Genomic DNA, 457,885 nt, shown 5'->3' on the forward strand with positions numbered 1-457,885 from the left:
GATTGAATTCCAGAAACCCTCATCGCTCACGCGTTGAGGGTTTTTGTTTGTCTGGGGTTTCAGAAATCTCTGCATTCTCTGTCTACTGCAATGCAGCCGCATAGGCGCCAGAGACCCCCAAGGCTTAGTGAAACGCCCCCATCCCTGCCAGTCTGCTGCCAGGTCGAAGGTGGAAGCTGCGCAGCACTGGCAGGCTTCCGTCCGGCTGACGTGGCGCATCCCACCCCGTCTCCGAAACATCCTCAAAGTCTGCGTCGGTTACCGGCGTTGGCAATGTCCAGGAGTTGTGTGCCATATCCAGTCCCTCGGTGTTAACGGTCAACCGTCCCTTGTAGGCGATGTTGTTGAACAGGTTACCGAGAGGGATCAGCGAACCATCCGGGGCGATACCTGCCATGTTGTAGTTCACGCCATTTGCAAAAGCCGTGTTGTTGATGAAGTCCAGTGCCAGGGTGTGGTGATTGGCATAGAAACCAGCGGACTTGTTGTCGAAGGCAACTGAATTACGGACGATGTGTTTCACACCGTCAGGCACATACTTGCCACCGTATCCGCCGGCCTTGATGCCATTACCATTGCCTGCTTCAAGTTTTGTTCGCGTGCCAGGCAGGTAACCCTGCTGCCATGCCCATGAGCTTTCGATGGTGACTGGCGAAAAGGCATTGATCAGGTCAAAGCCGTCGTCGGAATTGGCCCACGCTCTGCAGCCGCGGAATACATTACCTGGATGGCCCGCCTTGATATGTGCGCCGAAGCCGTCTGCACTCTGACCTGCGCCGTTTGAGGTGTAAGGATCGTAGTTGTGGTGAGAGTCGGAATTCAGCACCAGGTTATAGCCGCCGTTCTGAATGAACAGGCCGGGTCCCATGTTGTGATGCAGATTGAGTTGCTCGAAGGTATTGTGGCTGCCGCTGTTCCAGATGCCCCATGACTCGTGGTTGAGATGGTTTTCCGGCTGCTGCGGTACGCCGGTCACCTCCAGCCCCTTCAGGTGTAGCCAGCTACCGGTAACGTTGAAGCCTTTCACCCTACAATCGTCTTTCATGGCCGAGAAATCGAAAACCGGTGTTTCGCCCGGATAGGCCCAGTAGCGTATGGGTTCGTTTTCGCTGCCGCTGTTGTTCAGGGTGATGGCATTCACGGTGTCTGTGCGGGTAGCGCAGCGGTTGATGCCGGCTGTGTAGGCATAGGTGCCGCCGCGAAAGTACACCGTGTCGCCGGCCGTTGCGGCTTGCTGTGCGCGCATGATGGTGCGCAGCGGTGCGCCTTTGGTACCGGCAGCGTGATCATCGCCATTGGGGGCCACGTAGTAGTCAGTTGCATGCGCTGTTGCAGCGACGACCAGCAAGACCGTCAGCAGTATCGTTCTCATGGGATCACTCCAAGCCTGCCTGGTGTAATCGTATGCGTGTTTGCTGCACCTCATTATGAATTCGATGAGTAAAGAGTCTGCTCGCCTGAAGCCCGCAACACGGCCTCACTCAATTCAAAGACGATAAAAAAGGCCGCATTTTCATGCGGCCTTCTGTTCACAGCAATCAGCCTTTAAGAGGCCAGTTCCGGAACCTCTGGTTTCACATCGTCACGACGCTGAATGTATTTCCAGTCCGCTTCATCAATGTAGATGCCATTGGGTCCACTGCCGCCTTCCAGGTCGATGGCAACGTGAGCCGAGACCTGTGGCTTCACACTGGCCAGAATTGGAACGAAGCCCAGTTGCAGGCTCGTTTCCAGCAGTGCTGCCTGATTCTTCTCGTCGATGTCTGCGGCTTCGTCGAGGTAGTAAGGCAAACGCACCCGCCCGGCCTGATCGCGATCCATCAAGTGCAACAGCAGGTACATGTTGGTCAATGCCTTGATGGTCATCGTGGTGCCGTTGGAGGCAGCCCCATCGATATCGGTGTGGATAACCGGCTGACCATTGACCTTGGTGATTTCGAATGCCAGTTCGAACAGGTCTTTCAAGCCCAATTGGTTGTGGTTGGCAGCCACAAGCCGGGCCAGATATTCCTTGGCTTCTTCGTTCTTGTTGTCCTGCTCTGCGCTCTGGCTCAGGTCGAAGACCGACAGCGTCTCGCCTTCCTCGTACTGCCCGGCGCTGTGGATGATCTGGTCGATGTGCTTGAGCGCTTCCTTGTTAGGGGCGAGCACGATACGGAAGCTTGCCAGGTTCGAGACCTGACGCTTGTTGATCTCGCGGTTGAACAGCGCCAGTTGATGCTCAAGGCTGTCGTAGTCGCTACGGATGTTGCGCAGGGTACGTGCGATATCCGTGACCGCAGCGCGACGCGCCTTGCCCAGCGTAAGCGCTTCGTCGGTACGGTGCGCGTAGGCATTGATCAGTAGCTGCAGGCGACGCTCCATGTCGTCCTCGCTGTCGAACTTGGCCACACCCTTGAGGCGAACCTGCGCGTACAGCGCCTCAATCTGCCCATCGCTGCGCAACAGACCCTGCCAGCTGTCCTGATAGTCGTTGAGCAGCGGCAACAGGTTATCCATGGAGTCGTCGATCGGGTCCATGAACGGTGTGCCGAATGGCAGATCCGCGGGCAGCAACTGACGGCGACGTAGCGCATCGTCCAGCGTGCGTTGCTTGGATTCCATATCGCCGATCTGACGTGCGATCAATTGCAGCTTGGCTGACAGTTGCTGCACGCGCTCAGTGAACGCGTCGCTGGAGCGTTTCAGTTCATCCTGAGCGGCTTCCATCTGCGCAAGTTCTTCCAGCTTGGTGGATTCCTCTGCGCTCAAGGTCTGGCAACGGCGGAAGTCTTCAAGCGCCTTTTGCGCATCCAGCACCTGCTGGTACAGCGCTTCGGTCTGGGTCTTGCTCGCCGAACGGTCGGCAGCGACAGCCTGCTGGGTTTTCAGTTGTTTGAGTTCTTTCTCCAATCGCTCTTTCTGATCGCGCAACGCGGCACGATCGGCCAGCGCCTGCAGGGCAGGCGGCTCGATGCTCGACAGGTTGATGGTCAGCCCCGGTACTGCAAACTGATCGCCCTTGAAGCCATCCAGAATGGTCTCCAGCGACTTGACCCACGCATCGCCATCATCCAGCGCGATGCCTTGCTCACCCAACGGCAAGCTGAACAGTGCGCTGTTGAACAGACGCATCAGACGTTCGACGTCCGGCTGGGAAAACTCTTCACGCAGACGGGCATAGCTGTTGTTGTCCGCATGATCGAGCTGCTGTTTGACCGACTTGAGGCGTTTTTCCAGATCGCGCAGGCGTTCGTCCAGGTCTTCGGCGCTGAACTGCCGGGACTGGGCCAGCGCACCGGCCAGCTCATCGTGAGCGTCCTTGGCGGCGAGCAGCTGTTGCTCCAGCACCTTGACGTCATCGACCAGCGCAAAACGATTCTTCAGCACCGACAGCTCGCCGACCCAGCGCTGGATGCTACTGATCTCGCGCTCCAGGCGCATCAGTTCCTGGGTGCTGCTGCGCTGATCGTTTTGCATCTCATCCTGCTGAGCACGGTAATGCTCAGCCTGGATGACCAACTCTTCTTTGCGCGCACCGGAGTAATCCGACCAGGTGCCGAGCAGTGAATCGAGGATCGGTGACAGACGATGCAGTTTGCCGCGCAACACATCGCGCTGTTTGACGCCAGCGGCCAGCGCCTCGACCAGAGGGCCGGCCAGCACCAGCGAGTTGTAATCCTGTTCCATGCGCCGTACATCGCGGAAGGCTTCTTCACAGGCGGCAATGTAGTCGACGCTGCCCGAACGCAGGCTGTGCTCGAAGGCATCCAGAAACAGTTGCTTGAGTTTGGCAGCGGTGATTTCGCGCATGTGCAGCAGGTTGATGAACAGTGCGCGGAAGGTCTTGAGGCTCTGCTCGCTGGTGGAGCGCAGCGGGATCAAGGTCAGGTCCAGCGGAATCGACGTGTGGCCGCCGACCAGCAGACGGCGCAGTTCGTCAGGCTTCAGCTCGTAGGCTTTCAGGCCCTGGCTTTCCAGGTTGCTGAACAGCTCTTTCTGACGCAGGCAGGTGTCGTTCTTCTGGTAATGACCCAGATCCAGCTCGCCGGCATAGGCGAAGAACTGATGGCCGAAGCCGCCGCCCGGACCGCGACCCACGACGCCGATGACATGCGGGCCGTGGGGCAGGGAAACTTCTACCAGAATGTAGCTGGTGTCGGAGGCGAAGTAGAAGCGCCGCGATTGTTCCAGGCTGTACTTGCCGAAGCTCATGTCCGACATGCGCGCCAGAATCGGGAATTGCAGGGCGTTGATCGAGGCGCTTTTGCCGAGGTTGTTCGCACCATATACCGACAGCGGATTTTCCAGCGGGAACAGGCCGAGGCTGTAACCGGCAGTGTTCAACAGGGCAAAGCGGCGGATGCCATAACGTTCCTGGCTCATGTGTCCATCTCCTGTCGTTGCTCATCGGCGATTGCCCGGGCCAGTGCCTCTTCCTCGGTCTCTTCACCGAATTCAGCCAGGTCCAGCGGGTCATCGGTTTCCAGCAGTTTCTCGTCGCTGTCGTCATCGATGAGCACGGGCGTCGGCAGGGGCAGGGCGCTATGCAGGCTGGCGGCCAGATCGCGATCCTGTTGCACCGACAGGCACACATCGAGAAAACGGTGCATCGGCGGCAGGAAGCGGTAGATACCCACTTCCTCACTGGCAAAGCCCAACTGCGTCATGCGGCGCATGATCTTTTCTTCGAGCTCTTCCGGGGTCTGCACTTCAGCCTGGAGAAACAGGTCGCGGTACTTTTCCAGCATCGAAGGCAGCTCGTCGCGGCCCAGGCTGCCACCGTCGAGCACCGACATGGGGTCACGGCCCTGATCTGCAAGATGTTCAACGAGGATGAAGGTGAACAGTGCCAGGCGCTGGGCGGTCTTGTTGACCTGCGCGGCAGCCAGTTCAGGCACGAAGTAATAAAAGCCACGCGTGTCGCAGACCAGTTCGAAGCCCAGTGCCTTGAACAGCGTGCGGTACTGGTCCTGGCAATTGGAGAGCTGGGTGTACAGCTCCGGGTCGCGGCGGCTGATGTGATAGCCCTTGAACAGCTCGCGAAAGATCGGCGCGAGCTGGGACATTTCGGATAGATCAAGATGCATGAACGGTGCTCTCGGAATGCTCGGCCTGCTCGTCTTTTGCAGCGAGCAGGGCAAAGGAGCGAAGGCTGACGCGGTGCTCCCGGGTGAAATATTCGCGACGCTCGAGGCGTTCACGGGCGAAGCGCTTGTCGCGCGAGAGGCGCGAGAACCAGTAGAGCAGCTCGTCGGTCTCCCCGGTCGGCTCCTGCTCCAGCAACCAGACCATCAGGTCAGGCATCGGCAAGGCGTCTTCGCAGCGTTCGAGCATCTCCTTGACCGTACGCGGTGCGCGTGGCGCCTGGCCCTTGCGGGTACCGCTGGCCTTGGGGAATCTCGCGGGTTTCGGCTCAAAACGCGCCAGGGCATACACGTAGGCCTCGACCTGACTGGCACTGCCCAGGAACGTGCTTTGTGGACGGGTGAACATCGGCATGGCAGCCTGCGGCACCGCATCCAGCCCCTTGCGGCGAATGGCGGACAAGGCCAGCGCTGCGCCACGGGTCACCGCATTATGGCGACGCGCTTCTTCGCGCAACGGCAGCAGCAGTTCGCGCGCATGGCGCAAGGTCAGCTGGGCGCTGGTCTGCATTTCCAGAATACGCGCGTGGGTGCGCAGCAGCATGTCGTCGTCGACCAGGTGACCGAGACGTTGTTGCTCGGTCAGCAGGCGCAGCAGGACGTTCTCGACCTTGCGCACGCCCTGTTCGAACGCACCGTCTGCGTTGACCAGTTGAATCATCGGCTCGACGTATTCGTCCCACGTCGCCAAGACTTCGGCATAGCGCTGACGCAACGGGATCTGCCGGTCACTGGTCTTGGCCCGGTCGGCCACGGCGACCAGCGCCTGTTCGTCGTTGGCGAGCTTCTTGAGTACGTCGCGCACGCGCATGTCCAGCAGCCGCAGCTGTCTGGCCAGGTCGTTGGCGTCGCGAACCTCGAACGCGTCCTGAATGTAACCGGCCAGTCGCTCCAAGTGGCGCAGATAGGCCTCGATTTCCAGGCACAGGCCCAGACGGTGCTCGCGGCGCAGGTACGACAGGAAGTCATGGATCTGTGCGTTGAGCTCGAAACGGTTCGGGCTTTTCGCGACGGGCACCAGAATGTCCAGACGAATCCACACGTCCAGCAGGTTGGTGATGTCTTGCGGAGTGCTGTCCTGCTGCTGAGCGCCCAGTTGCAGGCGCAGCTCGCTCAGGCTCAACGTACCCTGGTCGAAATGTTCGCATAAGGGCTCAAGAAGCGCCCAGTGCTCGGCAAGGGCGCGCAGAACGCGCTTGGGTTCGATCATCGTTAGGCCGACTGTTGGCAAGTGAAAAGCGGCAATTGTACTGCATCAGCCGACTGATATTTCACCTGCGGGCGATATGCTGCAGCGCAAAAAGGCGAACAACGCTAGAATTGCGCGCTTAACTTATCCACAGGTGGCTGACCCTTGCTCAACGAGTCCCGTCGCCGCGCTTATTTGACTGCCATGCAGGTGGTCAACTGGCTGCCGCGCACAGAACTGCCATTCGCCGCACCGTCGCGCCCGCAGCTGCTTGTGCCGTTGCCGCTGCCGGTCGAGGTGCAACGTGTCGCGCCTGCTGCTTCGCCAGCGGAGCACGCTGCACCTGCCGAAACGTCGAACGTCGAGCCGATGGCACGGCAGCCCGAACGCCCGAGGGTCGAGGTGCCGCGCCCTTCACTGGCCAGCACGCGCGCAGCCACCCCGGCCGCCGAAGAGGCCGAGCCGGCGCCGCCCAAGGCGCCGGTGGTACCGCCACCGCGTTTTGCCCTGCAATTGTTGCGCGCCGGACGCTGCATGTTGCTGGTCGAACTCACCACCGGTCAGCCGTTTCAGAGCCGTGATCCTTCCTACCTGCTGCTCAAGGACATGCTGCGCGCCGCCGGTCTGCCCGACAGCCCACAGATCATCGGCGAGCCCGTGCGCTGGCCGTTGCTGGTCCGCGGCCAGATGGACCAGGGCCCGGAGGCCGCGCGTGATTTCGTGCAGGGCTTCGTCGGCGCGCGGCTCGAGGACGAGCCTTGCGCCTGCCTGTGGCTGATCGGGCTGCCGTCGATGAAGTACGCCGGTGAAGCCGATGCCGAGTCTTACCACCGTGAGCTGCAGATTGAAGGCCTGGGCACGGCCTGGGCGCTGCCAGGTCTTGAATTACTGATGGACGAGCCTGAGCGCAAGGCGGATGTCTGGAAAGCCATGCGTCGGCTGATGACGCGCTGGAAATCGATCGATGAGTGATGCCGTAACCTTCCGCCGCATGACCGAAGCCGACATGGACGCGGTGCTGAAAATCGAATACGCGGCGTTCAGTCATCCCTGGACACGCGGCATCTTTCTCGACGGGCTCAAGTCCTACGAGATCTGGCTGATGTTCGAGGGCGCGCAGCAGGTCGGGCACGGCGTCATTCAGGTCATCATCGACGAAGCGCACCTGCTCAACATCACGGTCAAACCTGAAAACCAGGGGCGGGGTCTTGGCTTGTTACTGCTCGACCATCTGATGAAACGCGCTTATCAGCTCAATGCACGGGAATGCTTTCTGGAGCTGCGTGACAGCAACCGTCCGGCCTATCGTCTGTATGAAAACTACGGTTTCAACGAGATAGGCCGGCGTCGCGATTACTACCCGGCAGTGGGCGGCCGTGAAGACGCAGTGGTCATGGCCTGCACGCTTTTCGAGTAATACTGGCTGTCAGCGCTGGGTGTTGCCGTCCAGCGGGTCGATGATTGCCAGTTCTTCTTCGTCCAGGCCGTTGCCACCGCCGATGTCGTCTTCGTCGACTACGGTCAGGTCCAGATCAGCCGGGTCGCCATCGCCCTGCTCGGACGGTGAACGAGCACCGTCTTCACGAATCAGGGTTTCCGGAGACAGATCATCGTCAGTCGAGTGATGATCATCCGTGGAAGCACCCGTGAGACCGGCCTCACGCACGCGCTGATCCGGAATTTCATGTTGTAGCTCGCCTTCAGGGATAAGATCGCCAATACGGCCCGGTTCTTCCTCGTCGAAATCGAGTGTTTCCATGGAGCCCATACGGTCTTCGTTATCGTCGATGGGTTCCGGTTCGGTAGCACCGAACGGACGGCGTGAATCGTTCATGGGAAATCCTCATGTCAGGTGGTCGTAAAAAGTGGACCGGCCATGACTTTGAAGATTCCTTTTTGTTGACCGACGAGCGTTGGTGAATTTTGCCAGTAGTGGCAAACAGGCGTGACTTGAAGGATTCGACTCCAGTCCAAGGCTGGGCATCATTATCGAGGCGTCAAAGCATGAACGAGCTACAAGACCTGATTGATAACAATGCACGCTGGGCCGATGCGATAAAGCAGGAAGACCCTGAGTTTTTCGCCAAACTGGCCCGCCAGCAAACCCCTGAGTTCCTGTGGATCGGTTGCTCCGATGCACGCGTGCCGGCCAACGAAATCGTCGGCATGCTGCCGGGTGATCTGTTCGTTCACCGCAACGTGGCCAACGTCGTGCTGCACACCGACCTGAACTGTCTGTCAGTGATTCAATACGCAGTGGACGTGTTGAAGGTCAAACACATTCTGGTCACAGGCCACTACGGTTGCGGCGGCGTGCGGGCGTCCATGCAGGACCGCCAGTTCGGCCTGATCGACGGCTGGCTGCGCACGATTCGTGATCTGTATTACGAAAACCGCGAGTTGCTGGCCAAGCTGCCGACCGAGGAAGAGCGCGTCGACCGCCTGTGTGAATTGAACGTGATCCAGCAAGTGGCCAACGTCGGTCACACCAGCATTGTGCAGAACGCCTGGCACCGTGGGCAGAGCCTGTCTGTGCATGGCTGCATCTACGGCATCAAGGATGGCCGCTGGAAAAGCCTCGACGTGACCATCAGCGGTTTCGAGCAACTGCCGCCGCAGTACCGTCTGCGTCCGCAGGACTGACAGCCGATCGTCGCCAGCCAGCCTGTTGTTGCAGGCTGGCTGGCGACGTTCAACTCATCACAGCACGAAACGCTGCACCATCAGGTTCAGGTCATTGGCCAGCATCGACAGTGCGTTACTCGCGACGGTGGTCTGCTGCGCGCCTGATGCGGTCTGGCTGGACAGGTCGCGAATACTGCTCAGGTTGCGGTCCACTTCAGTCGCCACCTGGGCCTGCTGCTCTGCGGCACTGGCAATCAGCAGGTTGCGGTCGTTGATGGTGGCGGTTGACTGGATGATCACTTGCAAGGCTTCGCCGGTCGAGGCGGCCTGTTCCATCGTCAGGTTGGCCTGCGTCGCCGTGTGGCGCAGCGAGCTGGCGGTTTGCTGGGTGCTTTGCTGCACGCCGCTGATCAGCCCCTCGATTTCCGCGGTGGAGGCACTGGTGCGCTGCGCCAGTGAGCGGACCTCGTCGGCCACCACGGCAAAGCCGCGCCCGGCTTCGCCTGCCCGTGCAGCCTCGATAGCTGCGTTCAGGGCCAGCAGATTGGTCTGATTGGCAATTGCACGAATCACATCGAGGATGCTGCTGATGCTCTGGGTACGTTCGGCCAGCCCTTCAGCCTGATGCGACGAATCCAGCACATTCCTGGTCAGTTCCTTGATCGAAAGAATGGTTGCCGACAGCTTTTCCTGCCCCTGTGCTGCCGCCTGGGTCGACGCCTCTGATTCGGTCACGGTATTGCTGGCGTTGCCTGCCACTTCGATGGCCGCCTGACTCATCTGATTGACTGCGACAGCAGCCTGCTCGATTTCAGTGTTCTGCAGCTGCAGATTGAGCGCACTGGCTTCGGCGATGCTGCCCATTTCCTGAACCGATTGCGACAACTGTGCCGCCGCCGCGTAGATCTGGTCGATCGTGCTGTGCAGGTTGGTGCGCATGCGCCCCAGGGTGATCAGCAATTGCGCGGTCTCGTCCTTGCCGTCCGGTATCGGGTGTTCGCTCAGGTCACCATCGGCAATGGTGCTGGCGATGTGTAAAGCCTGCCGCACCGGGTGGATGATGCTGACGCTCAGGCGCCAGGCCAGCAACAGGGTCAGTGCCAGAACCAGGCCGATGGCGCTCAGCGCGATGATCCGCGTTTGCTCGTAGCTGGCGCTTGCGGCCTCTACAGCGGTGGCCGCACTCTGCTTGTTCAGTTCGCGCAACAGCTGCACTTGCATGTCCATCAGGTCGCCTTGCAGCGAGAGCATGGTGTTGGCCAGCATCCTGGCCTCGTCCAGCTTGTTCTGCTCGATCAGCGCGATCTGATCCTGCAAGCCGGGCATGAAGGCCTTGTAGGCATCCTGCAACGCGACAATCGAGTCATGCTCTGTGCCCGACTGAACGCGTGCGAGGTATTCAGAGAAGCCTTTCTCTACCTCATTCCTGAGTTGTTCGACATTGATCTTGCTGTTGATGACGGCACCCGGATCGTCGGCGTTGGCGATCAGACGGGTGGTTTCGCTGCGCAGTTTGACCAGGCCGATGGCGATGGCATCTGCAGTGGCGATACTGGGCAGGGCGCCGCTCTCGACCGCCTCGCCCTGGGTGCGGATAGCTTGCATCTGCAACAGGCAGAATGCGCCAAGCGCGACCATCAAGAGGGAGGTGACAGCGAAGCAGATCACCAGGCGCAGCGTGATTTTGAAGCGGCGCAAGAGTGTTGTCGTTGTGGCTTGCCGACGTAGGAAACGAGGCATAAATTTTTTCACGGCACACAACCCCTATAAACACACGGACCTTCTCGGAGAGCCGTTTATAGGGCAATTGTGTGATGTCTTTATGACATCTCTTGAAGGGTTGCCGTGCAGTTGACGAATCATGGCTGGGGAAACGCAACTTCCTCCATCAGTTCGTCCAGAAAGCGTTTGACCCGGTGGTGCCGGACTTTCGCCATCTGTGCGCCGGTATCGGTCTGAAAACCGTCAGCCAGGTGCAGCAGCTTGGTGTGGAAGTGGTCGACGGCGAAATTCAGGTCGTCATAGGGACGCCGGCTGGCATGCGGGTCATCCGGATCGTAGAGCCCTTTGCCGAGCCGCCCTGATACGTAGAAGGTGCGTGCCACACCAATCATGCCCAGCGAGTCCAGACGGTCGGCGTCCTGCAGTATTCTCGCCTCGAGGGTCAAGGGCGTGATCGCCGCCGAGAAACTGTGCGCTTCGATGGCGTGGGCGACGGAGGCGATGCTCTGTTCATCCCAACCCATCTCGGTCAACAATTCGCTGGCCCGCGCTGCCGCCAGTCGTGATGCGCTGGCGCGAAACGGCGAGTCTTTCTCGACTGAAACGCAGTCATGCAGCAGTGTCGCCGCAATCAGGACGCGGGCATCGCCGCCTTCACGGTCACGAATGGCGCAGACGTTTTTCCACACACGCAGCAAGTGCGAGACATCGTGCGAGCCGTCGATTTTCTCTGCGTGAGTGTGGGGTATCAGCAGGTTGGCCAGATCCTCGAAGGGGGTAAAGCTGGCGGCGGTCATGCGGTGGTCCTCGGGCGTCTGGTCAGGCATCAGCATTACAGACAATGCCGCCTGATAAAACCCTGTCACTGCTCAAGAATATGGCTGATCTGACCGGCAAGCAGCCCCGCACCCCGGGCGTTGAGGTGGTTGAAATCCTTGTAGTACGAATGCAGGTCGCCGATCAGGCATTGCCTGTCCTTGCAGAAGGCGTCATCCAGCGTGATCAGGCTGATGTGTTGCGATTGGCTGGCGCGCAGGAACAGCTGGCGGGTGAAACGCTGCAACAGGTCGTGTTTTTCGACCGGCACCGACAGTTCGCTGACCCGCTGTAATGCCTGCGCATCGCTGTCCGAAGTATCCCGCGCCAGGCGGTAATAAAGACTTTCAGGGTTGATCATTTGCTGCGGTACCTGCGCAACGATGAACAGCTCGGCGCCGATACTGCGGTAGGCCTCGATCGTGTGTTCAAGCGCCTGGCTGAATACCCTGCGCGAGGTTTCCCGGCTTTTCTGCGGATCGGCGCGTGAGGTCAGGAAATATTTGCTCATCGTCCTCTCGCTGTAATCGTCGCCGGTATACAGCGTCCAGCGAGCCACCAGCACGACCTTCTTGATCCGCTGCTGTTTCACGTATTCGAACTCCCGATCGGCCAGCGCTTCGCAGACCCCCGCAGCATAGTTGCCGTTGGCCACGTCCACGCCGAGCAAGGGCAGGCAGCCGCCCAGGCCGATATGCGCGAGGGTTCTGCCCTGATCCCGAGCGGCGGCGTCGAACGTGGATAACAGCGCCTCGGAGTGGCTGTCGCCGAACAGCGCCATATCCGGCACTGCCTGACTGTCAGCGAGCCCGAACAGGCAAAAATCGACGTTACCGCCTTTGCCGGCCAAGGACGGGTCGCATTTGTCGCGTATCAACGGATCGGCGAATGCCTGATGCAGCTCCGGGTCGACAGCGAAGCGCTGGGGAAAGCCGTTATTCACATAGCCGACCAGCCCCAGCGCGATAAACAGCGTTGAGGCAGCGCCTGCCTTGGTGAAAATCTGACGGCGATTGAAGGTGCCCGCCTTGCGAAACGGCTGCTCGACGAAACGCCAGCTCAACCAGGCCAGCATCAGAGACACAAGGGCAAGCGCCAGCATAAGCAGCAGGCCCGGTTCATTCAGCTTGTATTGGCGAGCAAAGGCAAAGACGGGCTGATGCCACAGGTAGGCGCTGTAGCTGAGCATGCCGATCGCGACCGGCACACGTGTACTCAGCGCGCTTCCAACCCAGGTTTTGCCATGCGCGAAGACGATGATCAACACCGCACCCAGCACGGGTACCAGTGCATTAAGGCCGGGGAAGGGCGTGCTGCTGTCGAAACCGACCACGGCATAACCGATCAGCAAAATCCCCAACGCCGCTGCCGTCTGATCGATAACGCTGGCACCCCCGGTGCTGCGCGGTCGCCAGGCAAAGTAGAAGGCTATGAATGAGCCCGCCAGCAATTCCCAGGCGCGTGCCGGCAGCAGATAAAACGCGTTGCTGGTGTCTTGATGGACGCCCTGTTGCGCCAGCGTCAGGCTGGCCAGGGCGACGACCATCAGCAGCCCAATCAGCCTCCTGCGGCCCAGGCCCCAGGTCAGCATCAAGAGCAGCGGGAAGAACAGGTAATACTGCTCCTCCACCGCGAGCGTCCAGGTGTGCAACAACGGTTTGAGTTCTGCCGTGGCGTCGAAATAGCCACTTTCCAGCCAGAACAGCACGTTGGATGAGAAGGTCGGCACCGCCACCAGGCTCTTGGCGAAGTACTTCAGGTCAGACGGATCGAGCGTCAACCACGCGACAGGCAGGCAGATCAGCATCATCACGAACAGCGCAGGCAGGATGCGCCGCGCGCGTCGTTCGTAAAAGTTGATCAGCGAGAAACGCCCTTTGATCTTCTCCGCGATGATGATCGACGTGATCAGATAGCCGGAAATCACGAAAAAGATATCGACGCCCACGAATCCGCCGCTGAACAGCGGCAAGCCCGCGTGGAACAGAATGACCGGGATGACCGCGAGCGCGCGCAGACCATCGATCTCGGGCCGATAGCCGAGTGCCGGTTTGTGAGGCATGCCCATGTGATGTGCTCAGTGCAGTAAGTGGCAAGAGACGGTAAGTGCGCTGCAATAGCTACCGCCAACGCGAGGCGCAGGGGTCGTGTAGGGAGAGGTCGAAGAGGAGTTGCAGGACAGAGCGTGCTGTATTTTTTAGTTCAGGTCTTCGCTTCTGTCCAATGACTGAAGCAGGTTTATGACGACAGATCAGTCTCTTCCCACCTGAAACAGGAAAAGCCCTTTATAATGCATGGTTTTACCCTCCTCGATGCGAGAACCATTGTGAGCTTACCGTCCTGCCCGAAATGCAATTCCGAATACACCTACGAAGACGGCAGCCTGCTGATCTGCCCGGAATGCGCCCATGAATGGTCTGCCGACGCCGCTGGCGCCGATGCATCCGACGACGTGAAAGTCATCAAGGATTCAACGGGCAACGTGCTGCAGGACGGCGACACCGTCACGGTGATCAAGGACTTGAAAGTCAAAGGCTCCTCGCTGGTGGTCAAAGTCGGCACCAAGGTCAAGAACATCCGCCTGGTCGATGGCGACCACGACATCGATTGCAAGATCGACGGCATCGGCGCGATGAAGCTGAAGTCGGAGTTCGTCCGCAAGGTTTGATTCTGTCGGGCAATGGCTTTAGCCTGAACGCCTCGCTGGTCCTTCGACTGGCGGGGCGTTCATGTTTCCGGGCGCGCCAGGGCTGTTTTTCCTGAACAGGTGAATACCGTGCCGAGTACCCCCGCCCCGTATCTGAAACCCGATGAATGTGTCGTGCTGTTTGATGGCGTCTGCAAACTGTGCAATGGCGTGGTGAAGTTTCTGATTCGCCATGATCCGCATCAGCGTCTGCGCTTGGCCGCCGTGCAGTCGGAGCAAGGGCAGGCATTGCTGAAGTGGGCCGGGCTACCACTCGACGATTTTCATACCATCGCGGTCATCGTCAACAATCGGGTGTTCGTACGCTCGGATGCCTTTCTGCACATCATGGGGCTGTTGCCTGCGCCGTGGCCGCTGCTGAAAGTGCTGGGGATTTTTCCACGCTTTCTAAGGGACTGGGCCTACAACCGTATCGCGCTCAACCGATATCGACTGTTCGGGCGCTATGATCACTGCCTGTTGCCGTTGCCTGAGGACCGGCAGCGCTTCCTCGACGGCTGACGACCGGCGGTCATTTGTAAAGTCTGTTATGAGTGCACGGGTTGTGATCCACTCTGGCGATCCGTAGAATTCGTGTCATCTGGCTTCACTCCCCATATCCACAATAATCCACTTTGCACACTGCGCCCGATTCAGAAGGTCGAGCGGAGCGTTTTTGCGTTGGTTTTTCAGTGGGGCGAGCCGCCGTTTTCCATACAGGTGTCAGGCGTGCGTGTTCACGCGTGGCGATCGGCCTTCGGGTCGGAACATTTTCAGGGCGTTGTGATTCTTGATAACTTCACCTCCAAACGAGCAGGCAGGTAGCTGGCTTGGCGTATTCGCGCTGGCCTTGGCGGCCTTCATTTTCAATACCACCGAGTTCGTGCCGATCGGTCTGCTGAGTAACATCGGCCAGAGCTTCGAAATGACCCCGGCCCAGGTCGGGTTGATGCTCACGATCTATGCCTGGGTCGTGTCGCTGATGTCGTTGCCGATGATGCTGGCGACGCGCAACATCGAGCGCCGCAAGTTGCTGATGTTCGTGTTCGGCCTGTTTGTGGTCAGCCACGTGCTCTCGGCAATCTCCCCCAGCTTCGCGATCCTGCTGGTGAGTCGGGTCGGTATCGCCTTTGCACATGCGGTGTTCTGGTCGGTCACGGCGTCGCTGGCCGTGCGCATCGCGCCGCCTGGCAAGCAGGTCCAGGCGCTGGGCCTGCTGGCGACCGGTACGTCGCTGGCGATGGTGCTGGGTATTCCGCTGGGCCGCGTGCTGGGTGAAGCACTGGGCTGGCGGACTACCTTTCTGGGCATCGCCGGCATCGCTGCGCTGGTAGTCTTCCTGTTGGCTCGCGCGCTGCCTTTGCTGCCCAGCCAGAACTCCGGCTCGTTGCGCAGCCTGCCGATCCTGTTCAAGCGCCCACGGTTGATGGCTATCTACCTGCTGACGGCGATTGTGGTGACCGCTCATTTCACCGCCTACAGCTATATCGAGCCGTTCACCCAGACTGTGTCTCGACTCAGCGGCGAAATGACCACGATCCTGCTGCTGGTCTTTGGCGGTGCCGGGATCATGGGCTCGATCATCTTCAGCCTGTTCAGCGACCGCTTCCCGAACGGACTGTTGATCACCGCCATTGGTACGCTGACCGTTTGCCTGCTGATGCTGTTGCCCCTCTCCGGTGACGCCGTGACGCTCGGCACGCTGACCATTATCTGGGGCATGGCGATCATGTGCTTCGGCCTGACCCTGCAGGCGCGCGTGCTGTCGCTGGCACCCGATGCAACCGATGTGGCGATGGCGCTGTTCTCGGGCATCTTCAATATCGGTATTGGCGGCGGCGCGCTGCTCGGCAGTGTGGTCAGCAGCCATCTCGGGGTTGCCAATGTCGGTATCGTCGGCGGCCTGCTGGCTCTCGGCGGGCTGGGGTTCTGCTGCTATACAACGCATCACTTCGGCAAGGTCCGGCCAGCTGCCGAGATGCAGGCCGAGAGCAAATAGGACGCGCATAAAAAAGCTCGCTGACCGCGCAATGCGTTCAGCGAGCTTTTTGGTCTGACTTGAGTGTCAGGCTTTAAGCCGACCCAGCCACTCCAGCGACGTTCTCCAGATACAAATCCCCAGGAAATACGCCGACATCGCCAGCCACAGCCCCATGACCACCGGGCCATTGTGCGGGTGGTTGATGATCAGCAGTGCGCTGGACAGCAACCATACGGTGGTCACAGCGATATTGATCGGCATGAAGCGGCGCACGCGGAACGGGTGCAGGAACTTCATGCGGGTCAGGGTCAGCAGCGCAAGAGCGATGATGGTGATGAACGTCAGCCAGGGGGCAGGTGACAGAATGTAGAGGCACAGTGCAACGACGTTCCAGGCAGCGGGGAAGCCCTGAAAGTAGTTGTCCTTGCTTTTCATGTCGACGTTGCAGAAGCAGAACAGCGACGAAACCAGAATGACCGAGACGCTCAGCAGCAGCGTGTAATCCGGTACCGGTATATAGCGGTAGATGAACAGTGCCGGGATGAACACGTAGGTCAGGTAGTCGATGACCAGATCCAGTACCGAGCCATCGAAGTGCGGCAGGACCGACGTGGTGTTGACCTTGCGAGCCAGTGAACCGTCGACTCCATCCACGATCAGGGCCGCGCCCAGCCACAACAGGCAGGCTTTGGGTTCATTGTTGAACAAGGCAATGGTCGCCAGGAACGCAAGGACTACGCCGGTGGCGGTGAAGCCATGCGCCCCCCATGCGTTGAGTCTGGCTATGCGTTGATTGGTTATCACGGGGGCGCTCTCCAGGAAATAATGCTTGCCAGGGTGTGCCGCAACCTGACCGGTAGCAACTATCGACCCGGCAATTGCCGATAAGTTTAGCGGTGACTCTCCCTTGTTTTCCGGTTGTTTTCCATAAAGCCACGCTCTGGGTCAGATCGCTGGTCTCTGTATTCTTCCGGTTCGACGAAACAGGTAGGCGGGTCACCGTTGGCATTGAGTTGGTTGATCAGGGTCGGCTGGCCCTGTTCGTTGAACAGTACCTGCCCGACACCTGCCGAGTTCCATAAGCGTTCACCGGCCTTGCTGTGCTCGGGCGTGCGCGGAACAACCTTCATCAGGCGGCGCTTGGTGAACCAGTTAAGAGGTGAGCGGGGAGAGTATAACCAGCGATTCAGCCGATCAAAAGTGTCCAGCAGACGACGGGGGAATTCATTCTTGATACCACTGCTGGTGATTTGCCAGATATGAGGCCCGCCACTGCGCTGGCGAATCAGGATTTCGTAGACGAACGAGTAATGCACATCGCCCGACAGGATCACGTAATTGCCCGGTGTTCTGGAATGGCGAAAGATGTTCAGAATGACGTTGGCGGCACCACGGTGCGCCATCCAGTTTTCCGCATCGACCAGCAACGGATAGCCGCACCAACTGAATATCCGTTGTATGGCCTCGATCAACTTGACGCCGAACACGGGGGCAGGTGAGACGATAATCGCTGATTTATGGTCGATCAGCTCCTGTTGCAGTTCACTGAGCGCTTCCCAGTCGAGCAGGCCGGACGGGTGGTTGAAGTTCGACTCGCTGCGCCAGCGCCGGATGCGGGTATCCAGTACCACCAGTGCCGGGCTGGTGGGTAACACGTAATGCCATTGCTGAAACTTCAACAGCTGATCAATCAGCTGGTCCTGGGCCTGGCTGTCCAGCCAGTTGTCGTTCGACACGGCCTCGGTGCTCAGTGCGTGAGCCTGCCTGACCAGCCCGTTGAGCGCATCCGGGTTATTCCCCCAGCCCTGGCAAAGCAGATAGGCGAGCAGGGCGTTACCGATGATGCGTTTGGAGAATGGGTGGCCGTAAGCCGTTTGCTCCCAGTTCGCCGACAGGTTCCAGTCATCGGTGATGTCGTGGTCGTCGAAAATCATCATGCACGGCAGATGCGCCATCGCCCGCGCTACGCCGCCCAGGCCCTCGGCAAATGCCTCGACCAGTTGCTGCTCCCTCGCGTAGCGCTCGACTTCCCCGTCCTCCAGCCGCGGCCTGCCGGGTTCGATCAGGGTCCAGGGCGTGGGTGACCAGACCAGCAGGTACATCGCCATGACTTCCGCCAGGGTAACCAGATGGTTATCCGCTGTGCTGCTGGTGAATACCGGCTTGCTGGTGCCGCCAAAAAAACGCTCGCGCAGCGTGTCGTTGCTTTTCAGGGCCGGCAGCAGGTCGGCACGCTGGTAATAGCTGGCCGGATGCGCATAGAGACGAGGGCTGTCATCGACGATGGCCCCGTCGAGTCGCTCGTCGAACAACCCCAGCCGCTCGATCAGCACATGGATGGCGCGCAGCATCGGCCCGGCGACATCGTCGGCGTAGATCTGATCGCCGCTCATCATCAACAGCGCAGGGCGTTGCAGCGGCTCCTTGACGTCGGCCAGCAGGCGGTCCACGCACAGCAGACCCTCGGCCGCGCTGTGGTGCGGCTTGCGGCACGAGCCATGCAAAAGGTGATCAATGCTGCTGCGCACCACGAAGTTCGGGTAGCGGTTGCCCTCGTACAGCAGGTGCGGCGCCCACTCGGCAATGCCGCCTTCGCCTTCCACCAGCAGGTCGTACTCGATCCAGGTGTCGCGGGGCAGTTCGGCTTCCAGTTGCAGATCGATCAGGTGAATGAACGCTTGGCGCCCGACTGCGATGACCTGGCATTGCCGGTCGTCGAGTACGTAATCGTTAAAGCCCGCCGTGGGGGCATCGGTAGCGGCATGGCGCAGGCGCACGGTCAGGCGCAACGGACGAGACCCTGCCAGCCACAACACCAGGCGGCCGGCTTCCTGACGGCGCAACAGCGGGCCGGCAAGGATGGACGGTAACGAAGTGAGTTGTTCGATGGAAGAAGCAGACATCCTGACTCATGACTCTGGCGGGACACAGGCGAGAATGGTAACGCAACGGGCCTGGAAAGTTCTTGTTACACCACGCGAGCGCGTGTTTCCGGACATTGCAGGCATGCGAGGCGGCCCGCTCGACCATGTCCGTATGAAGACTTTGTTAACCGCCTGCAGAGTGCGCTGAAAATGCCGATACATGACTATGCAACAGGCATCTGAATTCCATAAAGTTTTTATGGCGTTGTGCCATATTTGCTCATGAGGGTTTCAGCTATGAAATGGTTCTACAACGCGAGGCTGTCGGCCAAGCTTTTCATGTCTTTTGCGTTATGTGCGCTTTTCACCCTAGGGGTAGGCGTAATAGGCAGTCGAGGCATCAGTGCCTTGTCCGTCAGCCTGGATAACGTGTTTACCAACAGCCTGCTGTCGGTTACAAAAACCGGCGAGGTCAAGGCCTCGGTCATTGCTCAGAACCGTGATCTTTATCGTTTATTGGCCGCCATGGCAGGCAACGCCCCGCAAAGCGTCAAGGACGATATTCTCGCGAGCATGACCGTTAACAGGACTCAGGCTGAAAAAAGCTACGCCACCTACCGGGCTACGCCGCTTGAGGATGACGAGCGCGCCGCCGGTGATCAGATGGACAGAGACTGGCCTGGCTATCAGGCACTCATCGAGCAGGCCAAAGGCACTGCCCTGTCCGGTGACATTGCGGGTGCGAGAGCGATCATCGACGGTGATGTACGCAGCGGTTACCTGAAGGTCATGGATCAGCTGACCACCATCGTCAACTCCAATAATCGTCAGGCGGGGGAGGCCGCTGTCGCTTCCGACCAGACACAGGACGCTGCGCAACGAAACCTGTACATCGGCATTGGTTTGTCATTCTTGGCCGCGTTTGTGATGGGTCTGTTCATAAGTCGCGCCATCAGCACGCCAATCAGTACGGCAGTGACCAATGCCCGGCGAATTGCCAGCGGTGATCTGACCCTGCCGATTACCAGCCAATATCACGACGAAGCCGGCATGATGCTGGTTGCCCTGAGCGATATGCAGGACAACCTGAAAAGCACGATCGGGCAAATATCCAGCGCTGCCGACCAGTTGGCCTCGGCCGCTGAAGAGCTGAATGCGGTGACTGAAGAAAGCAGTCGCGGTCTGATCCGTCAGAACGATGAGATTCAGCAGGCCGCTACGGCGGTGAACGAGATGACCGCTGCGGTCGAAGAGGTCGCGCGTAACGCCATGTCGACGTCGGAAGCGTCCCGACAGACCAGCACCGATGCGGCTGCCGGTCGTGATCAGGCCCGTGATGCCGTGAATGCGATCAATACCGTCAGTGCCGAGATCAGCAGTTCGACCACGATGGTCGAAGAACTCGCCGGACGCGTTCGTGAGATCGGGCAGGTGCTGGACGTGATCCGTGGGATCGCCGAGCAGACCAACCTGCTGGCCCTCAACGCCGCCATCGAGGCTGCGCGTGCAGGCGAGCAGGGGCGCGGCTTCGCTGTGGTAGCGGACGAAGTACGGGCGCTGGCCGCTCGAACCCAGGCATCCACTGGCGAAATCGAAACCATGATCGGCAGTGTCCAGGCCAGTGCCGATCAGGCCGTGCGGGCCATGGGCAACAGCCGCACGCTGGCCAGCAACACGCAAACCCTGGCTCAGGCCACGGGGCAGTCGCTGGAGCGCATTGCGCAGAGCGTCGCCGAGATCAACGACCGCAACCTGTTGATTGCGACGGCCTCCGAAGAGCAGTCCCACGTTGCGCGCGAAGTGGATCGCAACCTGGTCAACATTCAGGACCTTTCCACCCAGACCGCCGCAGGTGCGCACCAGACCAGTGCTTCAAGCCAGGAGCTGTCGCGTCTTGCCATTTCCTTCAACAATCTGGTAGGCAAGTTCAAGGTCTGACGCAAGCATCAGGCCGTTGTGTTCGGCAGGCGCTTCTGGAAAAAGAAGCGCTTGTTGCCAGGCGGATAGTCGTCAATCTGGCCGAACTCGGTGTAACCGTGGCGACGATAGAAGTCGGGGGCCTGGAAGTCGAAGGTGTCCAGCCAGATTCCCGTGCAGCCCTTTTCAACCGCCAGATCCTCGGCCATCTGCATCAGACGCGAGCCCATGCCTTGCCCACGGGCTTGTTCCGGCACGACCAGCAGCTCGATGAACAGCCACTCATAAAGAATACGAGCGTGCAGGCCGCCGAGGACTTCCCGGGTTTGATCATCGCGAATGAACATCGCCACTTTCCCGGACTTGCCGTCGCCCGCCTGCTCGGCGTTGAACCGTTTCAGTGGTTCCAGAATCGCCAGACGATCCTCTTCCGTAGGGTTGGTGTTGACGTCAATGTGAATACTCATGCGATGGCTCCCAGCCTGGGTGTGCGCCGAGATTAAAGTGGCAGGGGCGTGGCGTAAAGCAGGATCCTGCGGTGTTTCATTTCACGCAAAGCACACGCAATTACGTCCGGCGCGCTTGGCCGCGTAGAGGGCATTGTCAGCCGCACCAATCAGGTTCTCGGCGCTGGTCAGGGGCGCTGTCGCACACGCCACGCCGAGGCTGATGGTGACCAGCGCGTTTTCGCCCAGCACCGGGTGCGGCAATTTAAGCTCGGCAACAGCGCTCTGCAGGGCCGCGGCCACTTCTCTGGCCTGCACGGCATCGCCGATCATCAGCACCAGAACCTCTTCGCCGCCGAACCGGAACGCCACAGCGCCATGCTCATGCGCGCTTTGCTGGATTTTCTGACAAAGCAATCTGAGGCAAGTATCGCCTTGCGGGTGCCCGTAGTTGTCGTTGTAGGATTTGAAGTGGTCGATGTCCAGCAGGATGATCGCCACGTTCGCCGGCGTATTGCGAGCGTGCTCCCAGACGGAGGTCATCACTTCATCCTGGTAGTGTCGATTGAACAGCCGGGTCAGCCCATCGGTACGCGCGAACTCCATCAATTGCACTTGAAGCAGGCGCCCGCGGAGCGCAAACAGGTAGCTCATGCGGCTTGCCCGCTCCAGAAAGTAGGAGGCCATCAGCAGCAGTGCTACCGTCGAGACGAACAACACGGCGTTGGCCTGCCAGATCACGAAGTCGGCGAAGTCGGCAATGTAGGTAGTCACCAACTGGATGATCAGCATGCATGACATGGCGACAGCGGCATGACGCAACGGCAATTGCTGGATCATGGTGCAGTAGACCATGATCAACAGCATGCCGAGTTGATAAAAGATCTGATAAGGGCTGTCGCTGTGAATCATGACCAGCAATGGCATGAGCGAGCACACGACCGTGGCGAATGCAGCGATGGTTTCCATCGCCCAGCGCGTGGTAACGCGTTGAGCCAGTATCAATAGCGCGATAAACATCGGCGTCATCAGGCACAGACGGCCCACGGCTACATAGAAAAACACATCCCGCAGTATCAACCAGTCACTGATCAGGAACAGGTTGTAGATCAGACTGCCGCCAATCCCTACCGCCGTCAGGAACTCGCGCCGCGGTAGCCGGGTTTCTTCCTGATAGCGTTGCTCAAGAACACGGCTGAAGCGTAACGAGCCAACACCTGAAGTGATCGTCTGCTCGACCTCGGCAAGGAGTTGCGCATCTTCAAGATTGGGACGTTCAAGGGCAGAAACAAGCATGTGACACCGGGACATTAACATCGAGAGACATAGGACATCACGAGTGATGTCTTAGTGCTATCAATGTATCGTGTCACTCTCCCAAAGTCGACCGGTGGTGGCTGTTGCCTACGTGGGTAAAGCTTCTACTGTGTCCTGCACCTTAGATCATCGATGTCCTGGGGATTTTGCAGGAGAGCGGTGAGTTTCTCTTGGCGACACCCTCCGGCAGCCTAGGGGAGGCAGAGATGTCTGAAAAATGACTGCTTGCACTTCAGATCCCCATCTATAGTGGTCTTATGCTTCGACTCAAACAATGTGGGCTGCTTTCGAAGCAGGCGCGCCGGGATTCATGAATTTATCTCGGCATAATAAATGAAGCCAAGCGAACCCGGACCGAGCTCCTATTTATGAATACACCTGAAGAATCTGTAATTATCACGGGCATCACTGGCCAGGATGGCGCGTACTTGACTCAACTTCTGTTGGAGAAAGGGCATAAGGTTTACGGCACCTATCGCCGTACCAGCTCGGTCAATTTCTGGCGTCTCGAAGAGCTTGGCGTAGCCAGCCATCCGAATCTGCACCTTGTTGAACATGACCTGACTGATCTGAGTGCCAGCATTCGCTTGTTGCAAAAAGCCGAACCCACTCAGATTTACAACCTGGCGGCGCAGAGTTTTGTCGGCGTTTCCTTCGACCAACCGATAACGACTGCCGAAATTACCGGCTTGGGTGCAGTCAACCTGCTCGAAGCGATACGCATCGTGAACCCGAAGATACGCTTTTATCAGGCATCGACTTCCGAAATGTTCGGCAAGGTGCAAGAAGTCCCACAGGTCGAAAGCACGTCGTTCTATCCGCGCAGTCCTTATGGCGTCGCCAAGCTTTATGCGCACTGGATGACGGTCAACTATCGAGAGTCCTATGGGATTTTTGGAGCCAGCGGCATTTTGTTCAACCATGAGTCTCCGCTGCGCGGCAAAGAGTTTGTCACCCGCAAAATAACTGATTCTGCCGCACGCATTTCACTGGGTATGTCGCAACTTCTGGAGTTAGGCAATCTGGACGCCAAGCGTGACTGGGGGTTTGCCAAAGAGTATGTGGAAGGCATGTGGCGCATGTTGCAGGCCGACGAGCCCGACTCATTTGTACTGGCGACCCACAGATCCGAAACGGTTCGTGACTTTGTGGCCATGGCGTTCAAGGCTGTCGACATAGATCTGGAATGGAAAGGCAGCGCGGAGAACGAGCGGGGCATCAATGTGGCGACGGGCGAGACCCTCGTCCAGGTCAATCCCAGGTTCTACCGTCCCTCTGAAGTCGAGTTGCTGATAGGCAATCCTGAGAAAGCCAGGCAGGTGCTTGGTTGGGAGGCAAGTACTAACCTTGAGCAGCTTTGTCGGTTGATGGTGGACGCAGATCTGAAGCGTAATCAGCAAGGGACATCGTTCTGATCAACCCTTTCCATGCTGTCCGACTCAAGCCTCGGGTGCTAACGGGTATAACGTCACTTGCACCGAGGCCTGATCGCTCAAACCATCTCAGCTACTTCATTGCGCCAGTAATTCAATAGCGTTGCCAGCGTATCCCGCAGCGTCGTAGTAGGCTCCCAGTCAGTCGCTCTGCGGATAGCGGAGTTATCGCCGAACGCGCTGGGTATATCGGACGGCCGCATTCGGTCAGGATCGTTGACCACCTCTATCGTGCTTGAGCTCAGTGCCGTGAGTTGGTTGAGTATGGCCTCGATACGTATGGGCTCGCCACGGCAAATATTCAGGCACCGAGCGTAGGTTTGCTGCGTGTCGGCCATTTTCAACAGGGCGATGTACGCATCGCACACATCACTGACATCGAGAAAGTCTCGCTCTGCTTGCAAATTTCCAACTTTTAATTGCGGTGCCTGCCTGCCTGCTTCTATCAAGGCAATCTGACGAGCAAATGAGGCCGTTGCAAAGTCAGCTGATTGCCCCGCGCCAATATGATTGAAAGGGCGTACGACGATACCCCTCTGTCCGCGACGAAAGTTTTCGTGGAAGGCCGTTTCAGCAGCAAGTTTGCTCGCGGCATACGGGTTCATAGGCCTGCATACGCTGTTTTCGTCGAGGGCAATACCCTGCTTGAATGCCTCGCCGTAGACCTCCGATGAGCTCACAAACAGCACAAATGCCTGTGGACTCTGGCGCTGCAATGCCTGCAGAAGGTTCATACTGCCCATGACATTGGTTTGCCAGGTCATCAAGGGGTCCTCGAAACTGGCGGGTACGTGAGTGATTGCAGCCAAATGTACAACATGAGTGAGGTTTGATCGGGACACCGCACGCTCTAAGCCAGAGGCATCGCGAATGTCGCAATGCAGCGATTCGGCGGCACAAGCGGACTCAGGAGACTCAGGGCTCACCAATGCAACTACATGATGTCCTGCCTGCTGTAGCTTGCGACACAGCATCTGCCCGACGAAACCGTTTGCACCAGTGATCAGAATGCGTTGCATCGTGTGGCCTCCTCGTGGGACGTGCTGCAAGTAAATGAGTTTAGCAAGGGCGGGTCGATCCGTTTGACCTGCTGCGCATGCCCTTTGTTTCGCCTCAAGGCGCTGTTCAGCAGCCTGACATATTCAAGGGTGTTTGCAGTTAAAGCCCGCACGCGCCAAGACAACATAACCCAACCCATCCTGCCACCATCAGACGAAATGCCTTAATCCCGTCTACGCTTGTGTCGATATATACGTACAACCTCACTATGGGTGCCGTCATGTTCAACGCTCGCTTGAAAAAGGAATTACAGGCACAAAAGGCCGAGTTATCCATGTACCGGCAGATGCAGAAAGGGATGGATGCGCAAATGGTGTCTTTGACTCTGGACGCCAGCCACCACATCGTCCACGCCAATGAAAACTTTCTCAATGCGCTTGGCTATTCGCTGGAGCAACTGCAGGGCAAGGATCTCGATCACTTGGTGCCTACTTACGTCAAACAGCTGGATTGCTACCGCAGTCTCAAAGTGGCGGTGCAGAAGGGCGAGTCGGTCATCGACAGGTACCGTTTTCTGCATGCCGATGGCCGGCTGGTGTGGATTCGCGCCCTCTGGCAGCCAGTGCTGGATGAGCAAGGCAGGCTGATGACGTTGCAATGCTACGGTTCGGACATCACCCAGATCGTCGAAACGGCTGCCGAGAACTCCGCGTTCATCCAGGCGCTGTTACGCTCGACCGCCGTGATCGAGTTCGACCTCAGCGGCCAGGTATTGACCGCCAACGATCAGTTCCTGCGTGGCATGGGTTATAACCTGGCGCAGATCAAGGGCAAGCATCACAGCATCTTCTGTGATCCTGCGGAAACCTCTCAGGCGTCGTACCGGGAATTCTGGGCGATGCTCAACCGTGGCGAGTTCGTGGCCGGGCGCTTCAAGCGTCTCGACAGCAACGGGCGTGAGGTCTGGCTGGAAGCAACCTACAACCCGGTCCACGATGCTCAGGGCAAACTTTACAAGGTGGTCAAGTTCGCCACGATGGTGACCGACCAGGTGGCCCGCGAAGAAGAAGTCAGTCAGGCCGCCAGCGTGGCGTTTGAAATCTCCCAGCAGACCGACGTCAGCGCCCAGCGCGGCGCGGACGTGGTGCAAAACACTGTAAAGACCATGCGCAAGATCTCCGAAGAGATGCAGTCAGCCTCCTCGGGCATCGAAGCGCTGGGCAAACAGTCATTGCTGATCAATTCCATCGTGCAGACCATTGGCGGCATCGCCCAGCAGACCAACCTGCTGGCACTCAACGCCGCCATCGAGGCCGCACGTGCCGGTGAGCAGGGCCGGGGCTTTGCCGTGGTGGCTGACGAAGTCCGCCAACTGGCAGGCCGCACCAGCGCCGCGACCGAAGAAATCGTCAGCGTCGTGCAGCAAAACCAGTCGCTGGCCGATGAGGCAGTACGCGGCATGGCCAACAGCCGCACCCAGGCGGAGCAGGGCCTGGTGCTGGCCAACGAGGCCGGTGCCGTGATCGTCGAGATTCAGGAAGGAGCCAAACAGGTGGTGGGTGCCGTGGGGCGGTTTGCCAATCAGTTGAAGTAGTCTTTCTGGTTTCGCGGACTCTGTGGTGTGTTGTGCGGTGTGGAAATGGCCGGTCCTTGCAGTCTGGCCATCCACCTCTGCGCCTCTTCGCGCAATCAAGATCGGACGCTAAGCATCCTGGACGGCATGCCAACGCATGGGCACGATAGTGTTCTTACGGACGCCTATCACCCTACTTGTCGACAGCCTCTACCGAGCAGTCAGTGCCGAATAGCTGTTCATCAGGTTGCGGTAGTTCGGGATGCGCTCGGAAAGCAGGTTACCCAGTCCTTCGATATCGTTGCGCCAGTCACCTTGCAGCTCACAGGCCACCGAGAACCAGTTCATCAACTGCGCACCTGCCTGCGTCATGCGCGACCACGCGGCTTGTTGAACCGTGGTGTTGAAGGTGCCGGAGGCATCGGTGACCACGAATACTTCAAACCCTTCAGCCAATGCCGACAGGGTCGGAAAGGTCACGCACACATCGGTCACTACCCCGGCAATGATCAACTGTTTTCGGCCGGTCGCCTTGATGGCCTTTACAAAGTCTTCGTTATCCCAGGCGTTGATCTGACCCGGCCGGGCAATGTACGGCGCATCGGGAAACATTGCCTTGAGTTCCGGAACCAGCGGGCCGTTGGGGCCTTGTTCAAAACTGGTGGTGAGAATGGTCGGCAGTTCGAAGAAGCGGGCCAGGTCAGCCAGGGCCAGAATATTGTTCTTGAACTCGTTCGGCGAGAAGTCCTGCACCAGCGAGATCAGGCCTGTCTGATGATCGATCAGCAAAACGATGGCGTCATCTTTGTTCAGGCGGTTGTAGGTGGTGTGGGTCATGGTCAAGTCCTTTCGTTTGGGTAGGTGAGGTCTGGCGTGCAACATGGGCTCAGGTTAGTAGCTCACCGGAAAGGGAAAAAGCGCCTGAAGCGGGTTTTACTGTCTCTTCACAGTGGACAATTTTGTCCACAATATGGCCAATCCAAAACGTCGCCTACCCGGCAACAGCCCCCGCCTTGCCAGCCTCCACCACAAAACGCTTCAGCGTTGACACGCTCGCCGCAGGGTCCAGCACATCCGACACCACTTGAAAGCGGGTCTGCATATGCTGTTCGTTCAGGTCCACTGCCACATAGCCGCGCTGACGGCTGTCGAAAAACTTCACGTGTGGGTTGAGGCCGAGAATGCTGTTGAAGGCGTCGAACGGTGGTCCGCTGGAGGTTACCGAGGTGCCGACGAATTCGGTGGCGACGATGGCTGAATCCGGATTGCCTGCCTCGGCGTGCAGGTCGGTGGTCCAGAACGAATGGATATCGCCACCCCAGAACACCGGGTTGCGGGTCTGGTGGCGTTGCAGGGATGCCAGCATGCGCTCGCGGGTCGCCGCGTAGCCGTCCCAGCCGTCGGTCCAGTGGCCCAGCGCCTGGGTCTTGAGATTGCGCTGTTCCAGTGGAGCGACCAGCAAGTCCTGGGCAATGACATTCCATTGTCCAGGTGATTCAGCGAAGCTGCGGTCCAGCCAGGCTTCCTGTTCCCAGCCGAGCATGGTGCGTTTGGGGTCACTCAGATCCGGACAGTCGCTGGGCGCTACGTAGCCTCGACGGCTGCCGTTGGCCTGGATGCACGCCTGTTCGGAACGATACTGCCGACCGTCCAGCACATGAAAGCGTGCCAGGCGGCCATAGTCCAGGTTCCGGTAAATACGCATGTCCGGTCCTTTGGGCAGGCTGCTGGCGCGCAAGGGCATGTGCTCGTAAAACGCCTGATAAGCGGCGGCTCTGCGACGTAGAAAACTGTCCACCGGAACGTTCGGGTCCTGGGACCACTGCGCGGCGTAGTCATTCTGTACTTCGTGATCATCCCAGGTGGCCACACTCGGCGCACAGGCATGCAGCGCTTGCAGGTCGGGGTCGGTCTTGTACTGAGCGTAGCGATTACGATAGCCCGCCAGGTCCATGGGGTCAGGTGTAGCGTGGTGACGCGGGAACCGAGGGTTTTCCGGGGATATGTTCATCTCATAAATGTAGTCGCCAAGAAAGAACACCAGATCCGGGCGCTCTGCCGCCAGGTGTCGATAGGCGCTGAAATACCCGGCCTCCCAGTGCGAACACGACACGAAGCCGAACCGCGCCGAGACCATGGCACTTGCCAGCGGAGCAGTACAGGCCTGCCCGACAGCGCTTTGCGCCCCCAGGCTCTCGAACTGATACCAATACGGGCGTCCAGGCTGCAAGCCGCTCACTTCAACATGCACCGAATGGGCAAGGCGCGGATGGGCGGTGGCCTGTCCTGTGCGGACTACGTGAAGCATGGCCGCATCGCTGGCGATCTTCCAGCGCACCTCAACGGGTTTGTTCAGTCCGCCATCACCCGAGGGCGTCATCACCTTGGGCGCCAGACGTGTCCATACCACGAAGCCATCCGGCAACGGATCGCCAGATGCCACGCCGAGCGTGAATGGATAATCGACCCCCGCGCTGCGCGCAAATGGGCTGAGGATCGACAGCAATGTTGCACCGGCGACTCCGGTAATGATGCGTCGACGATCCGGATTGAAATCGGTCATGACGTGGCCTCCGACGATGGGTATTCCGAGCGCAACAGTCCGAACAGCAACATGTTCTTGAACACACCGTTTTTCAGAAATGCCTCTCTGGTACAGCCCTCATACGATAACCCGCACTTCTCCAGGACCCTGGCGCTGGCCGGGTTGTCGCTGAAGCACTGGCCGGCGATGCGGTTGAGGTTCATGTCCGTGAAGCCATGCCTCAGCAAGCCTTGAGCCGCTTCGCAGGCGTAACCCTGATTTTGATAGTGCGTTCCTGTCCAGTAACCCAGATGGCCGCTGCGATGCGGCATCGAAAGGCGTAGCGAGACGATCCCGGTCAGCTCTCCGGTTTCCTGAATGTGAACCCCGAGGCTCAACATCTGACCGGCGGTGTATTGGTCGTGGGTCTGTGCAATGAATGCCCGCGCATGCTCAAGGGTGTAGGGGCTGGGCAGTGCAGAAGTCATGGCCGCAATCGTCGGCTCGTCGGCCAGGCGTGACAAGGTGAGTGCCTGTTCCGGCTGCAACGCGGCGAGCAGCAGACGCGAGGTTCTGATAGTGGGCAGCGGGTGACTCATCCGTATTTTCCGTCGGGTTGAATGCTCAAACGCTGGCGCGTTGTTATGGCATTTCCGTGACGGCCTCAAGAATCATTTAAGTGCCATGAGATGTACAGGTAACAGCCATGTAACAGTCATGTATCGGTCTTGTAAAACCAACCGATCGGTCATGTTCGGTTGCTAGATTCTCGGCCTCTAACAAGAAAGCGAGAGGCTGGCATGAGAACGTGGGACGAACCTAAAAAGCGCAAGGCGCACATCGAACTGATCCCCATGATCGACGTGATGATGTTCCTGCTGGTCTTTTTCGTGTTGGTAAGCCTGAACGTGATTCCGGCGCTGGGGATGAAAACCCAGCTGCCGAGTGCCAGCAGTTCGCAGCAACTGAAACCGCAGAACAAATCGATCCTGACTCTGGGGCTCAACGGCGAATTACAGCTCGACGGCAAGGCGACCACGGTCGACGCCCTGGTGCCTGCCTTGAAAGCGCTGGAAAAGCCCGACACTAAAACCACGATCATCGTTAACAGTGACAAGGGCGTGGAAGTCGCTCGTCTGGTCGAGATTATGGACACCCTGCGTCTGGGTGGTTTCACGTCAGTCTCCATCGCCACGCGCAAATCCTGACCATGTATTTCCTGTTTCGTGTACGTCAGTGGCTTGGTGGCCTGCCTGCGTTGGTGGCGCTCATCGCAATCGTGATTGGTGTACAGACCCGTCCTCTGAAAATGGAGCCGGTCTACGACGAATCTGCCGTCGAGCTGGCGCTGGTCGAGCCCGAGCAGCCCGCCCCTGAGCCATTGACGCAGCCCGAACCGCCTCCGGTACAACCTGACGAGCCGCCACCTCCGCCGCCTGTAGTCGAAAGCGAAGAGGCCGAACCGGCGCCACCTCCACCGCCGCCCAAGCCCGTTCCCAAGCCAAAACCCAAGCCGGAGATCAAGCCAGAACCAAGGCCTAAGCCCTTGCTCAAACCGGCAGTGGCAAAACCCGTCGAGCCGGTTCAGGCACCCAGCAAGCCGATCGCCAACGCCCCGGTTGCGCCGCCGTCACCGCCTGCGCCACCCGCACCGCCGAAGGTCGACACCCAGGGTATGGAAGGTGGCTACCTCAAAGGGCTGCGCAGTGAGCTGGACGGTTACAAACAATACCCGACTGGTCGTCAGGCCTCACTGGAGCGTCCGAGTGGCGAGGTTGTGGTGTGGTTATTGGTCGACCGCCAGGGGCGAGTGCTGGACTCCGGCATTCAGACCCAGGCCTCCAGCATGCTGCTCAACCGCGCAGCCGCCAACAGTCTGCGACGCATCAAGCAGGTCAAGCCGTTTCCCGAGCAAGCCTTTGGTGGACGCAGCGAACAGCGCTTCACCGCCACCTTCAACTACAGCGTGCAATAGCACTGACAAGGAACAGAGTGATGAAGTTTTCCAGAATTCACCTTGCGTTGGTCGCCGCGGGCATGAGTCACGGCATGGTTATGGCCGACTCGAGTGGCAGTGATGTCGGCACCATTGGTGTGCAAGGCAAGGCGACGGTTGGGGGTGGCTACATGGTGCAGGAGGAGAGCATCAAGGCGCGCTCCACTGTCACCAAGGAAGCGCTCGACAAGCAGACGGCGACCGGGAATGCGATCGATAAGCTCAAGTACACACCGGGCCTGAATATCTCCAGCGAAGACGCCACAGGTCTTTCTGGTTTCAAATTCACCATGCGCGGGCTCAACTCCGATCAGGTCGGCATGTCGGTGGACGGTATGCCGATCAACGACTCCGGTAACTACGCGCTGTATTCCAATCTGCTGGGAGATCCGGAAAACATCGATCAGATTTTCGTGACTCAAGGCTCTGCCGAAAGTGACGGCCCGCACATCGGTTCCAGCGGCGGCAACATCGGTATCGTCACCATCCGGCCCACCAAGGAAACCGGCGCATTCGTCAAGCAGGTGGCGGGCAGCAATGGCACTTACAAGACCTTCGCGCGACTCAACACCGGAGAGATCAACGGGCTGAGCAACTGGCTGTCGATGTCTCACACCGAAGGTCAGAAATGGCGCGGCGATGGCGCGGTGCGTGCCGACAAGGTTGAGTGGAACAGTTTCTTCGACATGGGCTCGGGCAATACCGCCAACCTGATCCTCAAATACCACGAGCAGGACAACAACAGCTACAGCCAGCTCACCAAGAGTCAGTTCCAGCAGAACGGGCGCAAGTTTGACCCTTATCCTTCGACGCCAGCGCTGGGCAGCAACGGTAAATTGTCCAGCTACTACGAGTTGGCGCAGAACCCGTTCCAGACGTTCACCGGCGTGCTCAATACCCAATTCAAACTGGCCGACAACCTGTCTCTTTCCGTCATCCCCTATTATTTCTGGGGTAATGGCAGCGGCGTGAACAGTTCTTCCTATGCGCTCAACCGCGGTTCGAACCAGAACGGTGTGTTCGACCTGAGCAACCTGCCGACGGCGGCGGCTTATAACGCAGACGGATCATCGACCACTGGCGTTTATTACCGGCCGTCGCGCACCCAGACGTGGCGTCCGGGGATCACCACCAAGTTGAACTGGGACGTCAACGACGAACACAGCGTACAGGTCGGCTACTGGTATGAACGCGCGCGACAGTCGCAGACTCAGCCTTTCATCCGCCTGAAGAGCAATGGCAAGCCTGAAAGCATCCAGCCGGATTCGGACTACATGGTCGATGCCAACGGCAACGAGATCCAGGGCCGTGACCGTTATACCGTGACGCCTGCCCAAAAAGTCTGGGCTCAGGACACCTGGTATTTCGCCCCGGACTGGACGCTGGTCGGCGGCCTGGCCTACATGAATGTCGAGCGCGAAGGCACCAACCACGGCAGCCTGACCGAGCGGCCGGAAAAACGGGACCAGACCTACAACAAGCTGTTGCCGAACGTCGGCCTCAAATACCAGCTGGATGAGCGCGACCAGTTGTTCTACAGCCTGTCACGCAACATGCGCGTGCCGCAGAACTACGTTCTGTATGACCCGGGCACCGGCTCCATCGACAGCAAGCCAGAAACCAGCTGGAACCACGAACTGGGCTGGCGCTACACCGAACAGGACATGACGCTGGCGGCCACGCTGTTCTACCTGCAGTTCAAGGACCGGCAGGTGTCATCAAAAGATATCAACGGCGACTTTGCCGACATCAACGCCGGTGCAGTCGACAACAGCGGGCTGGAACTGGAGTGGAGTGGCTTGCTGCCGCACCATTTCAATTACTACACCTCGTACACCTACACCCGCGCCAAACAGAAAGATGACCTGACCGTCTTCAATAACGGCACCGCCATTGAGCTGCCCACCAGCGGCAAGCAATTTACCAACGTGCCGAAGAACATGCTGGCCGCCAACATCGGCTACGACGACGGCAGTTATTACGGGACCTTTGGCGCCAAGCTCACCAGCAAGCTGTATGGCGACCTGACCAACGACGAAAGCATTCCGGGGCGCACCATCTTCAATCTGGGCGCGGGGATCTACCTTCCGGTGGACAAGAAAATCGTCAAGGACGCCACTCTGCGTCTGAACGTCGACAACCTGTTCGACAAGGAATACCTGGACGGTGTGTACACCACCAAAACCAACGCGGGCACTTACAGCGGTTTCCGCGACGGCGACCCGGCCTACATCGTCGGGGTCGAGCGTACCGTTACCGTTTCTCTTGAAGCCAATTTCTAATCTTCATTGACCAGAGGTCCGTGCCATGGACATGAATCAGCTTCACGACATCACGTTCTATGTGATGTACGCCGCCATCGCGATAGCGATCTTTGTCGCGATCGAACGAGGCATCTACTTTGCTTACGTGCGTCGCCAGTCGCGGGCGCTGCAAACGGCACTCGGTGCTTCGGTGCACAGTGAAAAGGATCTGCCGGAGACGCTGACACGCCGGACCAGCCTGCCGCTGGAAATGGTCCTGCCGGTGCTGGCGCAAAAAAATGCGCAGGGCTCGCGCAGGGATCTGGATGATGTCATCGAAACCCAGTACCTGAGCACTCGCGCACCGCTGGCCCGCAGCCTCTGGCTGATCGAAACCATTACTACCGCTGCGCCGCTGTTGGGCTTGTTGGGGACGATTCTGGGTATCATCGATACCTTCAAGGCCCTGGCCAGTGCCGGTGTATCCGATCCCGGGCAGATTTCCGCCGGTATCGGTACAGCGCTGTTCGCGACCGGGCTGGGTATTGCCATTGCTTTGTTCTGCGTGGTCTTTCACAACTACTTTCAGGACAGCCTGGAACGCATCAACGACCAACTCAAGATCCTGCTGATCCGCGCTTCCAGCGGAGCACGTGTGCATGACGAAGCCGAGCATCCGGCTGCTTCGGCTCAACCGAAATACCGGACGGCCTGATCCACCTGGCGGCGCGTGCCTATGGCATGCGCCATCTTGTCTGTGTCTGGCGATGAGGTTCGCAATGCCCTATTACCCTTCGTATCGTCGACTGTCCCTGAGCTACCGCGCCGTGATCGCAGCGTTACTGCTGGGCAGTTCGTGCGCGCAGGCAGATTTCGCCATTCCGGGTTTCGAGTTGGTCCACACCGTGCCGGTCGGGTCTGACCTGCAGACGCCTGACCTGCGAGCACCCGACGAGGTCTGGCGGGAGCTGTTTGACGGGGCTCGCGAGCGTATCGACATCGAACAGTTCTATGTCGCAGACCACGCAGGCTCGGTCATGGACAAGGTGCTTGAAAGCCTGACGGCAGCCGGGCAGCGCGGAGTGAAAATCCGTTTTCTGCTGGAAGAAAAAGGCCTGAAACTTTCCGACCCGCAGACCCTTGAGCGACTGCGCGCCATTCCCAATCTCACCCTGCGCGTACTGCCCTACGCAAAGCTCACGGGCAGCGGCATCATTCACGCCAAGTTTCTGGTCGTGGATGGCCGACAGGCGTTCATCGGCAGTCAGAATTTCGATTGGCGCTCACTGGAGCACATCCACGAAACCGGCCTGCGCATTGACGAGCCGATCATCGTGGGCCAGACGCAGGCCATATTCGATCAGGACTGGCTTGCCCAGGCTGCCATTACCGAGGGCAAACCGGCTCCCGTGCCGCACCCGATCGATAGCCCATCGCCCAACGGCAACTACCTGACCGCCAGCCCGCAGCGCTATAACCCGCCAGGGGTCGTCGACTCCCAGGCCGAACTGCCGCGTTTGCTGGCGCAAGCCAAAAGCGAGGTTCGTGTCCAGTTGCTGGATTACGCGCCTCTGTCCTACGGGCCCGACAAAACCCGGCCTTACTATGCGGTCATCGATAATGCCCTGCGCAGCGCGGCCGCCCGCGGCGTGTCGATAAAGCTCATGGTGTCCGACTGGAACACCGGCATGCCCGAAGTCGCTTACCTCAAGAGCCTGGCGCTGGTGCCCAACGTGCAGGTGCGCGTCGTCACATTGCCGATGGCGGCTCAGGGTTTTATCCCCTACGCACGCGTGATCCACAGCAAGACCATGGATATTGATGATCAGGTGGCCTGGGTAGGCACCAGCAACTGGCTGGGCGGCTACCTCGACAACTCGCGCAATCTTGAAGTGGTGATGCACGACGGCTCGATGGCCAAACGCATCGGCCAGTTGCACGAGCAGCTTTGGGCCGGGCCGTACGCCAAGCCCATCGACATCAATCGCGACTATCCGGAACCGCATCCGGGCAAGCCTTGACAGTAAGCAGATGGGTAGCCGAAAGGGCAGTGTTAGTGAGGGGGCTGAAATGAGCTTGATCGTCCGTGCCATGGCAGACAGTGATTGGTCTCCGCTGGCGGATATGTTTGAACAACCGGTATTCCGTTGGTGGACGCTTCGTATGCCGTACCAGTCAATCAACGACATAAAAAAGCTTGTTGAAAGTCGAAGTGCTTCTGGACTGTCCCTGGTTGCCGAGCGGGATGGCGTGGTTGTTGGCTGCGCCATGCTCTATCGTTTTCAGGGGCGCAGACAGCACGTAGCTGATTTCTGGATGGGGGTCGCAGACGACCATCATCGCCAGGGTATTGGTGACTTGTTATTGAGCGAGCTCACTACTACTGCCTCGCGATGGATGAATTTAAAGCGCCTGGAGCTTACTGTTTTCGTTGATAACAAGCCCGCTATCGCACTGTATGAAAAGAATGGCTTTGTCATAGAGGGGACGCACAGGAAATTCGCCTATCGAGATGGCGAATACATAGACGCTTTCAGCATGGCAGCAGTCTACTGACGTATTTTAAAAGCCCCTTTGAATGCAGCCTATCTGTTATCAGGTACAAAGGGGGGCGTGCCGCACCGGCGCAACGCGTACCACTCATGAGCGCTGATTTGCTCGACTCCATCTTTTCTCTTACGCCGCATCATCCAGGCTGACTTTTCAGACAAACCCTAGGCCCCTCTGCCCGCTTCAGCCACAATGACTCCTTTCACCCACCAGCCTGCTGCGGGCTGTAAAAGGATTGGTGCTACTGATGATGCTCTCTTTCAAACCATGGTTGCGGAGCCTGGCGCTGGTTTTGCCACTGGCTGCGTTGCTGACCGCGTGTGACAAGTCCGACAAGCCGGTGACGCCGCCTGCGGCGCCGCACACCACTTATAGCCAGGCCGGCTGGGACGCGTTGCCAGCGGTGTCCGACGCGGATTTGCAGGCCGGTTTTGCCTCTTGGCGCAGCGCCTGTGTTCGTTTGAAAGCCGATGCGGTGTGGGGGCCGACGTGTGCGGCGGCGGTGAGTCTCGCGGCCGCACCGGATGCGGCGCAGATCCGCACCTTTTTGCAGGAGCAGTTGCAGGTCTACAGCCTGCGCGCAGATGGAGGCAGTGCCGATGGTTTGATCACCGGCTATTACGAGCCTGTTTATCCGGGCAGCCTGACCCAGACCACCACCGCCAATGTGCCGGTTTATGGCATCCCGGACGATCTGATCGTGGTCAATCTGGACAGCATTTACCCCGAGCTCAAAGGCAAGCGGCTGCGCGGTCGGCTTGAGGGGAGGGTGCTCAAGCCTTACGACGACGCTGCGACGATCAGCGCGCAAGGCTTGAACGCGCCGGTGATTGCCTGGCTGACCGACCCGATGGATCTGCAGTTCCTGCAAATTCAGGGCTCGGGGCGCGTGAGTCTGGAGGATGGCTCGCAGCTGCGTCTGGGCTACGCCGATCAGAACGGTCGCCCGTATCGCGCGATTGGTCGCTGGCTGGTAGAGCAGGGTCAGTTGAAGAAGGAAGACGTGACCATGGGCAGTATCGCCGCCTGGGCCAAGGCGCATCCGGAGCGTATCAGCGAGCTGCTGGCGAGCAATCCCAGCTACGTGTTTTTCGCCCGTAACCCCGACAGCAACGAAGGCCCGCGCGGCTCGTTAAATGTGCCACTGACCCCCGGCTACAGCGTGGCCATCGATCGCAAGGTGATTCCGCTGGGCAGTCTGCTCTGGCTCTCCACGACGCGGCCGGATGGCAGCAGCGTGGTCCGTCCGGTCGCGGCGCAGGACACGGGCGGTGCGATTGCCGGTGAGGTACGCGCCGACCTGTTCTGGGGGACCGGCGATGAGGCGGGCAAGCTGGCTGGCGACATGAAGCAGAAAGGCAATATCTGGCTGCTGTGGCCCAAGGGCATGCCACTGCCTCAGTCCGCAGAAACAGCTCCTGCAACAACCCCGGCTCCTGCCAGCCACTGACATCCTCTCACCTCGATAGCTACCGTCCTGCTCAATGGACAGGTAGCTATCTTTTCGCACCCCGTTTTCCTTCCAAACGCATTTGAAACAGCCAAATGCACGGTTTTTCAACGCCAGAAATATGTCAAGAAAAGAACAATTTACCGTTCATCGGTAAATTGTGGACGACATATATCGGTTTCTTGACACTGTCATAATGACATTACACATTGGTATTAATGCATTCACACAGGGATCGTGCGTAGCGGCCCCTTTTGAGGTCGTTCCGGATGAATCGAGCTGACGATGTGGCCAATTTGTTTCAGCGTTTTGGCGCGAGCTCCGAGGGTTATCTGGAGATCGACGACAGCCTGGACTACCACGAAACGCCCGTAGACAGTGTCTTTCCTGCTACGCCGCCACGCGTAACCGATCAATCGGTGCCTGAGCAGACCTGTGCGGCGCAACCGGCCGAGACGCCTGACACGGCACCTGACCTTCAGATGACCCCGACAGCCAAAGGTGCAGCCTCCGGCGTCCTGGCAAATCTGCTTGCCGAGGCCGCACAGGCACGCCAGGCTGAAGCGCAGGCACGCAACAACGAAGCACTGGTCCAATCGCTGTTCAAGGGCCAGCCGCCGAGAACATCGGCGCGCGTGATTGCGGTGGTGTCAGCCAAGGGCGGTGTGGGTAAAAGTACGCTCAGCGCGGCAATGGCCAGCCTGGTCAGAGTGCCCGGCGCGCAGACACTGGCGATCGATCTCGACCCCCAAAACGCCTTGATGCACCACCTTAATGCCAGCCCGGATGTGGCCGGCCTCGGCGGTGCCAGCCTGAGCGGCGAAAACTGGCGCACGCTGTTGCTGACCGGCTCCTGCGACACGCAGGTTTTGCCATATGGCGCGCTGCCGCTCGATGAGCGTCGTTCCCTTGAGCATTTTCAGGAAAACGATCCACACTGGCTGGTCCGTCAGATCGCCCGTATGCAGCTCGATGCCCGCGACGTGGTGATTCTCGATGTGCCGTGCGGTGACCTGCGCATGTTGCAACAGGCGCTGACTGCTGCCAGCCAGGTCCTGGTGGTGCTGACCGCCGATGCGGCGTGCTACGTGACACTGGATCAGATGCAGGGCTGGCTCGAGCCGGTTCTGGCGGGGTCGCAGCCGCCGGCCTGTCATTACGTCATCAACCGGTTCGATGCTTCGCGCACCTTCAGTCGCGACATGTACGACGTACTGGCGCGACGTCTGGGCGAGCGCCTGCTGGGCGTCGTTCGCGATGATTACGCGCTCGCAGAAGCGCTGGCCTACGGCCACAACGCGGTCCAGGTTCCGAGTGCCTCTCCCGGCACCCAAGACCTTCGCGTGCTGAGTAATGTGCTGATTGCCCGACTGCTGACTCAGGACGTAGAAGAGAACCGATTGTCATGACCAACCTGTCGCTCGACGCGTCCGTACCCCGGACGCGCTCATCATTGTGGCTGCATGCTTTGCTGGCGTGGTTCGGCGGTCTGTCGACGACCCTGCGACGCACCTTGAAAAGCGTGGCGATTGTCGTCGGCCTGCTGCTGATGGCGCTGGTCGTCACCGTGCCGCTGGACCTCTATGCACAGTGCTTTTTTGCCCTGGCATGCTTCGCTGCGATGCTGGTGATTCGCCGGATACCGGGGCGTATTTCGGTACTGGCGCTGGTGACCCTGTCGTTGCTGGCTTCGTTTCGTTACATGTACTGGCGCCTGACCTCGACCCTGGATTTCGACAACTGGCTGGACAGCCTGTTGGGCTATGGGCTGATCATCGCCGAGTTCTACACGCTGATCGTCATCGTGCTGGGTTACGTGCAGACAGCCTGGCCGTTGCAGCGCAAGCCGGTGATCATGCCGAGCGATTCCAGCCAGTGGCCGACCGTCGATGTGTTTATTCCGTCGTACAACGAGGCGCTGAGCATCGTCAAACTGACCATCTTTGCCGCCCAGTCCATCGACTGGCCGCGCGACAAGCTGCGGGTCTATGTGCTCGATGATGGTCGTCGCGAGGATTTTCGCGAGTTCTGCGAACAGATCGGTGTCGGCTACCTGACCCGCGGCGACAATCGACATGCCAAGGCGGGCAATCTGAACGAAGCGCTCAAGGCCACGAATGGCGAGTACATCGCCATGTTCGACGCCGACCATGTGCCGACCCGCTCCTTTCTGCAGGTCGCCATGGGCTGGTTTCTCAAGGACCCGAAACTGGCGATGCTGCAGACGCCGCACTTTTTCTTCTCGCCCGACCCGTTCGAAAAGAACCTCGATACATTCCGCAGCGTGCCTAACGAGGGCGAGCTGTTTTACGGCTTGCTGCAGGACGGCAACGACCTGTGGAACGCGACTTTCTTCTGCGGCTCCTGTGCGGTGCTGCGGCGCTCGTCGTTGCTGGACATCGGTGGTGTGGCCACTGAAACCGTGACCGAGGATGCGCACACAGCGCTGAAGCTGAACCGGGCCGGCTACAACACGGCGTACCTTGCGATTCCCCAGGCGGCGGGGCTGGCGACGGAAAGTCTGTCACGTCACGTTGCCCAGCGTATTCGCTGGGCGCGGGGCATGGCGCAGATCTTTCGCACTGACAACCCGCTGCTGGGCAAAGGTCTGTCACTGGGCCAGCGGCTGTGCTACGCCAACTCGATGCTGCACTTCTTTTACGGCCTGCCGCGTCTGGTGTTTCTCACCGCGCCACTGGCGTACCTGCTGTTCGGCGCCGAGGTCATGCACGCCTCGGCGCTGATGATCACCGCCTATGTGTTGCCGCACCTTGCCCACGCCAGCCTGACCAATTCGCGGATTCAGGGCCGCTTCCGCCATTCGTTCTGGAACGAGGTCTACGAGGCGGTGCTGGCGTGGTACATCATGGGCCCGGTGCTGATGGCGCTGGTCAATCCGAAATTCGGTGGCTTCAACGTGACCGACAAGGGCGGAGTGGTCGAGGAGAAGTTTTTCGACTGGACGCTGGCGCGGCCTTACATCGTGCTGCTGACGCTGAACGCAGTGGTCTTCGCACTCGGTATCTACAGCCTCTACCAACTGGGCTGGAATAACGATGCGATCACCCTGACCATCGTCATCAACATGGCCTGGACGATCTACAACATCATCATCACCAGCGCTGCGATTGCGGTGGCCAGCGAGATCCGTCAGGTGCGTACCGAGCCGCGGGTCCAGGCCAGACTGCCGATTCGCGTTACCCGCGCCGATGGCGTGGTATTCGACGCCGTGACTCAGGATTTTTCCCAGACCGGCCTCGGACTGGTGATGCCCGCCGATTCGGGCATCGACAGTGGCGACAGCATCACGGTGTCGCTGTATCGCGGTACGCAGACCAGCCATTTCCCTGCCACGGTAATGTTCTGCCGCGACGGTTATCTGGGCACTCGTTTCGATGATCTGTCGCTGCGTCAGCAGAGCGAGCTGGTACGCCTGACCTTTGGCCGTGCCGACACCTGGGCGTCGACCTGGGGCCGCGGCAAGCCGGACACACCGCTGTCTGCGCTGCGCGAAGTCAGCCACATCGGTGTTCGTGGCGTCGTCGAGTTGCTCAAGGCCACTCGCAAGGATTTCAGCCGGTTACTGCCGACCCGTAAAAAAATCTCCCCACCTCCCGCAAATTGATGGATTGAGTAGTCATGACTAAACGGTATTTTCTCGGTGCCGAACGCTTCGCCGTTCGCCGCTCATGGGCCCTGTTGGCTTGTGCGTTGTCCGTGCTCTCCACCGGGATGTGGGCAAGCGCTGCTGAAACGACGGGTGCCAACGAGGGTTACAGCGTGACGCTGCAACAACTGGGGCGCAATTACCCGATGAACCTGCGCGGTGTGGAAGCCACCGACAGCGTCAACTTCAATGTGCGTGCCGATCAGGTGGTGACCGGCGCAAGCCTGTCGCTGAGCTACAGCTATTCGCCGGCGTTGCTGGCGGACCTGTCGCAGATCAACGTCATGATCAACGATGAAGTGGCCGCGACCCTTCCGTTGCCCAAGGAAGGTGCCGGCAAGCCGCAGACGCAGGTGATCGAGATTCCGCCGCAGATGATCACCGAGTTCAACCGCCTGAGCCTGCAGTTCATCGGCCATTACACGATGAGCTGCGAAGACCCGAAGCATTCCAGCCTCTGGGCACGGATCAACAATGACACGCGTCTGGACATCCGTGTCACGCCATTCGCGCTGCCCAACAACCTGGCGATTCTGCCGCTGCCGTTCTTCGACCGCCGCGATGACCGTGACGTGAATCTGCCCGTGGTGATGGGCGCGGCACCCGATAACGCGACGCTCGAAGCTGCAGGCGCGCTGGCTTCATGGATTGGCGCGGCCAAGACCCGCTCGCGCATGGCCAGCTTCCCGGCGCACTTCAATGAGCTGCCGGCCAAGGGCAATGCGCTGGTATTGCTCAAGGGCGATGGTCCATTGCAGCTCGGCGCGCTGACGATGCCTGCGCCGAAAGGCCCGACCCTGACGATGGTGACCCATCCCAACGACCCGAACAGCAAGCTGTTGGTGATCACCGGGCGTGATTCGGCGGAACTCAAGCGGGCGGTCAATGCGCTGGTGGTCGGCGGTCAGAGTCTGGTCGGCAGCAGCGCATTGATCGAGCGTGTCGACCTGCTCGCGCCGCGCAAACCGTATGACGCGCCGAACTGGCTGCCCAGTGATCGGCCGATCAAACTGGGCGAGCTGATGCCTGCCAACAAACTCAACGTCTCCGGTTACGATCCGGGTGACATCACCGTGCCGTTGAACCTGCCGCCAGACCTGTTCAGCTGGCGTGAAGACGGCGTGCCGTTGAACCTCAAATACCGCTACACACCGCAGGAACGCTCGAACAATTCGTCGATCATGGTCAGCCTCAACGACACGCTGATCAAGGCCGAGCCGCTGCCGTCGATCGAGAACCTGAACAACTCGATCGTCTCGCGACTGACGGGCGGCGATGACACGATCAGCCGTGAAGCGCATGTGTACCTGCCGCTCAACTCCGTGGCCCTGCAATCGCGCCTGCAACTGCGCTACATGTTCGATTACCTCAAGCAGGGCGAATGTGGCGACATCATCATCGATAACATGCGCGGCAGCATCGATCCGGAATCGACGCTGGATTTCAGCGGTTACGACCACTTCATGGCCATGCCGAACCTGGGTGTGTTCAAGGATTCCGGGTTTCCGTTCACACGCCTGGCGGACCTGTCGCAGACCGCTGTGGTGCTGGCCGATCAGCCGAGTACTGAAGATGTCAGCGCTTACTTGAGCGTATTGGGCCGTTTCGGCGAATCGACCGGTTACCCGGCGACCGGTGTGTCGGTTATTCACGCTGCACAGATCGCCAGTGCCGCCGACAAGGACATTCTGGTCATGTCCTCGGGCAGCGATCAGCCGTTGCTCAAACAGTGGGCCGACCGTTTGCCGATTTCCGGCAATGCTCAGCAACAGGGCTTCGAGCTTTCCGATCTGGCCTTCCGTCTGCGCGACTGGATGAGCCCGGACCCGGATGAAAACCAGCGTCGGGCGCGGGTGGCCATGGCGTTTTCCAGTGACGCGCGCAGCACCTTCCTGACCGGTTTCGAATCGCCGCTGCACAAGGGGCGCAGTGTCGTGTTGATCTCCAGCGGTCAGCCCGGCGGCATGAGCGACGTTGCCCGTGCGCTGAGCAGCAGCGACAAGGTACAGGGCAGCCTGGTAGTGGTACGCGGCGATTCGGTCGAGGCGCTGGTTGCCGAGCAGAAGTACTACGTTGGTGACCTTGGGCCGATCAAATACGTGCAGTGGCTGATGTCGCGCAACGTGCTGTGGCTGCTGCTGGTGGTTGCCGTGGGTGTGGTGCTGGTGACCGGAGTTGCCTACCTGACCCTGCGCTCACTCGCCAAGCGCCGTCTGGAGCAGGAATAAGCCATGCCGCTCCGTGCACTGAAACTGCGCCGCGCCTCGGGCTGGCTGGTCGGCCTGCTGGCGTCGGCGACCCTGACGCCGGTGCTGGCGAACAGCGCGTGCGATGCTGTGGCCTGGCCGTTCTGGCAGGACTATGCCACGCGCTATGTGCAGGCCGACGGCCGAATGCTGGAGTCGAGCCTGAAGGTCAACCACAGCACCTCCGAAGGTCAGTCCTACGGCATGCTCTTTGCGCTGATGGCCAATGACCGCGCGCGCTTCGACGCGCTGTGGACGTGGACCGCCGCGAACATGATGGGGGCTGATGTCAAAACGCGTCTGCCGGGCTGGTTGTGGGGGCAGGGCGAGGATGGCAACTGGACGCTTCAAGACGCCAACTCCGCGTCCGATGCCGACCTGTGGATCGTCTACGCGCTGCTCGAAGCGGCGCGCGTCTGGCAGCACCCGACCTATCGAGACGATGCGCTGGCCTTGCTCAAGAACGTGGAGTCGCGGCTGGTGGTCAATCTGCCGGGGCTCGGCAAAATGCTCCTGCCCGGCCCCGAAGGTTTCGCGCAGCCCGACCATCTATGGCGCTTGAACGCCAGCTACCTGCCCATTCCGCTGCTACGGCGCCTGGCGAAAGAAGCACCCGGCGGCCCATGGAAGGAAATTGCCGACAACACCGCGAAGCTGATCGACGCATCGAGCCCCAAGGGCTTTATCGCCGATTGGGTTGGCTACCGCGGGACCTCCCCGAAAAGCGGTCTGTTCGTGGTCGATCCGAGCACAGGCGAACTGGGCAGCTATGACGCGATTCGCGTTTACCTCTGGGCGGGCATGACACCTGCGTCCGATCCGTTGGCAGCACGCCTGCTGGCCCGTCTCGACGGGATGTCGAGCAGCACTGCCTCGAGTGGTACGCCGCCGGAAAAGGTCCAGGTGGTCAGCGGTGCACGCGAGGGGCAGGGGCCTTTCGGTTATTCGGCGGCGCTATTGCCGTACTTCCACGCCAAGGGTCAGACCTGGCTGGCCGAGCAGCAACAGCGCAGGGTCGAAGCCGGGGTCAGCCAGGCGCTGGCCCGTGACCCGAAAGACCGCACTGAACCGGCCTATTACAACCTCATGCTCAGCCTGTTTGCCTTGGGCTGGGTCGAAAAACGCTATCAGTTCCGTGAAGACGGAACCCTCAAATTATCCTGGGAGACGTCATGCCCGCGCGCCGCCACACGTTAGTCATCGGGTTGGTTGCCGCGATCGCAGCCAGCGTTTCTCAGGCTCAGGCCGCCACCGCCGAGGCGCAGTTGATCGAGCAGGGCCAGTACTGGCAGGCTCGCTCGAACTCGGTGCGGGCTGCCGAGGTCTGGCAGAAGGTGCTGCAGATCGACCCCAATCAGATCGACGCGTTGTATGGCATGGGGCTGATCGGCGTCAAACAGAACAAGCCGCAGCAGGCGCAGACTTACCTGGCTCGTCTGCAGGCCCTGTCGCCAGTGCCGTGGCAGTCGGTGCAACTGGAGCAGGACATCGCCCTCGCTCAGCCGCAGAATCAGGCCTTGCTGGATGAGGCCCGACGCCTCGCCGATGCCGGTGAGCGCGACAAGGCGACCGGGGTCTTTCGCCAATTGTTCAACGGCCGTTTGCCCGAGGGCACGATCGGGCGCGAGTACTACACCAACCTGGGGTTCAACAGCGCGGACTGGCCTGAAGCGCGCAAAGGCTTCGAACGCCTGATCCGGCAGAATCCGGACGACTCGATTCTGGCGTTGTTTTTCGCCAAGCATCTGGCCCGCCGCGAAGACACCCGGGCCGAAGGGATCGCTGCGCTGGCGCGCCTGAGTACGCACCCGGACATCGCCGGGGACGCCGATCAGAGCTGGCGCATGGCGCTGGTCTGGATCGGTCCGCCTACGGCGGCGCAAGTGCCGCTGTTCGAGGCGTTCCTCAAGGTCCATCCCGATGATCAGGACATTCGTGATCAACTCAACAAGGGACGTCAGCAGCACGCCGGTGGCGGCGCCTCAGGCTGGCAGCAGGATCCGCTGGTGGCGCGTGGGCTGAAGGCGCTGGAGCAAAATGATCATGCCGCTGCTGAACAAGCATTTGCCGCGCGCCTGAAAATCAAGGCCGACGATGCCGATGCGCTGGGTGGGCTGGGCGTGGTCCGCCAGCAACAGAATCGACTGGCCGAAGCGGAGCAGTTGCTGACCCGCGCGACTCGCCAGCCTGGTGGCACACGCTGGAAAAGCGCCCTCGAGAGTGTTCAGCTCTGGACATCCTTGCAACAGGCCCGCGACCTGCAGGCCAAGGGGCAGACCGGCAAGGCTCAAGAGTTGCTGGCTCAGGTGCAGCGGCAGAACCCCAGCAGCATCGATGTACGTTTGACTCAGGCCGATTTGCAGGCCCAGGCCGGTCAACTCGACGCGGCCCAGGCGGGCTATCGTCATGTGCTGGCGACCCAGCGCGGCAATCCGCAAGCCGTGCGCGGGCTGATCAACGTATTGGCGCAAAGCGGCCAGGCCGATGAAGCGCTGCGCCTGCTCGATACCCTGTCGCCTGCCGAACAGGCAGCGCTGGGCGAAAGCGGTCGCTTCAAGGCCTTGCGTGCCACGCAGACGGCACGGCTGGCCGAGCAACGTGGCGATCTGCGTGCCGCTCAGGCGGCCCTGAAGGATGCAGTAAAAAATGATCCAGACAGTGTCTGGACGCGTTTCGACCTGGCGCGTCTGTACCTCAAGACTGACGAGGCGCCCAAGGCCCGCGTGCTGATCGACGAGTTGCTCAGGTCTCGGCCCAACGATATCGACGCGCTCTACACCAGTGCGTTGCTGTCGGTGGAAATGGGCCAGTGGCAGGACGCGCAGGCTACCTTTGCGCGCATTCCTGTCGACCAGCGCACCCCGGACATGAAGGCGCTTGCCGACGAAGTCAACATGACCGTGCAGATCAACCTGGCCATCGGTATCGCCCGGCGCGGTCAGCGTCAGGAAGCGCTGGCGCTGCTCGATCGCCTGCAACCGGTCGCCAGCGGCAGCCCGGAGCGTCAGCTCACGCTGGCCAGTGCCTACATCGACGCCGGCGAGCCGGAGCGTGGCCGGGAAATGGCCCGCGCAGCCATCGCTCAGGCACCTGTGCAGTCACCTGATCTGCTGCTGCAATACGCCAGCTTGTTGCTCGCGGCGGAGGATGACGTGCAGGTCAATGCGATCCTGCGCACTGTGCAGGGCCAGCCCATGGGCGTGCAGACCCGTAAACGCTTCGATGACTTGCTGTATCGCTACCGCATTCGTCAGGCCGATTTGCTGCGTGAGGGCGGCGATCTGGCTGGCGCGTACGACACGTTGGCCCCGGCCCTGGCCCAGCGTCCGGACGACATTCAGGCGGTGTCGGCCTTCGCCCGGATGTACACCGCCAACGGTGACAGCGCCAAGGCTTTCGAACTCTACAAGCCGTTGTTGCAGCGTAAGCCCAACGATCCGCAAGTACTCCTGGGGGCTGCTGACGCGGCCGTGAAGGCTCATGATTATGCCTTTGCCGAAAAGGCCTTGAGCCAGTTCCGCGCGTTGCAGCGCAACGACCCGCAGACCCTCACCGAGGCCGCGCGCATCTACCAGAGCATGGGCCAGACCGGCGAGGCCACCGAGTTGCTGCGCAAGGCTGTGGCCATCGAACAAAGCGAAAAACAGCGTCTGATGGCTACGCAGGGCGGGTCGGGTTTGACGTCGTCCAATCCGTTCGCGGCGGGCGGTTCACGCAGCCTGGCCGCAGCGTCTGCCATCCCGGCACCGGCACAGGTGTCGCTCAGCGGCGGTGCGGCGACGAGCTTGCCGGCCTCGCGTGAAACGGCCTACCCGGGCCAGAGCGCTGCGCAGCAACCGTTGTCAGCCGGACGTGCGCAAAGCGTGCGTGGCAATCCGTTTCTGGCTGCTGGCGACCGCGATCAGGCCAGCAGCGCACAGCAGGCGCTCAATCGTATTCTCGAACAGCGCAGCGGCTTCGTCAGTCAGGGCCTCGCCGTGCGCAGCAATAACAGCGAGTCCGGCCTGAGCAAGCTCACTGTGGTCGAGACGCCGCTGGAGATCAACGTGCCGGCCGGCGATAACCGCGTGGCCGTGCGCGTCACGCCGGTGTCGCTGAATGCCGGCAGTGTGAAATCCGATGCGGGCGCTCGTTTTGGCGGTGGAACGGCCGGCGCAGCAGGTTCGCAGAGCGACAAGGGCGTCGGTCTGGCGGTCGCCTTCGAACGCCCCGAAGAGGGCCTCAAGGCTGATATCGGCACCACCCCCGTGGGTTTCAAATACAGCACGGTCGCAGGCGGCGTGAGCGTCGACCGGCCGTTGGGCAATAACCCTGATCTGCGTTATGGCCTCAACGTGTCACGGCGTCCGGTGACAGACAGCGTGACTTCGTTTGCCGGTTCCACCGACGAGCGCAGCGGTCTGTCCTGGGGCGGGGTGACCGCCAACGGCGGCCGCGGGCAGATCAGCTATGACGATCAGACCATTGGCGGCTATGGCTACGGTTCCTGGCACAAGCTGGTCGGCACCAACGTCAAATCCAACACCCGTGGCGAAGTCGGTGGTGGTGTCTACTGGTACTTGCGCAATGCCGAGGACAGCAAGCTGACCGCGGGCCTGAGTCTGATGGGCATGAGTTACGCCAACGACCAGAGTTACTTCACTTACGGTCATGGTGGCTATTTCAGTCCGCAGAACTTCTACGCCATCGGCGTGCCGGTGATGTGGGCGCAGCGCACCGAGCGCTTCAGCTATCAGGTCAAGAGTTCGGTCGGCGTGCAGCACTTCAAGCAGGATGGCGCCGCATTCTTCCCCGACGATAGCACTCTGCAGGCCGCTTCCGGCCAGCGTTACTCAGGGCAGAGCAAGACCGGTGTGGGCTACAACCTGAGCGCGGCGGGGGAATACAAGCTCGATTCCAGCCTGTTTCTGGGCGCCAACCTGGGCCTGGACAATGCCCGCGACTATCGCCAGTTCAGCGGAGCGCTTTACCTGCGCTACATGTTCGAGGACATGACTGGCCCCATGGAGCTGCCGGTCAGCCCTTACCGTTCACCTTATTCCAACTGATTTCTGGAGAAATTCGATGCCTTCCGTTCTTGCCGGTATGACCCTTCTGGTCCTGGGAGAAAGCCACATGAGTCTGGCCGACCACCTGATGGAGCCGCTGCATGACAACCTGACCCGTCAGGGTGCGATCGTGCATTCGATTGGCGCCTGCGGGGCCAGTGCCGGTGACTGGCTGATCAGCAAGAAGGTCGATTGCGGTGCCGAACAGAAAGGCAACGGCAAGATCGTCATCAAGGGCCGTGACGCGACGACTACGCCGATTGGCGAACTGATCGCTGCCGACAAGCCCGACCTGGTGGTCATCGTGATCGGTGACACCATGGCTTCGTATGACAAGCCTTCGTTTCCCAAAGCCTGGGCGTGGCAGAGCGTAACCGGCCTGACCAAGGCCATTGCCGCCACCGGCACCAAATGCGCATGGGTCGGCCCGGCGTGGGGCAAGGCGGGCGGCATGTACCAGAAGAACGACGCACGGACCCAGTTGATGTCGCAGTTCCTGGCCAGCAACGTGGCACCCTGCACCTATATCGACTCGCTGAGTTTTTCCAAGCCAGGCCAGTGGATCACCACCGACGGCCAGCACTTTACCGTGGCCGGTTACAAATCCTGGGGCACTGCGATCGGTGATGCACTGGGCAAACTACCGGTCAGCAGCGTCAGCGCAGCAGGAGCCAGGCAATGATCGCCTTGCGCCTGATGGCCGCCAGTGCGGTTGCCGTATTGCTGGGCGTGCAAGCGCAGGCGGCCGACATCGCCCTGTATCCCACCGGCCCTGCGCAGGATTCGGCGTTCATTCGCTTCGTCAATGCGGCCACCGCGCCGCTGCAAGTGATCGCTCGTGAAGGCCAGGCGCCGTTGCAACTGGACAGCGCAAAACCGGTTTCACTGTTTTTCCCGGTGCAGGCCAGCAGTTCGATAAAGGGCACACTGGTCAGCGGCGACAAAAAACTGCCGATGGACGTCAGCGTCGAGCCCGGCGAGTTCGCCACCGTCGTACTCACCGCACAGTCCGACGGTAGCCTCCAGCCGGTGACTGTCCGTGAACAGCCCGATGACTTCAACGGTTTGAAAGCCTCGCTGGCGTTCTTCAGCCTGGATGCCGGGTGCAGTGAGGCGAGCCTGCGTCCTGCCGGTCGCAGCGCCGACCTGTTCAAGTCGGTTGCCACGGGCACCCTGCAACGCCGTTCGATCAACCCGGTCAGCCTTTCCGTGCAACTGGTCTGCGCCAACGCCACTGTCGGCGCGCCGCTGGACCTGGGCGAGCTCAGGGCCGGCGAGCGCTACAGCGTGCTGCTGGTGCCGTCCGCCACAGGCCCGCGTCTGTTGTCGGCCACGGACACATTGTCCAACTGATCAGGCTCTTTCGTCGTCATGGTATTTGCCTCGCTCGAGTTTCTGATGGTGTTCCTGCCCGCTTTTCTGCTGGCCTACACGGCGAGCCCTGCGGCGTGGCGCAATGTCGTGCTGTTGATCGGCAGCTGGTTGTTCTACGGCTGGCTGAGCCCGTTGTTTCTGGCGCTGCACATGCTGCTGACCGTGGTGGCCTGGATCGGCGGTCTGCTGATCGACCGGGCGCGGCAAGGCTCGAAAGGGCGAGTGCGGCTGTTGGTGGCATTGATCGTGTTCAACACCGCCGTGTTGTGTTGGTACAAGTACGCCAACATCGTCGTCGGCACCTGGAATGCGCTGATCACCTGGTATGGCGCGATGCCGCTCGATTGGCAGCGGGTGGCGCTGCCGGCCGGGCTGTCGTTCATCGTCCTGCAGGCGATTTCCTATCTGGTGGACGTACACCGGCAGACCGTGCTGGTCGAGCGCAGCTTCATCAATTACGCGACCTACATTTCGATGTTCGGCCATTCCATTGCGGGGCCGATCATTCGCTACGACTGGGTGCGCCGTGAACTGGTGCAGCGTTACTTCACCCGGCAGAACTTCGCCCTGGGCGCGCGGCGCTTCATGATCGGCATGAGCATGAAGGTGCTGGTGGCCGATACCCTGTCGCCGCTGGTCGATGTGGCCTTTCACCTGCCGGCCCCGTCGCTGATCGATGCGTGGCTTGGCTGCCTGGCGTACTCGCTGCAACTGTTCTTCGATTTCGCCGGTTACAGCGCCATGGCCATCGGCCTGGGACTGATGCTCGGCTTTCACTTTCCGGAAAACTTCAACCGGCCTTATCTGGCCCGCAGTATTCAGGACTTCTGGCGACGCTGGCACCTGTCGCTGTCCAGTTGGCTGCGCGACTACCTGTACATCGCGCTGGGCGGTAATCGGCACGGCGTCTGGAACACCTACCGCAACCTGTTCCTGACCATGGCTATCGCCGGTCTGTGGCACGGCGGTGACAGCTGGAATTACCTGCTCTGGGGCGCGGCGCATGGCGTGGCGTTGTGCGTCGATCGCGCCTGGTCGCGCTCGAATCTGCCTGCTGTTCCAAGGCCGCTGGCGCACCTGCTGACGTTGCTGTTTGTATGCCTGGCGTGGACGCTGTTTCGCGCCCCGGACTTTGCCACCGCGATGAACATGTATGCCGGGCAGTTCGGCCTGCACGGCCTGGGCCTGGGCGATGCGCTGGCCGTGACCCTGCGCCCGGCACACGGCATGGCCGCCTTGTTGGGCGTGGCCTGCGTGCTCGCGCCGTTGCTGCAGGCTCGCTGTGAGCAGCGTTTCGGCAACCGGACGCTATTCGTCTATGGCACCGCGCTGTGGCCGGTGGCCGGATTTCTGCTGTCGTTCGCGCTGATTGCCAGCCGCGAAACGGTTCCGTTTCTGTACTTCCAGTTCTGAGGCCGGTGCCCATGACTACTCCGTCTCCTGTACCGCCTCCACCCAGTGAACTGGCCGTGCGCACCTGTGGTGTGGCGGGCATTACCCTGGCGCTGTTCCTCGGCGTTGGCTTGCTGGCCTCGGGCATGTTGCTGGTCAGCGGCAAGGTCGAGCTGCTACCCAGGCCGCTGACCCTCGACGCAGCGCTGCACGGCGAAGTGACTCACCAACTGGCGAAACAACTGTCCGGGAGCTTTCTGAGCCAGCATGCGGCCAATATCGAGCGCGGTGCGAGCTGGCTGCTGCTCCACGACACCGGCCCGCGTGTGCGCCAGGGGTGTCCGGGTTGGTTGTTCCTGACCGATGAGTTCAGGCTCAACCGCGACGCGCAGGCCAATGCGCAGCGCAAAGTCCAGGCGGTGATCGCTGTGCAGCGCAGCCTCAAAAAACGCGGTATCGAATTGTTGGTCGCCGTGGTGCCGGACAAAAGCCGCATTGCCGCAACCCGATTGTGCGGTCTCTACCGGCCTGACGTATTGCAGGCGCGTGTCGAGCAATGGACGCATGATTTGCAAGCGGCTGGCGTCGATGCTCTGGACCTGACCGCAACCCTTCAACCGCTGGGCGAAACAGCTTACCTGCGTACTGATACGCACTGGAGCGAGAGTGGCGCCAACAGCGCCGCCAGAGCCATCGGCTTGCAAGTGCAAAAAGCCGGCATTCAGGCCACTCCGCAGCGTCAATTCCAGATTCAGACGTTACCCATTGCCGAACGCCCCGGCGATCTGGTGCGCCTCGCCGGACTCGACTGGTTGCCGTCGTCATTACAACCTGCGCCGCAAAGCGTAGCCGCCACGCAGATCACCGAGCTTGCCAGCGAATCAGCGACTGGCAGCGACAACCTGGACGACCTGTTCGGCGACAGTAACCTGCCCAACGTCGCGCTGATCGGCACGTCGTTCTCGCGTAATTCGGGTTTTGTCGGGTTTCTACAGCGCGAACTCGGCGCCCCGATTGGCAACTTCGCCAGGGACGGCGGCGAGTTCTCGGGCGCTGCCAACGTCTACTTCGACAACCCGGCCTTCCGCCAGACGCCGCCCAAACTGCTCATATGGGAAATCCCCGAACGGGATCTGCAGACGCCTTATGTGGCGATCGAAAAGTTAGATATACCTGTAAAATAAACGTCGGGCATACCCTGTTAGAGCTGCTGTTACGAATATCGAACTTTAGATGGAAGAACACCCGGCCGAAGCCGGGCGCTTTTTAGGCAGGGTGGTGTTTATTCAACAGTATATTTTTTCTCAGCGATGAAAGCGGGTTCCTTCCAGTGGGGGCCTTTAGCCGTGCGACCTTTTTCATCTAAAGCCAGAATGCCTTCACGAAAAAGTCTGGTATAAGTGCCCCAGAGCTCACCGGACTGGAGAGCCTCAAATTTATAAGCGGTGTAGAGTCTGTCTATTCGTGGTTGGGACAAATTTAGAGCAAAGACTGCCAATACATCTGCCACGGTTTCATTAATGATAATGTCTTTGATATTGGTCATTTTATTGGCCTCTCAATGCGTCTGCATGATCTTGTTTGTCTCCAGCCGATAGAGCCGCTTCGGTGTAAAGAAAATCACGATTTTCGTTAATTCTATAATCCTCAAGGGCTGCCGTATGAGCGTTATTCCATACGTTACCTTGCACGCCATCAGCCACCCCCAGTGCCCTGTAACGTTCTAATTCCCTGAGCTCGTGGGTGTAAAATCTTTTATCAGTATCCGTCACGGCTAACTCGCCACGCAAAATTTTTTCCAGACGATTGATCATTATAGTATTTGCATCTGATGAGCCGAATCGGCTTGTGTGCAGCTTAACGAGATCAATGCCGTCCTGAGTGACTGAGGCGGTTGTCCAGTCGAGGTTCTGGGTGGGGCCGCCCGCTTTTTCAGGATCGTACATTCGACCGCTATGCTCTCCTTTGGTTGTTGCCCCTTCATAGGGGCTGTTGAACACCACATAGACCGGAGGCAGACCCGAATTTAGCGGGTAAACATAAATGGCATCCCGAATGTCCATCTGACTGGTGCCGGGTAAAGGTTCGGCCTTCACCTCGATAGGCTCCAGTGTAATTCCAGCGTACGCCGGAGTTTCGACTGGTTGCGCCACCGTCGTCGTTGAGCTGTTTCCAGGTGCTGCGATTGGAAACGTCAAGGTGATGGGCGGGGTGTCCGAAGTGGTAAAGGTGTAGGCGTTGGCCACTGGGTCCAGTATCAGAGCCCTCACAGGCACCTTGGGAGAAAATCCGCCTTCGGCTTGTGTTGCCACGACTGAATACTTCGACTGATCGCCGTAAATTCTATAGGGCATATCGACCGTTCCACCCGTTGCCGCCACGTCATTCAAGGCGTCGGACAGATCAGGCATCAGAACTCTGGCCGGAAGGTCCAGCATTCTTTCCGGTAACTCTCCATTGCCAAGCGAAGGGGAGTACAGCAACGTGCCGATGCCTACGGCTGTGGTAGAGCTGACAGCCGTGCCTGCGAGAGCCGTTAATATTTCGATAGCGGCTTGAATGGTAGCGTCCAGAAAGAGACCGGATCCTGCCGTAACGGAAATGACTCCTGCAACTGCACCCAACTGCGGTGTACCAGCTTCCGGGAGCCTGAGCGTCTTGCCCGCTTCTAGCGCTTGAGCTTCTGCCGTTACGCGCGCGTGCTCGTCAGCGTCACGCTGGGCCTGCGTCTCTGCCTCCATACGAGCTTGTTCAGCCGCTTCGGCAGCTACTCGGCGAGCTTCTGCTTCGGCAGCAAGAAGAGCCTGCTCATCCGCTACTCGCTTGGCTTCAGCCTCCGCTGCAACTCGGGCTTGTTCAGCGGTTTCGGCAGCAAGTCGAGCGTGCTCTGCAGCTTCAACGGCAAGCCTCGTCGACTCGGTTTCTGCCGCGATACGTGCGTCCTCCCTGGCCCGCGCTGCAGCAATAGTATGGCTCAGTGATACAGACCTCTCTGTGAGAATCCTGATTTTCTCTTCAAGAATTTTTGCTCTGTAGGCTGCTGTAACTGAGGCTTCCCAGCTTTTATAAACGTCAAGGGGAGAGCCCAGGTCTCTTCTTGTTTGAAAGATATTTAAAAAATCCACAGCGTTTTTTTTAATATCTACCGCCAATGCATGCCTGCCAAAGAAAGCATGAGCGCCTTCTTTGCTTTTGGCTAACTCAGCAGCGCGCTGTGAAATCAGGCTGTCCACCACGTTTTTTTCAATCGTAGACTTTTCTAACTCAGAGAAGGGGTAATCTCCTACACCGGCAGAAATTTCCGCGTCAACGTCAGCCGGAAGGAGGGGCAAAAAGTCTATGTAAGACTGATGGATATTTTGCTGTGTTGAAGAGGCCGTCACGATAATGGATATCGTGTACTGCTCGTTTCTTATACCCCTTTTACTGAAGAATGCATCCATCTCATGGTTTGCAGGAATACTGCCGTCCCATCGCAGCGGTCTGGCGATTACTCCGGCTCCCGATAGCGGGCCTAATGGCCTGGGCAACGGCTGGCCAGGTGTTACGATTGTGGGTGGAAGAGTAATGACGTTTTGCGGCATGTGCTTATCCTTAAGGTTTAAATCGCCGAATAATATCTCCTTGATATTAGCTAGTATTAATAGTCACGAAGTGCGGTACATAGGTATAGGTAGTTGTTTTTTTGTTCAGGCTTTCAGGCACGCAATTGAAACGCATGCTGGTGTAAGACTGGTCAGCGGCCGCACGTAGTGTTGCCGGTTTTGTAATCCATCGCAGTGTTAAGGCGTTACTTCTGGTGCTGAATGCATTGGTCGCGGCGTACGTTGCTTTGAACCCATGGGACAGCAAGAGCCCCCCATAACCGAGCTAACCGTTCAGCCAGTTCACCCCAAACGCGGATCGACCACAAACTCCAGTTCTTTGGCCGTTGCCACTACCGCCCTGAACTCTGGGTGCTGGACGTTGAGCAGGTAGTTGGACTCGCGCGGGATGATCACGCTGGGCACTGCCAGTGCCAGGCTCTGAGCGGAGGCCAGCCAGTCGTCGCCGAACGAGGCGGTTGCCGGTGGCGCGGGTTCTTCACGCCAGTCGTGGGGCAGGGTGTCCGGGCGCGCATTGAGGACGTGCTCCTCGGCAATCTGCAGTTCAAGCATCGTGTAGTGTTGAGCCACAGTGGCGTTGTTCAGGTGCACCAGCACTTCCAGCAGCGCCAGTGACTCGCTGCCCGCGCAGTACACGCAGGCGTTGCCCTTGCTGTTCCAGCGTCCGCCGTAGAGCTTGGCGCCCTCGCCATCGAATGCCTGTGCCAGCCATTTGCGCTTGACCAGTCGATAGACCGCTATCACGCCACGACCCCGTGTTCCAGGCGGCCGATCAGGTCGAGCACTGCCTGAGCCTCTGCCGAGGTCGCGAGCATTTCCAGTGGCCTGCGATTGCCCAGCCCGTAGACCGGGTTGGCCAGCCAGAGGCGAGTCGCTTCGGCGTCGTTTTCGAACAGGTCCAGTGCCGCCTTGTACACCGCTGCCAGGCGGAACAGCCGATCGCTTTCTTCGGCGTTGAAGCGGCGCACCTTCAGGCGTCGCTGCAAGGTTGCCGGCGCGATGCCCAGATGCTCGGCCAGGGTCGATCGGTTCAGGTCGGTGTAATGCGCCAGACGTTCGAAGACTTCATACGGCAAGCCGTCATGCAGCGCCGAGTACAGCCGCGCGCCTCGTGCGGGGATACCCAGGTGTTGCCAGAAATCGTCCTGCCGGGGCAGGGCCGGATGGTAGTCGCTTATGGGCAAAGACATGGCACACCTGTCTATCGAGTGATTGCAATTGAATCTATCAATTGATAATAGGCACGTTTCAGACGTCGTGATAGTGATTCGCAGCAACTAATTGCGAATAAAACTACAGAAACTTCAAAAATCACCGACTTAGGCTATAGGTTTAGTTTGAATGTTGCTGATCTCGCGTTATAGGCTCGATGTCAGTCGCTTCCGATGGTGCCGTCTAACGAATATGTGCTGTCCGCCGTGGTCAGCCTGATTTTCCTGCAGTGAGAACCACACGATGTCCACGCTTGCGCTATTGATATGCGATGACTCGAACATGGCGCGAAAGCAGCTGTTGCGCGCGCTACCTGAAGACTGGGATGTGTCGGTCACGCTGGCCACCCAGGGGCAGGAAGGCCTGGAAGCGATTCGTAAAGGTCAGGGCCAGGTGGTCCTGCTCGACCTGACCATGCCGGTGATGGACGGTTACCAGACGCTGACGGCGATTCGTGCCGAAAACCTCGACGCCAAGGTGATTGTGGTGTCGGGCGACGTGCAGGACGAGGCCGTTCGTCGGGTCATGGAGCTGGGCGCGCTGGCGTTTTTGAAAAAACCCGCCGACCCGGACGAACTCAAAAGCACACTGGAGCGCCTTGGCCTGCTGGGCAAGCCTGCCGCGTCACCGGTTGCACTGCCGGCCCTCAACAACAAGGGCGGGGTGATCAGCTTTCAGGATGCCTTCCGCGAAACCATCAACGTCGCCATGGGCCGTGCAGCGGCGTTGTTGGCCAAGGTGCTGGGCGTGTTCGTGCAACTGCCGGTGCCCAACGTCAACATGCTTGAAGTTGGCGAGTTGCACATGGCGCTGGCCGACGCTCACAGCGACCAGCGTCTGACCGCGGTGTGTCAGGGCTACATCGGTGGCGGTATCTCTGGTGAAGCGCTGCTGATTTTTCATGATTCGGAAATCTCCGGAATCTCGCAACTGATGGGCGGCGATCACTCCGACAGTTCCGACATGGAGATGCTGCTCGATCTGTCCACGATCCTGATCGGCGCCTGCCTGAGCGGCATTGCCGAACAGATCGACATTGCCTTTTCGCAGGGCCATCCCCAGTTGCTGGGGGCACAGGGCGGCATCGACGAGCTTATCCGCATCAATCAACAGCGCTGGAAAAAGACCCTGGCGGTCGAAATCAGTTACAGCGTGGAAGGCCACAATCTGCATTTCGATCTGCTGATGCTGTTCACCGAAGATTCGGTCGAGCTGCTTACCAAAAAACTTGCCTACATGATGAGCTGACCCATGAGCAACGCTATTGAAATCAACGAGCTTCATTGGTTGCTGGCCGTTACGCAGAACATTGACGTAGGCATCGTGGTGCTGGACCTGAACTACCGCGTGACGGTCTGGAATACCTTCATGGAAAACCGCTCGGGTGTGGTGCCCTACGTGGCAGTCGACAAGACCTTTTTCGAGATTTTTCCGGAGGTCAACGCGAAGTGGTTCAGCAAGAAAATCGATAACGTCGTGACCCTCGGCACGCCGGCGTTCACCATCTGGGAGCAGCGGCCGTATCTGGTGCGTTTCAAGAATTATCAGCCGATCACCGGGCAGGAGGAGTTCATGTATCAGAACACCACCCTGTTCCCGCTGCGCTCGACCACCGGGGCGATCAGCCATGTGTGTCTGGTGATCTATGACGTCACCGACGTCGCGGCCAACCGCAATCAGTTGCTGGCGGCCAACAACAAGCTGCAGCAACTGTCGGGCTCAGCGAAAAGCTGAGCCGCGCCCGGGCTTGGCGATGAATGAAACCGGCACTGCGGGCTTGATCCCGCTCGTGCTAGGATCGCGATTTTTCCGCTGACGCTCAGGGACATCATGCGACCTCAAGCCACCCTCACTGTTTTGCCTGTCGAGCGCCCGCTGGTCGGGCGTGTCAGCCCGCCGGGCTCCAAGTCGATCACCAACCGCGCATTGTTGCTGGCCGGGCTGGCCAAAGGCACCAGCCGCCTGACCGGCGCGCTGAAGAGTGACGACACGCGCGTGATGTCCGAAGCCCTGCGTCTGATGGGCGTGCAGGTCGACGAGCCGGATGACAGCACCTTCGTGGTCACCAGCAGCGGGCATTGGCAGGCGCCGCAGCAGGCGCTGTTCCTCGGCAACGCCGGGACTGCGACACGCTTTCTGACCGCGGCACTGGCCAACTTCGAAGGCGACTTCGTGGTGGATGGCGACGAATACATGCGCAAGCGTCCTATCGGGCCGCTGGTCGATGCCTTGCAGCGCATGGGCGTGGAAGTCAGCGCACCCAGCGGTTGCCCGCCGGTGGCGATCAAGGGCAAGGGCGGTCTTGAGGCCGGTCGTATCGAAATCGACGGCAACCTGTCCAGCCAGTACGTGTCGGCATTGCTGATGGCCGGTGCCTGTGGCAAGGGGCCTGTGGAAGTTGCACTGACAGGCAGCGAGATCGGCGCGCGTGGTTACCTCGACCTCACGCTAGCGGCCATGCACGCGTTCGGTGCCGAGGTTCAGGCCATCGGCGACGCCGCCTGGAAAGTCTCGGCTACCGGTTATCGCGCTACGGATTTCCACATCGAGCCGGATGCCTCGGCGGCCACTTACCTGTGGGCTGCGCAGGCCCTGACCGAAGGCGCTATCGACCTGGGCGTGGCCAGCGACGCGTTCACGCAACCCGATGCGCTGGCCAGCCAGATCATCGCCAGCTTCCCGAACATGCCGGCCGTGATCGACGGCTCGCAGATGCAGGACGCGATTCCGACGCTGGCCGTACTGGCCGCCTTCAATCGTCAGCCGGTGCGCTTTGTCGGTATCGCCAACCTGCGGGTCAAGGAGTGCGACCGCATCTCGGCACTGTCCCACGGCCTGTGCGCCATCGCACCCGGCCTGGCGGTCGAGGAGGGTGACGATCTGATCGTCAACGCCAACCCGGCGCTGGCAGGCACTACGGTCGATGCCTTGATCGACACCCACTCCGACCATCGTATCGCCATGTGCTTTGCGCTGGCGGGCCTGAAGATCGCCGGCATCCGCATTCTCGACCCTGATTGCGTCGGCAAGACCTACCCGGGCTACTGGGATGCGCTGGCCTCATTGGGCGTCACCGTCCAGCGCTGACCGCGGGCGCAGCGGCCGTTTTTCAAATCCCGAAAAACGGCTGCATCATCCGCGCCAGCAACCCGTGAAAACGCAGCTTCGATTCAGTGGCCAGTACGCAAATGCATTCCCGGTCGGGGTAGGCGATGGGCTGGTGATGGATATGGCTGTCCAGGTCGGCCACATCGTTGAGTCCGAACTCTCCCTGCACGTCGTAATACGCGCCCTTGAGGACCATGGTCATCTCGCCGCTTTCGTGGCTGTGGACCGGCATGCTCACGCCGGGGGCGATTTTCAGCAGCATCAGGTTGCCCTGTTCGATGCCTTCGGCGCGTACTCGTTGTACGCCGGGGATCAGGGTCTTCCACTTCAATGCGCTCAGGTGTCGACCAAAATGCGCCTGCATGCAGACCGGCATCAGGTCCGGGTCCTGATTGGCGGCCGGCATCGAGTGCTGGGCGGGTACAAGCCACGCTTGCTGCTCGTCAAGCCGCGCCAGCATGGCCGATCTGCCCTTGAGCGGCACCACACTGCTGGTGTGCTGCTGCATCAACACGCCGCCAATTGCCTCGGCCTGCCTGAGCCGCGCCCGACATTCGGCGCAGCGTTCCAGGTGCGCGGCAGTGACCACCGCGATGACCTGCGACAGCGCCCCTGCGGCATAACTGACCAGCGTGGCGTCGTCCGGATGATGTTGTGGACCCATCATGATTCCTCTATCCGCGAGCGCAATTTTTGAAACGCCAGGCGCAGGCAGGACTTTACTGTGCCGAGCGGCATACCCAGGCGTTCGGAAATCTCCCGGTGGCTGAGCGCTTCGAAATACGACATTCGCAACACTCGGGCCTGATCGGCAGGCAGGTTCTGGATGGCGATGTTGAGTTGTTGCTCCTGGCGCTGGCTGTAATCGAGTGTTCGATCTACCGGAGCTTCCAGACGCTCGAGTTGTTCCAGCGAGTTCTGCACCTGCACCCAGCCACGGTCCTTGCGCACACTGTCGATGTAAAGATTGCGTGCGATGCGAAACAACCATGTCCCCAGGCTGGCCTTGGCCGGGTCGAACGAGTCGGCCTTGTGCCACAGTTTGAGCAGCACTTCCTGCACCAACTCTTCGGCCTGACCTTCCGGCACATTCAGCCCGGTGAGGTAGCGCAACAGGCGCGGAGCGAAGTGATCGTAAATGCGCATGAAGCTGTCGCGGTCCCTCTGGCGGGCCACGGCGGTGACTTCATCGATCCAAAGTCGGGTGATTGTCGATTCGCTGTGAGAGGGGGACAAGTGACAGAAGGTCCTGAGACTGGCAGTTATGCGCATGATCCACCTTCTGATCACCATTGTGTGGGTTTGGTTCGCTATGCAGAGGTGTTACGTAACGGGGTGGGGAGTGGATCACAGGATGTGATGAGTGGCGGTTTGACTTGCAGATCCGGCCATGGCAGTGGCCGCGGGCCAGATCTTGCCGTCTTTGGTCACTGTCATTTCTGACAGTAGAGTCATTAACGTTAAATGATTACTTTGTGTTCTGGATGTCATCAATGTCATGGAGACAAACATGGATACTCAGGTTGCACGCGTTTCATCTTCGCTGGCCACCCTGTTGTTGATCATCGTTTGCATGGGGCTTATTTTTGCGCCTGAGCGATCACAGGCTCAGGTTGCGAACCTGGCGACCTGTCTGACAGGGACTCACACTGCCGACTGGTCGCCGGGACTGACCAACACCGATCAGTTGGTCAATGTATCGACGACAAGCAACTGGGGGGCCTGTGTTTCTCCTTCATTTCCTCTGGCAGTCAGCGCTTCGTCCAGTCAAAACTTTCAGGCGAATTTTTCCTGTCAGTCGTTGCTGCTGCAAACGCCGACTATTACATGGGTCATCAACTGGAGCGATGGCGCCACCAGTACTTACGAGTTCAGTGCGACGCTCAATAATATCGGTAATCTGAATACGACCATTGTGGGTGTCGGAAAAATCGTCGATGGCCGGTACAAGAATGCCAAGGCGATGAGTACATTTGTACTTGGCGATATCGAGTCCACATTGAGCAACGATTGCGCCAAGACGACCGGCGTAACCAGCGTTAGGGGTCTTTCAACACTGGTGATTGCCCAGTAACAGATGGCCAGGGAAGGCATGAAACAGCCTGCTACAAGGGCTTGTGATGCAGACTGACCCCTAGCCCCATCGACTCCCCCTGCCGTAACAGCTTCAACCCCGGATGCCCAGGCAAATGATGGGCATTCACCGGGTGGCTGACGGGCTCGAAACAGAAGAAATTCAGTCCCGGAGGGCAGAACACCAGAAAGTACTCGCTGCCGGTGGCGTGGCAGTGCAGTTCATAGCCCAGGTCCGGCTGGCTGATGACGCTGTGGCCGTCCCAGCCGGTGAAGCCGTTGTCCAGCCGTGCTTCGGGCAGCCTGTTGCTGTGCTGGAAGTCCCATTCGGCGGGCAGATCCTGCAACTCATTCGGCAAACCTGCCTCGTCGCACAGCCAGACCTGCGCAGCTTTGGCCTGCAAGCGTGTGTGAGGCGTGCGTGGCAGGTAAGGGTGCAAGCCCAGGCCGTGCCACATGGCGCGGCTGTCCAGATGAGTGGTGGTCAGTTCGATACTCAGTTTGCCGTCGTGCAGGGTGTAGCGCAGGTGCGCGCGGTAGGCGAATGGCGTCTGGCTGTCGAGTTGCAGAAAGACCCGATCTAAAGTGTGCTCAATGACCGTCCATGACTGCTGCCAGGCGCTGCCATGAATCGGCAGCGGGTCGTTGGCGCTGTTGGGCTCCAGGGCCAGCCAGCCGTCTGGTGTCTCGAAACCGCCGTTGCCGATCCGGTTCGACCACGGTGCCAGCGGGTAGCAGGCCAGCCGACGAGGCGTCCCGGCCGCCAGAGCCTGTTCGTCGCTGGGGCGCAGCAGGGGTTGCCCACTGGCCAGGACGATCCAGTTGACGATACTGGCGCCGATGTCGGGGGCCAGTGTCAGGCGGGTCAGGCCATCTTCAAGGGTCAGTACGTTCGTGGACATGCTTCAAAGCCTTTCTTGATGATTGAGAGTCAGGCGATTGGGCGCGACGCCAGGTCAGCAGCACGATGCCGCTGACGACGATCAGCCCGCCGACCACCTGACCGCTGCTGAGCAATTGATCGAGAATCAGCCAGCCAAACAGCAGGCTGGCCACCGGTTCGATGTTCATCACTGGCGCGTTGCGGGCGATGTCCAGCCGTGCCATGCAGATGAACAGCAGCGAGAAACCCAGCCCGTACAAAACCACCAGACTGGCCAGTGCGGTCCAGCCGACAGAACTCTTTGGCAGACCCACGCCGCCGGGCAGCACGCCGCTGCTGCCGGCGATGGCTGCGACGACAAACACCACGGCCATGGTCAGCATGCTGCGTACGCTGCCGCGCATGCCCGCCAGTTTGTTATCGGTAATCCACAGCGCAAAGGCGAACACCACCGCCGCGGTCGACGCGTAGGCGACACCCTCCAGCCATCGCGGCTCGCTGCTGCCGGGGTTCGACAGGCGCTGTGGCACATCCAGCGCCAGCGTCAGGCCAAACAGAATCAGGCCCATCAGGCCGGCTGCGCGCCGCGTTGGCCGGGCACCGCCCAATGCCCAGGTCAGCAACGCCAGCAGGATCGGCGAGACATTGACCACCAGTAAGGCCAGGGCCACCGGAATACGCGCTACCGCCGAGTAGATGCAAAAGCTCTGCGTGGCGATCAGCAACCCCAGAAGCAGCTGCCAGCGCCAGGTACTGGCAGGCAGGCTGAGCCTTTCACGCTGCCATAACACCAGACTGGTCAATACCAGCAAGGTCACGCCGGAGCGACAGAGAATGGCCAGCAGTAGGCCGGTGTCATGATCGAAGGCAATGCGTGCCGCGATGTGGTTGCCGGCAAACGAGCAGGCCAGCAGCGCCAGGATCAGCACGGCAATGTGGCGCGGAAACAGGGCAGGGGCAGACATACGCAAACCAGCCTCCTTGGCTGGACAACAGAGGTGCATGCCGGAGCCCTTTCAAGCGCTCCGGCAGCCTTGCAACTGGAGACGTCAGAGCACGACGCTCGGCAGCCACAACGAGATGGCAGGAACATAGGTCACCAGCATCAGCACCAGGAACAGCGCAACATAGAACGGCACCAGTGCTTTCACCGTCGCTTCGATGGTGACTTTACCCACAGCGGCACCGACAAACAGCACCGCGCCCACCGGCGGGGTAATCAGCCCGATCCCCAGATTGACCAGCATGATCATGCCGAAGTGAACCGGATCGATGCCGACGCCGACGATGACCGGCAACAGAATGGGGGTCAGGATCAGAATCAGCGGCGCCATGTCCATGACCGTACCGAGCAGCAGCAACATCACGTTGATGCACATCAGGATCACGTAGCGGTTGTCCGACAGGGTCAGGAATGCGGTGGTGATCTTCATCGGGATTTCCATCAGCGTCAGGATGTAACCGAAGCTGGCGGCAAAACCGATCAGGATCATCACGATGGAAATGGTGCGTGCCGCCCGATGCATCAGTTTGGGCAGGTCGCGCCATTTGTAGTCGCGGTAGATGAACATGGTAACGAAGAACGACCAGAGCACGGCAATAGCCGCCGACTCGGTGGCCGTGAAAATCCCCGACAGAATGCCGCCGAGAATAATGACCATGGCCATCATGCCCCAAAGCGCTTCACCGGCAATTTTCAGTGCCTGGCGCAGCGGGATCACTTCACCCTTGGGGTAGTTGCGCTTGCGCGCGAAGATCATGCACAGGCCCATCATCACTGCGCTGAGCAGCAGACCCGGGAGGATCCCGGCCATGAACAGCGATGCAATCGACACTGTACCGCCTGCCGCCAGCGAATAGAGCACCGAGTTGTGGCTGGGGGGTGTCAGCAGCGCCTGCACCGAGCCGCTGACGGTCACTGCCGTCGAGAAGTCTCGCGGGTAGCCGTTGCGTTCCATTTCCGGGATCAGCACCGAACCCACCGAGGCCGTGTCGGCCACCGAGGAACCCGAGATCGCGCCGAAGAAGGTCGAAGCCACGATATTGACCAGCGACAGGCCCCCGCGCACGAAGCCCACCAGCACTGCGGCAAACGCGACCAGACGTCGCGACATGCCGCCTTCGGCCATGATTGCTCCGGCCAGCACGAAGAACGGAATCGCCAACAGCGAGAATTTGTTCACGCCACCCGCAATCTGGATCATCAGTGCATCGGCCGGGATGTCGATCCACCAGGCGCCGATCAGGGCTGAAAGGCCCAGCGCGTAGGCCACCGGCATGCCAATCAGGATCAGCGCAATAAAGCTGCCCAACAGTATAAAAGCGTCCATTTATGCGGCACCTTCGCTTTCTTCAACGACGTCGAAATGCATGACCGCGCGATGACTCTGGTCACCCAGCAACAGCCTTTCCAGAACGAAGACCAGCGTCACGAGGCCGCCGAGAGGAATCGGCAGATAAGAGATACCGACGCGCAGAAACGGCAGTTCGCCGACGAATTGATTCCAGGTGGTGGCGCACAGCTTGAAGCCTTTGAAAATCATGAACAGGGCCACGATCCCCATCAGAATCTGCACCACCACGCTGGCGGCTCTGCGCACCTGCTGCGGCATGCGCTCCACAGCCATTGACACGGCCATGTGCGCACCGGCCCGGTAACTGGCGGCGGCGCCGAAGAAGGTAAACACCACCATCAGCAGGATGGCGGTGGGTTCAGGCCAACTGGAACCGCTGCCGAGGATGTAGCGGGCAAAGATGCCCCAGGGGATGATCAGGGTCATGATCAACACCGAGAGACCGGCAATGCCGATGCAGACCCGATAAAGCGTGTCGTTGATGCGCAAAAGCGTATTTTTCATAAGGCTCACCACTGCGGCGGCGAACGAGCTGATGCTCGTCCCCGCTGCGTAATCGGACAGGCTTATTGGGCCGCTGGGGTACTGGGTGCAGCCAGTGCCGGATTGGTCTGGACCGCTTCGATGCGGCTGATCAGATCCTTGTAAGGCGCGCCGAATTTGTCGCGGACCGGTTGAGTCGCGTCGTAGAAGGCTTTCTTCTGCTCAGGCGTCAGCGTGATGAATTCCACGCCAGCGGCCTTGAGCTTGGTCTCGGCATCGGCTGACGACTTGTCCCACAGCGCTCGCTCCTCCATCTGCGCTTCACGCGCCAGCTTTTTCACCAGTGCTTGCTGCTCGGGGTTGAGCTTGTTCCATGTGGTTTTCGCCATCACGATGGGCTCGGGCAGGATCAGGTGTTCGGTGATGGTGAAGAACTTGGCGTTCTGGTAGTGGTTGTGCTGGAAATACGTCGGCGGGTTGTTTTCCGCACCGTCAATGACGCCGGTCTGCAGGGCACTGAAGATCTCGCCGGTGGCCATGGCGATGCCGTTGCCGCCCATGTCGTTGATGGTTTCGATGAACACCGGGTTGCCCTGAACGCGGATTTTCATGCCTTTGAGGTCGGAAATCTGCCGTACCGGCTTCTTGGTGTATAGGTTGCGGGTGCCGCCATCCATCCAGGCCAGAGCGACCATGTTGAATTGCGAATTGGTGATCTTGTCGAGGATTTCCTGACCGATCTCGCCATCGATGATGGTGCGCATATGCGCCTGGTCACGGAATACGAACGGCAGGTTGAAGACGTTGACGTCCGGCACTACCGGGCCGACGATGCCGAGGCTGACGCGGGTCATCTGCACGGCGCCGCTCTGCACCTGCTCAACGACCTCCTTCTCGGAGCCGAGTACGCCACCCGCGTACATCTTGAAACTGATCTCGCCCTTGGACTGTTCTTCGAGTTTCTTGCCCATGTTCTGTTCTGCCACGACCGGCGCATAGCCAGCAGGGTGAACCTCGGCGAACTTGATTTTGACATCAGCGTGGGCCATGCCTGACACACAGAAGGCCAGCGGAAGTGCTGCGATGAGAAGCTTGCGTTTGAAGTCCATGGATATCTCCGATTTTGTTATTTTTGGTAGAGCTACGGGATTTTCGGCAGGGCGCTGTCAGCCCTGAAACGTGGGTTCCTCCAGGCCCTGAACCCCAGGTCGCAGGGCGAACAGGCCGCCAGCCAGTGGCTGATCGCTAATATCGCCACCCGGGCGAATGGACGTTACGAACAGCGTGTCCAGATTGGGGCCGCCAAAGGCACACATGGCTGGCTTTTTCACCGGCACGACCAGTGAACGGTCGAGTTTGCCGGTGGGGGTGAAGCGGTGAACCAGGCCTGCGTCGTTGCCACAGATCCAGTAGCAGCCGTCGGTGTCGATCGCCGCGCCGTCGGGGCGACCCAGGTGATGGTTCATGTCGACGAACAGGCGGCGATTGCGCGGCGTGCCGCTGTCGGTGTCGTAATCGAAGGCCCAGATCTGCTGCACGCCGGGGTGCGAGTCGGACAGGTACATGACCTTGCCGTCGGGGCTGAACGCCAGGCCGTTGGGGACGATGAAGTCCTTGAGTTGTGCGTTCAGCGTGGTCTGGCCGGCGCTGTAGCGATACAACGCCCCCACCGTCGCCCCTGCGGCCATGTCCATAAACATGGTGCCCGCCCAGAAACGACCCTGTCGGTCGCAGCGGCCGTCATTGAAGCGCATGCCTGCCTGCGCGTGTTCGACGCTGGCCAGAAGCGTGCTGATCAGGCTGCCGTCTTCGCAGGGCTGCAAATGAAAGATTCCGTTCTCCATCCCCGCCACCCAGCCACCCCGATTGTCGGCGGCGATACAGGCCAGCATCTGCGGCGCTTTCCAGCTGCGCGTGCTGTCCTGATTGAAATCCCAGCGATGCAACTCGCCCTTGGGAATATCCACCCAGTACAACGCTTGATCACGCACGCTCCAGACCGGGCTTTCGCCGGTGGCGTTCTGTGCATCGACAATCAGTTCGGCATCCATGACGGTTCGTGTCTCCAGAGTGCTGCGAGGGGAAAGCGCTGCTTATTGGTCGCCGAACGGTCCTGAAGCCACAAAGGCACCGCCCTGGTAAAGCATTGCCGGGTCATCGGCTGCCGGCAGCGGCTGGGCGTCGACCTTCTCGCGGAACACTTCCGAGCTGTCCTTCGGTTTGTAATCCAGTTTGCTGGCCAGGCGGTTGTCCCACCAGACGGTCTTGTTGTCCGAGACGCCGTAGACCACGGTGTGGCCCACGTCTGGCGTGTACAGCGAGCGTTCGATCAACTGAGTCAGGTCAGCAAAGCTCAGCCAGGTACTCATCATTCGGCGGTTTTGCGGTTCGGAAAACGATGAGCCGATACGGATGCTGACGGTTTCGATGCCGTAGCGATCGAAGTAAAAGCTGGCCATGTCCTCGCCGTAGGACTTGGATAGACCGTAGTAACTGTCCGGGCGGCGAGGGGAGTGCGCGTCGATGGTCTCGGTCTGCTTGTAGAAACCGATCACGTGGTTGGAGCTGGCAAAGATCACGCGTTTCACGCCGTGCCGGCGGGCGGCTTCGTAGATGTGGAACACGCCGCAGATATTGGCGCCGAGGATTTCCTCGAACGGGCGTTCGACCGACACACCGCCGAAATGCACGATCGCGTCGACGCCTTCGACCAGTTGGTGCACGGCGTTCTTGTCGGCCAGATCGCAGACCTGAACTTCCTCACTGCCGTCGACAGCGGGCGCCATCTCGGCAATGTCGGAAAGCCGCAGCACTTTTGTGTAAGGGCGCAGAGTTTCGCGCAATACCTTGCCCAGGCCACCTGCCGCGCCGGTCAGCAGGAGGCGATTGAAGGGAGTTTGAGTGGTATGAGCCGATGCCATGAGAGAAGTCCCGATTGTTATTTTTGTCATCTGTTGTCGTATGACTTGCCGGATTATCGGCACCGCATACGCTGATTGTCAACGCGGCCAAGGTCTAAAAACGGGCTGTGCACGCACTTGGCCGGATACATTTGTAACAAGGCAAAACCTGCCGTGGCCAACAGGCTCTGCCACGCTTTCAGAGCAACGAAATAGGGTAGCTGACGAACACGCGATTTTCGTCGAATTCGTTGGTGCTGAAATCACGACGCAGGCTGGAGTTGCGCCATTTGACGTTCAGATTCTTCAGCGCACCGCTTTGGACGGTGTAGGCCAGTTCAGACTCCCGGCCCCATTCCTTGCCGTCAGTGATGTTGCCGGTGTGCACATTGTCGCCGCTGATATAGCGGTTCATCAGGGTCAGGCCGGGTACGCCCAGCGTCGCGAAGTTGTAGTCATGGCGCAGCTGCCAGGATTTCTCTTTGGCGTTGTCGTAGCTGGAGTTGTAACTGTCGTTGGCCAGGGTGCCGCCGCTGGTGCCGTTGACGCGCATCCACGCGGTATCGCCCGTCAGCTTCTGCAGACCGACATAGAAGGTGCTGCCGCCATAGCGGGCCGAGAGCAGCGCGTAGGCCGTCTTGTTATCCAGGTCGCCGGCCAGTTTGTTGCCGTCTTCCTTGCCGATGAAGTAACCCAGGTTCGCGCCCAGGGTCCAGTCGCCGAGCGGCTGACTGTGCAGCAGGTTGAAGAATTGCTGCTGATAGATGTCCTGCAGTTCCGAGTACCAGACGCCTACCTGGGTGCGCTTGTCGTTGAAGACATACTCGCCGCCGCCGAAGTTGAAGCGGTCCGAGGTGAATGCGCCTCGCCCGTTCAGCGACATGTCTTCCATGCTCGCATCGTTGCGTGGGCTGTTGCCGCGGAACTGGCCGCCATACAGCGTCAGGCCGTCGATCTCCTTGGACGTGACCTGACCACCGCGAAACGTCTGCGGCAACGAACGACCGTCATCGGAGCGCAGGATCGGCAGCACCGGCATCCACTCGCCGACCTTCAGTTCGGTCTTGGAAACCCGCGCCTTGCCCGCCACGCCCAGACGCCCGAAATCATCGGCCGGACGCCCGTCGCTGTGGATCGGTAGCAGTTGAGTGCCGCCCGTACCCTTGCCGCCATCGAGCTTGAGCGAATACAGGCCCAGCACATCAACCCCGAAACCCACCACACCCTGAGTAAAGCCCGACTTGGCGTCGAGAATGAAGCTTTGTGTCCATTCCTCGGCCTTGCTCTGTGGCGCGGCACTGCTCGGGTATGCAGGATTGGTGAAATTACGGTTGAAGTAGGCGTTACGCAGGGTAAGTGTGGCCTTGGTGTCGTCGACGAAACCTTCGGCCATGCCGAGCATCGGGAAAATCAGCGTCATACCGCCGAAGCCCAGCAGGATGCGTGAGCGGGTAGTGTGAGATGTCATTATTGTTGTGCTCCCTTGTTTAGTGAAACCGTCCCCTTTCCTGGCCGCGCGCAAGCGGCGGCCGACACCTTCGAGGATTACGTGATGCCTGTCGCCAGGCATGGCCTCGACCTGCAGGCGGCCGAGTACCGTTCGCTGTGTTTCAGCGAATGTTGTGAATCGAGAAGGGTGTCTGGTAGTGCGAGTTTTCAGTAAACAAGGCGTCACTGATCAGGGCTTCAATGATTGAGCCCTTGCTGATCGAGCGAGCAGGCGCGGCGAGAGTGTTCATGATGGACTGGCCTCGGTGTTGTTTTTATTTTTGGCGTTATAGGTTGTCGTACAACCGTGGGGATTATTTGCAGACCGCTGCGGCGTTGTCAACGCACCCATGGTCGAGGTTTAACGATTCACCGGTCATTTACAGCGCCATTGAAACCAAAATCAAATGCGAGTGAACGCTGCGGCCGGGTGTGCAGTCCACCCGATAATCCCATTTACTTTTTGGAGACTGCCGAATGAATCGTTTCACCCAGAAAGTCGTCGTCGTCACAGGTGCCGGTTCCGGAATCGGCGCAGCGACCGCCAAACGTTTTGCCGAGGAAGGCGCAAGCGTCGTGCTGGTCGGCCGCAATCACGACAAGCTGGCCAAAGTAGCCGCCCAACTGAAGGGCGAAGGGCACTTGGTCAGAGCCGCGGACGTGGCCTACCCGAGCGACGTGGAAGCGCTGTTCAAGGAAGTGGCGACGCGCTTCGGGCGCCTGGATGTGCTGGTCAACAATGCCGGCATCGTCAAGTCCGGCAAAGTGACCGAGCTGGGCATAGAGGACTGGAAAGAGCTGATGTCCGTGGACCTGGACGGCGTGTTCTATTGCACCCGCACCGCCATGCCTGCACTGATCGCCAGCAAAGGCAACATCATCAACGTCTCGTCGGTGTCCGGTCTGGGCGGCGACTGGGGCATGAGTTTCTATAACGCGGCCAAGGGCGCGATCACCAACTTCACTCGTTCGCTGGCCATGGACCATGGTGCTGACGGCGTGCGCGTGAATGCCGTCTGCCCCTCACTGACCCGCAGCGAGCTGACCGAAGATATGCTCGGTGACAAAGCGTTGATGGCCAAGTTCATGGAGCGCATCCCACTGGGTCGCCCGGGTGAAGCCGAAGACGTCGGCGATGTGATCGCTTTCCTGGCCAGTGACGACGCGCGCTTCGTGACCGGCGTCAACCTGCCGGTCGATGGCGGCCTGTCGGCGTCCAACGGGCAGCCTCCACAGGCGTGACTGTCAGGAGTGCAGAAACAATCAAGCCCGGTAAAGACCGGGCTTGATGTCAACGCTGGGTGATCAGATCCGGAAGTGGCTGACCATCGTTTGCAATTGCCCGCCCAGGCGCGCCAGTTCGACGCTGGACGCAGCGGTTTCTTCGCTGGCCGAAGCGGTCTGCTCGGAGACATCGCGCACGTTGACGATGCTGCGGCTGATTTCTTCGGCAACCGCGCTTTGCTCTTCAGCGGCGGCGGCAATCTGCTGGTTCATCGCCTGAATGCTCGACACCGTCTGCGTGATGCTGCCCAGCGACGTGCCAGCCTTACGGCTGAGGGTCACGCTGCTGACGGTCAGTTCGCGGCTGTTGAGCATGATGCTGGACACCTGGCGCGTACCACTCTGCAACGCAGCGACCAGTGTTTCGATCTCCACGGTGGATTGCTGCGTACGTTGTGCCAGGCCGCGGACTTCGTCGGCAACCACCGCAAATCCACGTCCGGCTTCACCCGCACGCGCTGCTTCGATAGCAGCGTTGAGCGCCAGCAGGTTGGTCTGTTCGGCCACCGCCTTGATGACGTCCATCACCTTGCCGATCTTGTCGCTTTCCTGCTCCAACTGAGTCATGGCGTCGGCCGAGCGACCCACTTCGTTGGCCAGTCGCTCGATCTGGGCGATCGCCTCACCCACCACCTTGTCACCGTCACGCGCTTCGCGGTCGGCGTTGGAAGCGGCTTGCGAGGCCTGTTCGGCGTTACGCGCCACTTCTGCAACCGTCGCCGACATCTCGTGCATGGCGGTAGCGACCTGGTCGGTTTCGACTTTCTGGCTGTTGACGCCAGCGCTGGTCTGTTCGGTAACCGCCGACAGTTCTTCGGCGGCACTGGCGATCTGTACGACGCTATCGCGAATACCGCCAATCAGCTCGCGCAGTGTGGTGCCCATGCGCTGGATGCCTTGCTGCAGAACGCCGAGCTCATCTCGGCGTGTCACGGCCAGGGTCTGGGTCAGGTCACCGGATGCGATACGATCGACCACCGCCAGGGTTTCCTGCAGAGGACGGGTAATCTGCCGGGTGATGATCACTGCGGCGATGATGCCCAGAATGATCGCCAGCAGTGTGCAGACAATCTGCGTAGTACGCGCCTGTGCGCTTTCCTGATCGCGGCGATCCAATTGCAGCTTGTACATGTCCTCGCTGATCTTGACGATATCCTGGCCTTGCGTGGTCATTTCCTTGCGCGCCTGGACAATCGTGCCCGTGGCGGCCTTGAAGTTCTGCAAGGTCGCCCGGTACGCCATCAACGAGGCTTCCAGCTGCCTGAGCTGATCGGCCTGAGTGCCGCTGAAGGTTGCCTTGAGCGCATCCAGATCCTTGATGGCCGCATCCAGTTTCGAGACGGCTGCCTGCTCGGTCTCAGGTGTGGCATTGGTGGTGTAACCGCGCACTTCATAGCGTGCGAGTCTCAAGTCATCTTTTGCGTCGGTGACAAGTCGGTACTGCTCGAAGCGGTTGGCGTCAGCCGGGTCCATGTTTTTGACTTCAGTCACAAGCTGCTCGAACACCGCGAGGCTTTTGACAGCATGGGTCGTCAGCTCATCACGAGCCGCAGTGCTGGCCTTGTAGCCACTGCGCATGTTGTTGAGGGACTTCTGGTAGTCAGCGATCACGATGCCCAACTGATCGAGCATTTTCACGTTTTCGGGACTTTTGAACGAGGCCCGAAGTTTTTCCTGATACGCCTTGAAGCTGTCCAGCGAGGTCTGCACGGTTTCGGCAACCTTCTCGTCGCCGTCGGCCACCATGTACTGGAGGCGTGTCACGCGCAGTTTGGTCAACTGGGCATTGAGTGAAGTAATGTCACTCATCCAGTTGCTGCGATTGATCAGCCCGCTCATGCTGGTCCAGCCAGTCAATGCAAGAATGGCTGTAAAAACAAGTACTAGACCGAACCCAAGGGCCAGTTTCATATTCACGCTGATGTTTGCAAACCAGCTACTCATTGAATTCTCCAACAACTGCCATTGAAACGGTGTTATCCCTGAAAGGTATGGCATACAGGTCAGGGCAGGGTGAGGTATACAGACGCTATCGGCAGGGACCGGCCAAGCTGAAATAAAAAATAAAGAAAGTTCCAAGACACGCCGAGTATTTTTTTCAGGCATATCAATTGCGTCGGCACACCGTTATAAAGCACTGCCAACGTCATTGGAGTACAGCGCAGCATTTCACGGGAAAGGCACGCTATTGGCTGTGTTTACGCGATTAAAACCCTATTTGTTGTAGGTTCATTGTGTGTGCAGGGCATGACATTTTTTGTGTCGCAAGTTGCTCTGGCATCTGAGCCTTCTTCTAGCAGTCCTTTTGAGATGCCTTGTCATGAATTTGAAGTTTCGTCATAAGATCCTGTTGGCCGCGGCCGGTGTAGTGGTGCTGGCGTTCGCCTTGTTCACCTTTTACAACGATTACCTGCAACGTAAGACGATCAACCAGAACCTTGAGTCCTCCGTGGGCCAAGCGGGTCAGCTGACTGCCAGCAGCGTCCAGAACTGGCTGAGCGGACGCATTCTGGTGTTGGAAAATCTCACCCAGAACGTAGCCTTTCAGGGGGTCAATTCCGATCTCAGCGGGCTGGTATCGCAGTCTGCGCTGGTATCGACCTTCCAGTTCACCTATGTCGGTGACAGCAAAGGCACGTTCACTCAGCGGCCCAACGTGGACATGCCTGCGGGCTACGACCCTCGCCAGCGGCCCTGGTACAAGTCCACTGTCGACGCGGGCAAAACCATTCTCAGCGCGCCTTATCAGGCTTCCGTGGGTGGCCTGGTTGTAACGATCGCCAGCCCGGTCAAGGCGGCAGGTCAGGTCACCGGTGTCGTCGGTGGCGATCTGAGCCTCGACACGCTGGTCAAGATCATCAACTCGGTCGAATTCGGTGGGCTGGGTTACGCCTTTCTGGTCAGTGGCGACGGGCAGATCATCGTCAGTCCGGACAAGGAACAGGTGATGAAAAACCTCAAGGACATCTACCCCGGACAGACCATCAGCCTGGACGCGCGCCTGCGTGAGGTGACCCTCAATGGTCAGCAACGGCTGCTGTCATTCACCCCGATTACCGGGCTGCCCTCGGCTGACTGGTACATCGGTCTGTCGATCGACAAGGACAAGGCCTATGCGCCCTTGAGCCAGTTTCGCAGCTCGGCGATGGTTGCCGTGCTGATTGCCGTTGCCGTGATTGCGTTGCTGTTGAGCCTGCTCATTCGCGCGCTGATGCGCCCTCTGACCGACATGGGCCGTGCGATGCAGGACATCGCCCAGGGCGAGGGTGACCTGACCCGGCGTCTGAGCATTCAGGGCAAGGACGAGTTCGCCGCACTGGGTGGTTCGTTCAATCAGTTCGTGGAGCGCGTGCATGCGTCCATCGCTGAGGTCTCCTCCGCAACGCTTCAGGTGCATGACCTGTCGCAGCGGGTGGTCAACTCCTCCAACTCGTCCATCGTCGGTTTCGATGAGCAGAGCGCCCGGACCAACAGCGTCGCTGCAGCGATCAACGAGCTGGGGGCTGCAACCCAGGAGATTGCCCGCAACGCATCGGACGCCTCGATCCAGGCCAGTGAGGCCCGCAATCAGGCAGAAGACGGTCAGGTAGTGGTCGAGAAGACCATCCACGCCATGAGCGCGTTGTCGGCCAAGATCAGTGATTCCTGCACGCAGATCGAGCAACTCAACGCCAGCACCGAAAACATCGGCCACATTCTTGATGTCATCAAAGGCATCTCGCACCAGACCAACCTGCTGGCGCTCAACGCCGCTATCGAAGCTGCCCGCGCGGGTGAAGCCGGACGCGGTTTTGCGGTAGTGGCCGACGAGGTGCGCAACCTTGCGCATCGCACCCAGACATCTGCCGACGAGATCCACAAGATGATTGGCGGCCTGCAGACCGGCTCTCAGCACGCCGTACTCAACATGAATGAAAGTCAGACGTCGAGTCAGGAAAGTGTCGAAGTTGCCAATCAGGCCGGTAGTCGGCTACGCGATGTAACGCGGCGCATTGGCGATATCGACGGCATGAATCAATCCGTCGCTGCGGCGACAGAAGAGCAGACCGCTGTTGTCGAAACACTCAATATCGATATCAATCAGATCAACACGCTCAATCAACAAGGCGTGGCCAACCTTAATGAAACGCTCAAGGATTGTGCTGCGCTTTCGCAACAGGCCGGACGTTTGAAACAACTGGTCGACAGTTTCAAGATTTGACCGTACATCCAGTAACATAGGCCGGGCCACTTACCCTGAGTAGATGGCCCGGTCTGTAAGGGTGAGGGCTAGACGCACCTGTGCATAGGTGTTTCATCAAGCCCGCTGGACCTTACAGCGTCATCCGCCCATAAAAAAGCCTGCTCAATGGCAGGCTTTTTGGTCAGAGATCTTTTTTAACTTCTTTATCGATATGCTTGTCAGCCTTGTGACGCTCTTTGTCGTCATGCCTTGCACCTTTGTCGACCTCGTCGGCGTCGTGCTTCACACCTTTGTCCACTTCCTTGGCGTCATGATCGACACCTTTATCCAGCTCACGGTTATCGTGTCGGACACCCTTTTCGAGCTCACTCTCTGCTAAGGCCACGGGCGCTACAGCACCCGCCAGGAAGAGGGCGGCGGTCATTGAGAGTACGAGTTTACGCATGCTTCGCTCCTTCATGAGAAATGCTGGCTCGTCTTGAGCCATCATTTTCGAGCATAGACCAGGCATTCAGAGTGAAAAATGCAGTTCGTCGAAAGGCCGACTCGAGTAACGATCCAGTCCCGGCCTTCAAGCAACTGCTTTAACAAGGATGCTTTCGTCGATCTGCTCAATCGATGTCACCCCGGTCAACGTCATCGCCACATGCATTTCCCTGGCAAAAATATCCAGCATATTCTCGACGCCACGCTGCCCATCGGCGCCCAGCGCATAAGCCATCGAGCGTCCGAGTAACATGCCTTTGGCGCCAAGAGCGAGCATGCGCACCACATCAAGACCCGAGCGAATGCCGGAGTCGGCCAGCACCGTCAGGTCACTGCCGACCGCCTGAACAATAGGCGGCAAGGCCTTGGCGGTGGACAGCACGCCATCCAGCTGACGTCCGCCGTGGTTGGATACCACAATGCCGTCCGCGCCAAAACTCAGCGCATCCCTGGCATCCTGCGGATCTAGAATACCCTTGATGATCATCGGGCCTTCCCAGAACTCACGAATCCACTCCAGATCCTTCCAGCTGATGGACGGGTCGAAGTTGTTCGCCAGCCAGCCTACATAATCTTCCAGCGTGGTGGCCTTGCCCAGGTATCTGGAGATATTGCCCAGATCATGAGGGCGACCGAGCAGGCCGACATTCAGCGCCCAGTCCGGCTTGGTCATGGCTTGCAGAATGCGTCGAGGCGCGGCATAAGGCCCGGACATGCCCGAGTGCGCATCGCGATAACGCGCGCCGGGCGTTGGCATGTCGACGGTAAAGACCAGCGTCGTGACGCCGGCTGCCCTGGCACGCTCCAGAGCGTTTTTCATAAAGCCACGGTCTTTGAGCACGTACAGCTGAAACCAGATCGCCTGCTTGCTCTGCGACGCTACCTCTTCAATCGAACACACCGACACCGTCGACAGGCAGAATGGAATCCGCTTGTTCGCCGCGGCCTTGGCTGCCTGAACTTCACCGCGGCGCGCATACATTCCGCTCAAGCCCACGGGGCTGAGGACAATCGGCATGGCCAGGGATTCGCCAAACAGCCTGGTTTCAAGACTCACGTTATCGACATTTTTCAGGACCCGCTGGCGCAGGCTGATATCGGCCAGGTCCGAACCATTGGCACGCAGCGTGTGCTCTGCATACGCACCGCCGTCAATGTAATCAAACAGAAAACGCGGGAGTTTGCGTTTGGCCGCTGCACGGTAATCGGATGCCGAAGAAATAAACATGACGTTTTCCTGAGCGAATAAATCTACGAACCAAGGCCGCCAGGGGTGAGCGGCAGGTTCAGATTACGGAAAAACCGACTATGATCAAAACAACTAATACAACTTGAATTCAGTCGGAAATCGAATACTTGTGAACCTTCGAACATTACGCACTTTTGTCGAAGTGGTGCGTCAGGGTAGCTTCTCCCAGGCCGCTGACGTGGTATCGCTCACTCAGTCCACCGTCAGCAAGGCCGTCAAGACCCTTGAAGACGAATTGGGCACGCCGCTGTTGAGCCGCATTGGCCACCGCAGCGAACTGACCGCCGCCGGTGAAATCGTCTACCGCCGCGCCTTGACCCTGTTGGCCGAGCGCAACGATCTGCTGACCGAGCTCAACGACCTGCGTGGTTTGAAGGGCGGCGTGTTGCGCATCGGTCTGCCACCCGTGGGCAGTGGTGCGCTTTTCGCCGCCATGTTCACTCAATACCGCGCCCGCTATCCGGATATCGATATTCAGCTCACCGAACACGGCGCGAGCAAACTGCATGAGTGCCTGGCTTCAGGAGAAGTCGAGCTGGCAGCACTGCTGAAGATGAACTCGTTCAGTGAAGAGTTCGATTACCAGGATGTGCGTATCGAGCCGGTGGTGGCGGTCATGGCAGAGAACCATCCATTGGCCAAGCGCAAACGAGTCGTCATTGAAGACCTGGCCGAAACGCCATTTATCCTCTTCGAGGCGGGGTTTGCACTGAACACCATGATCAAACTGACCTGCGACCGCAAGGGCGTTACGCCCAAAGTGACTGCACGCAGTGGTCAGGTCGACTTTATTGTGGATCTGGTCTCGGCAGGGCTGGGTGTCGCATTTTTGCCGAGGATGCTGGCGCAGAAGCACTATCACGACGGGATTCGATTGGTTGCGCTGGACGAGCCGGATACGGATTGGCATATGGTGTTGGCGTGGCGCAAGAACGCGCACTTGTCACCTGCGGCCGAGGCCTGGTTGGCGCTCGCTAGGGAAACCCGTCTCCCGACGACGTCCTGAAATCCCGGAGGCGTGCTTTAAGCACACGCTGGGGGGGGCTGGGAGGCATAAGAGGTGTGACAAAACGGGAAGGCCAGAAACAAGAAAGCCCGCACGAGGCGGGCTTCTTGTTGATTCACAGTGATCAGAAGAAAACTGTGAATCGGTACTTGGTGGCTACACAGGGACTTGAACCCCGGACCCCAGCATTATGAATGCTATGCTCTAACCAACTGAGCTATGTAGCCAAGTGGCGCGCATTATTCTCGGAGAACGCATATGTGTCAAGCGTTGTTGTGAAAAATAATTGCGTGCGATCAACCGGTTAGGTGGCAGCACTTGTCGGAACGTCTTTCCGGGCGCTTACCGGAACAGGGTGTCGAGTATCTTCAGGTCATCGAATAGCACTCGGCCATCTCCCTTCGCTCCCTGAGCCAGGCCTTGGCGCCGTTGTCCGGTCGCGCTCATCGGCATCCTGTTCACGGTCCGGGTGCAGCGCGCTGGCCAGCTTGCGGCTTTTTTGGCTTCAGTGAGCCTTGCGCCTGCTAGGCCTGCTTACCGAGCATCGGAATCAACTCTTCGATCCACATCTTTTAGCGGCTTGCTGAAATCGCGAGCCACTGCTGCAAAAGCTTGCACCTGGTTTCGAGCTTTTACGGGATGAGAAAATGACTGCCGTAAAGCGCTTTTCCCGTCGGCTGGGCGGTCCGGTTCTTGCTTGGTTGTGCCTGATAGCTCGTTTGAGAAGCTTTTTGACGCCAAAAACAACGAATGGCGACACTTTGCGTACCAATCTGAGGCGACGCGTATCGTCATTGAAACAATAACATGGCATTTTGCTGCTAGTGTTTTTCCAACAAAAGGCATCGCCTCTGTTTGTGCAGATCTGGCAGGTGTTCACGGGGAGTCGCAGGACATGAACAGTCTTTTGTCACCAGGCATGCGCCTGATGGGACATTTTGGTTTTGCTCGCAAGTTTCAGGTCTTGTTCCTGCTGTTCATGTTGCCGCTGGCGGGCAGCGCGTGGGTCATCACCAAGGAGTACAGCAACAAGCTCGATGTCATTTCCGGGGAGCAATCCGGCGTGCGTCAGTTGCTGGCGCTCGACGATCTGAACATCGAGCTGTCCGCCCAGCGCGATCATGCCGCACGCTGGAAAGCCGCCGATATCCTGCGCGAGCCGACCCCGGCAGCGAAGGCGGCGATGGCCAACGTCGATGCGGGGATCCCTCGCATTGCCAAGGCGCTGGAAGGCGTTCAGGCCGCATTGGTCGAGGAAAAGGCGCCTGTCGATACCATGAACCGGTTCAAGACGCTTCAAGCCGCTGTCACCGGTCTGGACACGGCATCATTGCGCACAGTGGGCTGGTGGCCTGATGGCTATGACCGATTCACTACGGTGCTGAATCTGGTCCAGGCGCTGCGCGAGCAGATCGCGATGGACAGCGGTTTGATTCTCGACCCCTGGCTTGAAACCTACATGCTCATGCAGCTCTCCACCCAGCAAGTGCCGGACCTGATCGAGCGTATCGGCCGTCTGTCGAGTGTCGGGCAGACGTCGGTGGCATCGGGTCAGTTCAGTCTGCAGAGCCGTCTGCAAATGCGCGATCTGCGCGGTCGCATCGATGACTCCAAGGATCAGATGCAAAAGGCTGCCGGCCTGCTGCTGTCCAAGCTTCCCGAGCAGTTGCAGCCTTGGGCGGACAAGTACGCTGCAGTAATACAAGTGCTGGAGACACAGCTTAAGGTCATTGATGACGGTGTTTTCGGCGGCAGCATCAAGCTCAAGCCTGAAGAGTTCGAAAAGAGCATCGACACCCTGACCGGCAGCACGGCAGATTTGCGCAGGCAATCGCTTGACGCGCTCAATGGACGTCTCGATTACTACCACGAGAGCTCCAACACCGAGTTCATCCCGATGGCAGTGATCTTCTGTGTCCTGGTGATCATGGCAATCTATCTGTTCGCCTGTCTGCAATCCTCGATCCGCAATAGCGCCAAAGGCATCACCACGCTGGCTGAGTCCCTGCGTGACGGTAATCTGTGTGTGGAAGTGGCTGTGCAGGGCCGTGACGAGCTTGCTGCCATCAGTCGCGCGCTGAACGTCGCGGTGGTGCAACTGCGTACCAGCCTGCTGGGCGTCAATCAGGAAACGGTTCGCGTCGGCGATGCGGTGCTGACGCTGAATGCCCAGTCCAGCGGAACGCTGAGCGAGGTCGAAGACCAGCAGCAACAGATCAGTCAGATCGCCGCAGCAGCCACCGAGCTGGCCGCCACCTCCCAGGGCGTGGCCAGAAGCTGTGAACAGGCATCGGAAAGCGCTCGGCAGACGCGTCAGATTGCTCAGCAAAGCAGTCAGGACAGCCAGCGCACCACTGACAGTATCCAGCAGCTCAATCAGCGTCTGACCGAGACTGCCGCCGCGCTGGGTCGGGTCAGCGAGCAGGGGCAGCAGATTCAATCGGTGGTGGATGCCATTCGCGGCATCGCCGAACAAACCAACCTGCTGGCCCTCAACGCAGCCATCGAGGCGGCACGCGCCGGTGAACAAGGGCGCGGGTTCGCGGTGGTTGCCGATGAAGTGCGCAGCCTGTCCCAGCGTACCCAGGCCTCGACCGCCCAGATCGCCGGCACGGTCGACAGCTTGCGCTCCACCGTGACGCAGGCGGTCAACCTGATGGAAGCGGCCTGCGGGCAAGCCGTCAACGATGCGCAGTCGGTGACCGGGCTGGGCGTCCGCCTGGGCGAAATCGCCACGGCAGTGCAGGGTGTGACCGATACGCTGGCGCAGATATCGACCGCCGTGGAAGAACAGGCGTCGACCGCTGATGAAGTGAGCAGCAACATCCAGCAGGTCGATCAGGCCGCAGGGCGTTTGCTGCAAGGTGCCCGCGCAGTCAATCAGGCGGCGGATACCTTGAGTCAGGGCAGTCGGGCGTTGAATGACAATACGGCGCGGTTCCGGTTGGGATAACTGGGTAGTTTGCCGCATCAGAACGAAGAGCCGGCGTGGTGAAAACCGCCGGTTTCTCCGTTTTAGTGGGGGGAAGTATAAAAGTTGGATCAACGGATAGGCATTCAATCATTTGATAACTGACGGGAGTCGATACAAGGCGTAAAATGCGCGGTTTTTGCAGGCGAAAGGTTTCTTGAGAACGCAGCTCACCGAAAAACACAGGGCGGACGGTGCCAACCCGCTACGGCGTCGAGGTTTATCCGAGGCGTCAGGTCGCCCTCGCGTCGCCATTTTGATGTGCACGTACAATGGGGCTGCGTATCTTCGTGAGCAGCTCGAATCGTTTTTTGCTCAGACCTTTCGCAATTGGGTTCTTTATGTTTCCGACGATGCATCGACTGATGACACCGTTGACATACTGTCCGACTACCAGGCCCGCTGGGGGCGAGAGCGGCTGGTCATTTTCAGCGGGCCTTGCAAGGGCTTTGCGGAGAACTTTGTCTCGCTGGTTCAACGCCCTGAAATAGACGCCGACTATTTTGCGTTCAGTGATCAGGATGACGTCTGGTTCAGTGACAAGCTGGAGAGAAGCGTGGGGCGCCTTGAGCTATTGAAGCCCGATACGCCGGCGCTTTACTGCTCCAGAACCCGGTTAGTCGATGCAGACTTGAAGGTAATCGGGGTTTCTCCGCTGTTCAAAAAAACGCCCTCTTTTAAAAACGCCCTGGTTCAGAGCCTGGCAGGCGCCAATACCATGCTGATCAATCAGGCGACCCGTGGTTTGTTGGCCAAATTGCCTGAACACGCTCCTCTGATCGCGCATGACTGGCTCACCTATCTTCTGGTGACCGGATGCGGCGGTCAGGTGTTCTATGACGCCGACCCCTGCCTCTACTATCGCCAACACCGCGGAAACCTGATCGGCGCCAATGCGAGCACTCGAGAAAGGCTGATACGATTTCGAAAGATGCTTTCAGGGCGATTTGCCGAGTGGAACGATGCCAACGTGGCGATCCTCAAGGATATGGAGTGTGTGCTCACCGAGGAAAGTCGGCACGTGCTGGGTTACTTTGAAAGCGGTCGCAGGCAGCGGTTGTTCAAACGTGTGTTCACGCTTCGAAAAGCGGGGATCTACCGGCAGACTGTACAGGGCAATTTGAGCCTGATCCTGGCGGTGTGCCTAGACAGAGTGTGAGGGAGAGCAACAAGTCCCCCTCAACCGTTACGAACATTTAATGCAAGCGGAACGAGTTTCGGCGTTTACGTAAATCAGTGAGCCTCTGTTTTATCAGGTGCCTTGTATATCTGATAAGCCGCGTTAGGTGAGTTCGTGACCGCTTCAAAATGGGTGTGAATGTATTCTTCAATCCAACGATGCGAATTGGAGAATCTGAGTTCTTCTCGTCCATCCATCGCCATGTTGAAGACTAATGCGAAACCGGGATCAGCCTTCTTTATGCGTTGAATTTCAGCTCGTTGAAAAGCCTCGCTTCGAGGCGAGAGTGCGTAAATTTCCCAGAGCGGCGCATTGCGCCCCAGCAAGGGATAAGCTCCCGGCCAGAAAGGTAACACCAGTACGCTTCTGCCCGCTGGAGCATAGCGATTGGTCAGATCCCTCAGAAGATGTACCGCTTCAGCCGTGCTGGGGTCCATGGATAGGTTCGAACCGGACACCTCTACCGAGGTCCATCCGTCTTGGGTGCGAGCAAGGACCCCGGGTTGCCAAGCGGCAAGAATGAATAAACTGACGACACTCGTAAGTATGGCCAGTGCCCACTTTAAAGTTTCTGAGTGAAGTGTCCCTAGAGTAATAAAGATACCCAAGAGTAAAGGGTATATTCCCTGTGCGAGATGCCCCACGTCTGCTCGAGCGAAAGCATAGTGAGCATAAGGCAGCGTTGCGCAGGCAACGGCCACAAGTTCTGGAGGCACAGCGCGCCCCTTGATTCGCTCTTTGAATACCCACGCCAGTGCACCACTTCCAAATACTATCAACCCCATGAAGCACAGCCCGATCAGGAACCATCTTGTTTCGATGACGACTCCGGCAGTACCAAAACCCACCGTCCAGGGCCAAGGTATCGGAAGAGGTAAGTTCGTATTACCCTGCTCAAGCATGAAGACAATCGTATCGATGAACGCTGTAAAGTAGCCTGGTGTAAAAAGGCACATGGCTAATACGGGAAGATAGCCAACTGCTACACCTGCGGCCCAAGCCACAATGTCCGTCAAACGGTTATCGGGCGTCGGTGATTTAATTGCCAGCCAACCCACGGCTATCAGACTTGCAACAGCGGCATACACACCGTGGTTACGGCCGAATACGGCAGCGATGCCGACGATGACGCCGAGAAAAAAGTAACGTTTCGTGTTAGGGCTCAACAGCAGATAAGTCAGGCTGGCGACTACGATCATCGAGAGGGACATGTCAATGATCTTATGCCGCGGATACATCCAAGCCATGAGGGTGATAGCCGCGATGCACAGATAAGCAAGTCTTCTTGTCGTGTTAGATCTTAGCGCGATGGAAATTGTCCAGAGCCCTGCATAGACACCTAGCAGTTGAAACACTGCAACGGCTGCACGCAGGGCTACGATGCCTGTGTCACCCATAAGCGCAAAGAATCCCGCGGACCAGTAGTAGCGACCTGGGTCATAGGCCATGAAATCTCGAACTGGTACTTCTCCTTTGATGATCTGTTGAGCGCCGTACCACAGGTAGCCTTCATCCCAAAGGTTAAATCCATCATGGCCCTGCCACAGAAAATTCCCCACGACAAAAGTAGCCGATATCAATAGCAGCATAAAGCTGTTTAGGGTTCGCTTTTTTGTTGCATTGTCCATAGTTTTCGGCCTTGAAGGTATAGCTGTCGTAAGGAGGCGAAGTGCTTTCTGGTTATTTGATGACGAGCAAGACTTTAGATTGACATAGGCTAGACGAGTTTTCTCCAGGTATTTCTAAAACCACGCTGTAGCCGCCTGATTCAAATGAAGACAGGTCTGCTTTGAATGAGAATCCGGACTTCAGAAGCTTGTCGTTTTTGAATGCCTTTACCAAATCGGGACGATCAATAATGACCGGGTCTTTGAACGTGTCGGGAGCGCCTTTGTAGCCCGTCAGGCGGAGCCTGATTTCTTTGGGGGCTTCATTTTTTATTGGGTCGAAGGCCCACCCATTAAACTCAACCACTTCTCGATTGACGTAGATGCTCGCCCCTGTTTTTCCCGCGATCGAATCAATATTGCATTTGTCGAATGAATAGTGAGTGACTTTGGCATTTGGCAAGCTTGATGCATTATCCGGTTTCTTATCACACCCAGAGATGATGGCTGATAGGAGGGTAAGAAAACAGATGGCCGTAAGGGTTTTGTACATGGTTTTTCCTTAGATATTGGTTTATAAACGAGCCAACTTTTTACACATCTCGAATCCTGAACGGCCAATCCAAAGCAGTTGGTGCTTCTCCCTTGGGCATTGGCATCACTGTAGACGCATCAAGGTTTTATAGGGTTGCACGCTCTTCAAGGTGAAATACAGAGTGTGTGGGATCTACGTTTAGAAGACTTGCACTACCGTGACGCAGGTCCGGCCGAAAAGGCAAGTTTTGAAAGGATAAACGTAACGGGAAGTGTCAGTGCTATTGCTGCCAATGGTGCCAACCTTGCATCCAGTTTAAGTTGTTCAACCCAACACCAAAGTATGGCCAAGCTCAAGCAATACTGGAAAGCGTATATAAGCGGCAATAAAATGACTGAGCGCAGTCCCTGATGGCTCTTGAATACAAAAAACCGATTCATGATGTAGGCTAGTAATATTCCAGACACATAAGAAATCGTATAGCTTATGTTGTAGGATAGGAACATTAACAGAACGAGGTAGAGTCCGTAGGTCAGGGCGGTGTTGAAACCGCCTGACATCAGGAATCGGGCAAAATCCTGTTTTAAGAATTTTGAAACAGCCTGATTCATCATCGTGCCATTATTCAGCGTTTGCGATCAGGGATTTGAATTCTTCGTAGTTACGAATGTAGTCCCCGGCATCATAGTAATGCGACGCAAATACCAACAGCACGGCGTCCTGAGAATAGCGATACTGAATACCCCACGTCATCGGCGGCAGGTGGATGCCCTGATTCGGCTTGTCGAGAATAAACTCTTCACGATTGACACCATCATCCGCTACAACATGAACCGAGCCCTTCACGGCAACCAGGAACTGGTGACAGATACGGTGTGCGTGCTCGCCTCGAGTCTCGGCGGTCGGTACGTCGTAGACCAAGAAGTAACGTTCGGACTTGAAGGGTACCGAACGCTCGAATTCGCCCGCCGACAAGCTACCGCGAATATCCGCGACTTCATTCATGGTGTGCAGGGTAACGTTCTTCACCGACGTGGCGGTTACTCCTGGTGCGGCTTTTTCCGGGCGCGTCTCGCTACTGGCGTTGACAGGCTTGGCGTCCACGTAACCAATGATCTTGGCCGGGTTACCTACGACTATAGCGTTAGGCGGCACAGAGCGGGTAACGACGGCACCTGCGCCGACCATGGCGTTGATGCCGATGGTGATACCCGGAAGAATCGTGCAGTTAGCACCCAGTGAGGCGCCTTTTCTGATGATGGTACGCGCGAAACTCTGTGGATAGACTTTGCTGCGTGGGAACAGGTCATTGGTAAATGTGGCGTTAGGACCGATGAAGACATCGTCTTCAATGGTAATGCCGTCCCATACCTGTACACCGCATTTCAGCGTCACCCGATCGCCGATGATAACGTCATTCTCGATGAAGACGTTGTCACAGACGTTGCATTCACTACCGAGGCTTGCGCCTGGCAGGATATGTGCGAACGCCCATACCCGCGAATCTTTCCCGATATTCTCGGACTCGCACAGCGCATGGCTGTGAACAAAGAAATCCTTACCGCTGCTCATGTGTTTCTCCAAATCCCTCGATCCGCATCGGGATGGCCAAGGGCCTATTCTTTGTATTTTCGTAAGTGCGCCATGCATAAGAGCCGACGATGCCCAATCCCAGCAGGTTCAAACAGCCGAGGAATGTGATGGCCAGCATGATCATTGCGTAGCCGGGTACTTCAATTCTGCCTTCGAGCTTGGCGATCAGTGTGAACACACCGAACAGCGCTGCAAATGTAGAGCCGAACGCGCCGACGCGGGTCAATATACGTATAGGCATATCCGTGAAGGAGAATACGCTGTCCATCAGGTAATTGACTTTTTTACGCAGTGTCCACGCAGACGTACCGTGAACCCGTTCCTGCCGGGTATAGGTAACTACCTCGCGGCGATAGCCCATCCAGAATATCTGCGCGATGAGAGAGCTGTGACGCTCTTCAAGGGTCAGCAGAGTATCCCGAAAAGCCTTGTTGCAGGCGAACATATCGACGCCGCCTGGCGGGATTTCAGGAATGACATAGCGACGATAAAATCCCCAGAAAATCTTTGAAGCCGTACGTGTTGCCCATGGGTCCTGACGACCCTCACGTACACCAACCACAACGTCGATATCGCCGCGCATCAGTACCGTGTTCATTTCCAGAACCAGTTCCGGCGGCTCCTGAAGATCTGCAGCCATTACCGCAAAACGGTCGCCACTGCCATGCTGCAGACCCGTACGGATCGCCATGAATGATCCAAAGTTTCTGGACAGCAGAATCAGCTTGGACTTGAACGATTGTGACGGCAGTTGTTCCCTGAGTATTTCGTAACAGCGATCAGGGCTGCCGTCCACAACGAACACGACCTCCAGGTCGTGTCCGAGCTGCTCATCAAGCGCCGTCACAGCAACGAGCAAGTCGGGCAGATTGCTCTCATTACGATAGACGGGAATGACCAACGTCAGCAAAATCATATCTCCTTGGAAAAGTGCGCAGTGACCGCAGCGATGACGCGATCAACCTCGTCGTCACTGAGGCCTGGGAAGCAGGGCAGGGAGATGACGGTATCACATGTACGCTCGGTTACGTCCAGAGCCACGGAAGGGGCTGCCGAGTAAGCCGGCTGCTTATGGTCGGCAATCGGGTAGTGGATATCTGTGCTGATGGACTTCTCTTTAAGCGCAGCGGCAAGTGCAGTTCTGTCTTTCGCACGAATCACATACAAGTGTGCAACGTAGTCTTCCGACACCGAGCATGGAAGTTCAATGTCCAGACCGGCAAACGCTTCGTTGTAACGCTTGGCGATGGAGCGGCGCTGCTCGTTCCAGGTGTCCAGATGAGGCAACTTGACGCGCAAGATTGCAGCTTGCATCTCGTCGAGCCGGCTATTGCGACCGCCCGGGATGGCAATGCGGTACTTCTGGTCCCAGCCATACTGGCGAAGCTGGCGAATGCGTGCTGCCAGAGCGTCATCCCCGGTAACCACTGCGCCACCGTCACCTAACGCGCCCAGATTCTTGGTGGGGTAAAAGCTAAAGCAGGCTATGGTGCCAAAGCTACCCGCTTGCTTGCCACTGCGTCGTGCGCCGTGCGACTGAGCGCAGTCTTCAAGAACGGGAATACCTGCTGCGGAAGCGATTTGTACGATCTCTTCGATATTCGCCAACTGACCGTACAGATGCGTAACGATGATGGCCGCCGGCTTTTCCTTGGCAATCACGGTTTCCAGAGAGTTTTTGCAAAGGGTCAATGTTGCAGGATCGACATCTGCGTAAACAGGCACTGCGCCTACTGCGTGGATGGCAGTGCTGCCATAGAAGCCGGCGTTCGCTACGGCGACTACGCGGTCACCGACGACGATGCCCAAGCCCTTGAGTGCAAGCTCCAGTGCGTCGGAGCCGTTGGCCACGCTAATGCAGTGTTGCACACCGACATACGCTGCGAACTCTTCTTCGAAAAGCTTTACCTCATTACCCAAGACGTACCAGTGGCTGTCCAGAACAGCCTTTAAAGGCGTGGTGAAGTCGAGTCCGGCGTTGGCTTTGGTGGCTGAGAAAAGGGGAATATTTTCCATTGGAATTTCCATAATCAGTAAGACGAACGACTGATGAACTCGCACACATCAGGCATGGCGAAAACTTTGAAGGTTGAGCTGACAGTATAAAGTTTCAAATCACATTTGTCGGGGCTTGACAAAGCAGGAACAGTGCCTTCATAGCCGCTGCGAAGGGCAGACTTGTTGCCCAACGCTGCAGCGACATCCGGTCGCTTGCCCTCGACTCTGAGTGCGCCCACAATTTTTCCAGCTTCTACAGCAATGATGTACTCAGGCAAGCCGTCTGTCTGTGGAGGAACACTCCATCCCCTAAGTATCCAGCCTTCTGAAGTTTTGCGAACTTCGTCGAGGGTGCCCATTGCGCGGACCTGTTCCAAGGGGGCTTTCAGGAAAAACTCCCCATTATTCAACGACAGCCGGTTTGCCAACTGCGCTGCACTGAGGCTGTCGGTAGCCGGTTTTCTGGACGCATTACTTTCTATAACAGCTTCGGTCACTGACTTTCCGATGGCCGATTTTTGGATGTTGCTCGAGCTAAGCGTGTTTTCTTTCCAAGCCGCCATATTTGTCCAGGCCATCCATATCACCACTGCGATGAGGCACTTCACGTGAAACTGGCTTAACCTGGCATTTCTAACAGACGAAGTAGCGTTTCTGGCACGAGCTCTGCTCATGGTTGCAAAAGCAATGAGCAGCGTCAGAAAAGGAATTGTCACGAACAGATATCGACCTTGCGGTTGAGGCAAGGAGTTCTGAGAGGCCAGCATACTGAGCAAAATAATTGACGGGAACAGACCCAGTATCATGATCAGCGGCAGCAGAAAATTCAGAAGAAATATCGGCTTGCTATCACGTGAATAAATACGAGCTGTCTGTATCGTTGCCATGATGACAATCGAGATGAACAATACTGCCGCGCCCATGTAATAGGTCGATGGTAAAAATATATTCATCCAGCCAGTGGTCGAAAAGTAGCTAGTCAATGTGAGGTTGAGCCACGGAATGACATTCTCCATGTTTAACAGATGCCCCGAGCACCGGATATAACAGGTCCCAAAGCCTGCAGCAGGGTTATTTTTATGCAGTGCAACAAAGTCGATCTGCCCGGAGATTCCGGAGATCTCCCCAAATTTAAGATAGGTAACAAGCAGCATGGGCAGTGAAACAATTACGGCAGCTGTTAGCATCGGCACAACGCGCTGTTTCAGAATTTTGTCTCTGAAAAAATGCTGCGCAGCGAGCATCACCACGACGAAAACCAAGGCAGGCAGCAAGTACAACTTCGCTAGAAACATCAGCCCTATCGCGCCGCCTAGCCATACGGCGGTCAATTTATTCGGTGCTTTCAGAAAACCCAGCAGCGCACTGATAAGCAGTGCAACGCTCATCAGTCCGTAGGCGTCACTGTTGAAATAAGAAAAAACAAAGGAGACCTGCGGTATCAGTGAGATGATCAGCGCTGCAAGGGCAGCTGCTTTTTTCGACATGCCTGCCCGGTTTGCGATACGAAACAAGGCGCAGATAAATACTGCGCCCAGTATCCAGTTAAAGCATCTTGCAGCTAGATAGCCCAGATCGCTCGGTAACATCCAGCTCAAGCTGTATGAACTGATCAGTGCACCAATGACGTGCGGGAATGGCAGACCGTGATACCAGAACTCACCTGGTTGCCAAGTGTATCCCGATATACTACCTGTAAACGCTTGAGTCGGCGCACTGGCTGCTGGCAGGGAATGGAACGATTTCAGGTATTCCAGCAAAAAAAAGTGCGTTGACTCATCAGGTGCGCCATTAAAGGCAATTCCCGCCGACCAAACCGACAGAAGGATGAAATAGGTAGTGGCCAGCACTCGTTGGTAACGAGTGCTGGACCAGCCTGTTTGATGATCTGAATGATTAGTTTGAAACACGGGTGACCCTTAAGGCTGCAGAAAATGTCACAGCGCTGTATTGAATGTTTTTGGCGACTGCGATCAATTTTTGAACCTTGGAGGCCAAGCCAGACCGAAATCTTCGTGATCAAGGGTTAAGTTCGGGCTGTAGGCGTAATCCACCTGGATGTTCGGCCAGCGATTTTTGATGTAGCGAATCTCATGTCCAAATCGTTCCTGTTTCTGAGGCGTGTCCTCCAGACCGCGCGTCGCCGATTCATGGTGGTACAACTCAGAGAAAGGTGTCCAGACGTTGAGATACCCAGCTTCCTGAACCCGTAAGCAGAAGTCCACATCATTGAATGCTATCTTCAAATGCTGCTCATCCAACCCGCCTACCTCATCAAAAATTGACTTTTTAATGATCAGGCATGCGGCCGTGACCGCCGAGAACTCCTGAATTAGCTCCGCTCTACAGAAATAGCCATGTGCACCTTTTGGAAGATACTTGTGTGCATGGCCTGCAACACCACCTATACCCACCACAACACCACCATGTTGGAGTCTGTTGTCTGGGTACCAAAGCCTTGCGCCTACCGCACCGACCTTCGGCTGCAAAGCAATTGACACCATCTCGCTGAGCCACTCAGGTGTAATCACCTCAATATCGTTATTGATGAGACCAATTAGCTCACCTTTGGCGATACGCACAGCACCATTATTGAGCGCAGAGTAGTTAAACGGCCCATCGTCTCGAAGTACGCGAATGTTTTCTTCCTGATCGATTTGAGCAAAGTATTCCAGCGATTCGGGATCGTCAGAGCCGTTATCAATCAGAATGATTTCGTAATTTTTGTACGTTGTCAGGCCTTTGATGCTGTCGATACACTGCTTGACCAATGCGTGAGCATTCCTTGTCGGTATGACAAGTGTTACAAGAGGCAGCGTTGTCGGCAGGTTGTAGTGCACGCGGTACTGTCCTGTAGGTAGCAACTCTGTCGAGCCAATCCGACCTTGACGCTCTAAATGCTCATCAAGAGCTTTAACTCCCGCCAATGCAGCATAAGGCTTTTCGTCGCCAGCCATGGCTGTACTGCCAGCGTGTATGCGCCAATGATAAAGCACTCGAGGAATGTGAATAATCTGGTCGCGTTTAAGTTTTTCTATGCAACGTAAGGCGAGGTCATAATCCTGAGCACCCTCGAAACCTACGCGGAACTGCCCGACTTCATTGACGAGATCACGACGATAGGCTCCAAGGTGACAAACCATATTTTGCGAACGAAACAGAAACTCGTTCCAGTCTGACTTGAAGTATGGCGAGCTACGGTTCCCTTCGGTATCAATCTTGTCCTCGTCCGAGTAGATCAATCCTGCATCTGGGTTTTCGCGAATGGTGCGAGCAATCCAGTAAAGCGCATGAGCAGGCAGAAGGTCATCATTGTCCATTAACGCAACAAAAAGACCTTTAGCGACGCCAAGTGCCGAGTTGCTTGCCTGCGAGATGTGGCCATTGCTGCCACGGAAAACAACTTTGATGCGCTTGTCTTGCGCCTTCAAAGATTTCAGGTACTCGATCACCGCAGGATTTGTCGATGCATCGTCAGCGAGGCACAGTTCCCAATTGGTATAAAGCTGTGAGCGCACGCTGTCCACTGCTTCACGCAGGAGATCCAGTGGTGGGTTATACACCGGCATGATGATGGAAATAAGCGGGTACTCAATCCAGCGATTCATGTGCTCGTTGATACGATTGATTTCGGCTTCGCCCAACGTGTCATAATATTGGACCCATCGAGAATAATCGTGTCGATCGGGCACTTCACGCGTTTCGCTTCCGACGAACGCATGTTGAGCTTCACCTTGAACCCAGCGAGCCTGTGCGATGACACCTGCGAGTCCCCTGAGACGCCACACTTGGTAGGCCTTCTTCGCTGTACTGGAAAGTCCGCCTCCTCGCTGAACAATCAGTGGAATCGACGCGGCAAGACGTTTTGCACGGAAAAATGACCTGGTTATCTTCCTCAGTGGGGCAGTGGCTTTCCAGCTGTACGAAGACTGCATCGCGATGATATGCAGGTTCAAGTTGTGAACATGCGTATCTTTGTCTACAAGTGCCAGACGGTGATTTTCCTGAGCTGCCAAAATCGCAATTTCAAGCTCTGTTAACTTGGCATTATGCTTCTCTTGCGCCTCTCGGGTAGCGGCATCAATATCCGCTAACGCCTGACGGTGCTCTGCTTGAACCTGAAGGTTTGCCGTCTCAAGATTTTCCATAGCAATACGGTGGTTTTCTTGAATCGCCAGATTTGCAGCCTCCCGTTCTTCCAGCGCGGCTCGATGGCTTTCCTGAGAGGCAAGCTGTGCAGCTTCGAACTCCTCAAGAGCCAATCTGTGATGCTCCTTGGCCGCTTGGTACGCAGCTTCAAGCTCTTCGAGGGCTAAACGATGCTCGTCTTGCACCGCCAGATTCTCAGCCTTGAGCTCTTCCAGAGCCAGGCGATGATTGTCCTCTAACGCAAGGTTCGCTACCTCAACGGCGTCTAAAGCTGAGCGGTCTTTAAGATTCAATTCCGATATAGACCCAAGCGCTAGCTTGAGCTCCTCTTCCTGTTGAAGGAGTCGCTCAGCGACCTGACCTTCCGTGAATAAAGTGAACGTAATCTGTATTTTGAACGACTTCCCGGCTAATAGCGAATTGAGATCAACCGGAAGCACGATGTGCGGGTCATCATCCAATGCCATGAACATTGTGCTGTCGTTCACGTCGTTAACGAATGTGGTGGTGCCCGCAGAGTCTAGAGATGCGCTGGCACTGTCACGCCATGACCATGCTTCCGAATTGGCGTCATAAATGGTGATTGCGTCTACCGAAAAAGATTGACGAATATTGGTGGGATCAAAGCGAAGTGCCGCGCATCGGTAGGTCGCTGGAACTGTGAACACTAAGGTCTGACGTCCATCGTGTACAAATTGACTTATCGTCCGCTCTTCTTTGAAGCCGCCCGCCGAATCACCTATATAGAGCGTCGCCACCCTAGGCGTTTTGTCTCCCAGGGATCCCATTTTCTGAATGGTCGCTTCTGGTGACCAATTAAGAAAACTCGCAGCTTCGCGACCGGTGACTTTTTCTTGGAACATGGCCTCTAGTAGCGCATATCGGTTCAGATCCTGCTCGTTGATCTCAAGGCCTGCACTGCCAATCAACTCAAGAATAAAATCACGCCTGTTGATCATGGTCATGCTTGGGTAAAAGGGTACTTTATTCGCTATCAGTAGCAGCAGGCCCCGCATTAGTAGATGGCCAAGCTCGACGCCTTCCTTCATCTCCCATTCGATATCGATGAGGTGTGGCTTGCCTTCACTGTCAATAATGATATTTTGTGCAACTGCGTCAATATAATGGCCAGGTAAACGAACGTCTACTTTGTCCAGTTCAGTAGCGCTTTCTTCAGCATCCAAGAGCTGGCTCAGGCAATCTAGATAGGTCTTCAGGAAAGGGGTAAACGTTTCAACTGACCAGTCTTTCGTTGTTGAGGCTTCAAGAAATTGCAGGCTGAGCAAGTTGCCTTTTGCGTAACCATGAGCTGCAGGAAGGATGAATCTGAACGGGGCATCACTGTCGTCTGCCGCTTCGATAGTGCTTAGACGTTGGTATTGGACTTCTATGCCTTCACTGGTATCGACGAAAACCGTTGCTTTGCAGTACTCTGCATTGCGCCCTGTACTGTAGTGATACGCTAGGACATTTCTGGGGACTGCATCGTACGGCTGGCATGAAGCGACGACTATAAACGAATTTGCGAGATCCATGCCCAGATGATTCTCGATCACCACCGGCCAAGCTTTTTCGAGGTTAAATGTAGTGGTCGATGGTAATTGTGGATCTTTCCGAGTGTTCTGGCAGGCCAATGCAGCAGCGTCGAAATTATCGGCTTTGAAACCGTTCTCTGTGATCAGGGAGTTGGGAATTTTGTAGTCGGGATAAGGCGATAAAAAGCTTGATGATGCAAAGCCAGCTAGGGCTATTAACTGATCTAGGCCCTTGCGGCCAAATGTCTTAGGCTGGCGGCCGACATACCGGCCCTCAATACCGTACATAGCGACACCAACGTGATCCTCTGGCGCGCCGGCAAAATATTTGAGGCCAAGTTGGTTCTCAATGGCAATAAACAGATGTCCGTCAGGTTTGAGCAGCTTTTTAACTCGTTTCAGCATCCCCAGTGCAGGATCTTCGTCATTGCTGAACATGCTGGCGTATTCGAGTACACCTATGAGCGTTACTACGTCAAATTGCTGATCAATCTTCAGGTCATCGAATCGTTCAGCAAGCACCGTGACGTTATTAAGATCACGTGTTCTGCTCGCTGCGATTGCAGCTCGGCGCGGGCTACCTTCCAGCGCGAGCACGTTAGCACCCACCTCACCGAGGTAGCGGCTGATCGCACCGCAACCCGCACCGATTTCGAGAACTGATTTACCTTTTAGAAGATGCTCGAATGGGCGAAAGATATTTCCGCGGGTGGAACTAAGGTGATAGAGCTTTGGCCAGTCGGTACAGTAGTGCGGAAGCTCGCTCGACAGCACGGAGACATCGCTTGCGTCACGAACGATCTTCGCCAGCTCATTTTCCGAGCTATCGCCGTCACTGTAGGCAATGCCCTGATAATCAGTCCGCACCCATACAGATGTGTCTGTATCACGGAGGTAGCCATATCTATCAAGCTCAAACATCAACAAGTACCGGTTCAATTTCCATGGAGGCCGCCAGGTCTATCAGGCCCAGAAGCTTCGGAGTAGGTTCTACGACGAAATGTATCGAATCATAGCGTCGGTCGTGAGGCACGATGTCCTCGCTTTGCCGAGAGGCGATACCGATGGAAATGAAGTAATCACCGGTCGCCAGCGCGTTTCTGAATTTCACTCGCGCTTTTGCCTGTTTGCCAGCGCTGCCGATCAGGCCTGTGCCCTCGCAATCCTGCATGTAAGAGTTGGTGCCGTATACGGTGACACCCTCTTTGGTCTTGATCGTAAAGCCGATAATCGGGTTGACCACTGTACGATTGAATTGCAGGGCCAGATCAAGAACGATTTCCTCGCCCGATTCAACGCTGTTGGGAAACTCCCTTCCCGATGCATTCATATGGAAGTCGAGCAGTGTTGCAGCGCCATCCCCCCAACGGTACTCATGAGGGTTATAACCAGGCCTGCTGGCGTACACGTCTTCATCAAAACGCAGCGCTATCTTGTCGGCTTCGACGGGTGCGGTTTCCACCCGCTCTGCTTCGGCGAGGTCCAGACTCTTGTCGGTGATAGGGCTCTTCTCACGCCCGAACAGGAGGTCCGTGTAGCGATTGATGACCGGGCGCGATTCGCCAATCATCTCGATCCTGCTCTTTTCCAGCAAAATCGCGCGATTACAGTGGGTGACCACTTGCTCGCTGGAGTGCGTGACGAGCAGGATGCTGGTGCCATTTTCTTTCAGCTGCCTGAGGCGCTCGAAGCACTTGGCCTGAAATCGTGCATCGCCGACGGAAAGTGCTTCGTCAACGACAAGGATTTCCGGATCGACCTGGGCCTGGACTGCAAATGCGAGGCGTACGGCCATGCCGCTCGAGTAGGATTTGACCGGCTGATCAAGGAACTCGCCAATATCGGCAAAGCCGGCGATCGCGTCAAAACGCTCGTCTACTTCGTCACGCGTCAGCCCAAGTACAGCAGCGTTCAGATAAACGTTTTCACGGCCGGTAAACTCGGGGTTGAAGCCCGAACCGAGCTCCAGCAGGGCCGCGACCCGGCCACGCGTGTGAATCTCGCCAACAGTCGGGTTCAATGTTCCGCAGATGATCTGCAGCAAGGTTGACTTGCCTGAACCATTGCGGCCGACGATACCAACTGTTTCGCCTTTGCCGACGTCGAAGCTGACGTCGCGCAGGGCCCAGAACTCCTTGCCATAGGTAGTGGTCGGCTGCCCTGACCAGCGCTGAATTCTAGGTACCAAGGCTTGTTTCAAGCGGTCGTGTGGCTTGTCATACGTGTAAAAACACTTCGAGACGTTTTGTACGCTGATAACCGGTTGATCAGATGACATCAGCGAATCCTTTACGTGTTTTTTGGAAAAACCAGAACCCCATGACAGCAATTACCGCGCCAATCACGATGGCGATACCCAGGCTGTCCCAATGCGGGAGGTTGCCGAACAGCAGTACGCTACGGCTCTCTTCGATAATGTAGGTAAGCGGGTTCATCTGCAGCCAGGGGCGATAGACTTCAGGAAGCGCCGCCACCGGGTAAAGAACCGGCGACAGAAACAGCAGAACGGTTGTCAGAACCGTAATGACCTGCGCGACGTCGCGCAAGTACACACCCAGGGATGCGAGAAACCAGCTGATACCCAGTGTGCCGAGAATGAGCGGCACCAGAATCAGCGGAAACAACAGCGCCGTCCAGAAAAGCGTGTGCGAGATCAACAGTTGTGCGATCACCAGCACAATAAGGCTGATGCAACTGTGGAAGAGCGCCGAACCCAAGGTGATAACCGGCAAAATCTCCAGAGGAAACACCACCTTCTTGACGTAATTGCTGTTACTCATCACCAAAGAAGGTGCTCTGTTCGCACACTCTGCAAACAAGCCATGCACGATCATCCCGACGAACAGCAGAATAGCGAAGCCGCCTTTGCCGGTATCGACTCCGACCCAACGCGCGCTGAAGATTTCAGAGAACACGAAGGTATATACCGCCAGCATCAAAACCGGATTGAAGAATGACCACGCCAGGCCCATCACCGAGCCACGGTAGCGCCCAATGACTTCTCGCTTGGTCATTTGCGAGATCAATGAGCGGTTGGTCCACAGGCTACTGACGAGCCGTAAAGGGCCTGCCGAGGGGGTTTTATGAGGGTTCATTAAGCGAACACCTCGGCGTCTTCGAATACGACGGCTTTCTGATCTTTAGCGGACAGAGAGGGCGCTTCGCCGAATGGCCAGTCGATGCCCACAGTGGTGTCGTTCCAGGCAAGGCTGCGCTCATGTTCAGGCGCCCAGTAATCGGTGGTCTTGTAAAGGAACTCGGCGCTTTCGGACAGTACAACGAAGCCGTGGGCAAAGCCTTCCGGAATCCACAGTTGTTTTTTGTTTTCGGCGGTGAGATGCAGTCCTACCCATTTGCCGAACGTAGGGGAGCTCTTGCGCAGGTCGACCGCAACGTCAAAGACTTCTCCGACGGTGACTCGGACCAGCTTGCCCTGTGGCTGTTGAATTTGGTAATGCAAACCGCGAAGAACGCCCTTCACCGAACGCGAATGGTTGTCCTGAACGAACGTTACAGAACGCCCAACGGCCTCTTCGAATGCCTTCTGGTTGAAGCTTTCAAAGAAAAAACCGCGATCGTCTCCGAAAACCTTGGGCTCAAATACGATGACGTCTGGAATGGCGAGGCGTGTTGCATTCATAGGTAACGTATCTCCGGGATGCTCATCAGGGTCTGCTCATAAGGCCCTGGCTGGGGCAGGCGTGTGTTGAAAAAAGCCTGCGCCATGAAATTTGATTGCGCCATTAAAACGCGTTTTACGATATCGAGGCTCATGGGCGTCGGGTGCGCCATAGACTGTCCACCTGGGCGGAAAATGTCTGCGCTGGATAAGGGGGGTAGTTCTGTTATGACTGGGGCGCGCGGGGCATGCATCGTCTATTTGTAGTTTTCCGACGTAGGTTCCGACGATGAGCAACACAAGGTCTTCATGGCAGGACGGTTTTACGAATTGAAGCGCGTCCGGTATCTGAGCTCATGGCCGTATGGGTGACTGGAGCCTTGTCATCCTTGGTTGGGCGGTACAAGTGACCCCACCTTCCGAGGCTGGTTCCGCTCACCCCGGTTACACCGGCTTCTTTGCGCTTTTGATACCGAAAACAAAGGCCTGCACATTAACATAAGCCGCCGCCGGAGAACATTCGGTGCCCAGCGAAATTAAGCGGTTTCGGTGCTGTGACCGATGCCTGGCCATGCGGCGGCTGAAGTCCTCTCTGGCTTTGGGCGCAGATGTTGAAAACCAGTATTTTCAGAAGGTTGCGATGCCTGACCACTGGTTTAATCAGGCTATATCGCTCTGGCTGGGCCTGATAGGGTACGAGTGGTTATTTGACGGTCAACGCTTGCTTAGCATTGCTGCCAGGCACGCAATAACGAAGAAAATCTTGTCTCGCGGTCTCCTGCGGCATTGCGGTGCCTTGAAAGCGAGTTTCAGGAACGACAGCCGCGTACTCCCGTGCTTCCCCGCAGTATGCAGTTGGTTGTTTCCGGTCAAACGGCCAATGAGCAATACCTGCCCGGCCCACCATCCGTCAGCAATCTTTTTCAGTCGACTGATGAGTGGAGCAAGTCCGGTATTGGCTCCAACCTGGTTGTTGGCATGTTGACGGTAGTCCATGCCGGAAACCGGATCGATAAGCCATCGGAAGCCGTGACTGCGAGCAAATGCGTAACAGTACCAGTCGTGCAGGCTGACGGCCTGAGCTGCATCCCAGTGGGAAAGGAGGGATGACTTGAAGGCATCTGCAAGCCGGCGATTCAACACATAGGTGCAGCCGGGGCCTGCAGCTTCGAACAGATAGTCCCACTGGACCTGAGGCTGAGCCTTATCCAGCAGTACGCGCTGACCATCAGGCCAGAATGCGGTGACATTGCTGGAATAGGCATCATGATGACCCGGCGCCAAAGCCGCTACGGCGCGCTGAAGCTTGTCCGGGTGCCAGATATCATCCTGATCTGAGAACGCTACGTAATCGAATGTCGAGAAGTCGACATCCCGGATCAAGCGAAAGAAGTTGCGTGACGCTCCGCCAAATCGTCCGGCAGGCGGCAGCAGGGAGATACTCGCATGGTGCTGAGCGTAGTCGGCACACCATGCTTCAGTGCCGTCCGTGGAGGTATCGACACTGATGAACACGCTGACGCAGACGTTTTTCTGCTTCAGGATTGAATCAAGTTGCGCCTCTATCCACGCCATACCGTTATAGGCTGCCAACAGCACGGCTACCGTGGGAAAAGCAGATGACATACTGTTCGCAGCCTTGCGGTATTGGATAGAGGTTTGCAGTCTTAGAACGAGCCCAGATCCAGCAACTTCTGCAGATACTGGCCGTAGCCGGTCTTCTTCAGCTTCTGAGCCTGTTCGCCCAACTGAGCGGCCGTGATCCAGCCGTTGGTGTAGGCGATCTCTTCCAGGCAGGCAACTTTCCAGCCCTGACGCTGCTCGATGGTGTGCACGAAATGGCTCGCTTCCAACAGCGACTCATGAGTACCTGTGTCCAGCCACGCAAAGCCACGACCGAGAATTTCTACGGTCAGGCTCTTCTGCTCGAGGTAGGCACGGTTTACATCAGTGATTTCCAGCTCGCCACGTTCGGAAGGCTTGATGCTCTTCGCGATTTCGACGACCTGGTTGTCGTAGAAGTACAGGCCGGTTACTGCATAGCTCGACTTCGGTGCTGCAGGCTTCTCTTCGATGCTCAAGGCGCGACCGGTTTCGTCGAACTCGACAACACCAAAGCGCTCAGGATCGGAAACGTGATAGCCGAAGACCGTAGCGCCGCTGGTCTGCTGGCTGGCCGAGCGCAGGTTGTCGGAGAAGTGCTGACCGTAGAAGATGTTATCGCCCAAAATCAGGCAGCAAGGATCTTCACCGATGAACTCTTCGCCGATGATGAACGCCTGTGCCAGGCCGTCAGGGGTAGGTTGTTCAGCATAAGTCAGCTGAATACCGTATTGGCTGCCATCACCCAGCAGCTTGCGGAAGCTTGGCAAGTCTTCTGGTGTCGAGATGATCAGGACTTCACGCATCCCCGCCAGCATCAGCACTGAAAGAGGGTAAAAAATCATCGGCTTGTCGTAGATAGGCAGCATCTGCTTGGATACGCCAAGGGTGAGCGGGTGCAGACGAGTGCCCGAGCCGCCGGCCAGGATGATGCCTTTACGATTAATGGTGGTCATTTGTTCAGAGTTTCCATGAGCATTCGGGCTACACCACTTTGCCAGTCAGGCAGGTGCAGAGAAAAATTGTGGCGCAGCTTTTCTGTGTTCAGACGCGAATTCAGAGGGCGTTGCGCGGGTGTAGGGTATTCGATCGTGCCGATGGGATTGATCGTTTCTACCGCCAGGGGTTCCCCGTTGGCGCGGGCCAAATCAATCACATACTGCGCGTAGGCATGCCATGACACTTCGCCGGCAGGTGCCAGGTTGTAGATGCCACAAAGCTCCGGCTTCGCCAGCGTTTGAAGCAGGGCTGCCGTTGCTATGTCGGCCAGCAACTCCGCACCTGTAGGCGCTCCAATCTGATCGGCGATCACATTGAGCGTCGGGCGATCTTTTGCAAGGCGCAACATGGTTTTGGCAAAGTTGTTGCCACGTGCCGCGTAAACCCAGCTGGTACGGAAGATCAGGTGCTTGCAGCCTGAGGCAGCGATAAGTCGCTCGCCTTCAAGTTTGGTTGCGCCGTAATAGTTGACCGGCGACACCGCATCGCTTTCTTTCCAGGCGGTGTCGCCCGAACCGTCGAACACATAGTCGGTCGAGTAATGAACCAACAGGGCGTCCAGCGTGCGCGCTTCTTCTGCCAGGACCTGGCTGGCCAGGGCATTGACCGTATGCGCGAGCTCGCGCTCTGTTTCAGCCTTGTCGACAGCGGTATAGGCTGCGGCGTTGACGATAACCTGAGGTTTCACGCTGCGAATGGTATTGCGCAGGCTTTCCAGGTCAGACAGATCGCCACAAAGGTCGCCATAGGCCGTCGATACGGTATGGCGGTCAAGAGCCACTACTTCACCCACTACAGCGAGTGAACGTTGCAACTCCCAACCCACCTGGCCGTTTTTGCCCAGCAGAAGAATCTTCATCATTTATCGGCGCGCGCTGTGTAGTTCTTGTCGATCCATTGCTGGTAGCTTCCGCTCTTTACATGAGCAACCCACTCGGGGTTATCGAGATACCACTGCACCGTTTTGCGGATGCCGGATTCGAAGCTTTCTTCCGGCACCCAGCCCAGCTCGCGCTGAATCTTGCTGGCATCAATAGCGTAGCGCAGGTCATGGCCCGGGCGGTCCTGCACATAAGTGATCAGGCTGGCATGCGGGCGATGGGCTGAGTCCGGACGCAGTTGGTCGAGCAGGGCGCAGACAGTGTTGACCACTTCGAGGTTCTGCTTCTCGTTGTGACCACCGATGTTATAGGTCTCGCCGATTTCGCCTTCGGTGACGACTTTGTACAATGCGCGGGCGTGGTCTTCTACGTAGAGCCAGTCACGAACCTGATCACCTTTGCCGTAGATAGGCAGCGGTTTGCCTTCCAGCGCATTGAGAATGATCAGCGGGATCAGCTTCTCGGGGAAATGGCACGGGCCGTAATTGTTGGAGCAGTTGGTCACCAGAGTAGGCAGGCCGTAAGTGCGGCTCCAGGCGCGTACCAGGTGGTCGGAGCTGGCCTTGCTGGCCGAGTAGGGTGAGCTTGGCTGGTAAGGGGTTGTCTCGGTGAAGAGATCTTCCGGACCTTCCAGGTCGCCGTACACTTCATCGGTGGAAATGTGATGAAAGCGGAAGTTGGCCTTGCGTGCTTCGTCCAGCTGGCTCCAGTAGCCACGCGCAGATTCAAGCAGGGTATAGGTGCCGATGATGTTGGTCTGGATAAACTCCGAAGGGCCAGTGATCGAGCGATCAACATGCGATTCGGCCGCCAAGTGCATCACGGCATCGGGCTGATGCTCTTTGAAAACCCGATCCACGTCTTCGCGGTTGCAGATATCGACATGCTCAAACGCGTAGCGCTCGCTTTGATCAGCTGACTGCAGCGATTCTAGATTGCCTGCATAGGTCAGTTTGTCGACGTTAACGACGGAGTCGGTTGTGTTGGCAATGATGTGCCGGATGACCGCCGAACCGATGAAGCCTGCACCGCCTGTTACTAAGATCTTCAAAAGAGTATCTACCTTGGGTTATGACAAGGCTCTGCCCGGTCCGTGGAAACAATCGCTAATCGGCTGCCGCCTTTCAGACATCTGCTGCGTTAAACGTGAATGTTTAAATGACGTGGATGAGCGACGGTTAAAAACGACATTTTACATAGAAAAACAGACATCCCCATCAAAAATTTGAGGGTGCCTGCGATAGGGTGGAGCGCTTGAGCATGGCCGTGCATAAAAACGCGAAAGCCCCAGATAATGGGGCTTTCGTGATAGGGGGATCTGCACTTGCCGAGATCCCGCCGGACGCTTCCTTTGGTTTACACGTTAAACCTGAAATGCATCACATCACCGTCCTTGACGATGTATTCCTTGCCTTCCAGACGCCACTTCCCGGCTTCCTTGGCGCCTGACTCACCCTTGAACTGGATGAAGTCGTCATACGCCACCACTTCGGCGCGGATGAAGCCTTTTTCGAAGTCGGTGTGGATCACGCCTGCGGCTTGTGGTGCGGTGGCACCGACACGGACGGTCCAGGCGCGGACTTCTTCGACGCCTGCGGTGAAGTAGGTCTGCAGGTGGAGCATTTCGTAGCCAGCGCGAATTACGCGGTTCAGGCCGGGTTCTTCGAGGCCCAGGGCTTCGAGGAACATGTCTTTTTCTTCGCCGTCATCGAGCTCGGCGATTTCGGCTTCGATCTTGTTGCAGACCGGCACCAGCATTGCGCCTTCTTCTTCGGCGATGGCGCGGACCACGTCCAGCAGCGGGTTGTTCTCGAAACCGTCTTCGGCGACGTTGGCGATGTACATGACCGGCTTGGTGGTCAGCAGGTGGAAGCCACGGATGGTGGCCTTCTCGTCGTTGCTCATGCTCTTCATCAGGCTGCGTGCAGGCTTGCCTTCGCTGAAGTGTGCAATCAACTGCTCAAGCAGGCCTTTCTGGACCACTGCGTCCTTGTCGCCGCCCTTGGCGTTGCGGGTGACCTTTTGCAGTTGCTTCTCGCAGCTGTCGAGGTCGGCGAAGATCAGTTCCAGATCGATGATCTCGATATCGCGCTTGGGGTCGACGCTGTTGGAAACGTGAATCACGTTCTCGTCTTCAAAGCAGCGCACCACGTGGGCGATGGCGTCGGTCTCGCGGATGTTGGCGAGAAACTTGTTGCCCAGGCCTTCGCCCTTCGAAGCGCCTGCCACAAGGCCTGCGATGTCGACGAACTCCATGGTGGTCGGCAGGATGCGTTTCGGGTTGACGATGGCTGCCAAGGCCGCCAGACGCGGGTCGGGCATGGCCACGATGCCGCTGTTCGGTTCGATGGTGCAGAAGGGGAAGTTCTCGGCCGCGATACCAGATTTGGTCAGGGCGTTGAACAGGGTGGACTTGCCGACGTTAGGCAGGCCGACGATGCCGCAATTGAATCCCATGGTGTTTCCCCTCGAGTGATGTCAGGCCTTCTGGCTGTGCAGGTTTTTCATCGCCCGGTTCCATTCACCGGCGAAGATATCCGGCAGCACGCCGAGGGCAAAGTCGATACTGGCGTCCAGTTTTTCCTGTTCGGCGCGTGGCGCTCGACCCAGGACAAAGCCGGATACCTTGCTGGCATCGCCCGGGTGGCCAATGCCAAGCCGCAAGCGATGGAATGTGTTCTGATTGCCGAGCTGCGCAATGATGTCGCGCAGCCCGTTATGACCGCCATGGCCGCCGCCCACTTTGAGTTTGGCGACGCCTGGAGGCAGGTCAAGTTCGTCATGCGCCACCAGAATCGACTCGACCGGGATGCGATAAAAGCCGGCGAGTGCCGCGACAGCCTGGCCGCTGCGGTTCATGTAAGTGGTGGGAATCAGCAGACGAACATCCTGACCCTGGTGCGTGAAGCGCCCGGTCAGGCCAAAGAATTTGCGCTCGGGAACGAGATTGACTCGTTGCGCTGCAGCAATACGCTCAACAAAAAAAGCCCCTGCGTTATGCCGGGTCTGTTCGTATTCGGCGCCTGGATTTCCCAGGCCCACGATCAGTTGTATGGCGGTCACGACAGGGGCTCTTCCTTTGGAGTTGAGGGTTGAACCGCTGACGACAGCGGCAATGTGGACGAAAACTGCTCATTTACCATGATGTAAACTCAGCGATCTCGCCCGCTTTGCCTGCTATCGCTCGCGATGTCTCCTGAGCAACTCCGACGTTACCAAGTAATGAATTACTCGGCAGCGCCTTCTTCAGCTTCACCTTCTTCTTCGTCTTTGACGATACGCGGTGCGTGGACGTTGGCGATTGCCAGGTCAGTACCGTGTGCCAAAGCGACGAACTCAACGCCTTTAGGGGCTTTCAGTTCGGACAGGTGAACGTTGTCACCTACTTCCAGCGTGCCCAGATCAACTTCGATGAACTCTGGCAGGTCTTTCGGCAGGCAGGTCACTTCCAGTTCAGTGGTAGTGTGCGAGATCTCGCCGCCTTTCTTGACCGGAGCTTCTTCGTTCAGGAAGTGGATCGGCACGATTGCGGTCAGTTTCTGGCCGGCAATAACGCGCACGAAGTCAGCGTGCATCACGTGGCCTTTGGCCGGGTGACGTTGCAGCGCCTTGATGATGACGTTTTGCTTCTTGCCACCAACGTTCAGCTCGATGATGTGGCTGTAGGCCGCATCGTTTTCCAGCAGTTTGGCAACTTCCTTGGCCAGCATGCTGATGGACTCGGGGGCTTTGTCGCCACCGTAGACGACAGCTGGAACCAGGCTAGCGAGACGACGCAGGCGGCGGCTCGCACCTTTCCCCAGGTCGGAACGCTGTTCTGCATTCAGGGTAAATTCGTTCATGTTGTATCTCCAAATTAACCACATCCACCGTTGCGTTTGCGACCAGCGCTCGGATGGTATGGGCAAAAAAGCCCCGCCCTGACCGGATGTCAGGGCGGGGCGCTTTTCGTCTGCGTGATGTCAGTTAACGGAACATCGCGCTGATCGATTCTTCGTTGCTGATGCGGCGAACCGCTTCGGCGACTACCGGGGCAATATCCAGTTGACGGATACGGCCACAGGCTTGAGCGGCGGCGGACAACGGGATGGTGTTGGTCACCACCAGTTCGTCCAGCACGGAATTTTCAATGTTTTCGATCGCCCGACCCGACAGCACAGGGTGTGTGCAGTAGGCGAAGACCTTGGCAGCACCATGCTCTTTCAGGGCCTTGGCCGCGTGGCACAGCGTGCCGGCGGTATCGACCATGTCATCAACCAGAATGCAGGTACGCCCTTCGACATCACCAATGATATGCATCACTTCGGAGTGATTGGCTTTCTCACGGCGTTTGTCGATGATCCCGAGATCGACACCCAGGGACTTGGCGACAGCACGTGCACGCACGACACCGCCGATATCCGGGGAAACGATCATCAGGTTTTCAAAGCGCTGATCTTCGATGTCATCCACCAGAACGGGGGAGCCGTAGATGTTATCTACCGGAATGTCGAAGAAGCCCTGAATCTGGTCAGCATGAAGATCAACCGTGAGTACACGATCGATTCCCACCACGGTCAGCATGTCAGCGACAACTTTTGCGCTGATTGCAACACGTGCGGAGCGCGGACGGCGATCCTGGCGGGCATAACCAAAGTAGGGAATCACAGCAGTGATTCGGGACGCTGAGGAGCGACGGAAGGCATCAGCCATCACGACGAGTTCCATCAGGTTGTCGTTCGTGGGTGCGCAGGTCGGCTGAATGATAAAGACGTCTTTACCGCGGACGTTTTCATTAATCTCAGTGCTGATTTCACCGTCGGAAAATTTTCCAACAGAAACATCACCCAGTGGGATATGCAGCTGACGTACTACACGCCGAGCGAGATCGGGGTTGGCATTCCCCGTAAAGACCATCATCTTGGACACGCGCAGTACCTAGAGGCTGAGGGTAACCTGGATGAGTATAGAAAATGGCAGGGGCGGCTGGATTCGAACCAACGCATGGCAGGATCAAAACCTGCTGCCTTACCGCTTGGCGACGCCCCTGTATTGAATCAATCGAGTGCCTGGCACTCAATTCCTGCTACAGAATTTGCAGCTTACGATGCAACATCGAGATGTTGCTTCCTTTCGCTACGAACCCCGTAAGGGTCTCTGTAAGAAGGGCCGAGACTTTATCAGCTTCAGCTTTGTTTGGGAAGGCCCCAAACACACAACTTCCAGTTCCGGTTAATTTTGCTTCGGTAAATTTACCTAACAAATTCAAAGCGTTACGTACTTCTGGGTAACGCCTCTCTACAACCGCCTTACAGTCATTTCGACTGTTTCCCTTGGGAACGGGGCGCACTTTAATGGGCGGCGTGTCGCGTGTCAACAACGGATCTGAAAAAATTTCTGCTGTACTTACAGCGACTTGCGGAACGAGCACCAAATACCACGGTTCTTCCGGGTCCACCGGGGTGAGAATTTCGCCGACGCCCTCAGCAAAAGCGGCATGTCCACGCACAAAAACCGGTACATCGGCGCCCAGCGTCAGCCCCAGTTGCGCCAGACGATCCTCATCCCAACCGAGCTGCCACAAATGATTCAGGGCCAGCAGGGTGGTCGCTGCATCCGAGCTGCCGCCGCCGATACCGCCACCCATGGGCAGGCGTTTTTCCAGCCAGATATCCATGCCCAGTGTGCAACCGGACTGTTTTTGCAGGGCTCGGGCAGCTTTGACGATCAGGTTGCTGTCATGCGGAACGCCGGGAACATCGGTCTGCAGGCGAATCTCGCCATCTTCGCGAACGGTAAAACCCAGTTCGTCGCCGTAATCGAGAAACTGAAACAGCGTCTGCAGTTCGTGATAGCCGTCAGGGCGACGTCCCAGAATGTGCAGCATGAGATTGAGTTTTGCCGGGGCAGGCAAAACCAGTTTTGGCGTGCTCATGGTCATTGCCCCAGTTTGCGAGGCTGCCAGTCCTTGATGACCAGCGTGACATCCAGGTCCTGCCCGTGCAGCTTGACGCGCTCTGGCAGCCAATAACCGTTCTGCTCGACGTAACTGAGGTATTCCACCTGCCAGCCATCCTGTTCAAGGCTGGCCAGCCGGTTGTCGCCATCAAGTGTCACGTTGCTTTTGCTGTCCGGTGCCGGCAGACCGCGTACCCACCATACGAGGTGGGACACGGGCAGCTTCCAGCCCAGTTGATCCTGCAGCAGTGATTCTGGCGAGGTGGCTTCGTAGCGGCCCTGATTGGCGACTTCGAGCACCACGGCGCCGGGCCTGCCGGTCAGCCGCGCTGCACCACGGCCGAGCGGGCCGGACAGGCGGATATCGTAGTAATCCTGGCGTTGCAGCCAGAACAGGGTGCCGCTGCCGGAGTCTTTCGGCGCGCGGATACCGACTTTTCCGTTGATCTGCCAGCCATCGAGGCTGCTCAGTTGTTGTTTGTGCTCGCGCCATTGCGCGGGGTCACCCTTGCCCTGAACGGCTTCGCGGGAGGTGAGGCCGGCGCAGCCGGTGAGCAGGGCGATGAGGCTGAATACGATTACATGGCGCAAAAACATAACGTCAAAGGGTCTCTGATCCGGTCAAGCGTCGCAGTGTGCTGCGCAGGACGGTGCTGTCGGGTTGTTGTTCCAGGGCCTTGGCCCAGACTTTTTTGGCTTCGCGCTGCTCGCCCTTGGCCCAGAGTACTTCGCCCAGGTGAGCGGCGACTTCGTGGTCGGGGAAGCGCTCGAGTGCCTGACGCAGGTAGCGCTCGGCATCGTCCAGATTGCCCAGGCGGTAGTTCACCCAGCCAAGGCTGTCGAGCACTGCCGGATCGTCAGGGCTGATCTGGTGAGCTTTTTCGATCAGTTCGCGGGCTTCGCTATAACGCGTGGTCCGATCGGAAAGGGTGTAGCCCAGCGCATTCAGCGCCATGGCGTTTTCCGGCTCGCGCTTGATGATGGTCCGCAGGTCTTTTTCCATCTGCGCCAGATCATTGCGTTTTTCAGCCAGCATGGCGCGGGTATACAGCAGGTTGGCGTCATCCGGGTATTGCTTGAGCGCCTGATTCAATACCTGCCAGCCACGATCCAGTTGATCATTGCTGGTCAGGGTTTCGGCTTCGATCAGGTACAGCTGCACGGCATAATCGGGCTCTTCGGCGCGGGCTTCGGACAGCCGTTTGGCGGCTTCGGCACCGTTGCCGTTGCTGACCAGAATATCGGCCTGGCGCAATTGCGCCGCCAGGAAGTCCGGGCCGGGGCCTACCTGAGCGTATTCGTTGAGCGCGCTTTGCGGGTCATCGCGCTCTTCGTGGATGCGGCCCAGATTCAAGTGCGCTGAATCGACATGCGCGCCACGGGCGATCAGTTCTTCCAGATAGCCCGCCGCTTCGTCCCAGGCCTTGGCTTCAAGGCACACCAGGGCCAGCGAGAAGCGCAGCTCGTCGTCATCCGGATACTGCTGCAAGAGTGCGGCAAACTGCACTTTCGCGTCTTCCATGCGGTTCTGCTCGACGAGCATGCGCGCATAGGTCAGGCGCAGGCGCTTGTCGTCGGGGTATTTCTTGATGCTTTTTTCCAGCAGGGGCACCGCTTCCTTGCCTCGGTTCATGCTTTGCAGCAGGCGGGCGTGCAGCAGGATCGGCGCGATTTCACCTTCTTTAGGCGGATTGTCTTCGAGCAGTTTCAGCGACTGTTCGGAATCGCCGTTCTGTTGCAGCAACAGCGCCTTGCCGAAAATCAGCTGACCGTTGTTCGGGTATTTGCCCAGCAATCGGTCAAAGCTCTTGAGCAGACCATTGCGGGTGTCCGGATCTGTTTCGGCCGCCGACAGGGCCAGGAAATCGAAGTGCGTGTCGCCCTGGCCTTGCAGGACTCTTTCCATGTACACCAGCGAATCGTCGTAACGCCCGGCGCGCGCCAGTTGAATGGCTGCGGCGCGTTGCGCTTCAAGATTGCCCGGTGCGTTCCTCGCCCAGATCAATGCGGTATCCAGCGCCGACTGATCGGCACCCATGTACTCGGCAATCTGATAAGCGCGCTCCGAGACTCCTGGGTCCTGGGTCTTGATCGCCTGGGTCACGTAGTTGTCCAGGGCGATGTCGAAGCGGTTGCGCTGGCCAGCCAGCTCCGCACTCAACAGGCTGACCAGGGTGTCCTGAGTGAACGAGCCATAGACCTGCGGCTTGGCTTCAGGCGCGGGCGGGGCGTCCTTTTGAGCGGGCACAGGCTGTGACGAGGCGGGAGTCATGGACTGACAGCCGCCCAGAAAGGCGAGAGCAAGGAACAACGCGGAGGATCTATTCATATATAAGAAGGGCGGCTTACCTGCGGTGTGAGCATCATGACACAAGGCTGTTGGCAAAACCCACAGCCGTCGGAAAAACTGATGCAATGCGTGTGTTTGCAGTGTCGCGGACCCGAAAGCACGGTCTGCGACGAGCGATTGTAGTGGGACAATAATATGTGGTGGTTGTTCTGAGCTTATCGAAGTAGGACAATTACCGGCTTCACGTCACCACCTGCGACCCTGAATGGCCTTCCTTGCACTCGGTATCAACCATAAGACCGCCTCGGTCGACGTTCGCGAGCGTGTGGCATTTACCCCGGAACAGCTGGTCGAGGCATTGCAGCAGCTCTGCCAACTGACGGAAAGCCGAGAGGCTGCGATCCTCTCGACCTGCAACCGCAGCGAGTTGTACATCGAACACGAGCACCTCGGCGCGGACAGTATTCTTGCCTGGCTCGCCGATTATCATCACCTCAGTCTTGAAGAACTGCGTGCCAGTGCTTACGTGCACGAAGATGACGCTGCCGTGCGGCACATGATGCGTGTCGCCTCGGGGCTCGATTCGCTGGTGCTCGGCGAGCCGCAGATTCTCGGCCAGATGAAGTCCGCGTACGCGGTTGCCCGCGAAGCCGGCACGGTCGGGCCATTGCTCGGTCGACTGTTCCAGGCGACGTTCAGCGCCGCCAAACAGGTGCGTACCGACACCGCCATCGGCGAGAACCCGGTCTCTGTGGCCTTTGCCGCAGTCAGCCTGGCGAAACAGATTTTCAGTGACCTGCAACGCAGCCAGGCCTTGTTGATCGGTGCAGGCGAGACCATTACGCTGGTCGCCCGGCATCTGCATGATCTGGGCGTCAAGCGTATCGTGGTCGCCAACCGTACGCTGGAACGCGCCAGCATGCTCGCCGCCGAGTTCGGCGCGCACGCGGTGCTGCTGTCGGACATCCCGGCGGAACTGGTCAACAGCGACATCGTGATCAGCTCGACGGCCAGTCAGTTGCCGATTCTGGGCAAGGGCGCCGTGGAAAGTGCGCTGAAGCTGCGCAAGCACAAACCGATTTTCATGGTCGATATCGCCGTACCGCGGGATATCGAGCCTGAAGTCGGCGAGCTGGACGATGTTTACCTGTACAGCGTTGATGACCTGCATGAAGTAGTGGCAGAGAACCTCAAGAGCCGTCAGGGCGCGGCGCTGGCCGCCGAGCAACTGGTCAGCGTGGGTGCCGAGGACTTCATGTCGCGCCTGCGCGAACTGGCCGCAGTCGATGTGCTGCGTGCCTATCGTCAGCAAAGCGAACGGCTGCGTGACGAAGAACTGAGCAAGGCGCAACGTATGCTGGCCAACGGCAGCAATGCCGAGGACGTACTGATCCAGCTGGCGCGTGGCCTGACCAACAAATTGCTGCATGCACCGAGCGTGCAGCTCAAGAAGCTGTCTGCCGAAGGTCGCGTCGATGCGCTGGCCATGGCCCAGGAACTATTTGCCCTCGGTGAGGGCTCGACGGATAAAACCCCGCAATGAAAGCTTCACTGCTCAATAAGCTGGATGTGCTCAGCGACCGTTTCGAGGAACTGACCGCGCTGCTCGGCGACGCGGAAGTCATCAGCGATCAGACACGCTTTCGCGCCTATTCCCGTGAATACGCTGAAGTGGAGCCGGTCGTTGCGCTCTACGCGCAGTTGCTCAGGGTGCAGGGTGACCTGGAGGGCGCACAGGCGCTGCTCAAGGACAGCGATCCGGACATGCGTGAAATGGCCGTCGAGGAAGTTCGCGAAACCAAGCAGCAATTGGTCGAGCTGGAAGCGCAATTGCAGCGCATGCTGTTGCCCAAGGACCCGAACGACGGTCGTAACGTGTTTCTGGAAATCCGCGCGGGCACCGGCGGCGATGAAGCGGCGATCTTCTCCGGCGACCTGTTCCGCATGTATTCGCGTTACGCCGAGCGGCGTGGCTGGCGGGTCGAGATCCTGTCCGAAAACGAAGGCGAGCATGGCGGCTATAAGGAAGTCATCGCGCGTGTTGAGGGTGACAGCGTCTATGGCAAGCTGAAATTCGAGTCCGGCGCGCACCGTGTGCAGCGTGTGCCGGAGACCGAATCCCAGGGCCGTATTCATACCTCTGCCTGTACGGTGGCGGTGTTGCCGGAGCCTGACGAGCAGCAGGCGATCGAGATCAACCCTGCCGACCTGCGGGTCGACACCTATCGTTCTTCGGGTGCCGGTGGTCAGCACGTCAACAAGACCGACTCGGCGATCCGCATTACCCACTTGCCGTCGGGTATTGTCGTCGAGTGCCAGGAAGAGCGTTCGCAGCACAAGAACAGAGCCCGGGCAATGTCCTGGCTATCTGCCAAACTGAATGATCAGCAGACCAGCGCGGCGGCCAATGCCATCGCTAGCGAACGCAAGCTGCTGGTCGGCTCGGGCGATCGTTCCGAGCGCATACGTACGTATAATTTCCCTCAGGGGCGAGTGACGGATCACCGCGTGAACCTGACTTTGTATTCGCTGGATGAAGTTCTGGCGGGCGGGGTCGATGCAGTGATAGAGCCGCTACTCGCTGAATATCAGGCTGATCAACTTGCGGCACTGGGTGAGTAAATGACCATCATCGCAAGTGTACTCAGAAGCGCCGAGCTTCCCGATTCACCGACTGCACGCCTTGATGCCGAGTTGCTGCTCGCGGCAGCGCTGGGCAAACCGCGCAGTTTTCTGCACACCTGGCCCGAGCGCATCGTCAGCACCGAAGCCGCGGTGGCATTCGCTGGTTACATGGAGCGCCGCCGCAAGGGCGAGCCGGTCGCTTACATTCTCGGCCAGCAGGGCTTCTGGAAGCTTGATCTGGAAGTCGCGCCGCACACGTTGATCCCGCGTCCCGAGACCGAAATGCTGGTCGAGGCCGCTCTGGAACTGGTGCCTGCCTTCGCACCCGCTCAGGTGCTGGACCTCGGCACCGGCACCGGCGCGATTGCGCTGGCGCTGGCCAACGAACGCCAGCAATGGAAGGTCACCGCGGTTGACCGTGTGCCAGAGGCCGTTGCCCTGGCCGAACGCAACCGGCAGCGCTTGCAGCTGAATAACGCCGAAGTCTTCGAAAGTCACTGGTTCAGTGGCCTGCAAGGTCGACAGTTCGACCTGATCATCAGCAATCCGCCGTACATCTCCGACGCCGATCCGCATCTGTCGGCTGGTGACGTGCGTTTTGAGCCGAGCAGTGCGCTGGTGGCCGGTTCCGACGGGCTGGATGACTTGCGCACGATCATCGAACAGGCGCCTGCACACCTCAACGCGGATGGCTGGCTGCTGCTGGAACACGGCTACGATCAGGGGCCTGCGGTGCGTGAACTGCTGATTCGCGAGGGCTTCGAGCGTATTCAGACGCGCCGTGATCTGGGCGAGCATGAGCGCATCACGTTCGGATGCAAGCCGTGCTGAGTGACCAGGAGCTGCTGCGCTACAGTCGCCAGATTCTGCTGCAACACGTCGATATCGACGGCCAGCTAAGACTCAAGCAAAGTCGTGCGCTGATCGTGGGCGTCGGCGGGCTTGGCTCGCCGGTGGCCCTGTATCTGGCCGCCGCAGGGGTTGGTGAGCTGCATCTGGCGGATTTCGATCACGTCGACCTGACCAACCTGCAACGCCAGATCATCCACGACACTCAGAGCATCGGGCAGGCCAAGGTGAATTCGGCCATCGCCCGGCTCAGCGCGATCAATCCCGAGATCACCCTTGTCGCTCATCGCGCAGCGCTGGATACCGACTCACTGGACGCGGCGGTGCAGGCTGTCGATCTGGTGCTGGATTGCTCGGATAATTTTGCCACCCGCGAAGCGGTCAATGCCGCCTGTGTCGCTGCCGGCAAGCCGTTGGTCAGCGGAGCGGCGATCCGGCTCGAAGGGCAGTTGTCGGTGTTCGATCCGCGTCGTGCGGACAGCCCTTGTTACCATTGTCTGTACGGGCATGGCAGCGAAGCCGAGCTGACCTGCAGCGAGGCGGGTGTCATCGGGCCGCTGGTCGGTCTGGTTGGCAGCCTGCAGGCGCTGGAAGCATTGAAGCTGCTGGCCGGTTTTGGCGAACCCATGGTTGGTCGACTGTTATTGATCGACGCCTTGAGCACGCGTTTTCGTGAACTGAAGGTCAAGCGAGACCCGGCGTGCAGCGTCTGTGGTCCGGCCAGCGTGCAGGGCGAGCATGCTTGACGTTCATATGAGCCATGGCAGCGATGCGCCGGTCGGAATCTTTGATTCCGGGGTTGGCGGTCTGTCAGTGCTCAATGAAGTCCGTCAGCTGTTGCCCAGCGAGTCGCTGCTGTATCTGGCGGACTGCGGGCACATTCCCTACGGCGAAAAGACTCCCGAATTCATCATCGAGCGGTGCCTGACGATTGCCGGGTTTTTCCGCGAGCAGGGTGCCAAGGCGCTGGTCGTCGCCTGCAACACGGCCACGGCAGCAGGTGTGTCGCACATACGTCAGCGCTACCCGGACTGGCCGATTGTAGGCATGGAGCCAGCGGTCAAACCGGCTGCCGAGGCGACCCGCAGCGGTGTCGTCGGTGTGCTGGCGACCACCGGAACGCTACAAAGCGCCCGCTTTGCGGCCTTGCTGGACCGTTTTGCCAACGATGTGCGGGTCGTGACCCAGCCTTGCCCCGGGCTGGTCGAACTGATCGAAACGGGCGATCTGGTCAGCCCGCAAATCCGTCAGTTGCTGCAGCACTATGTAGAGCCGCTACTGGCAGCGCGCTGTGACACGATCATTCTGGGCTGCACGCACTACCCGTTCCTAAAGCCATTGCTGCGCCAAATGCTCCCCGAATCGATCACCCTGATCGACACCGGAGCCGCAGTGGCGCGACAGCTGCAGCGTCTTTTGGCACGGTCCGGCCTGCTTGCCAGTGGTGTCGCGCGCGACACTGTGTATTGGTCTAGTGACATACCGGACAATTTCAGAAAAATCCTACCTTTTTTGTCGCAAAACGTCGGCGATGTGAGAAGCTTCCGTTTGTAAAAAAAACGTGAAAAAAGGCGCTTTTGGGGTGAACTAACGTCGCCTCCGCGGCTTCTATAAAAGCGGCTGATGAATTCCAACACTTTTCGTACAATTTAATATATTTAGGACGTTTCTCATGAAGAGACTCTTTTGCCTGGCCGTGATTGCGGCCGCTTTGGCAGGGCAAGCTTCAATCGCGCAGGCTGATGGTGTTGAGTTTTCGGTCGGTCAGACCGGCGAGTCGACCATGACTTATCGTCTGGGCGTGCAATTCGATTGGGATAAAACCTGGCTGCAAAGCGACATCGGCCGTTTGACCGGCTACTGGGATGGCGCTTACACCTATTGGGATGGCAAGGACTACAAGGATAACCACAGCCTGTCGTTCTCCCCGGTTCTGGTCTACGAATTCGGCAACGGCAACGTCAAGCCATACGTAGAAGCCGGTATCGGCGTCTCGGTGTTCTCCAACACCCAGGTTGAAGACCGCAAGTTCGGTTCTGCCTTCAACTTCGAAGACCGTATCGGTTTTGGTCTGCGCTTCGCGGGCGGGCATGAAGTCGGTATCCGTGCGACCCACTACTCCAACGCCGGCATCAAAGAGCCGAACGACGGTATAGAAAGCTACGCACTGCACTACAAGATGCCGTTCTGATTTGACTGGCATTCGTGCCAACGCTTCGCTACAGCACAACGTAATGCCCTGCCCAAAGCCATTGCGCATAAAATGCTTTTTTATCGCGATGGCACTGACAACGCAGAGTGCGACGTTAGTGACGGCTGAGTTCTGGCGCTGATCCGGGGGATGCGAGGCAGAACGCCGAGCAAGCCGCACCGGGCCAAGGATGGCCCGTTGCGGCGGCCCCCGGATCAGTGTCAGGGCGAAGGAACCCGACGAAGTCGGGTCGGAAACAGGAGCGAAAGGCTTTGGTTACTTTGGCCTTATCAAAGTAACTCGCCGAGGGGCGAAAAGGTGACCTGAGTCGGGCACCAATTCACCTGATGTCGAAGAACCGCCGTGTGACGCGGAGCGTCACGAAATGCATTACCACGCGGAGCGTGGGAACGATAGTTATCAACCAGGCAACACTGATCAGAGATAAGCCGTCGCAATCCCTTTGCGTTCGTTCAGGCAATCTTCCGCACCCGCTTCGAATTCACGACAGATCAACGGGCGTTTCTCGTAGATCGTACACATCATCGTGTTGCGATCCAGCGCAGCGCACCAGCCGTCATCCAGACGCAACATGACCTCGCCACCCCACTCATCGGTATCGATGTAACGCTCAGGCACGCCCGTATCGGTGATCAGCATCACTTCCAGTTGGCAGCAGCAGGCTGCGCAGGTCGAACACGTGACCGCGGGTTCTTCGCCGTGGATCTCTGCGAGCGGGATGAGTGTAGCGTTCAGAGCGGTTCTCCCGAGTGTCTGGCGGCGCGGGCTGCCAGCCATTGCAGCAGGGGAAATACACCCGCCCAGACCAGGCCCAGCACCAGCATGCCTGGCCACACTCCAAGGGGAAGATGGACCTGTGCCAGTTGCGAGCCGGCATAGTACGACATCGGGCCGCCAATAGCGCCCAGCACGACTGCGCGCCATAGTGGCTTCGCCGTCCAGGCCAGGCAATGATTGAGCGTGGTGCCCAGCACCGCCCACAACAGCGCCAGCCACAGCGGCAAGAGATAGCCGCCCGTGCCGAAATCAAAAACGCCGAGTGTCATCAAGGCACTGTCCAGCACGATACCGATCAAGGTCACGGTCAGAATCAGCCGGCCTTCGGCTGCCCATGAGCTGATCCACATAAAATGCACCGCCAGGACGCCGATGGCGATCAGCAGCCAGAAGCTGTTGCCGCCCAGTACGCAGGCGAACCAGCCGATCTGAAACAACAGCGCATTGGCGATGGATTTAAGCATTGAAGCGCCCAAGCAAGGGTTCGCGCAGCGCTTCGGGCTTGGCGAGCAGCAGTTGCGCGGTGCCAATGGTCCGCTCCAGGAAGCCGCCTTCGCAGTAGCACAGGTAAAACTCCCACAGGCGCAGGAAATGCTCGTCGTAACCCAGCTCAGCGAGTTTGCCGTGAGCGTTTTTGAAGTTGTCGTGCCACAGGCGCAGGGTGCGTGCGTAGTGCAAGCCGAAATCTTCCATGTGCAGCAGGTTCATGTCGGTATCGCTGCCGACGATGTCGAGCATCTTCGCCACCGAGGGCAGGGCGCCACCGGGGAAAATGTAACGCTGGATGAAGTCCACATTGCGTTTGGCCTGTGCGTAACGCTGCTCGCGAATGGTGATCGCCTGCAACAGCATCATGCCGTTGCTTTTCAGCAGGTTCGCGCATTGCTTGAAGTACGTGGGCAGAAAGCGATGGCCGACCGCTTCGATCATCTCGATGGACACCAGCTTGTCATACTCACCGGTCAGGTCACGGTAGTCGGTCAGCAGCAGCGTCACGCGATCCTGCAGGCCCAGTTCGATCAGCCGTCGCTCGGTGTAGGCGAACTGTTCTTTGGACAGGGTCGTGGTGGTCACCTGGCAGCCGTAGTGCTGCGCAGCGTAAATAGCCATGCTCCCCCAGCCGGTGCCGATTTCCAGCAGGTGATCGGTGGGTTTCAAGGCAAGTTTCTGGCAGATACGCTCAAGCTTGTTCAACTGCGCCTGTTCCAGCGTGTCGTCTTCGCTGAGGAACTGCGCGGCCGAATACATCATCGTCGGGTCGAGAAACTGCTCGAACAGCGTGTTGCCCAGGTCGTAGTGGGCCGCGATGTTTTTCTGCGAGCCTTCGCGCGTGTTGCGGTTGAGCCAGTGCAGCGCATGAATCAGCGGGCGGGTCAGGCGTGCCATTCCGCCCTCCATCGCATCCAGCACATCCAGATTGCTGACAAACACCCGGACCACCGCCGTCAGGTCTGGTGTCGTCCAGTAGCCATGAATGAAGGCCTCACCCGCACCGATGGAACCGTTGCTGGCGACCATGCCCCAGGCTGCCGAATCGAGAATGTGGATTTCAGCCTGAATCAGTGCGCCGTTCTTGCCGAACACATGGCGCTCACCCCGTTCGATTACTACCAACTGGCCGTTACGCAGTCCTGCGAGTTGCCGCAGCACGCCTCGACGCAAGAGGTTGGCAGTCAAACCATTGGTGCCCAGATTGGCAGAAAAACTACTGCTACTGCTTTTCATGGAGTGAGTCCTTGGATTGCGCGGCGGCAGCACGGTACTCGCCGTCAGCGGCCTGATGGGAAAAGATGGGTATGCGTTTGACCAGCAGGCGCATGGCCTGCCAATAAATGGCCAGACAGGTTTTCGCGGTCATCCATGGATAAGCGATCAGATAGCGGTGCAGCGTCTTGCGGTTCAGATTCTGGCGGGTCAGATTGAGCGTGGCGTCAAACATCTTCAGCTCGCCTTGCCAGTCAGCCATGTGTACACCGATCCGTTCGGCGGGCTGGCTGAAGCTCATGCGGTATTCGAGATCACGTGGCAGGAACGGGGAAACATGAAAGGCCTTTGCCACGGCAAAATGCTGATGGCCTTCACCGGTGGCGGGCAGCACGTAGCTGTAGCGCTCGCCCCACGGGGTATTGGTGACTTCACACAGAATGCCGGCCAGTGTGCCGTCGGCCTCATGGCAGTAGAAAAAACTCACCGGGTTGAACGACAGGCCCCAACTGCGTGCCTGGGTCAGCAGGCAGACGCGACCCGACGGAATGCGGCCCAACGCTTTGCCGACCCGCTCGCGGACCGCCTGGATGAGCGTCAGCCCTTGCCCGGTCAGCTCTGGCAGATAGTCTCGCTCACGAAACGAGAACGGCGCAAAACGCCCCCGACCTGCCAGTGGGGAAAGCCCCAGCACGCTGTCCTGCTCATCCAGATCCAGATAGAGCAGGCCTATCCGATAGGTGAACTCATGGGCGCGCGGTGCAAACCGCCGGTGGCTGATCCAGCCACTGTAGAGGGCGCTGTTCACAGCGTTTCACCAAAGGCCTGGGCGACACGCAGGCCGCTGACCACGCCGTCTTCGTGAAAACCGTTGGCCCAGTAGGCACCGCAGTACCAAGTGTGATCGACCCCATTGATTTCCTCCCAGCGCGCCTGTGCAGCGATCGCACCGAGGCTGTATTGCGGATGGGCATAGCGGTAGCGGCCAAGGATTTTGGCCGGGTCGATGGCGGCAGTCTGGTTGAGGCTGACGCAGAACGTCGTGTCGCTCTCGATCCCTTGCAGAATGTTCATGTCATAGGTAACGGCGGCCGACTGCTGTTCGCCGCCGCCCAAGCGGTAGTTCCAGCTCGCCCAGGCCAGTTTGCGCTTGGGCAGCAGTCGCGTGTCGGTGTGCAGCACCACATCGTTTTCGGCATAGCGCAGGGCACCGAGAATCGACTGCTCGGCACTCGATGGCTGCGCCAGCAGGGCCAAGGCCTGATCGCTGTGGCAGGCAAACACCACCTTGTCGAAACGTTCGCTGCCCATGGCGCTGTGCAGCGTCACACCTTCGCTGTCACGCTCGACACGTGTGACCGGGCACGACAGACGAATGCGCTCGCGGAACGAGGCTGTCAGCGGTTCCACATAACTTCTGGAACCGCCCTGAATCACACACCATTGCGGGCGGTGGGTGACCGAGAGCAGCCCGTGATTCTTGAAAAAACGCACGAAGAACTGCAACGGGAAGCCGAGCATGTCGGCCAGCGACATCGACCAGATCGCCGCGCCCATAGGCACGATGTAATGATCGATGAAGCGCTGGCCATAACCGCCGGTCTTCAGGTATTCGCCCAGCGTGGTGTCCGCCGCGATGCGCTGGTTTTCCAGATCATCGACCGATTGGCGATTGAAACGCAGGATATCGCGCAGCATGCCCCAGAACCGTGGCGACAGCAGATTGCTGCGCTGGGCGAACAGGCTGTTGAGGTTGTTGCCGTTATATTCCACGCCGGTGCGCGGATCATGCACCGAAAAGCTCATTTCGGCGGGCTTGAAGCCGACACCCAGCTGGCTTAGCAGGCGAATGAAATTGGGGTAGGTCCAGTCGTTGAAAACAATGAAACCGGTGTCAATGGCGTAGGCGCGGCCCTCGACCTGCACGTCCACCGTGTGAGTGTGCCCGCCGATCCAGTCCGAAGACTCGAACACGGTCACCTCATGCGCGCGGTTGAGCAGGTAGGCACTGGTCAGGCCAGCGATCCCGCTGCCAATGACTGCGATCTTCATTGCGCGTCCTTATTCGACGATTCGTTGCGCGCCATGCGTTTGCCGAGGGCCAGTCGGGCGCGTGCCGGGAGCAGGGCCAGCAAGCTCATGCTGAAGATGAACAACGCCGGAAAGGCGATATCCAAGGGGCGTTTGTTGCGCCCCAGTTTGCTGGCGATATGTTTGGCGGCCTTCTCGACCGGCCAGCGCATCGGCATGGGGAAATCGTTTTTCTGCGTCAGCGGCGTGTCGACGAATCCAGGGCTGACCACCGTCACGTCGATGTTTTCGCTGGCCAGATCCAGACGCAGGGCTTCTAGCAGATAACGCAGGCCGGCCTTCGACGCGCCGTAGGCTTCGGCGCGGGGCAGCGCCAGGTAGGTCACCGCACTGGCGACGCCGACCAGATGCGGTTGATGACCTTTGCGCAGCAGCGGCAATGCGTGCTCGATGCAGTAACTGCTGGCCAGCAGGTTGGTGCGCACCACGCGTTCGACCATGGCCGCTTCAAACTGCCGGGCATCGATGTATTCGCAGGTGCCCGCGTTGAAGATGGCGGTGTCCAGGGCTCCCCATTGCTGCGCGATATCGCCGGCAATCGCCTTGACTTGCTCGGGGTCGGTGATGTCACCGGTCACCAGCAGCACCTGCGTGGGATAAACGTTTGCGAGATTTTGCAATGGCTCAAGCGTGCGGGCGGTCAGCGCGAGCCGATGACCGGCGTTGAGCAGTTCTTTGGCCAGCGCCAGGCCAATGCCGCTGCTTGCCCCGGTCAACCAGATGCGTCGTGCAACAGGAGTGCTCATCCCAACCTCTTCTTCAACCAATGGATGACCCGACCCATGATGGGCAGATGTTCGTAGAGCAATGCACCGGCATCGAAGTAGTCCCGGTGCCGATAAACCTTGTCGCGCCACTTCAGGTGCGAACAGCCTTCTACCTGAATTGTCCGGCCGGCGGCTAGACGGGGATGCGAATAACTCATGGTCCAGACCAGATAGCCCTCGCCGGGGCGCACCTCGTCGAAGGCGTGGAAGTCGAAGTGCAGGTCCTGGACGTTGGCGTACAGTTCGCCGAAATAGCGGCGCATGGCGGCAAGGCCGTGGATATCGTGCATCGGGTCGCTGAACGACACGTCTTCGCTGTACAGCTCGGCAACCTGGTCAAGGTTGTCTTTGTTCAGCGCGGCAAAACCTTCGGCGAAGCGATGCAGGAAATCAGCCATGTTCGACTCCTGCGGCCGGCTGTCGAGCCGGTAGGGCCTTGAACGCTGCCAGGGCGCGGGCGCGGCTTTTGCTCAGGTCGACGATGGGTTTCGGGTAGTCAGCCGCGCCAAACAGGTCACCGATTAACGACGGGTCATGAATCTGCTTTTTATTCAGATCCGCCAGTTCCGGCAGCCAGCGTTTGATGAAAACGCCTTCGGGGTCGAAGCGTTCCGACTGCGACAACGGATTGAAAATACGGAAGTAGGGCGCCGAGTCGGTGCCGGTGGACGAGCTCCACTGCCAGCCACCATTGTTCGACGCCAGGTCGCCATCGATCAGGTGGCGCATGAAAAAGCGCTCGCCCTCGCGCCAGTCGATCAGCAGGTTTTTGGTGAGAAACATCGCAACGACCATCCTTAGCCGATTGTGCATCCATCCGGTTTCCAGCAACTGGCGCATCGCTGCGTCAATGATCGGCAGCCCGGTGCGCGCTTCTTGCCAGGCGCGCAGCTCTTCGGGGGCATCGCGCCACTTCAACGCCTCGGTTTCCGGGCGAAAGGCGCGATGACGCGAGACGCGCGGGTAGCCGACCAGCGTGTGTTTATAGAACTCTCGCCATAATAGCTCGTTGATCCAGGTCACGGTGCCCACGTTGCCGGTCTCGAACTCGCCCTGATTGCTGGCCAGGGCCGCGTGCAGGCACTGGCGCGGCGAAATCACCCCGGCCGCCAGATAGGCCGACAGCTGGCTGGTGCCGGGCTTGGCCGGAAAATCCCGTTCGTCCTTGTAGTAGCTGATCTGCTCGTCGGCGAACGCGTCCATGCGCCTTCTGGCTTCCGCCTCACCGGCTGGCCACAGGTCACGCAACGCTTTCGCTGGCGTGGCAAAGCCCTTGACCTGATCGGGAATCGGATCGCTTTTTATCGACTGTGCCGGCTGCGCTTTCGGGGTGCGCACCGGGTGCGGCATGGCCTCGTGCAGTCGGGTGTAGCAGACCTTCTTGAACTGGGTGAATACCTGAAAATAGTTGCCGGTCTTGGTCAGGATGCTGCCGGGCTTGAATAACAGCTGATCGAGATAGCTGTTGAAGTGCACACCGGCTTTTTCCATCGCCTTCTGCACTGCCTGGTCGCGACGGGTCTCGTTGATGCCGTATTCCTGATTGAGGTGCAGGCCCTCGACCTTGAACCGTGTGCACAGCTTTGCCAGCACTTCAGGCGCCTGGTCCCAGGTGTCCGCCTCGCGGATCAGCAAGGGAACATTCAACTCGCCCAGCGCTTTCTCGAGCTCGACCAGGTTGCGCAGCCAGAAGTCGACCTTGCAGTCGGCATCGTCATGGCTGCGCCACTGCGCGGGACTGAGCAGGTAGACCGCCAGCGTCGGACCGCGCTCCATGGCGGCGGTCAGGGCAGTGTTGTCTTGAGCGCGCAGGTCGCTGCGCAGCCAGATCAGTTGCATGAGAAGTCCTTAGATAAGTCCGAGCTTGCCCAGCTCGATCTGAGCGCTGAGTACGTCATGGGCAAGGGTCAGTCCAGATATCTCGTTGGCCTGTACGAGCAACTCGGCATTATGGATCTGCACCGTTGGTCCGCCCAGCACGACAGGGCAGGTGATATTGGCCAGCAATCGTGGCAGCTGGGTCACGTTCAGCGACTTGCTGGAATACAGCAATATGCCGCGTGGCTTGAGGTATTCGGCTGCCAGCGCCAGCTCGCCGACCGGCAATGGCCAGTCGAACACCTCGACCGGGCAATCGGCGCTGCTCACCAGCCAGGCCGCGAGCCACAGATGCGGCTCCAGCGGCAGATCGGACTGATTGACCAGCAGCAACGGGCTGCCATTGAGCTGACGGTTGTTGTGATAGATGCGCGCGCCGAACTTGCTGCGCAGCCAGGAGTAGAAAAACGTGCGCTCCAGTTGTGCGCCGAACTTGCCTTGCCAGCGCCGTTCCAGTTCGGCCAGCAGCGGCAGCAGCAACTGTTCACACAGTGTGCGCGGCGGGTACAGCGACATCGCCTGATTGAACACGTCATCGACCCGGCGTTCGGCCAGCTCGCCGATCGCGACCAGCAAGGTCTGACGCAATGCGTCCCAGTCGTTGGTCGGCGGCAGAGCGTCCTGGCGATTGTCATCGATCAGGCCCTTGACCTGACTGACCGACACGCCACGGTTGAGCCAGGTCAGAATCTTCATGACGCGCTGCACATGCTCGTCCGAATACAGCCGATGACCTTTGGCGGTGCGGTGCGGGACAATCAGTCCGTAACGCCGCTCCCAGGCGCGCAGGGTGACGGCGTTGACGCCTGTCTGTCGTGCGACCTCGCGGATCGGCAGCCAGTCGCCCGGCACGTCTGTGTCTGTTTCATTCATGAGTCAAATCGCATTGCGCAGGCTGAGGTTTTCCGGGTGGGGCTGCATGTACACCTGCAGTGCCACATAGGGGTCCGGATGTTGGCGAAAATGATGCTTGAGCAGCGTCAGCGGCACGATCAGTGGCACGATGCCCTGGTGATACTGGGCGATGACCTGCTGGATTTCCTGCTTGTCCTCGCTGGTAATGGTTTGTTTCAAATAACCGCACAGGTGTTGCAGGACGTTGGTGTGCGTACTGCGCGTGGCGCACTTTTTCAAGGCCGCCATCAGTTGGCTGAAGTACAACGGCGCGATTTCGTTCGGGTCGGTGCGGCCCATGCTGCCGAGCATCTTGCCCAGCGCCTTGTACTGCACCGGATCGTTGGCCATCAGCTGGTATTTATAGCGCGAGTGGAATTCGGTCAGGGCGCGCCGGGTGATGCCTTCCTTCAACAGCTGTTTCCAGGCGGCATAGGCAAACACGCGGGTGACGAAATTTTCGCGCAGCACCGCATCGTTGAGCCGGCCGTCTTCCTCAACGGGCAGATCGGGATGACGTTCGCAGAAGGCCTGCGCATAGATCCCGCGACCACCGCCATCGACCGGAGCGCCGTTTTCGCGGTAGACCTTGACGCGCTCCAGACCGCAGGAAGGGGATTTCTGCATGAAGATGTAACCGCATATATCGCCCAGCTCATCGGCCATCTGTATGCCGTAATCCGCCAATGCCTCGGTAACGTCCAGGTCACGATTGACCGTGCCGAGCGCCTTTGGATTTTCTGCGTCGCCTACCAGCCTGATCGGCTCGCGGGGGATGCCCATGCCGATAGCGACTTCGGGGCACGCCTGGACGAAATCGAAATACTTGCTCAGCGCCTGCGTACACAGATGAGATTCCTTGTGTCCGCCATTGAAGCGAACCTCGGCACCCATCAGGCAGGCACTGATGCCGAGTTTGGGTTTTTCGATTAAGGACGTCGCCATCAGTCACCTCTACAGAAGACTTGTACAGATAGTTCGTGCTGTACAACTTGTCTTCATCATAGGGGTGTAACTGTACAAGTCAAATTCTTTGTAGAGGGCGGTAAAAGCTACTTCCAGCCCATTCGCCAGGTATCCGCCTGTTGCAACACCTGCCACGGCAGCCGCTCGCTGCGCTGGGTCAGCACAGCCTGCAGTTCGATTTCCAGCACAGTGCCTTCTTCGTCCTTGAACAGCTCGGTGACCAGGAAGTGCTTTTCCCGGTTGAGCGGGGTGGCGGCTGTCCATTTCGACAGCAGCAGCTTGCGCGGGTTGATCTGATTCATTGCACATGCTCCAGCAGTCGGCGCGCTGCTTCCTGGCCACTCAGCCATGCGCCTTCCACGCGCCCGGACAGGCACCAGTCGCCACAGACATAAATGCCCAGATCGGCGTCCGACAAGGCGCCCCATTCGTGAGAGCCGGCAGGCCGTGCGTACAGCCAGCGGTGGGCGAGGCTGAACACTGGCGGGGGCATGGTGCAATCGATCAATTCCGCGAATGCACCGTGCAACTGTTCGGTGACCTGTTCTCTGGAAGCGTCGAGATTCTGCCTGCTCCACTGGCTGGTGGCGTGCAGCACCCAGGTATCGAGCGTGGCGTCGCGACCAGGTTTGCTGCGGTCGCGGGCCAGCCAGTCCAGCGGGCTGTCCTGCACGAAGCAACCCTGCATGGGCGTCTGCAACGGGGTTTCGAAGGCCAGCGCCACGGCCCAGGTCGGATCCATCTTCACGCCTGCCACGACGCTGGCCAGTTTCGGCGCGGCAGCCAGCAGGGCAGTGGCCTGAGGGGCCGGGGTGGCGATGATCACATGGCTGAAAGGGCCGTGGCTTTCGCCTTCGGCATCCAGCAGGTTCCAGTGTTGTTCGCCACGGAACACTTCAGTGATGCGACACGAGAACGACACCGGTAGATCGCCGCGCATCGCCCGGGTAATGGCGCTCATGCCAGGCGTGCCGACCCAGCGCACCTGCTCGTCCGGAGAGGGGCTGAGCCTGCCGCCATGAAAGTTATAGAGCGAGGGTGTCCACTCGGCGACGTGACCCTGGGTTTGCCACTGCTTGACTGCGGTGGCAAAGCGTCGGTCACGGGCGGTGAAATACTGTGCCCCCATGTCCAGCGAACCTGCGTCGCTGCGCTTGCTGGACATACGACCGCCGCTGCCGCGGCTCTTGTCGAAAAGGTGCACTTGATGCCCGGCGGATGTCAGCGCCTGGGCTGCGGAGAGTCCGGCGATACCGGTACCGATGATTGCGATAGGGACAGTCATAGGGGCCTCGTTACCTTGTCTGTACAGACTACGCCGTAGTTAAAACCTGTACAATCTTCTTGTTTGGTATAACTTGCAGTGGTTTTAGAATTTAGCGGTTGAGTCACATTGCCACTGGCAAGGTCGAACGGTTCAGCGACTCGGGCAAAGGCCTCGAGGCTGCGTTTCATTCTGCTGTGGCCTATGGTTCAGCTGACAGTTTCGTTTTCCGGACCAGCGTCACGGACAGCGTCACTGGTAAAAATAAGACTACCCAATTGTCACCTACGCCACGCGAGGTTATCTGCCATGCACATATTGCTGACCGGTGGTACTGGTTTGATAGGACGAGCGCTCTGCCGTTTCTGGTCTGCTCAAGGCCATGAATTGACGGTATGGAGCCGAAAACCCGCCGACGTCGTCGAGCTGTGCGGCCCTTCGGTGCGTGGCATTGCCAGCCTTGATGAGCTGGGTACGCAGCCGGTGGATGCAATTATCAACCTGGCGGGCGCGCCCATTGCGGATCGTCCGTGGACCCGCAAGCGCCGTCTGTTGCTGTGGGAAAGTCGCGTCGGCCTGACCGAGCAACTGCTGAAATGGCTGGGCACTCGCGAGCAAAAACCTGCGCTGATGATTTCCGGCTCTGCAGTCGGCTGGTATGGCGACAGTGGCGAGCGCGAAATCGACGAAACCTCGCTGCCTGCCAAGGAAGACTTTGCCAGCCAGCTGTGCAACGCCTGGGAAGAAACCGCACAACGCGCCGAGGCGCTGGGCGTGCGCGTGGTGCTGATACGCACAGGCCTGGTGCTGTCCGATCGTGCCGGTTTTCTGCAGCGTCTGTTACCTCCTTTCAAATTCGGCATGGGCGGGCCGATCGGCAATGGCAGGCAGTGGATGCCGTGGGTTCACATCCAGGATCAAATCGCCGCGATTGATTTTCTGTTGAATCTGAATGAAGCAAAGGGTCCTTATAATGTCTGTGCGCCGTCACCGGTGCGCAATCGTCAGTTTGCCAAGGCCCTGGCCGGCATTCTGCACCGGCCGGCATTCATGCCCATGCCGGCGCTGGCCCTGAAAGTATTGCTGGGCGAGCTTTCGGTATTGCTGCTCGGTGGCCAGCGTGCGCGGCCGGAGCGTTTGCAGGAAGCTGGTTTTACATTCAAGTACACCGAACTCGACACCGCCCTGCAGGATTTGCTGGGTCGCCACTGAACGCTGTTGAAATGAATAGGATGTTGCATGACCGATCACGCTTTGTTGCTGGTCAATCTGGGTTCGCCTGCCTCTACTCAAGTGGCAGACGTGCGCAGCTATCTGAACCAGTTCCTGATGGATCCTTATGTGATCGACCTGCCATGGCCAGTGCGCAGGCTGCTGGTCTCGCTGATTCTGATCAAGCGGCCCGAGCAGTCCGCACACGCCTATGCGTCCATCTGGTGGGATGAAGGTTCGCCCCTGGTGGTGCTGAGCAAGCGCCTGCAGCAGGCGATGAAAAAGGAGTGGTCGCACGGGCCGGTCGAACTGGCCATGCGTTATGGCGAGCCGTCCATCGAAACCGTGCTGACGCGGCTGGCAGAGCAGGGCTTCAAAAAAGTCACCCTGGCGCCGCTGTACCCGCAGTTCGCCGACAGCACGGTGACCACGGTCATTGAAGAAGCCAAACGCGTGGTGCGCGCCAAATCGTTGAAGATGCAGTTCTCGGTTCTGCAGCCGTTCTACGATCAGCCCGAGTACCTGAGTGCACTGGTGGAAAGCGTGCGGCCGCATCTGGAGCAACCTTATGACCATTTGCTGCTGAGCTTCCACGGTCTGCCCGAGCGGCACCTGCACAAGCTCGACCCGACCGGCAAGCATTGCCTGAAGGACGACTGCTGCATGACCGCACCCGCCGAAGTGCTCGCCACCTGCTATCGCGCGCAGTGCATACAATCGGCGGCGGCGTTCGCCAAGCGTATGGGCATTCCTGACGGTAAGTGGTCGGTGTCGTTCCAGTCACGTCTGGGGCGCGCCAAGTGGATCGAACCCTACACCGAAGCGCATCTGGATGAACTGGCGGCGAAAGGTGTCAGGAAGCTGCTGGTCATGTGCCCGGCGTTCGTCGCTGATTGCATCGAGACACTGGAAGAGATCGGTGACCGCGGTGCCGAGCAGTTCAAGGAAGCGGGGGGAGAGGAACTGATCCTGATCCCTTGCCTGAACGACGACCCCAACTGGGCGAAAGAGCTGAACAGGCTGTGCGAGCGTGCGCCGTTGATGTTGTGATGCGCTGAACCGCGGAGCATGGGCACGATAGTGTTCTTCCAGACGCTTATCGTTCCTCACGCTCCAGTGTGGGAATGCCCTGGGTGACGCTCCGCGTCACAAATCTGTGCCGTACCCCATGTTCAGGGCAGGACGCAGAGCGTCCAGAACTGCATGCCAACGCGGAGCATTGGCACGATAGTCAAGAAGTGAAGCGTCAAGGCAACTGATCATCCAGTTGCTTGTTCTTCCAGCTGTCATTGCCCGGCAGGATCAGGTTCAGGGCGATGGCGGTCACGGCGCACAGGGCAATGCCTTTCAGGCCGAAATCGTTCGGTCCGTTGCCGGTGCCGATCAATACGCCGCCGATCCCGAACACCAGCGTGACCGAGACAATCACCAGATTGCGCGCTTCGGCCAGGTCGATCTTGTGGCGGATCAGGGTGTTCATGCCCACTGCGGCAATCGAACCGAACAGCAGGCACAGAATGCCGCCCATTACCGGGACTGGAATGCTCTGCAGCAGCGCCCCGAATTTGCCGATGAACGCCAGGATGATGGCAAAGAACGACGCCCAGATCATGATCTGCGGGTTGTAGTTCTTGGTCAGCATCACCGCGCCAGTCACTTCGGCGTAGGTGGTATTGGGCGGGCCGCCGAACAGGCCGGCAGCGGTGGTGGCGATGCCGTCGCCGAACAGCGTGCGGTGCAGGCCCGGCTTTTTCAGGTAGTCGCGTCCGGTCACGCTGCCGACTGCAATCACCCCGCCGATGTGTTCGATGGCCGGTGCCAGGGCGACCGGGACAATGAACAGAATCGCCTGCCAGTTGAATTCCGGTGCGGTGAAGTGCGGCAAGGCCAGCCAGGCGGCGTCAGCGATCTTTTTGGTATCGACCACACCAAAATAGAACGACAGCGCGAAGCCCACCAGCACGCCGGAGATGATCGGCACCAGACGGAAAATGCCTTTGCCGAACACCGCCACAATCAGTGTGGTCAGCAAGGCCGGCATCGAAATCAGCATGGCGGTCTGATAAGGAATCAACTGCACGCCATCGCCGGACTTGCCCATCGCCATGTTGGCTGCAATCGGCGCCATCGCCAGACCGATCGAGATGATGACCGGCCCGATCACCACAGGAGGCAGCAGGCGGTCGATGAAACCGGTGCCCTTGATCTTCACGGCCAGACCGAGAAAGGTGTACACAAAGCCTGCCGCCATGACACCGCCCATGGTCGCGGCCAGACCGAACTGGCCCTTGGCGAGGATGATCGGGGTGATGAAGGCAAAGCTCGAGGCCAGAAAGACCGGCACCTGACGCCCGGTGACGATCTGGAACAACAGCGTGCCCAGGCCTGCGGTGAACAGTGCCACGTTCGGATCGAGCCCGGTGATCAGCGGCATCAGGACCAGCGCGCCAAAGGCCACGAACAGCATTTGCGCGCCGGATAGAATCGTGCGCCACAGTGGATCGTTGAACTCCTGCTGCGTCATCGGGTTACGCGTCCTTCTGCTTGGTGCCGAAAATCTTGTCACCGGCATCGCCCAGGCCCGGAATGATGTAGCCGTGTTCGTTAAGACGCTCGTCGATGGAGGCGGTGTAGATCATCACATCCGGGTGCGCTTGCTCTACGGCAGCGATACCTTCGGGCGCCGCGACCAGAACCATGGCGCGGATTTCCTTGCAGCCAGCCTTCTTCAGCAGGTCAATGGTGGCGACCATCGAGCTGCCGGTGGCCAGCATCGGGTCGATGATCATCGCCAGGCGCTCGTCGATTTCCGGGACCAGTTTTTCCAGGTAAGTGTGTGCCTGCAGGGTTTCTTCGTTGCGGGCCACGCCGACCGCGCTGACCTTGGCACCCGGGATCAGGCTGAGCACGCCGTCCAGCATGCCGATACCGGCGCGCAGAATCGGCACGACGGTGATTTTCTTGCCTGCGATCTTCTCGACTGACACCGTACCGGCCCAGCCTTGAATGTCGTAATTTTCCAGGGTCAGGTCGGCCGTGGCTTCATAGGTCAGCAGCGCGCCGACTTCCTGAGCCAGCTCACGGAAGTTCTTGGTACTGATGTCGGCGCGGCGCATAAGGCCGAGCTTGTGGCGGATCAGCGGGTGACGGATCTCACGAATGGGCATGGGGAAAGGCTCCAGCGGGGCAAAAATCGGTCTAGGTTAATCTATTCAGCTGTTACTGTCTTAAAGCACGTGCAGTATCGTTACGAAGCTTCGACGTTCGCGGCTTTTGCAAGACACACGCAACGTTAGTCCAGAATCACTTGCTCTGGCTTGAACGGATGCGTACCTTTGCCCGCTTTTCTCAAACTGCCTTACCTGGAGAGCGTCATGTCCGCTGATCTCGAGCATATCCGTCAAGTCATGCGCGAAGCTGACTGCCTGTACACAGAGGCCGAAGTGGATGCGGCCATTGCCCGCGTCGGCGCGCAGATCAATGCCGAGCTGGCCGAGCGCAATCCTGTCGTGTTCTGCGTCATGAATGGCGGCCTGATTTTCTCTGGCAAGCTGCTCACCCACCTGAACTTCCCGCTGGAAGCGTCCTACCTGCACGCAACGCGTTATCGCAACGAAACCACCGGTGGTGATCTGTTCTGGAAAGCCAAGCCGGAAGTCTCGTTCATGGACCGTGACGTGCTGATCATCGACGACATTCTCGATGAAGGTCACACCCTGGGTGCCATCATCGACTTCTGCCGACACGCCGGTGCCCGCGCCGTGCACACCGCCGTGCTGATCGACAAGGACCACGACCGCAAGGCCCGTCCGGACCTGAAAGCCGACTACGTCGGCCTGCCGTGCATCGACCGCTACATCTTCGGTTTCGGTATGGACTACAAAGGCTACTGGCGTAACGCTGCCGGTATCTATGCGGTCAAAGGGATGTAAGGCATTCTGACGGCCGCTTCTGCGAACAGGGGCGGTCGTCGATTCGCAATTATATGGAAACCCTCAATGAAGCTACTGATTCCCGGCGCCGTGGCGTTGGTGCTGTTGTCTGGTCTGGCAGTTGCCGCACCTGCTGCGCCGGTTTCGGCCAGCCCCATGCACGATCAATACCTGCCGCCTGATGACCTGAGCCTGCGCGAAGGTGTGCCCGAGCAGCAACAGTTGATGCGTGTCACCGAATACACCATCGTTGCCGGTAACCAGCGGCAGTCGAGTCAGCAGCCGATTCCGGTCACCTCGCCCTTGTCGCTGCGCCTCAAGGGCAAGTCGCTGAACAAGGGCGCGTCCATCTCCCAGGTGCTCGTGCACTTCGATGGCGGTGATAGCAAAAGCCTTAAAAAGCCGACCTATGATGAGCCGTCGCGCACGTTGACGCTTTATTACCCGCTGTCCCAATACCGTGTGCTGGTGGACTTGCTGCGCAACGAGAAGGTCTATTGCCAGTTCCTCAGTTATGCCAACGGGCACATCTGGGCTGATCTGCACACCACCTCTGCACGTGCGCGTTGAGCGCGGCGCTCGCCGGAGGGTAAACTGCCCGACCGTGAAAGTGTCTGCGACCTGCTGGAGCCTGTAATGCGTAAAGATAAGAAGCAGTTGATTGGCGATGAGATCGGCGATGAGCAGATTAAACTGTTCCTCGATTTCGAGCCGTATGATGCTACCTCGCCGTCGCTGCACAAGCTGATCAAGGCCTACCGTGGGCTGCGCATCAACGATTTCGAACGCTTTCTGGTGTTCTTCAAGGAAGCGGGCCATGACTTCGACGGCAAGGACGAGCACGGCAACGACTTCATCGCCCTGATCAAGGATCAGCGTAACGCTGATGAGTACATCGAACTGATCGAAAAAGCCCGCGGTTGACTATCCTGTCAAGGCTCCGCATTGCCAGGGCTGGACGCAGAGCGTCCGGAACTGCATTCCCACGCGGAGCGTGAGGAACGAGAGGCGCACCAGAGAACACCTATCGTGCCAATGCTCCGCGTTGGCATGCATTTCGTGACGCTCTGCGTCACACGGCTACGCTGCACCGCACGCGGAGCGTAAGGACGAAAGCCGCAGTTATTTGCGCGCCTGATACGCCTTGCCGTAATGCCGCTCCAGTCGTGACTGCAACAACTCCAGCCCGATCGACATGATCCAGTACAGCACCGCTGCGGTGGTCAGCATTTCGATGTATCGATAGCTGGAGCGGCCGTAAGACTGTGCCAGAAACATCACTTCCCAGACGCCCATCACTGAAATCAGTGAGGAGTCCTTGAGCATGGAGATGAACTGGTTGGTGGTCGGCGGAATGATCGTGCGCATGGCCTGGGGCAGGGTAACGCGCCAGAAGATCTGTGCCGGGCGCAAGGCCAGGGCCAGCGCGGCTTCACGCTGTCCGGCAGAGACGCCGATGATGCCCGCACGGAAAATCTCGCTCAGGTAAGCTCCGTAGTTGAGCGACAGCGCGATCACCCCCGCCGTGATGGCTCCGGGCACGATGCCGAGTTGTGGCAGGCCGAGATAGATCAGCAGGATCTGGATCAACAGCGGCGTGCCGCGAAAGAACGAGGCGTAAAAGCTGGCGATGCCGAACGCAACCGCGCTGCTGGAAAGCCGCGCGAGTGCCGTGACAAAGCCGAGCGCCACCGAGACCACGATCGAGCACACTGACACGAACAATGTCAGCGCCGCGCCCTGCAGAAAGCCGTTGGGGGCCAGATGCAGCCCGATCAGATTCGGCAGTTTGTCGAGGATGATCGACAGCTTCAGATCGAAGCTCAGGAAGAAACCGGCGAACAGCACAAACATGGCCAGCCAGGTCAGGTAAAGCCGTGTGCGGAAGCCGAAAACTCGCTTGAGCAGGCTCTGCTCGGCCTGCTCGGGTGGGCGCTGGGACTGAAAGGAAGTCATTTGCTGATGTCAGCACCGATCCACTTTTGCGACAGCTTGCTCAGGGTGCCGTCGCTCTTGAGTTCGGCGAAGACTTGGCGAACCTTGGCGTCCCATTCCGGATCGTCTTTTTCGATGGCCACCGAGTTGGGTTCTTCATACAGCGGCTCGCCCGCCAGTTTGAAGCGCTTGTCCTGATCCAGGCGCGGTTTTGCGGTCACCAGATTGGTGAGTATCGCGTCCAGCCGCTTGCCAGCACCCAGCCCGAGGTCTTGAAAGGCCACGTTATCGTTGTCGTACGGGGCGATCTGTACGTCTTCGAACGGGTACTGCAGTGGCTTGTCTTCGGCGCCATCAATGACCAGATTCTTGTTCAGATAGCTTTCATAGCTGGAGGCGCTGGTCAGACCGACCTTCTTGCCGCTCAGGTCCTTGGCCGAATGAATACGATCATCCGAGGCGTTGACTACGATCACCGCAGGCGAGGCGTAATACTCGACCGGGAAGTTGAACACTTCGGCGCGGGCCTTGCTCGGTGTCATCGAGCAGACGCAGATGTCATAACGGCCACTCCAGTGGCCTGCGGCGATCACGTCCCAGGACGGCGTTTCAAGGCGCAACTTGACGCCCAGTTTCTGCGCCACGGCCTTGGCGACGTCGACATCGAAGCCGTCCAGTTCATTCTTGTCATTCAGGAAAGAGAAGGGCGGGTAACTTTCCATGAGGACGTTGACCAGCTCTTTGTTTTTCTGCACGCGATCCAGCGTGGCGCCGGCCATAGCGTGTGTGGAGGCCGCCAGAGTGACCAGGCCGATGCCCAGCAGAGCGCGATAATTCACAGATTTCCCCTGAAAAAGTGTTTGTAGTTTGATGAAAGGGCCGTATTAAATACGTTATACAAGACTGACTCATAATGAGTTTTTTTCATATACATATAAGCAGATCACATATGACTCAAGGCACAACTGTAATTCTCGATGGCGGCATGGGCCGTGAACTGCAGCGTCGCGGAGCCCCGTTTCGCCAGCCGGAGTGGTCGGCTCTGGCATTGAGTGAAGCACCCGAAGCGGTGAGTGCGGTACACGCCGCTTATATCGAAAGTGGTGCTCAGGTCATCACCAGTAACAGCTACGCCGTCGTGCCGTTTCATATTGGCGAAGAACGTTTTGCCCGCGAAGGTCAGGCACTGGCTGCGCTGGCCGGGCAACTGGCGCGTGAGTCGGCCGATGCCTCTGGCGGACGCGCCCGTGTGGCGGGCTCCATTCCGCCGCTGTTCGGTTCCTATCGCCCTGACCTGTATCAGCCGGAGCAGGCTGCCGATGTGCTGAAACCACTGGTTGCCGGGCTGTCGCCGTATGTCGACCTGTGGCTGGCTGAAACCCAGAGCTGCATTCTCGAAGCGCAGACCATCCGCGCCGGGCTGCCCAATGACGGAAAACCGTTTTGGCTGTCGTTCACCCTGCAGGATGAGGACACTGACGAAACTCCGCGTCTGCGCTCAGGCGAGCCGGTCGCCGATGCCGCCAGGGCCGCCGCAGCAATGGGTGTCGCCACGCTGCTGTTCAACTGCAGCCAGCCAGAGGTGATCGGCGGCGCAATCGACGCGGCGCGTGAAGTGTTCAAGTCGTTGGACGTCGACATAGCCATTGGTGCGTATGCCAACGCCTTCCCGCCGCAACCCAAGGACGCCACGGCCAACGACGGTCTGGATGAGCTGCGTGAAGACCTTGACCCGCAGGGCTATCAGCAGTGGGCGGCAGACTGGGTCAAGCGCGGCGCCACGCACATTGGCGGCTGCTGCGGAATTGGCCCGGAGCACATTGCCGTACTGTCCCGAAGCCTCTGACCGGCACCTGCAATACACCCAATAAAAAGCCCCGTGGCTGGTAAAGGCTCACGGGGCTTTTTGTTACAGCACAGCAGCAGCGGTAGGGTCAGGCGAAGCTGTGTTCCTGGCTGCTTTTCTCGACCAGTTCCAGCGCCTCGTCGTTCTGCGCGCTGATGCGCTCGTAGAGCGGCGCATCGGTTTCGAGGATCTTTTCCCTGGCCGGGAAAATCTCTTCGAGCTTGGTCGCCCATTCCGTGCGGGTTTTCTCCGGGAAGCAGCGTTCGAGCAGCTCAAGCATGATCGACACGGTCACCGATGCACCCGGTGACGCACCGAGCAGGGCGGCCAATGAGCCGTCTTTTGCGGAGACTAGCTCGGTGCCGAATTGCAGCACGCCGCCTTTTTTCGCGTCTTTCTTGATGATCTGCACGCGCTGACCGGCGATTTCGAGACGCCAGTCTTCGGCTTTCGCTTCCGGATAGAAGCGGCGCAGCGATTCCAGGCGTTGCTCCATTGATTGCATCACTTCGCTGACCAGGTATTTGGTCAGGTCCATGTTGTCGCGCGCCACCGCCAGCATCGGTTTGATGTTGGCCACGCGGACCGAGAGCGGCAGGTCGAGGAACGAGCCGTGTTTCAGGAACTTGGTGGTGAAGCCGGCATACGGTCCGAACAGCAGGGATTTCTTGCCATCGACCACGCGGGTGTCCAGGTGCGGCACGGACATTGGCGGCGAACCCACGGCGGCCTGGCTGTAGACCTTGGCCTGGTGATGCTTGACCACTTCCGGGTTGTCGCAACGCAGCCACTGACCGCTGACCGGAAAGCCGCCAAAGCCCTTGCTTTCTTCGATGCCCGACAACTGCAACAGCGGCAACGCTGCGCCACCGGCACCGAGGAACACGAATTTGGCATCTATCTCACGCGTGCCGCCGCCATTCACGTCCTTGACGCTGACGGTCCAGCCAGCGCCGTTGCGGGTCAGGTTGGTCACACGGCTGCGGTACTTGATCTGTGTGCCTGGAGCACTGGTCAGATGGCCGAGCAGTTGATTGGTCAGCGCGCCAAAGTTGACGTCGGTGCCGTTCATCATGCGTGTTGCGGCAATTTTTTCGTCCGCAGGCCGCCCCGGCATCATCAATGGCATCCATTCGGCCAGCTTTGCCTTGTCTTCGGTATATTCCATCGAAGAGAAGGCGTGATGCTTGCTCATGGCTTCAAAACGGGTCTTGAGGAACGAGATGCCTTTTTCGCCCTGCACGAAGCTCAGGTGCGGGACCGGGTTGATGAACGATCTGGCTGAACCAAAGGTGCCCTTGCGTGCCAGATAGGCCCAGAACTGTTTCGAGACTTCGAACTGGGTGTTGATGTGCACCGCTTTCTTGATGTCGATGGAGCCATCAGCCGCAGGCGGCGTGTAGTTCAGCTCGCACAGACCTGCGTGGCCGGTGCCGGCGTTGTTCCACGGGTTGGAACTCTCTGCAGCACCGGAATCCATCAGCTCAACGACTTCCAGCGTGATGCCGGGGTCGAGCTCTTTAAGCAATACCGCCAGAGTGGCACTCATGATGCCCGCTCCGACCAGTACTACATCGACTGCTTCTTTATGCGCCATTAACGCGTCTCCAAAATCTGCAGCACCAAATTGACGGCATACGATCCTGAGGCTGGTTGCCAGGTGTTCGTGGGCTGGATCAAATGTCTACCCTCGTGCGCCTTGCCAGGATCGCCTGACCGATTCTTCGCAATTTTTCGCATCCAAAGCGCAGGTCCCGGTCAGGTCCGGTCATGGTTCATCATTGCTTCATGAACGCATTTCCAGGCCTGCGAGGCCATTCGACCATCGTCAGGGAGCCCCTTGTGCAATTGGCTCCTGCCGATGGCGTCAGGCTCCGGTCATGGAGGCGCAGTCGCGGTCAGTCCTGTTCAAGAGAGTCGGTTCAGACGCTGATGGTGCATTTACAAACGCGTACCTATTCATTTGCTCGCCACACTCTTGTGAAGTAGTGAAACCCGTTTTTCACGTCCTTTTGGGAACGCGAACCAAACCTCGAAATGGCTGCGATGACAGCGCTGGCAGGTCAGGAGCATAAAGAGTGAGGCGCTGACGGGCGGGAAAGGTTCGATTCGATTCGAGCTTTCTTCACCTTTCATCGAGCACACTCGTGCGCAAATGACCTGTGTGGGCGGCTCTCTGTGGGCATTACGAAGGCGCTAATACGGTGATTAGCAGTGCTGCGAGGCCCGATCAGGAGACGTCCTTATAATCGGGGGGAGATTATAGCGATGAAATGGCAGGAATTGATCGCTTTAGATGACTTTTATTCGCTCTCCGGTCAGGCGGTGAGCAACTGGCCGCGCGTTGAGCGTTCGCTACGCTGCGTCACGCGTGCGCTGGCGGGCAGTGGTCGATTCAGCCAGCTGATCCGTTGCTCGGTCACTTCAACCCATTCCACGCCGGTCGGACGTTGCGCGCAGTGTTTGAATGCACGGCAGATGCCTGCCTGATCGATACGCGCGTAGTGGCGATGCTGGGGGCGTGCAGTGAACAGAGACCGGAACAGATTCATGGCGCAGCTCCTGTGACGTGAATGAGCGTCTGTGCGATGGAGGCGAGTCTGCCGCGTGGATGTGACGCCATGATTACACCGTGCCGGATGAATCTCGCCCTGCGTTGCTGCGTGAACCCCGATGCGTGTCGAATGTCCGAGGCTTAACGGTCAGTGGCCTCTGGTTAGCGGCTGTTACAGGCCGCTATACTGCGGCACATTCAGTGTCTGGCCCATGGAGAAATGAGCATGCTGCGTCGCATTTTGTTCGGTTTGCTTGCTGTAAGCAGTTTGACCCTGGTGGGTTGCGCCCACAGCCCACAACAACTCAGCCCCACGCCCAAGCTCAACGCGCAGCTGGCGCCGGTAGGGCGCGGGCAGCCTGTGGTGGTGCGTGTCGTCGACGGCCGTCCTGGCCCGACACTGGGCACGCGCGGCGGCATGTACCCGGAAACCAGCTCGATCAGCGTCAACGGTGCCGATATCGTTCCCAAGCTCCAGGCCCAGGCTGAAGCCGCCGTGCGCCTGCTGGGCTTTACGCCGACCCAGGGCGGCAGCGCTCCGCAGTTGACCGTGACCCTCGCTGACTTGAAGTACCAGTCGCCCAAGGAAGGTCTGTATGTGACTGAAGCCACCATCAGCTCGACGTTCCGCGCTGACGTGCGCAATAACGGTCGCACCTACAGTGGTCGTTACGCCGCATCGCTGGATCAGCGTTTCGGTATGGCGCCGAATCAGGAAACCAACACCAAGCTGGTGAGCGACGTGCTGAGCGACGCACTGACCCGCGTGTTCCAGGACCCGACCATCGGTTCGACCCTGTCGCAGTAAGCCTCTAACCATCGCGATAAAAAAAGCCCGGCCCCTGTTGAGGGGGTCGGGCTTTTTGCTGTCCCGGGTTTGGTATCAGGCTGCCTGCTGGTAAAAGTCCAGAAAACTCAACCCCGTGTCCTGATCCAGATCCGGCAGATCATGATGAACATGCCCGCCCAGTGCGCAGTAGACCAACCAGTGGCGGTCCTGAACATTGAAGGCCAGGCCATCGATCAACTCCTGCTGCTCATCGCTTGGAGCAATGAGATAAAGGCGATCCTGATTTTTTGCATGCAGCATGACAAGCTCCAAAGAGAGGGAAGTCCGTTTCTCGAGGAGCCACACAATGCAGGCGAAGTATGACGCTGGGGTGACAGCGGCAGAGAATTGTCATGCAGAATATTTCGGGGGCGCATGACCACGCGGAGCATGGGCATGACACGTGTTCTCCCGCACACCTGTCGTTCCTCACGCTCCAGCATGGAAATGCCTTGGGTGACGCTCTGCGTCACGGCGCGCTGAAGCGCTCAAGACCGGACGCAGAGCATCCAGAACGGCGTACCCACGCGGAGTATGGGCGCGATAGACGTTCCGATTCTTAAAGCGCCAGCCCTGCCTTGACGCGGTACTGGTTGCGCACTGGTGTCGCGTATTGCTGAATCATGTAAGGGCGGTGCTCGATCGGCGTGCCAGCCAGGCGACTTTCCCACTCCTCCCTGGCGCGTTCGAGTTCATCGGCCGGGAACAGTGCGTCAGCCTTCGGCACTTCCAGCGCCGGATCGGCATCGCTCCACTGCGCGTAAGCCAGGTAATGCACCGGGAACAGCCGATAGCCGCCGAGAATCTGCCGGTCCATCTCGATGGCCAGTTGCTTGGTGTCCTCGAAATACTCGGTGATCGGCGGTGCGAAGTTCACGTGCACACGGCCTTTATAGCCGGTGATGCCGAGGGCAATGCTCACGTCGTCTTCGCCCGGCGTCTTGGTGTAGACGCCGGTTGTCGCACGAATGTACAGCTCGCGGGCCTTGGCGCTGTCGCACGGATCATATTCGTAGCTGATCGACACCGGGATCAGGTTCAGCGAACGGATCACGTCGCCAAACGGCTCATCCTTGCGGCTCATGTGGAACATCTTGAGGATCGCCGACTCGGTACGGTCGTCACCGTCCTTGGCGCGGCCCTCGGCCTGAGCGATCCAGATCGACTGGCAGTCCTTGGTGATCGAGTGATTGATGTACGCCGACAGCAGTTGATAAGCCGCCATTTTCTCGCGTCGCCCGATGATCGAGCGATGCACGATGAAGCTCTTGTTCAGGCGCATCAGGTCGCTGACGAATGGCTTTTGCAGCAGGTTGTCGCCAATCGCGATGCGCGGAGTGGGCAGGCCTGCGTGGTACACGGCGTAGTTGACGAACGCCGGGTCCATGACGATATCGCGATGGTTGGCCAGAAACAGGTAGGCGCAACCGGACTTCAGCTGTTCGACGCCGGTGTAGGTGACCCCGTCCGTGGCGCGTTCGATCGTGTGGTCGACGTAATATTCGACCTTGTCCTGCAGCGTGGCGACCGAGTCGATACCGGCAAACTCGCGGCGCAGCTTGCGCGCCAGGGTAGGCTGCAGCAGCCAGCCGAATGCGCCCGCGAGGCGGGGAAAGCGGAATCGGGTCAGAATGGCGAGAAAGGCTTTGTCGCTCAGCAGACGTGCCAAGACGGCGGGGACTTCTGCATCGTTGTAAGGTCGGATGGCATCAAATTCGCCCATCATGCTCTCTTGTTTGAATCGAATAGGGTAAAAAGAAGACGGATTTGTTAAAACTGCCTTCTGAAGAATGGGTCAATTATACGCATAACTGATCCCGGAGACCGTGATGCAGGAATTACAGAGTTACGACTGCCCTTATTGCGGCGAACCTGTCGAAGCCGTACTGGACCTTTCCGGTGGCGATCAACAGTACATTGAAGACTGTCCGGTCTGTTGCCGCCCGATCATTTTCGACCTGCAGACCGACGGCGAAGACTGGAATCTGGACGTTCGCAGCGAGAACGAGTGATGCAGAAGATCTACGAGCCCGAGAACCTGATGGAGGCCGAGTTGCTGCTGGCAATGCTCGCCAGTGAAGGCATCAAGGCGCATCTGGCCGGTCGCGATCTGCTCGGGGCGATGGGCGAGCTGCCGGGGCTGGGGCTGCTGGCACTCAAGGTCGAAGATGCGCAGGTCGCTCGCGCACGAGCGTTGATCACTGCGTACAATAGCGCCTCGCCTCTGTCTGGCGATGAGCCGGACGACTTCCCCGATGTACTGGTGTGCTGAGCACCTTAAAAGAGTCTGATTAGCCCCCATGTGTGGACGCTACGCCCTGTTTCGCTGGACCCCTGCCTTTGCCGCCTTGCCCGGTTTTCCTGCCGATCAGCAGGCGCAATGGAACATTTCGCCAGCCGACTGGGTGTTGATCATGCGCGCCGCCGAAAACGCTGACGGTATCGAGCTGGTGCGCGCGCGCTGGGGCCTGACCCCGGCCTGGCTCACCGATCTGTCGAAAACACCCGCCCATGCCCGCGCCGAAACCGTGGCCGAGCAGCCGATGTTTCGCGATGCCTTCACCCATCGCCGCTGCCTGCTCCCCGCCAACGGCTTTTACGAATGGCGCGGCACGGTGCGCAAGCGTCCGTTCTGGCTGACGCCGGGGGAGGGCGCCGCGCTGTTTTTCGCTGCCATCTGGGAAGCCTATCCGGTGCAGGGGCATACGTACCTGAGCGTCGCGGTGGTTACCCAGGCGGCTGCGACCCAGCGTCGGCCATTGATTCTGGATGCCAAGGGCCAGAAAGACTGGCTGGCCGCCGACACGCCGCTGCCGACGTTGCAAGCGTTACTGGCTGCCCCGCAGACGGCGCTGCGCGAACGGCCTCTGGCCAATCTGGTCAACGATCCCAAGCTGAATGCGCCCGAGTGCCTCACGCCATTAAGCTAGGCGGGGACGGCAAAAAACACCGAATCGGACAAATCCGATATCCGCGTTGAAGTACATCTGATACAAACTGGACACACCTGCGGGAACCATCCACCCCTGTCAAAGACCAAGATGCCAGTTGGCCGGTATCTGGCGCAGAGGTCTGCCCCGGGACTGACCGTTTTACACACAAGGAGATACACCATGCGTCCTTCATTTGCCTTCTGTGCCTTGAGCGCTGCGTTGCTGCTCGGCGGGTGTCAGGCAGTCAATACCACGAGTGGCGACTCGGTCGGTGTGGAGCGCAAACAGTACATGTTCAGCATGCTCTCCACGGATGAAGTCAACAAAATGTACGCCCAGTCCTACCAGCAGACCGTTGGCGAGGCGACCAGCAAAGGGGTGCTGGACACCACCAGCGCCAATGCCAAGCGGGTTCATGCAATCGCCAATCGACTGATTGCCCAGGCGCCCAAATTGCGGCCTGATTCGGCGCAGTGGCAGTGGGAAGTCAACCTGATCAAGAGCGACGAGCTGAACGCCAATTGTGGTCCTGGCGGCAAGATTTTCGTTTACACCGGTCTGATTGATACCCTCAAGCTGACCGACGATGAAATCGCTGCGGTCATGGGCCACGAGATCGCCCATGCCCTGCGCGAGCACGGGCGTGAAGCGATGTCCAAGGCATACGGCGTTTCAATGGCCAAGCAGGGCGCAGGTGCCTTGCTGGGATTGGGACAGGACAGCCTGGCGTTGGCAGATACCGTGGTCAACTACAGCCTGACACTGCCCAACAGCCGCAGTAACGAGAACGAAGCTGATCTGCTCGGTCTGGAACTGGCCGCACGTGCCGGTTACAACCCGAATGCGGCGATCACCCTGTGGCAGAAGATGACCCAGAACTCCGGTGGTTCGCAGCCTGAGTTCATGAGCACTCACCCGGCCTCGGAAAGTCGCATCGCTTCGTTGCAGGCTGCGATTCCGAAAGTCATGCCGCTGTATCAGGCTGCCCCCAAATCCTGAGTGAATGAGTCGCCCGTAGCGTTGCGAGTGTCTTTGCAACGCTACGGGCCAGCATTACACCCAGCCGCTGACTTGCATTGCCTTGTAAACCGCCACCAGCGCCAGCACGAAGAACGCGCAGGCAGCCAGTCGGCGGATCAGGGTCAGCGGCAGTTTCTCGGCGGCGAAATTGCCCGCCAGTACCACCGGCACGTTGGCCAGCAGCATGCCCACCGTGGTGCCCAGAATGACCAGCCACAGATAGGAATACTGCGCCGCCAGCATCACCGTGGCGATCTGCGTCTTGTCACCGATTTCAGCGATGAAGAACGTAATCAGCGTGGTCATGAACGGGCCGAACTTGCGTGCCGTGCTGGCTTCGTCATCGTCCATCTTGTCCGGAACCAGTGTCCACAGCGCCGTGGCGGTAAAGCTGGCGGCGAGTATCCAGTGCAGCACTGCGTCTGACAGATAACTGCTGAACCACGCACCTACAGCGCCGGCTGCTGCATGGTTGGCCAGCGTTGCGGCAACGATGCCTGCGATGATCGGCCAGGGCTTGCGAAAGCGCGCAGCGAGAATGAGCGCGAGCAACTGCGTCTTGTCACCGATTTCGGCGAGTGCGACCACTGCGGTAGGGATTAAGAATGATTCCAGCATCAGGTTTCCTAAGGGGCGGGCCGACACGGCTATGACACGTACGACCTCCCCGCCCCGGGTAAGGTGTTCGTGTCATAGGTCTTGTCAAACCACCGATCCGTCTGAGCGGATTCCGGGTCGCACGTACCATGGTCTGAGGACCAAGTATGTTGATACGTGCCGGACGAGCATGGCGCTCGTGGGAGACTACTCCCCTAGGACGGAGCGGATTCTGCCTCCGCGAAAACGTTTCGGCAAGTGCTTATTTCAGGGGCGTTTGGCGCTGTAGATTTTGAAACCGTTGCCTTGCGCCCTGACTTCGCACTGCCCGACGTGCTCTTCGATCAACGGCTGATAACGCAGGAAATTATTCGCCACCAAGCGCAGTTCGCCGCCTGATTTAAGATGTTGGCGGGCTTTTCTCAGCAGGTTTTCCGTTGCCATGTAATCGGTATGAACGCCGACATGGAACGGCGGGTTGCTCAGAATCGTGTTCAACCCCATCGGTGCTGCGTCGATGCCGTCACCGGTCAGCACTTGGGCTTGCAGGCCATTGGCGGCCAGGGTCAGGCGCGAGCTGGCGGTGGCGAAGGCATCGACATCGAGCATGATGACTTCGTTGTGCGGGTAACGACGCTTGATCGCCGCCCCCAGCACTCCGGCGCCACAACCGAAGTCGAGCAGGTTGCCGCTGGGCAGCTTGTCGATGTTTTCCAGCAACAGGGCTGAACCACGGTCGAGGCGGCCATGGCTGAACACGCCGGGCAGGCTGACGACGGTAAGCGGGCCGTCCTGCAATTCGATCTGGTAGGGCTTGGCGAGGCTTTCCAGGCTGACGGCTTGCGGTGCGTGCTCGACCGTCACCTGCCACAGCTGGCAGTGGCGGGCGCTGTCCAGCTTGCGTGCGCGACCGAACGGGCTCAGTTGCTTGGCAGCCGCTTCGATACCGCCACGTTTCTCGCCGACCAGAAACAGCTCGCGCCCGGCCAGTCGCGAGGCCAGCGCATTGAGCAGGTAGTCGGTCAGGTCACGTGCCTTGGGCAGGAACAGCACGGCGGCTTCAAAAGCAGTCTGTGGCGCTTCGACGCCGAAATCCACGCGCCCTTCAAAACGTGCGTCCAGCGCCGCCTGATCACCGGCGTGCCAGCACCATCCACGGGCATCCGGCAGTTTTCCGAGCAGGTCATCGGCGGGCAGCCCGACCAACAACAGCGAGCCCTGAAACAGCTCGGCCTGACGGAGTAACACTTCGCTGCGCGGGTCCATGGAATGGCTCCTGAAAAAGCGCGCAGTCTAACAGGATATGGGCCAGCAGGACGCGGAGCGTCCAGAACGGCATGCGACGCAGAGCGTCGCACGATAGTTGCGATGATCGTTCCCCAGGCTCCAGCGTCGCACGATAGTTAGAGCAAGCCCTGCGTCGCATCAATGCGGGCACCTGTTGCGGACACACCAGACAGCGTAATCTGCCGGGTCAGACGTCAATCCTCCAGGAGGTCCCACATGTACTGGGCAGAGTTTCTTACCGTTGCGCTGATTCACTTGCTGGCGGTTGCCAGTCCCGGCCCGGATTTCGCGGTGGTGGTGCGTGAAAGCGTGACTCATGGGCGCAAGGCCGGGACCTGGGCGGCGTTGGGCGTCGGCTCGGCGATCTTTCTGCATGTGGGCTATTCGCTGCTGGGGATCGGGATTATCGTTTCCCAGTCCATCGTGCTGTTCAACGCGCTGAAATGGGCAGCCGCTGCCTATCTGCTGTACATCGGCATCAAGGCGTTGCGCGCCAAACCGGCCTCTGCGACGGGCGATGCCGCCATCAAGGCCACTCCCGGCGAGCGCACGGCGCGCGGTGCCTACATCAGCGGTTTCGTCACCAATGGCCTGAACCCCAAGGCGACGCTGTTCTTCCTCTCGCTGTTCACCGTGGTGATCAATCCGCACACGCCATTGCTGGTGCAGGGCGGTTACGGCGTGTATCTCGCGGTGGCGACGGCGGCGTGGTTCTGTCTGGTGGCGCGACTGTTCAGCCAGGCCCGGGTACGCGCAGGATTCGCGCGCATGGGGCACTGGTTCGACCGGGCCATGGGCGGCGTGCTGATCGCGCTGGGCATCAAGCTGGCGCTGACCGAGGTCCGCTGAAACCTGAATTCAGGACGCCTAACACCGAGCATATGCAGCAACCCGGACGCCCCTTGCAGACAGCACGGGGCGTCTCGCTAAATCATCCCTTTTACTGATTTCACTGGCAGCCCGAGGCCCTAGAGTCCATATTTCCAGCCACGCCTGTGGACTTTGAAAAGGGCTTCATATGTTACAGACTCGCGTTCTTCCGCCCGCCGATGGCGCTTATCAGTGCCCTCTGTTGATCAAGCGCCTGCTGCTGTCCGGCGGTCGTTATGAAAAGACGCGCGAAATCATCTACCGTGATTCGGTCCGCTACACCTACGCCACCCTCAACGAACGCATCTGCCGCCTGGCCAACGCACTGACCGCGGCGGGCGTGAAAGCCGGCGACACCGTGGCGGTGATGGACTGGGACAGCCACCGCTACCTGGAGTGCATGTTCGCCATCCCAATGATTGGCTCGGTCATCCACACCGTCAATGTGCGGCTTTCTCCCGAGCAGATCGCCTACACCATCAATCACGCCGATGACCGTCTGGTGCTGGTGAACAGCGAGTTCACCGGGCTGTATCAGGCGATGTCCGAACATCTGAATACGGTCGAAAAGACCCTGCTGCTGACCGATTTGCCAGACAAGACCGCCGAGCTGCCCAACCTCGTGGGCGAGTACGAGACCCTGCTGGCGGCGGCCAGCCCCGAATACGTGTTCGAGGATTTCGACGAAAACTCGGTCGCCACCACGTTTTACACCACCGGCACCACCGGCAACCCCAAGGGGGTGTATTTCACCCACCGCCAACTGGTGCTGCACACCATGGGCGTGGCGACCATCATGGGCTGTATCGACAGCACCCGGCTGCTCGGCACCGATGACGTCTACATGCCGATCACGCCGATGTTTCACGTGCACGCCTGGGGCATTCCCTATGCCGCAACCATGCTTGGTCTGAAGCAGGTGTACCCCGGCCGCTACGATCCCGAGTTGCTGGTAGAGCTCTGGCGCAGGGAGAAAGTCACCTTCTCTCATTGCGTGCCGACCATCCTGCAAATGCTCCTGAACGCCAAGTCTGCCCAGGATGTCGATTTCCGCGGCTGGAAGATCATCATTGGCGGCAGCTCCCTGACCCGCAGCCTGTATCAGGCCGCCAAATCCCGTGGCATCCAGCTCACTGCCGCGTACGGCATGTCCGAAACCGGACCGCTCATATCCGTAGCGCACATCAACGAGGAGTTGAAAGCGGGCAGTGAAGACGAGCGCATCACCTACCGGATCAAGGCCGGCGTGCCGGGGATGCTGGTGGAGGCCGCCATCATCGATCAACAGGGCAACTTCCTCCCGGCCGACGGCGACACCCAAGGCGAGCTGGTTTTGCGTGCGCCCTGGCTGACCGGAAGCTACTTTCGCGAGCCCGAAAAAGGCGCCGAGTTGTGGGCGGGCGGCTGGTTGCACACCGGCGATGTGGCGACGCTGGACGGCATGGGCTTCATCGACATTCGCGACCGTATCAAGGACGTGATCAAGACCGGTGGCGAATGGGTTTCGTCGCTGGAGCTCGAAGATTTGTGCAGTCGCCATCCGGCAGTGCGCGAAGTGGCAGTGGTCGGCATCGCCGATCCGCAATGGGGAGAGCGGCCGTTTGCCTTGCTGGTGATTCGCGATGGCCACCAGCTCGACGCCAAGGGTTTGAAGGATCACCTCAAGCCGTTTGTCGAGCAAGGTCATATCAATAAGTGGGCCATTCCCAGCCAGATCGCGCTTGTTACCGAAATTCCCAAGACCAGCGTCGGCAAGCTGGACAAGAAACGCATGCGCCTGGACATCGTGGAGTGGCAAAGCAGCAACAGTGCCTTTCTGTCGACCCTCTGACACCTCGGGCGTGCCGTATCCGTCGGCGACGGCACGTGTCTGCGCTGCAGGTCCTGCTCTGTGACTTGCCAAATTTGCAAATTACGCCATCCTCCCCGCCACATGTTTTTTGGCGGCCTCCCGGAAACGGGCGGTCCAGAGGCGTTGGTCGTGCAAATCACACTTTAGAGGGATCTAGCGTCAGAGTGTGCTGGCTATAGTCAGCACCGGGAATGGCAAGAGCGGACCTGGCGTGTGTGTTGATTCGATGACTGATTCGTTTCTGGATTTCCCCACCGCCATAACAATAAAACACAAGGAGTAGCGTCGATGACAAGCACATCCCCCTTCTGGCGTCGGGCCAGGCTGCCTCTGGCTGTCAGCCTTGCCTCATCGCTCGCCAGCCCGGCCTTTGCCGTGACCTTCAACGTTGGCGAGATCGAAGGCAGTTTCGACTCCTCGCTGTCGGTGGGCGCGAGCTGGTCGACTGCCAATCCCAACAAGAACCTGATCGGCGCCAACAACGGTGGGCGTGGTCTGTCGCAGACGTCCGATGACGGTCACTTGAACTTCAAGCGTGGGGAGACGTTTTCGAAGATCTTCAAGGGCATTCATGATCTGGAATTGAAATACGGCGATACCGGCGTTTTCCTGCGCGGCAAATACTGGTACGACTTCGAACTCAAGGATGAAAACCGCGAGTTCAAGGACATCAGCGACTCGGGCCGCAAGGAGGGCGCCAAGTCGTCCGGGTTCCAGCTGCTCGACGCCTTCGTCTATCACAACTATTCGATTGCCGATCAGCCCGGCGCGGTGCGCTTCGGCAAGCAGGTCATCAGTTGGGGTGAAAGTACCTTCATTCAGGGCGGCATCAACAGCGTCAACCCGATCGATGTCTCGGCGTTCCGGCGACCCGGTTCGGAAATCAAGGAAGGCCTGATTCCGGTCAACATGTTCTACCTGTCCCAGAGCCTGACCGACAACCTGTCTGCCGAAGGTTTCTACCAGCTGGAATGGGATCAGACGGTCGTCGACAACTGCGGCACCTTCTTCTCGCAACCCGATGTGATTGCCGATGGCTGCAACAACAACCTGGCGGTCTTGCGCAGCCGCAGCGGCCTGAACAGCTCGCTGACGGCGGCCGGTTTGCCAGCCGGCGCGCGCGGTGCGGTGTTCAATTCGCTGTCGCAGCAGGGCGTGGTGTTCGGCAACCCGGATGAGGGCGCGGTGGTGCGTCGAGGCCCTGACCGCGATGCGCGCGACAGCGGCCAGTTCGGTTTCGCCTTGCGTTACAACTTCGAACCGCTGGATACCGAGTTCGGCGCGTACATGATGAATTACCACAGCCGTGCACCGATTTTCAGCGGGCGCGGCGGCTCGGCCGCTTCGTTCAGTCCGCAAGGGCTGGTCGGTTCGCTGGTTCGCAACGGCATTCCTGCCAGCACTGCCGCCGCGCTGGCCCCCAGCCTGCTGCCGGTGGTGGTGGCGGGCAACTCCAGTTACTACGTTGAGTACCCCGAGGACATTCGCCTGTACGGCCTGAGCTTCTCGACCACGCTGCCCACCGGCACGGCGTGGAGCGGTGAGATCAGCTACCGCCCCAACGCACCGATTCAGGTCAACACCACCGACATCCTCTATTCGGGCATTTCGCCGCTCAACCCCAACGTGTCGCTGCTCAGCGGTCAGCCGAATACGGATCAAGCCGGTTATCGCCGCAAAGAAATCACCCAGATGCAGACCACATTTACCCAGTTCTTCGATCAGGTCATGGGCGCAGAGCGTCTGACGGTGGTCGGTGAAGTGGGTTGGACGCACGTGGGCGGGCTCGAAAGCACCTCCAAAATCCGTTACGGACGCGATCCGGTGTATGGCCCTGGGCCGCTGCCTGGCGGTCAATGCGCAACGCTGAACGCCGGCACGCTGACCGGTGCCGAGCAGAACAACCTGACCCGCTATTGCGAAGACGACGGCTTTACCACTGCCAACTCCTGGGGCTACCGCGCCCGCGCCATCTGGGATTACAACAGCGTGTTTGCCGGGGTCAACCTCAAGCCGAGCGTGGCCTGGTCGCATGACGTCAAAGGCTATTCACCCGGCCCTGGCGGCAACTTCGAAGAGGGGCGCAAGGCCGTCAGCCTGGGGCTTGATGCCGAGTACCAGAACACCTACACCGCGAACCTTTCCTACACCAACTTCTTTGATGGCAAGTACACCACGGTCGATGACCGGGACTTCGTGGCGCTCAGCTTCGGCATGAACTTCTAAGAACATGGTTTTCAGGATGACGATGAACATGAAAATAACAAAAAGTCTGTTGCAAGCCGGGGTTCTGGGGATGTCGCTGCTGGCGACCGGTGTGATGGCGGCGGTGTCCGAGTCCGAAGCGGCAAAGCTGGGCACCTCGCTGACGCCGATGGGCGCGGAAAAGGCCGGTAATGCGGCCAACACCATCCCGGCCTGGAGCCCGATGCCGAAAAACGCCGGGGCGGTGGACAGCAAGGGTTTCCTTGCCAACCCGTATGCCAGTGAAAAACCGCTGTTCATCATCACTGCGGCCAATGTCGAGCAGTACAAGGACAAGCTGGCGCCGGGCCAGTACGCGATGTTCAAGCGTTACCCGGACAGCTACCGGATTCCGGTCTACCCGACCCATCGCGGTGCCACCGTGCCGGATGACGTGTTCGCCGCGATCAAAAAGAATGCCACCACCACCAAGCTGGTCGGCGGCGGCAGTGGTCTGGAAAACTTCGACACGGCCATCCCGTTCCCGATCCCGGCCAGCGGTGTCGAGGTCATCTGGAACCACATCACCCGCTACCGGGGCGGCAGCGTCAAGCGTCTGGTCACACAGGCCACGCCACAGCCCAACGGCTCCTACAGCCTGGTGTATTTCTCCGATCAGTTCGTGTTTCGCGACAAGATGAGGGATTTCGACCCGAAAAATCCGGGCAACGTGCTGTTCTACTTCAAGCAGGAAGTCACCGCCCCGGCGCGTCTGGCCGGTGGCGTGCTGCTGGTGCATGAAACCCTCGATCAGGTGAAGGAGCCGCGTTCGGCCTGGCTGTACAACGCCGGTCAACGCCGCGTCCGGCGTGCGCCGCAGGTGTCGTATGACGGGCCGGGCACCGCGTCCGACGGGCTGCGCACCTCCGACAACCTCGACATGTACAACGGCGCGCCGGATCGCTATGACTGGAAACTGATCGGCAAGCAGGAAATGTACATCGCCGCCAACAGCCACAAGCTGGACGATCCGACGCTCAAGTACGCCGACATCATCAAGGCCGGCCATATCAACCAGGACCTGACCCGCTACGAACTACGCCGCGTCTGGCACGTGACCGCTACCCTCAAGGAAGGGCAGCGTCATATCTATGCCAAGCGTGACTTCTTCATCGATGAAGACACCTGGCAGGCTGCCGTCATCGACCATTACGACGGGCGTGGTCAGTTGTGGCGCGTGGCCGAGGCACACTCGGAAAACTACTACGACAAGCAAGTGCCGTGGTACGCGGTAGAAACACTGTACGACCTGCAATCGGGTCGCTACGTGGCGCTGGGCATGAAGAACGAAGAGAAGAAAGCCTACGAGTTCGGCTTCACGGCCGGCACCAGCGACTTCACCCCCAACGCGCTGCGTCAGGAAGGGGTTCGTTGATACCTGATCGATACACGCTGTAGCGCAGCGCCTGCCTTGTACGCCTGAAAAGCCCCTTGATCGGGGCTTTTTCAGTTGTGGAAAGCGGCCTTATAAGCTGTAGGAATTTTGTTACAGTCTTTTCGGTGATGGCCTTTCAAAAGTAGCGATTTACCCGCTAGTCTCCGAACACCGCGATGCCGAAACAACGATTCCTACACGAGCCGGCCATGACTGATCTGTCCCGAATGCAAGGGTTTGCAGACGGCGCGATTCCTGCGTTGGAAGGGCGATTTTTCCGTCCACCTCTGCCTGAGGGTTATGTTCCCCGTGCGCGCCTGTGTCAGCGTCTCGATGCAGGGCTTGGCGGCCGACTGCTGCTGATCTGCGCCCCGGCCGGGTTCGGCAAGAGCTCGCTGGCTGTCGAGTTCTGTCAGGGGTTGCCGGACAACTGGCAAAACGTATGGCTGGGTCTGAGCGCGCGGGACAGCGACCCGGGCCGTTTTCTCGAGCGTTTGCTGGCCAGCCTTCAACAGTTCTTCCCGCAACTGGGCGTGCAGGCGATGAGCCTGCTGAAGATGCGCCAGCGCCACCAGCCGTTTGCCTTCGAGGAGTGGCTCGACGGCCTGCTCGACGAATTGGCCATGCACCTGATACTGAGCAAGCCGCTGCTGCTGGTGCTCGATGACTATCATCTGGCCCAGGGACCGGTACTCGATCGCTGCCTGCAGTTCCTTCTCAATCATCTGCCGGCCGGGCTGGTGGTGATGGTGACCAGCCGACAGCGCCCGGACTGGCATCTGGCACGCTTGCGTCTGACGCGGCAGTTGCTGGAAATCAACGAACAGGACCTGCGCCTCACGCACGCCGAATCCATGGCAGTGCTGGAGCGGCACTGCGGGTCGCTCGACAGCGAGGCGTTGCAAAGCCTGATTCAGCGCAGCGAAGGCTGGGTCGCCGGGCTACGCTTCTGGCTGCTGGCGGCATCCGAAGCCGGCGACGAAAGCGCCTTGCCCCAGGCGCTGCGTGGCAGTGAGGTGCTGATTCGCGAGTACCTGCTTGAAGAGGTGATCGACTGCCTGCCTGCCGATGTTCAGGCGTTTCTCTACGACACCGCCTGCCTGGAGCGCTTTTGCGCCGAGCTGTGCGACGCCGCGCGGGATAGCCATGACAGTGTTGAGATGCTGGGTTATCTGCAGGCGCATCAGGTTTTTCTGGTGCCGCTGGACGAGCAGGGCCATTGGTTTCGCTATCACCATCTGTTTTCCGATCTGTTGCGCGCGCGTCAGGCGGCCGGTGCACCACCGACCCGTCTGCACCTCAATGCCTGCCGCTGGTTCAGCGCTCAGGGCCAACTGGACGAAGCGGTCGAGCAGGCGTTACGCGCCGGGCATCTGGATGTGGCGGCCAATCTGGTGCAGAACCTCTCGGAAGAGCAACTGCTGGCCGAACAGAACGTCGGCATGCTGCTGCGCTGGAAGATGGATTTGCCGGATGACCTGCTGACCAGCACGCCACGCCTGATCGTGCTCTACGCCTGGGCGCTGGGGCTGGCCTGCCAGCTGGATGCCGCCGAAGAACTGGCCAATCAACTGAGCCGGTTTCTGCCGGCGCCCTCGGCCACGGCTCAGAAATCCATGCTCGCCCAGTGGCTGGCGCTCAGCGGCATCATCGCCCGTGGCCGTGGAGACAGCGAAAAGACTCAGCGCTATTGCACCGAAGCCCTGCTGAGCCTGCCGGAAAAACGTTATGGGCAGCGGCTGGTGTGCCTGTCGACACTGGCCAACCTCGCGGTTGCCAACGGTGATCTGTGGCGCGCCCGTGTGTTGAATCGTGATGCGCTGGAGCTGGCTCAGCGGGTCGCCAATCCGTTGTTCGAGGCGCTGGCGCATTACGACCGCGCCCGAGTCCTGCAGGCACGGGGCGAGATTCTGCGCGCGCTCGAGGAAGTACGGCAGGGGCAGCAACGCCTCAAGGGCTTGTCCACCGTTCGGCTGTACGCGGTCCGCGCGCGTCTGACGCTGTATGAAGGCTACTTGCTGACCCTGCGTCTGCAGGTGGACGAGGGGCGGGCGTTATTGCTGGCCGGGCTGGCCGAGGCGCGCGCCTGCCGCGACATCAGCGTGCTGATCGGTCATTGCGTGATCGCCACCATGGAAGGCTGCGCCGGCCGCTTTGCCGAAGCCTTCGCCGAACTTGCCGAGGCCGAACGTCTGATGCACATCTGGGACGTGCCGCCGATCTACTACCTGGCGATGATTACCCTGGTCAAATGCGAGCTGTGGCTGTTGCAGGGGCGCATGGACCTTGCCGAAGCGTGGCTGCTGCGCCTGACGCAAACCTACAACGGCGGTCTCGGCGCTGCGGCCCCTGAATGCCATCCACAATTGCCGCAACACATCGAGTTGCAGCGTGCCGTACTCGAACGACTACAGGGTGACGGCGTTGCCTGCGAGCAGCGCTTGCGGGCGCTTGAGCTGCGCGCTCAGGAGGTGGGGGCGAAACTGCTGGGACTGATCGCCATGACCCAGCAGATCGGCCTGCTGCTGAGCCAGGCGCGACGCGATGAGGCGCGGGAATTGTTGCTGCGCAGCCTGCCCGCAGCGTCCGGCGGCGCACTGATACCGTTCAAGGCGCTGATTGCCGAGCACCCCCAGTGGCTGCATGAGCAACTGCTGCAACTGCCACCCTGTCGGGTTCGAGCTGCGCTGCTGGAAAAACTCCCGGTCTGTTGCACGCCGTTGCACGAGCCGGCACATGGCGGCGATTGCCTCAGCGTGCGTGAACTGGGAGTGCTGCAACTGATTGCACAGGGCTGTTCCAATCAGGAGATCAGCGAGCAGCTGTTCATCTCTCTGCACACCGTCAAGACCCACGCCAGTCATATCAACAGCAAACTGGGGGTCGAGCGTCGTACTCAAGCGGTGGCGAGGGCCAAGACGCTGGGCTTGCTGGGTTGACAGCGGTGGCGTTCACCGGGCCGCTCAGGCCGGGCTGCCCGCCCACAGCGTATCGACTTCTTCCAGCCCCCAGTCGGTGGGTTTTTCGATTCTGACGATCCCGTCCGGGTCGGAAGGGCAAGTCAGGTCGATGACTTGCGCGGCGAACGTCTTGCCGGTGCGAGCTGACATGAACACCTTCACTTTCGGTTTCAGCAGCGATGCCTGACCTTGTTCGACCACCACGCCGAGGCGCCCGCTCTCCAGGCGTACCAGTGTGCCGATCGGGTAAATACCCACGGTCTTGACGAAGCTTTGAAACACCACATCGTCAAAATGCCCTTTCCACGAGGCCATTTCGCGAATCGAATGGGCAACGCCCCAGCCCTTTTTGTAAGGGCGGTCGGAAGTAATCGCGTCATACACATCGCAGACCGCGCCCATGCGCGCGAAGATGCTGATCTGGTCGCCTTTCAGGCCATGCGGGTAGCCCGACCCGTCGACCTTTTCGTGGTGATGCAGGCAGACGTCAATCACCGACGCTGCCACGGGCTGCGTCTCCATGAGGATCTTCACACCCAGCTCGGGGTGGGCCTTCATGATCTCGAATTCGTCGCGGGTCAGGCGGCCCGGTTTGTTGAGCACCGCCGGGGCGATCATCATTTTGCCGACATCGTGCATCAGCCCGGCCACACCGGCCTCACGGACCTGATCGTCAGGCATGCCCATGCGTTTGGCCAGCGCAACCATCAACGCGCAGACCGCCACCGAGTGCATGTAGGTGTATTCGTCGGATGTCTTCAGGCGTGACAGGCTGATCAGCGCGTGCGGATGGCGCAGGATCGAGTTGGAGATTTCTTCCACCAGCAATTGCACATTGCCGACATCCATGGCCCGGCCCATGCGCGCTTCGGTAAACATGGACATGACCGCATCTCTGGCCCGTCCACAGATCACCCTGGCGCGTAGAACTTCCTTTTCGAGACTGGTCGGAGTCGTATCGTCGCTGGCCGATGGCGCTGTCCAGGCGGCCGAGGGCTCGGGTGCCAGTACACGGCTTTTGCCGGTTTCGATCCAGACTTCCTGGGTGCCCGATTGCTGGATGCGCCTGAGCACTTCAATGTCATCGAGCATGACTTCGACCAGGCCTATCCAGAATGAATCATTGGTCCAGCGGCGGCAGATTTTGTGGATGTGCATGCCCAGGGCAAGCTCAGCCACAGGTATTTTCTTCAGCATGCTCAGCCACCTGCGCGCATAGGCATGCCTGGCGGCGGGTAAGCGCGACGAGCATACGATGGGCTGCTGGCGGGTATCAGCAGGATGCAGGCGCTATGGACCGACATGACTTCACCTCATTGACTGCAAGGATCATCCTGATCTCACAATGCCAGTATACGGAGGTGTCGCAAAAAATCATGCCTATTTGGTGCATTCCGGTGGGTCCATTCTGAAAGTCCGCCAGTCAGCCGGCAAAGCCTTCATGACACTGGCGTTTCGCTCGGCAGGTGATGATAGCGACGGCCGAAGTACACCAATGCGTCTGCGCCGCTCTGATGCCTGATATCCACGACTTCGCAGAACAGGATGTCATGCGTGCCGACGCTGATCGACTGGCTCACCTTGCAGTCGAGCGCCAGTTTCGCACTGTCCAGGATCGGCGCGCCGGTCACTCCGGGTTCCCACTGGTCGCAGGCAAAGCGTTCCTGCTGTGAGCTCTTGCCGCCGAACAGGTTGGACAAGTCCTGCTGACCGTTGCCCAGCGTATTGACGCACAACGTGCCGTTTTCCATGAAGGCGTCATACACCGACGCACTGCGGTTGATGCAGACCAGCAGCGTCGGCGGTTGATCCGTCACGCTGCACACGGCGGTCGCGGTAAAGCCGGCACGTCCGCCAGGGCCATCGGTGGTGATGACGTTGACGGCGGCGGCCAGGCTGGACATCGCCTCGCGAAACGCCAGCTGGCTGACAGCAGCGATAGGCAGAATGGTGGGAGCTGCAGAGGAAGTAGTCATGAAATGAGTCCTTTCAGGGTTGTGTGCCGAGAAAATCGAACAAGGCGCGTTGGAAGGGCTGTGGATCGGTAATGTTCGAGGCATGGCCGCCATAGTCCAGCAGCGCCAGCGTTGCATTCGGCAGCGCGTTGGCCAGGTGCCGGGATTGCTGCCAGGGCACCAGCATGTCGTCGCGGTTGGCAATCAACAGGGTCGGGGTGTGGATGCGTGCAAGATTGGCCTCCACGTCGAAGGTTTCAAGGGCATGGATACGCCGCAGCAGGTTGTCGGTGTCGGGAAAATGCGCCAGCGCGTGGGCTTCGTCATCGGCCAGCCGCAGGCCGTTGGCGGCGATCCAGTCCGCCGGGTAGAGGAACAGCGCCTGAGCCTGTACGTAGGCCTCAGGTCCGCTGTTCAACAGCAGTTTCTTGCGCACTGAAAAGCAGCGCGCGCTGTGCGGGTTCGGGCTGCTCCAGGCATTGATCAGTACCAGACTTTGCAACAGTTCCGGACGCAGCAGGGCCAGTTCCAGACCCACCAGGCCGCCCAGCGCATGGCCCATGAAATGGCAACGCTGGATACCGAGTGAATCGAGCAGGGCCAGCAACTCGATAGCCATGTGCCGGATCGAATAATCCGCCGGCAGCACCGCAGGGCTGCGTCCGGTTCCGGCATGGTCGTAGACGAGCACGCGGTAATCGCGGGTCAGCAGTGCCAGGTCATCCGCCCAGTAGCGACCGGACCCGCCCAGCCCGGAGCTGAGCACCAGGGTCGGTGCATCGGCATGCTGGCAGGCATGAAACTCATGGAACATGGGTTTTCTCCGGGTGGGCGTCAACTGCCCACAGTCGCGATTCAGCCGATGTGGGCGATGCTGGCGATTTCGATCAACGCCTCGGGTTTGACCAGGCCGCACTGGATGCAGTAACGGGCCGGTTTCTCGCCCGCGAAATACTCGGCATACACTTCGTTGACTTTGGCGTAGTCGGCCCAGTCACGAATCATGATCATGTTGAACGTGACATCGTCCATCGTCCCGCCCGCGGTCTCGACCACGGTTTTGATGGCTTCCAGCACGTGACGGGTCTGCGCGGTGGCGTCGCCGACGTGTACCACGTTGTTGTCCTTGTCGAACGGCAGCGTGCCCGAGACATAGAGCACGCCGTCGGCCATGGAGCCCGGAACGAACGGCGCGATGGGTTTGCTGGTGCCGGCAGGGATGATCGCTTTTTTGGTCATACTGATGTCCTCACGAAGGTTGCCCGACAGGGCTGAAAGTGGTGCAGAAGTCATCGACGCTGGAAACCCAGCCAAAGAAGGTTTCGATGTTGAACAGCGCGGCTTGCTGAGCGAATTCGGGGCCTGCCTGATGGGTCGCGTCAGCCAGCACCACGCCGAAATACTCCAGATGAAAACCGTCGCGCAGGGTCGACTCGACGCAGACATTGGTGGCGATGCCGGTAAACACCAGATTGCGAATGCCGCGGCTGCGCAGCACGCTGTCGAAGCTGGAATTGAAGAAGCCGCTGTAGCGGATTTTCGGCACCACGATGTCGCCAGGCTGTGGCGTTAGCTCGTCGACCAACTGGTAGTCCCAACCACCCTTGGCCAGCAGTTGCCCTTCGAGTTCAGGGCGCTTGCGCATGGTTTTCAGGGCGTTGGACTTGTGCCAGTTAGGTGAGCCGGGGCCACCGGCCTCGACATAGGCCGGGTCCCAGCCATTCTGGAAAAAGATCACCGGAATGCCTGCCGCACGTGCGGCGGCACAGGCCTTGTTGATATTGGCGATGACCGGCCCGGTGCTGCTGACATCGAACCCGGCCAGGTCCAGATACCCGCCGAGCGATGCGTAGGCGTTCTGCATGTCAACTACCACCAGCGCGGTTTCGCCGGGTTTCATGCGCAGCGGTTCGGGACGTGCGGGTAGCTCGCGGGCGGGCTGCACGTCCGGCAGGTCAACGCCTGCGACGGTTGTCGAGGTCGTCATCAGACCACCTCCTTGAGTTGCGCAATGTGCTTGCGACTGGTCATCAGCGGCTGGATTTTCTCGCCGAAGTCTTCGACCCCTTTGACGAAATCATCGAACGTCAGCATCACGCCTTGGGTCCCCGGCACACTGGCGACTTCGTCGAGCATTCTTGCCACTGTGGCCCACGACCCCACCAGCGTGCCCATGTTGATGTTGACCGCTGAGGTCGGGTCGGCCATCTGCCGCAGATTGGAACCGGCACTTTTATCCGCCGAACCTTTCTCGCTCAGCCAGGCGATCGCTTCTTCATCGGCACCGTCCTTGATGTGCTCCCAGCGAGCCCGTGCAGCTTCGTCGGTATCGTCGGCGATGATCATGAACAGCACACAGGAAGTGACGTTGCGGCCGGTCTTTTCATTGGCTTCGATCAGTTTCTGTGCGGTTGGCGCAAAGGCCGTGGGGGTGTTGACGCCTTTGCCGAAGCAGAAGTTGTAGTCAGCGTATTGCGCCGAGAACGCCATGCCCGCTTCACTTTGACCGGCGCAGATCAGCTTCATGTCGGCCTGTGGGCGAGGGCTGACGCGGCAGTCCTGCATGCTGAAATGTTCGCCCTTGAAGTCGCTGCTGCCGGTGGCCCACAGGTCGCGCAGAACCTGAGCGTATTCGGCCAGGTATTCATAGCGGGTGTGGAAGAACTCGTCGCCCGGCCACAGGCCCATTTGCTCGTATTCCGGCTTCTGCCAGCCGGTGACGAGGTTGATCCCGAAGCGGCCATTGGAGATCGAATCGATGGTCGAGGCCATGCGCGCGGCAATGGCGGGCGGGATGGTCAGGGTGGCAACCGTGGCGAACAGCTGGATCCGGCTGGTCACTGCGGCCAGGCCGGCCATCAGCGTGAACGACTCCAGGTTGTGTTCCCAGAACTGCGTCTTGCCGCCGAAGCCACGCAATTTGATCATCGACAGCGCGAAGTCGAAGCCGTAGCCCTCGGCCTTCTGCACGATCTGTTTGTTCAGCTCGAAGGTCGGCATGTACTGCGGAGCATTGCTGGAAATCAGCCAGCCGTTATTGCCGATGGGGATGAAGATACCAATGTCCATATGAGGCCTCTCTGCGTGGGTCGATGCGTGCCAAGGCGCGACTGGCGGCACTTGAATCGCCTTTCAATCGTCTCTTGATCACCTTCTGCATTAAGCGGGCCATAAAATTTTGTTGTTTTTATTCAAAGGCTTGAAAGTTTTCATGGTTTATTTCAGACCATTTGGTCCGAATCAGAGCACTTGGTTTGTGCAGGGCGCACGCAGATGGGGCAGGGCTGACGGCGCAGGCAATCCGTATCGACAAAACAGCTGCGCCCGTTAAGATGCCCGCTCATTTCGGCATCACTGGATGGATGTGCGTGAACAAGAAACCTCCCCTGGTGGACCCGGTGAACAAGCGCGTACGCAAGGTCAAGCCGGAGACCGTGGTCAAGACGACCCGCGAACCCAGTGCGACATCCCTGAAGCGGCGCATGCGCCTGATGGAAGGCAAGCGCACGCTGATTCTCGATGCGGCGCTGGAGATATTTTCCCGCTATGGCGTGCACGGCAGCAGCCTGGATCAGGTCGCGAGCCTGGCGGACGTCTCCAAGACCAACCTGCTGTATTACTTCAGCAGCAAGGACGACCTGTACCTGAACGTGCTGCGCCAGTTGCTCGAGGTATGGCTGAGCCCGCTGGTGCACTTCACCGCCGACAAGGAGCCGGTGCAGGCGATCAGCGCCTACATCAAGGCCAAGCTGGAGATGTCCCGCGATCATCCGGCCGAATCACGGCTGTTCTGCATGGAAGTGATGCAGGGCGCACCGCTGATTCAGGGCGAGTTGCAGCACCCGTTGCGTGACACGGTGCAGGCCAAGGTGGCGGTGATTCAGCACTGGATCGACAGCGGCCAGTTGGCCCCCATCAACCCGCATCACCTGATTTTCACTCTGTGGGCGACCACTCAGCATTACGCCGACTTCCGCACTCAGGTCGAGGCCGTGACCGGCAAGACGCTGGATGATCCGGCGTTTTTCGAAGAAGTGCTGGCGAGCCTGCGCAGCATGGTTCTGGACGGGATCCTGCCGCGCAAGGTGTGAACAGGGGGCGCCGGCCCTGACCCGCGCACCCCGCCTGCGCAGTGCGCGGACGTCCTGCACAAACCAAGTGCTCTGATTCAGACCATTTGATCTGTTTTATTCGTCTCGATGGCGTCAGGTCGTTGTTCCGTAGCGTTTTTCCTGTACTGGCATGGATGCTGCTAATGCCTGCGTGTGCGGTCCTCATCGGCCATTACCCTCAGGAAAACGTCTATGTACAAGAAACTGTTGCCCGGGACATTATGTGCGGCCGTAGCGTTGGGAGCGGTCGGCCTCGCTCAGGCTGAAGGATTGACCCTCGAAGGGAAGCCGAAAATCGCCATGGTGTATATCAGCCCGCGCAATGATGGCGGCTGGACTCAGGCCTTCGACGAAGCACGTGTGAAGCTTGAAAAGGATCTGGACACCAAGATCCAGTACGTCGAGAGCGTGCCCGAGAACGCCGCGGCCATTACGCCGGTGGTCGACCGCCTCATCGCACGCGGTGCCAACATCATCGTCGGCACTGCGTTCGGCTACTCCGACACCTTTCTTGCACTGGCCAAAAAATACCCGAAAGTCGCGTTCCTGAATGGCTCGGGCACCACCAATGCGCCCAACCTCGAATCGTTTTATGGGCGTACCTACGAGAGCCAGTACCTGTGCGGCATGGCCGCTGGTGCGGCCTCGAAGACCGGCAAGCTGGGCTTCGTCGCCGCTAACCCGTTCGGCCAGGTCAACTGGACCATCAATGCCTATGAACTGGGCGCCCGGCAAATCAATCCGAAGGCCACCGTCAACGTGGTCTATACCGGTGCATGGAACGATCCGGTCAAGGAGCGCGCGGCCACCATGGCGCTGATCGACAACGGTGCCGATGTGGTCGGTCAGCACGTCGACAGCCCGACACCGCAGATCGTCGCACAGGAGCGGGGCATTCATGGCACCGGCCACCATCGTGACCTGAGCGAGTTCGCTCCCAAGGCGACGGTCTGCTCTTCGCTGTGGGTCTGGGATCGCTTCCTCGGGCCGGAGCTGAAGAAAATCATTGCCGGCAACTGGACGCCGCCCGCCAACGGCGCGCTGCTGTCGATGCAACAGGGCGGTACCGATATTAAGCTGACTGCGGACACGATCATTTCCGATGCAGACCGCAAGAAGATCGAGGCCGAGCGCGCCGAGCTGCTGGCGGGCAGGAAAATCATCTACAGCGGTCCGCTGGCCGATCGTGACGGTAAGGAGCGAGTGGCGGCCGGTCAGCAATTGTCTGACCCGGACCTGTGGAAAATGGACTGGTTCGTCGAAGGCGTGAAGACTCAGCAATGAGTCAGGTCAATGCGCTGCAACTCACCGGCATCAGCAAATCGTTCGATGGCTTCAAGGCGCTGATCGATGCCGACTTCACCGCCTGTTGGGGGGAAGTGCATGCGCTGCTGGGCGAAAACGGTGCAGGCAAGTCCTCACTGATGAACATCGCCGCCGGGCTGTACGCACCGGAAACCGGCACCCTGCTGCTGGACGACAACCCGGTTCAGCTTCAGGGACCGAGGGACGCCAGCCGCTACCGGATCGGCATGGTTCACCAGCACTTCAAGCTGGTGAAACCGTTCACGGTGGCGCAGAACATTCTCCTGGCGCTGCCCGAGCAACCTGGCGAAGGCAGCTATCGCAAGCGTCTGCGTGCGCTGGAACAGGAGATTGTCGGCAAGGCCGAGGCGCTGGGTTTTGCGATTGATCCGGCGCGTACCGTCGACAGCCTGTCAGTCGCCGAGCAGCAGCGTGTCGAGATCCTCAAGGTGCTGCTGGCCGGTGCGCGGATTCTGATCCTCGATGAACCGACAGCAGTGCTGACCGATCAGGAGGCCGAGCGTCTGCTGCTGACCGTTCAGGCATTCGCCCGACAAGGCGCGGCGGTGGTTCTGGTCACGCACAAGATGGCTGACGTCAAACGCTATGCCGACCGGGTAACCGTGATGCGTGGCGGGCGCACCGTGCAAACCCTTGACCCGCAGAAGGTGAGTGTCGAGCAACTGGTGCAGCTCACGGTAGGTGAATCGGTGCCGGTTGCCGAACATCAACCGTCGACACCCGGCGAGGTGCGTTTGCAGGTCAAGGACTTGCGCAGCGTCGGCAGCAGTACGCTCAACGGTGTCAACCTGAGCCTGCACGCCGGGCAGATTTACGGCATCGCAGGCGTGGGCGGCAATGGTCAGGCTGAACTGGCCAACGCCCTGATGGGGCTGCCGCAAGCCACTGAGGGTGAAATTCACGTGGCCGGGTTTGGCGATCTGCGCGGCGCGTCGGCCGATCAGCGTCGGCAGTTGCGCATTGCCTCGATCCCGGCCGACCGCTACGGCGCGGCGCTGGCCGGGTCGCTGTCGGTGGCCGAGAACTTTGCCATCGGCAACCTCCACAGCGGGCAATACGGCTCTTTCTGGCGCCTGGGCTACAAGCGTCTGAAACAGGATGCGCAGCGCGCCGTGGCGGACTTCGACGTACAGGGCGTGCGCTCTCTCGATCAGAAAGCTGCGTTGTTGTCGGGAGGCAACGCCCAGAAACTGGTGATCGCCCGCGAATTCAGCCGTGACCCGCAATTGGTGCTGGTGCACAGCCCGAGCCGGGGCCTGGATGTGCGTGCCACACAGGCGGTGCATGCCCGATTGCGAGCGGCTCGGGACGCGGGCGCTGCGGTGCTTGTGATCAGCGAGGATCTGGACGAAGTATTGGCCCTGGCTGACCGTGTCGGCGTGATGAACGGCGGGCGCATCGTCGCCGAGTTCGCGCACCCTGCCGACCGGCAAGCCATCGGCAAAGCGATGGTGAGCCATGACTGAATCAGTACATCCGATGAAATCCGCACGGCAACCGTTGCTGGCGCGGCGCTACACCCTGGAACTTCGTCAGCAGACCGGCTGGCTATTGCAGGCGCTGATTATTGCCCTGGCGTTGCTGATCGGGCTGGCGATCTGCACCACCATTCTGATTCTTGCTGGCGTGCCTGCTGACGAGTTGCTCAACGAATTCGTCGTGCAGACGGTGTTCGATGGGCAAAACTTCAAGGCAGTGCTGTTTCAGGCATCGCCGATGATCATGGTCGGGCTCGCCGGGTGCATGGCGTTTCGAGCACGTTTCTGGAACCTGGGGCTGGAAGGCCAGATGATCTGGGGGGCGATTGGCGCTACGGGGATCTCGCTGTTTCAGGTGGGGCCGGAGGCCTTGCGTTTGCCGCTGATGATGGCGGCAGCCGTTATCTGCGGATTGCTGTGGAGCCTGGGCCCGGTGCTGCTGAAGCTCAAGTGGCAGGTCAACGAGATCATCTCGACGCTGATGCTCAATTACATCGCCGCCAATTTCCTCCTGCACCTGGTGTACGGCAGCTGGAAGGACCCGCGAGACAACTTTCCCTATTCCCCCGCGTTCCAGAGCTTCGAGCGGCTGCCCGACCTGTTCGCCGGGTATAACGCGGCGATCCCTCTGGCGCTGCTGGTCACCGGTCTGACCCTGTGGTTCGTTGGTGTTTCGCGAGCGGGGTTGTACCTGCGCTTCGTCGATGCCAACCCTAAGGTAGCCGGGGCCGTGGGCGTCCCGGTGCGCAAGATGATCATCGGCACCGTGCTGCTGTCGGGCGCGTTGGCGGGGCTCGCAGGTTTTGTCGTGACCTCGGGGCAGGAGGGGCGCCTTACCCAGTCGTTCTATCAGGGCTACGGGTTTTCCGGGATTCTCATCGCTTTTCTGGCCCGCAACAATCCAGTGGCCGCAACCGTGGTCGCGCTGCTGATCGCCATGCTGTTCGTCGCCGGACGCAATCTGCAGGTGTTCTATCAGATTCCGTTTTCGATGGTGCAACTGATCCAGGCGATTCTGGTGATCTGCGTCGCGTCCTCGGACTTTTTCATCCGCCATCGCCTGCGGCGCATTCAGGCAGGAGAACGTTGATGGAGCTTATTTCCCACTGGCTGGGCAGCGCACCGGATTTTGCCGTGCCGTTCGCCCTGGCAGCGCTGGGCCTGATCCTCATCGAGCGCAGCGGCGTACTGGCGCTGGGCGTCGAAGGGCTGATGCTGGTCGGCGCACTGGCGGGCATCGGCATGCAGTTGAGCCTCGGCTCGCCTGGCCTTTCGCTGCTGGCGTCGATGGCGGCGGCAGGTCTGGTGTCGTTGCTGTTCGCGCTGATGGTGCTGGTGCTGCGGATCAATCAGGTGATCGCCGGGCTGGCGCTGGTGTTCTTTTGTCAGGGCTTGACCGGGTTGCTGGGCACGCTGCTGGGCTGGACCAACCGCCCGGTCAGCGGCTTGCAGGCGGTCGAGCTGTGGCCGTTGTCCGAGCTGCCTGTGGTGGGCCGGGTCTTTGTGCAGAACCCGTTGGTGTACCTGACCGTGGTGATTTTCATCGCGGTGGTCTGGCTGCTCGATCGTACGCGCACCGGGCTGCGTCTGCGCGCGGTCGGCGAGAACCCGCAGGCCGCCGATGCCGCAGGTATTTCCGTACTTGGTTACCGCTTGGCAGCGATTGTCGTTGGTTCTGCGTTGATGGGGCTGGCCGGCGGTTTCATTGCCGTGCTCAGCACCAAGATGTGGATCGCCGACATGACTGGCGGGCGCGGCTGGATTGCGGTTTCGCTGGTGATATTTGCACGCTGGTCGCCCTGGCGTGCGCTGGCTGGCGCCTTGCTGTTCGGCGGGATCGAGGCACTGATTCCGCAATTGGCGGCAACCGGCGTGCGCCTGCCTCAGTATTTCGTCCTGATGACGCCCTACGCGGTCACCCTGTTGGTCATGGTCTGGGTGGCGAGCGGCAAGCGGCAATCGAGCAGCCAGCCCGGTGCGCTGGGTGAACCTTACATTCGCGAGGAGCGTCGCTGAGCGATGCGCGCAGAAGCCCGCAAGACGGGCGGTTCAGCACGGGTTAAGGAATTTTTGATAGCGGTTATGCTCTAATCCGGTTACCAGCGTTCGTCAAAACCAGGAGCTCCTGAATGTTTACCTCGCGTCGTTTGATCATTGTTGCCACCGCCGTAGCCATGCTTTCCGGCTGTGCAACATCCAATCCCTATGACAATCAAGGCCAGGCGCAAAGCTCCGGTGGTATGAGCAAAACGGCCAAGTACGGCGGGCTCGGCGCATTGGCGGGTGCGGTCGCTGGCGCGGCCATCGATCACAATCATCGCGGCAAGGGTGCCCTGATCGGCGCTGCAGTGGCGGGTGCCGCATCGGCGGGTTACGGCTATTACGCAGACAAGCAGGAAGCTGCGTTGCGCGAGAGCATGGCCAATACTGGTGTCGAGGTACAGCGTCAGGGTGACCAGATCAAACTGATCATGCCGGGTAACATCACCTTCGCGACGGACTCTTCGGCCATTGCCAGCAGCTTCTATTCGCCGCTCAACAACCTGGCCAGTTCGCTCAAGCAGTTCAACCAGAACAACATTGAAATCGTCGGGTACACCGACAGCACCGGCAGCCGCCAGCACAACATGGACCTGTCGCAACAGCGTGCCCAGAGCGTCGCGACTTACCTGACTTCGCAAGGCGTCGATCAATCGCACCTGTCAGTGCGCGGTGCAGGGCCTGACCAACCGATTGCCAGCAACGCCGACGTCAACGGTCGCGCCCAGAACCGCCGTGTCGAGGTAAACCTCAAGCCGATTCCGGGTCAGCAGTACTGATCAATGCCGCTCCGCTCGCAGGCTGGTTGACGGCGGGGCAAAGAAGTGGGAGCTAACCTGCTCGCGAAGGTGATGGCCTCTTCGCGAGCAAGCTCGCTCCCACGAGTCACTATCCATGCTGCGCCGGATACTGCTCATGCAGGCTGTCCAGCAGCCGGTCTTTCTGTTCCCAGAGCGTGTTGATCCACTGCTGGAATTCCAGGCGGTATTCGTCGTCCTGGTCGTAATTTTTGCCGAGAAACTGCTGCGGGATTTTGATCTCTTCGAAGTGCGCAACCACTTCCCTCACGTTACCGCACAGCAGGTCCCAGTAGCCGGGTTGTCCGCCAGGGTAATGGATGGTCACGTTGATGATCGATTCCAGCTGTTCGCCCATCGCATCCAGCACGAAAGCAATGCCGCCGGCCTTGGGCTTGAGCAGGTGGCGGAACGGCGAGTTCTGTTGCGCGTGTTTGCCGGCCGTGAAGCGCGTGCCTTCGGCGAAGTTGAAAATCCCCACCGGGTTATGGCGAAACTTCGCGCAGGTGCGGCGGGTGGTTTCCAGGTCCTTGCCTTTCTTTTCCGGGTGTTTGGCAAGGTACGCCTTGGAGTAGCGCTTCATGAATGGAAAGCCCAGCGCCCACCACGCCAGACCGATCACCGGAACCCAGATCAGCTCCTGCTTGAGGAAAAACTTCAATGGGCGAATACGCCGGTTGAGCACGTACTGCAAGACCATGATGTCGACCCAGCTCTGGTGATTGCTGGTGACCAGATACGAGTGCTTGTAATCCAGCCCTTCCAGACCGCTCAGGTGCCAGCGGGTGTGGCACAGCAGTTTGATCCAGGCATTGTTGTTGCCGATCCAGGTTTCATGGATATGGCTCATCAACCAGTCGGTGAAACGCTGTGCCGCAGAGAAGGGCAGGCAGATCTTGAGGATCGTGACCGCGAACAGCACCGTGCAGCAGACGATGGTGTTCAGCGCCAGCAACAGCGAGGCAATGACGCCGCGTAACGGGGCAGGCAGGAAATCCATGAAGGAGATGGCTCCGCAAGTTATCGGAAGCCGCAGACTGCTCTGCGGCACTCGTGTCAGGTATCAGGACAGCGTGTCGGCCTGTATGGCTGTCAGCGCGATGGTGTAGACAATGTCGTCGACCTGCGCGCCGCGCGGCAGATCGTTTACCGGTTTGCGCAGGCCTTGCAGCATCGGGCCAAGGCTCACACAGTCGGCACTGCGTTGCACCGCCTTGTACGTGGTATTGCCGGTGTTCAGGTCCGGGAACACGAACACGTTGGCGCGTCCTGCGACCGCGCTGTCCGGAGCCAGCTGTCGGGCGACCTGTTCGTTGGCGGCCGCATCATACTGCAGCGGCCCGTCGATCAATAGATCGCGGCGGGTTTCGCGTGCCAGTTGCGTCGCTTCGCGGACCTTCTCGACCTCTTCGCCGCTGGCCGAGTTGCCGCTGGAATAACTGATCATCGCCACGCGCGGCGAGATGCCGAACGCAGTGGCCGAATCGGCGCTCTGCAAGGCAATCTCGGACAGCTCGCTGGCGCTCGGATGGGGGTTCATGATGCAGTCGCCGTACATCAGCACCTGCTCGGGAAAGAGCATGAAGAACACTGAAGACACCAGCGTGCAGCCTGGCGCGGTCTTGATCAGTTGCAGGGCCGGGCGGATGGTGTTGGCGGTGGAGTGAATGACGCCGGACACCAGCCCGTCTACCTCGTCCAGCGCCAGCATCACCGTACCGATCACCACCGGGTCTTCGAGCTGTTGCTCGGCCATGGGGGCATTCAGGCTTTTGCTTTTGCGCAGTTCCACCATCGGCGCAACATAGCGTTCGCGAATCAGGTCCGGATCAAGAATTTCCAGCCCCTGCGGCAGCTCGATGCCGTGCGCCTGCGCAACGGCGTGCACTTCCTCGGGTCTGGCCAGCAACACGCAACGCGCGATACCGCGCGCCTGGCAGATGGCGGCGGCCTGGATGGTCAGCGGCTCGTTGCCTTCAGGCAGTACGATGCGCTTGTTGGCCGCCTGCGCGCGCTGGATCAACTGATAGCGAAACACCGCGGGCGACAGGCGCAGCTCGCGGGGCGTGCCGCAGCGCTGGTGCAGCCAGTTGGCGTCCAGATGACTGGCAACGAAATCGGTGATGTTTTCCGCGCGCTCGCGGTCATCGATGGGGATTTCCTTGTTCAACTGATTCAGGCGATTGGCCGTGTCATACGAGCCGCTGCTGACCGACAGCACCGGCAGCCCCGCCTGCAGCGCGCCGCGACACAGCTCCATGATGCGTGGGTCGGGCACGGTATCGCTGGTCAACAGGAGGCCGGCCAGCGGTACGCCATTTATGGCTGCAAGGCTCACCGCCAGGATGATGTCGTCGCGGTCACCCGGCGTCACCACCAGCACACCCGGCTTGAGCAACGGAACCGTGTTGAGCACGGTACGGGCACAAATGATGATTCTGGTCATGCGGCGCTGATCGTAGTCGCCTGCGTTCAGCACCTGCGCGCCGAGCAGCTCGGCCACATCGCGGGTACGCGGTGCGTTGAGTTCGGCGCGATACGGAATGCAGCCCAGCAGGCGAAAGTCGCCACTGCGCAGCAACGGCGAGTGCTCTTTCAGGCGCGAGGCGAAGACTTCCATGCTCTCTTCGGTACGCACCTTGTTGAGTATCACCCCCAGCACCTTGGGGTCCTTGGGGCCGCCAAACAGCTGGGCCTGCAATTCGACCCTGCCCGACAGATCGGCGAGCACTTCATTTTCCGGGGCGGAGACCAGAATGACTTCGGCATCCAGGCTCTTGGCCAAATGCAGATTGACCCGCGCGGCATAGCTCGCGCTGCGGGTCGGGACCATGCCTTCGACCACCAGCACATCCTTGCCGACCGCTGCCTGCTGATAAAGATTGATGATCTCTTCGAGCAGTTCATCCAGTTGACCATCACCGAGCATGCGTTCGACATGCGCCAGCCCCAGAGGCTTGGGTGGCTTGAGGCCGTGGGTGCGAGCCATCAGTTCGGTCGAGCGCTCGGGGCCCACATCGCCGGGGTGTGGCTGAGCGATCGGTTTGAAAAAGCCTACTTTCAAGCCGGCGCGCTCCAGCGTGCGCACCAGTCCCAGGCTGATGGAGGTCAACCCCACGCCAAAGTCAGTGGGGGCGATAAAAAAAGTCTGCATACTGGCTTCTCGATTGAGCAGTGCAAGGGGTCGCAGCACATAGGGAAGCGCTGCCGACCGAAAAAGTCCGGAAACCGTCTAACGCGATTTCTCTGCGGCAAGACTATCGTTATCTGCGGCGTTCGCACACCAGCCGCAACGAAAGGCTTTACCGGTCATCTGTTGACGCTGTGCAGGGTCGAGTACCCAAGGGCGTGACTGCCACGGAGGATCATGACGCAGGTGCTGGGTGTGGCCGCACGACAGCAGCGCGAACCAGTGCCCGTGCTCGTCCTGTCTCAGATCGATAACGATTGAACCTTTCAAAGCGGGCCGTCCGTCAGAGTTGCGTTCGCTTTCGGGCGATTGCTTGGTTAAACTTGCCCGTTCTTCAATCTTAAGCAAAAGGTCTTGTCCCCATGCCGATCGCCGCCAATAAGGCTGTCTCCATTGACTATACCCTGACCAACGACGCTGGTGAGGTCATCGACAGTTCTACCGGTGGTGCGCCGCTGGTTTACCTGCACGGTGCAGGCAACATCATCCCGGGCCTGGAAAAGGCACTGGAAGGCAAGGAAGTAGGCGACCAGCTGAACGTTGCCGTCGAGCCCGAAGACGCCTACGGTGAGTACTCGGCCGAACTGGTCAGCACCCTGAGCAGCAGCATGTTCGAAGGCGTCGACAAGCTCGAAGTCGGCATGCAGTTTCACGCTTCCGGCCCGGATGGCGGCATGCAGATCGTGACTATCCGTGATCTGGAAGGCGACGATGTCACCGTTGACGGCAATCATCCGCTCGCGGGTCAGCGTCTGAACTTCGACGTGAAGGTTGTGGCCATCCGTGATGCCAGTGAAGAAGAAATGGCGCACGGCCATGTTCATGGTGAAGGCGGCCATCAACACTGATTTGTGCTGCTAAGCTCAGGCACTGAAAAGGCGCCCTGGCTGTTCTGCGATGACGACTTTCGTTACGCGTGCGGTCACGGTGCCTTTTTTCGGGTTGTAGCCTGGGGCGACTTGTTTCAAAAGGGGTTCTCATGAGTGCTTTTCACGACATCAAATTGAAAGCGCTGGGTGGCCAGGAACTGCCGCTGGCGAATTTCAGGAACAAAGTGGTTCTGGTGGTCAACGTCGCGTCAAAATGCGGGCTGACACCGCAGTACGCGGCACTTGAAAACCTCTATCAGCAGTACAAGGACCAAGGCCTGGAGATACTGGGTCTGCCGTGCAACCAGTTTGCCGGGCAGGAACCAGGTACCGAGCAAGAGATCGCCGAGTTTTGCCAGCTCAACTATGGCGTGACGTTTACGCTGGGTGAAAAACTCGACGTCAACGGCCCTGATCGTCACTCGCTTTACCGTTTGCTGGCGGGCGAGGGTGCCGAGTTTCCCGGGGATATCACCTGGAACTTCGAAAAGTTTCTGGTCGGCAAGAACGGTGGTGTCAGCGCACGTTTTTCTCCGCGTACCACTCCGGATGATCCTGCCGTGATCCAGGCCATTGAAAAGGCCCTGGCGCAAGGCTGATCGTATAGCCGGGGTAGCATTTCGCATTCGCCCGGCTTTCTTGCGCGCTCGTCGCTTCTGAACTCAAATCAGCCAGATCAATAGTACTGGGCCACCGCAGACGCCCGGCGATACTCTGCGCGCCTGATGACAATCGACCATTTCACAGGAGTTGCGCATGTCGGCAGAAGCCTTGTTCACGCCTTTCCGTCTGGGCAGCCTGGAGCTGTCATCGCGTGTGGTCATGGCCCCCATGACCCGTTCGTTTTCGCCAGGGCACGTGCCCAACTCGAAGGTCGTCGAGTACTACCGGCGGCGCGCGGCGGCAGGTGTCGGGCTGATTATCACCGAAGGTACGACGGTCGATCACAAGGCATCCAACGGTTATCCGAATGTCCCGCAATTTTTCGGTGACGCGCCACTGGCCGGCTGGCGCAAGGTGGTCGAGGCAGTACATGCGGAGGGCGGCAGCATCGTTCCGCAACTCTGGCACGTCGGCGCAGTTCGCCGTCCTGGCACCGAGCCGGATGGCAGCGTGCCTGCCTACGGGCCGATGGAGAAGGTCAAGGACGGTCAGGTGCTGGTGCATGGCATGAGCAAGCAGGACATCGACGAAGTCGTGGCGGCCTTCGCCCAGGCTGCCGCCGATGCCAAGGCAATTGGCATGGACGGTGTCGAAATTCATGGGGCTCACGGTTACCTGGTCGATCAGTTCTTCTGGGAAGGCAGCAATCAGCGCAGCGACGAGTACGGCGGCAGCCTCGCCAACCGCTCACGTTTTGCCCTCGAACTGATCAAGGCCGTGCGCGCCGCAGTGGGCCCGGACTACCCGATCATCTTCCGTTTCTCACAATGGAAGCAGCAGGATTACGCCGCGCGTCTGGTACAAACGCCCGAGGCGCTGGGCGAGTTTCTGCAGCCTCTGGCCGACGCTGGTGTGGATATCTTTCATTGCTCTACCCGGCGTTTCTGGGAGCCTGAGTTCGAAGGCTCCGACCTGAACCTGGCGGGCTGGACGCGCAAGCTGACCGGCAAACCGACCATTACTGTCGGCAGCGTCGGACTGGACGGCGAGTTCCTGCAGTTCATGGTCAACACCGACAAGGTCGCTCAGCCGGCCAGCCTGGAAAATCTAATGAAGCGGCTGGGCAACGACGAGTTCGATCTGGTGGCGGTGGGACGTGCGCTGCTGGTCGATCCGGATTGGGCATTGAAAGTGCGCGAGGGCCGCGAGCAGGACATCCTGCCTTTCAGTCGAGACGCACTGATGACACTGGTCTGATCTTCTTGCTGGCTACCGGCCTGATCTCTTTGGCATTTACAGGTTTTTCGCCCGGGCAGGCCTCACGCAATTGCCGTTCGAACTGATCGATTATCGCCGTCCAGCCCTGGCGACTGGCGTGTTGACGAGCATTGAGGCGCACCCGGCGCAATGTTTCGCTGTCTTCCAGCAACCAGCGCGCCGCATCGATGAATGCCGCCTCGTCACCCGGCATGGCCAAGGCCCCATTGTGGCCATGACGAATATGCTGCCCGGCAGCGGCTTCGTCGTAAGCGACCACACCCAGCCCTGAGGCCAGCGCTTCAAGGACCACGTTGCCGAACGTTTCGGTCAGGCTGGGGAACAGAAACATATCTGCCGAGGCATAGTGCATGGCCAGCACTTCACCGCGCTGAGTGCCGCAGAAGATCGCATCCGCGATCTGCTCCTCAAGCTGCTGGCGCTGCGGTCCATCGCCGACAACAATCAGTTTGATATTACGTTGCGGGTAACTGTCCTTTAGGGTTTCGAAGCTGGCTTTGAGCAAGCCCAGGTTTTTCTCGGGTGCCAGGCGGCCGACGTGTATGACGCCGATATCACCTGCTTGCAGGCCCCAGCTTTCGCGCAGAGCCTGCGAACGCCTGGACGGGTTGAACATCTGGCTGTCGACACCACGAGACAACAACTCGATCCTTTCAAAGCCGCGCCGCTCCAGTTCCACCTTCTGGCTGATGCTCGGCACCAGCGTCATGCGCGAGCGGTTGTGGAACCAGCGTAGGTAGTGGGTCAGCAGCCGAGTGATAAACCCCATGCCGTATTGCTGCGTGTACTGTGGAAAGTTGGTGTGAAAGCCGCTGATCACCGCTATTCCCAAGCGCCGAGCTGCCCGTAGCGCCGACAAACCCAGCGGGCCTTCAGTGGCGATGTACAGCACATCCGGTCGACGCCGCTGCCAGCGGCGCAACAGCTTGTGCATAGAAGACTGACCCCATTGCAACCCTGGATAGCCCGGTATCGGCCAGCCCCGGCAGAGCAGCAGGTCCTCTGCAGCGCCCGCGCCGATCTCGTCGTTCTGACGTGGCCGCACCAACTCGACCCGGTGCCCGCGCAACCGCAACCCTTCACAAAGACGCCCCAGGGTATTGGCAACGCCGTTGATCTCGGGAGTGAAGGTTTCAGTAATCAGGGTGACATTAAGAATTTGGCTCATGGGAGCAGTTTCGGCGGGTTACATTTCGGTTATGTGGCGGTTGTGTGATGGATTGGTGATAGGGCGTCGGTAAGGTGAGGAGGTTGGTGTGAGGCTGCGCGGGATAGTTAATAGGTAAACGCATAAGCTGTACAATGATTTCAATAAAACTCACGATAAAGTTCATTGGCTTCCTACAGGTGTTCACATCGTTTCCTAAAAGCGTGTAGTCCGTTCTGATACGTGTTGATATTATCTGTTTGCCTAGTAATGTCGGGTTATCGAATCGTGTGGTTCGTTAACGTTGGTTTGGAATGACTGGATTTTTAGTTGTTCCTGCTTATCAATATACTAGGGAAGTGAAATGAAATTTAACGACAATAAATTGAAATGGGCTCGTTCGGCTTCAGGAATTGCTTTGGCACTTTTAGTCTTTTCGAACCTTGCACTGGCTGGAAACTATCAATCGTCGGTTGCTCTGCCGGTTATTCATTCAAAAGGCTATGTTCACACCGCTGAGCTGCCAGTAAGCAGGCATGCGCCTGTGACAGCGACGATCAAAAGTGTCAGTTGGAACTGGAGCGTGTTGGGCTGGCCTCAGGGGCTTGAGGTCTACTTGTGCCAAGGTGTCAGCGTATGCCTGAACGTATCACGTCAGCGAACGGGGTCCACAACGTTTTTCGGTAATCAGTCTGCACGTCGCAAGTTCTATTACACGATGAAGGTTGGAGAGGCGGGAAGGGTGCCAGTCGCTGGACAGCAAGGGCGAATAACTGTCTATTGGTAATCTCACAAGCGCCCTCCCCCAGACAGGGAGGGCGCTCAGGCTACCAATTTGCCATGTCACGAAATGCGAGAGGAAGAGCGTCGTTAAAGTTTAGTATCTTTTCAAGTATCCTGGCCGCAGGCGTACCTTTCAAATATTCTTCTTCATAAAGGGCGGTTCGCTCTTTTTGCATACACCCCCCGATTTTCTGAAAGTAAGCGCTCGACTCGGGTGTGACTATCTTGCCCGTGGCGCAGTAACGAATCACGGGGTAATCAGATAGATCCACTCCCTCGCCAGTCAATGAATTGTACGCATAGTGTCTGGCCAGGAAGCTCGCTTCGACCGGACTGCTTTGAGCTTGTGCCATCAACTTGGGCCTGAGCTCTCCTCCTCGCAGGATTGTCCTTGCGCAGTGAGGTGTTTCTTTTTCGCGGACGGCTTCTTGAAGTACGCTAGCGAAGCTTTCAGGTGTTGATGCCGGGGGGCGTGGTGTTGTTTTGTACCGTACACCTAACGGTGTAACGTTCAGGAATGGCGAAACATTGTCGGTGTGGGTCATTTGAAAATCCCTCGCGCACGTTCCATTGCTGCAGGCATAGGCACGAATTCTTTATCCTCCACAATGGATCTGCGTTGTTCGATCGTCATGCTATCCATGAAGCGAGTTGAGCGGGACATTGCCGAACTGCCGAGTGTTGCGGGTAATGCGGCTGAAGGTTTTTTCTCCGTCTGTCTGATGGCAGCGTTCAACAGACTTGCAAACTGACCTGAACGGTTTTCCGGTAGTCTTTCGAGGGATGCGGGTCGGTAGGAGGACAGTTGTTCTGCGGCAGATTCTGCTTTTATTTCCATAGCGATTACTCCTGTTTTTTAATCAGGAAAGCAAGGGTAATGCCATATTTAATGTATTGGTTGTTCCTACGTCGTTGCGGTCTTGTATTAGAGGTCGGGAAGATATGTCCTACGCAATATTCCTACGTGTAATGTTTTTTCATATCTCGGCAAGCAGTGTCGGGTTGCGGCAAGTCGCTGCCGTTACACGGAATGGAGTTCTATAAGCTGCTTGTAAGAGTGCTGATATATAGCTGTAAGAAGTTTCCCTTTTAATGCTGGAGTGCCGAACAGATAACTCACTATCTGTTCGGCACGCTCTCAGGCGTCGTCGTCACTTAGCCGGTCAAGCAGGGCGATCAGCCCAGATCGCGAACCAGTTGGCCGATCACTTCGCCCACTTTGGCCAGGTCCGGTGCATCCAGACGATGTTCATCGGCATACGAATAGGCGACGGTGAACAGGCCGGCGGTACGGGTGGAATAGGCAGGGGCATCTTTCTCGAAAACACGGTTCGCGGCTTCGGCTGTCAGCGAATTGGAGCTGATGACCACGCCTTCTTCAGGGGCGTTCACACCGTTGATGTATACGTCGTCCGGATTGATCGACCATTCGGCCAGTTCACTGACCAGAAAGGCGCGGATCTTTTCCTGAACGGTTGCGTTGTCGGTGGTCAGTGCAGCAGGATTTACTTGAGCATTCATGATTTAACTTCCTTGTTAAGTTCATGTGTCGCTGAGTTTCATGGAAGCTGGCTTCACATGAACGGATTGATTGAGGCCCCATTTAGCCTTGGTTGGCGGGGTGAGTTGCGGTGCATATTTATATGCGTGTGATTTTTCTTCGGGTGTGCCGAACCGCATGGCGCGGCCCGGCAGGTCGGCATTCAGCCTCGTGCGTGGGTCACCGGCAACGCATCCGCGCCGCGCTCGCGCACCCAGAACAGCGTTGCACCGGCCACTGCCGCGGGCATCATCAGCAGGTTGACCACCGGGATCAGCAAGGCGACGTAGACAATGCCGCCGAAGCTCAGGCTTTGCCAGCGCTTGCTTTTCAGCCAGCCGAGCATTTCGTTCCAGCCCAGCTTGTGGTTGTCGGCGGGGTAGTCGATGTACTGGATCGCCATCATCCACACCCCGAACAACAGCCACAGCGGGGCGGCGATGATGTTGGCGACCGGGATGAACGACAGGATGAACAGGCCGAGCATGCGTGGCAGCATGTAGCCCAGCTTGCGTGCTTCGCGGGCCAGGGTGCGGGGCACCATGGCAACCAGTTCGGCCCAGCTGAAATCGGGCGATTCGTCTACGCCACGAACCACGGCTTCGACCTTTTCGGACAGAAACCCGTTGAACGGTGCGGCAATGATGTTGGCGACCATGGTGAAAGTGAAAAACACCATCAGCAGCACCAGCGCCACGAACAGTGGCCAGAGGATATAACTGAGAAAGCTCAGCCAGTGGGGCAGGGTCGGCATGAAGGTGTCGACCCACAGCTCGAACTGGTGCACCGCCAGATAGATCAGGCCGCAGAACAACACCACGTTGATGCTCAATGGCAGTAGAACGAACAAGCGCAAGCCAGGGCTGAGGACCAGTTTCAGGCCCTCTCTCAGGTATTGCGGGCCGGTAAGGGCGGGAGCGGGCATGGGAGTCTCCGAGTGCTTGAAAGGCGTGACCTTACCGGCTTTGTGATGGCCATGAAAGAGCGGAGCGCCGACGGTTTTTGAGCATGTCAGACTTGTGGCGTATCCTTCGACGAAGAATATCCGGATGGCGCCGCTTTCAAGCGCCCGCGCTATAGAAGTGACCTATAGGGTGGATTGTGAAACGATATTTCCTTAACCTCTGCGGCCCCGATAGGCTGTTCGGCAATCTAGGACCTGTCCTTCAGGTCAGAATTTTCAGGACCTGCCGAACCAAACGACGCTTCCCCAAGCGTTTCGGTGGTCCTTTTTATCCAGCCGTCCCGACCGCGGCGTAAACGGTCGGTCGATAGGAGTGTGTCATGTCAGACGTACGTCATTCCCGAGTGATCATTCTCGGTTCCGGCCCTGCCGGTTACAGCGCTGCGGTCTACGCCGCTCGCGCCAACCTCAAGCCTCTGCTGATCACTGGCATGCAGGCTGGCGGCCAATTGACCACGACTACAGAAGTTGATAACTGGCCAGGCGACCCGCACGGTCTGACCGGTCCTGCGCTGATGGAACGCATGCGCGAGCATGCCGAGCGTTTCGAGACTGAAATTGTCTTCGACCACATCAATTCCGTTGACCTGGCTGGCAAGCCGTTCAGCCTGCAGGGCGATAGCGCAACCTACACCTGCGATGCTCTGATCATTGCCACCGGCGCCAGCGCCCGCTACCTGGGCCTGCCATCGGAAGAAGCGTTCATGGGCAAGGGTGTGTCTGCCTGCGCCACCTGCGATGGCTTCTTCTATCGCAACCGTGAAGTCGCAGTGGTGGGTGGTGGTAACACGGCGGTTGAAGAGGCGCTGTATCTGGCCAACATCGCCAGCAAGGTGACCCTGGTTCACCGTCGCGAAACCTTCCGTGCCGAGAAAATCCTGATCGACAAGCTGCACGCACGTGTCGCCGAGGGCAAGATCGAACTCAAGCTCAACGCCACACTGGACGAAGTTCTGGGTGACAACATGGGTGTGACCGGTGCGCGCCTGAAGAACAACGACGGCAGCAGCAGCGAGCTGAAAGTCGACGGTGTGTTCATCGCGATCGGCCACACACCAAACACCTCGTTGTTCGACGGTCAGTTGGCGTTGAAAGACGGTTACATGGTTGTGCAGGGTGGCCGTGAAGGCAACGCCACGGCGACCAGCGTCGAAGGCGTATTCGCTGCCGGCGACGTGGCTGACCACGTGTATCGCCAAGCCATTACCTCGGCCGGTGCCGGCTGCATGGCGGCACTGGACGTCGAGCGCTACTTGGACGGGCTGGCTGACGTATCGTTCTGATTTGCTCTCGTGCCTTAGCGCTCATTGCTATACACAAATCTTATGGGAGCGATCCGCATTGCTCGCGAAGAGGTCAGTACATCCCCCGGAAACAGGGTGTTTGAACCGATGCCTTCGTGAGCAAGCTCACTCCCACAGTGGACTGTACTCTGCCTCATGCTGTGTTTAACCCCGTTTTCCGGGCTTACCAGGACGCGTGTATAGCGTGGAGTGCCCAGGTATGGGCACTAGAACGATGTGATTTCAACCCAGCCGATCAAGCCTTGCGCTTGAGCGGCTCGCCTTCAAACTTCACACCCGCCAGACCATTCGCGATCAGCGCACGGATATTGCCGTGGTCGCTGCCTTCAGGTGTGGCTTGTACCGAGCGGTAATGCTCGCCGAACGCCAGCAGCGCCTCTTCGTCAGTCAAGCCTTCCAGTAGCGCCAGGCCCAGCGTCTTGCACGACCCTTCGTTTTGCCCGGCAGCATTGTCGACGTCGCCGTTTCTGAAGGCCTGAGGCTGGTAGTCGTAGCCTTCGGCGATGAACGCCAGGGTGTCGGCAAACGCATGCTCGCCGCTGCGCAGGCGGGTGCGCAGGGAATTCAGATCAGTCATGTTGTTTGGTTTCCTTGACGAACGCCGCCTGTTGTTCGGCGTTCGCTTCTTTCTGATAGCGGGCTTTCCACTCGCTGTACGGCATGCCATAAACCACTTCACGCGCATCATCGATGCTGAGGTCGATGTGCTTTTCGTCAGCGGCGGCCTTGTACCACTTGGACAGGCAATTACGGCAAAAGCCGGACAGGTTCATCAGGTCGATGTTCTGGACATCCTTGCGGCTGTCCAGATGCGCGACCAGTCGGCGGAAGGCTGCGGCTTCGAGTTCGAGGCGTTCTTGCTCGGTCATGACGGGCTCTTTTCAGTAGACGGTTGACGTCATGATAAGAGTTTCAGCGTTGACCGGCGAGCGTGATCGATACCGACTCGGCAAAGCGCAGGGCATGCGGCTTGTCGACTTCCACTTCAGCGTAGGTCACCGCCTCGTGGCTCATCACCAGATCCAGCACTTCCTGGGTCAGTCTTTCCAGCAGGGCAAAGCGATTGCCCTCGACGTGCTGGATGATGGCCTTGGTGATGGTGCGATAGTTGAGGGCATGCTCGATGTCGTTATCCCGGACCGCTTCCTGAGCGGCATAGAGAATCGTCAGGTTGATCAGCACGTCCTGTTTGTTGAGGATTTCGTCCTCATTGATACCGATGAAGGTACGCAGGCGCAGGTCCTTGACCCGGATGCGCGCGGTGCCAGGTTCGAGTCTTGCCATTATTGTCTGCTCCGTCCGATCAATTGCAGAAACTCCATGCGTGTGGTGCTCGAGTCACGGAAGGCCCCCAGCATCACTGACGTGTTCATGGTTGAATTCTGCTTTTCGACGCCGCGCATCATCATGCACATGTGCTGGGCTTCGATGACCACAGCCACACCGGCGGCTCCGGTGACTTTCTGAATCGCATCGGCAATCTGTTTGGTCAGGTTTTCCTGAATCTGCAGACGGCGGGCAAACATGTCGACGATGCGTGCGATCTTCGACAGGCCCAGTACCTTGCCGGTCGGAATGTACGCCACATGCGCCTTGCCTATGAACGGCAGCAGGTGGTGCTCGCAAAGCGAGTACAACTCGATGTTCTGGACGATGACCATTTCATCGTTGTCGGAGGCGAACAGGGCGCCATTAACGATCTCTTCGACGCTCTGGGTGTAGCCATGACACAGATACTGCATGGCTTTGGAGGCGCGTTTCGGCGTATCCAGGAGACCTTCGCGGTCTGGATCTTCACCAAGGCCGAGCAGAATGTCTCGATAGTGCTGGGGCAGGGACGAACTCATCAGAATGATCCTCGGGGCGGCTTACTTGACGTGCCGTCCGCCGTTTACGGTCAGTGTTGTGCCGGTGACATAGGTGCTGTCCAGAAGGTAACGCAGGCTCTGGTAGATCACTTCTGCACCAGGCTCTATGCCCAGGGCCGACTTGGCCAGGGCGTTGGCGCGGTAGGCCGCATCATCCTTGGGTTGAAACATCAACAGCGCCGGTGCTATGCCGTTGACTTTGACAAGTGGGGCGAACCTGGCGGCGAAGGACAGCGTCAGGCTTTCCAGGCCGGCCTTGGTTGCGCAGTAGGCGATATGCTTGCTGCTGCCCTTGCGGGTCACGTCATCGCTGATATGCACGATGTCAGCGACCTCGCTGGCGGTCAGCAACGACTCGCAATGCAGATTGATCAGGTAGGGCGCCAGCATGTGCACGTTGAACATGCGTGTGAAGTTGTCGGCTTCATCGCCCGGTGTTTCTGCCAGCCACTCGGAAGCGTTGTGGACAATGGCCCGCAGGCTTGAGGTCTGGGTTTTCAACAGCTCGACAAAAGCCATGATGCCGGCTTCGCAGGAAAAATCCCCGTGGATGGCCACCGCGCCAGCCTGGCGCAGTTCCGTCACACTTTCGTGCTCGGTGCGATAACTGATGATCACCCGTTGCCCGTGTTCCAGCAGACGCAAGGCGCAATGCAGGCCCACGCGCTGGCTGGCGCCGGTGATCAGGATAGGTGCAGAAGACATTGCCATCGACAGCTCACGTATCGGTTATCCGTAGTGGACGGGGATTGTACGGTCGATTGTTTCTTCCGGTTTACAGGCAAAGTTATACCAGAGAATTTTTTTGTACAACCCTGGACATCATGAAACTCGCCGAGGCAGTGCTCGAAGGCGCTGAGCACGGGGAGGCTGAGGGAACGAGCGGGGCTGGGACGCGACCAAGACCTGTACCGAGGTGTAAAGGTGTACAGGTCTTTATGAGTCTAGCGAGGGGAAGGTGATTGCGTAGGGCGTGCCGGTGCAGGCGTGCTCTGCAGCCAGGGTGCGAGCAGGCGCGTGGACAGCGGGATGAACAGGTAGACCATCAGCGGGGTGAGCACCGCTGTACTGATCATGATGCGCGGTAACAGGTCCAGATGATTGAGCAACGGGCCGAGTAGAAAGTTGAAGATCAGCGACACGGGGAAAAACGCCAGCCAGATCGCGACAGCCTGTTTCCAGCGTGGCGGACGCTGATCGATTGCGCCGAACCAGCCGTCGATGCCGCTGACCCGATGCTCCGAAGGTTGTGCGAAAAGACCGCTGCCGCGCACCAGCCAGGAGCGTCGGGAGGCGGAATGCTCCCAGGCGTGCATGGTGTGCTCATCGGTGAAGCGGAAAATGATCTGAAATTCGTCGTCGCCGGGCGGCGGCGCCAGTACCCCTGAACCCAGATACCCTGGAAAGTCCGTGGCCAACTGTTCGCCTTCGTGCAGCCAGGCCATCATTTCATGGTAGCGACCCTGCGCCACGCGGCGTGCAACCATCAAGGTGACGGGTGAGGTAGACATTGTATATCTCCGGTAGAGGCGTGAAATTCCCGGGTAGGGAGGTCACATGCCGCGATCCGGGATGGTGGGTCGCGACAGCTTCACTTGAACAGCAAGCAAGGATTATTCCTGAAACGCTGATAGACCGGTAGAGCGTTGTCGGGCAGGCAGGTTACTTGTGCAAGGATGGATGCTTGCGACGATGCTCTTGCAGGATGTACTGGCGCAAGCGCTCGGCATCGTCCTTGCCATGCTTGCTGAAATGATAGGCACCGACGTTTTGCCCGATCATTCGCTCAAGCTTGCCGCGCATCGGAATGGGCGCTTGACCCGGCGGGTTGAACCAGGCGGAAAAGTTTCTCGGCAGCTTGCCTTCCTTGCGGTACTCGAGCAACACACCCTTGAACGACAACTCATGAACCCAGAGTGCCGTCAATGCACCCTTTTCTGTTTCGAGAGGGATGGGTTCTTCCAGCACAAGCCGCCATGGGCGGATCTTCGGGCCTTCCTCGAAAATACTCGGCGCGCCGAGCTCCAGATGCAGTGCGTGGAATTCGTCCTCGACCAGATGCAGCGGGAAATTCATCTGCTGATTCTCGAACTGCGCATGGATCGTGACCTGCTCATGAGCGGCCAGTCGGGTCAGCAGATCCTGAATCTGGATGCCACCGTTGACCAGCAGGCTACGCGTACTGTCACGTACGTTCAGCTGAGGGTTGCGGTGCATGCTCTGGATAAAATCCAGCTCAGCCTGGGTGAGTAGTGAATCAGGTTGCATGGGCGGAGGCTCGGTCTAACCGGTTATTGAGAACAAAGACCATTGATTCCGTAATGTGTTCGGACCATTCATCATATTTTTTCATTCAAGTGTTTCAACTCTGCTGTGTTTCTCCGGGCAGACCGAAGGCAGAATGGTCCGTAGAAAATTCAGACGGCATTCTAAGGCATAATGTTTCACTTTTTTAAGCTGCTGCAGGAATAACCATGAAAGTCGCCATCGTGTGTGGAACGGTCTACGGATCGGCCGAGGAAGTCGCCAGACACGCCGCTGCATTGTTGCGTGCCGCCGGCCATGAGACGCTCGTCAATCCCCGGCTCATGTTGCCGGAGCTGCTCGCCTTCGAGCCTCAGGCGATCCTGGCCGTGACATCGACCACCGGCATGGGTGAGTTGCCCGACAACCTCATGCCTCTTTATTCAGCGCTGCGCGACGGTCTGCCAGGCGAACTGCGCGGCTTGCCCGGCGCGGTGATTGCACTGGGCGATGCCAGTTACGGCGACACCTTCTGCGCGGGCGGTGAGCAGATGCGCGAATTGTTCGCTGAAATGGGCGTTACCGAAGTCCAGGATATGTTGCGTCTGGACGGAAGCGAAAGCGTCACCCCGGAAACCGACGCCGAGCCTTGGCTGGAAGCGTTCATCAAGCACCTGGGCTGAAAACATCGCGCGTCTTTATCGGGCATGATTCAGCACAGCAGTGTTGATTGTGGCTGTGCCGGACGTGGACGACACTCATCGCAACGTATTCCTGAGGCATGGAGCCAGCGATGAGCGAGTCAGTACGTTTTGACGATAAAGTCGTGGTTGTGACCGGCGCAGGGGGTGGGCTGGGTCGGGCTCATGCGCTGCTGTTTGCGAAACATGGCGCGCGGGTGGTGGTCAATGACCTGGGCGGTTCGGCGCATGGCGAAGGTGCCAGCGCGTCTGCCGCAGATCGCGTCGTCGCCGAGATTCGCGCGGCAGGCGGCACAGCGATAGCCAATCATGATTCGGTGACCGAGGGCGGCCACATCGTGCAGCATGCGCTGGACGCATTCGGGCGCATCGATGTGCTGGTCAACAACGCGGGCATCCTGCGTGACAAGACCTTCGCCAACATGCAGGACGCCGACTGGGATCTGGTCTATCGCGTCCATGTCGAGGGTGCTTACAAAGTCACCCATGCCGCCTGGCCTTACCTTCGCGAGCAGAACTACGGACGGGTGATCTTTACGTCATCGACGTCCGGTATCTACGGCAACTTCGGGCAAGCCAATTACGCGACGGCCAAGCTGGGGCTTTACGGGCTGACCCGCACCCTTGCGCTGGAAGGTCGCAAGAACCGCATCTTCGTCAACGCCATAGCGCCAACGGGCGGCACACGCATGACCGAGGGCCTGATCCCCGCTAATGTCTTCGAGCTGCTCAAGCCCGAACTGGTCAGCCCGCTGGTGGTGTACCTGTGCAGCGAACAATGTCAGAGCAGTGGCGACCTGTTCGAAGTGGGCGGCGGCTGGATCGGCAAGGTCCGTTGGCAGCGCAGTCAGGGGGCCTGCTTCGACCCGCAGACAGGTTTCAGCCCGCAAGACGTTGCGCAGCAGTGGCAGGCGATTGGTGATTTCGCCAACGCAGCGCATCCTGCCGACACTGGCGAAGCGTTGAAAGAGATGATGGTCAACCTGCAGAAGTACGTTAAATAACCCGCCTTTGCTAGCTGACGCAAGACGAGAGTGTTTGTTGAACGTGTGCGCATCTTTAAGCGGGTTGCTTAATTGTATATGGGAAGTTTCACTGTGTTATGTAAGAACTGTCTTTTTGCCCTGTAGGTCGAGTATGGATTTTTGCAGGTCTATTAATTAAGCATCTTCCACTCCGATATGAAGTTCGAACACATTCATATCTGGAGTAACACATGGCCAAATCAATATGGGGCGAACTTCCACCGGTAAGCGTCGCCGCGCCTCCTGAACGAGTCAAGGTCAAGAAGGCTGCGGCACAGGTAACCCAGGTGCTTCAGGAGGTGGGTGAAAATTCGATTGCGCTCAATGCGCTGGCGATGGAAAAGCGCAAGATGAAGCCGCTGTTCAAGGGCTTCAATCCCGAACAGATAACCCCCAAGGATCTCAACAGAGCGGGGATGATTTTATACAAGTTCGGCATGATCGATAATCACACCGCCGAGTTGATGAGTCGCGCAGGCGATGAGTTCGACAAGAAAGGCAAACTGGTCGACCCCAGCAAGGAAATCAACGCGCTGGAGTTTTTTGCCAATCGGATCATCGATATGAAAGAGAAGGCGCTGAGCGGCGATCCATATGCCAAGGCGCTATTGCCTGATTACATCAGGACCATCCATATCATGCAGAATCTTCAGGTGTTTGCCGAGTCGGGCGACAGTTACGAGATGCGCAAGATCAAGGACATGGAAAACAAGGGGCTGATCAAAAGAACGCCGGATGCCAAGGGCTGAGGCAGGCTGCACGATATAACGCGGAGAGTATTAATCTGCGGGCAATAAAAAAGGCCGCTGCACAGAGACCTGCACGGCGGCCAAACAAAACGCAGGATCAAGGGAGCTTGCAAATCCACGTCGATTTAACGCGCGCAGGTTAACCGCCATCACGCGCCCGAAAAATCCCCGCACAGGATATGCAGCATTACCTGGCGGGTAACAATTCGCAGCGAATGAGCCGGTTGCTCAATGAACGCGGTGGTTTAACGGTAAGCGGCTCAGGCGCTCGGCAAGCTGGAGTCTTTGCATCGGGTCTTCACTGAGCAATAGCGCGCGTTCCAGATCGAAACGTTCGGCCTGCGGGCATTCGAGCAACTGATAAAGGCTGGCGCGGGCCAGGTGATCGCTGCTGGTGGCCTGGCCCAGTTCGACGATGCGGTCGGCATCCTTGAGCGCCGCAAGAACATTATCGTTGATCTGGTGCAGATGCCGCAGGTTGCGCGACAACCGTTGCAGCATGCTGGTCGGGGTGGCGCGAGTCATATGCTCGGCGCGCAGCTGCATGGTTGGGCCGAACTGCCTGATCAACAGCTCGCGGCAGTCAGCGGGATAGAGCCTGCGCCCGCTGCAGGGGTCGAGCAGATGATCGGCACCCGGCACGCGCAACAGGAAGTGACCCGGGAAATTCACGCCTTCCAGGGTAATGTCCAGGCGCCGTGCGATCTCCAGCGCAATCATTGCCAGCCCCAGTGGCTGACCTCGACGCTGCAGCACGATCTTGTGCAGAAGGGCCGAATCGGGTTTGGGAGGGTTCCAGTCATTCTGCTGAAAGCCCAGGGCATTGAGTTGCCGTAACAGCGGTTGGGCAAGTTCAGGCGCAGGCAGGACAGGCAGCGCTGAATTTATCTGGCGCTGCAACTGGGCCATTTCGCTCATTACCTCATGCCACTCGAAATGTGCGTCATGTTCGGTCGACACCCATAACGCAGCTTCAAACACCGAGGGCGGTGTCTGTTGCAGGCAGGCCAGGCAATGCTGACGTGGCGTCATGGACCACTCCGTGCGGCTCGAAATCCAGTGCGAAGACTCTTTGTAGCCCTGTGCGCGAATTTCGTCCAGCGCCACGTGTTTCTACTTGTTCAGGGCTTCTATCAGGTCGGGTGTCACATAGTGAGGACCGTCGAACAGGTACAGCGGATAGCCATCGAAAGCTGCAATCTGCGGTTTCAGTTCGGCCGCCGTTGCCGGGCGGAAGCCGCCGCCTACCTGCGGGCGAAAGGCTTCGACGATGATTCTGACGCGATTCTTGCCCAGCCGTTTGCGCAGGGCGTCGGCGTAGGTGCGGGCAACCGGAGCGGTGCGGGCATAGACGCCCACACCATCCTGAAAGAACACACCGATATCGTCCGGCAGCCAGGTTTTCAGCCAGTCCGCTGTGGCGGCGGGCCCGATATTGGCGCCGTCGTAGACGCTGATCCACAGTGGTCTGGGCAGTTTCGCCAGCAGTGCCGGTAACTCCTTGGCACGACTCCAGCTGGGGTCGACCTCGGCGGGGAAGTACCAGCCGGTGACATTGAGCGGCGTTTTCACCTTGGCCAGTTGCGCCGAAAGCACCGCCAGCTGCTCGATATTGTCCCGCGAGCGGGTTTCGCTGAAGTACCCGGCCAGTCCGAGGATCACTTCCTGGGCCCACGGCTCCTTACCGATCCGTGTCCAGTCCGGCAACACCGGCACACTGCTCATCGGGGTGCCCGGTATGAACGCCTGATCATCGACCGCCGTCCACTGCACGAGCAGTTGCCGTGCGCCGAGCCTGTCCCAGTTGCCGCTTATGCCTACCGTTGCGTTATCCGGTTGCCAGACGATGCCGACAACCCCCGGGCCCTTGGGCTGGATCAGCAGATACAGCTCGCTGGTGCCGAGGGCGATCGCCCCCACCAGCAGGGCGGCCACCGAGGTCTTGATCAATGTTGCCTGTCGCAGCAGTGCGGCCAGAGCCTTCAAACATTACTCCCTGATGGATGACGGGCGTGGATCACCACGAGAACGTCATGCGCGCGAAGACGCCTTCTGCACGGTCATCGCCAAATACCTTCTCGCGATACTGCACGGAGAAATCGACATACGACTGCGGTGCCTTGTATTTGTCCTCACGGAACCAGTAACGCACGCCCGTACCGACACCAAGACCGCCAGCGTTACCGGAGGATGTGCTGCTACGGCCGAGGCTGTCGACTTCACTGCGCATCTTTGAATCGTAGTCCACTGCGGCGACTACGTGGGGAAATACCACCAGCCGCGGGCTGATACTGTCCAGACGGAAGCTGCGCCCGACCTGCCATTCACTGTTGAAATAGTTGCGCTTGTCCTGCAGATAGCGCCCGCCTTCAGCGTACAGCTGCGAAGTCCACCAGCTCGGTACATCGACGCGCAGGTCGGTGCCGATGCTCGAGCCGTAGCCCAGGCGCACCAGCCAGTCGCCGTCGGCGTTCGAGTTGCCGAGCGGAAAGGTGCGTTCGAAGGCGCCGATCACGTTGACTGCGCTGAACGGTTTGACCCGGATACCGAGCGCGCCCTGCAAGGCGTCCGCGCCTGTGTCGGAGTCGCCTTCCTTGCTCCACAGCGTGTCGGTGACGCGTCCGTAAAGCTCGACGAAGCGCGCGTTACGGTAACCGAAGGGGCGCCAGAACACTTCGGTGCTGTTCTGCACGCTGTCATTGCTGCCGCCGGGCGCGCCGCTCAGGCCGCTGCTGGTGCTGGCACCGCGATAAGTCGTGGTATTGGTCAGGCCCCATTCACGGGACAGATCAGACACGGCGCGTCGGGTGTCGAACACCTGTTGCGCGGGCATCTGCAGATCGCCGGTCTGCTGATAATCGAGGACGCGTTTGAAATAGGCGATGGCTTGCGCATCATCCGATGTGCGCATCGCGCTGTAGGCGGCATCCTGTACTTCGCGGGGCTTGAGACCGGACTGACGGTCGACACGCTTGAACGTATCCAGTGCGCCTTGATCATCGCCCGCCTGACTGAGGAAATAGGCAATCTGCACTTCATCGCCGGGTTGCAGTTCGCCCGCATCGCGAGCTTGCTGCAGACGTTGCAGTGCTTCACTCGGCTGGCCCATGGCGGCATACAACGAGGCCTGCTCACGCAGCGGCAGGTTGCCGACCGCCATTGCCTGAGCGAAGTCCTGACGTGCACCGTCCTGATCGCCCAAGCGTTGACGCATTTGTCCGCGCTGGACGAGCAGGGTGGCGTCGTTGCCATTCAGCGCCAGCGCTTCGGTGGCCGCAGAGCGCGCTTCGGCATACTGCCCTTGAGCGATCAATGCGCTGACCAGCAGTTTGCGGTAGGCCATCTGTTTGGGAAAACTGCGCACAGCCTCCCGCGCCTCGCTGACTGCGGTGTCGTTATCGCCGCGTGCCAATGCTTTATAGCCAGTGGCTGCCTTGTCGACCGCCACCTGCTCCTGAATCGCCTGCCGACGACGCGTCAGGACCTGTTGCGGCCCCAGTGCCTGCTCGGCCTCGTTGATCGCTGCCTGCGCTTCGTCCAGACGCTGCTGACGTTGCAGCGCCTCGATCAGCATCATGCGGTAATCGAGATTCTTAGGTGCCTGGGCAATGGCCTTGCGTGCATGACTGGCCGAGCCGTCGTAGTCGCGGTTGGCGTAGGCACGCAGCGCCTGATTGCCTTCCAGGTAGCCAGGCTTGGGGCGCGCCTTGGGGAAGCGGGCCGGGTGATCGCGGCGGTATTTGTCACGTTCTGCCAGGGCAATCAGATCACGCAACTGATCGGCATCCGCACGCTGACGCAACGCTTCGCGCGCCTTGGCGATGGCCAGGTCGTAGTCCTTGCGGTTGTAGGCCATGTAGGCTTCGTTGGCGATGGCATAGGCGGGTCCGGTCAACGGCAAGGGTAGTGTTTCCGCCTGGCTGAGCGGTGCAACAAGACCCAGGCCGCTCACCAGCAGCGACAGGATGAAGGGGCGCTTCATAGTGGCTGCTCCGTTTGATCGTCAGATCGGTAATGGTTGTGCTGACGTGCCACAGCCTGTTCGATGGTTTCTCTGGACAGCACGCCGATGTCGACCAGGTAATCGCCGATCCGGCCATGCACATGCGGGCGGTAGCCGAGCATGGCTTTCTGGAACACTTCGCGGTCCAGCAGGCCTTGCTCGATCAGCAGATCGCCGAGCAGTGGCGCTCTGGCTGGAAGCGGCTGACCCTCGACCAACTGAAGCTGACGCAACTGCGCGACGATGTCGCTTTCACGGGCAATCAACTGCACCGGCTCGGCACCCAGTTGCTCGGTAATCTGTTGCAGACCATCAGGCGGCAGCGGGCTGGCCACGGCAATTTCCTGGCGACCCAGCGCATTCATTTGCAACGGCACGACACGCCAGCGCAGGCAGAACTCATCGGCCAGCACATCGTTTGTCGCACGTTTGCCGGCAATGTCGAATACCCGTGGCAGGTCGTTCTGAAAAGCGATGGCCTCAGCCAGGGTTTCATCGTCGAGCCAGCCGTGGCTAAGCAAAATCCTGCCCAGCGGCAGCTGACGGGTCTGTTGTTCAGCCAGTGCGGTCTGCAGTTTTTCGTCGTTGATGGCTTGCCAGGACAGCAGCACGCTACCCAGGCGGCGTGGCGCTACGGCAATCAGGTCGGAAGACGGAAAGTCATGCATGGTCTTGTCCCAGACCAGCTTGCGGTTGAGCACCTTGCCCACCAGAAACATCCGCCAGGCGCGCGCTGCAGCCATGAAGTTGACGAAGTTGCCGACCACCATGCGCGGTATCGACAGCAAACCGTGCTGCCAGCCGTAAAGCACGGTAGTGAAGTAGCAGCGGTGCAGGATTCGCCATAGCAACGCGATGCCGTTGGCCACCAGCAGGTACTGAATCAGACCTGTGGTTTCAAACGGGGTCGGAAAGCTGGTGTTCCAGAGTCCGCTGGAGCGCAGCACAATCAACGCCAGCAATTGAATGAGGATAAAGTAAGCGAGGATGCTGACGAACGATGTCACCACGCCCTTACGATCCCGAAACAGCAGGTAACGGTTGGCCAACGAGCCAGTCCAGCCCATTTGCTCCCAGCCTTGCAAGCCGATACCCAACGTCCAGCGCGCCTTTTGGCGAAAGGCGGTGCGGAAGGTGTCCGGGAAGAATTCGCGCACGCACAGCGGCATTTCCAGCGTCGATTCATAAGGCTTGCGGAACCAGGACTTGCGCAGCACCCGAAATTGCACCGGAAAGCGTACGAAGATCGCTTGCATACCGTACTTAGCCAATCGCGCGCCGACGTCGTAGTCCTCGGTCAGGCTTTCGGTATTGAACGGCTGGTTCTGGTTTTCATCCGCCAGCACCATCAGTGCACGCCGCGAGAAGCAGGTGCCGACGCCAGCCGAAGGCACGGTGTCAGTCATGCTTTCGCGTACCACCAGATCCTTGCCGTGCCATTCGGCAAACTCGTCCATGTAGGTGCCGGCCACCCATTCGTACCAGTTGCGTTCCAGCGACACGACCGGCAACTGGATCATGTCCTTGCGCGGCAGCAGGTAATTGAACAGGCGCAATTCAAGCGGGTGCAGCACGTCTTCGCTGTCGTGCAGGATGGTCCCGGCAAACTGTACGGCGTGAGTCTTTTCGTACAGAAAAATCGCCTGGATCACCCAGTTCAGACAGTCGGCCTTGCAGGTGGGGCCGGCGTGCGGCACCTCCACGCGGTGCAACTGCTTGTAGCGGCGACGCATCCGCTCCACTTCATCGATGGTGCGCTGGTCGTTGATGTAGGTGCCGACGAACACCACGTAGTTCTGATAGTCGAGCGTCGACACCATGTTTTCGATCATCGGCGCGATGACGTCGTATTCCAGCCAGGCCGGGACCATGATTGCCAGCGGCTGCTCGTCGCGGGCAATCAACTGCTCGGCAGTCAGTGGCCGGTAGCGACGTTCGGCGGTGAACTTGCGGTACAGCCGCCGCGACCAGTACCAGATATCGATGAACAGGTCATCGATACTCGATACCAGAATGATCAGCCCGACAACGATCGTCGCGACTTCCAGCACGCTGTAGTAATGGGCCAGCCAGTAAGGCCAATAGAGCGACGTCATTGCGGCGGCCTGTTACGAGCGATTGCGACGGGCGCTACGGCCAGCCAGCAACAGAATGAGAAAAAGTACGATGCCGGCCGGGATCAGCCACAGCAGCGATGGTTTGCGCCAGGCGTCGATGCCGGTGCTTTCCTCCTCCTCGATCATCTGGCTGCCGGTCGGGTCCTTGGCGTCGAAGGTGGCGATCGGGCCGCTGTCAGCCAGCACCGCGGCGTTGCCACGTTCCAGCAGTAACGGACGTTCGAAAACCGGGGCCTGACCGCCCAACGAGCGATAGACCATGCCGTGCTGGCCGCCGGCTTCGATCACTTGCAGCGAAGCCAGGTGGTTGAGCGACTTGAGGTCGAGCAGCGTCTGTTCTTTGTGGTTGATCAGCAGGTGCCCGTCGTTGCTGGCCTTGACCGACTCGGCCCCGTCCTTGACCGGCAGTTCGAAGGCCAGGAACGCCTTGGCCGGTGTCACGGCGACGCTGGCGTCATCGCTGACGCTGAGCTGTGCACGCAACGGCGAGACGCCGGAAGCGCTGGCGATGCGGATGACTTGCGGCAGGCTGCTGGCTGGGCGCTCAAGGTAGCCCTTGGGCACCATGATCTGCGTGTCGGTGGCGAAGCGTGCCGCCATGCCCGAGAAGTTTTCGTCAGGCGTGACCTTGTCCAGCACGATGTGGCTGGTCGGCAATACCGAAATCGGGAACGCTTGCGGCGTTTCCAGGCATTGGTTGCTGACCGGCTGACGCTGGAAGGACACGCGCAGGACGTTCTGCGCCGCTAGTGCGTACTGCGGAATGCGGGCTTCGATGCGCTCTTTCTTGCCATCGGCAGTCAGTTGCATCGCACCGATCAGGTAATCGTTGAGGAACAGCGTGGCAACCGGTGGTGTACCCGATGCGCCCGGGGCGGCAGCGATATCGATCATCGCAGTCACCGGTACGCGACCGTCATAGGCAACGCTGCCCAGCGGGAACGAGGCGCTCCAGTCGGTTTTTGCCAGCACATCCACCGTGCCGGGCTTGCCGCCCAGACGGGTCAGCGCGACGCGACCATCTTCGCTCAGCGGCATGGCGGCTTCTTCGCCAATGGTCAGCTGACGATTGCGCGCCAGTTTGTTCCACGCCGAACTGAACAGGCCAATGGCCTTGTTGGCCGACTCCGGCTTGATCATCAGCAGCGCACGATTGCCCAGCAGGGCCAGGCTCACGTCATCCCCGGTGCTGTTGGCGAGCGGCTTCTTGATGTGACGCTCGCGCCACTGGCCCAGTGCGCTGGCCGCCGAAGCATCCAGACCCTGCACCTGCGCCTGGAGAGCGTCCATGGCGTCGTCGATGGCCTTGAGCAGCTGTGGATCGCTGATCGCCAGGTCGGCCTGCAACGCAGGTGTCTGGCCAAGCATCAACAATGCACCGATTTCCGCCGGGTCGCGCAGGGTGTACTGGCCCTTGCCTTCGAGCCCTGCAAACGCCGGAATCTGCTTGAGTTCCGCTGGAATAGTCAGGCCGCTCAGGTCCACGCTGTCCTGCACCGCAGGAAACGGCAGGATGCGTGCCTGCTTGCCGATGCGCTCCAGCGCTACGCCCAGACGCCAGGCGGCATCGTAGCTGGCGTTCGACAATGTGCCGGGTGCGACCAGCAGGCCGGGTTTGCCGGGCAGTGCATTCCATACCGCGCCGACGTCCTGCAACTGGCTGGCGTCATAGCTGTACGTCAGGCGCGTGTGCGGGTCGATGCGCAACACGTTGCCGATCGCACGTTCGTCTTCGCAAAGCACTTTCGAGATCACCGACGACCAGGCGATCCCCAGTCGTACCGAACCGCTTTCCCGTGCTGCCTTGTCGACACCCAGCGTCGCGCTGGCATTGCCCTGTTCTTCATTGAGGCCCAGCGCGCGTACCGGATATCCGTCCAGCGACAGCAGCAGCGTGTTGCGGCCAGCCTCGCCGTTCAGGTAGCTGGCATCGAAATTCAGCGTGGCCTCGGTCAATGGCACATTGGCCGGCACCGGCAGGTACAGCTCGCGGCGTGCGTCGGTAGCATTGAGGATGATCGGGCGATCGATACCCAGCTCCCTCAGCTCGATCACGCGCTCCTGGCGATTGTCGGCAGTGATTCGGTTGATCGCCTGGGTCAGGGGGCTTTCGGCAGCCAGGGCGAATGCAGGCATCAGCGCCAGCAGGCTCATCCCGCAGGCAAGTACGCCAAACGCGCCCATGTTTACGGCAACGGAAGATTTCATCGTGCAGATCTCGGTAAAGGCTCAAGGCCATTGGGTCTTGATACAGGCTGCCGGTCTGCTACAACGTTTTTCGGGCACTCGGTCTGAACCGGGTGCCCGTATCGTTTGCGGACTGCTTCCTGCGGATTGTTTTAGGGTTTGTTTGCGCTGCCTGCGCGTCCTTTTTGCTAACTGGCCATCGAGCGCAACTCTGCATGTTCGTGCTGAGGCTTGATTCGCGTATCCAGTTGCATGTCCACCGGGTCCTGGCGCTGACGCGGCAGCTCGGCGACAAATTCATCCACCGGACGGCCCATCAGGGCATCGACGATCCGTGAGCTGGCTTTGCCGTCGCCATAAGGATTGGCTGCGCGGGATGCGTTCTGCCACAGGGCGTCGTCGTCAAACAGGGCGTTCACGCCGCGAATGATGGCGTCCGTTTCGGTGCCCACCAGGCGCACGGTCCCCGCTGCGACCGCTTCCGGGCGCTCGGTGACATCGCGCATGACCAACACCGGCTTGCCCAGTGACGGCGCTTCTTCCTGCACGCCACCGGAGTCGGTGAGGATGACGTGGGCACGTTGCATCAGGCGCACGAACGACAGGTAGTCCAGCGGTTTGATCAGGTGCACGTTGGGCAGGTCGCCCAGGTGCTCGGTCACCGGCCCCAGTACGTTGGGGTTCAGATGCACCGGGTAGACGATCTGTATGTCGTCACGCCTGGCGAGTTCGCCCAGCGCCTTGCAGATGTTGAGGAAGCCGTCGCCGAAGTTCTCACGGCGATGCCCGGTCACCACCAATACCCTGCGCTCGGGCACCAGGAACGAAAACTGGCGATCCAGGGCATGACGCAACTGGCGATTGCTGTCGATTCGCTGGGCCGTCAGGTGCAGGGCGTCGATCACGGTGTTGCCGGTCACGAACGAGATGCCCTGCAGGCGTTCGCCCAGCACGTTGCGGCGCGACTCGGCGGTAGGCGCGAACAGGTGATCGGAAATCAGATCGATGCAGCGACGATTCATCTCTTCAGGCCATGGCTGACGGATATCGCCGGTGCGCAGACCCGCTTCGACGTGGCCGATGGGGATGCGGCGATGAAAGGCCGACATGGCTGCCACCATCGCTGATGTGGTGTCGCCATGAACCAGCACCTTGTCCGGCTTCATCTCGTCCAGAATCGGGTCGATCGCCGCGTAAAGCGCAGCCGTCAGAGAATTCAGCGTCTGATCCGGGCGCATCACATCGAGGCTGTAGTCGGCTTTGAGCTCGAACATGTCCAGCACCTGTTGCAGCATGCTTTGATGCTGCCCGGTAATGCAGATTCTTGAGTCGATACCCGGCTCTGCAGCCAATGCTCTGACCAGGGGAGCCATTTTGATGGCCTCCGGACGAGTACCGAAAATGGAAAGGACCTTCATTCTGGGGTGCAGACCAGCCATTATTTCCTCCCGCGCCTTTAGCGCGCCGCACAGCAGCAAAAACCAGGCTGAGAACAGCTTGGTGAGACTGCGAGTTGATGAGTTTCTCGGGCGGAAAGATCGGAGTTTGTGGCTCGATGTTCACTTCAGTGTGAATGTAGCAATATGCCTTGTTACCCGGAATTGTCGGGATTATTAGCAGAACAAGATAATAAAGCAAAACGTTTTATTAAGTATTTTTCAAAGTAACAATGGGTAGGAACTTTAGTTTTTCACCACGGTCAGTACAGGGTTGTATTTTTTGAAAAAAGGCGCTTAGGCCAATGAATACGGGGTCTTCGGGGGCTTTTTGTAACGCTTTTCCTGCTGTTTTGAGTGCTGGGTTATTCGCTGTAATTCTGGATGATGGCAAAAAGTTCCAACAAAAATATCAGCAGCGAGGTGTGCGTCACTACAGCAGAATCCTGACGCCTGTTTAATGACAGGAAGAGAGAAGGGGTTCGCAAAAATGACGCTGATATAATGACGCTTGGGAACTTTGATAATGTATCGAGTTTGACACGCTGAGCGGCAGACGGGATGTTAGGAATTAGCTTAGATGCTGTTCAAGTTTGTGCGGCATATACAGTATTGAGTTGTAGCAGCAATACGGGTGATTGCCCAGCCATTAAATGAGAATGATTGGCGACCCCCTCGCAATGAGGGGAGTCGCAGCCCACAGCGGAATCAGTCTTTCGCCTCGGCCGGTTCCGACAGCTCGCTGAGCGCGGTCGCGTTGTTCTTGAACGCAGCGGCGAACACGGCGCGATTCTTGGCCATGTAAATGCTCGCGTCCTCTGCATGCTTCTCCGAGATCCCCGGCACGTTCTTGATCAGGACGTCGGTGAGAAGCTCGGCCAGCTCGAGCATTTGGTCGTGCGCATCGGCGAGTTTACGGTCCACGAAAGTAGTCTCCAGATCGCGGGTACTGCGGTAAAGGGTTTCAACAGCCATTTTGGCCTCGTCGTCTTATCCAGTGTTGAAAGGGCTAGACCCGGACGTTCAGGGCGTCGTGCTCTGACCAGCGGGTATGCAAAGCATTGATCGTGCATGACCAGCGCGCCGGTCAGGTGTAGCGGGGCACTGCGTGAAGACCTTTAGGGAGGCTGGCCTGCGACGCAACAGCAGAAGCGATTTCTCGATTACTGTGTTTTTATACAGTAAAAGCCATGTGCCAATCAAGCCCCGCCTGAATAGTGGCGTTTACGCATCTTTTTTGCGCTGCAAATGTGCCTTGCGACAACCCGCCGCGCTCTCAACCATAGCCTATGGCCCTGTTCCTGCTTTAAAAAGCAGGCCACAAGGGTGTCACGAGTACCCGGCATCATCCGGTCGGCATAAACGAAGGTTCAGAGGTAACGCGTCATGGGGAATAAATGGGCAGTAAAGATAAGACACCGCGTACATGCGCAGGCCGAGTCACTGGGCAACCTGTGTGTGGAGAGCTTCCACTTTCTCGCCCTGTTCGCGATCGGCGCGATCACTGCCTGGGCGTCAGTGGTCGCATTCCTGGGGATGGTCGAGAAAGGCAACGTCACGGTCGATGACATCCTGCTGCTGTTCATCTACCTCGAGCTGGGGGCGATGACCGGGATTTATTTCAAGACCAACCACATGCCCGTGCGCTTCCTGATCTATGTTGCGATCACTGCACTGACCCGGCTGCTGATTTCCGACGTGTCCCATCACAACCCCCCGGACATCGGCATCATCTACCTGTGTGGCGGCATCCTGTTGCTGGCGTTTGCGATTCTGGTGGTGCGTTATGCGTCGTACAAGTACCCGTCAGCGAAGATTCCCGATTCGTCCAGCACCGTCAAAGGTGCAGTGACGGAAGAAAAGGGCGAGATCTGATCGAAGGCAGTGGCGGCATCTGTGCAAGATGCCGCCAGCAATGTTGTTGGACAGGAGCCCAATCAGTTCAGCCAGACCCCGGCACGCCAGTGCCAGCCGTCACCGGCGCTTTCCCAGTGCGGATGTACATAGTGATAGCCGGGACGCTCTGCTTCCCAGTGGCCATGCACCGGCACGAAACGCTGGCCGTTCCAGTGCCAGTAACCGCGTGCCCATATATAGCCGGGACGAGGCGCCGGTTCCACCTCGACGACGCGTTCCGGTGGCGGTTGTGGCGCGATCACTTCTTCAACGTATTCGTGATGGACATGCGGCCGTTCATGAACCACGCGCTCCTCGACACAGCCTGACGCTATCGCAAGTGATGCGATCAATACCCCATAACGTAAGTACATGTTGCCTCCTCGGAATCAACCGCAGGTGCAGTGGCGCTGAGCTCAGTGCCCAGTCGCTCGAATGTTTCTGCGCAAGGATTGTTGTAGCAGGATGTATCTGTACTTTTGCTGAAGAGGAGGAAGGGGGAATGATAGCGAAAGGCCGGTTTTATTGGGGGGAAAGCCCGTTCAAGCAGGCTGGAAAATATTGAGCGGCATCGGGATATTGTTGCTCTGTGCAGTGCCAACAACGGCACTGCACAGCGGGGAAGGGCAGGCGTGCATCAAACCCCGGCATTCACCGTTGCCTGGCTCTGTGGCCACAGACCATTGGCCGGGACAGGTGTCTTTTTCAGCGTCGCACCGTCAGTCATCGCTGCAAGGATCTTGATCGCGCTGTCGCCACGTTCGATGGCGATGCCGAATTGCACGCTTTCTATCAGCTTGCGCAGGCGTTGTGGGTCATTGCGTTGGGCTGCGCTGATCAAGCGCTTGGCAACGACGCCGCATTCGTTGGACAAGGTCAGCATGATGCTGCCGTCCAGCCCTTGAATGCTCAGATTCACCCGATAGTCAGGGTGAAACGTGTCCGTGATCATCTGAAAAGGATTGTCCATATCATTCACCTGCTCAATGGTCTGCATAAGTTGACCGGGTATTAGTCCTTTTGGTTCTCGACGACTGATCAGCGGTTGCGTTACTCCTGCGCTTGCTGCTGACGGTGTTGCTGTCGTCTTTCGCGTTGATGACAGGGTTTCGTTTAGAGAAGCTTTGACGCATTCACGACGTTCAGTTCGCGCCAGAAAGTGGCCGTCCTGATGGCCTGCCTCGTGGCGCGTACTACAGGGCTTTGCATGGTTCGGGCCATATTGCAGGGGCGATGCGCTAGAAGCCGCCGAGCGGGCGCACTCCGCAGCCGCTTCCTGGTTGGCTTTGCCACAGGTCGAGCCGTTCAGTTCGGTTGAGAACAGTGCTTTCCAAGCCGGGCGAAAAACAGCTCCCGGACATGGCCTGCTCGTCTCGCGAATGCGTTTTGCTTATGACTTTTTCGAGTGATTGTCTGACACTCCGACAACCGAATCTTGACGTCAGAGATTCGTAAAGACGGGGTCGAAACCGTACTCGCCCACTGTCCAGGTTCTGACGTTGAGCGTCGTGCTGCGGAGCTGCGGGATGAGTGTTGAACGCTTGTCGGTATGACTGGCTGACTTGCCTGCTCATGGAGGCGAGCAGCATGTTTTTTTGCTCGCCGATGGTGCTCAGGTACAGCCGCTCGGGCTGCACGGTGCTGAATGTTAAATTCGATGGACGGCACCCGGCGATCGAAATGGCGGCGAGGCTAGCGACGGGTCAAGGCGGCCAAAGCTGTGCAGCGAGCGTTTGTGGTGCGTACTGATTGGGGCGTGAACCCATGGCGAACAAAAAGGGCGAACCGTTGCCGGTTCGCCCTTTTCTTGCAAAACGTGTCAGTGAAGCATCAGGTCAGACGAGCGGCTTCTTTCTCCTGCTCTTTTTCCAGAAATTCTTCTTCGAGCAGCGCGTCCGGACTGACCGGATCTTCATCCTGTTCGGCAATGGTCGGTGCGGCGCCTCGTTTGCCGCGCAGTTTGCCAAACAGATGCTCGAGGGCGTGATCGAGTTTTACAGCAGCGCCATCCACAGCCTGATCTACCGTATCGGCCTTGTGGGAAACAGAAATGGGTTGGTGTCCTTTGGGGCGAGCTTCCATCTGGCACTTGATGTCGTGCGGGCCAGGCTTGTCGCCGTTTTCGTCGCGGATGTGGACTTCCACGCGGGTCAGGTTTTCATCGTAGTGTTCGAGCGTGCTTTCAACGGTGGTACGAACCCACTCCTCCAGTCGGATACTGCTTTCGATGTGATTATCGCTATTGACCTGGATTTGCATAGTTAATCCTTATTAGGGCTTGCTCGTGCGAGGCTGGACTGCACGATTCCTGGCGGAATCGATTTCGTTTGCGCTCATTCACAGTGTTGGCGGCAATGGCCTGACAATTCAACCCCAATGTGTAAGAAATATTTCGCAGCAAAAAATGGCTGCCCTGGCGCGCGGCTGCGAATCAGGAACGGACGCAGAGCGTCCAGAACGGCATTCCCACGCGGAGCGTGAGGAACGAGAGGTGTCCGGGAGAACACTGCTCTGGCGCTCTGGCGTCCGAAACTAGAACGCGACCGACGTCTGTACGTACACCGTGCGCGGTTCGCCGACGTATTTGCCGCGGTTGTTGTCGTCGAACGAGCGGGTGTAGTACTGGCGGTTGAAGATGTTCTTCATCCCGACCGCTACGTTGAGGTCAGACAGTTTCGGGCCGAAATCGTAGTTGGCTCGGGTGCTGAACAGCATGTACCCAGGGATCTTGCCGGTGCTGCCATCGGCGCTTTCTGTCGAGGTATTGGCGTTGTCGGCAAACTGGTCGCTCTGGAAGGAGCTGTCGAAATTGAGCTTCCACGGCCCTTCGGTGTAGCTGACGCCCATCGTTCCCTTGTGCTTTGACGAGAACGGCACGCGATTGCCCTTGTTCGGGCCGTCTTCGCGGATCGTGGCGTCGACGAAGGCGTAGGTCGCGTAGATATCGTAGCCGGCCAGCATCGGGCTCAGGCCTTCCAGTGCATAGTTGACGCTGGTCTCGATGCCTTGATGGCGCGTCTCGCCGCGTGCGATCACCGTGTCGTTGGTCTGGTTGCTGTCGTACTGGTTGTCGAAATTGATCAGGAATGCGCCGATCTCGGCCCGCAGGTTGCCATTGTCGTAGCGTGTGCCCAGTTCCCAGGTGCGGGCTTTTTCCGGTTTGACCTCATCCCCGGTGACGCGGTTAGGCATCTGGCTGTACTGCACACTGCCGAACGAGCCTTCGGTGTTGGCGTACAGGTTCCAGGTGTCGGTCAGGTGATAAAGCACGTTCAACGCCGGCAACGCAGTGCTGTAGTCGCCCTGGTAGCGTGCGTTGGTGAGGTTGTTATTTTGGGCGGTGTCGATCATCTCGTAGCGAACGCCCGGCGTGATGGTCCACTTGCCGATATCGATGCGGTCGTCGATGTAGAACGCATGCGCTTCGGTCGCGCCGCGTGTGTCGCGGTCGTTGCGGCTGGCGGTGGTCGGCAGGTTGCCGGTGACCGGTTCGCGGTAGCGCAGTTCGTGACCGGCTTCGTTGACGTAGCGGTAGCCAACGCCGACTTCATGCCAGGTTTCGCCCAGCGCAAAGCCTTGCGAGAAGCGCGTTTCCAGACCGCGTACCCAGTATTCGCGGGGCGACAGGGAAACGAAGCTGCCCTGATCCAGATAGCCGCTGCGCAGGGTCTTGGTGAAGAACGTGTTGGCGGTGAAAACGCGCGCGTCCTGTTCGTAGCGATAGCCGAAGTTGAACATCGTGCGACGGCCCCAGAACTTGTCCTTCAGGCGCGTCGACTGGTAAGGGTCGGCGTCGTAGTCCTTGACGCTCAGGCCGCCGGGCATCTGCGCTTCGCCATCGTAGTACTGTGCCATGGCGTTGAGGCTGTTGGCTTCGTCGATCTGGTATTTACCCTTGAGGATCAGGTCGTCGATTTCGGTATCGCTGTGTTCACGCCAGTCACCGCCGCGCACGCCGGAATACAGAATCGCACCGCCCAGGCCGTTGTCTGCGGTGCCGCCGGCCAGCAGGTTGCCGGTGGTCTTGAAGCCGTCGTGGCTGGACGACGGGCTGGTCTCGGTTTGTATGCCGCCCTTGAGAGTAGGTGCATCAGGGATCGCGCGGGTCACGAAGTTGACGATGCCGCCCACGTTCTGCGGACCGTAACGGACTGCGCCACCGCCACGCACCACATCGACTGCGTCCATGTTGCCCATGCTGATCGGTGCAAACGACAGTTGCGGCTGGCCATAGGGCGCGAATGGCACCGGGATACCGTCCATCAGTACGGTAGAACGCGACGCCAGGCGTGGATTGAGGCCGCGAATGCCGAAATTCAGCGCCATGTCGTGGCTGCCGGTGCCGTTGTTGTCCGGCGCATTGACGCCCGGAATGCGATTGAGCACTTCACGCGCCGATGTCGCTCCGACCCGCTCGAACTCCTCACGACGAATCACGTCACGTGCGCCGGGATGTTCGAAAACGTTGGTTTGCTGCGCCGCGCCCAGCCAGTCGCCTACCACCGTGGAGACACCCAGTTCGATCGGCGCGCCAACAGCATTGACCGGTTGCAGGGTGAAGCCGTTATTGCCATCGGCCATGGCCTGCAGGCCGGTGCCTTCGAGCAAGGCGTTGAGGCCCTGCTCAGGTGTGTACTGACCTTCCAGGCCACGGCTTTTCAGGCCGCTGGTGATCTGCGAACCATACGAAATCAGCACGCCAGACTCACGACCGAACTGGCTCAGCGCCGCTTCAAGCTCGCTCGGCGCAATGTGATACACCTTGGGTGCGACCTCTGCAGCCTGCACCATCGACAGACTGCCGACCGAGAGGCTGGCACCGAAAATGACATGGCGCAATGTGCGCACCAGCGGTGAAAGTTGAGTAGGGCGGGCTGACATGCAGGAGTCCTTTGACCGGAAGGTTGAGAGAGGCTTTCCCTGTCTGTCACGCGAGGATCGAAAAACGGCTCACGCTTTTTGAAAAATTTTAGCCGGCCAGCGCAAATCCAGCTGTCATCCAAAAACCGCTGTGTGACGCAGAGCGTCACGAGCGGCATTCCCACGCGGAGCATGGGGACGATAGTCAGCGGAGTTTCAGTCCCGTATTTCGGGCTCTTCAGGATGTGTACGTCACCATGAGCACCCGGCGTGGAAACGAGCAATCACGATCAAACCCGCGCCTGCACGTTCACCCAATACCGCGTGAAGCGTTGCACGCGCACCGGGAGGGCGCGTTCGAGCATGTCGAGGATGCGCTCGCTGTCGGCCAGCGGGTAACTGCCGGAAATAAGCAGCCCTGCAACCTTCGCATCGCAATTGAGACGACCGCGGCGGTAGCGGCCCAACTCTGCAAGAAAATCCACCAGCCTCATGCGCGACGCCACCAGCATCCCGTCCGCCCAGGCGCCACTGCCTGCGTCCAGCGGACGAACCTTGTCCCAGGCATCACGACTGAACGTCACCTGTTGGCTGGCCAGCAGCATCAAACCGGGGCCGCTCTTGCCGGCAGGGACTATTTCAAGGGCTCCGGCAAATACGGCCAACTGCGTGCGCCCATTCAGTTGACGCAGGTTGAAACGACTGGCGCCTGTCGACGCCCTGACCGAGCCTTCGGCACTCAACAGGTTCAGCGGGCGCGTGTCCGCCGAGGCCGTCATGAGGATTTCGCCCTGTAGCAGTTCGATCAGGCGCTGCTGAGCATCAAAACGCACATCCACCGCGCTGGCAGTATTCAACTGCACCTGACTGCCGTCGCTCAACGCCACTTTGCGCTGTTCACCCACGCCACTGTCGTAGTCGGCCAGCAAAGGTTGCAGGGCGATCTGCTCGCGCAGGCTCCAGCCCGCTGCCGAGCCTGCGCCGAGCAGCAACAGCAGCTTCAACGCATGCCGACGGCTGGCGGACTTCGGCGCATTGAGTGCCGCGTGCGCCAGCGGCGAGGACAGTCCACTCAGGCGCTGATTGACCCGCTGCATGTGCGCCCACGCCCGTTGATGCTCGACGTTGCCATTGAGCCACAGCTGCCAGGCGTGCTGACGGCGGGCATCCAGCGTGCCCTCCTGCATTTCCAGCAGCCAGCCAACGGCCTGCTGTGCCACGGCGGGCGAGATGTCGGATTTGTTCAGGGACTCGCTGTTGGTGTTCATAGGGCGAAATAGCAGCGCAGGGCGGCCTTGTGCAGATGGCGCTTGACCGTGGCGATGGAAATACCCAGTTCGGCAGCGATCCGGCCATGGCTCAAACCGTCGACCTGCGACAGCAGAAACGCCTGCTTGACCAGGGTCGGCAGGCCGTCCAGCAGTTGATCGAGTTCCACCAGGGTTTCGAGAATGATCGCCCGCTCTTCTTCCGAAGGCGCCACGCTCTCCGGCAGTGCGGCCAGTGCCTGATAGTAGGCGTGCTCCAGGTCCTGACGCCGGTAGTGATTGCACAGCACGCGCTTGGCAATGGTCGTCAGAAAGGCACGCGGCTCGATAATCTGCGACGTATCGCGTGCGCCCAGGACCTTGATGAAGGTGTCCTGCGCCAGATCTGCCGCGCTGTGCGGGCAGCCGAGCCTGCGCCGCAACCAGGTCGTCAGCCAGACGTTGTGTGCCCTGTACAGGCCTTCGACAGTGTGATTGAGAGCGGAGTGGGCGACGGGCATCACGGGAAACAATCCACGAGGACTCATTGATGGCGTGGATTCTGGCAGACTCTTTTGCGTATGAGAATATTTATCATTAATATTGCGGTTCATTTTTCCCGTTCGGGATGAATGGCGCACACCGCCGGCTTTCGTTGCGACCCCTTCCTGGCCGCTTGTGACCGGCTTCCCTGGTTTCATGAATCAATGCAGAACCTTTGATGGATGTCACCACCGCAAGCCGCCCGTTGCCGGAAAAGCGCACGGTAAAAGCCAGAACCAGGGGCGTGACGGCTGCCTATCGCCTTGCCATTGTCTCGCGGACACTGGCTGCGGTATTTGCCGGTTACCTGCTGGCGTCGTTGTTCAGTACCTGCATCGCACAATGGCTGCCGATTACCCGCGCCGAAGCGGTGGTGACGGGGATGATGTTCTCGTTTCTCGCCTATCTGGGCGCGGTGCTCTGGTGTTTTGCCTGCCGCACGGCGCTGCAGGCGTGGGTCGGGGTGCTGACGCCCTGTGCACTGTTGGGCGCGGCCTACGCCTGTGGTCGGTGGTTGCTGTGAAGGAGGGTTTTCGCCAGTCGATGGCCTGGTTGCACACCTGGGTCGGTTTACTGTTTGGCTGGTTGCTGTTCGCGATTTTTCTGACTGGCACGCTTTCCTATTTCAAGGACGAGATTACCCACTGGATGCAGCCGGAGATTCCGGTGCGCGCCCTTGATGCAGGCGCCAGCGTGCAACAGGCTCAGCTTTATCTGCAAAGCCATGCCGCCGGGGCCACGCGCTGGTTCATCAGTCTGCCCGATCAGCGCACGCCCGGCCTGATGGTCGGCTGGCTGCCCGAAGGCAAACAGGGCCAGCGCAACAACTTCGTACGCAAGCTGCTCGATCCGCAGACCGGCAGTGAGGTGCAGGCGCGTGACACACGCGGTGGCGATTTCTTCTACCGGTTTCACTATCAACTGCAGATGCCATATCCCTGGGGCCGCTGGCTGGCAACCAGCGCCGCGATGGTGATGCTGGTCGCGCTGATCACCGGCATCATCATTCACAAGAAGGTTTTCAAGGAGTTCTTCACCTTTCGTCCGCGCAAGGGCCAGCGTTCCTGGCTGGACGGGCATAACGCGCTGGGCGTGCTGGTGCTGCCGTTTCACCTGATGATCACTTACAGCAGTCTGGTGATCTTCATGTCGATGGTGATGCCCGCGAGCATTCTCAGCCAGTACGACACCGTCCAGGCCTTCTACAGCGAAGCCTATCCGTTTCCGGAAACGGTCAAGCGCGAAGGCACTGCTGCGCCGCTGGTGGCGCTTGCGCCATTGGTCAACGCAGCGAATGCGAAATGGGACAGCGGTCAGGTGGGTCGGGTTATCGTTGATAATCCGGGCGACAGCACCGCTTCGATTCTGCTGACGCGTGACGACAAGGGCAGCATTGTGCCGGACCGGGGCGGGGCGCTGACGTTCAGCGGTGCCAGCGGCGAACTGTTGAACGAAGTGCCCGAGCGCCCGCTGGCGCTGCTGATTTCCAGCGGGATGTATGGCCTGCACGTAGGCCATTTCGCCGAACCGTTGCTGCGCTGGCTGTACTTCATTTTTGGTGTCGCCGGGACTGCAATGATCGGCACCGGGTTGGTGATGTGGCTGGGCAAGCGTCAGCTCAAACACGCCAAGACCGGCGTGCTGCCGCTGGAACTGCGTGTGGTCGAAGTGCTGAACATTGCCAGCATGTCCGGGTTGATGATCGCCGTGGCCAGCTTTTTATGGGCCAATCGTTTGCTGCCTGGCGGATTCGTCGGGCGTGCTGATTGGGAGGTCAGCGTGTTCTTCACGGTTTGGGCCGTGTCAGTCATGCATGCTGCGCTGCGCAAGGGGCGTAGCGCATGGCGAGAACAACTGTGGCTCGGCGCGCTGCTGTTCGCCGGTCTGCCGGTGCTCGATCTGCTGACCTGCGGTCGCTATCTGCTGGATGCGTTGATGTCAGGAAACCGGGTGTTGGCGGCTTTTGACCTGACGGTGCTGGTCACCGGGCTGTTCCTGGGCTGGGCGGCGCTGAAGTTCAAGGCTGCGCCTGCCGGTAAAACCTCCCGCGTCTCGTTGCCGGTCGTACCTCAGGAGGCCCCCTGATGCTGCTGGCGGCCTTGCTCTGTTATGTGGGGTTCACGTGCCTGTGTCTGTCCATGGCCCGACATTACGGTGAACTGCTCAAGGGGCCGTTGACCGAACAGCGGCGACGGCTGCTCAAACTGGCTGGCTGGGGGGCGCTGTTACTGTCGTCGTGGGCTGCGGTTCATGACTGTGGCTGGATGATGGGGACGGTGTACTGGTTCGCTGCGCTGATGGGCAGCGCGGTGTTGCTGGTTGCGTTGCTGTCGTTCCGTCCGCGTTGGGTGCTGGCACTGGCGGGGTGTGGGGCGCTGTTGAGCCCGTTGGCCGCGGTAGGTCAGTTATTGGCCTAACGCCGTTCTGTATTCACCCGGTGTCGCCCCTGTGGCCTGACGAAAGCGGTTGCTGAAATGGCTGGCGCTGGCGAACCCGCAGGCCAGCGCGATCTCGCCCAGCGGCTTGCCGGTGCCGCGCAGTAACTGGCGCGCCCGCTCGATACGCCGCGCCAGCAGGTACTGGTGCGGCGGCAAGCCGAAGCTTTCGCGAAACATGCGTGCGAAGTGGTATTCCGACAGCGCGCACAGTCCGGCCAGTTGGCCAAGGCTCAGCGGGTCGGCGAGATGCATTTCGATGAAGTCCACCAGATGCCGGCGCAGGTGCGGCGCCAGGCCGCCTTTCAAGCGCAGCCCTTCGCGCAGCCCAGCCTGGCTGAGCAGCGCATGGCTGACCATCTCGTGCGCCAGGCTGCTGGTCAGCAGGCGCTCGCCGTGTTCTGCCCAGTTCAGGCGAATCAGCTGCCGGAAGCGTGCCGCCTGTGCGGGGTCTTCCAGAAAGGTGTTTTCCCGCAGTTGCATCTCGCGCGGCTCACGGTCCAGCAGGGTCACACAGCCCAGCGCAAACTGTTCCGGGCTGAAATACAGATGCGCCAGACGGATCTCGCCATTCACTACCCAGGCGGACTCATGGCCGGCAGGCAAGATGCACAGTTTGCCCGGCGCGCCTTTCTGGTCGGGTCTGCCGCGGCGAAAGGTCCCGGTACCGTCCTCGATATAGCACGACAGCGTATGGTGGGTCGGTGCGTGATATTCCTGCGAGTCATGCCGATTGTTCCACAACGCCGCCACCAACCCGTCGCCCAGCGGCGCGCTTTGCTCCAGATGGGCATTGGGCGAACTGTTCAGGGCCTGAAAGACCTGGATGGATTCAATGGTGGGCATGACGATTCCTCTAGGATTTGTATCCTACTCGCTGGCGACGCCGCTGCCAGTAGCGCTTGAAGCAAATGCGCAAGATTGTGCAAGCGCTGGCAGACCGGCACGCAGCAGACTGATGGCTCATCAAGGAGCCTGCACCATGAACCTCTCGCTTTATCTGCTGACCGTGCTGATCTGGGGCACCACCTGGATCGCTCTGAAACTTCAACTCGGCGATGTCGCGATTCCGGTATCGATCGTCTATCGCTTTGCCCTGGCAGCGTTGGTGCTGTTTGCATTCCTGTTGCTGAGCAAGCGTCTGCAGCCGGTCAATCGTCGTGGCCAGTTGATTTGCCTGGCGCAGGGCGTGTGCCTGTTCTGCGTCAACTTCATGTGCTTCTACACGGCCAGCCAGTGGATACCCAGTGGCCTGATCGCGGTGGTGTTCTCGACCTCGACACTGTGGAATGCGCTGAACGCACGGGTGTTCTTTCGCCAGAAAATCGCCAGCAATGTACTGGCCGGTGGCGCCATGGGCCTGATCGGTCTGGCCTGTCTGTTCTGGCCTGAAATGTCCGGGCATGGCGCGAGCCGGCAGACCCTGATCGGCCTGGGACTGGCCTTGCTCGGCACGCTGTGCTTCTCGGCGGGCAACATGCTGTCGAGCCTGCAGCAGAAAGCCGGTCTGCGTCCGCTGACCACCAATGCGTGGGGGATGTTCTACGGGGCAACGATACTGGGCATGTATTGCCTGCTGAGCGGCACGTCGTTCACCTTCGAATGGAACACGCGCTACGTAGGCTCACTGCTGTTTCTGGTGATCCCCGGCTCGGTGATTGCGTTCACTGCCTACCTGACCCTGGTCGGGCGCATGGGGCCGGAGCGTGCGGCTTACTGCACGGTGCTGTTCCCGGTCGTGGCGCTGAATATCTCCGCCTGGGTGGAAGGCTATCAGTGGACCTTGGCTGCCTTGCTGGGGCTGGTGCTGGTGATGGTCGGCAACGTGCTGGTGTTCAGGAAGATCAGACCGGTTGCCGTCGTGGTCGGCGGCAAACTGGCCTGAGTTGGTGGCTATCGTGCCTTTCCGGCAGATCGGCAGAGGCGCGGGCTTCAGCCTTTCCACACCTGCGGGTTGACCAGATCCTGTGGTCGTTCACCGAGCAGCGCGCTGCGCAGGTTGCCGTAGGCGCGGTCGGCCATGGCCTGGCGGGTTTCGGTGGTGGCTGAGCCGATGTGCGGCAGGGTCACCGCGTTCTTCAATTGGAACAGCGGCGATTCGCTCAGCGGCTCTTTTTCGTAGACGTCCAGACCGGCACCGCGAAGGGTGCCGTTCTGCAGCGCTTCGATCAGCGCGGGTTCATCGACGATCGGGCCGCGGGCGATGTTGACCAGGATGGCGCCGGGCTTCATCAGGCTCAGCTCGCGGCGGCCGATCAAGTGTTTGGTCTTTTCACTCAGCGGCACGACCAGGCAGACGAAATCCGCTTCGGCCAGCAATTGATCCAGGCTGCGAAATTGTGCGCCCAGCTCCTGTTCGAGCTCGGTCTTGCGGCTGTTGCCGCTGTACAGAATCGGCATGTTGAAACCCAGACGACCACGGCGGGCAATGGCTGCGCCGATGTTACCCATGCCGACGATCCCCAGCGTCTTGCCATGCACATCGGTGCCGAAGTGCGGCGGTTCGATGCTGCGCGTCCACTGTCCGGCCTTGGTGTAGGCATCCAGTTCGGCGACCCGGCGAGCGCTGCTCATGATCAGCGAGAAGCCCAGGTCGGCGGTGCTTTCGGTCAGTACATCCGGCGTGTTGGTCAGCAGAATGCCGCGCTCGCTCAGGTAGTCGACGTCGTAGTTGTCGTAGCCCACCGAAATGCTGGACACCACCTCCAGCTTCGTGGCGTTCTGCAGTTGTTCGCGACCCAGCTTGCGGCCTGCGCCGATCAGCCCGTGGGATTCAGGCAAGGCTTCTGCAAACTGCGCGTTGATATCACCCTGTTTGGGGTTGGGCACGATCACGTTGAAGTCTTGCGCCAGGCGCTCGGCCATTTCAGGAGAAACACGGCTGAAGGCGAGTACGGTTTTTTTCATTGGGCAGTCACTCTCGAGCGGTTGAATGAGTAGCACGCTAACATTCCTCCCCGCTCTTTGGCAGCCGCTTTTTGCAGTTGTACGATGTCAGTACGATGACTTGAGAGCCTGCACATGCAGATCGGCTTCATCGGCAGCGAGAATTTCCGGCAGGGAACCGCGCAGGTATTCAACCCAGGTTCTGATCTTCGCATCCAGATACTGGCGTGAAGGGTAGATGGCGTACAGGTTCAGCTCTTGCGAGCGGTAATCGGACAATACGCGCACCAGTGTGCCGTTGCGCAGCCCCTCGATCGCCGAGTAGATCGGCAGAATGCCAATCCCCATGCCGCTGGAAATCGCAGTTTTCATCGCATCCGCAGAGTTGACCAGCAGCGGCGAGCTGTTGATGGTGACCATTTCCTGGCCTTCCGGGCCGTCGAACAGCCACTTGTCCAGCGGGAACACCGGGCTCACCAGACGCAGACACGCATGATTCAGCAGGTCGGCAGGCTTGTGGGCCATGCCGAACGTTTTCACGTACTCGGGGGACGCGCACACGATGCTGTAGGTAATGCCCAGGCGCTGAGACACAAAGCCCGAGTCAGCCAGTTCGCTGGCCAGCACGATCGACACGTCATAGCCTTCTTCCAGCAAGTCCGGCACGCGGTGAGTCATGGTCAGATCGAACGCGACGTCCGGGTGGTTACGCCGGTAACGGGCGATGGCGTCGATCACATAATGCTGGCCGACGCCGGGCATCGAATGCACTTTGAGCTGCCCGGCCGGGCGGGCATGAGCGTCGCTGGCTTCGGCCTCGGCTTCTTCTACCGAGGCGAGAATCTGTTCGCAGCGCAACAGATAACGCTTGCCTGCTTCGGTGAGGGCAATGCGTCGGGTGGTGCGATTGAGCAGGCGCGTCTGTAAATGTGCTTCAAGGTTGGAGACCGCGCGCGAGACGTTAGCGGTGGTGGTGTCCAGCACGGCGGCGGCAGCAGTGAAGCTGCCCGCTTGCGCCACGCAGCTGAAGGCACGCATGTTTTGCAGGGTGTCCATGGGTACTTCTCTGAGTAGATGGCAAATTGTGACATGAAGTAACGGATGCATGTATCCAGACCAAAGGATTATCGCCGTTTCAGTAACAAAGATTCACAAATCTCCCCGCTTATCGCCGCGTCGAGCGCCGCCTAGAATCGCCGCCATTCAAGGTGTGTCACCTTCGTTCGGGAACTTGCAGCTGTGCCGCGTCGCATCATCAGAGGGCTCTGGCCCGTCGGTATCCTGGCTTTTACGCTGGTCCTCAACGGCTGTATCGGAACACATGGAATCAAACCGCAGGGCACTGTCCTGCACGCCGACAGCCTGGCCACGGATCAGGCGATTCAGAGCGCTGCCCTCGACGCCCATTGGCCCGCAGCGCAATGGTGGCGTGCCTACGGCGATGCGCAACTGGACCGCTGGGTCGAGATGGCGACGCTGGGCAGCCCGAGTCTGGCACTTGCCGCGGCTCGTGTGCGCCAGGCGAGAGCGATGGCGCAGGTCGCCGAGTCCGCCGAGGCTGTGCAACTGCAAGGCAACGCCAGCCTGATGCGTCACGACTGGCCCGAGGATCAGTTTTATGGCCCCGGCGCGCTGGCCGATACTCGCACCTGGGACAACAATGCGTCACTGGGCCTGAGCTACGCGCTGGATCTGTGGGGACGTGAACGCAACGCCAGCGAGCAGGCCGTTGATCTGGCGCACGTGAGTGCTGCCGAGCAGCGTCAGGCGCAGCTCGAATTGCAGGAAAACGTGGTGCGCGCCTACATCCAGCTGTCCCTCGACTACGCCCGACTGGATATCGCCGAGGCGGCACTGGCCCAGCAGCAACAGATACTCGACTTGGCGCAGCGTCGCCTCAAGGGCGGGATCGGTACGCACTTCGATGTCAGTCAGGCCGAAACCCCGCTGCCTGAGGCGCATCGGCAGATCGACGCGCTGCAAGAGGCCATCGCGTTGGGTCGAAACCAGCTGGCCGCGCTGGCAGGCAAGGGGCCGGGGCAGGGTGCGGCCTTGCAGCGGCCTGCGCTGTCCTTGCACACCTCACTCACATTGCCCTCGACATTGCCTGCCGAACTGCTGGGCCAGCGGCCTGACGTGGTGGCCGCTCGCTGGCAGGTGGCGGCGCAGGCGCGCGGTATCGACGTCGCGCATGCGGGCTTTTATCCCAATGTCGATCTGGTCGGCAGCCTGAGCTACATGGCCACGGGCGGCGGCATGCTGGAGTTTCTGACCGGCAGCAAACTGGGTTACAAGGTCGGGCCGGCCATCAGCCTGCCGATCTTCGACGCTGGACGCTTGCGGGCGGAACTGGGGCAGGCGTCGGCTGCTTACGATCAGGCCGTTGCGCATTACAACCAGACGCTGGTGATGGCGCTGAAAAGTGTCTCCGACCAGTTGATTCGGCGTGCCTCGATGGACAAGCAGCAGGCACTCGCTGCCGAGTCGGTGGCGTCTGCGCAAAAGACCTACGACATCGCGTTGATCGCCTGGCAGCGCGGCCTGACCGATTACCTGAACGTGCTCAATGCGCGCACGCAGCTGTTCCGCCAGCAGCAGATTCAGCAGCAGGTCGAGGCCGCGCGGCTGGAAGTCTACGCCGGGCTGGTGGTGGCGCTGGGCGGTGACGGTGGCGAGAGTGGCAATCCCACTGGTCATTCCGCTGACACTGCTGCCAAGTCCGGGGGCGGGCAATGATCGCCTCGCTACAGCGCATCACCGACCTGCCGTGGCGTCGCGAATTACACAGCTGGGCGCGCAGTGACGGGGTGACCTGGGTTTACATCTTCAAGGTGCTGCTCGCCGCATTCCTCACCTACTGGCTGGCACTGCGCCTGGAACTGCCGCAGCCGCACACGGCGATGATCACGGTGTTCATCGTCATGCAGCCACAGAGCGGACAGGTGTTCGCCAAGAGTTTTTATCGCCTGCTGGGGACGCTGGCCGGGTCGGCGATGATGGTGCTGTTGATGGCCCTGTTTGCGCAGAACCCGCTGCCGTTTCTCGGCAGCCTCGCGCTCTGGGTCGGTCTGTGTTCGGCCGGTGCGGTGCGCTATCGCAACTTTCGTGCGTACGGTTTTGTGCTGGCCGGGTACACCGCCGCCATGGTGGGGCTGCCTGCCCTGGCGCATCCGGAAGGTTCGTTCATGTCGGCGGTGTGGCGGGTACTGGAAATCACTCTGGGTATCCTGTGTTCCACGGCCATCAGCGCAGCGGTGCTGCCGCAGAGCTCCAGCGCAGCGATGCGCAACGCGCTTTATCTGCGCTTCGGCGGGTTCGCGCGCTTCGTGGTCAATGGCCTGCGCGGCGATATTTCACGCACTGAATTTGAAACCGGCAATGTACGTTTTGTGGCCGAGGCCATCGGCCTTGAAGGGCTGCGCAGCGTCACGGTATTCGAAGACCCGCACATGCGTCGCCGCAACGGTCGACTCAACCGTTTGAACAGCGAATTCATGGCGGTTACCACGCGCTTCAATGCCCTGCACCAATTGCTCGAGCGTTTGCGTCTCGAGCAGGCCGAACAGGTGTTGAAGCATATCGATCCCGGCCTTGAAAACCTTGCAGAGCTGCTCGACGGATTCGCCGACCGCGCCTTGACCAACGATGACGCTGTGCTGCTGGTCACGCGTCTGGAGTCGTGCAGGGCGCACTTTCCCGAGCGGGTCAGAAGCCTGCGCGCCGAATTGGAGCACACCCTGCCCAGCGACGCCGAACGACTGGACTTTCACACCTCGTTCGAGCTGCTGTACCGCCTGCTCAGCGAGTTGCTCGACTACGCACGAACCCACGCATCACTGGCCGACCACAGCCATGAGCGTGAACAGTGGAAGGGCTCGTTCGTACCGCGTACCCACTGGATGACCGCGCTGGCAGCCGGCGCCCGCGCGACCTGCGTGGTCGGTCTGATGAGTGTGTATTGGGTGCTGACCGCGTGGCCCAGCGGCGCGAGCATGGTCCTGGCCTCGGCGGCCACCGTTGCTCTGTCGTCGACCACCCACAACCCCAGACGCATGTCGCTGCAAATGGCTGGCGGTACATTGCTCGGCGCGCTGTCGGGATTTATCGAGACCTTTTTTCTGTTCCCGCACATCGACGGTTTTCCGTTGCTGTGCCTGCTGCTGGCCCCGGTGTTTGTGCTCGGTGCATACCTGGGCTCACGTCCACAGTGGACGGGATACGGACTGGGGCTGCTGATTTTTTTCAGCCTGGGCTCGGTGCCGGACAACCTGACGGTCTACGACCCCTACACCTTCATCAACGATTACCTCGCGATGGTCGTCGGTATGCTGATCTGTGCCGCTGCCGGAGCAATCATCCTGCCGCCCAACAGCCGCTGGATGTGGCAACGCCTGGAACAGGCCTTGCGCAATCAAGTGGTGTTTGCGATCAGCGCGCCGCTCAAGCGTCTGGGCTCAAGCTTCGAGAGCCAGACCCGCGACCTGATGCATCAGGCGTACGGCCTGGCGATTGGCAAACCGCTGGTTCAGCGCGAGTTGTTGCGCTGGATGTTCGTGGTGCTGGAAATCGGCCACGCCATTATCGAGCTGCGCCATGAACAGGCGCTGCTGCCGATTCACCCTGCCTACGCCGAGTACCAGCCCTGGCGCATCGCGCTGCGAGTCATGGGGCGCGCTTTGGTGCGGCTGTTCATCCAGCCTGATGCGGTCAATCTGCAGCGCTGTCTCTCGGCAGTCGATCAGGCCATCAAGCGGGTGCAGGAGGCCGATGAACCCTTCGCCTCGCATTTCGATACGTCGGTGCTGCGCCGGGTAAAAAGCTACCTGCACTTTATCCGCACCTCGCTGCTGGACCCGCAATCGCCGCTGGCCGCTTATGGCGTTGCGCGAACCGCTTCAGGAGTCGCCCATGCCGCGTGAAATAGCCTTCCACGGTCTGTATATGCCGACCCTCACGCTGATCTTTCTGCTGGCCGTGGTTCTGGCATGGGCGCTGGATCGTCTGCTGGCTGGTTTTGACCTGTATCGGCATTTCTGGCACCCGGCCTTGCTGCGTCTGAGCCTGTTTATCTGCATCTTCGGCGCGTTGGCGCTGCCCCTTTATCGTTGACGCCTGAGTCGGGAAAAATCTCTGGATGAAAAAGTTCTTCAGTCTGTTTGCCACGTTGCTGGTGCTGGCAGTCGCGCTCTGGATCGGTCGTACGCTGTGGATCGACTATATGGATAGCCCATGGACCCGCGATGGCCGGGTGCGCGCCGATATCATCAACGTGGCCGCCGATGTGTCCGGCACTGTGGTCGAGGTGCCGGTGCGTGACAACCAGTGGGTAAAGCGTGGCGATCTGCTGATGCAGATTGACCCGGAGCATTACCGGATCGCCGTAAAGCAGGCGCAGGCGTTACTGGCTTCACGCAAGGCAACCTGGGAGATGCGCAAACTGAATGCCAAGCGGCGTGCCGACATGGATGAACTGGTCATCTCGGCGGAAAATCGTGACGACGCGAGTAACGTAGCCACCTCGGCCCTGGCCGATTACCAGTTGGCCCAGGCGCAGCTGGAGGCGGCCGAGCTTAACCTGTCACGCACGCGGGTACTGGCGGCGGTGGACGGTTACGTCACCAACCTCAATGTCCATCGCGGTGACTATGCGCGTATCGGTGAAGCGAAGATGGCCGTGGTCGACATGAACTCGTTCTGGGTCTACGGCTTCTTCGAGGAAACCAAATTGCCGCATCTGAACGTGGGTGATGCTGCGGAGCTGCAACTGATGAGCGGCGAGGTGCTCAAGGGCCATGTCGAAAGCATTGCACGCGGCATCTACGACCGTGACAACCCGCAAAGCCGCGAACTGATCGCCGACGTCAACCCGACTTTCAACTGGGTGCGTCTGGCCCAGCGAGTGCCGGTGCGTATCCATCTGGACGCTATACCTGAAGGCGTACTTCTGGCAGCGGGAATGACCTGCACGGTGATTGTCAGGCCGGTAGACGGCTGATGCTTGAGGACGCGGAGCGTCCAGAACGGCATGCCGACGCGGAGCGTCGCACGATAGGCAGGTGATCGTTCCGCACGCTCCAGCGTGGGAATGCAGTTCGTGACGCTCTGCGTCACAAGTCGGTGTTCAATCCAAAGCGTTTTCTCAGGCCCATATCCAGTAGCCCTTTGGGCAGCAACCACGCCATCAGCGGCAGCAGGCGTGAGCCGTTGCCAAGACGCAGAAGGCGTGGCGGATGGGTGTGTTGCACGGCCTTGAGCAAGTCTTGAGCGAATGCTGTGGCGGGGGTAGGGTTGTCCAGTGAAGCTCTGGCGCGTGCACGAATGCCTTCGCGAATCGGCCACCACGGCGATTGCTCACTGATCAGCTGCTCGGCTTCGTGGCTGGCATTCTGCGCAAAGCTCGACGCGATCGCGCCTGGCTGAACCTCCATCACCTGTACGCCGAATGGCGCCAACTCCAGACGCAGCGCATCACTGAGCGCATGCACCGCCGCCTTGGATGCGCAATAAGCGCCCGCGAACGGCGTGACCAGCACACCGGATACGCTGCCGATGTTCACCACCAGCCCCTTGTTGCGGCGCAGTGCCGGAAACAGCGCCCGGGTCACCCCGACGACGGAAAACACATTGGTTTCGAACTGTCGCTGCAAGGCCTGCACGCCGCCGTTTAGCAGGGGACCCATCGCGCCATAGCCAGCGTTGTTGATCAACACATCCAGGCCGCTGTGCTCCAGACCGGCGGCCAGTTGCTCCAGCGCCAGGCTGTCGTTGACGTCCAGTTGTACGGCGATGAAACCCGCTGCACTGAGTGCCGCGACATCGTCGGTCTTGCGCGCAGTGGCCCAGACTTCATAGCCAGTGGCCTTGAACGCGTCGGCCAGAGCACGGCCGATTCCGCTGGAACAGCCTGTAATCAAAGCGATGGGCATGAGGGAGATCCTTGTGGTCAGTCCGAGAAACTGCCTTGTAGATGTTCTGCGCGAAATTCCAGGGTTTGCGGGCGGTACCCGTTGCGCAGTGCCGGCACCGGCACGCAATCCTGCCACGTACCTTTGGCCTGAAGTTCGCCGGGGCCGCGGTAGCGCGCGGATGCGTAGGTGTTGTCGATCAGATTCACTGAATCACCAGGCGCATAGGCCGCTATTCGCCAACGCAGTTCCTGCAGGGTGACCTGATTGGTGTTGGTGATGCTGACCTGCAACGGACGATCTGCCGGGCAGTTTTGCGGATCGTAACTCAGGCGGATATCCAGACGCTCAAGCTGGCGTGTTTCGCGGCTGTCCTGCCAGATGACGATGGCCGCCACCGCCCCAAGCCCGACCGCCGCAGCCAGCGAGACGGGCAAGGCCTTCGCCGGGTAGCGGAGCAGAAGGATGAGCCAGGTCAGGATCAACAGGATGCCGATAAACATGCAGGTCTCCAGCAAAGGTAATGCTGGACATCCTACAGAACCTGGGAGGGGGACGTCGCGCAAATGAAAAGCCCCCGACAACTCTCTGCGTATAAATCTGCGCAAAGAGTTGTCGAGGGCTGTGTTACCTGTAGCGTGCAGCTAAAACCCTATCAACGAGCGATAGTTTGCGTCTTCACACCCGCTTCCAGCGCGTTCGAGCGACCGTAGATGTCTTCGAAACGCTCGATGTCGTCTTCGCCCAGGTAGCTGCCCGATTGTACTTCGATGATTTCCAACGGGATCTTGCCTGGGTTGCGCAGGCGATGGACCGAGGCGATCGGGATGTAGGTGGACTGGTTTTCGGTGAGCAGGAACACGTTCTCGTCACAGGTGACCTGCGCAGTACCGGATACCACGATCCAGTGTTCGGCGCGGTGGTGGTGCATCTGCAGCGACAGGCAGGCACCCGGCTTGACGGAGATACGCTTGACCTGGAAACGACCGCCCATGTCCACCGAATCGTAGGAGCCCCACGGACGGTACACTTCGAGGTGGTTCTGTGTCTCGGTGCGGCCCTGTTCGTTCAGGGTGGCGACCATTTGCTTGACGCCCTGGACCTTGTCCTTGTGGGCAATCATCATCGCGTCCTTGGTTTCGACGACCACGATGTTGTCCAGACCGATCACCGACACCAGTTTGCCGTTGCCGTGGATCATGCAGTTGCGGCTGTCCTGGATGACGACGTCGCCCTTGGTGACGTTGCCGTTGGCGTCCTTGGCGTTGACTTCCCACAGCGACGACCAGCAGCCGACATCGCTCCAGCCGGCCGACAGCGGTACGACGCAGGCGCGCTGGGTTTTTTCCATGACCGCGTAGTCGATGGAATTGTCCGGGCAGCAGGCGAAGGTCGAGGAGTCGATTTCAAGGGCGTCGCCGTCCTGCACGCTGCGCTCAAGGGTCAGCAGGCAGGTGTCGTAGATGTCCGGATCATGCTTTTTCAGTTCTTCCAGGAAGCGGCTGGCGCGGAACAGGAACATGCCGCTGTTCCAGTAGTAGCCACCGGCTTCGACGAATTCCTTGGCGCGTTTTTCGTCAGGTTTTTCGACGAACTGCGACACGCGGCTGACGCCTTCCGGCAGCAGGGCATCGGCGGTGGACTTGATGTAGCCATAGCCGGTTTCAGGCTTGTTGGCCGGTACGCCGAACAGCACCATTTCGCCACGCTCTGCGGCGACGGTCGCCAGTGCCAGTGCGCGTTGCAGGGCTTTCTGGTCTTCGATGACGTGGTCGGCTGGCAGCACCAGCATCAGGCCGTCGTTGCCTTCGTTGACCAGCTTCATGGCAGTCAGTGCAACGGCGGGTGCCGTGTTGCGGCCGAACGGTTCCATGAGGATCGCCTGGGTTTCCAGGTTCAGCGCAGCGAGTTGCTCGTTGACGATGAAACGGTGGTCCTTGTTGCAGACCACGATAGGCTCCTGCATGCCCTCGAACACCAGACGCTCCAGGGTTTGCTGGAACAGGGTGTGCTCGCCGGTCAACGCCAGGAACTGTTTAGGGAATTGTTTACGCGAAAGCGGCCAGAGTCGTGAACCACTACCGCCTGACAAGATAACTGGAATCATTTTGTTTCTCCAAAAGCATTCAATTAGGGCCGTACGAGGTGTCTGTCGTTTCTGTCTTGTTCTTGTTCCGCGCGGGTCGGTTCAACGCTGATGCCCTGAACCGACCGGCATAATCCGTTTAGCGGGTAGCGACCGGTGGCTTGACCCACACTGGCGAGAGGCTGCTGCCACTGCCGGTGATGTAGAGCACAGCGGCTTCGCCACGCTCCAGTGCCACAGGTTTCACATCGGTGACTTTCTTGTCGCCGTCGTACAGCGCCAGGCTGACCTTGACCGGGTTGATTTCACGCTCGCCGGTGCCTTTGGCCGCTACAGCCTTGACCACGTCGGTCTTGCCATCAGCGGTTTTCAGGGTCAGGGACTTGTCGCTCAGGTTCTGCACACGAACCAGGGATTTCTGCTTGTTCTTGAACGGTGGCTCTTCGACCAGCTGTGGCTTGCCGCTGGCGTTGTTGACGATGGTGTAGTAGTGATCACCCGCCAGTTTCACCGGCAGGCTCTGGCTGCCCAGCTTGGCGGTGTAGTCGCCCTGCGGCATGAAGCTGAACGCAGTGCTGCCCAGTGGCGCCACTTCGTTGAGATTGGTGTTGCCAACGGTGGCGCTGATTTCAGCGTTGCTGGCGTTGTAGACACGCACGAAGGTCGAGCCTTTCGGTGCGGTCGGGCCGTACAGGGCGGAGTCACCGGCGAAAGCCTGCAGGGACATCAGGCCCAGACCTGCGGCCATTGCGCAGGTTTTGAAAATGCGTTTTGCGGCCGAACGGTTGGCAGTAGTGTTGAAAGTCATGAGTCAGTCCTCTCAGTTTTGCGCCCGGTTGGGCGACTCGGATTGTTTGGCGTTGAGCGCCACGTTTTCTTGGGTGTCACGCGATTTCTTCAGCTCGGCGATCCACTTCGGATCGAACTCGCCAAGATCGTTGTGTGCCGGCAGGTAGCGCTCCGGGAACTCCCAGATCACCACTTGCGGCGGGGTGTTCTTAAAGGCATCGGTTTGCAGGTACTTGAGCATCGGCAGAATCGGGCCATGGCCGTCTTCGGCGTAGTTGACGACATCGCTGCGCAGCGCTTCTTTCAAGGCGCCGACGAAGTTCCAGTTAGGGTTGGCGCTGTAGCTGGTGCCCACCAGACCCACCGGGATGTCGCTGTCTGCGAACAGTGCATCACCGCCTGCCGCTTCGCCTGCTACCGGATCGGTACTGCGTTTCTGCAACTCGTCCGGCTTGGGCAGCATGTTGCTGAACAACGGATCGAGCGGCAGGAATGTAGTCAGGTCACCTTTGTAGGCTTCGGTTCCCTTGGCTTGTGTGACGAACTGCTCAGGTTCACCTTCCAGTGGTGTTTTCTGGGCAATCGCGGCGCTCAGTTGCTGCGCGGCGACTTCGGCACCCATTGGCGTCCAGTGGGTGTCGGTGCGCAGGAAAACCTGGCCCTGTTGCTTGGCAGCTTGCAGCGGCGCCAGCAAGTCCGGGGCAAAGATCCCGGCCTTGGCGACCTGAGCGTGGAACTGCTGATACAGGTCGGTGTGCAGGCTGGCAGGCTTGTTGTCACCGATGTGTTCCGGGTACAGACGGGTTTTCGCCGGAACGATCGCCAGGACCAGTTTGGTGCCCTGTTTTTCCAGCGCGTCACGCACACCCTGAATGATCGCCAGGTTGTCGGCTTCGTTCTGCTCGCCGTTGGCAACCGCATCGAACTCTTCGTCGGTGTACAACCACTGGTCCTTGCCGAGCACGACGCCCGGACGACCTTCGTTGAACAGTTTGAAATCCAGCGCCGCCCAGAGGTTGGTGCCCAGGCGCTTGATCGGGAACTCATCGTCGTAATGAGTTTCCGCCGCCTTGGTCCATTTGCCGTTGAGCACAGTGGTCTCGGCCGACGTCGAGAAAGTGCTGAAGCTGCGCAGCGACCAGACGCCCAGGACCAGCAGAATGGCCAGGAAGATGGCGATGTAGAGGATTCGTAATGAACGCGTCATGTCAGGCTCCTCAGAACTGGAAGTAAAGGAACGGCGAGAAGCTTTGCGCCGAAAGTTTGAGAATCGAAGCCACGAACAGCAGCAGGATCAGTGCACGCATGGCGTAACGTGGCCAGTCGGCAACCCAGTACGCAGGCTGCACCTGAGCTTCGCTGCCCACGGTGTAGCCTGGCAGGTGCAGACTGCCGGGAGCATCGCCGGGAACGGCCTTGATGGTGCCCGGTTGGGCGGTCGCAGGACCGTCAGCCTTGGCGCTCTTGCCGGTGTCTTTTTCGCGGTTCTGGTAGAAGTCGCGCAGACCGAAGAACGCCAGCGTCAGATACGCCACCACCAGTGTTGCCACTTGCAGACCGGTCAGGCTGGCGCGGTTGAGTTCCGACAGCTGCCACTCTCCGAAGCTGAACATGGCGCTGTACATACGACCGGCGACATGCAGGTTTTCAGCGCGGAAGATGACCCAGCCTATGACCACCAGCAGGAAGGTCAGTGCCCAGCGGATCGGGTTGAAACTGTAGGGTTTGGTGTTGATACCGACCGCTTTTTCGATCGCCAGCCACATGCCGTGCCAGGCACCCCAGATGATGTAGGTGACGTTGGCACCGTGCCACAGACCGCCGAGCAGCATGGTCAGGAACAGGTTGCGGTAGGTCGCGAACTTGCCGCCGCGGTTGCCGCCCAGCGTGATGTACAGGTAGTCACGTAGCCAGGTGGACAGGCTGATGTGCCAGCGACGCCAGAACTCGGTGATCGATTGGCTGATGTAGGGCTGTTTGAAGTTTTCCATGAAGCGGAAACCCATCATCAGACCCAGACCGATAGCCATATCGCTGTAACCGGAGAAGTCGAAATACAGTTGCGCGGTGTAGGCCAGCGCACCCAGCCAGGCATCGCCGGTGGTCGGGTTTTGCAGGGCGAAGCAGTGATCGGCGACCACCGCCAGGGTGTCGGCGATGAACACTTTCTTGATGAAGCCCTGCATGAAGCGCGTGGCACCTTCGGAGAACTTGTCCAGCGTGTGTGTACGGTTGTTGAACTGGTCGGCCAGATCGCGGAAACGCAGCACGGGGCCGGCGATCAGGTGCGGGAAGATCGCGACGAATGCAGCGAAGTCGATCAGATTGCGCGTGGCCGGAGTATCGCCGCGGTAAACGTCGATGATGTAGCTGATGGACTCGAAGACATAGAACGAGATACCGATCGGCAACAGCACGTGAGTCAGGATGAACGGTTCCAGACCCATCGAGGTCATGGCTGCGTTGATGCTGTCCACGCCGAAGTTGGCGTATTTGAAGTAGCCCAGAATACACAGGTCCACTATCACGCCAAGCAGCAACCATTTCTGTGCCGGCTTGGTCCGCACACCTGCTGCGCCTACCTTGAGACCGATCCAGTAGTTCCAGACGGTCACGCCGACGAACAGCGCCAGAAAGTCCACTCGCCACCAGGCGTAGAAGATATAGCTGGCAATCAGCAGCAGCAGATTGCGATAGCGTTGCCCGCTCAGGTAGTACAAGCCGAGGAAAATCGGCATGAACAGGAACAGGAACACGTTGGATGAGAAAACCATCCTTATCTCTCCGTTTGTCCAACATTCAAGGGCTAAAGCCCCCCCAAACCCCCCGTTGAAATTGGGGGGTAAAACACGTCGCGTTACGGCTTGTCGGTGAAGCAGCTCAGGCGAGGTCCGGTCTTACGGATTCAGCGCCTGGGCGTGCCTCTTCGCGAGCAAGCCCGCTCCCACAAAGAACTCTGTGAATCACGAACCGTCGTTATCGCCCTTGTCGCCTTTCTCGTGCGTCGGGTCGTAGACCTTGGTCAGATCACCGCCCAGACGGAATGTCTTGAATGGCTGCTTTTCGTGTTTCTCTTCAAGCACATCCGGGCTGCAGGTGTAGAGCGAGCAGTACGGTTCGAGCCAGGCGAATTTCGGATCTTTCTTCAGGTCCGTCATGTCCTGTTTCTCGCCGTTGTGTTCAGCGAAAATCGAAGGATCCTTGACGCCGGCCAGCACCCGGTCGCCCAGACGCTTCAAGGCGCCATTGTTTTCCGGACGCAGGTCCACGCCATTGGCCTGGGCGAAGCTGGCAATCATCGCGAGCGGCGGCAGTGCATAGTTGTGATACGACAGTGCCCGCTGACGGCGCTTCATCTCGTTGGGCAGGAAACCGTCCTTGTCCACTTGATTGGCAGCGACCTTGTATTCCTTCACGGCCCAGTCGAACAGGTCCTGACGATTGGTGGCGACAGCGGTTGCCATCACCGACCAGGCAGCCCAGTACGAGTGGTTGTTGATTTTTTCCAGCGGCAGATTGCTCCAGTCGCTGACCACCTGATCGGCCAGCTTGCTGAACCAGGTCTCGATGATCTTCGCGTCCTGCTGACGATTGGCCAGCGGGTGCGACTCGGAGAACTTCAGACGCAGGTAGGCGGAGGACATGCTGCCCAGTGCCCATTTGCGCATGGATTTGCCGGTGTGGTTGAACTCGCGCGACTCCAGCGCATCGGCCTTGGCCCAGGTGGTCATCATGTTCAGCGCACAATCGAGTTGTTCCGGACGACCGTCGCGCATGTACTGCATCACGACTTTGCTGACGCCACGCTCAAGGGTGGTGATGTCCTTGGTCGCGTCGCGGAACGCTTCTTCGGATACCGCATTGAGCGTTGCGCGTGCTTTGTCCGAACCCTCGTACTTGCTGCGGAAGACCAGCTTGTCGGTGTAGGGCTTTGGAATGGCTTCACAGCTGAAGTTGTGATCGCCCGTCTTCATTTTTTCGATCGGGGCGTCATAGCCCTTGGGTGGAACCAGTGCGGCGGACGCGCCCGTGGCCCACGCCATCGATGACAGGATTGCCATCGACAGCAGGGTAGGGCGTATCAGTTTAGGAGTCTGCATAAGTCACCTCATAGTCCGGCTTGAGCGGTGTGTGTCGCAGCGCTCGGGAACACGTTGCGTTTGCATACTTTGGCTTCGACTTTTTGTGGTGCCGTGCCTGCTTCCGGTCCCTGGACTTCCAGCGCCAGCAGTTGCTGGTTGGCCCAATCCTCATCCTCGCGCAATTCAAAGGCGAAGCGTCCATCGGTGTCTGACGTTTCCGGTTTCTCGATTTTCAGATCCTCATGGCGACCGTTCATGTACCAGAGTCTGGCCTGAAGGACTTTCACCGAGGTGTCGTCAAACTTGATGTCGATCTGATTGCTGCCGTTGCGAATGTCCTTGATGCCATTCTTGCCATTGACCAGCAATTCGTTGGTACCCGGCTTAAGCGTGGTGCTGGCGCTCATGACGGCAGGCTTGCCTTCACAGCCGTTGTCCAGCAGCGACATCATCTGGCGATAGATGGTCTCCTGATCCAGGCGATACAGCGGCGAGAATTCCCAGATGAGAATCTTCGGCGGACGCTTCTGGAAGTCTTCACTGCCCAGGTACTGCAGCATCGAACCTTCCAGGCCACCACCAGGGAACGCCACGTTCAACACGTCAGCGCCCATGTATTCCTGCAGGAAGCCCGCGAAGTTGTAGTTCTTGCCGCTGTGGCTGGTACCGACCAAGGTGATTTCCGGGTTACCGGAATCGCCGAACAGGTCGCCGTCGCCCGCCTCACCCTTGGGCTCGGTGGTGAACTGGTCCATGTACTGGATCGCGTAGCTGGTACCGCACAATTGACCTGCCATATTGTGCAAAGTGCCCGTCTTGCCCATGCGTCCGGAAATATGGCTTTCGAACTCACGCTTGGGGATATCGCCGTAGGCCGGAATCCTTTTCACGGTTTCGGCGACGATCTTCGCCGTACGCTGTGCGCCATACGGCGTCCAGTGCTGGTCACCGCGGAAGTAGAAGTCATGCGCCTGCTGCTCGTTGGTCAACGGCGACAGGTCAGGGACCCAGTAGCCCATCTTGCTGAAGCGGCCAAGCATGGCCTGATAGTTTTTCAGCGCCTTGTCGTAGTCGAACTTGTCGCGTTCGGCCGGGAACAATTTGTTGCGATCCACCAGGCCACGGGTCGGCTGATATACCACGACCAGTTCGACGCCTTTGCTCTTGAACGCATCGTGCAGTTGTTTCATGCGGCGATAGCCGGCAGGCGTGGTGTCGAACTCGGTGCGCAGGTCTTCCTGAGTCCGGAACAGCCAGTCACCCTGAGCCTGGACCAGCGTGGTGAAGTTCTGCTGATAGCGCGTGGTGTAGTTTTTCGCATCATGTGCGGCCGGGCACAGTGAGCAGCAAGGCTCGGCCTTGAACGTCGGCGCTTGCGAGTCGTCTGCCCGAGCGACACCAGCGGCGGCCATCAAGGCGGCGGTGAGGCTGGACAGGCTCAACAGCTTGATCAGATGTGCGTGCATAACAATACCCTTCCTCATTCCCGCAGCTCGGTCTGGCTTTCGACGGGGTCGATCAATACGGCTTTCTTCTGGCGTACCAGCAGGTCGAGGATTTCGTCCTGGCGCTCACCGAGGACGCCGTTGAGGCTGATGCCGACTTCTTTGGTGGGCATCAGCATCGAGACGCGATACAGCTCGACACTCAGTGGCGAGTCGATGGACAGCGGGCCGGAACCATTGCTGGACAGTTCGCCGCCAACCATGATCAGCGAGACCTGAGCGTCGAACGGATCGAGCTCAATGTCGCGGTCGGTGTCGCTCAAGTCCTTGATGTGGCCGTAAACGCCCATCAGGCCGTTGCCCATGGCGACGTTCTCGTACAGCTTGATATTCACGCTGTTACGCACGCGGATACCGTGGCGGCGGTTGGCGATCACGCGATTGCCCCACAGCAGGTTGTTGCCGCTTTCGTACAGGGTGATGCCGTCAGTGTGGTTCTGGTAAATCTCGTTGTAGGCGACGATGTTGCCGACGCTGTTACGGTCCAGAACCACGCCGGACAATTTGTTGTTGTGGCTCTTGTTGCGGAAGATGAAGCTGTTGTCGACTTCCCGGGAAATGATGATCCCGTGCTTCTTCTTGGTCCCGTAAACGTCGTTTTCGGCGATGATCAGACCGTGCGAACGGTCGTGCGGGTCAATGCCGTAAATGATGTTGTCGCGGTAGGTGTTGCCTTTGACCACGAAGTCGCGGGTTTCATAGCAGTAGAAGCCGTACCACATGTCCGAGAACTCTGAATCGATGATCCAGCCCGTCGGTTCGGCACGCTTGAGAATCTTCGCGGTGTTGGGGGTGTACTGGGAAATACTGATGCCATAGGACTTGCTCTGGTCGTAGCCCATGCTCGCCATTTTGGTATTGGCGATCCAGGTTTCCGAGCCACCCCAGGTCAGCAGGAAAGGGCGAAACTCTTCAGGCTTGCGATAGGTCGCCAGGCTGTTGCGGGTTTCACTCCAGGCGTTGACCTGAGTGTGAGTGATCAGCATCTTGCCTTCACTGACGATGAACGAGCCCTTTTCCTGAGACAGACGCAATTCCTTGGTCTTGCTGTCGATCTCGAAGATCCCGGTTTCCTTGATCAGGATTGGCAGGCGCGCCACGTAGACACCTGGCGAAACCTCGTTGAGGAACTGCTTGGGCACCTTCCTGGCCAGGTCCTGCAGGCTCACGTAGCCGTCGGAAATCATGATGGCCTGGGGGATGCCGCGCTGACGGTTGACCCATTCGGCCATCTTGTTATCGCCGCCGATGAATTCCTTCAGGCCGGTTTCTTCCATCATCCGTGAAACAGTGACCTTGCCCGGTTTGTTGCGCACGATCTTTTTCAGGGCGGCTTCGGCGGTGTAGCCCTTGAGGTCGGGCAACACCGGCTTGGCCATTTCCAACGGCTCGGTCGGCGGGCTGGTGATGGTGTAGGTCTTGGCCTGGTGCAACTCCTTGACCACCGCCTTCTGTGTGTCGGGTACGACAGGCGCGTTGGCCAGCGCCACACCGCTGGCCAGCAGCAGGGCGCTGGTCAGCAGTGCGCTTTCGAGCAGGGTGTGCGGCCAGTGTCGGCTACGCCCGTTGCTTGTATGACTGTTCATCTCTGGCACTCCTTTGGCGGTTCGCATCAGAAGCGCCAGATGACGTCGACAACAGCGCGGTGCATGTAGCTGTCCACGTTGTTCTGATACGCGTCGCCTGGCTTGAAGACACCTGCGCGCAGGCGCACCAGTGCCGAAGGTTCATCGAACGACTGGCTCAGCGAAGCAGGCAGCAGGCCTTGCTTGAAGTACTTGGTCACGACCAGGTCCATTTCCTGACCCAGGTCCTTGCTGCCGTCTTCCAGCGGTAGCGAGCTGAACGTACCGTTCTGGTTGTCGTTCACCGCGTTGATGCCCGAGCCACCGATACCGGTGTTGCCGTCCACGCGACGGAACTTGTGGTAGATCAGCGACGCGTCGTATTCCTCGTTCATCTGCCAGGAGGCGAACAGCGAGCCGGTTTCCACGTTGGCCATTTCGCCCTGGAAGGCTTCACCGAAACGGTGGATGCGCGAACGCGTACCGGTCCAGTTGGAGCGGTTACTTTCCAGACCGTTCTGGACGTAGTCCTTGCTGGCGCGCGAGTAGGCGGCGCCGACTTGCCATTGCGGGTCCAGACGCAGGCGCAGGCCCAGGTCGGTGGCCCAGCCATTCATGTCACGGCTGTTCTTTTCGCCGGCGATGAACTGGTCGTTGGGAGCGGAGGTCACGCCGATCTCGTCGCGCGTTCCGTTCAGCCAGGTCAGGCTGCCCCAGTAGTTGAGCTGATTGGTGTTGCTGCGATAGTTGTAGGCATCGCTGTCAGCCTGCAGGCCGACCCAGGTCAGATCGCCATTGGAGGTCTTGTCCAGATCATCCAGCACCTGGCCCTGCGACTTGAGCTTGCCGTCGTCGGCACTGTGGTGAGCACGGATACCGGCCCAATGGCCTGGTGTCCACTGGTAGCTCACCGAGCCGAACAGGTGCTTGCGATCTTCGTCGTCAGGTGCCAGTTCGGTCAGGTCGGTGCGGTATTCGCTGAAACGCTGGGCAGCACCCAGTTCAGCGCGCAGCAGCGTGGTATCGAACGACCAGTTGATGGCCTCGATATTGGTGTCGTGCCATTGACCGTCGTCGTTACGCAGACGCTGACGACCGACTTTCAGGATCTCGCCAGGGTAGGGCGTGAAACCGCTGTAGCCGATCCAGAACTCACGCAGTGCGGCGTAGGTCTTGTCGGCTTCGCGCTCGCTGGCCGTGCCACGCGAAGTCTGGGTGCCGCTGCCGTCGCTGTTGCTCTGCTCCAGCGGGTCGGTCTGAATGATGTCGGTGGCGGTGACCACCTGGCCCATCGCGTAACCGCTCCAGTCGCCGCGCTCGCCATAGACCCAGGGACGCAGGTCCAGGCCCACACCGTTGACGTCGCCGCCCGAACGGGTGCCCAGATCGCGATCATCCTCGGCCTGCGCCGTGGCTTTGATTTCGATACCGAAATTTTGCGGTTGTTCGGTCAGCGCTGCCAGTGTCGGGCAGGCCCACAACAGGGTGAAGCCAAGGCCCATGCCGGCGGCCATCAGGGGATTCAACTTCATAATGCTTCCTCACCGTCTTTTTCTTCTTGCAGGGCCTGCAATGCCATCGCGTTCTGAGTGGCGTTAGCGCCCCGGACTTTTTGCTCGCGTGCCAACAGGTCTTTGGCGGTGGCGAGCTTTTCAGGCGGCAGTTGTGTATTGAGGGCCTCGGCAAGCTCGGTCGCTTGCGGGGTCTGACTGGCCAGCGCCAGTTGCGCGAACACCCAGGCGTTGACCGGGTCGGGCATAGTGCCCTTGCCCTGCGAGAACAGTTGCGCAAGGGCGAAGTCGGCGCTGTTCTGGCCACCACGGGCGGCGGTCAGCAGCTCGTCCACGGCTTTTTGCGAGTAGACCTGGCCCAGGTAGCCGCGACGGTAGATCTGACCCAAGTAGTAATGGGCAGAGATTTCCGTGGCGGTGGCTTTCTTCAGGTGCTCCTCGGCCTTGAAGGCATCGGGCGTGACCCATTTACCTTCGTAGTACAGGCGTCCAAGCAGCAGCTCGGCGCGAGGCTGGTCTGCCGCGCGGCCGTTGTTCAGGTATTCCATCATCTTGTTGACGTCACCCAGTTCGGGGAAGTCGTAAAGCAGTTTGGCCAGCGTGACCCACGAGATCGGGTAGCCCGGCGCAACGTTTTCCAGCAATTGCTGAGCGGTCTTTTCGTCTGGCGTACCGATGGTGGAGTCACCCAGTACGCGCGCGACGCTGTCCACACGTTGAGCATTGACGCGGCCAGCGGCGTAGTCGCTCTTGAGCTTTTCGATCAAGGCCGTGCGCTGCTCGGCCTGGCCACGTGTCTGGTAGACAGTGGCCAGTTCGACGTAGCAGATATCCGTGGCCGACAGCGCCTGTTTGCAGATGCTCTCGACCTCATCGAGGTGTTGAGCATATGTGCCTTGAGTGCGATACAGCAGCACCTGGGCCAAACCTGCCTCCGGATAACCGGCAGCGCGCCACTCACTGATCTTCTGCTGCGCATTCACTTCAGGGAAGGTGTGCGGGTATTGCAGATACAGCATCGCCAGCGGGATCAGCGTGCCGGATTCGCCATTGGCGAAGGCCTTTTTCAGCAGGCCTTCGGCTTCGCGATGTTCGGCTTCGGTAGCGTCGGGCTTGGCAGCCAGCAGACGGCCCAGGCGCGACTGCGCCCGGGGGGAGGTCTGCGCGGCAGCGCGGTAGGTAGCCTCGGCCTGCTTGAGCTGAGCCGGGTCGCGAGTCGCGACCTGAATATCAGCCAGGCCGACTTGCGCGTCGCTGTAGCCCAGGTCCGCCAGCTGCCGATAGTTCTGCTCCGCCAATGCAGTGTCGCCGTTTTTCAGGGCTTCATTGGCAAGGCGTTGATCAGGCAGGCCGGCACAGCCGCTCAGGCCGAGCGCGACGGCGAGGCTCAGTAGCGTGGGGGTCGACAGGCGTCGTAGTGGGCTGTTCATGGTTACAGACCCGCAGCCATTGCTTTATCGATCAGCCAGTTCACGGACGGGCCGCGATCGCTGACCACTTCGACAGGGCGACCGGCAAGCGAGCTGCTCAGGCTTTCGTCAGGCTTGATCTGCACGCGGATGTCGGTGGACAGGTCGGCGTCGCTCAGGTTGGTGCTGCTGATGATCTGACCCGTGCGCAGTTTGTCTTCGCCAGCGATCTGGAAGCTGACACGTGTGCCTGGCTTAACGTCGTTGAACTGGCGATAGGTGAAGCGAGCTTCAACCGTGGCCGGCGCGTTGCGTGGCACCAGTTGGAAGATCACCTGACCCTTGGACGCGAACTGACCGTCGGCAACCAGCTGGCGAGCCACGACGCAATCGCACGGGCTGGTCATGGTGCCGCTCATCTGCTTGCCATACAGCTCTTCGATCTTGGCTGGCTGCAGGTCTTCACCGGTCAGGCTGCCCTTGAGCATTTCCAGCATGCTGGTGTTGAAGGACGCCAGTGGCGCGCCTTTCGCGGCTTCGCCATTCTGGGCGACCAGGCTTTGTACGGTACCTTCACGCGGCATGGTCACGTCCATGCTTGGAATGGTGACCAGACCGGCCGATGCATGGCTGACGAAGTACAGGCCGTAGATCGTCTTGAAGATGAAGCCGAAAGCGGCCAGACCGACAATGAACACGCCCAGGCTGAAGGTTACGGCGCGCAGGCGACCCATGGCGCTCATGCCGCTGTCCTTGCCCTTGACCTTGCGTGCCTTGGTGAAGTTATCGCGCTGCAGCGTGGCCAGCACTTCGCCCAGGGTGACGACTTCGCCGGACAGGTGCGAGGTGATCAGGTGGCGCAGGGTAGCGATGTCCTGAGGTTCCAGATTCTGGAACTGGCAACCGATGCGGTTGCTGGCGTTGTCGATCGAGCGCACCTGCAGATCGACGTCCATGGCCAGGCCAAGGTTGTCGATGATGAATTGCAGGCGTCCCTTGACGATCTGCCCTTCGCTGAATTTCTGCCCGGACGGAGCAACGAAGCTCAGGCCACCGGCCGACAGGTCTTCGACACGTACCAGTGGCGCGTTGGGCTGATCATTCAGCAGGCGCAGCTTGGCAGGGATCTTGATCCGCGCGTGTTGGCGCTGGGCTTCGGATTCATGTACGACGTTCGCATTCACGGCTGTATTCATGGCTATTTTTCCTACTTAAGCGATTAATCCGTTGGCCCGGTCAAACCATCGTCAACAGCACAGCGACGAAGATGGTGCCAGCCGAGAAAGTCATGGTTCGGGACGACCACGTGTTGAACCAGCCCTGAAAGCTGGCCATGTCGCGGCTTAGTTTGGTGTCCTGGCGAGTCCAGGACTGGCGGTCCAGGCGGAAGAAGACATAGATCTTCATCAGCGCGCCGACGATCTGGTTGTAATAGAGAATGATCGGGTAGGCAGGCCCGATCCTGTGTCCCGAGAGGGACAGCAGCAGGGTGAGGATCAGACGGGTCATGCCGATCCACAGCAGATACATCAACAGGAACGCGCCGCCATACTTGAAGCTGGCGATCAGTGCGACGGTCAGACCGAGGATGGAGGTCCACATCGACACACGCTGGTCGAACAGTACGATGCTGGTGAAAATCCCCAGGCGACGTACGCCCAGACCCAGTGCACGCGAGTTCTGACGCAGGTTGTTGCCGTACCAGCGATACATCAGCTTGCGGCTGGCTTTCAGGAAGCTCTTCTCGGGCGGGTGTTCCACGGTGTTGATCGCTGCGTCCGGCACGTAGAACGTGTCGTAACCCAGGCGCATCAGGCTGAACCAGCTGGACTTGTCGTCGCCGGTCAGGAAGCGGAAGGTGCCCAGGCGCCAGTGATTGAGCGAGTCGCTTTCCACGTCGGCAATGAACTCGGGGTCGGTTACCACGGTTGCGCGGAACACCGACATGCGACCGGTCATGGTCAACACGCGTTTGGACAGAGCCATCGAGCACATGTTGATGTGACGCTGAGCGAAACGCAGCTTGTGCCACTCGCTCATGATGTAGCCACCACGTACTTCACAGAACTCGTTGGTGGTCAGGCCGCCGACGTTGTCGAACAGCTGGAACCACGGCACGGTCTTGGCGACCACACCTTCGTTGAGCACGGTGTCGCCGTCGATCACTGCAACCACGGCACGGCTGTCAGGCAAGTGACGCGAGATGGCGCGGAAGCCATAGGCCAGACCATCGCGCTTGCCGGTGCCCGGAATGCGTACGAAGTCCAGCTTGACGCGCTCCGGCGGGTTGAACTTCGCCCACATGCTCTTGACCAGCAGCTCATCGGACATTTCCACCAGCGAGCAGACGATAGTCGTCGGCAGGCCGCAGTCGATGGCTTCGCGGATAACCGAGTTGTAGACCTGTGCGGTGGTCAGCGCGTCGATGCGGAAGCTGGTGACCATCAGAAACACATGGGACGGGTCTGCTGCACTGCCCAGCTTGCGAACCTTGCGGCGCAAGTGCGGGTAGACGATGTACAGGAAAATCATCCCGCGCACGAAGTGCGTGATCCCCATCGAGTAGCGCCAGATACCAACGGCGCCAATCAGGAATATAAAGTTCTTCGACTGTGAGTCGAAGATACTGGTAGGCAATGCCGCGGCAAGGCCCATGAGTAAACTTAAATAGAACAGCCAACCTGCGGCCTGTAACAGGCCGTGCTTGAGCCTCTGCATAATCGTATCCCTAAGTCAGTTGCGAGCCTCAAGCCCCAGGCTGCAAGCACATTGCTTGAGCCTGTGGCCTGGAGCCTGGCGCTTGTGGCTTGCGGCTGATTTACCAGCAGATACCTTCGGCACGACCGTCTTCGCTGGTGGCGTTGGCCATGAAGCCCACCAGATCGATGACGCGCTTGCCTTCAGGGGTCTTGTTGGCGAGGGCGCGGAAACGCTCATCGCGGTTGCCGAGGATGATGACGTCGGAGTCATTGATGACTTGGTCGAAGTCCGAGTTCAGCAGCGAGGAAACGTGCGGAATCTTGGATTCGATGTAGTCCTTGTTGGCACCGTGAACGCGTGCATATTCAACGTTGCTGTCGAAGATGCTCAGGTCGAAGCCCTTGCCGATCAGCATTTCGGCCAGCTCTACCAGCGGGCTTTCACGCAGATCGTCAGTACCGGCCTTGAAGCTCAGGCCCAGCAGTGCAACCTTGCGGGTGTCGTAGCTGGCAACCATGTCGAAAGCGTTCTGTACTTGCGACGTGTTACTGCGCATCAGCGAGTTGAGCAGGGGAGCTTCAACGTCCAGGCTGCCGGCGCGGTAGGTCAGGGCACGAACGTCTTTCGGCAGGCAGGAGCCGCCGAATGCGAAGCCAGGGCGCATGTAGTACTGGGACAGGTTCAGCGCCTTGTCCTGGCAGACCACGTCCATCACTTCACGGCCATCGACGCCGACGGCCTTGGCAATGTTGCCGATTTCGTTGGCGAAAGTAACCTTGGTGGCGTGCCACACGTTGCAGGTGTACTTGATCATCTCGGCAACAGCGATGTCCTTGCGGATGATCGGTGCATCGAGTTCTTCGTACAGCGATTGCAGAACGTCGCCCGACGCTTTGTCGAACTCGCCGATCACGGTCATTGGCGGCAGGTCGTAGTCCTTGATCGCAGTACTTTCGCGCAGGAACTCAGGGTTGACGGCGACGCCGAAGTCAACACCGGCTTTCTTGCCGGAGCAGTCTTCCAGAATCGGGATAACAACGTTGGCAACAGTGCCCGGCAGTACGGTACTGCGAACCACGATAGTGTGGCGAGTGGCTTTGTCACGCAGGACATAACCGATTTCGCGGCACACCGATTCAATGTAATCCAGTTCCAGATCGCCGTTCTTCTTGCTCGGCGTACCGACGCAGATCATCGACAGGTCGGTGGCGCGAATGGCTTCGGCGAAGTCTGTAGTGCCGCGCAGTTTTCCGGTACTGATACCTTTCTGCAACAGCTCTTCCAGACCCGGTTCAACGATAGGTGATTTGCCGTTGTTGATCAGGTCGATCTTGGTGCTGGAAATATCCACACCAACTACTTCGTGACCGCGGGCAGACAGGCAACCGGCACAGACTGCACCGACGTAACCCAAACCAAATATGCTGATACGCATCGTATTCTCCTCGATTTTTCACGCCATAAATTGGCTGGATATTAATTTTGGCCAGCAGATGTCACGCGCCATCCCTCACGGCTAACAACGCCGTGGAACTAACGCAGGCATATTTAATGAGTGAGTGCCCAAAACAAGTAAGGCGAACTCAAATGACACTAAGTGCAAGCGGCAAGTAACCTGTCCGTTCGGTCAGGGCCTTGCTCTCCTTGGATGCAGTAAACCACTCCTTGTTCGACGATTGACGGCGGACCTCGGTAAGCATGCCTCTGGCGCAAGCCAGGGCCGTCCTGTTCGAATCCTGCGCATCACACCGGTTCGGCGCTTCGCCTGTCTACAACATCAACTAGTGATGTGAGTTTAGTTCTGGTACCTGACGCCAGGATCACGTGGGCCTGGCTTCCGTGTCGGTAACTTCCCGTTTTTCGAGGCGACCTGTAAGTGATCTCTTACACGTCAGCCCAGAATTGTTACGGGATGTAGGAGCGTATGAATTCGTATTTAGTTCCTGGCCGCTCGTCCTGATTTGCAGATTTTGCGGTATCCGATTTGTCACAGGGAGGGTATCGAGATGATGGCTTTTTTCGTAAAAGCCTCGATTTACGAGGGGTGTAGAGGGGTGAATATGAAAGTGCCACTACTGTAAAAAGCTGAAACGCCACTAGTTAAAAAAATGGATTTTTTTTTAAGAAAAAATCGCACGTGAGTGGCGAGTCGAAAAGTTGACGTTTGTCTGGCGTCATGAAGTTGGCATTTGGTGTTGGATCGTAGGACAGGCCGTGTAACAGCGCTCTGTTACACGACGGTTACATCATCTAGTGTTCTGCGATGTTGCGCAAAAACACCAACTTGTCAGGGGTCGACTGTTCGCGGTTGTAACGATAGCCCTGTGCATCGAACGCTTGTAATGCTTCGGGATCGTTGATGCGCTCTTCTATAACGAAGCGGCTCATCATGCCGCGTGCTTTTTTCGCATAGAAGCTGATGATCTTGTACTGGCCATTCTTGAAGTCCTTGAACTCGGTGTCGATGATCCTTGCCTTGAGCGACGAACGTTTGACGGCAGAGAAGTATTCAGTCGAGGCCAGGTTGAGCAGCAGGTCGTCGCCCTGGTCTGCCAGCGCTTCATTCAGCCATTCGCTGATCCGCGTGCCCCAGAAGGCGTAGAGGTCCTTGCCGCGAGCGTTGGCCAGCCGGGTGCCCATTTCCAGCCGGTAGGGCTGCATCAGGTCCAGTGGACGCAACAGGCCGTACAGACCTGACAGCATGCGCAAGTGGCCCTGCGCGTAGTCGAGCTGCGTTTCGCTCAGCGTTTCCGCTTCCAGGCCCGTATAGACGTCACCCTTGAAGGCCAGCAGTGCCTGCTTGGCGTTGTCGAGGGTGAAGTCCGGGTTCCAGCTGCCAAAGCGTGCCGCGTTCAATCCGGCCAGCTTGTCGGACAGGTGCATCAGTTCGCTGATCTGCGCCGGCGTCAGTTCACGCAGCTGCTCGATCAACACCCGGGAATGGTCCAGGTACTGCGGCTGAGTGAAGCGGCCGGTCGTGGGCGGTGTCTCGAAATCGAGGGTTTTTGCCGGGGAAATCACCATCAGCATGAAATCGTCTCCTTTTATCGTCCGTGGATTCTAGGGGCTGACAGCCTGCGACTCCAGCTATGGTGGCGATAGAGACCGTTCCGCGGGTGATGCCAGCATGACCTGCGGCTTTGTATGCGCGCCGACATAAGAAGGCCGGCGCATATCAGCTATAGTGGCGCGCTGGTCATGACGTTAATGGTTGATCGAGAGGACATCGGGTTTGCGTATCGTTTTAGCAGTGTGTGCAGGTCTGTTCTGGCTTCAGGCGCAGGCGGCAGCGCCGGTCATCGCCACCATTGACCGCAGCGTCTGGCCTGAACGGCTCGAGACGCCGGGGTTGTTCGACGTCGCGTCGCGTGCGGAGATCCTCGCCTTTGCCCACGAGTTGTACCTGAGCGAAAAGCTCGACGAGGAGGGCCTCAAGCAGCGCCTCGGCCTGCGCTTCGTCAACGTGCCGTCGTTGAATGTGGTTCGTCATCGGCTGTGGCTGCGGTTGCTGGAGAACTACCAGAACGCACAGAAGAGCTGTGAGCAGGACGCCAATTTCTGTGTGCTGGTCGAGGACATGGATCAGTTGCGGCAGCGCGCCGAGGAATACCAGGTATCCAACGATTCGTTCTATGCCAACTGGGCCAGACCCAGCGCCGCATTCCACCAGCGTTACCTGAACGAGCTGCTGTTCATGGCAGCCCTGTTTCCGCAGACCAGCAGCGAGATCGAACGCTACAACTCCGATGAGATGAGCGGCGACGAGATGCCGGATCGCACCTTCATGCTCAACTTCGAAAGTGGCCCGAGCCCGGCCGACGGTGGTACCGACTGGCTGGCTGACTTTATGCGCCAGCAGAAAATGACCGCCACCTTCTTCGTGCTGGGCAAGAGTCTTCAGGAGCGTCTCGAAAGCACGTCGGTTGCAGGTTTGCAGGCGCTGTATCGCCAGCAGTGTGTGGGCATCCAGGGCTGGGAGTACCGTTCGCACAGTCAGTGGCTGGACTGGCAGAATTCAGTGCAACGCAGCGCGGCACTGGTTCAGCAGGTGTTGCCGGACAACTTCGTGCCGCTGTTTCGCCCTCCTTATGGCCATCGACGTGCCGACAGCGGCAACTTCTTCCGCACCGAGCATTTGCGCGTGTCATTGTGGAATATCGACGCCGAAGACGACACCGGAAGGCTTTCTGCAGAGCAGGTGGGCGACCGTGTACTGACCCTCATGCTGCTCTGGCGCAAAGGGACGGTGGTATTCCACGATGTGGCCAACAAGGCGCAGTCGGCGCTGCCACTGCTGCTGGCCAATACCGCGCAAAGCGAGTTGATCTGGGACGATTGCCGAAATATCTCTGAAGCGCCCGAAGAACAAGGGCTGCAGAGCAGTGAAGAGGCTGCGCCGGAAGGGGAATGAAGGCAGATTCGGCGTGGGTGGACTTCCGACTTTAAACGTGCGGGGTACGTCCGCCAAGTCCTATTCGTCAGGCTGTGAAATAAACTTCAAAAAACTGTCAAAGAGCTTTTTTCTGTCATCCCTTTTGCTGTATTACGAATACAGACCGCCGAAACCTGCAACACAGGTGGCGTCTTCCAAGACCCACCTTGAGCGACATTTCTGCCCTGCCTGAAGGGGAGAATCCGGCGGCCTTTTCGTGGCGCAGTACTGTCGTGGTTCTGCGTCGCCCGGCTTCTACAAAGGTGAGCGAGTATGGATGACCACGGACGCACCCCTTCCACCAACCAGCCAATCCTTTACGTGCTCGATACCAACGTATTGATTCATGATCCAAACGCACTGCTGAACTTCGAAGAACACCACGTCGCCATCCCCATGACGGTTCTGGAGGAACTGGACAAACTCAAGGCCGGTAAACATTCGGTTGCTGCCGAATGCCGTCAGGCCATCCGTCTGATCGACAAGACCCTGGGCGAAGCTTCGCCTGAGGAAGTCGAGAAGGGCGTGCCCATCGATCGTGGTACAGGCGTGCTCAAGGGCTACCTGTCGATTTTGATGAGCAAACGCGAGGAACCCAACAGCCTGCTGCCCGAGCACCTGAACGACAACATCATTATCAACCAATTGATTGACCTGCATGCGCGCAACAAGGACTTGAGCGTCGTGCTGGTGACCAAAGACATCAACATGCGCCTCAAGGCGCGCGCCTGTGGCATTGCTGCCGAGGATTACAGTACAGACCAACTGGTCGACGACGTTTCACTGTTGTCGCGTGGCTACCATGACATGACCGGTTCGTTCTGGGACCGCGTCAGCAAGGTCGATACGCGTCAGGAGCGTGGTCGTACCTGGCACCGCGTGCAGCTCACTGAAATGCTGCCGGCGGTTCATATCAACGAGTTCATTGTCGATGAGCAGGGTTTTGTCGGCTGGATCAAAGGCGTCAAGAACGACGAACTGCTGATTCTCGACATGCACCAGGAGCCTTTGCTGCATCAGGAGGCCTGGGGGCTGAAGCCGCGCGATATCTATCAGGGGCTGGCGCTGTTTGCGTTGCTCGACCCGGATATTCATCTGGTCAACCTGTCAGGCGCTGCGGGCTCGGGTAAAACCATTCTGGCCCTGGCCGCTGCCATCGAGCAGACCATGGTCACCAAGCGCTATCGGCGCATCATCGCCACCCGCAGCGTTCAGGGGCTGGATCAGGAAATCGGTTTCCTGCCCGGCACCGAGGCGGAGAAGATGGAGCCGTGGCTCGGCGCTATCACCGATAACCTCGAAGCGCTGCACATGGATGACGAAAACACCCATGGCAGTGTCGATTACATCCTCAGCAAGGTGCCGTTGCAGTTCAAATCCCTCAACTACATTCGAGGTCGCAGCTTCCAGCAAAGTCTGATTCTGATCGATGAATGCCAGAACCTGACCCCGCACCAGATGAAAACCATCATCACGCGTGCCGGTGCCGGTTCCAAAGTGGTCTGCCTGGGCAACCTGGCGCAGATCGACACCCCTTACCTGTCGGCCACCAGTTCCGGGCTGACCTACCTGACGGAGCGCTTCAAGGACTTCCCGAACGGCGTGCACATCACCCTGCAGGGCGTGCCTCGCTCGATACTGGCCGAATACGCGGAGAGTCATTTGTAAATCAGATGCATGCGGGGAGCCCATGTGTGAATGGGTTCCTTGCTTGCAGCTCACGGCTTGTAGCGTGTAACTGCCACTCCCTCTACACTTCTTGCTTCTGCCAAGGAGTAACGTTGTGCTCACTCATCTCGATTCCCAGGGTCGCGCCAATATGGTTGATGTCACGGATAAAGCCGTGACGTCCCGTGAGGCGGTGGCCGAAGCCTTTGTGCGCATGCTGCCGACGACGCTGCAAATGATCGTCAGCGGTGGTCATCCCAAGGGTGACGTGTTTGCCGTCGCACGTATCGCCGGTATTCAGGCGGCGAAGAAAACCAGCGATCTGATCCCGCTTTGCCATCCATTGATGCTCACCAGCATCAAGGTCCACCTCGCCGCTGAGGGTGATGATGCCGTGCGCATCACCGCGAGCTGCAAGCTGGCCGGGCAGACCGGTGTGGAAATGGAAGCCCTGACGGCCGCCAGCGTTGCCGCGCTGACCATTTACGACATGTGCAAGGCCGTAGACCGGGGCATGGTCATCGAGTCGGTCCGGCTGCTGGAGAAGCTGGGCGGCAAGAGCGGTCACTTCATTGCCGATCAGGCACAGGTATCGTCATGAAGGTTCAGGTCCAGTATTTTGCCCGTTACCGTGAAGTCCTGGGCGTGGACAACGAGTCCGTCGAAGGCGAGTTCGCTACGCTGGATGCGTTGCGCCAGACGCTGCTGCAGCGTGGCGAGGCCTGGCAGGTGCTTGCCGAACAGAACCTGATGTGTGCTCGCAACCAGGAACTGTGCAAGCCGACCGAGCCGTTGGCCGATGGCGATGAAGTCGCGTTCTTTCCGCCCGTGACCGGAGGTTGATGATGAGCGTTCGCGTCCAGGCGGCAGCCTTCGACCCAGGCACTGAAGTCAACGCGCTGCATGCTGCCAACCTCGGCATCGGCGCAGTGGTCAGTTTTGTCGGCTATGTTCGGGATTTCAATGAAGGGCGCGAAGTGTCCGGCATGTTTCTCGAGCACTATCCGGGGATGACCGAGAAGGCACTGGCAAAAATCGTTACCGAGGCCGAACAGCGCTGGCCCTTGCTGCGCGTCGATGTGTTGCACAGGGTAGGGGCGCTGGAGCCTGGCGAGCCGATTGTGTTCGTCGGCGTTGCCAGCGCGCACCGTCAGGCGGCGTTCGAAGCCTGTGATTTCGTCATGGACTACCTCAAGACCCGCGCGCCGTTCTGGAAGCGTGAAAACACGTCAGAAGGCACGCGCTGGGTGGAAGGTCGTCACAGCGATCACCAAGCGGCTGATCGCTGGAAGTAAGCATCAGGCGTTGCTGCGTACCACGGCCCTGAGCAAATGAGTCGGCGGTGTCTCGCAACTGATCTTGCGGCCCAGTTTTTCCTCGATGGCGGGCAACTGGTAAGAGTCATCCTCACCGGCAAAACTGATCGACACGCCATCGGCGCCGGCGCGACCGGTACGGCCGATGCGGTGCACATAATCGTCCGGCACTTCGGGCAGGGTGAAGTTGATCACGTGGCTGATGCCGTCGATGTGAATGCCGCGACCGGCCACATCGGTGGCGACCAGCACGCGGATCTTGCCTTCGCGGAAGCCTTCAAGGGTCTTGATGCGCTTGTGCTGAGGCACATCGCCTGACAGCTGCGCCGCGTTAACGCCATCGCGCACCAGACGCTCTTCGATGCGCCGGACTTCGTCCTTGCGGTTGGCGAAGACCATCACCCGTTCCCAACCGTTGTCGGTCACCAGGTTGTAGAGCAGCTTGTACTTGTCGGCGCCGGCGACGGCATAGATATGCTGTTCGACGTTGTCACTGGCAACGTTCAGCGATTCGATCTCGACGATCGAAGGGTCCGTCGTCCACTGCTTGGCGAGGTTCATCACGTCCTCGGTGAAGGTCGCGGAGAACAGCAGGGTCTGGCGCTCACCCTTGTGCGGCGTCTGACGAATGATCTGACGTACCTGCGGGATGAAGCCCATGTCCAGCATGCGGTCGGCTTCGTCGAGGACCATCACTTCGACCATGTCCAGATGCACTTCGCCGCGCTGGTTGAAGTCCAGCAGACGGCCAGGCGTGGCGACCAGGATGTCGCAGTGCCGTGCTTCGAGTTGTTTGAGCTGCTTGTCGAAGTCCATGCCACCGACGAACGTCATGACGTTCAGGTTGGTGTACTTGGTCAGGTCGGCGGCGTCCTTGGCGATCTGCACCACCAGCTCGCGGGTCGGTGCGATGATCAGCGCGCGCGGCTCACCCATGTAGCGTTCTGCAGGCGGCGGCGTCTGGGTCAGCTGTTCGATGATCGAGATCAGAAACGCAGCGGTCTTGCCGGTGCCGGTCTGGGCGCGTCCGATCGCATCCTTGCCCTTGAGGGTGAAGCCCAGTACGCCCGCCTGGATCGGTGTGCAGTACGGGAAACCCAGGTCCTGAATCGCATGCATCAGTTCAGGCGCGAGGTTGAAGTCGTGGAAGCGGGTCTTGCCTTCCTGGGGTTCGACGACGAAATCTTCGAGTTTCCAGGCCGGCGCGGGCGGTTTTGTCACGCGCTCGCGACGCGGGCGCTCGGCCCTCGGCTTGTCGGTGCGCGGCGCTCTGGCTTTGGAGGGCTCGCTGGTCGTGTCCAGAGCCTGAGTCTGGACAGCATGATCCGGTGTGTCGCCTGTGGCAGCGGGAGAGGTGGGAATAGAGGTTATCGGAGTAGGCGCAGGCTGCTCAGCCTCGCTCTTACCGAACATCTTTTTAAGTGCTTTGAGCACGGTCATCTCATCAATTGGTTAAGGAATGTACGCCGAGCAGTGTAAAGCAAGAACCGTGCTCGGCGTAGTGCCATCCATGGCGAGCTACAAAAGCGGTCCGTCGCAAGGGGCTCAGAGCGCTTCAGCGAAGCCGTTCAGCCAGCCAGACGCCGATGTCGCGAATTTCCTCCGGTAACACTTGATGCTCCATTGGGTATTCCTGCCATTGAACGGTTACACCCTGGGCGGTGAGGTGGTCGTAGACGGCGCGGCCCATTGGATAATGCACAACCGCGTCGTGCTTGCCGTGCAGGCAGTAGGCCGGGATGCGTTGCTGACTCGCCGACAGGGTCATCTCGTTGCTGAATGTAGGGGCATAAGTGGACAGCGCGAGTACGCCGCCCAATGGGCCCTGCCAGCGACGGTAGCCAGCGTGCAAGACCACCGCGCCCCCCTGGGAAAAACCGGCCAGGAAGATTCGCGCCGGGTCGATGCCGCTGTCGCGCTGCTGCTCGATCAGGTCCAGCACCTTCTGCGCCGAGGCTTCCATCTGATCATGATCAATGGCCCGGGCCTCTGAACTCATGGACTTGATGTCATACCAGCTGGGCATTTCATAACCGCCATTGACGGTCACGGCGCGCGTCGGTGCCTGAGGCAGTACGAAGCGGGTGGTGCGCAACGACTCCTGCAGCGCCTCGGCGACCGGCAGAAAATCATAGCGGTCGGCACCCAATCCATGCAGCCAGATAACGCAGGCGTCGGCGGGGCTGGAAGGTTCAATGATCAAAGAATCGCTCATGACTGCTCCATTTGTGTGCGCGGGCTCTTTTTGAGCGCATTAATAAGGTGCGCGGGTAGATTAAAAATGAAAGAAGATGTCGCAAGGTTACAAGTTTTTGTCTTGACCTGTCGCTAATTCGACTTAGCCAGCATGCTGGTACGGGCTTTGCTACAGCAGGACTGGAGTCGAGTCGCTCACATCGTTCGGTAACACTATAAGGCTATTACTTATAGCGATCGAAAAGCAGCTCGGGAGTCCATGCGTCAGGATTCGCGGCACGATTCAACCTGTACCGCTCCGGTCCGGGAAAATCATGGGGTTTCAGTCCACGGGGCCGATTCTGAATGATGAAGACGAATGACGGGATGATCCTGCAGGCAATTCATGATTCAGGCCCAGCGTTGCATGACCCAAAAATAAGCCAGCACGGGTCATTAGCGCCTCACAAAGGTGCGACGCGACTGAGACACCTACACAACAAAGAGCAAACTGGAGGTTTTTGAATGAAGATGTTGAAATCTACCCTGGCTGTCGTCACCGCCTTGGCCGCATTCGGTGTGACCGGGGCTGCCAACGCCGGTGCCACGCTTGACGCTATTCAGAAGAAGGGTTTCATCCAGTGCGGCGTCAGCGATGGCCTGCCAGGGTTTTCCGTTCCGGACTCCACCGGCAAGATCACCGGTATCGACGCTGACGTCTGCCGCGCCGTTGCAGCCGCTGTGTTCGGCGACGCCACCAAGGTCAAGTTCAGCCAGTTGAACGCCAAGGAGCGCTTCACCGCGTTGCAATCCGGCGAGATCGATATCCTTTCGCGTAACACCACCTGGACCAGTTCCCGTGATGCGGGCATGGGCCTGGTGTTCACCGGCGTTACCTACTACGACGGTATCGGCTTCCTGGTAAACAACAAGCTGGGCGTGAAAAGCGCCAAGGAACTGGACGGTGCAACCATCTGCATCCAGGCCGGTACCACCACCGAGCTGAACGTCTCCGACTACTTCCGTTCGAACGGCCTGAAATACACCCCGATCACCTTCGACACCTCTGACGAAAGCGCCAAGTCGCTGGAAGGCGGCCGTTGCGACGTGTTGACTTCCGACCAGTCGCAGCTCTACGCACAGCGCAGCAAGCTGGCCAAGCCGGACGATTACATCGTTCTGCCTGAAGTGATCTCCAAGGAGCCTCTGGGCCCTGTCGTGCGTAAAGGCGACGAAGACTGGTTCTCGATCGTTCGCTGGACCCTGTTCGCCATGCTCAACGCCGAGGAAGCCAAAATCACTTCCAAGAACGTTGAAGCTGAAGCCAAGTCGACCAAGAACCCCGACGTAGCCCGTATGCTGGGCGCCGACGGTACTTACGGCAAGGACCTCAAGCTGCCGAAAGACTGGGTCGTGCAGATCGTCAAGCAGGTCGGTAACTACGGCGAAGTGTTTGAACGCAACCTGGGCGAAGGCACCCCGCTGAAAATCAAGCGTGGTCAGAATGCTCTGTGGAATGCCGGTGGCATCCAGTACGCTCCACCTATTCGTTGATTGACCCGGCGCCCGACAGGCTTCCCAGCCTGTCGGGCGTTGTTCTGTTGGATTTTTCCTGGGGCATTTCATGGAAAAGCAAATCGTCGCACCCAAGCAAAAGCTCTCTCTGAGCGATCCGAAAGTGCGCGCGTGGTTATTTCAGATCATCACTGTCGTGGCGGTGATCGCGTTGGGCTGGTTCATCTTCGACAACACCCAGACCAACCTGCAACACCGTGGTATTACCTCGGGCTTCGGTTTTCTTGAAAACAGTGCCGGTTTCGGTATTGCTCAGCACCTGATCGACTACAGCGAAGCGGACAGTTATGCCCGTGTGTTCGTCATCGGTTTGCTGAATACCTTGCTGGTGTCGGTTATCGGTATTGTCCTGGCGACCTTGCTGGGCTTTGTCATTGGTGTCGCTCGCCTGTCTCCGAACTGGATGATCAGCAAGCTGGCCACCGTGTATGTCGAAGTCTTCCGCAACATTCCGCCACTGCTGCAAATCCTGTTCTGGTACACCGCCGTATTCCTCACGCTGCCCGGTCCGCGTCAGGCGCATGGTTATCTGGACATGTTCTTCGTCAGCAGCCGCGGGCTTAACATGCCCAGAGCGTTGCCTGCCGAAGGCGCCTGGGCATTCCTGGTCAGTCTGGTTGTTGCCGTGATCGCCATCGTCATGATGGTGCGCTGGGCCAACAAACGCTTCGAAGCCACTGGCCAGCCGTTTCACAAGTTCTGGGTCGGCCTGGCATTGTTGCTGGTCATCCCCGGTCTGAGCATGCTGATCTTCGGCAGCCCGGTGCATTGGGAACTGCCACAACTGAAGGGCTTCAATTTCACGGGCGGCTGGGTGCTGATCCCTGAACTGATCTCCCTGACCCTGGCACTGACCATCTACACCGCGGCGTTCATCGCTGAAATCGTGCGTTCCGGCATCAAGTCGGTCAGCCACGGCCAGACCGAAGCTGCCCGCTCACTGGGCCTGCGCCCTGGGCCGACGCTGCGCAAGGTGATCATTCCGCAGGCGCTGCGCGTGATCATTCCGCCGCTGACCAGTCAGTTCCTGAACCTGGCGAAAAACTCTTCTTTGGCAGCAGCCATCGGGTATCCGGAAATGGTTTCCCTGTTTGCCGGTACGGTGCTCAACCAGACCGGGCAGGCGATTGAAGTCATTGCCATCACCATGAGTGTGTACCTGGCGATCAGTATCAGCATTTCCCTGCTGATGAACTGGTACAACAAGCGCATTGCGCTGATCGAGCGGTGAGGAAAAGCGCATGACAACTCATACTTTCAAACCTGATATGCCACCACCGGGCAAAGTGTTCGGCCCGATGGCGTGGATGCGGCAGAACCTGTTCTCCAGCTGGATCAACACCCTGCTGACCCTGTTCTCCCTGTATCTGATCTATCTGGTCGTGCCGCCTATCATCAGTTGGGCCCTGCTGGACGCCAACTGGGTCGGCACGACCAAGGCAGACTGCACCAAGGCGGGCGCCTGCTGGGTGTTCATCGAGCAGCGCTTCGGTCAGTTCATGTACGGCTACTTTCCCAATGAGCTGCGTTGGAGGGTCGACCTGACCGCTATCCTGGCGATCGTCGGCGCTGCGCCGCTGTTCATTTCGAAGTTTCCGCGCAAGGCTGTCTACGGTATCGCCTTCCTGGTGATCTATCCGGTTGTTGCGTTCTACCTGCTGCATGGCGGCGCGTTCGGTCTGACCAACGTACCGACCAGCCAGTGGGGCGGTCTGATGCTGACCCTGGTGATCGCTACCGTGGGTATCGTCGGTGCCTTGCCGCTGGGTATAGTTCTGGCGCTCGGTCGTCGCTCAAACATGCCCGCTGTGCGCGTGGTGTGCGTGACGTTCATCGAGTTCTGGCGCGGCGTGCCGCTGATCACCGTGCTGTTCATGTCGTCGGTCATGCTGCCGCTGTTCATGCCAGAGGGCATGAACTTCGACAAGCTGCTGCGTGCGCTGATCGGCGTCATCCTGTTCCAGTCCGCGTACATTGCCGAAGTGGTGCGTGGCGGCATGCAGGCCATTCCCAAGGGGCAGTACGAAGCAGCCTCGGCGATGGGCCTGGGTTACTGGCGCAGCATGGGGCTGGTGATCCTGCCGCAGGCGCTGAAGATGGTTATTCCCGGCATCGTCAACACCTTCATTGCATTGTTCAAAGACACCAGTCTGGTGATCATTATCGGTCTGTTCGACCTGCTCAACAGCGTCAAGCAGGCTACCGCCGACCCGGCATGGCTGGGTATGGCCACTGAAGGCTACGTCTTCGCGGCCCTGGTGTTCTGGATCTTCTGTTTCGGTATGTCCCGCTATTCCATGCATTTGGAACGTAAGCTGGACACAGGCCACAAGCGTTAGGAGTTTTGTGATGAGTGAAGTTATCAATAAGCCTCTGGGCGCTGAAGGCATGATCCGCATGGAGGGCGTACACAAGTGGTACGGCCAGTTCCATGTACTCAAGGACATCAACCTGAATGTGCGTCAGGGTGAACGTATCGTGCTGTGCGGCCCGTCGGGTTCGGGCAAGTCGACCACCATTCGCTGCCTCAACCGTCTGGAAGAGCATCAGCAGGGTCGTATCATCGTCGACGGCACCGAGCTGACCTCGGACCTGAAGCAGATCGAAACCATTCGCCGTGAAGTGGGCATGGTGTTTCAGCACTTCAACCTGTTTCCGCACCTGACCATCCTGCAGAACTGCACGCTGGCGCCAATGTGGGTGCGTAACATGCCGAAAAAGAAGGCTGAAGAAATCGCCATGCACTATCTGGAGCGTGTGCGTATTCCGGAGCAGGCCCACAAGTTTCCGGGTCAGCTTTCCGGTGGTCAGCAGCAGCGTGTGGCGATTGCCCGTGCCTTGTGCATGAAGCCGAAAATCATGCTGTTCGATGAGCCGACTTCGGCGCTTGACCCGGAAATGGTCAAGGAAGTGCTCGACACCATGGTCGGTCTGGCTGAAGAAGGCATGACCATGTTGTGCGTAACCCACGAGATGGGCTTTGCCCGTACCGTGGCAAACCGGGTGATCTTCATGGACAAGGGCGAAATCGTCGAACAGGCTGCGCCGAACGACTTCTTCGATAACCCGCAGAGCGACCGTACCAAGCTGTTCCTCAGCCAGATCATTCACTGAGTGGACATCTGCTGAACAAGGAAACCGGGCCATGTGCCCGGTTTTTTTATGCCTGTCGTCGCTGTGCGGGTTGTATGCAATTGCGCTGAACCTTGTATTCGCGATGATTCTCCAACAGGATACCGACCCCCTGAAAAGGGTCGACATACCTGATGACCGAGAAACTGATGACTGCCAAGGCTCAACCCAGCCCCCAACCGACTACCGATCAACCCCATTCTGCTTTGAAGCGCCCCTGGCTGCTGTTGCTGGGCCTGGTGCTGGTTGCCCTCAACCTGCGCCCAGCGTTGTCCAGCATTGCGCCACTGCTCAATACAGTTTCAGACAGCCTCGGCATGTCCGCCGCCGAAGCCGGACTGCTGACCACCTTGCCGGTCCTGTGTCTGGGCTTGTTCGCGCCGCTGGCACCGATTCTTGCCCGCCGGTTTGGCAGTGAGCGCGTGGTTCTGGTGGTACTTCTGACGCTGGCAGCAGGTCTGGCAGTGCGCAGTCTGTTTGGCCAGATCGGGCTGTTTTCCGGCAGTCTGCTGGCGGGCGCGAGCATCGGAATCATCGGCGTGCTGCTGCCGGGTATCGTCAAACGTGATTTCCCGCGCAAGGCCGGAGCCATGACCGGTGTCTACACCATGGCCTTGTGCCTGGGCGCGGCAATTGCAGCGGGTTCGACGGTGCCGCTGAGTCAGTACGTTGGTGGCAGTTGGCAGATTGGCCTGGGTTTCTGGCTGGTTCCTGCGCTGATTGCCGCAGCGCTGTGGCTTCCGCAGGCGCGTGAGGTGCATGGCACGCATCGCGATGTCTACCGGGTCCGCGGTTTGTTGCGTGATCCACTGGCCTGGCAGGTCACGCTGTACATGGGCCTGCAATCTTCGCTGTCGTACATCGTTTTCGGCTGGTTGCCGTCGATCCTCATCGGTCGCGGCCTGACGCCGACCCAGGCCGGTCTGCTGCTGTCCGGCTCGATCATCGCGCAAGTCATCAGCGCGCTGGCGGTGCCTTATCTGGCCACACGCGGCAAGGATCAGCGTCTGGCGATCATGCTGGTCATGTCGCTGACCCTGATCGGCCTGTTCGGCTGCCTGTACGCGCCACTCGGCGGTCTGTGGGGCTGGGCGATCCTGCTGGGCATCGGGCAGGGCGGCACGTTCAGTCTGGCGCTGGCCTTGATCGTCCTGCGCTCGCGTGACTCACATGTCGCTGCCAATCTGTCGAGCATGGCGCAAGGCTTCGGCTACACCATCGCCTCGACCGGCCCGTTTGCCGTGGGCGTGGTGCATGACATGACCGGCAGCTGGAGCGCGATTGGCTGGATCTTCGCGGTACTCGGGCTGGGCGCCATCATCGCGGGCATGGGTGCCGGTCGGGCTCTGCAGGTGCAGGTCAGTAGCGAGAAGGTTTGATTTTCGATGATTGTTGATCGCTAGGACCGGGCTTGAGCTGCTTCAGGTCTGAGCCAGATTGGCCAGGGCCCATTGTTCGGCACTGGTGACGCTCAGCCCTGATTTCGCGTTGTAGGTACGGGCGACGTCCCATGCCACGCCTCGGCCCATGGCAAAGACTGCCCGGTATTTGCGCAGATTGTCATCCGGCATTTCCGTCAGATCGGCCTGCAACTGCGCAACACTCCATACGTGCCGCTCGATGTCGCGCCCCGTGACACGCTCCACAAGATCGGCCAGCCCGGCGTACGTCAATGTGTCGCCAGCGGTGTACACCACCTGATTCACTATGCGCGGCTCGTGCATCACGATGGCAGCAGTCAGCCTGCCAATGTCCTCTGCGGTGGTGACTGTCACGGCCGTATCGAGGCTGCCCAGCGCATTGATCCGACCGCCTTGCAGATCGACGACACCGAACGCGGGTTCGAACAGGAAGCTTGTAAACATACCGGTCGAAACGATTACCCACTCGGTTTGCTGCTGGGCGCGCAGCTTTTCTCGTACATCGAGTTGCTCATCGAACAGATCCTGAGGGCTGCCCCGGCCGATAAGGTCGTAGTCAACGCCGAACTGCCAGGGCAGGTAGCGTTTTATGCCGGCCTTGAGCGCCGCATCGGTCAGTTTGCGTTGAGTGCCCCGGCCAGCGGCAAAACCCGCACAACTGATTACCGTGTCATAGCGCTTCATGACAGTGGCTAGTTCATCCACGGTGGCATCGGCCAGATCGGCGGTTTCGATGGCAATGTTCAGCGCGCGGATTTCTTCGATTTCCACACGCTTGGCGGGCGCTTGAGTGCTCAAGCTGCTCTGGCGCAGCAGTACGGCAATGCTCAAGTCATATGCTCCGGCTTTCTCGACCAGCCCTCGCAGCACGGCGAGCCCAAGCTCTCCTGCGCCTATTACCAGAATGCGTTGTTTGACGTTTGCGTTATCGGCTTGCATGGTGACCCCTTTGGACAGTCTTTCAATTCAGGCGGGAGAGATGCTGGCATGCCTGTCGACATACAAAAAGTAGGCACATCGGTGATACCGGGCGGGCTGGACGCGCAGGAAGTGGTCAGACGCTCCGAAGCGGCCTGTGCTGCGCTCAGCGATGATGAGGATGGTCTCAAGCGCGATATTCTCGGCCACGCCGGAAACCGCTGGTCATTGGGCGTGGTACATGCCCTCGGCCTCAGCAGCCCTTTGCGCCATGCCGAATTGCGCCGAAAGCTGCACGGTGTCACCCAGCGCATGCTCACTCATACCTTGCGCCAGCTTGAACAGGACGGGTTGATCACTCGCCATGACTACTGCGAGAAGCCGCTCAGGGTGGAATATTCGTTGACCGACCTGGGCATGGGGCTGCTGGTACAAATGATTCCGCTGTGGACTTGGGTGATTGAAAATTCAGAGGCGTTCAGTGCAGCGCGAAATCGTTATCCGGACAGGTAAAAGTGATGGTTGATGCGCCATCAACCCTCGCCATTTTCAGCGGCGCCGCTTATCGTGCACGGATAATTCGCCAAGGGATGTGCACGCATGAACTACGAGGAACAAAGTCAGGCCAACAGCGCACTGATCACCCGCTTTTATGAGGCGTTTGCGCAGCTGGATGCCGAGGCGATGAGTGCCTGTTATACCGATGACGTGCTGTTCAGCGACCCGGCCTTTGGTGAATTGCGTGGCGCTCAGGTCGGCGACATGTGGCGCATGCTGACTTCCCGGGCGAAGAATTTCTCGGTGGTCTTCGATCAGGTGCGAGCCGATGACCAGACTGGCAGTGCGCACTGGGTGGCGACGTACCTGTTCAGCCAGACCGGGCGCACGGTAGTGAACGATATTCAGGCCCGGTTCGTGTTCCGCAATGGCAAGATCTGCGAGCATCACGATCATTTCGACATATGGCGCTGGTCGCGTCAGGCCCTGGGTTTGAAGGGCCTGTTGCTTGGCTGGACGCCTTTGGTACGCAATGCCGTGAGGGCTCAGGCGCTCAAGGGTCTGAAGACCTTTTCAGAGAATCGCCGTGCCTGAGGTTGCCAGCACCGCGAGTGCGCCGACTGCCGAACAGGCGGTCGGCAAACCCTGGTTTGTCTATCTGGTGCGCGCTGCCAACGGCTCGCTGTACTGTGGCATCAGTGATGATCCGCAGCGCCGATTCGCTATGCACCAGAGCGGCAAGGGCGCGCGCTTTTTCTCTTCGAGTCCGGCGATGGCACTGGTCTACGTTGAACAATGGCCCAGCAAGGGCGAGGCGTTGCGCCATGAGCGGCTGATCAAGAAGCTCAAAAAAAGCGCCAAAGAGGCGTTGGCTGCCAGCTACGCAACGTCATCGATCCATGAGCGTGATGCCGTCCCATCAGTTTGAGGCTGTGTGCGGGCAGGGTGCTGCGGGTTAAGCTGTGTTTTTCCCATGTGCACAGAGGCTGAACATGTCCGAGTTGATCCTTCACCACTACCCCACGTCGCTGTTCGCCGAAAAAGCCCGCCTGATGCTGGGCTTCAAAGGCCTCACATGGCGTTCGGTGACTATCCCTTCGATCATGCCCAAGCCTGACCTGACTGCATTGACGGGCGGTTATCGCAGAACCCCGGTGTTGCAGGCGGGTGCGGACATCTACTGTGACACTGCGCTGATGGCGCGGCGTCTGGAGCAGGAAAAAGCGTCGCCGGCGTTTTATCCGAAGGGGCAGGAGTTCACGGTTGCCGGCCTGGCCGCCTGGGCCGATTCGGTGTTGTTCATGCATGCCGTGAGCCTGGTGTTTCAGCCTGAATCAATGGCTGTGCGCTTTGCCAAGGTGCCACCAGACGCCGCCAAGGCGTTCGTCGCCGACCGTTCGACGCTGTTCAACGGCGGCACTGCGTCGCGCCCGCCTGTGGAGCAGGTCAAACACCAATGGCCTACGCTGATGTCGCGTCTGGAACTGCAACTCTCGCACGGCGGTGACTTCCTGTTCGGCGTACCGTCGATTGCCGATTTCTCGGTCGCCCATACATTGTGGTTTCTCAAGCAGACGCCGGTCACTGCACCCTTTGTCGATGATTATCCGAGTATCAGGGCCTGGCTCGATCGTGTGCTGGGTTTTGGCCATGGCACGTTCAGCGACCTGAGCTCGGCAGATGCCATCGACATCGCCAGAAACGCCACGCCTGCGTCGTTGCCGGATGAAACCTTCGTCGATCCAAATGGCTTCAAGGCAGGCGACAAGGTCGCGGTTTCTGCAGTCGACTATGGCGTCGAAGCGGTTGAGGGCGAGCTGGTATTTACCGGCCGCGAAGAACTGATCCTGCGCCGCGAGGACGAACGTGCAGGTGTCGTGCACGTACACTTCCCGAGAATGGGCTATCGGATCGAGAAGCGCTGAGGTTCTACGATGCTCTGCGTCGCAAGGAGGACGCAGAGCATTGGCACAATAGTCAGGTAGGCTACTTCAGCGCCGCCAGTATCTGATCCGGGTCAAACCCCCTGATCAGCGTGCCGTTGACGTCGATCAGCGGGATGCCTCTGCCGCCCAGCGCTTCATAGGCCTTGCGGCCTTCTTCCGACTTCTCGATGTCGAACTCCTGATACGCAATCCCCTTGCTGTCCAGAAAACGCCGGGTCTGCTTGCAGTAGCCGCACCAGTCAGTGGCGTACATCACCACTTTTGCCTGGCTGTAGCGCTGCGCGACGTCTGCCGGGGGAGGGTTGACGACATTCTCGATCCTGCCCCAGTTCTGGTAAATCACCACCACCAGCATGATCAGGGCGAACTTCTTCAGGGTGCGCAGCAGCATGTTGATTACCGCCGCTTCAACTGGTCGGTCAGTTGCGTCGGCAGCCCCTTGATGATCAGGGTGCCGGCGGTTTCGTCGTATTCGATCTTGTCGCCCAACAGGTGGGCCTCAAAACTGATCGACAGGCCCTCGGCGCGGCCGGTGAAGCGGCGGAACTGGTTGAGGGTGCGCTTATCCGCCGGTATTTCCGGGGACAGGCCGTAATCCTTGTTGCGGATGTGATCATAGAACGCGCGCGGACGATCTTCGTCGATCAGCTCGGACAGCTCTTCCAGGCCCATCGGTTCGCCCATCTTGCTCTGACTGCTGGCGTAGTCGACCAGGGTCTTGGTCTTCTCGCGAGCCGATTCTTCCGGCAGGTCTTCGCTTTCAACGAAATCACTGAACGCCTTGAGCAGGGTGCGGGTTTCGCCGGGGCCATCCACGCCTTCCTGGCAACCGATGAAGTCGCGGAAGTACTCGGAAACCTTCTTGCCGTTCTTGCCCTTGATGAACGAGATGTATTGCTTGGACTGTTTGTTGTTCTGCCACTCGGAAATATTGATCCGGGCGGCGAGGTGCAATTGGCCAAGGTCCAGGTGTCGGGACGGGGTCACGTCCAGTTCGGCATTCACTGCCACGCCTTCGCTGTGGTGCAGCAGGGCGATGGCCAGGTAGTCGGTCATGCCTTGCTGATAATGGGCAAACAGCACGTGGCCACCCACTGACAGATTGGATTCTTCCATGAGCTTTTGCAGGTGCTCGACCGACACCCGCGAGAACGCCGTGAAGTCGCTGCCACCGTCGATGTATTCCTTCAGCCAGCCACTGAATGGATGTGCGCCGGACTCGGGATGGAACAGGCCCCATGCCTTGCCCTGTTTGGCGTTATAGCTTTCGTTGAGGTCGGCCAGCATGTTCTCGATGGCCTGGGACTCAGCGAGTTCGGAGTCGCGTGCATGGAGAACAGCGGGCGTACCGTCGGGTTTCTTCTCGATCAGGTGGACGATGCAGTGACGGATCGGCATGGGCTTCTCGGCTGAAAAAGGTGAAGAGCGTGCGGCTCGTTGCAAGGTGCCCAGTGTAACGCACGCATGCGCCTGATGGCCCGGGGCAGGCTGGTTTTCGCCTGCAGCGAGTGTTTGCTGGGTGTTTTTTGTGCAATTAGCATTAAAACCTGACCAAAAGGATAGGTAGAGGCGGATATTTGCCCGGCTCTGTGCTAGTTTTGCGCGGTCTTGCGCACTTAGCGCGTCAAGCATGCAGTTAGCGCACACGTAGGTCGAACCATTACCCGGTTTCAGTATCTACACTTTCGCGATTAATCGTGGCTGCTAGCGGGTGGCCAGGTTCGTTGCCTGGCCACGGGCCGACGTTGCGCTCTGCAATCCAAATGAATTTGATAGGGAAGGAACACCACCATGGCTCTTACTAAAGACCAATTGATCGCCGATATCGCTGAAGCTATCGACGCGCCAAAAACCACCGCGCGTAATGCTCTTGAGCAATTGGGCCAAATTGTTGCCGACCAATTGGAAAACGGCGTGGAAATCACTTTGCCAGGTATCGGCAAACTGAAAGTTGCAGAGCGTCCGGCTCGCACTGGCCGCAACCCTTCGACTGGCGCTGCCATCGAAATCGCTGCCAAGAAAGTTATCAAGTTCGTTCCAGCCAAAGTGCTGACCGACTCGATCAACAAGTAAGCAACCGCTTGCTGTGAAAAAGCCGTGCACCGGTTAACCGGGCACGGCTTTTTTGTGGGCGTCTGATCACAGATCTGTGCCGCACGGCACACTCAAGAGAGGACGCAGAGCGTCCAGAACGGCATGCGACGCGGAGCGTCGCACGATAGTCGAGGCTGAGGCATGTCGGCGGAGTGTCGTACGGTAGTTGAGATTATCGTTCCTCACGCTCCAGCGTGGGAATGCCTTGCGTGACGCTCCGCGTCACAGATCTGTGCTGCACTGCATACTCAAGAGAGGACGCAGAGCGTCCAGAACGGCATGCGACGCGGAGCGTCGCACGATAATCGAGATTAAGGCCTGCCGACGCGGCGTCGCACGATAGTCGAGATTAAGGCCTGCCGACGTGGCGTCGCACGATCGTCGATGCGGCACGATAGCCTTATCAGTGGGGTGTGCGTTGTGCCTTGTCAAGGAAGGTCCAGGCCACGAAGCGGCTTTGTTTCTGGCCCTGGCCCATCTCGACTACCTTTACTTCAAGCGCGCCGGCTTTTTTCAGGGCGCTCTGGATCGGCGGCAGGTTGGATGCCTTGGACACCAGGGTGCTGAACCACACCACCTGGCCCGGCAATGTGGCGCTTTCCTGGATCAATTGGGTCACGAAGCCAATCTCGCCGCCTTCGCACCACAACTCCTGAGATTGCCCGCCGAAGTTGAGAACCGGCAGCTTGCGCTTGGGATCCGCCTTGCCCAGTGCGCGCCATTTTCGTTGGCTGCCACGCTGCGCTTCTTCCAGCGAAGCATGGAAGGGAGGGTTGCAGAGGCTCACGTGGAAGCGTTCGCTGCTGTCGAGCAACCCGAGCAGGATTTGCTTGCGATTGCCCTGCTGGCGCACGCTGATGGCCTTGCTGAGGCCATTGGCTTTGATGATCGTGGTAGCCGCCGCGATGGCCGTGCTGTCGATGTCCGAACCCACGAACTGCCAGCCATAGTCGCTGTGCCCCAGCAGCGGGTAGATACAATTGGCGCCGGTGCCGATGTCCAGCGCCTTGATGGATGCACCGCGGGGTATCACGCCTTCATGGTCTTCAGCCAGCAAGTCGGCGAGGAAGTGCAGATAGTCCGCGCGCCCCGGAATCGGCGGGCACAGGTAATCGGCCGGAATGTCCCAATGGGCAATGCCATAGAACGCTTTGAGCAGCGCGCGGTTGAACACCCGTACCGCCTGCGGATTGGCGAAGTCGATGCTTTCCTTGCCGTAAGGATTGAGGATCACGAAGGCTGCCAGTTCGGGGCTGGATTTAATCAGCTTCGCAAAGTCGTACTGGCCCTGATGCCGATTGCGCGGGTGCAAGGTGGCCTTTTCACGCGGCGCAGCAGGTTTGGCTGGCCGCTGAGGCTTCTTGCGCGGTGGTTTGCGGGTATCGGTCATGGATTCGATTGTCAGCCGTGAGGTTGAGTTGCCTGGCTTATTCGCGAGCAAGCGACGTGTCGCCTTCGGCGTGACAGGCCTTGCTCGCGAATAAGTCAGTACAGAAGTTCAGATAACAAAAAGCCAGCCCATAATCGGGCTGGCTTTTCTGGCCACCTTACAGGCTGGCGATGCGTGCGTGTTGCTCGGCCAGCTTGCCCAGTGCCTGTTCGGCTTCGGTCAGCTTGGCGCGTTCCTTGGCGATGACTTCAGGCGGTGCCTTGTCGACGAAGGAGGCGTTGGACAGCTTGCCGCCGACGCGTTGCACTTCGCCTTGCAGACGCTGGATTTCCTTGTCCAGGCGCGCCAGTTCGGCCCCTTTATCGATCAGCCCGGCCATCGGCACCAGTACTTCCATGTCACCGACCAGCGCGGTGGCGGACAGCGGTGCTTCTGCGCCTTCGGTCAGCACGGTCATGGATTCGAGCTTGGCGAGCTTCTTGAGCAGGTAATCGTTTTCGCTCAAACGACGCTGATCTTCGGCGCTGACGTTCTTGAGGAACAGTTGCAGCGGCTTGCCCGGACCGATGTTCATCTCGCCACGGATGTTACGCACGGCGAGCATCAGGCCCTTGAGCCATTCGATGTCGTCTTCGGCCGCCTGATCGATGCGTGCTTCGTTGGCCACCGGCCAGGGTTGCAGCATGATGGTCTTGCCTTGCGCACCGGCCAGCGGCGCGAGGCGCTGCCAGATTTCTTCGGTGATGAACGGCATGAACGGGTGCGCAAGACGCAGCGCGACTTCCAGAACGCGGACCAGCGTGCGGCGTGTGCCGCGCTGACGCTCGACCGGCGCTGTTTCGTCCCACAGTACGGGCTTGGACAGCTCCAGATACCAGTCGCAATACTGGTTCCAGATGAACTCGTACAATGCCTGGGCAGCGAGGTCGAAGCGGAACTGATCCAGTTGGCGGGTCACTTCGGCTTCGGTGCGTTGCAACTGCGAGATGATCCAGCGATCAGCCAGCGACAGTTCGACCGCTTCGCCGTTCTGGCCGCAGTCCTCGCCCTTGTCCAGTACGTAGCGCGCTGCGTTCCAGATCTTGTTGCAGAAGTTGCGGTAGCCTTCGACGCGGCCCATGTCGAACTTGATGTCGCGACCGGTGGACGCCAGCGAGCAGAAGGTAAAGCGCAGGGCGTCGGTGCCGTAGCTGGCGATGCCTTCGGCGAATTCCTGACGGGTCTGCTTCTCGATCTTTTTCGCCAGTTGCGGCTGCATCAAACCACTGGTGCGTTTCTCTACCAGCGTTTCGAGGTCGATACCGTCGACGATGTCCAGCGGGTCAAGCACGTTGCCCTTGGACTTGGACATCTTCTGGCCCTGACCGTCGCGCACCAGACCATGCACATAGACGGTCTTGAACGGGACTTGCGGCGTACCGTCCTCGTTCTTCACCAGGTGCATGGTGAGCATGATCATCCGGGCGACCCAGAAGAAAATGATGTCGAAGCCAGTGACCAGTACGTCGGTGGAGTGGAAGGTCTCCAGTGCCTTGGTCTTTTCCGGCCAGCCGAGCGTGGAGAAGGTCCACAGGCCCGAGCTGAACCAGGTGTCCAGTACGTCGTTGTCCTGCTGCAGCGCGATTTCCGGCCCCAGGTTGTTTTTCGCCCGGACCTCGGCTTCGTCGCGGCCGACGTAAACCTTGCCGGATTCGTCGTACCAGGCCGGAATGCGGTGGCCCCACCAGAGCTGGCGGCTGATGCACCAGTCCTGGATGTCGCGCATCCACGAGAAGTACATGTTTTCGTACTGCTTGGGCACGAACGCGATGCGGCCGTCTTCGACAGCGGCAATCGCAGGCTCGGCCAATGGCTTGGTGGAGACGTACCACTGATCGGTCAGCCACGGCTCGATGATGGTGCCGGAACGGTCGCCTTTCGGCACCTTAAGGGCGTGATCATCGACACTGACCAGCAACCCGGCGGCGTCGAACGCAGCAACGATCTGCTTGCGCGCTTCGAAGCGGTCCAGCCCGGCGTAGGCGGCAGGCAGGCTGCCGTCGACGCTTTCGTTCAGCGTGCCATCGAGGTTGAACACCTGAGCGGCGGGCAATACGTTGGCATTCTTGTCGAAAATGTTCAGCAGCGGCAGGTTGTGGCGTTTGCCGACTTCATAGTCGTTGAAGTCATGCGCCGGGGTGATTTTCACGCAGCCGGTGCCGAATTCAGGGTCGCAATAGTCATCCGCGATGATCGGGATGCGGCGGCCTACCAGTGGCAGTTCGACGAACTTGCCGATCAATGCCTTGTAGCGCTCGTCCTGTGGGTTCACCGCGACGGCGGCATCACCGAGCATGGTTTCCGGGCGAGTGGTGGCCACGATCAGGTAATCCAGACCTTCGGCGGTCTTTGCGCCGTCAGCCAGTGGATAACGCAGGTTCCACAGATGACCTTTCTCGTCATGGTTCTCCACTTCGAGGTCGGAAATGGCGGTGTGCAGCTTGGTGTCCCAGTTGACCAGGCGCTTGCCACGGTAGATCAGGCCGTCTTCATGCAGGCGCACGAAGGCTTCCTTCACCGCTTCGGACAGGCCGTCGTCCATGGTGAAGCGCTCGCGGCTCCAGTCGACGGACGAGCCCAGGCGGCGGATCTGACGGCTGATGTTACCGCCGGACTCGGCTTTCCATTCCCAGATCTTGTCCAGAAACTTCTCGCGGCCCAGTTCATGACGGCTTACGCCTTGCGCTTCGAGACGACGCTCGACCAGCATCTGCGTGGCGATGCCGGCGTGGTCGGTGCCCGGTTGCCACAGCGTATTGCGGCCCTGCATGCGACGGAAACGGATCAGTGCATCCATGATCGCGTTATTGAAACCGTGGCCCATGTGCAGGCTGCCGGTGACGTTCGGCGGCGGGATCATGATGGTGTACGAGTCACCCACGCCTTGCGGAGCGAAGTAGTTCTCGGACTCCCAGGTCTGGTACCAGGAAGTTTCGATGGCGTGCGGCTGGTAAGTCTTGTCCATGCGCGGCGGGAACCTGTGGCATTGATTCGGAAACCGGTAAGTATAGACCTGACGGCCAGCGACAAGCCATAAGTGCCGGGCCACAACTGGCAGATCTGTCAGTAGGCGGCGAGTGGTCCGAGGGTCGGCTGGCGGCTCTGATACGCTCGCAGTCAGTTACCCGAGGTGCAGGTCCCGAGCCAGAAACTTCACTTCTGCTGCTGCGCCAATAGCCGCTCCAGCCTTGCCTCCAGCCGACGCTTGATTTCGTTTTCGATATGCGGGGCGAAGTCGTCGATCACGTCCTGCATGATCAATTGCGCGGCTGCGCGCAACTCGCTGTCCAGATGTAACAGTGCATCAGGGTTGGGCTGCGCTTGCGGCTGGGCTGTCTGCTGCACCTGCGGGGCGGGCGCTGTATGGGCATCAGGTGTCAGTGTCGGGATGTCGTCTTCGTCGAAGTCCTGTTGATACGCCGCGTCGGGGCGAGTGCCGACGACATCGAACAACAGGGGAATCTGGCCTTCGGGACGAGCCGTGTCGTTCGACACGGGGGAGTGTGCGGGGTCATCGCCGAGCAGTTGGCGGATCGACTCGAGGTCGTTCAGCAAGTGCGCGGATTCAGCTTTTTTTGAAGTATCCATCGTGTCCTCAAAGGCGCTGCAGTCGGTGATCTTGCGGAGGATAGCCCTGTTCGCGATAAGAACGGAAACTCTCGCGTGCGGCAAGACGTATGGCGGGGTCTTCGACAACGACTTCGGCCACGCGGGCGAAACGTTTGAAGAAGGCCGGAATGCTCAGGTCGAGGTTGACCAGCAGGTCACTGTGTTCGCCCGAGTCGTCGCCCAGGCCCAGTACCACGGCAGCATCGTGATCGCTCTCGGCGTCGCCATGGGGTAGAAACACTTCACCTCTGAAACGCCAGAGCCGGGCATCGAGGTCCTCACGCTGCGCAGCATCGCTGCAATGCAGATAGACCTTGTGACCCAGGCGCCAGGCCTTTTCCGTCAGCTTGCAGGCAAAGTCCAGGCGGGCCGCAGGATCGGCGCTGGGCAGGATGTAGAAGTCGACTTGAGTCATGTGGGTTCCAGAACCGGAGGCGTATCGACTGTGCAGTCGATACGCCAGGGTCTCTTTTTATACGCCGGCGCGGTCGAGCAGGTATTGGGTCAGCAGCGGAACCGGACGCCCGGTGGCGCCTTTTTCCTTGCCGCCGCTCAGCCATGCAGTGCCGGCGATGTCCAGGTGAGCCCAGTGGTAGGCCTTGGTGAAGCGCGACAGAAAGCAGGCCGCGGTGATGGTGCCGCCTTTCGGGCCGCCGATGTTGGCGATGTCGGCGAACGGGCTATCGAGTTGCTCCTGGTACTCATCGAACAACGGCAACTGCCAGGCACGGTCATCGGCCTGTTTGCCCGCGTCGAGCAACTGATTGATCAGCGCGTCGTTATTGCCCAGCAGGCCGGAGGTGTGGCCGCCCAGTGCAACGACGCAGGCGCCGGTCAGGGTTGCGATATCGATGACCGCCTGCGGCTTGAAACGCTCGGCGTAGGTCAGTGCATCGCACAGCACCAGACGGCCTTCGGCGTCGGTGTTGAGGATTTCGACGGTCTGGCCGCTCATGGTCGTGACGATGTCGCCCGGACGTGTCGCGGTGCCGCTCGGCATGTTTTCGGCACAGGCCAGAATGCACACCAGATTGATCGGCAGCTTCAATTCGAGCACCGCACGCAGGGTGCCGAACACGCTGGCAGCGCCGCACATGTCGAACTTCATCTCGTCCATGCCCGAGGCAGGCTTGATGCTGATGCCGCCGGTATCGAAGGTGATGCCTTTACCGACCAGCACGAACGGCTGGTCGCCTTTTTTGGCACCCTGATAGTTCATGACGATGAGGCGCGGCGGCTGGGCGCTGCCCTGTGCTACCGCGAGGAAAGAACCCATGCCCAGGTCGGCCAGTTTCTTCTCGTCGTGGACTTCCACTTTCAGGTTCTTGTGTGCCTTGCCCAGCGCCTTGGCTTCTTCGCCCAGGTAGGTCGGATGGCAGATGTTCGGCGGCAGATTGCCGAGGTCGCGGGTCAGTGCCATGCCGGTGGCGATTGCCTGAGCGTGAGTCGACGCGCGTTCGACATCGGCCGCCTTGACCTTGTCGGTCAGCAGAGTGATTTTCTTCAGGGCGCGAACTTCGGCCTTCTGGCTCTTGAAGCGGTCGAAGACGTATTCACCGTCGGCCAGGGCTTCGACCAGCAGACGAGCCATGCCATAGGTGTCGCGGTTTTTCACCGCCAGGTCATCGAGCGCGATCGCTGCATCGGTACCGCCCAGGCCCTTGAGGCAGGTGAGCGCTGCGCCGACGAGTTTTTTCAACTGACGGTCCGACAGCTCGTCTTCCTTGCCCGTACCCACCAGCAGCACGCGTTCGGCCTTGATGTTGGGCAGATTGTGCAACAGCAGGCTCTGGCCGACCTTGCCGGCCAGATCGCCGCGCTTGAGGATCAGCGAAATGGCTCCGCCGCTGAGGATATCCACCGTCCTGGCCGCACCGGCCAGTACACGGCTTTCACCCACGGTGACCACCAGCGTTGCGGTTTTCAAGGTTTCTGGGCTTACGCTTTTAACAACCAATTCCATGTGGGGTCCCCGAATAGACGATGAGAGTCGCAATATAAATGTCGTACGCGGCATGGCCTGAGTGTTTTCAGGGGCGATGCCTGCGCTAAGCCTTGCAGTTTGACCCCGCTGCACGACTGCTGACAACCCCGCAGAGCTGCCTGTCTGGCGTCTATGTGCGAACTATCCCCGGTGCGCAGTGACAGAAACACACAATCACAGGATAATGCCGCATATTTTTTGAGGCCCACGCCTTTTTTCGGCGTGAAGCTCTGGTTGCCGTGGCTCACAAATTTTCCCTGTTTGGCTGCCTGAGCCTGACAACTCTGGAGTGTCTGGTTTGATTGTCTTCCGTTATCTGTCCCGAGAAGTGCTGCTTACCTTGAGTGCGGTCAGCGCCGTACTGCTGGTCTTCATCATGAGCGGACGCTTCATCAAGTACCTGGCGCAGGCCGCATCCGGTGCACTCGATCCGGGCGTACTGTTCCTGATCATGGGCTTCCGCCTGCCGGGCTTTCTGCAGGTCATTCTGCCCCTTGGCCTGTTCCTCGGCATCCTCATGGCGTACGGACGCCTGTACCTGGAAAGCGAGATGACCGTGCTGGCCGCCACCGGCATGAGTCAGCAGCGTCTGCTGGCCATCACCATGGGGCCGGCCACGCTGGTCGGTCTGCTGGTTGCCTGGCTGAGCTTCAGCCTGGCTCCGCAGGGCGCTACGCAGTTTTCGCTGCTGATCAATCAGCAGGACGCCATGACCGAGTTCGACACGCTGGTGCCGGGCCGTTTTCAGGCGCTGCGCGACGGTACGCGTATCACCTACACCAAGGAGCTGTCGGAGGACCGCTCGCAACTGGCCGGTGTGTTCATCTCTGAAAAGCGCATGTCCAGCGACAAGAGCAAGGACAACGGCATCACCGTGCTGGTCGCGGAGAAGGGCCACCAGGAGGTACGGCCCAACGGCAGTCGCTTCCTGATCCTCGAGAACGGCTATCGCTATGACGGCAATCCCGGGGCGGCCGACTATCGCGTGATCAAGTACGACACCTACGGGGCGATGCTGCCCAAGCCGGAAATCAGTGAAGAAATCACCGACCGTGAAGCCATTCCGACCAGCGAGCTGATCGGCAACCCGGCACCGCGTTCCGTGGCCGAGTTGCAGTGGCGTATTTCGCTGCCGCTGTCGGTGTTCATCGTGACACTGATGGCCATTCCGCTGTCACGGGTCAATCCGCGTCAGGGCCGTTACCTGAAACTGCTGCCGGCGATCCTGCTGTATATGTCGTACCTGGCCATTCTGATTTCGGTGCGCAGTTCGCTGGAGAAAGGCAAGCTGCCACTCAGTCTGGGGATGTGGTGGGTGCATGCCATCTACCTGTCCATCGGACTGTTGCTGTTCTATTGGGAGCCTCTGCGTCTGAAGATGGCGAGTCGTCGCAGCGTCACGGAGGTGACTCGTGGTCAAGCTTGATCGATACATTGGCAAAAGCGTCCTGCTGGCGATTCTCGCGGTTCTGGGCATCATTCTGGGTCTGGTCTCGCTGTTCGCGTTCATCGACGAGATGGGCGATATCAGCGACACCTACACACTGGCGGATGCCCTCAGCTACGTCATGCTGACGGCGCCACGTCGTGTCTACGACACCTTGCCGATGGCCGCCCTGATCGGTTGCCTGATCGGTCTGGGTACGCTGGCCAGCAGCAGCGAGCTGACCATCATGCGTGCGGCGGGCGTGTCCATCGGGCGCATCGTCTGGGCGGTCATGAAGCCTATGCTGCTGCTGATGATCGCGGGCGTGCTGGTCGGCGAATACGTCGCTCCCTATGCCGAGAACCAGGCTCAGGCCGCGCGCTCGCTGGCGCAGGGCTCAGGTGATGCGCAGAGCGCCCGTCATGGTCTGTGGCACCGCCAGGGCGATGAGTTCATCCACATCAACACGGTACAGCCAAATGGCCTGATGCTCGGTGTGACACGTTATCGTTTCGACGATCAGCGCCACATGCTGACCTCCAGCTTTGCCAAAGAGGCCAACTTCAAAACCGATTACTGGGAATTGAAGGACGTCACCACCACGCACTTCAATGACGGCAGCACCAAGGTCATCAACACCCCGGTCGAGCGTTGGGACGTGGCGCTGAGCCCACAACTGCTGAGCACGGTGATCATGCCGCCCGAGTCGCTGTCCATCAGCGGCCTCTGGAGCTACGCGCATTACCTGGCTGATCAGGGCTTGAGCAATGGCCGCTACTGGCTGGCATTCTGGACCAAGGTCCTGCAACCGGCGGTGACCGTCGCATTGGTGCTGATGGCGATCTCGTTCATCTTCGGCCCGCTGCGTTCGGTTACGCTGGGGCAGCGGGTGTTCACCGGTGTGGTGGTCGGTTTTACCTTCCGCATCATTCAGGACCTGCTCGGTCCATCGAGCTTGCTGTTCGGCTTCCCGCCTTTGCTGGCAGTGCTGCTGCCTGCCGCCGCCTGTGCGCTGGCCGGGGTACTTCTGTTACGCCGCGCCGGGTAATGCGTCCGCCTTATTGAAAAAAGCCGACCCTTGGGTCGGCTTTTTTCATGGGCGCTTGCGGAGCCCTGCAAATCCCGCATGCAAAAAAGCCCCTGGCATCGCTGCCAGAGGCTTTCTTGTATCTGCGTGGGTGCGTCGTTATCAGCCTTCGGCTTGAACTTCGTCAGCCTGCATGCCTTTCTGGCCCTGCACCGCAACGAAGGTAACTTTCTGACCTTCTTTCAGGCTCTTGAAGCCGTTACCCTGAATGGCGCGGAAGTGTACGAACAGATCCGGCCCGCTCTCAGGAGTGATAAAACCAAAACCTTTTTCGTCGTTGAACCACTTGACGGTACCGCTCTGACGTTCAGCCATTTTCTTATTTCCTTGACGCTTGACTTGAATTGGTTACAGCCTCTTTCGTATGAAAGAGCACTGGGGCTGGTTGCAGGAAGTAAGAAACGTAGAACGGGTTGTAGCAAACCTAGAGCTACTGCCCAGGTCCAGATTCGGCGACCCATGCAAACACAGTTCGGAAACTCTACGCCAAGTCCCGTTACAAATACAACCCCCTTGCTTGGCACCCTGTTTCCGGGGTTTTGGCCTTGTATGCGCAGTGTTTGCGCCGCGTGCACGGTGATTGATCCGTCATAACATTTTGCACTTTATAGGTGCATTTTTTGCATATATGACAGGCTGTTCACGTGTTCGAAATACTGACGAAACACTGCTGGGGAACAGCGCTTCAGCAACACCGAAGTGTTGCTGTTTTTTTGACGCCGCTATTTAACCGCGGAAGTAACGTTGCGCAACAAAAGGCATTTTTGCGACGAGCATGGGGACTCTCTTGCCGCGCACCATTGCCCAGACAGGTGTATTCAGCGCCGTGTAATCGTTATGCAGATAACCCATGGCCAGCGGCCCGGTCAGCGACGGCCCAAAACCGCCGCTGCATACGGTACCGATAACAGCGCCCTGTTCATCGACGATCTCGGTACCTTCACGCACGGGTGTGCGCTCCTGGGGGAGCAGGCCGACTCGCTTCTTGCTGACGCCGTTCTGTTGCTGGGCAAAGATTCGCTCGGCGCCCGGAAAGCCGCCTGCACGCGCACCGTCGGCGCGACGCACTTTGGAAATGGCCCACAACAGACTGGCCTCGATCGGCGAGGTGTGTGTGTCCATGTCATGGCCGTACAGGCACAGACCGGCTTCCAGTCGCAGCGAATCACGTGCGCCCAGACCGATCGGTGCCACTTCCGGCTCATCCAGGAGGCGGCGTGCCAAGGCTTCAGCCTGTTCGGCAGGCACTGAAATTTCATAGCCGTCTTCACCGGTATAGCCCGAGCGACTGACATAGCATTTGACGCCGAGCAGCGTGACGCTGGTGAACTGCATGAAGGTCATTTTGGCAACTTCCGGGGCGAGGCGTGCCAGTACGGTCACCGCGGCCGGCCCTTGCAGCGCGAGCAGGGCGCGTTCTTCGAACAGTGGTTCGATCTTGCAATGCCCGGCCAGATGCTTGCACAGGTGCGCCAGATCCTGATCCTTGCAGGCCGCGTTGACCACCAGCATCAACTGGTCGTTGCCGAGATTGGCCACCATCAGGTCATCGAGAATGCCGCCGTTCTCGTCGGTGAACATCGCGTAACGCTGCATGCCGACCGGCAGGTCAATGATGTCCACCGGCACCAGGGCTTCGAGTGCCTTGGCCGCGTCCGTACCGGTGAGGCGAACCTGGCCCATGTGCGAGACATCGAACAGACCGGCCTGTGCGCGGGTGTGCAGGTGCTCTTTCATGACGCCAGCCGGGTATTGAACAGGCATGTCGTAACCGGCGAAGGGCACCATCTTCGCGCCGAGTTCGCGGTGCAGGGCGTGCAGGGGAGTGGTCAGCAGTGATTCTGTGGACATGTTCGATTCCTTGTTGAGCGGGCCGTGCCAATGGCACGGCCTGTGCGCGCAGCGCGATCAGGCAATGCCGGGCGGGGGCTGTCACGCTTCCTGATAGTTCTCGATGGACGGGCAGGCGCAGACCAGGTTGCGGTCGCCGAAGACGTTGTCGACACGACCGACCGGAGGCCAGTACTTGTTCTCGATCAACGAATCGACCGGGTACACCGCCTGTTCGCGGCTGTAAGGATGGCTCCACTGGCCGACGATTTCCGCAGCGGTATGCGGCGCGTTTTTCAGCGGGTTGTCATCCTTGTCCAGGGTGCCGTTTTCAACTGCGCGGATTTCTTCGCGGATCTTGATCATGGCATCGCAGAAGCGGTCCAGTTCTTCTCTGGATTCACTCTCGGTCGGCTCGATCATCAAGGTCCCGGCGACCGGGAACGACATGGTCGGGGCGTGGAAGCCGAAATCGATCAGGCGCTTGGCCACGTCGTCAACGCTGATGCCGCTGCTGTCCTTGATCGGGCGCAGGTCTAGGATGCACTCGTGGGCGACCAGACCATTGCTGCCGGTGTAGAGCACCGGGTAATGCTCCTCCAGGCGGCGCGAGATGTAGTTGGCGTTGAGAATCGCCAGTTGCGAAGCGCGTTTGAGGCCGTCACCGCCCATCATGCGGATGTACATCCAAGTAATGGGCAGAATGCTGGCGCTGCCGAACGGTGCTGCGCAGACCGCGCCTTCCTTGCGCTCCATGCGTGCATGGCCGGGCATGAACGGGGCGAGATGGGATTTGACGCCGATCGGGCCAACGCCCGGGCCGCCACCGCCGTGGGGGATGCAGAACGTCTTGTGCAGGTTGAGGTGCGACACGTCGCCGCCGAACTTGCCTGGAGCGCAGAGACCAACCATGGCGTTCATGTTTGCGCCATCGATGTAGACCTGGCCACCGTTGTCATGAACGATGCCGCAGATTTCGCGAATGCCTTCTTCGAACACGCCGTGGGTCGACGGGTAAGTGATCATGATTGCCGCAAGCTGGTCACGATGCTGAATGGCCTTGGCGCGCAGGTCTTCGATGTCGACGTTGCCGCGTGCATCACAAGCAGTCACTACGACGCGCATACCCGCCATGTTGGCAGTCGCCGGGTTGGTACCGTGCGCCGAGGACGGGATCAGGCAGATGTCGCGATGTTCATCGCCACGGCTCTGGTGATAGGCGCGAATCGCCAGCAGTCCGGCGTATTCACCCTGTGAACCGGCGTTCGGCTGCAGCGAGATCGCGTCATAACCGGTGGCCGCACAGAGCATGGCCTCCAGTTCGTCGGTCAGTTGCTGGTAACCGGCGCTTTGCTCGGCCGGAGCAAACGGGTGCAGGTTGCCGAACTCGGCCCAGGTCACCGGGATCATTTCGCTGGCAGCGTTGAGCTTCATGGTGCACGAGCCCAGCGGAATCATGGTGCGATCCAGCGCCAGGTCCTTGTCGGCCAGTTTGCGCAGGTAGCGCATCAGCTCGGTTTCCGAGTGATAGCGGTTGAACACCGGGTGGCTGAGGATCGCTGACTGACGCAACAGCCCGGCCGGCAGACGCGATTGCACGCTGTCTGCCAATGCGGCGAAGTCCGGCAGGCTCTGGCCTTCGCTGGCGAAGATTGCCCACAGGGTTTCGACGGCCGACTGCGAGGTGGTTTCGTCCAGCGACAGACCCAGACGCTGGTCATCGATTTCGCGCAGGTTGATGTGCCTGGCGCGTGCGGCGGCATGCAGTGCAGCGGTTCTGCCGCCGGTGTGCAGGGTCAGGCTGTCGAAGAAAAATGCCTGCTCGGCCTTCAGGCCCAGGCTGCTCAGGCCTTCAGCCAGAATTGCGGTCAGGTGGTGAACGCGATTGGCGATCTGTGTCAGGCCGCGCGGACCATGATAGACCGCGTACATGCTGGCGATGTTGGCCAGCAGCACCTGCGCGGTGCAGATGTTGCTGGTGGCCTTCTCGCGACGAATATGCTGTTCGCGGGTCTGCATGGCCAGACGCAGGGCCTGCTTGCCGTGACGATCTACCGACACGCCGACCAGACGGCCGGGCATGTCACGTTTGAAGGCATCGCGGGTCGAGAAGTAGGCCGCATGCGGGCCACCGAAGCCCAGCGGCACGCCGAAGCGTTGCGCGCTCCCGATTGCCACGTCAGCGCCGAATTCGCCTGGCGGGGTCAGCAGGGTGAGGGCCAGCAGGTCGGCAGCCACGGCGACCAGTGCATTGGCCGCGTGGAAGCGCTCGACCAGCTCGCGGTAATCGAATACGTCACCATTGCTGGCCGGGTATTGCAGCAGCGCGCCGAAGTAATCGCTGACATCGCCCAGCTCGTGCTCGTCGGCTACGACCACGGTGATGCCCAGCGGCTCGGCGCGGGTACGCAGCACGTCGAGGGTCTGCGGGTGGCAGTGGCTGGACGCGAAAAACTGTTGGCTAGCCTTGTTTTTGCTCAAGCGTTTGCAAAAGGTCATTGCCTCGGCGGCCGCGGTGGCTTCGTCGAGCAGAGAGGCGTTGGCAATCGGCAGGCCGGTGAGGTCGCTGATCAGTGTCTGGAAATTGAGCAGTGACTCCAGGCGGCCTTGGGAAATTTCTGGCTGATAGGGCGTGTAGGCGGTGTACCAGGCCGGGTTTTCCAGCAGGTTGCGCAGGATCGGTGCTGGCGTGTGGGTGTTGTAGTAACCCTGGCCGATGTAGGTCTTGAACAGCTGATTCTTGCTGGCGATGGCCTTGATGGAGGCCAGCGCATCGGCTTCGCTCTGTCCGGCAGGCAGGTTCAGAACGCTGGTGCCCTTGATGCTTTCCGGAATGACGCTTTCGCTCAGCGCATCAATTGAATCGAAACCCAGTGTTTGCAGCATGGCCTGCTCGTCGGCCGCCCGGGGGCCAATGTGACGGGCGATGAATTCGTTGGCAGTGGTCAGTTCAATACGGTCAGTCATGGCGTGCTCCTCAGGCTTCGGCGTTGGCTTTGATCAGGCGGTCGTAGGCGTCCTGATCCAGCAGGCCGTGAATGGCGTTGGCATCTTGTGGAACGAAGCGGAAGAACCAGCCCGCACCGAGGGCATCTTCATTGACCAGCTCCGGTGTGGCGTCGAGGGCGGAATTGACCTCGACGACTTCACCGTCCAGCGGCATGTTGATGCTGCTGGCCGCTTTCACTGATTCCACCACTGACACTTCAGCGTGTTGAGTGTAGGCCTGTAATTCCGGGAGCTGCACGAAGACCACATCGCCCAGCGATTCCTGCGCGTAGGGCGTAATGCCGACCGTCACGCTGCCGTCGGTTTCGGCACGCAGCCATTCATGGTCAACGGTGAATCGCAAATCGCTCATACAAACTCCTAGGAGAACAGGGCTCGCGCAGCACGCGAACAATATGAGATATGGCTTAGCAATTTAGCGGCCATGTTTTGTTTTTTTAATTAAATCAACGGGTTGTATGTTTTTTAACTGAGCCTGTAGATCTTGGGTGTAGCGAAAACGCTACAGTCGTTAGGTATTTGAAAATACCTGACTGATCAAGGCCTTGATACGCACGGAATGAGGTGTTTTGGAGTGAAATCGTTACAGTGGAGCGTTTTCGTTACGAATGGGTTGCAGTGAGTGTATCCATCCCGCAGTGGTCATCGTTTTCAAGCAGGTCGGACGCATCGGTCGAGCGTCACCCTTTACTTGACGCAGCTTTCTTTTCCGGTGAGCACAAAAATGTTTCGAGCTCTTCAAGCGGCAGCGGCTTGCTGATCAGATAGCCCTGGATTTGATCACAGTGGTTTTCCCTCAGGAACGCCAGTTGCTCCGGGGTTTCCACACCCTCGGCGATCACCTGCAGGTCGAGGCTGTGAGCCAGCTCGATGATGGCTCTGGCAATGGCCGCGTCCTGTGGATTGCTGGTCACTTCACGAATGAATGCGATGTCGATTTTAAGCTTGTCGATAGGAAAGCGGCGCAGGTACGCCAGGCTTGAATAGCCGGTGCCGAAGTCATCGATGGAAATACTCACGCGATTGGCCCGCAACGCTCCCAGGGTGGCGATGGTGTGAGTGGTATTTTCCATCAGCGAACTTTCTGTCAGTTCGACCTCAAGCCACTGCGGCGCAACATTGTGTTTTTCGAGGGCCTGACGAATGTCGGCAACCAGGCTGCTGCTGGAAATCTGTTGCCCCGAAATGTTGACCGCTACCTGAAACAATCCCAGCCCGGAGCGTTGCCAGCGCGCGATTTGCGCGCAGACGCTGTCGACCACCCAGTTGCCGACTTCACCGATCAGGCCGAGGCTTTCCAGCACAGGAACGAATACAGCGGGCGAAACGCCTGGATGGCCTGGGCGTGGCCAGCGCAACAGCGCCTCAAGCCCGCATATGCGGTCGTTGTTCAGGTCCAGCTTGGGTTGGTAGACGATTTCGAAGGACTGATTACGCACGGCTTCGCGCAGGGCAGTCTCAAGGTCCAGGCGTGCCGAAACATCGGCGTTCATCTGCGGCGTATAGAACCGGTAGTTGTCCGGGCCGATTTTTCGGGCGCTGTTCATGGCGGTGTAGGCGTGTCTGATCAGCTCGCGTGAGTCTTCGCCGTCCTCCGGGTACAGCGCAATACCGATGCTGGCGGTCATGACCAGGCTCTGGCCTTCTATGTGGAAGGGCGCTCGCAATGCGTTGCGGATGCGCTCGAGCGTTTGCCGGGTATCCGCCTGGCCGGGACGAAGCATCAGAATCAGGGCGAACTGATCGCCGTCCACGCGGCCAAGGGTGTCGCTGGCATTCAGGCAGTTCGACAGTCGGCGGCTGACTTCCAGCAGCACCTCATCGCCCAGCACATGCCCCCAGGTTTCGTTGATGTTCTTGAAACCGTCGATATTGACCGTCAGGGCCGCCAGCTTCCAGCGACTGATGGCCGCCTGGGTCATGCCCATTTGCAGGCTGGTAAAGAACAGGTCCCGGTTGGGCAGGCCGGTCAGCGTGTCGTAGTGGGCCATGGTCAGCAGGCGTTGGTCGCTTTCCTTGCGCCGGGTGATGTCGCGCACGATGCCGACGATGACCCAGTCCTCGCCGGTGCGGTACGCCTGACGATGGATTTCGACCTCGACATCCCGGCCACTCTTGTCGCGAATCTGGGTTTCCAATGGCTCGCTGGGGCCTTTGCCGGCAATGATCTGGTCGTACACGACCTCAAGCTGCTCCATGGACGTTTCGCCCAGTTCGGCAGGCGTCTTGTGTGACAGTTCCTCAGCGGTGTAGCCGAGCAACTGGCAGGCGCGGCGGTTGAATTCGATCAGGCTCATGGTGTTGCGGTTGATCAGGAAAATCGCGTCTTCGGAAGCGTCCATCACCGTGCGAAAGCGCTCGAGATCGATGGTGCGCTGCTGCAATTGGTCTTCGAGGATCAGGCTGTGGCTTTTCAGGTAGTCGCCAAAGGACTTGAGGCGCAGCAGATTACGCACACGCAGCCACAGTTCGGCGCTGTCCACAGGCTTGTTGAGGTATTCCTCGGCCCCGGCCTCCAGTCCCGAGAGGCGGGCACTCTGCTCGTCGAGAGCCGAGAGCATGATGATCGGTATATTGGCGGTGCCCTTTTCGGCCTTGAGCTGGGTGGCGACTTCATAGCCGTCCATGCCCGGCATCATGATATCGAGCAGGATCAGGTCGGGTGCCTGTTGTTTGACCATGGCCAGCGCCAGCTCGCCTGATTCCGCCGTCAGTGTCCGATAACCCTGGTTCTGCAAGAGCACCTCCAGCAGGTCCCGGACATGGACGTCGTCATCGATAATCAGGATGGTCGCGGCGCTCTGGGTCATATCGAATGCTCAGGTAATGGACTGTTGAGGCAGATTTTTTTCCAGCAGGGTGTCGATGACCCGGTACAACTCCTTGTAGCGCAACGGCTTGATAACATAAGCGTTGCAGCCCGCCAGGCGGATCTTCTCCTTGTCTTCCTTCATGGCCATCGCGGTCAGTGCGATCACCGGGATCGCGGCTGTGCCGGCGTCTTTCTTCAATAGCGACGTGGCGGTCAGGCCGTCCATTTCCGGCAGATGGATGTCCATCAGGATCAGGTCGGGCTGGCGCTCGCGAGCCAGTTTCAGGCCGCTTTCGGCATCGACGGCCGACAGCACAGCGTGCCCGGCGCTGGTCAGCAACAGCTCTGCCAGACGCATATTCGCCGCGTTGTCTTCAATGATCAGGATCTGGGCCATCGTGTCTCCGCTGATTCAGGTGAGCGGATGGGCAGCCACACAACGAAGCGTGCGCCGAGGTCTTTCACGCTGGCCACTGCGACGCAGCCGCCGTGAAGTTCGGCGAGCTGCTTGACCATCGCCAGGCCCAGTCCGGTGCCTTCGAATTTGCGTGCCAGGCCGCTGTCGATCTGGCTGAACGCCTTGAACAGCTTGTTCATGTCGCTTTGGGCGATGCCGATTCCGGTGTCGCTGACACTCAGTTCCAGAAACTGCTCACAGTCGCTGGAGGGAAGCGCAAATCCGTATGTCGGCCAGTCACCGTCGATAAGGCCTGCCTGAGCAAGCGGCACCAGACGCACCGCCAGTGTCACCCACCCACCGGGCTCGCTGAATTTCACGGCGTTGGCCAGCAGGTTGTAGACGATCTGTTTGGTCTTGCGCCGGTCGAGCTCAAGCACGCCGAAGTCGGCCTCTGTTTCCAGCTTCAGCTGGATATGTTGCAGTGCCGCTTGCTCGCGAACGATCAGCAGGCTGTTGCCGAGCAGTTCGTCCAGATCCACCGATTCGAGCTCCAGCGTCATCATGCCGGCCTCGACCTTGGACAGGTCGAGAATGTCATTGATCAGTGACAACAGATGCTGGCCGCTATTGAAGATATCGCCTATGTAGCGTCGCTGGGCATCAGTCATGTCGCCGACCATGCCGTCCCTGAGTGCCTCGGAAAAACCGATCACGGCGTTCAGCGGCGTGCGCAGTTCGTGCGACATGGTGGCAAGAAACTCGGACTTCATGTGGCTGGCGTGTTCCAGCTCGATATTCTTTTCTTCCAGTGTTCGCTCGAAACGCTTGCGCTCGGTCACGTCGCGGGCTGCGGCGAAGACACCCTTGAGCTTGCGGTCACGGTCGTGAAACGTGGCAGCGTTGTAGGACACCACGGTTTCAGTGCCGTCATAGGCCCGCACGGTAAGTTCGTAGTCACTGACCTTGTGCTCGCTGAGCACGCGCTTGATCGCGGCATCGGCACTCGCCGGGTCGGTGAAGAAGTTTTTGCAGGGCGCACCGATCAATTCGTCGCGGGTGCGTCCGGTCAGCGCCATCATCTGCTTGTTGACGTCGGAAATGATGCCTTGCGGGTCGGTCATCATCAGCGCATCGATGTTCGATTCGATCAGCGAGCGGGTATAGAACTGTTGGTCCCGCAAGCGCTGATCCAGCAATGCCTGAGCTTCTTCTTCCTGTTTGCGCGCAGTGTTGTCGGTGCCGATCAGCAGATAACCGATGATGGTTTCGGCGCTGTCGCGCAGCGATGTGACCGAGACCATGGCCGACAGGCGGCTGCCATCCTTGCGGATGTAGGTGAGTTCGTAGATGTCTTCGATGCCACGCGAAGCCTTGAACACCAGAGCCTCGAAGCCCGGCGTGATGGGGGTGTTGAGTTCATGGCTGAGGGCTGCTGCGCGGATGATGAGCTCGGCGGGGTCGGAGATGTCGGCAGGTGTGATTTTGTCGACAACGTCCTCGGAGTGATAACCGAGCATGCGTTCGGCGCCGACATTGAATATCTGGATAACGCCGTGTTCGTCTGTTGCGATGCTGGAGAAATAGGCGCTGTTGAAAATGGCATCCTGCAGTGCACCAGTCTTGAGGAGGATTTTCTGGCGGCGGGATTCGACGATTTTTTCAGCGCGAGACTGAGCATCGACGAGCGGGCGGTCCACTGGCGAGGTTGGCATATGACTTCCCGGTACTACCTGACCTTTATGCCATTACGGCCGTAATCACACTACGGACATCCATTCAAATGGATGATAAGAGGTTCATGGACAATACCAGATCGTTATCGGCAGATTAGTTATTAAATGAAACTTCTCGGAATATATTTTCGATAAATGACGCTAATCGACTAACGCTTGTCGGGAATTCCATATTTTCGCAGGCGATGAGCGATTGCGGTGTGCGAGGTATGCAGGCGATTGGCCAGTTGGCGGGTGGAAGGGTAGTCCGCATAGAGCTTTTCCAGCAGATTCCGCTCAAAGGTTTCGACGGCATGTTCGAGACTGTCGATCGAGCTGTCGTTCTGACGCGCCACGGCGGTGCCAGCGATATCCAGGTCGCCTATATCCACTTGAGTGTGTTCGCAGATGGCGGCCGCGCGAAAAATCACGTTTTGCAATTGCCGCACGTTGCCTGGCCAGCGGTTGCCGAGCAGGGCAGGGTAGGTGCCGGGTGCGAGCCTGCAGACCGGACGCTGAATCTGTGCGCACGCCTGTTCCATGAAGTATCGGGCCAGTAACAGAATGTCCTGACCGCGCTCGCGCAACGGCGGAACCTCCAGATTGAGGACGTTGAGGCGGTAGAACAGGTCTTCACGGAAGGAGCCTTCGCTGACCATTTTTTCCAGATCGCGGTGGGTGGCGCTGAGAATGCGCACATTGACCCTTACTTCCCGATCGCCACCGACGCGGCGGAAGCTGCCATCGTTGAGAAAACGCAGCAATTTGGCTTGCAGATAGGGTGACATTTCGCCGATTTCATCGAGGAATACGGTGCCTTGGTTGGCCAGTTCCATCAGCCCCGGTTTACCGCCACGCTGGGCCCCGGTAAAGGCCCCCGGGGCATAGCCGAACAGTTCGCTTTCAGCGAGGTTTTCCGGCAGCGCTGCGCAGTTCAGAGCCAGGAACGGCTCGCCGTGGCGGGCGCTGCTGGCGTGACAGGCGCGGGCAACCAACTCTTTGCCGGTGCCGGTTTCACCCTGAATCAGCAGCGGTGCATCCAGCGCCGCCACCCGTTGCGCCCGTGCCTTGAGGGTGCGAATGGCGGCTGAGTCGCCAAGCAAGGCGTCGAAACCTTCGGCGTGATCATGGTGCAAGGCCGACAGGCGTTCGCCGATTCGGCTGGGCAGGTACAGGGTAATCAGCGCGCCGGCTTCGGTAATCGGCGTGGCGTCCAGCAGCAGGGCTTCACCGTTCAGGTTGATCTCGCGCAGCGGCAGACGAAAGCCGTTTTCCAGCAACGCGACATGCAGACTGGGGTCGCTGAACAGCTCACCGATGGATTCACCCGCGGGCTCCCGGCCAATCAGCGCGATGAGTGCCGGGTTGGCCAGCAGCACGTGCCCGGCGCTGTCCAGAGCCAGCACCGGGTCAGTCATGGCGGCTAGCAACGCGTCCAGTTGCAGGTGGCGACGCTGCCCCGGAAGGATATCGACCACAGTGATCGCTTCCACACCTCTGACCCGAAACAGCGCGTCCTTGAGCTCTTCGAGCATCTGATGGCTGAGCGTCGGCGCATCGATGTACACATTGGGCGGCACCATCTCCACTGCGTCCAGATTCAGATTGCGTCCACCCAGAATCGCCAGCACTTCCTGGGTGATACCGACGCGGTCGATGAAGCTGACATGGATGCGCATGGGGCGATGACGGTTCGCGAATGAGAAGGCGGCAAGTATGCCTTGTGGCGGCAGGTTTGGTGAAATCCGCTTGTGGACTTGCACACACCTATCGCTGCTCACGCTCCAGCGTGGGCACGATGGTGTTTTCCGTGCCTGATTTGATTCCTCCCGCTACTGCCCGCTGGCGTTCTACGGGCCTCGACAGCGCTGGCTTACTCCAGATGCTCCGGCTTCACCGGGTCACCTGACTTGGCGTGGAGTTTGTCGCGAATGTCCGCGAACATTCGGTCGTAGTCCTTGTGCTGGGCGATGGGCAGTGCGGCCGAGTTGGGCAAGCCGTGCCTTATTGCGATGCGACTCGCGTCGTGGGCGAAGTTGAAGGCGAGGTCACGGGGCAGCTGGAATTGCTCTTCGAACGACTTGCCGTTGATTGCGCCCTGCATGGTGAAGTGCATGGACGTGCCTTGCTTGGGATCTTCCTCCACGTTGTAGCGCAAGTGGATGTCATAGCTGATATCCGACGGTTGAAGCGCCACGTGGGTGAGGTGCAGATGGCCTGGCTCGTACATGAAGTGACTCCATCAAGTGGTGAGTGTGCTCAGTCAGACACCCCTCGCGAGCGGACGGTTCAGCCTTGCGCAGAGTACTGCTCGCTTCATGCCTGCGCTTAACGATCGATCTTGTCCGGTTCCGGCCTCGACCAGATCCATAGATTGCCCAGCGCCATCCCCGAGAGTGCCAGGTACAGCCACCAGGCATGGCCGATCAGGCTCAGCATCACCACGGCACAGACGAGCATGCTGATGGTGGCGCTGATCTTGGCCTTGCGCGCGACCAGTCGGCCATTACGCCAGTTGTACAGTATGGGCCCAAACACGCGGTGGTTTTCCAGCCAGGCGTTCAGCCGCGGCGAACTGCGTGTTGCCGCCCAGGCGGCCAGCAGAATGAACTCGGTGGTTGGCAGGCCGGGAACGAAGATCGCAACGATGCCTATGCCCAACGCGGTATAGGCGAGGATGCCGTATAAAAGGCGTGAAAGTCTTGAGCCGGGTGGTTTGTACGTCATGGTCTCTACAGGCAGGTTCGGGGAGCCCGGTCAGCTTAACAGCACCGGGCGCTTTTTCATGCCTGCACAGTTTCACCACCCGCAGTGCATCGATCTGCCATGCGCTGAGCATGGTCGCGAGCGTCCATGACCCGGACACCTCTCGCTGCACATGCTTCAGCGCGGCTGCGCCGTTACTGCGCGTTATGCAGTGCCAGGCAGTTGTCGAGCATGCGATTGGAGAACGCCCATTCGTTGTCGTACCACGACAGTACCTTGAGCAGCTTGCCGCTGACCTTGGTGTGGTTGGCATCGAAGATCGACGACAGCGGGTTGTGGTTGAAGTCGTGGGAGACCAGCGGCAGGGCGTTGTAACCGAGCACTTTGGAATGCTGACTGGCTTCTTTCAGCAGCGCGTTGACTTCATCGACCGTGGTTTCACGCTTCAGGGTCACGGTCAGGTCGACCAGCGAAACGTTGATGACCGGTACGCGTACCGCCATGCCGGTGAGTTTGCCTGCCAGCTCCGGCAGTACCAGGCCCACCGCTTCGGCAGCGCCGGTCTTGCTCGGGATCATCGACTGCGTCGCCGAGCGGGCGCGGTACGGATCGGTGTGATAGACATCGATCAGGTTCTGGTCGTTGGTGTAGGCATGAATGGTGGTCATCAGGCCGTTTTCGATACCCAGCTCGCGATGCAGCACTTGAGCGACCGGGGCCAGGCAGTTGGTGGTGCACGAGGCGCTGGAGATGATCTGGTGCGACTGGCGCAGCGTGTCGTGGTTGACACCATAGACGATGGTGGCATCGGCACCGCTGGCTGGCGCGGAGATAATCACCTTGCGTGCACCGGCGGTGAGGTGCGCGGCAGCCTTGTCGCGGCTGGTGAACAGACCGGTGCATTCGAACACCACGTCGATGTCCTGCGCTTTCCACGGCAGCTCGGCCGGATTGCGGATGGCACTGACCGAAATACGGTCACCATTGACGGTCAGGCTGTCCTTGTCACACTCGACCGTGCCGCTGAAAGGGCCGTGTACAGTGTCGAAGCGCAGCAGGTGTGCGTTCATTTCGCTGTCGCCAAGATCGTTGATGGCGACGACCTGCAGGTCCTGACGGTAGCCTTGGGTATACAGTGCGCGTAGGACGTTGCGGCCGATTCGGCCAAAACCGTTGATTGCAATACGAAGAGTCATACAGCCGTCCTTCTGAATTTGTTGTTGGAATTACAAGATTATTCTCATAGAAATAGAAAACAAGCCTTTTTAGTGGCAATATTTTGTTTTATCTACAACTACAAGCCTGAAAGGCACTCCCAGTTGATCGAGATCAGGGTTTTGCTCCCTGACAGTCACTGCTCGAAAACCGGAGCCGTCTTTACGGGTGACCTTAGACGTTAGCCTGGAGTTCATCACATGCATCCCCGCGTCCTTGAAGTAACCGAGCGTCTCATCGCCCGCAGTCGCGATACCCGTCAGCGCTACCTTCAATTGATTCGCGGCGCAGCGAGCGATGGCCCGATGCGCGGCAAGCTCCAATGCGCCAACTTTGCCCACGGCGTCGCCGCCTGCGGACCGGAAGACAAGCAAAGCCTGCGTCTGATGAACGCCGCCAACGTGGCAATCGTCTCTTCCTACAACGAGATGCTCTCGGCGCATCAGCCCTACGAACACTTTCCAGCCCAGATCAAACAGGCATTACGTGACATTGGTTCGGTCGGTCAGTTTGCCGGCGGTGTACCGGCCATGTGCGATGGCGTCACCCAGGGCGAGCCGGGCATGGAACTGGCGATTGCCAGTCGTGAAGTGATTGCCATGTCCACGGCGATTGCCTTGTCACACAACATGTTCGACGCCGCCATGATGCTGGGCATCTGCGACAAGATTGTGCCGGGTCTGATGATGGGCGCATTGCGATTCGGTCATCTGCCGACCATTTTCGTGCCCGGCGGACCGATGGTTTCAGGCATCTCCAACAAGGAAAAAGCCGACGTACGGCAGCGTTATGCGGAAGGCAAGGCCACCCGCGAAGAGCTGCTCGACTCGGAAATGAAGTCGTATCACGGTCCGGGAACCTGCACCTTCTACGGCACCGCCAATACCAACCAGTTGCTGATGGAAGTCATGGGCATGCACCTTCCTGGTGCTTCGTTCGTCAATCCCTACACGCCATTGCGTGATGCGCTGACCGCAGAGGCGGCCCGCCAGGTGACGCGTCTGACCAAGCAGAGTGGCAGCTTCATGCCGATCGGCGAAATCGTCGACGAGCGCTCGCTGGTCAATTCCATCGTTGCGCTGCACGCGACAGGTGGCTCGACCAACCATACGCTGCACATGCCGGCCATTGCTCAGGCTGCTGGCATTCAACTGACTTGGCAGGACATGGCCGATCTGTCGGAAGTGGTGCCAACCCTGAGTCACGTCTACCCCAACGGCAAAGCCGATATCAACCACTTCCAGGCGGCAGGCGGCATGTCGTTCCTGATCCGCGAGCTGCTGGCTGCCGGTCTGCTGCACGAAAACGTCAATACCGTGGCCGGTTATGGACTCAGCCGTTACACCAAGGAGCCGTTCCTGGAGGACGGCAAACTGGTCTGGCGTGAAGGGCCGCTCGAAAGCCTCGATGAAAATATACTGCGCCCGGTGGCCCGTCCGTTCTCGCCGGAAGGTGGGCTGCGGGTCATGGAAGGCAACCTGGGGCGCGGCGTGATGAAAGTGTCCGCGGTGGCTCCGGAGCATCAGATCGTCGAAGCACCGGCCAAGGTGTTCCAGGATCAGAAAGAGCTGGCCGACGCTTTCAAGGCCGGCGAGCTGGAGTGCGATTTCGTCGCCGTGATGCGCTTCCAGGGCCCGCGTTGCAACGGCATGCCCGAGCTGCACAAGATGACGCCGTTTCTGGGTGTCCTTCAGGATCGCGGGTTCAAGGTTGCGCTGGTCACCGATGGACGCATGTCGGGCGCTTCGGGCAAGATCCCGGCGGCGATCCATGTCTGCCCGGAGGCGTTCGATGGTGGCCCATTGGCGCTGGTACGCAATGGCGATGTGATTCGCGTGGATGGTGTAAAAGGCACGTTACAAGTGCTGGTCGAAGCGTCAGAATTGGCCGCCAGAGAACCGGCCATCAACCAGATCGACAACAGTGTCGGCTGCGGTCGCGAGCTTTTTGGATTCATGCGCATGGCCTTCAGCTCCGCAGAGCAAGGCGCCAGCGCCTTTACCTCTAGTCTGGAGACGCTTAAGTGAAGTTGGCCCTGGTCGGTGATATAGGCGGTACCAATGCACGTTTTGCCATTTGGGAAGACGACACTCTGCATTCTGTCCGGGTATTCCCGACCATTGACTACGCGGGCCCGGAGAAGGCCATCGAAGTCTATCTGCAGGACCTGGAGCTGCAGCGCGGCGATATCGGTCATGTGTGCCTGGCGGTGGCCGGGCCTGTCGATGGCGATTTTTTCCAGTTCACCAACAGCCACTGGCAATTGAGCCGCAAGGCGTTCTGCGCCGACCTGCAGGTCGATGAACTGCTGCTGATCAACGATTTCACCGCCATGGCGCTGGGCATGACCCGGCTCAAGGATGATGAATACCTGACGGTCTGCCACGGTGTCGGCAAGCCTGATCGGCCGCGCGTGGTGGTGGGGCCGGGGACCGGGCTGGGCGTCGGTACGCTGATCAAACTCGAAGGCAGTCGCTGGATGGCGTTGCCGGGCGAGGGCGGTCATGCCGACCTGCCCATCGGCACCGCGCGTGAGGCGCTGCTGTGGACGCGGCTGATGGCCGAGCATGAACATGTCAGCGCCGAAGTCGTGCTCAGCGGTGCGGGCTTACTGTTGCTGTATCAAGTCAGCTGCGCGCTGGACGACATCGAGCCGGTGCTCAAATCGCCTGCGGCGATCACTACCGCTGCGCTCTCGGGCGACCCGGTAGCTGCGGCAGTGCTGGAACAATTCTGCGTGTTTCTCGGCAGAGTGGTCGGCAACCATGTGTTGGCCCTGGGCAGCCTCGGCGGGGTTTATATCGTCGGCGGCGTGGTGCCGCGCTTCACTGAGTTCTTCATCAACAGCGGGTTCAAGCGCGCCATGGCCGAGAAGGGCGTCATGAGCGACTATTTCAATGGCCTGCCGGTGTGGCTGGTCACGGCCGAATACCCGGGCCTCATGGGTTCAGGCGTGGCCCTGCAGCAGGCGTTTGGTGCGCAGATCTGAGCGATATGGCATAACAACAAAAATTAACAGCCAGACAAGGACGCTTCAACTTGAGCTCAGTCAGTAAATCGATCCTGTTGGTGGATGACGATCAGGAAATTCGCGAGTTGCTGGACACCTACCTGAGCCGCGCCGGTTTTCAGGTGCGCACAGTGGGCGATGGCGCGGATTTCCGTCGAGCGTTCAATGACGAACCAAGCGATCTGCTGATCCTGGACGTCATGCTGCCCGATGAAGACGGTTTCAGTCTGTGTCGCTGGATCCGCCAGCACCCGCGTCAGCCGCATGTGCCGATCATCATGTTGACCGCCAGCTCGGACGAAGCCGACCGGGTCATCGGTCTGGAACTGGGGGCCGATGATTACCTTGGCAAGCCGTTCAGCCCGCGCGAGCTTCAGGCCCGCATCAAGGCGCTGTTGCGACGTGCCCAGTTCGGTCAGGAGCGTCCGGGTGGCGACGTGATCCTGTTTGATGAGTGGCGACTCGATATGGTCAGCCACCGGCTGTTTCACAATGACGGCGAAGAGGTGATTCTGTCCGGCGCCGACTTCGCACTGCTCAAACTGTTTCTCGACAACCCCCAGCAGATTCTCGACCGCGACACCATCGGCAATGCCACACGTGGGCGTGAGTTGATGCCGCTGGAGCGCATCGTCGACATGGCGGTCAGTCGCCTGCGTCAGCGTCTGCGCGACACCGGCAAGTCACCGCGTCTGATCCGCACCATTCGCGGCAGTGGTTACCTGCTGGCCGCAAACGTCAACTCGCAAGCGGGCAACGGCTATTAAACCGACAGGGGCAGGCACGAAGAGAACCGGCCTGCCGCTGCCGCGCTCGTTGCTGGGGCGCATGTTGCTGCTGACCTTGCTGGCAGTTTTTTTGGCGCAGGCGCTGTCCAGCGTGATCTGGCTGTCACAGTTGCGTGCCACGCAGATGGAAGGCCTGGTGACCAGTGCGCGCAGTCTGGCGTACTCGATGGCGGCCAGTGTCAGCTACTTTCGCTCATTGCCGCTGGCTTACCGGCCCATGGTGCTCGACCAGTTACGCAGTATGGGTGGCACACGGTTCGTGGTGTCACTCAACGATCACCCGCTGGACATGCAGATCATGCAGCCCACCCCTCGCAAGCAGGCGGTGCTGGACGTGGTGGGCGAGGTGCTGCGCCAGCGACTGGGCAATGGTCCGGACATCACCGTATGGTTCGCGCGGCCCGAAGAACTGCGGATCTTCAACAGCGGCCTGAAGCTCGACGAGCTGCCGCGTTCGTGGGCGCATTACGCGCTGACACTCGAGCCGGTGAACCCGCCGGTGCTGGTCACGCAAATCGAAATGGCGCCGGGCGAGTGGTTCTACATTGCCTCGCTGCTGCCCGAACCCTACACCTCGCTGGAGGAGCAGGAGCTGCCTCTTCAGCAGGTCTCGTTCATTGTCCTGACCAGCGCATTTCTGCTGTTGTTCATCGGCTTGCTGGTGCACTGGCAGAGCCGCCCGCTCAAGCGTCTGGCGCGGGCCGCACGGGACATGTCCCTGGGCGCGGACGTCGAACCTGTGGTCGAGGGCGGCGGCAGCGAAGTCATCGAGGTCAGCCGGGCGTTCAATGCCATGCGCACACGGATCAGTCGCTACCTGACCGAGCGGGGGCAGTTGTTCAGTGCCATTTCCCATGATTTGCGTACGCCCATCACCCGTTTGCGCTTGCGGGTCGAGCTGCTCGAGGACGAGCAACTGCAACGCAAATTCAGTCGCGACCTGGATGAACTGGAGCTGCTGGTCAAAGGCGCGCTGCAGTGCGTCAAGGACACTGATATTCATGAAAACATCGAGCCGGTAGACCTCAACGCGCTGCTTGAATGTCTGGTCGAACCCTGGCTGCTTGCTGACGGTAATGGGCGGGTCACGCAGCAGGGTGAGGCTCAGGCTGCCTATTCAGGCAAACCGCTGGCGCTCAAGCGCTGCATCGGCAACCTGATCGATAACGCGCTCAAATACGGTGATCGCGCGCATCTGAAAGTCGAGGACGATGCCCAGGCGTTCGTACTGCATGTCGATGACGAAGGTCCTGGCGTTCCCGAGCAGCGTCTCGAACACGTTTTCGAACCGCATTTCCGTCTGGCAGGCAATCAGCAGCAGGGCTACGGTCTCGGCTTGGGCATCGCTCGCAACATTGCCCACAGTCATGGCGGCGAAGTCAGCCTGCAGAACCTGCGTGACGGAGGGTTGCGGGTAACATTGTACCTGCCGAGAACTGTGGAATGACGCGCTGCACAGTGGCTTTTGGCTAGCGATTGCACCGGGATTTCAATTGTCACCATTCTGTGACAATCACGCGTCCCTTCGTTACTGTCGGCGCGTCAGGCTTGGTTAGACTCCCACGAAGCGCAAGCACCAGACTTGCTCATGCATAACAACAAGAAAGGTCAATTCGATGAATTCCATGTCACGTCTCGCTGTTGTCATCTCTCTCGCTTCGTTGTTCCCTCTGAGCGCTAACGCCGCTGAATCCAAAGGCACCGTAGAAGTCGTGCACTGGTGGACGTCGGGTGGCGAAAAGGCTGCAGTCGATGTTCTGAAAGCTCAGGTTGAAAAGGACGGCTTTACCTGGAAGGACGGCGCCGTTGCAGGCGGCGGCGGCTCCACGGCCATGACCGTGCTCAAGAGCCGTGCGGTTGCCGGAAATCCTCCCGGTGTAGCCCAGATCAAAGGCCCGGATATTCAGGAATGGGCCTCTACCGGCCTGCTCGATACCGATGCGCTGAAAGAGGTCGCCAAGTCCGAGAAGTGGGACTCCCTGCTGGACAAGAAAGTCTCCGACACCGTGAAGTACGACGGTGATTACGTAGCAGTACCGGTGAACATTCACCGCGTCAACTGGCTGTGGATCAACCCTGAAGTCTTCAAGAAAGCCGGTATCGACAAGGCGCCTACAACGCTCGAAGAGTTTTACGCGGCAGGCGACAAGCTGAAAAAAGCCGGCTTCATCCCGCTCGCCCACGGTGGCCAGCCTTGGCAGGACAGCACCGTCTTTGAAGCTGTCGTGCTCTCGGTGATGGGGGCTGACGGCTACAAGAAAGCTCTGGTCGATCTGGACAACGGCGCGTTGACCGGCCCAGAAATGGTCAAGTCGCTCACCGAACTCAAGAAAGTCGCGACCTACATGGATGCCGATGGCAAGGGCCAGGACTGGAACCTGGAAGCTGGCAAGGTCATCAATGGCAAGGCCGGCATGCAGATCATGGGCGACTGGGCCAAGAGTGAATGGACCGCAGCCAAAAAGGTCGCTGGCAAGGATTACCAGTGCGTAGCCTTCCCGGGCACCGAAAAAGCCTTTACCTACAACATCGACTCGCTGGCGGTGTTCAAGCAGAAAGACAAGGGCACGACTGCCGCACAGCAGGATCTGGCCAAGGTCGCCATGGGCGAGGACTTCCAGAAGGTCTTCAGCATCAACAAGGGTTCGATCCCGGTTCGTGAAGACATGCTGTCCGACATGAGCAAATACGGTTTCGACTCGTGTGCGCAAACCGCTGCGAAGGACTTCCTGGCTGATTCGAAAACCGGTGGTCTGCAGCCAAGCATGGCGCACAACATGGCAACTACGCTGGCAGTGCAGGGCGCGTTCTTCGATGTGGTGACCAACTACATCAATGACCCGAAAGCTGATCCGGCCGAAACAGCCAAAAAGCTGGGCGCTGCGATCAAGTCTGCCAAGTAATTCGTTTTGAACCGCCTTTAACCGTCGTCCGCAGTGTTGAAATCCCTGGTTGATTTCACCTGCGGCTGCGGCCTGGATTCGATACACCGCATGGGATACTCCCGATGAGCTCTGTCGCTGCGAACAGCAAAGCCTCGCCAATGGATGCGCTGCAACGCTGGCTACCAAAACTGGTGCTGGCCCCCAGCATGTTCATCGTGCTGGTGGGTTTCTATGGCTATATCCTCTGGACATTCGCACTGTCGTTCACCAACTCGACGTTCCTGCCTTCCTATAAATGGGTCGGTCTGGCGCAATACGCGCGTCTCATGGACAACGATCGCTGGTGGGTGGCAAGCAAGAACCTTGCGGTCTTTGGCGGGATGTTCATTGCAATCAGCCTGGTGATCGGGGTCCTGCTGGCCGTCCTGCTGGACCAGCGGATTCGTCGCGAGGGCATGATTCGTACTATCTACCTGTACCCGATGGCGCTGTCGATGATCGTCACCGGTACTGCCTGGAAGTGGTTGCTCAACCCAGGCCTGGGCCTGGACAAAATGTTGCGCGACTGGGGCTGGGAAGGTTTCCGTTTCGACTGGCTGATTGACCAGGACCGCGTGGTGTACTGCCTGGTCATCGCCGCGGTATGGCAGTCCTCCGGCTTCGTCATGGCGTTGTTTCTGGCAGGTCTGCGTGGCGTCGATCAGTCGATCATTCGCGCGGCCCAGATGGATGGCGCGAGTTTGCCGATGATCTACTGGCGCGTCGTGCTGCCAAGCCTGCGTCCGGTGTTCTTCAGTGCCGTGATGATTCTCGCGCACATTGCGATCAAGAGTTTCGACCTGGTAGCCGCGATGACCGCCGGTGGCCCCGGTTACTCATCCGACCTGCCGGCGATGTTCATGTATTCGTTCACCTTTAGCCGCGGCCAGATGGGCATGGGTTCTGCCAGTGCGATTCTGATGCTTGGCGCGATCCTGGCGATTCTGGTGCCGTATCTGTATTCCGAGCTGAGGACCAAACGCCATGACTAGTCATGTTGGCAAACCGGGCATCAGCTTCAGTCGTGTTCTGATTTACGCCGTGCTGATGCTGGCCTGTCTGATTTATCTGGTGCCGCTGGTGGTGATGCTGTTCACCAGCTTCAAGACACCCGAGGACATCGGCACCGGCAACCTGTTGAGCTGGCCGAGCGTAGTGACTGCAATCGGCTGGATAAAAGCCTGGGACCTGGTCGATGGTTATTTCTGGAACTCGATAAAAATCACTGTTCCGGCCGTGATCATCTCCACCGCAATCGGCGCGCTCAATGGCTATGTGCTGTCGATGTGGCGCTTCAAGGGCTCGCAGCTGTTCTTCGGTCTGCTGCTGTTCGGTTGCTTTCTGCCGTTTCAGACCGTCCTGCTGCCGGCATCCTTCACACTGGGCAAGATGGGGCTGGCCAATACGACCACCGGGCTGGTGTTTGTTCACGTGGTCTACGGACTGGCATTTACCACGCTATTCTTCCGTAACTACTACGTCAGCATTCCCGATGCGCTGGTCAAGGCTGCACGATTGGACGGTGCCGGTTTCTTCACCATCTTCGGGCGCATCATTCTGCCGATGTCCACGCCTATCGTGATGGTTTGCCTGATCTGGCAGTTCACCCAGATCTGGAACGATTTCCTGTTCGGCGTTGTGTTCTCCAGCGGCGATTCTCAGCCGATCACTGTGGCTCTGAACAATCTGGTCAACACCAGCACAGGTGCCAAGGAATACAACGTTGACATGGCGGCGGCGATGATTGCCGGCCTGCCGACACTGCTGGTCTACGTACTGGCTGGCAAGTATTTCCTGCGTGGGCTTACGGCCGGCGCGGTCAAGGGGTAATCATGGCGACTCTCGAATTACGCAACGTCAACAAGACCTACGGCAGCAATCTGCCGGACACCCTCAAGAACATCGACCTGTCGATCAAGGATGGTGAGTTCCTGATTCTGGTCGGTCCATCGGGCTGTGGTAAATCCACGCTGATGAACTGCATTGCCGGTCTGGAAAGCATCAGTGGCGGTGAGATCCTGATCGACGGCCAGGACGTCAGCGGCACCAGCCCCAAGGACCGCGACATTGCCATGGTCTTTCAGTCCTACGCCCTGTATCCGACCATGAGCGTGCGTGAAAACATCGCGTTCGGGCTGAAGATCCGCAAGATGCCGCAAGCCGACATCGACGCTGAAGTGGCGCGCGTTGCCAAGCTGTTGCAGATCGAGCACTTGCTCAATCGCAAGCCGGGCCAGATGTCCGGTGGTCAGCAGCAGCGTGTCGCGATGGGCCGTGCCTTGGCGCGTCGACCGAAAATCTACCTGTTCGACGAGCCACTCTCCAACCTCGACGCCAAGTTGCGCGTCGAGATGCGCACCGAAATGAAGTTGATGCATCAACGCCTCAAAACCACCACTGTTTATGTGACCCACGATCAGATCGAGGCCATGACGCTGGGTGACAAGGTGGCGGTGATGAAGGACGGTATCGTCCAGCAGTTCGGCACGCCCAAGCAGATCTACACCGATCCGGCCAACCTGTTCGTCGCCAGTTTCATCGGTTCGCCGCCGATGAACTTTATCCCGCTGCGCCTGCAACGCAAGGATGGCCAGTTGATCGCTGCGCTCGACAGTGGTCAGGCCCGTTGCGAGCTGCCGGTGGGCGTGTCCGATGCAGGCCTTGAAGATCGAGAAATCATTCTTGGTATTCGCCCCGAACAGATTATGCTGGCCGCCGCTGAATCGACCGGGCTGCCGACCATTCGTGCCGAGGTCCAGGTGACCGAGCCGACCGGTCCGGATACGCTGGTGTTCGTCACGCTCAACCAGAGCAAGGTTTGCTGTCGCCTCGCCCCGGATGTCGCACCGCAGGTGGGCGAGAGCCTTACCCTGCAATTCGATCCTGCCAGGGTGCTGATTTTCGATGCCCAGAGCGGCGAGCGTCTCGGGGTGCTGGGAGCGCGACTGGCGGCTGAACGGGAAAACAATGTGTCACCGGTCGAGCCGCAAGTGATAAATTGATTCAGCAACGAGCATCGCTGGCTGGCCGTCTGCTGCCAAAACGCACGGCCGACCAGCGAACACAGGGCAGTGAATGAAGCAACACGTCTACCAAAGCTAATAACAATAAAACGAGGATTGATGGGATGAAGAAGATCAACAAAGGTAAATCGCTTTCCCGGCTCCAGTTGGTATGCAAGCTGTCGGCGTTGGGTGCGATGGGTCTGGCAGGCAGCGTTCACGCCGCCGAGCCGTTTGCCGCAGATTCACCCTGGATGACGGGTGACTGGGGTGGCAAGCGCACCGAGTTGCTGGACAAGGGTTATGACTTCTCGCTGGAATACGTTTCCGAGATGGCCAGCAACCTGAAGGGCGGCTACAACGACGACACCACCGGTCGTTACAGCGACCAGTTCGCGCTGGGCATGAAAGTCGATTTGCAGAAAGTTCTCGGCTGGCAGGACGCAGAGTTCAAGCTGGCAATCACCGAACGTAGCGGTCGCAACATCTCCAATGATCGTATCGGCGATCCTCGCGCCGGTACACTCAGCTCCTCCCAGGAAGTCTGGGGCCGTGGTCAGACCTGGCGTCTGACGCAGATGTGGATCAAGCAGAAGTACTTCGACGGCGCGCTGGACGTCAAGGCCGGCCGTTTCGGTCCGGGCGAAGACTTCAACAGCTTCCCGTGCGACTTCCAGAACCTGTCATTCTGCGGCTCGCAGGTCGGTAACTACGTAAACACCTGGTACAACTGGCCAATCAGCCAGTGGGCGTTGCGCATCAAGTACAACATCACGCCTGAAGTCTATGCCCAGGTGGGTGTGTACGAGCAGAACCCGTCCAACCTGGAAACAGGCAACGGCTTCAAGCTCAGTGGCAGTGGCACCGAAGGCATGATTCTGCCGGTCGAACTGGTCTGGACTCCATCCTTCAACTCGTTGCCCGGTGAGTACCGTGTCGGTTACTACAAGAGCACGCCAAACGCCAACGACGTCTATGAAGACGTGAATGGTCAGCCGCAAGCGCTGACTGGCGCAGCGTTCAAGTCGCACAGCAGCAAGCATGGCTGGTGGGTCGTGGCTCAGCAACAACTGACCACGCATGACGGCGATGCTTCGCGCGGCCTCAGCATTTTTGCCAACGCCACCGTGCATGACAAGGCGACCAACTTCGTCGACAACTACCAGCAGATCGGTTTCACGTACAAAGGTCCGTTCAACTCGCGTCCGAAAGATGACATCGGTATCGGTATTGCCCGTATCCACGTCAACGACGATGTGCAGGATCGCGTGCGTCTGGCCAACCAGATCAGCGGTATCAATGACTATGACAACCCTGGCTACCTGCCGGTCCAGAGCACTGAGTACAACTCTGAAATCTACTACGGCTTCCATGTCACCAACTGGCTGACCGTGCGTCCCAACCTGCAGTACATCAAGCATCCTGGTGGCGTAGATCAGGTTGATGATGCGCTGGTAGCGGGCATCAAGATCCAGTCGAAGTTCTGATTATTGACTGACGCGTAACGCGATCAAGGGTCGTGTGTGCTTTGCGGGCAGCCTGGCTGCCCGTTTTTTTTGGCTTGATCCTTTTATTTTTCAGGGACGCGATTGGCGATGACCACTCACGACGCGCAACTGCCTGAACATCCATTGCAACGCTTCTTCCGATCCCGACGTGCCAGACCGACTTTCGAGTGGGAGCGCCATCAACTGCGCGATGTATTGGTCATCGACCACCCGCAATGTCAGGCCGTGTTCAGTCGTCAGGGCGCGCAACTGCTGCATTTTCAGCCGCAGGGCCAGAAACCCTGGCTCTGGTGTGCCGCTCAGTGGCCACAGGTGGGCGCCATTCGTGGAGGCGTGCCAGTCTGCTGGCCTTGGTATGGCCGGCATCCCGGCGAGAGCGGCTGGCCGGCACACGGCTGGGGGCGTTTGCTGGACTGGAAGCTGATCGACAGCAGTGAGTGCGAAGAAGGCGTGAGCCTGCACTGGCGCTTGCAACTGTGGGACTGGCAGGTCGACCTGCATGCTGAACTGGGGCAGGGCATGGAACTGCGTCTGAGCACGCGTCACGAGGACAGCGAGCCGTGTCACTTCAGCCATGCGCTGCACGCGTACTGGCGGATCGGTGATGTGGCTGAAGTCGCGCTGGAGGGGCTCGACGGTGCACAGGGCTATGACGAACTCAGCCGACAGGCGTGTCAGCAACACGGCGAACTGCGCGTGGCAGGCGCCTGCCAGCGCGTATTCGAACACGCCGGCGCCCTACAGCTCCAGGACCCAATCTGGCAGCGCAGGCTTAACATCGACACCGGCGACAGCACCAACACCGTCGTCTGGCACCCCGGCAGCAGACCGCTTCTCGGCGTATGCGGCAGCGAAACCACAGGCTTCGTCCGTGTCGAAGCCGCCTCAGGCTCCGGCGACACCTTCAGCCTGCGGCCCGGAGAGCAGGTGCAGCTCAAACTGCAAGCCAGCCTGGCAGGGTGAGTTGCATCGTCTTCACTCGCGCTCAGCAAGGATCCACCTGAGGATCACAGAACCGCTGTGTGACGCAGAGCGTCACGAAAGGCATTCCTACGCGGAGCGTTGGAACGATAGTCAACGACACCCAGTCAGCCCTGATCCTCGATCGGATAACGGCTGTCATTCAGGCTTTCCTTGATCTTGCGCAAATGCGGCTGAAAGTCGACACCGCGACGCAACGTCATACCCGTGGCCAACACATCGAGCACAGTCAACTGAATGATCCGCGACGTCATCGGCATATAAATATCCGTGTCTTCCGGCAGAGGAATATTCAGACTCACCGTACTGGCCTGAGCCAGCGGCGAGCCGGCTGCCGTCAGCCCCAGCACCGACGCGCCATTGGCCCGCGCGATACGCGCCACTTCCACCAACTCACGAGTACGGCCGGTATACGAAATGATCACGAACAACTCGCCGGTATGCGCCACTGACGCAATCATCCGCTGCATCAGCACATCGGCATGCGCCGTCACCGCCAGATTGAAGCGGAAGAATTTATGCTGTGCATCCAGAGCCACCGGCGCCGAGGCACCCAGCCCGAAAAAATGGATCTGCCGCGCCTGGATGAGCATGTCCACGGACTTGCTGATCAAGGCCGGGTCCAACTGCTGGCAGGCGCTGTCCAGTGACGCGATGGCACTGCCGAAAATCTTCTGGGTATAGGCCTCCGGATTATCATCCGCTTCCACCGCACGGCTGACATAAGCCGCGCCGCTGGCCAGGCTCTGGGCCAGTTGCAGCTTCAATTCCGGATAGCCGCTGACACTGAACGAACGGCAGAAGCGATTGACCGTCGGCTCGCTGACCTTGGCGGCCTGGGCAAGCGCTGCAATGCTCAGCCGCGTTGCCATCTGCGGATTGAGCAGGATGACCTCGGCCACTTTGCGTTCGGCCTTGTTCAGCTCGTCGAGTCGGCCCTGGATTTGCTCCAGGAGGTTTCTTACGCGGTCCATTCAAAGTCCTTGTCGGGGCTGATTTACCAACGGTTTTGCCTTGGGCTTTTATTAGCCCTTTAGCCTGTAGCAAAGGTGGCCTATCGTACTGAGGGCCTGTGTTGATCACCACTGGAATATGCTTTCAGGCAGAATGTTGTGGTTATTACTACATATGGCCTTGAGTAACGCCTTTAAAAAAGGTATTTGTAGCCTAACTTGATAAAAGAACCAACATTATGCCCTTGATTACGGTTGAACCGTGCACATTTGCCCTGTTTGGTGCCTTGGGGGACCTGGCGGTACGCAAGCTGTTCCCGGCTCTTTATCAGCTTGATCGCGCTGGACTGCTGCATGAAGACACAAAAATTCTTGCCCTGGCGCGTGAACCGGGTGACGAAGAGTCGCATCTGGCGTACATCGAAAAATCCATGCGTCGCTTCATTCCCGAGACGGAACTGGAGCCGGACAACCTGGGCCGCTTTCTGGCGCGCCTCAGCTACCTGCATGTCGACTTCCTCAAGGCCGAGGATTACGTCGCACTCGCCGAGCGCGTCGGCAATGCCGAAACCCTGATCGCCTATTTCGCCACACCCGCCTCGGTCTACGGTGCCATCTGCGAGAACCTTGCGTCGGTCAACCTCGCTGAGCGCACGCGTGCCGTACTGGAAAAACCCATCGGTCACGACCTGGCCTCTTCGCGCCGGGTCAATGACGCTGTTGCGCAGTTTTTCCCGGAAAACCGCGTTTATCGTATCGACCACTATCTGGGCAAGGACACGGTACAGAACCTCATCGCTCTGCGCTTCGCCAACAGCCTGTTCGAAACCCAGTGGAACCAGAACCATATTTCGCACGTGGAGATCACGGTGGCCGAGAAGGTCGGCATCGAGGGCCGTTGGGGCTACTTCGATCAGGCTGGCCAGCTGCGTGACATGATCCAGAACCACCTGCTGCAGCTGCTCTGCCTGATTGCCATGGACCCGCCAAGCGACCTGTCCGCCGACAGTATCCGGGACGAGAAGGTCAAGGTGCTCAAGGCACTGGCCCCGTTTACCCCTGAGCGTCTGGCCACCCAGGTGGTGCGCGGCCAGTACACCTCCGGCTACAGCGAAGGCAAGGCGGTGCCTGGCTATCTGGAGGAAGAAAACTCCAATACCCAGAGCGATACCGAAACCTTCGTCGCGTTGCGTGCCGATATCCGCAACTGGCGCTGGTCGGGTACGCCGTTCTATCTGCGCACCGGCAAACGCATGCCGCAGAAGCTGTCGCAGATCGTGATCCATTTCAAAGAGCCGCCGCACTACATCTTCGCGCCTGAACAGCGTTTGCAGATCAGCAACCGCCTGATCATCCGCCTGCAGCCTGACGAAGGCATTTCCTTGCAGGTGATGACCAAGGATCAGGGCCTGGACAAGGGCATGCAGCTGCGCAGCGGTCCCTTGCAACTGAATTTTTCCGACACCTACCGCAGCGCTCGTGTCCCCGACGCTTATGAGCGGTTGTTGCTGGAAGTCATGCGTGGCAATCAGAACCTGTTTGTCCGCAAAGATGAGATCGAGTACGCCTGGCAATGGTGTGATCAGTTGATCGCTGGCTGGAAGAAGGCGGGCGATGCGCCCAAGCCTTACCCGGCCGGAACCTGGGGGCCGATGAGCTCCATTGCCCTGATTACTCGCGACGGGAGATCCTGGTATGGCGACATGTGACCTCAAGCTGCCAGCAGGGCTGGTAGCACACGATTTCGACACAGCGCAGCAACTGGCCGATGCACTGGCTGAAACTGTCGCCGAACGCCTCAAGCAGGCGATCAGCGAGAACGGTCTGGCGACGCTGGTGGTGTCCGGTGGACGCAGCCCGGTCGCCTTCTTCCAGCGTCTGGCGGCACAGCCGCTGGAGTGGTCGAAGGTCGTCATCAGTCTGGTGGACGAGCGCTTTGTGCCGACCGAACATGCCGACAGCAATGCCGGCCTGTTGCACCGCCACTTGTTGCAGGGGCCTGTGGCGAAGGCGAAGTTTCTCGGCCTGTACAGCGTGGCGAGCAGTGTCGAGGAAGCCGCTCAGGCTGCCGATCAGGCACTGGCCGAGCTGCCACCCATTGATGTACTGATTCTGGGCATGGGCGACGATGGGCATACCGCGTCGCTGTTCCCCAACAGCCCGAATCTGAGCGAAGCCCTTGACCTGCAAGGTGAGCGCCGCTGCCTGCCCATGCTCGCACCGAGCGTGCCGCACCAGCGCCTGACCCTGACCCGCCGCCTGCTGGCGTCGGCGCGTTCACCGATTCTGTCGGTGTCCGGTCAGGCCAAACTCGACACTCTGCGCACCGCGCTGGCAGGCGACGACCTCGCCGAGATGCCGGTGCGTGCCTTTCTCAACCCGTCTCTCGAGATTTACTGGTGCCCATAAGCCCCGATAAGCCCCACAAACAAAGGAACCGTCGCCATGACACAGAATGAAAATAATCAGCCGCTGACCAGCATGGCGAACAAGATTGCCCAGATCGACGAACTCTGCGCCAAGGCGAAGATTCTGCCGGTGATTACCATCGCCCGTGACCAGGACGTACTGCCGCTGGCCGATGCACTGGCCGCTGGCGGCATGACTGCACTGGAGGTGACCCTGCGCTCGGCGTTCGGTCTGAGCGCCATTCGTATCCTGCGTGAACAGCGCCCCGAGCTGTGTGTGGGCGCCGGGACCATCCTGGACCGCAAGATGCTGGCTGACGCTGAAGCGGCCGGTTCGCAGTTCATCGTCACTCCCGGCAGCACGCAAGACCTGCTGCAAGCCGCGGTCGACAGCCCTTTGCCGCTGTTGCCGGGTGTCAGCAGCGCCTCGGAAATCATGATCGGCTATGCCATGGGCTATCGCCGCTTCAAGCTGTTCCCGGCTGAGATCAGTGGTGGCGTGGCAGCGATCAAGGCCTTGGGTGGGCCGTTCAACGAGGTGCGTTTCTGCCCCACAGGCGGTGTCAACGAGCATAACCTCAAGAGCTACATGGCCCTGCCCAACGTCATGTGCGTAGGCGGCACCTGGATGATCGATAACGCATGGGTCAAGAATGGCGACTGGGGACGTATCCAGGAAGCGACTGCGCAGGCAATGGCACTGTTTGACTGATTTTCAGGATTTCGGAGTCAGCCCTTGCTGCTGATTCCGACAAGGAAGTTGTTGTTGGTTGTATGGCTTTTCGGTGCTCCCTGGTCCGGAGCACCGTTTTTTTTCCCCGGACCGTCTCTTTGTTTATCCCTTGTCCTTGAACGACTGGCGTGGACGCGTGCGCAACGGGTCCAATAGCGCGCCAAGGCCGTTGTGATCGATTTCCTGCATCAGCGCCAACAGACCTCCCAACTCTCCTTTGGGAAAGCCTTCCCGGGCGAACCAGTTCAGATAATGCCCCGGTAAATCAGCGATCAACCGACCCTTGTATTTGCCGAACGGCATTTCCTGTGTCACCAGCAGCTTGAGTTTTTCCGGATTCATCCGCGATACGCCTGTATTTCTCTTTCAGCCAGTACGATACGTGCATTCTGCATGCAGGCCAAACGACAGATCATGCAGAAGTCACGAACGGGTAATTGTGAAAATTTCGTAAGTCATTGATTTTAAATAGTTATTTTCGTATCAAAAACTGGCACGGTGTCTGCAATTACCTATACATCGAACACTTTCGTATCAACCTGCCATTAGGAAATTATCAAATGACTGATATCAACAAAGAAACGATCTCTATCCTGAATGACCTGATCGAAACCAGCAAAGACGGTGAAGAAGGTTTCCGCACCAGCGCAGAACACGCAAAAAGCGCCCAGGTGAAATCGTTCCTCGCAAACCGCTCTACCGAAGTCGCTGCAGCCGTTCGCGAACTGCAAGCTGAAGTGACCGCACTGGGTGGCAAGCCTGAAGATTCTTCCAGCGTATCTGGCGCACTGCACCGCGCCTGGGTCAACCTGAAGTCGATGGTTACTTCCGACGACGACAAGGCCGTACTGGAAGAAGTTGAAAAAGGCGAAGACGTTGCCAAGAAGGCTTACCGCGAAGCGCTGGAAAAAGCCCGTGCCAAGAACGTTTCGCCTAACGTTATCGCGCTGATTGAAAAGCAGCAGGCTGGCGTTCTGGCCAACCACGACAAAGTAAAAGCACTGCGTGACGCAGCACGTGCAGCCCACGCCGCATCGTAATCCGATGCGTCAGCGGTAACCGAAAAAACGCCAGCCAGTCTGGCGTTTTTTTATGCCCGAACGCAGCTGGTCAGACCGGGTCTGTCACCTTTCTGGCAACCGAACTGCGGTACTCGACCCGGTTGCGCCCATTGTCCTTGGCCTGATACAGCGCCTTGTCGGCCACCCCGAAAAATGCTTCCAGCTTGTCTCCCTGACGGACGACCTCCGAAGCGACCCCGATACTGACCGTGATGGGATACTCGGCATTCATGAACAGCGGAAGTGCCTCCGCAGCCTTTCGGATTTTTTCCGCGATCAGCATGGCCCCCGGCAAGTCTGTTTCCGGCAGCACAACTACGAACTCTTCGCCGCCATAGCGTGCCACGCGGTCGCCCGGACGACGGATGCAGTATGAGATGGTCTGCGCAATCAGACGCAGCGCCTCGTCCCCGCCCTGATGGCCATGACGCTCATTGAATGCCTTGAAATGATCTACATCGATCATCAGCAATGACAGCTGCTTGCCAGAGCGTTGCGCTCGCGCCCATTCGACTTCCATGGCTTCGTCAAGCTGGCGGCGATTATCCAGCCCGGTCAGACCATCTGTCGCGGCCAGGCTGGCCAGTGCATCTTCGGCACGGTGGCGCCTTCTCAGCTCGCGACACAGCAGCCAGGTCAGCCACAAAATGCCCAGACACAATATGCTGGTCGCGGAGCCGACCAGCCAGGCATTGCGTCGCCAGACGGCATACACCTCATCTTCGGATTGCCCGATCACCACGATCAGCGGCAAGTTGCCGACTCGGGAGAAGGTATACAGCCGACGAGCATTCAACTGCGTCGACATCGCGGCAAAGCTGCCATCGCCTTCCTGAAGGATGCGCTGAAAGTTGGGGCTGTGGCTGTAATCCTTGCCGATCAACTCCTGGCCTTCCATTTCCGGGTAGCGAACGATCAGAATGCCTGAGGTATTGATCAGGTTGATGCTGCTCTCACTGCCCAGATTCTGGCTCATGAACAGGTGTTTGAAATACACCAGGCGCATCGCCGCGCTCACGATCCCCATGAACTCGCCGTTGGGTCCTGATAGGCGACGGCTGAAACTGATGCACCAGTCCTTGTAGCCCCAGCGAGTCTTGTACGGCGCGCTGACATGTAGTGTCAAAGAGCGGTCTGTTGCATGGTCCTTGAAATAGGCGCGGTCAGCGAAGTTGTCATGTCGAGGAGTGACAGACAACGAATCAGCCAATATTTCGCCGCGGTTATCGAGCAATACCAGATCGCCCTTGTAAGAGGCGGCGGTGGCGCGATCAAACAGAACAAGTTGGCGCAGTTCAGGTGACAATTGCTGAAGGTCCGGACGCTGCCAGGCGCTGATCATGCCCTGTAGGGAAGAGTCGTAAAGTTCTGCGTTACGCATGACGTCGGCATCGATCAAACGCACGATATTGGACGCTGCACGTGCCGCTGTCTGTGCCGCGTCGTCGCGCTCCCGGGCCAGTAAAGACGCGACAATCGCCAGAATGGCGAGCATTGAAACCGAGCTGCCGAAAATCAATATCAGCTCCGGACGGGTCCATTTGAGCCGGGCTTGCCGAGAAAACGCAAACACCATCATCGGTTGTTCTACCTGCAGACGAATGATTCTTGATAATCGGTTAATAAAATTATCAGTTAGGTGGGGAACTTATTGACGCGTGTATAACACGCTCCTTATAGCCCCATATGAAGGGAATGTGAATAAAGCAACTGTATTTAAAACGCTGCGAACAGACGCACACTGAGGACCGTGAAAACGGTCAATGTAGTCAGTATTTTCAGGTGTCAGCGAGGCAACTGGATGCCGAAGGTATTGGCGCCCTTGTCGCTGTTCACGAACACGGTGCCGCCATGCATCAAGGCAATCGCCTTGACGATGGCCAGCCCCAGGCCGTGATTGGCGCCGCTGTTACTGCGTGAGGCATCCACCCGATAAAAGCGCTCGAACAGTCTGGGTAAATGTTCCTGAGCGATTTGTACGCCCGGATTGGTCACGCTGACAGTGACATGGGCATCGCGGGATTCGATGTTGACTTCAATCACTTCACCAGCGCCAGTGTGCTGAACGGCGTTATGCAACAGATTGATCAGCGCGCGGCGCAAGTGGGGTTTTTCAATGGGTGCGCTGGCGTCGCCGTGGACACGGACTTGCACGTGCGCGTCTTCCAGAATGAAGTCCAGATAATCCAGCGTCGTCGCGACTTCTTCAGCCAGTGAGGTGCAGATCTGTGCCTTGACCTTGGTGCCCTGATCGGCGCTGGCCAGAAACAGCATGTCGTTGATGATCGAGCGCAGGCGCTCCAGCTCTTCGAGGTTCGACTGCAACACTTCGAAATAATGCTCGGCAGAGCGGCCACGGGTCAGCGCCACCTGGGTCTGACCGATCAGGTTGGTCAGCGGTGAACGAAGCTCGTGTGCCACATCGGCATTGAACGACTCCAGCCTCGAGTAGGCTTGCTCGACGCGTTCCAGCGTGGAGTTGAACGAGGCGACGAATTGCTCGAGTTCCGGTGGCAGCGGCGACAACTGCAAGCGTCCGGACAGCCTTGGCGGGGCGAGCTTCTGGACTTCCTGCGAAAGGCTGGTCAGCGGTCGCAGGCCAATCCGCGCGACCCAGTAGCCCAGCGCCGACGCGAGCAGAATGCCCAGCGTGGCCAGGCTGATCAAGGCGACCAGCAGCGAGTGCTGCGTGTGCCAGAACGTCTCGGTGTCGATGGCAGTCAGAAAGCGCAGTGCCGGACGCTGTTCCTTGGCGGGAAACTCGCTGACCAGCACTTTGAACGAAAACGGGTGGTCCGCCAGCTTCAGGTCGTGCATGCCCAGCGGCCCCTGTGCAAAACGACGAATGTCCGCACCGGGATTGCCGAACTCATAGAGCGGATTGTCACTCACCACCCAGAAGCGCAGGCGTTTGTCCTCTTCACTGAGCAAGGTGAGCTTGGCCTTGATCTTGCGCCAGTGTTCCGGGTTGCCGAAACGATTGACCGCCGATTCCAGCACGCTGTAGCGCGCATCCACCTCTGCACGGGGCAGCAAATCGAGGCTTTTGTCGACCTGCAGGTACAAGGCCCAGCCGATCAGCAGGAACACCACCAGTGCCACCAGCGCGAACAGCCCGCTCAGGCGCAGGGCAATCGAATCAACCCGCACTGCGGTTCTCCAGCACATAGCCCATGCCGCGAATGGTGTGCAGCAGCTTGTGCTCGTGAGGGCCATCGAGCTTGGCCCGCAAGCGCTTGATCGCGACTTCGACCACATTGGTATCGCTGTCGAAGTTGATGTCCCAGACCATCTCGGCGATGGATGTCTTGGAAAGGATGTCACCCTGACGTCGGGCCAGCACACTGAGCAGCGAAAACTCCTTGGCGGTCAGGTCCAGGCGCAGGCCGGCGCGGGTCGCCTTGCGGCTGATCAGGTCTATCCACAGGTCGGCGATGGTGATCTGCACCGGCTCGTGGCCACCGCTGCGCCGCGTCAGGGCCTGCAGGCGGGCGACCAGTTCCAGAAAAGAAAACGGCTTGCCCAGGTAATCATCCGCGCCTTCGCGCAGGCCGCGAATGCGGTCGTCGACCTGCTCGCGCGCGGTCAGCATGATCACGGGCGTCTGTTTGCGCGCACGCAGCGCACGCAACACCCCAAAACCATCCAGGCTCGGCAGCATCACGTCGAGAATGACGATCGCATGGTCATTCTCCAGCGCCAGGTGCAGGCCTTCGATCCCGTCGCGCGCCACGTCCACGGCATAGCCCTGTTCGGTCAGACCGCGACGCAGGTAGTCGGCGGTTTTCTCTTCGTCTTCGATAATCAGCACGCGCATCGGGCAACTCTCACTTTTGCAGGGCCAGCGTCGGTGCGGCGGGCGCCGGTTGGCGTCGATGAAACAGCCGCTCCAGTTGCAGATAAATGACCGGCGTGGTGAACAACGTGAGCATCTGGCTCACCAGCAGGCCGCCAACCACGGCTATACCCAGCGGCTGCCGCAACTCGGCACCGACGCCGAAACCGAGCATCAGCGGCAGTGCGCCGAGCAGGGCGGCGAGGGTGGTCATGATAATCGGTCGGAAGCGGGTGATGCAGGCCTCATAAATGGCCTCGTGCGGCGTGAGGCCCTGCTCGCGCTGGGCCTGCAGGGCAAAGTCCACCAGCAGAATACCGTTCTTTTTGACGATACCAATCAGCAACACCACGCCGATCAGGGCCATGATCGAGAAGTCCTGCCCCATCATCCACAGCAGCAACAGTGCGCCGATGCCTGCCGAGGGCAGGGTGGAGATGATGGTCAGCGGATGCACGAAGCTTTCATAGAGCACGCCCAGAATGATGTACACCGCCACCAGCGCCGCAAGGATCAGCCAGGGCTGGTTGGCCAGCGAACTCTGGAACGCCTGGGCCGCGCCCTGGAAGCTGCCGATGATCGAGGCGGGCATGCCGATTTCGTTCTTGGCCTGATCGAGCATGCTCACGGCATCGCCCAGGGCGACCCCGGGTGCCAGGTTGAACGACAGGTTCGCCGCGGGGAACATCCCGTCATGGCTGATCGATAACGGTCCCATGCGCGGCGCACTGACGTTGGCCAGCGCCGACAGCGGCACCATTTCGCTGGTCAGCGGCGAGCGCAGATAGAAGTACGCCAGGCTTTCGGCCTTGCCGCGTTGTTGGGCGTCCAGTTCAAGGATCACCTTGTACTGGTTGACTTCAGTCTGATACTCGCTGATCTGCCGCTGGCCGAATGCGTCGTACAGCGCTTGGTCGACATCGGCCGTGGTCAGGCCGAATCGCGCGGCAGCACTGCGGTCGATGTCGATGTGCGTGACGCTGCCGCCCAGTTGCAAGTCGTTGGACATGTCGCGAAATGCAGGGTTGCTGCGCAGTTTTTCAGTCAGCCGTTGCGTCCAGGTGTTGAGCAATTCGCCGTCGTTGCTCTTGAGCACGTACTGGTACTGACTGCGGCTCGGGCCTGAGCTGAGGTTGATGTCCTGCCCGGCGCGCAGATACAGAACGATGCCCGGGACCTTGGCCAGTTTGGGGCGCAGGCGGTCGATGAATTCACTGACCGACACATCGCGTTCGGAGCGTGGCTTGAGCGAGATCCAGAAGCGGCCGTTGGCGATGGTCTGGTTGCTGCCTGAAACACCAACCGAATGCGAGAACGCCAGCACCGCAGGATCCGCGCCGACGATCTTTGCCAGCTCCAGGTGTTTTTCCACCATGTCCGGATAGGAGATGTCAGCAGCTGCCTCGGTGGTCCCGAGTGCAAACGCGGTGTCCTGGACCGGAAAGAAGCCTTTGGGTATGAGGATGTAACCGACTACCGCCAGCGCCAGGGTCAGGCCGAATATGCCAAGCATCAGCCGTTGATGGGCCAGGGCCTTGCGCAGGCCGCGCTCGTAGGAGGCGAGCAGGCGTTCACCAAACCCCGGTTTCTGATGCGGGTGATGGGTGGGCGCGCGCATGAACAGGGCGGCCAGGGTCGGCGCGAGGGTCAGGGAGACGACCACCGAAATAAGAATGGTCGCGGTTGCTGTCAGTGCGAATTCCTTGAACAGTCGCCCGACCACACCGCCCATGAACAACAGCGGAATGAACGCCGCCACCAGCGAGAAACTGATCGACACCACGGTAAAGCCGATTTCTCCGGAGCCCTTTATCGCCGCCTCGCGCATGCCTTGGCCGGCTTCGAGGTGACGGTGGATGTTCTCGACCACCACGATGGCGTCGTCCACCACGAAACCGACCGCGACCACGATGGCCACCAGTGTCAGGTTGTTCAGGCTGAGGCCGAACAGGTACATCATCGCAAAGCTGGCAATCAGCGATACCCCGAGTACCGCACTGACGATCAGGGTGGCTGACAGTTGGCGCAGGAACAGCGCCATGACCGCGACCACCAGCAGCACCGCGATCAGCAGGGTCAGTTCCACTTCATGCAGCGAGGCACGGATGGTGCGGGTCCGGTCGTTGAGTACCGATACATCGACGCTGGCCGGGAGCATTTCCTGCAAGCGTGGCAATTCACGCTGGATACGGTCCACGGTGTCGACAATGTTGGCGCCCGGCTGGCGGAAGATGGCGATGTTGACGCCTTGCTGATCGCCGGACCACGCCTTGACGTAGGCGTTTTCCGAGCCCGCGACGACCCGAGCCACATCCTTGAGCTGGACGGGCGCGCCGTTTTTGTAGGAAACAATCAGTTGCGCGTAGTCCTGCGGCTTGAACAACTGGTCGTTGGAAGACAGGGTCGAAATACTGTCCTTGCCGTACAGGGCACCCTTGGCCAGGTTCAGGCTGGTCTGTTGCACCGCCTGGCGAATGTCCGCCAGGGTCAGCCCCAGCGCGGCGAGTTTCTCGGGGGCGGCCTGGACACGAATCGCCGGACGCTGCTGACCGGTGATGTATACCTGGCCCACCCCTTCGATCTGGCTGAGCTGGCGCGCCAGAATGGTTTCGGTGACGTCGCTCAATTCGGTGCCGGGGATCAGACTGGAACTGACGCTGAGGATCAGCACCGGGCTGTCGGCCGGGTTGACCTTGCGCCAGGTTGGCAGACTGGGCAGATCGGCCGGCAGGCGTCCGGCGGCGGTATTGATGGCGGCCTGGACTTCCTGGGCCGCAGTGTCGATGCTTTTGTTGAGGGTGAACTGCAGCGTAAGGTTGGTGGAGCCCAGTGCGCTGCTGGAAGTCATCTGGGTCATGCCCGGTATCGCACTGAACTGCACTTCCAGTGGCGTGGCAACCGAAGACGCCATGGTCTCGGGGCTGGCGCCGGGCAGTTGCGCGGTGACCTGGATGGTCGGGAATTCCGCTTCCGGCAACGGCGCGATCGGCAGACGCGGAAAGGCAATGACCCCCAGCAGTACCAATGCGAAGGTCAACAACAAGGTGGCCACCGGGTGGTCGATGCACCACGCCGATACCGAACCACGGCCGTTCATCGTGCGGGCTCCACTTGCGCGCTGGCGACATCCGCAGCAGGCGCGGTGATCACTTCGACCGTTGCTCCCGGGCGTAGCCGCGACTGGCCGTCGCTGACCAGTACATCGCCAGCACGCGGCCCGCTGATCAGCGTCTGCTCGCTGTCCTGATAGAGTACTTTGACGGGGACGACTTCCACCTTGTTATCGGCAGTGAGCCGATAGACAAAGTGCAGGTCAACGCCGCGCTGCACCACTTGTGGCGGCACTTTCAGCGAGTTGAGTTCGATACCGGTCTGGATCTTCACGGTCACCAGTTGCCCTGGCCAGAGTTGCTCGCCGGGGTTTTTGAATTGAGCCTTGGCGCGGATCGTACCGGTGCTTGCCGACACCTGATTGTCGATCAATGAAAGCGTGCCTTCACCCAGCAGCAGGCCGTTGGCCGCGCCGTCGCCCTGATACGCCTTGACGGTCGCAGCGTCGCGCTCGGCAATCAGCCCCTGCAGGGTCGGCAACATCTGCTGTGGCAGGGAAAACTCCACGGCAATCGGGTCGATCTGGGTCACTGAAAACAGTCCGGCAGCATCACTGACGCGCAGGAAGTTGCCTTCATCGACATTGCGAATGCCGACCCGTCCCGTTACCGGCGAGCGAATCTGAGTGTAGGACAGTTGCACCTGTGAGGCGTTGATGCTCGCTTCGTTGCCTTTTGCCGTGGCTTCGAGCTGCCTGACCAGTGCCTGTTGCTGATCGAACGTCTGTCGCGAGATACCATTTTCCTGGGTGAGCTGGCGATAGCGCTTGAGGTCCAATTGCGCTACGTCCAGCTGCGCCTTGCTCTGCGCCAACTGGGCACGCGCCTGTTCCAGCGCAGCCCTGATAGAGCGGTCATCCAGCGTTGCCAACAGGTCTCCGGCCTTGACCTGCTGACCTTCCTTGACCAGCACGCGCGTCAGCACCCCATCCACCTGGGGGCGGATCACGACGCTTTGCAGCGACAGCACCGATCCGATCCCTGTGACGAAGCGCGGCACGTCTTCAAGACTGACCGTGATCACTTTGACCGGCACAGCGGCAGCGGCATTTTTGGGAAGCGTGGCCGGGCGTGTCAGTTTCCAGCCGGCAATCGCCACACAGGCGATCACCAGAACGACAGCGGTGACGGTCAGGGTCTTTCTGCGCATATGAAGAAAACGCCAAATGTCAGTACGGGAGAGATATTTTTTACAGCTTCCTTATAGCCTGCAAACCCGGTCAACAGAATGACTTTCAGCTGTCAGGTTTGTCAGAAAGCCTCCAGCGGGTGTGGCGTGCAGTCAAGAAAAGTCGGAATTGGACGATATCTATGTTGAAGAGATAGTTGTCCAGATGTTTATTAAGTCCTAGGAGTTTTCCTACATTTTCCTAAGTAGGTTTCTGGCAGGTCATTCTCTCATCAACTTAACTTATCGTATGAGTCAATGAATGGAGTACGCCATGAGCCGTCAGAAAACGAACGGAAAAGTGATGTGGAAGTTACGGTCCCTTGATAAAAAATTGTGGGTCGCAATCATGTCGACGCTGTGGCTGGCTACTCCCGCTGTGTCATGGGCAAAGGACGGTGCAATAACGTTGCGTGGCAGTATCGTCAACAGCAGTTGCAGGGTTTCCAGTACAGAGATAACGGTGCCCGGTAATCAGTCGAGAACGCTGGAAGTTGCACCCGGGGTCATTATTCATGTGAGCACCGAACGCAATGTCTGTGGTGAGCAGGCAATGCCCTTCGTGACGCAGTATCAGGTATTGCCTGCCGCCGTGGTTATCGACGGAGAAGCCCTGCAGGCGCGCGCTGCCGTCGTTACGTTGAGCTATCAGTAACTAGCTGCCTGTTGTGTTTTCTCGTCCGGACTGTCACGTTTTCAAGTGGCAGTCCAGTGCCCGCCAGGTTTGAACGATACATAACCTCGGCCACCGTCAAGGCGTCGCTAGTCTGTACCTGAGTAAGGGCGCGCTTCTGTATGGAAAAGGGTTTTTATCAGTGTGCCGGGCACGAATTATAATTATTCCTACAGACCTGTCCTGCGTGTCGTGTTGTGTTGTCTGCGGGGTGAAAGTTACCGGGCTGACAGCATTGAAATAGACCTGACTCTATAGTGCTCACCGTCCGATAGCGGGCACACACGAAATAACACAAGGAAGGTCGTTAGCATGAAAAAGCGTTCTCTTACATTGGCAGTTCTGGGCGTAATGGGCGTTGGCATGGCAGGTACCGCCAGTGCTGCGAACAACGGCACAATGGTCTTTAACGGAACACTGACCAATATCTCCTGCGATGTGGGGCCGGGCACGGGTGTCAGTGCGGGGACCAACCCTGGCGAAATCAATATCGACCTGGGCAACGTGTCCTTCTCCGATATCGGTGTATCGAGCGAAAGCCGATTCGAGACGGCTGCCCCCATCCAGCTGCTGGTCAACTGCAGTGCCGGTGCAGACCAGTACAACATGGTGAAGATGCGCCTTATTGCCCGTAACGGCAGTGGCCTGGACAACAACGACGCGAAACTCCTGCGCACCACCGGTGCGGCAGATGGCGTCGGTATCGGCCTGCTCAATGCGTCCAGTGTGCTGATGGATCTGAGTGGTGACGAAACCGTCGACACCACGCTGATCAAGGATGGCGCCAACGGTGCCACCGCTGAAATCAATTTTGGCGCGGTGTATGTGCTTAACGGCACGCCCACCAATCCGGGTAATGCCGACGGCTTCCTGCCGTTCGTGATGGATTACGAGTAATCGTGTCGGGCGGGGCGGGCAGTGCTCGCTCTGTCCTCTACCGAATTCAAGGCGAACGCCAGCATGTTTTCCGATTTTTTTCGCTACACGATGCTTGTTGCGTTGGTGTTCTGCGCATCCACCGTTCAGGCGGGCATTGTATTGAATACGACGCGAGTCATTTACCAGGGCACTGATAAAGAGGTCAGTCTGGGTGTTCACAACAGTGGCGGGGGAGAGATTCTCCTGCAGTCCTGGCTTGAATCGCCTGTGGCGGCGGTCAGCACTCACGAAAGTCTGCCGAACCTGCCGTTCATTGTCACACCCGCACTTGCGCGTATGGCCGGGGGTGGCAGGCAGCTATTGCGGATCATTCATTCCGGTGCCGACATGCCCACCGATCGTGAATCGGTGTTATGGCTCAATGTTCAGGAAATTCCCCAGACCGCAGCTGAAAACACACTGCAGATCGCGGTACGTCAGCGCATCAAAGTCTTCTTCCGGCCTGATGGTTTGCAGGGTGATCCACAGCAGGCTCCGGAAAAACTGAACTGGCAGTGGGTCGATGACACCGGTGTACAGGTCGAAAATCCCGGCCCCTATCATGTCTCCATGCTGAGGGTTTCCATACGCCAGCATGACACCGAACTTGCCCGTCTGGACAGTCAGATGCTGGCGCCGCATCAGCGTCTGCGTATTCCGTTACAGCACACATCGGCAAGTGCGCCGTTGCTGTTGAGTTTCGTCAGTCTCAATGACTACGGCGGACAAGTGCCTTATCAGGCAGCCCTTACCCATAAACAACCGGTTAACGCCGGCAAGGCGTCGCCCCGATAAGCTGGCGCATCCACTGTCAGCGTTCACTGTTCAAACCGTCGGGCCTCAGCGACAAGACCGCCCGGCAGACCTGCGTCTGTGTAAAAGGATTGCGCGACGCGCGCGACAGCCGAAGTAGAGTGAAGACCGCTATGGAATGGCGCAAAGAAGTTAACAAGGGAGTCATTGCCCAGTGCGCGCTCCCTCACCCCCGACGCTGTGCGCGGGGTATCGGTTTCGGATTGGCGTTGATGGTTGCGGTCAGCGCGTCGGCCGCCTCTTCGGGTGGCAGCGGCGCAGGCAGATTCAATACGGCTTTTATCCAGGGAAGCGATCAGCCGGCTGACCTTCAGGAGTTTCTGCGCTCCAATAGCGTACTGCCCGGTACTTACCGGGTTGATATCTACGTCAATCGCAAGCTGAGCGGCAGGCGGGATATCCGCTTTTTGAAAAATCCGCTGTCAGGCCTGATCGAGCCCTGCCTGTCGCTCGAGATGCTACAGAGCTTTGGTCTGGACTTGAGTCGTCTGCCGTCAGGTGAGGTGTCTGCCCAGGCCTGTTTCGACCTGCCTGCGCGTGTCGAATTTGCCCGCGTCGACTATCAGCCCGGTGCGTTGCGACTGACGATCAGTGTGCCGCAAGCGGTGATGTCACGCGGTGCCCGCGGTTATGTGTCGCCGGAGCTTTGGGATCAGGGCGAGACCGCAGGCTTTATCAATTACAACTTCAATGGCAGCCGTCGGCGTAACAAGGGCCTGGAAACGGATCAGTACTACGTGGGGCTGCGAAACGGGCTGAACGTTGGTGCCTGGCGTTTGCGCAACGAGTCCTCTCTGGTGGGTGGCAGTGACAGACCCTGGCGTTATCGCAGCAATCGTACGTTCGCACAGCGCGACATCACCGCCCTGAAAAGCCAGCTCACGCTGGGCGAGACGTTTACCGATTCGCAGGTCTTCGACAGTGTCCGCTTCAGGGGCGCGGCGCTGGTCTCTGACGACGGCATGTTGTCTGACAGCGAGCGGGCCTATGCACCGGTCATCCGCGGGATTGCCGAAACCAATGCGACCGTGGAAGTTCGCCAGAACGGCTTTCTGCTTTACAGCGGCAGTGTGTCGCCCGGGCCTTTCGAGATTGCCGATATTTATCCCAGTGGCTCGAATGGCGATTTGTCGGTGTCTGTCATCGAAGCAGACGGGCGTGTGCGAACCTTCACTCAGGCCTACGCGTCGCTGCCGATCATGGTTCCCGCAGGCTCGTTGCGCTACAGCCTGGCCAGCGGGCAGGTCGACAACAACGACGACCAGCAGGCCTCTCCGGCGTTTGCCAGCGCAGCCCTGATCTACGGGCTTTCCGAACGGATCACCGGGTTTGCCGGGCTGCAACTGGCCGAGGATTATCAGGCCTGGAATATAGGTACGGGAGTAAACACCGGGCTGGGCGCGGTGTCGATGGACCTCACCCGATCGATCAGCAAGGTGGATCAGCAGGCGCGCAGTGGTCAGAGCCTGCGGGTGCGTTATGCCAACACGCTGGACGTCACCGACACCACGTTGGCAGTGGCCGGTTACCGGTATTCGACCGAGCAATACCGGACCTTGAACCAGCACGTCAGCGATATCGGCCCGCAGCGGCTGGTACTGCCCTCTGGTCTGGCGCGGGATCGACTCGAACTCAGCATCACTCAGATAGTGCCTGGCCAGTCGGCGTCGCTGAGCCTGACTGCTTCAGAGCAGCGCTACTGGAACCTGCCCGGCAAGACCCGGCAACTTTACCTGTCCTATAACGCAGCCTGGCGTTCGCTCAATTACAGCCTGTCCGTCGAACGCAACGAGGATTTCGGGCGAAGCGGTGACGCGAGCACCGACAATCGTATTGCTCTGAGCGTGACCCTGCCGCTTGGATCCAGCCCCGGCTCGTCGCGATTGTCTTTCAACGCGGTGCGCGACAGCCGCGGCGAGTACAACGCGCAGACCGGTCTTAACGGCCAGGTGCCGGGCGATCGCGACACGTTCTATTCGGTACAGGCTGGACGTGACAGTACCTCCGGCAGTTTCGGCGCAGGCAAGGTCAGCACCAGCACGGCATTCGGCCGTTTCGAGGCCGGTTATAGCCAGGGTCAGGATTACGATGCATTCAGCCTGTCCGCCGCTGGTTCGCTGGTAGCGCATGCCGGTGGCGTGAACCTTGGGCAGGCCTTGGGGGAAACCTTTGCACTGGTTCAGGTGCCCGATGTCGGTGGTGCCCGCTTGAAGTCGTTCAGTAACGTCGAGACCGCCGGCAACGGCTATGCGGTTCTGCCTTATGCGCAGGCTTACCGCACCAACTGGGTCAGCCTGGATACCAGGCAGCTGGGCGCTGATGTCGATCTGGAAAACGCCATCACCCAGATCGTGCCGCGCAGGGGCGCGATCCCGGTGGTGCGCTTCAAGGCCAATGTGGGCCGTCGGGTGCAGTTCGAACTGGTGCGCACCGATGGCAGCAAGGTGCCGCTGGGCGCCAGTGTCGAAGATGAGCAGGGCAGGGCGCTGGCAGTGGTCGATCCCGGCAGTCAGGCGCTGGTGCTCAGCGAGCAGGACGCCGGCAGCGTGTGGGTGCGCTGGTCCGATCAACGTTGTCAGGCAACATTCTCGCTACCGCCCAGAGACCCGTCGCGAGCCTACGAGCGGATCAGGGTGATATGCCGATGAGCGCTTTCGCTGGCTCATGCAAGGCGCTGCTGACGGCTGTGCTTTTGACGAGCGACCTGGCGGCGCACGGCGCTGTTTCGCTGAGTGGAACACGACTGGTTTTCGACGGGCAGTATCGCGAAGTCACGCTCGAAGTGCGCAATCGCGGCAAGTCCGAGGCGCTTTTGCAGGCCTGGCTCAGCGACGCCGCGGACGATGACGACACCCCGGGTGAGCTTCGCAAAGCGCTGCCATTCGTGGTCACGCCACCGCTTGCACGCCTGGCGGTGGGCGGCAGGCAGACCTTGCGCGTGCTGTATCAGGGCTCGGGCATGCCGCAGGAGCACGAGTCTCTGCTGCATCTGTATGTGCTTGAGGTGCCTCGACGCCAGGACGGCGTGGGGCAGTTGAACATTGCCGTGCGCCAACGCATCAACGTGTTCTACCGGCCCCCCGGCCTTGACGGTGATCCGGCCGACACCCCCGCGCGGCTGCTGTGGACACTGACTCATGACCCGTCGCACGTCTTGTCGCTGACGGTCAGTAACCCGACGCCCTATCACGCCGCTCTGCAAGCGCTGCATATCGACGGTGTGCAGCTCGGCGATCATCTGCTGCTGGCGCCGGGCGCCCAGGTTGCCATGGGTGTGCCCGCAAGTGTCGAGCCCTCTGCCACACATCGTTTTTCATACCAGTCCCTGACCGACTACGGCGGCCGACGGACCCATTGCGCACAGCTCACCGGGCAGACAGCCACTACGGCCGGGCTGCCGAAAAACAATTCCATTCAGGACGAATGCTGATATGAAATATCTCTCTGCCGGAGGCTGGCTGCGATCCCTTGCCGTGGTGCTGTTACTGCATCCGGCTTCCACTTTCGCGCTGATCTGTACCACTCAAGGGACGGGCGAAACCGAAATTCACGATGATCTGAGCAGTTCGGTGGCAATCCCGGAGTCGAGTCCTGACGGGGAAGTGGTATGGCGTTCCGAACCTCTGACTGTTCAGGTCGAATGCGCGAGAGAGGGCTGGCAGTCCGGCGCGGAGGAGATTTTTATCTACCTGAATCCGGACAATCGTTCGATCGGTCAGGGGATTCGCGCCGGGATGACGCTGCAGGGCATCGATCACCTGCAAGGCGGTGGAAGGATCAGTACCGGGAGCTACCTGCCGATGTGTCGTGAGGGTGAGAGCACGCTCGACAACTGCCCTAAGGTGCGCTTCAGCCTGGCGTTTTCGGTGTTCATCCAGAAGTTCGGCGCTACACCGTCCTCCGGCGTGGCCAGTGACCTGCTCGATTACCGGTTTTTTCAGCTGGGCGGCGCGACAGACCCGAGTCGGCTGTCAGGGCGCAGCCTCAGTTATGTGATCAATAACCTGCGGGGGCTGAGGTTCGTGGCCTGCGATGCCGATCTCCAAGTGCTCCCGGAAACCGTGGAATTTGGCGATGTTGCGATACACCAAGTGGCCATTGGCAAAGTGACTGCCACCCAGACATTCTCCCTGCTGACCAGTCGCAGCTGCGATTCGCCCTTCAGCATCGACGCGCGTTTCAGGCCGGTGACAGGCACTCTGTCTGGCGAGCTGCTGATCCCTGTCGGAAATGATTCGTTGGGGATCCGGATGACCAGCGCAGTCAATGGTCAGCCGTTACGCTACAACGAACCCTTCCATCTGGCGGAATTGCTGGGCGAAACCAACACTGCCAGGGCGGACTTCAATGCCGAACTGCTATGGAACACCAGCACGCCACGGCCCGGACCGTTCAATGCCGAAGTGATGGTCGATCTGTTCTACAAATGACGGCGACAGGAGGCTCGGGCGGTTGTGCGGCGATTGATGTATGCTGCGCGGCCGCGGGCATTTGCCCGGCCAATTCGACTTTCTGGTGACACCATGACCACTCCTGAACAACCCCCTGTTCAAGACGCCGCCGCCGACTCCGCCGCAGACACTGAAAAGAAGGCTGTCATTGCGCCTTTCAGCTTTCCGTTCAAGCCTTCGGAGTTTGCCCAGGCCAAAAAGGAGCCGGCGTGGCATCAGAAAACCAACAAGCACGGCCACCACAAGACCCCGGGCGCAGCGCCGGCCGGCACCCGCAGGTCGATGGGCAAGCGCTGATTGCCTGATTGATCCTGTCAGGCAGCCTGCAACGGGATGAACAGGTAGGAAACCGGCTGCCGGTCAGTCACTTCGGCACCTTCCTGTTGCAGGGTGTCCAGGACGTGCTGGCCGGCCACGTGAAACTCCCACTTCGAGCCCTGGGCTCGCTCATCCTGCGCAGGATTTGCGACTTCTTCGATGGCAGCGGCAAACGCGCCCATGTCCGGCAGGTAGGCGACGAAACCGTTGCCCTTGAGGGCGGTGGTACGGATGCCGAGCTTCTGGCAAATCAGCTGTTTGGTCTCTATCTCATCCCGGTCGGCCTGACGCGACCGTTCGATCAGGTCTATCAGTTGTGTATCGACCAGCCTGTCGTTGACGATCAGGTCGGGACCCTGCTCCCAGGACTCTGGCGGGCAACCTTTGCTGTCCGGGCGTAACGGAATGTGCGGGTTGATCTCCATCGGATAGATTCGGCACACCAGCGGCCGGCGCTCGTAGATGCGGCACAGGTTCTTCTCGTCAAGATTCCGGCAGCGCCCCACGTTGTAGGCCGCGAAGGTGATCGCCACAAAGGCTGTCGTGCTGCCACTGCTCACCTCGGTCGAGCGACGGCTGGCATGGGTCAGCTGGGTCTCGGAGACCCCGTAGCCATTGCTCAAAAATGCCTCGGTCAGAACGATGACGTTGCCGCCATCTGCTGCCCACTGCTTGGCTTCGCCGAGCGTTAGCGGTACGTGATGGTCGGTGCAACAGCCGCCACAACCCACGCAGGAAAACTTGGTGTCCATTATCTCGATGATCCGTCGAAGAGGTATGTGGTGGGCGACAACAATTGGTCACTCACCTGCTTGATACCTCTCCGGAAGCAAGTTGTGCGCCAGTCGCCGGGCGGGTCAACAGCGCGTTCAGGCTGCAGGGATGTCGAAACGCTTGAGATAGGCCATTGCGGATTTCTCATAAAGACGCCGCGCCGCCAGGTTGTTTTCCATGACGTGAAGGTCGACAGATGCTTCGTTGCGCGTACGCAGATGGACGAACAGGTGATTGAGCAGGGCGTGGCCGATCCCGCTGTGTCGCACACCAGGGTGCACGACCAAGTCCCTGATGAATGCGCTGGTCCAGCACACGATCACACCGACTACCGTTGCATCACGCATGGCCAGAAAGCACAGCGACGGGTCGCATTCCGGATCGTGTTCGAAGGCGGCCAGCCAGTCCGGATAATCCGGAACGCAGCCTGCCGCGCTGCCGTAACCCAGGGTCAGCAGGCGGTGAACCTCTGGGGCTCGCTCAATGGTGAAGGGGTGTGGCTGGATGCCATGCGGCCAGGCTGCGAATGATACTGGCGCTGCAAGATCCCGACGCATCAGCCAGTAATGCGCGGCGGATGCGTCGGTCAGGTTCGGACGTTGTGTCGCTGTGCGCTCAGGGATCAGAGCCCTTGGGCGACCACCGTACGTGCGGCCTCGATCAGGCATTTGGTCAACTCGGGTGACGAGAACTTGGTCAACACGGCATTGGCCCCGGCGACCTGGGACTTCTCGCTGTTCATCGCGCTATCGAGCGAGGTGTGCAGCAGAATGTACAAGTCACTGAAGTCCGGCGTATCCCGGAGTGTGCGCGTGAGGGCGTAGCCGTCCATTTCCGACATCTCGATATCGGAAACCACCACGTTGATCTGCCGTGCAGTGCCCTGCAGGTCGAGCAGAACATCGATAGCTTCTTTGGCACTGCGCGCCGTGTGGCATTCGATGCCGAGATTACGCAAGGTAATGATCGACTGCTGCAGGGCAACCTGGCTGTCATCGACGACCAGAATCCGCGCCTTGCTCAGCAGTTCCGCATCCTCTTTGGCCAGCTCCGTCGATTGCACGACGATCTGCGCAGGGGCGATGCCGTGGATCACCTTTTCGATGTCCAGCACCTGCACCAGCACGCCGTCGACCTGAGTGACCCCGGTGATGAACGACTTGCTGCTCGACCCATAGGGCGGCGGACGGATATCGGTGGTCAGGCAATGCACAATCTTGCTGACGGCCTGAACGTGCAGGCCCTGCTTCGAGCGACTGACATCCGTGACGATCAGGCAGCCACCGTCGGGATCGGCCAGCGGACGCTCGCCGATCGCACGACTCAGATCGATAACCGACAGTGACGAGCCACGTAACGTCGCGATGCCTTTGACGTGCGGGTGCGATTCGGGAAGATGGGTCAGGGGAGGGCAGGGGATAATCTCGCTGACCTTGAGCAGGTTGATCGCCATCAGCTTGCCGCTGCGCAACGTGAAGAGGAGCAGCGAAAGTGAATCTGCTCGGACGTTCTTGGACATATGAACCTTCTGGCTGTAGGTGTTTCGTCGCCTGGTAGCGGCAAACAACTTTCTATGACAGGTTATCGACCTCAGACGGGCTGGCTTGAGGATTTTTAACCGACAGCCGAGCACGCCGTTCGCTTGCCATTGGAAGTCGTTGCACTACACCGCGGCGGGCCCGACAAACTGACTGCCCACGTCCCGATAGTGGCAGTCTGGCTTCGGTTGCGTCAAACCGGAGGAGGGCGGCAGATTGTCGCTCTCTGCATTCCGACAACCTGCGTCGAGGTTCGCACGCAGTAGTGCTTTGCCAGAAAGGCACCCTGCGACAAAATACCGCAGCTATATATAGAAGAAGAGCTGCGACAAACTGACGCACCCTTCTATATATAGAAGGGCATTGCTTCCGGCTCCCGCAAAAACGTCCTGTCGGTCGTGGATCTGCTGACGCGCAGACCATCCGGCTGGCAAATGCGTCCGTATGGCTGGCCAATGCTTGAGTTGCCGGATCAGACAGATGATCATCGCGCACGCCTCGGCTCAGCCAGGCCGTCCACCCCCGTTCAGGTTGCTGACGCACGCTGCATGGCGTTGACCAACCCTTTCATCAGTTCAGTAAGGTATGTGAATGAGCGACAACACGTTGTACCTGAGACGCGAAAAGCGCTTTCTGGTTTTGCTGGGGATTATCTGCCTGGCCCTGATCGGCGGCGCCCTGTACATGCAGATCGTCCTGGGCGAAGCGCCTTGCCCGTTGTGCATCCTGCAGCGTTACGCGCTGTTGTTCATCGCCATTTTTGCGTTCATCGGCGCGGCCATGCCCGGGCGTCGCAGCGTCACGGCGTTTGAAACCCTGGTTACCCTCAGCGCCCTTGGCGGCATTGCCGCGGCCGGCCGGCATGTCTGGATCCTCGCCCATCCGTCCGACAGCTGCGGTATCGACGTGCTGCAGCCGATTGTCGATGGCCTGCCATTGGCTACACTGTTCCCTACAGGGTTTCAGGTCAGCGGTTTCTGCACGACGCCATATCCGCCGGTTCTCGGATTGTCACTCGCGCAATGGGCGCTGACGGCGTTTGTCCTGACCGCAGTTCTGGTACCGGCGTGCATCATTCGCAATCGCCGCAAACCTTACTAACTACAGGGGCTTTCGCAAAAAATGCCCCGTGAATACGGGGCTTTTTTCGAGTGAAATGAGGCGTTTGCAAGACGATTGTTACGCATATAGAGAATAACTGTTACAAAATTAGGCATAGTCATTAAAAATTTACGTATCTACAATCCCCGTCACTTGTCGTTCAGCTTGGCCGAACGATCAGCATTTTGAGGCTTGGAGCGTCCCCTGTGCACTCTGAACAGGCAGCGCAACGCTTGCCTCTGAGGGCGTATAATGGCCGCGTCGAAAGCGTCTGCCCGAAGTTTTGGGCAGTTCCAGCAACTCAAAAAACAAGAATCCATAGCTAAACCCGGACTTGTCGATACGCCGCTGTGCGTACTGGCGGCCCTTGTTCAATTCAAAAAAATTAGCCGGCACTGGCAGGGCGAAGTGTTGGCGGTCGAAACCCAACTGCACCGCGCAAGCTGCTTTTAGAGGTCGTGAAATGAGTAAAAAAAGGTACCCCAGGTTTTTTGGCTTCTTGGCCCTTTTCTGTATGCTTTTGCTCAGTGGATGCGATGGCGTACCTCTGCTCGATCCAAAAGGGCAGGTGGGTATCGAGCAGCGGAACCTGATCGTAATCGCAACGTTGCTGATGCTGATTGTCGTGATCCCGGTCATCCTGATGACCCTGATCTTCGCCTGGAAGTATCGCGCGTCGAACAAGGCCGCCAAGTACACGCCGGACTGGTCTCACTCCACCAAGATCGAAATCGCAGTCTGGGGCGTACCCATGCTGTTGCTGGTCTTCCTGGGGTACATCACTTACGTTTCGACTCACTCGCTGGACCCTTACCGTCCGCTTGATTCGGACGTCAAGCCGGTCACCATCCAGGCGATCTCGGTTGACTGGAAATGGGTATTCGTCTATCCGGACTACGGCATCGCCACGGTCAACAAGATCGTGTTCCCTGCCAAGACTCCGATCAACTTCCAGGTGACCTCCGACAGTGTGATGAACTCGTTCTTCATCCCGGGTCTGGGTGGTCAGATCTACGCGATGGCGGGCATGCACACCAAGCTGCATCTCATTGCCAACGAGAATCACGAATTCAACGGTATTTCGGCCAACTACAGTGGCGCAGGCTTTACCGGCATGAAGTTCAAGGCCATCGCTACCAGCCAGGCTGATTTCGACAGCTGGGTCAGCGAAGTCAAGAGCTCACCTAAAAAGCTTGGCACGGCCGAATACGCCGAGTTGATCAAGCCGAGCGAACGCAACCCTGTCGAACTCTTTTCCTCGGTCACCCCGAACCTGTTCCAGATCGTCATCGACAAGTATGAAGGTATGAATCCAGGCAAGAAGGTTGTTGCTGGTGAGAAGGAAGTGGCCGGTGACGCTGGTGCGGAAAAAGGCAAAAATTCAGCTGCTGGGGCAGAGGAGTAAACGATGTTTGGCAAATTAAGTCTGGAAGCGGTGCCGTTCCACGAGCCCATAGTCATGGTGACACTTGCCATGATCGCGCTCGGCGGCATTGCGGTTGTCGGGTTGATCACCTATTTCCGCAAGTGGACGTACTTGTGGTCTGAATGGCTGACCTCTGTCGACCACAAGAAAATCGGCGTGATGTACATCGTCGTTGCCATGGTCATGCTGCTGCGCGGTTTTGCCGACGCCATCATGATGCGTACCCAACTGGCGATGGCCCAGAACGGTTCCGAAGGGTTCCTTCCGCCTGAACACTATGACCAGATCTTCACCGCTCACGGTGTGATCATGATCATCTTCATGGCGATGCCGTTCTTTACGGGTCTGATGAACATCGTTCTGCCTCTGCAGATCGGCGCTCGCGACGTGGCGTTCCCGTTCCTGAACTCCCTGAGCTTCTGGCTGCTGGTCGCAGGTATGCTGCTGATCAACATCTCCCTGGGTGTCGGTGAGTTCGCCAAGACCGGCTGGGTCGCGTATCCGCCTCTCTCCGGGTTGCAATACAGTCCTGGCGTAGGGGTTGACTACTACATCTGGGCGCTACAGTTATCCGGGTTAGGTACGACGCTGACGGGGGTCAACTTCCTCGTGACCGTTCTGAAGATGCGTACCCCTGGCATGAAACTGATGGACATGCCGATCTTCACCTGGACCTGCACCTGGGCAAACATCCTGATCGTGGCTTCGTTCCCGATCCTGACCGCTACCCTGGCGTTCCTGACCCTTGACCGTTACCTGGACTTCCACATTTTCACGAACGAAATGGGCGGTAACCCCATGATGTACGTGAACCTGTTCTGGGCGTGGGGTCACCCTGAGGTGTACATCCTGATCCTGCCGGCCTTCGGCGTGTTCTCGGAAGTCATCTCGACGTTCTCCGGCAAGCGTCTGTTCGGCCACAAGTCGATGATCTTCGCCTCCGGTGCGATCTGTATCCTGGGCTTCATGGTCTGGCTGCACCACTTCTTCACCATGGGTGCGGGTGCCAACGTCAACGCCTTCTTCGGTCTGGCGACGATGCTGATCGCGATCCCGACGGGTGTGAAGCTGTTCAACTGGCTGTTCACGATGTATCAGGGCCGTCTGCGCTTCACTCCGCCGGTACTCTGGACCCTGGGTTTCATGGTCACCTTCTCGATCGGCGGCATGACCGGCGTTCTGCTGGCGATCCCGGGTGCTGACTTCGTGCTGCACAACAGCCTGTTCGTGATCGCTCACTTCCACAACGTCATCATCGGCGGTGCGGTATTCGGTTACATCGCCGGCTTCGCGTTCTGGTTCCCTAAAGCGTTCGGTTTCACCCTGAACGAGAAGTGGGGCAAGGCTGCGTTCTGGTTCTGGATCGTCGGCTTCTTCGTCGCATTCATGCCGCTGTACGCGCTGGGCTTCCTGGGCATGACCCGTCGTCTGAACGCTACCGACATGCCAGAGTGGAACATCTACCTGGACGTCGCGCTGTTCGGTGCCGTGCTGATCGCGATGGGTATCGCTTCGCAGCTGATCCAGCTGTTCGTGAGTATCCGTGACCGCGACAACAACCGCGATCTGACCGGTGACCCATGGAATGGCCATACCCTGGAATGGTCCACATCTTCGCCTCCACCGTTCTACAACTTTGCCGAGCTGCCAAAAGCTGACGACATTGACGCGTTCACCGACGCAAAACGTGCCGGCACCGCTTACAAGGTTCCTGCCCGCTACTCGGCGATCCACATGCCTAACAACACGCCGACCGGCCTGTACATGGGTATGTTGCTGACGGTCTTCGGCTTTGCATTCATCTGGCACATCTGGTGGCTGGTAGGCGCAAGCCTGGTTGCGACCATTGCAGTCTTCGTTGCTCACGCTGTCCGTGACGACCAGGGCTACATGGTGCCTGCTGAAGATGTAGCGCGTATTGAAGGTGAGCATCACAAGGTCCTGGCGGCCAACGGTGCATACACTCCTGTCAAGTCCTCGCTGGAACAGGTTTAAACAATGTCAAATATTGCAATCAACTCCGGAGCCCACGATCACGGTCACGACCATGATCATGGGCATGACGATCACCACGACAGCGGTGGCATGACGGTCTACGGCTTCTGGCTGTACCTGATGACCGACTGCGTGTTGTTCGCCTCGTTCTTCGCGGTATACGCCGTGATGGTCAACAGTGTCGCGGGCGGCCCATCGGGCCAGGACATCTTCCTGCTGCCATTCGTGGCTGTGGAAACCGCGTTCCTGTTGGTCAGTAGTATCACTTACGGCTTCGCCATGCTGGCACTGTACAAGGGCAATAAAAGCCAGGTACTGGGCTGGCTGGCACTGACCTTCCTGTGCGGTGCTGCCTTCATCGGCATGGAAATCTATGAGTTCCATCACCTGATCGAAGAGGGCTACGGTCCGAGCCGCAGTGGCTTCCTGTCAGCGTTCTTCGCCCTGGTAGGCCTGCACGGTGCTCACGTGACCAGCGGTCTTATCTGGATGGCGATCATGATGTTCCAGGTCCAGAAAAGGGGCCTGACCAACACCAACAAGACGCGCCTGAGCTGCCTGAGCCTGTTCTGGCACTTCCTGGACGTTGTCTGGATCGGCGTGTTCACCGTTGTCTATCTGATGGGAGCTTTGTAATGTCAAATTCGCATCACTCCGCTGAAGACAATAGTCACGGCTCAGTGAAGTCGTACGTCATCGGTTTCGTACTGTCGATCATCCTGACCGCCATTCCGTTTGCCCTGGTGATGTCACCTTCACTGCCGAAGGACATGACGATCGCAATCGTTCTGGTCTTCGCGATCATCCAGATCCTGGTGCACCTGCATTACTTCCTGCATCTGGACTTCACGAGCGTGCAGCGTAACAACGTGATGGCCTTCGCCTTTACCACGATGGTTATCGTCCTGCTGGTCGGCTTGTCGCTGTGGATCATTTTCAGCGTCCACCGCGAAATGATGGCGCATTGAGGAATACCAGATGTCACTGAAGCACTTTATCCAAATCACCAAGCCGGGGATCATTTTCGGTAACGTGCTTTCGGTGGCAGGTGGCTTTTTTCTGGCTTCCAAGGGAAATATCGATTTCGGCGTGTTCCTCGCTGCGGTCATCGGTACTTCCCTGGTCGTTGCGTCCGGTTGTGTGTTCAATAACTGCATCGATCGCGATATCGATCAGCGAATGGAAAGAACCCGTAACCGGGTTCTGGTGCAGGGCCTGGTTTCACTGAAACTGGCGCTGCTCTACGCAACCCTGCTCGGTATTGCAGGCGTTGGCCTGCTGTACACCGAGGCCAATCCGTTGGCCGCGCTGTTTGCAGTGATCGGGTTCGTGATTTACGTCGGCCTTTACAGCCTGTACCTGAAACGCAGATCCGTTCACGGCACGCTGGTGGGCAGTCTCTCGGGGGCCATGCCGCCGGTGATTGGCTACTGCGCAGTGAGCAACAGCTTCGACTTTGCGGCCCTGACGCTACTGGTGATGTTCAGCCTGTGGCAGATGCCGCATTCGTATGCGATCGCCATCTTCCGCTTCAATGATTACCGTGCTGCGAAGATCCCGGTTCTGCCGGTCAAGCGCGGCATTCTGGTTACCAAGCGCCACATCATGCTCTACATCCTGGCGTTCCTCGTAGCGACCCTGATGCTGACCGTCGGTGGCTATGCGGGTCTCAATTACCTGGCTGTCGCAGCGGGTATGGGCATGTACTGGTTGTACATGGCCTGGAAGGGTTATAAGGCCGTTGACGATACTGTCTGGGCTCGCAAGTTGTTCGTGTTTTCGATCTTCACCATTACTGCGTTGAGCGTGATGATGTCGGTCGACTTTCAGGTGACAAAAGAATTGCTGGTGACTTACGCCTTCTGATTCCTCCTGATACGCGTTATGAAAACCCCGTTCTGCGAAGAACGGGGTTTTTTTTCGAGTGTCGAACTACACTGGATGAAACACAGGGCGTGTCGGCAGTATTGAAGTGCCTGTAAAAGCCTGTTTGCAGGGCGTTTTTGACCTTTCATGGAAAATCAGGAGCGCTTGCCGCATGATGTGCCGTTTTCAAGCGACCTGTTACAGATATCCGGTTTCCGAGCCCGCCAGGGCTGATCATGATTATGGCTGCTACCCATGATGTCTTCAGAAAGTCAGAACCCCACGTCCAGCCCCTTGGTTTCCATCGTTGCCCCTTGCTACAACGCCGAGCGATTTCTTGAGGCTGCGATTCAGAGCATCTTTGCTCAGGACTACGAAAATTTCGAGGTCATCGTTGTTGATGATGGCTCGACCGACAACAGCATTGCGATGCTCGAGTCCCTGCAGCAACGCTATCCTTTCCAGCTTTACCGTCAGGCCAATCAGGGTGTCAGTGCTGCCCTTAACCACGGTCTGCGGTATGCCAAAGGCGTTTACCTCTCCACGCCGGACCTGGATGACATCATGCTTCCCTCATCGGTGCGGATCCGTGCCGAGTATCTGGACAATCACCCCGCAGTAGGCTGTGTCGGCGCATTGATCAGCTACATGGATGGTGACGGCAATGAAATCAAACGTCAGTCGCGCGATTACATCGAGAGGCTGACGTTCGATGACATATTGCGCGGCGCAGTGGTCGTCGGCGCGCCGGTCGCTCTGTACCGCATGAAGGCCATCAAGGATGCGAACGGCTATGACCCGCAGATAAAGGTTCAGGATTTTCAGGCGACATTGAAAATAGCCCATCTGGGCTATGAAATTCATGTGCTCCCCGAGATCGTTACGCGCTACCGACGTCACTCGAACAACCTTTCACGCAAGTACAAGGTGTTGCTAGAGGCTGACTTGAAAAGCATCGAGCCTTATCGGGACCATCGCGAATACCAGAGCGGTCGCACTCAGGCCATCAACAAGGCCTTGAAATATGCCGCGATCGCGGACAAGCGATATGCCTGGAGTCTGCTGTTGTCCATTCCGTGGAGGCAGATCAACAGAACGACCTTGCGGCGCTGCAAGCGTTTGTTGTTGAGCTATCGGTAGGCGCTGCCTGCTGGTCAAAACATATGTGATTGAAGATATGAAAATCATCGAGCTGTTAAAAAATAGAAAAATACGCAAGCAGTTGCGCAAGATGGACAAGCTGGACAGGCACGCCGAAAAAATCAGATTGAAATACCCGCGTGCGGTAGTCGGCGTGGGGACTTACGGCATCCCGGAGATTGTCGACTTCGGAGACGACGCTGTGCTCAGGGTAGGTGCTTACACCTCCATTGCCGAAGGCGTGAAAATTCTACTGGGCGGTGAGCATCGCACGGACTGGATTACGACATACCCGTTCCCGGCGATGGTTGGGCAAGTCGCGGATATTCAGGATTACGCGCCGAGCAAGGGCGATGTGGTGATCGGCAGCGACTGCTGGATTTGCGCTAACGCAACGATTGTGTCGGGTGTCACCATCGGCGATGGAGCCATTGTCGCGGCAGGTGCGATGGTCGTTCGGGACGTGGCGCCCTATTCGGTGGTGGGAGGCAACCCCTGCAAATTTATCCGTTGGCGATTCGATGAGGACATTCGCCGGTTGCTGCTGCAGACGGCCTGGTGGAACTGGCCTGTCGAAGAGGTCAAGTTCGTTGCGCGAACGTTGTGCAGTTCGGATATGGACACGTTTATCGACTATATCCGCCAGCGCCAGGTATCGCCTCCGCTCCCGGTCGGGTGACCGCCGGGCTCATGAGGCTTCTGTCTGCAAGCCTGCTTCAGAAATGCCATGTCGGTTTGCATTTATTTCGAGCCTCATGGCCCGAATGATCTGGCAGAATAAGGCATTGGCCTGACTCGACCAGGCAGTCGCTAAAATGATAGAGGGCGTTATGAGTCAAGAAAGCATCAACTGGGACACTCTGGGTTTTGATTACATCAAGACTGACAAGCGCTACCTTTCTCATTGGCGCGACGGTGCCTGGGATCAGGGCTCACTGACCGAGGACAACACGCTGCATATCAGCGAAGGGTCGACCGCGCTGCATTATGGTCAGCAGTGCTTCGAAGGCCTCAAGGCCTACCGCTGCAAGGATGGCTCGATCAATCTGTTCCGTCCCGATCAGAATGCCCAGCGCATGCAGCGCAGCTGCTCCCGTCTGTTGATGCCCCACGTCCCGACCGATGTATTCATCGACGCCTGCAAACAGGTGGTCAAGGCCAACGAACGCTTCATCCCGCCTTACGGTTCCGGCGGCGCGTTGTACCTGCGCCCGTTCGTCATCGGTGTGGGTGACAACATCGGCGTGCGTACGGCGCCTGAGTTCATCTTCTCGATCTTCTGCATTCCGGTGGGCGCCTATTTCAAGGGCGGCCTGAAGCCGAACAATTTCGTCATCTCCGGCTACGACCGTGCTGCGCCCAACGGCACAGGTGCGGCCAAGGTCGGCGGTAACTACGCTGCCAGCCTGATGCCCGGTTCCGAAGCCAAGAAGCACAGCTTTGCAGATTGCATCTATCTCGATCCACAGACCCACTCCAAGATCGAGGAAGTAGGTTCAGCCAACTTCTTCGCCATCACCAAGGACGATGTGTTCCTGACGCCCAAGTCGCCATCAGTATTGCCGGGTATCACCCGACTTTCGTTGATCGAACTGGCGAAATCCCGTTTGGGCCTGACGGTCGAAGAGGGCGATGTGTTCATCGACCAGATCGGCGAGTTCAAGGAAGCAGGCGCATGCGGTACGGCTGCGGTCATTACTCCGATCGGCGGGATTTCCTACAAGGACAACCTGCACGTGTTCTACAGCCAGACCGAAGTCGGCCCTGTCACTCAGCGTCTGTACAAGGAGCTGACCGGCGTTCAGTCCGGTGACATCGAGGCGCCAGCCGGCTGGATCGTCAAGGTCTGATGAGCTGACCCGGATCGTTCCAGCGTCGAACGCTGGAACGACTACCGACCACACGTTCAGGCTTCAGGTGTTTTTCCTTGCTCAACCGGTTCTTTAGCCGGCCCCAGCACAATCGCCAAATGTCGCAAGTCGTCGACCTCCAGGCCATAGCTTTTGCCCGAAGGGCTCTGAGTGACCGTTCCCAGCGCATACACCGTGAAAAACTTCACGTCATCCGCGTGGCTCAGCAGCTCACTGATGTAACGGCTGGAGCGATAGGCCTGCATCTGCGCGGGCGACACATAGAGCGTCACCAGTTTGCCGTCAAGACGGTCGAAGAACCTGAACTTGAAGCCCAGCCCGTACCGCTGCTCGATCAGGCCGCCGCCGAACAGCACCCGGCCGTTATCGCCTGATTGCGCGTATTTGATATGGCGAAAATATGAGCGCAGCGACACTTCGCCCTGGCCCGGAATCTTCAGCTTCAACAGCTTGAAGTCTTCCAGTGACAGCTCGGCCTTGGCCTGCCGATAGCTGTCCACCAGCCGCTCCAGATTGTTGGTGCGCGTTTCGCTGTAGCGAGCAATCGGTGCCTTGGCAGGTTCTGTGACTGGAAGCGTTGCAGCAGGGCGCTGAGCGCCAGCATCGGGCTTTTCCGGGCCGGACGTTTCCTTGGTCGGCACCTTGATGACCGGGTCGAAGATATCGATGTAATCGTCCAGCTTGCGTTTGGCCTTGCGCAGGCGTGTCTGTACATCGGTTTCTTCGACCGGCTCGTTCGGTTCTTCCTCTGCTTCTGCGCGCTCATCCACCCATTCGCAGCCCGGGTGATGGTCGTAATGCGGGTTGGCGCGAAAGTGCGCGGCGACGAAGGTCGGGTTGTCCTGTGGTTTCACGTCATAGCGAACCCCGGTGACCTTCGCGCCCATTGCCCTGCACGCCTCGGTTGAGCAGAGAAACTCGAAGCGTGCGCGTGGCGGTTCCTGAGAGAAGTATTCGCGTCGCGCCGCGGCGATCGACAGCTCCTGCTGCAGTTCCACACAGTACGCACGGGTGATGGGTTTGCTGGGCTTCATGCTCGTTTGGCTGCCTTCCAGTGAGAGTTGCCGTAACACGCTATTTCACCCGGACACGCCTTGCAACCATTGCACAGCAGGACGTCGAAGGCAGTGCCCGGCAAAACCACTTCACACTCACTCGGCGGGCACTGCCAGCCATTCTCCCAGCGCCTGCTGATACTCGCCGGTGGCCTTGCTCAGGTGCAGCCACTGATCCACGTAGCCTTTCCAGGTGACATCGTCACGTGGCAACAGGTAGGCCTTTTCGCCGTATTGCATGTAGCGGGTCGGATTGACCGCGCACAGGCCGGGCATGCGTTTCTGCTGGTAGAGCGCTTCGGAAGCATCGGTGATCATCACGTCAGCTTTCTTGTCCAGCAGCTCCTGGAAGATGGTCTTGTTGTCGTGAAATGCCAGGGACGCCTTTGGCAGATGAGCGCGAGCGAAGGCTTCATTGGTGCCACCGGCGGGTTCGATCAAACGCACAGAGGGCTGGTTGATCTGCTCGACCGTCTGATACAGCGCCTGATCGGCGCAGCGTACCAGCGGGATTTTGCCATCGACGTCCAGTGTGTTGCTGAAAAACGCTTTTTTCTGGCGTTCCAGACTCACAGAGATGCCACCCATACCGATGTCGCATTTACCGGCCACCATGTCCGGCATCAGGTTTTTCCAGGTCGTGGGCACCCACTGCACCTTCACCCCCAGGCTCTTGGCCAGTGAACGGGCCATGGTGATATCGATGCCTTCGTACTCACCGTCTTCGCGCAGCAGGGTGTAGGGCTTGTAGTCGCCAGTGGTGCAGACAGCCAACTGGCCAGCTTGCAGCACCTTGTCCAGATGCGAGGTGTAGTCCTGAGCCTGAGCCATGCCTGTGATGCCCAGCAGCAGGGCGGTCAGTGCGCTGTATTTAAGATTCATCATGAGTCTGGATGCTCTCAGCGGTGCAGTCGGTTTTATTGGAGCCGACAGATTGCTTCATTTGTCAGGCCGCTGTGAAGCTGTAATCAAAACATGCCGTTGGCCGGGGGAGGGAAATCAGGGGTTGAACATTTCGTAAAAAAGCGTAATGTTATGCCCAATGATTCTTGAGCAAATCAAAGCGGTCGGCAATGACACTCGCATGTTGATCATGGAGTGGCTGAAAAACCCGCAAGCCCATTTCCCTCCCCAGGACCACGGTGATCCGGCGATAGGCGTGTGCGTGTCGCACATTCAGGCCAAGGCCAACCTGTCGGCTTCTACCGCGTCTGCGCATCTGGCCATCCTGCAACGTGCCGGGCTGGTTCAGGCAACGAGGATCGGCAAGTGGACTTATTTTCGCCGTGACGAGCAGGCCATAGACCGGTTTGCCGACAGGCTCAAGAAAGAACTCTAGGCTTTGAGCGTTATTTATACATTTCGTCATTTTGCGTAATGTTGAATTGATAGGAGATTGACCATGAGCAATACAACCATCTACGTGCAGGCTGGCGGCGGCTACGATCAGGTCAGCGTGGGCGAAAGCGAAGTACTGGCACCGAAAGCCGGTGAGATCACTGTGCGTCTGCATGCCAACTCGCTCAACTATCACGACTTCGCGGTCGTTACCGGCATGTGGGCACCGACGGAAAAACGCATTCCCATGGCCGATGGTGCAGGTGTAGTCACTGCAGTGGGCGAGGGCGTCAGCGAGTTCGCGGTTGGCGACTCAGTGGTCAGCACGTTCTTCCCGGAATGGATCAGCGGCGAGCCGCTGGTCGAAGGTTTTGTCACGGTGCCGGGTGATGGCGTCGACGGTTATGCCCGCGAGCAGGTGACTGCCCGTGCCACCTCGTTCACCCTTGCGCCAAAGGGCTACAGCCATGCTGAAGCGTCCACGCTGACCACCGCCGGTCTGACCGCATGGCGTGCGCTGATGGTCGATGACGCGCTGAAAGCCGGCGATACCGTTCTGGTGCAGGGCACTGGTGGTGTATCGATTTTCGCGTTGCAGTTTGCCAAGATGGTCGGTGCGACCGTTATCGCCACGTCGTCGAGTGATGAAAAGCTGGAGCGTCTGCAAGCCATGGGCGCCGATCACCTGATCAACTACCGCAAGGACAGCAATTGGGGCGAAACGGCGCGCAAGCTGACCGGCGGCCGTGGCGTGGATCACATCATCGACGTAGGCGGCCCCTCGACACTGCAGCACTCCATGAACGCGGCCCGGGTCGCTGGCCATATCTCGGTCATCGGTATTCTGAGCGGTGTTGCCGGCCAACTGGAGTTCGTCCCGGCGCTGGTCAAACAGCTGCGCATGCAGGGCGTTCTGGTCGGCAGTCGCACCCAGCAACAGGACATGATCCGGGCCATCGATGCCAATGGCATGCGTCCAGTCATGGACCGTTCCTTCCCGATGACCGACATCGTCGAAGCGTTCCGTTACCAGGAAACCAATCAGCATTTCGGCAAGATCTGCCTGGATATCTGATCCGCAACACTGTGCTGTTAACTGAGCACAGGTGAACAGCGCTGGCCTGCCGACCCTGGTGTCGGCAGGCCAGTTGTGATGTTTTGCATTACTTTCCCAAGTACTCCCCGCTCATTTCCTCGCATCAAGTTCGCCGGTCTGTGGTCACACCTCTGTGGCATGAAAGACGTTCGTGCTGTGCAGCATCAGTGCTGTCTGGCGCCACGTTCAATTCGATTATCAGATCAGGGACGCATTGAAATTATGAAACCTCATCTTTTGCTAGGTCTGCTTGGCGTTTTCTCCTTTGGTGTTCAGGCTGCATCGCTGGACGTTCCGATCAATCTGGTCAGCGCTGATGGCGCCCCCAAACCTGTCGGCAGCGTTACGGTGAGCGAAACGCAATACGGCTTGCTGTTCACTCCGAATCTGAAAGAGCTGCCTGCGGGCATCCACGGTTTTCATGTGCATGAAAACGGCAGTTGCGAAGCGGGCACCAAGGACGGCAAGAAGGTCGCAGCCCTCGCGGCTGGCGGTCACTTCGACCCGGCCAAGACCGGCAAGCATCTGGGTCCTTACGCCGGTGGCCATCTAGGCGATCTGCCTGCGCTGTACGTGGCTGCTGACGGCACTGCGACTTACCCGGTGCTTGCCCCACGCCTGAAGAAACTCTCGGAAGTCAAAGGCCACGCGCTGATGGTTCACGCCGGCGGCGACAACCATTCCGACCACCCCGCACCTCTGGGCGGTGGCGGTGATCGTGCTGCCTGTGGCGTGATCTGACGGATCGTGCCTGCATCCGTTTCGGGTGCAGGCGCGCCAATCGGTAAAGCTTTCTCGCGTAAGTGAGACGTGCGCTACACCGTTCTCTCCACAACGCGGCGTGGAGCATTCACGCGTGCTTGAGCGCATCCCCATGATGCATCGCCGAATGGCCGGTCTTGTCGCTCTTCACTTCGTACTGCGGATCGTCCTTTGAAGCAGGCCGATGTTTGCCCATGAACTCAACGTCCTTCACATGTACTTTAGTGACTTTGCCATGTACCTGGCCCGCCTCGGAGTTCCAGTGTACGGCGTCGCCAACTTTGAATGCGGTGGTCATTCAGACTTCCTCAAGTGGGGAGCGAATGATCTGCAGCATTCGCTCGGTATTGTTCGGAGTGTCCGGCGCGGGAAGAATTCACTACGGTTGATCGTGTGCCTGGCCTTTATCTTGCTCATGCTCATGTACCTGCGGTCCGTTATCAAGGAGTTGATTACATGAGGAAGTGGCTTACAGGCTCACAGATTGACAATGATCAAACCCGCGCTGTTGTTGACGGCGTCTTGCAACATGGCCGCGCATTGTCCGAAGCGAAAGGGGAAAAGGGGATTCTCGCATCACTGCTCTTGGTGTAAGTTGAAACGCTTCCTGATCAAACGATCAGAAAATCCGCACGTTGCCTGCCAAGGAATGCCTTCAATAATGAACCTGTCACTCAAAAAACTGGCTGCCTCCACCTTGATACTGGCCAGTCTCTCGTCGTTCGCCAGTCTGGCAAATGCCACTGTCACTGCACAACAGAGCGCTGTCATTCTCCAGACATTCAGTGAGACATCGGTAAAGGATTTCAGGCAGTTTCTGAACAATCTCGCCAGCGCTGATGTGGTGAAAACTGCCGATTTTGGCCCGGCCATCAGCGCCTTTCTCGACAACAAGCAACTTTCCGCATCGCAACAGAACGATATTCATCGTCTGCTTGGTCTGTATACCCGCATGAAGTATGGCAGCGCGGCTACTGAAACCCTGCGCGAGCTGGTGGCGATTCCCACTGTTCGTGTCGACGGCGTTGCCCAGCATGAAAACCCGGCGTTCATAAAGATCGCCGACACGATCAAGCGCCTGGCCGAGGGCTTCAATCTGAAGTTCCGTAACGTCGATAACCGTGTGTATGAAGTGTCGCTCGACGGGGCTGGTGACGAAGTGGTGGGCATTCATGTGCATGCCGATGTTGTGCCGGTCACGCTGGACAACTGGGTCTTGCCTGACGGCACTCGTCTGGACCCGTTCAAGGTGACGTTGATCGGTGATCGCATGTATGGACGCGGCACTGAGGACGATAAGAACGGTATCGTGGTGGCGCTTTATGCCATGAAAGTCATCAAGGAAGAAAAGCTGCCGCTGGCCAGAAACTTCAAGTTGCTGATCGATACCACGGAAGAAACGGCCGGCGACGCCATCCCGTACTATTTTGAGCGTAACCCGACGCCCGCCTACAACCTGGCGCTGGATGGCGGTTATCCCGTCGTGATCGCAGAAAAAGGCTACGGCACGGTCATGGCCAGCTTTGCTCGACGCCACGCCGAGGGCGAGGGCGCCGAGATCGTTTCAATGACCGGGGGCATGGCCACCAATCAGATTCCATCGAAGTCGGTGGCCACTCTGGTGACCGACAAGCCTGCCGAGCTGGCTGCCAGCCTGCAACAGGCCGGTGCCGAGTACGTGAAAAGTAATGGCGGCGACTTCGAGGTCGATGCCCGCGTCGACGGCAAGGACGTCAAGCTGACGGTCACCGGTGTATCCGCACACTCGTCGGCACCCCAGTCCGGCGTCAACCCGGTCGCGAGGATGCTGGACTTCATCAACAGTCTGCGGGGCAAGGTTGCGCTCAAACAGAACCAGATCACCGACGCTGCCCGCTATGCCGCTGACAACTGGGGGCTCGATTATCTGGGCAGCAAGTTGGGCGTCGGGTTCTCCGACGACTTCATGGGGCCTCTGACCGCATCCCTGACTTACGTAGCAATGGATGAAAAGGCGTTCAAACTGGCGGTCAATCTGCGTGTGCCGAAGGGCAAGTCCCCGCAGGTCCTTAAATCCGAAATCGCTGAAAAGCTCGAGGCCTGGAGTACAAAAACTTCTATCAAGCCAGTGTTTGACTATTCCATCGCCGAGCCGATGTATCGCAATCCCGAGGGTGAGTGGGTCAAGGCGCTGCTGGCTGTTGCCAGTGAAAATCTCGGCATGGAGCACACCTTTGGCACGTCGGCTGGCGCTACGTCGGTCCATTCATTACCCAACGGTGTGCAGTTCGGTCTGGCAAGACCCGAAGTCAAATACACCGGCCATACGGATAACGAGTTCAAGACCACCGGACAGTTCTTGCTGGATCTGCAGATCGTCACCGAGATGATGGGGCGTATCGGACAGTTGCCGAAGCTCTGACACGATGTCCGGGCCTGTTGTAATGACAGGCCCGGTTTCGATGAGCGGTGTTCACTCCGATGCGTGGGCGAACGACGCGGATGACGAAGAAAGCCGGGTCCTTGCCTAAGCGCATTCCACACGGTTGCGGCCCAGGCGCTTGGCCTGATAGAGCGCCTGGTCTGCGCGCTGAATGAGGCTGGCGGCCGTTTCCCCGGCGCTCAGTTCTGCAACGCCCAGAGAAATGGTCACCGACCCTGTTTCCGGAATCACCAGGCTTTCAACGCTCTTGCGAATGCGCTCCGCGAGTTCGGCCGCCTGTTTCAACGAGCTGTCGGGCACCAGGATCAGAAACTCTTCTCCTCCCCATCGGGCGGCGACGTCCAACAGGCGGATACGCTGTTTGAGGATGGCCGCAACGCTGGTGATTACGCTGTCGCCGGCAGGATGGCCGTACCGGTCATTGACCGCCTTGAAATGATCGATATCGCAGATGATCAGACTGAACGGCTTGCCCGACATACTCACCGCAGGTATCTGTCGCTCAAGCGTATGCTCGGCTGAGCGACGGTTATCCAGCCCGGTCAGCGGATCGCTGTGAGCAATCTCCAGCAACTTTTGCTCACGGCCCAGGCGTGTGGTCACATCCTGGCTGATGCTGACGTAGTGGGTGATTGCGCCCTCCAGGTTACACAGCGGAGAAATGCTGTGTTCCGCATAGAACAGCGAGCCATCCTTGCGCTTGTTGATGAAGGTCGTGCGAAGCGGGGCGCCACTCTTCAGCGCTTCCTTGAATTGCGCATAGAACGCCTCATCGTGTTTTCCAGAGCTCAGTATCCGCGGGTTTTCGCCGAGGATTTCGCTGCTGCTGTAGCCAGTGATCTGCTGAAAAGCCTCATTGGCAAACACGATGGTGGAATTGCAGTCGGTGATGATAATCGGATCAAGCGCAGCGTTCAGTGCCTGCGCCAGCAGGTGTTGCTCACGCTCGGCCCGGATGCGCGGGCTGATGTTCTGCTGCACAGAGACAAAGTTGCACACCGAACCTGCATCGTCGCGCACGGGAGAAATTTTCCATTCGACGATGTAAGGACTTCCGTCCGCGCGGTAATTGACTGTCGACCCTTCGAAAAAAAGGCTTTCACTCAGGCATTCGCGCATCCGCTCGATCACTTGAGGATCGGTGTCCGGGCCTTGCAGGATCCGTGGCGAAGCACCGATCAATGCCTCGGCCGTGTAGCCGGTCATGGAGCAGAATGCCGGATTGACGTACACAATGAAGGGGCCGCCATTGGCCAGATTGGCGTCGGTGATCAATACGGCATTGAATGACTGTTCGACAACTGCTTCAAGCAAGGCAAGACGCTGACTGGATGAGGTCATCTGATTTCCTGTCGAGTGATCCGTTAATTGATCGCGGCTCTGATCAGATAATGTGTGACGCAATGCCGGTTGGACAATGGGTGCAGTGAGTTGGACCGCAGGCACCGAGCACTGGTTGCACGGGCACTATACCTCCAGGAAAAAACGCGCGCATGACTCCCCGTGCAGCGCCCAAGTATCTGAGCGGTTTGGCAAATATTAACTGCGACGCGATGTCGCATTCCGGTATCGTTCGGTCAATTGAAACTAATTGTTTCTGACTCTCTCGGGGTGCGCGCTGAAATGCGTCCTGAAAAAACGAATGCCAGGAGGTCTGCGTTGGATTTGTCGTCTGCTGCCTGGGTGTTTCACGACACCCGTCTGATTATCTGCTGCCTGATTGCCATTGCCACGATCATCGTGCTGATCAGCGCTACCCGGTTGCCACCTTTTCTCTCCATTCTCGTCGGCACGTTCATCGCCGGTATCGGCGCGGGTTTGCCAGCCGAGGCTGTCGCAAAAGCCTTTAGTAAAGGCGCAGGCAGCATTCTTGGCGAGGCCGGAATCATCATCGCGCTAGGGGCAATGCTTGGCGCGTTGATGGCCGAGTCGGGGGCGGCGGATCGTATTGCCTCCACCTTGCTCAGGCTGGGCAAGGGCCGCATGTTGCCCTGGATAATGGCGCTGGTGGCGATGGTCATCGGCTTGCCGCTGTTCTTTGAAGTCGGTCTGGTGCTGATGGTGCCGATCATCTTCGTCATGGCGCGTCAGTCCGGTCAGCCGCTGCTGAAAATCGCGATTCCGGCACTGGCGGGTATGACCACCTTGCACGCTTTGATGCCCCCGCATCCCGGCCCGTTGATTGCGGTCAGCGCGTTGCATGCCGATCTGGGGCTGACCATGCTGTTGGGGTTGTGCATTGCCGTGCCGGCGGTGATTCTCGCTGGTCCCTTGTACGGCAACTGGCTGTCCGGACGCATGCACGTTGCAGAGCCAGCCGAGCTCGGTGAATTGTTCAGTGCCAAGCCTGAAACCAGTCGCCAGCCAGGGTTCGGCATCTCGCTGCTGATCATCCTTTTGCCGGTGATCCTCATGCTCGGCAGCACCTTTGCCAAGATCGCCCTGGAGCCTGAAAGCAACATCGCGCTGACCTTGAAGTTTCTCGGTGAGCCGCTGGTAGCGCTGGGTATAGCGGTGCTGGCTGCTACGGTTTGTCTGGGCTGGGCCAACGGGCTTTCCCGTGAACACGTCGGCGGTACATTGCGCAAAAGCCTCGCGCCCATCGCGGTACTGTTGCTGACCATCGGCGCGGGTGGCGGCCTCAAGCAGACGTTGCTGGATGCGGGAGTCAGCCAGACCATCAGCAAAGTGGCGGAAGGTGCGCACATGCCTTATCTGCTGCTCGCCTGGCTGATTGCCGTGGCACTGCGTCAGGCCACTGGTTCCGCGACCGTGGCGACCACCACGACCGCAGGCATACTCGCGCCGATGATGGCCGGGCTTGCGCCGGTGCAGGCCTCACTGGTGGCGCTGGTGATCGGTGCCGGTTCGGTGTTCTTCTGCCACGTCAACGATGCAGGCTTCTGGATGGTCCGCGAATACTTCGGCCTGCAACTCAAGCAAACCATTTGGGTCTGGTCGGTGTTGCAGACCATCGTTTCGGTGGTCGGGCTGATCGGGACATTGCTGCTGTGGCACTGGCTGACGTGAAGCCCTGCGGGAGGGCCGGGAATCATTCCGGCCCATCAACGTCGGCGTAAATCAGGCAGTGCATTCGGCTGCGGACTTAATGATATGCAACAGTGCCTCTGAGCGCATCGGCCTGTTCAACAGATAACCCTGAAAGTAAGGGCAGCCCATTTTGCGCAGCAGGTTGTATTGTTCCGCTGTCTCCACACCTTCCGCCGTGATATCCAGGTCCAGTGCTCGGCCCAGCGACAGGATGCTGCTGACAATGGCTTCGCTGCGCTCATACGTCATCATTCGGGACACGAAGGAGCGATCGATCTTCACGGCATCGATCGGGTAACGGTCGATGTAGCCGAGCGAGCTGTAACCCGTACCGAAGTCATCCAGCGCTACTCTCACGCCGAGCTGCCTGATCTGTCGGAGAATCTCCGCGATCGCGTCAGGCTGATAGAGAAACACCGATTCGGTGACCTCGATCTGCAGCTGGCCCGCAGGCAGGCCGGTGGAGGCGATGATCCGTGTCACCTGATCGACGAACCCGGGATGGCTCAACTCTTTTCCGGACACATTGACATTGAGCCTCAGGTCCAGGTGAGGGAACTGCTTGCGCCAGGCCTGCACTTCGCTACAGGCCTGATGCATCACCCAGGCCCCCAACTCATGAATGATCCCGAGGTCTTCGGCAATCGGGATAAACGCATCGGGGGAAATGATGCCCATGGTGGCGTGGTTCCATCTGACCAGGGCTTCGGCTCCCACCAGATGCTCACAGTCGCCGCTGTAGATCGGCTGATAAAAAACCAGGAAATCCTTGTTTTCCAGTGCCTGGCGCAATGCATTCTGAATCACCAGCGTGTCGATGGCCGCCTCGCGCATCGAGGCGTTGAAGATGTTCCAGCGTCCTCTGCCCTGTTTTTTTGCGGAATACATGGCGACATCGGCGTCACGCAGTAACTCTTCGGGCTTGGTATGGCTTTCACCTGCGGTGACAATGCCGATGCTGCACGAGATGAAAATGTCCTGGCCTTCGATCTGTATTGCCGTGTGCAATTGACTGACGATACGTTCAGCCATTTTTACGGCAGTCTCCGGCTGATCCTTTCCCATCAGCAGAATTGCAAATTCGTCGCCGCCGATTCGCGCCAAAACGTCATTCGAGCGAACGCAGGTCTGCAATCGGTTCGCGACCGCCTTGAGCAACTTGTCACCGGCCAGGTGCCCCATGCTGTCGTTGACCACCTTGAAGCCGTCCAGGTCCAGAAAGAGTACCGTTGCCCGTTCGTAACGAGAGTCACGGGTTACAAAGGCCGTGGTCAATTCGTTCATCAGGTAAGCGCGGTTGAACAGTGAGGTCAGCTCATCGTGAAAAGCGATATAGGTCAGCTCTTCGGAAATACGCTCGCGTTCCTCCAGCCGGCTCTGTAACGCAAGCTTTTCCTCCCACTCCAGCCGAGCTCGCTGAGCCAGTTGCTGGGACTCCTTGCGCTCGGTGATATCGCGCTGCACGGATACCCAATGAGTGAACCAGCCTTTTTCGTTGGCCACCGGCACAATGCTCAGCTCGACCCAGAACTGGCTGCCATCCTTGCGGGTGTTGAGCAGTTCGACTTCAACCGGTCGCCAGTGACTGAGTGCCTCGCGAATAACGTCCAGCGTTGCCCGACTGGTGTCCTCACACTGCAGAATCCGTGGCGTGCGACCTATGACTTCGTCTTCCGTGAAACCGGTTATTGCCAGAAACGCAGGGTTGCAATAGACGATACGCGGGCCGGGCAGATCGATGGGTTCCGCTTCGGTGATAAGAATCGCGTCATTGGCGTTGATGACAACCGATTCAAGCAAGCGCAGGCGTTCGAACGAGGTGACCAGCGGGTTATTGGCTTCGGGATCACGTCCCGGTTGCAGGTAAGTACGAATATGAACAGCCTGGGCCTGCAGCGCATAACGTTGCGCTGCGCTCAGCACTGTTGCGTCATCGCTGTTGCTCAACAACATCGCGCCCAGCAACTCATGCCTGAAGCCACGAATCGCGACGTAGATCAGGGTAGGCCCTGAGCCATTCGCTTCGATTGCCTTCGCCGGGCTGTCCTGACCGACCAGCACCACGTCTCCATACGATGAGATCATCCTTAACCATGCTTCGTCCGCCTTGGTCTGGCTTTGACCAACGCTGACCAACTGCTCCCAGCCTGTAGCGCTGGATACCATCAGCAAAGCGGCGTTACACGAGGCGGAGTGAGCAGCGGCCTGCAATACCTTGGCAACATCTTCAATATTCTTTGGTATGACGTGGTCGTGCTCATAGCCCTGAGGGTTCATCGATCGCTATTCCTGAATGGCATGCATGTAGTCCGGATCCTGTTCGGCAGCGCATAAGCCGTGGACGCGTTCCGTGGACCTCTTCCAGCTGCGCTAAGAGATCGTCTGACGGGTTCAGCTGATTTTTTTCAGCCAGCACCACGTACAGACTTGATGTTGCTAAAAGACGTTTGGTCGAAGCGACGAGTGACCTACTGGATAACGTGCCCCTCAGTCAGCTGCGGATCGCACCTGCTGTTACGGCTCATGTTTAATACAGTGAGTTCTTGCTGATGCCTAAGTGCTATTACGCACTAATGTTTACGACAGGGCGGGTTTCAAAAGGTTGCATGGAAGAGTGGATGTCCGGATGGAGTGCTAGCCCTACTGCCGAGAGATAGTGCAAGGCAGATAGTCGAAGTTGGCTTGTTTATATGAATGGCCCGTGCAGAGAAGTTGAGGGAGTCGTTCGCAGTCATACCCGTTGTGGCATTACGATGCTGCTAGCGCTGAGTTTTAAAGACACCCGCTTTCTCGAGTACTCTCACTAGGTTATCGGGCTTGATGATTTCCATTGTCGAGTTCAGTTCATTGGCGGACCACCAATGATGCTCTGTCATGACCTGAGTTTCCTGCAGCGTCCATTCTGATCGAGAGACTATCTGACGCTCTGTGTGCACAACGTAATACCGCTCAACGGCGAGTACGGTTTCACCATCAGGGAGGAGCATCGGAAAACGTCTGTTGGCAACATGCCCGGCAACCGAATTGACCCTGATGCCGGTTTCTTCGCGCAGTTCACGCAGGGCGGCGGCCTCGAAAGTTTCGCCGTCCTCTACGCCCCCTCCAGGTGTTGCCCAATAATTGTCGCCGGCCAACGCCCCGGTTGTGTGCTGAAATCTGAACAGCAGTACCCTCATCGACGGACTGACGATTAACAGGCGCGATGATTTGCGCTCACGCAATGGTTTGTCTGCCTTGAAATTGGGCATGAAACCTCACGCCTCATACCGCCGTCGTGCATCACTGAGCATGGAAATCGTCAGTTTGCGTACTTCCAGTTTGCTGATCTCTACATGGGAGCGCAGCAGCAATAATGCTTCGTCGCGTTTGCGCGCCTGAAGGGCATTGAGGATTGCGGCGTGTTCGAGGTAGGTATGTTCGATACGGGCGCTTTTGAAGAAGTCCAGGCGGCGCACAATACGGATGCGCTCGGTCACTTCCTGATGGATGCGGGCCATTTCCAGGTTGCCTGACGCCGCCACCAGTTGGGTGTGAAACTGCTCATCGAGGTCGGCGACCACTTGCATGTCTATCTGCCAGCGGTCGCGATCGACCAACCAGTGCTGGCGCAGAATAGTGAGTTCCGGATGCACCTCGGCGGATGCACAAATGCGCTCGACCGCCGCGCACTCCAGCACGATGCGCAGATCGTAGAGTTGGTCGATCTGGTTGAAATCCAGAGGCTTGACTGACCAGCCACGTCGGAACTCGACGTCCAGGTAGCCTTCGCGCTGGAGGCGGTAGAGTGCGTCACGCACCGGTGTTCGCGAGACCTGATAACGGTCGGCCAGCTGGGTTTCGGTGAACCGGTCATAAGGCAGCAGATAGAAGTCGAAAATCTCCTGCTTGAGCCGCCGATAGACGTCTTCTGCCAGTGCGTTGGTGGTGTTCGGGGAATTCAAGGGCGTGGCTCCAGGCTGCTCAGGTCAATGCTGACATGTGCAGCAACGACTTTCCAGCCGCCCTCCAGTCGCGCCCAGGTCTGCATCTGCCGACCGAGGCGCTGGGTGACGCCATCGTGAAACTCGGTACTGACCGTGGCGAAGTCTTCACCGAAGGTGCTCACCACGGTACGCAGCAGCATGCGGCCCGGTCCGACCGGCTGGCACTGGCGCCGATAGCGCGCAATCGTGTCGGCGCCATGCAGGTTCTCCGCGACGCCGTAGCGGACGGTCTGTTCGGAATCCCAGAAATATGCATCCAGCGTGGTCAGTTCATTGGCCAGCAGGGCGCGTTCGTAGTCGTGAAAGGCGTGGGTCACTTCAGCGACCACGTGGGGGAGGTTGATGTCCATCAATGTGTACTCCTTGTCTGCAGCGCCTGCTCCAGGTCCGTCAGTGAGGCGACGCGGCCAACAATCCCGCCTTGTGCGGTGATCATCTCCAGCGTGGCCCGTTTGAATGCGGGGAAGTAGCTTTCGGTCGCGTCCTCGATCAGCAGGCAGCGATAACCCCGGTCATTGGCTTCACGCATGCTGGTCTGCACGCAGACTTCGGTGGTGACGCCTGCAAAGATCAAATGGGTGATCCCGGCGTCGGTCAGCCGCGGCTGCAGATCCGTGGCGAAGAACATGCCTTTGCCGGGTTTGTCGATGACCCACTCGCCAGCGAGCGGCGCCAGGGTGTCGATAATCTGATTGCCGGGTTCGCCGCGAATCAGGATGCGTCCCATCGGACCAGGATCGCCGATGCGCAGGCCCGGTGAGCCATGGTCACGTTTGGCTTGCGGGCAATCGGCAAGGTCCGGGCGGTGTGATTCGCGGGTATGGATCACTGCAATGCCTTCATCGCGGGCCAGCGTCAGCAGGCGTTGCACGGACGGTACGATGGCTTGCAACGGTGCGACGTCGTTGCCCAGTGCGGCACCAAAGCCGCCGGGTTCGAGAAAATCGCGCTGCATGTCGATGATCACCACAGCGGTCCGGGACGTGTCGAAGGCGAAGCTGTCAGGGCGCGCATTGACCTTGATCATGCCGGTTGCCCCGCGAGATGCTCGGCACCGGCCATGTGTCGGCCCAGCTCGGTACGGTCAGCGTCCGCTGCACTGGTTTCAAACACCAGCTCGCCGTCGTGGATAACCACGATGCGGTCTGCCAGGCTCAGCAGTTCGTCGAGGTCCTCACTGAGCAGCAGGACCGCTGTGCTGCTGTTGCGAGCGTCGATCAGGCGCTGGTGAATGAGCGCGACACTGGCGAAGTCCAGACCGAATACCGGGTTGGCGACGATCAGTACCGCGACGTCGTGGGTCAGCTCTCGGGCCAGTACAGCGCGCTGCACGTTGCCCCCTGACAAAGTGCCGATGGGCCGGTTCGGATCGTTGGGCGATACCTGAAACTGCTCAATCAGGCTGCGTGCTTGCACACCTGCGGCGCGACGATCCAGGCGCCAGCCCTGACGGCAGAGCGGCGGCTGGTCGAAATTGCGCAGGGCCAGGTTGTCAGCCACGCTGAACGTGCCGATGCAGGCGTTGCGCAGGGGCTCTTCGGGCAGGCTGAACACGCGCAGGCGTTGCATCTGTTCACGCCGCGCGTGGTAAGGCTGACCGTCGACCGCTATCTGCCCGGCGCTGAAGGCTCGCTGGCCTAGCAGCGCTTCGGTCAGTTCGCGCTGACCGTTGCCGGAGATACCTGCAACCCCGACGATCTCACCCGGGTGAACGGCCAGAGACAGGTTTTTCACCGCCAGCGTGCCTTTGTCGCCAGGCACCTCCAGGCCTGTCACCTGCAACTGCGGCGGGCGAGCCGCCATCGCTGGGCGCTCGGTGCTCACTCCGCGCACCTGTGCGTTGCCCATCATCCACGCTGCCATCTGTTGTGTGGTGGTGTCAGCCACTGCTGCACTGCCCACCCAGCGGCCTTTGCGCAAAACGGTGACGTCATCGGCGTAGGTGCTGACTTCGCGAAATTTGTGCGTGATCATCAAGACGGTCAGTTCGCCACGATGCGCCATCGCCTGCATCAGCCCCAGCACTTCGTCGGCTTCCTGTGGCGTGAGCACCGAGGTGGGTTCGTCGAGAATGACCAGTCGACGCTCCAGATACAGCTGTTTGAGGATTTCCAGTTTCTGCTTTTCGCCGGCCGCCAGGCTGCTGACCGGACGATGGATGTCCAGCCGAAAAGGCATTTTTGCCATGAACGCTTCCAGACGCTGGTGCTCGCAGGCCCAGTCGATACGCCACGGCAGATCGCCACGCGACAGCACCAGGTTTTCCGCCACGCTCAGGCCCGGCGCGACGGTGAAGTGCTGATACACCATGCCGATCTGCAACTGATGAGAGTCGCGCGGGGTGCGAATCTCGTGTTCGCGGTTGTCGATCAGAATGCTGCCCGACTGCAGCGGGCTGTAGCCGATGATGCCTTTGACCAGCGTACTCTTGCCGGCGCCGTTCTCGCCGAGCAGGGCGTGGACGGTGCCGGCGCGGACCTTGAAGGACACCTCGTCGAGTGCGCGAAACGCTCCGAAATGCTTGCTGGCACCAATCGTCTCAAGGCTCGGGGCGCGCATGTTCATGCTCCCAACAGGTCGCGAAGCATTGAGGAATGGCCGACTGCGCCGAACACGCCACCCTGCATTTTGACCATGCTCAGGGCCGCCGCATGATTGCCAGGGTCGGTCGCCCCGCAGCAGTCTTCCAGCAGCAGGCACTCGAAGCCACGGTCATTGGCTTCGCGCATGGTGGTGTGCACGCAGACGTCGGTGGTGATGCCGGTCAGGATCAGATTGTCGATGCCGCGAGTGCGCAGAATCAGTTCCAGATCGGTGGCGCAAAAGGAGCCTTTGCCGGGCTTGTCGAGCACGATTTCGCCGGGCAGCGGTGCCAGCTCGTCGATGATTTCCCAGCCCGGCTCGCCACGTACCAGAATCTTGCCGCACGGACCTGGGTCGCCGATTCCCGCGCCGATGCGCTGCGAACGCCAGCGTTTGTTGGCGGGCAAGTCGCTGAGGTCTGGGCGATGGCCTTCGCGGGTATGGATGATGGTGAAGCCCAGCGGGCGCATCGCGGCGAGCAACGCCTTGATCGGCTCGATGGGCGCACGGGTCAGTGCCAGGTCGTAACCCATGCTGTCCACGTAGCCGCCGACGCCGCAGAAATCGGTCTGCATGTCGATCACGATCAAGGCTGTGTTGTGCGCATGCAATTGGCCGTTCCAGGGCCAGGGGTAGGGCGCCGATGCAATATGACGTTCACTCATGGCATTACTCCTCCCAACTGCTGGGGGTAGGTTTGAAGTCGCGCTCGGGGGCCGCGAACCCGCACGAGCTGCCATCGGTATGCACGACATCGTTTTCCCACGGCAGACGGTACTGGCCTGCGCTCAGATCGTGCATGTAGGTGTAGGGACAGTCGCGTGCGCCGCCCTTGACCGCCACATAGCCGCGATGCCCGAATTGATAGATGTTGTTCTCCACGCCCCAGTGCACACGGGCTTCGCGGACCAGGTCGGGGCGCAGTTCGCAGCAGACGATTTCGTCGGCCCGGCCACCCCCTTCAGCCATGATCGTACCGTCGAAGTCGACAAACATCGCTTCGCCCATGGAGTCGAACGTGCCGTCGGAGCCGCACATGCAGACGCTTGCGGTCTGCATCAGGTTGGTGAAGGCGTTGCTCTGATTGGTGATCTTCCACGAGTGGCGGATCGGTGCGGTGTAACCCGCTGTGCGCAGCATGATGTCGGCGCCCTTGTAGGCGCACTCGCGGGCCATTTCCGGGAACATGCCGTCGTGGCAGATGATCAGCGCCAGCTTGCTGCCGCGCGGTCCGTCGCAGACCGGAATACCCAGATCGCCCGGCTCCCACGGTTCGACCGGCACCCACGGGTGCAGCTTGCGGTAGTACAGGCGGATGTCCCCGAGGTCATCGACGATCAGGCCGCTGTTGAACGGGTTACCGTGCGGGTTGGCTTCCATGATCGAGAAGCAGCCCCATATCCGGTGCGTCTTGCACGCCTCGCGCAGCGCAAGGACTTCCGGGCCGTCGAGGCTGCACATGATCTCCGGCGCCGTGCTCATCGACAGGCCGTGCAGCGAGTATTCGGGAAATACGATCAGGTCCATGCCCGGGTTGCTGCGTCGCGCTTTGGCAACCATGCCGACCACTTTCTGCGTCTGCGCCCACAGCGCCTCGCGCGTATGCGGATCGGGCAACGCCAGTTGCGCCAGGCCGATCACCACGCCCTTGGGCGACTTGTTCAAACCACCAAGACCACTGGCCATGCAATGTCTCCTCGAAAAGATCAGTTCATCGCGTCAGGCTGAGTTCGCCCGGCGCGCCATTCAGAGTGCGACCACGGCGGCAGGTGGCGTACATCACCACCAGCGTCAGCGCATAAGGTGCTGCGGCAAACAGGTAGTAGCCGGTGCTGATACCGACCGCTTGCAGGGCCGGGCCGATGGCACCGGCAGCGCCGAACAGCAACGACGCCCACAGACACGCCAACGGGCGCCAGCGGGCAAAGATCACCAGCGCCACGGCCATCAGTCCCTGACCGCTGGACAGCCCTTCGTTCCAGCTGCCGGGGTAGTAGAGCGACAGATAGGCACCGCCGATACCGGCCAGCCCACCACCCACCGCAGTGGCCACAATGCGTACCTTGAGCGGTCGATAGCCCAGCGCCTGAGCGGTTTCAGCGTGGTCGCCGACCAGACGCAGCATCAGCCCCCAGCGCGTGGTGCGCAGCCCCCAGTGCAGAACGAACGCCAGGGCTGCACCGACGAAGAACAGCACATTGATGTTCAGCGCCGAGCGCACGCGTTCTTCGCTGCTCCAGGCTCCCAGCGCCAGTGAAGGCAGCATGGGCGCCTGTGGCTGGATAAAGGCTTTGCCGAGAAAGAACGCCAGGCCGGTGCCGAGCAGAATCAGCGCGATGCCGAACGCGATGTCGTTGACCCTTGGCAACGAGCACGCCAGCCCATGCAGCAGGCCCAGCAGAATGCCGACCCCTGCAGCCGCGCCCACCCCCAGCCATGCCGATCCGCTCAGGCACGCGATGGCATATCCGGACATGGCGCCAGCCACCAGAATGCCCTCCAGTCCCAGGTTGATCCGGCCGCTCTTCTCGGTCAGGCATTCGCCCAGGCTGACGAACAGAAAAGGTGTGCCGACGCGGATAGCGCCGGCCAGCAGGGCGAGGAGAAAGGTAGTCAGGTCGATATCAGCCATGTTGCAGTGCTCCCTTGTCGAGTGACGCGGGTGACGCCGTCAGCCTGATCTTCCAGGCGGCGATACGCCCACCCAGGGCTTCCCAGAGCAGCAGATTGGTGAACAGCAGACCTTCAAGAATCAGCGTGGTGGCGTCTGGCAGACCGAGTCGTCGTTGCAGCAGTCCGCCACTGGCCTCCAGCCCGCCAAGCAGGATGGCGCAGACGATAATTGCCAGCGGATGATGGCGAGCGGCGAAAGCCACGAGGATGCCGCTGGTGCCATAGCCTGCGATCAGCGCGGCGTTGGCGCTGCCTTGCACTGCGGTGACCTCGAACATGCCGGCCAGACCCGCCGCCGCACCGCCCAGCAGGCAACTGAGCATGATCAGCCGGTCCACGGGCAAGCCGATCATCAGCGCGGTACGCACGTTGCCGCCGACCACGGCGAGGGCAAACCCCTTGACGCTGTGGCGCACCAGCACATACGCCAGCAGGCAGGCGACGACGCCCGCCACCAGTCCCCAGTGCACCTCGAAACTGTCGCTGATCGTGCCGATCATGTAGGCATCGTCCAGCGGCGGCGTCGAAGGCTTGTTCAGGCTTGCCGGGTCGCGCAGAGGGCCTTCCACCAACTGCCGGAACAGTGCCAGGGCGATGTACGAAAGCAGCAGGCTGCTGATCGTTTCATTGACCCCGCGACGCTGGCGCATCCAGCCACTCAGACCGATCCACAGTGCGCCCACGGTCATTGCCGCGACGGCCATGCAGGCAAGCATCAAACCGGCTGGCAGATGGCTGAGCCACAAGGGTGTCACTGCGGCAGCCAGGCCGCCCAGTACCAGCGCACCTTCACCGCCGATGATGATCAGCCCGGCTCGCGCGGGCAGGGCGACGCACAGCGCGGTCAGCATTAGCGGCGCGGCGCGTTGCAAGGTGTTTTCCAGGGCGAACCACGAGCCGAACGCGCCTTCGCCGACCAAGTGCAGCGCCTGCCAGGCAGGCTTGCCCTGAACCGCCAGAAACAGCCCGAACAGCACGCACGAGGAAAACACTGCCAGCACTGTAGGCAACCCTGGCAACAGCGCGCTGGCCAGGCGGCGCAGACTTATCGATGAACTCATGAACGTTCCTCAGATCTGGCCAAGCACGCCTTCGACCAGGTAATTCATGCTCTCCAGCGCAATGTCGGTCTGGCCTTGTGCAACACCATCGGCAATCACCACGTTGCCCTTGTTGTCCTTGAGCGGGCCTTTGAAAATCACGAACTGACCGGCCATCATCTGCGCCTTGATGGCATCCGCTTTCTGTTTGGCGTCGGCTGTTACCGCAGGCCCGTAGGCGGACGTTTTGACGAAGCCTTCCTTCAGCCCGCCGCGCAGGAAGTTGATCATCGGCGCGCCGCTCTGGGCTGCCGCGACGTGAGCACGATAAGGCGTCTCCCAGTTCCATTCGGCACCGGTCAGGTAGCCCTTGGGCGCCAGCGCAGCCTGGCTGGCGTGATAGCCACAGGTCATCACACCGCGTTTTTCAGCTGTCTCGACAATCACCTTGGGCCCGTCGACATGGCAGGTCAGCACGTCACAACCCTGGTCGATCAGGCCGTTGGCAGCTTCTGCTTCCTTGACCGGCAGCGACCAGTCACCGGTGAAGATCACCGTGGTGACGATGCTCGGGTCGACCGAGCGGGCTCCCATGGCGAACGCGTTCAGGTTGCGCAGCACTTGCGGCACAGGTTTGGCGGCGACGAAACCGAGCTTTTTGCTCTTGCTCATGTGCCCGGCGATCACGCCGTTGAGGTATTGCGCTTCGTCGATGTACCCGAAAAAGCTACCCGCGTTCATCGGGTCGCGACCTTTCTGCCAGAGACCGCCGCAGTGCGCGAAACGGACGTCCGGGTACTTTTTGGCGACCTTGACCACGTGCGGTTCGAAATAGCCGAACGAGGTGGGGAAAATCAACGTGGCGCCGTCCTGACGGATCATGGCTTCCATGGTCTTCTGTACGGCCACGGTTTCCGGAACGTTTTCTTCCTCGATCACTTTGACGTTGGGCAGCGTCTTGATGATGGCCGCTGCCTGAGCGTGGGCCTGGTTGTAACCAAAGTCGTCACGAGCGCCGACGTAGATAAAACCCACTACCAACGGCGCATCGGCTGAATAGGCGCGACCGAAAGGCAGCGCTGCGCTCAGGCCGATAATGCCCGCCAACTTGATGAAACTGCGACGATCAACATTCGACATGTGTGCTACCTCGGGTCATTGAGCGATGGAAGATGTGTGCGCGGCGCGGTAGGCGCGCCAGCCTTTGTAATCGGTGATGTCCAACGCGCCTTCAAGGCCGCCAGGCTCACAGATGAAACCCTTGACCCACTGGCCGTCGGCCAATTGCAGCGAGCCGATGCCCAGTGGTGCGGGAATGGCTGCGACGAAGGCGCCGAACTGGCTCAGCGGCATTTCCCAGACTTCTATCTCGATGCTCGCGCCCTGTTCAGCGACGCGCACCAGTCCCGGTTTCGGCGGTGTCGTTGCTGCCAGCGCATACAGGCGGTAATCCGCGCTGGTGGTTGTGGTGCGCAGCAGGCGCGCGCCACCTTCGAGCAATTGCCAGTTGAGTGGCTGGCCAACGAGGTGTGCACCGACCACTGCAACCTGCACGGTCGGGCTGTTATAGGGCAGGGGAGCCATCGCCACGGCGTCACGCTGGTCAGCCTGGCCGAACAGCGGCTGCCAGGCAGCGGCGATCTCCGCCAGGCGCTGATCGGCACCGGCCGGGCCAATCAGCGTGATGCCCGCAGGCAGTCCGTCCGCGCGGCGATCTGCCGGGATGGCGATGGCGCACATGTTCATCAGGTTGACGAAGTTGGTGTAATAGCCAAGCTGCGAGTTGAGCTCGACCGGATTGCCGAGCACCGCTTCGATGGTCGGCATGCACGGCGCGGTCGGCACCACCAGCACGTCGATGTCGGTCAGCAACTGCTGCGCAGCGCGGGTCAGTTCTGCCAGGCGATAGCGGGCGTTGAACGTGTCCACGGCGTCGAATGAATCCGCGCTCTGCACAATGCCGCGCACCACGGGATGAATGTCGGCCGCGTTGCTGGCGAAGAATTCGCCGATGGCAGCGCGGCGTTCCGCCACCCACGGGCCCTGGTACAGCAGGGCAGCCGCCTCGGCGAACACGTCGAACTCGATAGCGCTGACCGTCACCAGCGGGTCGTTTTGCAGGGCTTCCAGCGTTTTGAGGTAAGCCGCCTTTGCCTGCTCGTCACCGAAAAACTCGCAGTACCGCGCGACGGCGACACGCCGAACCCTGCGCTGTACCGGCAATGCCTGCACGGCCGCACTGGACGCATCCAGCGGGTCGTAAGCTGCAATGACCTGCGCGACCTGCCAGGCTTGCATCACATCGTTGGCAAAGATGGATGGGCAGTCTAGCGTGCGGCAGGCAGGTACGACACCGCGGCTGCTGAACAGACCAAGGCTGGGCTTGAGGCCGACGATGCCGTTGAAGCCGGCTGGCACGCGGCCTGAACCTGCGGTGTCCGTGCCCAGTGCAAAACTGACGTAGCCACGCGCTACTGCCACTGCCGAGCCGGAACTCGAACCGCCGCTGACGTAGGCCGGATCATGCGCATTGCGCACTGCGCCGTAGGGTGAACGGACGCCCACCAGGCCAGTGGCGAATTGATCGAGATTGGTCTTGCCCATCAGGATCGCGCCGCTGTCGAGCAGCAGTTGCACAACGTGAGCACTGTCCTCGGGCACGTAGGCGTACGCCGGGCAGGCAGCCGTGGTGGGCATCTGCGCTACGTCGAAATTGTCCTTGACCGCAAAGGGCACGCCGAACAGCGGCAACCGGTCATACAGCGCATCGCCCAGTTGTTCGGCGATACTCTCCAGCGCCTGTGCCCGCTCGACAAGCTGTGGCAGCGGGACGCGATGAATCCAGACCTCTGCCCGGTCATCCGCATCAATGTGCGCGGTCAGGTTCTGCACCAGTGTCGTCAGCGTGGTTTCGCCCGAGCGGAGCGCCGACTGAAGTTCAGGGATATCGAGTGCGGTCATGGTGGTGTTCATTCATGTATACAAGATGAGCTGACGCGTTTGCACGTTACGGGCCAAGGTCAGCCGGAGGACGATTTACGGTGGGGTTACTGGCTATTGGCGGGGCGTTGCGCTGCAGTCATGCGTCATGTTTGCGCTTGAATGTGTCTGCGTGCACAAAGATAGGTCATGTCAGCCGCAGGGCGAATGTAGCGCCGCGCGGCTGACATCAATGCAGGGTTCTCAGCTCTCGCAGAACCTGAGCCGGTTACCGAACGGGTCGCAGACTTCCAGTGTCTTTCCCCAGCCTTGCTGAACGATGTCCGGGCGGGCGTAGCCATACTGCTTGCCGATCAGTTCATCGCGCAATTGCTCGATGTTCTGCGTCGGGATGAACACCGCCGCACCTGGACAGGCATCACCGTGATGTTCGGAAAGGTGCAGGTTCAGCCCATTACGGCTGATGCCCAGATACAACGGCAGATCCGCTTCGAAGCGGTGCTCGAATTCAATGCTGAAACCGAGAAAGTCGATGTAAAACTCACGCGCCTTGCGTTCATCGAATATCCGCAGGATCGGGATGGCACTGGTGAAGGTCACGGTGGCTGGCTCGGTCGTGGGCATCGCTATTCCTTTAGTTGAGGTTCAGTGGACAGGCGCCCATTACAGCTCTTTCTTCAAATGTTTTTCGATTTGCTCCAGTGACTTGCCCTTGGTTTCCGGCAGGCACAGGAACACGAAAATCAACGAGCCAATGTTGATGGCGGCGAAGATGAAGAACGTCGGGTTGCCGATGGTATCGACCGCAATCGGGAATGTGAACGCTACCGATGCGTTGAACAGCCACTGCATCGATACCGCCGTGCCGGTCAGCAAGCCGCGTACCTGCATGGGGAACAGTTCTGACATCAGCAGCCAGTAAACCGGCGAGATGCACATCTGCATGAACAGCAGAAACACCAGAATGCAGGCGAGGGCGGTGTAGCTCTGGGTCATGTTCTGCGGCATGAACTGCAACACGCAACCGAGCGCTGCCTGCATCAGAATGACGATGACCAGACCGGTCATCAGCAAATGCCGGCGCCCGTAGCGGCCGATGGCCCAGATGCCCAGCAAGGTCGCGATGACTGATACCACACCGTTGCCGATCGTCGCGGTCAACGCAGCGTTAGTGCCCATCCCGGTGTTCTTGAGAATGATCGGCGTGTAGTACATAAACGCGTTCACCCCCGTGAACTGCGCGGTGAAGCCCAGCCCTACACCGATCAGCAACAACTTGATGACCCAGCGCTGACGCAGCAATTCTCTTGCTTTCGGGCGATGGCGAGCTTCTTCGTCCTGCGCCTTCATCTCGTCGACTTCACGCTGCGCGTCCTGTTTGCTGGGGCGCAGTTGCTCCAGCACGTCCTGCGCTTCGTCGAAACGGCCTTTGGAGGCCAGCCAGCGCGGCGACGCAGGTACGAAGAACGTACCAACCAGCAGCAACACCCCTGGCACCATGGCGACGGCCAACATGTAACGCCAGATCCCCGGCGTATGCAGCAAGGCCGCCATGACCGCACTCAGCACATAGGCGAGCAGCTGGCCGCTGACGATCATCAGTTCGTTACGGCTGACCAGCCGCGCACGCCGTGACGGACCTGCGATCTCGGCGATGAACACCGGCACTGTTGCAGAGCCGCCGCCCACTGCGATACCCAGCAGGAAGCGCGCTGCGATCATGAACGGAATGGACGGCGCAATAGCAGTGCCCAGTGCGCCCGCAATAAAGAGCACTGACAGCAGGCGTAAGGTGAGGCGGCGTCCGAAGCGGTCGGAAATATAACCACTGGCAAGCGAGCCGAACGCGGCGCCGACAATCAGTGACGCGGTGACCATCCCTTCGCTGTAAGCATCCAGACCCAGCCCGCCCTGATCGGCGGGCAGTGTCATGAACGGCAGGGCACCGGCGATGATGCCAGTGTCATACCCGAACGCCAGTGCGCCCATGGTCGCCACAAGCACAGAGATAAAGATGAGTCGATTCGATGAAGCGCGTTGCCGGCCTTGCTGGCCCGCCGCTGCTGAGGTGCTACTTGAAGACATGAATCTGAAGTCCTTGGCTTGAAACCAGCGTTGCGCCAGTACATGGATGTCACGCTTAGGGCGATGTCGGCCGTGCTAGTTCCCTACAAACCTGCTCAGGATTGTTTTCCTGGCGAAAGCCTTGAGCTTGAGGCTGCTGAAACGATTAACTTTTCCTTGTCATAAACGCCCCTGTTTCCCCCTTTCGCTGTCAATGAAATTCAGTTTTTTTGACTGGTAAAAATGCTTTTCATTGATTTCCAAGCAGTTTTTATCTGGCACATGCGCTGCTGTCATTACTCTCTCTCTCTGCGCCGCTCATAAGCGCTACAGTAAGACAGCAGAGGTGTGCGGCCTTTTCAACGAGGCTGCGTCGGTATCTTTTGAAAAAGAGGGCGCAACATGAACCTGGCCGAGCAGTACCGTGCCTACATCGCCTGTCTCAACGAGCGTCGCTGGCAGGACCTGGGCAATTTCGTCGACGACGGTGTGCACTACAACGGCGAGCGGATCAGTCTGGCCGGTTACCGGGCGATGCTGGAAAACGACGTCAGGATCATTCCCGACCTGCGTTTCAATATCGACCTGCTGGTGGTCGAAGCGCCACAGATTGCCGCCCGTCTGCTCTTCAACTGCTCGCCGCAAGGGCGTTTTCTCGGGCTGGAGGCGCGTGGCCAACGCATCACCTTCAGCGAAAACGTGTTCTATACCTTTGCTGACGGCAAGATCATCGGCGTCTGGTCGGTTATTGATAAAGCGGCAGTGGAGCGCGAGCTTCGTGGCGAAGCGGCGGGCGCCTCGAGTGACAGAAGCACCTGAATGAATTCGTTACGTTCATCGAAGTAAAATCATTTCAGGGCACTCCGGGGTAGTAGCGCAGTCTTTTTTAGACACTCTCACCCGGCGGAGCCTCACATGATCACTGTCCATCACCTCAACAACTCACGTTCGCAGCGTATTCTGTGGCTGCTCGAAGAGCTCGACCTGCCCTACGAAATCAAACGTTATCAGCGCGACCCGAAAACCAACCTTGCGCCACCCGAGCTCAAGGCCGTACATCCGCTGGGCAAATCACCTGTCATCGAAGATGGCCCGCATGTCGTCATCGAGTCCGGTGCCATTGTCGACTACCTGATTCGCCGTCATGGCGACGGTCGTCTGCAGCCGGACCCGGCCAGCGCTACCTACGACGAGTACGTGCAATGGCTGCACTTCGCTGAAGGCTCGGCGATTCTGCCGCTGATGCTCAACCTGTACGTCGGGCGCCTGGGTGACGCGGGTGCGCCATTGCATCCGCGTATCCAGTCGGAGCTGGCCAACTACCTGGGCTATCTGAACGAAGCCCTGGGTCTGACGCCGTATCTGCTTGGCGATGAGCTGAGTGGTGCGGACATTCAGATGAGCTTTATCGGCGAGTTTGCCAAGGCTCAGGGAATGCTGCAGCCGTACCCGAACGTGACCGCGTGGGTTGAAAGGCTGCAGGGCAGACCTGCGTACCGCAAGGCTTTGGAGCAGGGCGGGGAATATTCCTTTGCCAAGTAACCGCCGTGCCTGAAGCGCTTGCAGCGCACGATACTCGGGCTGATCGTTCCTCACGCTTCAGCCTGTAGATGCAGTTCTCGACGCTCTGCGTCGCAAGAGGACGCGGAGCGTCCAGAAAGGCATACGACGCAGAGCGTCGTACGATAGTTGCGATGATCGTTCCTCACGCTTCAGCGTGTAGATGCAGTTCTAGATGCTCTGCGTCGCAAGAGGACGCGGAGCGTCCAGAAAGGCATACGACGCAGAGCGTCGTACGATAGTTGCGATGATCGTTCCTCACGCTCCAGCGTGGGAATGCAGTTCTCGACGCTCTGCGTCGCAAGAGGACGCGGAGCGTCCGGAAAGGCATACGACGCAGAGCGTCGCACGATAGTTGCGATGATCGTTCCGCACGCTCCAGCGTGGGAATGCAGGTCTCGACGCTCTGCGTCGCACGATGGTGCTCACGTGGCGGGTCAGCCTTCGGACTGGCTGTTGGATTCCTGATCCGCTTCGGCCGCCAGCTTCACGCGGTCGGCCTTGCTGATGTATTTGGTCTTACTCTGCGGGGCCAGTTTGGCGCTGGCTTTTTTGGCATGAGCTTTCAGCAACTGCTGGATTTTCTTGCGACGATTCATGTTCTTCAACTCGCTTGCACAGGCGCGAATCATAGCAGTTTGCCTGTCGCGCCATGCATGCGACTACCCGCCGTTCTGAACCATTTGCCACAACGACGCACCGACGCCGGTAATGCTCTCGCCGGCAATCAGGCCTGCCGCCGCAGTGATGGCGAAGCGTTCGGTAAGTGACGGCCAGCGACAGTTCACCAGCCAGGTGAGCACCGCACCGAGCGCCATCATCAACGACACCGAGGCGGGCAGCACGAAGGCCAGGCCCAGGGCTGCGGCGCTGGGCAAGTACCGGGCGCGATACGCAGGTAGTGTGCTGTCGAGGATGCCCAGCAGCAAGCCGGCCAGACCGCCGATGAAAATCGCCCAGCGGATGCTTGCCGACAGCGAATCCAGACCGTGCGTCAGGGTCTGCGCCACAGCCTTCCAGGTCGCCACCGCCGGGGCTGGCCACTCCTCGGTGAGCAGCATCGATTGCGGGTCCGGGATCAGCGCCATATAAGCCAGGACCCCGACGATACTGCCGACGAAAATCCCCAGTGTCTGGGCGATCAATTGTTTGCGCGGCGTGGCGCCGATCGCCCGGCCTACCTTGAAGTCGTTCATCAAATCGGTGCATTGCCCGGCTGAACCGCCTGCGGTGTTGGCGCTCATCAGGTTGATCGGCACCTGACCGGGCGCGACGATACCGAAGCTCAGTTGCGATAACTGCCCGATTGCGCCGATGGGCGGGATACCCGTGGCACCGACCACACGAGCCGCCACGGCCGCCAGGCAGATCGCCAGAGGAATGGTCAGCAATGCCATCCACAGATTGATACCGAACAACAGCGCCTGCAGGCTGACCACCAACAGGATCGCCAGCGCAAAACCGGCGGCCGGCCCGGGCTTGGGCATTGACCAGGGCGTCCCGCCGCTGGCTTTGGTAGACGCGTGCAGTGTCCACAGGCGGATAGCCAGCGAAGCCAGCGTCGAACAGACCATCAGGCTCACGCCCGGCCACAGCAACCATTCCACCAGCGCGGCGAACTGCGGGCCGCTGCTGTCGGACGGCAACGTCACCAGCCCCTGTTCCAGCAGCCACGGCGCCAGGCCACCCCAGGCCAGCACGGCACCGATCAGCAGGGTCAAGCCGACGCGAATACCGATAATCGCCCCGAACCCCACCAGCAACAGCGAAGGGTCCGCGGTAAAGGTCAGGCGCTCCAACTGAGCGCTCGGCGACCAGCGCGGGAACGCCCATACGAACGTGTCGATCCACTTGGCCAGCGCCGACAGCAACGCGGTACTGAGCAGCACCTTGAGGCGCGTCGCAGCTTCACGGCCGTGATTGTAGATGTGCAGGAGGGTTTCCAGAGTGGCCATGCCTTCGGGAAACTTCAGCGATGTGTCATTGAGCAGTGACGGCCGCAAATACCAGGCAATCCAGATCCCCAGAAAGCTCACCGAAAAGACCCAGGCGATCATCGGGATGGCGTCCAATTGCTGGCCTGTCAGCAAGGTATAAGCCGGAATCGGCGCGACCAGCCCGCCAGAAATGATCGACGCAGCGGCCGAGGCGACCGTCTGATTGATGTTGCTCTCATGCAGCGTCCACGGCAGCTGCCCGGAGGCGCGCTTCGACAGCCCTTGCCAGATCGCATAACCGATCAACAGCGCAATGATTGACATGTTGAACGACCAGCCGATCTTCAACCCGGCGTACACATTGGAAGGCGTCAACAGGATACCGAGCACAACCCCGGTAATCACCGCGCGCAGACTGAGCTCACGCTCGACAGGGCTGGCAAGAGGGTTCGATGGTGAGGTCGAAAGCATGCGAATTCCTTTCGGCAATGAGACAAGGCAACCTATAAAGTGAGCGCCATATCGGCCGAAGGTTCATATGGCAGGCTTCGTTGTGGAGTGGCGTTAAGGCATCCGTTTGTCCCGATCTTTGCCGACCGGCTACGCAGGGTGCCTGTTGCGGGAGCATCAGAAATCAGACTCTTGGAAGGACGTCGCCACGCGCCCTCTGATGAATGACAGGCGGTGAACCAGGATATCCAGCCCCTCGTCAGTGTGTGGAGTCTGGAAGTAGCGCGTGATCAGCCTGAACTCCGCATCTGTAGCCGCAAAGTCATGCTCTGCTGTTTCGTTGCGAGCATGCAGTCTGGCAAGGCAAATATCATCTTCCACATCGAGATAGTGCAGTCGATGCTTAACCTGAGCGTCTTCAGCCAGGCTGCGAAGCCATTGGCGGTCGGCAAGCGTATTGGCTGGGAAATCCAGAACCACGCACATACCGGACTTCAGCATGTCGATGACCAGAGGGCCGATGATGTCGCGAATCCGATGGGCCAGACGCACGTAGTCCGCCACTGATTTGATCTCGTCAGGGTAGAGCCGAGAGAGCCATTGATCTTCACTGAGCAGGATCGCTGAATGCTCGGTCGCGATTGATTTTGCCAGTGTCGATTTACCGGATGCGATCTTGCCGCACAGCAGGTGAAGTTTCGTGGCGAGCATCAAGGCGTGTCCCTTTTCCAGTCGTAAGGTGTGCATTCCTGAGCAGAGGCGAGGCCGTGACCCTGCGGGAGCCTCTCAGCCAAGCACATTCAGCGCATCATTGAAATGGCACTCGCGATTATCACCGCAACATGCGCGTCATTCTAGTCGCATAACCCTGCTGCGATCATCCTGCGCACGGCCCGGGCAATATCTTGCGTAGCCTGCGCTGTCTGCTCGCCTGGCAACTGATCGAACATATGCGGCACGCCTGGGTAGACATGCAATTCCACCGGCACCCCAGAGCGCGACAGGGTCAGCGCGAATGCCAGGTCCTCTTCCAGAAAGAGATCGAGTGCGCCAACGCAGATGAAAGTGGGCGGCAGATCGCTCAGGTCGGTGGCCAGTGCGGGGGAGAACAGGGCTTGGCGATCATCGTCCAGTGCGTAGGCACCGCGCAGGCATTCCCAGCAAAAATGATTGGCCTGACGCGACCAGCTGAAAGTGCCGGTAGTCGGGTTGGCTGACGGAGTGTCGGGTGTGCCTGTACGGTGATCCAGCATCGGGTAGATCAGCACCAGGCCGGCGATGGTCCGCAGACCTCTGTTTCTTGCCAGCAGGGCGAGCGCGGCAGCAAGCCCGCCGCCGGCGCTGTGACCCATGATCACCAGGTTGCGGGTGTCCATGCCCTGCGTCAGCCCGTTGCTCAATATCCACTCCAGCGCTGCGTAACAGTCCTCCAGCGGGATCGGGAATGGATGCTCGGGTGCAAGCCGGTAGTCGACGGCAATGACGATTGCCTGGAGCTCGACGGCCAGCGTTGCGAGGTAGTCATCGGCCATCTCCGGGCTGCCCAGTACAAAGCCGCCCCCGTGGATATACAGGATGACGGGGAGTCCAGAGTGAGAGAGCGAAAGGTCCGGACGATAAAGACATAACCTGACGCCGTTGTCCGAATCGGAGGAGATCCAGTGTTGCTCGCCGCGCTTTGTGGCGGCGGTTGCCCATGAGGCGCTGACGCGAGCCCTGATGTCGGCAAGGGTGTGCAGCGTCCAGTTGCTCGACGGCTCGTCCATGAACCAACGATAGGCCGGGTCCAGTAATTCATCGGCGTTCAATACGTGCTCCCGAGGCGCAGGGAGATAAGCCCCTGCGCCTGTCAGTGCTTAAAGCCACGCCTTGATTTGCGTACAGACGGCGGGCGTGGAAATGCCATAACGATCATGCAGTGTAGGCAGCGCTCCAGCGTCGAGAAAAGCGTCCGGCAGGGCGATCTGCCTGAACGTGGGCGTCACGCCATTGCGCAGCAGCACCGTCGCCACTGCTTCGCCCAGCCCGCCAATGACCGAATGGTTTTCGGCCGTCACCACCAGCCGGCCCGGCTTTCTGGCTTCAGCGAGTAGGGTCTGTTCGTCCAGCGGTTTGATGGTCGGTACGTGCAACACTGCCACGTCGATACCGTCAGCCTGCAGCTGCTTGGCCGCTTCCAGTGCACGCATGGTCATCAGGCCGGTGGCAATGATCAGCACGTCGTTGCCAGTGCGCAGTGTCTTGGCTTTGCCGATCTCGAATGTGTAACCGTATTCGTCCAGCACCAAGGGCACGTTACCGCGCAGCAGGCGCATGTACACCGGGCCCTGATGTGCTGCGATCGCAGGGACCGCCTGTTCTATTTCCAGTGCATCACAGGGGTCGACGATCATCAGATTGGGCATGGCGCGAAAGATCGCCAGGTCGTCGGTGGCCTGATGGCTCGGCCCGTAACCTGTGGTCAGGCCCGGCAGACCGCATACGATTTTGACGTTGAGGTTATCTTCGGCAATCGCCATGCAGATGAAGTCGTAAGCGCGACGCGAGGCGAACACCGCATAAGTGGTCGCAAAAGGTACAAAACCCTCCCTGGCCATGCCGGCCGCTGCGCTCATCAGCAACTGTTCGGCCATGCCCATTTGATAGAAACGTTCGGGATGCGCCTTGGCGAAGATGTGCAGGTCGGTGTATTTCGACAGGTCAGCCGACAGCCCGACGATATCCTGATGTTGCTCCGCGAGCGCCGCCAATGCATGGCCGAACGGAGCCGGGCGAGTGGCCTGACCCTCGGACGCGATAGACGCGATCATTGCCGAGGTGGTCAGTTTTTTCTTCGTGGCAACGGACGGAGACGGTGTGTGATTGGCAGAGCTCATACGATTTTCCCCTCGTCGAGGTTATTCAGTGCGATGTCCCATTCGTGCTCATCCACACGGATGAAGTGGGTCTTTTCACGGGTTTCCAGAAACGCCACGCCCTTGCCCATTTTGGTGTCGCAGATGATGACCCTGGGCTGCGTTCCGTCGTGCTGGCGCGCATTGTCGAAGGCGGCGACGAGCGCGTCCAGATCGTTGCCGTCGACCCGTTGGGTAAACCAGCCAAACGCCTGCCAGCGATCGACAATGGGTTCGAAAGCCAGTACCTCACTGGAGTGACCATCGGCCTGTTGGTTGTTCACATCGATGATCGCGATCAGGTTGTCCAGCTTCCAGTGCGAGGCGGACATGGCCGCTTCCCAGGTGGAGCCTTCATTCAGCTCGCCGTCCGACAGCAGGTTGTAGACGAAAGAACGCGAGTTCTTGCGTTTCAAACCCAGACAGGCCCCTACGGCAATGCCCAGCCCGTGACCCAGTGAGCCACCGGTGATTTCCATGCCGGGGGTGTAGGTGGCCATTCCGGACATGGGCAATCGGCTGTCGTCGGAGCCATAGGTTTCCAGCTCATCGAGCGGGATGATGTCGGCCTCGATCAGCGCCGCGTACAGCGCAATGGCGTAGTGGCCGATCGACAGATAAAAGCGGTCACGCTGTTCCCATTCAGGGTCTTCAGGGCGATAGTTCAGCGCGTGAAAATAGGACACGGCGAGCAGGTCCGCAGCGCCCAGCGCCTGTCCGACATAACCCTGGCCCTGAACCTGGCCCATGCGTAATGCGTGTCGACGAATGTTATGAGCACGCTGCGCCAGCGAAGTGGAATGCGCAGGTAAAGTAGTGGCTGTCATGGTGATTACTCCGTTGACTCAACGATTGACCGAGGCGGCAGGGATGCGCAGCACCAGATAGGCGCCGATGAACAGCACGCCGGTAATCAGGTACATGCCAATGGCGCTTGAGCCGGTCGTGGTGGTGATCCAGCCGATCAGGTAGGGCGAACAGAAGCCCGCGAGATTGGCGAAACTGTTGATTCCGGCGATCCCGGCGGCCGCCGATACCCCGCCCAGCAGGGTGGTGGGCAGCATCCAGAACAGCGACGATGCCGAGAGAATGCCTGCTGCGGCGAGGCACAGGCTGAGCACCGAGAGCAGCAGATTGCCGCCGAACAGCGCTGCCAGGCTCAGCCCGAGCGCGCCTGCGATCATCGGCCCGACCAGGTGCCAGCGGCGTTCTCGATGCTTGTCGCCGCTGCGCCCCATCAACAGCATCACGACGATTGCGCACAGGTAGGGAAGGCTGGTCATCAGGCCGATATGCAGCGGGTCGGAAACGCCTGCATTGCGAATCAGCGTCGGCAGCCAGAAGGTGATTGCGTACTGGCCCATCACCACGCAGAAGTAGATGCACGCCAGCAGCCACAGACGCTTGTCGCGAATGAAGGCGCCTACCGACGCGTGTACCACTTTCTGGCTGTTGTCCTCTTGCAGCTCCTTGTTGACCAGTTCCTTTTCTTCAGCGGACAACCATGTCGCCTGATGCACGCCATCCTTCAGATAGCTGAGTACCAGCAAGCCGACGATCACCGTCGGGATCGCTTCGAGGACGAACATCCATTGCCAGCCGGCCCAGCCATGAACGCCTGCGAAGCGGGTCATGATGTAGCCCGACAGCGGGCCGCCGATCATGCCGGACAGCGGGATGGCGATGAACCACAGCACGGTCATGCGCGCGCGGCGATAAGAGGGGAACCAGTACGTTAGGTACAGCAGCAGACCGGGTGCCAGACCGGCTTCCGCCACCCCGAGCAGAAAGCGCAGGGCGTAGAACTGCCAGGCAGTTTCGACAAAGGCGAAGAGCGCGGAAATAATCCCCCAGGAGATCATGATGCGGGCGATCCAGCGTCTGGCACCGACCCGGTGAAGGATCAGGTTGCTGGGCACCTCACAGAGGAAATAGCCGATGAAAAACATGCCTGCACCCAGCCCGTAGACGGTTTCGCTGAAGGCCAGGTCGTTCATCATCTGCAGCTTGGCGAAGCCGACATTGACCCGATCCAGGTACGCGCACAGGTAGCACAGCATCAGGAACGGCATCAGTCGCCAGGCGGTCTTGCGGTAGGCATTGGCGCGCGTGGTCGACACCGCGTCGAGGGTCATGGTGGTTATCATGATGGTCTGATCTCTTGTTTTTATAGATCGGCCAGGCAACCGCCTGGCGTATCGTCGATCCAGAACAAACACAGGCTGTTTGCCAGCCCGTCCACTCGCGGTCAGTGAATCAGCATGCCGCCGTTCACATCCAGCGTGATACCGGTGAGGTAGGACGACAGGTCGCTGGCCAGAAACAGCGCGGCATTGGCCACGTCCTGCGCTGCGCCCAGGCGGCCCAAGGGAATGCCGTCGATGATCGCGTGGCGTCGCTCATCCTGCATCAGACCGCCGGTGATATCGGTATGAATCAGGCCGGGAGCGATGGAGTTGACACGCACCTGATCGGGGCCGAATTCCCGCGCCATTGCCTTGCCAAGGCCCAGCACGCCGGCTTTCGCGGCGCTGTAGTGAGGCCCGCCGAAAATACCGCCGCCGCGCTGGGCGGAAACCGAAGACATGCACACGATACTGCCCGAGGACTGGGCGCGCATGGTCGGGATCACCGCTTGTGACATGAGCAAGGTGCCGCGCAGGCTGACGTCGAGCACCTTGTCGTAATCGGAAGGGCGGATGTCCAGGGTCTTGATGGGTTGTGTGATACCGGCGTTATTCACCAGAATGTCGATGCGACCATAGTGCGCGATAATTTTGCTGACGGCCTCGTGAACCTGACGTTCGTCGGCGACGTTGGCCGCCAGGCCGAGATGACCTTCGCCCAGTGCGGCGGCGGCATCGCGTGCTGCGGACTCGTCGAGATCGATAATCACCACGCGTGCGCCGTGGTTGGCGAAGGTGATCGCGGTTGCGCGACCGATACCGCGTTCCGACGCCGCGCCGGTGATCACTGCAATTTTGCCTTGAAGTAGCATGAGGGTTACCTCTGATTATTGTTATTGGGTTCGATTCGGGTGATCGATGACTTCAGAGTGTTCCCGGTGCCGATCCTGAGCAATGCCGCAAAAATCACTGGATGCTGAAAAAAATTCACCTCTCGTCAATTCGACAGGCGAGTGGTTGAATGAATGAAACTCGAATAATCGGACACATCGGAGCATCCATGCGGCCTGATGACGATGCACCGCTGAGCCTGCCACCGCTGAAAGCGCTTCAGGCTTTCGAGCAGACGGCGCGCTTTGGCAACCTGGCAAGAGCCGCCGAAGTACTGGATCTGACGCCGTCGGCGGTCAGTCACCAACTGGCCCGGCTGGAGGCCTTGATTGGCCGGCAGTTGTTCGTTCGGGCCGCCCGTGGTGTGACCCTGACGCCGGTCGGTGAGCAGTATCTGAAAGATGTCTCCGGAGTGCTGCACAGTCTCGCCGTCGCCACCGAGCGTGCCGCCAGCGATGTCAGCCTCGATTGCCTGCGTCTGCATTCTGCGCCCAGTTTCGGGCTGCTGTGGCTGATGCCCAGGCTGGAAGCCTTTCGCGTAAGCCATCCGGACATTCAGATCAACCTGTCGTGTTCTTACGAGTCGCTGCATTTCAGCAGGGACAAGATCGACGTCGATATCCGGCATGGCAGGCCGAACTGGCCGAGTTATGAAGTGCGCACCTTGCGTGACGAGAAATTCGCTGTGCTGGCGTCTCCGCAGCTATTGGCGCGACGTCCGGTAGAGAGCGCCGCTGGCTTGCTCGACCGCGAACTGATTCTCTCCGAGGCCACACTGCTGAAATGGCCTGAATGGTTTGCCCGGCATGGTCTGGCTCGTCCGGAAAAGCCCTACGCGCTGAGTTTCGACCGCTCATACATGACGCTCGAAGCGGCCAGCCACGGTCTGGGGTTTGCATTGGAAAGTACGTTGCTGGCGCAAAAATACCTGGCCACGGGTGAGTTGATCGAAGTTGCCCCTCAAGCCCTGACTGCACCGGTCGCCGCGCACCATCTGGTATTCCCCAAGGCGCACTCCAGCTTCCCCAGAGTCAGGCGATTTCTGGAATGGATGGAAGGCGAACTGGGGCAGGGATTTGTGTTTTGAACCGTGCTGTCTTTGGTCTGGCAATGGGATGCTCAATGTCCCGGGTGGCGTGCCAACGTTGAACATCGGCACGCCAATCAAGCGCTTCTAAACGACCAGCCGATGCGGTTGCCAGGCGCTGCCCTGCTGATCTTGCGCGTCAATCACCAGACTTTGCCTTGCCGGTGCATCAAACATCGAGCGCAGGTTCTTTTCGATGGTGTTGCACAGGTCTTCCATGCGGATCCGGTGCTGGCTGGCGCCGAACGGGGCTTGCAGGTCAGTGCCGATGCGGTCCATTGCCAGCAGCATGCAGCCGACCACCGTGGATATCGCCGGGGTGAACCAGCCCAGAGTGGTCACCATGCTCAGCGGCATGATGATGCAGAACAGGGTACTGAACAGTCTGGGGAAATAGACATACGGGTAGGGCAGCGGCGTATTGGCGATGCGCTCCATCCCGCCCTGGCAGTTGGACAGTTCGACCATGGTCGACTCCAGTCGCGCCAAGCGGATGCTGTCGATTCGACCCCCGACAAACTCTTCGGAGATCATGGCCGCCGAGCCATTGAGGATGTCATTGGGAAAGTTGTTGCTCTCTTTTGCGCGCTGAATCTCGGAATCCGATAACAGCCCTTCAAGTTTCGCTTTGCTGACATCGCCTTTCAAATGAGCGCGCAGTGCCCGCAGGTAAGCCACGTGACGATTGAACAGCACTTCTTTCACCGGGTTGCCGCGCTCGTTGGCATTGCCTTCAATCAAGGTCAGTACCTGGCGGCCATAGCTGCGCGAGCTGTTGACCATCGCGCCCCATAACGTGCGTGCCTCCCACCAGCGGTTGTAGGCGCTGGAATTGCGAAAGCTGATCAGCACGATAAGCGCCGAGCACAACAGCGTAAGCGGCATCAGCGGGAGATCTATCCCAGCACCCTGGACCAACATGAAGTCCATGGTCACGGCCACGTCCCAGAGCAGAAGCCAGAACAGTGACCAGCCAACGTAGGTGACCGTTCTGCTGATGCACCGCCATTTTTTTTCAAAAGGACCAGACATTGCGGCACTCCTTTGCTGGGTTGGAAGAGGTTTGGCGCGGTCAATCAACACGCCACGCTGCAAACTTACTGACCGAGGCTTAAAGCTCGCTTAATTCTCCATGGTGGCGAAACAGTCACGCCTGTCTTGACCATGGCGGCCCATGCCGACAGCTGGAACCCCCGGCACAGTTGCGACCACACAGCCTTGTCGGTCCTCTTCGCTGACGGGCACCCGGACGTTTGCAATTCCTATCACTCTCGGACCGACGCCCCATTGCCTTGCCTGTTCACAAGCAAGTCGTCCGGCCAGACCCGTCTCGTCGCGTTGCTACGCAACTTACGCAATAGAGAGGGAGTTTCCATGAACATCAACCGAACCGGCAGCCCGCACCCCAGCATCGAGCTGGAGCGGTTTTATTCCACATCGGAATCGTTTGCCTCCAGTTCCGTACGCGAGCTCAGCAGTGCCGAGCAGACCAATCTGCAAGCCATTACCGATTACTTGAAAGATCATGTGTTCGCTGCGCACAAACTGCCGTTGAGTGAGTCGGCCGTCGACCAGGACGCTGTTCATGCGCATAACGAGCAGATCGACAACATCATCGATACTCGCGCCAGACGCTTGCTGGACGAGGGCGAAACGCCTGCCAGCATTGGCGAAACCTTCGCCAAGGCGGAGAAGTTCGACAGGATGGCAACCACCGCTTCGACCGCGCTACGTGCCACGCCGTTTGCCGCTGCGTCGGTGTTGCAGTACATGCAGCCTGCCATCAACAAGGGCGACTGGCTGCCGACGCCGCTCAAACCCCTGACGCCATTTGTATCCGGAGCGCTGTCCGGTGTCATGGATCAGGTGGGCACTACGGTCATGAATCGCGCCACGGGCGACCTGCACTACCTGAGTACCTCGCCTGAGAAACTGCATGATGCGATGGCTGCTTCCGTGAAGCGTCATTCGCCGGGTGTCATGCGTCAGGCGGTCGATCTGGGCATTGCCGTTCAGACTTACAGTGCGCGTAATGCGGTGCGTACCGTGCTGGCGCCAGCACTGGCATCCAGACCCGCCGTGCAGGGTGCGGTCGACATCAGCGTGTCGGCGGCAGGTGGCCTGGCGGCCAACGCGGGGTTCGGCAATCGGATGCTCAGTGTGCAGGCGCGTGATCACCTGCGCGGCGGTGCATTCGTGCTTGGCATCAAGGACAAGGAACCCAAGGCAGACTTGAGTGAAGAAACCGACTGGCTTGAGGCCTACAATGCGATCAAGTCAGCCAGCTACGCCGGCGCGGCGCTGAACGCTGGCAAGCGGATGGCGGGTCTGCCGCTTGACGTCGCCACCGACGGCCTGAAAGCGGTGAGAAGCCTGGTGTCGGCCACCGGTCTTGCGCAAAACGGGCTGGCCCTGGCGGGCGGCTTTGCCGGCGTGGGCAAATTGCAGGAGATGGCGACCAAAAATATCACTGACCCGGCCACCAAGGCGGCGGTCAGCCAACTGACCAATATGGCCGGCTCGGCAGGTGTGTTCGCAGCCTGGACCACGGCCGCAGTCGCAACCGATCCCGCAGTGAAAAAGGCCGAGTCGTTCTTGCAGGATACGGTTAAATCGGCGGCGTCGAGTTCGACCAGCTATGTAGCCGATCAGACTGTCAAGCTGGCCAGGGCGGGCATCGACGCGAGTAGTGAGGCGATTGCTGCGACGGGGGCATCCCTGCGTGACACATTACGTCGTCGCAATGCTCGTGAGCCGGACATCGAAGAGGGTGGCATTGCAGCGGGTTCACCGAGCGCGGTGCCGTTTCAGCCAGGGCGCTCATAAGCGTCTCCAACCATAGCCGGTAAAGGAAAGGGGCGCCCTCTACGGAATGCGCCCCTTTGCTTGTTCCTCATGTATGCGTCGTATCAGAGCTCGGTGTGCTGGGTAGACGCCTTGGTCTTGTCATAGGCGTGCTTGACGTCGCTCATGGCGATGTCGCCAGTGGCCAGCTTCAGGTTATCGCTGTCGCTTTTGACGAGTGCGAACTTGCCATGGGTGGCGTCCACGCCATTGAGCTCGACACTCATGTCATCAAACTGTTTGCCGCCATTGGTGCGGACCAGCGTACCGAAATCGGTGGCTTTGAAACCGTCGACTTTCAGGTGAGTATCGGCGTTGAGCTGAATGACCTTGTCATCGGCACCGTTGGCGCTGCTGTTAGTGATGTTCAGGTTGGTCACTTTTGCGCCTCCTTCGCCCTTGACCGTGATCATGTCTTCACCGACGTTCTGGGCGTGCACGTTATCAATGGTGACTTGCTCCGAGTTTTTGGCATTCACGTGGATGCCGTCGGCTTCGTTCTCACCCAGGTTCACGTTTTTCAGCACAGCGCCTTCGGCCAGTTCGAACAGGGGCTTCTGATGTTCGTCCTGGTCGCCGGTGCCCATCGACTTGTCGGCGGTAAAGGTTGCACCGTGGCCGTCATACACCTGGCCAGGACCGACTTCGATGGTGTCTTTCTCGACATTGACCTCGCCGGATTGCTCAAGAGAGCCCGTTGTATCCGAAACCGTGCCGTTGCCCGAGCTGCGGCCGGGATTGGCCAGTTGTGGGGTGACTTGAGGCGTTACGCTATCACCGCCACCGCCACCGCCACCGCCACCGCCACCGGTTCCGTCCTCGGTCGAAGGCGTGCCGCTGCCGTCTGCGCCTGTCGACGCATAACTACCGCCGCCGTCACCTTCAGTGGTTGGGGATGTACCGCCACCATCGCCACCACCCGACGCTGCCGTTGTACCGCCGCCGCCGTCGTCACCGCCTGAAGCTTCCTGCGTACCACCGTCACTGCCTTCGGTCGATGGCGTACCGAGTCCGCCATTGTTCTGAAACGGGTCTTGCCAATCGTTGGAGTCCTGACCCGTGTCCTGTTTTTTATTGAGGTTCATGAGCATTTGCAGCAGCGATGTGACGAGCGCGCTGAGCAGCTTGACGACGTTGGACTGCGGGTCAGTTGCAGCACTGCTGTCGGTGGGGCTTTGAACCGTATTGTCGGGCTTTCCGAAACTGACGTCTTTCTGGCTGGCAGTGTCGAACAGCAGGGCACTCGGGTCGACGGCCTGTGCAGTGCTCTCATCGTTGAACGTATTGGTCTGTGGGCTCTTGCCGCTCAGCGCCGAGAAGTCCAACTGGGTTGAAGCGGGTTGGTAGGTGGTGGAGGAGTTGATACCGATGCTCATGGTGCTTTACCTCGATGGGATGGACATATGAACCAGCGTCGTCTTCCGGATTTACCGGCGTTGATCGCCGCGTCCTTGTCGGGCTCTATAGGTCGATGAGGACTCTGCCTTGGCGTTGCCCGAAGTGAGTGGCAACACGGTGGGATGGGTTCCCGTTTGTGTGCGTTGACTGGCGATGATCCCGATGTACGTGTCTGGAGAGGCCGACTCGCCCCAAGGAACCAAAACACCTTGTCCTCCGACTCAGTGCGCGCACGCCAGCAAAAAAATGGTGTGGACCCACATCGCACTCAGAGGCCGTGAAATGAACAAAAATGATGAGTATCAAACGCTTATAAATGAGATTTGCGCGCTCAGCCTGATCTCCGACCCCGAACGTTTTTACGAGTCAGCCAATTTCAAAATCAGCGACGTCGACTTCACCCTTCACTATCAGGACCGCGACGAGGGGCGTGCGATTCTGATCTACGGGGATATGGGCGCGTTGCCCGCGCGCAATCGCGACAGCGCATTGCTGGCGTTGATGGACATCAACTTTCATATGTTTTCGGGTGCCCACAGCCCGGCTTTCTCCTGGAATGCCCAGACCGGCCGAGTGCTGCTGATGGGATCGATAGGCCTTGAACGAGCGACAGCCGAGGGCGTGCTGTTGTTGATGAAGTCCTTTGCCGACCTGGCCAGAGAGTGGCGCGAACACGGTTTCATGGGGCCGGTGGGCACTGCGGGTGCCCCGCTCAATATGCCCGCTTCCAAGGCAACCATGCGTGATAATCCTGCGAGCGCCGGGAGGTTCCAATGATCGGCACACGAGTCGGCGGATCAGGCAGTACCGAGATCGTCCAGGCGAACCAGCCGCAGCCATCTGCCGCTGTCGCCCAGGCTCATCCACACGCGGTAAGCCCGGGCAGCAACCCGCCGCTGACCGCCAGCCAGTCGGCCGCGCAGGCGCCGGAAAGCTCGGCAGCCGGCGCTGCTCGCCTGCCAGTCGCGCCGCGACATCTGCCGATTTTGCAGAAGTTTCGTGCCGAACAGCCCACCGTACAAGGCACTTCCACACCGACTATCAGCTCTAACGCGGCCCTGCTGATCGGCAGTTTGTTGCAGTCTGAAAAGCTGCCCTTCGAAGTCATGGCCGCCCGGTTGGCGCCTGAGCGTTATGAGTTGAAACAGTTTCATGGCTCCGACTTGCAGCAAACGCTCGGACGATTCGCTGAGCCAGGGCATGTGCCAGGCAAGGCCGAGACCGAGCAACTGATCAAGGGATTTGCCCAGTCGCTCGCAGACCAGCTGGAACACTTCCAGCTCATGCACGACGCGACGGCTGATGGATTCGGCCCCGGAGGGCTGCGCGACCGCAACACGCTGGCGGTCAGTCAGGCGGCGCTGGGCGAATACGCCGGTCGGGCGAGTAAGTCCATCGAAGCGGGGTTGAACCACAGTCTCGCGGTGCTGGACGAACGCATCGCCGCACTGGACAGTCAATTGGAGGGCGCCAATGAGGGCAGCAGACCGGGTTTGCTGATGGATAGACAGGCGCTGGAAACGGCCAGAGCGATGCTGAGCGACTTGCACGCCGACTTCTGCAAATCGCCTGAAGCCAAGCGGCTGAATGCCGTTGCCGCTCACACGCAAATGGATGCTCTGATCGACAAGCTGAACGTTGATCGCAACTCGGTCGGCGGCTGGAAGGGGGTCGGTCCGATCGTCGCGGCAGCGGTGCCGCAGTTTATGGTGTCCATGCTCCACCTGGGGTATATCCGTACGGCCACCGGTGACGCGATGAAAGATGCCGTTCCCGGAAAGAGCGCCGACGCCAGCATGAAGAGGGCCCTGGCCGTAGGACTGACTGCCGGGGTGGCTCATGAGGGCATTACCAACCTGTTGAAGCCGATCGTGCAGGCCGGGTTTCAGAAAACCGGCCTCAACGAACGGCTGAATATGGTGCCACTCAAAGGGATCGATACTGACTCGGTGATTCCCGACCCTTTCGAGTTGAAGAACGACAACGGCGCACTGGTCAGAAAAACACCTGAAGAAGCCGCTGAGGACAAAGCCTTCGTCGAAAGCGAGCGAGCGGTTTTGAATCAGAAAAAGGTTCAGGTTTCGTCCACCCACCCACTGGGTGAGATGATCCCCTACGGTGCCTTTGGTGGCGGGCAGGCGGTACGCCAGATGCTGAATGATTTCAATCTGCTCAATGGCCAGACCCTGTCGGCCAGAGCGGTGACCTCCGGGATCGCCGGGGCCATATCAGCCACCACCCAGACCATTGCACAGATGAACTCGACCTATGTCGATCCGCGCGGACGCAAGATCCCGGTCTTCACCCCGGACCGCGCCAATGCCGACCTGGGCAAGGACCTGGCCAAAGGCCTGGACCTTCGCGAGCCGGCGGTACGCACCGCGTTCTACAGCAAGGCTGTTTCAGGTGTGCAGAGCGCAGCGCTGAACGGCGCGCTACCACCGGTGGCAGTCCAGCCCGAAGGTACATCCGGCACGCTCAGCGCGGGTAATATCCTGCGCAACATGGCGCTGGCGGCAACCGGTTCGGTGTCGTACCTGTCGACCCTGTATGCCAACCAGTCGGTTACGGCCGAGGCCAAGGCCTTGAAAGAGGCGGGCATGGGCGGCGCCACGCCAATGGTAGCCCGCACTGAAACCGCCCTGAGCAACATCCGCCATCCGGACAGAGCTTCACTGCCGCATACGTTCCAGCCAGCTACCTTGGGTGGCGTCCCCAGAGCCGTGGAAAACGCCTATCACATGGCCAGGGGGGCGCTGCAATTACCGACCCAGGTGGTGGTCGATACGGTGCGTGTCGTGGAAGACGGCGTAGCAAGCGGCGTGTCCTCGTTGCGCGATGCACTCAAACCAGCGGAAACATCATCGCCAGCAGTTGATGACGCCGCTGCTGTCGAACTGACGGCGATGGAGGAGGGGCGCCGACGCTGACGAAAGCAACCAGGGCTGAGCCTTTCTTTTGGAACCGACAGCGCCAGGCAGCCACTCACTGCCTGGTCAGCTCAGGCTTTTCTTAAAGGACTATGACGATGAATACCTCGCAACATGAGTTTTCCCGTTTCATCACTGCGCTGGGTACCCAGCTTGGCACTTCGCTTACCTGGCAGAACGGGGTATGCGCGCTGTATGACGGCCAGGATAACGAAGCCGCCGTCATCGAGCTGCCCGAGCACAGTGAAATGGTCATCTTTCATTGCCGCGTCGGGCGCTGCCCTGAACGCACTGCCGATTTGCAGCATTTGTTGAGCCTGAACTTCGATGTCGCCCGTTTGCACGGTTGCTGGTTTGCCGTCGATCAGGGCGATGTACGCCTGTGTGCGCAACGTGAGCTGGTGTCGCTCGATGAGCCAGCCTTTTGCGACGTGACGCGTGGCTTTATTGCTCAGGCACGCGAAGCCCGCGCATTTCTGCACGCCTGAGCAGACGGGTGTGCACGCAAAAGCGCCGCTTCCATGCGGCGCTTTTGCGTTGTTTCAGCTATCAGCTTTTGACTTCGAAGCCCGACAGTTTCAACTCGCCTGCCGCCTCTTTCAGCGATGCCGAGGGCCGCGACAGCTCCCCGTCGAACGTGTAGCCGATGGGTTTGTCCTGGTCTTCGCCATAGATGAAGTTGATTCGCCCGAGGGTCTTGTTCACGCTCAACGACGCACCGCTGTTGTAGCTGATCAGTGGCGTGGGTGACGTGAAGTTCTCGGTCTGCGGTGGCGCATGGAACACCACCAGCCTTTTGATCCTCATGTTGTTGCGATTTTCCAGAAGGCCGGAGAGTTCGGTCTGCGTCAGCGTACCCCTGCGGCTGCCTTCGTCGATCTCGTCGATCAGCGAGTCTTTTGGTTCAAGGCGTACCCGGGCGAGGGTGCCCTGGCTGTTTTCAAGCTGCTTGACCATGGCGCTGAGCGTCGGGTCCTGACGCATGTACTCGGCGACCCTGGCGGCGTTGCCGGGCGCACTGGCTTCGCGTATCGAACCCATGATTCTGGTGAGGATGCTTTCCTTGCTCAGGCCGGACAGGTTGGTCTTGCTGGTTTCGAAGCGGGCATTGTCCAGCACGCTGTGATTGCTGATCGACGCTTCGTGTTGCACGGCCGCCCGTTTCAGGTCTCGAAGCGCCTTGTATTGCGTGTCGTTCTGCGACGGTCTGTCGGCAAACAGCGCTTTGAGCTCGTCAAGTCGTGCCTGAGTGGCCTGCTCAGTGTCCATGTCGGCGTAAAGCGCGTTCAGCGGATCCTGCAGCGCTGCAAGCCTGGCTGTCGTGGCTTTATCCTTGAAGGCTGCAGCGAGACTTTTCGACAGTTTGTCCAGGCTCTCGGTGCTCATCGGGGTCGCTACGTTAAAGCGGAACTTGACCCGTTTGACGGTTTTGTCATCGATGGTCACGTTCGCTGCGACGCCCAGGTTATTGGCCGCCGATTGAGTCGCTGGCGTCGGCCCGGCAGCGGAGGCCGGGGTCGCTGTGGCGTTGGTGTGCGTGCCACCGATCTGCCCGCGCGCCTGCCCGCCGAAGATCAGACTGTTGAAAAAGCGCGGCCGGTTCTTGCCGCCTTCGCGCAGTTCTGTCTTGTCGTTCTTCTGGGTCAGGGAGTAATCGGTGTAGCTCAGCAGGTTGACCGTGACATTCGCCGCCACGCCCAGACGCGCAACGGCGGAAAGCGGCGCGCTGTCGGCCTCCGACAGACCGAAGCCGACGCGCATATCGGCGCTGAAGCCTGTCGTGATATCGAAATTGAAGCGGCGCGCTTCATAGGTTTCGTGGTCCTTGACCTTGTTCAACAGCTGCAAGGGGTTGAGCTTGCCTTCGAACAGGTCGTCGACGAATCCATCGATTTCGTCGTCCGCTACATTGAAGATCACCCCGGCACGCTGGCTCGCGGCAGCGGTTGCGGTCACGTCTCCGCCAAGACGGAAGTTCGGGGTCATCTTGCGGTTGTTACCGATATCGACGCTGCGGGCAGGGTGGTTTTCGTCGAAAAAGCCAGGCCAGTAGTCCTTGCCACCCCCCACGCCGCCGCTGATATTGCCGGCCGCTTCTCTCATCAGGTACAGGGTCACGCCACCTTCGCAACGTTCAGCACTGAAGAGGTAGTTGCGATTGCCGGTAGCCCCGGCGGTCGGCCACGGGCCTGTCGACTTGTCGGCAAGGACGGCGAACGGGCTGGTCAGGTTCAGCCCGTAACTGCGTTGCACGCCGATTTCATCGTCGCCATGCTCCAGGTTTTTGAGCATGGCCTTGAGCGTGTCGGCCAGCTCGGACTGATCCTGGCTGCCGGTTGCCGCGCGCATATTGACGCTGACAGCGTGGTCGGATTTTTTTAATGCGTTCGAGAACGCCTTGACCGCGTCATACGCTCCTTCCAGTGCTGCGTTATCGGTAAAGCCCATGTCGGTGACCTGCTTGACCGGGTTCTCGCCATAGGTCACATCGCGTAACGAGGTCAATTCCGCTTGCAGCCTGGGCAGGTCGCTGCTGCGTGCCAGCAGCTCAACCTTGCCAATCAGCGCGCCGAGGTCTTTCAGGGTGACCAGATCCAGCGCCAGGCGGGCCTTGCTCAGCCCGTGATCTTCATTGGCATCGCGGCGTTGACCCAGACCGATATCGGTTTTGGTGTGAGAAAGCTTCACCCCGTTGTCTTTCAGCCGCTTGAGCGTTGCGGCCGTTGGGTTTTCTGCGGACGGGGCGACCCGGGTCAGTGCGTTATCCAGCTCATTGACGAAATCATGGCCGGAGCTTTTGAAGTTGAGCATCGACCCCAGTTCAGCCAGCTTCTTGCCTAGCTGAGTGCGTTTCGACGACTTTGCCAATTCGCTGTGCTGGTTGAGCACGCCGTCGTTCTGCCTCAGGTTTTTGAGCTTGCCGTAATCCTTGCCGATGTTCTCCAACGCGGTCCTGGCGTGCTTCTCCAGTTCGTCGCGGAATACTTCCAGTTCTTTTGCCAGCTCAGCGCCTTCAGGGCCAAGCTGCAGGCGCGCAATCCGCGCCTTGAGATCGTTGCCCGGGGTCGGCGGTGCGCCGCCGGCTTCATGAATCAGTTCAAGTTGTTTGAACGCGATCAGCTCTTTCTTGTAGAGCTCCTTCAGGCCCTCGCGACCATGATAGCGATGCTGGATGTTGTTGCCGACGTTCTTCATCCAGCGAGGCGGTTCCAGCGTGTGCTTGTAGACATTGGCCCGAATAGCCTCGCTGGCGGCGGGACGATTGCTTTTCTCCATGCCGCTGCGCCCGAATGCATTGATGTCCAGCTTGGCCGTCAACCCGGTGCCTGGAATCCGCCAGGTCTTGTGCGCTCGCGTGATGCGATTGTAGACGTCGTTCAAGCCGTTTTTTTCCACGGGACGCTGTTCGAACGCTTGCCACTGCCCCTCTTTCAGTTGCATCAGGCCTTGACCGGCGGCGTCCTCGACCTGGACGCTCAAGCGATTGTCATCATTGCTGTACAGCGCTTTGACCGGTTGCCCGTCAGGTGCTGCGAGCGGCGTCCATTTGGCGGCCAACTGGCCTCCGAATCGGGTTGCCTGCCATGCCTCTCTGGGCATGCAGTAAAGCTTGCCGGTGCTGCTCAGTGTGTAAAGGTTGTGCTTTTCGTCCAGGGCCAGTTCCTTGATATCGCCCTCGATTGCGGACGTATCCAGATCAATGGGTTTGTGGTCCTTGCTATGGGCCGTCAGCCTGTTCTGATCATCGAGCACAACAAAGCGCTTGTCGCTGACCATGGCAAAGGCGGTCACGACCCGATTCTCCAGCCCTGCGATTTCCTTGCCCATCGCCACCTTGGTCGAGCGTGCTATCTGGGCCAGCGCCGTATTGTGGTCGAAGGCGACATTGGGGTGTTTAGGGGCCACATCCAGCCTGAGCAGCTTGCCACCTTTCAATACGTAGGCGTTGCTGTCGGCACCGCGTTGCAAGCGATCCACCTCCTTGATGCCAGCATCTTTCCAGCACTGTGGCGTCGCATCCCAACGCTGGATACGACCGGCGCTCAGGCCGACCAGCCCGGCACGGTCGAGGTGCAGGCGGTCAGCCCCGGTGGGCGCTGGCATAACCGTCAGGCCGCGTGTGTTGTCCAGTACCAACGCATTGGTCAGGTTCCAGCCGCTTTCCAGTTTCGTACCCTGCTCATCGAGTGCATGGGAGTGCACCTCGCCCTGACGATTCCTGATCAGTGCATGCACGCGACCGTCATCGCCACTGATGAATCCGCTGACGCTGTTGTGGCCGCCCATGGGTTGATCGTCCAGCCTGTAGCCGGCCCGCTCCGGCATCAGGCGCAACGTCGGGTCGTTGCTTTCGAAGGCGCTGCGATCAGTGCTGTAAAGCCTGCCCTGCGTGTCTGCAATAAATAGCCTGTCGTTGCTCAGGGCGACTTCGGCGGCCTGTGCCTGACCACCGTCGAGTTCCAGGGCTTTGGTTTTTTTCGGGGTCAGCCCACCAATCACCGGACTCATGTCGGTCAGCAGGACGGTCTGCACGTCCGAGCCGCTGAGCAGTGCCGCGGTATCGTCAGGGGCAACCGAAAATGACTTCAGGTCGTTGAACTCGGCGTGCGGCATGAACGGGCTGGAGAGATCGACGACGACATCGTCACTTTTGGCGTAGACCGAGCCGTTGCCTCCGGTTATCAGGCGGTTGAAAGCGATGTCCTCGATATCATCCACTGGTTTCCAGCGAGCGGCGAGCGGTTCGAACTGGTACAGCCGGTCTTCGTGCACGCGCAGGCGGTCGCCGCTGGTGGTCTGATGGACCTCGGTGAGGTGGGCGATATGAGCCTTGCCTGGCAACTCCTGGCTGCGCCGCCCGTCAAGGGTGTCGAGATGAATGTGGTTTTCTTCACGCTGCATGTTCACCGGAGGAGGTTTCCCGCCTGCTACCGGCAGTGTGGGCTCGCTGCTGCGGATGACGGCCAGCGAGCTGTCGTCCTGCGCCAGATGCAGCAGATGCCCGTTGGCTTGCAGAAGTTGGTGGCCCTGCGCGCCTTGCTCACTCTGCTGCGCCAGATAGGTTTGTCCGGGCTTGGCGAGTATGTCGTCCAGCAGCGCGGCCATGCCGGGCGTCTTGAACGAAGAGAAATCCGGCTTGCCATCGGCACTCAGCCTGACAGTGGCCTGTGGTTGCGCATTGCGTACCCGTTGCTCGCTCTTGAGCGCGGAGCGCCCGCTGGTGCCAGGTTCCAGCCCGGGGTTGCGCGGCGCAAGCGGCTCTTCAGGATCGTCGGCTTTGGTGCCGGAACTGCTTGCCGTGTTCGTGTCCACAGGTTGCATTGACTGGCGTGTACCATCGGAGCCTTGCAGGCGGCTGCCAGGGTTACGGCGTTCGCGCATAGCGCTGGCGACCGCCTCTTCGTCAGTCATGGGCTCTGCGGAGAGCTGCTGCGAAGCGCTGTGTGTGAGCTGATCCTGCGGAAGATTGAATGTGACACGGCGATTGTTACGGGGGGCAGTGCCTGTCCGCGCCGATCCTTCTTCTATTTCATGCGTCGTCGTCCCTGACGCGTTTGCCCTGTTCGCACTGGTGCGCAGAATGGACTTGGGAGGCTGGTCGCTGCGTGGCGCCGGGTTATCCGGCAAACGATTGCCACGACCGGTATTTCTGCCGGCCTCGCGACTGGAGCGCGGCGCTGAGCTTGAGGGTGTTTGTGTACTGGGCGATCTGGCGGCCGATTGCCGGGGTGCCTTGGATTTCTGGAAAACCTTGCCGACGCTTTTCAGCAGCCGTTTTCCCATGCTCCCCAGGGAATGTGAGGAGCGCTGGGTCGGCTGTTCAGTTTGCTGCCGCAGATTTGAAGGGTTGTCGGCTCTTGCTGTTGCTTCTGGCGAAATGACGTTACCGGTATTGCGGTTGACCGTTGGTGCCTGCACGGTGCATCTCCCTTTCCATTTGCCGCCCGACGACGGCGATTTTGTAACCCTTTGAAAATTCCTTCAGCTTCTGTGTGGCATGGGAAAGGCACCGGTTCCTCAGAAAAACAGATGGCTGAAACGTTTCAGGCTTGTGCGTACGCAAGCGAAATACGCGTTGCAGGGAACTGGAAAGGCGGGCGTGCCACGTAGGGGGACACGTTCAGGACATTCCGCACATGGCCGCCGTTGCCCTCCACGTTTCGTCTCCTCGTTTGCTGGCTCGTTCGATACAGATCGCCGTCCTGGCCTTGGGGTCGCTGTGTGTGGGCTGTCAGTCAGTCGATGACTCACAGCCGCGCCTGGACCGCTTACCGCGACTGGTCGCCGGGCTGGGGCATCGCTCTGACGACGCGCAGGCAAACCCTCTGGCTGCAACGACTGTTTCCGATTTGCCCGTCTACAACGGCGAGGACGTTTGGCAACGGGTAGCGCAGCGATGCCGGCTGGTGGACGGGCAGGGCGTCAATGAACGTATTGCTCGTCAGCGTGACTGGCTGCTGAACAATAGGGGCTTCCTGACCGGGGCCAGCAAGCGCGCCACGCCTTATCTGCATTTCATTGTCGAGCGCCTGGATGAGCGCAACATGCCATTGGAACTGGCACTCTTGCCCATGATCGAGAGCTCCTACAATCCCTTGGCCAACTCCCCGGCGGCGGCAGCGGGCCTCTGGCAGTTCATCCCGTCCACCGGTCGCCAGTTCAACTTGAACCAGAGCGCTACCTACGACGCCCGCCGCGATGTCGTAGCGTCAAGCAAGGCGGCGATGGATTATCTGACTCGCCTGCATGATCAGTTCAATAACGACTGGCTGTTGGCACTGGCGGCCTATAACGCAGGCGAGGGTACGGTTGCACGAGCGATCGACGCCAACCGTCGGCGTGGCTTGCCTGTCGACTACTGGCATTTGAATTTACCCCGCGAAACCCAGGACTACGTTCCGCGCCTGCTGGCACTCTCGCTGGTGGTGCGTAATCCAGGCGCCTATGGCGTGCAACTGACGCCGGTCGCCAACATGCCGTATTTCGATGTGGTTGAGCTCAACCACACGGTAGACCTGACTCAGCTCGCCGCCACCACCGGGGTAGATGAGGCGCAGTTGTTGCGCCTCAACCCGGCATTCCTGCGAAAAAAGACCCCGGATGGGCCGGGACGCTTGCTGATTCCCAAGACCCACACGCAGGTTTTGACTGCTGGTATCGAGCGGATCACCGGAGAGTCGCCGACAACCGCTGTCATCCCGCCCAGCCCTGGAAAGCGCGTGCTCGAGCGTCAGCCATCGTCGCAGGTGGCCGAGCGCGCTCCGACGCCTGGACCGTTGCACGCAGCAGCGCGCGAGCAGACCGTAGGCCTGATGCAGGTTCTTGGGCGGGAGCCGGCACCGGAATCGGTGCAACCGGTCAGACGTGAACCTCAACCGAAAGTGGTGCAGGTTGCCAGGCAGGAACCCTTGCCCGGCGCCGCGCAACCCGTTAACGCTGCCGAGCGGGTGCCTGTATCCGACCCCATCCAGCCTGAGCGTCTGGCGTCGTCGCAGGCGACACAGCTTGAATCGCAAAACGAGCGTTCGTTACTGGACCGCCGGATACAAAAGAGGCTGTACATCGATGACCGTTCGTCGCCACGCAAGCGCGACGAGATCGCGTACCGCGATGAGCCGCGTGAGCTGCCGAACGGTCCTCGTGTCGTGGTGTACGCGAGCGATCCACGCCAATAACCTCTCGATTTTTTTCTCCTGAGCCCTTAAAGCACCTGAAAATTGACCTTTTTTAGTGCTTTTTCGCGTTTTCAGTGTGTATCCGAAATCCTCGGAGGCAGAATTTTGCTCCTTTTTTTGCCGTTATAGGGGCGTAAAAAGGGCGGCTGACCGACCTGCACCAGATATGTTTCTCAATGGATCATGCAAACTTTGTAAAGAATTGTAAGTAAATACTTACACATATTTTGAAACAATCTCAGTGATGATGAGGTATCAGTGCTGCTTATGGAGGGAAAAGTTCACAGCGCCATAATCCTTGATTGCCGGATTGTCCTACAGTGAATCCTTTCAGCTGATTAGCCATTTTCAGAACCTGACAATCTAAATTCTGAAAAGGCGACGCGTTCGGATTACCGAATGCAGGTGTGGCAAAAAGCTATCGCGAGATGGGCCCAAGAAATGGGGGGATTCTGGATCCAACCAAGTCAGTGATGTGGCACCGTTCGGAAATCCGACTGATAACTTGGTTGTATTCGCCCAGCTATCGGGCATTGTTTTGCAGTCCGGCACTTTATATTCGAACGTGTGGAACAGGTTGGACATTGACAGGTTTATGCCTGAGTTTGTTAGTTGTAATGTTATTGAAAGTTAATCTATTAAGTGCATGTGCTTTATTATTTTGGTTTGATCGATTTTTACTGTTGCAAAGAACTCACGCGTTGCGGCACACCGTGCAGGGGCATCGAAGTTCATGGGGTGGCTAACTGTTTTTTCTACGATTGGCAAGTTACAAATTTTTCGATTTCATTATGGCTCCTGATCGGGCATGCGCCCGGATCCCCAGCAGCTGTGGGGCCTGCGGCGATGCTTGGTCAGCGTAAGTCTATGATAATTTTGGAATAAGTATATATTAATAAGGTCATGTAAAAGCGCGTTCGCTATACCGAGTGAATCTTAAGGTGCTGACGCTACTTGATAGTGATTCTCGAGTTTGTGAAATTTTTTACCGTCGTTGGGGAACTAAATTACTATAGGTGTGCCTTGTAAGACGTGGTATTAATATCCCGCCTTCCTCCCGCTATGAGAGTGATCGATGAGCACAGACATTGATAACGACGTTCGAACGCGTTGGAACGTAACTGCATTATCGGCTGGTCATCAAATTGCAATGCACAGTGCGCTACTGGATATGGACTTGCTTCTTTGCGGGGAAACCGGCACCGGCAAAGACACCCTGGCCAGCCGGATTCACGAGCTGTCGAGCAGGACAGGGCCCTTTGTCGGCATGAACTGTGCGGCCATCCCCGAGTCGTTGGCAGAGAGTCAGCTATTCGGCGTGGTCAATGGTGCGTTCACCGGCGTGTGCCGCGCTCGCGAGGGCTACATCGAAGCCTCCAACGGCGGCACCCTCTATCTGGACGAAATCGACAGCATGCCGTTGAGCCTTCAGGCCAAGCTCCTGCGCGTGCTGGAAAGCAGGGGGGTCGAGCGGCTGGGCTCGACCGACTTCATACCCCTGGATCTGCGAGTGATCGCCTCGGCCCAGCGCCCGCTGGATGAACTGGTGGAACAAGGACTTTTTCGTCGTGACCTGTTTTTCAGGCTCAATGTGCTGACACTGCAGTTGCCAGCCTTGCGCAAGCGTCGCGAGCAGATTTTGCCATTGTTCGACCAGTTCACCCAGGACATCGCCGCAGAGTGTGGCCGCTCCGCTCCAACGCTCGACAATGGGCGTGTACAGATCCTGTTGAGTCATGACTGGCCCGGCAACGTGCGCGAACTGAAGTCCGCTGCCAAGCGATTTGTCCTCGGATTGCCGTTGCTGGGCGCCGAGCCGGTCGAAGCGCGTGACCCGGTAACAGGACTGCGCATGCAGATGCGCGTCATCGAGAAAATGCTCATCCAGGATGCCTTGAAGCGGCATCGCCACAATTTCGACGCTGTGCTAGAGGAACTCGAACTGCCCCGGCGGACCCTCTACCACCGCATGAAAGAGCTGGGGGTTGCTTCGCATATCGACCTGGCAGCCGAGTCCTGAATCGCCGCTGCGCTCGCGCAACGCCGATGCCATTGGAGTCATGAAATGAATCTCGATGATGAGTTTGACGATGACCTGGATGCGGAGCGCGTACCCAATCTGGGGATCGTTGCCGAAAGTATTTCGCAGCTCGGCATCGATGTCTTGCTGTCGGGCGAAACCGGCACCGGTAAAGACACCACTGCCCGGCGCATTCACAACATGTCCGGGCGCCAGGGGCGCTTCGTACCGATGAACTGCGCGGCCATTCCGGAATCGCTCGCCGAGAGCGAGCTGTTCGGGGTGGTGAGTGGAGCCTACACCGGCGCGGACCGTTCTCGAATGGGCTACATCGAAGCGGCGCAGGGTGGAACCTTGTATCTGGATGAGATCGATAGCATGCCGCTCGCCCTCCAGGCCAAGCTGCTGAGGGTGCTTGAAACCCGAGCACTGGAGCGTCTGGGCTCGACCTCCACGATCCACTTGGATATCTGTGTGATTGCGTCGGCTCAGGCCTCTCTGGACGATGCCGTCGAAGAGGGGAAGTTTCGGCGCGACCTGTACTTTCGCCTGAACGTGCTGACCCTCAAACTGCCGCCGCTGCGCGATCAGCCCGAGCGTATCCTGCCGCTGTTCACTCGGTTTGTGGCGGCGTCTGCCAAAGAACTGAACGTCGCGATTCCCGATGTATGCCCGTTGCTGCAGCAGGTACTGACGGGGCATCGCTGGCCCGGCAATATCCGCGAGCTCAAGGCCGCTGCAAAGCGTCATGTGTTGGGCTTCCCCTTGCTGGGGGCTGACTCGCAGACCGAAGAGCACATGGCGTGCGGGCTCAAGTTCCAATTGCGGGCGATCGAAAAGGCCTTGATTCAGCAAGCGCTCAAGCGCCACCGCAATTGCATCGACGCGGCCAGCCTGGAGCTCGATATTCCACGTCGTACGCTCTACCGTCGCATCAAGGAATTGAGCATCTGATTTTTTGCAGAAGATCTGGAACCGATTCGCGGACACATGCCACCTAGCTGTACCAAGCAATTACGCTGGTACAGACGAAGGGGTATGACGTTATGACTATCATGAGTTCTCTGGCGGGTGCGGGTCGCGGTGTAGTCAACACGATCGGTGGTGCCGCTCAGGGCATCAACAGCGTAAAGAGCAGCGCCGACCGTAATGCTGCACTGGTGAGCAACACCGGCAGCACTGACAGCATCGACGCTACTCGCTCCAGCATCAGCAAAGGCGATGCAAAAAGTGCCGAGCTTGACGGCACCGCGAACGAAGAGAACGGCCTGCTCCGCGAGTCGAGCATGCTGGCGGGCTTTGAGGACAAGAAAGAGGCGCTTTCCAACCAGATCGTCGCAAGCAAGATCCGGAACTCGGTCGTCCAGTTCTGATTTCTTGACGCCCCTTCGTACCTGAGGGGGCTGCTACTTTTAGGAGGTTGTGATGCAGAGTCTCAGTCTTAACAGCAGCTCGCTGCAAACCCCGGCAATGGCCCTTGTCCTGGTACGTCCTGAAGCCGAGACGACTGGCAGTACGTCGAGCAAGGCGCTTCAGGAAGTTGTCGTGAAGCTGGCCGAGGAACTGATGCGCAATGGTCAACTCGACGACAGCTCGCCATTGGGCAAACTGCTGGCCAAGTCGATGGCCGCGGATGGCAAGGCGGGCGGCGGTATTGAGGATGTCATCGCTGCGCTGGACAAGCTGATCCATGAAAAGCTCGGTGACAACTTCGGCGCGTCTGCGGACAGCGCCTCGGGTACCGGACAGCAGGACCTGATGACTCAGGTGCTCAATGGCCTGGCCAAGTCGATGCTCGATGATCTTCTGACCAAGCAGGATGGCGGGACAAGCTTCTCCGAAGACGATATGCCGATGCTGAACAAGATCGCGCAGTTCATGGATGACAATCCCGCACAGTTTCCCAAGCCGGACTCGGGCTCCTGGGTGAACGAACTCAAGGAAGACAACTTCCTTGATGGCGACGAAACGGCTGCGTTCCGTTCGGCACTCGACATCATTGGCCAGCAACTGGGTAATCAGCAGAGTGACGCTGGCAGTCTGGCAGGGACGGGTGGAGGTCTGGGCACTCCGAGCAGTTTTTCCAACAACTCGTCCGTGATGGGTGATCCGCTGATCGACGCCAATACCGGTCCCGGTGACAGCGGCAATACCCGTGGTGAAGCGGGGCAACTGATCGGCGAGCTTATCGACCGTGGCCTGCAATCGGTATTGGCCGGTGGTGGACTGGGCACACCCGTAAACACCCCGCAGACCGGTACGTCGGCGAATGGCGGACAGTCCGCTCAGGATCTTGATCAGTTGCTGGGCGGCTTGCTGCTCAAGGGCCTGGAGGCAACGCTCAAGGATGCCGGGCAAACAGGCACCGACGTGCAGTCGAGCGCTGCGCAAATCGCCACCTTGCTGGTCAGTACGCTGCTGCAAGGCACCCGCAATCAGGCTGCAGCCTGACCGACAACCGCCTGACGGAGAACTCACGTGACCATTTCCCACCTTGGTAATGTTAAAAGCATCTCGCCGGAACTCGGGCAGGATGTGCCACAGGGGCTCGTTTCAGAACCGGCCCAGGCGGATGTCGACATCTTCACCGCTGCCACGCAGCCGGACGGCGTTTCAAGTGGAGCGCCGCTTTCCGAGCATATCGCCAGCGCAATTTCCGGCGGTCTGGGCGAAACCGAAAAAATGTCTCAGCAAGCGATGCGGTCGATGAAGAAAGCCTCCGGGACTGGAGACGCGCTGGATATCGCGGCGATGACCAGAACCTTGTCGCAATGCTCGTTGCAGACTGCGCTCACCACCAAGGTGGTGAGCAAGACTGCGCAGGCGCTCGACAAGCTGACTAACTTGCAGTAGAGGTTTCCGTGAAATTTCTGAGCGCAGGGCTGTTGCTGATTTGCATGGTGTTGCTCGGCGGCTGTAGTGATGAAACCGATCTGTTCACCGGCCTGTCCGAGCAGGACTCCAACGAGGTCGTTGCGCGCCTTGCCGATCAGCATATCGACGCGCGCAAACGTCTGGAAAAAACCGGCGTTGTCGTCACCGTCGCCACAAGCGACATGAACCGCGCCGTCAGAGTGCTCAACGCTGCCGGCCTGCCACGTCAGTCCCGCGCCAGTCTGGGGGATATCTTCAAGAAAGAAGGGGTCATTTCGACCCCGCTCGAAGAGCGCGCCCGCTACATCTATGCCCTGTCTCAGGAACTCGAAGCGACACTTTCGCAGATAGACGGCGTCATCGTGGCCAGGGTGCACGTGGTACTTCCGGAACGCATCGCACCGGGCGAACCGGTGCAACCTGCTTCTGCTGCGGTGTTCATCAAACACTCCGCAGCGCTTGACCCGGACAGCGTGCGCGGACGCATTCAGCAGATGGTCGCCAGCAGTATCCCCGGTATGTCGACGCAAGCGGCAGAATCGAAAAAGTTTTCCATTGTGTTCGTACCGGCTACCGAGTTTCAGGAAACCACACAGTGGGTCAGTTTCGGACCGTTCAAGCTGGACAGCGCCAATTTGCCGTTCTGGAACTTGATGCTCTGGCTGGTGCCGGCTGGCCTGGCGGTATTGCTGCTGATCACGGCGCTGCTGTTGCGCAGTGACTGGCGCGCTTCAGTGCTGCGGCGGATCGGCTTTGCCGGCCGGAGTCGCTCGACCGTACCGGCGCGCGCGTGATGGACCTGACCGCCGAGGACTATTGGACTCAGTGGTGGTGCAATCCCTGGCCATGGGCGCATCCGGGCTGGCAAAGCCGGTTCGCCGAGCGCTGCGGACTGACCGTCAGCGAATGTGAAGCCCTTATGGTCAGCCGTCACAGTGTGTTCCTGCAGAGTATCGGCATCACGCCAAGTCAACCGCCAATGCCTGCGGAGCCTGTTTTGAACTGGCTGGCACTGACGCCCGTGCAGCGTGATCAGGCGCTGGATCTGGCGCAGCGCATCTGTTTTTCCCGTAACGAAAGCGACGGCCATGACGGGCAGTGGTGCTGGGCGCTGACCAAAGCGTTGCGCCCCGGTGTCTGGCTGGAGCTGGAGCGTGAAGATGCGCGCTTGCTGTTGGGTGCCTGGCTCGGGCCTGAGTATTGGTCGCGATTGCGTCTGGCCTGGGCGCCCGATGAGGTCACCGACAGACCTTGCGCGGCCCCCGAAAATAAACTTCAGACGTTGTGGCAGGCTGTTCTATGGCGTGTCACCGCGACCTGAGTATCCGCTCCTCTCTGCACCAGGAATTCTCCCATGCTTGCCAAACGCAGTATTACTTTGACTGCCGACGCGGTGCTGCCCGAGCCGGTATTGCGCCGTGAAGACATCGCCAACAGTTTGCTGGCTCGCGACATTCTGACTGACGCGCGCCGTCAGGCGGAGCAACTGCTGGTGCTTGAGCAGGCTAAAGCCGATCATCGGCATCAGGAGGCGCTTGCGCAGTTCTGGGAGCGTGCCAATGCCTTTCTGGACGAGCTGCACGTTCAGCGCGAAGCCTTGCAGCAGCAGGCCATGACTGCTGTAGAGGAACTGCTGACTGAGGCATTGTGCCAGTTGCTCGACGAAACAACCCTTGCCGAGCGCGCTCGGGCACTGGTCAGGAACCTGGCAGCCAGTCAGCTCAACGAAGCAGTGGCCACACTCAGCGTTCATCCGGAGATGGCCGAGCCGGTCGCCGAATGGTTGGCAGAGAGCCGTTTTGCCGAGCACTGGGAGCTCAAGCGCGATGCGACGCTGACCACCGAAAGCCTGCGCCTGAGCGACGCCAACGGCGCTTTCGAAATCGATTGGGCAACCCTTCGCAATGGGCTGGCAGGCGCGGAGCCAGCTGCCTGAAACAGACTCTTGCGGCGAAAATGGAACCGCTCCACCTGTTTGCTCCACTCAAGGTTTGAACCTTTCTGCTGGAGTATCAGGACATGATAAATTTCAAATCCCTGCAAAATAACCTCGATTCCACGCTCACTCGCGCGTTGTCCGACGTGGATGACGTGCTGGACGGGGGCAATGGGCATTTCACCGCCGACGACATCGATGCCTTCAGTGAGGCGAGCCAGCAGGCTGCGGTCAGCTCCAACATCGCTGATCAATGCCAGCAGGCTGGTTATAAAATGACCAAAAATGTCATCGATGGATTTCAGTGAGTTCGAGGAGGTCGTCGGCCTGTGGCGTGATCAGCGTCCGGCGAGCCCGCTCGACTGCTGGGTCGACGACGCCAACGCACGGCTGGAAATGGTGGGTGGCGGAGTCCGTTGCAGCATCGAATTACTCGACCCCTATGACGCCAACGACCCTCAGCGTATCGAAGCATTGCTCAGTCACGGCGGTGCCAGCCTGGCGTGTGCCTGTGACGGCGCGTTCGCCATCGATCCGCAAACGCGCTGCATGGTGCTGGTCAGCTGGATGCCTGGCCCCTGCGGCCTTGCCGATCTGCTGAACCGTCTGGAAAGCCTGGCCAATCAGCGCGCGGCCTTGCTCAGCCTGATGCACACCACTCTGGTCAATTCCGTGCCCGCCTTAGCCGGGCGCACGACCCTCAATCACCGGCAACCGGGAGTTTGAAATGCGCAAGGCCTTGATGTGGTTGCCTTTATTGTTGATCGGGCTGTCCCCCGCCACGTGGGCGGTGACCCCCGAAGCCTGGAAACATACGGCTTACGCCTACGATGCCCGGCAGACCGAGCTGGCGACGGCGCTGGCCGACTTCGCCAAGGAATTCGGCATGGCGCTGGACATGCCGCCCATCCCGGGAGTCCTCGATGACCGGATACGCGCCCAGAGCCCGGAAGAGTTTCTCGATCGTCTGGGCCAGGAATATCACTTCCAGTGGTTTGTGTATAACGACACGTTGTACGTCAGCCCCTCCAGCGAGCACACCTCGGCACGCATCGAAGTGTCCTCCGACGCGGTGGATGACCTGCAGACTGCCTTGACCGATGTGGGGCTGCTGGACAAGCGCTTCGGTTGGGGGGTATTGCCGAACGAAGGCGTGGTTCTGGTTCGCGGCCCGGCAAAATATGTGGAACTGGTGCGCGATTACAGCAAGAAAGTCGAAGCGCCGGAAAAGGGCGACAAACAGGACGTCATCGTATTTCCGCTCAAGTACGCCAGTGCTGCGGACCGCACCATTCGCTATCGCGATCAACAACTGGTGGTCGCCGGTGTCGCCAGCATTCTCCAGGATTTGCTGGATACCCGTTCTCATGGCGGGTCCATCAATGGTATGGATCTGCTGGGGCGAGGCGGTCGCGGTAACGGTCTGGCGGGCGGTGGCAGCCCGGACACTCCGAGTCTGCCAATGAGCTCCAGCGGCCTCGATACCAATGCGTTGGAGCAGGGCCTCGATCAGGTGCTGCACTATGGTGGCGGCGGCAGCAAAAGCAGTGGAAAAAGTCGCTCTGGCGGGCGGGCCAACATCCGTGTAACCGCCGATGTCCGTAACAATGCCGTGCTGATCTACGACTTGCCCTCGCGCAAGGCCATGTACGAAAAGCTCATCAAAGAGCTGGATGTTTCGCGCAACCTGATCGAAATCGACGCCGTGATTCTCGACATCGATCGCAACGAGCTGGCAGAACTGTCCAGCCGCTGGAACTTCAATGCCGGGAGTGTCAACGGGGGCGCCAACATGTTCGACGCTGGCACCAGCTCCACCCTGTTCATTCAGAACGCCGGCAAGTTCGCCGCCGAACTGCATGCGCTGGAAGGTAACGGCTCGGCGTCTGTGATCGGCAACCCGTCCATTCTTACCCTTGAAAACCAGCCGGCCGTGATCGACTTCAGTCGCACCGAATACCTCACCGCGACCTCGGAACGCGTGGCCAATATCGAGCCCATCACCGCAGGCACCAGTCTGCAGGTGACTCCGCGCTCGCTGGATCACGATGGCAAGCCTCAGGTGCAACTGATCGTCGATATCGAGGATGGTCAGATCGACATCTCCGACATCAATGACACGCAGCCAAGTGTGCGCAAAGGCAATGTCAGTACCCAAGCCGTCATAGCCGAGCACGGTTCGCTGGTCATCGGTGGTTTCCATGGTCTTGAAGCCAACGACAAGGTCCACAAGGTTCCGTTGCTGGGCGACATTCCCTACATCGGCAAGCTGCTGTTCCAGTCACGCAGCCGTGAACTGAGCCAGCGCGAGCGCCTGTTCATCCTGACGCCAAGACTGATTGGCGATCAGGTCAACCCGGCTCGCTATGTGCAGAACGGCAACCCTCACGACGTCGATGATCAGATGAAAAGGATCAAGGAACGGCGTGACGGCGGTGAGCTGCCTACCCGTGGCGACATTCAGAAAGTCTTCACGCAGATGGTTGATGGCGCTGCGCCAGAGGGCATGCATGATGGCGAAACACTGCCCTTTGAAACCGACAGCCTGTGTGACCCGGGCCAGGGCCTGAGCCTCGATGGCCAGCGCTCGCAATGGTATGCCCGCAAGGACTGGGGTGTGGCTGTCGTGGTCGCGCGCAACAATACCGACAAACCGGTGCGGATCGACGAGAGTCGCTGCGGTGGTCGCTGGGTCATCGGCGTCGCCGCCTGGCCCCATGCATGGCTGCAACCGGGCGAGGAAAGCGAAGTGTATATCGCGGTACGTCAGCCACAGATATCGAAAATGGCCAAAGAGAGCCGGCCATCACTGCTCCGGGGGGCAAAGCCATGAAGATCAGCAGCGTTGCAGTCGTGTTGGTGGTGTTCGCTACCCTGACCGGGTGCGCCACCCACGGTTGTTCGGGAACTGCCTGCAAACGCCCGGACTCCACCAGCCGCGAACTGGTCATCTGGTGGCCTCCGGACATGCGTGACGGTCTTGACGACCAGGACCACGAGCGTGATTACACCGTCGTGAAGTTAAGGGACTAGACATGATCGAGGTCGAGGAGAAAACAGCGTTCTACTACAACGTTGCGGCGCAGAGTCCTGCGGTCTGGCCGGTGGCAAACGGAGTGTCTTTCGTCAGCCGGCGCGAGCATCATGACTGGGGCATTGCGCTGCACATTGAGGGTCGAGCGCTGCGTCCCGAACAACTCAGAGAGGCGCTGCAACTGAGGTTTTCACAAGCCGAACGATTCAATGACTACTTTCTGTTCCTGGATATGCGGCGTGATTTCGTGGTGTGGCACGCGGTGAGCGACGCCCCCTATGCCGTCACCAACCTGGATGATATCCGGCGAAACGAGCTGATACTGGCAGGCCTGGATCATCTGGCTTAGGAGATAACACCCGCGTGAAAAGAAGACCGCCCCATCTGGGGCGGTCTTTTTTTGCGCAGATGCAATCCAAAAGCATCAGGCAGTTACTGGTCATGCGGAGCTCGGTCGGTTTTCGACACTGCACAGCTGTCACCCCGGCAGCGAGCACTGCCATCAGGATGGGACGACCAGGCCAACTGCGGACGCCAGCGATAAAAAAGACCATAGCCGAGATCAAGCAGCGGCCTGGTCAAGCGCCATGGCATCGGAGCAGCCCCGACATCCAGGCCGCCAATGGGCAATGCAGCCCGGTATGACCCGGTATGACTCTGTCTGTGATTCATGCAGGCTTCGACGACCACGAGATAACGTCGGTTGAGGTCACTTGGCTGGAAGGGTACGCGTATGGTTAAACAGCCATCACAGCTCGACTTCGACCTGAATCACTTCATCGGTGACTTCGTCCAGTTGCCGAACCACTTTGTAGATGTGGCCGACAGCCTGCAGGGTGGGGCGGGGGATGTATTTGCCGACCTTGGAGCGGTACAGCGTGCGGGTCAGCCAGATGCTTTGCACCACCGGGATGCCGGCTTTTTTGGCCCGGGCAATCAATGCCAGGGCTTCCTCGTCTTCCCCTTTGCAATGAATCAGAGGCAGAGGCGTTTCGCCTGGTCGGTAATACAGGGCCACCGCATAGTGGGTCGGGTTGACCAGCAGCATGTCGGCGTCTTCCAACGGCTTGGGCGCAGCGCTGGGCTCCTGATTGAGGATCTCCTGGGCAAGTTGCCGACGATGGCCTTTGACGTGGGGGTCGCCTTCCGATTGCTTGTACTCTTTCTTGATGTCTTCGTGGCTCATGCGCAGTTTTTTCGCATGGAAGTATTTCTGCATGGCGAAGTCGATCATGGCGATCGCCAGCAGCAGTCCCAATATCACTCGCAAAATATGCCTGAACAGCTCGACCAGCGCGTGCCAGTAGGTCGTCAGATCGCTGTTGGCCAGCACTGCAAGGGTACCCAGCACAGGTTTGACTTGCACATACAGCGTCGCGCCGATGGCAATGGCCTTGAGCACACTGAGCAGCAGGTTGAGCAGGTTTTGCCCGGAAAACATCTGTTTGGCGTGGGAAAACGGGTTGATCTTGTTGGGATCGATTTTCAGCGCCTTGGGCGCGAACAGAAAGCCGATCTGCATCCAGCTGCTGATCAAACGCATCAGCATCGCTATACCGACGCTGCACAAGGTAAAGCTGAGCAGTACGGAGAATCCTTCGCTGGCAATCAGCTCGACCGAGGCGGCAAAGCTGCGGTCGATACCTTGAAAGGACAGCGACAACAGCGCCTCCAGGCGGTTGACGCTTTCATCAGCCAGGGCCAGGGTAATTTCACTGACAGCCATCAGCACCAGCAGTTTGCCGAGGTCCTGACTCTGCCCGACCTGACCCTTTTCCCGCGCGTCACGCAGTTGCTTGGGCGTGGCCTTTTCGGTTTTTTCGCTCACGGCACTTGCACCAGAAGTGTCAGTAGCGACTTCAGATCAACCAGCTTCAATAGTTGACCTGTGCCCAGTTCCAGCAGCGTCGGCAGATAGATCAGCAGAAACGCGAGGCCGGCCATACTCTTGGCCGGCATGGCGAGGATCGAAACGTTCAGCTGTTGCGCATACAGGCCGATGATCGCGAACGCCGCTTCGATCAACAACAGCAGCGCAATGAAGGGCGCGGCGTACAACAGCATGTGCTGCATCGTCTGGTTCAACTGCTCCAGAAATACATCCAGGCCGCCAGCGTTCATGCCCGGCAGCCAGGCCGTCGGAGGCCAGACGCTGTAGCTGTCCCAGATGATCTGAGTCATCAGCGATAGCCCCCCGGTGAGGATGACCAGCATGATCAGGGTTTCTTGAAACAATTCGCCCAGTGGCGTGGCGTCAGGGCCCAGCGCCGGGTTCAACTGGCCGCCGCTGAGCGCACCGCGCTGGCTGTCGAGCAGTGCGCCGACCGAGGCGAACATCCAGAACGGCGCATACAGCAAAAGCCCCAGTAGGGTGCCGAGTACCGCTTCCTTGATCAGCAGGCCGCCGATTGCGAACCAGTTGTCGTCGAGGGACTCCAGAGCCCGGGTGATGGCCGGTGCCGGGATCATCGCCATCACCGCCACGACGGCATAACGCAACGGGCCTTTGAGGTATTTGAAGCAGAAGGCTGGCACCAGCAGCATGCAGGGCATCAGCCGCGCCATTGCCAGTCCCATGCCCAGCATGAATTGAAAGGCGCTGTGCGCGTCGAAGGGCATTTAGTGACTGACCCCGGAGCGGGCAATCAGGTCGAAGGCCATATTGATGAACTGGATCAGCTCGACGCCGATCCAGCGGCCGGTCATGGCCAGGGTCAGTCCGACGGCCCCCAGTTTGATGCCGAAGGGCAATGTCTGATCCTGAATCTGCATGAGTGCCTGCAGCAGCGAGGTGACCACACCCACCAGCACCGCAACGGCCAGCGGCGGGGCGGTCAGGATGACGACCAGAAACATGCCTTGCTTGAACAACGCCAACGCTTCCATGACCGCCTCACATATAGGAATAGAACAGGCTGTCGAGCAGACGTGACCAGCCCGATACAAGCACGAACAGCAGCAGTTTGAGTGGCAGCGACAGTGTCATCGGCGAGACCATCTGCATGCCCAGTGCCAGCAACAGGTTGGAGACAATCAGGTCAATGACGATGAAGGGGATATAGATCAGAAAACCGATCTCGAAACCGGCCTGCAGTTCCGACAGCACAAAGGCCGGGATCGCCAGCAGAAGATCGTTTTTGTTGGCCTGATCGGCCATTTCCTTGGGCCACATGCGCTGGGTATTTTCCAGCAGGTGGGCGACGACGTCCGGGTCGGTGTTGCGTGTCATGAAGCGTTGCAGCGGCTCGATGACCACTTTGAGGCTGCTCTGCAGTTTGTCGGCGTTGCTCAGTTCCAGCGGATGTTCATGGACCCGCTGTTGTATGTCGTGCGCCACCGGGGCCATGACGAACATCGTCGCGGCCAGGGCGATGCCATACAACGCCATGTTCGGCGGTACTTGCTGAACGCCGATCGCGTTGCGGGTGATCAGCAGCGTCATGGCGATCTTCAGAAAGGCGGTGCAGACGATCAACAGGAACGGGATCAGCGACAGCGAGCCGAGAAACAGCGCCAGCATGATCGGGTTGACGCCCTCCATGATCATGAGCGCGCCACCAGCCGGGTAATCTGCAAACCGAGGCGGCCTTCGACGTCGACCAGTTCGCCTTCGGCAACCACCTGCTCACCGTGGCACAGCGTGGCGTGCCCTGGCGCGATGCCGCTGACTTCAAGAATGCTTCCGGCGTCCAGTCGACGCAGTTCGGCAAGGGTCAATCTGAGATCGCCGCAGCGCAAGGTCAGGTCCAGCTCCAGTGAATCGAGCATCGGCGATTCATGGTGGTCTCCCGACTGCTCTTCATGCTCCGCGTCGCTGTCCGCGTAGCCGAATGCGTGCTCGGCGTATTCGTCGTCACGCTGTTGCTGATCAGCCTGTTCAGGCACCGGTTCTTCATAGTCGTCGAGCATCTCGACGTCGTCCTGATACAGATCTTCAGTACTCATGGTGACTGTGCTCCTCATGACTGAGCTGCAGAAAAAGATGCTGTGCCTGTTGGTCGGTACGGGCCGCCCATTGACGGCCAGCGAGTGTCACGGACCCTTGTCCGGCGCTGTCGAAGCGGCAGCGGGCGGGCAGCACCACGTCACCGGGGCGTAGCGAGGCGATTTGTTCCCGGGTCAGTGACAGTTCGCCGACGATCAGCGGTGTCGACACCGACCAGGATTCGTCCAGGTTACGATTCAAGACCTGCCAGTCAGCCGAACCCAGAAGCCTGAGCAGAGTGGCGGGTGCGGCGTGCAGGCGGGTATCCAGTCGCTCGCTGCCCAGCCGCACGTGAACGCGGCAGCCGATGGCCAGCTCGGTCGGGGTGTCGGAAAACGGCGCAACAGGCGCCAGCAGGTCGGCGACCACCGGGCTCAGGCGCTGGTTGAACAATTGCCAGTACCAGCCCTGGTGCTCGCCGCCAAGCGTGAAGGGCACTTCGCCCAGCAGGCTGAGCAACGCTTCGGCATCGCTCAGCAACAAGGGGCCGACCGCCGTATTCAACCAGACACCGTCTGCCGGTATCCGCGCGTCTTCGAGCAGCGGTAGCAGGCTCAGTTCGGCGTGCTGACCGCGGCTGCTGAAGCCCAGGCGCCGTCCGGCACCGAGTGCGCGTGTGGCTTGGGCCAGCAGAGCGTCGACCTTGCGCAGACGCAGGGCGCTCATGCTGTGAAGTCTTCATGCATGTCCAGTTCGACGTCCTGACCGAGCGCCTGTGCCAGCGATTCCCGGCATGCGCCGACCTGGCCCTGCAAGCGCTTGAGAACGTCACGCCGACCAAACCCCAGTTGAATATTCCAGCGGTTTTCGGATTTGCTGGCGTTGACCCGCACGCTCCCCAGATTGGGCATGAGCAGGCTGAATGCCAGCGGACCGTCCGGCTGGTCGGGCAAGCGCTGAGCCAGCTCGTCGATCAACTGCGTCGGTACGTTTTCGGACTGTGCGGAGAAGGCCACACCGCTGCCTCCGAAGCCCTGCTGATCTGGCTCTTCGCCTACCTGCGGTATCAGCAGTTGCGAGAAGAACATGCCGTCGGCGCTCATCGGGCTGTCGGTCACTGAACGGTTCAGCGCGAAACGAACCTTCTGCACATCGCCCCTTGGCGTCCCGGTAAAGGCCGGCGGCTGGTCATCGAACCTGGCGGGCTGACGCCGCGAAGGCAGGGGGCGCGAGGCGGCTGGCGGTGCACTCGGCGCGGGTGGCGCTTTGGCGGGGGTTTTGATCGGTGCGGTCATCGTCACTTAACCTTCTTCGTTGAGCGTCTCCTCCATGCAGGCGAGTTTCTCGACCGCGCGCTGAGACGCCTTGGCTTGCAGCCGTTTCTGTTCAAGCAACGCCTGTTGTTCAGCTACTCGCATTTGCTGTTGCTGCACGTCCTGGCGGATGTAAGCCAGGCGGTCGAGCATGGTTCTTTCCTTTTCGTGCCAGCCGTCCACATCAGTCAGGCTGAGAGTTCTTTGCAAATGCGCATGGGACAGACTCTCTCGGCGGCGCTTGTGGTTTTCGCGTTCCTGATTCAGCGACGCCCTGGTCTCTGCTAAGTGGTCGAGCATCGATTTCAGTTCCAACTGCGCCTGGCGATGAGCCCGCTCGGCACTGGCCTGACGATGTTGACGCAGTGGTGTGAGCAGACCGATCACCTGATGCAGAGCAACCTGTTGCGGGTCGTCTTCCAGTGGTTCGTCCATGGCTACTCCGGCAGTTGAGAGGTGAGTTGCAGCAGCCTGTCCAGGGTTTCCTGCAACGGCACGGGCTCACGCAGGTCCTGGCGCAGGAACGCGTTTATGGCTTCGTTCAGTTGCACGGCACAGTCGGTGACCGGGTCGGCCCCGGCCTGGTATTCACCCAGGCGCAGGAGCATTTCCACTTGTTTGTAGGCGGCCAGTAACTGGCGCAGGCGATTGTTCGCCCGTTGATGTTTACGACCGGTGACGTTGCTCAGAATCCGGCTGATGCTGGCCGACACATCGATAGCCGGGTAGTGCCCGCGCTCGGCCAGCTTGCGCGACAGTACGATGTGTCCGTCGAGCAATGAGCGCACTTCGTCGGCGACCGGATCGTTCATCGAGTCCTGTTCGATCAGCACCGTATAAAGCGCGGTGATCGAACCGTTCTCGCTCATCCCGGCGCGCTCCACCAGCCGTGGCAGCAGGGTGTACACCGAGGGTGGAAGACCGCCGCGCCCCAGTGGTTCGCCCGAGGCAATACCGATTTCCCGTTGCGCGCGGGCGAAGCGGGTCAGGGAGTCGAGCAGCAACAGCACTTTCTGGCCACGGGCGCGAAAGGCTTCGGCGATGGCGGTGGCAGTGAACGCAGCACGGGCGCGCTCCATACTGGAACGATCGGAAGTTGCACAGACCAGCACCGAGCGGCGGCGCAGGGTTTCGTCCAGTTCGTGATCGAGAAACTCGCGCAACTCGCGACCCCGTTCGCCGATCAGGCCAAAAACGATGACGTCACAATCCATGTTGCGCGCCAGTTCGGCCATCAGTGTGGTCTTGCCGCAGCCCGCGCCGGCGAATAGCCCGACACGCTGTCCCTCACCGAGCAGAATCGCACTGTCGATGGCGCGTATCCCGGTGGGCAAAGCCCGGGTGATGCGCGGTCGCTGGGTCGGCGGCAGGGCGTCGGCGATCACCGGCAGAGTCGTGCGGCGGTCTTCGGGGCCGGCGAAAGCGCCGAGGCAATCGCCCATCAGCGGCCGCCCGAAACCGTCCAGTACACAGCCGAGCAGGCTGTCATCGACGCCGATCCGGTGTGCCACGCCCAGCGGTCGGATCGGCGCGCCCACCTGAATACCGTCGGGTGGGCCCAAGGCACTGAGCAGCGTGCATTCCTGGGTGAAACCGACGATTTCGGCCAGCAGCAACGAGCCATCGGCTTTGCTCACTTCACAGAGATCGCCGACCTTGGCCGATGGAATCCTGCACTCCAGCAGAATCCCGCGCACGGCGCTGACCCGGCCAATGACGCGCACCGCGCAATACTGGCTCAAACGCTTGGCATGCGCGTCTTTCCACAGGTTCAGTGCTGCATTCACCAGTTCACCTCGATATGGCGATTACCGTCGAATTGCAGACGCTGATTATCGATTCGGGTGAGGCGCAGGCCATCCACTTCGTCACCTACGTAAACACGTCGACCGTCGGCAGTCACCAGATGCGCATGCGGCCCGGTCATGATCTGAACCACCACAAAGGGCAGGGTGTTGCGATTGCTGCCCACGTTGTCCAGGACGGTTACCGGCGAGTCATACAGCGCCTTGAAGCGCTGAAGCATGCGCTGGTAGACCAGCAGCGATTCTTCTTTCAGATCGCCGTTGAGGATCAGCCCGTCGGGCGTCTCTTCCACGCTGATGTCAGTCAGCAGGCGGTCGCTGAGCATGGTGCTCAACTGATGGCGGACGGCATCCGCGTTGCTCAGGCGTATGCGTTTGTCGGTCACAGGGTTTGCAGCCCTGGCTGGTGCCTTGGGCGTATCGGGCAAGGCCTCTGTTGTGGCGGCAGCCAGGTGTGCCGGGCTCTGATCCATCGCAATAGCAGGCGGGCGGGTCAGGCTCCAGGCGCTGCCGATGACGCCCACCAGCAGCCCGGCGATGATGCCCGTGGTGCGGTTGAGAAATTGCGAGCGGGACTTGACCTTCTCCAGCGGCACATCGTTGTGTGCCGGCCCGGATTCGGCCTCGGGCTGTTTGGGAAGCACGGCGGGCACCGAGGGCCACTCATCGCCCGCAGGCGAAACGCACAGCCACACCGAACCCAGCATGAAAGCGTTATTGAGCGTCAGGTCAATGCTCGGCCGGGCGTTGCCCTGTTCGTCGCAGACCGCGCCTTGTTCAGCGTTCAGTGTCCAGTTGTCGTCGACACGTTGCAGGCGGCAATGCAGGCTTTCCACGCCCGCATCGTCCAGCGCCAGATCGTGTTGCCCGGCAGAGCCAATCGACCATTGCTCACCGATCAGCGGTAATGCCGCGCCTTGGTGCTGGCCATTCAGTACGCGTAATTCAAACATCTGAAAGTCTCCGTGCATTCAGGCCTTGCAGGCTCAGGCAGCGTGCTCGTTGTCCAGCGGCTCGAGATCGTCTTCAAGGTCGAATCGACCCATGACCTTGACCTTGGCCGCGTTGCTGATTTCCGCAAAAGATAGTACGGGTACATGGTAGAACTCCTCCCTCAACAAGGTACGCAGAGGGCTGCGCAGATCCTGTGCCACCAGCAGAACCGCCTGTTCGGGAGCTCGTACCGGGAAGGCAATGTGCAGCTGTTGCACGAGCATCTGGCTGGTCTCGTTGCTCAGCGCGAAGAATGTTTCGGTTTGCGTCTGGCGCAGGCCATCGCGCAACAACCCCTCGCTTTCCGGCGTGAGCAGCCACACTTGCAGGCCTTCGGCACCGCAGTACTGGTGGTAGATCTGCGACTTGAGCGCTATGCGCACATAGTCGGTCAGCACATTGGTATCGCGTTCATGCTGGCAGTGCTCGATCAGGGTTTCGGCAATGACCCGGATCGCCCTCAGCGGCACACACTCCGAGGCCAGGCGTTGGAGGACGGCCGAGAAGCGCGTCAGGGTGAGGACCCGCTGCATTTCCTGAGCGAGTTCCGGTTGCTCGGACTCCAGCCAGCTGAGGATCGCTTTGGTTTCCTGCAAGCCGATGAACTGCGGCGCGCAGGACTGCAATGCACGCTCCATGCGTTCGATGATCAGCGTCGTGGAACTGACCGGGTTCAATTCGCCAGACTGCTCGGCAGGCAGCCAGACCCATTGATCTTCCTGGCGGTCGGTATTTCCCGGGATGGCAGCTGGAAGGTTTTCGCCTTCCAGCTGGCGCGCTTCCACGGCGACATGGCTCTGCGTGAAGGTGGCCTTGAGCATCGGTACGTCATAGACGGTGAAGCGAAACTCGTCCGGGGCAATGTCATCGACATGCTCGATGATGAACGAAGGCAGGGTCAGGCCGTACTGCACCACCAGACGGTTGCGGCGCTTGCGTATTTCGCTGACCAGCGCTTCGATCTGTGCGCTGTCCTGACCGGGGTGGAATTGCAGCACAAACTGGCGGCTGGGCGAAAAGGTACGCAGGTCTTCCTTGCCGTTCATTTCTGGCGCCACAGCGGCTGTACGTTGCTCATCGGCCTTGGGTTTTGCCCGTTGCAACTGCAGCAGTCCACCGGCACCGCAGATGATCGCGATGGTAATGAAAACACCGGTCGGCATTCCCGGCAGGGCCGCGAAGCCGAGCATGGCCACCGAGGCGATGATCCAGGCCTTGGGCTGGCTGGTGATCTGCTCGGCGATCTCGCGGCCAATGTTGGCTTCCACACCCGCCTCGGTGTTGGGCACGCGGGTGATGATCATGCCGCTGGTCACGGAAATCAGCAGCGCAGGAATCTGCGCGATCAGGCCGTCACCGATGGTCAGCACGGTATACAGCTGCAAGGCGTCGCCTGCCGCCATGTTGTGTTGCAGCACGCCGATGGAAATGCCGCCGATCATGTTGATGGCAACGATGATCAGGCTGGCGATCGCATCGCCGTTGACGAACTTCATGGCGCCATCCATCGCACCGAACAACTGGCTTTCCTTGTTCAGTTCAGCGCGTCGTTTGCGGGCCTCGTGGACGGTGATCAGGTTGGCACGCAGGTCACTGTCGATGGACATCTGCTTGCCGGGCATCGCGTCCAGGGTAAAACGCGCACCGACTTCGGCGACCCGTTCCGAGCCTTTGGTAATCACTAGAAAGTTGACCACCGTCAGGATCAGGAAGATCACCAGACCCACCGCCAGATTGCCGCCCACCACGAACTGCCCGAACGCCTCGACGATGTGTCCGGCGTCCTGGTTGAGCAGAATCAACCGCGTGGTGGAAACCGACAGGGCCAGACGAAACATCGTGGTCAGCAGCAGCACGGCAGGGAAGGTCGAGAACGCCAGTGGCCTTGGCAGGTGCATCGCCAGCATGATCAGCAGGCAGGAAATACAGATGTTCACGGCGATCAGCACGTCGATCAAGCCGGTGGGCAGCGGTGTGATCATCATGAACACGATGGCGATCACAAAAAACGCACCGACCAGTTCCGAGCGGCGCATGGCCGACAGCGCGACCATGTTCAGAAAGTTGATGACCCGGTTCATCAGGCAAGCCCCTCGTATAGTTGCTTCTGTTCCTTATGCGTAAGCTCGGCCATCAGCGTGAGTAGATTATTCAGCGCGGCCTGGCGGCTTTTCAGGTCCCGCCAGAGCAGGATCGGCAGTTGCATCAGCATCGGCCGCAGGCCATTGAGAAACGCCAACTGGTGTTCGAGTTTGTTGCCCCCGATGTGCTGGGTCAGCTGCAAGGTCTGATTCACGTTCATGCCATTGGCCGTCAGGGTCAGCATGTGCTTGAGGAAGGCCGGAGGGTCCACGGTCAGTTTGGGATTCTTTTTGCGCATGCGTCCCAGCAGGTGTTCGCAACCGCGCAGCAACGTAGTGACATGGCGCGCGGTGGTCAGGCCATGCATCAGCGTGCGCAGTTGTTCATGGGAAGCCGACGGAGTAATCGCCGAAAGATCGTCGGCGATGGCGATGCGCATGTCGCGCAGGTTCAGGTCGAACTCGCCGGGTTCCTGTTGCTCGCCGATCAGGGCTTCGATCAAGCCCGTGACGTTGGGTTGTCCCGACACCGCTACGCCATACAGATTGCGCAAGGCAGTGCGGCGCTTGTTATCGATGTTCTGGCGCCCGAAGGCTCTTGCGGTATTGATACCGGCGCGCGCGCGCGGACCGAATCGGCGGCGCAGATGTTTAAGCGTCTGCGTCAGCGCTGCATATTCTTCTTCAGCCCCATCGTCTTCTGCCTGTTTGCGCGCTGCCTGCAACACCACGTGAGCCTTGGCAGCGTCGCCGTCAGCGAATTCCAGAACCTGTTCCAGATCGGCGTCGTTGTCCTGCAGCAGTTTTTTGCGCAGCAGTCTGGCGGCGTTATCCAGCCCGGTGTCGCTGGTGCTCATCAGCAACTGATAAAGCTCGCCCAGTTTGACGGCCCGCGACTGCAACGCGTTCCTGCTCGCGATCAGCTCTCGCTCACGCAGTATCCGGCTGTGCTGCACCAGCGCTGCGGCGAAGCGCGAGACCTGCAGTGACGAGGTGCCTTTTTCATCAGGCAACCCGCTGCCGGGAATCGCTCGCGCAGCCGGTGTGATGGCGCGGATTGGCGCTACCGGACGAATGGGTAATGTAGGCGGGGCGACGATTTTCATAGGACGATTCTGGGCCTGGTCATGACCGCTGAGTGGGTCATTGACGCGGTTCGGTTCCCTGGTGCCGAAGGCTTGTGCGTTTGTGCCAAAAGCTGCAGAGCCAAAAACCGTGTTGCGCAAAAAAATGTATTTCAAAGAATTTCAAATTTTAAAATAGTTTTATAAAACATGTGCTTATAAATATTTTTTGGCTGGCATGGTTATCGCTATAGGGCTTGCACTCCATCAAATGAGGCAAGCCCATGCTCCCGAATCTTGTGATCCTTGATGTAACCGAACCACGCAAACCATCCTCGTCCGCTGGTATTCGTCAATTGACGGCCGATCAGATCCAGATGCTCAGGGCGTTCATTCAGAAGCGGGTAAAGAACGCCGATGATGTGGATGACATCCTGCAGTGTGTGTTTCTCGAAGCGTTACGCAATGAGCACAAGTTTCAGCACGCCAGCAAACCGCAAACCTGGTTGTGTGGCATTGCACTGAATCTGATCCGCAACCACTTCCGCAAAATGTATCGCCAGCCTTATCAGGAAAGCTGGGAAGACGACGTCCATACCGATCTGGAATGGCACGGCGATATTACTCATCAGGTAGACGGGCACCGGCAGTTGGCACGTGTCATAGAGGCCATCGATTGCTTGCCGACGAACATGCAGAAGGTCCTGGAAGTTTCGCTGGAAATGGACGGCAATTATCAGGAAACCGCCAACACGCTGGGTGTCCCGATCGGCACCGTCCGCTCACGGTTGTCCCGGGCACGGGTGCAGCTCAAGCAACAGATAGACCCGTTTGCCTGAGTGGTTATCTGTCTGGAACCAACTCGCACGCAAAACCACACAGTTGCCATCCCTCACCACTTGGATGGCAACCATGCGTATATCCAGTTCTCCCAGTCCTGCCCTCGGCAGCATCGTGAATCAACCCACCTCTGGCGAACTGGCTGCTGAGACGCCATTGGCCAAAGCCTCGCTCACGCAGAGCGGCGCAGGTGGTGGTCAGGCTTTTGTACAGTTCGGCCAGGCCAACGACAGCCCATCGTCCTTTTCGGGAACCGAGCAAAGCGGCTCATCGCTGATGAGTCTGCTGACTCGCAGCAGCAGTAGCGAAAGTACCTCAAGCGTCGATCAGGACAGTGATCAGGTGTCCCCGATGACGTCGGTCTCGTCAACCGCGAGCGCGTCACCCACGGCGGCCTCCAACCCGGCGAATGCACCGAGCGCGACCGATGCAGCGTTTCTCGATAACTCCGAATACTCTTCGCCCGAGGCGCTCAAGCGCTGGGAACCGATGGTTGCCAACCTGCCGCCCGAAGAGCGCGAGCAGGCCGCCAAAGAACTCAACCGGCCCATCGCCGCAGCCTGGATGGCCAGAGAGAATGGCCCCAACGCCGAAAAGGCGATGGCGTTCATCAATGCCAATCCTGCGTTGAAGACGGCGGTCGACGTCGGCAAGGACGGTGGTAATGCAGATGGCAAAATCACCAACAAAGACCTCAAGGCGTTCGCCAAAAACATGGAGAAGGCGGCCGACAATGCCGACAAGGACGTGGCCAAGTACATGGAAGACAACCCCGGCGCCGATCCTCAATCCCTTGAAATGGTGCGCAGTGCAGCGGTGATGCGCGCCAATATGCCGTTGGCCACGGCTGCCGACCCTCATCATGCAGTCGGGGCGGCGGACAAGACCGATGTCGATGGCAATGTCAGCGCCGAGGGTCTGAAAGCGCTGATTAAAAGTAACCCCGGGTTGTCAGGCACGCTCAAACAGTCGTCCAACATGTGGTCGCAGGCGGGCTTCCTCAGCCAGGTGGATGAAGCCGGTCTGACCGGGCGCAAGAAGGCTGCGCATAGTCCCGACCAGGTGTTCGATGCGTCCAATATGAGCGAGTGGATCAGGAAGAGCGCGCCCAAAAATGGTGGCCAGTTCGCCAGCATGCTCAGCGACGCCGCGACGTTGAATTCGGTAGCCGGTATCGATATCAGCAAACTCAACGCCCAGGTTTTCGAGAAGCCCAAGGCTTACACCGGCGCGCAGAAGGCCGCTGTGATGATCAAGTTGCAGCAGACTCAGCAGAGCGTGATAGCCGGGCGGGATTTGCGCAATACCGAGAAGACCGAGGCGGGCCTTAACGAGCGAATCGCTCAGTTGCAAGCCGATCCTGACGTTCAGGAGTACCTCAACAAAAGCATTCCCGAACAGGAGCGCAGCCTGGTCAGCAGCGATTCGGCGCTGCAGAAGGCCGTGACTGAGCAGGTTCAAAACGTCAACAGCGGAAAGGCCTTGCAAACCGACCTGGCAACCGCAGACAAGGCCGTCGACAAACACAACCCCGACCCCGATTACAGCGGCGCCATCACCGGCCTGTCGGCTCAACTGCAACTGCAAAAAGACCTGTTTCCCGATGCTCAGGTGCCCACTGCCCAGCAAGTATTCAACAACCAGCCTGATGAAGTGCAAACGAAGATTGCCGATTCCTACGTTCGCAACTTCAGCGAGGGGGGCGCTCTGAAACAACTGCTTGGCCAGAAAAAGTCTGACGCCGGTGAGTCTCTGCAAACCGCAGATAACCAGAAAGCGGCGTATGAAAGCGTGCTGCCCGCTGATTTCGTTAATGGTGAGCGTGAGAGCTACACGGCCAGCACCTTGTCCGAACTGCAGAACTCCAAAAAAGGCCGCAAGTTGCTGGAGGGCAAGACCGATGAAGAGGGTGGCCCTTCGCTGGCAGAGCAGCTCGCCGAGCAAGGTATCGGAGGCAAGGCATTCAATTCGGTCATGGGCTTCGCGTCAGTGTCTGACAGGCTCGCCAGCGGCGACAAGCTGGGCGCGGCTCAGAGCATCATCGACAGCTCCAGGTTGGGTGCGGAGGCAATCAAGGGCGGCATAGACACCGGCGCGAAAATGATGGGTCGCGAGGCGTCTGCCGGCCTTGGTCGTCTGGGCGGGCAGATGATCGGCCGCGCTGTCGGTCTGGTTGCCGGTGAAGCCACAGGGCTTGCCGCAGGCGCAGCGCTGGGTGCTGCAATCCCGGTGATCGGCTGGGCCATCGACGGCGCCATGGCTTTGGGTTTTGGTATTTCGGCGATTATCGATGCAGTCAAAAAGCACAAGGCACAGAAGGCGTTTGATCATAACGTTGACCCGGTGCTGGATCAGTTCGGGATTGACAGGGCGCATTGATAGCAGGGAAGAGGTTGAACTCTTTTCAAGCCTCTTCCTCTTGTGCTGTGTATGAGGTGCTTGTATTGTTCCGCCCGTCTTCAATCCTAGGGTTTTTTACTTGCCAGGAAAGTATTGGCATGTTGATGCCGAGGTTGAGGAACACGTTGCCCATAGGCAGCGGTTGGCAAGTTTATCCAGTGTCGCGTTCGGACCCATCAGGCACCTACTCAAAAATAATTCAAAAGCCCGCGGTGAGCGGGCTTTTTCATATTGATTGCTCCTGCGTTGTCGTGCGTAGGCAGAGACCGTCTGTTTATCCTCATTCGTGATGCGCGCGAGCAGGTTCCTCGCCAACGGGCTTATCACAAGACCACTCATAGCCATCTACCCAGTCGGTGATAAAGGCTCCGGAGAAAGCGGTTGGAGACCAAAAAACCGATCAGAGGCTGATTCAGCATTCAGGCTGCGGCGCTCAGTACTGTTCCGGCTTTTAATGAACTGCTAAACACCCCTGAAATAGAAAACGCCCGATGCGGTGCATCGAGCGTTTTAAGTGTGAAACAGGTATAAATCTATCTCAGGACCACACAGGTAATAAGGGCAGTGAGTGTGTCAGCTATTTAGCCCCGATTTCAGTTTCGCGCCCTGAGCGCCGGATTTTCCGGGTCATAGCCTCTTTCTGCCAGCGCCATTTTGAGTCTGTTCTCCATGGGGCCCTGGCCTTTCAAGGCATCCATGATAACGTGTGTTCTCGCCTGTCCGTGGCTGGAAGGCTGCCCTTCAACCGACTCGGCATAAGAAAGACCGAGACCCGTCGACTGCATGCTTAGCGGTGTATGTTCGACGAATCCTTCAGGAGGGATACCGCTCAGCTTTTTCAGCTTTTCGCCCAGTTTTACTGCTTTTGCAAGATCACCATTTATGTAAAGAATGGCAGAGTCAGTTTGCTGGCCATATTTTGCCGGACCGACGACTTTACCTTGTGTCACAGATTTGTGCTTGTCCATCAGGGTTGCCATTGCGAGGGCCAACTGCGCTCCATATTTAGGTTCTACACCAATGGTAAGTCGTCCCGAGTTTGTCTCAGGTGCGCGTTGGTCTTTAGGAACCATTCTAAAAAAGCCGGTTCTGGCATTTCTGTCTTCAGCGATGTATCGGCCCAGATCAAGCTCTTCCTCTTCCCGATCATCATGGATCTGCGGGCGTATGATAAGGTTTTTCTTGTTATCGAGAGCCTGTAGCGTTTCCAGGTAATGTTCTTGCTCTGCCGCATTCATAGGCGTTGTGTCTGGCGTGTCCCTCTTGTAGATCATGTAGATACCGATTTCGGTATCGCGCCCGAGCGCCTCAGCTTTTTCAGCCCATTGCTGGAAGCTGGCAAATGTCTGTTTTGATGTCAGTCGGCTGTCGGCAGCCTTGATTGCGGCGCCCACAGCGCTACTTCCGCCCTTCTCCAGATCGAAGCGTCTGCCCAACATTCTGTCCAGGCGTGGAACTGCCGCCGCTTTCTCGTTGAGTACCTGGGCTATTTGGGCACGCTGGCTTTGTCCGCCAATAAGATGCGCTGCGCCTTTGAAGAACTTGTCTGCTTTGGACTGTTGATCGGGTCTGAGGACCGCGATTGAGCCGTCAGCGGCCGCACGAATCTCGTAACGCTTGCCGTTGACTTCCAACTGACCCTCGGATTTGATTGCCTGAATATCAACGTTTGAATGTCTGAGCGCTTCTACGCTGGAGAAGCGTGCATGGATAGGGTTCACTAAAAGCTCCTTACGCTAAGCAAGAGTAGTTGAAATACGTCGGAAGATTGAAAGCGCGGTCACGTGCGGGCTTCTCGCCAACACTTCATCCATTCGACCAATCCTGCAATTTCGAGCTTCAGCATCTCCACGCTGACTTTTTCCCGCGCGATGCTTTGGTAAGCGTGGTACAGGCCGCTTTGCTCATCCCAGCCAATGCCGGGGCCGGCATTCACAAGGGGGTTGAGAGCGCCAGCCAACAGGCGCTGCAAGGGTAGATCCTCGTGTGGCTCAAGCAGACCAATCAGCAACAAACGTTGATGCTTGTCGTCGCGCAACAGCGTCAGAGCGAATGCCTTGTCGATGATCATGTTGCACGCACCCTTATCGTCAAACGCCAAGGCGGGCATCTCCATGCATCTTGAAAAGTCATCAAGCAACGTTTTGTAGAAAAGGCTACTCATAATCGGTTCGCCACTGTGGATTTGTCGGGTGGGTGGCAAATTTTCCCGATAAGGTTCCATGCGCGTACAGAAACGTCAGGCAGACGCCCTGTCAGTGCTTACGTTTCGAAAGGTTCAAGTGATTAGCGGAGCGGCATTTGGAGGTCTTCGCCCACTGCTCATCGAAGGCATGTGTGTAACGACGAATGTTTAATGCAGGAAGGCTTTGCTGGACGTTTAGCACTCTATTCCGAGAAAGAGGCGGAAGAGCGAGGATTGGATCAAGGCACTTTCCACCAGACGAAAAAAAAGACCTTGAATTTCAAGGTCTTTTTTAAAGGTGGTGCCCCGAGGGAGAATCGAACTCCCACTTCTTTCGAAAACGGATTTTGAATCCGCCGCGTCTACCAATTCCGCCATCAGGGCTCAATGGCGGCGAAGTATAAGGATGAGTTTTCTGTTGGTCAACAGGGATTTACGCAGGTTTTTTACTAATGCCGTCAAACCGGATAAACTTCCCGGCCCTGCTAAACGAACCCGATCATGCGCGTCGCCGACTTTACCTTCGAACTCCCCGATTCCCTGATTGCTCGCCACCCGCTGGCCGAGCGTCGCAGCAGTCGTCTGTTGACCCTCGATGGGCCGACGGGCGCGCTGGCACATCGTCAATTCACCGATTTGCTCGAGCATTTGCGCCCGGGCGATTTGATGGTGTTCAACAATACCCGGGTCATTCCCGCACGTCTGTTCGGGCAAAAGGCCTCCGGCGGCAAGCTGGAAATTCTGGTCGAGCGCGTGCTGGACAGCCATCGTGTGCTGGCGCATGTGCGTTCGAGCAAGTCGCCCAAGCCTGGCTCGTCGATTCTGATCGACGGCGGTGGCGAGGCCGAGATGGTGGCGCGGCACGATGCGCTGTTCGAGCTGCGCTTCGCCGAAGAAGTACTGCCGTTGCTGGAGCGTGTCGGCCATATGCCGTTGCCTCCTTATATAGACCGTCCGGATGAAGGCGCGGATCGCGAGCGCTATCAGACCGTTTACGCGCAGCGTGCGGGTGCTGTGGCTGCACCGACTGCTGGCTTGCATTTCGATCAGCCGCTGCTGGAGGCGATCGCCGCCAAGGGCGTCGAGACTGCGTTCGTCACGCTGCACGTTGGCGCGGGTACATTCCAGCCGGTGCGCGTCGAGCAGATCGAAGATCACCACATGCACAGCGAATGGCTGGAAGTTGGCCAGGACGTGGTCGACGCTGTGGCCGCGTGCCGTGCACGGGGCGGGCGAGTGGTTGCGGTCGGGACCACCAGTGTGCGCTCGCTGGAGAGTGCCGCGCGTGACGGCGAACTGAAGCCGTTCAGCGGCGATACCGACATCTTCATCTATCCAGGCCGGCCGTTTCACGTAGTCGATGCCCTGGTGACCAATTTCCATCTGCCTGAATCCACGCTGTTGATGCTGGTTTCGGCGTTCGCCGGTTATCCCGAGACGATGGCGGCCTACGCGGCGGCCATCGAGCACGGCTACCGCTTCTTCAGTTACGGTGATGCGATGTTCATCACCCGCAATCCCGCGCCGACGGCCCCACAGGAATCGGCACCAGAGGATCACGCATGAGTCGCACCTGTCGTATGTCTTTCGAACTGCTGGCCACCGACGGCAAGGCCCGTCGCGGTCGCCTGACCTTTCCGCGTGGTGTGGTCGAGACCCCGGCGTTCATGCCGGTGGGCACCTATGGCACGGTCAAGGGCATGCTGCCCCGTGATATCGAGGCGACCGGCGCGCAGATGATTCTGGGCAACACGTTTCACCTGTGGCTGCGTCCGGGTACCGAAGTCATCAAGGGCCACGGCGACCTGCACGATTTCATGCAGTGGAAGGGGCCGATTCTGACCGACTCCGGCGGCTTTCAGGTGTTCAGCCTGGGCGCCATGCGCAAGATCAAGGAAGAGGGCGTGACGTTCGCTTCGCCGGTCGATGGTGCCAAGGTGTTCATGGGGCCGGAAGAGTCGATGCAGGTTCAGCGTGATCTGGGCTCGGACGTCGTGATGATCTTCGACGAATGCACGCCGTACCCGGCCGACGAAGATGTAGCGCGGGTCTCCATGGAGCTGTCGCTGCGCTGGGCCAAGCGTTCCAAGATCGCCCACGGCGAAAACACTGCCGCGTTGTTCGGCATCGTTCAGGGCGGCATGCACGAGAACCTGCGCAAGCGCTCGCTGGAAGGCCTGGACGAGATCGGCTTTGACGGTCTGGCGATCGGCGGTCTATCGGTGGGCGAACCCAAGCACGAGATGATCAAGGTGCTGGACTACCTGCCAGGCCTCATGCCGGCAGACAAACCTCGTTACCTGATGGGTGTAGGCAAGCCGGAAGATCTGGTCGAAGGTGTGCGCCGTGGCGTCGACATGTTCGACTGCGTGATGCCCACCCGCAACGCCCGCAACGGCCATCTGTTCACCGATACCGGTGTATTGAAAATCCGTAACGCGTTCCATCGCCACGACAATTCGCCGCTGGACCCGACCTGCGATTGCTACACCTGCAAGAACTTCTCGCGCGCTTATCTGCATCATCTGGACAAGTGCGGGGAAATGCTGGGGAGCATGCTCAATACAATCCATAATTTGCGGCACTACCAGCTGCTTATGGCTGGTTTGCGCGAGGCTATTCAACAGGGTACATTGGCCGCCTTCGTCGATGCCTTCTATGCCAAACGCGGTCTTCCAACGCCGCCTCTGGGTTGAAACAGAACGAGTTTTTCCTGCTTTTTATACTAATTATGTAACTGGAGCGACAAATGAGCTTTTTCATCTCTCCCGCTTTTGCGGATGCTGCTGCACCGGCTGCCGGTCCTGCGGGCAGTGGTTTCGAGTGGATCTTCCTGGTCGGCTTCCTGGTCATCTTCTATCTGATGATCTGGCGTCCACAGGCCAAGCGCGCCAAAGAGCAGAAAAACCTGCTGGGCAACCTGCAGAAAGGCGACGAAGTTGTCACCAGTGGCGGTATCGCGGGCAAGATCAACAAAGTGACCGATGACTTCGTGGTCATCGAAGTGTCTGACACCGTTGAGCTGAAAATCCAGAAGGGCGCCATCGCGGCCACTCTGCCTAAAGGCACCCTGAAAGCGATCTGAGCAACAACTTTTTACCCATCGACGGGGCGCGCAAGGCGCCCCGCGTTTTAAGCGGGCGGCGTGATGCTGAACAAATACCCTCTGTGGAAATACGTACTGATCCTGGCGGTGCTGGTGGTCGGTTTTATTTATTCCGCACCCAATCTCTACCCTGATGATTCTGCCATCCAGATCAGCGGCGCAAGCACTGCGTTGCAAGTCAATCAGGCGGACGTGGATCGTGCAGCCAAGGCGCTTGCCGATGCCGGCATCTCGGTCAAGGCTTCTTCTCTGGCCGAGAATGGCAAGGGCGGTTTGTTGCGTCTGAGCAAGCAGGAAGATCAGTTGCCAGCCAAGGATGTCGTGCGCAAGGCGTTGGGTGACGACTATGTCGTTGCACTGAACCTGGCGCGTACCACGCCGACCTGGTTGCGTCACCTGGGTGCAAGCCCGATGAAGCTTGGTCTCGACCTGTCCGGCGGTGTGCACTTCCTGCTGGAAGTCGACATGGACAAGGCGATCGATGCACGTCTGAAAGTCTACGAAGGCGAAGTCAAATCCCTGTTGCGCAAGGAAAAGGTGCGTTATCGCAGCCTGCCGCAGCTGGGCAATGTGATTCAGCTGGGCTTCACCGACGACGCAGAGCGTGAGCAGGCGCGTGCACTGGTACGCAAGACCTTTACCGATTTCGAAATCACGCCTGCCGAGCTGAACGGTATCCCGGTACTGCGCATGGCGTTGACGCCTGCCAAGCTGGCCGAGATTCGCGAATACTCGATCAAGCAGAACCTGACCACCGTGCGTAACCGGGTCAACGAGCTGGGTGTTGCCGAGCCGCTGGTTCAGCGCCAGGGTGCCAACCGCATCGTGGTCGAGCTGCCGGGTGTGCAGGACACGGCCGAAGCCAAGCGTATTCTGGGCAAGACCGCCAACCTCGAATTCCGTCTGGGTGCAGGCCCGGATGATTCGAAAGGCACCACCGAGATGTTCGAATTCCGCGAAGGCGGTCGTCCGGCAGCGGCGGTGGAGCGTGGTCTGATCATTACCGGTGATCAGGTGACTGACGCCAAGGCCAGCTTCGACGAGCATGGTCGTCCACAGGTGAACATCAACCTCGATGGTCACGGCGGCGAACTGATGAGCCGTGCAACCCGCAGCAATGTGGGGCGCAGCATGGCGGTGATCTTCATCGAGCAGCGTCCGACCACCACCTACACCAAACAGATGGTCGATGGCGTCGAGAAAGACGTGCCGGTGCAGACTTTCAAGGAAGACAAGAAAATCATCAGTCTGGCGACCATTCAGTCGCCACTGGGCAGCCAGTTCCGGATTACCGGTCTGAATGGTCAGGGTGAGTCTTCCGAGCTGGCGCTGCTGTTGCGTGCCGGTGGTCTGGCGGCGCCGATGTACTTCGCTGAAGAGCGCACCATCGGTCCTAGCCTGGGTGCCGACAACATCACCAAGGGTATCGACGCTTCCCTGTGGGGCATGCTGTTCGTCTCGCTGTTCATCATGGCGATCTACCGCTTCTTCGGTCTGATCGCGACCGTGGCACTGGCCCTCAACATGGTCATGCTGCTGGCATTGATGTCCTTGCTGGGTGCCACACTGACCCTGCCGGGTATCGCCGGTATCGTGTTGACCATGGGTATGGCGGTGGACGCCAACGTGCTGATCTTCTCGCGGATTCGTGAAGAGATCGCCAACGGCATGACGGTTCAGCGTGCTATCAACGAAGGTTTCGATCGTGCCTACACGGCGATCCTCGACGCCAACCTGACGACGCTGCTGGTCGGCGGCATTCTCTTTGCGATGGGCACCGGCCCGGTCAAGGGGTTTGCGGTGACCATGTCGCTCGGGATCTTTACCTCGATGTTCACGGCCATCATGGTGACCCGCGCTATGGTCAACCTGATCTACGGCGGTCGTGACTTCAAGAAGTTGTGGATTTAAGGGGCTGCCATGTTACGTACCATCAACTTCATGGGCGTTCGCAATGTTGCGTTCGCCATCACAATGCTCCTTACCGTACTGGCGTTGTTCAGCTGGTTCCATAAAGGGCTCAACTTTGGTCTGGACTTCACCGGCGGTACGCTCATCGAGCTGACCTACGAACGTCCCGCCGACCTGGGCAAGGTTCGTCAGGAGCTGGTTTCGGCGGGCTATCACGAAGCCGTTGTACAGAGCTTCGGCGCCACCACCGACTTGCTGGTGCGCATGCCGGGTGAAGACCCGCAACTGGGCACCCAGGTTGCCGAGGCGCTGCGCAAGGCCGGTGCCGATAACCCGGCAGTGGTCAAGCGTGTCGAGTTCGTCGGCCCGCAGGTCGGTGAAGAGCTGCGCGATCAGGGCGGCCTCGGCATGCTGATGGCGCTGGGTGGTGTTCTGATCTACCTGGCATTCCGCTTCCAGTGGAAATTCGCAGTCGGGGCGATCGTCTCGCTGATTCACGACGTGGTGGTGACGATGGGGATCCTGTCGTTCTTCCAGATCACCTTCGACCTGACGGTGCTGGCGGCGGTGCTGGCGATCATCGGCTACTCGCTGAACGACACCATTGTGGTCTTCGACCGGGTACGCGAAAACTTCCGCCTGCTGCGCAAGGCTTCGTTGATCGAGAACATCAACATCTCCACTACGCAGACACTGCTGCGCACCATTGCCACCTCGGTTTCGACCCTGTTGGCGATCGTGGCGTTGTGGGTGTTTGGCGGTGACAGCCTGGAAGGCTTCTCCATCGCGTTGTTCATCGGCGTACTGGCGGGTACCTACTCGTCCATCTACATCGCCAACGTGGTGCTGATCTGGCTGAACCTGACCACCGAGGATCTGATTCCTCCAGTGGTCGTCGAGAAGGCTGACGACCTCCCGTAGGTCCGGCCATCATAAAAAAGGCGCGAGTGCTGAACTCGCGCCTTTTTTTATGCTCCAAGGCTAGGCATTGCGCAGCCATGCTGCGTTTCGATTGGTCAGGAGGTTCAAGTGAACAAGTCTATGCTTGTTGGTGCTGTGTTAGGTGCTGCTGTCGTGACTGCTGGCGGCGCCGTTGCCACCTATAGCTTGGTCAAGGGTGGTCCTGAGTATGCGGATGTATTGGCGGTAGAGCCTATCAATCAGCAGATCAAAACCCCCCGTGAAGTTTGCAAGGACGTAACCGTTACCCGTCAGGCGCCGGTCAAGGACCAGCATCAGATCGTCGGTAGCGTTATTGGCGCGGTTGCCGGTGGCTTGCTGGGTAACCAGATCGGTGGCGGTAACGGCAAGAAGATCGCTACAGTCGCGGGCGCGGTAGGTGGTGGTTATGCGGGTAACAAGGTTCAGGAAGGCATGCAGGAGCGTGATACCTACACCACTACGCAGAACCGCTGCACGACGGTCAATGATGTGAGCGACAAGGTTGTGGGCTACAACGTCAAGTACAAGCTGAACGAGAAGGTGGGTCAGGTTCGTATGGAGCGTGATCCGGGTAGCCAGATTCCGGTCGACAAGAACGGTCAGCTGATATTGGGTCAGGCGCAGTAACGCCAGCCGCTGAGCTTCAGAAGACATAAAAAAACCGGCTTGCGCCGGTTTTTTTATGCCTGCCGCTTAACGCTTGAGCGAAGCTGGCAGGTGCGGTGCGATCGCGGTCAGTACCGCCTTGAAGCACTTGGTGTTGCCGGCAACGATGTGGCCTTTCTCGAGGAAGTCGTGACCACCGGTGAAATCGCTGACCAGACCGCCTGCTTCCTGAATCAGCAGGGCGCCTGCGGCCATGTCCCACTCGGACAGGCCCGACTCCCAGAACGCATCGAAGCGACCGGCAGCGACATAAGCCAGGTCGAGGCTGGCAGCACCTGCGCGGCGGATGCCGGCGGTCTGGCCTACCAGGCTACGGAACATGCCCAGGTAGTTCTCGATGTTGTCCATCTGGTTGTCACGAAACGGGAAGCCGGTGCCGAGCAAGGCGCCTTCCAGGCTCTTGCGCTGGCTGACGCGCAGACGGCGACCATTCAGGGCTGCGCCACGACCACGGCTTGCGGTGAATTCTTCCTGGCGGACCGGGTCGAGAACCACGGCGTGCTCGAGGCGGCCGCGGTATTTGCAGGCGATGCTGACGGCAAAGTGCGGGATGCCGCGAACGAAGTTGGTGGTGCCGTCCAGTGGGTCGATGATCCACAGGTAGTCGGTGCCTTCGCCGCTGCCTTCGTGCAGGCCGCTTTCTTCGCCGAGAATGCCGTGAGTCGGGTAGGCCTTGCGCAGAGCGGTGATGATGCTTTGCTCGGCAGCGCGGTCGATCTCTGTGACGTAGTCTTTGGCTTCTTTTTCGTCAACCTTGATGGTATCCAGGCGCTCGATGGAGCGGAAAATCAATTCGCTGGCGCTGCGGGCGGCGCGCAGCGCGATATTCAGCATGGGCTGCATGGATAATTCACCTAAGGTTGTTAAAGAGAGCCGGGCATTCTATGGGCTGATTCGAATTATTTCCAGCCTTGCGTTGTTACGGTTGTCGGGTTCGTGTGTGTTTTTTTGCGTCCGGCGCGGTCGCTCATGCTGTTGCAGCTCTCACAGCTTCATGGCGTTAGTCGAGCCGTTTCTGTAAGATTTGCCCCCCTAATTCGTATCAGTGAGCGTTCGCTTTGTTGCAGAACATTCGTGTTGTCCTGGTCGGCACTACCCATCCCGGAAATATCGGCGGGGCTGCTCGCGCCATGAAAAACATGGGGCTTTCGCGTCTGGTGCTGGTCGATCCGCGCATTTTTCCTTCGCCCGATGCCGATGCGCGTGCGTCCGGCGCTACCGACATTCTCGAGGGCGCGCAGGTGGTGGCGACCATTGAAGAAGCGCTGGTCGGCTGCCGTCTGGTGCTGGGCACCAGCGCGCGGGATCGAAGCCTGCCGTGGCCTATGCTGGATCCGCGTGCCTCGGGTGAAAAAGTCATCGAACAGGCCGGCGACGGTATCGAGGTGGCGCTGGTGTTCGGTCGCGAACATGCGGGCCTGACCAACGAAGAGCTGCAGCGTTGCCACTTCCATGTGCACATCCCGTCTGACCCCGCGTTCAGTTCTCTCAATCTGGCGGCTGCCGTACAGGTGCTCAGTTATGAGGTGCGCGTGGCCTGGCTGGCTGCCGCGGAGCAGGGCGAGGCTTCAAGGCCTGCGTCGGCGCACAGTGCCGAACTGGCGACCATGGACGAAATGGAAGGTTTCTACACCCACCTCGAGGCCACGCTGGTGGCCATCGGCTTTCTTGATCCGGAAAAGCCACGGCATCTGATGGCTCGGTTGCGCAGGCTGTACGGGCGTAGCGAAGTCGAGCGATCCGAGCTGAGTATCCTGCGCGGTGTGCTCACTGAAACCCAGAAAGCCGCGCGCGGTGAACCCTACAAGCGAAAGGATCAGTGATGTTCGAGCGTCTGCGAGAAGACATTCAAAGCGTGTTCCACCGCGATCCCGCAGCGCGCAACGCCTTTGAAGTCCTGACCTGCTATCCGGGGATGCACGCGATCTGGCTGCACCGCTTCGCCCATATTCTGTGGCGCAACGGCTGGAAATGGCCGGCACGGGTGGTCTCGAACTTCGGCCGCTGGATGACCGGTATCGAGATCCATCCGGGCGCGCGCATCGGCCGCCGTTTTTTCATCGATCACGGCATGGGCATCGTGATCGGCGAAACCGCCGAGATCGGCAATGACGTCACCCTCTACCAGGGCGTGACCCTGGGTGGCACCAGCTGGAATGCCGGCAAGCGCCATCCGACGCTGGAAGATGGTGTGGTGGTCGGGGCGGGTGCCAAGGTACTCGGGCCGTTTACGGTGGGCGCCGGCGCCAAGATCGGCTCCAACGCAGTGGTCACCAAGGCTGTGCCTGCGGGCGCAACCGCAGTGGGCATCCCGGGGCGCATCATCGTCAAGTCGGACGATGAGGTTGAGGCCAGGCGCAAGGCCATGGCCGAGAAGCTCGGCTTCGATGCCTACGGTGTCAGTGCAGATATGCCCGATCCGGTCGCGCGCGCCATTGGCCAGTTGCTTGACCATTTGCAGGCTGTCGATGGGCGCCTGGAAGGCATGTGCGATGCACTCGGCAGGCTTGGCAGTGATTACCGCGCCAAGGAGTTGCCGGAGCTGCGTGACGAAGTTTTCGACTGCGTCAAGGACTGCCAGGAAGGCAAGGTCGGCTAGCGCTCACGGTGGGCAGGGTGCGTGCCATTACGCCGCACCTTTGCTATGATGCAGCCCGCGCTTTTCGCTAATCCCGACTGTTTTACTTGGTCTAATAGTTGACTCTTTTACTCGGGAATAGCATACTCGCTCTCATTCCGAACCTCTGCGGTATACGCCATGCGACTGACTACTAAAGGCCGATACGCTGTAACAGCCATGCTTGACCTGGCGTTGCACGCGCAGAACGGGCCAGTGTCTCTGGCCGACATCTCCGAGCGGCAGGGTATTTCCCTGTCCTACCTCGAGCAGCTGTTCGCCAAGCTGCGTCGCGGCAATCTGGTTTCCAGTGTTCGTGGTCCGGGTGGTGGTTACCAGCTGTCGCGCGACATGAAAGGCATCCAGGTTGCTCAGGTTGTCGATGCAGTCAATGAATCTGTCGATGCCACGCGGTGTCAGGGTCTGGGCGATTGCCATGCTGGCGATACCTGCCTGACTCACCACCTGTGGTGCGACCTGAGCCAGCAGATTCACGAATTTCTAAGCGGTATCAGCTTGGCGGATCTTGTCACTCGCCGTGAGGTACAAGAAGTCGCTCAGCGCCAGGATATGCGCCGTGGTCATAACCACATGTCGCAACTGGGTAAGATCGAAACGTCCGCCGTCGAATGAACGCAGATGAATGAGCGGTGCGCCTGCCTGATAGGAGAGCTTCAATGAAATTGCCAATTTACCTCGACTACTCCGCGACGACCCCGGTCGATCCGCGTGTCGCGCAGAAAATGATCGATTGCCTGACCGTCGAAGGAAACTTCGGCAACCCGGCCTCGCGCTCCCACGTCTTTGGCTGGAAAGCCGAAGAAGCGGTCGAGAACGCTCGTCGTCAGGTCGCTGATCTGGTCAACGCCGATCCGCGCGAAATCGTCTGGACTTCGGGTGCCACTGAATCCAACAACCTGGCTATTAAAGGTGTTGCGCATTTCTACGCCAGCAAAGGCAAGCACCTGATCACGTCGAAGGTTGAGCACAAGGCTGTCCTCGACACCACTCGCCAGCTGGAACGCGAAGGTTTCGAAGTGACCTACATCGAGCCAGGCGAAGACGGTCTGATCACGCCTGCCATGATTGAAGCGGCACTGCGCGACGACACCATCCTGGTTTCGATCATGCATGTGAACAACGAGATCGGCACCATCAACGATATCGCCGCGATCGGTGAGCTGACCCGTTCACGTGGTGTGCTGTTCCACGTCGATGGCGCGCAGTCGACCGGCAAGGTTGAAATCGATCTGGCCAGCCTCAAGGTTGACCTGATGTCGTTCTCTGCACACAAAACCTACGGCCCCAAAGGCATCGGCGCACTCTACGTCAGCCGCAAGCCACGTGTTCGCCTTGAAGCGACCATGCACGGCGGCGGTCACGAGCGTGGCATGCGTTCCGGCACCCTGGCGACTCACCAGATCGTCGGCATGGGCGAAGCATTCCGTATCGCCAAGGAAGAAATGGCTGCTGAAAACGTGCGCATCAAGGCACTCAGCGATCGTTTTTTCAAGCAGGTCGAAAACCTGGAAGAGCTGTACGTCAACGGCAGTCTGACCGCACGCGTACCGCACAACCTGAACCTGAGCTTCAACTATGTCGAAGGCGAGTCGCTGATCATGGCGCTCAAGGATCTGGCGGTATCGTCCGGTTCGGCCTGTACCTCGGCCTCGCTTGAGCCTTCGTACGTGCTGCGTGCCCTGGGTCGCAACGACGAACTGGCGCACAGCTCGATTCGTTTCACCTTCGGCCGTTTCAGCACCGAAGAAGAAATCGATTACGCCGCGCAGAAAGTTTGCGAGGCTGTCACCCGGCTGCGCACGCTTTCGCCGCTGTGGGACATGTTCAAAGACGGCGTCGACATCTCCAAGATCGAGTGGGCGGCGCACTAATTTAAAGTCGCCTCCAAGACAGGTCATGGGCAATTGCGACGTGACCTGCAGAGCGGCTCCCTGATGTGAGAGGAATAGAATCATGGCTTACAGCGAAAAGGTCATCGACCACTACGAAAATCCACGTAACGTCGGCAAGATGAACGCGGAAGATCCTGATGTTGGCACCGGCATGGTCGGCGCTCCTGCGTGCGGCGACGTGATGCGCCTGCAGATCAAGGTCAACGAGCAGGGCGTTATCGAAGACGCCAAGTTCAAGACCTACGGCTGTGGTTCGGCCATTGCGTCCAGCTCCCTGGCGACCGAGTGGATGAAAGGCAAGACTCTGGATGAAGCAGAGACCATCAAGAACACTCAGTTGGCTGAAGAGCTGGCACTGCCGCCAGTGAAGATTCACTGCTCGGTACTTGCTGAAGACGCCATCAAGGCGGCCGTTCGCGATTACAAGCAAAAGAAAGGTCTGCTGTAAGCAGGCTTTTCAAGAGAAGCTTGCGACAGAGTCAACTGCAACAGGCTAATGCAACAGGCTAAGGAGTTCCGATGGCTATCAGCATGACAGAAGCTGCCGCTAACCACGTACGACGTTCCCTCGAGGGGCGCGGCAAGGGTGACGGCGTTCGTCTGGGTGTTCGCACCACAGGCTGTTCAGGTCTTGCCTATGTGCTCGAGTTCGTCGATGAGGCGGCCAGCGAAGACACCGTGTTTGAAATGCACGGCGTCAAGGTGATCATTGACCCGAAGAGTCTGGTCTATCTGGATGGCACCGAGCTCGATTTCGTGCGTGAAGGGTTGAACGAAGGCTTCAAGTTCAACAATCCCAATTCGCGCGGTGAGTGCGGCTGTGGCGAAAGCTTCAACGTCTGAGGCTTTTTATTGTGGGTACTCCCTGTCACTTCGCCCTGTTCGACCTCAAGCCCGAGTTTCAGCTTGATCTTGACCAGCTGGCCACGCGCTACCGTGAGCTTGCGCGTAACGTGCATCCGGATCGCTTTGCGGATGCCCCCGAGCGTGAGCAGCGTGTGGCGCTGGAGCGCTCGGCCAGTCTCAACGAGGCCTATCAGACCCTGAAAAGCCCGCCGAAAAGGGCGCGCTACCTGCTGGCAATGAACGGCAACGAAGTGCCGCTCGAAGTCACGGTGCATGATCCCGAGTTTCTTCTGCAGCAGATGCAATTGCGCGAAGACCTCGAGGACTTGCAGGAAGAGGCTGATCTCGCCGGCGTTGCGACCTTCAAGCGTCAGCTCAAGGTCGCTCAGGACGAACTGAACCAGAGCTTCGCGGCCTGTTGGAATGATGCTGCACAGCGCGAGCACGCTGAAAAGCTGATGCGGCGTATGCAGTTTCTCGACAAGCTCTCTCACGAAGTGCGCCAGTTAGAAGAGCGCCTCGACGATTAACCCCGCGCGGCTTCGGCCGCGCGCCAGTGATTATTCTGAACAGCATGGCTTTACTGCAGATCGCCGAACCCGGCCTGAGTCCTCAACCGCACCAGCGTCGTCTGGCTGTGGGTATCGACCTGGGCACCACCAACTCTCTGGTTGCTGCAGTACGCAGCGGCCTATCCGAACCGCTGGCCGATGCAGAGGGGCAGGTCATTCTGCCGTCTGCCGTGCGCTATCACGCTGATCGTGTCGAAGTAGGGCAGTCAGCGAAGATCGCCGCCTCCCAGGACCCGTTCAATACCGTTCTGTCGGTCAAGCGTCTCATGGGGCGTGGCCTGACTGACGTCAAGCAACTGGGCGAGCAGCTGCCGTACCGGTTTGTTGGCGGTGAGTCGCACATGCCGTTCATCGACACCGTGCAGGGGCCGAAAAGCCCGGTCGAAGTGTCTGCCGACATCCTCAAGGTCCTGCGCCAGCGCGCGGAAGCCTCGTTGGGTGGCGAGCTGGTAGGCGCGGTGATCACCGTTCCTGCCTACTTCGATGACGCTCAGCGTCAGGCGACCAAGGACGCTGCCAGACTGGCGGGTCTCAACGTACTGCGCCTGCTCAATGAGCCCACGGCGGCGGCTGTCGCCTATGGCCTGGATCAGAAAGCCGAAGGCGTGGTTGCCATCTATGACTTGGGTGGCGGGACCTTCGATATCTCGATCCTGCGCCTGACCGGCGGTGTGTTTGAAGTACTGGCCACTGGCGGCGATACCGCTCTGGGTGGCGATGACTTCGATCATGCGATAGCCAACTGGATTGTCACTGATGCCGGTCTGTCTGCCGATATCGACCCTTCCGCGCAACGCAGCCTGCTGCAGGCTGCCTGCTCGGCCAAGGAAGCGCTGACTGACGCCGAGTCTGTCGAGGTCGCCTACGGTGACTGGCGTGGCACGCTGACCCGCGAGGCGCTCAATGCGCTGATCGAGCCTATGGTCGCGCGCAGTCTCAAGGCCTGTCGTCGTGCGGTGCGTGATACCGGTATCGAGCTTGAAGAAGTCGAAGCGGTGGTCATGGTCGGCGGTTCAACCCGAGTTCCACGCGTACGCGAAGCGGTGGCCGAGCTTTTCGGTCGTCAGCCGTTGACCGAGATCGACCCGGATCAGGTGGTGGCCATCGGGGCTGCGATCCAGGCCGATACTCTGGCCGGCAACAAGCGTGACGGTGGCGAGCTGCTGCTCCTCGATGTGATTCCGCTCTCGCTGGGGCTGGAAACCATGGGCGGTCTGATGGAGAAGGTCATTCCGCGCAACACCACCATCCCTGTGGCGCGTGGTCAGGAATTCACCACGTACAAGGATGGCCAGACGGCCATGAAGATTCATGTACTGCAGGGTGAGCGTGAATTGATCAGCGACTGTCGTTCGCTGGCGCGCTTCGAGCTGCGTGGCATCCCGCCGATGGTCGCGGGTGCGGCAAAGATTCGTGTCACCTTCCAGGTCGATGCTGACGGTCTGCTCAGCGTTTCGGCGCGTGAAATGGGCTCGGGTATCGAGTCGAGCATTCAGGTCAAGCCTTCCTACGGGCTGACCGATGACGAAGTCACCCGCATGCTCAAGGACTCCTTCGAGTATGCCGGCGACGACAAGGTCGCTCGTGTGCTGCGTGAGCATCAGGTTGATGCCGAGCGTCTGCTCGAAGCTGTTCAGGGTGCCCTGGATGCCGATGGCGAGCGTCTTCTCGACGAGGAAGAGCGCCTGGTCATCAATCTGCAGATGGACGAACTCCGTGAACTGATGCAAGGCACCGATGGTTATGCCATCGAGCAGCAGACCAAGCGTCTGTCGCAGGTAACCGATGCATTTGCTGCCCGACGCCTCGATTCGACGGTAAAAGCCGCACTGGCCGGGCGCAACTTGAATGAGATTGAGGAATAACTGATGCCGCAGGTGATTTTTCTGCCCCACGCCGAGCATTGCCCGGACGGGCTGGTTGTAGAAGTGGAGCCCGGCACGTCTATTCTCGACATTGCCCACGAGCACCACATCGAGATTGAAAGCGCCTGTGGTGGCGTGTGTGCGTGCACCACCTGCCATTGCATCATTCGCGAAGGTTTCGGTTCGCTGAATGAAGCCGATGAGCTGGAAGAAGACATGCTCGACAAGGCGTGGGGGCTGGAAGCGCAATCGCGTCTGTCCTGTCAGGCCATTGTCGGCAACGAAGACCTCACGGTCGAAATACCCAAGTATTCGCTCAACCACGCCGCTGAAGCGCCACACTGATTCAAGGATTGCTCATGAGTCTCAAATGGGTTGATGTGCAGGAAATCGCCATCCAGCTGGCTGAAAGCCACCCGGATGTCGATCCGCTGACTGTGAGTTTTCCCAGGCTGCGTAATCTGGTCATGGCCTTGCCTGAGTTCGATGACCACCCGGACCGTAGTGGGGAAAAGGTTCTCGAGGCGATCCAGGGGTTATGGATCGAAGAGGCCGATTGACGTTCAGTAACGTACGCAGTTAGGCAATACACCAGAACCCGCGTATAATTCGCGGGTTTAATTTTTCGCTTCAATCACTGCTTCTGGAGTTTCACCATGGCTGTTCAACGTACTTTCTCCATCATCAAGCCTGACGCCGTTGCCAAGAACGTAATCGGCGAGATCACCACTCGTTTCGAAAAAGCCGGTCTGCGCGTTGTCGCTTCCAAGCTGAAGCAACTGTCCAAGGCCGAAGCTGAAGGTTTCTACGCTGAGCACAGCGCTCGCGGTTTCTTCGGCGACCTGGTTGCTTTCATGATCTCCGGTCCGGTTGTCGTTCAGGTTCTGGAAGGCGAAAACGCTATCGCTCTGAACCGCGAGCTGATGGGCGCTACCAACCCTAAAGAAGCTGCTGCCGGCACCATCCGTGCTGATTTCGCTGATTCCATCGACGCCAACGCTGTTCACGGCTCCGATTCCGAAGCAGCCGCCGCTCGCGAAATCTCGTACTTCTTCGCAGCTACCGAAGTAACCGCTCGCTAAGTCATTTTTGACTGACGAGTGAAGGGTGAATTCATGATTGCATCGACTGGTAAAACCAACCTGCTGGGGCTGACTCAACAGGAAATGGAGAAATTCTTCGACTCTATCGGGGAGAAGCGCTTCCGTGCCGGTCAGGTCATGAAGTGGATTCACCACTTCGGCGTCGACGATTTCGACGCGATGACGAACGTCAGCAAGGCCCTGCGCGAAAAGCTCAAGGCCTGTGCCGAAGTTCGCGGTCCCGAAGTGGTCAGCGAGGACATCTCCAGCGACGGCACCCGTAAATGGGTGGTGCGCGTAGAGTCCGGCAGCTGTGTCGAGACCGTCTACATTCCGCAGGGCAAGCGTGGCACCTTGTGTGTTTCGTCCCAGGCGGGCTGTGCCCTGGATTGCAGCTTCTGTTCCACGGGCAAGCAAGGCTTCAACAGCAACCTCACCGCCGCCGAAGTCATCGGTCAGGTGTGGATTGCCAACAAATCCTTCGGCAGCGTCCCGGCGACCGTCGACCGTGCCATCACCAACGTGGTGATGATGGGCATGGGTGAGCCGCTGCTGAACTTCGATAATGTCATTGCCGCCATGCATCTGATGATGGATGACCTGGGGTATGGCATTTCCAAGCGCCGGGTGACCTTGTCCACCTCCGGTGTGGTGCCGATGATCGATGAGCTTTCCAAGCACATCGACGTGTCCCTGGCCTTGTCGCTGCACGCACCGAACGATGCGCTGCGCAACCAGTTGGTGCCGCTCAACAAGAAATACCCGTTGAAAATGCTTCTTGAGTCCTGCCGTCGCTATATGTCCAATCTGGGCGAAAAGCGTGTGCTCACCATCGAGTACACCATGCTCAAGGACATCAACGACAAGGTAGAGCACGCGGTCGAGATGATCGAACTGCTCAAGGACACACCTTGCAAGATCAACCTGATTCCGTTCAACCCGTTTCCGCACTCCGGTTACGAGCGTCCCAGCAACAACGCAATCCGTCGTTTTCAGGACCTGTTGCATCAGGCCGGTTATAACGTCACTGTGCGCACCACACGCGGTGAAGATATCGATGCTGCATGCGGCCAGTTGGTCGGGCAGGTGATGGACCGCACACGCCGTAGCGAACGCTACATTGCAGTGCGTGAGTTGAGCGCCGAGGTCGATGCGGCCCCTGTCGCGGTGACTCGAACCTGACTGCGAACCTGACCGAGAGAGACTCCATGCCTGTGCGTGCCTCGCTGCTGCTCTGTGTTGTCGTCCTGCTGACAGCGTGCGTGTCCACCGGTAACGTCAACCCGCTGACGACGGCCCAGGGGCGCGAGGAAGCGCGCAAGGCTTACGTGCAGCTTGGCCTGGGTTATTTCCAGCAGGGGCAGACCGAGCGCGCCAAGGTTCCGCTGAAAAAGGCGCTTGAACTCGACAGCTCGGATGCGCAGGCCAACGCCGCGCTGGCCCTGGTGTTCCAGACAGAGATGGAGCCGGAGCTGGCAGAGCAGTACTTTCGCAAGGCGTTGGCCGCCAGCAATAACGAAACACGTATCGTCAACAATTACGGCAGTTTTCTGTTCGAGCAAAAACGTTACAAGGAAGCCTACGAGCGTTTTGAACAGGCGGCTGCCGACAACCTGTATCCTGAGCGGTCACGGGTTTTTGAAAGCCTGGGCATGACCTCGCTGAAACTGGGCAACCGCGAGCAGGCTCGCGAGCATTTTACCAAGGCATTGCGCCTGGACCGTCAGTTGCCATTATCCTTGCTGGAAATGGCTCAGCTGTCCTACGAAGACAAGCAATATGTGCCGGCGCGTGACTATTACGACCGTTTTAGCCAACTCAGCGAGCAAAATGCACGTAGTCTATTGCTCGGTACACGGCTGGCGAAGATATATGATGATCGTAACAAGGCAGCCAGCTTTGGCCTGCTGTTGAAAAGACTCTATCCCGGTACGCCGGAATATCAGCAATACCTGTCGGAGCAATGATGAAAGCGGCGCATCCCGAAGTTGTAGCAACCAATCGCGTGAATCCTGGAGAAACCCTGCGCCAGGCCCGCGAGAGCAGGAGCTGGTCGCTGCCAGATGTGGCCTTGAGACTCAATCTCACCGTGACCTCCCTGACCAATCTGGAGAACGGCCAGTTTGAAAAGCTGCCTGGGCATACGTTTGCCCGGGGCTACGTGCGTGCCTACGCCAAACTGCTTGACCTTGATCAGGCGGCGCTGGTCGAACAGTTCGACCAGTTCACCGGCACTGACGGTAAGGGCAGTTCGGTCCACGCGCTGGGCCGTATCGAAGAGCCGGTCAGGCTGTCGCACAACATTCTGCGTATCGTCAGCCTGCTGTTGCTGGTGATCCTGGTCGGCGGTGGTTTCTTCTGGTGGCAGGATCAGGCGACCTTGCGCGGCAGGGATCAGTCCGGGCTGAACATGGAGCACGTCGAAGTCGAAAGTGCCGACGGCACCACGCAGATTCACCCGCTCGACGAGCCGGAAGAGCCTGCTGTGGCTGAAACGCCTGCCTCCGGACAAACTTCCTTGCCGTTGAATACCGGTGCGCCTGCCAGTGAGGCGCCAGCTGCTGCGCCAGCGGCCCCGGCTTCCAGCGTTACAGGTCATGCAACCGCACAACCACAAACACAGACGCCTGCTGCTGCCACGCCACCGGCGAGCACGCCGCAAGCCCCCGTTGCTGCGCCGACCGTGCCGTCGATGCCGACTGCACCTGCCGAGCAGCCAGTGCCTGCCGTGACGGGTGCCGGTCAGGTGACCGTACAGTTCGTTGCCGATTGCTGGACCCAGGTCACTGACGGAAACGGCAAGGTGCTGGTCAGCGGCCTCAAGCGCAAGGGCGACAGTCTGGATGTCAGCGGCAAGCCGCCGTTGACCCTGCGTCTGGGCTATGCGCGTGGTGCGCAGGTCAGCTACAACGGTCAGCCTGTGGATGTAGCACCTTTTACCAGCGGCGAAACTGCTCGCCTGAAGCTAGGGCAATAAGTCATGCACGGCGAATCTCCAATCAAGCGTCGCGAATCCCGGAAAATATGGGTCGGTTCCGTACCAGTCGGCGGTGATGCGCCGATCGCGGTGCAAAGCATGACCAACAGTGATACCAACGATGTGGCCGCTACCGTGGCACAGATCAATCGTCTGGAAGCGGCGGGTGTCGACATCGTGCGTGTTTCGGTGCCCGACATGGACGCTGCCGAAGCATTCGGCCGCATCAAGCAACTGGTCAAGGTGCCGCTGGTCGCCGACATCCACTTCGATTACCGCATCGCCCTGCGTGTGGCGGAGCTGGGCGTCGACTGTCTGCGTATCAACCCGGGCAATATCGGTCGTGAAGACCGTGTGCGGGCCGTGGTCGATGCTGCGCGTGATCGAGGCATCCCGATCCGTATCGGCGTCAACGCCGGTTCGCTGGAAAAAGACCTGCAGAAGAAGTACGGCGAGCCTACGCCAGAGGCCTTGGTAGAATCTGCGCTGCGCCATGTCGAGCACCTGGAACGCCTGAACTTTCCGGACTTCAAGGTCAGCGTCAAGGCTTCCGATGTGTTTATGGCCGTCGCTGCCTATCGCCTGCTGGCCAAGGAGATTGTTCAGCCGCTGCACCTGGGCATCACCGAAGCCGGTGGCTTGCGTTCAGGTACGGTGAAATCGGCTGTCGGTCTCGGTATGCTGCTCGCCGAAGGAATTGGCGATACTATCCGCATCTCGCTGGCGGCTGACCCGGTCGAGGAAGTGAAGGTCGGGTACGACATTCTCAAATCGTTGCGTCTTCGTTCGCGTGGTATCAACTTCATCGCCTGCCCGAGCTGCTCGCGGCAGAACTTCGATGTGGTCAAGACCATGAACGAGCTGGAAGGTCGCCTCGAGGATTTGCTGGTTCCGCTCGATGTCGCGGTCATCGGTTGTGTGGTCAATGGTCCGGGCGAAGCCAAAGAGGCGCATATCGGCCTGACCGGTGGTACGCCGAACCTGATCTACATCGACGGCAAACCCGCGCAGAAACTGACCAATGACAATCTCGTGAATGAGCTGGAACGCTTGATTCGCGAGAAAGCGGCTGAAAAAGCCGAAGCCGACGCCTCGGTCATCGTGCGCGGCTAACCCGGATTGCTAAGGATTTTCTGTGAGTAAGTCTCTACAAGCCATTCGTGGCATGAACGACATCCTGCCCGAGCAGACGCCGCTGTGGCGTCACTTCGAAGGCACTGTTTCCCGTCTGCTGGATAACTACGGTTACCGCCAGATTCGTATGCCTATCGTCGAATTCACCGAGCTGTTCAAGCGCTCCATCGGTGAAGTGACCGATATCGTCGAGAAAGAGATGTACACCTTCGCCGATCGTAACGGTGACTCTCTGACCCTGCGCCCTGAAGGCACTGCCGCATGCGTGCGTGCGGTCCTCGAACACGGTATCACTGGCGGCGGCCAGGTTCAAAAACTGTGGTACATCGGTCCGATGTTCCGTCACGAGCGTCCACAGAAAGGCCGTTATCGTCAGTTTCATCAGATCGGCGTCGAGGTTTTCAACCTGGACGGTCCGGATATCGATGCCGAACTGATTGTCATGACCTGGCGCCTGTGGGGCCTGCTGGGCATCCGCAACGCCGTGAAGCTCGAGCTGAACAGCCTGGGCACCAGCGAGGCGCGTGCGCGTTATCGCGACGCGCTGGTCGAATACCTCTCGGCACGTCTCGACCAACTGGACGAAGACAGCCAGCGCCGCCTGAAAACCAACCCGCTGCGCGTGCTGGACACCAAGCACCCTGAAACCCAGGCTGTGCTGATCGATGCGCCGAAACTGGCGGACTACCTGGATGACGAGTCCCGCATTCACTTCGAAGGCCTGAAGGCCCGTCTGGACGCCGCCGGTATCCCTTATGTGATCAATCCCAAGCTGGTGCGTGGCCTGGACTACTACAGCAAGACCGTTTTCGAGTGGGTCACCGATCAACTCGGTGCCCAGGGTACGGTCTGTGCGGGCGGTCGTTACGACGGTCTGGTCGAGCAGATGGGTGGCAAGCCTACTGCAGGCGTCGGTTTCGCGATGGGTATCGAGCGTCTGGTTCTGCTGCTCGAAACCCTTGAACAGGTGCCGGAAGAGATTGCCCGTCAGGTCGATGTCTACCTGTGCGCATTCGGCGAAGCGGCCGAGCTGGCGGCACTGGCATTGACCGAAAAGGTCCGTGATCAGCTGCCGACCCTGCGGTTGCAGGTCAACGCCGGTGCCGGCAGCTTCAAAAGCCAGTTCAAGAAGGCCGACAAGAGCGGTGCGCTGTTCGCACTGATCCTCGGCGAAGAAGAACTGGCGGCGAAGGTCATTGGCGTCAAGCCCCTGCGTGGCCAGGGTGAACAACAAAATATTGCCTGGGATGCTCTGTCAGAGCACCTGGCCTCCTGCGTCGTGCAGGGTTGAAGCTGATTTAACAGCCGTTTAGCGAATAGGAGTATTGGGGTGTCGGGTACCGAAGATGAAGAGCTGGCGGTAATGAAGGACTGGTGGCAGCGCAACGGCAAACCTCTGTTGACCGGCGGTCTGCTTGCGTTGGTCGTGGTTCTGGGTTGGCAGTTCTGGCACAGGTATCAGGCCAGCCAGTCGCAAGGCGCCTCGATGCTTTATCAGCAATTGCTGGAAACCGCGCTGACGCCCAGTGGTCAGGCAGACACCGCACGTGTAGCCGAGATCTCCGGCAAACTGAAAAGCGAATTCGGTGGCACTACCTACGCACAGTTCGGTAGCCTGTTCGTCGCCAAGGTGGCGGTCGATGCTGGCAAGCTGGACGATGCTGCAGCCGAGCTGAAAACCGTGGCCGACAAACCTGCCAATGACACGCTGGGCGAGATTGCCCGTCAACGTCTGGCACGCGTGCTGGCTGCGCAGAACAAGACCGATGACGCGCTGAAGCTGCTCGACGGCGATGCCGACAAGGCTTTCCTCGCCAGTCGTGAAGAACTCAAGGGTGACCTGCTGGTACAGCTGGGTCGTACCGACGAGGCGTATGCTGCATACCAAAAGGCCAAATCTGCTCTGTCCGAAGACGCAGCAGTGGGTGGCCTGCAAATGAAGCTCGACGATCTGGCGAAAGGGGATGCGTGACGTGATTCGTTGGAAACATGCAGCATTGCTGGCTCTGGCCATTCTGGCCGCGGGTTGCAGCAGCAACAGCAAAAAGGAATTGCCTCCGGCCGAGCTGACCGACTTCAAAGAAGAAGTGGTTCTGCACAAGCAGTGGAGCCGTTCCATTGGCGACGGTCAGGGCAAGACTTACAACATGCTCGTGCCGGCCATTGATGGCGACCGTATCTATGCGGCTGACGTCACGGGCGAAGTCGTGTCGCTGGACCGTCTGACTGGCGACGTGATCTGGAAGAAGGATCTCGACCTGCCCGTTTCCGGTGCAGTCGGCGTGGGCTACGGACTGGTGATGATCGGCACCCTCAAGGGTGAAGTGATTGCCATGGACGCCACGTCCGGTGAAGAAAAGTGGCGCGCTCGCGTCACCAGCGAAGTGCTGGCTCCGCCTGCCACCAACGGTTCCGTGGTCGTTGTCCAGACTCAGGATGACCGCATCGTCGGTTTCGACGCCTCTACCGGTTCGCAGCTCTGGATCTACGAAAGTACCCCGGCGGTGCTGACCCTGCGCGGTACCGGTGCTCCGCTGGCGACGAACCGTCTTGCCGTGGCAGGTCTGTCGACCGGCAAGGTCGTCGCTCTGGATATCACCAACGGCGTGCCGATCTGGGAGCAGCGTGTTGCCATCCCGCAAGGTCGCTCGGAACTGGATCGTGTGGTCGATATCGACGGCGGCCTGTTGCTGTCCGGCGGTACGCTGTACGTTGCTACCTATCAGGGCCGCGTCGCCGGTCTCGATCTGGAAAGCGGTCGTGTCCTCTGGCAGCGTGATGCTTCGAGCTACTCGGGTGTCGCCCAGGGCTTTGGCAGCGTCTATGCCACTCTGGCCTCCGGTACTGTCGAAGGTATCGACGAGCGTTCGTCCTCTGCACTGTGGAGCAACGAATCACTGGCTCGCCGCCAGCTCGGCGCGCCGGAAGTGTATTCCAGCTACGTAGCGGTCGGTGACATGGAAGGCTACCTGCACCTGTTGAGCCAGGTGGACGGTCGTTTTGTCGGTCGCGAACGTATCGACAGCGACGGCCTGCGTGCGCGTCCGCTGGTGGTTGGGGACATGATTTACGTGTATGGCAACAGCGGCAAACTGGAAGCCCTGACCATCAAGCAATAAGTGTCCATGCCCGGGGCCAATGGCCCCGGGTGCCCTTGCTTCGGCAAGGCTGCGCTGCCTTTGTGGCATCGCCCCGAACTCCGGCCGCTGCCCTGCAGCGGCTTTTGTATTTTCTGAAATAACGAAGTGGAGAGCCGCATGGTTCCCGTAATCGCCCTGGTGGGTCGACCGAACGTCGGCAAGTCCACCATGTTCAACCGCCTGACCAGGACTCGCGACGCCATTGTCGGCGATCTGTCCGGTCTTACCCGTGATCGCCAATACGGAGAGGCGAAGTGGCAAGGGCGCTCCTATATTCTGATCGACACCGGCGGTATCTCCGGTGACGAGCATGGCATGGACGAAAAGATGGCCGAGCAGTCGCTGCTGGCCATTGAAGAAGCCGATGTGGTGCTGTTTCTGGTGGACGCCCGTGCGGGCTACACCGCTGCTGATCAGATGATTGGTGAGCACCTGCGCAAGCGCAACAAGCGTTCCTACGTGGTTGCCAACAAGATCGACAACATCGACGAGAACCTGGCACGCGCCGAGTTCAGCCCGATGGGCCTGGGCGATGCCATTCCGGTGGCCGGTGCCCACGGTCGTGGTATCTCGCAGATGCTCGAAATCGCTCTGCGCGAATTCCCCAGAGACGAAGACGAGCCTGAAGAGGGCGTTGAGGTCGAGGAAGTCGCCGAAGGTCAGGAAGCCAAGCGCATTCCCGGCCCTAGCGAGAAAGACGGCATCAAGATCGCCATCATCGGTCGTCCCAACGTCGGCAAGTCGACGCTGGTCAACCGTATGCTGGGTGAAGACCGGGTTATCGTCTATGACGAGCCAGGCACCACGCGCGACAGTATCTACATTCCCTTCGAGCGTAACGAAGAGAAGTACACGCTGATCGACACCGCGGGTGTGCGCAAGCGCGGCAAGATCCACGAGGAAGTTGAAAAGTTCTCGGTGGTCAAGACGCTGCAGGCCATCAAGGACGCCAACGTGGTGATCTTTGTGATGGACGCCCGCGAAGGTGTGGTCGACCACGACCTGAACCTGCTGGGCTTCGCCCTTGAAGCGGGTCGTGCGCTGGTCATCGCGCTGAACAAGTGGGACGGCATGACGCCGGGCGAACGCGATTTCGTGAAGATCGAGCTGGAGCGCCGGTTGTTCTTCGTCGACTTCGCCGACATCCACTTCATCTCCGCACTGCACGGCACGGGCGTGGGCAACCTGTATCAGTCGGTACAGAACTCGTTCAAGTCTGCGGTAACCCGCTGGCCAACCAGCCGCCTGACGCAGATTCTCGAAGATGCGGTCAGCGAGCATGCGCCACCGATGGTCGGCAGCCGCCGCATCAAGCTGCGCTACGCTCACTTGGGTGGTGCCAACCCGCCGCTGATCGTGATCCACGGTAATCAGGTCGAGAAAGTACCCAAGTCCTACGTCCGTTACCTGGAAAACACTTACCGGCGTGTGCTCAAACTGGTCGGTACGCCGATCCGTATCGAGTTCAAGGGCGGCGAGAACCCGTATGAAGGCAACAAGAACACGCTCACCGACCGTCAGGTCAACAAGAAGCGTCGGATGATGTCGCACCACAAGAAGGCCGACAAGAAGCGCCGCGACAAGCGCTGAGTCAGCATCTGGAAAAAGGCGCTTCGGCGCCTTTTTTTGTGTCCGTTTAATGGGCTATCCTGCCTGACCCCGTGCCGCCCGGTGCCGGGAGATTGCAGGGAAAGGGTTCCATGATCGACAGCAAGTTGCCCAACGTGGGCACCACTATCTTCACCGTCATGTCACAGCTGGCCGCCGAAACCGGGGCTATCAACCTGTCCCAGGGGTTTCCTGATTTTGACGGGCCGCAGGCGCTGCGTGACGCGGTCTGCCGACACGTCACTCAAGGCCATAACCAATACTCACCGATGACCGGGCTGCCTGCGCTTCGTCAGCAAGTTGCGGCAAAGATCGCCCGCAGCTATGGGCGTACGGTCAATGCGGACACTGAAATCACTATTACACCGGGTGCCACCCAGGCGATTTTCTGCGCGATCCATAGCGTTATTCGTGCTGGCGATGAAGTGATCATTTTCGACCCTTGTTACGACAGCTATGAGCCTGCCGTCGAACTGGCCGGTGGGCGCTGCGTTCATGTGCAACTGGGGCTGGATGACTTCTCCATCGACTGGCAAAAGCTCAGCGATGCGCTGAGCCCGCGTACCCGCATGATTGTCATCAACAGCCCGCACAACCCCAGCGGCGCTCTGATCAGTCGTGCAGAGCTTGATCGACTGGCCGCGCTGATCGCCGATCGCGACATTTACCTGCTCAGCGATGAAGTCTATGAACACCTGGTGTTTGACGGCGCACGCCACGTCAGTGTGCTCGACCACGAAGCGCTGTATCAGCGCGCCTTCGTCGTCAGTTCGTTCGGCAAGACCTATCACGTCACAGGCTGGAAAACCGGTTACGTGGTCGCGCCGCCTGCGCTGACGTCCGAACTGCGCAAGGTGCATCAGTATGTGAGCTTCTGTGGTGTCACGCCGTTGCAATACGCATTGGCCGACTTCATGGCCGAACACCCTGAGCATGTCGATGAACTGCCAGGCTTCTATCAGGCCAAGCGCGACTTTTTCTGCAGTCATCTGGCCGAGTCGCGTTTCAGCTTCCGGCCGGTGGGCGGGACTTATTTCCAGTTGGTCGATTACTCGCAGATCAGGCCCGACCTCAATGACGTCGACATGGCCTTGTGGATGACCCGTGAGCATGGCGTGGCGAGCATTCCGATTTCGGTGTTCTACCAGAGCCCGCCAGAAGGGCAGCGCCTGATCCGCCTATGCTTCGCCAAACAGGAAGAGACGCTGCGTCTGGCGGCGGAGAAACTATGCGCGATATAAGCGGGCTGCCCAACCTCAACCTCGCACTGATCCAGACCACGCTGGCGTGGCATGATCGCGAGGCCAATCTCGAGCATTTCGAGCCATTGCTGGATCAGGCTCGCGGCGCGGACCTGGTGATCCTGCCAGAGATGTTCACCACCGGGTTCTCGATGGAGTCCGAGGCCCTGTCAGAGCCGGAAGCCGGGCCTACATCGCTATGGCTATTGGCGCAGGCCAGGCGTATCAACGCCGTGGTAACCGGCAGCGTCATGATGCGCGCTGCCGATGGCAGTCATCGCAATCGCCTGTTGTGGGCGCGGCCAGACGGTGAACTGCTGCATTACGACAAGCGTCATCTGTTTCGCATGGCCGGTGAACACGAGCACTACACGCCGGGTGATCGCCAGGTGATGTTTGAGCTCAACGGCTGGCGTGTACGCCCGCTGATCTGCTATGACCTGCGCTTTCCGGTCTGGAGCCGTGACGCCCAGGACACCGATCTGTTGCTGTACACCGCCAACTGGCCGGGCGCACGGCGTCTGCACTGGAACCGGTTGCTGCCCGCCAGAGCCATTGAAAACCTGTGCTACGTGGCGGCGGTCAATCGCGTCGGGTCGGACGGCAAGGGCTTTGCGTACACCGGTGACAGTCAGGTCCTGGATTTTCAGGGCGAGAGCCTGTTGAGCGCGGGCGAAGCGGATGGAGTGTTCAGGGCGACGCTCAGCGCGGCAGACCTGCAAGCCTACCGTACGCGGTTTCCGGCCGGGCTGGACGCGGACTCTTTCAATATTCAATAAAAGTACTTCAGAATGTTTCCAGTCGGCCGATAGCTGTTCCAGACTTCCAGGAGACCGTCATGACTACTATCAATACCTCCACGCTGAACAGTTACTCAAGCTCGTTGACGCTAACGGTCAAGCCTACTGATGCTGAAACGGCCAAGACCGCGACTGCTGTCGCCACCACGACTACCGAAACGGAGAAAAGCTCTGATCAGGCGTCGACTGAAGGTGGCAAGGCCGGTGCAGCGGGTGGCGGCGGCAGCGTGGGTGGCTCCAGCGAATCGTCTCTCAATCAGACGATCGAGCAGATAAAGCAGCAGATCAAGGACGCTCAGAAGCAACTCGCCGAGCAGAAGGCGCAGCTGGCTGCTGCTCAAAGCGGTAAAGGGTCAGCGGAAGAGAAGGCGCAGAAGTCCATGGCGATTCAGGGCCAGATCGCGACCATCAGCGCCAACCTGCAGACGTTGCAGGCCTCGTTGCTGCAGCTGGAAACCGGTGGCGGTGTAAACACCACCGCGTGATATCGCCTGCTTTGCGTCCGAAGTGATGCTCATCATGCCCGCGCACAGTGTTGCGTGGGCATTCAGCTGCTTGCGCCCCTGATCAGGCGGCGCAGCGTCCAGCGTTGCCTGTCACTCGTTGACGTTCATGAATTTGCGGGCCCACTCTACGTAGTCTTCAGGCTGCGTGTAGGTGTGGGTCAGTTCAGTCGCACTCATGTTCGACTCGTTGCCCAGTATCTGACGCTGCTCGCGCAGGCAGTCATAGGTGGCCTTGATCGCCGCGAAGTACGCTGCGTGGCCATGCACGCAAATCCTCACACCCATCTCGGCAAGGCGCGCGTTGTCGTGCAGTTCCGGGTTGCCGTACGTCACCAGCATCAGCGGTACGGTCACGCCTTCGGATATCTGCGCCAGGTGATCGAAGTCCCGAATGCCGACGATGGTAATGCCGTCAGCCCCGGCAGCCTGATACTGCTGAACCCGGCTGATGGCTTCCTGAACCGGAATGATCGCTGCGTTGGTACGAGCGAAAATCGACATCTCTGGATCGACGCGAGCCTCCAACGCTGCGCGGATCTTGCCAACACCTTCGGCAGTGGAAATCAGATCAGTGGATTTGCGTCCGAACTGTGCCGGCAGCAGGGTATCTTCGATCGTCAGTGCAGAAATACCGGCACGTTCCAGTTCGACAACGGTGCGCATGACGTTAAGGGCATTGCCATAACCATGGTCTGCGTCCGCGATGACCGGGAGCTGTGCGACACGGCCGATGCGCGTGGCCTGTTCAACGAATTCGCTCAGGGTGATCAGGGCGAAGTCAGGGGCTGCCAGGACTTGCAGCGACGCCACGGAGCCGCCGAGGATGCCTACTTCAAAGCCCAGATCCGCTGCGATTCGCGCTGACATGGGGTCGAACACCGAGGCTGTGTGAAAGCAAGCGTTCGACGAGGTGAGCGCACGGAAGCTACGGCGCAAATCTTGATGGGAAGCCTTGGGCATAATCGCTCCAAATGTGATTGGATCAGCTCAGCGTACCGAGGCCGATGGTAATTTCAATGCACGGTGGGTCTGCCCGAGCATTCTTTTCGTCCGGAAATCAATGCAATAGTCGTCTTGGTTTTATAGGAAAGGTGCAGCTGGCAGGTAAGTCCGAGCAGGCATCGTCAGCATATGAATTGCTGTTGGATTGGGCGCGCTCTGGAGTAAGGGCAGCATGCTACCACAGCATAAATGAAAAAGATTATGCCGAAACAGGCAGGGTCATGCGCGGAATGCAAGAGGCTGGTGCAGTGTGAGGCGGGGAGGGAAGAGGGCGATGCGGATGACGGACCTGCGTCCGCCATCCGGCTATCGAATCAGGCCGCTTTGGCCTGGGTCTGGCTGAGTGAACGATTCAGGGCACTGAACAGGGCGCGGAAGCTCGCCGTGGTGATGTTTTCATCGATGCCCACGCCATGGACGGCGCGTTCGCCATTCACGCGCAGCTCGATGTAGGCGGCCGCCTTGGCGGTGGTACCCGAGCCGATCGCATGCTCGTTGTAATCCATGATTTCCACGGCCACCGGCAGACCGGCAACCAGTGCTTCCAGCGCGCCCTTGCCCTTGCCGCGCCAGTGCTGGGTTTCGCCGTCGACGTGCACCTCGGCATCCACCGAGCTGTTGCCGTTCTCCTCCTGCAACTTATGGCTGATCAGCGCATAAGGAACGTTGGCTTGCAGGTACTCACGACGCAACAGCGAGTGAATCTGCTCGGCCGTCATCTCCAGACCCAGACGATCGGTTTCACCCTGAACCACCTGGCTGAACTCGATCTGCATGCGGCGTGGCAGGGAGATGCCATATTCCTGTTCCAGCAGGTAAGTGATGCCACCTTTGCCCGACTGGCTGTTGACGCGAATCACCGCCTCGTAGCTGCGACCGATGTCGGCCGGGTCAATCGGCAGGTAAGGCACTTCCCACAACTCGCCTTCCTTCTGCTGGGTGAAACCCTTGCGAATCGCATCCTGGTGCGAACCGGAGAACGCGGTGTGAACCAGGTCGCCAACGTACGGGTGACGTGGGTGCACAGGAATCTGGTTGCATTCTTCGACGACCTTGCGCACACCGTCGATATCCGAGAAATCCAGCTCCGGGTTGATGCCTTGGGTGTAAAGGTTCAGGGCCACGGTGACCAGATCGACGTTGCCGGTCCGCTCGCCGTTACCGAACAGGCAGCCCTCGACGCGATCTGCGCCGGCCATCAGGCCCAGCTCGGTAGCGGCAACGCCCGTACCACGGTCGTTGTGGGTATGCAGGCTGATCAGCACGCTGTCGCGGCGGGTAATGTTGCGGCCGAACCATTCGATCTGGTCAGCGTAAATGTTGGGTGTCGCCACTTCCACGGTGGCCGGGAGGTTGAGGATCACCTTGTTCTCGGGCGTCGGGTTCCACACCTCGATCACCGCATCGCAGACTTCCTTGGCGAATTCCAGCTCGGTCGCACTGAAGGTTTCCGGCGAGTACTCGAAGGTCCACTGGGTTTCAGGCTGTTGTGCTGCATATTTGACGAACAGCTTGGCCGCGTTGACCGCGATCTCTTTCACCCCGGCCTTGTCCTGATTGAAGACGATGCGGCGGAATGACGGGCTGGTCGCGTTATACAGGTGAACAATGGCCTTTTTCGCGCCGCGCAGCGATTCGAAGGTGCGGGCGATCAAGTCTTCGCGAGCCTGGGTCAGTACCTGGATGGTGGTGTCATCCGGGATATGGCCGTCTTCGATCAGGGTACGCACGAAGTCGAAGTCAGTCTGCGAAGCCGATGGAAAGGATGCCTCGATTTCCTTGACGCCAACGCTGACCAGGGTTTTCCAGAAGCGCAGTTTCTTGGCCGCGTCCATGGGTTCGATCAGCGACTGGTTGCCGTCGCGCAGGTCGGAGCTGCACCAGATCGGCGCTGCATCGATGGTCTTCGAAGGCCAGGTGCGGTCAGGCAGATCAATGGTCGGGAACGCACGGTACTTCTTCGAAGGGTCTTTGAGCATGGTCATCAGGAAATCCTTTTGTATTCACGGGGCCGGGGTTGGGCGGCCTGCCGTTCTGGATAGATAGCACAGGAAATTGCGAACACAGGGACGAGGCACAGCATGCTAGCCAGGCAGTCGGGCGCTGACCAGGCTGAGGCACCGGTGTTGGCGCAACAGAATAAGGGTTTGAGAGGTTTTCATGAGGCCAACCGTAACCATTGGCATGGATGATGGCAAGCACTTGAAAAAGATTGGAATAAATTCTCGAAAATACGCCTTTGACGATTTTTTATAGCGGTATTTAAAGCGTTATATCCAGGTTATTGTTGGTCGAAAGCGATGTGCGCAAGTGAGGGCTTGCGTGAGCGAGCGCCGTAACGCTCGCTCACCAACAGGCTTACGGCTGAAAAGCGCCGATGAAGATCGCCGGGTCCACGCGCGCATCGTTGAGGCTGACGTTCCAGTGCATGTGCGGCCCGGTTGCGCGACCGGTGGCGCCGACCTTGCCGACCACTCCGCCACGCGCGACGAGGTCGCCGACCTTCACGTCGATCTTCGACATATGGCAAAACATGCTGATGAAGCCTTGCCCGTGATCGACGAATACGGTGTTGCCATTGAAGAAGTAATTGCCGGTCAGGATGACCTTGCCCGCTGCCGGGGACTTTATCGGTGTGCCGGCCGGAACCGCGAAGTCGAGTCCCGAATGCGGATTGCGCTCTTCGCCGTTGAAGAAGCGACGCACGCCGAATTTGCTCGACAGCGGGCCGTTGACCGGCTTGTCCAGAATCAGGTTGCTTGGCGTGCCTGGGCTGAAACTGCGGTAAGCGCGCAGTTGCTCGGCCAATTCGCCCTCGATGCGTTTGTTGTCTTCAGGGTTGGGATTGACCTGACGTTTGTTCTTGAGCGTGATGTGCTGCTCCGGGTATTTCTTGCTGCCAACGGTGAAGTTGAGCGTGCGCCCGCCGGACGTGACTTGCTGAGTGCCGGGTTTGACGGTCAACGGAATGCCCACGATGGCCAGCCAGCGCGTGCCCTGTTCCTTGACCACCAGCACCGGTTTGCCTTGATAGGTGGCGGTCGGAGCCTGAGCGCCAGTGCCCAGATCGACAACCGCCACGCCGCCTGGCACCGGTTTGTCGAGTGCGCGGGTAATAAAACTGTCAGCGTGAGCGGGAAGACAGAGCAGCAGGGCGAACAGCGGGGCAATAAAACGTAGCATCAGGCAGTCAGTCCAGAAGGGAGAGGGTCACGGGTGTGAGGTGATTGTCTTCGACGCGCACTTGCAGTTCGCCTTCGCCGAGCCTGGCGGTAAGCCGTTGGCCCGTTTGCGTCTGTGCCGCGCTGCGGATCGCGTGGCCGCGCTCGTCGAGCAGGATGCTGTAACCGCGTCCCAGTGTGGCGAGCGGGCTGACCACGTTGAGGGTCTGCACCTGACTTTGCAGTTGCAGCTTGCGCGCCTTGATCTGTTCACGCATGGCTCGCGGCAGACGCTCGGCCAGGGCATCCAGACGCTGGCGCAAAAAGGCCAGGGTCCGGCCCGGGTGCTGGGCAGCAAGGCGGCTCTGCAGGTGCGCCAGACGCAGCTGGCGTTGATGCATGTTCTGTTCAAAGGCGCGGCGCAGGCGCATGTCCAGATCATCCAGCCGTTGCGACTGCTGACGCAAGCGCTCGCCAGGGTGGCGCAGACGCCGGGAAATACCCTCCAGACGCAGCCGCTCGCGCATCAGGCGGTCCTGCATGCGGCTGACCAGTCGCCGGTGCAGGTTGTCGACGCGTCGATGCAGGTCGATGGAATCCGGGGCGAGCAGTTCGGCGGCAGCTGAAGGCGTCGGTGCGCGCACGTCGGCGACAAAGTCGCTGATGGACACATCGGTTTCATGCCCGACAGCGCTGACAATCGGCGTCACGCACGCGTCGATGGCGCGGGCGACAGCTTCTTCGTTGAAGCACCACAGGTCCTCCAGCGAGCCGCCGCCACGGGCCAGGATCAACGCATCGAAGCCCCTGCTGTCGGCCAGCTTCAGCGCGCGGACAATCTGGTTGATCGCCTCGCGACCCTGAACGGCTGTGGGAATCAAGGTCAGCTCGACCCGCGGCGCGCGACGGCGGAACACGCTGATGATGTCGCGGATCACCGCACCGGTCGGAGAACTGATAATCCCGATACGTTGCGGGTGCAGCGGCAGTGCGACCTTGCGCTCGGCGCTGAACAGGCCTTCGTCGCTGAGCTTGGCTTTCAACGCATCGAATGCCAGGCGCAACGCACCATCACCTGCAGGTTCCACCGTGTCGAGAATCAACTGATAGTCGCCGCGGCCTTCAAACAGCGAGACCTTGCCGCGCACCTTGACCTGCAAGCCGTCCTTGAGCGCCTGACGCACACGTGCCGCGCTCTGCCGGAACAAGGCACAGCGCACCTGCGCGCCAGAGTCCTTCAGCGTGAAGTACACATGGCCCGACGCCGGGCGCGAGAGGTTGGAGATCTCCCCCTCGACCCAGATACTGCTGAACACGTCTTCCAGCAGCACACGGGCACGGCCGTTGAGCTGGCTGACAGTAAGGACTTCCCGGTCGAGGCCGAGTCTTGCGAAAGGGTCTTTGATCATGTCCGGCATCATAATGGCAATGCCGGTCTGGCGCACAGGTCTGTCTCGTCGGTAAAGGCAGGATTGCTTCTTGACCTGAATGGCCAGCCTATTAAGCTGCGGCCTCGAACAGCTTTAAGCGACGCTCCGTTATGAACACCCAAAGCATCATCGTCCCGCAAATTTCCACCTTTCCCGGGCACGAGGCCAGGGCGCGGCTGATCCTGCGCTGGCTGGTCAAGCTCGATGTGGTCGAGCCGGAGTTGACCACGTGTGGACGCACCTATAACAAGATGGCTTACGCAGTGGCACCCGGAGCGAAGCGGGTGGTGAAGAACCCCGATGCGTTGCCGTTCGGGCAGGTCGTCAATGGCCTGGAAGTCGTCACCAAGCGCTGCATCTATACCCCGCTGAACGACTTTGCCGAAGAGGCCGGTTGCCCGGAGTGTCGCCGCGAAGTGGGGGAGGCGCTGTTCGACAGCCTGGAAGACTGGATGCCCGGTCATACCGATAATTTCACCTGCCCCGAATGCCGCCACGAAGATGACATCAACGGCTTTCTTTTTCTCGACGCCTGCGGGTTTTCCAACCTCGGTTTCATCTTCAATAACTGGCTGGATGCGTCGTTCACGCAGACCTTTCTGGATGACTTCGCCGAACGTCTGGATCGCCCGGTCTCCTGCGTTAATGTGCGTCTATAAACAGCTTTGATAATAGGCTGAGGTTTACATTGAGCCGGGCGGGGTCTGTGGGTATAATGGCGCGCTTCCAATTTCCCGCCCGGGAGCCCCCGCGATGCTGCGTATCAGTCAAGAAGCCCTTACATTCGACGACATTCTCCTTGTGCCCGGTTATTCCGAGGTACTTCCCAACGAAGTCAGTCTGAAAACCCGTTTGACCCGTGGCATCGAGCTGAATATACCTTTGGTCTCTGCTGCAATGGATACAGTCACCGAGGCCCGTCTGGCAATTGCCATGGCCCAGGAAGGCGGTATCGGTATCATCCACAAGAACATGACCATCGAGCAGCAAGCTGCCGAAGTGCGCAAGGTCAAGAAGTTCGAGGCCGGCGTCGTTAAAGACCCGATCACGATCGAAGCCGACGCCACTGTTCGCGATCTGTTCGAACTCACCCGCATGCACAACATTTCCGGCGTACCGGTTCTGCACAATGGCGACCTGGTCGGCATCGTGACGTCCCGCGACGTACGCTTCGAAAACCGTCTTGATGTCCCTGTTCGCGAAGTGATGACGCCCAAAGAGCGCCTGGTCACTGTGCGCGAAGGCGCCGACAAGAACGAAGTGCGCGAACTGCTGCACAAGCACCGTCTGGAAAAAGTCCTGATCGTCGACGGCAACTTCGCGCTCAAGGGCATGATGACCGTCAAGGACATCGAAAAAGCCAAGGCTTACCCGCTGGCCAGCAAGGACGATCAGGCTCGCCTGCGCGTCGGCGCTGCAGTCGGTACCGGCAAGGACACCGGCGAGCGCGTCACCGCACTGGTCGCGGCTGGCGTTGACGTCGTGGTCGTCGATACCGCTCACGGCCATTCCAAAGGTGTGATCGACCGCGTTCGCTGGGTCAAGGAAAACTTCCCTCAGGTGCAGGTCATCGGCGGCAACATCGCCACCGGCGAAGCGGCCAGGGCACTGGTTGCCGCAGGCGCCGATGCAGTCAAGGTCGGTATCGGCCCGGGCTCCATCTGCACCACGCGTATCGTTGCCGGTGTCGGCGTGCCGCAGATCAGCGCCATCGCCAACGTCTCCGCTGCCCTTGAAGGCACTGGCGTGCCGATGATCGCCGACGGCGGTATCCGCTTCTCCGGTGACCTGTCCAAGGCTATCGTGGCTGGCGCCTCCTGCGTGATGATGGGCTCGATGTTCGCCGGTACTGAAGAAGCGCCAGGCGAGATCGAACTGTTCCAGGGTCGTTCCTACAAGGCCTATCGCGGCATGGGTTCGCTGGGTGCGATGTCCCAGGCGCAAGGCTCGTCCGATCGCTACTTCCAGGATTCGTCCGCAGGTGCCGAGAAACTGGTGCCGGAAGGTATCGAAGGCCGTGTGGCCTATAAAGGTCCGTTGTCGGCCATCATCCATCAGTTGATGGGCGGCCTGCGTTCCTCCATGGGGTACACCGGCAGTGCCGACATCGAGCAGATGCGCACCAAGCCCGAGTTCGTTCGCATTACTGGCGCCGGTATGGCTGAGTCCCACGTCCATGACGTGCAGATCACCAAGGAAGCGCCGAACTATCGCGTCGGTTGATCCGGACTGCATCGGGGTGTTTGCCTCGATGCAGGCCAGCAAGTTTCATAGCCGGGGCTGTTGACGCAGCCCCGTGTCGTTTCTGTTTTTTGACGAGAATGAGTCATGGCCCTCGACATTCACGCCCACCGTATCCTGATCCTCGACTTCGGTTCCCAGTACACCCAGCTTATCGCCCGCCGCGTGCGCGAAATCGGCGTGTATTGCGAGCTGCATCCGTTTGACATGGACGACGAAGCGATCCGCGAATTCGCTCCAAAAGGCGTGATCCTCGCCGGCGGCCCCGAGTCCGTACACGAAGCCGACAGCCCGCGCTGCCCGCAAGCGGTATTTGACCTGGGTGTGCCGGTTTTCGGTATCTGCTACGGCATGCAGACCATGGCCGAGCAGTTGGGCGGCAAGGTTGCCGGTTCCGAGCTGCGCGAGTTCGGCTACGCTCGCGTTGACGTAGTCGGCAAAAGCCGTCTGCTCGATGGTATTGAAGACCATATCGACGCCGACGGCCTGTTTGGCCTCGACGTATGGATGAGTCACGGTGACAAGGTCACCAAACTGCCGGAAGACTTCCACATTCTGGCCAGCACCCCGAGCTGCCCGATTGCCGGTATGGCTGACGACGCGCGCGGTTACTACGGCGTGCAGTTCCACCCGGAAGTGACTCACACCAAGCAGGGCGGTCGCATCCTGTCGCGTTTCATCCTCGACATCTGCGGCTGCGAAGCACTGTGGACCCCTTCGAAGATTGCTGAAGACGCTATCGCTCAGGTTCGCGCTCAGGTCGGTACTGACAACGTGTTGCTGGGCCTTTCCGGCGGCGTTGACTCCTCCGTGGTCGCGGCGCTGTTGCACAAGGCCATCGGCGATCAACTGACCTGCGTATTCGTCGACAACGGCCTGCTGCGTCTGCATGAAGGCGAGCAAGTGATGGCCATGTTCGCCGAGAACATGGGCGTCAAGGTGATCCGCGCCAACGCCGAAGAACAGTTCCTGAACAACCTGGAAGGCGAGAGCGATCCAGAGAAGAAGCGCAAGATCATCGGCCGTACCTTCATCGACGTGTTCGATGCCGAGTCCTGCAAGCTGGACAACATCAAGTACCTGGCGCAAGGCACCATCTACCCGGACGTCATCGAGTCCGCTGGCGCGAAAAGCGGCAAGGCCCACGTCATCAAGTCGCACCACAACGTGGGCGGCCTGCCGGAAGAAATGAACCTCAAGCTCGTCGAGCCACTGCGCGAACTGTTCAAGGACGAAGTCCGCCGCCTGGGCCTCGAACTTGGCCTGCCCTACGACATGGTCTACCGCCACCCATTCCCCGGCCCAGGCCTGGGCGTGCGCATCCTCGGCGAAGTGAAGAAGGAATACGCCGACCTCCTGCGTCGTGCCGACCACATCTTCATCGAAGAACTGCGCAAGGCCGACTGGTACCACAAGGTCAGCCAGGCATTCGTAGTGTTCCAGCCGGTCAAATCGGTTGGCGTCGTCGGCGACGGCCGCCGCTACGCCTGGGTCGTCGCGCTGCGCGCGGTCGAAACCATCGACTTCATGACCGCTCGCTGGGCACACCTGCCTTATGAGCTGCTGGAGACGGTGAGCGGCCGGATCATCAACGAGATCGAAGGGATTTCGCGGGTGACTTACGATGTGTCGAGCAAGCCGCCGGCTACTATTGAGTGGGAATGATTGAACGTCCGGCATTGTCCGGCACGATCTAGCAAGAAATGCTCTGAAGCCCGCGTAATTGCGGGCTTTTGGCTTTTTGGGGCTGGCAAATTCTGGCAGTTTGTGCATCGTCAAAAACGGCGTTTGTACTGCTTGATTTATCAGGTAACCCCGGCCTGCAAAAGCATCAGCGCTACTCTACGCCTACATAAAGCAATCCTTCGCTGCCGCCGTGACGAACGACGCCTCCCTTGCCAACCCCAAAGCACCTCATTTGAAACTGATCTGAAGTTCGAGGAAAATCGTTACGGAAAATCCGCTCAAAGGCCCCCCAAGCCCCTAACGTCAACGCCGGCGTAGCCCAGCAAAAAGATTCAATATCCGCATCCGCAAAAACCAAGGATCCCATTCATGAAATCCCGATTTCCTTACAGTTCATCCTTTCTGATCATATTGTCGCTGACAGGATGCGCAGCGAATATGGATGCTCCAAAGCACGATCAGCCTGGAGAAAGCGCGCTTTACGGCAGTTGGCATGTTGCAGGTGTAGCGGTATCAGACTCGGGCGTGCAGGCACTGGGGGATGATGATCCGAGCTTTATGGGGCGACGTCTCAGTTTCAATCACGACCAGCTTGCATGGAAGGCGTCGGCAAACTCGACGGAAGATGTGTGCAAGGGGCCTGTTTTTCATAAGCTTCCGCCGATCAGTGGAGCTGAACTAGAGCCACAACTCCATAAGCTTGGCATCGAAAAAGCCGACCGCTATAGCGTTGAATGCAAATCTGGAAGCTGGGGTCCTTTTGATAAAGAAACGCCGGCATTTTTCCTGGCACAGGATGGGTCGTTAGCTCTTTCCTGGTATGACGGCGGACTGCTGAAGCTGGTGCGAGACTGACCACGGGAGGATCGCGCTGCCGTCCATGACACCAATCTGTGAGGCCTTGGCAGGGCGTGATTTTCGCGCCCGCGTGCATATGGAGGAGTGCACAGTGGCCTGCACCGTGACATGGCTGAAACTGTCTTTTCAGAAAGTCTCAGCCACTGCCTCCACCGGCCAGTCAGTTATCCAGCAGAAGCGACACCACACCCATCCAATCAAGCAAAGAACTCACCTGCCTCGATAAATATTCGACTCCGGCTTCTCATAAAACACCGTCTCACCCGGCGTCCGATCCATCACATCAATCAGCTTGAGCCAGGTATCCAGGTCATCCGTGCTGATCTTCGTGTCGCGCTTGTCTTTCTTCCAGAGGTTATCCAGCAAGTCGAAAAAGCCTTGGTCACTAAGAATAAACTCGGCCGCAGCTTTTTCCTTCTCGTCGCCACCACTCAGAATCTTCTCGAAGTCCTTTTTGCTGACGATATCGTCCTTGCCGTTCCATTCGTCCCACTTCTCGCGGATGGTTTCGATCTCTTCCTTGTGCGCGTCGTAGTACGCCTTGTTGTAAACGTCCATTGGCAAGCCGTTGGTATTCTCGCCAACGATGCCGTTTTTGTCTTTATGCACGCTTTCGTCCAGGCGGATCATCGACGAGCCCTGATCCTGTGGGGTTTCCTGGAAGTGCTTCCACTCTTCGGTCTGGTAGTCGAAGATGCTTTGATCGTCCGGTGCATCCCGGCCTTCATATTCGTAGAAGCTGTAACGCCCGTATTCAAGCTTGTCGCCCCAGTCGTCCTGCGCGAAGCCCAGTTCGGCCTGATCCTTGAACCACTGGCCTTCCTTGTCGGTGGCCTTTTGTTTCTTCTGATGATCGACGAACACGCTGATGATGCCGGTAATGATCCCCAGGCCTGCCGTCACCAGAAATAGCGGCGCGGTTGCTCCAGCAATGGCGCCGATAGGGCCGAGCAAACCGGCGATCCCGATCCCGGCGGCTGCTGTGCCCGCCACACCTGAAACAATTTGCAGGCTGCCATTGGCAATTGCCAGATCGCTGTCGGACTTGATGCCATCCTTGATGGCGATCCCGCCCATGACGATATCGGCGATGCTCATGATGTCCGGTGCTACGCCGAGTACCTTGACCACTGTCCCGGCAATGCGCGCCGATACACCGGGCACCACCTTGTCCGCTCCGTCCGGTGCAGCACTCTGAACGCCTTGTGCAACAGATTGTGGGTCTACCAGGCCCGCACCCCCTGCATTACCGGCCACGGCCTGGCCGACCGAGTTGCGCATGTTATCGACGATGTCATCAGCCGGGATTGGTTGATTATCGGCTTCGAGCATCACGTTGATCGACTCGCGATCGATCTCGTCGCTGCCAAGCATTTCACTCAGGTTGACCCGATCGTTTTCCGCCGGGACCGGCTGACCGTTGCGCTCCAGCTGGTCCTCAATGCCGGCAGCAAACGCTTCACGGGTTGGCGGGGTGATGTCTTGTGCGACGAAGCGCTGCACGGCATCGTCGTAGAGTTTGTACAACGAGTCGCTGTAGCTGGCGTAACCGGAGCCGGAAGCAGAGTCCGGAACCGGCGTGCTGGCAGCACGCTCCACCTCGACGGCCATATTGTTCAGGCTTTCAGCATCCAGGGCGGGGAGGTCGACTAAGGCGCGCTGAGAATTGATGCTCTGCACCACCGCATCCTGACTGATGTTCAGTCTCAGATCTTCAGCCAGTTCGTTCAGATTGCCGTACTTCGAATAATCTGCGGGCGGAGTGCCGCCAGATCGGGTCACGATCTCGTCCAGCAATTCGCGACTGACGTCCTCGGAAAGCGAGCCGGCGTCGTTGACCTCATTGATCAGGCCAATCTGATCCATTACGTCGCCGATACTGCTACCTGCTCTGATGCTGTCCAGCTCATAAACGCTGGCCAGTCGGTTCTCCAGACCGTCCGCAACGTCTGGCACGTTATTGGCAGCCTGCGCCGTTTCAATCTTTTTGCCCCACAAACCTTCCTTGCCCCAGATCTCCGGGACGCTCTTGCTCAGCCCGAGCAAATCCGCAGTTTTGGTGTGGGTCATCAAATCAAAGATGCCAGTCTTTTCAAACTGCGCACCGGAGCCCAGGAAGGTGATGAAGTCCTTGGCGATAGCCAGGCGTTCCAGCGGATCGTCAGCAAGTTGGCCGTTCTTGGCCGTTAGCATATAGATAGCGCCACCGAGAGAGGTGAAGCCTGCAGCGGTGCCGAATACGCCGCTCTGGTTAAGTTTACCGATGGCTTTCTTGAAGCCTTCCTTGTCTTCGGCACCCACGTATTTACCTGCCAGGTTTTCCTCGAGCTGCGCCTGAGTCATTTCGCCTGATTTGACCTTGTCCACCTGGTCCGAAAAATCGCTGAGTTTGGTTTTGTCCTGTAGCAACTCGTTGATGAATTTCTCGATCGTCTCCTGAGTACGGCGGGGTATATCCGCCATACCTTTGATCCCCTGTTTAAGTGCAGAGAAAATGTCCTTCAGGGCCAGCTCTTTGTATTCGTCCGGGATACCGCCAGGGTCGGCCATCAACTTATCGACTTCGGCCATGACGCTGTTTTTCTGCAGCTCATTCTGGGCGTCTTTCGCCAATTGCGGATCGAGAAGTTCCAGGCTGGAAAGCAGGCGGGCTACATCGGATTGTCCTTCGGACTTTTTACCGGCCTTGTCCAGATCAGCGAGGTAATCGACAAACTCGCTGCTGACCAACTTGTCATGCAGGTCCTTGGCCAACGCCTCCTTATCGCCACCGCTGACTTTTTCGATGGCCGCGTCCATCTCGGCCTGATATTCCTTGCCGATCTTGTCCTTCTCGCCATTGCCATTGGCAAACAGCTCCGTCAACGCTTTATCGATGTTATTGCCGTCGAGGATGTCCTGCATATCGGCGCTTGTCAGGGTTTCGCCCTCGCTGTCGAACCTGCGCCAGGACTCGGCGCCGCGAGGCTCTTCGATATAAGGCGTGATGGTGCGTCCACTTTCCATACCGGCCTTGGCCTGGATCGCCATGACCAGTTTGTAAACGTCGCTGTTCTTGTCGACTTTCTTGTCGTCGACCAGCTTCTGATACTTGTCCATCAGGTTTTTGGTGGCCAGCTCGACCACGGTCAGGTCTTCGGAGTCCTTGTCTTTCTCGTCAGACTTCACGCCTGTGGGTTTACTGAGAATATCCAGTTCGTCGAGATTGCCCAGGCCGTGTTCGTCACGGATCTTCTGCACGTCGCCCTGCACCCCGGAACTGCTCTTGTCGGCAACCCGGTCATACAGCTCCTTGTTCTGATATTCGGAGACCACGTATTGCTTGCCGTCGCGGCTCTCGAACTCGATCACGCCGTTACCCAGTTCGTCCTTGGTGCCAGCCTTGATGATGTCGTGATCCGCGACATAGACGTTCTCGTCTGCCACTTCGCGCCCATTGTTATTGACGCGGTTTTCCACGGTAACGCGCGAGAGGCCCATTTGCTGAGCCGCAGTGAACAATTCCGGTGTGAGTGATTTTGAAACAGTGACCTTCTCACCATCCTGTTTGACGTAAGTGACCACCTCGGCTGTTTCCAGCTGACCTTGCCATTCAAAGTTCTTGATATCGCCCCACGCAGGTAGCTCGGTGTTTCGATCTGCGATTGGGGTCCCGTCGGCGATGGCTTTTTCGACCAGCGATTTCTGTGTCGGAGACTGGCTCAGGTCATCGAGTTGTTTGAGAAACTGATACAACTTCGGATTAGTCGACGCCGCCACGACAACACCTTGCCCATCACGCTCGTAACGCATGTCACCGTTGTCGGTAACCGACACGGTGGTGCCTTCAATCGGCGGCCATTGCTCGTTGTCGGTTGCGGTGCGGTCTGGTTTTTTCTGCTCATCGCCTTTGGCGGAGACGATGCTGCGCTTAAGCCTTGACTCGAAATCTGCAAGACCTTCGCGAGGGAGCGTGTCGTTTTTGGGCGTGATGTTCATGAGCGCCTCGTCAGTTAAGGCGAGCCTTGAAAGGTAAGGCCGCAAGAAAGCGAAAAAAGGAGTTCTTCGATTCTTACTGCGATCACCTGCAAATCGTTGTGAAAAGTTGTGAAACGTTGTGATAACGGTCAGTGCGATAGTAGCGTTGTCACAGTCCTGCAGATGGGTCTGAATATCCGTTGGAAGTGCCAGCGTGAGCAGGCACTGGATGCTTTTTATCAGCAGCCCATCGCTGAATACTGCCAGGAATAGCCCTGCATCGCGCGTGGCACTGTTGGTGTGTAAGATGTTTGGCATGCAGGAAGAACTGGGGTATTACCGCGCCCATCCACCGCTTGATGCAGAGCCGGCGTATAGCGAATGGCTGCAGCGGGTTAGTCAGTCATAGCGGTTGATCGATGCAAAAAGCCGGAGCGGGTGTCACTGCCTTGCCCGGCTTTTTTACGCCTCGACTTCAGTTCGTGGTATCTGCCCTTATCTTTACGCAAATGCAGGTGTATCGTATTCGCCCCTTGCATTTGCTCGCAGATGCGCTCAGTTGTCGTTTTTGAGGTTGCGCCGTTCATGTCCTTTACCCGTCGTCAAATCCTTACAGGCATCGCCGGTCTGGCCGTCATAGGCCTTGGCGCGGGTGGGGCCTCGCGTTACTGGATGGGGCGGCGCGAGTCGGAGGCCGGTTCGGACTTCGTGCTGATCGCCGCTCCGCTGGATGTGGAACTGGTGGCGGGACACAAGACACCTGCCTGGGCCTTCGGCGGTTCTGCGCCGGGCACTGAGTTGCGCGTGCGCCAGGGCGAGTGGCTGCGGCTGCGCTTCATCAATCAGTTGCCGGTCGAGACGACCATTCACTGGCATGGCATCCGCTTGCCGCTGGAAATGGATGGCGTGCCGTATGTGTCTCAGTTGCCGGTCAAGCCGGGTGAATACTTCGATTACAAATTCCGTGTGCCGGACGCCGGTAGCTACTGGTATCACCCGCACGTCAGCAGCAGCGAAGAGCTGGGCCGCGGGCTGGTCGGGCCGCTGATTGTCGAAGAGCGCGAGCCGACCGGTTTTGCCCACGAGCGCACGGTCAGTCTGAAAAGCTGGCACGTGGACGAGCAGGGTGCCTTTACCGAGTTCAGTGTGCTACGTGAAGCGGCGCGTGAGGGCACGGCGGGGCGGCTTTCAACGCTGAACGGTATTTCGCAGGCGGTGATTGAGTTGCCTGCCGGGCAGATCACACGCGTGCGCTTGCTCAATCTCGACAATACCGTGACCTACCGCCTCAACCTGCCGGACGCCGAGGCGCAGATCTATGCGCTGGATGGCAATCCGGTAAAGCCTCGTCCCTTCGGTGACGAATACTGGCTGGGGCCGGGCATGCGCATCTGTCTGGCGATCAAGGCTCCGCCGGCGGGCGAGGAGATCTCGCTGCGTAACGGCCCGGTGCGCCTGGGTACGTTCCGCTCGGTCGCCAATAATGACGCGCCCGGCCAGTGGCCGCCCGAGCTGCCGGCCAATCCGGTGGCCGAGCCTGATATGGATAACGCCGAGAAGATCAATTTCAACTTCGAGTGGGTGGGCTCCATGTCGGTCAACACCGACAATGGCAAGCCGCCCAGCCTGTGGCAGATCAATGGCGAAGCGTGGGACATTACCGACAAGACTTGCGCCGACCGGCCAATCGCCAAATTGAAGCTGGGCAAGAGCTACATCTTCGAGTTGAAGAACATGACTCAGTATCAGCACCCGATTCACTTGCACGGCATGAGTTTCAAGGTGATTGCCTCCAATCGGCGCAAGATCATCCCGTACTTTACTGACACGTTCTTGCTGGGTCGTAACGAGCGGGCGCGAGTGGCGCTGGTGGCGGATAACCCTGGTGTATGGATGTTCCATTGCCACGTGATCGATCACATGGAAACCGGCCTGATGGCCGCCATCGAGGTGGCATGATGCGGCAACCGCAGATCATCGACCGCAGCAAGGATCAGTACTTCATGCGTGAAGCGCTGGCGCTCGCCGCGCAAGGCGCACTGTTGGGTGAGGTGCCTGTCGGGGCAGTGCTGGTGCAGAACGGCGAGATCATCGGTCGCGGTTACAACTGCCCGATCAGCGGCAGCGACCCGAGCGCGCATGCTGAAATGGTCGCAATTCGTGATGCCGCCAAGACGCTGGACAATTATCGCCTGCCGGGCAGCACGCTCTACGTAACGCTGGAGCCGTGCAGCATGTGCGCGGGGCTGATCGTGCACTCACGCGTGGCACGTGTGGTTTACGGGGCGCTCGAGCCCAAGGCGGGCATCGTGCAGAGCCAAGGGCAGTTTTTCAGTCAGGCTTTTCTCAATCACCGCGTGCTGTTCGAAGGCGGGGTGCTGGGCGAGGAATGCGGGACGATGTTGAGCGAGTTTTTCAGAATGCGCAGGGCAGCCAAGGACGCTGGCAAAGACAGCGTTTAGAGCGCAGATTCGTCCGTGCTGCTGGAGGAGGGGACGGGAGAGGCTGGCGGGACGGGCGGTTGGGTCTTGTCGACGCCAGGAACGTGCAGATTGCCATCGGCGACCTGACTTCCTTCAAGCTGTGGCTGCGTCACCCAGGTCAGAATGTCGTAATAACGGCGAATGTTGGCCACGAAATGCACCGGCTCACCGCCTCGGGCATAGCCGTATCGTGTTTTGCTGTACCACTTCTTCTGTGCCAGACGCGGCAGCATTTTTTTCACGTCGAGCCATTTATCAGGATTCAGCCCCTCGTTCTGGGCCAATTTGCGCGCATCTTCGAGGTGACCGCTGCCAATGTTGTAGGAAGCGAGAGCTAGCCAGGTGCGATCCGGCTCTTTAATCGAGTCGTCCAGCTGATCCTTGATGTAGGCAAAATACTTCGCCCCGCCCTGAATGCTCTGGCGTGCATCCAGCCTGTTGGATACGCCCATGGCTTGCGCGGTGTTCTGGGTGAGCATCATCAGGCCGCGCACGCCGGTTTTCGAGGTCACGGTCGGCTGCCACATCGATTCCTGATAGCCGATGGCGGCCAGCAGTCTCCAGTCGACCTGTTCTTTCTTGGCCGATGTCTGGAAGTGTTTCTCGTATTTGGGCAGACGTTCCTGAAGGTGCTGGGCAAAGGTGTAGGCACCCACGTAGCCGAGTACGTCGACATGGCCGTAGTAGCGGTCCTTTAAGCGTTGCAGCGTGCCGTTCTTTTCGACCTTGTCGAGGTAGGCGTTGATTTCGTTGAGCAGGCTATTGTCTTCACCCGGCGCTACGGCCCAGCGCTGTGCGCGGGCTTCGCCCAGATCGAAGGCCACGCGTACATTGGGGAAGTAGACCTGATTCATTGCCAGCTCATTGGAGTCGACCAGGGTCAGGTCGATCTGGCCTTCGTCGACCATGCGCAGGAGATCAACGACCTCGACCGCGTCAGATTCTTCATATTCAATGCCGGGATTCTGCGCCTTGAGCGCCGCCAGTTGCTCGGCATGCGCACTGCCTTTGAGCACCACGATGCGCTTGCCCACCAGGTCGCCGGGATCGGTTGGCCGTGACTGGCCGTTGCGATAGACCACCTGAGGGGTGACTTCCAGATAGGAATGCGAGAAACGCGCCTGCAATTTGCGCTTTGGCGTCTCGATCAGGCCGGCGGCACCCAGTACCGGACCGCCCGGTTTGTTCATCTGGTCGAAAAGATCGTCCAGATTGTCAGCCGTTTCTATCTTCAATTCGACGCCCAGGTCCTCGGCAAAACGCTTGACCAGCTCGTATTCGAAGCCGGTTTCACCGTTGCGATCCTGGAAATAAGTCGCCGGGCTGTTGCGAGTGATCACCCGCAGTACGCCGTCCTCCTTGACTCGCTCCAGTGTGGTGGGTTTTTCCACACAGGCGCCGAGCATCAGGAAGAGTCCGGTTGCGATGAGCCATTTGGCGCAACGTGGGCGGAAATCTGGTTTGAAGAACATCGGTGCAGTATACGCAAAGCGCACCGGGCGCCATATCTCGACAGTGAAGCTTGCGTCTGATAGGCGAGTGGCTTTTATGGGCATTTCCGGAGTTTTTTTGCGTGGGGCGACATTCGGGCGCAGCGGATGCCGCCGTTTTGGGTGATCAAATGCCCGGTTTAGGCTAGAATACGCGGCCTCAAAGCACACCCCCTTCTCGAGGCTGTCCCGAAGATGTTGATCCTGCGCGGTGCTCCTGCCCTTTCTGCTTTCCGCCACAGCAAATTACTAGAACAACTGAAACAAAAAGTTTCAGCTGTCAGTGGCTTGTACGCCGAATTCGCCCACTTCGCTGACGTCAACGACGTTCTGACCAGCGAAGAACAGCAGGTTCTCGATCGCCTCCTGAAATACGGCCCCAGCGTGCCGGTTCAAGAGCCGAGCGGCCGTCTGTTTCTGGTGTTGCCGCGTTTTGGCACCATTTCACCCTGGTCGAGCAAGGCCAGCGACATCGCTCGCAATTGCGGTCTGAGCAAAATCCAGCGCCTGGAGCGCGGGATTGCCTTCTATGTAGAAGGCCAGTTCAGCGAGACCGAGGCCCAGGCAATCGCCGACAGCCTGCACGACCGCATGACGCAACTGGTATTGGGCGACCTCGAGCAGGCTGCCAACCTGTTCAGCCACGCTCAGCCCAAGCCGCTGACCGCTGTGGACATTCTGGGTGGCGGTCGCGCGGCACTCGAAAAAGCCAACGTCGAGCTGGGCCTGGCCCTCGCCGAAGATGAAATCGATTACCTGATCACCAGCTTCAATGGTCTGGGGCGCAACCCGCACGACATCGAGCTGATGATGTTTGCCCAGGCGAACTCCGAGCACTGCCGTCACAAGATTTTCAACGCCAGTTGGGACATCGACGGTCAGAGCCAGGAAAAAAGCCTGTTCGGCATGATCAAGAACACCTACCAGATGCACAACGAAGGCGTGCTGTCCGCTTACAAGGACAACGCTTCGGTGATCGTCGGTAACGTCGCTGGTCGTTTCTTCCCGGACCCTGAAACCCGTCAGTACGGCGCGGTTCAGGAGCCTGTGCACATTCTGATGAAGGTCGAGACGCACAACCACCCGACCGCCATTGCGCCGTTTCCTGGTGCAGCGACCGGCTCCGGCGGCGAGATTCGCGACGAAGGTGCAACCGGTCGCGGTGCCAAGCCCAAGGCCGGGCTGACCGGTTTCACCGTCTCCAACCTGCAGATCCCCGGTTTCATGCAGCCTTGGGAGGTGCCGTACGGCAAGCCCGAGCGCATCGTGACGGCGCTGAACATCATGATTGAAGGCCCGCTGGGTGGCGCGGCGTTCAACAACGAGTTCGGTCGTCCGGCGCTGACCGGCTATTTCCGTACCTTCGAGCAGTCCATCACCACACACCACGGTGACGAGGTTCGTGGTTACCACAAGCCGATCATGCTCGCGGGCGGTATGGGCAACATCCGTGAAGATCACGTCCAGAAGGGCGAGATCACCGTGGGTTCCAAGCTGATCGTACTGGGTGGCCCGGCGATGCTGATCGGCCTGGGTGGCGGCGCGGCCTCCTCGATGGCAACCGGCACCAGCTCCGCAGACCTGGATTTCGCTTCGGTTCAGCGTGAAAACCCCGAGATGGAGCGTCGTTGCCAGGAAGTCATCGACCGCTGCTGGCAGTTGGGCGACCGTAACCCGATCAGCTTCATCCACGACGTCGGTGCCGGTGGTCTGTCCAACGCCTTCCCTGAACTGGTCAACGATGGCGATCGCGGCGGACGTTTCGAACTGCGTAACGTACCGAATGACGAGCCGGGCATGGCCCCGCTGGAAATCTGGAGCAACGAATCCCAGGAACGTTACGTGCTGGCCGTTGGCGTCGAGGATTTCGAGCGCTTCAAGGCTATCTGCGAGCGCGAGCGCTGCCCGTTTGCGGTTGTCGGCGAAGCCACGGCAGAGCCGCAACTGACCGTCACTGACAGCCATTTCGGTAACAGTCCGGTAGACATGCCGCTGGAAGTCCTGCTGGGCAAGGCGCCGCGCATGCACCGCTCGGTCGCCCGCGAAGAAGAGATCGGCGATGATTTCGATCCAAGCACGCTGGACATCGAAGAAAGTGTGCAGCGCGTATTGCGCCACCCGGCAGTCGCCAGCAAAAGCTTCCTGATCACCATCGGTGACCGCAGCATTACCGGTCTGGTCGCTCGCGATCAGATGGTCGGTCCATGGCAGGTGCCTGTGGCTGACTGCGCCGTCACCGCCACCAGCTTCGACGTCAACACCGGCGAAGCCATGGCAATGGGCGAGCGTACTCCGCTGGCGCTGCTGAATGCTCCGGCGTCGGGCCGTATGGCGATTGGCGAAACGCTGACCAACATCGCGGCCTCGCGTATTGAAAAGCTTTCTGACATCAAGCTGTCGGCCAACTGGATGTCGGCGGCTGGCCACCCTGGAGAAGACGCGCGTCTTTATGACACCGTGAAAGCGGTGGGCATGGAGCTGTGTCCGGAACTGGGGATCACCATTCCAGTGGGCAAGGACTCGATGTCCATGAAGACCCGCTGGAGTGACGAGGGCACCGAAAAGAGCGTGACCTCGCCGCTGTCATTGATCGTGACGGGCTTTGCGCCAGTGGTCGACATCCGTCAAACCCTGACGCCCGAGCTGCGCATGGACAAGGGCATCACCGACCTGATCCTGATCGATCTGGGTCGTGGCCAGAACCGCATGGGCGCCTCGATTCTTGCGCAGACTCACGGCAAGCTCGGCCGAGTCGCTCCGGACGTCGACGACGCTGAAGACCTCAAGGCCTTCTTCGCCGTGATTCAGGGTCTCAATTCCGACGGTCATATCCTGTCCTATCACGACCGTTCCGACGGTGGTTTGCTGGTCAGCACGCTGGAAATGGCTTTCGCCGGTCACTGCGGTCTGAACCTGCATCTGGACGGTGTGGCCGACAACGTTTCCGAACTGAGCGCGATCCTCTTCAACGAAGAGCTGGGTGCGGTCATCCAGGTGCGTCAGGACGCTACTCCACTGGTGCTGGCGCAATTCAGCGCGGCCGGTCTGGAAGACTGCGTGGCAGTGATCGGTCAGCCGATCAACAACGATGAAGTATCGATCAGCTTCCATGGCGAGCCTGTATTCAGTGGCCAGCGTCGTCTGTTGCAACGTCAGTGGGCCGAGACCAGCTATCAGATCCAGCGCCTGCGTGACAACGCCGAATGCGCGGATCAGGAATTCGATGCGCTGCTGGAAGAAGACAATCCGGGCCTGACCGTCAAGCTGGGCTTCGACGTCAATGAAGATATCGCCGCGCCGTACATCAAGACGGGTGTTCGTCCTCAGGTTGCCGTTCTGCGCGAGCAGGGTGTCAACGGTCAGGTCGAAATGGCGGCAGCCTTTGATCGTGCCGGCTTCAACGCAATCGACGTGCACATGAGCGATATCCTTGCCGGTCGTGTCGACCTGAACGACTTCAAGGGCATGGTCGCCTGCGGTGGCTTCTCTTACGGCGACGTATTGGGTGCCGGCGAAGGCTGGGCCAAGTCGGCATTGTTCAACAGCCGCGCGCGTGATGCGTTCCAGGGCTTCTTCGAGCGTTCCGACAGCTTCACGCTTGGCGTGTGCAACGGTTGCCAGATGCTGTCCAACCTGCACGAGCTGATTCCGGGCAGCGAGTTCTGGCCGCATTTCGTGCGTAACCGCTCCGAACAGTTCGAAGCGCGTGTGGCTATGGTCCAGGTTCAGGAGTCGGCGTCGATCTTCCTGCAGGGCATGGCCGGTTCGCGCATGCCAATCGCCATCGCGCATGGCGAAGGGCACGCGGAGTTCCGCAGTGACGATGCACTGCTTGAAGCTGACGTTTCCGGCACCGTGGCACTGCGCTTCGTCGACAACCACGGCAAGATGACTGAAACCTACCCGGCCAACCCGAACGGCTCGCCACGCGGTATTGGCGGCATGACCACCCTCGACGGTCGTGTGACCATCATGATGCCGCACCCGGAGCGTGTATTCCGCGCAGTGCAGAACTCGTGGCGTCCTGAGGACTGGAACGAGGACGGTGCCTGGATGCGCATGTTCCGCAACGCGCGGGCCTGGGTTAACTAAGGCGCGTGTACAAGCTCGCCTTCTTCGTTCCGCCGAGCCATGTGGACGAGGTCAAGAACGCCGTATTCGCTGCTGGTGCAGGGCGAATCGGCGCTTACGATCACTGCTCGTGGCAAGTGCTCGGCCAGGGCCAGTTCCGCCCGCTGGATGGCAGTCAGCCATTTATCGGGCAGAGCGGTGTGGTCGAGTCGGTAGAGGAGTGGAAGGTCGAGCTGGTCGTCGCTGACGAACTGATTCAGCACGTGGTGGAGGCTCTCAGGCAGAGCCATCCCTACGAAACGCCTGCTTATGAAGTATGGCGGCTGGCAGAGTTCTGAAGCTGGGCGCAGAGCGTCCGGAAATGCATCACCACGCTGGAGCGTGGGGACGACAACCATCGCTCAGAGTGTCTCGCGGGAGCGAGCTTGCTCGCGAATGCGCAACGCCGTCTATTCAGGGCCGAATTTCGATCATCGTCCCGTCTTTCACCAGATCCCATATTTCCCGCATGTCGTTGTTCTTCAGCGCGATGCAGCCGTTGGTCCAGTCCAGCGTGTGGAAATACCATTCCGGATACTCTTCATCCACCGGTGTGCCGTGGATCATGATCATGCTCCCCGGTTTCACGCCTGCGGAACGTGCGCGTGCCGAGTCCGAGACATTCGGGTAGGAAATGTGCATCGACAGGTTGTAGTTATTGCTGGGCTTGCGCCAGTCGAGCCAGTAGAAACCTTCCGGCGTGCGTTGATCGCCTTCCTGCAGCTTGGTGCCCTTGGGGTTCTTGCCCAGTGAGATTCGGTAGGTCTTCAATGCCTCGCCACCGCTGATCAGCTGCAATTGGCGCACCGACTTTAGCACCAGCACCTTGTCGATAGGCTTGCTGGCGATACTCTCGGTATTGATGACCTTGTTATTGATGATTTTCTGTTCGCTGCCCTTGGGCACGATAGTTTGAGTAAACGCGGCCTGCGAAAGCGGCATGAACGACATGCAAAAGAGTGCGAGCAACCAGCGCATTACGATTTCCCTGAAGATACTTCTTTAACAAAAGCGCCGATGTTGTGTGCGACCCTGGCTTTCAGGTGTCCAGCAACGGACGTGACGGGGGAAGGGCGCTGGTATGAACCGGGTAGGTCTGCCGACGCCTATCCGCAAAGAAGTATTCTAGGGTACGCCCGACTGTCATGAAAGCCAGGTCCGACCACGGAATGTCGGCTTCGTCGAATAACTGCACTTCCAGGCTCTCGATGCCTGCGGCGAATGCCTGATTCGCCATCTCCCCGCGATAGAACACATGCACCTGATTGATATGCGGCACATCGATCAAGGTGTACAGATGCAGTTCGCTCAGGGTGGCGCAGGCTTCTTCCATGGTTTCGCGCCGTGCAGCCTGTTCGATGGTTTCGCCGTTTTCCATGAAACCGGCCGGCAGCGTCCAGAAACCCAGGCGCGGCTCGATGGCCCTGCGGCACAGCAGGACCTTGCCGCCCAACGTCACCAGGCAGCCCGCAACGATGTTCGGGTTCTGGTAATGAACGGTGTGGCAATGCTCGCAGACATAGCGCAAACGGCTGTCGCCTTCGGGAATGCGCTGGATAACAGGGTTGCCGCACTGGCTGCAAAATTTCATGGGATCAGTCGATAGTGAACGCAGTCGCTATCTTGGCCTGTCGTGCGGCGGCTCGGCAACCCTCAGTGTGACCGGAGTTGTCCTACAAGGGCTTGGGCGCAGCGTTGCTTTGGTGCATGATGCCAGACAGGCAACAGATCGAGATTTCCCATGCTGGATGAGCTACTTCGCCGTGTAGTCAGTCATACGCCAGAAACCCTCGACTCGGATCGACAATTCCCCGAGGCTGCTGTTCTGGTGCCGATTACCCGCAGCGAGCAACCCGAGCTGATTCTGACCCTGCGCGCCAGTGGCCTGTCGACGCATGGCGGTGAAGTGGCGTTTCCGGGTGGCCGCCGCGACCCGGGCGACCCCGATCTGATTTTCACGGCGTTGCGCGAAGCCGAGGAGGAAATCGGCCTGCCTCCCGGGCTGGTCGAGGTGATCGGGCCTTTGAGTCCGCTGATTTCCAAGCACGGTATCAAGGTCACGCCTTATGTGGGGGTGATACCTGACTTCGTCGAATACCAGCCCAATGACGGCGAGATCGCTGCAGTCTTCAGCGTGCCGCTGGAGTTCTTTCGTCAGGACACGCGCGAGCACACTCACCGTATCGATTACGAAGGCCGCAGCTGGTACGTGCCCAGTTACCGTTATGGCGAGTACAAGATCTGGGGGCTTACCGCGATCATGATCGTCGAGCTGGTCAATGTGCTGTACGACACCAGAATCAGCCTGCATCATCCGCCCGAACGCTCGACGATCTGAGTCGCTGGCACCTGAAGCGTCACTGTTTATAGTTCGTCCCCATGAGTACGACCCGCCCGAGGAGGCTGCATGAAATTTCGCCTGGGAGAATCCCGTGTCCAGACCGATCCGCAGAGCTGGGTGGCTCCCAATGCGACGCTGATCGGCAATGTCAGGCTCGAGGCCGGCGCGAGTGTGTGGTTCAACGCGGTGTTGCGTGGCGACAACGAACTGATTCACATCGGTGAAAACAGTAATGTGCAGGACGGCACGGTGATGCACACCGACATGGGCTCGCCGCTGAGTATCGGCAAAGGCGTGACCATCGGCCACAACGCCATGCTGCATGGCTGCAGTGTTGACGACTACAGCCTGATCGGCATCAACGCGGTCATCCTCAACGGGGCGAAGATCGGGAAATACTGCATCATCGGCGCCAATTCTCTGATCGGAGAAAACAAGGTCATTCCTGATGGCTCGCTGGTCATGGGGACACCGGGTAAAGTGGTGCGCGAACTTACCGATGTGCAGAAGCAGATGCTGGAAGCCAGCGCAGCCCATTACGTACACAATGCCCAGCGTTACGCCCGTGACCTGGCGGTGCAGGAAGATTGATGAGCACTGATACCCCGATCGAAAAGCCGGTCCGCTCCCCCTGTGTGAGTATTTGTGCACTGGATGAGCAGGATATATGCACCGGTTGCCAGCGAACCGTCACCGAGATCACCCGCTGGAGCCGCATGAGCAACGACGAGCGGCGTGTCGTGCTCGGCCTGTGCGACAAGCGCGCCAGAGCCAGCGGCCTGATGTGGACGGTTGGCGGGGCACGCTGATGTTCTGATGGCCTTGTAGTCGCGAACAAGTTTGCTCCTACAGGTTATCCGCGAGCTTTTGTAGGCGCGAACTTGTTCGCGAAGAGGGCGGTGCAGTCGATGCATTTGCTACGTCAGGAATAACGCTTTCGTTTTCGCTTGGGCGCGGCTCTTGCCCGCGTTTGCTATCATTGCCGCTCGCTTGCACAGGCCCAAACCCTCCATGCTTTTCCTGATCGCTTACATCAGCAGTGTCGTGCTGATCAACTTCGCCTTTTCCAGTGCGCCGCACCTGGACATGATCTGGTCTGCCTGGGGCGGGCTGGTGTTCGTGTTGCGGGACATGGTGCAGATTCGCTTTGGCCATGGCGCGATCATTGCCATGCTGGTGGCGCTGGTCCTGTCCTATGTCACCAGCGACCCCACCATCGCCCTGGCCAGCGCCACGGCGTTTGCGGTTTCCGAATGCATTGACTGGCTGGTGTTCAGCATTACCAGGCGCCCGTTGCGTGATCGGTTGTGGATCAGTTCGGCACTCAGCATTCCGCTGGATACCTTTATCTTCTTCGGCATGATCGACGCCCTGACAGCGCCGGTCGTGCTCACCGCGCTGCTATCGAAGTTCGCTGGCGTGACCATTGTCTGGATGATCATGGCCTGGCGGGCGCGCAACAGTGCGTGTCCGGGCTGAGCGCCCATTTGCCGGGGCTTCGTGGTAAATTGCGCGCCTTTCTCCACAGCGGTTGCTTGCATACGGCGGGCAGCCCTCGACATCTGCTTCACGAGGACCTGAGATGACTCAAATCGGAACTCCACTGTCGCCCACCGCGACGCGCGTACTGTTCTGCGGCAGCGGCGAACTGGGCAAGGAAGTCGTGATCGAGCTGCAGCGCCTTGGCGTTGAAGTGATCGCTGTTGACCGTTACGAGAACGCGCCGGCCATGCAGGTCGCGCATCGAAGCCATGTGATCAACATGCTCGACGGCGCAGCACTGCGCGCAGTCATCGAGGCCGAGAAGCCGGATTTCATCGTTCCGGAAATCGAAGCCATCGCCACCGCGACGCTGGTTGAGCTTGAGGCCGAAGGCTTCACTGTGATCCCGACCGCACGCGCCGCGCAACTGACCATGAACCGCGAAGGCATTCGTCGTCTGGCGGCTGAAGAGCTGAAGCTGCCGACCTCGCCTTACCACTTTGCCGACACTTTCGAGGCGTACAGCAAGGCGGTCGAAGACCTCGGTTTCCCGTGCGTGGTCAAGCCGGTCATGAGTTCTTCGGGCAAGGGGCAGAGCCTGCTCAAGAGCACCGATGACGTACAGAAAGCCTGGGACTATGCGCAAGAGGGCGGTCGCGCCGGCAAGGGTCGCGTCATCGTCGAAGGGTTCATCGACTTCGATTACGAAATCACCCTGCTGACCGTGCGTCACATCGGTGGCACCACGTTCTGCGCGCCGGTTGGGCATCGTCAGGAAAAGGGCGACTATCAGGAGTCCTGGCAGCCGCAGGCTATGAGCCCTGTTGCGCTGGCAGAGTCCGAGCGGGTTGCCAAGGCGGTGACCGAGGCATTGGGTGGGCGCGGGATGTTTGGCGTTGAACTGTTCATCAAGGGCGATCAGGTGTGGTTCAGCGAAGTCTCGCCGCGCCCGCACGACACCGGTCTGGTGACGTTGATTTCTCAGGACCTGTCGCAGTTTGCCCTGCACGCACGCGCGATTCTTGGCCTGCCGATTCCGTTGATCCGCCAGTTCGGCCCTTCGGCGTCGGCAGTGATTCTGGTCGAAGGCCAATCCACGCAAACCGCTTTCGCCAACCTCGGTGCTGCGCTGGCCGAGCCCGACACCGCATTGCGTCTGTTCGGCAAGCCGGAAGTCAACGGTCAGCGGCGCATGGGTGTTGCCCTGGCGCGTGACGAGTCCATCGAAGCCGCTCGTGCCAAGGCCACTCGTGCCTCGCAGGCAGTCGACGTCAAGTTGTAAGGCTCACGCCGCAGGCGGCAAGAAACAACGCTGCGCGTATTCTTGCCGCCTGCATTCACCATGACCTCAAAGCTATAGCTCGCTGTCCCGCGTCTCCTTCAGGCTCAACACCGCCAGCACGCTGATCAGCGCTGCTGCAGACACATACCCGCCCACCCAGCTCAGGCCACCCATCGCCACCAGTTTCTGGGCGAAGAAGGGGGCGACCGACGCCCCAACGATTCCGCCCAGGTTGTAGGCCGCCGATGCGCCGGTATAGCGAACCTGTGTCGGGAACAGCTCCGGTAATAGCGCGCCCATCGGGGCGAACGTGATGCCCATCAGAAACAATTCGATGCACAGAAACAGCGCCACAGCCCAGGTGCTGCCGTGGGTCAACAGTGGCTCCATGGTGAAACCTGACAGGATCGCCAGCACGCCACCCGCAATCAACACCGGCTTGCGTCCGAAGCGATCGCTCGCCAATGCAGCCAGCGGTGTGGCCGCCGCCATGAACAGCACCGCAAAGCACAACAGCCCCAGGAACGTTTCTCGGGTATAGCCCAGTGTGGCCACGCCGTAGCTCAACGAAAACACCGTCGAGATATAAAACAGTGCGTAGCAGACCACCATCGACGCCGCACCGAGCAGCATGGGTTTCCAGTGCTGACCGAAGGTTTCCACGATGGGCAGGCTGACCCTTTGATGGCGAGCCATGGCCTTGGCGAAGACGGGTGTCTCTTCAAGCTTCAGACGCACGTACAGTCCGACCATGACCAGTACGGCACTGAGCAGAAAGGGAATCCGCCAGCCCCACGCGCGGAATTGTTCGTCATTGAGGGTCATTGCCAGCGTCAGAAACAGGCCGTTGGCGGCGAGAAAGCCGATTGAAGGGCCCAGTTGCGGAAACATGCCGAACCAGGCGCGCTTGCCTTTCGGGGCATTCTCGGTCGCCAGCAGTGCCGCGCCACCCCATTCGCCACCCAGGCCAAGCCCCTGGCCGAAGCGCAGCACGCACAACAGAATCGGCGCCCATGCCCCGATCGTCGCGTAGCCTGGCAATACGCCGATCAGTGTGGTGCAGATCCCCATCAACAGCAGCGAGGCCACCAGCGTCGACTTGCGCCCGATCCGGTCGCCGAAGTGACCGAACAGCGCCGACCCCAGAGGGCGAGCGAGAAAGGCGATGCCGAAGGTCAGAAACGAGGACAGCATCTGTGCCGTGCCCGATGTCTGCGGAAAAAAGACCGGACCGATCACCAGAGCGGCGGCGGTGGCATAAACGTAAAAGTCGTAGAACTCGATGGCCGTGCCGATGAAGCTGGCCGTGGCGACGCGGGTCGTCGAATTCACCGGCTTTGCGGGCGCGTCGTGATCTTCACGAGAGAGCGGGGTGCTGGTCATGCGGATTCCCTGACAGTCGACTCGCCGGTCGGCAAGGACCGTGTCCGGCAAGCATGTATTTATTGTGATTGTGGGTGCAGCGTCGAGCAGAGTAACCCGAATGGGTCGAGAGGCAAGGATGGGGCGATCTATTTGAAGGCAGACATTTATTTGAACGTGCGGACCAGCGTGTTCTGCCACATGGCGACACGCTTGACGCGGTTGTCCTCGGTCTCGAGGATTTCCAGCCGGTAAGGCCCTATTTTCAAGCAGACTGGAGCGTCCGGAATGGTTTCCAGTGCCTCGGTAACCAGCCCGTTGACGGTTTTCGGACCGTCTGAAGGCAGGTGCCAGCCAAGGCTCTTGTTCAAGTCGCGGATGGACGCTGCGCCTTCGACTTCAAGACGCCCGTCGTCCTGTTGTTTGACGTGCGGATTATCCAGTCGCTGCTCGCTTTCGAACTCGCCGACAATCTCTTCGAGAATATCCTCAAGGGTGACGATGCCCAGCACTTCGCCGTATTCATCGACCACCACGCCGAGGCGCCGTTGCTGTTTGTGGAAATTCAGCAACTGCAGCTGCAATGGTGTGCTTTCCGGCACGAAATAAGGCTCGTAGCAGACCGCCAGCAACTGCTCTTTGGTCAACGTGCCCTTGGGCAGCAGGTGGCTGATGTCACGGGTATTGATGACGCCTTGCACCTGGTTGATGTCGTTGTGATAGACCGGCAGGCGCGTGTGCCGTGAAATGATCAGGCGTTCGATGATCATTTCCATGGGGTCATCGAGGTTAACGCCATCCACTTCGTTGCGCGGGATCAGGATGTCATTGACCGTAATGCTGTCCAGCGCACGAATGCCTGACAGCACGCTGGCGCGCGGAGAGTATTCCTGGGCAGCATCGTTGCGCGGGGTATTTTGCGTGTCGTCTTCGAAAGCCTGATCCTGCTGTTGTACGGCGCGAGACAGGAAGGGACGCAGCAGTGTCTTGGCCAGAACATTGAACACGTAGGCCAGCGGCCAGACGATCTTCATCGGAATGCGCAGCACACTGTTGCCCAGCAGCAGCGTCGAGACAGGGTGGCGGTTCGCCAGGCGGCGGGGCATGTATTCGGCGAAGACCAGCATGATGCTCACGGTAGCGAGCCAGGCCACGGTGGGACCGTTGTAGAACCAGTAACTGGCGGCGATAAGCGTGGCGATGACAGTGATCAGTACCCTGATCAGGGTATTGCCCAGAATCAGGCTGTTCAGGTTGAACGCCAGCTCGGGGAGCGGTGCCGACTTTTCCGGGCGGCTGGCGGCGCGCATCGCCTTGACTTGATGATGAGCAGCCTCGACTGCGGTCAGCAGACCGGCCCACAACAGCAGGAGGGCGAGGACACCGAGCAGCGGGCCCAGGGGCAGATTATCCATGATCAGGGCCCGTCAGATGTGCAGGATGAATTCGCGTACCAGCTTGCTGCCGAAATAGGCGAGCATCAGCAGGCAGAAGCCGCCCAGGGTCCAGCGAATGGCCTTGTGACCACGCCATCCAAGGCGGTTACGCCCCCACAGCAGCACACTGAACACGATCCAGGCCAGACAGGCCAGCAGGGTCTTGTGCACCAGATGCTGGGCAAACAGGTTTTCGACGAACAGCCAGCCGGAAATCAGCGACAGCGAGAGCAATGACCAGCCAGCCCACAGGAAACCGAACAGCAGGCTTTCCATGGTTTGCAGCGGCGGGAAGTTCTTGATCAGCCCGGAAGGGTGCTTGTGCTTGAGGCGGTAGTCCTGCAACAGCAGCAGCAGCGCCTGAAATGCAGCAATGGTAAACATCCCGTAAGCCAGCAACGACAGCAGGATATGGCTGAGGATGCCGGGCTCTTCCATGATCGGCTGCACGGTGCCGCTAGGGGCGAACTGGGCGAGCAGTACGGTGACCATGCCCAGCGGGAACAACAGTACCAGCAGGTTTTCCACCGGGATGCGCGACGTGGCGATCAGGGTCACGACGATCACCGACGCCGCGATAAGGCTGGCCGAGTTGAAAAAGTCCAGGCCAAGGCCGACCGAGTGCGTCAGTTGGGAAAACAGACCAATGGCATGTGCGATGACCGCCAGTGTACCGAGCAGGCAAAGCAGCCGCTTGTCGGGCTTGACGGCCTGGCTCAGGCGCAGGCTCTGATAGACGGTCGCAGCGGCATAAATGATGGCGGCGGCGAGGCTGGGAAGCAGGCTGGGTGGCAAAGGGGACATAGATCCTGATGGACGGGCCTGAAAAGACGCTGAGTTTGGCATAGAACCGGCAAATCACGAAAGACCACAGAAGCAGTCTGCGTGGTGTCCGTGCGACGGAGTCTTCGCTATAATCCGCGACCTGCTCAAGCCGCAGGCTCGCCGAGCGCCATTTCTGCATTACGGGCCGGGCCGCATCAACCGGGGTTCGACGAGAGCCCGAAAGGATCGCGCATGTTTGAAAATCTGACTGACCGCCTCTCGCAGACGCTGCGCCATGTTACTGGCAAGGCCAAGCTGAACGAGGACAACATCAAAGATACCTTGCGCGAAGTGCGTATGGCGTTGCTCGAAGCCGACGTCGCCTTGCCGGTGGTCAAAGACTTCGTCAATAACGTCAAGGAACGCGCCGTCGGCACCGAGGTGTCGCGCAGCCTGACCCCGGGTCAGGCGTTCGTGAAGATCGTCCAGGCCGAACTCGAAAGCCTGATGGGCGCGGCCAACGAAGACCTGGTGCTCAATGTCACGCCGCCTGCCGTCATCCTGATGGCGGGTTTGCAGGGTGCGGGCAAGACCACCACTGCCGGCAAGCTGGCGCGCTTCCTTAAAGAGCGCAAGAAGAAAACCGTGATGGTGGTGTCGGTCGACGTTTATCGTCCCGCAGCCATCAAGCAGCTCGAAACGCTGGCCAACGACATCGGCGTGACGTTCTTCGCCTCCGACATCAGCCAGAAGCCGGTGGACATCGCCCAGGCGGCCATTAAAGAAGCCAGGCTCAAGTTCATTGACGTGGTCATCGTCGACACCGCCGGTCGTTTGCACGTCGATGTCGAGATGATGGGCGAGATCCAGGCGCTGCATGCGGCGGTCAAGCCGGCCGAGACGCTGTTCGTGGTCGATGCCATGACCGGCCAGGATGCTGCCAATACCGCCAAGGCCTTCGGTGACGCATTGCCGCTGACCGGCGTGATCCTCACCAAGGTCGACGGTGATGCCCGCGGTGGTGCCGCCCTGTCGGTGCGTGCCATTACCGGCAAGCCGATCAAGTTCATCGGTATGGGCGAGAAGAGCGAGGCGCTGGAGCCGTTTCACCCGGACCGCATCGCGTCACGCATCCTCGGCATGGGCGATGTGCTCAGCCTTATCGAGCAGGCCGAACAGACCCTCGATAAGGACAAGGCCGACAAGCTGGCGAAAAAGCTCAAGAAGGGCAAGGGCTTCGATCTCGAAGACTTCCGCGACCAGCTGCAGCAGATGAAGAACATGGGTGGCCTTGGCGGCCTGATGGACAAATTGCCGAGCATCGGCGGCGTCAACCTGTCGCAGATGGGCAACGCCCAGGGCGCAGCTGAAAAACAGTTCAAGCAGATGGAAGCCATCATCAACTCGATGACCCCTGCCGAGCGTCGTGATCCGGATCTGGTCAGTGGCTCGCGCAAGCGCCGCATTGCGATGGGTTCGGGCACTCAGGTTCAGGACATCGGGCGTCTGATCAAGCAGCACAAGCAGATGCAGAAGATGATGAAGAAATTCTCCGCCAAGGGTGGGATGGCCAAAATGATGCGCGGCATGGGTGGAATGTTCCCCGGCGGCGGCATGCCAAAAATGTAATTGCGTCGCGTGCAAGAGGCTTTGCACGCGTCCCATCTGGGGGGTGACCCCCAGTCAGCCCGCGTCATGCGGGCTTTTGCCGGCTGTCATACCGACAGCTCCCTCGCAAATCTGGAAGGCATGCCGATAGGCGCCGGAAAAAGACATTTGCAAAAGTCGGGATATTCCTTAGAATATGCGGCCTTTCGGGCACCTATGCCCGCTGTGCATCTTAGATTTGCAGCACCGACTACAGGAACGATGTTCAATGCTAACCATCCGTCTTGCCCTTGGCGGCTCCAAAAAGCGCCCGTTTTACCACCTGACCGTAACCGACAGCCGCAACGCTCGTGACGGTTCCCACAAGGAACAGGTTGGTTTCTTCAACCCTGTTGCCCGTGGTCAGGAAATCCGTCTGTCCGTTAACGAAGAACGCGTCAACTACTGGTTGAGCGTGGGTGCACAAACTTCCGAGCGCGTTGCCCAGCTGCTCAAAGAGCACAACAAGACCAAGGCCGCGGCCTGAGTCTTATGAGCGCGACGCCTGCATCTGCCGACGATCTGATCGTCATTGGCAAGATTTACTCGGTTCATGGCGTTCGCGGCGAAGTGAAGGTTTATTCCTTTACTGATCCGATTGGAAACCTGTTGGACTACAAAACCTGGACGCTTCGGCGCGAAGGCAGCGTTGATAAACAGGTGGAGCTGGTCAGCGGACGCTTGCAAAGCAAGTTTCTGGTCACAAAGCTCAAGGGTCTCGATGATCGTGAAGAAGCACGTCTTCTGTCCGGTTACGAAATCTGCGTGCCGCGTAACCTGTTCCCTGATCTGGACGATGGCGAGTACTACTGGTACCAGCTTGAAGGCCTCAAGGTCATCGACCAACTCGGGCAATTGCTCGGGAAAATCGATCACCTGCTCGAAACCGGTTCGAACGATGTAATGGTTGTAAAGCCCTGCGCGGGTAGCCTGGATGATCGCGAACGCCTGTTGCCCTATACAGAGCAATGCGTGTTGGTAATCGATATGGCTGCTGGCGAGATGAAGGTGGATTGGGACGCGGACTTCTGAATGCCATGGCCAGCCTGCGCATAGAAGTCATCAGTCTGTTTCCCGAGATGTTTTCCGCCATCAGCGAATACGGCATTACCAGCCGTGCGGTGAAACAAGGGCTGTTGCAGCTTACTTGTTGGAATCCGCGGGATTACACCACTGATCGCCATCACACTGTGGATGATCGCCCATTTGGCGGTGGTCCGGGCATGGTGATGAAGATCAAGCCCCTTGAAGATGCTCTGGTTCAGGCCAGGCAAGCGGCAGGGGATGCGGCGAAGGTGATTTACCTGTCGCCACAAGGCCGCCAGCTGAATCAGTCTGCGGTACGCGAACTGGCGCAGGAGGAAGCGATTATCCTCATCGCCGGTCGTTATGAAGGCATTGACGAGCGTTTTATTGATGCTCATGTCGATGAAGAGTGGTCGATTGGTGACTATGTTCTTTCCGGTGGCGAGCTGCCGGCGATGGTCCTGATTGACGCGGTTACGCGGCTGCTGCCTGGAGCTTTAGGGCATGTGGACTCCGCGGAGGAAGATTCCTTCACGGACGGTCTGCTGGATTGCCCGCATTACACCCGACCTGAGGTGTATGCGGATCAGCGTGTTCCCGACGTGTTGCTAAGTGGCAATCACGCGCACATCCGGCGTTGGCGTTTACAGCAGTCCCTTGGGCGGACCTATGAACGACGCGCTGATCTTCTGGAAAGCCGCTCGCTTTCTGGAGAAGAGAAGAAGCTGCTGGCGGAATACATCCGCGAGCGGGACGATAGTTAACGTATCGATGGTCGATCCAGACGGATTACCTTAGGAGCACCAGCATGACTAACAAAATCATTCTTGCCCTCGAAGCAGAGCAGATGACCAAAGAGATCCCTACCTTTGCACCAGGCGACACCATTGTCGTCCAGGTTAAAGTGAAGGAAGGCGACCGCGCTCGTCTGCAAGCATTCGAAGGCGTTGTAATTGCCAAGCGTAACCGTGGCGTGAACAGTGCTTTCACTGTTCGTAAAATCTCCAACGGTGTTGGCGTTGAGCGTACTTTCCAGACTTACAGCCCGCAAATCGACAGCATGGCTGTGAAACGTCGCGGTGACGTTCGCAAGGCCAAACTGTACTACCTGCGTGACCTGTCCGGTAAAGCAGCGCGCATCAAGGAAAAACTGTCCTGATACAGTTTTTCGATGCATAAAAAAGGCAGCCCCAGGGCTGCCTTTTTGCTGTCTGCTGTTTGATGATTCACCCCTTGTCTACCGAAACACGCACTGAGTGAACATGGCTGCCATCGACCATCCGCTGATTGACCGGTTTCTGGACGCGCTCTGGCTCGAAAAGGGCCTGTCCGACAACACCCGGGATTCTTACCGCAGTGATCTGGCGCTGTTCAACGGCTGGCTGCAGGAGCGCAACGTTGATCTGATCAGTGCCGGGCGTGAAGTCATCCTCGATCATCTTGCCTGGCGCGTTGAAAATGCCTACAAGCCGCGCTCCACGGCGCGTTTCCTGTCTGGCGCACGTGGCTTCTACCGCTACCTGCTGCGCGAAAAGCTGATTTCCGTCGATCCCACCCTGCAAATCGACATGCCTCAGTTGGGCAAGCCGTTGCCCAAATCGCTTTCCGAAGCTGACGTCGAAGCATTACTTGCTGCTCCCGACCTGAGCGAGCCCATCGGCGAGCGTGACCGCGCCATGCTTGAGGTGCTGTATGCCTGCGGTCTGCGCGTGACCGAATTGATCAGCCTGACCCTGGAGCAGGTCAATCTGCGTCAGGGCGTGCTGCGCGTGATGGGCAAAGGCAGCAAGGAGCGACTGGTGCCCATGGGCGAAGAGTCCATCGTCTGGGTCGAGCGTTACCTGCGCGGCGCCCGCGACGAGTTGCTGGGCGGAAAGCCCAGCGACGTACTGTTCCCCAGCAGCCGTGGCGATCAGATGACCCGCCAGACCTTCTGGCACCGTATCAAGCACCAGGCAACGGTTGCAGGCATTGGCAAATCCCTGTCACCGCACACCCTGCGCCATGCCTTCGCCACCCATCTGCTCAATCACGGCGCTGACTTGCGCGTGGTGCAGATGTTGCTCGGGCACAGCGATCTCTCGACAACGCAGATCTACACCCATGTGGCGCGGGCGCGGTTGCAGGAATTGCATGCCAAGCATCATCCACGCGGTTGACTCACGACGTATTTTGCGAAGCTTCTTACGTCGCTCCGAGTCGGCCCCGCGAGCCTTATGTGGTAGGCTTTGCCGGTTTCGCCTATCAAGGCTGGCACTCCTTTTTTCGACAGTTGCCAGCCTGTCCGCCGTCATAGGAGTTTTCATGCGTTTGCCACAGATTTTCGCTGCCGCGGCTTTGATGCTGGCCGGCACCTTCAGTATGTCTGCTCTGGCTGATGCAGCCCCTGATCAGGCCATCCGCAAGACGCTCGACTCGCTGGAATTGCAGCTGCCGGTCGAGAGTATCTCGCCGAGCCCGCTCAATGGCCTTTATGAAGTGAAGCTCAAGGGCGGCCGCGTCCTGTACGCCAGTGCCGACGGTCAGTTCGTGGTTCAGGGCTATCTGTTTCAGGTGCAGAACGGCAAGCCGGTCAACCTGACCGAGAAAACCGAACGTCTGGCCATTTCCAAGACCATCAACGCCATTCCTGCTTCCGAGATGGTGATCTATCCGGCAGTGGGCGAGACCAAGTCGCACATCACAGTATTCACCGACACGACTTGCCCGTATTGCCACAAGCTGCACGAAGAAGTCGGCCAGTTGAACAAGATGGGTGTCGAAGTCCGTTACCTGGCATTCCCGCGTCAGGGCCTTGGCTCTCCGGGTGACGAGCAGTTGCAGGCGGTGTGGTGTTCCACGGATCGCAAAGGCGCGATGGACCGCATGGTCGATGGCAAGGACATCAAGGCCGCCAAATGCGACAATCCGGTCAGCAAGCAATATGAGCTCGGCCAGTCGATCGGCGTGAACGGGACGCCTGCGATTGTCCTGGCCGACGGTCAGGTAATTCCGGGTTATCAGCCTGCAGCTCAGGTTGCCAAGCTGGCAATGGGCGCCAAATAAGCCGGTGTTTTCAGGCGCGCCTTGTGCATACACGGCGCAAGTGGCCGAAGTGTCGTCAAAATTTCAGCCGCATGGCGCCATGCGGCAGTTTTTCCACAGCCGATTCAGGTTCGGCTGTTTTTCG

General features: G+C 59.1%; 418 protein-coding genes, 3 tRNA genes, 5 pseudogenes and 1 riboswitch. Of the genes and pseudogenes, 206 read left to right on the top strand and 220 right to left on the bottom strand.

Annotated elements, in window-relative coordinates:
• Window positions 1-124 precede the first annotated feature (124 nt).
• The 4 genes from PI739_RS00005 to mksB form a co-directional block, all read right to left on the bottom strand.
• Window positions 125-1,372: a right-handed parallel beta-helix repeat-containing protein gene (locus tag PI739_RS00005; protein WP_054080606.1), complete on the bottom strand. Its 1,248-nt coding sequence runs from the start codon at window positions 1,370-1,372 to the stop codon at window positions 125-127.
• A gap of 173 nt (window positions 1,373-1,545) precedes the next feature.
• On the bottom strand, window positions 1,546-4,365 hold the full coding sequence (gene mksF, locus PI739_RS00010; protein WP_003391215.1) for an Mks condensin complex protein MksF: 2,820 nt from the start codon (window positions 4,363-4,365) through the stop codon (window positions 1,546-1,548).
• Window positions 4,362-5,069 carry an Mks condensin complex protein MksE gene (gene mksE / locus PI739_RS00015; RefSeq protein ID WP_003365786.1) on the bottom strand — a complete coding sequence of 236 codons (708 nt, stop codon included), beginning with the start codon at window positions 5,067-5,069 and terminating at the stop codon, window positions 4,362-4,364. The genes mksF and mksE overlap by 4 nt, the downstream gene beginning before the upstream one ends.
• A complete protein-coding gene (gene mksB / locus PI739_RS00020; RefSeq protein WP_003404706.1) occupies window positions 5,059-6,336 on the bottom strand; it encodes an Mks condensin complex protein MksB in 1,278 nt (425 codons plus the stop codon). Before mksB ends, mksE begins: the two co-directional genes overlap by 11 nt.
• A 144-nt stretch (window positions 6,337-6,480) precedes the next feature.
• On the opposite strand from mksB, the gene PI739_RS00025 reads away from it, so the two are divergent.
• Together PI739_RS00025 and rimI are read left to right on the top strand one after the other, a co-directional pair.
• Window positions 6,481-7,287 (top strand): hypothetical protein, encoded by an 807-nt coding sequence (locus PI739_RS00025; protein ID WP_003365782.1) that lies wholly within the window; start codon window positions 6,481-6,483, stop codon window positions 7,285-7,287.
• The gene (rimI, locus tag PI739_RS00030; protein ID WP_003365779.1) at window positions 7,280-7,732 is read left to right on the top strand and encodes a ribosomal protein S18-alanine N-acetyltransferase; all 453 of its coding nucleotides are present in this window, start codon (window positions 7,280-7,282) and stop codon (window positions 7,730-7,732) included. The genes PI739_RS00025 and rimI overlap by 8 nt, the downstream gene beginning before the upstream one ends.
• 9 nt (window positions 7,733-7,741) lie before the next feature.
• Here the strand turns inward: rimI and PI739_RS00035 are convergent, their stop codons facing one another.
• Window positions 7,742-8,149, bottom strand: coding sequence for a hypothetical protein (locus PI739_RS00035; RefSeq protein WP_003365778.1), 408 nt, complete (start codon window positions 8,147-8,149; stop codon window positions 7,742-7,744).
• A gap of 170 nt (window positions 8,150-8,319) precedes the next feature.
• Here PI739_RS00035 and can point away from each other — a divergent pair, with 170 nt between their 5' ends.
• Complete coding sequence (gene can / locus PI739_RS00040; RefSeq protein WP_003345939.1) at window positions 8,320-8,958, top strand: carbonate dehydratase; 639 nt, start codon at window positions 8,320-8,322, stop codon at window positions 8,956-8,958.
• Window positions 8,959-9,015: 57 nt separating this feature from the next.
• Here the strand turns inward: can and PI739_RS00045 are convergent, their stop codons facing one another.
• The 3 genes from PI739_RS00045 to PI739_RS00055 all read right to left on the bottom strand — a co-directional run bounded on the left by PI739_RS00045 (window position 9,016) and on the right by PI739_RS00055 (window position 13,546).
• On the bottom strand, window positions 9,016-10,680 hold the full coding sequence (locus tag PI739_RS00045) for a methyl-accepting chemotaxis protein (RefSeq protein ID WP_054080607.1): 1,665 nt from the start codon (window positions 10,678-10,680) through the stop codon (window positions 9,016-9,018).
• A 119-nt stretch (window positions 10,681-10,799) separates the two neighbouring features.
• Window positions 10,800-11,459 carry an HD domain-containing protein gene (locus tag PI739_RS00050; RefSeq protein WP_054080817.1) on the bottom strand — a complete coding sequence of 220 codons (660 nt, stop codon included), beginning with the start codon at window positions 11,457-11,459 and terminating at the stop codon, window positions 10,800-10,802.
• 65 nt (window positions 11,460-11,524) lie between these two features.
• Window positions 11,525-13,546, bottom strand: a complete 2,022-nt coding sequence (locus PI739_RS00055) for an acyltransferase family protein (protein ID WP_054080608.1) — start codon at window positions 13,544-13,546, stop codon at window positions 11,525-11,527.
• A 255-nt stretch (window positions 13,547-13,801) separates the two neighbouring features.
• On the opposite strand from PI739_RS00055, the gene PI739_RS00060 reads away from it, so the two are divergent.
• From PI739_RS00060 to PI739_RS00070, 3 genes are all read left to right on the top strand, one after another.
• Window positions 13,802-14,146: a zinc ribbon domain-containing protein YjdM gene (locus tag PI739_RS00060; protein ID WP_032609549.1), complete on the top strand. Its 345-nt coding sequence runs from the start codon at window positions 13,802-13,804 to the stop codon at window positions 14,144-14,146.
• 108 nt (window positions 14,147-14,254) lie between these two features.
• A complete protein-coding gene (locus tag PI739_RS00065; RefSeq protein ID WP_032609522.1) occupies window positions 14,255-14,686 on the top strand; it encodes a thiol-disulfide oxidoreductase DCC family protein in 432 nt (143 codons plus the stop codon).
• A 268-nt stretch (window positions 14,687-14,954) separates the two neighbouring features.
• Window positions 14,955-16,163, top strand: coding sequence for a sugar transporter (locus PI739_RS00070; protein ID WP_054080609.1), 1,209 nt, complete (start codon window positions 14,955-14,957; stop codon window positions 16,161-16,163).
• Window positions 16,164-16,229: 66 nt separating this feature from the next.
• Here PI739_RS00070 and pcsA read toward each other — a convergent pair whose 3' ends face one another.
• Complete coding sequence (pcsA, locus tag PI739_RS00075) at window positions 16,230-16,949, bottom strand: phosphatidylcholine synthase (protein WP_003433808.1); 720 nt, start codon at window positions 16,947-16,949, stop codon at window positions 16,230-16,232.
• An 86-nt stretch (window positions 16,950-17,035) separates the two neighbouring features.
• Complete coding sequence (locus PI739_RS00080) at window positions 17,036-19,048, bottom strand: alkaline phosphatase D family protein (protein WP_271351443.1); 2,013 nt, start codon at window positions 19,046-19,048, stop codon at window positions 17,036-17,038.
• Between the two features lie 258 nt (window positions 19,049-19,306).
• On the opposite strand from PI739_RS00080, the pseudogene PI739_RS24770 reads away from it, so the two are divergent.
• Together PI739_RS24770 and PI739_RS24775 are read left to right on the top strand one after the other, a co-directional pair.
• A pseudogene (locus PI739_RS24770) lies at window positions 19,307-20,089 on the top strand (MCP four helix bundle domain-containing protein); the annotation flags it as partial.
• Window positions 20,084-20,947: a methyl-accepting chemotaxis protein gene (locus PI739_RS24775; protein WP_408637169.1), complete on the top strand. Its 864-nt coding sequence runs from the start codon at window positions 20,084-20,086 to the stop codon at window positions 20,945-20,947. The pseudogene PI739_RS24770 and the gene PI739_RS24775, both read left to right, overlap by 6 nt.
• Before the next feature lie 8 nt (window positions 20,948-20,955).
• Here the strand turns inward: PI739_RS24775 and PI739_RS00090 are convergent, their stop codons facing one another.
• Entirely contained in the window at window positions 20,956-21,393 is a 438-nt protein-coding gene (locus PI739_RS00090) for a GNAT family N-acetyltransferase (protein WP_054080612.1), read from the bottom strand.
• Window positions 21,394-21,474: 81 nt separating this feature from the next.
• On the bottom strand, window positions 21,475-22,668 hold the full coding sequence (locus PI739_RS00095; RefSeq protein WP_003433802.1) for a GGDEF domain-containing protein: 1,194 nt from the start codon (window positions 22,666-22,668) through the stop codon (window positions 21,475-21,477).
• Window positions 22,669-23,057: 389 nt separating this feature from the next.
• On the opposite strand from PI739_RS00095, the gene gmd reads away from it, so the two are divergent.
• Window positions 23,058-24,104, top strand: a complete 1,047-nt coding sequence (gene gmd, locus PI739_RS00100; protein ID WP_003365756.1) for a GDP-mannose 4,6-dehydratase — start codon at window positions 23,058-23,060, stop codon at window positions 24,102-24,104.
• Window positions 24,105-24,181: 77 nt separating this feature from the next.
• On the opposite strand, the gene PI739_RS00105 is transcribed toward gmd, so the two are convergent.
• Complete coding sequence (locus PI739_RS00105) at window positions 24,182-25,141, bottom strand: GDP-mannose 4,6-dehydratase (protein WP_054080613.1); 960 nt, start codon at window positions 25,139-25,141, stop codon at window positions 24,182-24,184.
• A 260-nt stretch (window positions 25,142-25,401) separates the two neighbouring features.
• Between PI739_RS00105 and PI739_RS00110 the strand changes: the two genes are divergently transcribed.
• Complete coding sequence (locus PI739_RS00110; RefSeq protein ID WP_032609546.1) at window positions 25,402-26,715, top strand: methyl-accepting chemotaxis protein; 1,314 nt, start codon at window positions 25,402-25,404, stop codon at window positions 26,713-26,715.
• A 189-nt stretch (window positions 26,716-26,904) separates the two neighbouring features.
• Here PI739_RS00110 and ycaC read toward each other — a convergent pair whose 3' ends face one another.
• From ycaC to PI739_RS00125, 3 genes are all read right to left on the bottom strand, one after another.
• Complete coding sequence (gene ycaC / locus PI739_RS00115; RefSeq protein WP_003365747.1) at window positions 26,905-27,531, bottom strand: isochorismate family cysteine hydrolase YcaC; 627 nt, start codon at window positions 27,529-27,531, stop codon at window positions 26,905-26,907.
• 154 nt (window positions 27,532-27,685) lie between these two features.
• Entirely contained in the window at window positions 27,686-29,257 is a 1,572-nt protein-coding gene (locus PI739_RS00120; protein WP_003433796.1) for an alkaline phosphatase D family protein, read from the bottom strand.
• A complete protein-coding gene (locus PI739_RS00125) occupies window positions 29,254-29,817 on the bottom strand; it encodes a GNAT family N-acetyltransferase (RefSeq protein ID WP_003433795.1) in 564 nt (187 codons plus the stop codon). Before PI739_RS00125 ends, PI739_RS00120 begins: the two co-directional genes overlap by 4 nt.
• A gap of 201 nt (window positions 29,818-30,018) precedes the next feature.
• On the opposite strand from PI739_RS00125, the gene PI739_RS00130 reads away from it, so the two are divergent.
• The 16 genes from PI739_RS00130 to PI739_RS00205 all read left to right on the top strand — a co-directional run bounded on the left by PI739_RS00130 (window position 30,019) and on the right by PI739_RS00205 (window position 52,368).
• Window positions 30,019-30,426, top strand: a complete 408-nt coding sequence (locus PI739_RS00130) for an ExbD/TolR family protein (RefSeq protein WP_003380333.1) — start codon at window positions 30,019-30,021, stop codon at window positions 30,424-30,426.
• A 2-nt stretch (window positions 30,427-30,428) separates the two neighbouring features.
• Window positions 30,429-31,193, top strand: coding sequence for an energy transducer TonB family protein (locus tag PI739_RS00135; RefSeq protein ID WP_003433791.1), 765 nt, complete (start codon window positions 30,429-30,431; stop codon window positions 31,191-31,193).
• 20 nt (window positions 31,194-31,213) lie between these two features.
• Window positions 31,214-33,496 (top strand): TonB-dependent receptor, encoded by a 2,283-nt coding sequence (locus PI739_RS00140; RefSeq protein ID WP_003433789.1) that lies wholly within the window; start codon window positions 31,214-31,216, stop codon window positions 33,494-33,496.
• A 25-nt stretch (window positions 33,497-33,521) separates the two neighbouring features.
• Window positions 33,522-34,172 carry a MotA/TolQ/ExbB proton channel family protein gene (locus tag PI739_RS00145; RefSeq protein ID WP_003365740.1) on the top strand — a complete coding sequence of 217 codons (651 nt, stop codon included), beginning with the start codon at window positions 33,522-33,524 and terminating at the stop codon, window positions 34,170-34,172.
• Between the two features lie 64 nt (window positions 34,173-34,236).
• Window positions 34,237-35,478: a phospholipase D-like domain-containing protein gene (locus tag PI739_RS00150; protein WP_096127943.1), complete on the top strand. Its 1,242-nt coding sequence runs from the start codon at window positions 34,237-34,239 to the stop codon at window positions 35,476-35,478.
• Between the two features lie 49 nt (window positions 35,479-35,527).
• On the top strand, window positions 35,528-36,013 hold the full coding sequence (locus PI739_RS00155; protein WP_024663319.1) for a GNAT family N-acetyltransferase: 486 nt from the start codon (window positions 35,528-35,530) through the stop codon (window positions 36,011-36,013).
• 241 nt (window positions 36,014-36,254) lie between these two features.
• Entirely contained in the window at window positions 36,255-37,457 is a 1,203-nt protein-coding gene (gene mltA / locus PI739_RS00160) for a murein transglycosylase A (protein WP_003365736.1), read from the top strand.
• 269 nt (window positions 37,458-37,726) lie between these two features.
• Entirely contained in the window at window positions 37,727-38,866 is a 1,140-nt protein-coding gene (gene bcsQ, locus PI739_RS00165) for a cellulose biosynthesis protein BcsQ (RefSeq protein ID WP_054080615.1), read from the top strand.
• Complete coding sequence (bcsA, locus tag PI739_RS00170) at window positions 38,863-41,082, top strand: UDP-forming cellulose synthase catalytic subunit (RefSeq protein ID WP_003365732.1); 2,220 nt, start codon at window positions 38,863-38,865, stop codon at window positions 41,080-41,082. Before bcsQ ends, bcsA begins: the two co-directional genes overlap by 4 nt.
• Before the next feature lie 14 nt (window positions 41,083-41,096).
• Window positions 41,097-43,352 carry a cellulose biosynthesis cyclic di-GMP-binding regulatory protein BcsB gene (gene bcsB / locus PI739_RS00175; protein ID WP_054080616.1) on the top strand — a complete coding sequence of 752 codons (2,256 nt, stop codon included), beginning with the start codon at window positions 41,097-41,099 and terminating at the stop codon, window positions 43,350-43,352.
• A 3-nt stretch (window positions 43,353-43,355) separates the two neighbouring features.
• Window positions 43,356-44,567 carry a cellulose synthase complex periplasmic endoglucanase BcsZ gene (gene bcsZ / locus PI739_RS00180; RefSeq protein ID WP_054080617.1) on the top strand — a complete coding sequence of 404 codons (1,212 nt, stop codon included), beginning with the start codon at window positions 43,356-43,358 and terminating at the stop codon, window positions 44,565-44,567.
• Entirely contained in the window at window positions 44,543-48,418 is a 3,876-nt protein-coding gene (locus PI739_RS00185) for a cellulose biosynthesis protein BcsC (RefSeq protein WP_054080618.1), read from the top strand. The genes bcsZ and PI739_RS00185 overlap by 25 nt, the downstream gene beginning before the upstream one ends.
• Window positions 48,419-48,434: 16 nt before the next feature.
• A complete protein-coding gene (locus PI739_RS00190; RefSeq protein ID WP_003433776.1) occupies window positions 48,435-49,100 on the top strand; it encodes an SGNH/GDSL hydrolase family protein in 666 nt (221 codons plus the stop codon).
• On the top strand, window positions 49,097-49,771 hold the full coding sequence (locus PI739_RS00195) for an alginate O-acetyltransferase AlgF (RefSeq protein WP_054080619.1): 675 nt from the start codon (window positions 49,097-49,099) through the stop codon (window positions 49,769-49,771). The genes PI739_RS00190 and PI739_RS00195 overlap by 4 nt, the downstream gene beginning before the upstream one ends.
• Before the next feature lie 18 nt (window positions 49,772-49,789).
• A complete protein-coding gene (locus tag PI739_RS00200; protein WP_054080620.1) occupies window positions 49,790-51,205 on the top strand; it encodes an MBOAT family O-acyltransferase in 1,416 nt (471 codons plus the stop codon).
• Window positions 51,206-51,216: 11 nt separating this feature from the next.
• Entirely contained in the window at window positions 51,217-52,368 is a 1,152-nt protein-coding gene (locus PI739_RS00205) for an alginate O-acetyltransferase AlgX-related protein (protein WP_054080621.1), read from the top strand.
• A 98-nt stretch (window positions 52,369-52,466) separates the two neighbouring features.
• Here PI739_RS00205 and PI739_RS00210 read toward each other — a convergent pair whose 3' ends face one another.
• From PI739_RS00210 to PI739_RS00225, 4 genes are all read right to left on the bottom strand, one after another.
• Window positions 52,467-52,730 carry a hypothetical protein gene (locus PI739_RS00210; RefSeq protein WP_003433769.1) on the bottom strand — a complete coding sequence of 88 codons (264 nt, stop codon included), beginning with the start codon at window positions 52,728-52,730 and terminating at the stop codon, window positions 52,467-52,469.
• A gap of 1 nt (window position 52,731) precedes the next feature.
• Window positions 52,732-54,768, bottom strand: a complete 2,037-nt coding sequence (locus tag PI739_RS00215) for an S-type pyocin domain-containing protein (RefSeq protein ID WP_054080622.1) — start codon at window positions 54,766-54,768, stop codon at window positions 52,732-52,734.
• 303 nt (window positions 54,769-55,071) lie between these two features.
• Window positions 55,072-55,533 (bottom strand): RES family NAD+ phosphorylase, encoded by a 462-nt coding sequence (locus PI739_RS00220; RefSeq protein WP_054080623.1) that lies wholly within the window; start codon window positions 55,531-55,533, stop codon window positions 55,072-55,074.
• Window positions 55,530-55,979: a DUF2384 domain-containing protein gene (locus tag PI739_RS00225; protein ID WP_003408523.1), complete on the bottom strand. Its 450-nt coding sequence runs from the start codon at window positions 55,977-55,979 to the stop codon at window positions 55,530-55,532. Before PI739_RS00225 ends, PI739_RS00220 begins: the two co-directional genes overlap by 4 nt.
• Before the next feature lie 265 nt (window positions 55,980-56,244).
• Here PI739_RS00225 and PI739_RS00230 point away from each other — a divergent pair, with 265 nt between their 5' ends.
• The 3 genes from PI739_RS00230 to PI739_RS00240 all read left to right on the top strand — a co-directional run bounded on the left by PI739_RS00230 (window position 56,245) and on the right by PI739_RS00240 (window position 59,088).
• Window positions 56,245-57,249, top strand: coding sequence for a response regulator (locus PI739_RS00230; protein ID WP_003433765.1), 1,005 nt, complete (start codon window positions 56,245-56,247; stop codon window positions 57,247-57,249).
• Window positions 57,250-57,252: 3 nt separating this feature from the next.
• Entirely contained in the window at window positions 57,253-57,735 is a 483-nt protein-coding gene (locus PI739_RS00235; protein ID WP_003365711.1) for a PAS domain-containing protein, read from the top strand.
• A gap of 96 nt (window positions 57,736-57,831) precedes the next feature.
• The gene (locus PI739_RS00240; protein ID WP_054080624.1) at window positions 57,832-59,088 is read left to right on the top strand and encodes a 3-phosphoshikimate 1-carboxyvinyltransferase; all 1,257 of its coding nucleotides are present in this window, start codon (window positions 57,832-57,834) and stop codon (window positions 59,086-59,088) included.
• A 22-nt stretch (window positions 59,089-59,110) separates the two neighbouring features.
• On the opposite strand, the gene PI739_RS00245 is transcribed toward PI739_RS00240, so the two are convergent.
• Together PI739_RS00245 and PI739_RS00250 are read right to left on the bottom strand one after the other, a co-directional pair.
• Entirely contained in the window at window positions 59,111-59,773 is a 663-nt protein-coding gene (locus tag PI739_RS00245; RefSeq protein ID WP_054080625.1) for a ChrR family anti-sigma-E factor, read from the bottom strand.
• Window positions 59,773-60,285: a sigma-70 family RNA polymerase sigma factor gene (locus tag PI739_RS00250; RefSeq protein WP_003345995.1), complete on the bottom strand. Its 513-nt coding sequence runs from the start codon at window positions 60,283-60,285 to the stop codon at window positions 59,773-59,775. Before PI739_RS00250 ends, PI739_RS00245 begins: the two co-directional genes overlap by 1 nt.
• Before the next feature lie 334 nt (window positions 60,286-60,619).
• On the opposite strand from PI739_RS00250, the gene PI739_RS00255 reads away from it, so the two are divergent.
• A complete protein-coding gene (locus PI739_RS00255) occupies window positions 60,620-61,183 on the top strand; it encodes a hypothetical protein (RefSeq protein WP_054080626.1) in 564 nt (187 codons plus the stop codon).
• A 31-nt stretch (window positions 61,184-61,214) separates the two neighbouring features.
• On the opposite strand, the gene PI739_RS00260 is transcribed toward PI739_RS00255, so the two are convergent.
• From PI739_RS00260 to PI739_RS00300, 9 genes are all read right to left on the bottom strand, one after another.
• Complete coding sequence (locus PI739_RS00260; protein WP_054080627.1) at window positions 61,215-62,084, bottom strand: aldose 1-epimerase; 870 nt, start codon at window positions 62,082-62,084, stop codon at window positions 61,215-61,217.
• Window positions 62,059-63,030 (bottom strand): EamA family transporter, encoded by a 972-nt coding sequence (locus tag PI739_RS00265; RefSeq protein ID WP_054080628.1) that lies wholly within the window; start codon window positions 63,028-63,030, stop codon window positions 62,059-62,061. The genes PI739_RS00260 and PI739_RS00265 overlap by 26 nt, the downstream gene beginning before the upstream one ends.
• Window positions 63,031-63,114: 84 nt before the next feature.
• Window positions 63,115-64,395, bottom strand: coding sequence for a TRAP transporter large permease (locus PI739_RS00270; protein ID WP_003433753.1), 1,281 nt, complete (start codon window positions 64,393-64,395; stop codon window positions 63,115-63,117).
• Window positions 64,396-64,923 (bottom strand): TRAP transporter small permease, encoded by a 528-nt coding sequence (locus tag PI739_RS00275; protein WP_003365702.1) that lies wholly within the window; start codon window positions 64,921-64,923, stop codon window positions 64,396-64,398. It lies immediately after the preceding gene.
• A gap of 62 nt (window positions 64,924-64,985) precedes the next feature.
• Window positions 64,986-66,011, bottom strand: coding sequence for a TRAP transporter substrate-binding protein (locus PI739_RS00280; protein WP_003433751.1), 1,026 nt, complete (start codon window positions 66,009-66,011; stop codon window positions 64,986-64,988).
• Between the two features lie 57 nt (window positions 66,012-66,068).
• A complete protein-coding gene (locus PI739_RS00285; protein WP_024663310.1) occupies window positions 66,069-66,953 on the bottom strand; it encodes a glucurono-1,5-lactonase in 885 nt (294 codons plus the stop codon).
• 42 nt (window positions 66,954-66,995) lie between these two features.
• Complete coding sequence (locus PI739_RS00290; RefSeq protein WP_054080629.1) at window positions 66,996-67,823, bottom strand: NAD-dependent epimerase/dehydratase family protein; 828 nt, start codon at window positions 67,821-67,823, stop codon at window positions 66,996-66,998.
• Between the two features lie 178 nt (window positions 67,824-68,001).
• A complete protein-coding gene (locus tag PI739_RS00295; RefSeq protein ID WP_003433746.1) occupies window positions 68,002-69,270 on the bottom strand; it encodes an OprD family porin in 1,269 nt (422 codons plus the stop codon).
• Between the two features lie 142 nt (window positions 69,271-69,412).
• On the bottom strand, window positions 69,413-69,541 hold the full coding sequence (locus PI739_RS00300) for a hypothetical protein (RefSeq protein WP_003365695.1): 129 nt from the start codon (window positions 69,539-69,541) through the stop codon (window positions 69,413-69,415).
• Between the two features lie 226 nt (window positions 69,542-69,767).
• Between PI739_RS00300 and PI739_RS00305 the strand changes: the two genes are divergently transcribed.
• Window positions 69,768-70,532 (top strand): meso-2,3-butanediol dehydrogenase, encoded by a 765-nt coding sequence (locus tag PI739_RS00305; RefSeq protein ID WP_054080630.1) that lies wholly within the window; start codon window positions 69,768-69,770, stop codon window positions 70,530-70,532.
• A gap of 63 nt (window positions 70,533-70,595) precedes the next feature.
• Here PI739_RS00305 and PI739_RS24780 read toward each other — a convergent pair whose 3' ends face one another.
• On the bottom strand, window positions 70,596-71,459 hold the full coding sequence (locus tag PI739_RS24780; RefSeq protein WP_371124103.1) for a methyl-accepting chemotaxis protein: 864 nt from the start codon (window positions 71,457-71,459) through the stop codon (window positions 70,596-70,598).
• Between the two features lie 39 nt (window positions 71,460-71,498).
• Window positions 71,499-72,680 (bottom strand): annotated as a pseudogene (locus tag PI739_RS24785) (methyl-accepting chemotaxis protein); the annotation flags it as partial.
• 214 nt (window positions 72,681-72,894) lie between these two features.
• On the opposite strand from PI739_RS24785, the pseudogene PI739_RS24790 reads away from it, so the two are divergent.
• A pseudogene (locus tag PI739_RS24790) lies at window positions 72,895-73,869 on the top strand (cache domain-containing protein); the annotation flags it as partial.
• A 117-nt stretch (window positions 73,870-73,986) separates the two neighbouring features.
• Window positions 73,987-74,775, top strand: coding sequence for a methyl-accepting chemotaxis protein (locus PI739_RS24795; RefSeq protein WP_408637170.1), 789 nt, complete (start codon window positions 73,987-73,989; stop codon window positions 74,773-74,775).
• Window positions 74,776-74,938: 163 nt separating this feature from the next.
• Here the strand turns inward: PI739_RS24795 and PI739_RS00320 are convergent, their stop codons facing one another.
• Both PI739_RS00320 and lldD read right to left on the bottom strand, forming a co-directional pair.
• Window positions 74,939-75,202, bottom strand: coding sequence for a hypothetical protein (locus tag PI739_RS00320; RefSeq protein WP_003365686.1), 264 nt, complete (start codon window positions 75,200-75,202; stop codon window positions 74,939-74,941).
• Between the two features lie 126 nt (window positions 75,203-75,328).
• Window positions 75,329-76,471 (bottom strand): FMN-dependent L-lactate dehydrogenase LldD, encoded by a 1,143-nt coding sequence (gene lldD, locus PI739_RS00325; protein WP_054080633.1) that lies wholly within the window; start codon window positions 76,469-76,471, stop codon window positions 75,329-75,331.
• A 130-nt stretch (window positions 76,472-76,601) separates the two neighbouring features.
• On the opposite strand from lldD, the gene PI739_RS00330 reads away from it, so the two are divergent.
• Complete coding sequence (locus PI739_RS00330) at window positions 76,602-77,498, top strand: LysR family transcriptional regulator (RefSeq protein ID WP_054080634.1); 897 nt, start codon at window positions 76,602-76,604, stop codon at window positions 77,496-77,498.
• Between the two features lie 150 nt (window positions 77,499-77,648).
• On the opposite strand, the gene PI739_RS00335 is transcribed toward PI739_RS00330, so the two are convergent.
• Window positions 77,649-77,725, bottom strand: a tRNA-Met gene (locus PI739_RS00335).
• Between the two features lie 1,700 nt (window positions 77,726-79,425).
• Between PI739_RS00335 and PI739_RS24800 the strand changes: the two genes are divergently transcribed.
• Both PI739_RS24800 and PI739_RS00345 read left to right on the top strand, forming a co-directional pair.
• The gene (locus PI739_RS24800; protein WP_371124107.1) at window positions 79,426-80,451 is read left to right on the top strand and encodes a methyl-accepting chemotaxis protein; all 1,026 of its coding nucleotides are present in this window, start codon (window positions 79,426-79,428) and stop codon (window positions 80,449-80,451) included.
• A gap of 175 nt (window positions 80,452-80,626) precedes the next feature.
• Window positions 80,627-81,628 (top strand): glycosyltransferase family 2 protein, encoded by a 1,002-nt coding sequence (locus tag PI739_RS00345; protein WP_080377291.1) that lies wholly within the window; start codon window positions 80,627-80,629, stop codon window positions 81,626-81,628.
• A gap of 74 nt (window positions 81,629-81,702) precedes the next feature.
• Here PI739_RS00345 and PI739_RS00350 read toward each other — a convergent pair whose 3' ends face one another.
• The 23 genes from PI739_RS00350 to PI739_RS00460 form a co-directional block, all read right to left on the bottom strand.
• Window positions 81,703-83,277, bottom strand: coding sequence for a glycosyltransferase family protein (locus PI739_RS00350; protein WP_054080636.1), 1,575 nt, complete (start codon window positions 83,275-83,277; stop codon window positions 81,703-81,705).
• Window positions 83,278-83,329: 52 nt separating this feature from the next.
• Window positions 83,330-83,809 carry a hypothetical protein gene (locus PI739_RS00355; RefSeq protein ID WP_054080637.1) on the bottom strand — a complete coding sequence of 160 codons (480 nt, stop codon included), beginning with the start codon at window positions 83,807-83,809 and terminating at the stop codon, window positions 83,330-83,332.
• A 194-nt stretch (window positions 83,810-84,003) separates the two neighbouring features.
• Window positions 84,004-84,405 carry a GtrA family protein gene (locus PI739_RS00360; RefSeq protein WP_003365666.1) on the bottom strand — a complete coding sequence of 134 codons (402 nt, stop codon included), beginning with the start codon at window positions 84,403-84,405 and terminating at the stop codon, window positions 84,004-84,006.
• A 7-nt stretch (window positions 84,406-84,412) separates the two neighbouring features.
• On the bottom strand, window positions 84,413-85,363 hold the full coding sequence (locus PI739_RS00365) for a WxcM-like domain-containing protein (protein ID WP_003365665.1): 951 nt from the start codon (window positions 85,361-85,363) through the stop codon (window positions 84,413-84,415).
• Entirely contained in the window at window positions 85,350-86,300 is a 951-nt protein-coding gene (locus PI739_RS00370) for a glycosyltransferase family 2 protein (RefSeq protein WP_003365662.1), read from the bottom strand. The genes PI739_RS00365 and PI739_RS00370 overlap by 14 nt, the downstream gene beginning before the upstream one ends.
• A complete protein-coding gene (locus PI739_RS00375; RefSeq protein WP_003365660.1) occupies window positions 86,297-87,400 on the bottom strand; it encodes a DegT/DnrJ/EryC1/StrS family aminotransferase in 1,104 nt (367 codons plus the stop codon). Before PI739_RS00375 ends, PI739_RS00370 begins: the two co-directional genes overlap by 4 nt.
• Before the next feature lie 14 nt (window positions 87,401-87,414).
• Window positions 87,415-89,292, bottom strand: coding sequence for a glycosyltransferase family 39 protein (locus PI739_RS00380; protein ID WP_054080638.1), 1,878 nt, complete (start codon window positions 89,290-89,292; stop codon window positions 87,415-87,417).
• Between the two features lie 63 nt (window positions 89,293-89,355).
• Window positions 89,356-93,987, bottom strand: coding sequence for a glycosyltransferase (locus PI739_RS00385; RefSeq protein WP_003365656.1), 4,632 nt, complete (start codon window positions 93,985-93,987; stop codon window positions 89,356-89,358).
• Window positions 93,980-95,344 (bottom strand): ABC transporter ATP-binding protein, encoded by a 1,365-nt coding sequence (locus tag PI739_RS00390; protein ID WP_003365654.1) that lies wholly within the window; start codon window positions 95,342-95,344, stop codon window positions 93,980-93,982. The genes PI739_RS00385 and PI739_RS00390 overlap by 8 nt, the downstream gene beginning before the upstream one ends.
• Complete coding sequence (locus PI739_RS00395; protein WP_003365652.1) at window positions 95,334-96,161, bottom strand: ABC transporter permease; 828 nt, start codon at window positions 96,159-96,161, stop codon at window positions 95,334-95,336. Before PI739_RS00395 ends, PI739_RS00390 begins: the two co-directional genes overlap by 11 nt.
• Window positions 96,161-96,706: a dTDP-4-dehydrorhamnose 3,5-epimerase gene (rfbC, locus tag PI739_RS00400; RefSeq protein WP_003365650.1), complete on the bottom strand. Its 546-nt coding sequence runs from the start codon at window positions 96,704-96,706 to the stop codon at window positions 96,161-96,163. The genes PI739_RS00395 and rfbC overlap by 1 nt, the downstream gene beginning before the upstream one ends.
• Before the next feature lie 693 nt (window positions 96,707-97,399).
• Window positions 97,400-98,311 carry a glycosyltransferase family 2 protein gene (locus PI739_RS00405; protein ID WP_054080639.1) on the bottom strand — a complete coding sequence of 304 codons (912 nt, stop codon included), beginning with the start codon at window positions 98,309-98,311 and terminating at the stop codon, window positions 97,400-97,402.
• A 41-nt stretch (window positions 98,312-98,352) separates the two neighbouring features.
• On the bottom strand, window positions 98,353-99,243 hold the full coding sequence (gene rfbA, locus PI739_RS00410) for a glucose-1-phosphate thymidylyltransferase RfbA (protein WP_044309888.1): 891 nt from the start codon (window positions 99,241-99,243) through the stop codon (window positions 98,353-98,355).
• A complete protein-coding gene (gene rfbD / locus PI739_RS00415) occupies window positions 99,240-100,145 on the bottom strand; it encodes a dTDP-4-dehydrorhamnose reductase (protein WP_054080640.1) in 906 nt (301 codons plus the stop codon). Before rfbD ends, rfbA begins: the two co-directional genes overlap by 4 nt.
• Window positions 100,145-101,218, bottom strand: coding sequence for a dTDP-glucose 4,6-dehydratase (gene rfbB / locus PI739_RS00420; protein ID WP_003365638.1), 1,074 nt, complete (start codon window positions 101,216-101,218; stop codon window positions 100,145-100,147). Before rfbB ends, rfbD begins: the two co-directional genes overlap by 1 nt.
• Before the next feature lie 305 nt (window positions 101,219-101,523).
• Window positions 101,524-102,624: a redox-regulated ATPase YchF gene (gene ychF / locus PI739_RS00425; protein ID WP_003433722.1), complete on the bottom strand. Its 1,101-nt coding sequence runs from the start codon at window positions 102,622-102,624 to the stop codon at window positions 101,524-101,526.
• Between the two features lie 21 nt (window positions 102,625-102,645).
• Window positions 102,646-103,230: an aminoacyl-tRNA hydrolase gene (gene pth, locus PI739_RS00430; protein ID WP_003317127.1), complete on the bottom strand. Its 585-nt coding sequence runs from the start codon at window positions 103,228-103,230 to the stop codon at window positions 102,646-102,648.
• Window positions 103,231-103,394: 164 nt separating this feature from the next.
• On the bottom strand, window positions 103,395-104,009 hold the full coding sequence (locus PI739_RS00435; protein WP_003365632.1) for a 50S ribosomal protein L25/general stress protein Ctc: 615 nt from the start codon (window positions 104,007-104,009) through the stop codon (window positions 103,395-103,397).
• Between the two features lie 124 nt (window positions 104,010-104,133).
• Window positions 104,134-105,075 (bottom strand): ribose-phosphate pyrophosphokinase, encoded by a 942-nt coding sequence (locus tag PI739_RS00440; protein ID WP_003317125.1) that lies wholly within the window; start codon window positions 105,073-105,075, stop codon window positions 104,134-104,136.
• Between the two features lie 45 nt (window positions 105,076-105,120).
• Window positions 105,121-105,195: transfer RNA gene (locus tag PI739_RS00445), tRNA-Gln, on the bottom strand.
• Between the two features lie 37 nt (window positions 105,196-105,232).
• A complete protein-coding gene (gene ispE, locus PI739_RS00450; RefSeq protein WP_054080641.1) occupies window positions 105,233-106,081 on the bottom strand; it encodes a 4-(cytidine 5'-diphospho)-2-C-methyl-D-erythritol kinase in 849 nt (282 codons plus the stop codon).
• Window positions 106,082-106,083: 2 nt separating this feature from the next.
• On the bottom strand, window positions 106,084-106,701 hold the full coding sequence (lolB, locus tag PI739_RS00455; RefSeq protein WP_054080642.1) for a lipoprotein insertase outer membrane protein LolB: 618 nt from the start codon (window positions 106,699-106,701) through the stop codon (window positions 106,084-106,086).
• 4 nt (window positions 106,702-106,705) lie between these two features.
• The gene (locus tag PI739_RS00460) at window positions 106,706-108,433 is read right to left on the bottom strand and encodes a tetratricopeptide repeat protein (protein ID WP_003433719.1); all 1,728 of its coding nucleotides are present in this window, start codon (window positions 108,431-108,433) and stop codon (window positions 106,706-106,708) included.
• Between the two features lie 226 nt (window positions 108,434-108,659).
• Between PI739_RS00460 and hemA the strand changes: the two genes are divergently transcribed.
• The 6 genes from hemA (at window position 108,660) to PI739_RS00490 (ending at window position 114,059) form a co-directional block, all read left to right on the top strand.
• A complete protein-coding gene (hemA, locus tag PI739_RS00465; RefSeq protein ID WP_003433718.1) occupies window positions 108,660-109,937 on the top strand; it encodes a glutamyl-tRNA reductase in 1,278 nt (425 codons plus the stop codon).
• Window positions 109,934-111,016, top strand: a complete 1,083-nt coding sequence (gene prfA, locus PI739_RS00470; protein WP_003404940.1) for a peptide chain release factor 1 — start codon at window positions 109,934-109,936, stop codon at window positions 111,014-111,016. The genes hemA and prfA overlap by 4 nt, the downstream gene beginning before the upstream one ends.
• Window positions 111,017-111,850, top strand: a complete 834-nt coding sequence (prmC, locus tag PI739_RS00475) for a peptide chain release factor N(5)-glutamine methyltransferase (protein ID WP_003365617.1) — start codon at window positions 111,017-111,019, stop codon at window positions 111,848-111,850. It begins immediately after the preceding gene.
• Window positions 111,844-112,614, top strand: coding sequence for a molybdopterin-synthase adenylyltransferase MoeB (locus PI739_RS00480; protein WP_161428593.1), 771 nt, complete (start codon window positions 111,844-111,846; stop codon window positions 112,612-112,614). The genes prmC and PI739_RS00480 overlap by 7 nt, the downstream gene beginning before the upstream one ends.
• A complete protein-coding gene (gene murI, locus PI739_RS00485) occupies window positions 112,607-113,422 on the top strand; it encodes a glutamate racemase (protein WP_054080643.1) in 816 nt (271 codons plus the stop codon). The genes PI739_RS00480 and murI overlap by 8 nt, the downstream gene beginning before the upstream one ends.
• Before the next feature lie 118 nt (window positions 113,423-113,540).
• Window positions 113,541-114,059 (top strand): acyloxyacyl hydrolase, encoded by a 519-nt coding sequence (locus PI739_RS00490; RefSeq protein WP_002552154.1) that lies wholly within the window; start codon window positions 113,541-113,543, stop codon window positions 114,057-114,059.
• Between the two features lie 438 nt (window positions 114,060-114,497).
• Here the strand turns inward: PI739_RS00490 and PI739_RS00495 are convergent, their stop codons facing one another.
• From PI739_RS00495 to PI739_RS00550, 12 genes are all read right to left on the bottom strand, one after another.
• The gene (locus PI739_RS00495) at window positions 114,498-114,857 is read right to left on the bottom strand and encodes a YkgJ family cysteine cluster protein (RefSeq protein WP_044309893.1); all 360 of its coding nucleotides are present in this window, start codon (window positions 114,855-114,857) and stop codon (window positions 114,498-114,500) included.
• Window positions 114,812-115,321, bottom strand: coding sequence for a DUF2878 domain-containing protein (locus PI739_RS00500; RefSeq protein WP_003365611.1), 510 nt, complete (start codon window positions 115,319-115,321; stop codon window positions 114,812-114,814). The genes PI739_RS00495 and PI739_RS00500 overlap by 46 nt, the downstream gene beginning before the upstream one ends.
• Complete coding sequence (locus PI739_RS00505; RefSeq protein ID WP_003433715.1) at window positions 115,314-116,582, bottom strand: SAM-dependent methyltransferase; 1,269 nt, start codon at window positions 116,580-116,582, stop codon at window positions 115,314-115,316. Before PI739_RS00505 ends, PI739_RS00500 begins: the two co-directional genes overlap by 8 nt.
• Window positions 116,569-117,369 (bottom strand): DUF1365 domain-containing protein, encoded by an 801-nt coding sequence (locus tag PI739_RS00510; RefSeq protein WP_003433714.1) that lies wholly within the window; start codon window positions 117,367-117,369, stop codon window positions 116,569-116,571. Before PI739_RS00510 ends, PI739_RS00505 begins: the two co-directional genes overlap by 14 nt.
• Window positions 117,366-118,613 (bottom strand): NAD(P)/FAD-dependent oxidoreductase, encoded by a 1,248-nt coding sequence (locus PI739_RS00515; RefSeq protein WP_044309896.1) that lies wholly within the window; start codon window positions 118,611-118,613, stop codon window positions 117,366-117,368. The genes PI739_RS00510 and PI739_RS00515 overlap by 4 nt, the downstream gene beginning before the upstream one ends.
• The gene (locus tag PI739_RS00520) at window positions 118,610-119,398 is read right to left on the bottom strand and encodes an SDR family NAD(P)-dependent oxidoreductase (RefSeq protein WP_003433712.1); all 789 of its coding nucleotides are present in this window, start codon (window positions 119,396-119,398) and stop codon (window positions 118,610-118,612) included. The genes PI739_RS00515 and PI739_RS00520 overlap by 4 nt, the downstream gene beginning before the upstream one ends.
• Complete coding sequence (locus PI739_RS00525; RefSeq protein ID WP_003433711.1) at window positions 119,395-119,817, bottom strand: nuclear transport factor 2 family protein; 423 nt, start codon at window positions 119,815-119,817, stop codon at window positions 119,395-119,397. Before PI739_RS00525 ends, PI739_RS00520 begins: the two co-directional genes overlap by 4 nt.
• Window positions 119,810-121,258, bottom strand: coding sequence for a deoxyribodipyrimidine photo-lyase (phrB, locus tag PI739_RS00530; protein ID WP_054080644.1), 1,449 nt, complete (start codon window positions 121,256-121,258; stop codon window positions 119,810-119,812). The genes PI739_RS00525 and phrB overlap by 8 nt, the downstream gene beginning before the upstream one ends.
• 9 nt (window positions 121,259-121,267) lie before the next feature.
• Window positions 121,268-122,170: a MerR family transcriptional regulator gene (locus PI739_RS00535; protein ID WP_044309899.1), complete on the bottom strand. Its 903-nt coding sequence runs from the start codon at window positions 122,168-122,170 to the stop codon at window positions 121,268-121,270.
• Between the two features lie 3 nt (window positions 122,171-122,173).
• Window positions 122,174-123,136 (bottom strand): YbgA family protein, encoded by a 963-nt coding sequence (locus PI739_RS00540; RefSeq protein ID WP_003365594.1) that lies wholly within the window; start codon window positions 123,134-123,136, stop codon window positions 122,174-122,176.
• 107 nt (window positions 123,137-123,243) lie between these two features.
• Window positions 123,244-123,459, bottom strand: coding sequence for a TIGR02450 family Trp-rich protein (locus tag PI739_RS00545; RefSeq protein WP_002552164.1), 216 nt, complete (start codon window positions 123,457-123,459; stop codon window positions 123,244-123,246).
• The gene (locus PI739_RS00550; RefSeq protein ID WP_003365592.1) at window positions 123,456-124,442 is read right to left on the bottom strand and encodes an NAD(P)/FAD-dependent oxidoreductase; all 987 of its coding nucleotides are present in this window, start codon (window positions 124,440-124,442) and stop codon (window positions 123,456-123,458) included. Before PI739_RS00550 ends, PI739_RS00545 begins: the two co-directional genes overlap by 4 nt.
• Window positions 124,443-124,730: 288 nt before the next feature.
• On the opposite strand from PI739_RS00550, the gene PI739_RS00555 reads away from it, so the two are divergent.
• Both PI739_RS00555 and hemH read left to right on the top strand, forming a co-directional pair.
• Entirely contained in the window at window positions 124,731-125,633 is a 903-nt protein-coding gene (locus tag PI739_RS00555) for a TIGR01777 family oxidoreductase (RefSeq protein ID WP_003433707.1), read from the top strand.
• Between the two features lie 27 nt (window positions 125,634-125,660).
• Window positions 125,661-126,683 (top strand): ferrochelatase, encoded by a 1,023-nt coding sequence (hemH, locus tag PI739_RS00560; RefSeq protein WP_024661430.1) that lies wholly within the window; start codon window positions 125,661-125,663, stop codon window positions 126,681-126,683.
• A gap of 196 nt (window positions 126,684-126,879) precedes the next feature.
• On the opposite strand, the gene PI739_RS00565 is transcribed toward hemH, so the two are convergent.
• Window positions 126,880-128,157, bottom strand: coding sequence for a uracil-xanthine permease family protein (locus PI739_RS00565; RefSeq protein ID WP_003365584.1), 1,278 nt, complete (start codon window positions 128,155-128,157; stop codon window positions 126,880-126,882).
• A 4-nt stretch (window positions 128,158-128,161) separates the two neighbouring features.
• Entirely contained in the window at window positions 128,162-128,800 is a 639-nt protein-coding gene (upp, locus tag PI739_RS00570) for a uracil phosphoribosyltransferase (protein ID WP_003365583.1), read from the bottom strand.
• Window positions 128,801-129,007: 207 nt separating this feature from the next.
• On the opposite strand from upp, the gene PI739_RS00575 reads away from it, so the two are divergent.
• The 3 genes from PI739_RS00575 (at window position 129,008) to PI739_RS00585 (ending at window position 130,489) form a co-directional block, all read left to right on the top strand.
• A complete protein-coding gene (locus PI739_RS00575; protein ID WP_003433705.1) occupies window positions 129,008-129,565 on the top strand; it encodes a hypoxanthine-guanine phosphoribosyltransferase in 558 nt (185 codons plus the stop codon).
• A gap of 66 nt (window positions 129,566-129,631) precedes the next feature.
• Window positions 129,632-130,135, top strand: coding sequence for a hypothetical protein (locus PI739_RS00580; protein ID WP_003365577.1), 504 nt, complete (start codon window positions 129,632-129,634; stop codon window positions 130,133-130,135).
• A 66-nt stretch (window positions 130,136-130,201) separates the two neighbouring features.
• On the top strand, window positions 130,202-130,489 hold the full coding sequence (locus PI739_RS00585; protein ID WP_003365576.1) for a PA4642 family protein: 288 nt from the start codon (window positions 130,202-130,204) through the stop codon (window positions 130,487-130,489).
• A 198-nt stretch (window positions 130,490-130,687) separates the two neighbouring features.
• Here PI739_RS00585 and PI739_RS00590 read toward each other — a convergent pair whose 3' ends face one another.
• Complete coding sequence (locus PI739_RS00590) at window positions 130,688-131,521, bottom strand: amino acid ABC transporter permease (RefSeq protein WP_054080645.1); 834 nt, start codon at window positions 131,519-131,521, stop codon at window positions 130,688-130,690.
• Window positions 131,518-132,339, bottom strand: coding sequence for an ABC transporter substrate-binding protein (locus PI739_RS00595; RefSeq protein ID WP_003365572.1), 822 nt, complete (start codon window positions 132,337-132,339; stop codon window positions 131,518-131,520). The genes PI739_RS00590 and PI739_RS00595 overlap by 4 nt, the downstream gene beginning before the upstream one ends.
• A 110-nt stretch (window positions 132,340-132,449) precedes the next feature.
• Here PI739_RS00595 and PI739_RS00600 point away from each other — a divergent pair, with 110 nt between their 5' ends.
• Entirely contained in the window at window positions 132,450-133,346 is an 897-nt protein-coding gene (locus tag PI739_RS00600) for a homocysteine S-methyltransferase family protein (protein WP_054080646.1), read from the top strand.
• An 88-nt stretch (window positions 133,347-133,434) separates the two neighbouring features.
• On the opposite strand, the gene mqo is transcribed toward PI739_RS00600, so the two are convergent.
• Window positions 133,435-134,943 (bottom strand): malate dehydrogenase (quinone), encoded by a 1,509-nt coding sequence (gene mqo, locus PI739_RS00605; RefSeq protein ID WP_003433702.1) that lies wholly within the window; start codon window positions 134,941-134,943, stop codon window positions 133,435-133,437.
• A 721-nt stretch (window positions 134,944-135,664) separates the two neighbouring features.
• Window positions 135,665-135,898, bottom strand: coding sequence for a hypothetical protein (locus PI739_RS00610; RefSeq protein ID WP_003365562.1), 234 nt, complete (start codon window positions 135,896-135,898; stop codon window positions 135,665-135,667).
• Between the two features lie 228 nt (window positions 135,899-136,126).
• Between PI739_RS00610 and PI739_RS00615 the strand changes: the two genes are divergently transcribed.
• Entirely contained in the window at window positions 136,127-136,708 is a 582-nt protein-coding gene (locus tag PI739_RS00615) for a YajG family lipoprotein (protein WP_003365560.1), read from the top strand.
• Window positions 136,709-136,783: 75 nt separating this feature from the next.
• Here PI739_RS00615 and PI739_RS00620 read toward each other — a convergent pair whose 3' ends face one another.
• Both PI739_RS00620 and PI739_RS00625 read right to left on the bottom strand, forming a co-directional pair.
• Window positions 136,784-136,990, bottom strand: coding sequence for a hypothetical protein (locus PI739_RS00620; RefSeq protein WP_003346138.1), 207 nt, complete (start codon window positions 136,988-136,990; stop codon window positions 136,784-136,786).
• Between the two features lie 298 nt (window positions 136,991-137,288).
• A complete protein-coding gene (locus PI739_RS00625) occupies window positions 137,289-138,452 on the bottom strand; it encodes a 1-acyl-sn-glycerol-3-phosphate acyltransferase (RefSeq protein WP_032609513.1) in 1,164 nt (387 codons plus the stop codon).
• 106 nt (window positions 138,453-138,558) lie between these two features.
• On the opposite strand from PI739_RS00625, the gene PI739_RS00630 reads away from it, so the two are divergent.
• From PI739_RS00630 to PI739_RS00645, 4 genes are all read left to right on the top strand, one after another.
• A complete protein-coding gene (locus PI739_RS00630) occupies window positions 138,559-138,741 on the top strand; it encodes a CPXCG motif-containing cysteine-rich protein (protein ID WP_002552181.1) in 183 nt (60 codons plus the stop codon).
• Window positions 138,741-139,001 (top strand): putative signal transducing protein, encoded by a 261-nt coding sequence (locus PI739_RS00635; RefSeq protein ID WP_003365554.1) that lies wholly within the window; start codon window positions 138,741-138,743, stop codon window positions 138,999-139,001. The genes PI739_RS00630 and PI739_RS00635 overlap by 1 nt, the downstream gene beginning before the upstream one ends.
• Window positions 139,002-139,029: 28 nt before the next feature.
• A complete protein-coding gene (locus PI739_RS00640; protein WP_003365552.1) occupies window positions 139,030-139,659 on the top strand; it encodes an SOS response-associated peptidase in 630 nt (209 codons plus the stop codon).
• Window positions 139,660-139,842: 183 nt separating this feature from the next.
• The gene (locus tag PI739_RS00645) at window positions 139,843-140,661 is read left to right on the top strand and encodes a M48 family metallopeptidase (protein WP_003365550.1); all 819 of its coding nucleotides are present in this window, start codon (window positions 139,843-139,845) and stop codon (window positions 140,659-140,661) included.
• Window positions 140,662-140,715: 54 nt separating this feature from the next.
• Here the strand turns inward: PI739_RS00645 and PI739_RS00650 are convergent, their stop codons facing one another.
• Both PI739_RS00650 and PI739_RS00655 read right to left on the bottom strand, forming a co-directional pair.
• The gene (locus PI739_RS00650; RefSeq protein ID WP_003365548.1) at window positions 140,716-141,300 is read right to left on the bottom strand and encodes a TMEM165/GDT1 family protein; all 585 of its coding nucleotides are present in this window, start codon (window positions 141,298-141,300) and stop codon (window positions 140,716-140,718) included.
• A 69-nt stretch (window positions 141,301-141,369) separates the two neighbouring features.
• Window positions 141,370-141,508: riboswitch (yybP-ykoY riboswitch) on the bottom strand.
• 38 nt (window positions 141,509-141,546) lie between these two features.
• Window positions 141,547-142,545: a methyltransferase gene (locus PI739_RS00655; protein ID WP_054080647.1), complete on the bottom strand. Its 999-nt coding sequence runs from the start codon at window positions 142,543-142,545 to the stop codon at window positions 141,547-141,549.
• 237 nt (window positions 142,546-142,782) lie between these two features.
• Here PI739_RS00655 and PI739_RS00660 point away from each other — a divergent pair, with 237 nt between their 5' ends.
• From PI739_RS00660 to PI739_RS00680, 5 genes are all read left to right on the top strand, one after another.
• Complete coding sequence (locus PI739_RS00660) at window positions 142,783-143,415, top strand: LysE family translocator (protein WP_054080648.1); 633 nt, start codon at window positions 142,783-142,785, stop codon at window positions 143,413-143,415.
• Between the two features lie 169 nt (window positions 143,416-143,584).
• On the top strand, window positions 143,585-145,267 hold the full coding sequence (locus tag PI739_RS00665; protein WP_054080649.1) for a fatty acid--CoA ligase: 1,683 nt from the start codon (window positions 143,585-143,587) through the stop codon (window positions 145,265-145,267).
• 309 nt (window positions 145,268-145,576) lie between these two features.
• Window positions 145,577-147,514 (top strand): DUF1302 domain-containing protein, encoded by a 1,938-nt coding sequence (locus PI739_RS00670; protein WP_003365537.1) that lies wholly within the window; start codon window positions 145,577-145,579, stop codon window positions 147,512-147,514.
• Between the two features lie 28 nt (window positions 147,515-147,542).
• Window positions 147,543-148,907: a DUF1329 domain-containing protein gene (locus tag PI739_RS00675; RefSeq protein WP_248697096.1), complete on the top strand. Its 1,365-nt coding sequence runs from the start codon at window positions 147,543-147,545 to the stop codon at window positions 148,905-148,907.
• Window positions 148,908-149,116: 209 nt separating this feature from the next.
• Entirely contained in the window at window positions 149,117-151,846 is a 2,730-nt protein-coding gene (locus PI739_RS00680; RefSeq protein ID WP_054080650.1) for a winged helix-turn-helix domain-containing protein, read from the top strand.
• A 24-nt stretch (window positions 151,847-151,870) separates the two neighbouring features.
• Here PI739_RS00680 and PI739_RS00685 read toward each other — a convergent pair whose 3' ends face one another.
• The 6 genes from PI739_RS00685 to rutA all read right to left on the bottom strand — a co-directional run bounded on the left by PI739_RS00685 (window position 151,871) and on the right by rutA (window position 156,891).
• Window positions 151,871-153,064: an HD-GYP domain-containing protein gene (locus PI739_RS00685; RefSeq protein WP_054080651.1), complete on the bottom strand. Its 1,194-nt coding sequence runs from the start codon at window positions 153,062-153,064 to the stop codon at window positions 151,871-151,873.
• A 242-nt stretch (window positions 153,065-153,306) separates the two neighbouring features.
• Entirely contained in the window at window positions 153,307-153,843 is a 537-nt protein-coding gene (gene rutF / locus PI739_RS00690; protein WP_054080652.1) for an NADH-dependent FMN reductase RutF, read from the bottom strand.
• Window positions 153,844-153,856: 13 nt separating this feature from the next.
• Window positions 153,857-154,636, bottom strand: a complete 780-nt coding sequence (rutD, locus tag PI739_RS00695; protein ID WP_054080653.1) for a pyrimidine utilization protein D — start codon at window positions 154,634-154,636, stop codon at window positions 153,857-153,859.
• A gap of 41 nt (window positions 154,637-154,677) precedes the next feature.
• Window positions 154,678-155,061 carry a pyrimidine utilization protein C gene (rutC, locus tag PI739_RS00700; RefSeq protein WP_003365523.1) on the bottom strand — a complete coding sequence of 128 codons (384 nt, stop codon included), beginning with the start codon at window positions 155,059-155,061 and terminating at the stop codon, window positions 154,678-154,680.
• 10 nt (window positions 155,062-155,071) lie between these two features.
• Window positions 155,072-155,809 (bottom strand): pyrimidine utilization protein B, encoded by a 738-nt coding sequence (rutB, locus tag PI739_RS00705; protein WP_054080654.1) that lies wholly within the window; start codon window positions 155,807-155,809, stop codon window positions 155,072-155,074.
• Window positions 155,809-156,891: a pyrimidine utilization protein A gene (gene rutA, locus PI739_RS00710; protein WP_003433682.1), complete on the bottom strand. Its 1,083-nt coding sequence runs from the start codon at window positions 156,889-156,891 to the stop codon at window positions 155,809-155,811. Before rutA ends, rutB begins: the two co-directional genes overlap by 1 nt.
• 293 nt (window positions 156,892-157,184) lie before the next feature.
• On the opposite strand from rutA, the gene rutR reads away from it, so the two are divergent.
• From rutR to PI739_RS00740, 6 genes are all read left to right on the top strand, one after another.
• On the top strand, window positions 157,185-157,913 hold the full coding sequence (gene rutR, locus PI739_RS00715) for a pyrimidine utilization regulatory protein R (RefSeq protein ID WP_054080655.1): 729 nt from the start codon (window positions 157,185-157,187) through the stop codon (window positions 157,911-157,913).
• Between the two features lie 213 nt (window positions 157,914-158,126).
• Window positions 158,127-159,218 carry a BMP family ABC transporter substrate-binding protein gene (locus PI739_RS00720; protein ID WP_003365515.1) on the top strand — a complete coding sequence of 364 codons (1,092 nt, stop codon included), beginning with the start codon at window positions 158,127-158,129 and terminating at the stop codon, window positions 159,216-159,218.
• On the top strand, window positions 159,215-160,726 hold the full coding sequence (locus tag PI739_RS00725; protein ID WP_054080656.1) for an ABC transporter ATP-binding protein: 1,512 nt from the start codon (window positions 159,215-159,217) through the stop codon (window positions 160,724-160,726). The genes PI739_RS00720 and PI739_RS00725 overlap by 4 nt, the downstream gene beginning before the upstream one ends.
• Window positions 160,719-161,828 (top strand): ABC transporter permease, encoded by a 1,110-nt coding sequence (locus PI739_RS00730; RefSeq protein ID WP_054080657.1) that lies wholly within the window; start codon window positions 160,719-160,721, stop codon window positions 161,826-161,828. The genes PI739_RS00725 and PI739_RS00730 overlap by 8 nt, the downstream gene beginning before the upstream one ends.
• Complete coding sequence (locus tag PI739_RS00735) at window positions 161,828-162,754, top strand: ABC transporter permease (protein ID WP_054080658.1); 927 nt, start codon at window positions 161,828-161,830, stop codon at window positions 162,752-162,754. Before PI739_RS00730 ends, PI739_RS00735 begins: the two co-directional genes overlap by 1 nt.
• 113 nt (window positions 162,755-162,867) lie before the next feature.
• Window positions 162,868-163,557, top strand: coding sequence for a YiaD family glycine zipper/OmpA-like lipoprotein (locus tag PI739_RS00740; protein ID WP_003433676.1), 690 nt, complete (start codon window positions 162,868-162,870; stop codon window positions 163,555-163,557).
• Between the two features lie 109 nt (window positions 163,558-163,666).
• Here the strand turns inward: PI739_RS00740 and PI739_RS00745 are convergent, their stop codons facing one another.
• The 3 genes from PI739_RS00745 to PI739_RS00755 all read right to left on the bottom strand — a co-directional run bounded on the left by PI739_RS00745 (window position 163,667) and on the right by PI739_RS00755 (window position 167,113).
• Window positions 163,667-164,575: a 1-acylglycerol-3-phosphate O-acyltransferase, YihG family gene (locus PI739_RS00745; RefSeq protein ID WP_054080659.1), complete on the bottom strand. Its 909-nt coding sequence runs from the start codon at window positions 164,573-164,575 to the stop codon at window positions 163,667-163,669.
• A gap of 63 nt (window positions 164,576-164,638) precedes the next feature.
• Window positions 164,639-166,729 carry a phosphate acetyltransferase gene (gene pta / locus PI739_RS00750; protein WP_054080660.1) on the bottom strand — a complete coding sequence of 697 codons (2,091 nt, stop codon included), beginning with the start codon at window positions 166,727-166,729 and terminating at the stop codon, window positions 164,639-164,641.
• A gap of 78 nt (window positions 166,730-166,807) precedes the next feature.
• A complete protein-coding gene (locus tag PI739_RS00755) occupies window positions 166,808-167,113 on the bottom strand; it encodes a DUF3565 domain-containing protein (protein WP_003365499.1) in 306 nt (101 codons plus the stop codon).
• A gap of 14 nt (window positions 167,114-167,127) precedes the next feature.
• Between PI739_RS00755 and PI739_RS00760 the strand changes: the two genes are divergently transcribed.
• From PI739_RS00760 to PI739_RS00770, 3 genes are all read left to right on the top strand, one after another.
• Window positions 167,128-167,613 carry an FKBP-type peptidyl-prolyl cis-trans isomerase gene (locus PI739_RS00760; RefSeq protein ID WP_003365497.1) on the top strand — a complete coding sequence of 162 codons (486 nt, stop codon included), beginning with the start codon at window positions 167,128-167,130 and terminating at the stop codon, window positions 167,611-167,613.
• 131 nt (window positions 167,614-167,744) lie between these two features.
• Window positions 167,745-168,233, top strand: a complete 489-nt coding sequence (locus tag PI739_RS00765) for a glutathione peroxidase (RefSeq protein WP_003365493.1) — start codon at window positions 167,745-167,747, stop codon at window positions 168,231-168,233.
• A gap of 157 nt (window positions 168,234-168,390) precedes the next feature.
• Window positions 168,391-169,494, top strand: coding sequence for an NADH:flavin oxidoreductase (locus PI739_RS00770; RefSeq protein ID WP_003365491.1), 1,104 nt, complete (start codon window positions 168,391-168,393; stop codon window positions 169,492-169,494).
• On the opposite strand, the gene PI739_RS00775 is transcribed toward PI739_RS00770, so the two are convergent.
• Entirely contained in the window at window positions 169,463-170,683 is a 1,221-nt protein-coding gene (locus tag PI739_RS00775; RefSeq protein WP_003433672.1) for a glycosyltransferase family 4 protein, read from the bottom strand. The two genes, PI739_RS00770 and PI739_RS00775, sit on opposite strands and share 32 nt — an antisense overlap.
• Window positions 170,684-171,026: 343 nt before the next feature.
• Between PI739_RS00775 and PI739_RS00780 the strand changes: the two genes are divergently transcribed.
• The gene (locus PI739_RS00780) at window positions 171,027-171,449 is read left to right on the top strand and encodes a flagellar protein FlhE (protein WP_230081966.1); all 423 of its coding nucleotides are present in this window, start codon (window positions 171,027-171,029) and stop codon (window positions 171,447-171,449) included.
• A gap of 40 nt (window positions 171,450-171,489) precedes the next feature.
• On the opposite strand, the gene PI739_RS00785 is transcribed toward PI739_RS00780, so the two are convergent.
• The 4 genes from PI739_RS00785 to cysZ form a co-directional block, all read right to left on the bottom strand.
• Window positions 171,490-171,990 (bottom strand): hypothetical protein, encoded by a 501-nt coding sequence (locus PI739_RS00785; protein ID WP_054080661.1) that lies wholly within the window; start codon window positions 171,988-171,990, stop codon window positions 171,490-171,492.
• Window positions 171,987-172,283 (bottom strand): hypothetical protein, encoded by a 297-nt coding sequence (locus PI739_RS00790; RefSeq protein ID WP_003365486.1) that lies wholly within the window; start codon window positions 172,281-172,283, stop codon window positions 171,987-171,989. The genes PI739_RS00785 and PI739_RS00790 overlap by 4 nt, the downstream gene beginning before the upstream one ends.
• Window positions 172,284-172,621: 338 nt before the next feature.
• Window positions 172,622-172,966, bottom strand: coding sequence for a hypothetical protein (locus PI739_RS00795; protein WP_003433661.1), 345 nt, complete (start codon window positions 172,964-172,966; stop codon window positions 172,622-172,624).
• Window positions 172,967-173,148: 182 nt separating this feature from the next.
• A complete protein-coding gene (cysZ, locus tag PI739_RS00800; protein WP_003433659.1) occupies window positions 173,149-173,910 on the bottom strand; it encodes a sulfate transporter CysZ in 762 nt (253 codons plus the stop codon).
• A 359-nt stretch (window positions 173,911-174,269) separates the two neighbouring features.
• Between cysZ and trxB the strand changes: the two genes are divergently transcribed.
• Window positions 174,270-175,232: a thioredoxin-disulfide reductase gene (trxB, locus tag PI739_RS00805; protein ID WP_003316986.1), complete on the top strand. Its 963-nt coding sequence runs from the start codon at window positions 174,270-174,272 to the stop codon at window positions 175,230-175,232.
• A gap of 256 nt (window positions 175,233-175,488) precedes the next feature.
• Here the strand turns inward: trxB and PI739_RS00810 are convergent, their stop codons facing one another.
• The 7 genes from PI739_RS00810 to PI739_RS00840 form a co-directional block, all read right to left on the bottom strand.
• Window positions 175,489-175,830 carry a HopJ type III effector protein gene (locus tag PI739_RS00810; protein WP_003365480.1) on the bottom strand — a complete coding sequence of 114 codons (342 nt, stop codon included), beginning with the start codon at window positions 175,828-175,830 and terminating at the stop codon, window positions 175,489-175,491.
• A complete protein-coding gene (locus tag PI739_RS00815) occupies window positions 175,823-176,122 on the bottom strand; it encodes a DUF1244 domain-containing protein (RefSeq protein WP_054080662.1) in 300 nt (99 codons plus the stop codon). The genes PI739_RS00810 and PI739_RS00815 overlap by 8 nt, the downstream gene beginning before the upstream one ends.
• A 43-nt stretch (window positions 176,123-176,165) precedes the next feature.
• Window positions 176,166-176,537, bottom strand: a complete 372-nt coding sequence (gene folX / locus PI739_RS00820; protein ID WP_003316983.1) for a dihydroneopterin triphosphate 2'-epimerase — start codon at window positions 176,535-176,537, stop codon at window positions 176,166-176,168.
• Window positions 176,537-177,100: a GTP cyclohydrolase I FolE gene (folE, locus tag PI739_RS00825; RefSeq protein ID WP_003346200.1), complete on the bottom strand. Its 564-nt coding sequence runs from the start codon at window positions 177,098-177,100 to the stop codon at window positions 176,537-176,539. The genes folX and folE overlap by 1 nt, the downstream gene beginning before the upstream one ends.
• Before the next feature lie 21 nt (window positions 177,101-177,121).
• Window positions 177,122-177,832, bottom strand: a complete 711-nt coding sequence (gene folM, locus PI739_RS00830; protein WP_003433655.1) for a dihydromonapterin reductase — start codon at window positions 177,830-177,832, stop codon at window positions 177,122-177,124.
• A gap of 233 nt (window positions 177,833-178,065) precedes the next feature.
• Window positions 178,066-178,632 (bottom strand): putative antibiotic biosynthesis monooxygenase, encoded by a 567-nt coding sequence (locus PI739_RS00835; protein WP_003346204.1) that lies wholly within the window; start codon window positions 178,630-178,632, stop codon window positions 178,066-178,068.
• Between the two features lie 151 nt (window positions 178,633-178,783).
• Complete coding sequence (locus PI739_RS00840; RefSeq protein ID WP_003365472.1) at window positions 178,784-179,389, bottom strand: hypothetical protein; 606 nt, start codon at window positions 179,387-179,389, stop codon at window positions 178,784-178,786.
• Between the two features lie 206 nt (window positions 179,390-179,595).
• On the opposite strand from PI739_RS00840, the gene PI739_RS00845 reads away from it, so the two are divergent.
• The 3 genes from PI739_RS00845 to PI739_RS00855 all read left to right on the top strand — a co-directional run bounded on the left by PI739_RS00845 (window position 179,596) and on the right by PI739_RS00855 (window position 181,840).
• Window positions 179,596-180,048, top strand: a complete 453-nt coding sequence (locus PI739_RS00845) for a flavodoxin (protein WP_003433653.1) — start codon at window positions 179,596-179,598, stop codon at window positions 180,046-180,048.
• Window positions 180,049-180,158: 110 nt separating this feature from the next.
• The gene (locus PI739_RS00850) at window positions 180,159-181,070 is read left to right on the top strand and encodes an SDR family oxidoreductase (protein ID WP_003433651.1); all 912 of its coding nucleotides are present in this window, start codon (window positions 180,159-180,161) and stop codon (window positions 181,068-181,070) included.
• 212 nt (window positions 181,071-181,282) lie between these two features.
• Window positions 181,283-181,840, top strand: coding sequence for a hypothetical protein (locus PI739_RS00855; protein WP_003365464.1), 558 nt, complete (start codon window positions 181,283-181,285; stop codon window positions 181,838-181,840).
• A gap of 228 nt (window positions 181,841-182,068) precedes the next feature.
• Here the strand turns inward: PI739_RS00855 and PI739_RS00860 are convergent, their stop codons facing one another.
• From PI739_RS00860 to PI739_RS00890, 7 genes are all read right to left on the bottom strand, one after another.
• The gene (locus PI739_RS00860) at window positions 182,069-182,872 is read right to left on the bottom strand and encodes a SirB1 family protein (protein ID WP_003365462.1); all 804 of its coding nucleotides are present in this window, start codon (window positions 182,870-182,872) and stop codon (window positions 182,069-182,071) included.
• Between the two features lie 81 nt (window positions 182,873-182,953).
• A complete protein-coding gene (locus PI739_RS00865; protein ID WP_003365460.1) occupies window positions 182,954-183,826 on the bottom strand; it encodes an alpha-amylase family protein in 873 nt (290 codons plus the stop codon).
• 31 nt (window positions 183,827-183,857) lie between these two features.
• The gene (locus tag PI739_RS00870) at window positions 183,858-185,822 is read right to left on the bottom strand and encodes an NfrA family protein (RefSeq protein ID WP_080480070.1); all 1,965 of its coding nucleotides are present in this window, start codon (window positions 185,820-185,822) and stop codon (window positions 183,858-183,860) included.
• A complete protein-coding gene (locus PI739_RS00875) occupies window positions 185,819-187,939 on the bottom strand; it encodes a glycosyl transferase family protein (protein WP_054080664.1) in 2,121 nt (706 codons plus the stop codon). The genes PI739_RS00870 and PI739_RS00875 overlap by 4 nt, the downstream gene beginning before the upstream one ends.
• Window positions 187,940-187,951: 12 nt before the next feature.
• A complete protein-coding gene (locus PI739_RS00880) occupies window positions 187,952-190,168 on the bottom strand; it encodes a cellulose biosynthesis cyclic di-GMP-binding regulatory protein BcsB (protein WP_032609504.1) in 2,217 nt (738 codons plus the stop codon).
• A gap of 167 nt (window positions 190,169-190,335) precedes the next feature.
• Window positions 190,336-191,586, bottom strand: a complete 1,251-nt coding sequence (wecB, locus tag PI739_RS00885) for a non-hydrolyzing UDP-N-acetylglucosamine 2-epimerase (RefSeq protein WP_003365455.1) — start codon at window positions 191,584-191,586, stop codon at window positions 190,336-190,338.
• A 705-nt stretch (window positions 191,587-192,291) separates the two neighbouring features.
• The gene (locus PI739_RS00890) at window positions 192,292-192,558 is read right to left on the bottom strand and encodes a YebG family protein (protein WP_003365454.1); all 267 of its coding nucleotides are present in this window, start codon (window positions 192,556-192,558) and stop codon (window positions 192,292-192,294) included.
• Between the two features lie 411 nt (window positions 192,559-192,969).
• Here PI739_RS00890 and PI739_RS00895 point away from each other — a divergent pair, with 411 nt between their 5' ends.
• A complete protein-coding gene (locus PI739_RS00895) occupies window positions 192,970-193,458 on the top strand; it encodes a phosphate-starvation-inducible protein PsiE (RefSeq protein WP_003316964.1) in 489 nt (162 codons plus the stop codon).
• A gap of 62 nt (window positions 193,459-193,520) precedes the next feature.
• Here PI739_RS00895 and PI739_RS00900 read toward each other — a convergent pair whose 3' ends face one another.
• The 6 genes from PI739_RS00900 to PI739_RS00925 all read right to left on the bottom strand — a co-directional run bounded on the left by PI739_RS00900 (window position 193,521) and on the right by PI739_RS00925 (window position 200,107).
• Window positions 193,521-193,853, bottom strand: coding sequence for a YXWGXW repeat-containing protein (locus tag PI739_RS00900; protein WP_003365453.1), 333 nt, complete (start codon window positions 193,851-193,853; stop codon window positions 193,521-193,523).
• A 263-nt stretch (window positions 193,854-194,116) separates the two neighbouring features.
• The gene (locus PI739_RS00905; RefSeq protein WP_032609541.1) at window positions 194,117-194,449 is read right to left on the bottom strand and encodes a DUF3509 domain-containing protein; all 333 of its coding nucleotides are present in this window, start codon (window positions 194,447-194,449) and stop codon (window positions 194,117-194,119) included.
• Window positions 194,450-195,309: 860 nt separating this feature from the next.
• The gene (locus PI739_RS00910; protein ID WP_003365451.1) at window positions 195,310-195,738 is read right to left on the bottom strand and encodes an HPF/RaiA family ribosome-associated protein; all 429 of its coding nucleotides are present in this window, start codon (window positions 195,736-195,738) and stop codon (window positions 195,310-195,312) included.
• A 273-nt stretch (window positions 195,739-196,011) separates the two neighbouring features.
• Window positions 196,012-198,360 carry a TonB-dependent Fe(3+) dicitrate receptor FecA gene (gene fecA, locus PI739_RS00915; protein WP_003433642.1) on the bottom strand — a complete coding sequence of 783 codons (2,349 nt, stop codon included), beginning with the start codon at window positions 198,358-198,360 and terminating at the stop codon, window positions 196,012-196,014.
• 269 nt (window positions 198,361-198,629) lie between these two features.
• Window positions 198,630-199,607 (bottom strand): FecR domain-containing protein, encoded by a 978-nt coding sequence (locus PI739_RS00920; RefSeq protein ID WP_003349772.1) that lies wholly within the window; start codon window positions 199,605-199,607, stop codon window positions 198,630-198,632.
• Window positions 199,604-200,107, bottom strand: a complete 504-nt coding sequence (locus PI739_RS00925; protein WP_024663435.1) for a sigma-70 family RNA polymerase sigma factor — start codon at window positions 200,105-200,107, stop codon at window positions 199,604-199,606. The genes PI739_RS00920 and PI739_RS00925 overlap by 4 nt, the downstream gene beginning before the upstream one ends.
• 200 nt (window positions 200,108-200,307) lie before the next feature.
• Here PI739_RS00925 and PI739_RS00930 point away from each other — a divergent pair, with 200 nt between their 5' ends.
• The 3 genes from PI739_RS00930 to PI739_RS00940 are packed head-to-tail and all read left to right on the top strand — an operon-like array spanning window position 200,308 to window position 202,546.
• The gene (locus tag PI739_RS00930) at window positions 200,308-200,652 is read left to right on the top strand and encodes a DUF3649 domain-containing protein (RefSeq protein WP_054080665.1); all 345 of its coding nucleotides are present in this window, start codon (window positions 200,308-200,310) and stop codon (window positions 200,650-200,652) included.
• 20 nt (window positions 200,653-200,672) lie between these two features.
• The gene (locus PI739_RS00935) at window positions 200,673-202,214 is read left to right on the top strand and encodes a PepSY-associated TM helix domain-containing protein (RefSeq protein WP_271351728.1); all 1,542 of its coding nucleotides are present in this window, start codon (window positions 200,673-200,675) and stop codon (window positions 202,212-202,214) included.
• Entirely contained in the window at window positions 202,214-202,546 is a 333-nt protein-coding gene (locus PI739_RS00940; protein ID WP_003433638.1) for a DUF3325 domain-containing protein, read from the top strand. The genes PI739_RS00935 and PI739_RS00940 overlap by 1 nt, the downstream gene beginning before the upstream one ends.
• Here PI739_RS00940 and PI739_RS00945 read toward each other — a convergent pair.
• Window positions 202,535-203,410 (bottom strand): AraC family transcriptional regulator, encoded by an 876-nt coding sequence (locus tag PI739_RS00945; protein WP_096107218.1) that lies wholly within the window; start codon window positions 203,408-203,410, stop codon window positions 202,535-202,537. The two genes, PI739_RS00940 and PI739_RS00945, sit on opposite strands and share 12 nt — an antisense overlap.
• Window positions 203,411-203,546: 136 nt before the next feature.
• Here PI739_RS00945 and PI739_RS00950 point away from each other — a divergent pair, with 136 nt between their 5' ends.
• Complete coding sequence (locus PI739_RS00950) at window positions 203,547-204,449, top strand: DMT family transporter (protein ID WP_003365436.1); 903 nt, start codon at window positions 203,547-203,549, stop codon at window positions 204,447-204,449.
• Between the two features lie 47 nt (window positions 204,450-204,496).
• Here PI739_RS00950 and PI739_RS00955 read toward each other — a convergent pair whose 3' ends face one another.
• Together PI739_RS00955 and PI739_RS00960 are read right to left on the bottom strand one after the other, a co-directional pair.
• A complete protein-coding gene (locus tag PI739_RS00955; protein WP_054080669.1) occupies window positions 204,497-205,471 on the bottom strand; it encodes a 2-hydroxyacid dehydrogenase in 975 nt (324 codons plus the stop codon).
• An 87-nt stretch (window positions 205,472-205,558) separates the two neighbouring features.
• The gene (locus tag PI739_RS00960; RefSeq protein WP_017277809.1) at window positions 205,559-206,506 is read right to left on the bottom strand and encodes a LysR family transcriptional regulator; all 948 of its coding nucleotides are present in this window, start codon (window positions 206,504-206,506) and stop codon (window positions 205,559-205,561) included.
• 183 nt (window positions 206,507-206,689) lie between these two features.
• On the opposite strand from PI739_RS00960, the gene PI739_RS00965 reads away from it, so the two are divergent.
• From PI739_RS00965 to PI739_RS00980, 4 genes are read left to right on the top strand one after another with little or no spacing between them, the layout of a single operon-like run.
• Window positions 206,690-208,186 carry an efflux transporter outer membrane subunit gene (locus PI739_RS00965; RefSeq protein WP_271351444.1) on the top strand — a complete coding sequence of 499 codons (1,497 nt, stop codon included), beginning with the start codon at window positions 206,690-206,692 and terminating at the stop codon, window positions 208,184-208,186.
• Window positions 208,183-210,369 carry an FUSC family protein gene (locus PI739_RS00970; protein WP_271351445.1) on the top strand — a complete coding sequence of 729 codons (2,187 nt, stop codon included), beginning with the start codon at window positions 208,183-208,185 and terminating at the stop codon, window positions 210,367-210,369. Before PI739_RS00965 ends, PI739_RS00970 begins: the two co-directional genes overlap by 4 nt.
• Complete coding sequence (locus PI739_RS00975) at window positions 210,359-210,559, top strand: DUF1656 domain-containing protein (RefSeq protein ID WP_003365425.1); 201 nt, start codon at window positions 210,359-210,361, stop codon at window positions 210,557-210,559. Before PI739_RS00970 ends, PI739_RS00975 begins: the two co-directional genes overlap by 11 nt.
• Before the next feature lie 25 nt (window positions 210,560-210,584).
• Window positions 210,585-211,445 carry an efflux RND transporter periplasmic adaptor subunit gene (locus PI739_RS00980; protein WP_096121388.1) on the top strand — a complete coding sequence of 287 codons (861 nt, stop codon included), beginning with the start codon at window positions 210,585-210,587 and terminating at the stop codon, window positions 211,443-211,445.
• A gap of 112 nt (window positions 211,446-211,557) precedes the next feature.
• On the opposite strand, the gene PI739_RS00985 is transcribed toward PI739_RS00980, so the two are convergent.
• The 15 genes from PI739_RS00985 to yaaA all read right to left on the bottom strand — a co-directional run bounded on the left by PI739_RS00985 (window position 211,558) and on the right by yaaA (window position 231,032).
• Window positions 211,558-212,376: an SDR family oxidoreductase gene (locus PI739_RS00985; RefSeq protein ID WP_271351446.1), complete on the bottom strand. Its 819-nt coding sequence runs from the start codon at window positions 212,374-212,376 to the stop codon at window positions 211,558-211,560.
• A 17-nt stretch (window positions 212,377-212,393) separates the two neighbouring features.
• Window positions 212,394-212,858 (bottom strand): hypothetical protein, encoded by a 465-nt coding sequence (locus tag PI739_RS00990; protein WP_003365419.1) that lies wholly within the window; start codon window positions 212,856-212,858, stop codon window positions 212,394-212,396.
• 152 nt (window positions 212,859-213,010) lie between these two features.
• Complete coding sequence (locus PI739_RS00995) at window positions 213,011-214,462, bottom strand: mannose-1-phosphate guanylyltransferase/mannose-6-phosphate isomerase (RefSeq protein ID WP_003415201.1); 1,452 nt, start codon at window positions 214,460-214,462, stop codon at window positions 213,011-213,013.
• A 118-nt stretch (window positions 214,463-214,580) separates the two neighbouring features.
• On the bottom strand, window positions 214,581-215,249 hold the full coding sequence (locus tag PI739_RS01000) for an alginate O-acetyltransferase AlgF (RefSeq protein WP_003433631.1): 669 nt from the start codon (window positions 215,247-215,249) through the stop codon (window positions 214,581-214,583).
• A gap of 12 nt (window positions 215,250-215,261) precedes the next feature.
• Entirely contained in the window at window positions 215,262-216,437 is a 1,176-nt protein-coding gene (locus tag PI739_RS01005) for an alginate O-acetyltransferase (RefSeq protein ID WP_003365413.1), read from the bottom strand.
• A 10-nt stretch (window positions 216,438-216,447) separates the two neighbouring features.
• Window positions 216,448-218,004, bottom strand: coding sequence for an MBOAT family O-acyltransferase (locus PI739_RS01010; protein WP_003365411.1), 1,557 nt, complete (start codon window positions 218,002-218,004; stop codon window positions 216,448-216,450).
• A gap of 189 nt (window positions 218,005-218,193) precedes the next feature.
• Window positions 218,194-219,330, bottom strand: a complete 1,137-nt coding sequence (locus PI739_RS01015; RefSeq protein ID WP_003365409.1) for a mannuronate-specific alginate lyase — start codon at window positions 219,328-219,330, stop codon at window positions 218,194-218,196.
• 8 nt (window positions 219,331-219,338) lie between these two features.
• On the bottom strand, window positions 219,339-220,778 hold the full coding sequence (locus PI739_RS01020; RefSeq protein WP_003433628.1) for an alginate O-acetyltransferase AlgX-related protein: 1,440 nt from the start codon (window positions 220,776-220,778) through the stop codon (window positions 219,339-219,341).
• A 14-nt stretch (window positions 220,779-220,792) separates the two neighbouring features.
• On the bottom strand, window positions 220,793-222,403 hold the full coding sequence (gene algG / locus PI739_RS01025) for a mannuronan 5-epimerase AlgG (RefSeq protein ID WP_003365404.1): 1,611 nt from the start codon (window positions 222,401-222,403) through the stop codon (window positions 220,793-220,795).
• Window positions 222,404-222,429: 26 nt separating this feature from the next.
• On the bottom strand, window positions 222,430-223,914 hold the full coding sequence (locus tag PI739_RS01030) for an alginate export family protein (RefSeq protein ID WP_003433626.1): 1,485 nt from the start codon (window positions 223,912-223,914) through the stop codon (window positions 222,430-222,432).
• Complete coding sequence (gene algK, locus PI739_RS01035; RefSeq protein WP_003433625.1) at window positions 223,911-225,323, bottom strand: alginate biosynthesis TPR repeat lipoprotein AlgK; 1,413 nt, start codon at window positions 225,321-225,323, stop codon at window positions 223,911-223,913. The genes PI739_RS01030 and algK overlap by 4 nt, the downstream gene beginning before the upstream one ends.
• Before the next feature lie 2 nt (window positions 225,324-225,325).
• On the bottom strand, window positions 225,326-226,498 hold the full coding sequence (locus PI739_RS01040; protein ID WP_003365396.1) for an alginate biosynthesis protein Alg44: 1,173 nt from the start codon (window positions 226,496-226,498) through the stop codon (window positions 225,326-225,328).
• Window positions 226,499-226,538: 40 nt separating this feature from the next.
• Complete coding sequence (alg8, locus tag PI739_RS01045; protein ID WP_002552255.1) at window positions 226,539-228,020, bottom strand: mannuronan synthase; 1,482 nt, start codon at window positions 228,018-228,020, stop codon at window positions 226,539-226,541.
• A 100-nt stretch (window positions 228,021-228,120) separates the two neighbouring features.
• Window positions 228,121-229,437 carry a nucleotide sugar dehydrogenase gene (locus PI739_RS01050; RefSeq protein WP_003365389.1) on the bottom strand — a complete coding sequence of 439 codons (1,317 nt, stop codon included), beginning with the start codon at window positions 229,435-229,437 and terminating at the stop codon, window positions 228,121-228,123.
• 815 nt (window positions 229,438-230,252) lie between these two features.
• Window positions 230,253-231,032: a peroxide stress protein YaaA gene (gene yaaA / locus PI739_RS01055; RefSeq protein WP_003433624.1), complete on the bottom strand. Its 780-nt coding sequence runs from the start codon at window positions 231,030-231,032 to the stop codon at window positions 230,253-230,255.
• Between the two features lie 202 nt (window positions 231,033-231,234).
• Between yaaA and PI739_RS01060 the strand changes: the two genes are divergently transcribed.
• The 5 genes from PI739_RS01060 to moaE all read left to right on the top strand — a co-directional run bounded on the left by PI739_RS01060 (window position 231,235) and on the right by moaE (window position 235,397).
• Window positions 231,235-232,413: a polysaccharide deacetylase family protein gene (locus tag PI739_RS01060; RefSeq protein WP_054080675.1), complete on the top strand. Its 1,179-nt coding sequence runs from the start codon at window positions 231,235-231,237 to the stop codon at window positions 232,411-232,413.
• Window positions 232,414-232,707: 294 nt separating this feature from the next.
• Entirely contained in the window at window positions 232,708-234,102 is a 1,395-nt protein-coding gene (locus PI739_RS01065) for a PhoH family protein (RefSeq protein WP_003365383.1), read from the top strand.
• 115 nt (window positions 234,103-234,217) lie between these two features.
• A complete protein-coding gene (gene moaC / locus PI739_RS01070) occupies window positions 234,218-234,703 on the top strand; it encodes a cyclic pyranopterin monophosphate synthase MoaC (RefSeq protein ID WP_003341741.1) in 486 nt (161 codons plus the stop codon).
• Entirely contained in the window at window positions 234,700-234,945 is a 246-nt protein-coding gene (gene moaD / locus PI739_RS01075) for a molybdopterin converting factor subunit 1 (protein WP_003365381.1), read from the top strand. Before moaC ends, moaD begins: the two co-directional genes overlap by 4 nt.
• A gap of 2 nt (window positions 234,946-234,947) precedes the next feature.
• On the top strand, window positions 234,948-235,397 hold the full coding sequence (moaE, locus tag PI739_RS01080; RefSeq protein WP_003365379.1) for a molybdopterin synthase catalytic subunit MoaE: 450 nt from the start codon (window positions 234,948-234,950) through the stop codon (window positions 235,395-235,397).
• 3 nt (window positions 235,398-235,400) lie between these two features.
• Here moaE and rhlB read toward each other — a convergent pair whose 3' ends face one another.
• Window positions 235,401-236,858 (bottom strand): ATP-dependent RNA helicase RhlB, encoded by a 1,458-nt coding sequence (gene rhlB / locus PI739_RS01085; protein ID WP_162490649.1) that lies wholly within the window; start codon window positions 236,856-236,858, stop codon window positions 235,401-235,403.
• A gap of 115 nt (window positions 236,859-236,973) precedes the next feature.
• Entirely contained in the window at window positions 236,974-237,633 is a 660-nt protein-coding gene (locus tag PI739_RS01090; protein ID WP_003365375.1) for an alpha/beta hydrolase, read from the bottom strand.
• 485 nt (window positions 237,634-238,118) lie between these two features.
• Here PI739_RS01090 and PI739_RS01095 point away from each other — a divergent pair, with 485 nt between their 5' ends.
• The 5 genes from PI739_RS01095 (at window position 238,119) to PI739_RS01115 (ending at window position 243,679) form a co-directional block, all read left to right on the top strand.
• On the top strand, window positions 238,119-239,147 hold the full coding sequence (locus tag PI739_RS01095; protein WP_003365373.1) for an amino acid ABC transporter substrate-binding protein: 1,029 nt from the start codon (window positions 238,119-238,121) through the stop codon (window positions 239,145-239,147).
• A 70-nt stretch (window positions 239,148-239,217) separates the two neighbouring features.
• Complete coding sequence (locus tag PI739_RS01100) at window positions 239,218-240,399, top strand: amino acid ABC transporter permease (RefSeq protein ID WP_003365371.1); 1,182 nt, start codon at window positions 239,218-239,220, stop codon at window positions 240,397-240,399.
• Between the two features lie 10 nt (window positions 240,400-240,409).
• On the top strand, window positions 240,410-241,507 hold the full coding sequence (locus tag PI739_RS01105; protein ID WP_003433619.1) for an amino acid ABC transporter permease: 1,098 nt from the start codon (window positions 240,410-240,412) through the stop codon (window positions 241,505-241,507).
• A gap of 10 nt (window positions 241,508-241,517) precedes the next feature.
• On the top strand, window positions 241,518-242,282 hold the full coding sequence (locus PI739_RS01110) for an amino acid ABC transporter ATP-binding protein (protein ID WP_003365366.1): 765 nt from the start codon (window positions 241,518-241,520) through the stop codon (window positions 242,280-242,282).
• 167 nt (window positions 242,283-242,449) lie between these two features.
• A complete protein-coding gene (locus PI739_RS01115; RefSeq protein WP_042930392.1) occupies window positions 242,450-243,679 on the top strand; it encodes a CynX/NimT family MFS transporter in 1,230 nt (409 codons plus the stop codon).
• Window positions 243,680-243,721: 42 nt separating this feature from the next.
• Here PI739_RS01115 and PI739_RS01120 read toward each other — a convergent pair whose 3' ends face one another.
• Window positions 243,722-244,660, bottom strand: a complete 939-nt coding sequence (locus PI739_RS01120) for an aromatic alcohol reductase (protein ID WP_003433615.1) — start codon at window positions 244,658-244,660, stop codon at window positions 243,722-243,724.
• A 48-nt stretch (window positions 244,661-244,708) separates the two neighbouring features.
• On the opposite strand from PI739_RS01120, the gene PI739_RS01125 reads away from it, so the two are divergent.
• From PI739_RS01125 to PI739_RS01140, 4 genes are all read left to right on the top strand, one after another.
• A complete protein-coding gene (locus PI739_RS01125; protein ID WP_054080677.1) occupies window positions 244,709-245,152 on the top strand; it encodes a winged helix-turn-helix transcriptional regulator in 444 nt (147 codons plus the stop codon).
• An 87-nt stretch (window positions 245,153-245,239) separates the two neighbouring features.
• Window positions 245,240-245,731: a nuclear transport factor 2 family protein gene (locus tag PI739_RS01130; protein WP_003433611.1), complete on the top strand. Its 492-nt coding sequence runs from the start codon at window positions 245,240-245,242 to the stop codon at window positions 245,729-245,731.
• Window positions 245,724-246,065 (top strand): GIY-YIG nuclease family protein, encoded by a 342-nt coding sequence (locus PI739_RS01135; protein WP_003365356.1) that lies wholly within the window; start codon window positions 245,724-245,726, stop codon window positions 246,063-246,065. Before PI739_RS01130 ends, PI739_RS01135 begins: the two co-directional genes overlap by 8 nt.
• A 64-nt stretch (window positions 246,066-246,129) precedes the next feature.
• Entirely contained in the window at window positions 246,130-247,062 is a 933-nt protein-coding gene (locus tag PI739_RS01140) for a glutathione S-transferase family protein (protein WP_054080678.1), read from the top strand.
• A 61-nt stretch (window positions 247,063-247,123) separates the two neighbouring features.
• Here the strand turns inward: PI739_RS01140 and PI739_RS01145 are convergent, their stop codons facing one another.
• Window positions 247,124-247,474 (bottom strand): glutaredoxin family protein, encoded by a 351-nt coding sequence (locus PI739_RS01145; RefSeq protein WP_054080679.1) that lies wholly within the window; start codon window positions 247,472-247,474, stop codon window positions 247,124-247,126.
• 5 nt (window positions 247,475-247,479) lie between these two features.
• Entirely contained in the window at window positions 247,480-248,481 is a 1,002-nt protein-coding gene (yejK, locus tag PI739_RS01150; RefSeq protein ID WP_003365349.1) for a nucleoid-associated protein YejK, read from the bottom strand.
• A gap of 393 nt (window positions 248,482-248,874) precedes the next feature.
• Between yejK and PI739_RS01155 the strand changes: the two genes are divergently transcribed.
• The gene (locus tag PI739_RS01155; RefSeq protein ID WP_002552279.1) at window positions 248,875-249,156 is read left to right on the top strand and encodes an HU family DNA-binding protein; all 282 of its coding nucleotides are present in this window, start codon (window positions 248,875-248,877) and stop codon (window positions 249,154-249,156) included.
• A 424-nt stretch (window positions 249,157-249,580) separates the two neighbouring features.
• Here the strand turns inward: PI739_RS01155 and rlmF are convergent, their stop codons facing one another.
• The 5 genes from rlmF to PI739_RS01180 form a co-directional block, all read right to left on the bottom strand.
• The gene (gene rlmF / locus PI739_RS01160; protein WP_054080680.1) at window positions 249,581-250,567 is read right to left on the bottom strand and encodes a 23S rRNA (adenine(1618)-N(6))-methyltransferase RlmF; all 987 of its coding nucleotides are present in this window, start codon (window positions 250,565-250,567) and stop codon (window positions 249,581-249,583) included.
• A 157-nt stretch (window positions 250,568-250,724) separates the two neighbouring features.
• Window positions 250,725-253,571 (bottom strand): valine--tRNA ligase, encoded by a 2,847-nt coding sequence (locus tag PI739_RS01165; protein WP_054080681.1) that lies wholly within the window; start codon window positions 253,569-253,571, stop codon window positions 250,725-250,727.
• Between the two features lie 188 nt (window positions 253,572-253,759).
• Window positions 253,760-254,194 carry a hypothetical protein gene (locus PI739_RS01170; RefSeq protein ID WP_054080682.1) on the bottom strand — a complete coding sequence of 145 codons (435 nt, stop codon included), beginning with the start codon at window positions 254,192-254,194 and terminating at the stop codon, window positions 253,760-253,762.
• A 7-nt stretch (window positions 254,195-254,201) separates the two neighbouring features.
• Window positions 254,202-254,630, bottom strand: coding sequence for a DNA polymerase III subunit chi (locus PI739_RS01175; RefSeq protein ID WP_002552284.1), 429 nt, complete (start codon window positions 254,628-254,630; stop codon window positions 254,202-254,204).
• A 57-nt stretch (window positions 254,631-254,687) separates the two neighbouring features.
• Window positions 254,688-256,178, bottom strand: a complete 1,491-nt coding sequence (locus PI739_RS01180; protein WP_003365340.1) for a leucyl aminopeptidase — start codon at window positions 256,176-256,178, stop codon at window positions 254,688-254,690.
• Between the two features lie 319 nt (window positions 256,179-256,497).
• On the opposite strand from PI739_RS01180, the gene lptF reads away from it, so the two are divergent.
• Both lptF and lptG read left to right on the top strand, forming a co-directional pair.
• Complete coding sequence (lptF, locus tag PI739_RS01185) at window positions 256,498-257,625, top strand: LPS export ABC transporter permease LptF (RefSeq protein WP_003316899.1); 1,128 nt, start codon at window positions 256,498-256,500, stop codon at window positions 257,623-257,625.
• Window positions 257,612-258,673: an LPS export ABC transporter permease LptG gene (gene lptG / locus PI739_RS01190; RefSeq protein ID WP_003433604.1), complete on the top strand. Its 1,062-nt coding sequence runs from the start codon at window positions 257,612-257,614 to the stop codon at window positions 258,671-258,673. The genes lptF and lptG overlap by 14 nt, the downstream gene beginning before the upstream one ends.
• 141 nt (window positions 258,674-258,814) lie before the next feature.
• On the opposite strand, the gene PI739_RS01195 is transcribed toward lptG, so the two are convergent.
• The 11 genes from PI739_RS01195 to gap form a co-directional block, all read right to left on the bottom strand.
• Entirely contained in the window at window positions 258,815-259,027 is a 213-nt protein-coding gene (locus PI739_RS01195) for a cold-shock protein (protein ID WP_003365337.1), read from the bottom strand.
• A 411-nt stretch (window positions 259,028-259,438) separates the two neighbouring features.
• Entirely contained in the window at window positions 259,439-260,563 is a 1,125-nt protein-coding gene (gcvT, locus tag PI739_RS01200) for a glycine cleavage system aminomethyltransferase GcvT (RefSeq protein WP_054080683.1), read from the bottom strand.
• Window positions 260,564-260,644: 81 nt separating this feature from the next.
• Window positions 260,645-263,509 carry an aminomethyl-transferring glycine dehydrogenase gene (gene gcvP / locus PI739_RS01205; RefSeq protein ID WP_044309188.1) on the bottom strand — a complete coding sequence of 955 codons (2,865 nt, stop codon included), beginning with the start codon at window positions 263,507-263,509 and terminating at the stop codon, window positions 260,645-260,647.
• Between the two features lie 10 nt (window positions 263,510-263,519).
• Window positions 263,520-263,903, bottom strand: a complete 384-nt coding sequence (gene gcvH / locus PI739_RS01210) for a glycine cleavage system protein GcvH (RefSeq protein WP_044309187.1) — start codon at window positions 263,901-263,903, stop codon at window positions 263,520-263,522.
• A gap of 328 nt (window positions 263,904-264,231) precedes the next feature.
• Window positions 264,232-266,361 (bottom strand): putative bifunctional diguanylate cyclase/phosphodiesterase, encoded by a 2,130-nt coding sequence (locus PI739_RS01215; RefSeq protein ID WP_054080684.1) that lies wholly within the window; start codon window positions 266,359-266,361, stop codon window positions 264,232-264,234.
• A 9-nt stretch (window positions 266,362-266,370) separates the two neighbouring features.
• Window positions 266,371-266,760 (bottom strand): response regulator, encoded by a 390-nt coding sequence (locus tag PI739_RS01220; RefSeq protein WP_003365327.1) that lies wholly within the window; start codon window positions 266,758-266,760, stop codon window positions 266,371-266,373.
• The gene (locus PI739_RS01225) at window positions 266,745-268,475 is read right to left on the bottom strand and encodes a PAS domain-containing sensor histidine kinase (protein WP_054080685.1); all 1,731 of its coding nucleotides are present in this window, start codon (window positions 268,473-268,475) and stop codon (window positions 266,745-266,747) included. The genes PI739_RS01220 and PI739_RS01225 overlap by 16 nt, the downstream gene beginning before the upstream one ends.
• 170 nt (window positions 268,476-268,645) lie before the next feature.
• The gene (locus tag PI739_RS01230) at window positions 268,646-270,154 is read right to left on the bottom strand and encodes a transcriptional regulator GcsR (protein WP_003433599.1); all 1,509 of its coding nucleotides are present in this window, start codon (window positions 270,152-270,154) and stop codon (window positions 268,646-268,648) included.
• 194 nt (window positions 270,155-270,348) lie between these two features.
• A complete protein-coding gene (locus PI739_RS01235) occupies window positions 270,349-270,705 on the bottom strand; it encodes a DUF5064 family protein (protein ID WP_003433598.1) in 357 nt (118 codons plus the stop codon).
• A 98-nt stretch (window positions 270,706-270,803) separates the two neighbouring features.
• Complete coding sequence (locus PI739_RS01240) at window positions 270,804-271,202, bottom strand: YbaN family protein (RefSeq protein ID WP_050557974.1); 399 nt, start codon at window positions 271,200-271,202, stop codon at window positions 270,804-270,806.
• Window positions 271,203-271,375: 173 nt separating this feature from the next.
• Window positions 271,376-272,377 (bottom strand): type I glyceraldehyde-3-phosphate dehydrogenase, encoded by a 1,002-nt coding sequence (gene gap, locus PI739_RS01245; RefSeq protein WP_003433596.1) that lies wholly within the window; start codon window positions 272,375-272,377, stop codon window positions 271,376-271,378.
• Between the two features lie 219 nt (window positions 272,378-272,596).
• On the opposite strand from gap, the gene edd reads away from it, so the two are divergent.
• The 10 genes from edd to PI739_RS01295 all read left to right on the top strand — a co-directional run bounded on the left by edd (window position 272,597) and on the right by PI739_RS01295 (window position 284,591).
• Window positions 272,597-274,423, top strand: a complete 1,827-nt coding sequence (edd, locus tag PI739_RS01250) for a phosphogluconate dehydratase (protein ID WP_003365314.1) — start codon at window positions 272,597-272,599, stop codon at window positions 274,421-274,423.
• Window positions 274,420-275,385 carry a glucokinase gene (locus PI739_RS01255; protein ID WP_010431705.1) on the top strand — a complete coding sequence of 322 codons (966 nt, stop codon included), beginning with the start codon at window positions 274,420-274,422 and terminating at the stop codon, window positions 275,383-275,385. The genes edd and PI739_RS01255 overlap by 4 nt, the downstream gene beginning before the upstream one ends.
• Window positions 275,386-275,435: 50 nt before the next feature.
• The gene (locus tag PI739_RS01260) at window positions 275,436-276,173 is read left to right on the top strand and encodes a response regulator (protein WP_003365308.1); all 738 of its coding nucleotides are present in this window, start codon (window positions 275,436-275,438) and stop codon (window positions 276,171-276,173) included.
• A gap of 61 nt (window positions 276,174-276,234) precedes the next feature.
• Window positions 276,235-277,641: an ATP-binding protein gene (locus tag PI739_RS01265; RefSeq protein WP_054080820.1), complete on the top strand. Its 1,407-nt coding sequence runs from the start codon at window positions 276,235-276,237 to the stop codon at window positions 277,639-277,641.
• Between the two features lie 169 nt (window positions 277,642-277,810).
• On the top strand, window positions 277,811-279,097 hold the full coding sequence (locus PI739_RS01270; protein ID WP_003365304.1) for an ABC transporter substrate-binding protein: 1,287 nt from the start codon (window positions 277,811-277,813) through the stop codon (window positions 279,095-279,097).
• A 104-nt stretch (window positions 279,098-279,201) separates the two neighbouring features.
• On the top strand, window positions 279,202-280,110 hold the full coding sequence (locus tag PI739_RS01275; protein WP_003314048.1) for a carbohydrate ABC transporter permease: 909 nt from the start codon (window positions 279,202-279,204) through the stop codon (window positions 280,108-280,110).
• Window positions 280,103-280,948: a carbohydrate ABC transporter permease gene (locus tag PI739_RS01280; protein ID WP_003433593.1), complete on the top strand. Its 846-nt coding sequence runs from the start codon at window positions 280,103-280,105 to the stop codon at window positions 280,946-280,948. Before PI739_RS01275 ends, PI739_RS01280 begins: the two co-directional genes overlap by 8 nt.
• 2 nt (window positions 280,949-280,950) lie before the next feature.
• Complete coding sequence (locus PI739_RS01285) at window positions 280,951-282,120, top strand: ABC transporter ATP-binding protein (protein ID WP_054080686.1); 1,170 nt, start codon at window positions 280,951-280,953, stop codon at window positions 282,118-282,120.
• A 125-nt stretch (window positions 282,121-282,245) separates the two neighbouring features.
• A complete protein-coding gene (locus tag PI739_RS01290) occupies window positions 282,246-283,607 on the top strand; it encodes a carbohydrate porin (protein WP_054080687.1) in 1,362 nt (453 codons plus the stop codon).
• Window positions 283,608-283,715: 108 nt separating this feature from the next.
• The gene (locus tag PI739_RS01295; RefSeq protein ID WP_003433591.1) at window positions 283,716-284,591 is read left to right on the top strand and encodes a D-hexose-6-phosphate mutarotase; all 876 of its coding nucleotides are present in this window, start codon (window positions 283,716-283,718) and stop codon (window positions 284,589-284,591) included.
• Between the two features lie 125 nt (window positions 284,592-284,716).
• Here PI739_RS01295 and PI739_RS01300 read toward each other — a convergent pair whose 3' ends face one another.
• A complete protein-coding gene (locus tag PI739_RS01300) occupies window positions 284,717-285,583 on the bottom strand; it encodes a MurR/RpiR family transcriptional regulator (RefSeq protein ID WP_002552324.1) in 867 nt (288 codons plus the stop codon).
• Between the two features lie 218 nt (window positions 285,584-285,801).
• Between PI739_RS01300 and zwf the strand changes: the two genes are divergently transcribed.
• The 3 genes from zwf to PI739_RS01315 are packed head-to-tail and all read left to right on the top strand — an operon-like array spanning window position 285,802 to window position 288,682.
• Window positions 285,802-287,271, top strand: a complete 1,470-nt coding sequence (gene zwf, locus PI739_RS01305; protein ID WP_003408964.1) for a glucose-6-phosphate dehydrogenase — start codon at window positions 285,802-285,804, stop codon at window positions 287,269-287,271.
• Entirely contained in the window at window positions 287,258-287,971 is a 714-nt protein-coding gene (gene pgl / locus PI739_RS01310; protein ID WP_054080688.1) for a 6-phosphogluconolactonase, read from the top strand. Before zwf ends, pgl begins: the two co-directional genes overlap by 14 nt.
• A 36-nt stretch (window positions 287,972-288,007) precedes the next feature.
• Complete coding sequence (locus PI739_RS01315) at window positions 288,008-288,682, top strand: bifunctional 4-hydroxy-2-oxoglutarate aldolase/2-dehydro-3-deoxy-phosphogluconate aldolase (protein ID WP_003365294.1); 675 nt, start codon at window positions 288,008-288,010, stop codon at window positions 288,680-288,682.
• 123 nt (window positions 288,683-288,805) lie between these two features.
• On the opposite strand, the gene PI739_RS01320 is transcribed toward PI739_RS01315, so the two are convergent.
• A complete protein-coding gene (locus PI739_RS01320) occupies window positions 288,806-289,045 on the bottom strand; it encodes a DUF3820 family protein (RefSeq protein ID WP_003341842.1) in 240 nt (79 codons plus the stop codon).
• 218 nt (window positions 289,046-289,263) lie between these two features.
• Between PI739_RS01320 and PI739_RS01325 the strand changes: the two genes are divergently transcribed.
• Window positions 289,264-289,743: a PA2169 family four-helix-bundle protein gene (locus PI739_RS01325; RefSeq protein WP_002552329.1), complete on the top strand. Its 480-nt coding sequence runs from the start codon at window positions 289,264-289,266 to the stop codon at window positions 289,741-289,743.
• A gap of 70 nt (window positions 289,744-289,813) precedes the next feature.
• On the opposite strand, the gene PI739_RS01330 is transcribed toward PI739_RS01325, so the two are convergent.
• From PI739_RS01330 to PI739_RS01350, 5 genes are all read right to left on the bottom strand, one after another.
• Window positions 289,814-291,343 (bottom strand): sensor domain-containing diguanylate cyclase, encoded by a 1,530-nt coding sequence (locus PI739_RS01330; protein ID WP_044309179.1) that lies wholly within the window; start codon window positions 291,341-291,343, stop codon window positions 289,814-289,816.
• A gap of 206 nt (window positions 291,344-291,549) precedes the next feature.
• Entirely contained in the window at window positions 291,550-292,914 is a 1,365-nt protein-coding gene (locus PI739_RS01335; RefSeq protein WP_072365566.1) for a heavy metal sensor histidine kinase, read from the bottom strand.
• The gene (locus PI739_RS01340; RefSeq protein ID WP_054080689.1) at window positions 292,904-293,581 is read right to left on the bottom strand and encodes a heavy metal response regulator transcription factor; all 678 of its coding nucleotides are present in this window, start codon (window positions 293,579-293,581) and stop codon (window positions 292,904-292,906) included. The genes PI739_RS01335 and PI739_RS01340 overlap by 11 nt, the downstream gene beginning before the upstream one ends.
• A gap of 10 nt (window positions 293,582-293,591) precedes the next feature.
• On the bottom strand, window positions 293,592-296,696 hold the full coding sequence (locus tag PI739_RS01345; protein ID WP_054080690.1) for a multidrug efflux RND transporter permease subunit: 3,105 nt from the start codon (window positions 296,694-296,696) through the stop codon (window positions 293,592-293,594).
• The gene (locus PI739_RS01350) at window positions 296,693-297,859 is read right to left on the bottom strand and encodes an efflux RND transporter periplasmic adaptor subunit (protein WP_054080691.1); all 1,167 of its coding nucleotides are present in this window, start codon (window positions 297,857-297,859) and stop codon (window positions 296,693-296,695) included. Before PI739_RS01350 ends, PI739_RS01345 begins: the two co-directional genes overlap by 4 nt.
• Before the next feature lie 292 nt (window positions 297,860-298,151).
• On the opposite strand from PI739_RS01350, the gene PI739_RS01355 reads away from it, so the two are divergent.
• The 7 genes from PI739_RS01355 to PI739_RS01385 all read left to right on the top strand — a co-directional run bounded on the left by PI739_RS01355 (window position 298,152) and on the right by PI739_RS01385 (window position 305,029).
• The gene (locus PI739_RS01355; protein WP_054080821.1) at window positions 298,152-298,532 is read left to right on the top strand and encodes a hypothetical protein; all 381 of its coding nucleotides are present in this window, start codon (window positions 298,152-298,154) and stop codon (window positions 298,530-298,532) included.
• Between the two features lie 330 nt (window positions 298,533-298,862).
• The gene (locus tag PI739_RS01360) at window positions 298,863-299,447 is read left to right on the top strand and encodes a fimbrial protein (RefSeq protein ID WP_003365284.1); all 585 of its coding nucleotides are present in this window, start codon (window positions 298,863-298,865) and stop codon (window positions 299,445-299,447) included.
• A 63-nt stretch (window positions 299,448-299,510) separates the two neighbouring features.
• Window positions 299,511-300,263 carry a fimbrial biogenesis chaperone gene (locus PI739_RS01365; RefSeq protein ID WP_054080822.1) on the top strand — a complete coding sequence of 251 codons (753 nt, stop codon included), beginning with the start codon at window positions 299,511-299,513 and terminating at the stop codon, window positions 300,261-300,263.
• A gap of 131 nt (window positions 300,264-300,394) precedes the next feature.
• Window positions 300,395-302,929 carry a fimbria/pilus outer membrane usher protein gene (locus PI739_RS01370; RefSeq protein WP_054080692.1) on the top strand — a complete coding sequence of 845 codons (2,535 nt, stop codon included), beginning with the start codon at window positions 300,395-300,397 and terminating at the stop codon, window positions 302,927-302,929.
• On the top strand, window positions 302,926-303,711 hold the full coding sequence (locus PI739_RS01375) for a fimbrial biogenesis chaperone (protein WP_054080823.1): 786 nt from the start codon (window positions 302,926-302,928) through the stop codon (window positions 303,709-303,711). The genes PI739_RS01370 and PI739_RS01375 overlap by 4 nt, the downstream gene beginning before the upstream one ends.
• Window position 303,712: 1 nt before the next feature.
• A complete protein-coding gene (locus PI739_RS01380; RefSeq protein ID WP_003433570.1) occupies window positions 303,713-304,711 on the top strand; it encodes a fimbrial protein in 999 nt (332 codons plus the stop codon).
• 93 nt (window positions 304,712-304,804) lie between these two features.
• Window positions 304,805-305,029: a hypothetical protein gene (locus PI739_RS01385; RefSeq protein ID WP_003365273.1), complete on the top strand. Its 225-nt coding sequence runs from the start codon at window positions 304,805-304,807 to the stop codon at window positions 305,027-305,029.
• 17 nt (window positions 305,030-305,046) lie between these two features.
• On the opposite strand, the gene PI739_RS01390 is transcribed toward PI739_RS01385, so the two are convergent.
• From PI739_RS01390 to PI739_RS01400, 3 genes are all read right to left on the bottom strand, one after another.
• Window positions 305,047-305,802 carry a YkgJ family cysteine cluster protein gene (locus tag PI739_RS01390; RefSeq protein ID WP_054080693.1) on the bottom strand — a complete coding sequence of 252 codons (756 nt, stop codon included), beginning with the start codon at window positions 305,800-305,802 and terminating at the stop codon, window positions 305,047-305,049.
• A gap of 117 nt (window positions 305,803-305,919) precedes the next feature.
• Complete coding sequence (locus tag PI739_RS01395) at window positions 305,920-306,381, bottom strand: GNAT family N-acetyltransferase (RefSeq protein WP_003365271.1); 462 nt, start codon at window positions 306,379-306,381, stop codon at window positions 305,920-305,922.
• 65 nt (window positions 306,382-306,446) lie between these two features.
• Entirely contained in the window at window positions 306,447-307,343 is an 897-nt protein-coding gene (locus PI739_RS01400; protein ID WP_003365270.1) for a chemotaxis protein, read from the bottom strand.
• 610 nt (window positions 307,344-307,953) lie between these two features.
• Between PI739_RS01400 and PI739_RS01405 the strand changes: the two genes are divergently transcribed.
• The 10 genes from PI739_RS01405 (at window position 307,954) to PI739_RS01450 (ending at window position 316,740) form a co-directional block, all read left to right on the top strand.
• Window positions 307,954-308,463, top strand: a complete 510-nt coding sequence (locus PI739_RS01405; protein ID WP_003365269.1) for a disulfide bond formation protein B — start codon at window positions 307,954-307,956, stop codon at window positions 308,461-308,463.
• A 252-nt stretch (window positions 308,464-308,715) separates the two neighbouring features.
• Window positions 308,716-308,916: a hypothetical protein gene (locus PI739_RS01410; protein WP_003314077.1), complete on the top strand. Its 201-nt coding sequence runs from the start codon at window positions 308,716-308,718 to the stop codon at window positions 308,914-308,916.
• 10 nt (window positions 308,917-308,926) lie between these two features.
• Window positions 308,927-309,868 (top strand): ubiquinol oxidase subunit II, encoded by a 942-nt coding sequence (gene cyoA, locus PI739_RS01415; protein ID WP_003433560.1) that lies wholly within the window; start codon window positions 308,927-308,929, stop codon window positions 309,866-309,868.
• Window positions 309,869-309,871: 3 nt separating this feature from the next.
• A complete protein-coding gene (gene cyoB, locus PI739_RS01420) occupies window positions 309,872-311,884 on the top strand; it encodes a cytochrome o ubiquinol oxidase subunit I (protein WP_003433558.1) in 2,013 nt (670 codons plus the stop codon).
• A 3-nt stretch (window positions 311,885-311,887) separates the two neighbouring features.
• Window positions 311,888-312,520, top strand: coding sequence for a cytochrome o ubiquinol oxidase subunit III (locus tag PI739_RS01425; protein ID WP_042930342.1), 633 nt, complete (start codon window positions 311,888-311,890; stop codon window positions 312,518-312,520).
• Window positions 312,520-312,852 (top strand): cytochrome o ubiquinol oxidase subunit IV, encoded by a 333-nt coding sequence (gene cyoD, locus PI739_RS01430; protein ID WP_003409003.1) that lies wholly within the window; start codon window positions 312,520-312,522, stop codon window positions 312,850-312,852. Before PI739_RS01425 ends, cyoD begins: the two co-directional genes overlap by 1 nt.
• 10 nt (window positions 312,853-312,862) lie before the next feature.
• A complete protein-coding gene (gene cyoE / locus PI739_RS01435) occupies window positions 312,863-313,750 on the top strand; it encodes a heme o synthase (protein ID WP_003314082.1) in 888 nt (295 codons plus the stop codon).
• Window positions 313,751-314,005: 255 nt separating this feature from the next.
• A complete protein-coding gene (locus tag PI739_RS01440) occupies window positions 314,006-314,890 on the top strand; it encodes a glycosyltransferase family 2 protein (protein WP_003365256.1) in 885 nt (294 codons plus the stop codon).
• A gap of 37 nt (window positions 314,891-314,927) precedes the next feature.
• The gene (locus tag PI739_RS01445) at window positions 314,928-315,569 is read left to right on the top strand and encodes a CatB-related O-acetyltransferase (RefSeq protein ID WP_003433549.1); all 642 of its coding nucleotides are present in this window, start codon (window positions 314,928-314,930) and stop codon (window positions 315,567-315,569) included.
• A 151-nt stretch (window positions 315,570-315,720) separates the two neighbouring features.
• Entirely contained in the window at window positions 315,721-316,740 is a 1,020-nt protein-coding gene (locus PI739_RS01450) for a branched-chain amino acid aminotransferase (RefSeq protein ID WP_003433547.1), read from the top strand.
• Window positions 316,741-316,796: 56 nt separating this feature from the next.
• Here PI739_RS01450 and PI739_RS01455 read toward each other — a convergent pair whose 3' ends face one another.
• Window positions 316,797-317,795, bottom strand: a complete 999-nt coding sequence (locus PI739_RS01455) for a hypothetical protein (RefSeq protein ID WP_054080695.1) — start codon at window positions 317,793-317,795, stop codon at window positions 316,797-316,799.
• Between the two features lie 117 nt (window positions 317,796-317,912).
• Window positions 317,913-318,701, bottom strand: a complete 789-nt coding sequence (locus tag PI739_RS01460; RefSeq protein ID WP_003433545.1) for a transporter substrate-binding domain-containing protein — start codon at window positions 318,699-318,701, stop codon at window positions 317,913-317,915.
• Between the two features lie 145 nt (window positions 318,702-318,846).
• On the opposite strand from PI739_RS01460, the gene PI739_RS01465 reads away from it, so the two are divergent.
• The 3 genes from PI739_RS01465 (at window position 318,847) to sodC (ending at window position 320,991) form a co-directional block, all read left to right on the top strand.
• On the top strand, window positions 318,847-319,155 hold the full coding sequence (locus PI739_RS01465) for an ArsR/SmtB family transcription factor (protein WP_017277782.1): 309 nt from the start codon (window positions 318,847-318,849) through the stop codon (window positions 319,153-319,155).
• 63 nt (window positions 319,156-319,218) lie between these two features.
• Window positions 319,219-320,229, top strand: coding sequence for a zinc-dependent alcohol dehydrogenase family protein (locus PI739_RS01470; RefSeq protein WP_003365244.1), 1,011 nt, complete (start codon window positions 319,219-319,221; stop codon window positions 320,227-320,229).
• A 243-nt stretch (window positions 320,230-320,472) separates the two neighbouring features.
• A complete protein-coding gene (gene sodC, locus PI739_RS01475; protein ID WP_072365573.1) occupies window positions 320,473-320,991 on the top strand; it encodes a superoxide dismutase family protein in 519 nt (172 codons plus the stop codon).
• Between the two features lie 109 nt (window positions 320,992-321,100).
• Here sodC and PI739_RS01480 read toward each other — a convergent pair whose 3' ends face one another.
• A complete protein-coding gene (locus PI739_RS01480; RefSeq protein ID WP_003433541.1) occupies window positions 321,101-321,310 on the bottom strand; it encodes a hypervirulence associated TUDOR domain-containing protein in 210 nt (69 codons plus the stop codon).
• Between the two features lie 363 nt (window positions 321,311-321,673).
• On the opposite strand from PI739_RS01480, the gene PI739_RS01485 reads away from it, so the two are divergent.
• A complete protein-coding gene (locus PI739_RS01485) occupies window positions 321,674-323,413 on the top strand; it encodes a dipeptidase (RefSeq protein WP_128774833.1) in 1,740 nt (579 codons plus the stop codon).
• Between the two features lie 105 nt (window positions 323,414-323,518).
• On the opposite strand, the gene PI739_RS01490 is transcribed toward PI739_RS01485, so the two are convergent.
• Window positions 323,519-324,775, bottom strand: a complete 1,257-nt coding sequence (locus tag PI739_RS01490) for a sensor domain-containing diguanylate cyclase (RefSeq protein ID WP_054080699.1) — start codon at window positions 324,773-324,775, stop codon at window positions 323,519-323,521.
• A gap of 318 nt (window positions 324,776-325,093) precedes the next feature.
• On the opposite strand from PI739_RS01490, the gene PI739_RS01495 reads away from it, so the two are divergent.
• Complete coding sequence (locus PI739_RS01495; protein ID WP_060708740.1) at window positions 325,094-326,464, top strand: GntT/GntP/DsdX family permease; 1,371 nt, start codon at window positions 325,094-325,096, stop codon at window positions 326,462-326,464.
• Between the two features lie 51 nt (window positions 326,465-326,515).
• Here PI739_RS01495 and PI739_RS01500 read toward each other — a convergent pair whose 3' ends face one another.
• The 14 genes from PI739_RS01500 to PI739_RS01565 form a co-directional block, all read right to left on the bottom strand.
• A complete protein-coding gene (locus tag PI739_RS01500; RefSeq protein WP_003433529.1) occupies window positions 326,516-328,762 on the bottom strand; it encodes a putative bifunctional diguanylate cyclase/phosphodiesterase in 2,247 nt (748 codons plus the stop codon).
• A 482-nt stretch (window positions 328,763-329,244) separates the two neighbouring features.
• The gene (locus PI739_RS01505; protein WP_080377280.1) at window positions 329,245-329,733 is read right to left on the bottom strand and encodes an NUDIX hydrolase; all 489 of its coding nucleotides are present in this window, start codon (window positions 329,731-329,733) and stop codon (window positions 329,245-329,247) included.
• A 6-nt stretch (window positions 329,734-329,739) separates the two neighbouring features.
• Entirely contained in the window at window positions 329,740-330,426 is a 687-nt protein-coding gene (locus tag PI739_RS01510; RefSeq protein ID WP_003365220.1) for a GntR family transcriptional regulator, read from the bottom strand.
• The gene (hpxZ, locus tag PI739_RS01515) at window positions 330,423-330,818 is read right to left on the bottom strand and encodes an oxalurate catabolism protein HpxZ (RefSeq protein WP_054080701.1); all 396 of its coding nucleotides are present in this window, start codon (window positions 330,816-330,818) and stop codon (window positions 330,423-330,425) included. Before hpxZ ends, PI739_RS01510 begins: the two co-directional genes overlap by 4 nt.
• Window positions 330,818-331,495, bottom strand: coding sequence for a cysteine hydrolase family protein (locus tag PI739_RS01520; protein ID WP_054080702.1), 678 nt, complete (start codon window positions 331,493-331,495; stop codon window positions 330,818-330,820). Before PI739_RS01520 ends, hpxZ begins: the two co-directional genes overlap by 1 nt.
• Window positions 331,492-333,033, bottom strand: a complete 1,542-nt coding sequence (locus tag PI739_RS01525; RefSeq protein ID WP_187598567.1) for an ABC transporter ATP-binding protein — start codon at window positions 333,031-333,033, stop codon at window positions 331,492-331,494. Before PI739_RS01525 ends, PI739_RS01520 begins: the two co-directional genes overlap by 4 nt.
• A complete protein-coding gene (gene biuH, locus PI739_RS01530; RefSeq protein WP_003365215.1) occupies window positions 333,030-333,716 on the bottom strand; it encodes a biuret amidohydrolase in 687 nt (228 codons plus the stop codon). Before biuH ends, PI739_RS01525 begins: the two co-directional genes overlap by 4 nt.
• 4 nt (window positions 333,717-333,720) lie before the next feature.
• Entirely contained in the window at window positions 333,721-334,737 is a 1,017-nt protein-coding gene (locus PI739_RS01535; protein WP_003365213.1) for a formamidase, read from the bottom strand.
• Window positions 334,738-334,762: 25 nt separating this feature from the next.
• Window positions 334,763-335,683 (bottom strand): ABC transporter permease, encoded by a 921-nt coding sequence (locus PI739_RS01540; protein WP_046719875.1) that lies wholly within the window; start codon window positions 335,681-335,683, stop codon window positions 334,763-334,765.
• The gene (locus PI739_RS01545) at window positions 335,676-336,785 is read right to left on the bottom strand and encodes an ABC transporter permease (RefSeq protein WP_003433510.1); all 1,110 of its coding nucleotides are present in this window, start codon (window positions 336,783-336,785) and stop codon (window positions 335,676-335,678) included. Before PI739_RS01545 ends, PI739_RS01540 begins: the two co-directional genes overlap by 8 nt.
• Before the next feature lie 9 nt (window positions 336,786-336,794).
• Complete coding sequence (locus PI739_RS01550) at window positions 336,795-337,904, bottom strand: BMP family ABC transporter substrate-binding protein (protein ID WP_003433508.1); 1,110 nt, start codon at window positions 337,902-337,904, stop codon at window positions 336,795-336,797.
• Window positions 337,905-337,919: 15 nt separating this feature from the next.
• Window positions 337,920-339,725: an allophanate hydrolase gene (gene atzF / locus PI739_RS01555; protein ID WP_054080704.1), complete on the bottom strand. Its 1,806-nt coding sequence runs from the start codon at window positions 339,723-339,725 to the stop codon at window positions 337,920-337,922.
• Between the two features lie 222 nt (window positions 339,726-339,947).
• Window positions 339,948-340,328 (bottom strand): glyoxalase superfamily protein, encoded by a 381-nt coding sequence (locus tag PI739_RS01560; protein ID WP_054080705.1) that lies wholly within the window; start codon window positions 340,326-340,328, stop codon window positions 339,948-339,950.
• Between the two features lie 39 nt (window positions 340,329-340,367).
• Window positions 340,368-341,789: a sugar porter family MFS transporter gene (locus PI739_RS01565; protein ID WP_032609497.1), complete on the bottom strand. Its 1,422-nt coding sequence runs from the start codon at window positions 341,787-341,789 to the stop codon at window positions 340,368-340,370.
• Between the two features lie 381 nt (window positions 341,790-342,170).
• Here PI739_RS01565 and PI739_RS01570 point away from each other — a divergent pair, with 381 nt between their 5' ends.
• Together PI739_RS01570 and PI739_RS01575 are read left to right on the top strand one after the other, a co-directional pair.
• A complete protein-coding gene (locus PI739_RS01570) occupies window positions 342,171-342,587 on the top strand; it encodes an ester cyclase (RefSeq protein WP_054080706.1) in 417 nt (138 codons plus the stop codon).
• Window positions 342,588-342,683: 96 nt separating this feature from the next.
• Window positions 342,684-343,310, top strand: a complete 627-nt coding sequence (locus PI739_RS01575; RefSeq protein WP_003339874.1) for a glutathione S-transferase family protein — start codon at window positions 342,684-342,686, stop codon at window positions 343,308-343,310.
• Between the two features lie 455 nt (window positions 343,311-343,765).
• Here PI739_RS01575 and PI739_RS01580 read toward each other — a convergent pair whose 3' ends face one another.
• From PI739_RS01580 to PI739_RS01615, 8 genes are all read right to left on the bottom strand, one after another.
• Window positions 343,766-343,927 carry a DUF2986 domain-containing protein gene (locus tag PI739_RS01580; RefSeq protein ID WP_074805663.1) on the bottom strand — a complete coding sequence of 54 codons (162 nt, stop codon included), beginning with the start codon at window positions 343,925-343,927 and terminating at the stop codon, window positions 343,766-343,768.
• A 63-nt stretch (window positions 343,928-343,990) separates the two neighbouring features.
• Window positions 343,991-345,736, bottom strand: coding sequence for an OPT family oligopeptide transporter (locus PI739_RS01585; RefSeq protein ID WP_003433497.1), 1,746 nt, complete (start codon window positions 345,734-345,736; stop codon window positions 343,991-343,993).
• Window positions 345,737-345,892: 156 nt separating this feature from the next.
• Window positions 345,893-346,426: a P-loop nucleotide/nucleoside kinase family protein gene (locus PI739_RS01590; RefSeq protein ID WP_072365592.1), complete on the bottom strand. Its 534-nt coding sequence runs from the start codon at window positions 346,424-346,426 to the stop codon at window positions 345,893-345,895.
• A gap of 143 nt (window positions 346,427-346,569) precedes the next feature.
• Window positions 346,570-347,523 (bottom strand): alpha/beta hydrolase, encoded by a 954-nt coding sequence (locus tag PI739_RS01595; protein ID WP_271351447.1) that lies wholly within the window; start codon window positions 347,521-347,523, stop codon window positions 346,570-346,572.
• Window positions 347,524-347,571: 48 nt separating this feature from the next.
• Window positions 347,572-348,591 carry a transketolase family protein gene (locus PI739_RS01600; RefSeq protein WP_054080710.1) on the bottom strand — a complete coding sequence of 340 codons (1,020 nt, stop codon included), beginning with the start codon at window positions 348,589-348,591 and terminating at the stop codon, window positions 347,572-347,574.
• Window positions 348,588-349,436, bottom strand: a complete 849-nt coding sequence (locus PI739_RS01605; protein ID WP_080479461.1) for a transketolase — start codon at window positions 349,434-349,436, stop codon at window positions 348,588-348,590. Before PI739_RS01605 ends, PI739_RS01600 begins: the two co-directional genes overlap by 4 nt.
• A gap of 18 nt (window positions 349,437-349,454) precedes the next feature.
• Window positions 349,455-350,756: an MFS transporter gene (locus PI739_RS01610; protein WP_032609495.1), complete on the bottom strand. Its 1,302-nt coding sequence runs from the start codon at window positions 350,754-350,756 to the stop codon at window positions 349,455-349,457.
• 101 nt (window positions 350,757-350,857) lie between these two features.
• Window positions 350,858-351,607, bottom strand: coding sequence for an SDR family NAD(P)-dependent oxidoreductase (locus PI739_RS01615; RefSeq protein WP_003365186.1), 750 nt, complete (start codon window positions 351,605-351,607; stop codon window positions 350,858-350,860).
• A gap of 188 nt (window positions 351,608-351,795) precedes the next feature.
• Between PI739_RS01615 and PI739_RS01620 the strand changes: the two genes are divergently transcribed.
• Entirely contained in the window at window positions 351,796-352,713 is a 918-nt protein-coding gene (locus tag PI739_RS01620; protein ID WP_003365185.1) for a LysR substrate-binding domain-containing protein, read from the top strand.
• An 87-nt stretch (window positions 352,714-352,800) separates the two neighbouring features.
• Here the strand turns inward: PI739_RS01620 and PI739_RS01625 are convergent, their stop codons facing one another.
• Entirely contained in the window at window positions 352,801-353,745 is a 945-nt protein-coding gene (locus PI739_RS01625) for a bestrophin family protein (RefSeq protein ID WP_003433484.1), read from the bottom strand.
• Window positions 353,746-354,087: 342 nt separating this feature from the next.
• On the opposite strand from PI739_RS01625, the gene PI739_RS01630 reads away from it, so the two are divergent.
• Complete coding sequence (locus tag PI739_RS01630) at window positions 354,088-355,539, top strand: type III effector (protein WP_074805653.1); 1,452 nt, start codon at window positions 354,088-354,090, stop codon at window positions 355,537-355,539.
• A gap of 83 nt (window positions 355,540-355,622) precedes the next feature.
• Here the strand turns inward: PI739_RS01630 and PI739_RS01635 are convergent, their stop codons facing one another.
• Window positions 355,623-356,933 (bottom strand): pectate lyase, encoded by a 1,311-nt coding sequence (locus PI739_RS01635; protein ID WP_271351448.1) that lies wholly within the window; start codon window positions 356,931-356,933, stop codon window positions 355,623-355,625.
• A 304-nt stretch (window positions 356,934-357,237) separates the two neighbouring features.
• Here PI739_RS01635 and PI739_RS01640 point away from each other — a divergent pair, with 304 nt between their 5' ends.
• The 3 genes from PI739_RS01640 (at window position 357,238) to PI739_RS01650 (ending at window position 360,373) form a co-directional block, all read left to right on the top strand.
• Window positions 357,238-357,732: a CesT family type III secretion system chaperone gene (locus PI739_RS01640; RefSeq protein WP_103735761.1), complete on the top strand. Its 495-nt coding sequence runs from the start codon at window positions 357,238-357,240 to the stop codon at window positions 357,730-357,732.
• Window positions 357,729-359,885: a restriction endonuclease gene (locus PI739_RS01645; RefSeq protein WP_271351449.1), complete on the top strand. Its 2,157-nt coding sequence runs from the start codon at window positions 357,729-357,731 to the stop codon at window positions 359,883-359,885. Before PI739_RS01640 ends, PI739_RS01645 begins: the two co-directional genes overlap by 4 nt.
• Before the next feature lie 98 nt (window positions 359,886-359,983).
• Entirely contained in the window at window positions 359,984-360,373 is a 390-nt protein-coding gene (locus PI739_RS01650; protein ID WP_003433480.1) for a type III secretion system chaperone, read from the top strand.
• A gap of 61 nt (window positions 360,374-360,434) precedes the next feature.
• Here PI739_RS01650 and PI739_RS01655 read toward each other — a convergent pair whose 3' ends face one another.
• Window positions 360,435-365,804, bottom strand: a complete 5,370-nt coding sequence (locus PI739_RS01655; RefSeq protein ID WP_054080714.1) for an AvrE-family type 3 secretion system effector — start codon at window positions 365,802-365,804, stop codon at window positions 360,435-360,437.
• 218 nt (window positions 365,805-366,022) lie between these two features.
• Between PI739_RS01655 and PI739_RS01660 the strand changes: the two genes are divergently transcribed.
• The 14 genes from PI739_RS01660 to PI739_RS01725 all read left to right on the top strand — a co-directional run bounded on the left by PI739_RS01660 (window position 366,023) and on the right by PI739_RS01725 (window position 377,774).
• The gene (locus PI739_RS01660; RefSeq protein WP_054080715.1) at window positions 366,023-367,561 is read left to right on the top strand and encodes a lytic transglycosylase domain-containing protein; all 1,539 of its coding nucleotides are present in this window, start codon (window positions 366,023-366,025) and stop codon (window positions 367,559-367,561) included.
• A 1,075-nt stretch (window positions 367,562-368,636) separates the two neighbouring features.
• Entirely contained in the window at window positions 368,637-369,581 is a 945-nt protein-coding gene (hrpR, locus tag PI739_RS01665; RefSeq protein WP_072365606.1) for a transcriptional regulator HrpR, read from the top strand.
• A 45-nt stretch (window positions 369,582-369,626) separates the two neighbouring features.
• Window positions 369,627-370,535, top strand: coding sequence for a transcriptional regulator HrpS (gene hrpS, locus PI739_RS01670; protein ID WP_003365153.1), 909 nt, complete (start codon window positions 369,627-369,629; stop codon window positions 370,533-370,535).
• A gap of 92 nt (window positions 370,536-370,627) precedes the next feature.
• Entirely contained in the window at window positions 370,628-370,954 is a 327-nt protein-coding gene (locus PI739_RS01675; protein WP_003314134.1) for a type III secretion system major pilin HrpA, read from the top strand.
• A gap of 52 nt (window positions 370,955-371,006) precedes the next feature.
• Window positions 371,007-372,032 carry a type III secretion system effector HrpZ gene (hrpZ, locus tag PI739_RS01680; protein ID WP_003433477.1) on the top strand — a complete coding sequence of 342 codons (1,026 nt, stop codon included), beginning with the start codon at window positions 371,007-371,009 and terminating at the stop codon, window positions 372,030-372,032.
• 27 nt (window positions 372,033-372,059) lie between these two features.
• Window positions 372,060-372,434 (top strand): type III secretion system inner rod subunit SctI, encoded by a 375-nt coding sequence (sctI, locus tag PI739_RS01685; RefSeq protein ID WP_003314135.1) that lies wholly within the window; start codon window positions 372,060-372,062, stop codon window positions 372,432-372,434.
• Window positions 372,435-372,442: 8 nt separating this feature from the next.
• Complete coding sequence (gene sctJ, locus PI739_RS01690) at window positions 372,443-373,249, top strand: type III secretion system inner membrane ring lipoprotein SctJ (protein WP_003433474.1); 807 nt, start codon at window positions 372,443-372,445, stop codon at window positions 373,247-373,249.
• On the top strand, window positions 373,249-373,776 hold the full coding sequence (locus tag PI739_RS01695; protein WP_054080717.1) for a hypothetical protein: 528 nt from the start codon (window positions 373,249-373,251) through the stop codon (window positions 373,774-373,776). The genes sctJ and PI739_RS01695 overlap by 1 nt, the downstream gene beginning before the upstream one ends.
• Window positions 373,777-373,809: 33 nt before the next feature.
• Window positions 373,810-374,391 carry a type III secretion system stator protein SctL gene (sctL, locus tag PI739_RS01700; protein WP_054080718.1) on the top strand — a complete coding sequence of 194 codons (582 nt, stop codon included), beginning with the start codon at window positions 373,810-373,812 and terminating at the stop codon, window positions 374,389-374,391.
• 83 nt (window positions 374,392-374,474) lie between these two features.
• Entirely contained in the window at window positions 374,475-374,699 is a 225-nt protein-coding gene (locus tag PI739_RS01705; RefSeq protein ID WP_003314139.1) for a type III secretion protein, read from the top strand.
• Entirely contained in the window at window positions 374,677-375,117 is a 441-nt protein-coding gene (locus PI739_RS01710; protein WP_003415377.1) for a type III secretion system protein HrpG, read from the top strand. Before PI739_RS01705 ends, PI739_RS01710 begins: the two co-directional genes overlap by 23 nt.
• Window position 375,118: 1 nt before the next feature.
• A complete protein-coding gene (gene sctC / locus PI739_RS01715) occupies window positions 375,119-377,224 on the top strand; it encodes a type III secretion system outer membrane ring subunit SctC (RefSeq protein WP_003433473.1) in 2,106 nt (701 codons plus the stop codon).
• A complete protein-coding gene (gene hrpT, locus PI739_RS01720; protein WP_003314144.1) occupies window positions 377,221-377,424 on the top strand; it encodes an HrpT family type III secretion system protein in 204 nt (67 codons plus the stop codon). The genes sctC and hrpT overlap by 4 nt, the downstream gene beginning before the upstream one ends.
• 2 nt (window positions 377,425-377,426) lie before the next feature.
• Window positions 377,427-377,774 carry a hypothetical protein gene (locus tag PI739_RS01725; RefSeq protein WP_003365146.1) on the top strand — a complete coding sequence of 116 codons (348 nt, stop codon included), beginning with the start codon at window positions 377,427-377,429 and terminating at the stop codon, window positions 377,772-377,774.
• Window positions 377,775-378,173: 399 nt separating this feature from the next.
• Here PI739_RS01725 and sctU read toward each other — a convergent pair whose 3' ends face one another.
• From sctU to sctW, 12 genes are read right to left on the bottom strand one after another with little or no spacing between them, the layout of a single operon-like run.
• On the bottom strand, window positions 378,174-379,253 hold the full coding sequence (gene sctU, locus PI739_RS01735) for a type III secretion system export apparatus subunit SctU (RefSeq protein ID WP_072365610.1): 1,080 nt from the start codon (window positions 379,251-379,253) through the stop codon (window positions 378,174-378,176).
• Window positions 379,250-380,044, bottom strand: coding sequence for a type III secretion system export apparatus subunit SctT (gene sctT, locus PI739_RS01740; RefSeq protein ID WP_003433471.1), 795 nt, complete (start codon window positions 380,042-380,044; stop codon window positions 379,250-379,252). Before sctT ends, sctU begins: the two co-directional genes overlap by 4 nt.
• The gene (sctS, locus tag PI739_RS01745) at window positions 380,045-380,311 is read right to left on the bottom strand and encodes a type III secretion system export apparatus subunit SctS (RefSeq protein WP_003339811.1); all 267 of its coding nucleotides are present in this window, start codon (window positions 380,309-380,311) and stop codon (window positions 380,045-380,047) included.
• 7 nt (window positions 380,312-380,318) lie between these two features.
• Window positions 380,319-380,972, bottom strand: a complete 654-nt coding sequence (gene sctR / locus PI739_RS01750) for a type III secretion system export apparatus subunit SctR (protein ID WP_003409078.1) — start codon at window positions 380,970-380,972, stop codon at window positions 380,319-380,321.
• Entirely contained in the window at window positions 380,969-381,370 is a 402-nt protein-coding gene (locus PI739_RS01755; RefSeq protein WP_096127730.1) for a FliM/FliN family flagellar motor switch protein, read from the bottom strand. Before PI739_RS01755 ends, sctR begins: the two co-directional genes overlap by 4 nt.
• Window positions 381,360-382,076, bottom strand: coding sequence for a type III secretion system protein (locus tag PI739_RS01760; RefSeq protein ID WP_096127731.1), 717 nt, complete (start codon window positions 382,074-382,076; stop codon window positions 381,360-381,362). Before PI739_RS01760 ends, PI739_RS01755 begins: the two co-directional genes overlap by 11 nt.
• Entirely contained in the window at window positions 382,073-382,645 is a 573-nt protein-coding gene (gene hrpP / locus PI739_RS01765; protein ID WP_058397417.1) for a type III secretion system protein HrpP, read from the bottom strand. The genes PI739_RS01760 and hrpP overlap by 4 nt, the downstream gene beginning before the upstream one ends.
• Before the next feature lie 6 nt (window positions 382,646-382,651).
• Window positions 382,652-383,098, bottom strand: coding sequence for a hypothetical protein (locus tag PI739_RS01770; RefSeq protein ID WP_003365131.1), 447 nt, complete (start codon window positions 383,096-383,098; stop codon window positions 382,652-382,654).
• A 2-nt stretch (window positions 383,099-383,100) separates the two neighbouring features.
• Window positions 383,101-384,450, bottom strand: a complete 1,350-nt coding sequence (hrcN, locus tag PI739_RS01775; protein ID WP_271351450.1) for a type III secretion system ATPase HrcN — start codon at window positions 384,448-384,450, stop codon at window positions 383,101-383,103.
• On the bottom strand, window positions 384,447-385,421 hold the full coding sequence (gene sctD / locus PI739_RS01780) for a type III secretion system inner membrane ring subunit SctD (RefSeq protein WP_003365128.1): 975 nt from the start codon (window positions 385,419-385,421) through the stop codon (window positions 384,447-384,449). Before sctD ends, hrcN begins: the two co-directional genes overlap by 4 nt.
• 33 nt (window positions 385,422-385,454) lie before the next feature.
• Window positions 385,455-387,542, bottom strand: coding sequence for a type III secretion system export apparatus subunit SctV (sctV, locus tag PI739_RS01785; RefSeq protein WP_003365126.1), 2,088 nt, complete (start codon window positions 387,540-387,542; stop codon window positions 385,455-385,457).
• Complete coding sequence (gene sctW, locus PI739_RS01790) at window positions 387,542-388,648, bottom strand: type III secretion system gatekeeper subunit SctW (RefSeq protein ID WP_024662110.1); 1,107 nt, start codon at window positions 388,646-388,648, stop codon at window positions 387,542-387,544. The genes sctV and sctW overlap by 1 nt, the downstream gene beginning before the upstream one ends.
• 242 nt (window positions 388,649-388,890) lie before the next feature.
• On the opposite strand from sctW, the gene hrpL reads away from it, so the two are divergent.
• The 3 genes and pseudogenes from hrpL to PI739_RS01805 form a co-directional block, all read left to right on the top strand.
• The gene (gene hrpL / locus PI739_RS01795; RefSeq protein WP_003365122.1) at window positions 388,891-389,445 is read left to right on the top strand and encodes an RNA polymerase sigma factor HrpL; all 555 of its coding nucleotides are present in this window, start codon (window positions 388,891-388,893) and stop codon (window positions 389,443-389,445) included.
• A gap of 73 nt (window positions 389,446-389,518) precedes the next feature.
• Window positions 389,519-391,825 carry a type III effector HrpK domain-containing protein gene (locus PI739_RS01800; protein WP_058416988.1) on the top strand — a complete coding sequence of 769 codons (2,307 nt, stop codon included), beginning with the start codon at window positions 389,519-389,521 and terminating at the stop codon, window positions 391,823-391,825.
• A 258-nt stretch (window positions 391,826-392,083) separates the two neighbouring features.
• Window positions 392,084-392,292: pseudogene (locus tag PI739_RS01805) on the top strand (hypothetical protein); the annotation flags it as partial.
• 147 nt (window positions 392,293-392,439) lie between these two features.
• Here the strand turns inward: PI739_RS01805 and PI739_RS01810 are convergent.
• From PI739_RS01810 to PI739_RS01820, 3 genes are all read right to left on the bottom strand, one after another.
• Window positions 392,440-393,567 (bottom strand): T3SS effector HopA1 family protein, encoded by a 1,128-nt coding sequence (locus PI739_RS01810; protein WP_003365117.1) that lies wholly within the window; start codon window positions 393,565-393,567, stop codon window positions 392,440-392,442.
• Window positions 393,568-393,626: 59 nt separating this feature from the next.
• Entirely contained in the window at window positions 393,627-394,010 is a 384-nt protein-coding gene (locus PI739_RS01815) for a type III secretion system chaperone (RefSeq protein ID WP_096105054.1), read from the bottom strand.
• A 320-nt stretch (window positions 394,011-394,330) separates the two neighbouring features.
• Window positions 394,331-394,415: transfer RNA gene (locus PI739_RS01820), tRNA-Leu, on the bottom strand.
• Between the two features lie 117 nt (window positions 394,416-394,532).
• On the opposite strand from PI739_RS01820, the gene queA reads away from it, so the two are divergent.
• The 6 genes from queA to PI739_RS01850 all read left to right on the top strand — a co-directional run bounded on the left by queA (window position 394,533) and on the right by PI739_RS01850 (window position 400,617).
• Entirely contained in the window at window positions 394,533-395,597 is a 1,065-nt protein-coding gene (gene queA / locus PI739_RS01825; protein WP_002552466.1) for a tRNA preQ1(34) S-adenosylmethionine ribosyltransferase-isomerase QueA, read from the top strand.
• Window positions 395,598-395,611: 14 nt separating this feature from the next.
• Window positions 395,612-396,727, top strand: coding sequence for a tRNA guanosine(34) transglycosylase Tgt (gene tgt / locus PI739_RS01830; RefSeq protein WP_003365111.1), 1,116 nt, complete (start codon window positions 395,612-395,614; stop codon window positions 396,725-396,727).
• 53 nt (window positions 396,728-396,780) lie between these two features.
• On the top strand, window positions 396,781-397,116 hold the full coding sequence (gene yajC / locus PI739_RS01835; protein WP_002552468.1) for a preprotein translocase subunit YajC: 336 nt from the start codon (window positions 396,781-396,783) through the stop codon (window positions 397,114-397,116).
• A 63-nt stretch (window positions 397,117-397,179) separates the two neighbouring features.
• Entirely contained in the window at window positions 397,180-399,048 is a 1,869-nt protein-coding gene (gene secD / locus PI739_RS01840) for a protein translocase subunit SecD (RefSeq protein WP_003433461.1), read from the top strand.
• A gap of 9 nt (window positions 399,049-399,057) precedes the next feature.
• Complete coding sequence (gene secF, locus PI739_RS01845) at window positions 399,058-399,969, top strand: protein translocase subunit SecF (protein ID WP_003433459.1); 912 nt, start codon at window positions 399,058-399,060, stop codon at window positions 399,967-399,969.
• A gap of 108 nt (window positions 399,970-400,077) precedes the next feature.
• Window positions 400,078-400,617 (top strand): glycine zipper 2TM domain-containing protein, encoded by a 540-nt coding sequence (locus tag PI739_RS01850; RefSeq protein ID WP_002552471.1) that lies wholly within the window; start codon window positions 400,078-400,080, stop codon window positions 400,615-400,617.
• Window positions 400,618-400,683: 66 nt separating this feature from the next.
• Here PI739_RS01850 and suhB read toward each other — a convergent pair whose 3' ends face one another.
• Entirely contained in the window at window positions 400,684-401,499 is an 816-nt protein-coding gene (suhB, locus tag PI739_RS01855) for a type III secretion system regulator SuhB (protein WP_003314166.1), read from the bottom strand.
• A 215-nt stretch (window positions 401,500-401,714) separates the two neighbouring features.
• Here suhB and trmJ point away from each other — a divergent pair, with 215 nt between their 5' ends.
• The 22 genes from trmJ (at window position 401,715) to PI739_RS01965 (ending at window position 420,936) form a co-directional block, all read left to right on the top strand.
• The gene (gene trmJ, locus PI739_RS01860; RefSeq protein WP_054080728.1) at window positions 401,715-402,479 is read left to right on the top strand and encodes a tRNA (cytosine(32)/uridine(32)-2'-O)-methyltransferase TrmJ; all 765 of its coding nucleotides are present in this window, start codon (window positions 401,715-401,717) and stop codon (window positions 402,477-402,479) included.
• On the top strand, window positions 402,479-403,255 hold the full coding sequence (cysE, locus tag PI739_RS01865) for a serine O-acetyltransferase (protein ID WP_003365098.1): 777 nt from the start codon (window positions 402,479-402,481) through the stop codon (window positions 403,253-403,255). Before trmJ ends, cysE begins: the two co-directional genes overlap by 1 nt.
• 159 nt (window positions 403,256-403,414) lie before the next feature.
• Window positions 403,415-403,906 carry a Fe-S cluster assembly transcriptional regulator IscR gene (gene iscR / locus PI739_RS01870; protein WP_002552474.1) on the top strand — a complete coding sequence of 164 codons (492 nt, stop codon included), beginning with the start codon at window positions 403,415-403,417 and terminating at the stop codon, window positions 403,904-403,906.
• A 44-nt stretch (window positions 403,907-403,950) separates the two neighbouring features.
• Window positions 403,951-405,165, top strand: coding sequence for an IscS subfamily cysteine desulfurase (locus PI739_RS01875; protein ID WP_003365095.1), 1,215 nt, complete (start codon window positions 403,951-403,953; stop codon window positions 405,163-405,165).
• A gap of 82 nt (window positions 405,166-405,247) precedes the next feature.
• On the top strand, window positions 405,248-405,634 hold the full coding sequence (gene iscU / locus PI739_RS01880) for a Fe-S cluster assembly scaffold IscU (RefSeq protein ID WP_002552476.1): 387 nt from the start codon (window positions 405,248-405,250) through the stop codon (window positions 405,632-405,634).
• Window positions 405,635-405,705: 71 nt separating this feature from the next.
• Window positions 405,706-406,029, top strand: coding sequence for an iron-sulfur cluster assembly protein IscA (gene iscA, locus PI739_RS01885; RefSeq protein WP_003365093.1), 324 nt, complete (start codon window positions 405,706-405,708; stop codon window positions 406,027-406,029).
• Between the two features lie 11 nt (window positions 406,030-406,040).
• The gene (hscB, locus tag PI739_RS01890; protein WP_002552478.1) at window positions 406,041-406,562 is read left to right on the top strand and encodes a co-chaperone HscB; all 522 of its coding nucleotides are present in this window, start codon (window positions 406,041-406,043) and stop codon (window positions 406,560-406,562) included.
• Between the two features lie 44 nt (window positions 406,563-406,606).
• A complete protein-coding gene (hscA, locus tag PI739_RS01895; RefSeq protein ID WP_003433457.1) occupies window positions 406,607-408,469 on the top strand; it encodes a Fe-S protein assembly chaperone HscA in 1,863 nt (620 codons plus the stop codon).
• Window positions 408,470-408,472: 3 nt separating this feature from the next.
• The gene (gene fdx, locus PI739_RS01900) at window positions 408,473-408,814 is read left to right on the top strand and encodes an ISC system 2Fe-2S type ferredoxin (RefSeq protein WP_003433456.1); all 342 of its coding nucleotides are present in this window, start codon (window positions 408,473-408,475) and stop codon (window positions 408,812-408,814) included.
• Between the two features lie 14 nt (window positions 408,815-408,828).
• Window positions 408,829-409,029, top strand: coding sequence for a Fe-S cluster assembly protein IscX (gene iscX, locus PI739_RS01905; protein WP_002552481.1), 201 nt, complete (start codon window positions 408,829-408,831; stop codon window positions 409,027-409,029).
• Between the two features lie 96 nt (window positions 409,030-409,125).
• Window positions 409,126-409,551 (top strand): nucleoside-diphosphate kinase, encoded by a 426-nt coding sequence (ndk, locus tag PI739_RS01910; protein WP_002552482.1) that lies wholly within the window; start codon window positions 409,126-409,128, stop codon window positions 409,549-409,551.
• Window positions 409,552-409,584: 33 nt separating this feature from the next.
• The gene (gene rlmN / locus PI739_RS01915) at window positions 409,585-410,733 is read left to right on the top strand and encodes a dual-specificity RNA methyltransferase RlmN (RefSeq protein ID WP_151342075.1); all 1,149 of its coding nucleotides are present in this window, start codon (window positions 409,585-409,587) and stop codon (window positions 410,731-410,733) included.
• 26 nt (window positions 410,734-410,759) lie between these two features.
• On the top strand, window positions 410,760-411,518 hold the full coding sequence (gene pilW / locus PI739_RS01920) for a type IV pilus biogenesis/stability protein PilW (protein ID WP_003409116.1): 759 nt from the start codon (window positions 410,760-410,762) through the stop codon (window positions 411,516-411,518).
• Window positions 411,518-412,528 carry a RodZ domain-containing protein gene (locus PI739_RS01925; protein WP_271351451.1) on the top strand — a complete coding sequence of 337 codons (1,011 nt, stop codon included), beginning with the start codon at window positions 411,518-411,520 and terminating at the stop codon, window positions 412,526-412,528. Before pilW ends, PI739_RS01925 begins: the two co-directional genes overlap by 1 nt.
• Window positions 412,529-412,531: 3 nt before the next feature.
• Complete coding sequence (gene ispG, locus PI739_RS01930; protein ID WP_003365075.1) at window positions 412,532-413,641, top strand: flavodoxin-dependent (E)-4-hydroxy-3-methylbut-2-enyl-diphosphate synthase; 1,110 nt, start codon at window positions 412,532-412,534, stop codon at window positions 413,639-413,641.
• A 22-nt stretch (window positions 413,642-413,663) separates the two neighbouring features.
• On the top strand, window positions 413,664-414,953 hold the full coding sequence (hisS, locus tag PI739_RS01935; protein ID WP_271351452.1) for a histidine--tRNA ligase: 1,290 nt from the start codon (window positions 413,664-413,666) through the stop codon (window positions 414,951-414,953).
• Between the two features lie 39 nt (window positions 414,954-414,992).
• Window positions 414,993-415,634: a YfgM family protein gene (locus PI739_RS01940; RefSeq protein ID WP_002552488.1), complete on the top strand. Its 642-nt coding sequence runs from the start codon at window positions 414,993-414,995 to the stop codon at window positions 415,632-415,634.
• Window positions 415,627-416,781: an outer membrane protein assembly factor BamB gene (bamB, locus tag PI739_RS01945; protein WP_042930335.1), complete on the top strand. Its 1,155-nt coding sequence runs from the start codon at window positions 415,627-415,629 to the stop codon at window positions 416,779-416,781. Before PI739_RS01940 ends, bamB begins: the two co-directional genes overlap by 8 nt.
• A gap of 138 nt (window positions 416,782-416,919) precedes the next feature.
• Window positions 416,920-418,392, top strand: coding sequence for a ribosome biogenesis GTPase Der (der, locus tag PI739_RS01950; protein WP_003365072.1), 1,473 nt, complete (start codon window positions 416,920-416,922; stop codon window positions 418,390-418,392).
• A gap of 110 nt (window positions 418,393-418,502) precedes the next feature.
• Window positions 418,503-419,651: a pyridoxal phosphate-dependent aminotransferase gene (locus PI739_RS01955; RefSeq protein ID WP_003433449.1), complete on the top strand. Its 1,149-nt coding sequence runs from the start codon at window positions 418,503-418,505 to the stop codon at window positions 419,649-419,651.
• Complete coding sequence (locus PI739_RS01960; protein WP_024662103.1) at window positions 419,639-420,430, top strand: amidohydrolase; 792 nt, start codon at window positions 419,639-419,641, stop codon at window positions 420,428-420,430. Before PI739_RS01955 ends, PI739_RS01960 begins: the two co-directional genes overlap by 13 nt.
• A gap of 59 nt (window positions 420,431-420,489) precedes the next feature.
• On the top strand, window positions 420,490-420,936 hold the full coding sequence (locus tag PI739_RS01965) for a FlxA-like family protein (RefSeq protein ID WP_060708762.1): 447 nt from the start codon (window positions 420,490-420,492) through the stop codon (window positions 420,934-420,936).
• 111 nt (window positions 420,937-421,047) lie between these two features.
• On the opposite strand, the gene PI739_RS01970 is transcribed toward PI739_RS01965, so the two are convergent.
• From PI739_RS01970 to xseA, 4 genes are all read right to left on the bottom strand, one after another.
• Window positions 421,048-421,917 carry an isocitrate lyase/PEP mutase family protein gene (locus PI739_RS01970; protein ID WP_003365065.1) on the bottom strand — a complete coding sequence of 290 codons (870 nt, stop codon included), beginning with the start codon at window positions 421,915-421,917 and terminating at the stop codon, window positions 421,048-421,050.
• 356 nt (window positions 421,918-422,273) lie between these two features.
• Window positions 422,274-423,944: a 2-isopropylmalate synthase gene (gene leuA / locus PI739_RS01975; protein WP_003433446.1), complete on the bottom strand. Its 1,671-nt coding sequence runs from the start codon at window positions 423,942-423,944 to the stop codon at window positions 422,274-422,276.
• A 373-nt stretch (window positions 423,945-424,317) separates the two neighbouring features.
• A complete protein-coding gene (locus PI739_RS01980; protein WP_271351453.1) occupies window positions 424,318-425,142 on the bottom strand; it encodes a M23 family metallopeptidase in 825 nt (274 codons plus the stop codon).
• A gap of 7 nt (window positions 425,143-425,149) precedes the next feature.
• Window positions 425,150-426,529, bottom strand: coding sequence for an exodeoxyribonuclease VII large subunit (xseA, locus tag PI739_RS01985; RefSeq protein ID WP_161428620.1), 1,380 nt, complete (start codon window positions 426,527-426,529; stop codon window positions 425,150-425,152).
• Between the two features lie 131 nt (window positions 426,530-426,660).
• On the opposite strand from xseA, the gene PI739_RS01990 reads away from it, so the two are divergent.
• The 4 genes from PI739_RS01990 to PI739_RS02005 all read left to right on the top strand — a co-directional run bounded on the left by PI739_RS01990 (window position 426,661) and on the right by PI739_RS02005 (window position 431,332).
• Entirely contained in the window at window positions 426,661-427,209 is a 549-nt protein-coding gene (locus tag PI739_RS01990) for a hypothetical protein (RefSeq protein ID WP_054080733.1), read from the top strand.
• A 94-nt stretch (window positions 427,210-427,303) separates the two neighbouring features.
• Window positions 427,304-428,773 (top strand): IMP dehydrogenase, encoded by a 1,470-nt coding sequence (guaB, locus tag PI739_RS01995; RefSeq protein ID WP_003433443.1) that lies wholly within the window; start codon window positions 427,304-427,306, stop codon window positions 428,771-428,773.
• 105 nt (window positions 428,774-428,878) lie between these two features.
• Window positions 428,879-430,456 carry a glutamine-hydrolyzing GMP synthase gene (guaA, locus tag PI739_RS02000; RefSeq protein WP_055007843.1) on the top strand — a complete coding sequence of 526 codons (1,578 nt, stop codon included), beginning with the start codon at window positions 428,879-428,881 and terminating at the stop codon, window positions 430,454-430,456.
• A 390-nt stretch (window positions 430,457-430,846) separates the two neighbouring features.
• Window positions 430,847-431,332 carry a hypothetical protein gene (locus tag PI739_RS02005; protein ID WP_060708765.1) on the top strand — a complete coding sequence of 162 codons (486 nt, stop codon included), beginning with the start codon at window positions 430,847-430,849 and terminating at the stop codon, window positions 431,330-431,332.
• A 213-nt stretch (window positions 431,333-431,545) separates the two neighbouring features.
• Here the strand turns inward: PI739_RS02005 and PI739_RS02010 are convergent, their stop codons facing one another.
• Window positions 431,546-435,313 (bottom strand): hypothetical protein, encoded by a 3,768-nt coding sequence (locus PI739_RS02010; RefSeq protein WP_054080737.1) that lies wholly within the window; start codon window positions 435,311-435,313, stop codon window positions 431,546-431,548.
• Between the two features lie 564 nt (window positions 435,314-435,877).
• Between PI739_RS02010 and PI739_RS02015 the strand changes: the two genes are divergently transcribed.
• The gene (locus PI739_RS02015; protein WP_003433437.1) at window positions 435,878-437,251 is read left to right on the top strand and encodes a multicopper oxidase family protein; all 1,374 of its coding nucleotides are present in this window, start codon (window positions 435,878-435,880) and stop codon (window positions 437,249-437,251) included.
• Window positions 437,251-437,754, top strand: coding sequence for a tRNA adenosine(34) deaminase TadA (gene tadA / locus PI739_RS02020; protein WP_003365021.1), 504 nt, complete (start codon window positions 437,251-437,253; stop codon window positions 437,752-437,754). The genes PI739_RS02015 and tadA overlap by 1 nt, the downstream gene beginning before the upstream one ends.
• On the opposite strand, the gene mltF is transcribed toward tadA, so the two are convergent.
• A complete protein-coding gene (gene mltF / locus PI739_RS02025) occupies window positions 437,751-439,247 on the bottom strand; it encodes a membrane-bound lytic murein transglycosylase MltF (protein WP_058416013.1) in 1,497 nt (498 codons plus the stop codon). The two genes, tadA and mltF, sit on opposite strands and share 4 nt — an antisense overlap.
• A 213-nt stretch (window positions 439,248-439,460) precedes the next feature.
• Here mltF and purL point away from each other — a divergent pair, with 213 nt between their 5' ends.
• Together purL and PI739_RS02035 are read left to right on the top strand one after the other, a co-directional pair.
• Entirely contained in the window at window positions 439,461-443,357 is a 3,897-nt protein-coding gene (purL, locus tag PI739_RS02030; RefSeq protein WP_271351454.1) for a phosphoribosylformylglycinamidine synthase, read from the top strand.
• Window positions 443,358-443,362: 5 nt separating this feature from the next.
• Window positions 443,363-443,674 (top strand): YqfO family protein, encoded by a 312-nt coding sequence (locus PI739_RS02035; RefSeq protein ID WP_044309228.1) that lies wholly within the window; start codon window positions 443,363-443,365, stop codon window positions 443,672-443,674.
• A gap of 115 nt (window positions 443,675-443,789) precedes the next feature.
• On the opposite strand, the pseudogene PI739_RS02040 reads toward PI739_RS02035, so the two are convergent.
• Window positions 443,790-444,212: pseudogene (locus PI739_RS02040) on the bottom strand (L,D-transpeptidase family protein); the annotation flags it as partial.
• 202 nt (window positions 444,213-444,414) lie between these two features.
• Window positions 444,415-444,966, bottom strand: coding sequence for an NUDIX hydrolase (locus tag PI739_RS02045; RefSeq protein WP_003365013.1), 552 nt, complete (start codon window positions 444,964-444,966; stop codon window positions 444,415-444,417).
• A 150-nt stretch (window positions 444,967-445,116) separates the two neighbouring features.
• Here PI739_RS02045 and PI739_RS02050 point away from each other — a divergent pair, with 150 nt between their 5' ends.
• From PI739_RS02050 to purT, 5 genes are all read left to right on the top strand, one after another.
• On the top strand, window positions 445,117-445,713 hold the full coding sequence (locus tag PI739_RS02050) for a CoA pyrophosphatase (RefSeq protein WP_003365012.1): 597 nt from the start codon (window positions 445,117-445,119) through the stop codon (window positions 445,711-445,713).
• Window positions 445,714-445,782: 69 nt separating this feature from the next.
• Entirely contained in the window at window positions 445,783-446,307 is a 525-nt protein-coding gene (locus PI739_RS02055) for a gamma carbonic anhydrase family protein (RefSeq protein WP_003433434.1), read from the top strand.
• Window positions 446,307-446,525, top strand: coding sequence for a DUF1289 domain-containing protein (locus tag PI739_RS02060; RefSeq protein WP_072365648.1), 219 nt, complete (start codon window positions 446,307-446,309; stop codon window positions 446,523-446,525). Before PI739_RS02055 ends, PI739_RS02060 begins: the two co-directional genes overlap by 1 nt.
• Window positions 446,526-446,727: 202 nt before the next feature.
• Window positions 446,728-447,195, top strand: coding sequence for a hypothetical protein (locus tag PI739_RS02065; RefSeq protein WP_003365000.1), 468 nt, complete (start codon window positions 446,728-446,730; stop codon window positions 447,193-447,195).
• 103 nt (window positions 447,196-447,298) lie between these two features.
• A complete protein-coding gene (gene purT, locus PI739_RS02070) occupies window positions 447,299-448,480 on the top strand; it encodes a formate-dependent phosphoribosylglycinamide formyltransferase (protein WP_072365650.1) in 1,182 nt (393 codons plus the stop codon).
• Window positions 448,481-448,552: 72 nt separating this feature from the next.
• Here the strand turns inward: purT and PI739_RS02075 are convergent, their stop codons facing one another.
• The 3 genes from PI739_RS02075 to PI739_RS02085 form a co-directional block, all read right to left on the bottom strand.
• Entirely contained in the window at window positions 448,553-449,863 is a 1,311-nt protein-coding gene (locus tag PI739_RS02075; protein WP_003364998.1) for an MFS transporter, read from the bottom strand.
• Window positions 449,864-450,009: 146 nt separating this feature from the next.
• Complete coding sequence (locus PI739_RS02080; RefSeq protein WP_044309230.1) at window positions 450,010-451,257, bottom strand: transporter associated domain-containing protein; 1,248 nt, start codon at window positions 451,255-451,257, stop codon at window positions 450,010-450,012.
• 12 nt (window positions 451,258-451,269) lie between these two features.
• Window positions 451,270-452,082, bottom strand: a complete 813-nt coding sequence (locus PI739_RS02085) for a cytochrome C assembly family protein (RefSeq protein WP_003314223.1) — start codon at window positions 452,080-452,082, stop codon at window positions 451,270-451,272.
• A gap of 213 nt (window positions 452,083-452,295) precedes the next feature.
• Between PI739_RS02085 and ffh the strand changes: the two genes are divergently transcribed.
• The 7 genes from ffh (at window position 452,296) to dsbC (ending at window position 457,761) form a co-directional block, all read left to right on the top strand.
• The gene (gene ffh, locus PI739_RS02090; protein WP_004406399.1) at window positions 452,296-453,672 is read left to right on the top strand and encodes a signal recognition particle protein; all 1,377 of its coding nucleotides are present in this window, start codon (window positions 452,296-452,298) and stop codon (window positions 453,670-453,672) included.
• A gap of 247 nt (window positions 453,673-453,919) precedes the next feature.
• Window positions 453,920-454,177: a 30S ribosomal protein S16 gene (gene rpsP / locus PI739_RS02095; protein WP_002552521.1), complete on the top strand. Its 258-nt coding sequence runs from the start codon at window positions 453,920-453,922 to the stop codon at window positions 454,175-454,177.
• Window positions 454,178-454,182: 5 nt separating this feature from the next.
• Window positions 454,183-454,722 (top strand): ribosome maturation factor RimM, encoded by a 540-nt coding sequence (rimM, locus tag PI739_RS02100; protein WP_003433429.1) that lies wholly within the window; start codon window positions 454,183-454,185, stop codon window positions 454,720-454,722.
• A 5-nt stretch (window positions 454,723-454,727) separates the two neighbouring features.
• A complete protein-coding gene (gene trmD, locus PI739_RS02105) occupies window positions 454,728-455,480 on the top strand; it encodes a tRNA (guanosine(37)-N1)-methyltransferase TrmD (protein ID WP_002552523.1) in 753 nt (250 codons plus the stop codon).
• A 44-nt stretch (window positions 455,481-455,524) separates the two neighbouring features.
• The gene (rplS, locus tag PI739_RS02110) at window positions 455,525-455,875 is read left to right on the top strand and encodes a 50S ribosomal protein L19 (RefSeq protein WP_002552524.1); all 351 of its coding nucleotides are present in this window, start codon (window positions 455,525-455,527) and stop codon (window positions 455,873-455,875) included.
• A gap of 103 nt (window positions 455,876-455,978) precedes the next feature.
• A complete protein-coding gene (gene xerD / locus PI739_RS02115; RefSeq protein WP_003364989.1) occupies window positions 455,979-456,875 on the top strand; it encodes a site-specific tyrosine recombinase XerD in 897 nt (298 codons plus the stop codon).
• A 145-nt stretch (window positions 456,876-457,020) separates the two neighbouring features.
• Window positions 457,021-457,761: a bifunctional protein-disulfide isomerase/oxidoreductase DsbC gene (gene dsbC / locus PI739_RS02120; protein ID WP_096105044.1), complete on the top strand. Its 741-nt coding sequence runs from the start codon at window positions 457,021-457,023 to the stop codon at window positions 457,759-457,761.
• Window positions 457,762-457,885: the final 124 nt, after the last annotated feature.

Origin of the sequence: Pseudomonas cerasi, assembly GCF_027983475.1 — a bacterium.
Taxonomy (GTDB): domain Bacteria; phylum Pseudomonadota; class Gammaproteobacteria; order Pseudomonadales; family Pseudomonadaceae; genus Aquipseudomonas; species Aquipseudomonas cerasi.

Excerpts from the sequence above, each read along its gene's own strand:
- PI739_RS00005 (WP_054080606.1), bottom strand. The coding sequence starts at position 1,372 with ATGAGAACGATACTGCTGACGGTCTTGCTGGTCGTCGCTGCAACAGCG.
- mksF (WP_003391215.1), bottom strand. The coding sequence starts at position 4,365 with ATGAGCCAGGAACGTTATGGCATCCGCCGCTTTGCCCTGTTGAACACT.
- mksE (WP_003365786.1), bottom strand. The coding sequence starts at position 5,069 with ATGCATCTTGATCTATCCGAAATGTCCCAGCTCGCGCCGATCTTTCGC.
- mksB (WP_003404706.1), bottom strand. The coding sequence starts at position 6,336 with ATGATCGAACCCAAGCGCGTTCTGCGCGCCCTTGCCGAGCACTGGGCG.
- rimI (WP_003365779.1), top strand. The coding sequence starts at position 7,280 with ATGAGTGATGCCGTAACCTTCCGCCGCATGACCGAAGCCGACATGGAC.
- PI739_RS00035 (WP_003365778.1), bottom strand. The coding sequence starts at position 8,149 with ATGAACGATTCACGCCGTCCGTTCGGTGCTACCGAACCGGAACCCATC.
- can (WP_003345939.1), top strand. The coding sequence starts at position 8,320 with ATGAACGAGCTACAAGACCTGATTGATAACAATGCACGCTGGGCCGAT.
- PI739_RS00045 (WP_054080607.1), bottom strand. The coding sequence starts at position 10,680 with ATGCCTCGTTTCCTACGTCGGCAAGCCACAACGACAACACTCTTGCGC.
- PI739_RS00050 (WP_054080817.1), bottom strand. The coding sequence starts at position 11,459 with ATGACCGCCGCCAGCTTTACCCCCTTCGAGGATCTGGCCAACCTGCTG.
- PI739_RS00055 (WP_054080608.1), bottom strand. The coding sequence starts at position 13,546 with ATGGGCATGCCTCACAAACCGGCACTCGGCTATCGGCCCGAGATCGAT.
- PI739_RS00080 (WP_271351443.1), bottom strand. The coding sequence starts at position 19,048 with ATGTCTGCTTCTTCCATCGAACAACTCACTTCGTTACCGTCCATCCTT.
- PI739_RS24775 (WP_408637169.1), top strand. The coding sequence starts at position 20,084 with ATGCAGGACAACCTGAAAAGCACGATCGGGCAAATATCCAGCGCTGCC.
- PI739_RS00090 (WP_054080612.1), bottom strand. The coding sequence starts at position 21,393 with ATGAGTATTCACATTGACGTCAACACCAACCCTACGGAAGAGGATCGT.
- PI739_RS00095 (WP_003433802.1), bottom strand. The coding sequence starts at position 22,668 with ATGCTTGTTTCTGCCCTTGAACGTCCCAATCTTGAAGATGCGCAACTC.
- gmd (WP_003365756.1), top strand. The coding sequence starts at position 23,058 with ATGAATACACCTGAAGAATCTGTAATTATCACGGGCATCACTGGCCAG.
- PI739_RS00105 (WP_054080613.1), bottom strand. The coding sequence starts at position 25,141 with ATGCAACGCATTCTGATCACTGGTGCAAACGGTTTCGTCGGGCAGATG.
- PI739_RS00110 (WP_032609546.1), top strand. The coding sequence starts at position 25,402 with ATGTTCAACGCTCGCTTGAAAAAGGAATTACAGGCACAAAAGGCCGAG.
- ycaC (WP_003365747.1), bottom strand. The coding sequence starts at position 27,531 with ATGACCCACACCACCTACAACCGCCTGAACAAAGATGACGCCATCGTT.
- PI739_RS00120 (WP_003433796.1), bottom strand. The coding sequence starts at position 29,257 with ATGACCGATTTCAATCCGGATCGTCGACGCATCATTACCGGAGTCGCC.
- PI739_RS00125 (WP_003433795.1), bottom strand. The coding sequence starts at position 29,817 with ATGAGTCACCCGCTGCCCACTATCAGAACCTCGCGTCTGCTGCTCGCC.
- PI739_RS00130 (WP_003380333.1), top strand. The coding sequence starts at position 30,019 with ATGAGAACGTGGGACGAACCTAAAAAGCGCAAGGCGCACATCGAACTG.
- PI739_RS00135 (WP_003433791.1), top strand. The coding sequence starts at position 30,429 with ATGTATTTCCTGTTTCGTGTACGTCAGTGGCTTGGTGGCCTGCCTGCG.
- PI739_RS00140 (WP_003433789.1), top strand. The coding sequence starts at position 31,214 with ATGAAGTTTTCCAGAATTCACCTTGCGTTGGTCGCCGCGGGCATGAGT.
- PI739_RS00145 (WP_003365740.1), top strand. The coding sequence starts at position 33,522 with ATGGACATGAATCAGCTTCACGACATCACGTTCTATGTGATGTACGCC.
- PI739_RS00150 (WP_096127943.1), top strand. The coding sequence starts at position 34,237 with ATGCCCTATTACCCTTCGTATCGTCGACTGTCCCTGAGCTACCGCGCC.
- PI739_RS00155 (WP_024663319.1), top strand. The coding sequence starts at position 35,528 with ATGAGCTTGATCGTCCGTGCCATGGCAGACAGTGATTGGTCTCCGCTG.
- mltA (WP_003365736.1), top strand. The coding sequence starts at position 36,255 with ATGATGCTCTCTTTCAAACCATGGTTGCGGAGCCTGGCGCTGGTTTTG.
- bcsQ (WP_054080615.1), top strand. The coding sequence starts at position 37,727 with ATGAATCGAGCTGACGATGTGGCCAATTTGTTTCAGCGTTTTGGCGCG.
- bcsA (WP_003365732.1), top strand. The coding sequence starts at position 38,863 with ATGACCAACCTGTCGCTCGACGCGTCCGTACCCCGGACGCGCTCATCA.
- bcsB (WP_054080616.1), top strand. The coding sequence starts at position 41,097 with ATGACTAAACGGTATTTTCTCGGTGCCGAACGCTTCGCCGTTCGCCGC.
- bcsZ (WP_054080617.1), top strand. The coding sequence starts at position 43,356 with ATGCCGCTCCGTGCACTGAAACTGCGCCGCGCCTCGGGCTGGCTGGTC.
- PI739_RS00185 (WP_054080618.1), top strand. The coding sequence starts at position 44,543 with ATGCCCGCGCGCCGCCACACGTTAGTCATCGGGTTGGTTGCCGCGATC.
- PI739_RS00190 (WP_003433776.1), top strand. The coding sequence starts at position 48,435 with ATGCCTTCCGTTCTTGCCGGTATGACCCTTCTGGTCCTGGGAGAAAGC.
- PI739_RS00195 (WP_054080619.1), top strand. The coding sequence starts at position 49,097 with ATGATCGCCTTGCGCCTGATGGCCGCCAGTGCGGTTGCCGTATTGCTG.
- PI739_RS00200 (WP_054080620.1), top strand. The coding sequence starts at position 49,790 with ATGGTATTTGCCTCGCTCGAGTTTCTGATGGTGTTCCTGCCCGCTTTT.
- PI739_RS00205 (WP_054080621.1), top strand. The coding sequence starts at position 51,217 with ATGACTACTCCGTCTCCTGTACCGCCTCCACCCAGTGAACTGGCCGTG.
- PI739_RS00210 (WP_003433769.1), bottom strand. The coding sequence starts at position 52,730 with ATGACCAATATCAAAGACATTATCATTAATGAAACCGTGGCAGATGTA.
- PI739_RS00215 (WP_054080622.1), bottom strand. The coding sequence starts at position 54,768 with ATGCCGCAAAACGTCATTACTCTTCCACCCACAATCGTAACACCTGGC.
- PI739_RS00225 (WP_003408523.1), bottom strand. The coding sequence starts at position 55,979 with ATGTCTTTGCCCATAAGCGACTACCATCCGGCCCTGCCCCGGCAGGAC.
- PI739_RS00230 (WP_003433765.1), top strand. The coding sequence starts at position 56,245 with ATGTCCACGCTTGCGCTATTGATATGCGATGACTCGAACATGGCGCGA.
- PI739_RS00235 (WP_003365711.1), top strand. The coding sequence starts at position 57,253 with ATGAGCAACGCTATTGAAATCAACGAGCTTCATTGGTTGCTGGCCGTT.
- PI739_RS00240 (WP_054080624.1), top strand. The coding sequence starts at position 57,832 with ATGCGACCTCAAGCCACCCTCACTGTTTTGCCTGTCGAGCGCCCGCTG.
- PI739_RS00245 (WP_054080625.1), bottom strand. The coding sequence starts at position 59,773 with ATGGGTCCACAACATCATCCGGACGACGCCACGCTGGTCAGTTATGCC.
- PI739_RS00255 (WP_054080626.1), top strand. The coding sequence starts at position 60,620 with ATGGATACTCAGGTTGCACGCGTTTCATCTTCGCTGGCCACCCTGTTG.
- PI739_RS00260 (WP_054080627.1), bottom strand. The coding sequence starts at position 62,084 with ATGTCCACGAACGTACTGACCCTTGAAGATGGCCTGACCCGCCTGACA.
- PI739_RS00265 (WP_054080628.1), bottom strand. The coding sequence starts at position 63,030 with ATGTCTGCCCCTGCCCTGTTTCCGCGCCACATTGCCGTGCTGATCCTG.
- PI739_RS00270 (WP_003433753.1), bottom strand. The coding sequence starts at position 64,395 with ATGGACGCTTTTATACTGTTGGGCAGCTTTATTGCGCTGATCCTGATT.
- PI739_RS00275 (WP_003365702.1), bottom strand. The coding sequence starts at position 64,923 with ATGAAAAATACGCTTTTGCGCATCAACGACACGCTTTATCGGGTCTGC.
- PI739_RS00280 (WP_003433751.1), bottom strand. The coding sequence starts at position 66,011 with ATGGACTTCAAACGCAAGCTTCTCATCGCAGCACTTCCGCTGGCCTTC.
- PI739_RS00285 (WP_024663310.1), bottom strand. The coding sequence starts at position 66,953 with ATGGATGCCGAACTGATTGTCGATGCACAGAACGCCACCGGCGAAAGC.
- PI739_RS00290 (WP_054080629.1), bottom strand. The coding sequence starts at position 67,823 with ATGGCATCGGCTCATACCACTCAAACTCCCTTCAATCGCCTCCTGCTG.
- PI739_RS00295 (WP_003433746.1), bottom strand. The coding sequence starts at position 69,270 with ATGACATCTCACACTACCCGCTCACGCATCCTGCTGGGCTTCGGCGGT.
- PI739_RS00300 (WP_003365695.1), bottom strand. The coding sequence starts at position 69,541 with ATGAACACTCTCGCCGCGCCTGCTCGCTCGATCAGCAAGGGCTCAATC.
- PI739_RS00305 (WP_054080630.1), top strand. The coding sequence starts at position 69,768 with ATGAATCGTTTCACCCAGAAAGTCGTCGTCGTCACAGGTGCCGGTTCC.
- PI739_RS24780 (WP_371124103.1), bottom strand. The coding sequence starts at position 71,459 with ATGGGCACCACACTGCGCGAGCTGATTGGCGGTATTCGCGATAGCGTC.
- PI739_RS00320 (WP_003365686.1), bottom strand. The coding sequence starts at position 75,202 with ATGCGTAAACTCGTACTCTCAATGACCGCCGCCCTCTTCCTGGCGGGT.
- lldD (WP_054080633.1), bottom strand. The coding sequence starts at position 76,471 with ATGTTTATTTCTTCGGCATCCGATTACCGTGCAGCGGCCAAACGCAAA.
- PI739_RS24800 (WP_371124107.1), top strand. The coding sequence starts at position 79,426 with ATGGCAATCTATCTGTTCGCCTGTCTGCAATCCTCGATCCGCAATAGC.
- PI739_RS00350 (WP_054080636.1), bottom strand. The coding sequence starts at position 83,277 with ATGGACAATGCAACAAAAAAGCGAACCCTAAACAGCTTTATGCTGCTA.
- PI739_RS00355 (WP_054080637.1), bottom strand. The coding sequence starts at position 83,809 with ATGTACAAAACCCTTACGGCCATCTGTTTTCTTACCCTCCTATCAGCC.
- PI739_RS00360 (WP_003365666.1), bottom strand. The coding sequence starts at position 84,405 with ATGATGAATCAGGCTGTTTCAAAATTCTTAAAACAGGATTTTGCCCGA.
- PI739_RS00365 (WP_003365665.1), bottom strand. The coding sequence starts at position 85,363 with ATGAGCAGCGGTAAGGATTTCTTTGTTCACAGCCATGCGCTGTGCGAG.
- PI739_RS00370 (WP_003365662.1), bottom strand. The coding sequence starts at position 86,300 with ATGATTTTGCTGACGTTGGTCATTCCCGTCTATCGTAATGAGAGCAAT.
- PI739_RS00375 (WP_003365660.1), bottom strand. The coding sequence starts at position 87,400 with ATGGAAAATATTCCCCTTTTCTCAGCCACCAAAGCCAACGCCGGACTC.
- PI739_RS00385 (WP_003365656.1), bottom strand. The coding sequence starts at position 93,987 with ATGTTTGAGCTTGATAGATATGGCTACCTCCGTGATACAGACACATCT.
- PI739_RS00390 (WP_003365654.1), bottom strand. The coding sequence starts at position 95,344 with ATGTCATCTGATCAACCGGTTATCAGCGTACAAAACGTCTCGAAGTGT.
- PI739_RS00395 (WP_003365652.1), bottom strand. The coding sequence starts at position 96,161 with ATGAACCCTCATAAAACCCCCTCGGCAGGCCCTTTACGGCTCGTCAGT.
- rfbC (WP_003365650.1), bottom strand. The coding sequence starts at position 96,706 with ATGAATGCAACACGCCTCGCCATTCCAGACGTCATCGTATTTGAGCCC.
- PI739_RS00405 (WP_054080639.1), bottom strand. The coding sequence starts at position 98,311 with ATGTCATCTGCTTTTCCCACGGTAGCCGTGCTGTTGGCAGCCTATAAC.
- rfbA (WP_044309888.1), bottom strand. The coding sequence starts at position 99,243 with ATGACCACCATTAATCGTAAAGGCATCATCCTGGCCGGCGGCTCGGGC.
- rfbD (WP_054080640.1), bottom strand. The coding sequence starts at position 100,145 with ATGAAGATTCTTCTGCTGGGCAAAAACGGCCAGGTGGGTTGGGAGTTG.
- ychF (WP_003433722.1), bottom strand. The coding sequence starts at position 102,624 with ATGGGATTCAATTGCGGCATCGTCGGCCTGCCTAACGTCGGCAAGTCC.
- PI739_RS00435 (WP_003365632.1), bottom strand. The coding sequence starts at position 104,009 with ATGAACGAATTTACCCTGAATGCAGAACAGCGTTCCGACCTGGGGAAA.
- ispE (WP_054080641.1), bottom strand. The coding sequence starts at position 106,081 with ATGAGCACGCCAAAACTGGTTTTGCCTGCCCCGGCAAAACTCAATCTC.
- lolB (WP_054080642.1), bottom strand. The coding sequence starts at position 106,701 with ATGTTTTTGCGCCATGTAATCGTATTCAGCCTCATCGCCCTGCTCACC.
- PI739_RS00460 (WP_003433719.1), bottom strand. The coding sequence starts at position 108,433 with ATGAATAGATCCTCCGCGTTGTTCCTTGCTCTCGCCTTTCTGGGCGGC.
- hemA (WP_003433718.1), top strand. The coding sequence starts at position 108,660 with ATGGCCTTCCTTGCACTCGGTATCAACCATAAGACCGCCTCGGTCGAC.
- prfA (WP_003404940.1), top strand. The coding sequence starts at position 109,934 with ATGAAAGCTTCACTGCTCAATAAGCTGGATGTGCTCAGCGACCGTTTC.
- prmC (WP_003365617.1), top strand. The coding sequence starts at position 111,017 with ATGACCATCATCGCAAGTGTACTCAGAAGCGCCGAGCTTCCCGATTCA.
- murI (WP_054080643.1), top strand. The coding sequence starts at position 112,607 with ATGCTTGACGTTCATATGAGCCATGGCAGCGATGCGCCGGTCGGAATC.
- PI739_RS00490 (WP_002552154.1), top strand. The coding sequence starts at position 113,541 with ATGAAGAGACTCTTTTGCCTGGCCGTGATTGCGGCCGCTTTGGCAGGG.
- PI739_RS00495 (WP_044309893.1), bottom strand. The coding sequence starts at position 114,857 with ATGGCTGGCAGCCCGCGCCGCCAGACACTCGGGAGAACCGCTCTGAAC.
- PI739_RS00500 (WP_003365611.1), bottom strand. The coding sequence starts at position 115,321 with ATGCTTAAATCCATCGCCAATGCGCTGTTGTTTCAGATCGGCTGGTTC.
- PI739_RS00505 (WP_003433715.1), bottom strand. The coding sequence starts at position 116,582 with ATGAAAAGCAGTAGCAGTAGTTTTTCTGCCAATCTGGGCACCAATGGT.
- PI739_RS00515 (WP_044309896.1), bottom strand. The coding sequence starts at position 118,613 with ATGAAGATCGCAGTCATTGGCAGCGGGATCGCTGGCCTGACCAGTGCC.
- PI739_RS00520 (WP_003433712.1), bottom strand. The coding sequence starts at position 119,398 with ATGAGCACTCCTGTTGCACGACGCATCTGGTTGACCGGGGCAAGCAGC.
- PI739_RS00525 (WP_003433711.1), bottom strand. The coding sequence starts at position 119,817 with ATGGCTGATTTCCTGCATCGCTTCGCCGAAGGTTTTGCCGCGCTGAAC.
- phrB (WP_054080644.1), bottom strand. The coding sequence starts at position 121,258 with ATGCAACTGATCTGGCTGCGCAGCGACCTGCGCGCTCAAGACAACACT.
- PI739_RS00535 (WP_044309899.1), bottom strand. The coding sequence starts at position 122,170 with ATGAATGAAACAGACACAGACGTGCCGGGCGACTGGCTGCCGATCCGC.
- PI739_RS00540 (WP_003365594.1), bottom strand. The coding sequence starts at position 123,136 with ATGGCGACGTCCTTAATCGAAAAACCCAAACTCGGCATCAGTGCCTGC.
- PI739_RS00545 (WP_002552164.1), bottom strand. The coding sequence starts at position 123,459 with ATGAATCAGATCAACCCGCGCAAGCTGCTGCTGTCGAAATGGACAGCC.
- PI739_RS00550 (WP_003365592.1), bottom strand. The coding sequence starts at position 124,442 with ATGACTGTCCCTATCGCAATCATCGGTACCGGTATCGCCGGACTCTCC.
- PI739_RS00555 (WP_003433707.1), top strand. The coding sequence starts at position 124,731 with ATGCACATATTGCTGACCGGTGGTACTGGTTTGATAGGACGAGCGCTC.
- hemH (WP_024661430.1), top strand. The coding sequence starts at position 125,661 with ATGACCGATCACGCTTTGTTGCTGGTCAATCTGGGTTCGCCTGCCTCT.
- PI739_RS00565 (WP_003365584.1), bottom strand. The coding sequence starts at position 128,157 with ATGACGCAGCAGGAGTTCAACGATCCACTGTGGCGCACGATTCTATCC.
- upp (WP_003365583.1), bottom strand. The coding sequence starts at position 128,800 with ATGCCCATTCGTGAGATCCGTCACCCGCTGATCCGCCACAAGCTCGGC.
- PI739_RS00575 (WP_003433705.1), top strand. The coding sequence starts at position 129,008 with ATGTCCGCTGATCTCGAGCATATCCGTCAAGTCATGCGCGAAGCTGAC.
- PI739_RS00580 (WP_003365577.1), top strand. The coding sequence starts at position 129,632 with ATGAAGCTACTGATTCCCGGCGCCGTGGCGTTGGTGCTGTTGTCTGGT.
- PI739_RS00585 (WP_003365576.1), top strand. The coding sequence starts at position 130,202 with ATGCGTAAAGATAAGAAGCAGTTGATTGGCGATGAGATCGGCGATGAG.
- PI739_RS00590 (WP_054080645.1), bottom strand. The coding sequence starts at position 131,521 with ATGACTTCCTTTCAGTCCCAGCGCCCACCCGAGCAGGCCGAGCAGAGC.
- PI739_RS00600 (WP_054080646.1), top strand. The coding sequence starts at position 132,450 with ATGACTCAAGGCACAACTGTAATTCTCGATGGCGGCATGGGCCGTGAA.
- mqo (WP_003433702.1), bottom strand. The coding sequence starts at position 134,943 with ATGGCGCATAAAGAAGCAGTCGATGTAGTACTGGTCGGAGCGGGCATC.
- PI739_RS00610 (WP_003365562.1), bottom strand. The coding sequence starts at position 135,898 with ATGAATCTGTTCCGGTCTCTGTTCACTGCACGCCCCCAGCATCGCCAC.
- PI739_RS00615 (WP_003365560.1), top strand. The coding sequence starts at position 136,127 with ATGCTGCGTCGCATTTTGTTCGGTTTGCTTGCTGTAAGCAGTTTGACC.
- PI739_RS00620 (WP_003346138.1), bottom strand. The coding sequence starts at position 136,990 with ATGCTGCATGCAAAAAATCAGGATCGCCTTTATCTCATTGCTCCAAGC.
- PI739_RS00625 (WP_032609513.1), bottom strand. The coding sequence starts at position 138,452 with ATGGGCGAATTTGATGCCATCCGACCTTACAACGATGCAGAAGTCCCC.
- PI739_RS00630 (WP_002552181.1), top strand. The coding sequence starts at position 138,559 with ATGCAGGAATTACAGAGTTACGACTGCCCTTATTGCGGCGAACCTGTC.
- PI739_RS00635 (WP_003365554.1), top strand. The coding sequence starts at position 138,741 with ATGCAGAAGATCTACGAGCCCGAGAACCTGATGGAGGCCGAGTTGCTG.
- PI739_RS00640 (WP_003365552.1), top strand. The coding sequence starts at position 139,030 with ATGTGTGGACGCTACGCCCTGTTTCGCTGGACCCCTGCCTTTGCCGCC.
- PI739_RS00645 (WP_003365550.1), top strand. The coding sequence starts at position 139,843 with ATGCGTCCTTCATTTGCCTTCTGTGCCTTGAGCGCTGCGTTGCTGCTC.
- PI739_RS00650 (WP_003365548.1), bottom strand. The coding sequence starts at position 141,300 with ATGCTGGAATCATTCTTAATCCCTACCGCAGTGGTCGCACTCGCCGAA.
- PI739_RS00655 (WP_054080647.1), bottom strand. The coding sequence starts at position 142,545 with ATGGACCCGCGCAGCGAAGTGTTACTCCGTCAGGCCGAGCTGTTTCAG.
- PI739_RS00660 (WP_054080648.1), top strand. The coding sequence starts at position 142,783 with ATGTACTGGGCAGAGTTTCTTACCGTTGCGCTGATTCACTTGCTGGCG.
- PI739_RS00665 (WP_054080649.1), top strand. The coding sequence starts at position 143,585 with ATGTTACAGACTCGCGTTCTTCCGCCCGCCGATGGCGCTTATCAGTGC.
- PI739_RS00670 (WP_003365537.1), top strand. The coding sequence starts at position 145,577 with ATGACAAGCACATCCCCCTTCTGGCGTCGGGCCAGGCTGCCTCTGGCT.
- PI739_RS00675 (WP_248697096.1), top strand. The coding sequence starts at position 147,543 with ATGAAAATAACAAAAAGTCTGTTGCAAGCCGGGGTTCTGGGGATGTCG.
- PI739_RS00680 (WP_054080650.1), top strand. The coding sequence starts at position 149,117 with ATGACTGATCTGTCCCGAATGCAAGGGTTTGCAGACGGCGCGATTCCT.
- PI739_RS00685 (WP_054080651.1), bottom strand. The coding sequence starts at position 153,064 with ATGCTGAAGAAAATACCTGTGGCTGAGCTTGCCCTGGGCATGCACATC.
- rutF (WP_054080652.1), bottom strand. The coding sequence starts at position 153,843 with ATGACTACTTCCTCTGCAGCTCCCACCATTCTGCCTATCGCTGCTGTC.
- rutD (WP_054080653.1), bottom strand. The coding sequence starts at position 154,636 with ATGTTCCATGAGTTTCATGCCTGCCAGCATGCCGATGCACCGACCCTG.
- rutC (WP_003365523.1), bottom strand. The coding sequence starts at position 155,061 with ATGACCAAAAAAGCGATCATCCCTGCCGGCACCAGCAAACCCATCGCG.
- rutB (WP_054080654.1), bottom strand. The coding sequence starts at position 155,809 with ATGACGACCTCGACAACCGTCGCAGGCGTTGACCTGCCGGACGTGCAG.
- rutA (WP_003433682.1), bottom strand. The coding sequence starts at position 156,891 with ATGGACATTGGTATCTTCATCCCCATCGGCAATAACGGCTGGCTGATT.
- rutR (WP_054080655.1), top strand. The coding sequence starts at position 157,185 with ATGTGCGTGAACAAGAAACCTCCCCTGGTGGACCCGGTGAACAAGCGC.
- PI739_RS00720 (WP_003365515.1), top strand. The coding sequence starts at position 158,127 with ATGTACAAGAAACTGTTGCCCGGGACATTATGTGCGGCCGTAGCGTTG.
- PI739_RS00725 (WP_054080656.1), top strand. The coding sequence starts at position 159,215 with ATGAGTCAGGTCAATGCGCTGCAACTCACCGGCATCAGCAAATCGTTC.
- PI739_RS00730 (WP_054080657.1), top strand. The coding sequence starts at position 160,719 with ATGACTGAATCAGTACATCCGATGAAATCCGCACGGCAACCGTTGCTG.
- PI739_RS00735 (WP_054080658.1), top strand. The coding sequence starts at position 161,828 with ATGGAGCTTATTTCCCACTGGCTGGGCAGCGCACCGGATTTTGCCGTG.
- PI739_RS00740 (WP_003433676.1), top strand. The coding sequence starts at position 162,868 with ATGTTTACCTCGCGTCGTTTGATCATTGTTGCCACCGCCGTAGCCATG.
- PI739_RS00745 (WP_054080659.1), bottom strand. The coding sequence starts at position 164,575 with ATGGATTTCCTGCCTGCCCCGTTACGCGGCGTCATTGCCTCGCTGTTG.
- pta (WP_054080660.1), bottom strand. The coding sequence starts at position 166,729 with ATGCAGACTTTTTTTATCGCCCCCACTGACTTTGGCGTGGGGTTGACC.
- PI739_RS00760 (WP_003365497.1), top strand. The coding sequence starts at position 167,128 with ATGCCGATCGCCGCCAATAAGGCTGTCTCCATTGACTATACCCTGACC.
- PI739_RS00765 (WP_003365493.1), top strand. The coding sequence starts at position 167,745 with ATGAGTGCTTTTCACGACATCAAATTGAAAGCGCTGGGTGGCCAGGAA.
- PI739_RS00770 (WP_003365491.1), top strand. The coding sequence starts at position 168,391 with ATGTCGGCAGAAGCCTTGTTCACGCCTTTCCGTCTGGGCAGCCTGGAG.
- PI739_RS00775 (WP_003433672.1), bottom strand. The coding sequence starts at position 170,683 with ATGAGCCAAATTCTTAATGTCACCCTGATTACTGAAACCTTCACTCCC.
- PI739_RS00780 (WP_230081966.1), top strand. The coding sequence starts at position 171,027 with ATGAAATTTAACGACAATAAATTGAAATGGGCTCGTTCGGCTTCAGGA.
- PI739_RS00785 (WP_054080661.1), bottom strand. The coding sequence starts at position 171,990 with ATGACCCACACCGACAATGTTTCGCCATTCCTGAACGTTACACCGTTA.
- PI739_RS00790 (WP_003365486.1), bottom strand. The coding sequence starts at position 172,283 with ATGGAAATAAAAGCAGAATCTGCCGCAGAACAACTGTCCTCCTACCGA.
- PI739_RS00795 (WP_003433661.1), bottom strand. The coding sequence starts at position 172,966 with ATGAATGCTCAAGTAAATCCTGCTGCACTGACCACCGACAACGCAACC.
- cysZ (WP_003433659.1), bottom strand. The coding sequence starts at position 173,910 with ATGCCCGCTCCCGCCCTTACCGGCCCGCAATACCTGAGAGAGGGCCTG.
- trxB (WP_003316986.1), top strand. The coding sequence starts at position 174,270 with ATGTCAGACGTACGTCATTCCCGAGTGATCATTCTCGGTTCCGGCCCT.
- PI739_RS00810 (WP_003365480.1), bottom strand. The coding sequence starts at position 175,830 with ATGACTGATCTGAATTCCCTGCGCACCCGCCTGCGCAGCGGCGAGCAT.
- PI739_RS00815 (WP_054080662.1), bottom strand. The coding sequence starts at position 176,122 with ATGACCGAGCAAGAACGCCTCGAACTCGAAGCCGCAGCCTTCCGCCGA.
- folX (WP_003316983.1), bottom strand. The coding sequence starts at position 176,537 with ATGGCAAGACTCGAACCTGGCACCGCGCGCATCCGGGTCAAGGACCTG.
- folE (WP_003346200.1), bottom strand. The coding sequence starts at position 177,100 with ATGAGTTCGTCCCTGCCCCAGCACTATCGAGACATTCTGCTCGGCCTT.
- folM (WP_003433655.1), bottom strand. The coding sequence starts at position 177,832 with ATGGCAATGTCTTCTGCACCTATCCTGATCACCGGCGCCAGCCAGCGC.
- PI739_RS00835 (WP_003346204.1), bottom strand. The coding sequence starts at position 178,632 with ATGTCTACCTCACCCGTCACCTTGATGGTTGCACGCCGCGTGGCGCAG.
- PI739_RS00840 (WP_003365472.1), bottom strand. The coding sequence starts at position 179,389 with ATGCAACCTGATTCACTACTCACCCAGGCTGAGCTGGATTTTATCCAG.
- PI739_RS00845 (WP_003433653.1), top strand. The coding sequence starts at position 179,596 with ATGAAAGTCGCCATCGTGTGTGGAACGGTCTACGGATCGGCCGAGGAA.
- PI739_RS00850 (WP_003433651.1), top strand. The coding sequence starts at position 180,159 with ATGAGCGAGTCAGTACGTTTTGACGATAAAGTCGTGGTTGTGACCGGC.
- PI739_RS00855 (WP_003365464.1), top strand. The coding sequence starts at position 181,283 with ATGGCCAAATCAATATGGGGCGAACTTCCACCGGTAAGCGTCGCCGCG.
- PI739_RS00860 (WP_003365462.1), bottom strand. The coding sequence starts at position 182,872 with ATGACGCCACGTCAGCATTGCCTGGCCTGCCTGCAACAGACACCGCCC.
- PI739_RS00870 (WP_080480070.1), bottom strand. The coding sequence starts at position 185,822 with ATGAAGCGCCCCTTCATCCTGTCGCTGCTGGTGAGCGGCCTGGGTCTT.
- PI739_RS00875 (WP_054080664.1), bottom strand. The coding sequence starts at position 187,939 with ATGACGTCGCTCTATTGGCCTTACTGGCTGGCCCATTACTACAGCGTG.
- PI739_RS00880 (WP_032609504.1), bottom strand. The coding sequence starts at position 190,168 with ATGAAATCTTCCGTTGCCGTAAACATGGGCGCGTTTGGCGTACTTGCC.
- wecB (WP_003365455.1), bottom strand. The coding sequence starts at position 191,586 with ATGGCTGGTCTGCACCCCAGAATGAAGGTCCTTTCCATTTTCGGTACT.
- PI739_RS00890 (WP_003365454.1), bottom strand. The coding sequence starts at position 192,558 with ATGGCTGTTGAAACCCTTTACCGCAGTACCCGCGATCTGGAGACTACT.
- PI739_RS00895 (WP_003316964.1), top strand. The coding sequence starts at position 192,970 with ATGGGGAATAAATGGGCAGTAAAGATAAGACACCGCGTACATGCGCAG.
- PI739_RS00900 (WP_003365453.1), bottom strand. The coding sequence starts at position 193,853 with ATGTACTTACGTTATGGGGTATTGATCGCATCACTTGCGATAGCGTCA.
- PI739_RS00905 (WP_032609541.1), bottom strand. The coding sequence starts at position 194,449 with ATGGACAATCCTTTTCAGATGATCACGGACACGTTTCACCCTGACTAT.
- PI739_RS00910 (WP_003365451.1), bottom strand. The coding sequence starts at position 195,738 with ATGCAAATCCAGGTCAATAGCGATAATCACATCGAAAGCAGTATCCGA.
- fecA (WP_003433642.1), bottom strand. The coding sequence starts at position 198,360 with ATGTCAGCCCGCCCTACTCAACTTTCACCGCTGGTGCGCACATTGCGC.
- PI739_RS00920 (WP_003349772.1), bottom strand. The coding sequence starts at position 199,607 with ATGAACACCAACAGCGAGTCCCTGAACAAATCCGACATCTCGCCCGCC.
- PI739_RS00925 (WP_024663435.1), bottom strand. The coding sequence starts at position 200,107 with ATGCCCGTCGCCCACTCCGCTCTCAATCACACTGTCGAAGGCCTGTAC.
- PI739_RS00930 (WP_054080665.1), top strand. The coding sequence starts at position 200,308 with ATGGATGTCACCACCGCAAGCCGCCCGTTGCCGGAAAAGCGCACGGTA.
- PI739_RS00935 (WP_271351728.1), top strand. The coding sequence starts at position 200,673 with ATGGCCTGGTTGCACACCTGGGTCGGTTTACTGTTTGGCTGGTTGCTG.
- PI739_RS00940 (WP_003433638.1), top strand. The coding sequence starts at position 202,214 with ATGCTGCTGGCGGCCTTGCTCTGTTATGTGGGGTTCACGTGCCTGTGT.
- PI739_RS00945 (WP_096107218.1), bottom strand. The coding sequence starts at position 203,410 with ATGCCCACCATTGAATCCATCCAGGTCTTTCAGGCCCTGAACAGTTCG.
- PI739_RS00950 (WP_003365436.1), top strand. The coding sequence starts at position 203,547 with ATGAACCTCTCGCTTTATCTGCTGACCGTGCTGATCTGGGGCACCACC.
- PI739_RS00955 (WP_054080669.1), bottom strand. The coding sequence starts at position 205,471 with ATGAAAAAAACCGTACTCGCCTTCAGCCGTGTTTCTCCTGAAATGGCC.
- PI739_RS00960 (WP_017277809.1), bottom strand. The coding sequence starts at position 206,506 with ATGGACACCCTGCAAAACATGCGTGCCTTCAGCTGCGTGGCGCAAGCG.
- PI739_RS00970 (WP_271351445.1), top strand. The coding sequence starts at position 208,183 with ATGATCGCCTCGCTACAGCGCATCACCGACCTGCCGTGGCGTCGCGAA.
- PI739_RS00975 (WP_003365425.1), top strand. The coding sequence starts at position 210,359 with ATGCCGCGTGAAATAGCCTTCCACGGTCTGTATATGCCGACCCTCACG.
- PI739_RS00980 (WP_096121388.1), top strand. The coding sequence starts at position 210,585 with ATGAAAAAGTTCTTCAGTCTGTTTGCCACGTTGCTGGTGCTGGCAGTC.
- PI739_RS00985 (WP_271351446.1), bottom strand. The coding sequence starts at position 212,376 with ATGCCCATCGCTTTGATTACAGGCTGTTCCAGCGGAATCGGCCGTGCT.
- PI739_RS00990 (WP_003365419.1), bottom strand. The coding sequence starts at position 212,858 with ATGTTTATCGGCATCCTGTTGATCCTGACCTGGCTCATCCTTCTGCTC.
- PI739_RS00995 (WP_003415201.1), bottom strand. The coding sequence starts at position 214,462 with ATGATTCCAGTTATCTTGTCAGGCGGTAGTGGTTCACGACTCTGGCCG.
- PI739_RS01000 (WP_003433631.1), bottom strand. The coding sequence starts at position 215,249 with ATGACTTTCAACACTACTGCCAACCGTTCGGCCGCAAAACGCATTTTC.
- PI739_RS01005 (WP_003365413.1), bottom strand. The coding sequence starts at position 216,437 with ATGACGCGTTCATTACGAATCCTCTACATCGCCATCTTCCTGGCCATT.
- PI739_RS01010 (WP_003365411.1), bottom strand. The coding sequence starts at position 218,004 with ATGGTTTTCTCATCCAACGTGTTCCTGTTCCTGTTCATGCCGATTTTC.
- PI739_RS01015 (WP_003365409.1), bottom strand. The coding sequence starts at position 219,330 with ATGCAGACTCCTAAACTGATACGCCCTACCCTGCTGTCGATGGCAATC.
- PI739_RS01020 (WP_003433628.1), bottom strand. The coding sequence starts at position 220,778 with ATGCACGCACATCTGATCAAGCTGTTGAGCCTGTCCAGCCTCACCGCC.
- algG (WP_003365404.1), bottom strand. The coding sequence starts at position 222,403 with ATGAACAGTCATACAAGCAACGGGCGTAGCCGACACTGGCCGCACACC.
- PI739_RS01030 (WP_003433626.1), bottom strand. The coding sequence starts at position 223,914 with ATGAAGTTGAATCCCCTGATGGCCGCCGGCATGGGCCTTGGCTTCACC.
- algK (WP_003433625.1), bottom strand. The coding sequence starts at position 225,323 with ATGAACAGCCCACTACGACGCCTGTCGACCCCCACGCTACTGAGCCTC.
- PI739_RS01040 (WP_003365396.1), bottom strand. The coding sequence starts at position 226,498 with ATGAATACAGCCGTGAATGCGAACGTCGTACATGAATCCGAAGCCCAG.
- alg8 (WP_002552255.1), bottom strand. The coding sequence starts at position 228,020 with ATGCAGAGGCTCAAGCACGGCCTGTTACAGGCCGCAGGTTGGCTGTTC.
- PI739_RS01050 (WP_003365389.1), bottom strand. The coding sequence starts at position 229,437 with ATGCGTATCAGCATATTTGGTTTGGGTTACGTCGGTGCAGTCTGTGCC.
- yaaA (WP_003433624.1), bottom strand. The coding sequence starts at position 231,032 with ATGCTGATGGTGATTTCCCCGGCAAAAACCCTCGATTTCGAGACACCG.
- PI739_RS01065 (WP_003365383.1), top strand. The coding sequence starts at position 232,708 with ATGGATGACCACGGACGCACCCCTTCCACCAACCAGCCAATCCTTTAC.
- moaD (WP_003365381.1), top strand. The coding sequence starts at position 234,700 with ATGAAGGTTCAGGTCCAGTATTTTGCCCGTTACCGTGAAGTCCTGGGC.
- moaE (WP_003365379.1), top strand. The coding sequence starts at position 234,948 with ATGAGCGTTCGCGTCCAGGCGGCAGCCTTCGACCCAGGCACTGAAGTC.
- rhlB (WP_162490649.1), bottom strand. The coding sequence starts at position 236,858 with ATGACCGTGCTCAAAGCACTTAAAAAGATGTTCGGTAAGAGCGAGGCT.
- PI739_RS01090 (WP_003365375.1), bottom strand. The coding sequence starts at position 237,633 with ATGAGCGATTCTTTGATCATTGAACCTTCCAGCCCCGCCGACGCCTGC.
- PI739_RS01095 (WP_003365373.1), top strand. The coding sequence starts at position 238,119 with ATGAAGATGTTGAAATCTACCCTGGCTGTCGTCACCGCCTTGGCCGCA.
- PI739_RS01100 (WP_003365371.1), top strand. The coding sequence starts at position 239,218 with ATGGAAAAGCAAATCGTCGCACCCAAGCAAAAGCTCTCTCTGAGCGAT.
- PI739_RS01105 (WP_003433619.1), top strand. The coding sequence starts at position 240,410 with ATGACAACTCATACTTTCAAACCTGATATGCCACCACCGGGCAAAGTG.
- PI739_RS01110 (WP_003365366.1), top strand. The coding sequence starts at position 241,518 with ATGAGTGAAGTTATCAATAAGCCTCTGGGCGCTGAAGGCATGATCCGC.
- PI739_RS01115 (WP_042930392.1), top strand. The coding sequence starts at position 242,450 with ATGACTGCCAAGGCTCAACCCAGCCCCCAACCGACTACCGATCAACCC.
- PI739_RS01120 (WP_003433615.1), bottom strand. The coding sequence starts at position 244,660 with ATGCAAGCCGATAACGCAAACGTCAAACAACGCATTCTGGTAATAGGC.
- PI739_RS01125 (WP_054080677.1), top strand. The coding sequence starts at position 244,709 with ATGCCTGTCGACATACAAAAAGTAGGCACATCGGTGATACCGGGCGGG.
- PI739_RS01130 (WP_003433611.1), top strand. The coding sequence starts at position 245,240 with ATGAACTACGAGGAACAAAGTCAGGCCAACAGCGCACTGATCACCCGC.
- PI739_RS01140 (WP_054080678.1), top strand. The coding sequence starts at position 246,130 with ATGTCCGAGTTGATCCTTCACCACTACCCCACGTCGCTGTTCGCCGAA.
- PI739_RS01145 (WP_054080679.1), bottom strand. The coding sequence starts at position 247,474 with ATGCTGCTGCGCACCCTGAAGAAGTTCGCCCTGATCATGCTGGTGGTG.
- yejK (WP_003365349.1), bottom strand. The coding sequence starts at position 248,481 with ATGCCGATCCGTCACTGCATCGTCCACCTGATCGAGAAGAAACCCGAC.
- PI739_RS01155 (WP_002552279.1), top strand. The coding sequence starts at position 248,875 with ATGGCTCTTACTAAAGACCAATTGATCGCCGATATCGCTGAAGCTATC.
- rlmF (WP_054080680.1), bottom strand. The coding sequence starts at position 250,567 with ATGACCGATACCCGCAAACCACCGCGCAAGAAGCCTCAGCGGCCAGCC.
- PI739_RS01165 (WP_054080681.1), bottom strand. The coding sequence starts at position 253,571 with ATGGACAAGACTTACCAGCCGCACGCCATCGAAACTTCCTGGTACCAG.
- PI739_RS01170 (WP_054080682.1), bottom strand. The coding sequence starts at position 254,194 with ATGGATACTTCAAAAAAAGCTGAATCCGCGCACTTGCTGAACGACCTC.
- PI739_RS01175 (WP_002552284.1), bottom strand. The coding sequence starts at position 254,630 with ATGACTCAAGTCGACTTCTACATCCTGCCCAGCGCCGATCCTGCGGCC.
- PI739_RS01180 (WP_003365340.1), bottom strand. The coding sequence starts at position 256,178 with ATGGAATTGGTTGTTAAAAGCGTAAGCCCAGAAACCTTGAAAACCGCA.
- PI739_RS01195 (WP_003365337.1), bottom strand. The coding sequence starts at position 259,027 with ATGGCTGAACGTCAGAGCGGTACCGTCAAGTGGTTCAACGACGAAAAA.
- gcvT (WP_054080683.1), bottom strand. The coding sequence starts at position 260,563 with ATGTCCACAGAATCACTGCTGACCACTCCCCTGCACGCCCTGCACCGC.
- gcvP (WP_044309188.1), bottom strand. The coding sequence starts at position 263,509 with ATGACTGACCGTATTGAACTGACCACTGCCAACGAATTCATCGCCCGT.
- gcvH (WP_044309187.1), bottom strand. The coding sequence starts at position 263,903 with ATGAGCGATTTGCGATTCACCGTTGACCATGAATGGCTGCGTGCCGAA.
- PI739_RS01215 (WP_054080684.1), bottom strand. The coding sequence starts at position 266,361 with ATGACCCAGAGCGCCGCGACCATCCTGATTATCGATGACGACGTCCAT.
- PI739_RS01220 (WP_003365327.1), bottom strand. The coding sequence starts at position 266,760 with ATGGCCCAGATCCTGATCATTGAAGACAACGCGGCGAATATGCGTCTG.
- PI739_RS01225 (WP_054080685.1), bottom strand. The coding sequence starts at position 268,475 with ATGCCAACCTCGCCAGTGGACCGCCCGCTCGTCGATGCTCAGTCTCGC.
- PI739_RS01230 (WP_003433599.1), bottom strand. The coding sequence starts at position 270,154 with ATGCGCATCCATGTCAGCTTCATCGACCGCGTCGGTATCACCCAGGAA.
- PI739_RS01235 (WP_003433598.1), bottom strand. The coding sequence starts at position 270,705 with ATGTACGAGCCAGGCCATCTGCACCTCACCCACGTGGCGCTTCAACCG.
- PI739_RS01240 (WP_050557974.1), bottom strand. The coding sequence starts at position 271,202 with ATGACGTACAAACCACCCGGCTCAAGACTTTCACGCCTTTTATACGGC.
- gap (WP_003433596.1), bottom strand. The coding sequence starts at position 272,377 with ATGACTCTTCGTATTGCAATCAACGGTTTTGGCCGAATCGGCCGCAAC.
- edd (WP_003365314.1), top strand. The coding sequence starts at position 272,597 with ATGCATCCCCGCGTCCTTGAAGTAACCGAGCGTCTCATCGCCCGCAGT.
- PI739_RS01265 (WP_054080820.1), top strand. The coding sequence starts at position 276,235 with ATGTTGCTGCTGACCTTGCTGGCAGTTTTTTTGGCGCAGGCGCTGTCC.
- PI739_RS01270 (WP_003365304.1), top strand. The coding sequence starts at position 277,811 with ATGAATTCCATGTCACGTCTCGCTGTTGTCATCTCTCTCGCTTCGTTG.
- PI739_RS01275 (WP_003314048.1), top strand. The coding sequence starts at position 279,202 with ATGAGCTCTGTCGCTGCGAACAGCAAAGCCTCGCCAATGGATGCGCTG.
- PI739_RS01280 (WP_003433593.1), top strand. The coding sequence starts at position 280,103 with ATGACTAGTCATGTTGGCAAACCGGGCATCAGCTTCAGTCGTGTTCTG.
- PI739_RS01285 (WP_054080686.1), top strand. The coding sequence starts at position 280,951 with ATGGCGACTCTCGAATTACGCAACGTCAACAAGACCTACGGCAGCAAT.
- PI739_RS01290 (WP_054080687.1), top strand. The coding sequence starts at position 282,246 with ATGAAGAAGATCAACAAAGGTAAATCGCTTTCCCGGCTCCAGTTGGTA.
- PI739_RS01295 (WP_003433591.1), top strand. The coding sequence starts at position 283,716 with ATGACCACTCACGACGCGCAACTGCCTGAACATCCATTGCAACGCTTC.
- PI739_RS01300 (WP_002552324.1), bottom strand. The coding sequence starts at position 285,583 with ATGGACCGCGTAAGAAACCTCCTGGAGCAAATCCAGGGCCGACTCGAC.
- zwf (WP_003408964.1), top strand. The coding sequence starts at position 285,802 with ATGCCCTTGATTACGGTTGAACCGTGCACATTTGCCCTGTTTGGTGCC.
- pgl (WP_054080688.1), top strand. The coding sequence starts at position 287,258 with ATGGCGACATGTGACCTCAAGCTGCCAGCAGGGCTGGTAGCACACGAT.
- PI739_RS01315 (WP_003365294.1), top strand. The coding sequence starts at position 288,008 with ATGACACAGAATGAAAATAATCAGCCGCTGACCAGCATGGCGAACAAG.
- PI739_RS01320 (WP_003341842.1), bottom strand. The coding sequence starts at position 289,045 with ATGAATCCGGAAAAACTCAAGCTGCTGGTGACACAGGAAATGCCGTTC.
- PI739_RS01325 (WP_002552329.1), top strand. The coding sequence starts at position 289,264 with ATGACTGATATCAACAAAGAAACGATCTCTATCCTGAATGACCTGATC.
- PI739_RS01330 (WP_044309179.1), bottom strand. The coding sequence starts at position 291,343 with ATGATGGTGTTTGCGTTTTCTCGGCAAGCCCGGCTCAAATGGACCCGT.
- PI739_RS01340 (WP_054080689.1), bottom strand. The coding sequence starts at position 293,581 with ATGCGCGTGCTGATTATCGAAGACGAAGAGAAAACCGCCGACTACCTG.
- PI739_RS01345 (WP_054080690.1), bottom strand. The coding sequence starts at position 296,696 with ATGAACGGCCGTGGTTCGGTATCGGCGTGGTGCATCGACCACCCGGTG.
- PI739_RS01350 (WP_054080691.1), bottom strand. The coding sequence starts at position 297,859 with ATGCGCAGAAAGACCCTGACCGTCACCGCTGTCGTTCTGGTGATCGCC.
- PI739_RS01355 (WP_054080821.1), top strand. The coding sequence starts at position 298,152 with ATGAGCCGTCAGAAAACGAACGGAAAAGTGATGTGGAAGTTACGGTCC.
- PI739_RS01360 (WP_003365284.1), top strand. The coding sequence starts at position 298,863 with ATGAAAAAGCGTTCTCTTACATTGGCAGTTCTGGGCGTAATGGGCGTT.
- PI739_RS01365 (WP_054080822.1), top strand. The coding sequence starts at position 299,511 with ATGTTTTCCGATTTTTTTCGCTACACGATGCTTGTTGCGTTGGTGTTC.
- PI739_RS01370 (WP_054080692.1), top strand. The coding sequence starts at position 300,395 with ATGGAATGGCGCAAAGAAGTTAACAAGGGAGTCATTGCCCAGTGCGCG.
- PI739_RS01375 (WP_054080823.1), top strand. The coding sequence starts at position 302,926 with ATGAGCGCTTTCGCTGGCTCATGCAAGGCGCTGCTGACGGCTGTGCTT.
- PI739_RS01380 (WP_003433570.1), top strand. The coding sequence starts at position 303,713 with ATGAAATATCTCTCTGCCGGAGGCTGGCTGCGATCCCTTGCCGTGGTG.
- PI739_RS01385 (WP_003365273.1), top strand. The coding sequence starts at position 304,805 with ATGACCACTCCTGAACAACCCCCTGTTCAAGACGCCGCCGCCGACTCC.
- PI739_RS01390 (WP_054080693.1), bottom strand. The coding sequence starts at position 305,802 with ATGGACACCAAGTTTTCCTGCGTGGGTTGTGGCGGCTGTTGCACCGAC.
- PI739_RS01395 (WP_003365271.1), bottom strand. The coding sequence starts at position 306,381 with ATGCGTCGGGATCTTGCAGCGCCAGTATCATTCGCAGCCTGGCCGCAT.
- PI739_RS01400 (WP_003365270.1), bottom strand. The coding sequence starts at position 307,343 with ATGTCCAAGAACGTCCGAGCAGATTCACTTTCGCTGCTCCTCTTCACG.
- PI739_RS01405 (WP_003365269.1), top strand. The coding sequence starts at position 307,954 with ATGAGCGACAACACGTTGTACCTGAGACGCGAAAAGCGCTTTCTGGTT.
- PI739_RS01410 (WP_003314077.1), top strand. The coding sequence starts at position 308,716 with ATGGCCGCGTCGAAAGCGTCTGCCCGAAGTTTTGGGCAGTTCCAGCAA.
- cyoA (WP_003433560.1), top strand. The coding sequence starts at position 308,927 with ATGAGTAAAAAAAGGTACCCCAGGTTTTTTGGCTTCTTGGCCCTTTTC.
- cyoB (WP_003433558.1), top strand. The coding sequence starts at position 309,872 with ATGTTTGGCAAATTAAGTCTGGAAGCGGTGCCGTTCCACGAGCCCATA.
- PI739_RS01425 (WP_042930342.1), top strand. The coding sequence starts at position 311,888 with ATGTCAAATATTGCAATCAACTCCGGAGCCCACGATCACGGTCACGAC.
- cyoD (WP_003409003.1), top strand. The coding sequence starts at position 312,520 with ATGTCAAATTCGCATCACTCCGCTGAAGACAATAGTCACGGCTCAGTG.
- cyoE (WP_003314082.1), top strand. The coding sequence starts at position 312,863 with ATGTCACTGAAGCACTTTATCCAAATCACCAAGCCGGGGATCATTTTC.
- PI739_RS01440 (WP_003365256.1), top strand. The coding sequence starts at position 314,006 with ATGATGTCTTCAGAAAGTCAGAACCCCACGTCCAGCCCCTTGGTTTCC.
- PI739_RS01445 (WP_003433549.1), top strand. The coding sequence starts at position 314,928 with ATGAAAATCATCGAGCTGTTAAAAAATAGAAAAATACGCAAGCAGTTG.
- PI739_RS01450 (WP_003433547.1), top strand. The coding sequence starts at position 315,721 with ATGAGTCAAGAAAGCATCAACTGGGACACTCTGGGTTTTGATTACATC.
- PI739_RS01455 (WP_054080695.1), bottom strand. The coding sequence starts at position 317,795 with ATGAAGCCCAGCAAACCCATCACCCGTGCGTACTGTGTGGAACTGCAG.
- PI739_RS01460 (WP_003433545.1), bottom strand. The coding sequence starts at position 318,701 with ATGATGAATCTTAAATACAGCGCACTGACCGCCCTGCTGCTGGGCATC.
- PI739_RS01465 (WP_017277782.1), top strand. The coding sequence starts at position 318,847 with ATGTTATGCCCAATGATTCTTGAGCAAATCAAAGCGGTCGGCAATGAC.
- PI739_RS01470 (WP_003365244.1), top strand. The coding sequence starts at position 319,219 with ATGAGCAATACAACCATCTACGTGCAGGCTGGCGGCGGCTACGATCAG.
- sodC (WP_072365573.1), top strand. The coding sequence starts at position 320,473 with ATGAAACCTCATCTTTTGCTAGGTCTGCTTGGCGTTTTCTCCTTTGGT.
- PI739_RS01480 (WP_003433541.1), bottom strand. The coding sequence starts at position 321,310 with ATGACCACCGCATTCAAAGTTGGCGACGCCGTACACTGGAACTCCGAG.
- PI739_RS01485 (WP_128774833.1), top strand. The coding sequence starts at position 321,674 with ATGAACCTGTCACTCAAAAAACTGGCTGCCTCCACCTTGATACTGGCC.
- PI739_RS01490 (WP_054080699.1), bottom strand. The coding sequence starts at position 324,775 with ATGACCTCATCCAGTCAGCGTCTTGCCTTGCTTGAAGCAGTTGTCGAA.
- PI739_RS01500 (WP_003433529.1), bottom strand. The coding sequence starts at position 328,762 with ATGAACCCTCAGGGCTATGAGCACGACCACGTCATACCAAAGAATATT.
- PI739_RS01505 (WP_080377280.1), bottom strand. The coding sequence starts at position 329,733 with ATGCCCAATTTCAAGGCAGACAAACCATTGCGTGAGCGCAAATCATCG.
- hpxZ (WP_054080701.1), bottom strand. The coding sequence starts at position 330,818 with ATGGACATCAACCTCCCCCACGTGGTCGCTGAAGTGACCCACGCCTTT.
- PI739_RS01520 (WP_054080702.1), bottom strand. The coding sequence starts at position 331,495 with ATGATCAAGGTCAATGCGCGCCCTGACAGCTTCGCCTTCGACACGTCC.
- PI739_RS01525 (WP_187598567.1), bottom strand. The coding sequence starts at position 333,033 with ATGAACATGCGCGCCCCGAGCCTTGAGACGATTGGTGCCAGCAAGCAT.
- biuH (WP_003365215.1), bottom strand. The coding sequence starts at position 333,716 with ATGAGTGAACGTCATATTGCATCGGCGCCCTACCCCTGGCCCTGGAAC.
- PI739_RS01535 (WP_003365213.1), bottom strand. The coding sequence starts at position 334,737 with ATGGCCAGTGGTCTTGGTGGTTTGAACAAGTCGCCCAAGGGCGTGGTG.
- PI739_RS01540 (WP_046719875.1), bottom strand. The coding sequence starts at position 335,683 with ATGGCTGATATCGACCTGACTACCTTTCTCCTCGCCCTGCTGGCCGGC.
- PI739_RS01545 (WP_003433510.1), bottom strand. The coding sequence starts at position 336,785 with ATGAGTTCATCGATAAGTCTGCGCCGCCTGGCCAGCGCGCTGTTGCCA.
- PI739_RS01550 (WP_003433508.1), bottom strand. The coding sequence starts at position 337,904 with ATGTCGAATGTTGATCGTCGCAGTTTCATCAAGTTGGCGGGCATTATC.
- atzF (WP_054080704.1), bottom strand. The coding sequence starts at position 339,725 with ATGACCGCACTCGATATCCCTGAACTTCAGTCGGCGCTCCGCTCGGGC.
- PI739_RS01560 (WP_054080705.1), bottom strand. The coding sequence starts at position 340,328 with ATGCCCACGACCGAGCCAGCCACCGTGACCTTCACCAGTGCCATCCCG.
- PI739_RS01565 (WP_032609497.1), bottom strand. The coding sequence starts at position 341,789 with ATGTCTTCAAGTAGCACCTCAGCAGCGGCGGGCCAGCAAGGCCGGCAA.
- PI739_RS01570 (WP_054080706.1), top strand. The coding sequence starts at position 342,171 with ATGAACCTGGCCGAGCAGTACCGTGCCTACATCGCCTGTCTCAACGAG.
- PI739_RS01575 (WP_003339874.1), top strand. The coding sequence starts at position 342,684 with ATGATCACTGTCCATCACCTCAACAACTCACGTTCGCAGCGTATTCTG.
- PI739_RS01580 (WP_074805663.1), bottom strand. The coding sequence starts at position 343,927 with ATGAATCGTCGCAAGAAAATCCAGCAGTTGCTGAAAGCTCATGCCAAA.
- PI739_RS01585 (WP_003433497.1), bottom strand. The coding sequence starts at position 345,736 with ATGCTTTCGACCTCACCATCGAACCCTCTTGCCAGCCCTGTCGAGCGT.
- PI739_RS01590 (WP_072365592.1), bottom strand. The coding sequence starts at position 346,426 with ATGCTCGCCACGAAACTTCACCTGCTGTGCGGCAAGATCGCATCCGGT.
- PI739_RS01600 (WP_054080710.1), bottom strand. The coding sequence starts at position 348,591 with ATGAGCTCTGCCAATCACACACCGTCTCCGTCCGTTGCCACGAAGAAA.
- PI739_RS01605 (WP_080479461.1), bottom strand. The coding sequence starts at position 349,436 with ATGACAGCCACTACTTTACCTGCGCATTCCACTTCGCTGGCGCAGCGT.
- PI739_RS01610 (WP_032609495.1), bottom strand. The coding sequence starts at position 350,756 with ATGATAACCACCATGACCCTCGACGCGGTGTCGACCACGCGCGCCAAT.
- PI739_RS01615 (WP_003365186.1), bottom strand. The coding sequence starts at position 351,607 with ATGCTACTTCAAGGCAAAATTGCAGTGATCACCGGCGCGGCGTCGGAA.
- PI739_RS01620 (WP_003365185.1), top strand. The coding sequence starts at position 351,796 with ATGCGGCCTGATGACGATGCACCGCTGAGCCTGCCACCGCTGAAAGCG.
- PI739_RS01625 (WP_003433484.1), bottom strand. The coding sequence starts at position 353,745 with ATGTCTGGTCCTTTTGAAAAAAAATGGCGGTGCATCAGCAGAACGGTC.
- PI739_RS01630 (WP_074805653.1), top strand. The coding sequence starts at position 354,088 with ATGAACATCAACCGAACCGGCAGCCCGCACCCCAGCATCGAGCTGGAG.
- PI739_RS01635 (WP_271351448.1), bottom strand. The coding sequence starts at position 356,933 with ATGAGCATCGGTATCAACTCCTCCACCACCTACCAACCCGCTTCAACC.
- PI739_RS01640 (WP_103735761.1), top strand. The coding sequence starts at position 357,238 with ATGAACAAAAATGATGAGTATCAAACGCTTATAAATGAGATTTGCGCG.
- PI739_RS01645 (WP_271351449.1), top strand. The coding sequence starts at position 357,729 with ATGATCGGCACACGAGTCGGCGGATCAGGCAGTACCGAGATCGTCCAG.
- PI739_RS01650 (WP_003433480.1), top strand. The coding sequence starts at position 359,984 with ATGAATACCTCGCAACATGAGTTTTCCCGTTTCATCACTGCGCTGGGT.
- PI739_RS01660 (WP_054080715.1), top strand. The coding sequence starts at position 366,023 with ATGGCCGCCGTTGCCCTCCACGTTTCGTCTCCTCGTTTGCTGGCTCGT.
- hrpR (WP_072365606.1), top strand. The coding sequence starts at position 368,637 with ATGAGCACAGACATTGATAACGACGTTCGAACGCGTTGGAACGTAACT.
- hrpS (WP_003365153.1), top strand. The coding sequence starts at position 369,627 with ATGAATCTCGATGATGAGTTTGACGATGACCTGGATGCGGAGCGCGTA.
- PI739_RS01675 (WP_003314134.1), top strand. The coding sequence starts at position 370,628 with ATGACTATCATGAGTTCTCTGGCGGGTGCGGGTCGCGGTGTAGTCAAC.
- hrpZ (WP_003433477.1), top strand. The coding sequence starts at position 371,007 with ATGCAGAGTCTCAGTCTTAACAGCAGCTCGCTGCAAACCCCGGCAATG.
- PI739_RS01695 (WP_054080717.1), top strand. The coding sequence starts at position 373,249 with ATGGACCTGACCGCCGAGGACTATTGGACTCAGTGGTGGTGCAATCCC.
- sctL (WP_054080718.1), top strand. The coding sequence starts at position 373,810 with ATGCTTGCCAAACGCAGTATTACTTTGACTGCCGACGCGGTGCTGCCC.
- PI739_RS01705 (WP_003314139.1), top strand. The coding sequence starts at position 374,475 with ATGATAAATTTCAAATCCCTGCAAAATAACCTCGATTCCACGCTCACT.
- PI739_RS01710 (WP_003415377.1), top strand. The coding sequence starts at position 374,677 with ATGTCATCGATGGATTTCAGTGAGTTCGAGGAGGTCGTCGGCCTGTGG.
- sctC (WP_003433473.1), top strand. The coding sequence starts at position 375,119 with ATGCGCAAGGCCTTGATGTGGTTGCCTTTATTGTTGATCGGGCTGTCC.
- hrpT (WP_003314144.1), top strand. The coding sequence starts at position 377,221 with ATGAAGATCAGCAGCGTTGCAGTCGTGTTGGTGGTGTTCGCTACCCTG.
- PI739_RS01725 (WP_003365146.1), top strand. The coding sequence starts at position 377,427 with ATGATCGAGGTCGAGGAGAAAACAGCGTTCTACTACAACGTTGCGGCG.
- sctT (WP_003433471.1), bottom strand. The coding sequence starts at position 380,044 with ATGCCCTTCGACGCGCACAGCGCCTTTCAATTCATGCTGGGCATGGGA.
- sctS (WP_003339811.1), bottom strand. The coding sequence starts at position 380,311 with ATGGAAGCGTTGGCGTTGTTCAAGCAAGGCATGTTTCTGGTCGTCATC.
- sctR (WP_003409078.1), bottom strand. The coding sequence starts at position 380,972 with ATGATCATGGAGGGCGTCAACCCGATCATGCTGGCGCTGTTTCTCGGC.
- PI739_RS01755 (WP_096127730.1), bottom strand. The coding sequence starts at position 381,370 with ATGAGTACTGAAGATCTGTATCAGGACGACGTCGAGATGCTCGACGAC.
- PI739_RS01760 (WP_096127731.1), bottom strand. The coding sequence starts at position 382,076 with ATGAGCGCCCTGCGTCTGCGCAAGGTCGACGCTCTGCTGGCCCAAGCC.
- hrpP (WP_058397417.1), bottom strand. The coding sequence starts at position 382,645 with ATGACCGCACCGATCAAAACCCCCGCCAAAGCGCCACCCGCGCCGAGT.
- PI739_RS01770 (WP_003365131.1), bottom strand. The coding sequence starts at position 383,098 with ATGGACGAACCACTGGAAGACGACCCGCAACAGGTTGCTCTGCATCAG.
- sctD (WP_003365128.1), bottom strand. The coding sequence starts at position 385,421 with ATGTTTGAATTACGCGTACTGAATGGCCAGCACCAAGGCGCGGCATTA.
- sctV (WP_003365126.1), bottom strand. The coding sequence starts at position 387,542 with ATGAACCGGGTCATCAACTTTCTGAACATGGTCGCGCTGTCGGCCATG.
- sctW (WP_024662110.1), bottom strand. The coding sequence starts at position 388,648 with ATGAAAATCGTCGCCCCGCCTACATTACCCATTCGTCCGGTAGCGCCA.
- hrpL (WP_003365122.1), top strand. The coding sequence starts at position 388,891 with ATGCTCCCGAATCTTGTGATCCTTGATGTAACCGAACCACGCAAACCA.
- PI739_RS01800 (WP_058416988.1), top strand. The coding sequence starts at position 389,519 with ATGCGTATATCCAGTTCTCCCAGTCCTGCCCTCGGCAGCATCGTGAAT.
- PI739_RS01815 (WP_096105054.1), bottom strand. The coding sequence starts at position 394,010 with ATGAGTAGCCTTTTCTACAAAACGTTGCTTGATGACTTTTCAAGATGC.
- queA (WP_002552466.1), top strand. The coding sequence starts at position 394,533 with ATGCGCGTCGCCGACTTTACCTTCGAACTCCCCGATTCCCTGATTGCT.
- tgt (WP_003365111.1), top strand. The coding sequence starts at position 395,612 with ATGTCTTTCGAACTGCTGGCCACCGACGGCAAGGCCCGTCGCGGTCGC.
- yajC (WP_002552468.1), top strand. The coding sequence starts at position 396,781 with ATGAGCTTTTTCATCTCTCCCGCTTTTGCGGATGCTGCTGCACCGGCT.
- secD (WP_003433461.1), top strand. The coding sequence starts at position 397,180 with ATGCTGAACAAATACCCTCTGTGGAAATACGTACTGATCCTGGCGGTG.
- secF (WP_003433459.1), top strand. The coding sequence starts at position 399,058 with ATGTTACGTACCATCAACTTCATGGGCGTTCGCAATGTTGCGTTCGCC.
- suhB (WP_003314166.1), bottom strand. The coding sequence starts at position 401,499 with ATGCAGCCCATGCTGAATATCGCGCTGCGCGCCGCCCGCAGCGCCAGC.
- cysE (WP_003365098.1), top strand. The coding sequence starts at position 402,479 with ATGTTCGAGCGTCTGCGAGAAGACATTCAAAGCGTGTTCCACCGCGAT.
- iscR (WP_002552474.1), top strand. The coding sequence starts at position 403,415 with ATGCGACTGACTACTAAAGGCCGATACGCTGTAACAGCCATGCTTGAC.
- PI739_RS01875 (WP_003365095.1), top strand. The coding sequence starts at position 403,951 with ATGAAATTGCCAATTTACCTCGACTACTCCGCGACGACCCCGGTCGAT.
- iscU (WP_002552476.1), top strand. The coding sequence starts at position 405,248 with ATGGCTTACAGCGAAAAGGTCATCGACCACTACGAAAATCCACGTAAC.
- iscA (WP_003365093.1), top strand. The coding sequence starts at position 405,706 with ATGGCTATCAGCATGACAGAAGCTGCCGCTAACCACGTACGACGTTCC.
- hscA (WP_003433457.1), top strand. The coding sequence starts at position 406,607 with ATGGCTTTACTGCAGATCGCCGAACCCGGCCTGAGTCCTCAACCGCAC.
- fdx (WP_003433456.1), top strand. The coding sequence starts at position 408,473 with ATGCCGCAGGTGATTTTTCTGCCCCACGCCGAGCATTGCCCGGACGGG.
- iscX (WP_002552481.1), top strand. The coding sequence starts at position 408,829 with ATGAGTCTCAAATGGGTTGATGTGCAGGAAATCGCCATCCAGCTGGCT.
- ndk (WP_002552482.1), top strand. The coding sequence starts at position 409,126 with ATGGCTGTTCAACGTACTTTCTCCATCATCAAGCCTGACGCCGTTGCC.
- rlmN (WP_151342075.1), top strand. The coding sequence starts at position 409,585 with ATGATTGCATCGACTGGTAAAACCAACCTGCTGGGGCTGACTCAACAG.
- pilW (WP_003409116.1), top strand. The coding sequence starts at position 410,760 with ATGCCTGTGCGTGCCTCGCTGCTGCTCTGTGTTGTCGTCCTGCTGACA.
- PI739_RS01925 (WP_271351451.1), top strand. The coding sequence starts at position 411,518 with ATGAAAGCGGCGCATCCCGAAGTTGTAGCAACCAATCGCGTGAATCCT.
- ispG (WP_003365075.1), top strand. The coding sequence starts at position 412,532 with ATGCACGGCGAATCTCCAATCAAGCGTCGCGAATCCCGGAAAATATGG.
- bamB (WP_042930335.1), top strand. The coding sequence starts at position 415,627 with ATGCGTGACGTGATTCGTTGGAAACATGCAGCATTGCTGGCTCTGGCC.
- der (WP_003365072.1), top strand. The coding sequence starts at position 416,920 with ATGGTTCCCGTAATCGCCCTGGTGGGTCGACCGAACGTCGGCAAGTCC.
- PI739_RS01955 (WP_003433449.1), top strand. The coding sequence starts at position 418,503 with ATGATCGACAGCAAGTTGCCCAACGTGGGCACCACTATCTTCACCGTC.
- PI739_RS01960 (WP_024662103.1), top strand. The coding sequence starts at position 419,639 with ATGCGCGATATAAGCGGGCTGCCCAACCTCAACCTCGCACTGATCCAG.
- PI739_RS01965 (WP_060708762.1), top strand. The coding sequence starts at position 420,490 with ATGACTACTATCAATACCTCCACGCTGAACAGTTACTCAAGCTCGTTG.
- PI739_RS01970 (WP_003365065.1), bottom strand. The coding sequence starts at position 421,917 with ATGCCCAAGGCTTCCCATCAAGATTTGCGCCGTAGCTTCCGTGCGCTC.
- leuA (WP_003433446.1), bottom strand. The coding sequence starts at position 423,944 with ATGACCATGCTCAAAGACCCTTCGAAGAAGTACCGTGCGTTCCCGACC.
- PI739_RS01980 (WP_271351453.1), bottom strand. The coding sequence starts at position 425,142 with ATGCTACGTTTTATTGCCCCGCTGTTCGCCCTGCTGCTCTGTCTTCCC.
- xseA (WP_161428620.1), bottom strand. The coding sequence starts at position 426,529 with ATGATCAAAGACCCTTTCGCAAGACTCGGCCTCGACCGGGAAGTCCTT.
- PI739_RS01990 (WP_054080733.1), top strand. The coding sequence starts at position 426,661 with ATGAACACCCAAAGCATCATCGTCCCGCAAATTTCCACCTTTCCCGGG.
- guaB (WP_003433443.1), top strand. The coding sequence starts at position 427,304 with ATGCTGCGTATCAGTCAAGAAGCCCTTACATTCGACGACATTCTCCTT.
- guaA (WP_055007843.1), top strand. The coding sequence starts at position 428,879 with ATGGCCCTCGACATTCACGCCCACCGTATCCTGATCCTCGACTTCGGT.
- PI739_RS02005 (WP_060708765.1), top strand. The coding sequence starts at position 430,847 with ATGAAATCCCGATTTCCTTACAGTTCATCCTTTCTGATCATATTGTCG.
- PI739_RS02010 (WP_054080737.1), bottom strand. The coding sequence starts at position 435,313 with ATGAACATCACGCCCAAAAACGACACGCTCCCTCGCGAAGGTCTTGCA.
- PI739_RS02015 (WP_003433437.1), top strand. The coding sequence starts at position 435,878 with ATGTCCTTTACCCGTCGTCAAATCCTTACAGGCATCGCCGGTCTGGCC.
- tadA (WP_003365021.1), top strand. The coding sequence starts at position 437,251 with ATGCGGCAACCGCAGATCATCGACCGCAGCAAGGATCAGTACTTCATG.
- mltF (WP_058416013.1), bottom strand. The coding sequence starts at position 439,247 with ATGTTCTTCAAACCAGATTTCCGCCCACGTTGCGCCAAATGGCTCATC.
- purL (WP_271351454.1), top strand. The coding sequence starts at position 439,461 with ATGTTGATCCTGCGCGGTGCTCCTGCCCTTTCTGCTTTCCGCCACAGC.
- PI739_RS02045 (WP_003365013.1), bottom strand. The coding sequence starts at position 444,966 with ATGAAATTTTGCAGCCAGTGCGGCAACCCTGTTATCCAGCGCATTCCC.
- PI739_RS02050 (WP_003365012.1), top strand. The coding sequence starts at position 445,117 with ATGCTGGATGAGCTACTTCGCCGTGTAGTCAGTCATACGCCAGAAACC.
- PI739_RS02055 (WP_003433434.1), top strand. The coding sequence starts at position 445,783 with ATGAAATTTCGCCTGGGAGAATCCCGTGTCCAGACCGATCCGCAGAGC.
- PI739_RS02060 (WP_072365648.1), top strand. The coding sequence starts at position 446,307 with ATGAGCACTGATACCCCGATCGAAAAGCCGGTCCGCTCCCCCTGTGTG.
- PI739_RS02065 (WP_003365000.1), top strand. The coding sequence starts at position 446,728 with ATGCTTTTCCTGATCGCTTACATCAGCAGTGTCGTGCTGATCAACTTC.
- purT (WP_072365650.1), top strand. The coding sequence starts at position 447,299 with ATGACTCAAATCGGAACTCCACTGTCGCCCACCGCGACGCGCGTACTG.
- PI739_RS02075 (WP_003364998.1), bottom strand. The coding sequence starts at position 449,863 with ATGACCAGCACCCCGCTCTCTCGTGAAGATCACGACGCGCCCGCAAAG.
- PI739_RS02080 (WP_044309230.1), bottom strand. The coding sequence starts at position 451,257 with ATGGATAATCTGCCCCTGGGCCCGCTGCTCGGTGTCCTCGCCCTCCTG.
- PI739_RS02085 (WP_003314223.1), bottom strand. The coding sequence starts at position 452,082 with ATGTCCCCTTTGCCACCCAGCCTGCTTCCCAGCCTCGCCGCCGCCATC.
- ffh (WP_004406399.1), top strand. The coding sequence starts at position 452,296 with ATGTTTGAAAATCTGACTGACCGCCTCTCGCAGACGCTGCGCCATGTT.
- rpsP (WP_002552521.1), top strand. The coding sequence starts at position 453,920 with ATGCTAACCATCCGTCTTGCCCTTGGCGGCTCCAAAAAGCGCCCGTTT.
- rimM (WP_003433429.1), top strand. The coding sequence starts at position 454,183 with ATGAGCGCGACGCCTGCATCTGCCGACGATCTGATCGTCATTGGCAAG.
- trmD (WP_002552523.1), top strand. The coding sequence starts at position 454,728 with ATGGCCAGCCTGCGCATAGAAGTCATCAGTCTGTTTCCCGAGATGTTT.
- rplS (WP_002552524.1), top strand. The coding sequence starts at position 455,525 with ATGACTAACAAAATCATTCTTGCCCTCGAAGCAGAGCAGATGACCAAA.
- xerD (WP_003364989.1), top strand. The coding sequence starts at position 455,979 with ATGGCTGCCATCGACCATCCGCTGATTGACCGGTTTCTGGACGCGCTC.
- dsbC (WP_096105044.1), top strand. The coding sequence starts at position 457,021 with ATGCGTTTGCCACAGATTTTCGCTGCCGCGGCTTTGATGCTGGCCGGC.